This window comes from Aliikangiella marina (genome assembly GCF_007004765.1).
GTDB classification, from domain to species: domain Bacteria; phylum Pseudomonadota; class Gammaproteobacteria; order Enterobacterales; family Kangiellaceae; genus Aliikangiella; species Aliikangiella marina.
Map to the genome: position 1 here is coordinate 115,343 of NZ_VIKR01000003.1, position 461,373 is coordinate 576,715.

The window sequence follows — 461,373 nt, forward strand, 5'->3', positions numbered from 1 at the left end:
GCGTATCGTCGCCAATGAGGCGAAAACCCGGCGTCGCAAAGAGTCCCGTTCCGTTTCTTTAGAGTCGATGCAAGATAACTGGTCGACAGATCCTCGTTTTGATGGTGTTTCGCATTGGAAGGATCCAAGCTCGCAATGGCATGGTGACACTCCCGAAGATCTACTTTCTGCCAGTGAACTGCGCGATTGTATTGGAAAAAATATAGAAAAATTGCCTGAAAATCAAAAGGTTGCAATGAACCTTAGAGACACTGGCGGGTTGTCAATGGATGAAATTTGTAACATATTAAATGTCACCCAGTCTAACTTGAGAGTATTGCTACATCGTGGTCGAGACAAGGTTTTACAAGTGATTGATCATTTTGAAAGAACTGGAGAGTGTTGATGTTAATACCGTCATGTAAAGAAGTTGCGGAACAGCTTTCCGAAAATATGGATAAGCCGGTAACCGGTATACGCGGGCTGCGATTGAAATTGCACCTTTGGGTTTGCCGAAACTGCCGTCGTTACCATGATCAGATGGAATTAACCTCCAAAACTATCGCTTTGATGGGGTCGAACAAGCAGCCTAGTGAAGCCGTAAAAAAAGATATGATGGAGCGATTTAGGGATGCGAAAACGGATTCCGGCAAGGAGTCCGCTGCAGACTAACTGATAATTTGATGGGCAAAGTAGGTCTGCCGACAAATGAGCGAGGCGATTTGAGGCTGAGGTTATAAGCTCTCTTGGACATCGTCTTGATTACTTTCTTGGCTTGCTTCTTCTGTCTGAGCCGGTGTGCTTCCCTTCCTCAAGTTCTCAGGGATTTCATAATCACCCTCTGCGGCGACGAGTTTATCTTCTTCAAAAGTTAATACTAAGCGCTTTTTGATGGTTTCACCGATAGACGAGCGCCGATAGCTATATAAATAAGTCCAGGTACTATCTGCAAAGCCGTCATCAATGACGGGAGTCCCCAAGACGAACAAAACTTGGTTTTTACTCAAGTTTGGACGCAAATCATTGATATCTTTTTGATCGAGAATATTACCTTGTTGAATATCTAAACGATAAACGCAAGCGCTTAGCAAAAATACGAATATAAGCGAAAGGTGTTTTAACATCAGTTTACCTAAATAATTTATTACACTTCTCGACTCTAGCGAGTTGTCTCGGGAGTCGACGATTTAGAACCGGCTATTCTATATGATTTCGTGCAAAATGCCTTAAAAAAAGAATATAATACGTCCATATAGTCATTTTTTTACCGAAATAATTCCCTTGTCAGTGGAATTTTTTTGTTTTTATTCAGGAGTGTTGCTTGAACAACCAACAATTAAAAGACGCAGGGCTTAAAGTCACCTTACCGCGATTGAAGATTCTCAACATCTTGGAGAATGCGGAGCAAAAACACCTTAGTGCAGAAGACGTCTACAAGTTGTTGCTTGAGGCGGGCGAAGACGTCGGTTTGGCTACCGTTTACCGAGTATTGACTCAGTTTGAGTCTGCCGGGCTGGTAAGTCGTCACAACTTTGAAGATGGTCATGCCGTATTTGAATTAAGCAGTGATGAGCATCATGACCATATGGTTTGTGTGGATAGCGGCCAAGTCATCGAATTCGTCAGTAAAGCGATCGAAGAACTACAAAGGGAAATTGCTGAACAGCATGGCTATGAGTTGATTGATCATAGCTTGGTTTTATATGTTAAAAAGAAACCTTCATAGGCAGTGGCCAGATTAGTCACCCATATAGCGCGACCCTTAAAGTAACTCACAAAAAAGCCGATCGATTGATCGGCTTTTTCTTTGGTTGGATTGATGTCAGCAATCAGCGTTGGGGGATTAGCTCATCAACTGGCTGCTTTCGAGTACCGTTACTGACTCATCTGATTCAAGTAAAGGCCGCATCTCGGTTAACACTTTTGCTCTTTCATCAGATGATTGCCATTTATTCCAGGCTTCAAGATTTTCCCAGCTTGAAATGATGACAGCATGATTGGCGTTTGCGTTTTCTTGCAGTAATTCGCCAGCAATAAATCCCTCCACTGCAGTCGCTTGTTTTCTCGCGCGGCGAATCATGTCTAAATAATCATGAAAACAGCCTTCTTTGATATGTCTTTCGATGATTACACGTATCATTATCTGTAATTCCTTAGCGGATAGTTATAGCGGCATACACATTGGAGTATGCCGGAGTAATGGGGTGCTTAATATGATGAAGCGCTATTTAAGTCTAGTGTTTAGTTCGCAATGTATCAATTAAATTGTCTTCGAGCTCGACTCGTTTGGCGATAGCTTCTCCAAGCAAAGACAAGTCGTTAGCAAGCTGCTGGAGGGCAGACTCTTCTGCGAATCTTGAGTATTTATCATTAAAGTTGACCACTATGTCAGTCGTCGCCGAAATTTCGGGCAAAAGCTTTTCAAGTAGCGTGATACCTTCCTCACCATTGACTTCGCAAGCAGATACGATTTTTTCATAGACTTCGAAGTGCCCTGCTGAGACATAATCGATTAACAAACCGCAGAATTGGCTAATTTGTTCTTCATTGGGTAAATAGCTGTTGTCGCGCTTTCCGGAAAGACGAAAATATTGAATAAGTAACTGATTCCTTTCATTTAACCAGTTGTTGACAGCCTCATCTGAGGTATCTAATAAGGCTCCAAGCGGGGTATTACTTTCTGACATTCGTGTCAGTCTCCTTTTTTAATGCTAGGATTTTAATTAGGTTTTACCACAATAAAGGCCGGCTGCAAAATTTTTTTGAATTTTGCAAAACTGCTCGGACTTTTATATAAATCAATTGGTTAATTTGAGTTCGTTTTTTTAATGCATTCAAATAATAACACCAAATCATCTGAGTTAAACAAGGAACTTTGATGGAAAGCCAAAATAAGCGCTTAAAAAAGCCGTTTCAATTTGCACGCTACTGGACCATTCGTGGCTTTACTGCGTCCTTGCTTGTTATTGCTGCATTGTTACCGGTAATCAGCGCTCTGAGTATCAACTTTTGGTTAGATGGCGAATATAACTGGCGTGAAGCGGCGCTAGAGTTGGGCGTTGCCTGTTTAACCCTGGCTTTAATTGCCTATCCAGCCTTTCATCTGCTGAACTGGGAATCTGTGCAGGCGCAGCGATGGGATGAAACTCAACAGGACTTTAGGTTGTTGATTGACCAAGTTGTCGACATGGTATTTTTGGTGGCGTTAGATGGTCGCATTGTGGAAGTCAATCAGAGAGCATGCGAATCATTAGGCTATACAAAAGAAGAGCTCAAAAGTCTCTCAGTGCTTGATCTTGATATTGACTGTTATCTGCATCGCCATCCTAAGCTGGTCAAAACCATGCAAAATGGTGGCAACGTGATTTATGAAACTCATTATCGTTGCAAGGGAGGCAAGCGTATGCCTGTGGAATGTCGCGCTAGGATGGCTAATTGGTTGGAGGAACCTCACTATATTGAGTTTATTTCCGACATCACCTTGCGGAGAGATTTTGAAAAAGAAATCGACAAGTCTAAAGAGGCGCTGGAGAAAACCCGTAACTTGCTAGAGATGCGTATTGCAGAACACTCTTCTGAAATCAAGAAGCAAAAACAAAGTCGAGAAATGGCGGAGCGCTATGCAGACTCAATGCAAAATTATCTAGAGAAACTGATCGACTCAATGCCTTCAGGAATTATCGCTGTAGATGAAAAATATCGGGTCATGCAATGGAACATTGAAGCGGAAAAGATGACCAATATCGAAGCAAAAATGGCTATTGGTGAAAAGCTATCCAAACTATTTCCGGCACTCGATCTGGAAATTCAAAATGCGGCAGCTAAACAAGATTTGCTGGGACAAAACCTGAACTTCCGTTTTAAAACTAAGATTCATCACCAGCGAAGGACTTTGGATGTGATGATTTATCCGATTTTTACCTTAAGAGAAGAAGAGCAAGGGGTTGTTATTCGTATCGATGATATTACCGATCAGCTTAAAATTGACGAGACTCTCGTGCAAACAGAAAAGATGCTCTCATTAGGTGGACTCGCGGCTGGGATGGCTCATGAAATCAATAATCCGCTGGGTGCTATTATGCAAAGCACCCAGAACATCAAAAGGCGTTTATCTTCTGAACTACCCAGAAACTTGCAAGTCGCTGACCAAACAGGGGTTGAATTCAACAGTCTGGCCGCATACCTCGATAAGCAGCGGATTAACGAATTTTTGGATGGTATTTTAACTTCGGGTGAGCGAGCTGCACATATTGTTGGTGATATGCTGAGTTTTGCGAGGCCGGCGAATCAAGCATCGAGTGAGATTAGTATTCAAGACGCCCTCGATACAGCCGTAAGGTTGTCAGCCAAAGACTATAACCAAAAGAAGAAATTTGATTTTCGTAAAATCGAAATCCGCAAAACTTTTTCACCGGATATTGGTAGAGTCAGCGCACAGAAGAATCAATTGGAGCAAGTCTTTCTTAACTTACTGATCAATGCGGCACAAGCGTTGGCATCAGTAGAAAGGGAAGGTTTTTTTCCATTGATCGAATTAATTGTTCGCCGAGAGGGACAAAGAGCTTGTATCGAGGTTATCGATAATGGCCCGGGTATGGATGAACAAACCCGTAAGCGAGTGTTCGAACCTTTTTTCACGACCAAAGATGAAAAAACCGGTACGGGCCTAGGTTTATCAGTCTCTTATTTTATTATCTGCGAACAGCTTGGTGGTCAAATGACGGTCGAGTCTCAGCTTGGGAAAGGCTGTCGTTTTACCATACTATTGCCATTACTGCATGAAAGCATCGATACCACTTCACATGACGAGCAAATCGAGTTACCGCTATAGTAGCAAGCGCCGATTGTTGACTAAATAGTGACCTTGGTTTGCCTGAAATGGTTATACAGACTGAATAACATCAAACCACCGACGCCAATGAAAAACAACAATACCCAGCCCGGCATTGATATGCCCATTAAAGACCATGATACTTTGGCACATTCGCCATCACCGGCGAGGACGGCACCAATCACTTCACTGACTGGAAGCATCTCCATCAAGTAGTCGAGTGCAGGACCGCAAGCTGGCACTTCGCCTTCAGGTAAGTTTTGCAACCAGATATGACGTCCGGAAACGACGCCACCTAAAATTGCGCTAAGCAGACCTAAGCTAGCATAAACCGGGCGGGCAATACTGCCAGGTAACGGATTGTGAATTCCGCGAATTAAAAACCATATACCAACGGCTAAAACGCCAATTCGTTGAAATATACATAAGGGGCAGGGATCCATTCCTTCTACGTATTGAAAGTAATAGGCTGCGACCAACAGTTGGTGACATACAAAAGCCATAAACAAATTGAAGCCACGGGTTTCAAACATCTTGGGGTCCTAGTAATTGGTTTTGATACGCTGGCAAGCCTAGCAGAATTTATAGACACAAAAAAGCAGAGGAAATTCCGCATTGGGAAATATTGTTCAAGAGGCGTTAATTTTGAGCGTAAAATTCAGGCAATAAAAAAGCCTCTAAATTGAGGCTTGTAAAAGTTTCCAGTCTGCAGGTCCCATTAAATGGGCTTCTTGTATTCGCTAGCGATGCGTATTTATATCAAACTGATATGGGGCTTGCAACATAAATTTACAAAAAGCCCCAATTTTTTATCTCAACTAGTGATGTAGGACTACTTTTTTCCTTTGAGTGCATCAGCTAACGCCATACCAAATGCAGAATTAGACGGCTTTTGAGGTTTGCTCGGGCGGTTTCTCGCTGTTTGTCGCTGGGGACGATCGCTACTAGAAGGACCCTTAGCCGCGGACTCGGGATTGGGACCGACCATCGATAAACTAATTCGTTTACGTTTGATATCAATATCAGTGACATGAACTTTGACGATATCACCGGTTTTAACAACTTCTCTCGGATTTGAAATAAATCGATCGCTCATCACCGAGATGTGAACTAAGCCATCTTGATGGACACCGATATCGACAAATGCACCAAAGTCAGTGACATTGGTTACGCTCCCCTCTAGCGCCATACCCGGACTGAGGTCAGCAATCTTCTCAACACCTTCCTTAAACTTGGCTGCTTTGAAATCTCCGCGTGGATCGCGTCCTGGTTTTTCCAATTCAGAAAGAATGTCATTAATGGTCGGTAAACCGAATTTCTCTTCGACAAAGTCAGTGGCTTTTAGCTGAGCGAGCTCGGTTTTGTTACCCATGACGCCATCGATGCTCGAGTCGAGCTTGGCGAGCATTTTTTCGACGATTTGATAAGTTTCGGGGTGTACCCCTGAGCGATCCAAGGCATTGTCGCCATCAGTAATCCGTAAGAAGCCTGCGGCTTGTTCGAAGGCTTTAGGACCGAGGCGCTCAACTTGGGTAAGCTGCTTGCGATTGGCGAAGCGTCCATTAGACTCTCGATAACGAATGATATTCTGGGCGAGCGTTTTATTCAGTCCGGATACATAGGTCAATAATGGCGCAGAAGCGGTATTCAGGTCAACACCGACGGAATTAACACAGTCTTCAACCACGCTCGCGAGCGACTTGCTTAATTGGCTTTGGCTGACATCATGTTGATATTGGCCAACACCAATTGCTTTGGGTTCAATTTTTACCAGTTCCGCAAGCGGATCTTGCAAACGTCTGGCGATTGAAACCGCGCCGCGATAGCTTACGTCCAAATCCGGGAACTCTTCAGAAGCCAGCTTTGATGCTGAATAAACGGAGGCGCCAGCTTCATTCACGACGATTTTTTGCAATCCTAAATCGCTGTGTTTTTTCATGACTTCTGCAACGAGTTTGTCTGTTTCTCGAGAAGCGGTTCCGTTGCCAATACTCACCAATTTAACTTTGTGTAATTGGCACATCGTTGCCAGTTTAGCAATTGACTGATCCCACTGATTTTGCGGTGCATGTGGGAAAATCGTGGATTGGGTCAGTAATTTACCCGTATCATCCACAACCACTGCTTTAACGCCGGTTCTCAGGCCCGGATCCAAGCCCATAGTCGCGTATTTACCTGCGGGTGCAGCCATAAGCAAGTCCCTTAAATTAGAAGCAAAAACGCCAATTGCTTGTGATTCAGCTTCTTCCCTTAATTTACCGAGTAGCTCTGTTTCAAAGAAGTTGTGAAGCTTAACTCTCCAAGTCCAAAGCACAACGGTATCAAGCCACGCATCAGCTGGACGACCTTGCTGGCTAATATTTGCGTGTTTTGCGATCAAGTATTGGGCATGGTTGGTTGCTTTGTCATCTTTAAGAATATTGGCATCGACGACCAACTCGAGTGATAAAACACCCTCGTTGCGGCCTCGGAAAAGTGCGAGTGCGCGATGTGAAGGGATTTTGTCGAGTTTTTCCGAGTATTCAAAATAATCACTGAACTTATGGCCAGAATCTTCTTTACCACTGACTACGGTCGAACGTACGTGGGCGTTTTCTTGTAAATAACTGCGAATCGCAGAGAGTAAAACCGCATCTTCAGCAAATTTTTCCATCAGAATTTGTTTGGCACCATCCAACGCCGCTTTGCTGTCATTAATTGCTTTATCGGCATTTAAAAACTCATTTGCAATGGTTTCTGGGGTCAAGCTTGGGTCTTCGAGAAGCTTTAATGCAAGAGGCTCTAGTCCTGCTTCTCTGGCGATCTGCGCTTTAGTTCGTCGCTTCGGCTTGTAGGGCAAGTAAAGATCTTCAAGTTCGCTTTTCGTCTCTGCATTTTCAATGCTCGTCTTGAGTTCAGGAGTCAGTTTTTCTTGTTCTTCGATACTTTTTAAAATGACCTGCCGTCTATCTTCTAACTCGCGCAAGTATCCCAGCCTTTCTTCCAGGTCACGTAATTGGGAGTCATCGAGACCACCCGTGACTTCTTTTCGGTATCGGGCAATAAAAGGTACGGTTGCACCCTCATCGAGTAGGCTTATTGCAGCACTTACCTGCTGTTGTTTGACAGAAAGTTCTTGGGCAATTTGGTCGGCAATATTGAGCATATGTGTTCCTAAAAAGCTGCTAAATAAATAATTTCTTGCTAGAGAGTCTGGCTATGTTGGCTTGTAAATTTGGTTAGGCTTGCATTCGGCTGCATTGAGCAACATAGTTTCAAACCAACTTATAAGCGGTTAAATATTGTGGTCCTTGAGGTTTGGATTGGTATTACCTGTACAAACAAATATTGTTTATTTGTAACGCCGGTTTTATGACCAGGTTGCTAGTCAAGTTAACGGACTGGCGATTATAAACAAATCATCAAGATTTTCAGTATTAAATCGCTATAAAATTCGAGAAAAATATTCTTAAGTGAACGATATCTCACTATAGAAAGTACGCTATAACTGGCTTATAGGTTATACTCTGTAACAATTGGTGCTTAAAAAGTCTTTGCCATTCAAATGGTTAATCGGTCAGAATAATCTAGACTGAGCGTGAAACTTGGCCAAAGCATGGCAAATTAGTCGCTAGTCGAAGAAAAAATGAACAGGCGTAGAGGGGATACGGATGAGTGAAGAAACGCAAAAAATACTCGTAGTTGATGATGACTTGCGTTTGCGCAGTTTATTAGAACGGTACTTTAAAGAACAAGGGTTCATCGTTAAAGCTGCGGCCGATTCAGAGCAAATGGATCGATTTCTTGAAAGGGAAAACTATCATTTGATGGTATTGGACTTAATGCTTCCTGGTGAAGATGGGCTATCTATTTGTCGTCGCTTACGGAGCGATGAAAACAGTATTCCAATTATCATGCTCACCGCAAAAGGAGATGATGTCGATCGTATCATCGGACTTGAGTTGGGGGCGGATGATTATTTAGCCAAACCGTTTAATCCACGTGAACTATTGGCTCGAGTTAAGGCTGTTTTAAGACGCAAAACAACCGAGCTTCCAGGTGCGCCAAGTGGTGAGGAAAAGGTCATTGAGTTTGGTCAGTTTAAGCTCAATTTAGCAACCCGAGAAATGACCAAAAACGGCGAACAGCTTACCTTAACCAGTGGAGAGTTCGCCGTGTTGAAATCTTTGGTGACCAATCCACGGCAACCATTGTCGAGAGACAAATTAATGAATCTTGCGCGCGGACGCGATTACAGTGCTTTAGAGCGCAGTATTGATGTCCAAGTATCACGATTGAGACGCATGATAGAGGACGACCCAGCTAAACCTCGTTATCTCCAAACGGTTTGGGGTATCGGCTATGTGTTTGTTCCAGACAGTGATGATTAACCGAGAGTTAGCCTATAGAAGAACTAAAAAGCCCGCGAATGCGGGCTTTTTCATGTTTTTAAGCTGATTGTGATTCTTGGTTTGAGCGATTAAGCTGTGATAAAAAATCCTATCGAAAAAATGATGCTAATCCCAACCACCAAGCGAGTCATTAATACAGCTTTGTTTTGTTGTTGATTGAGCGACTGTTTAAATCTCGAATACTCGTCGTTGACCGGTGAGCTACAATGATGGCAATGGGTTTGCTCTTCATTGATGGTGTTGTGACAGTGATAACACTGTGCTTCTTGTTTCATGAATCGATCGACAAAACTAACTGCTTGCATAACGCCTACCTCTTGTTAATGGCCCATGCTCATTTTTGATATTTCATGGACTTATCCCGTCGATTAAGTATAAGGAAAGTTGATTGTTTTCTGTACAGCTAAAGTGCCAAACTGCGCACAGTCTGGAACGAAATCATTAAAGTTTTTCCGGTGAGCAAGTTTTGGACGTTTAAACCTCTTCTTCTTCCCCGTCGATAATGAAACCAATTCGGCGCTTGGGGGTTTCTTTTTCGACCTTTTTCACAAAGCAGAGTAATTGGACGGTTGATTGATGTGCCAGCAACATACAAGGGCTGCCATTCATATTGCCTTCGATTCGAATGCCATGAAAGCTTTCTTGCGCAAGTCTTTCAACATTTATTTGGATGCCACCGTACATAACCGCTAAAATTGCTGGCTCTTCGTCTTCTGGCAGTTGCTCGCGCCATTGAATAATCGTATCTGCGAGTCGCCGCATTAACATTCCCGCCGACTGGTATTCATTGGCTTCGCGCAGCCCCGGATCTTTTTTAGGAACGTGCAGCATAGGCAAAGGACGTTGTTGCACCACATGTTTTTTCAGGATTTGTTGAGTATTCTCATATTCGGTATCGATTGCCATGAGCCAAACTCCTCGTTGATTAAAATGTTAACTGAATCGGATTTAACAGCATCCTAGCGTGTTCCTCTCGAAATGAGAAACTCGCCGCACCAAGCTACCTTTTACGTTGGATACCTTCGGGGAGATTTTTGAGTCGTTGCATCTCAGGAGACTCGAAAAATTGTTTGCTCTGTAGGTAATCCAACAACATGTCAAACGCATCAAGTCCCCAAAACATCATTTTATTGGTATCTTGAGTGACAAAACTTGGTACACCAAAGACTTGCTCGGCGGCCGCTTGTTCAGTGTTTGTTCGGAGTCGCTCCTTAACATTGGTATTTGCTGCTGCTGATTGAATGTTCTTGAGCGGGAGGTTTGCTGCTAAATAACTTTCAGCTTCGCGAGAATTAAGATCCATACCTTCCTGCCAAATAACATTAAAAATTGTTTCGATAGCACTGGGGTCGTTTTCACAGGCGATGGCGAGGCGCAGTCCGAGTAGCGAATTAAAGGGATGGTTGGGTGGCATCTTGAAGGAAATATTCAGTTGATGAGCTCGCCAATGACAGTGTTGATAAGTAAAGGTTCTTTTGGGGGGAACTTCAGCGGGGCCAACATTATTCCAGTGTTTGAGCAGTCCGGCTAATAGTATTGGCTTTAATTCAAGCTGTGTATCATCAGGAAGTCGCGAAAATTGCTTAAATTGGATATAAGCAAAAGGTGAGATAAAATCAAAATACCAAGTAAGCTTTTGCATGAACCGATCCTAATGCGTTTTATGAATTTTTATTTCTTGCTTCGAACGCTGCAAGTTGTTCTGGCGTTGCTTTGGTTTGATATTTTTCTTTCCATTCAGCGTAAGGCATTCCATAAACGTATTCACGCGCTTGCTCATAGTCAATTTCTACACCGTTTTCTTTTGCCTCAGCAACAGTCCATTTTGCTAAACAGTTACGACAAAAATCAGCGAGTATCATTAATTCGATATTCTGTACTTCCTTATGGTTATCAAGGTGATTGAGTAAACGCCTGAAAACGGCCGCTTCGATTTCTGGTTTTAGTTCCATAATGTTCGCCTAATTAAAAGTGTTATTTGATTAAAAAAGTGAATCTAAATCACCGAGTTTATGCGTGTTAGCTGATAGTCGAAATGGTATGATTTTCGCTCAAGTCAGTTAACCCCGCTTGCGCATTTCTACTTGGTCGAGCCCCTCGGCAATCCCATTAACTGTCGTCTCCATGGTCTCAAAACCATAATGTCGGAAAAAACCTTGGGCAGCACTGGATGTAGTAATTAAAACATCGACATCACCACAGTCAGATTTGATTTTATTCAATCGAAATTCAAGAAGTTGACGACCCAGACCTAGTTTATGTTTACCTTTATCAAGCATGCCCCAGCGTAAATAACAGCCATCGGATTTTTGTCCCCAGCCGCCACTACAAACAACTTGGTTGTCGTATAAACCAACGTAATACTGATCCTCGTCGGTTAATTGGTTGAGAAAATCAATAAAGTCTTGTCGCTCGTGAAGCGCGAAATAATCTCCAATATTGCTGTCGAATATTTGCAAGCAAGTATCGAAGAATTGTGGCTGATAACGGGTAAACTGTATTTTTTGCATGCTCCGATTATCCTTGCTACCGCAATAGGTTGTCCAGTATTCAGCTATGATGATTTTGTAATCGAATATATTCTCGCTCAAATTATCCTGAGGCGGGTTACTAGGCAAAGTATGAGTGAATGTGCATAATATGCCGCTAATAATTCACTCTGATGACGAACTGATGACTAGCTGGACAGATATTCTTGCCGCCGAAAAATCACAAGATTACTTTCAACAAACCTTAGACTACGTCGCGCAACGAAGACAAGCGGGGATCACTGTTTACCCGCCACAACCGGAAGTTTTTAATGCCTTTAAAGTCACGCCTTTCGAGTCTGTCAAAGTCGTTATTTTAGGACAAGATCCCTATCATGGTCCGAACCAAGCGCACGGATTATGTTTCTCAGTGAAACCTGGTGTACCAGCGCCGCCATCGCTAGTGAACATATATAAAGAGCTTTCAACGGACATTCAAGGATTTAATATTCCTAATCATGGCTACTTAGAGTCATGGGCGGAACAAGGTGTTTTGTTACTAAATACCGTACTGACGGTTGAACAAGGGAACGCACATTCTCACAAACACCTTGGCTGGGAGCAGTTTACTGATCGCGTAATTCAAGGTTTGAGTGACCAGGGAGAAGGAATCGTCTTTTTATTGTGGGGGGCTCATGCGCAAAAGAAAGGGAGAGCTATCGACCAGACTAAACACCATGTGTTGCAAGCACCACACCCCTCGCCATTATCTGCACACCGTGGTTTCTTGGGGTGTCGGCATTTTTCAAAAGCAAATGAATTGCTTAAGCAGCAAAACAAATCGGAAATTGACTGGCGACTTCCTGCAATTGAGTAAACATCACTGATGTATGGTTCAATAGCGCATAAGTGGGTTACAAGTATATTGATTGCTTATTTTCGGTTTTTAGCTTTGCAGAAAGTCGTAATGTTTATCGAGAAAATCTCGGGTGAGTTGTGGCTGTTGATAAAATGCAAAGTGACCACCGTCTGGATACCACTCTACCTCCATCGTATCGTAGGCAGGTTGCATTACTTTGACTAGCGCCGCCGGAATAATATCTTCTTCTTGACCATGCAAGACTAAAATCGGTAGTTGTTTCTCGGCGAGTTGACTTCGAACATTATAGTCTTTTAACGTTGTTAAGTTTATCTGGTTGGCGATGGGATGCGTGTATCGTCGATTAAATATTGCGATTAGTTCATCCTCAAGTGATAAATTGCTAAAGAAGTCGTATTTCTTAGGGCCTTTATACAACTTAAATGCTTCGGCAATATATTGATCGAGACTGCTAAAAATTTGTTGGGCTTCAGCGTTTTGGCTTTGCGCAAGGGCGGCTTGTACTGGACTCGCATCATAACTTCCACAAAATATTAAACTACTTGCCGATAAGTTTTTATCAACAATTGTCGCAGCTTGAATCATTCCGCCGAGTGAGTGACCACATAAAATGGGCTTGTTGAGGTCAAGACTTGTAATAATTTGCTGGTTAAGCGTCACAAGATCATTGAAATGATAGTCTTCTGCTTGCATCGGTGAATCGCCATGTCCAGGTAAATCGTAGGCAATAACGTCGTGTCCTCGGTGATAAAAATAATCGAACAAATCTCGACCACACGAGGTGTTTTGACTGTTGCCATGAATGAAAACAAAAGGGGGCAAGTGCGATTTATTCTGATGAGTCTTATTCTCAAAAGCGATTTTGTTAAGGTCAAAAATTGGTGTATTTTGACGTGATTTGGAAGTCTTTGGTGGGGTATTCATTGTTGTTTAAAATCTACTCTTATTATAAATAGCCAATTCTTTAACATGTCTTTCACGGTTGTTATCAAGAGAAGTCTTAACTTGATACAGTTTTTCCAGATAATCGCTGGGTAGGTCTGCCTCTTGAGCACCTCTGAGCACATGATGATGGTACCATGAGAAAGGCCGTAAATTATTAGTGAATCGGGTCGCTTCATAAGTGATAGCTTTAAACTGATTTCCGTATCCATCAGTGACATTGACGGTTTCGAGTCGATAACCCTGGCCTAACCCCTCAAATCGATCTAAGTTTAATTTATCTTGGTTTTTAATATCAAAGACAACACCATAGGTTTGAGACTCAGATTCTCCAGTATAATTAATGCTGCACTTGGCCGAACCGTCTTGTCCAAGCTTGTTAAATCTAAGGTCATAGCCGTAAAGTACGGCGCTAGAAATAATTCTCGGTTCATCAACTCTTGCTGCGATTCGCTGCAATGACATATTAGAACCATAAGCAAAATATAACATGATAAAAGGTCGCGGTTAGACAAAGTTCAATTTTATCATCGGGTGATTTAATAATATGGATGTTTTATTGTACAAAAGCCATCCTGACAAATCATCGATTACAGCGGTTTATTAAATCCGCTAGAATGAGTGCTATGTATGTCGCATATTGAGCGACAGCGATAAGCAAGGCGAAGAGTCAGCCATGGAAAGATATTTATATCCTTTTTACAGCAAAGTCCTAGCGTCACCAATTAAAACTATCATCATTGCCTTGGTGTTTTTGATTGCTTTGTTCACGGGGTTACCCAACCTTAGCATAAGCAATGACTTTCGGGTCTATCTCAGTAAAGATAACCCGCAATTACAAGCGTTTGAGCAATTTGAAAGAGATTATGTTAAGTCAGATTCGGCCACCTTTGTCGTCACCGCGAAGGAAGGAGATGTTTTCACTCGAGCGGGTTTAACATTAATTGAAGAATTGACGGAAGCATCTCAGCAGGTTGCTTATGCCTATCGAATTTCCTCACTCACTAATTATGTTTATTCGACGTCTTCAAACGATGAGATTGAGAGCAGGTATTTAGTTGAGCAGGCTTCATCGCTTTCTGATCAGCAAATAGCGGCGGTCAGAGAAATTGCCTTCGCTGAAAAGCGTCTTATTAAAAATTTTATGACCGCCGATGGTAAATTAGCTTTAGTATTTATTATCTTGAATTTACCCAAAGACGAGGCCGATCCTTCGCTCAAGGTCACCGAGCAAATGGAAACAATTCGCGATAAGTTTCGAAAGCGATATCCGCAATTCCAAATTGATAATGGGGGATCAACTGCGCTCAATGCCACACTGGCAAGAGCTGTAGCAAGCGACCTAACAACCCTTGTACCGCTGAGCTACATCATTGTCTTTACAGGATTATTTTTATTTCTAAGAAGTATGGTTGGGACAATTGCGATCTTCATTTTAATCACGAGCTGCTTGTTAGCGACATTTGGTTTTTTTGGATGGGTTGCTCCGTTATTAACGCCAATCGCAGGGTTTGCCCCATCGGTTTTATTGTCAATTATGGTCGCGGATAGTGTTCACATATTAGTGACTTATTATCACCAGCTGCATGATAACAAAGATCAAAAAACAGCAATGCTGGAAAGTTTAAAGATCAACTTTATGCCTGTCTTTATTACCAGTATCACGACAATCATTGGTTTTTTGAGTCTTAATTTTAGTACTTCACCACCGTATCGGGATCTGGGAAATATGGTCGCATTTGGTGTTTTTATCGCTCTCCTCTTTAGTGTGACTCTATTGCCCGCACTTATGATGGTGTTACCGGTCGGTAAAGCTGCAGATAAACCGCATCGACACTTTATGAGCGATTTTGCTGAGGTAATTATACGCTATAAGAAGCGTTTTTTAATCGTTATGAGCTTGCTAACCATTGGGCTTGTGTATTTTATTCCGAATAATAAACTCAGTGATAATTGGTCGACTTATTTTGACGATAGTTTTGAGATTATGCAGCTTGTTAAAAGAATAGACGGATATCTGAGCGGTATCAATGTACTGGAATACTCGTTTCAATCAAATACTGAACGCGGTATTTTTGATCCGAAATTTATGCAACAACTGGAAGCGTTTGAGGCTTGGTTTGAAACACAAAACAAAGTCGTTAAAGTAACTTCAATCACTCATTTGATGAAAGATCTCAACCAATTAATGCATAATGATAATAGTGACTTTCATCAAGTACCCGAATCAGCAGAACTTGCTGCTCAGTATTTACTATTTTATGAGTTTGGCTTACCTGCAGGTGTTGATCTCACCAACCAAATCACAATGGACAAAAGCGCAACTCGTTTTTCGGTTTCAATATCTGAAGCCGGTTCCGATGAGTTGTTAGCGCTAGATGCTAAGGCGCAGCAATGGCTGCAAGAAAATGCACCAGCAATTAAACTTTCTCCTGCGACAGGGCTAGGCGTCGTATTTGCGCATATCGCACAACGAAATATTGTGAGCTTGCTGCAAGGAACGCTGTTAGCCTTAGTCGGGATTTCATTAATTCTTATCGTGGTTCTTAAATCAGTGAAGTTTGGAATGATAAGTCTCGTCCCAAACTTGATCCCGGCGGCAATGGCTTATGGCTTGTGGGGAATGACGTTTGGCTATGTTGATATCGCGTTGTCTATCGTCGCATGCTCTACTTTGGGGATTGTGGTAGATGATACAGTTCATTTTCTGCATAAATATATACTCGCACGGCGTGCTGGAAATTCTGCAGAAGATGCGTTGCGGAGTGCATTTAAACGGGTAGGTATTGCATTATTAACGACGACCACAGCTTTAGCTGGTGGGTTTTTGATCCTTGCTATTTCTCATATGAATAGCTCCGCAACGATAGGTATCCTTATGGCAGTAACCTTAATATTTGCACTAGTTGTCGATTTTCTATTGTTACCTCCGCTTCTGCTTTATTTTGATAAAGGAAAATTAAAACGCTATTCACTTTTTAACTCGCTTGTTCGCTAATTTGACTTCGATAGGAAAATTAGTTTGGCCAAATTTGACAGCTTTGAGTTGTCGGTATACGCTGATGAAAAGGGGATTTCATTTTAGTCAAACAATCAGGTTGGTTAAAATGCTAAGGAAGGATGTACGGACTTATATAGAGTACGACTCATGGATTTAACGCGCTTTCATCAAGTAGAAGATTATTCGATATTAGACTGCCTTACGACCCATGCTGATCAGGTAGGAGAGTTGTTTTCGGTATTTAATGATTTACCTATTTTGACCTTAGTGGTCAATCAAGAGGCGAAAATGGCCTATTTGAATCCCGAGGGGGCTTCGATGTTAAATATACCGATTCAGCAATACCATGGAGAGTGTTGGTTGACCAAGTTCATTCCCGGTGAACAGCGGCAAGAGATTATCATGGTTTTTGAACAGGTTATTAATGGAAACATAGCGCCTTACTCGACCAATACTAATGATGTTTTAACCGCCGATGGCAGTATTATCCCCTTCAAATGGACCAACCATTTATTGACAACTAAAGACGGTACGGTTAAAGGCGTTTGTTGTTTTGGAAGTGACTCTCGCGATCCACACAATGAAGTTGATCACTTTGTTGATTTGAGTTTCCCGAGTTCGCTCAAGTAGATCCGTTTAGTCGAAACAGCTTGTCATAAAAACAGTTAGCTGATTAAAACAGGTATATCACGTATGCAATGGCAGGATGTTATTCGATTTTGGTTTGAGGAAATTGAACCCGCTAGTTGGTTCAAAAAAGATCGGAATTTTGATCAAATTATCAGAGAGCGTTTTCTAGAAACTTATTACCAAGCGACTCGTTGCGAATTAAGTGAATGGCGAGATTCTCCGCAAGGAAGGCTTGCCGAGATTATTGTTCTAGATCAGTTTTCTCGAAATATGTTTAGGGATTTACCCCAAGCGTTTAAGTTTGATGCACTCGCCGTTGCGCTCACTCAAGAAGCAGTTCGAGTGGGTGATGATATCAAGCTTGAAATTAATCAACGCAAGTTTCTCTACATGCCATTAATGCACTCAGAATCATTCATGGTACACCAGCAGGCAGTAGAGCTATTCAGTCAGCCGGGACTTGAAGATAATTATGATTATGAACTTAAACACAAAGTCATTATTGAAAAATTTGGTCGATACCCGCATCGCAATCAATGTTTAGGAAGAGAGTCGACAGCTGAAGAACTTGAATTTCTTAGCCAACCCGGCTCTTCTTTTTAAGGTGATGTAAATTAGTTAGGAAATGTAAAACTAAAAAGTGAAATTGGAAAAATAAATGTCAGAACTAAAGACCCGAAAAAACAACACCTCAGTCACCAGTTTTTTAAACTCAGTCGAAAATGAAAAGCGTCGTAAGGATGCCAAGCAAATTTTAAAAATGATGAAAGATATTACGGGTGAAAAAGCGGTAATGTGGGGAACTAGTATGGTTGGGTTTGGCAGTTATGACTATAAGTATGCCAGTGGTAGAGAAGGTACCTGGATGAGAATAGGCTTTTCGCCGAGAAAGGCCAACACAACACTTTATATTATGAACGGCTTTTCTCAATACAATGAGTTGTTAAGTCAACTGGGTAAATACAAGACTGGTAAGAGCTGCCTCTATATCAATAAGCTTGAAGATGTTGATATCGAAGTCCTCAAAAAAATGATTAAGCACGCTTATTTTGATGCTAAGCTAGGAAGTGAGAAGTCAGCGTAATCGTCAAGTCGTCGTACATTGCCAACAAAGCATCCAGCAGAATAAAACCCGCCAATAATTTTTATTAAATCAAAATTCAATATTTCAATGGATATTTAATGAACATTAAATTTCCACGCTATTGTTCTAATAATTCAATTAGTTTTTCATAGAACTGTCTTGTGAAAACAAGATTCCCTGGTTGTTGCGGCCAAAGGAATCAATCTGCCAATTAATTCTTCCAGGCCGCTTTTTTCTCTAACTCCTAGCTAATCAAGAGTGAATATAACAATGAAAACGATTGAATTAAGAAAGCTGATAAAAAGTATGCGAAATACGCTACTGGTATCAGCGAGTTTGTCTTTAGCTGCGCCAGTGGTAGTAATCGCCCAAGAAGCAGAAGAAGACGAAGCACAAAAGATTGTGGTTACCGGCTCAAGAATCAAACGAGCTGATATTGAAGGGGCGAACCCAGTGACGGTTATCGAGCGAGAAGCACTCGAATTATCAACGGCGAATAATTTAGGTGAATTCTTACAAACCTTACCTTCTTCAAGTGGTTCGCCGATCGGCACCAAAACAAACAATGGCGGTAGTGGTGCAGTAACCGTTGACCTCCGAGGTATGGGCGCCGCACGAACATTAACTTTGGTTAATGGGCGGCGTGTCGTGGATGGGGGAGATCTGCAAACGATACCGCTGACTATGGTTGAACGGGTTGAAGTATTGAAAGATGGTGCTTCTGCCGTTTACGGCGCTGATGCAGTTGCTGGTGTTGTCAATATTATCACTCGTCGCGACTTCAGCGGCTCAGAAGCAACTGTTGAGATTTCGCGTTACCAGGATGTTGATGGCGGCGGTCAACGAATTCGAACGGGTTTAATCAATGGGGCAGATTACGAAAAAGGAAACATCACTTGGGGGCTAGAGTGGGACCGACAAGATGAAATCTTTCAAGGTGACACTAAATACGATATGTACAATTATCCGCTATTTGTTTTTGACCCGACCCTTTATACAAGCTACCGGTTACCATCGGTTAACGACCCTGCTGTTGTCGAGTTTGGGAGTACAAGGAATTTCCAAGGCGTTTTTGATTTAGCCAGTGGGGGCGGTCCGATCACTTTAATTGATGGCGCTTCGGGGACATCGCCAAGTGACTTTAGACCCGCTAACCTGAGTTTGGCACCAGGTAACGATTTGTGGAACTATGCGCCGGTTAATTATATTCAAACACCATTTGAAAGGGTTTCATTCTTTGCATCTGCGGATTATGAAGTTAACTCATATGCCAATCTATATATGGACTTTCGTTACAATGATCGCGGGTCAGAAACCTTACTGGCGCCATCACCTTATGATACTTCGAGTAACCCAGGTTACACCTTAGCAAATGGCGCTCAAGGAATTTCTGCCGATAACTATTACAATCCGTTTGGCGAGGATGTGGTAAGGGTAAGACGACGTATGTTGGAAACGGGTGGTCGTCGATTTAATACAGATGTTAATCAATATCAAGCGACACTTGGTTTAGAAGGCAATATTGGAGATACCTCGTGGGCTTATGATATATCGCTTACCTCAGGTCAGCGCTCGCGAATTGATACCGATTTTGGGCAATTCTCAGGCGCGCGTTTGCAAAGTGCTTTGGGCCCATCATTTATGGATGCTGAAGGAAATATTGTTTGCGGAACGCCAGGTAATGTAATCGCAGGTTGTGTTCCGTTGAATCTATTCGGCGGTGGTGGCACTGTGACTCAAGATATGCTCGACTACATCAGCGTGACCTTAAATGATCGTTTTGATACGGAGCTGGATATCTGGAATGCAACATTCACTGGAGATGTGATTGAACTTCCTGCGGGCACTTTGTCTGCAAGTATTGGTATCGAGAACCGAACGGACTGGACTCGCTTTATTCCCGATTCAGCGAAGTCACTTGGGGCGGTAACCGGTGGTACGGCTGCTGCACGTCAAGGTAGTTACAAAACGGATACGATTTTTATGGAGGCCGTGGTTCCAATTCTAAGTGATGTTGCCGGCGCGAAGTCGCTTGAATTAGATATCGGTGCGCGTTCCGATGACAATACTATTTTTGGCGAGCAAACAACCGTTCAGTTTGGTATTCGTTGGCAACCGACCGATGGACTCTTGATAAGGGCGACCACTTCTGATGTGTTTAGAGCACCGACAATATCTTCACTCTTTGCTGGGCAAAGCCAAGGCGCAACACCAACGGTTTCGGATCCCTGTAGAGCAAGCAATTGGTCGACTTTAACGCCAACACAGCAATCAAACTGTATTGGTCAAGGTGTACCAGATGGCGGCTGGAATCAACAAGATACTCAGTTCACCCAAACCAGTGGTGGTAACCCCAACCTACAAGCAGAAGAAGGTACAACGAAAACTTTTGGTATTGCGTGGTCACCTGATTTTGTAGATGGGCTTAATTTAACATTAGACCATTGGGAAATTGAATTGGATGGTGGTATTCAATCTATTTCAGCTCAAAATGCATTAAACTTGTGCGCTAATTTTAATCAACTTTGTGACAATATTACACGTGATGTTACCGGTGTTTTAGGAAACCCAGGTGCAGTGACTAACGTGAATGCATTTTTGCAAAATGTTGCGTTTGAGAAAGCCGAAGGGATTGATCTTGAAGCTAATTATCAGTTTGAGACCAGCATTGGTTCGTTCAATACTCGATTGATCTACTCGCATATGATTGAGAGAACTCAGGTGCCTTTTGAAGGCGGAACTCCGCTTAATCTTGAGGGTACTTACAATAGTGGCCTCGATGCGAGCTTCCCGGAAGATAAGTTTAAGCTATCTGCTGACTGGCGTTTAGATCAATTCTCGGCAAGTTTATCGATGGACTACATCAGCAAATTAACAGTGCCATTAACTTTCTTCGCGAATACTTATGAAACTGAAAATGTGTACTATTTTGATGCACATACTAGTTATACGCTTCCAGAAGGCGATACAAAGTTTACTTTTGCGATAGCGAATTTGTTAGACCAAGATCCCATTTATATCGAGTCCGGGTTTAACACTAACTCTGATGAAGGTACGTTTAGAACCTTAGGACGACAATTTTTGTTAAGAGTAAGCCATACTTTCTAATATTCGGTTGTTAGAAAGCTAAAAAAGCAGCGCTTAGGCGCTGCTTTTTTTATGAATACCACAAAAAGTTGAGGTGCGCGTTAAAAGCCATTTCAAAGTTCCTATCTCGGTATACCAGGTTTTGTTTGTCATTTAATCCTGAGTCACAATCTCCTTGGTTATAGCGCTTGCCACGTTATTGACGACGAGTCGATATCCTGTTTTGCTAATGGTGATGATTTGAACACTTTGCTCTGGATCTTGATTGAATATCTTTCTTAACATACAAATTGAATGAGTAAGACTCTTTTGTCCCACATGCTCATTATTTCGCCAAATGCTATTAATTATCACATCTCGCGGGATCAGTTTTCCATCCGAGTAGGCTAAAAAACTCATAATTGAAAAAAGCTTATTGCGTAGTTCAAAGGTGTGATTATTCAGTCTCAAAACGCGGTAATCTTCATCAAAATCAAAGTTACCAATTGGAACGATACTATTGAATGCGACAGTTTTATTAAGCGTCTTTTGAATATCAAATTTTGTAAGTGTCATTATGAAAATACTCCTATCATACTGGCTAACTAATTCCCTGGGACATTTAAATTTGAGATTTCTATGCTATTGAAAGCAACTAGCCAAATGCAGAGGATTTATCGGTGAAAAGCCTGAATTTTGCTTGAAAAAGCCTTCTCACAATAGACTCATGTCTTTGATTCTTATATATTTATAGACTGTAAAACAAGCAAATTTAATAAATGTTGAATTTGAGCATTTAAATTTAATTCTCGTTGATTGTGCTTATTTTTTAGTTTAACAAAGACAACCAGTCGGTACGCCTTAGTTATATGAGTGACCTCACAAGCAAGCAGTGGTAATGCAAGAAGATAAACAAACACAGACCATTTATATTTATCGATCCCTCAATTCGATAAAAATTAATCAAGAGTCAATTCGGTTAGCGCCTAAAGAGTTTGAGCTGTTATTGCTAATGGCTGACAGCTATCCACTGCCCGTCAGTAAAGAATCAATAATAAAGGCTATCTGGGGCGAAAAAATCAATGCCGATGAACTGGTTACTCGGCTAATGGCCGACTTGAGAAAAAAGTTAGGTGATTCACCGAGAAATCCTCGATTCATTGAAACCGTCATTAAACAAGGGTACCGGGTAATCGCGCCAATCGAATTTGCCGATTTACAACCTGCAAAATCGACTATCGCAGAATCACCTCAAACGCGAACTTATCTTAGCGGTTTGAGAATTTACCTAGCGGTTGCCGTATTATTGATAGCAACTGTCTTGCTTTTAATCTGGTTTCAATCGTCCCCAAAACAAACCGAGCAGGTCAATATTCAACAACTTAAAAAGTCGAGACTCATCGGTAGCTTAGACGCCGAAAGAAGGCCTAGGTTTGTCAGTGGGGCGAACGTTGTTGTAAGCGAAAACTATTCAAGTGAACAATACAACATTTCGGTCACTGAATTAGACTCTCGTCAAACGAGTTCGATAATTTCCGCATTGTCACTTGAAAAACAATTGCTTAGTCCGAGCATTTATCAAAATAAACTGGCTTATGTTGTATGGAATGAAAGCGGTCAGTGTGAAGTCCGAGTACGCAATTTATATAACCAAAAAGATCGAATGTTGATTGGTTGCAGGGGCGGTTTTCCACCGAATATCGATTGGATCGATGATGGTAAAAGCATTGTTTTAATGACCTATGCGAACATTGATAACCAGATCAACTCTAATATTCAAATAGTAGACTTTTTGTTTGGAGATGTCGTTGATCGGGTTTTTTTGCCCGATGCCAATCACTCATTACTTTTTCCAAGAGTCGGACCGGCTAACCGATTAATTGCAGCGGTGAAAAGAGATTACGTATTAAAAAATGAATCGCTAGTTTTATGGGATCGAGAAACCAAGTCATTGAGAGCGGTCTATGAGTCTAAGGATTCGATATTTCAAGTCGTTTGGCAGGATGCTCAGACCCTCATGTTTTCTGAATTTTACGCCAACCAGCAAGGCATCTACCGCATCGATATTGAAAGCGGAGTCAAAGAATTGGTGTATCAGGGGGCAGTATTAGATTTTGATTACGATCCTCTTAATAAGCTAATCGTTACTTCGGAAAATAGTTGGAACCATGAGATTATGCGTTTGGACCACAACACGCGTAACGAGTCTAATTATTCCAAGTCGACAGTCACTGAGATTCAACCCTATATCTTTCCGAATGGTCAATGGATTTCATATGTGAGCAATAAGAATGGTAAATTTAACATTTACAAGAAAAACCTCGAAACGCAAGAGGAGGTTTTGCTAACAGATCTTAATGGCGAGTTTATTTTTGAATATCAATGGTTCGATAATCACAGCAAATTATTGGTCAGTCTATCTGCAAAAGGAGACGTTTCAGCCATCGAAATTGATACGCAAACTAAGCAAGTCATAAATTCACATCAGCAACCGGTTTATATCGAAGAGCGAGAGGGCGTTGTTACTCGATACCATTTAACCAACCAGTCAAATGGGGTAAACATTACCGATGGGAGCGGAAATGATTTTTTTATTCCAGACACACAAAGTCTGTATCGGTTTCAAGTTAAGGATGGTTTTTTAGTTTTTCAACGGGTTGCTCATGGACGAATTACGGTTATCAATCCAAAAGGAGAAATGCGTACCATTGATGATGGTTTAGGACTAGTTCATTGGTATATCGTGGATAAATTCTTGTATTATTCTTTTATTACAACGCGCGATTCTGAGCAAACAGCAAAGGTGAACATCGCGAGGCTAGATCTAGATGACTTTGAAGGTCAACAAGCGCTTATTGCAGAAGAGTTACAAAGTCTGTTCTTGCGCGGACTAAGCAGTTTTAATATAAACCCACAAACCCAAGACATTTACTTTGCAGGGGGAAACCAGAGTAAGAGCCCTGCTATTTATTTGCTGGAACCAGTTAACGAATAATTACGTACTATTGAATAGCTATAAATTAAAATAAGAGCCTAATATGCGATTAAAACTAAAGCTTCTAAAAAAAGACGATATAATAAAGCGCTGTTTTGTTTTACTGCTTTTAAGCATGTCGTTATTCGTTAAAGCGGAAGAGTCTGTGCTAGGTAACACAGATAGTCCCGTTACCTTAATTGAGTATGGCTCATTGACTTGCGATCATTGTATCGGCTTCCATCGTAAGGTGCTCCCTAAAATAAAAGAGGCCTACATAGATACGGGCAAAGTAAAATTCATTTATCGACATTTCCCGACAAGTAAAATAGCTTTACAGGCAGCAGTAGCCGCGGAGTGTTCTGGCGATAAATACTATGAAGTGCTTGACAGTTTGTACAACAATATTCGCGAATGGTATATCGCAAAAGATAAATATAGTGTGTTTAAAAAGCATTTGATTAAAGTGAATGCTGATGTTGCTAATTTTAAACAGTGCTTTGAAAATGAGAACACTGTAAAAAATATTTATGCAATGCAACGAGCGGCAATCGCAAAATATGATGTACAAGGCACACCAACTTTTATCGTCAATGGTAAGGTTATTAAAGGTGAGCACAGTTTTGAAGAGCTAAAACGAGAAATTGATGCTGCTTATTCTCAATAAAATAGATAACACAACAAAAAATAGTTTCTTGTAAGACTTCTATCTCACTACCAAGATAATCATCTTGATAGAACACATCTTAATCTAAAGTTAAGCAACTTGGTGACTTTGAGACAAGCAATTGACACGTGACGTCAAACTTGAACGGGATTAATCCCTTAGATTCATGAGCTGAAACTTCGATAAATCAATTTTATGGTTTACTGATACCTAGTGAAGCTTTGTGGTTTATCGAAGGCAGAAAATAAAGCCTTGGGAAAACTACAATGAATTTTTATCTAACTAAAATAAATTACTTCAATCGTCTATCGATCGCGTTACGCAAAACCGGCAAAGCGCTGTTCACTGCTTGCCTACTATTTTGCACAATAGTTTCATCACAAGTCTTTTCAAATAGCGAGCAGTTACTCGAGGAAAAGTATCGGAAAATTCAACTGTCTAACAGCCCTCAAGACTCACATCCTTTGTCAAAAACACAAGTTGAAGACGAGTACGAGTTTATCATTGTTGGTTCAGGTGCTGGTGGTGGTCCCTTAGCAGCTAAGTTAGCAAGAGCGGGACATACTGTTCTTTTATTAGAGGCTGGAAAAAATAAAGGATCTTGGCCCTTTTATGGGATACCAGCCGGGCATGCAAGAGCCTCTGAAGATGCTTTTTTAAGTTGGAACTTTCACGTCGACCATTATTCAACGAATCAGCAAGCTGTTCGTGATAGCAAATTGATGTGCAGTAATGATCGCGGTGCCGTAAAGCGTTGTGTAATGAGTGCTAATGGAGACAGTTGCACTTGCCCTAGTTCACACCCAAATTCTCATGGATTATTTTATCCAAGGGGAAGCGCACTTGGTGGATCAACTGTCAATAATGCAATGATAACGGTTCTACCTAAAAATAGTGATTGGAACTATATCGCCCAATTGACGAGTGACCCTAATTGGCAATGGACAAATATGAGCCGATATTATGAAGAAATAAAAAATGAACTCGGTTTGCAAGTCAGTCATCCTCAGCCAGAACAGTTTCTTAATATGCACGGAAGTCAAGTCAAACAGATTATCGACGCTTCAATAAAAACCGGTTTTGATGGTAATGAGATCCCTAACATACCGCCGGAAGCTACTGCAGAGGATGCGTTAGTTGGAGATATTAATCAAGCGATTGCGAATGATCAGGCAACGGGAATTTGGTCTATTCCTACTGCGACAAACCGAGGACAAAGAAATGGTACTCGCGAAATGGTATTAAGATCGGCTTGTATAAAAGATAACATAGCAATTCCTGCACAGTCGCACTATTCAGCTAAGCGCTATTGTGAGGAACACAATCTTATCAATCCAAAAACGAACAAACCCTATCTAACGGTAAAAACATCGGCTTTTGTAACCAAGGTTCTCTGGCAAGAGGAGCCCACCTTCGATGAACAAACGCAAAGCTGGCAATGTGCCGAAAGTTGTCGTAAGGCAGTTGGTGTCGAGTTTATTGATAGGAGCAATGTTTATAAAGCTGATCGCTTGTATCGTCAATCCGATGCGGCTCCGCGAGTTGAAGTTCGCGTATCGAAAGAAGTCATTATAAGTGCTGGTACATTCAATACGCCTCAAATTTTAATGTTGTCGGGCATCGGTCCGAGAGAAGAGCTCGAAAGAGAAGACCTTAATATTTTTACGCGTGTCGATCTTCCAGGCGTAGGAAAAAATTTACAAGATCGTTATGAAGTCGCCGTCATTAATCAAGCGGCTCAAAAATTTAAAGTTCATCAAACTTGTAATATTAACAATATCCTCACCGATCCCTGTTTATATCAATGGTTGGCGAGTCGTATCTTCTTACAGCAAGGCTCTGGATTCTATGCGACCAATGGAACGGTTTTTTCAATGGTTAAAAAATCTGCGAATAGTCAAGAAGAAGACCTTCATATGTTTGCCGGTCCGGTCGACTTTAGTGGCTATTTTAATCAATACAGCCAAGCGCATCAGAGTGGTGACAAGTGGAGTTGGTTAATCCTGAAAGGCCATACAGAAAATCGTGGTGGAGTCGTCACTTTAGCTTCCGCTGACCCTACCGATAGGCCGAAAATTAATTTTAATTATTTTGAAGATGGTAACGAGGGAACTCAAGCACAGGGTGGGCCCGCTAATGCTAGTGACTTAGATTTGCAAGCCGTAATCGAAGGCGTTAGGCATGTGAGAAAAATTAATCAAATGATTGAAGAAAATGGATTTAGTTTTACTGAAGTTCAGCCTGGCTCTGATTTACAAACGGATGAAGAAATCGGTCAATGGATAAAAGATGAATCATGGGGACATCATGCCTGTGGGACTGCAAGAATGGGAGGAGATGATGACCAGCTTGCGGTATTAGATGGGCAGTTTCGAGTAAGAGGGACTGAAGGGCTTCGAGTCGTTGATGCATCAATATTTCCTCGAATACCGGGGACTTTTATCGCACTTCCGATTTACCTTGCGAGTGCAAAAGCGGCTGATGACATTATCACTGAATATCAAGAATAACTCATTACAAGCAAAGATAAAAATAATCGTTTGAGTAAAAAAGGATCAAAGAATGAATAATAATGATGATCAGAAAAACATACTGGGGGAATCTCACAATGATTCTTATGATATCGACAAGGTAGCGACAAGTAATCACCAGTCCGACTTAAAACGTCGCGACTTTGTCGGTGCAATGGTCGGCACAATTGCTGCGGCTTCGATGGTGAGTAGTACACAGGCGAAAGGAAAAACCGCTGAGAAAAATGAAGAGCCACTCAACATCGCTGATTTTCCATTGTCGATAGAGGAGTATGACTATGAAGTTGTGATCGTCGGTTCTGGTTTTGGTGGCGGAGTTGCCGCGGCCAGAGCCAGTAAACGTTGGCCGGGGAAAGTTTTGATGGTCGAGCGTGGCAAGCGCTATGGGCGTAATGATTTTCCGCGAACATTTAAAGAGTTGAGCAATGGATTTTGGCGGATTCCCGGCGATAATGTTCCTCGTCTTTTTCCGCTTTGGGGCGAGCAGCGCGGTGTTTTTGATTTTCGTAGTTACGATCATATGGATACATTGGTTGCTGCGGGTTATGGTGGTGGTTCGCTGATTTATGGCGGCGGGATCATCGAGCCGGTGAGTGAAGACTTTGATCAAACTTGGCCAGAGTCTATAAAGCGAGCAAAACTCAAACCTTATTTTGAGTTATTTAAATCTTGTTTAGGTGCCAATCAATTACCCAAAACCGATGAACCGGAAAGGCAACTTAGCCGCCAAGCCCTTTTCGAAACGATTGCTAGCGATGCTGGCAAGCATAGAGTTGATGTTGATGTTGGTGTATTTTTTGGTAATGATCCTGCCAATCCGACACCCGCTGGAACAATTGACGAAAATCGTTATGGTGCTGAGCAAACTTCGTGTAACTATTGTGGGGAATGCATTGTTGGTTGTAATTATCAATCAAAGAATTCTTTAGATCTAAATTATCTTTATGTTGCCGAAAATTATTTTGGTATGCAGGTTCAAACAGAGCACCTAGTCGAAAAAATTGTTCCGCTCAATGAACTCGGAGAAGAGTCAAAGCGCGCGGATGGTCGCTATGGGTTTCATATTTATATGGTTGATCTCATCAGCAAAACAGCCAAGCGAGTAAAAAGTCAGCGAGTGATTTTAGCAGCTGGTACCTATGGCTCGAGCGAAATTCTCTTCAAAAATAAAAAAGCTTACAAAACCTTACCCAGAGTGAGCGATCAACTCGGACAAAAATACTCAGGTAATGGCGACTTTATTACTCTTGCGTGGGGATCAAAAGTTCCCACTGATGTTTCAAGAGGGCCAACGATTGTTCAGTACATCGACCACACAAGCGATCAACCAATTAAAGCGAAACAATTTATCGCAGAAGATATGGCTATCCCGCTGAGCATTTTAAGCGATATCGTCGAGCTCACATCGCCTAGCTATTTAGTGAAACGCCATTTAAAACAAATGCTAGCGAAAGACGATGGCAATCAGGATATTTTAGTTCAAGTACACGTAGGGTTAGATAATGCCGCTGGTGAGGTTTCTCTTAACTGGTTTAACGGCTTACGATTAAATTGGCCTTACTATGAGAATATGAGTTTATATGAGGATATTATTGAAGCGACCAAACAAGCGAAACGAGCAATTGACGCTAAACAAGCCATTGCATTTCCGACATGGACCTGGCCCTTTCGACGAAATTTAACGGTCCATCCATTGGGCGGGTGTGTAATGGCTGACTCAAGTGATGAGGGTGTGGTGAGTGCAGCGTTGGGAGAAAGAGGCAGAGTATTTAATTATCAGAATCTTTTTATTGCCGATGGTTCTGTGATCCCTTCGTCGCTTGGCGCTAATCCTGCGATTACAATTGGGGCCTTAGCAGAAATGATTGCTGAGGACATTACCGGAATAGTACCAACAAAAAATTTAATTTAAGTTGGTGCAACAATAATCGCGCTAGATTGTTATTCAATTGTCAGATAGCCGAGTAACGGGAAATAGGAAACAAATGACAGCTGTTGAAACTTTATCCGCTTACTATGTACCCATGCTAGTGACCTTAATTCTGATCGAAATGTTAGTCCGGTTGTTTGTTAATCGCAGTCAGTTTAATTTTTCTGATGCGTTCGCTAACATCTTTGTCGGGGTCATTGGTCGAGTGCTGCAAAAAGTAGCCTGGATACCGATTACCTATTGGGGGTTCAGCTTTTTTCATCGTTTTGCACCTATGAGCATCGACATGAGCTATTGGTGGGCATGGCCTTTGATTATTTTATTGGCGGATCATTTTGGCTATTGGCAGCACCGCTCATTTCATATGGTGAGGATACTCTGGGCAACGCATAGCACTCACCATACGTCAGAACACTTTAATTTTTCAACCTCAGTGAGACAGTCGGTGATTGAGTTGGCCTATCGCTGGCTTTGGTCTGCCCCATTGACGGTCATAGGATTTGATCCGGTGTCCTGTATCTTAGCGATGGCATTAATACGCTATTATCAATTTTGGATACATACCGACTATATCGGAAAAATTCCACTCGTGGATGGTATTTTCAATACCGCTTCCAACCATCGAGTACATCATGCGATTAACCCACAGTATATCGATAAGAACTTTGGTTTTATGTTTATTATTTGGGATAAACTTTACGGGACTTATGCTCGGGAAGCCGAAAAGCCTGTTTATGGCACAACAAAATTGATCAATTCTAAAGAGCCAATTTCATATAATCCAATAACGATTAACTTTCGGGAATTTAAAGATATTTATCGCGATATTAAAGCTGAACCAAGCTGGAAAAATAAATTATTCTATTTAGTCAAGGAGCCAGGGTGGGAACCGAAAAATCAAGAAGCGGTAAAATCACGATAGTTTGGTGCTTTTACCGGGTTCTCATTAAAGCAAAGCTTTAGTATTATCAGGTTCACAATCACGCTTCCACCCCGCTATAATTTATTGATGTATCGTTTTTCTTTATTTATCTGCGATTGTGATAAGTTATCGTTAACTCACTTACAATGAATCTTCAATTCGGCGTCGAAGACGCATCTTATCAAGCCGCGGGCCAACAAGCCGGAATTAGTCAGCTAGTCAGTGATTTTTATCGCTTAATGGATTCACAACCGGAATATCGACAATTAAGGAATTTACACACTACCGATCTTCAGCAGTCCGAGGATAAGCTGGCTGTGTTTTTAACCGGTTGGTTAGGGGGACCTCGGTTGTATCGTGAAAAGTATGGGCCGATCAGTATACCGATAGTTCATCAACACCTTAATATCACCCGTGATACACTAGAGCAATGGATGTCCTGCATGATCCAAGCTATTAAGCTGCAAGACTACTCAGATGAGTTTTCAGATTACCTGATTACTCAGTTACGAGTTCCTGCAGAGCGAATATTGATGGTAATTGAAGCGCGAAAGCCGACCAATCAAGAATGACTTCATCGTCGCTGTATTCAACCAATTAGGCCCACAGATTTTTCGTCACTTCACTTTCAATCGACTATATTTAAAAAGGATTTGAAGAGGATAATTGATGCAAAAACTCGCAATAGCCCTAATTTTACTAGTCGTTCCCGTCATTTTAACAACATTTGGCTACTTTTTAGCCCCTGAGACGATATTGGGGTGGGCTGCATTCTCTCTATGGGCAGTGCTGCTTGTGCTTGTGCCTGTTACTTGGTTAGTGAAGATGGCTATCAAACCTTTTTATCGTGTCGTGAATGATGAAAGTGTTGATACCTTGAGTTTTATCAACACGGTGGATGAAGCGGAGGTTTTGCCTTTTATCCGCAATTTAGCGAGAAGTGTGAATAAACGACTTAATCGAGCGGATGATACCTTAGTCTCGATACGCCAGTCGGCCGCGAGACTCCAGCCTATGTCAGAGGCGGTAAGAGACGGAAATCTGCAATTCGAACAAAGCGCTATTATCAACCAAAAGCGCAACGATAATATTTTTCAAGGCATCAACTCGATTCGTATTTCGAATACCGAAGTATCTGAAGATATTCAGTCAGCTTTTGAGAGTATAAAAGAAGAGAAGAAACTGGTCGATGAATCCAAGTCAGTCATCGAAAGTGCTGTTAAAAGCATTAATTCCTTGGTCTCTAACGTAAAATTTGCGAGCGGCAAAATTGGCGAACTTAAAGACGCCAGCGAGCAAATTAGTCATATCATTCAAGTCATCAGCACGATTGCAGAGCAAACTAATCTATTGGCGTTAAATGCCGCGATTGAAGCGGCGCGAGCCGGTGAGTCCGGTCGAGGGTTTGCGGTAGTGGCTGATGAAGTAAGAGCGCTCGCGAATCGAACTCATGAGTCTACTGAGGAAGTTCGCCAAAATATCGAACGTATTCAAGACCTGACTCAACAAAGCTACGACAGAATGCAACAAGGCGAATCTTATTCGGAAGATGCCGTCAATCAAACCACGCTGAGTAACGACTATCTCAACAAAATCTCTAATGCTCTCGATAGAATTTCTGTGACTGCCGATCATATGCGAGCGTCTTCTGAGCGGGAAAGAATTGCTACCAGTGAGGTCGTCAAAAATATTGAAGAGTTAGTTTTGTTTAATCAAAATGCTTTGGATAGCTCAAAGGATTCAACTTTATCGGCTGACGATTTAATAAAGCTGAGTCAAGTGATCAATGATAAGCTCAAAGTTTTTGAGATCAGCGATGTTGAAGTGAATACTTCGATGAGAACTCGCCGGCGAGAGGATTCCGGCAAGTTACGAGATATCGTTGAATTATTTTGATAAAACCTGATATATATCGCACTTATTTTACCGATTACAGACTTTCTCGATGTGTGATTAGTAGCCGCTCAATTTGGTGTTTTAACGGTCTCAAGATAAGTTCTGCTAGCATTGCTGCGTAGAGAACAGTGAGTAAAGCAATGCCTATTCCCATAGCAAGGGGATTTTTTGCCTCCGGTTCAAAATTATAGACATATGAGTCGGCTGTCATCAGCACTGCAATTATTCCTACCAATGCAGAAACTGCTCTCGCGACATGACAATACAGAATGTAATGTTTTAGATAAGGTAGGTTGTTTTGTAAGCCTGTCTCATTTTTAGGGAGTAAAATCACCCAGCGCATTAAGTAAATAGTTGTTAAGGTTTTATCGAGGCCGAATGAAATCGCCGACATAGCAAATGGTAGTCCGATAACCAGTAGTATACTGACAGCATCAAAGTAAACCGCACCGCCGAGTATAAATTGCAAACCCATTAACGCGACACACAGTAAGACTCCTACAACCCCACTCCAGTTTATACCTCCCGAGCCAACTTCAATATCGTGATCGTTCATCAGATCGACTGGCGAAACATTAAATGCGGTGGCTATAGCGAGTTGCGACTCTAAGGATGGATTATCGCCATTTTCAATGCGCTGAATCGTTCTTAAACTTAAACCGCTGATTTCAGCTAACCGTTCTTGCGACCAACCACTATTTAGGCGTAACTTTTTCATTTTTTCGACTGAAAGACTCATTGACTACTCCAATATTGCGTTTTAAGTAGAAGCCTATGATTAATCGGGTAACACCGCTACGACACGGATGTGATAGTGTTCCGTCACTCAGTCGAAATCTTGGTTTTTCTTAAACACTTGGTTTTTCCTAAATAGAAATGCGGTAACACTAATATTGACTAATCATAGAATATATCAGCAACGATTGCCTGTTCGGGATGATGTTGTTTATCTTCTCATGGAGAATGAACCTGATTGTATCCGGTAGATAGAGTCAGTATGATTGAAACGTTAACCCGATGAAGTTGTCATTGCTGGCGGCTTATTATGTGTGAAGTGAATAATGTGATAAAACTTAGAGAATTTGAAGAAAAAGACACTCAGCGATTAGTCACCTATTTAAATGACCTTGATGTGGTTAAATATTTATCCAGTAAAATCCCTTTACCTTATACCAAAGCCGATGCCGACTGGTGGATCAATGAAGGAAGTAAACAAGATTTCGTTCGAGCGATAACTATTAACGATGAGTTGATTGGTTGTATTGGTGTTAATCGAGGAGAGTTTGAATATAATCGTTCTGGTGAGATTGGATATTGGATCGGTCGAGACTATTGGCGACAAGGTTTTGCACACGCGGCGCTTTTACAAATGACAGAGATAGTTTTTTCGACAACGAATATCGTGCGTATTGATGCTTCAGTCTTTTCCGATAACCGACCCTCGATGAATTTGCTGCATAAATCTGGTTATCAAGAAGAAGCGATCTTAAAAACTGCGATGTACAAACATGGCAAGTTTTTTGACAAGCATATTTTTAGTCGACTGAAGCCCGATTAGAGTGATTATGCTCTCTGGTGATTGCGGTGTCATCTTTTCGAGTGGATTACCGATGTGATTACAGAGTTGATTAACCAGTTAACCACTGAAATAAGTGTTTAGAATGTGAATACTTTAACAAACGGTGCTTATGAGTATTAAATTAGACGACTTAGCCTGGCCAGAAGCGACGCTTTTTAATTTAAGTTTTGATGGTACAGTGCTTAGCTTTACGATGACTGATATTCAATCTTACATCGAACCAATAAAATTTGAAGAGGTCGATGTCCGTATCACTGATATTAGTGCGCTTAGAGTGACACTAAGACCATTTATTGACGGGAAATATTCAGCGAAGGAACTTGTCGTTGATATCGGCGATTTTGCAGAAACTGGTGAGGTTATTGAAGGCATCGTTCGGCAGAATCCACTGACGGATACTAATGCTGAGTATTTTTGGCTTACAGGCGAATTGAAAGCTGCCGATATAGTGATAAAAAGAACCGGCAATTATCAATACAAAACAAGAAAACACCCAACTCTGAGTAGTAAATGATTCTGTTGACGAAAAACACTAAAGCCCTATTGATTTCTGTTGGGCTATTAAATTTTATCTCTCAAGCTAACAGTCTTGAGTTAGCAAATACAACATACTCAAAGACGTTACTGAGTATCGGAGCAGGACAAGCCGCAATGACCTTTTGTGACTTTGATGCCGATGGAAATCAAGATATTCTCATTGCCAATTACTCTGATAATAATATGGTTGTTTTACGTGGTGATGGTAAAGGAAAAGTATCTGAGTTGAGGCGGATTTCTGTTGGAGAAAACCCCACTGGCATAGCGACTGCGGATATCAACGGTGATGGTAAAGTTGATGTTGCTATCGCAAATCATGAAACATCTTACGTTACTTTACTCTTTGGTGATGGTGATGGAAATTTTCAGAAGTTATCCGGATCTCAATTTGAACTTGATATTAGCCCGCATCCTCATGAAGTTAAGCTAGTTGATTTAGATGGAGATAATAAAACTGATTTGATTGTCGATAGCCGTGATGATGACGGAGTGCGATTCTACAAAGGCGCGGATAATGGTGGTTTTGTTTTGCCGGGAAAGGTCGTTCAGAGCGGAGGCGATCCATATAGAGGATTTGCAATAGGGGATATCAATAATGATGGTTCGCCTGACCTGGTTACACCCAATCTAACTAACGTAGGAGTACTACTCAACACTGGCAATACGGCTCTTCAATTTTCACTTAGTAAAATAGCGCATTCTGATTCTCCTTTTACGGTCGAATTAGCGGATCTAAATGGAGATAATAATAGGGATTTAATCGTTGCTTCGAATAATCGACTAGTCGCAATCTATCCTGGAAACGGGAAAGGTGATTTTGATACAAGAAACAAAATTGAAATCGGCTTAAATATCGGTGCGAAGCAAATCGCAATAGGTGATATTAATGGTGATGGTATTCAGGACGCTATTTTAACTAACTGGGCGGGAGAGTTAATTGCTATTATGGGGAGTACAAGTAAGATAGAAACGATTCTGTTTCACCACCCGAAGATTTCCAATCCGTGGGGTGTCTTACTAGCTGATATGAATGGTGACGGTCATGACGACTTTATCGTTGCTGACGGGCGAAGTAATTCTGCGATCTTATACTTGAGCGCAATCAACTGAAATAACCGATAGTGTAAGTTAGCACTCATTCAATCCCGTTCTCCGCTAGTGTCGGCGTGCTATCTGTTCAGATTTAATCGACACACTGATTAAATAAAAGCCAAGCGCGTTAAGCGCTATCGAATATTAATTGGCTTTATTCTGCATGAAAATCTTTTGGTGATACATTAAATTGTGCTTTAAAGCATTTGCTAAAATAACTTTGAGATGAAAAGCCAACCTCAAAAGCGACATAGCTTGAACTATTGCCGTCTGCTAATAATTGCTTAGCCTTCTCCAGTCTAAACCTTCGAAGATATTCTGCTGGTGTCATATCCAACACTGATTTGACCTTTCGGAATAACTGTCTTCTACTCATATGAATTGATTCTGCTAACTCATCCATCGATAGATTGGCATTGCAATGGAGCTTCTCGAGTGAGCAATTAATTTTATCGAGGAAATCGCATTGCTGATTGCGTTTGTGAACCTGTAAATCATCAGATCGAACACTATTATTGTGATTTTTATCTTCATTAGCCGTAAACAAATTTGCGGCAAAACATTTTTTAAGTATATCTCTTATATCGAGTAAGTTTGCTAATCTTAGATTGAGTTCTTCCGGATCAAATGGTTTAGTTAAGTATTCATCGGCATTTTCTTGCCAGCCTCGTAGACGGCTGTCACGATCACCTCGAGCTGTTAACAAAATTATCGGGATATGATTGGTGACGGGATTCTTGCGGAGAAGTTGGGTTGTTTGAAATCCGTCAATATCTGGCATCATAATGTCACTAACAATTAAGTCCGGGACTTCATTGACGGCAATTTCTATACCTTCTTTTCCATTTTTAGCGGTTGTTACATTGTATTGAGGAGAAATACTTTGCGCGATGTACTGCCGCATATCATCGTTATCCTCTATTACAAGGATTGTTGGCAAGTGGGCTGTGTCTTTTGATATTCGTTCGCTATCACTTGAAAAATTTTCCGATTGCTTGACACTCATAAATTCTTGTTTAATAAGCTCTTGATCGAGATCGTTTGATAAATCATAGCTTGTTGTTTCATTAACAATAGGCAAGCAAACGGTAACAACGGTTCCTTTCTCTGGTTCGCTTTTCAAAGATATTTCACCATCATGAGTCAACACGAGCTCTTTAACGAGCGACAGGCCTATACCTGCGCCAGTTATTTGTTCGCTATGCTCGTTCAGTACGCGATGATACCTGGTAAATACTAAACTCTGGTGTTCAGGAGGAATACCAATTCCAGTATCAATAACCTCTATTTGAAGTTGTCTCTCTGTGCGGTTGGTTAATAGCGTGATTGACCCACCAGGTTTTGTGTACTTTATCGCATTTGACAAGAGATTAAGTAATATCTTTTCAAATGCATCCGGTGTAAATTCGAAATTCAGCTCGAAATACTCAGGCTCATTGAACCTAATGTTTTTGTCATGAGCTAATGTGGCAAAGGATTCGCTAAGAAATTTAATGATTCTTCCAATAGGCTGAGTTGATTTTTTAGCGATACTTTTGATTCTAAAAGTCTCTATGTTGAGCAATTGGTTAACCATTCTGAGTAGCCGGAAAGTATTTCTCTGGACAATATTGAGTTTATTTGTGTCCTGCTGACTTAGCTCTGATTTGAGTACTTGACTCAATGGTCCAAGAATTAAGGTTAATGGCGTTTTGAATTCATGAGATAGATTCGCAAGCTCTTGATTCTTTTTTGACAGCAGCTTTTCAACTTTGTTTTTTTCATGGCTTAAAGCTTTAGTCCTTTTTTCAACCTCTAGTTCCAATGCTGTCGCTCTCGCTTTTATAAGGCGTGTGCGATAGATAATGGCAGCGTACAAAAAAACTAAAATACCGATGAGAATGAAGACTCTGAATTCGTTTGATTGCCACCAAAGTGGAATAACAGTGAATTCAAAATTGAGCGGAGTACTCCAAATTCCATCGTTATTTGATGCTCTGAATTGAATGACATAGTCACCGGGTGCAAGTTCCTCAAAAATTACGTCGCTAGTTATATTAGAGATACTTACCCACTTATTTGCTTTATTAACAATTCGATATTGGTAACGGTTTCTAGACTGTTTTAGATAGCTCGATGAGGATAGCTGAATCTTGAGTGGAAACTGTTTAGGTTTTATCGATATTGCCTCTTCTTCTAATGCAGAGAGCTTAACATCGGCGAGTTGGATAGAATCTATTTTTATTGTCGGTTGTATCTTATTCTGAATCGTTGAACTCGCATTGAACGTGTATATTCCTTCGAAACCGCTAAAGTAAATTACTTGCTGATGGCGTTTACATACCTTGCCATTGAGCCCACCTCTCGGTAAGCCGTCGACCTGATCAAAGCTTAACAACTCATTTTTTTTCCATTGAAAAAGTTTTCCCTTAGTTTGTACTATTAACCACGAGTCATTATAGCGAATGAAGCAACCAGTATTGACTATGTTAATATTGAGCCGCGTTAAATGCGCTTTATCTAAATCATATACGTATAAATTATCATTGGTCGTAATGAGATTTAAGGCGTTTTTATCTCGAAGAACTTTTGCCAGTTTAACGCCTTCTTTCTTTAGCGAAACAAGACTACTCATCGCCATTGACTGGTAATTGAATTTATATAATGCATCTTCTGTAAAGAATAGAATCGAATTAGCTGAATCATGCATTGTAAATCGTGTGCTAACAATAACGTCGATTGGGATGTAAGGACTAATATCTATCGGCTGAATTTTGTTGTCTATTATTTCCAGATATTTAAGCCCGGTTTTTTCAGAGGCTACCCAAAAGTGATTTTTTCTGCCTTCCGTAATACTAATAATTTTGTCATTGGTATAATAGGAGTTTTTAGAGATAGCGAACTCAATGTCTGAACCGCCCTTTTCTACTGATATTAACTTTCCTAAAGAACCCAGTAATAGCTTGTCATTGGTTTGAAGCGATGAATAACTCGGAGACATAAGTGTACGTTCAAGATTTGAAATGTATGTTGTGTCTTTATTACTCAATATAAAATTTGTCTTGTCATATAGTTCAATGTGTTGACTGTTTTTTTGCTCGGGAGAACCGAGGTCGACTTTTTGAATAATGTTTCGACTGGGATGGTAGGAAAATAACCCCTCATCCTTTATCGAAAGCCAAAGGATGCTTTCGTTATCAAGATACAAGTCATTGATAGTAATCTTATCATTACTCAGAGGTGATTTTGTTTTGATTATAATTGGATTTAGCTCGTGGTTAGAGATATTCAGTCGCCAAACTTTCGAATCTGTCACGAGATAGATAATAGGGCTTAAATGATCAGTTCGAATACTTTTGATATCTTCGTCTAATTTTAATTCCTTAAGTAGAATGTTGGATTTTAAGTCCCATATTGAAAGTTTATTTCCAACTCCGATTAGCGTTTTGTTTTTAAAGGTTGTGATGGTCTGTGCAATAGCTTGATCTTTTAATGTGTTTATCAATGAACTTATTTCTAAGTTTGGCGTAATTTCTAGTAAACCAAATGAATAAGTGCTTATTAGTAAATTATTATTTGAATCAACCGTGGCCGCGATTGGAAGCGGTGATGATACATCATCGTCAATCAGATTATCTGGAAATATAATTGGCTCGATTACAAATGGCTGCTTAATTCGATAAACAGAAAGAAATGATACCACCCACAGTTCATCGTTTAAGCCTTTGTCTAAAAATACAATTTGGTCATTTTCGTTTAAATTGATGGGTAAGCGATTGATTCTTTGTTGAGTATTTGAGTAGCCAAACAACTCATTACCGATGGAAAAATAGACTTGATTTGAAAGTTCAGTAACGTTGATATCGAAGCTGGCTTTGTTTTGGTAAGCTGATAACTTGCTATAGGAGAAAGTTTGTTGGCTATTTCCTGAAATGATTGTTAGCGATTTTTCAAAAAATAGCCAGATATCTCCATCGCTAGATTTGAATACTCGCTTTGGAGAGCTAAATGCTGAAACCTGATCAGACAGTGCTTTTTCAAAGTAAAATGCACCATTCATGTCAGCGCTGGCGTGTGCGCTTGAGGTACTGAAGTACAATACGGCCAGTAGTACCCCATATATGATTGAACAGCGTCGATTTAGAATAAACATACTCTTCGAGAGCTGGCACACCAGCTCTATATTAGATATTAGCAAATTGAGTGTTCGATATTAATCTACGATGAAGTCTCCTGGCGGCGGTTCAATAGCTGCGGGTCGATAACACGCCTGAGGCTTTACTCGGCAGATATTTTTACTGTGTTCTGGTGTTTGCGGAATAGGGATATAAAAGTCTAGCTCGTTCTCTGTTTTATCATATTCTAAAGTGACCAAGTATAGAGTGTGCGGGTGTAGTTCATAAATAAATGGTGCTGGCTGTCCTTGGGATTGTAGATATGAGGCTTGAACCGAAAGGGCAAACGTCAAAATTGCAATTAGTATAGTTTTTAGTGATTTCATAATTTTTCCCTTCTGAAAAATAAGTTTTATTCACAATATAATTATTATAACGATGTGAATTAATTCAGATGCTTCTGATAGCATCGTTTTTCGATGTTGTTCTATTGTAACTTCTCGATAAAACCGAGCGGCTGTGATTGTCCCAGAATCAATACAGTTTGCAGTAATAATGGTAATCAATAATGTCACTTTATTAATACAATTAGAATGCCACAGATTATTACTTGCGTGCCAAAGCATACTAACAATGAATCTAGTTTAAGGAATAACATTTTTATCAAATTGTTGGTTTATCACAAAAAAGACCTACAAAACAATGATTTAAATAGATGAAAAAGCATGGGTTTTCACACCAAATAAAAGTCACTCTTGAATAACGCTGGTGTTTTCATTACGTCCCAAAAGTACTCGCATGTTTCACTCAGAAACAGAGTTGTTTCTATAAATCGGCACTACTTAAACAACCCTCGGCACTGATCTGGTAGTGGCTTATCCTAATTTTCTGAGATGCTTGGTCGCAAGTTAATGCATACCCAATGACTAGAGGCATCTCTTATGGTTCAAGAATACAAATATTACTCGAAAGATGTTGGCGATGAGTCACAGTACTTTGTGAATTACCTTGCAATCTTTGGTGAACTGATGTCGGTCAAGAAGATAAAGGCAATTTCGAAGGAAGCAGCATTGAAGCGAGTTTCTGAGATAGATAGCTTTGAAAATACATGGAATAAAAAGAATCGGCAGCTTGAAACAATAAGCCACCAGGATGCTAATTCCATTCGTAAAACCCACGCAGCGCATAAGCGGCTTTTGATCGCGATGTTCCATTATGGCTCTCACCGACAAATAATGCTTGAGTTGAGTGAGCATTTGATTCAAACGACCTTTCCATTTGCAAAGGGAGCTTATCAAAATGCGATGGCGGATATCGCAAAAAACAATGCGGAAAAAGGGAAGTGTTACCAGCTTCTCGATGTTGAAAGTAGAAACGTCGGATTACAGTTAGCTAGAGCCATACGCCGAGGAAGAATAGGCTTAATCTATGTCGATGGTAATTTAGGGCCCGAAGGGGCTTCGATGGATAAGGAAGATACAATCGTCAGTTTTTTCCATCGGGAAATGAAAGTTAAGTCTGGTATTGCGAGACTCGCTCATAGTTGCGATGCCGCTATTCTCCCAATATTTGCAGGCGGTAAAGAAACCCCGAAGCTACATATCGGAAAGGTAATTGCGTCCCCCCGTCATAATTCACAAAAGCTCACTGAGGAGGAGTTATCGCAATTTTCCCAGTCTACGATGCAAAGTATTTATGACGAATTAGAGAGAATTGTTCATCAGAGCCCCAGTGATTGGGAGTTTGCCTTTTGCTTACACCGCTGGCTGGTACCTAAGATTGATGCTACCGAAAATCTGAAGTCAATTTCCCTTGCTCAAGTTGACTCTGTATCAATTAACGAAAAACGCTTCGTTCCTTACTCAACGAGCGACAAATGGTACTTTGTAGACGTTGATACACAAAAAGCAATTTCATTGCCATCATGGGCTGCACCTCTTGCACAAGTCTTAAACTATCGACCTCGAGCATCCGTCGCTGAACTAATCAACGCGGTTGGGGAAAGTCCTGAAAGAACTCAATCAATTCTGTCTGAACTTTGTGAGCGAAATATTTTACAAGGTTTGTCAGTTAAGAAAGTGCAAACTTTCTAATTCAACACTCATAAGAGTAATTTACTTAAAAACAAAAAAGGAGACTCGTCATGAAGCGAGATAAGCTTGAAGAACTATCTTTAGTCGAACTAGAGGAAAGAATTGAATTTGGTTGTTGCGGCGGTGGCGGTGATGGTGGTGGGGGAGATGATACCTACGACCCATGCAATATCGACCCGGCTGAATGCCCGATTGACGATCCGTTTTAATCGTTGATAAAACACCGATAGTGCCTTTTTAAAGGGTACTATCGGATTTTAGATTGACCAGTGTAACTAGTTGGCCCTTATGAACCCGATAAAAGATCTTTATATATTAAATCCGCGATTGACGATAAGCGATTTTTCAGCGTTGCGGTCGGAAGATAAAAAACTTTATGCATTTGACAATGGAACACTGAGTAAGCGATTTATTGTCTCATCGAGCGGGCACAATTTACTTTCATCATTTGCTTTGCCAAATAGGGTTGACACATATCCCCAAAACAAAGCATTCCTAGCTGCAGCTATTCGCAACAACATTCTATGCTTAAAAAAACAAGTAGCTAACAACGAATTTCAAATTAATAAAACTAAGCCGAGTTTTATGTTGTTCAAACTAGAGATATTAAGCCCCAGATTAGTCAACAGGTTAGCAAAAAACCTTGTGCACTTAACGCAACCAATGTCGGTTAAGCTTTGTCTGTTACTAGTTGCGACCGCCTTATGCCTAGGCTTGTTTTACTCGCCCAAATTTACCTTTATGTTTTATACGTCTATGGATATCTTGTTAGTGGCGTTTTTAACGATGTTGGCGATACTTATACACGAATTAGGACATGCGATATCCGCCTACAGATATGGTGCTAGAAGAGTATCGATCGGTATTGGCTGGTATTTTATCTTCCCAGTGGCTTATGCCGACTTGTCTGAGAGTTGGGGGTTTAGTGTGAGGCAACGAATGTTGTCGACGATTGCTGGCGTCTTTTATCAGGCGGTATTTGGTTCTCTTATTTTCATCGGCTTTTTAGTCACTGAGAATATGTGTTTTTATTCCGCATCGATTGCCATATTGATTTCAATTTTATGGAATCTCAACCCATTTTTAAGACTAGATGGTTATTGGCTTATAGTCGACTTACTTGATAATCCAAATTTGCGCAAAGAGGGTATTACGTCCGCTAAGCGATTGTTTAAGACGCCTGTTTCTGCTGAGATAAAAAAAACATCGATAATCGTATTAGTTTATGGTGTTATCTCTTTGCTGCTGTTAACCTTCTTACTTGTAAAGCTCTCGTTAGAGATATATCAAACACAAGGTTTTGGTATTTATGAAATTATTAAGCATGTGGCTACGAGCGACAACTTAGGAATAGCCGATTGGGTTTTATATTTTGGTACAAGTTTGTGGAAAGGCTTAGCATTAATTTTTCTTAGTTGGCAAGCTTATTTATATGTTCAGAAGAAATTCATTAAACAGAGAACAAGTCACTAATGCTTAAGCAAACTTAAAACTCATTATAGCGCATGGCTGCATAGTCTATGAGATGAAAAAATCAAGAACTGAGAAAGGTAGCCTTTCACCTTTTTGATGAGAGGCTAACATCAATAAACTTTTCTAAAACTATTGGCCGATCAACTGCATAGAGTAACCTGAACCTGACTCAACATCTTCTTCGATAATTAAGTACTTATCACCGCTATCAGCATCCAAAGTAATCGATTGAAAGTCGAGTAACAATTCGCTGCTATTCACTTGAACGATTAAACTTACATCATAAGTATTATTAGGCAAAGTAACCGTTCTCGGTGATGCTCTAGACGCGGTTGCTTTGTAATCGGCGGTAGCGACTGTTTCGTTACTTCTTACAAAATACACTTCAATTGCATCAAAATCATCATCTTGTACTAGATTGATAATTTTTATCTCATGATCGTAAAGGCTGACTCGATTACTATTCTCAACGATTAGACTATTCACATAAACAGTGGTTTCGTCGGGCGCATCATCGACTTCTTCCGTTTCCTCCGTTAAATAAAGGAAAACAGTTTTATCATCATTGGGATTTAAGCTGATAAAGTGATTTTCTGCAATTGGCTCAATTAAGTCGTTAGGAATAATATCCATCGAGTAATCACTTGCAGAAAAAATCATTGTATCGCTCATCGTCCCAATTGCTAGGTCCTCGATTGACTGACTCTCTTCAGTACCATCAATATTGACATCTATTACGCCTGTATACTCGGGGAGTAGTTCATGCCCTATGATGCCATTGAATAAGCGTAACTCAGTTTTAGATTCTTTGTCGGGAAAGTTACTGGTAAAGATATTAGTAATCACATCCACAGTATACTCAGAATCACTCGGACCAGTTTCTTCTCTCAATACGACTAAATACTGGTAGTTGCTGTTGAAGTCGATGGTATTTGATTCGTAAACAACTGCGTTGCTACCGGTAGCCGTGATGTATATCTTGTAGCTTTCTACATCATACCGCTGTACATCAGAGATCTGTTGATAAATGCTATTGGTAACAAGTTGCGCTTCATTGAAGGTTTCATTTTCTCGCGAGAGATAAACATCAACCCCAGTAGAGTCCTGATTCGCGTTAATGATTTGGAGAGAAAACTGGTCTTCGTCATCGTCGTCACTTAATGAGTCAATATCTCGATCAAACTCAAAGTAAACCAAATCAGGTTGAGAAAAATCACCAGATATTAACACGACATCCACTCGATCATCAGTGACTTGAATATCTCCATCAAAAATATCATTGAATTCATCCTGTGACTCCTGCCAAGATATAACCATGTCATAGTCGCCACTAGAAATATTTCTAAGCGGTGAGGCAGAACCATAGGGGATCGCATCGACGATATCTGAACCGTCACTATCGGTATAGGTTACGCGAATATTCGGTGAGTTTTTAGCAGCATTAATAAACTGTACATAACCTGTCTCATCAACATTACTTGAAGAAGAATCGCATCCTGATAGAAATGACAAACCGAATAAAGAAACAAGTAAAGTAGTGAATATTTTTAAGTGATTGACCGGATTTTGGGTCGAATTAAATCTTAGGCTTTTATCATAAATAGTAAGGCCGCTCATCAAATTGCTCCATAAATAAAATTAGCTTAACGAGCGATATAGAATTTCGTTGACAGGAAAAGTTCCGACTTTTACGGTAATTTACGTTTCTTTACATTGGCTAAAAAATTATTTTTTAGCCAATGAACTTTCCGTAACGAGGTCAGTCTGAGTAATGTTGATGCGACTGGTGACAAACTTAGGTAAACGTTATTTGATTTTAAACACGGCCTTATAACGAGGCTTTTGGTGTCTTTCAAGGTAGTAGATAAATTGTTTTTTCTCAGGGTCAAAAGTTAATTGCCAAACATTAGTTTTTGCCGCTGGAATTAATTGTGCCGTGTAGTCATCAGCAGGAAAATTTTGTGAGAGTGTATTGCCTTTGTCGTCAGCATAGCCTCCATACATTGTTATTTCGTCAGGTGTTCCATCTTTATGGCGATGATCATGCTTAAACAAAAGTCCTTTATCCGTCTTGCTAATAATCCACGTTCTTGAAGTGTCTTCACCCACCTTAAAAGGAATACGGATTTCTTCATCGGTACAGTCTTTAATATGCATTTCAAGTGCTTCACCGGCGAAGTCATGGCTAGGGTCATCGGGAAATATGGTTTCGCCGTAGTATTTTTTTCCACAGTGAGAGCTAAGGGTAGTAAAAAACTCGCTATCTTTTTGAGCGGCACAAATTTTTGCTGAAGAGACAAGCAATATAATTACGAGTAGCTTTTTCAAAATAAAGTCCAAGGTTCGAGGTGGATATCAAATGACGAGTTAATAGTTAGGATTCTCATACTAGATAAGAGTACTATATAATAGATTTAAGGGTCGAGCTAGGCTCAATATTTATTAATGATTATTTGAAGCGCTTTTGGGCTAAGAGAAGTTTGTTAGAAGACTACTTGAATGGAAGCAAGGTTGAGGGAAAAAAGGTATTAGATTTAAAATTTAGCGACTCAACTATTTCGCGAAAACTGATAGTTAAAGGTGAGGTTATTAATCAGAGCGTCAGATAAACGCCGACGCTCTGGAGCAACCTTAAATTGATTGCATGATAGGTCTGCCGAGCAGAAATAACCTACTGAGGGCAAACTTGGAGATTATCGATCCCAGCTTCAATCAGGTCTCCGCCGCCGCTAGCATCGGCTACTCTAACTCTAAACTGCAAAGTATCACCTGCGTTAGCTGTGAAACTTTCTTGAGTCCAAGCGGCATTCGACTGTACATCACCGATAGAAACTAGCGAACTATAACTTCCGCCATTTACGGAAACTTCGAGATTGAATCCATCGCCTGCGTCGTCACCCGCATCTCTTTGTCCGTGGAAATAATGCAAAGAGACATTCGAGTTGGCAGACACATTATAGATTGGTGAAGTAGTGGTACATTCACCGCCGTCTACGTCATCACGACCAGCACTTGAATTTGGTTGAGTATACAAAGCGTTACTACCATCTTGCGCTCCACCAACTTGAGTTGTTACACCGCTATTGACGACTTCTGTTGGCGAGCCTGAAATAAAGGTGCCTGTACTGCAAGAGCCCCCAGTAGTCCAACCTCCCATACCAGATTCAAAGCTTTCTTCAACATCACAGCTTGATGGCGGAGGTGTTGATCCTTCTGTGTAATTACCCACGAGACTAACGCCACTGAATGAAGAGTAACCATTAATCATCACATAATATGTGCCGGTTTGTGGGCTAGCAAAATCACAAGTTTCGTTATTACCATTTCTCCATGGTCGGCAGTCATAACTACTGGTTGTCGGTGCAGAACCAAACTTGACATAAAGGTCGGCATCTCCGCTACCACCTGAAGTTTGAAAGCTCAAATTAGAGGCGCCAGTTGGAATATCCATGGTGTAATTTAATTGAGTGCCTTGGCTGCCAGACAGATTATTTACCGCGACACCATTTTCAAGTTCGTTGCCTCCAGGCGGTGGTGGTGGAGGTGTGGTGCCACCTTTAAATCCAGCCATTGTTGCTGCCGTTAAATTAAGCACTCTCGCGTTATCGTGGCGCGTTGTAGTTCCCATAGCCGCACCATTGCGAGTTTTATTTGGATTCGACCACCAGTTAATTCGAGTACAGCTTGGCGAACAGTTATAAGCCATAACGGTTCTCCATCCACCACTTGAATAACGATAGCCGTGACCAAATGCGTAAGGCGTATTGGTTGGATCGGCTTCTGGATTATGGCGAGCTGACTGTAAATGACCCACTTCATGCGCGAAAGAGTAGTAGCCGGTTGCACAACCGTGATAAACCGCCGCAAAAGCTGTTGCAGAAGTTGCCCCAATCGCCGAAGCTAAACCACAGTAATCGGTAACATTGGTTATCAAAATTGCAATGTCGGCACCATACTGGTCTCGCTTACCGTGTACTTCATCCATAACACCATCGCTTGTATTGCGGAAATAAGAGAGATCAGTATTAAAGTTACTTTCATTATAATTAACCTGATAGGTATGAACTAAAGTCATGGTTGCATCAACTGCGGAATTGTCATATCCCGTATTGGTCTCTGCAACCGCCAACTCGATTAATCCCTGCATATCAGAAACTGCATTGTTAGCTGCGGCAGTATAAGCCACCAGTACTTTTATATCAGGAGCATTTGCTGATGCCAGTGGTGCGATCAAATCGCTACTTAATAAGTTGTTAATGGCCGCTGACTGATTCGCATTTTGCTCTAAGATCTGCATTTCAGCAGGTGGATGATCATCGGGCATAAGCGCCTCGTTCATCTCGATAATTTCATGAACGCCATTTTTGACGGGTCTAATTTTATACAATTTACCATCGACTCTTACTGAACCAGTGATACCAGTCTCGCGTTTGATTAAGATCGTTTCGTTTTGTCTTTGATTAACTAAAGACATCGTCGATTGACTATCTTTTGCCCGTCGTAAACCTTTCCAAACCAAACTGCCTTGAGCGTTGGTACTCGCAGAAGACTTATCCAAAGTTAAGTTAATTTTATCATTAAGTTTTAGCGTAATTGCTTGCGTATCTAATGCCAACACGCCCTGGTTGAGTTGCATTTTCCGCATCGTAACTTCACCAGGCTTTTGGCTATTTAATGGCATGGGTTGGGTTTGCATTAAACTATTTTTTGATGGGTCGATGCCTTTAAATAAAGGCTCTGCTGCGTTGACTGAAAATACAGTCGTACACGCGAGCAGCGCGGTCGCAACACCGAGTTTTTTGAGTTTCATTGCTGTTCTCCTTAAGACTTATTGTTATTAATTGAATATTGAGAAATTTCAATTGATGTTGTTATGTAGGTTTTTTATTGCAGGGTGGGTCCTAAATCACCACTGCAAATCCATTATTGACAAGGGAATGAACAGTGGCTGTATAAAATTCACGCAAAAAATGTGAATTTTCCACTAGCAACAAGCTGGGTATCGCTAATACAAATATGATTGATTATTTTACGCCGTAAAATTAAAAAATGATTTGGTTAATGAGATGTTGGCGTTTTGGCAAAGGGAATAGCAGGTAAAACAATAGATTAAAAGAAAATGAAACTGCTCCAAGCAACTGTTCACTTGGAGCCTATCGTTTTTGACGAGTTTGAAGCATCTACTTATTGACAACGCGCTACGAGACTTTGGAAATGAAACTCCAAACCTTCTGCTTTAGCTAAGTGTTTCGCAGCTTCAGAAAGTGTTTCTCGGCCTTGTTTATTGACCTGTTGAATCGTCTGTATTTTCACAAAAGTATTAACGCTAAGCCCACCTGTTTGTTTCGCATAACCTAACGTCGGCAGAGTGTGATTTGGACCACTGATATAATCGCCCAATGCGACAGCACTATTCGCTCCAATAAATAACGAACCATAATTATTCAGCTCATCTGCCTTAACCGCATTGTGGCATAGCATGAGATGTTCGGGCGCGTAGTCTTCACTGAAAGCAATCATATCTGCTTTGTTATTTGCATAGACAAGAGCAACTTGCTCATTTTTAATCAGCTCGCGAGTGTCCTTATTTTTTTCCAAATAACTGAGCATCTCAGTTAACCAACTTTGACTATCACTGACGATTAATGAACAGGCATTGGGGTCGTGCTCAGCTTGCGCAAGCGCGTCTAAAGCGAGCCAATCAATAGGCTGCTGATCATCACAAATAGCCATCAGCTCACTCGGGCCAGCAAGACCATCAATTTTAACTTTACTTTGAACTTGACGCTTGGCTTCGTTCACCCAAGCATTACCTGGGCCGACGATTAAATCAACAGGCTCAATAGATTGATACCCGTTGGTTAACGCGCCAACTGCTTGTACGCCGCCAAGTTTTACGAATTGGGTAGCGCCAGCTAAAGAAGCAGCAGCAAGGATCGCCGGGTGATCGGAGGGTGAACAAGCAACACGAGATGAACAACCTACAACCCTTGCTGGAATCAATGTCATGAGTGCAGTTGATATTAGTGGGAAACGACCTCCCGGGATATAGGCGCCGACTTTTTCAATCGGCTTAACCGCTTGCCCAAAAAAACCGTAGTCATCTTCAAACTGTCGACTGGTTAAACTCTCAAACTGAAACTCCGCGAATCGACGAATCCGCTTTGCAGCTAATTGAATAGCATTTGATAACTCAGCATCTAACTGATATTCGTCAAATGATTTTAGTTCAATAAACTCCGGTTTTTGACCATCGAATTTCTCAGCATAACGCTCGATTGCTGTATCGCCTTCATCGGCGATATCATTGAGTATAGTGGCGACTGAATCAATAAGCGTTGAATCGTCTGCAAAGCGAGGTCTTTGCCAATTCTGGGCTTTAGTTATCATTAAAGCGACTCCTCAGTTCATCATTGATAGCTTTGATATCAACGCCTTTAGCCAGGGCATCAGTCAGCGCAAAGAAGATTAAATCAGCCGCTTCCCAGCGAACCTCATCATAGTCTTGGGCTTCGATCAACTCTTCAGCTTCCTCGCGAATTTTTTCAGCTCGCAACTCGGCTGATTGAAAAAGTTTTGCCGAGTAAGAAGCTTCAGAAGACTCCGTTTTTCGCTTGGTAAGTAAACTGGTTAAGCGGTTAAGATCAAATCCTTTAACTTGCGAAGCAAAACAACTATAACGATCAAAATGGCAAGCGTTGCCCAATTGCTTTACGCGAAACAAAATGGTATCACCATCACAATCGACATCAGCGCTGATCAATTCTTGCTGATTACCGCTGGTCAGTCCCTTTTCCCACAATTCTTTACGACTTCGACTCCAATAGGTCCCTTTACGGGTCGTTAACGCTTTGGTTAAAGAGTCTGCGTTAGAATAAGCCATCATAAGCACTTTGTTTGTATCGACGTCTTGGACAATAGTTGGAACCAATGGCGCTTTTACGAAATCGACTTGAGTCAAGAAACAGTCGACCAATTTAAGCTTACCGGTATAAATTGACATGCCGATCTGACCGTTGGCACCTAGCTTAGTAAACCAATCGATATCATCTAAAGTTGTAATACCACCGGCAACTGTTACTGGCACTGGTGAGGTTTTGACGACTTGTTCAATTCGCTCTCGGTCTAGTCCTTGTAATAATCCTTCTTTTTCGACTTGTGTATACAAAAACTCGCTACAGTTTTGTGCGAGTTCCGGAATTAAGTCGAGAACTTTTTCACCTTCAGTATTTTTCCAACCTTGAGTCGACCAGTAATCGCCTTTCGCATCGATCGCGAAGATGAGAGATTCTTTGGAGATATTTTTTACCCAATCTTGACGACAGTTTGTGCCGATAATAATTTTAGTTGCTCCCGCCTTGATATATTCTTTGGCGGTATCTAAATCACGAATCCCTCCGCCAACTCGGCAAGGTCTGACATTAAGCAACTGCTTGATTAAATCTTTATTGTTGCCATGGCCGAGCGCAGCATCTAAATCGATGATGGCGACTTCGCCGTAAATTGAAAATTCTTCGAGTAATTCAAAGACGTCATCACGTTCGAGAACTTTATTTTTACCCTGTTTTAGTTGAACAGCCTTGCCATTCATTAAATCAATTGATGGAATTAACATATTGTTTCCTACGAATTAAATTTTTATTCCCTAATCAAGGGGCAATCAAATATTTTGGTTTGAAGTTAATCACTAGCGCACTTTCAAACCCTTGTTGCTTAGATATTGTTTTACCTGGCCAACAGTATATTCGCCAGAATGGAACATCCCTGCGGCCAAGCAAGCATCTGCACCATTTTTGAATGCATCGTAAAAATGCTGCTCGTTCTTTGCGCCACCAGAAGCGATTACTTGGACAGGGACTTGCTCACTGACTTGATTCGTGAGCTGAGTATCAAAGCCAGAACCTGTGCCATCTTTATGCATAGCGGTTAAAAGAATTTCTCCTGCGCCTCGCTCTGCAACTTCTTTAGTCCAACTAAAAAACTGATTTTCAACTCTATCTCTGCCACCGTTAATGTAAACACCGAGATCATCGCCTTGTTTATCAACATCAATTGCGACGACAACACATTGGCTACCATAAGCGACAGCCGTCTGATTAATGATTTCCGGTTTTAATATTGCTGTGGTATTGAGCGCAACTTTGTCTGCGCCGGCATCAAGAAATGCCTTAACGTCATCAAGTTTTTTTAAACCGCCACCAACAGTAAAAGGGATCGACAAATTCTTAGCAATATCGGTAACTAGTTTTAGTGCGGTTGGGCGTCTTTCATTACTGGCAGAAATATCGAGAAAAACTAACTCATCAGCCCCTTGGGCTTCATAAGCAAGTGCAAGCTCGATTGGATCACCCATATCACGTAGCTGTTTGAAGTTGGTACCTTTTACAACCCGACCTTTATCCACATCAAGACAAACAATGATACGAGGCATTAAATCATTTTTCGGATCATTAAACTGCATCGTCGGTAACTCCTTCCTTCAGCGACTGATTCAAAGCCATTGCAATAATCTCACTACCTTGTTGACTAGATTTCTCTGGGTGAAACTGAACACCAATAAAGTTGCCATTTTTAACAGCTGCGCAAAATTGCTCGCCGTAAGTTGTATTTGCAATTGAATATTCCGACGCCTTAACAGCATAACTATTGACAAAATAAACTTTAGCATTGGGCCATACATTGCTCGTCAGATTAGCCCATCCAACCATTGGCTTTTTTGGAAAGTCGAGCGCCTGAGCTTGCCCTTTGAACCAAGCTAACCCGGCAATGCCCGGATCTTCATCACTGGCTTCAAAAAAGATTTGCATACCAACGCAAATACCAAAAATGGGCAGGTTGGTTTTACGTGCGTCGTTGAGATACTCATCCCAACCATTAGCAATGATATTTTTCATCACGGTACCAAAGCGACCCTGTCCTGGGATGACAATTGCATCGTATTGCTCGTTCGAAGGGGTCTCTTCAATGGTTGAGAGAAATCCCAAGCGCTCTATAGCTGCCTGCAAACTAAAAAGGTTACCGGCTTTAGTGTCAATAATGAGTACTTTCTTCATAACTAGCCTACAGCATTCCCTTAGTTGTATTTTCTCCACTCGCTGGCGATAAAGCTTCACGCAGCGCATAGGCTACAGCTTTAAAGCATCCTTCAGCTAAGTGATGGTTGTTGCGGAAGTACATCGGTTTAATGTGCAAAGTGATTGCCGCATTAGTCGCTAAGGTATTAAAAAAATGTTCGAACATTTCGGTACTGATTGAGCCAAGATTTTCTCGAGTAAATGTTAGCTCGCCGACGTAGATTCCTCGGCCAGATAAATCCACCGCACACATGATTAATGCTTCGTCCATTGGCAGCAGTCTTTGTCCGTAGCGTTGCATCGAGGCTAAGGCTCGCCAGCTTTGCTGAAGGGCGTCACCCAAGCAAATTGCGATATCTTCTACCGTGTGATGGTCATCCACATCAGTATCGCCATTGACTTCAATAGATAAATCCCATCGACCATGAGAGGCAAGTTGCTCTAACATATGATCGAGAAATCGAATACCTGTATTAATGCTGATTTTTTGTGAACCTTGAATATTGAGAGCTAATTTAATATCGGTCTCTTTAGTTTGGCGATTCACGACTATTGTTTTTATTACCGAATCGGACATAACCAATCCTCCAGTTCATTGATATTATTGAGTACAACATCGGCACCGGCTTGATAAAGTGTTGCGGCGTTTTGACTGCCAATACCGATGGCGAGTGAATTCGAGGCGTTGGCGGCTTGCATATCGTCGGGATTGTCGCCGCACATCCAGCTGAAATTTGAGTATTTGCTTTGTAATTTTTCTATTCCTTCTGGGGAGGGTTTTGCTTCTGTAACATCATCAAGACTAACAATATCGACATCTTCAAATCCGACTAATTTCGTCCCTGCATTCGCTTCAAATCTGGGGCGGCCAGTCACAATTGCAAAACGGGTTTCAGATTTGCGGTTAATTTGACTGACTAATTGAGCATCAATCATTGGCGTTTCATTAGCAACCAGTCCATCATTGTTTTCACCTAAATAGATTTTCTGGAATGCGTCGGTTACCGCGTCTAAAGTAAAGTCAAAACCCCGATCGCTTAATAATTTTTGAGTAACAATCCAGTCATTATTGTAGCCCCCTGCATTTTTGAGCGACTCGATGTCTTCACTGGTAACCTTAATGTCGGATAGCAATGCAACGGTCGCAATTATTGTTGCTTCGTAGCTACCAGAAGTATCAACTAAAACACCGTCCATATCGAGACAAATAAGCTTTGGCGCAAGCGCTTGGTTTAATAAGCTCTGTAACCTTTCAAGCTCATACGGAATGGTAATACGCAAACAATTCTGCATAAGTTCATCAGTGAACGATCGGACTAAAACGCCATTTTTTGCGAGAAAAGATTTTGTCGCGAGAGCTTGTTGAGCTGGTAAACGTATTGCGACAAAGTTCGCTTCACTGGGCAATACTTCGATACCGAGATCATTGAGCCAGCGAGATAGCGTATCGCGGTTTTGTTGAATCGTCTTACAATATTGTTTAACTTCTTCTCGGTTCGACTCTGCCAACGCGGTTTCTGCAACAGTCAAACTAGGCTGAGGTACATTGAAAGGCATGCAACGATCGACAAAACCTTTGATCAAGTTTTCGCTCCCAAGTAAATATCCAAGACGAATACCTGCCAGTCCAAAAGCTTTGGAGAATGTTCTTAAGATAACCAAATTATTGTATCGATTAAGGAGCTCGATTGATTCACTGGGTTTATCAAAAAAGCCGCTGCTAAACTCGATATAAGCTTCATCTAAGAATACCCAGCCACCACTTTCTTTTGCGGTTTTTAGAATCGTTTCAACATTGGCTAAACTGATCATTTCTCCTGTCGGGTTATTGGGGCGAGTGATGATGGTGATTGATGATGAATTTTGTTTAATGGCTTCAAGGGTTGCATTGATGTCAATTGATAAGTCGTCTTGGGGTGCAATCAATTGCGAATCGAGCTGCCAACTCTCAACTCCCCATGTGTACTGCGAGAAAGCAGGTAATGGTAAGATTAATTTTCCGGTTTCTTTTATCAAGCGCATCAAAATCATGATGCCCTCATCGCCGCCATTAGTGCATAAAACTTGATTTGCTTGCAAGCCGTTAAGATCTGCAAGCTGTTTTTCAAGTTTGCTACGGTCGGGATAGAGCCATAAGTCTCTGCCGTAAATATCATTATTGGCTAATGGACTCGTGGCATCACTGCGTTCATTAAAATCCAACTTAAGCGTTTTAGTCATGAGGTCTTGTCCTTTAATTAAAGCGCTTTGCGGATTGGTGTTTCCAGAATATCTGTCGCACCAGCTTCGATTAATTTAGGAATCAAGTTTCGAATTTCACTTTTTTGAATGGCCGCTTTTACCGCAAATCCTTTATCTTGGTAGAGCGGAGAAACTGTTGGGTAGCGCATCGCAGGCAGTAAGTCGACAATGGAGTTAATTTGATCGGTACCACAATTCATTTCTAGTAACACGCGATCTCGACCATTCATAACCGCTTGCATTAAGGTTAATAAGTCCTCGATTTCTTGACGTTTTTTGGGATCTTCAAGAGCTTTAGCGTTAGCGACAAATTGAGTTGAGCTTTCCATCACCACATCGACAATTTTTAAGCGGTTTGCACGAATCGTGGTACCGGTTGATGTGTTATCGATAATCATGTCGGCATCTTCAGGTGGGAAAACTTCAGTCGCACCATATGAGCGAAGTAGTTGATAATCGATGCCGAGATTATTCAGGTAATCGGTTGCAACATTCTTATATTCCGAAGCAACTATCAGCTTGCGAGACTTCATTTCATTAAAGTCCCAGGTTTCTGGAATACACGTGACAATCTTAACCGGGTCAAAGCCAAGATCTTTAAGGACGACGACTTCGCTACGACGTTCTTTTATCCAGTCAAGCCCAGCAAATCCAATGTCGTGTTGACCGATTTCTACCAATGAAGGGATATTTTGGCTTTTGAGGAGTTTAACTTCCAGGTCGAAACCATAGACCTTGGGACGGTAGTTACGCTCGTCGCCGATTAAATCAATGCCACAATCTGATAAAAGCTTGAGGACTTTGGTGTTAATTCGGCCTTTAGGAAGTACAAGTTTTAAAGTCATTGTTTTAGTCTCAGTTAAGTTTAAATGTTAATACGTAAATCGGTTCAGTCTAGTTTCACCGTTTTTTAACACCTTAACCGTAGACATAAAAAAAGCCCCGGTTACGGTGTAAACGGGGCTTTCGAAATCTTTTGTATTTAGTTACGCATACGCAAAAGCACCGTCATCAGAAATGATGATGGTGATGATGGAATTGTGCAGTGACTAAATTTATCGTGTCCATGGGTGCGATAATTTCAGATGCGGCAAAATTAGGCAAATAACCATTGGTTATATACACTGTTTTAAGGTTGATTAGCTTGCGACTTGTTAGATAAAAGTTAGATGCCTGTTAATAGGCCAACGCTTTGCAATGATGGACACATTTTATTATCTAGAATAAGATATAGGTTTAAGCGGTATCTTGCTGAATATTAAGTAAATATTGCTGATTTCTTTTGCTGGCTTTTACGATGGTGATTTTGCCCGTAGCCATGTTGGAGTCGTTTTTGGCAGGGGGCAGTCATCGAATATCGTATGGTAATGCAAGTTAAGTGAGATTTAGGAAGAGACTTTGCGCGACGCATATTTTAAAGGGTTTACGCTGATTGAGCTGATAGTGGTGATTGCTATTTTGGGCATTATTGCGACATTTGCTGTGACTCGTTTTGTCGATCTTAAGTCTTCCGCCAGAGTTTCTGTGATCAACAGTATTGCAGGAACCATGAAAACCACCGCAACAATTGTCAGGGCTAAAGCATTGACGCAAGGACTCTCCCCGGTTGGCGCTAACCCCGGAGCCGGTCAAGCCAATTATGTAGTCACAACCAACATTGGTAGCGCTGAGGTCGATTGGCGTAACCTTTGCCCTGAAAGTGTTGCAGAGCTAGCCGACCGCTTGATTATGCTCGACTATGTCGATTTGAGTGTATCGGCAGGACTAACCAGTCAACAAAATAATCGGTATACGTTAGTTGGTTACGATATACCTGGGTTTTCCGCACCGACCAATCAGGGGTGTTACGTGATATACGATTCGTTTGGTAACCCCAATTGCACCGTTACTCCGGTGACGGTTGACTGCTAAAGCTCAAATTCTATCCGCGGCACGCTTTTCGGGTCTTTATCAAATTGTGGCTGACACAACAGCAGTCTGGCTGATTCAACCCCGCCTTGTTCGACCATCCATCGTTTAAATGCCTGCGCTCTTTCTTCACTAATCTGATTAAGTTGATTCGTTTGAGTTGGGTCGGCAAGGTTAATGGTAACCCCTGGCATATCATTGACACTGGCAATGCTGCAAACTTTGAGTTGTGATTCCGGTTGGTCTTTCATGAGTTGAACAAGCTGGTTCATATAGTCCATTTGCTCAGGCAGCAATACCAATTGATTCGGTTGATAATTCAAAGGTTCTATACTGACTTTGAGCATGTAATCACCGGCAGCCATCACTACGGATAGGACGTTGGCATAAGGGATAAAAGTTTCCATGAGATAAGATTGCGCCGCCGCCATTATCGCTTTTTTGCTGACCAACGCGATAAAGTTACTGACCCCAAAATTGGGGTCGCTAACATTGCCAGAAAGCGGTACTTCTAACTCAACATTACCGTTGTCATCTTTAAGCATTCCCAATGCGCTATTGAGTGGCATTGCTCCGGTGGTGCTCTGTTGGTTGTCTGATTCTGCGGATTGCTCATCGGCACTAGAGAGTTCGATTCCACGCAACTTTAACAGTGTTTTACCTTTTATCTCATCATCGACGACGCTTAAATCGATCTCAGTATCAAATTGGCCGCTGAGCATTTCAAAGCCCATCGCTCCTTTTAGATAGGGGGAAACCTTAGGGAGGGAAAACTCTTTCACTTCGCCTTTCAAGCTTAAATTAAGTTTTTCACTAAATGGTAATAGGTTGCCATTAAAGCGAGTTTCAGCAAACTCATCGGTTTTTACAAGAATGTCGAAGTTAGTAATCGCAGTAAAATCTTGGGTATTAATATTTTCGAGTGTCACTTTTTTTAATTCGAGCGCTTGGGTAAAGTTAGGCAGAACACTCTGATCGGCAAATGAGAGCCGACTGTTTTCATTAATTTTAAAGTGGTTGAGCTGTACGGCGTAAGCGTTACTCTTCGGTTCTCCTGCTGCGGGTTCATTTAAAGTTTCATCATCTTCTTGTGGATTGGCGGGTTTATCAGACGCTTGCTGCTCTTCTTCGGCAGGCCCGCTTCTCTCAGGGAGTACTAAGTTCGCTAGCTGTTTATTTTTGTCGAGGACGACTTCAGCGGTTAACTCGTCAAAAACGATAGCATTGACGACAAGCTGGTTTTCAGAAACTTCGATGCCGCTTATGTTAAGTGAAGCAAATTTCGCCAAACTCGGAAGTGCTTGGCTGTTTTCACGGGGAGCAAATTGAGAAATAGTAGCATTCGAAATAATCAAGTCAGCTAGATTGGCTTTTATCTCTTGCTCGTTATTGAATCGAAAGTTCCCATTGTTGAGGGCAATTTTTTCAATTTCAGTAATTTTATCCGGACTGTTTGCTGGAGCAACGGCTAACTGTTCCAGCTGAGTATTCAATGATGTAGACTCGATTGTCAGGTTGGAGTCGACCATATTGATGGTAGCGTTTTTGATAGATTGAGTGAGTTTTTGCAAACTCATTTGTACGTTGTTTGAGTCACCCACCAAACTATCTAATTGTAGATTAAGATCTTCTAAGGCAATTGAGGTATGTGACTTATCCATCACCAGTCTGTTTCTCAATGATACCGATAATTCTCCCGAAGAAATTGTTGAACGGTTGTCAGCAAGGTAAGCATATTTCGATAAGTCGAGGCTCTCTATCGAAAACTGGCTCTCTATTTCACGTGAATCTTTGCTCAATTTGAGGAGACTTGTGAGGTTCAGTGGTGAACCGTCGATTGCAGCTTCAAGGTCAATTTCGGCTTGCTGTAAATCTTCAGATACCAAGATGTTACTAATAACGAGCTGATTCACAGAAAAACGATGTGGCTTTCCATGATAGGTAAGATTGAAATCGAACGCGTCTAAATTGACCGCTTGGCTTTTTATATTCCAGCTGTTTTTCTCGGGGGCTTGAGCCGTCGGGGGGGCATTGTCTGGTTTGGGCGACTCAGCTTGGTGGCCGGTTCGGGGTGGTTCGGACGAAGAATCTACCAAGGTGACCCCAGCAATTTTGATGTGCTGTTCATTAATTGATGTTTCGACTGAAACTTGTGCTAATAAAAACTGTTGAATCTCGATTTGGTTAGAAAATAAGGCAAAACCATCAACATCGATTTCAGCATGACCAATTGAGGCGACAACTTCTCTCTCTGTTGCAGTTAAAACTTGTAGTTCCCAAATAGAGAGTTTTAATAGAAACGGATTGAGACGAATCGAGGTATCGTCGCTTAATTGGACATTTAGCGGTGCTAAGTTTTTATTGATTTGCCATCTAGCCAGTGGTGGACTAAAAATCCAAATAAACAGGTAGACTAAAAACAACAAACTAAATAGCCAGCTAATGATTGTTTTAAGCACTTTGGCGAGAGGTTTCTTAGGACTTCCTTGACTCATAATTTTTATCTGTAAACTGCGAAACTGCTGATAAATCCCTAAACTGTGGGAATGTAGTCTACATAAATCATATAGCAGATTAAAGCAGTTTGTCGCTGGCGGTTTTAGAAACAACAAAGCCACCAACTCGCTGATGTTAAAAGTGATAGAACCTCACTTAAAACCGCGGTTCAAGGTTTTAATGGCGCATTCAGGCACAGGGGAGAGCAGAAACCATGAGAGAAATAGAGGCAAGATTAGTCTCTGGATATCAGATTGCCTCAGGTCTAGCAGATGATTCTCCTTATCCTAGTGGCTCAATCGAACTTCAGATACCTTATTTTAAGCAACTTGGTCTGGATTTGAGCGATTATTATGCTGCGACACTGAATTTGGACATTAGCCCGTATGCCTTTGAAATCCGAGAACCCGATTACTTTTTTCCGCAAGTCAAATGGTATCAAGGGGTTTCTGAGAATTTCTTGTTTGTAGAATGTCGACTAATTCATCTAAAAAAGGCTCATTCTGGCCATATTTATTACCCAGATCCGAAAACAAAACCAGCCCATTTGCATTCTCGTTCGTTAATAGAAGTTATTGCACCATTTATTCCGGGAATCCAAGTTCACGACAAAATGGTTGTAGAGGTTGACGAATCGAAACTGTCCATCTCAATTGCATGATTTAACGAGTCTTTACAAGTGCTGCACAGGTTTTGCAGTGAATCTATGGTATTATTCGCGACACAGAAAAATGGTAATTGCTTCTTGGATGAAAATTAATCTTCCTAATTTTACAAATGCTCGAATTTTAGTGATAGGCGATTTAATGCTCGATCGCTACTGGCACGGTGGTTCTTCCAGAATATCGCCTGAAGCGCCTGTTCAGGTGGTGAATGTGGGCCATATCGAGGAGCGTCCCGGCGGCGCAGGTAATGTTGCTTTGAATATTGCCAGCTTAGGGAGTCAAGCGAAGCTCATTGGTATTACCGGAGACGACGAAGCGGCGAGTAGCCTGCAAACGCGGTTAGAAGCCGCCAATATTGAATGTGATTTTGAGCGAGTTGCAGACGTACCGACTATCACCAAGTTACGGGTTATCTCAAGGCAGCAACAATTAATTCGTCTCGATTTTGAGGAACACTTCAAAGGTCGTGGTACTCAACAAATCACAACTAAATTAGCACGCCATATTGACGGCTGCGGTGCGCTGGTTTTATCCGACTATGCAAAAGGCACTTTGGAAAACGCTCAGTCACTGATTGCTTATGCGCAGAAAAAACAAATTCCTGTCCTCGTTGACCCCAAAGGGACCGACTTTTCTCGTTATCATGGCGCTACCATCGTCACGCCAAACTTGAATGAGTTTGAAGCGGTTGTTGGTCATTGCGAAGATGAAAAAACGCTAGTTCAAAAAGGGACAGAGTTGCTCGAGAAGTACCAATGGCAAGCGCTACTGATAACTCGCGGCGAGCAGGGAATGACTCTGATTCGCAAGGACTATCCGGAATTTCATTTGCCCTCTTTAGCCAGTGAGGTTTTTGATGTCACTGGTGCGGGTGACACCGTTATTGCCGCTCTGGCCAGCGCATTGGCAGCAGGAAGCCCGCTTGAAGAGGCGGTCGCACTGGCAAATATCGCTGCCGGAATTGTTGTTGTTAAGTTGGGTACTGCAACGGTTAGCGCTCATGAAATTCGCCGCAAATTATTAACCCGTGGAGAATCTGGAACGGGGGTAATGAGTCAGCAACAGCTTAAAGTCGTGGTAGAGGAAGCTAAGGCTCATGGTGAAAAAGTCATCATGACCAATGGATGTTTTGACCTTTTACACACGGGCCATGTAACTTATTTAAGGCAAGCTAAAGCGCTTGGAGCAAGACTCATCGTTGCCGTTAATGATGATGATTCTGTCAAGCGCCTCAAGGGTGAAGGAAGACCTGTTAATTCTGTTGATAGGCGGATGTCGGTGCTGGCTGCATTGGGCTCAGTCGATTGGGTTGTCTCGTTTAGTGAGGATACCCCGGCACGATTAATTGAATCGATTATGCCAGATGTCTTAGTCAAGGGTGGTGATTACACGCGAGAACAGATTGCCGGCGCTCAAGCGGTTATGGAAAACGGTGGTGAGGTTGAAGTTTTACCATTTGTGGATGGTGTATCGACGAGCAACATTATTGAGTTTATCAACCAAGCGAGCGAGTCAAAATAAGTTACTGAAAACCTCTCCTGAAATGCAAGTTCAGTTTTTGTATTAACGGCGTATTTTTAGAGTTCTGGATAACGAAGAAAAAATAAAATGTCCTCGCACGAATTGAGTTTAACTAATCGATGGGTGTTAGTCGCAGGCACTGTTTTCGGCCTGTTGTCAGTTATTATTGGGGCATTTGCCGCACATAGTTTAAAAGGCGCATTAAGTAGTTACTCAATCGGTATCTTTGAAACCGCCGCGCGTTATCAAATGTATCATGCGCTTGCGCTTTGTTGCTGCGGGCTAATACTACAAAAGGCCAATTTACCCCTTGGTGCTATAAAACTCTTAAAGCTTACTGCGCTGAGTTTTATAGTTGGCATCCTCTTATTCAGCGGTAGTTTATACTTATTGGCAGTTACCTCAATCAAGTGGTTGGGGATGATTACGCCTATCGGAGGCCTCGGATTGATTATCGGCTGGCTGCTGATGATGATTTCAATTCTAAAAGCTTAGCACTCAAACACCATACTTTTCTGGGCCTTTCACAGGGCTTATTTCTCTGGTCTTAGGGACAATTTGTACTATTCTTAGTGTTGTAAAGTCGATTTAATAACGCGAGAGATACGATTGTGAATGTTAAGCAGTTTCATTTTCACGATGGAGAATGGTTTCCAACACTCCCTCAATCTAATTCAGCACAGCTATTACTCGTTTTTGGTTGTCGTCATGCCTATCGTAAGCAAACGGATAGCGAAACACTTCGTAAAGCTTTCCCTCGGGCGGATATTATCGGTTGTACCACGAGTGGCGAGATCCTTGGTACCGAGGTTTATGATGATTCTCTAGTTGTAAGTGCAATTGAGTTTGAGCAAACTAAAGTTGAAGTAATCAGTGCCAATGTTCGAGAGTTTCAACGAAGTTTTGATGCAGGGATTACGCTTGCTAATGGCTTACTCAAAGACGGTCTTCGCTATGCATTGGTAATCAGTGACGGACAATTGGTTAACGGAACAGAATTAGTAGCTGGTATATCTCAGGGCTTACCGGAAAAAACCTTAATTACGGGTGGCATGGCGGGTGATGCGGAAAAATTTCAAGAAACAGTCGTTTGGCATAACGAAACAGTGGCGCCCGGTGAAATCGTTTTGTGTGGTTTTTATGGTGATTCACTCAAAGTAGGACATGGTACTTTGGGCGGCTGGAGTTCCTTCGGTCCTAATCGTTTTGTTACTCGCTCCGAAGGTAATGTCCTCTTCGAACTTGATGAACAACCGGCACTCGATCTCTACAAAAAATATTTGGGAGAATTCTCCGATCAACTGCCGTCATCGGCACTTCGCTTTCCGTTGAGTTTAAAATTGCCTGGAGACGATGAAGCCGTTGTGCGGACTATACTGTCGATTAATGAAGACGATAAGAGCATGGTTTTTGCGGGAGATATTCCGCAAGGTGCAACTTGCAAGCTTATGAAAGCCAGCTTCGATAGTTTAGTGGATGGTGCCAATGGAGCTGCAGAAGGGGCAGTGACGAGTATTCAATCGGATCATGTCAGCTTTGCATTATTAATTTCTTGCGTAGGGCGAAGGTTGGTTCTTGGTCAGCGCGTATTTGAAGAGCTAGAATCTGTTGAAGATGTGCTTTCTGAAGACTGCCCGTTGAGTGGTTTCTACTCTTACGGCGAAATTTCTCCTTTGCTCAACGGCACTCAATGTCGGTTGCACAACCAAACAATGACAATCACCACTTTAAGCGAAGTCATTGATGCATAAGCTGCTGCTCAGACAGTTAAAACGTAATTACCCCGTTAAAGAGATTCCTGCGGATTTGCAGCCTCTAGTCAATGCGATTAGTGATGCTTATAAAGATTATGATTATGAGCAACAATTGCTAGAGCGCTCCCTCGAGTTAGTTTCAGAAGAGCTGAATCTAAGAAATCTGGAATTAAAACAAAAGTTTCAACAGCTTGAAGAAACTCATCAACAGCTTGCTGAATCAGCTGCAGTCTTAGATGGAATTTTTGACGCTACTGGTGAGGCAATATTTGCATTTGATAGAAAAGGAAGACTGGTTCGTTACAATCAAACAGCAAGAGAAATTCTAAAACTGAAAGAATCCGGCGGCGAATATAGCAAGGGGCATATCGCTTATATGTTTCGTAAAATATTAGCTGATCCGAGTAAGTTCTTACATGAATTAAGGCGCCTAAAATCTTTTCCTAAAAACAACCTGTTTGGTGTGATTGAATTTTCGAATGATAGGCTTTTTGAATATCACTCAACTCCTCAGTTTAGTGGTGAAGAGCTAGTCGGTCGAGTTTGGTGTTTCAGAAACGTGACTCAAATAAAAGAGAATGAAGCGCTTGTTCAATATCAGGCATTTCACGATAGTTTAACGGGACTCCCAAATAGAGTGTTGTTACTCGATCGTATTAATCATTCGATTGCATTAAGTGAGCGAAAAAACGAAATGATCGCATTGTTGTTCATCGATCTTGATCATTTTAAAAAGGTCAATGACACTGAAGGTCATCAAGTTGGCGATGAGTTACTTAAGGAAGTGGCTCAAAGAATTCGTGATTGTTTGCGAGAACATGACACTTTAGCGCGTTTTGGTGGCGATGAGTTTGTTGTTTTGTTGGATAGTGTGAAAAGTTCCCGTATTGCTGCGAAAACTTCTCGTAGGATCATTGACTCGGTTTCTCAGCCTTACGAGATTATGGATAAACATTTCCATATTTCGGCGAGTATCGGCGTGAGTATGTATCCTCGTGATGACACTGAACCCCAGGAGCTTATTCGAAAAGCGGATATGGCAATGTATCATGCGAAGGAACAAGGTCGTAGTAACTATGAGTTTTTTGATAGCCCATTGGAACGGCTCGCTCATTTTCAGTTAGAGCTAGAGAATAAATTAAGGCAGGCGATTGCCAATCAAGAATTAACGGTTTTTTATCAACCACAAGTTGAGACTCAAGGTCAAACGATCAAACGAATGGAAGCGTTATTAAGATGGTTTCCAGTCACAGGTTCTGCGATCTCTCCGGCTGACTTTGTCCCCGTTGCTGAGCGAGCGGGCTTAATTTCTGATGTCGGCTTAATGGTGCTTGAAAAGGTTTGCGAGACTATTGTTAAATGGCGTCAGCTCGGTGCAGGTGATTTTTGTATATCGGTCAATTTGTCCGCACAACAAATTGCAGAGGGGAATTTAGTCGAACATATCGAACGCCTTCTTTCTCAATATAATATAAGCGGTCAATACCTCGAGGTCGAAATAACTGAATCGATATTGATGGAAAATCTCGAGAATGTCACCGCTGTCCTCAATCAGATTAGAGAGTTAGGTATCACGGTGGCCATCGATGATTTTGGTACTGGTTATTCCTCTTTAAAATATTTACAAAAGTTACCGATTGATATTTTAAAAATTGATCGCTCATTCATTAACAATGTTCTTGAAGATAAGAATAAACAATCGATCGTTAACGCAATTGTTTTGCTCGGCCATGGACTCAAATTACAGTTAGTCGCTGAAGGCGCGGAAGATAAACCCACAGTCGATTTTCTGACCGAACTGGGTTGTGAATTTATACAAGGGTTTTATTTTTACAAGCCAATGCCTGCTCAAGAGATTGAACGCATTTTATTTAAACCCGAATAAAAGTATACTCGCTAGTATCACAGCGTTTAATTACAAGTTCCTTATGCCTGAGTACAAAAATAAGTTAAGCCTCATAGCGGGTTGGATGTTGCTGGCGCTAGGTGTGGTGTTGTACATAGTACCGCTATTTTATGAGCTCTTTGGCTTCCACTCTGGCTTAATCGCATTTCTTTTTATTTTTGTTGGAATCACTCTCCTAAAATACCGTAAAGATCAGCTGAACAAATAAAATTATTGATATGGCGGCGATTGACCAATTTAAAAATAACGCGAACATAAAAATGTCTATTAAGTCTGTTTGATTAGAAAGCAGTAATTTGCCTAGCGGTTAAATTTTCTCTTTGTGAGATATCTCTCACGCGGTTGTAGGTAATGTCTGTAAATCGGCTGGGTTTATGACGCTTTCTCGGTAAAGATATTGGTTTATTAGTAAGTTCTAATGTTTTTAAGGTGTTGAATTTAATAGAGATAATGTCAGTTGTTGCAAAGGCATTATTTTTATAGGTAATTTTTAGTTAAGAAAGTGCATTGTTAAATAATCCAGAGAGATTAATCTATCACCAAGCGTTAAGGATAACGCTGGACTTAAAGGACAAACGGAAAAGGAATCCCGATTCAAGGAAAGATGTATAAGGAAATAGCACGGAGCTAAGCTTTCACTGGATGAAGGAAAAGCATATGAGGGTGACTTCGGTCACCCTCAACTATTTTGGGGTTATATTTTTTCCAACCACTCAAATACAACATCGACTAACCATTTAGCATTCACTCGTCTGTATCGCGCTTTCGTTAAAATTACTCTCGGTTCATCGGAGCAGTTGTAAAACCCAAGACAACCACTTTTTATTTGTTAGAATAAGGTCAATTTTAAGCTACTCATTAGTCTAATTGGTCAATTACACAATATGCGCAGGCCAAGTATTCTCAAATGATGAGTAACCGAGAGTCTTAACCGATGGGTCACAGAATAGAGCAATTACTCGAAAACAATCGTCGCTGGGCAGAAGAGTTTGAAGGCGCTCATCCAGGTATATTCGAAAAACTGTCTAAACAACAAAAACCAAAGTTTTTGTGGATTGGTTGCTCTGATAGCCGAGTTCCCGCGAATACAATAATTGGCCTTGATCCGGGTGAAGTCTTTGTCCATCGAAATGTTGCTAATATTGTTCAGCATACCGATTTGAGCGCTCTCTCTGTTCTTGAGTACTCAGTGAATATTCTCAAGGTAAATAATATTATTGTGTGTGGTCACTATGGCTGCGGAGGTATTGCGGCTGCGATTGAAAACACTGAGCATGGATTAGTGGATAATTGGCTTCGCTCAATAAAGGATATTAGGCGCACTCACTACAAACATTTTGGTGAAGTGAGTGATGAAAAAGAAGAGATTGATCTCTTATGTGAGCTTAATGTCGTTCAACAAGTAAGAAATGTTTGCCATACACCGATTATTCAAAACGCCTGGAAAAACGGCCATGAATTGGCGGTACATGGGGTTATCTATGATATAAAAGATGGCATTCTTAAGAGTCTCGATATTACCACCGACTCAATAGAGCAGATTGACCCACTCTATCGCTTTGATGTTGAAAAAAGTTGATGTATTAAGCCTATAGTGACAACTGAGTCTTTTCTCGATCGCCTCATTTAGAAATATTCCCGTTTATTTTATAATATTCGTTGATATTCTTCTTTTTAGTTATTCAGGAATCTCCAAGAATATTTATCTGAATCAAAGGTTTAGATAAATTTCTGAGGAGAAAAATTATGCATTTTGGTGAAAAGCTAAGACAACTGCGAAAAGACAAAGAGTGGACGCAACCACAATTGGCTGAGGCTATTGGGATCGAGCAGTCTTATCTGTCGAAACTTGAAAATGGAAAATCGGCGCCTTCGGCTGACATTTTTCAAATGATTCTCGACGCCTTTCAAGTTGATACGGCATCATTGTTAGAGGATGTTGACAGTTCGGTTGTTCATCGCCAACTCAGACAAGTACCAGAAGTCGCCAACTACCTCAATCAACAGCAACTAGCGAGTTCTCGTAAAAACCGTCGCTGGTTAATTTCCAGCGCATTGATGACAACCTTTGGGATTGTACTAGTTTCTTCTAGTTTTATGGGTTTGATATTTCCAGAACTACAATACAATTACCAATCTAAAGGTATTGTACTTGCCGGAGAATCAAAAGAAATTTTTAGCAACTACCGTCATCAGATGCCGATGAGCCGAGAAGAGCAAGTCAAAATCGACAGGGAAATGACCCAACGCCTTGATGAGGTTTATCGAATCACGGATATTTATCGAGGGGATATTTTTAATGTGCCAGTAGAGGGAGGCTCAAGGACTTTCAGACTGGTTGATACTCGCCATGAAGACAGGATTGAAAACCGATTTTTGAGTGTCTTTGGTATTTTGTTGACGCTGCTAGGCCTGTTTGGATTTGTATTAGAGAAGAAGTTGTTTCCAAGGCGATGAAGCGAGCAAACAAAAAATCTTTGTGGGTGGTTAGGAGTCGCCCACGGGGTCGATTTCAACTCGCCACCTGACTTTTTTGGCGGACGCAAGCGACTCAATATCATTCATTGTTAAACTCAGCAATTGGTGAAGTTGATTTCGGTTAACTGATTGTAAAAAAAGTTGGTAGCGAAACTTGCCGGCCTTTTTCGTATATAGCGCTGGACAAGGACCCAACAGCTCCACTTTCAAGTTACTATAACGATCGAGAATTTGTTTGGTATCTTGCAAAAAGGTTTTTACCGGATCAACAAATGGTGCTTCAGCTTGAAACATGGCCGCAAAACTATGCGGTGGCAGCTCCGCTTCGACTCGTTCTTCAATAGCGGATTCTGCAAAAGTGGCATAGCCTGAGTGGATGATCTGAGACAGCATGGGGTGGTCGCTATGATGAGTTTGGATGATCACTTCACCTGCTTTTGAACTTCGGCCTGTTCTCCCCGATACCTGAGTAATAAGTTGAGCGGCATATTCTGGTGCTCTAAAATCGGCGCTGTATAGCGCGCCGTCCATATCAATCAAACCGACTAAGGTGACGTTTGGAAAATGGTGGCCTTTGGCGAGCATTTGCGTTCCGATTAAAATATCAATCTCGCCGCCTTTTATCGCGTCAACATAATCATTCATTGCAGATTTTCTGCGAGTCGTATCTCTATCTATACGTGCAATTTTAGCATCGGGAAAAAGCGCCGTAACTGCTTCTGCCAGTCGCTCAGTGCCTAATCCAACGGGAACCACTTGCTCGCTTTGACACTGCGGACACTGTGTGGGGGCTTTCCGGTTAGAACCACAATGATGACACTGTAGGTAGTGGCTCTGATGGTGATAGGTATAGTGAATATCACATCGTTGACACAGGCTACTCCAACCGCATTCATGACAGAGTAATACGGGGGCGTAACCGCGACGGTTGAGGAAGAGTAAAACCTGGCTTTTGGCATCGAGGTGATGACGTATGCCCGCAATGAGATCGCGCGACAAACCATTGATGAGTGACTGTTTTTTTAAGTCGATTATGCGAAATTTCACATCAGTTTGAGATTGTGCTTTTTCAGTCAAATCAAGTCTTCTAACTTTATTTTTATCAACATTGATTAAAGACTCGAGAGATGGTGAGGCGCTGCCTAATACGACTGGAATGTTTTCAAAGCTTGCTCTCACCATAGCAACGTCGCGTGCTGAATAGCGAAAGCCTTGTTGTTGACGAAAGCTTTGATCATGCTCTTCATCAATGATAATTATTCCCGGAGAAAATAGCTCACTAAACAGTGCTGAGCGAGTACCAATGATTATTTGTGCGTCGCCACTTTTAGCTTGAAGCCAATTTTGTAACCGCTGTTGGTCTGTAAGGCCAGAATGCAGAACGACGATATTTACATTAAATCTATCTTTAAATCGTTTGAGGGTTTGCGGTGTTAAGCCAATTTCTGGTACTAAAACTAGCGCTTGCTTTCCTTGTAAAATCACTTGTTCAATCAGTCTAAGATAAACCTCGGTTTTACCTGATGCGGTTACACCGAATAACAGAAAAGTTTGGTACTGTTCAAGTGATTGACTGATTGCTTGAATGGCTTTAGTTTGTTGTTCAGTTAGCACTAAATTGTTGGGTAAGTTGGTTATCTGGTCATGGGCGATTGGTAACGCATCGATAAAGTCTCTTAACACCCAGTTCTTTCCGGCGAGCGTTTTTAAGGTAGTATATTGGATATCATAATCAGCAAGCCTACTATGGAGAATGCCGTGTCGGTTCTCATTCAGTTTCGCTAACGTCAGCTTTTGTTTAATTGCATTTTTCGCTACTTGATTACCTGCCAAAGCTTCGCGGCCTTGTTGTGTGATTTGCCAGATACTATCGCGTGAACGTTCTGCAGGTTTTCCTTTAGCGAGTTCGCTCGGCAAAATGGTTTGCCAAATTTCGCCAGGGGGGGCGTGATAGTACTTTTCCATCCACTGATATAATTTTAAAAGGGACGGGCCAAAGAGACTTTGCTCATCGAGAATGCTCGTTATAAATTTTAATTTCTCGACTGGCAAATCACCGTGATAATCTTCAAACGAGGAAATGGCAAGGATAACGCCAGTTTTGGTTTGCTTGCCAAAAGGCACGGTAACTCGCTGGCCAACTTGTGGTGGTATTGGATAATCCGCCGCTAAGCGATACTCGAACAAACGCCTCAGCGGCACATTGACTGCGACGCTGATAACTTTTTCATGATTTGTTGTGGAGCCGTTAGGTTTCGACAAGATTAATAAACTCTGAGTTTTTCTCGGCTGTCAAAGTGGCCAGCTATTGTGCTTTAAGGATATAGATTTCTCAAGCGTTAGCTGAGTGGAATTTTCTCCAGTGGTAACTGAACATCCCTAATCTTAATATGATTTGTCAATCAACTACTTGGTGTTTTAAACGTTAATGTGCTTGCTAACCCTGCGGTTTTAGTGACTTGAAATGAGTGACTGTGCCTCGCACTATAACATTAAGTAATAGGTTAATGTTTAAAACGGGCTTATAATCCGCAGACTTTGTGGTTCGGCGTCACTTGAACTAGACTTTTGGATAATTAAATAATCAGCTTAAGCTGAGTGTGAAGGAAATTAAGAATCGACTATGACAACACCTAATAAAGGCAGTAGACCACTTTATATCCGATATGCGGGGCCGGTTCTGCTGGAAACCCCTTTACTCAATAAAGGCAGCGCTTTTACAGTAGAAGAGCGCCAAGCTTTCAATCTGGAAGGTTTGTTGCCCTCTAAAATCGAATCGATAGATGAACAGGCCGACCGCGCTTACCAGCAGTTTTCTGCCTTCGAAGATGATTTAGATAAACATGTTTATCTGCGGAATATTCAAGATACTAATGAAACGCTTTATTTCAAGCTTATTAATAACCACTTGGTGGAAATGATGCCGATCATTTACACGCCAACAGTTGGTTTAGCTTGTCAGAAGTTTTCACAAATCTATCGACGTAAAAGAGGGCTATTCATCACTTATCCTGACCGCGACAGAATTGATGATATGCTACAAAACGCGACTAAACAGAATGTTAAAGTTATCGTAGTGACTGATAGTGAGCGAATTTTAGGGTTGGGAGACCAAGGCATCGGCGGAATGGGGATTCCAATTGGTAAGTTAGCGCTCTATTCATCTTGTGGCGGAATCAGTCCTGCTTACACCTTACCCGTTGCGCTCGATGTTGGAACCAATAATCAAGAACTATTAGATGACCCCTTGTATATGGGGTGGCGTCATAATCGCATAGAAGGTGAGGAATACTTCGCGTTCGTCGATCAATTTATTCAAAGTGTTCGTCGTCGCTGGCCTAATGCTTTGATTCAATTTGAAGATTTTGCGCAAGCAAATGCAACGCCATTGTTAAAAAAGTATCAAGATAAACTGTGCTGTTTTAATGATGATATTCAAGGGACGGCTGCGGTCACTGTTGGAACTTTACTCGCTGCTTGCCATTCACAAGGCACGTCACTTAAAGACCACCGTGTTGTTTTTGTTGGTGCGGGATCCGCGGGTTGTGGGATTGCTGAACAAATAATCGACCACATGGTGGCGGATGGCATTTCTGAAACACAAGCGATCAGCCAGATATTCTTGACGAGTAGTAAAGGCTTGTTGACCGACGATCTACCACTCAGGGATTTTCAGCAAAAATTTGCTAAAAAGAAGTCTGATGTTGCTGAATGGAGCAGTAGTGGTGACAAAATTAGTTTGCTTGATTTAGTTAAAGCTAGCAAGCCGACTATTTTGATCGGGGTATCCGGCGTGGCTGGTTTAATCAGCGAAGAAGTTGTCAAATCGATGTATGAAAGTTGCGAAAAGCCAATTGTGTTGCCACTTTCTAATCCAACTTCAAAAGTCGAAGCCTTGCCAAAAGATGTCATCGCTTGGACTGAAGGCAATGCAATTGTTGCCACAGGTAGTCCGTTTGAACCTGTCGATTACCAAGGCAAGTCATATCCTATCGCACAATGCAATAATAGCTATATTTTCCCAGGCGTGGGATTGGGTGTTATCGCCAGTGGAGCGACCCGAGTGACAGATGAGATGTTTATGACTTCGAGCGAAGCGTTAGCCGCTTGTTCACCCTTGGTCAAAGGCGAAAATGCTAATTTGCTCCCTGATTTGGGCGATATCCGTGAGGTAAGCAAATATATCGCGGTACAAGTTGGTCTCAAGGCTATGGAGCAGGGGGTTGCCACTAAGGTCGAGGCGTCCGTACTTGAAGCCGCTGTCGAGAAAAACTATTGGATGCCGGAATATCGCAGCTATCGCCGCACTTCTTTTTAGTGCGCGTTAAGCTCTCCAGCCTGAATTGCGAGAAATAAAAAAAGACGCCCTAAGGCGTCTTTTTTTGTATTCGCTTTGAAGTCACAATTACTTCTTAAGTGAACGTGCACCGAAACGCTTACGGAATCTATCAACACGACCACCAGTATCAACCATTTTTTGCTTACCAGTATAAAATGGATGGCAAGCTGAACATACGTCCAGGCTGATGTCTTTACATAAAGTTGAACCAACTTCAACTTTATTACCACAGCTGCAAGTCGCAGTTATGGTCTCATATTTTGGATGGATATCTGCTTTCATGATATTTACTCTTACTTACTGTGCATCGCCATTTGAGCCCTCTATACCCTCTAAGGGTTTTGATTTTGGTCAAACACCATACACCATTTAATGGGACGGGCGATCATACCGATCAAGTAATGCCTTTGCAAGCCCTATTAATTAAGGGATTTCGCTAAATGATAATAACTGGTTGGAGGAGTCATTGAATTCCAATAGAATGGTCGGTATGCAACTAGAAATAGATTTGAAAATTGTTAAAAAATCATAGAGTTACGGCCAAAGATGGGGTTTCAGCGGAAATACTTCTCAGCGAGGTAGAATCATCGCAGCAGCCAATTGTCATTTGTTTGCCCGCAATGGGAGTGTCTGCGCGCAACTACAGAAAACTTGCTGAAGCACTAGTTAGCGAAGGATTAGCATGTGGGCTGTTTGAGATACGAGGCTTGGGTTCATCAAGTGTGCGGGCGTCACGCGCTATCGACTATGGTTATCACGAAATTCTTAACCTCGACCTGCCTGCAACGATTGAGTTTGTCAAACAGCTTCACCCGAGTAATCCCATTTACTTAGTGGGTCATTCGATCGGTGGTCAATTTGGGCTGTTATACATGGCTGAAAATCAACATCAAATTAGTGGTTTAGTAGGGGTTGCAACGGGGTTACCGCATTATAAACGATGGCCTTTCCCCAAAAGTGTTGGTCTTTGGGTTGGTGCTAAGCTAGTAAGAATAATTGCCAATATCGTTGGCTACTATCCAGGAAAAAAACTCGGCTTTGCAGGACGCGAATCAAAGCAAGTGATGAGTGATTGGTCTTATTCGGTGGTTAAAGGAGACTATCGAATTGCTGGTCAACCGCATCAAATCAATTTAATAAAGAATAATCATCAATCCGCAGCGCTTATTTTAACGATTGAAAAAGATTGGATGGCGCCGCCTCATAGTGCGAAACATTTAGGTGATAAACTTTCACCGGCGAAGGTTGATTATCACCATCTCAATGAGCGCGATTTTAATGATGATTCGCTCGGACATTTTAACTGGATGCAAGAACCTCAACCTATCGCCAAAAAAGTCGCCGAATGGATTAAAGACCGCTAAAAGTAAAAAAAATTTTTATCTTCCCTTGAATCTAAAATATGCGTTCCCATATTACTATTAACAGCAACGAAACACTGTAACCGGTTAAAGTTTTTGTTCAGAATAATTGTTAATTTTATTTTAAATTTCTGAGGAGATTCTTATGAATATGTTACGTATCAATCCATTTAAAGAGTTGGATTCTTTTTTTGATGTGCAGCGTCGAGCGTTAGCCGATAGAGATGCATCGTTTTCGAAAGATTGGTCACCGAGAGTCGATATCGTTGAAAGCGATGAGAGCTTTGTTATAAAAGCGGAATTGGCGGGTATTCCTAAAGAAGATATTAAGGTCGAAGTGGATAACAAAATTTTGACCTTAAGTGGTGAGAGAAAGTCTGAAGTGACTGATGAAAAACACCATCGAGTAGAAAGATTTTATGGGAGTTTTTCGCGCAGTTTCTCGTTACCTGAAACCATCGACGAAGCGAATATTAAAGCTGAGAGTAAAGATGGAATTTTAACCTTAACTTTACCCAAACAGGCACCACAAGAAACACTGAAGAAAATTGAGATTCATTAATCAAAAGTAACTCAAAAAGCCGGTCCTACGATCGGCTTTTTATTTAGTAACTAAATATAAATTGAACTAGGCAAAATAGTTTGGTGGACTATAATGAATCACCTTTTTTACACGCATATTTAAGTGAAAAATTTGTCTAATAAAATTCTAGGGTTGAGTGCCTTTCTGCTTTTTTTTCCAGCAACTCCGTTGAGTGCTTCAGAAAATAACGATGAGGCTAACACTAATGAGCCAGTGCTTGTGATAACTGCACAACGGGTCCAATCTGATTTAGCGGAATTACCGAATAACTCGAGTATCCTAACTGACTCTGAAATTGCCGATATTTCACATATTCATATTAATGAGGCACTGGCCCGAATACCGGGTACTTGGATTAGTCGAGGCAACGGTCAAGAGCACCTTACAGCAATCCGCTCTCCTGTTTTTACGGGGCCCGGTTCCTGCGGTGAGTTCTTAACTTTAGAAGATGGTATTCCTGTTAGGGGGAAAGGGTTTTGTAACGTCAATCAACTCTTCGATTTGAATACTGAGCAAGCAGGACGTATAGAAGTTGTAAGAGGAACAAATTCTGCTCTCTATGGCTCGGATGCTATTCACGGGTTAATTAATGTTTTAACACCATCACCGAAAGACGGTTTCTTAGATGGCAGTCTAGAAATCGGCCCCAATGATTACTGGCGCCTCAAACGTTCGTTAAAAAGTCATGGCGATCACTATGATTTTTTATTTAATGTCAATCTTGCTCAGGATGGCGGGTATAAAGAAAGCTCTGGATATGATCAACAAAAGGTTTCATTACGTCACCAAGTAGAGCTCGGTCGTTTATTGGTTGATACCGTATTAAATGCAAGTAACCTTGATCAAGAAACCGCTGGATTCTTGCAGCAAGGTGAAGATGCCTATAAAAATCCACTTTTTCAACGAACCAATCAGTTTCCAGAAGCTTATCGAGATGCACGGTCTGTCCGACTCCATTCCAAAATTACGAGTGCACCCATCGATAACTACTCTTGGCAGCTGACGCCATACTGGCGAACAAATAAGATGGAATTCCTGATGCACTTTCTTCCGGGTCAACCAATTGAAGAAAATGGTCATGATAGTTTTGGTATCCGTTGGCAAGGAGCAATCGAACAAGACGACACGACTTGGGTTTTCGGTGCTGAAAGCGAATTAACAGACGCTTACTTGAGACAATATCAACCGAACCCAACTGACTCAGGTTCCGCCTTTCTTGATGGTGTATTACCTCAAGGACAGCACTATGATTATCAAGTCGATGCTCAGTCTATCGCTATCTATGCCAATTGGAATAAACAACTTAATCAAGACTGGTCGTTGCTTGTTGGTGGACGATTCGATTACTTAGAGTATGACTACGACAACTTGATGCTAGATGGAAACTCTCGTGATGATGGCACGGCTTGTGGCTTTGGCGGATGTCGATACACACGCCCCGGGGACCGTCGAGATAGTTTCGACGACTTTTCAATGACGGTTTCTTTGGGGTATCAAACAAGCAACAATCTATTTAGTTACCTAAAACTTGATCAAGGTTTTCGAGTGCCTCAAGCAACCGAACTCTATCGATTGCAGAATGGCCAGCTTGTTTCCGAGGTTGACTCGCAATCCGCTCGATCGATTGAGGTGGGCTTAAGAAATATGCCCTCTGAAAATTTTTGGGAAGTTAATCTGTTCTCGATGACAAAAAGCGATGTCATATTTCAAAATAGCGATAGAGAAATCGTTACAGGCGCTAAAACGAGCCATAAGGGCATAGAATTTTCAATAAGACGTAAACTTTCTGAACACTGGAAGCTACAAAGTAATATTGCCTATGCGCAACATCGTTATGAGAATAACGTTGATTTGCGTGGCATAGGTGATGTGCAGATCAAAGGTAACGACATTGATACCGCTCCTGAATTACTTGCCAGTGCACAATTGATTTGGCAATTGCCTAATCAAATGCGCGCTGAGCTAGAGTGGGTACATATAGATGAGTATTATACCAATCCTGAAAACACTCGTGATTATGAAGGTCATGACTTGCTGAACCTCAGGTTCCGTTATCAGTGGAACCAAGACTGGTCAAGTGTCGTTAGGCTGACGAATCTAACGGATGAGCTTTATGCAGAGCGGGCCGATTTCGCTTTTGGCAATGACCGTTATTTTGTCGGAGAACCACGCTCGATATTTTTTGCCATTGAAGGACATATTGATTAATCCTGAAACACAGGCAAAAGTGGTTTAAGAGAATATCAATTGAAATGCACTTTGATCAATTAGATGATTTTCAGAGGAGCATTATCGATGACCATCAGGCTTTTGTTTTTTGCTTTAGTATTGATAAACGGCAATATTGATGCCGCCGAGTTTTCTATTGAAACAATCGAGTTTCAAAGCCGCCAAGTAAGATTAACCGGTTCAATCGTAGCACCCACTAAGCGCTCACCGATTGCCGCAGTCGTTTTTGTCCATGGCTCGGGCCCTCAGAAAAGAAATCTGTATTGGGCTAAGCGATTTGCGGATAACGGTATTATTACTTTAGTCTACGACAAACGAGGGGTTGGCGAGTCGGGTGGCGTTTACGAAAGTCAACAAAGCGTGAGTGAAAAAAATATTAATTTATTAGCGGATGATGCGCTTGCCGCTTTTGAAGCGCTTAGAAAGCACCCTACAACGCAAGGCCTTGCCCTAGGCTATACTGGAATTAGTCAAGCGGGTTGGATTGTGCCTATTGCGGCAGAAAAGAGTGGTCAACTCGACTTTATCGCGCTTTGGAGTGCGCCAGTGTGCAAAGTAAGCGAGGAAGATATTTTTAGCCGATATACAGCTGACAGAGATGGTGTTGATGCTGGTGGCCGGGTTCCGAGCTTTCAAGAAGCCTTAAATGCGCGTACTGAAAAATATCGCTGGCCCAAGTTTTTGGGTAAAGACTCGAATCCCAGTGATCATTTACAGCATTTGGATGTGCCTGGCCTGTGGATTTTTGGTGGCAGAGATGGAAGTATCCCCGTAGATTTGTCTATCCAAAGACTCGATCGGTTATCTGAGGCTGGACATGAATACGAATATATACTTTATTCGCACTTAGGGCATAATAATATGCCCAAGACTTTTGAATCCGTTGTAAGCTGGATCAAACGAATCGTTCATTGAATTTAAAATCGGTAACACTTTGGAATCTGTCGATGTGGGCTAAATATAAATTTCATCGAGCGCAAAACTTCATTGACATCAAAGTCAGTGGCCCGTTTTCGAAACGCGAAATTCTCGAGCTGATCGAAGAAATCTATGCTTCCAATGATTATACGCCGGAGGTAAACGAAATATGGGACGTCTCCGAGTGTAAGGAAGCGCTTGTCTTTTGCAATGATTTGTTAGAGATCGCCAAGCGAGAGCAGAGTGTTCGTTATGTTGAGCGAGGCGTTAAAAGTGCTCATGTTGTTTCCGACCCGTGCACTCGACAATCTATGCGAGACTATTTGTTACTTGCAAAAGAGGTTGGCTATGAGTCGCGGATATTTGACAACTATCAAGAGGCTTTAGCGTGGATCATCAGCAAGCCTTGATTTAGTTTGCCATAACCGTTCTTTCTTTTGCCCAATCTCGCAAGGCTTGGATTTTTTCCGCCATAACCACAGACAAAGGTCTGGTTTGCTTGATAGCACTAATAATTGAGTCAGTCGATAGAGGTTTTCCTTCTCCGTAGGCTTGGTACAAAGCAGAAACGACAGCTTGCTCAATTTCGGAACCAGTAAATCCCTCACTTGCTTCTGCTAAGCTGGCTAATCCAATTTTGTTTGTATCTTGGTCACGTCTTGTAATGTGAATCCGAAAAATTTCTGTTCGTGCCTCAAAGTCAGGCAAATCGACAAAAAAGATTTCATCTAAACGCCCCTTACGCATCAATTCTGGAGGAAGTTTGGAAATATTGTTCGCGGTAGCGACGATAAAGACTTGCTGTTGTTTTTCCGCCATCCAAGTCAGCAAAGTTGCTAAAACTCGCTGCGAAGTGCCACCGTCGTTTTCTCCAGCGGAAACTCCTTTTTCGATTTCATCCATCCAGAGTACACATGGCGCCATTAACTCAGCCATTTTTAGTGATTCTCGAAGATTTTTTTCGGTTTCACCATGATATTTATTATAAAGTGCGCCGAAATCTAAGCGCAGTAGTGGAAGCCCCCACATTCCAGCAACGGACTTCGCTGCGAGGCTTTTTCCACCGCCTTGAACACCAACCAGCATCAGCCCTTTAGGTGGATCAAGCGGTATATCACGATTGAGGAATACTGCCTCGCGTTGTTTCAGCCACGTTTTAAGGTTATTGAGGCCACCGACCTCCGCAAATTTGGATGTTTCATATTCGTAGCTCAATACGCCGTCCATATCGAGTAATTCGAATTTTGCTTTATTAATGGCTGGTAACTCGTCTTCAGTGATCGCGCCATCGCTGATAACGTTGCGAATTAAAGTTTTTGCATCAGCAAATGTCATACCTGATAAATTTCTGACTAATTTTTTTAGCGTAGCACTATCAGTTTTAACTTTTTGTCCGTCGTTTGCTTTGGACCATCGCTTTGCTTCCTCGCGAATAATGGATTCGAGTTGCGACTCATTGGGTAAAGACAGTTGAAAACTAGCTGAAAAACGTTTTACCTCTGGTGGCAAATCGAGGGCATGTGAGACAAAAACGATGGTATGTTTGACTTCGATATGATTTTGAGCGATTTCTTTAAGCAACCTAACAACTCTGGGTGCATCATCAAAGTGAGGATGAAAATCACATAGCGCAAAAATACAGGGCCGCACTGAGCGTTTTATCTCAGATAAGGCTTCGAGGGGATCATGAGTATTTTCGATTTCGGCTAAATCATGCGCTAGATCGATACGCCTGATACCATCAACATGGTCCCAGCAAAAAAGAGGCTTGTTGATAAAAGAAGCGATATCGCCCAACAGGTTGAGCACCCGCTTTTCTTCATGGGTTTCAATAGTGATTATCGGATTACCTGATTTAACCAAGAGGTGCAGGTCATTAAAATCAGTTTTTCCACTCATACTGCTACAATTCCTTGACGAAATAAATTCTATTATCAGGCAAACTGCAAGAAGTGATAGAATATTGGCCTTTTATTATGATCGTGATCACCGCTTAAGCGGGAGATCACAGCTATTTTAGTCTCTTTTCTCAGAGTGTCTAGCAGATGCGTAACATTAGTTTTAGTGATCGGTTAGTGATGCTAGCCGACAACGCCTTAAAAACCATCGCCGGCGGTTATCAAGTAACCTCTCGCCCCAGTCCGGCAAAAAATGCTGACACCAGTGAACTAACGTCTGAGGAAGCAAAACATTCTGCTGGTTTGATGCGAATCAATCATTGCGGTGAGGTTTGCGCTCAGGCACTTTATCAGGGACAAGCCTTGACTGCTCGTCTACCTGAAGTTCGAGAGAAAATGGAGCAGGCAGCCGCTGAAGAGAATGACCACCTAGAGTGGTGCGCCAACCGTCTCTCGCAACTGGATAGTCGGGTTAGTTTGTTTAACCCATTATGGTATGCGGGTTCATTCACGATCGGCGCGGTTGCGGGCGCTATTGGTGACAAATGGAGCCTTGGGTTTGTGGCTGAGACGGAACATCAGGTTGTCCGACATTTACAAAGTCATCTCGCAAAATTGCCGCAAAGCGATCATGAAAGTCGTGCGATATTAGAGCAAATGAAAGAGGATGAGATGCATCATGCGACTGTGGCAGTTGCGGCTGGTGGAGCCGATCTTCCTGCACCGGTAAAATCAATGATGCATCTAATGGGCAAAGTGATGACTTCGACTGTTTATTATGTCTAAGTTTTAGGTCAACTGCGCGAGGCGTTAACTTATCCGATTCGAGCTAAGTGGTTTTAAAGTAGACTAAAATGGCCAGTCCATGAGGCTCAATATTTTTGGCGGTAATCGTGCCACCGTTAAGTGCGAAAGCGCGCTTGGCAATTGATAGGCCCAGACCAACACCACCCGTTTCGCGAGTTCTAGCGAATTCTGCTCGGTAAAAGGGTTCGAAAAGGCTATCAAGTTCGTCTTCAGGTACACCTGGGCCAGAGTCTGCAACCGTCAAAAGATAGTGGTCATCGGTATTTTCAAGCGTTATGGTTATTGTACCGCCTTGCCCGGTATACCTGACCGCATTTCGGATAATGTTTTCGATGCCACTATACAGCGCTTCCTGGACTCCGCGTAAATCGCAATTTGGCAGAATTTGTGACTTAATATTGATTGAAGCTTCACTTGCCTCGAATTGCGCATCGTTGATTACTGATTGAACAATCTTGGACAAATCACAAGGCTCTTTTTGAGTATCGATCTCGTCTGCATCCAAGCGCGAAAGCGTAAGAATGTTTTCCAGCATGTCTTCCATGCGTCGCGCTTCCAACTTGATTCTTTCGATATTTTTGTCTTGCGAGTTTTTCTCCATTAACCCCAACGCAATTTTGAGTCGTGAAAGTGGCGAGCGGAGTTCATGGGACACGTCACTGACTAATTGTTTTTGCGACGAGAGTAAGCGGCTTAAGTGATTCGCCATATCTTCGAAATCTTGTGCTAATTCCCCAAATTCATCGGAGCGATTATTGAGTTTTACCAAGTTGCTACGGTTTGCTAAATTGGCTTTGATTTCCTGAGTTGCTAGTTGAAATTGTCTAATCGGTTTAGTAATAACCCAAGATAATAAAAAGCTGACTGGAAAGCTTATTACAAACACCGCAAAAAGTAGGGTTTTGGTTATGTCTCTAAAGAAACTTCTTACTAAGTGAACGCTAAACATACGGCTTCTTTGCTGCATGTATAACCGATAGGGTTCGCCTTGAATTTGTAATGGCAGACCGCCGACGAAAGCCTCTTGTTTTCTAAACGCCGTTAACGGTCGATCGGCTCTTTGAACGCGCGAGTGAAGTTCACTCAGTATTGCTGGTACAGGCCTACCTAAATATTCTTCTCCTTGAGAATTCAGAATAAATACTTCGCGCATACGGCGTTTTGACCGACCTTGTCTGGTTTCCGTCCGATTAAAATAGTTCTGCGCTTTTACGGTTGCATTTTCGAGTTCCATCATTATTGGTGGAGGTAGTACCCTAAAATGAACTTTACCGCTATTAATATAAGCGATAAAAGAAAATAGCGTGATCAAAACGACAATCGTTAACCAAAACCAGCCTAAGATTTTCCAAAACAATTTGAGCTTGAAGCGTTTGCGAATGGTTGGATTATTCGAGTTTGTCGCGGTGGTCATTTACTCTCCCCACACGAGATATTGATAACCACTTCCTCTAACGGTTTTGATACGTGGTTTTTGTGCTGACAAATCGCCGAGTTTTTTTCTTAGATTACTTAAGTGCATATCAATACTACGATCAAAGGCTTGCAACTTTTTACCAAGACACACTTCGCTAATGGTTTCTTTAGTGACTAAAGTCCCAGCTTTCCTTACCAGCAAACCAAGAATTTCAAATTCTGTTGTTGTGCATTCAATCGCTTCGCCATTGAGGAGCACCTGTCGATTACCTAAATCGAGATGGAGACCGTCAATGTCAAATTTAGTGGTCTCTTGTTTAGGGGATTGCAGTTGCTGAGTTCTTCTTGTCACCGCGCGAATTCGCGCGACGAGTTCTCTTGGATCACAAGGTTTGGCGACGTAATCATCTGCACCCATTTCAAGACCGACGATGCGATCGATTTTTTCGCCTCGAGCCGTTAACATGATAACCGGTAAATCCGATCGTTGACGAATTTCACCAAGCGCTTCGAAGCCGTTTTTTTGGGGCATCATGACATCCAGAATCATTAGATCATAATCTCTTTTTGAAGTCGCACGAATAGCGGATTCACCATCGTAAACCATTTCAACTTGAAAACCTTCTTGAGAGAGGTAGTCATTCAACAAATGACAAAGCTCTTTGTCGTCGTCGGCTATTAGGATCTTCATATTAACCTAGGATATCTTCACTACTTTTATTCAGTTTAACACAGAAAAATACCTGTTTTTCGTGCAGTTACTTATCTTTACATAACCTTTACATAGGCTTGACGTTACTTTGCGTTGAGCACGATAAACTGGTAGCCAGTTAAATGACGCAATCACAGATTTTGATGAGTCGAGTAACAACCACAGTCTGTAACAACCAATGTCTGTATCTACTATGAGGAAAAGAGCATGAGAAAAACACTTTTAACTACAGTGATGTTAGCAACACTTTTAGCCGGTGCAACGGGATCTCCTATAGCAGTAGCACAGGGTTCGACCGACGCTGAACTCGAGCTGTTTGAACATAAAATGCAACGCCACCATGAGCGTAAGAAATTTCAAATTATGCGTGCCTTATCTGCGCTTGATCTGAGTGACGATCAAAAAGCTACGATTAAGTCAATTAGAGACAGCAATCAAGCAACTGCCGAAGCGAATCGTGAGACAGGCAAAGCATTACGTCAGCAAATCCGCCAAGCGTTGCAGGAAGAGGTTGTCGATGAAGCGGGTGTTAAGGTGTTAGTTGCACAAGCTGCCGAGTTAAGAGCAGAGCAAATGATTCGTATGGCTCATGTTAAAAAACAAATCTTAGCCACCTTAACTGATGCGCAAAAAGTAAAGCTCGAGAAAATGAAACAAAGACGAATCGCGAAAATGAAACGTTGGCAAGAAGAGAATGAGTTTTAAACCCTATTGTTAGGTCGCTTCGTCAGTTCATTCCCTGACTGGCGAAGCTTTTTTATTAGAGAATCGTAGCGATATCGATTAAATCTGACTCACTGACGCCTTTTTCGCTCAATCTTTTAAAATCCTCCGCCATGAGGTGGCTCTTATCGAGTACTTCAGTCCAGTAATTGATTCGAGTTTTCTCATCAAGCTTTTCGAAGTCGGTACGGTCTGAAATCTTGCCGAAGGGTAAACGTTTTACATGAGATTTTGAAGGCGTTACTAGCACCACTTTGTCGAAGTTATTGATAGAAGCATTGCGTGACCTCAATCCCTTATCAAACCAACCAGGTTTTACTTTAGGAAAAAAGTGAGGATAGAGCACAAGTCCACTGGAATTGAAATCGAGATCCAGGTGGTAATCGACTATTCCTCCATCACGGTAGACGCCTTCAGGTGAATCATGAATATCCTGGATACCGCGAAGTACCAGTGGTATCGACCCAGATGCCATCAATGTGTGATGAACTTTAGCTCGTGTGAGCGTTTGATAATGAGTTGGTAGATCGGAGAATTGGAAGTAACTTTTGGAGAAGTGTTCGTTTTGAGTATGAAAAATATAACGATCAAAAAAATGCTGGATGGTATTTCTTGAAAATATATTGGCGGTTGCGGCAGTGATCAACCCAAGCAGCTGAACATATTTATTTTCGCTCGCATTTAATCCTTTGGCTTTAGCAACAATAAAGTGACTTTGAATAATTGGGTTGGTTGCAATTTCTTCGGCGCCTGTTTCGCCGAGGACTTTTTCGAGTAATAAATGGGCCTTGTCGCTGATTTCATGAACATCAGGTTTTTCGGAATAAGTTTCGGTAGAATAATAATGCGCAAGCCGCTCAATCGCAGCAACAGGGTCTTTTTGAGCAAAACATGCCATACGCCATGAGCCTGCTGAAGAGCCGATGGTATAAATAGGTTTGTCCCGATTCGCAAAAAACTCACCAAATAAATACTTATCTAAACCGAACAGGGTAAACCATTTAGGTCCACCAGAAGCGCCCGCCACAACATCGAAGTGGTCCGGCTTTAGGCCTTCGGCTAGGAGCTTTTGCTTTGCTGTTTTGCCGACATAAATTTCGATAGCACTAGTCATTTAAAACTCAATTTTTTCCTGTTTTCGGTTATTTACCGAAAGTAAATTGCTCGTAAAACTCTTTAGATTTAACTTGAAAATACTCTTTATCTTCAAGTCGCAAAGCGGTCAATAAGCCTCCCCACGCACAACCAGTATCGAGTGCATAGACACCATTGGTATAACAGTGGCCTTGCAATGACGCCCAATGCCCAAAGACTAATTCACAGCCCAATGGTTTGCGTGCAACTTCGAACCATGGAATTAATTCTGGAGGCTGTTGGCCGACAGGGACCTTTTCAGTCAATTCTAAAGAGCCATCTGCTCGACAGTAACGCATGCGAGTAAGGTAATTGGTGATTACTCTTAGCCGTTTCATACCGGTTAATTTCTTGGACCAAATGTTCGGTGTATTGCCATACATGGCTGCATAGAATTCCTTGGCTCGATTGGATTGAATACACAGGCTGACTTCGTAAGCATATTCGATGACTTTTTGTAATTTCCATTGGGGAGGAACACCTGCATGCACCATGGCAGTGTTTAATCTCGCGTCATAATAAAACAAAGGTTGTTTGCGGAGCCAATTGACTAGTTTGGGGCGATCTTCTGCCGCCAGGATGTCATTAAACGTGTCTTTTCTAGTTGCTTGCTTGGCGCCAGATTCGACCGCTAAAAAATGTAAATCATGATTGCCAAGCACGCATCGAATGGATTGCTTATGCTCAAAAACAAATCTGAGAGTTTCCAGTGAACTCGGACCACGATTGATTAAATCGCCGACTAACCAAATTTCATCTTTTGCTGGGTCAAAGGCGATTTTTTGTAATAGTTTCTGGAGACTTTGATAACATCCTTGGATATCACCGATGGCATAGGTGGCCATAGCGTTCTAATTTTGATTGTTGTTTAATTAAGCGAAGTCTACCGAAATTTTAATCGTTTCCAAAGGCTAAACAAAAAATAAAGTACGCAAGCGCTAGTCTAATGAATGACTTTGTCGTATAAATCACACCAATACAATCTTTCTAATTCGACCTAAACAGGTAAACCTATGACTCAATCTTCGAGAAAATTAGCGGTAATAACAGGAGCAAGTTCAGGCTTTGGTCGGGCAACAGCGATAAAGCTTGCCCAAAATGGTTGGCAAATCGTGGCACTTGCCCGTCGAGTCGACAGAATCGAGTCTCTTCAAAAAGAACTTGGTGAAGCCAACTGCCAGATCAAAGGATTTGATGTTCGACAAGACGCAGATATTCGAGCGTTGGTTGATTCCTTAAAGTCACAAGACTTGAGCGTTGATTTGTTAGTGAATAATGCTGGGTTAGCACTGGGTTTAGACTCTGCTGATAAGGCTGATCTCAACGACTGGCAGACAATGATTGATACCAATATCACTGGACTGGTCAAGATGACTCGGGCGTTATTACCCGATATGGTGGCTGCAAAAAAAGGACATATAGTCAACATAGGCTCGATTGCGGGAACATACCCCTATCCAGGTGGCAACGCCTATGGGGCAACCAAAGCATTTGTTGCTCAGTTTAGCTTAAACTTGAGAGCGGATCTGGCTGGCACCGGTATAAGAGTTACTAACATTGAGCCCGGCTTAGCTGAGAGTGAGTTCTCGCTCGTGAGGTTCCATGGTGACAAAAACAAGGCGGACAGTATATATGCCGGTGTCGAACCGTTAACGCCGACGGATATCGCAGAAAGTGTATTTTGGTGTGCGAATCAACCTGCGCATGTGAATATCAATCGAATTGAGCTCATGCCAACATGTCAATCATTTGCACCACTGACAATCTCAAAAGAGGATGCATAAAAAGCCTCAATTAAAGAGGCGTGCTTAACGAGGCAATCGAGTCTCGTCACAAGGAAACAAGTTGAAGAGAGTCAAGCGATATAGAGCCATGTCAGTTAGAGGGCAATTTAAACTGACGTGGCAAGTGGATCTTTATTAACTCAATGCTGATTTTTGGATCTCGATTATCTCACTAATGCCATGATGGGCAAGCTGCATCATTTCGTTAAGTTCGTCCGCATTAAAAGCGCCGTCTTCAGCGGTACCTTGAAGTTCGATAATGCCTTTGTCTTCATTCATCACGATATTCATATCTGTTTCTGCTGATGAATCTTCAGCATAATCCAAGTCTAACACCGGCGTACCTTGATAAATTCCAACTGAGATAGCTGCAATCATGTGCTTAAGCGGATTAGTTTTGACTGTACCTTTGCGTACCATTGCATTGAGCGCATCAACCAAAGCAATACACGCACCGGTGATTGACGCTGTTCGGGTTCCACCGTCAGCTTGCAGGACATCGCAGTCGATAGTGATGGTATTTTCACCGAGTAAACTTAAATCAACCGCGGCTCTTAACGAGCGGCCGATTAATCGTTGGATCTCTTGAGTTCGTCCACTTTGTTTTCCGCGAGCAGCTTCGCGACTATTTCTGGTATGCGTCGCTCTGGGCAACATGCCATACTCGGCGGTTAACCAACCTTGATTTTTACCTTTTAAAAACCGAGGGACGCCGGCTTCTACACTTGCGGTACACAAAACTCTCGTCTCGCCGACTTCTATCAATACTGAGCCCTCAGCATGATTGGTGAATTGTCGAGTCACTTGAATGGGTCGAAGTTGGTTACTGGTTCTGCCGCTTGGACGCATGTATCTCTGCCTCTTAGAGTAAACGAAGAGCAGGGATTGTAACTAAATCTAGTCTCGATTGACACGTTTTCCGGAAATAACTTGAACACAGCAACGACGAATTCTACAGCCAAGAGTTCAGGTTTATTGTTGTTTAGGTTTCACATAGGTACAATCGACATATTACACCCTGTACTTAGGCATAAATATCAAATTTTTTGATATGCCGCTTACTTTAAGACCATCCAAAGGTGTCAGTATGATAAGAAGTATGACCGCTTTTGCGCGCCAACCCATTGAAAAAACATGGGGAACTGGTGCTTGGGAAATTCGCTCTGTTAACAGTCGATTTTTGGAAACTAATTTTCGGTTACCGGAAGCCTATCGTTATTTAGAATTTAAACTTAGGGAAAAGCTTCGTAAAAAATTGCAACGTGGCAAAGTTGACTGCAGTTTAAGAATTGATACCGCTAATTCTGAAACGGGTGATTTGACTATCGATAAGGCGCTGGTTAAATCATTGTTTAAATCCTATGAAGAGTTGGAGTTAATTACTGGGGTTACTCAACAACCTAACTTGACGCGTTTTTTATCGTGGCCTGGCGTTATTCAGTCTGCAGAAGTCGATAGTGAGCAAATGGAAGCTGAACTATTAGCCGAGCTAGATGCTGGTATTGATCAATTGATCCAAATGCGTGAGAGAGAAGGAAATAGTTTAGCCGACATTATCAACCAGCGCTTACAAGGAATGACAGAGCAGGTTGCCTTGGTACGAAAGGAGATGCCGGAGATTATTCAATGGCAAAAGAATAAGATTTTGTCTCGTTTCGAAGAAGCTCAAGTTGAATTAGAGGAACAAAGACTCGAGCAAGAAATGGTTTTAATTGCGCAAAAAATCGATGTTGATGAAGAGCTTGATCGCTTAGATACGCATATTCACGAGGTGGGCAGGTTAATCAAAAAGGGTGGTTCAGTAGGTCGACGCTTGGACTTTTTGATGCAAGAGCTTAATCGCGAGGCAAACACGCTCGGTTCAAAATCAATCAATGCTAAGACGACAGCCGCCTCAGTTGAGTTAAAAGTGTTGATTGAGCAGATGCGAGAGCAAATCCAAAATATCGAATAAAATGCAAATAAACTTAAACTGATGCTTTGACAGGCAACTGTCAGGCAGCGTACGCAACAAAGCTCACAGAAACAGCAAGACTGAAACGATTAGTAGAGTAACCAATGAGTGAAGTAAATCAAGCCACCGGAAATTTATATGTTGTGTCGGCACCGTCTGGTGCGGGCAAAACCAGTTTGCTTAAACGACTAATCGCTGAACTTTCCTCGGTTGAGATGTCAATTTCACACACGACCCGCGATAGACGCGAGGGCGAAACTGATGGAGTCGATTATCACTTTGTGTCGTTAGAGGCTTTCGGCAAGTTGATCGAAGACAAGGCTTTTTTTGAACACGCTGAAGTCTTTGGTAACTACTATGGAACCAGCAAGGCATCTATCCAAGAGCAATTAAGTCAGGGAATTGACGTGATTCTGGAAATCGACTGGCAAGGTGCTCGACAGATTAGAGAGCAATTACCCGAAAGCTTGTCAATCTTCATTTTGCCCCCATCCAAAGAAGCGCTGCAAAATCGCTTGGATTCGAGAGGCCAAGATCACGCCGCGGTGATAGACAAGCGAATGCAAGCAGCTAAAAGCGAAATGTCACATTATAGCGAGTATGATTATTTAGTGATTAACGACGATTTTGAGGTTGCGCTGGAGGAGCTAAAGTCGATTCTTGTGGCTGAACGTCAGAAATTGTCCCGCCAAAAGCAAAAATTCGCTCATTTGTTAGTCAATCTTTTGGACTAACTGAAAAATTAGGGTAAACTATGCGGCCTTTTGCGCCCTGTGGCTGTTTTTTTCAGCTAAAATTAAGTTAAGCTAGGCGCATAGATTTAAGTTAGATGATGAATAACCGGTTGGGAGTTACCAATGGCACGAGTTACTGTAGAAGACGCAGTTGATACAATAGGCAATCGTTTTGATTTAATTATGGTTGCTTCAAAGCGCGCACGCCAATTAGCAACTGGCGGCAAAGATCCTATGGTTGATTGGGATAATGATAAGCCAACTGTTGTGGCTTTGCGTGAAATCGAAGAAAACTTGGTGAGCGCAGATAATGTTGACCGCCTTGGTGCTTCAGCAGTTGAAGAGACTAGCGAGATTATTGAAGAATAATCCGGGAGTTCTTTAGGAGGATCTAGTGTATCTGTTTAGCGGATTAAAAGAGCAGTTACAAAGCTACTTAGATGCCTCACAAGTTCAAGAAGTCGAGCAGGCCTACGTGCTTGCTCGCGACGCCCATGACGGGCAATTGCGTTCAAGCGGCGACCCTTACATTACTCACCCTGTCGCTGTTGCAAAAATCCTTGCTTCCTTGCACCTTGATCATCAAACGATCATGGCTGCCATACTCCATGACGTCATTGAAGATTGCGAAGTCACCGCTGAAGAGCTCACTGATAAGTTTGGAGAGCGAGTTTCTGACCTAGTTGAAGGCGTCAGTAAGCTCACGCAAATTAAATTCCGTTCCAGAGAAGAAGCGCAAGCTGAAAACTTTCGGAAAATGATGATGGCCATGGTTGAAGACCTGCGAGTAGTTCTTATTAAGCTCGCTGATCGGCTTCACAATATGCGCACGCTTGGCTCTTTGCGTCCCGATAAACAGCGAAGAATCGCGAAAGAAACCATAGAAATTTATGCCCCTATCGCTAACCGTCTTGGTATGTATGCCATTCGGCAAGAGTTGGAAGAGCTCGGTTTTGCAGCCAAACACCCAATGCGTTATCGAGTGATCAGAGACTCGGTCAAGAAAGCTCGCGGGAATCGAAAGGAAATTGTTTCGAGTATTTGCAATAACATTCAGAGCCGACTCGATACAGAACACATTGTTGCCGATGTCACAGGGCGGGAAAAGTCTCCATTTAGTATCTACCAAAAAATGCTCGAGAAAGTTGGTGAAAAAACCAAAGTTTTTGATGACATTATGGATGTTTACGGGTTCAGGGTGACGACGGACTCAGAAGATAATTGTTATCGCGTTTTAGGGCAGCTTCATAATTTGTATCGTCCGGTGCCGGGTCGATTTAAGGATTACATTGCCATTCCTAAAGCAAACGGTTACCAGTCGCTGCATACCACACTAAAAGGTCCACATGGGCTTCATATTGAGGTTCAAATACGAACAACCACGATGGATCAAATGGCTGAAAATGGTGTTGCCGCACATTGGCTGTATAAGAGTGGGAATGATATCAATCGTGCCGAAATTAGAGCGCGAGAGTGGATGCGTAATTTACTTGAACTACAAAAAAATACGGGTGATTCACTAGAATTTATAGAAAGTGTCAAAATCGATTTGTTTCCAGACGAAGTTTACATTTTTACTCCCAATGGAAATATTATCGAGTTACCCAAAAAGGCGACACCAGTTGATTTTGCTTATGCGATACATACTGACGTTGGCAATAGCTGCATTGCTTGTAAAGTTGATGGCAAGATCAGTGCGTTATCGAGTGAGTTGAGCAACGGCCAAACCGTCGAAATAATTACTGCGCCAGGCGCTAAGCCTAACCCCGGTTGGCTTAGTTTTGTGACAACGAGTAAGGCTCGAACTAACATTCGGCATTTCATCAAGAACTTGCGACGTGATGATGCGATTAATTTGGGTAAACGTCTACTGGAAAAAGCGCTTGGTGGCGTGTCCATAGAGTCGGTCGATCCAGACATAGTAAAAAAGGTGTTAAAAGAAACTCGCCACGCAGAGTTCGATGACATTCTTGCTGAAATTGGCTTGGGCCAAACTGCTAGTATCATCATTGCTCATCGACTTGACCCCAAAGTTGAAACCGCGAGCCATGAGAAAAAAGAAGAGAACGTACCATTGGCGATAAAAGGCACCGAAGGTATGATGATCGAATATGCTCGTTGCTGTCATCCGATTCCAGGTGACCCAATCGTCGGTACCGTCTCTACCAGTGGTGGGTTTATCTTGCATCGCCAAGACTGTAATAATGTTGCCAATCATCGAGCTCATTTAGATAAGTACGTCCCTGTTCAGTGGGAAAAAAATATCGAAGGGGATTTCCGAGTAGAGTTGCGGGTTGATGTGGTTAATCAGCACGGCGTATTGGCAAAAGTAACCAGTTTAATCGCTGATGAAGGCGTCAATATTGTGAATATTGAGATTGACGCCAAAGACGGCACAACCAATTTACTTTCCTTTCTTGTCGACGTGAAGAATAGGCTTCATCTCGCTAATATTATTAAAAAGATACGTCTTTACGATTTTGTTATTAAAGTGTCTCGGCATCGGTAGCCGATTACTTTGCTGTGCCTGTTGAATTCAATTTATAAAAAGGATATCGATCATGTCTCGCGAAATTATCAATACTGACAAAGCGCCAGCCGCAATTGGTACATACTCTCAAGCAGTGAAGTCTGGCAGCACCGTTTATTTTTCCGGTCAAATTCCGCTAGTTCCCGAAACAATGGAATTTAATAGCGATGATGTACGAGAGCAGATTCACCAAGTTTTTAAAAATTTAAGTGCTGTGGCAGAAGCGGCTGGTGGAAGTTTAAATCAATTTGTAAAGTTAAATATATTTCTCACCGACCTAAGCTGTTTTCCAATTGTTAACGAAGTTATGGCGGAATACTTCGAAGCGCCTTACCCGGCGAGAGCAGCGATCGGTGTCAAGGAATTACCTAAAGGTGCTCAGGTTGAGATGGACGCGGTAATGGATTTAGCTTAATCGGTTTCAAGAAAAGATGTCTGATAATTCGCGTAATCAAAAAATCATCGATTTACTCAATCGTCGCCAAACCAACATGACGGTTTTTATGGATGAGGTTCATAAACCCCATAATTTAGCGGCGATAGTTCGGACCTGTGATGCTGTTGGTATCGGAGAGGTTCACGCGGTTTATCCGGAAGGGATGATTAGTTCTTGCGGGCATACTGCGAGTGGTAGTAATCGGTGGGTTGAAACTCACACGCATAATTCTCTCGATGAAGGAATCATACCGCTCAAAGAACAGGGTATGCAGGTTTTAGCAGCGCATTTCTCTGATAGAGCAGTTGATTTCAGAGCTATTGACTACACCAAGCCCACCGTTGTCCTAGTTGGGTCCGAACTCTATGGTGTAACCGAGCGTGCCGCAGAAGTTGCCGATGAACATGTCTTAATTCCGATGTTAGGTATGGTTCAGTCGCTCAATGTGTCAGTCGCGACGGCCATCATACTCTATGAAATGCAACGTCAACGTGAAACTGCCGGAATGTATGATTCGCGCCAGATTGATGAGCAAACATTTAATCGTTTGCGATTTGAATGGCTGCACCCACAAATTAGTGAGTTTTGCCAGAAGCATCAAATCCGGGCGCCTTATATTGATGAACAGGGTGATATACAGGATGACGAATGGCATCAACTTCGCAAATCAGTCAACAGTTAGTCGATTTCATATCAATCAGTATCGCACCTATCATCGATTTGCGACCTGAAAGCGAGTTTCGGTTGGGCCATATTGCTGGCTCAGCTAACTTTCCTGGAAGCAATCTGTTCGATAACCTTCACCGTCTTCCTCGTAAAACGCAGCCCTTGCGTCTCGTCGGTTATTTACCTCTACTTAATCAAGTTGTGCAGACTTTAGAGGACAAAGGTTATTCTATTGATGCCAATCTAGCTTGGAATGAGGTCTTCGCGACACAACTTGAGGCTATGGGAAAGTTTGAAACGGGTAACACTAGCGCGATACTGTGGAAGCCGGCTTCAATTGTTGAATATTTTGTGGATCGGTTTTCGCAAAAACAACATCAACAACAAAAGGTGGCGCTCGATCTCGGTTGTGGTGCCGGCAGAGACGCCGTCTATCTTGCTTTGAATGGTTGGCAAGTGACTGCTGTCGACTATTTACCTGCAGCACTCGAAAAAATGCAACAGCTTGCATTGGCTCATAGAGTGAATGTTACAAGCGCACAAATCGATTTAGAAAACTCGACTTTCCCCCTCTCGGATTTTAATAGGCTTTTCGATTTAATTGTCGTTATTCGCTACCTCCATCGGCCTTTATTAACGCAAATTCGCGATAAAATTTCACCAGGTGGATATATTGTCTACCAGACTTTTATGGAGGGATGCGAAGTTTTCGGTAAACCAAAAAATCCGCGGTTCTTGCTAAAGAAGGGAGAACTCGCTAAGGTATTCGCCGGGTTTGAGCTGTTAGTGGATAAAATAGAATATTTAGATGACGGGCGGCCAACCAATATTTTCATTGCTAGAAGAACAGAAGATTAAAAGCGTCAGTCAATGAAATTCTAATCGGATAAGTGTTTGTTGAGTATCATCGCTGCTAGTGCTAACACCGGCCGATAATCAGAAACATGAGATTCATTTTTTAAGGACTAGTGAGTTCCGCAGATGAGAAGAATAATGGATTATGGCGAGCTTCGATAAAATCATAAAGCGTAATAAGCGAAAAGCGATTCTGTTTGCCGATATAAGCGGTAGTTCAGCTTTATACAAAGAGCGCGGTAATCTTGAAGCAAAAACGATTGTTGATAGTCATCTAGAGTCACTCGCTGAGCTCATCGAGCAGGCAAAAGGTAAAGTCATCAAAACCATTGGCGATGAGGTAATGGCTTGTTTCGATGATTGTGATCGCTGTCTCTACACGGCTATTCAAATTCAAAAAAGAGTCATTGATAGTTTTCGCCAGGATCAAATTGAGTTAAGTATCGGAATTGGTTTTGGTGAAGTTCTCAGCGATAAGGGCGATTTGTTTGGTGAGGCCGTTAATGATGCTGCACACCTAACTCATCTGGCGAAAGGTGGGCAAATCCTTATTTCCGAGAGCTGTTGTGATCGTTTAGAGCCTGTTTTGAAAATGGCGGCAAGAGAGTTCGACCGAATTAAGTTAAAAGGCGCGCAACAGGTCTCGACTATTTACCGGGTTTACTGGCAAGCAGATGAGTCTCAAGACAGTGAAACTCAATTAATGTCAGGCAAGATGGTCAATCAAAGCCTTAATATCGCGAGTCTGACAGTCGAGTACCAAGGGGTAAAAAACGTGATATCTGAAAACCATACCCCGTTTGTTATCGGTCGTGACTCGAGAAAATGTCAGTTATTAGTCGAAGGCTCACAAGTATCAAGAGAACATTGTACAATCGATTTTCAACGGGGAAAATTTGTATTGATAGACCATTCGACTAATGGCTGCTATCTTGCTCCGGCAGATAAAAGTGAATTTTATATCCGGCGAGAAGAGTATCCGGTGATCGATTCGAGTAAACTTTCACTGGGAATATCAACAAAAGAAAACGCTGCAGACGTAATTTTGCTCTATTATTAAAATAACATTCGTAAGGAAGTAAACATGAGGCGGATTGCATTTTGGTCTCCTAAAGGGGGGGTCGGTAAAACAACACTTGCGCTAAACTTTGCCGCTGCTGCATATTATGCTGGCCACAAAGTTTTAGTTTGTGATGTCGATCCGCAACAGTCTGCCGTTGACGTTTTTAATGAAAAAAAGCTACCTTTCTCTGTTGTCCCTCAAGAGCCACAGGTTATGCCTAATGTTGATTTCTTAATCTATGATCATGCTCCCGATATCAACAATATCCCCAAAATAGAAACGATTATCATGCCGATGCGTGCGAGTATTCTTGATTTGAAGGCCGTTAACCGCTCGATTCGGCATATTCGGGATAAAAGGGTGATTCGTTGTATTAATGCTGTGGATACACGACGTCATGATGAGAGAATGATGGCAATGAAATTGTATTCCGAAGGCGCACACCTTATTAAAGATCGTTCTATTTATGTGAGAAGCCTGGCTCAGGGAGAAACCGTTTTTCAACAACAGAAATATGGCTCGAAGGATGCCCAAAACGAATTGAACCGACTTTTAGACAGAATTTTAGCGGGTCGCGATTAGAATATACTTAGATATCGTTTAGGTTGAGTAAAATTTAGACAAAAAAAAGGAGCCAAAAGGCTCCTTTTTTAATGAAGAACTAATTACTTCTTCTTAGCTGGCTTCTTTTTGCGCTTAGCCGCTTTCTTTGGCTTTTGAGCAGCAGCAACAAGCTTAGCTTCTAACTTAGCCATTGTTTTAGCTTGCTTAGCTTGAAGACGAGCAACAGCAGCAGCGTCTTTCTTAGCTTGAGCAGCTAATTTGCTCTCAACGCCAGAAACAGCTTTTGCAAGCGCAGCAGCAGCTTTAGCAGCAGCGTTTGCTTCTTTTACTTTAGCTTTTTGCGCTTTAACTTTTGCAGCAGCAGCAGCTTTAGCAGCCATTGCTTTTTTAACAGCGTTTTTAGCAGCGGCAGTTTTCTTCTTCGCAGCAACGCCTTTCTTAGCTGCAACATTTTTAGTTGCAGCAGCAACCTTAGCAGTAAGAGTTTTAAGACCAGCATCAGCTTTTTTCGCAGCAGCAGCTGCTTTATCTGAAGCTTTAGAAGTCGCAGCAGCAGCTTTCGCTAATACTACACCAGTTTTAGGAGCTGCAACTTTTTTAGGAGCTGCTTTTTTTGCTACCTTTTTCTTAGCAACTTTTTTAGGAGCTGCTTTCTTAGCTACTTTTTTCTTAGTAGCGACTTTTTTTGCAGCTGGCTTCTTAGCTGCAACTTTCTTTTTTGTGCCACCTTTGGCCATAATAGATCTCCACTTGTTTTTGAATGTAAGAATCTCCACCCCGAAGTTTATAGTCAAGTCTCAATAAATTCAAAAAAAAAAGTAAAAAAAACGCAAAAAAATGCAAAAAAATCAAAAAAATAAGCGATTCTGATCGAGTTTCTGCTCGCAGAAGGAATATTTTTAAAAAAATAGAAAATTAAATTTAAAAATTCTCAATTAAAAAAGGCTTAATGTTTGATAAAAAATAACGAAAGTAGAATTAATTTTCCTTTTGAATTCGAGTAACCCAACCGATAATTAATTTCGCAATTTGGGGATTTTCTTCTTCAATTCCTCTATCTGAAAATGTACCTCGATTAATTCTTTGAAAACGAGAACGCCATAATTGTCGGTCAAATGCATTAATAAATTCAGATTCTGTTTCAACATCCTTAAAAAACGCAAATACAGGGAGTGTTTGACCTGAAAAATATTCATCTAAATTTTTATCAAAGTTATGCGGTATTTGAGGATGGATGAGTGCTAGTTGATTAAAGCTTGAATTTGTTTTTGCCGATTCAAGGATCCAAAAAGCACTATTTTGATTGGCGACAACGAGCAAATTGTCCGATTTTGGCTGAATATTTGCAGTCAGGTTATTAAGAAGTTGCGAAATGAAGGTTTGATAACTTTGTTCAGTATCAAAATAATGATTTTTAGGGGGGAGCACTGATTGATTTGCATTGTCTGAGTTATCTTGGGTATTTGAGTTGTCGACGGCTGGTTGTTGGTTCGAATCAGTTTGGTTTGGATCAGTTTGGCTGGCTTGATCATTGCTAGTCACACTCGTTGAAACTTCGAGGGCCACTTCTTGAATTTTTGGATAGTCTTCGATTGGCAAGTTTGGAACGTAAACATGCCAACCTCGCTGACTAAAATGTTGGGCGAGGGGGTTAACTAAGCGTCCATGATCGGCATTTTCGCTTTGAGCATGTAGAAGAATCAGATCGCCTCGTAGTACTTTCCCTCTTGCCCAATGCTTTAAAACTAATGTTTTATGCTCATTAATGTCCAACCAAAAGCTTTCGTTAGCACTATTACGTTTTTCCATTAGCGCAAGATTGGCTGAGAACTTTGGTTCAAGAGATAGGTTTGCTTGCTGACTGATCGTCGCGGTCGGCTCTGTTTGGTCGCTTGTTTGGGCGGCATCTATTTGCTGACCAATGCATAAAAAAAATAAAACTGGATTTAATAAAAGTCTTTTCATAAGTTAGCTATTCGAATTGCTCAATGGATTACACGGAACTATCAAGACTTGAATACGAAGTTAATGGTTAGTATGGCACATAATAGGTCATTGCAAATAACTTCGACTTTTAATCGGTAGCCGCAGGATTTTGGGATTTCGAGTCGAGCGACTAATTTGTCATAGGATTTATCTTTAATATCGATTGTTGCCGCACATAGAAAATCACTTTCAACAGGAGCGAGGTATTGAATGTTTGCTTCCGCAGCCACTAATTCTGCCTTAAAACCATTTTCTTGTTGCCAGCATTGACAGAGTGTCCAACCTGTAGCCATGGCGGAAGCATAAATGCTTCCCGCAAATACGGTTCCATGAATATTGATATTGGGTTTTAGTGCTACTTGGGCGAGGATATTAAAAGGATCGAGGTTTTCAATTTGCCACTCAATCGCCTTAGAGATTGGTATTGTATCGTTAACAAGCATTTGAAATTGCTTTTTAAGTTGTTCACTCATCGCTAACCCTTTTACGTTTTGCGTGCCGTTTGCTATGTGAAAATGGACAAACAGACGGGTGATAATATGTTTAATGGTACTGCTTTATTGAAAGGCTGTGGTGCAGCCTTAATGTTGATCATTATAGTATCTTGTGCGCACCAGATGGCAGAGCAAGATAACGCGACGAGTAGCTCGAGTAAAGAATCGCTCGATGAATTGTTGGCACAGGTTAAGAAAAATCAAAACGTTCAGGAGGCGCCTAATAAAACTCGAGAAGCGCAGTTACGTGAAAGAAATAGTCAGCGAGCAATCAAACGACCATCGATTCAAGCGCAAGAGTCGCTGGCCTCTCCCATAGTTATTGCCGGTAGTCGTCATTATCATACGAGCTATCCTGTAGTGCCGAATCACCCGGCGACGAGAGAAAGTTATCAAGCAATCGAACCGAGCAAAGTTACTCGAGTAACCGACCAACCGGTTTCTACGTTTAGTATTGACGTTGATACAGGTTCATATGCCAATGTTCGGCGATTTCTAAATAGTGGCAGCTTACCAAACTCGAATGCGGTGCGACTGGAAGAAATGGTCAATTATTTTGATTATAACTACCAAATGCCTGCTGATTTAGCCCGTCCATTTTCAATTAATACGGGGTTAATTCGAACGCCGTGGAATAATCAAACTCATTTGATGCGAGTTGCGATTAAAGGCTGGCAGCAACAAGTCCAAAACATTCCCCCTATGAATCTGGTTTTTCTTGTCGATGTATCGGGTTCGATGCAGTCAGAAGACAAGCTCCCTTTGGTGGTTCGAAGTTTGAAAATGTTAACTAAACACTTGGACGAAAATGATCGAGTGGCGATCGTCGTCTACTCCGGTCAGTCAGGACTCGTTTTAGATAGCACGCCAGGCAATCAAAAGGCGAAGATCGTTGCTGCATTAAGAAATCTTCGTGCCGGTGGGTCAACGAATGGTGAAGCTGGTATAGAGCTCGCTTATCAAATTGCTAAAGATAACTATATAAAGGATGGTGTGAATAGAGTCATGCTCGCAACCGATGGCGATTTTAATGTCGGGATCAGTAATAGAGACGAATTAGTCAAGCTGATCGAGTCAAAGCGAGATCAAGGTATTTATTTGAACACGCTAGGATTTGGTACTGGCAACTATAATGACTATTTAATGGAACAGTTGGCTGATAACGGTAATGGCCAATATGCGTATATAGACACAATTTTTGAGGCTAAAAAAGTATTGGTTGATGAAATTGCGTCGACTATGCAAACCATTGCGAAAGACGTCAAGATTCAAGTCGAATTTAATCCTCAAGTGGTCCACGAATACCGCTTGTTAGGTTACGAAAATCGACTCTTAAATGAAGAGGATTTTAACAATGATAAGGTAGATGCTGGGGAAATTGGAGCAGGACATACGGTAACAGCGTTATATGAAGTTTCCCTAGCAACTGATCAATTTAAACGCTTGGGCGAGCGCAGATATCAGCACCAAAAAGTCCCCCAATCAACTTCTTCTCTAACCAACCCAACCGATGAAATTGCCTGGATAAAGTTTCGTTATAAAGCGCCAAGTGAAAACACAAGTCAGGAAATAAGTCAGGTTTTAAAGATTGATTCGCTAAAAACGGAACCGCCGCAAGTTCAAGACTTATATTTCGCAGCTGCTGTTGCCGGTTTTGCTCAGAAACTGAAAAGTGACAAGTATTTGGGTGATTTTGATTTTGATGACATTCAAAAAATTGCTAGCCTCAACAAAAATTTTGACCCCTATGGTCGAAAAGCGGAGTTTATACAGTTAGTCGACAAGGCTAAAACCTTATATTTGGAGCAGACTGACTGAATGTTGTTATCACTTAATTCTTCGCTGAATGCAAACATAGCAGTTGCAAAGCGCAAAAAATTAACGTTCACTAGCACCATGAAAGATGAAGTTAGTGACGAACAATTAATGCTTCAGTATGCCAAAGGTGATGCTGTTGCATTTGAAATCCTTTACGAAAGGCACCGAGGCGGTCTCTATCGTTATTGTTTGCGCCAGCTCGGTAATGCTGCGCGGGCTGAAGAGTGTTTTCAAGAAGTTTGGATGAAACTGATTAATAGTCGAGTTAATTATCAGCCGAAAGCACTCTTCACGACATACTTATATCGAATTGCACACAATCATGTTATTGATATCGTGCGTAAAGATAAAAAGATTAAACAAGAAACGGAGCTAGACGAAGCGATAGATTATGCTTCGTCGGACCAAGGCTCGGCGGATTTAGTTAACGAATTATCTAAGCAGGCACTTGAAGATAATCTTCGTCAACAGATTCATGCCTTGCCGCTAGAACAAAAAACGGCGCTTTTATTAAAACTCGATGGTGGGTTATCGCTGGAGGAAATAGCGAACGTATTAAACTGTGGTCGCGAGACTATAAAAAGCAGGCTACGATATGCAATGGCTAAGCTTAGAGCTTGCTTGGAGAATGAGCATGAATAAACAATCTCTGCCTAACGATACTGCTGATATTGAGGGCTTTGATTCTTTGCATAAGCAATATCAAGAGGCTTCTGTCGAGTTGCCGAGTCGCGACATCGATAAACAAATTATCGCCGCAGCCCACCGGGAGATTGCCAATCCAAACCCACGTAAAAGTTTGCAAATAAGCTGGTGGAGGCGGTTGTTGTTACCTGTTTATGTCGCTGCAACTTTCACGTTTACGGCAATCGCCGCGCATTGGTTTTGGCCACAGGAAGGTACCCCGGCGAAAACTTTGCCAGGGACTGCGCCAGCGACAGTTAGTTTTGAAGTTGTTGCGCCTCAACAGATGGCATTAGAACGCAAAGAAAGCCGCCAAAAACGTGAGTCTCAAAGGCGAGAATTGCCGGAACCCACCATGTTAATGGCCCCCCCTGAGACGCAATCTGCAGCAGTCACTAATCATGATCGGCAAGTTGATGCGCTGGAAAGCGGTGTTGCTGAAAGTGAGCATCTATTGCTTGATTCAGGCGTTGACGGGTCTGTCGGTGATAAATCCTTAACAACAAGCTCAAGCGCTGCTCGCTCAGAAGTACATTCCGGTCAGTTGGTACATCCTGAAAAAGAAGTCTGGGCAAGACAAATTATCGGGATGTTCAGAGAAGGTGAGCGAGAAAAAGCACGTAAAGAATTAGTTCGCTTTAAACAAGTTTACCCAGATTACCCGATTGATCAGCAGCTCGAGCCATTTCGACACTAGTCAGGATCGTTAGCCGGTTTTGTCGTGATGATAGCGACCATCATTTGAGATTGAGTTGAATTAAACTCAGACAGGTCTTAAATCGGTCGCTAAACTGTTTCGTGTATTTACCTCGCTTAAATGTCATTAATTGCCTAATTTATGTTCACTTTGAGGAGCGTTTTGATATAAGAAGCCACCTTTCTTATAATCGGTAAAGCCCCGATTTTGCAGTTTTTTGGCAAATATTGACTTAGATTAAGGCTGCGACGTTTTGTCTCTATACAAATATCTAGAATTCTGCTTGCTTATCCACTGTGCATCCTTATAATTCCCTCAAAGTAGGGAGGGGTACGTATTACATGTCACTGATTTGTAAATAGTTGTGTTTACTCACGAACAATTCCTATACTTTAATTTCATCCAATAAATCCAGAAACGAGCGGCTTGACCGTTCATATAATAATGGAGACTTTAAATGGCCATTCGACGCAAATTTTTTGCGGGTTTGACTGCACTAGTGAGCTTTGTGCTCAGTGGCGCGGCTCAAGCGACAGCTGAATTAAACATGCGTCCCGGTGTAACAGAGACAAGTCTTGAGGCCTTTGAACTGCACATGGCAGTTATTTGGGTTATGACGGGCATTGCTGTTGTTGTATTTGGACTTATGATCTATTCGATGATTTTTCATCGTAAATCGAAAAACCCAACGCCAGCGACTTGGTCGCACAGCACCACAGTTGAGTTTATTTGGACAATCATTCCGTTTATCATTTTGATTGCTTTGACCATTCCTGCGGTTAAGTTATTAATCAAAATGGAGGATGCTTCTGACCCGGATATGTCTGTTGTGGTCACTGGTTCTCAGTGGAAGTGGCACTACAAATACATGGAACACGACATTGAGTTCTTTAGTAATTTGGCTACACCTCAACAAAGAGAAAACTTCAGTTTAGAAGAAGCACAAAACAATCCTAATTACCTGCTTGATGTAGATAATGAGTTAGTCTTACCTGCTAACAAAAAGGTCCGTTTCTTGATGACAGCCGATGATGTTATCCACTCTTGGTGGGTGCCTGAGTTAGCGGTTAAGAAAGATGCAATTCCTGGATTCATCAATGAAACTTGGACCCAAGTTCCAACCCCTGGTACTTATCGCGGTCAGTGTACTGAGCTTTGTGGTAAGTGGCACGGTTTCATGCCTGTTGTGGTTAAAGTGGTTACTGAAACTGAGTTCGATGATTGGGTAGCGCAGAAGAAAGAAGAAAAAATTGCTGCTGAAAAAGCAGCAGCTGAAGCGGCGGCTCAATCTTGGGAGATGGACAAGCTCATGGAGCTTGGTAAAACTGTTTATGATGCAAAATGTGCGGCTTGTCATATGCAAAACGGTGCGGGCGTACCACCAACATTCCCAGCGCTTAAAGGCAGTGCAATGGCTATCGAAGCGGACCAAATCAATGCCCATATTGACATAGTGGTTAACGGTAAGGCTGGTACTGCAATGGCGGCATTTGGCAATCAGTTGACCGACGCAGAGATCGCTGCGGTTGTTACTTACGAGCGTAACGCTTGGGGTAATGATACTGGCGAGAAAGTTCAACCCGCTGATATTCAGGCTTTTAAAGCCGGTAACTAATAGGAGAAGATCAAGATGGCAGATCATCATCCAACCGGCCTTAAACGCTGGTTATTTACAACCAACCACAAGGACATCGGCTCGATGTACCTTTGGTTCTCTTTTGTAATGTTCATCATTGGTGGTGCGATGGCTATGGTTATCCGAGCCGAGCTTTACCAACCTGGACTGCAATTTGTTGACCCCAATTTCTTCAATTCCATGACGACAATGCATGGTTTGATCATGGTATTCGGTGCCGTTATGCCGAGTATGGTTGGATTAGCAAACTGGTTAATTCCAATGCAAATTGGCGCACCAGATATGGCACTTCCGCGAATGAATAACTGGAGTTTCTGGATTCTTCCATTCGCTTTCACATTGTTATTATCATCGTTATTTATGGACGGTGGTGCACCGAACTTTGGGTGGACATTCTACGCACCGCTTTCAACAACCTATGGACCACCAAGTACTGACTTCTTCATTCTTGGCGTTCACATGATGGGGATTTCATCTATCATGGGTGCGATTAACGTTATCGTAACGGTGTTTAACATGCGTGCTCCTGGTATGACGTTGATGAAGATGCCTTTGTTTGTTTGGACTTGGGTAATTACAGCGTTCTTATTGATTATGGTAATGCCAGTACTTGCCGGTGCGGTTACAATGATGCTGACAGATCGACATTTCGGTACGTCATTCTTTGACGCTGCCGGTGGCGGTGACCCTGTATTATTCCAGCACATTTTCTGGTTCTTCGGTCATCCAGAAGTTTACATCATGATTTTACCGGCCTTTGGTGTTGCGTCAGAAATCATTCCTGCGTTTGCTCGCAAGAAACTTTTTGGATACTCCTCGATGGTTTACGCGACAGCGTCAATCGCTTTGTTGTCATTCGTTGTCTGGGCACACCACATGTTTACCGTTGGTATGCCTGTCGCTGGTGAGTTGTTCTTTATGATAGCCACCATGTTAATCGCCGTACCAACAGGGGTAAAAGTCTTCAACTGGGTTGCAACCATGTGGCAAGGTTCGATGACTTTTGAAACGCCAATGCTGTTCGCTATCGCTTTTGTTATCCTATTCACTATTGGTGGTTTCTCTGGGGTAATGTTGGCAATGGCTCCGGTTGATTTCCAATACCATGATACCTATTTTGTCGTGGCTCACTTCCACTATGTACTTTTCCCGGGTGCGATTTTCGGTACTACCGCCGCAGTCTACTATTGGTTGCCAAAGTGGACTGGAAAAATGTACAACGAGAAATTGGGTAAGCTACATTTCTGGTTATCAATGATTTTCGTTAACTTAACTTTCTTCCCAATGCACTTCAGTGGTTTAGCTGGTATGCCTCGTCGTATTCCTGACTACAACATGATGTTTGCGGACTTTAACCAACTCGCCAGTATTGGTGCATTTGGTTTAGGACTAACTCAGATCTTGTTCTTGGCTATCTTGATCAAGACTATCTGGGGTAAAGCCGAGAAGTCATCTGACAAGCCTTGGGATGGTGCGACTGGACTTGAGTGGGAACAACTACCTTGCCCAGCGCCGTATCATACTTTCGATACGCCTCCTAAAGTAAGTTAAGGTTGAATTAATAACTAAACAGGAATGAGTAAGTTAAATGAGTGAACAAGAGCAAAAATTAAGTAATAAATCTCTGGTAATGCGACTTCTAGGTGTCGTAGGTGGGATGTTCTTATTTGGTTTTGCACTTGTTCCTTTGTACGATGTTTTCTGCGAAATTACCGGTATAAACGGTAAAACACGTGGCCAAGCAATTTACCAAAAGAAAGAAATTGATCACGATCGCCTTGTTACCATCTCTTTTATCGCTGATGTTAAACGAGGCATGCCTTGGGAGTTTAAACCCATGGAAAACGTGGTTAAAGTTAAACCTGGTGAATTAAACGAGGTTCGCTTTTACGCGAGAAATCGTGCAAATGAAGATATCGTTGGCCAGTCTGTGCCGAGCATCTCACCGAGTGAGGGCGCTTTATATCTTAACAAAACAGAATGTTTTTGTTTTGATCAACAGCGACTTGCCGCGGGGGAGGAAATTGAGATGCCAATGAAGTTTTACATTGACGCAGACCTTCCAGAAGATATCAGTCATTTAACCTTATCTTATCAGTTGTATAATGTAACCGAAGCGTTTGCTGGCGACTCGGTTGCAGCCAAATAAAGTGAGTTGAAAGCACTTTACAACGGAGAAAAATAAAATGAGTACTGAAAACGAAGAAAAGTACGAAAAGTATTATGTGCCAGAGCAAAGTCCGTGGCCCATCGTTGGGGCGATTGGTCTTTTCTTATTGGCATTTGGTGGCGCTAACTTTATTCAAAACTCGACGGGTAAATACGCACCAGCTGCAACTGACGGGTTCAGTTTTCAAGTGATGTTTAGCGAGTGGGGTTGGTTTGTTTTTGCCCTGGGATTAGCCATCATGATCTATATGATGTGGAGCTGGTGGAAAGATACTATCCAAGAATCTATGGGTGGCTTGTATAGCGCTCAAATGGATCGCTCATTCCGACAAGGGATGCTCTGGTTCATTTCTTCAGAAGTTATGTTCTTTGTTGCATTCTTTGGTGCATTATTCTACACCCGAGTTCTAGTCATGCCATGGCTTGCCGGTGAAGGTAACAATGCGATGACACATGCATTGCTGTATCCGGATTTTATGTCCCATTGGCCAATGACAATGCTACCTACCGACAAGTTTGAAGGTGCGAGAGAAGCAATGGGTGCAGCTGGACTACCAGCCATCAATACAGCGATTCTTTTGACTAGCTCTTGGACTTTGACGATTGCTCACCATGCGTTGAAAGACGGGAACCGAAGTGCGTTGTTAAACTATACCGCGATCACTGCACTGCTCGGTATTATTTTCCTTGGCTTGCAAGTTTGGGAATACATTCATGCGTATAACGCGCTTGGTTTAACATTGGGCAGCGGCATCTATGGTTCAACATTCTTTATGTTAACTGGATTCCATGGATTGCACGTCACAATAGGAACGATTTACTTGATTGTTCTTACGGTAAGAATTGCCAGCGGTCATTTTACTGCTGAAAATCACTTCGCTTATGAAGCGGGTGCCTGGTATTGGCACTTTGTTGATGTAGTGTGGTTATTCCTTTTTATCTTTGTTTACGTCCTGTAATCGTTGCTAAATCGCAAAAAAGCCGAAGTTCACTTCGGCTTTTTTTATGTTTCGAATAACTGAGGCTTACTCCGGTTTGTTAACTGTTGGTAGTCCGTGTGGCTCAATAACCCCCGTAAACATCCCGACGATGAGCAATATAAACAATAAAATCGACAATCCAATTCGCCAAGAGAGGTTGTTAACCGTCTTTTTAGAATCCTTCTCTGTGGCTAAAAAATATAAGCTGCGGAACAAACTGAACAGGACGATCAGCATCACAGCAACAATCAGTAATTTGATTAGCATTATTTCAACTTTTCCTAAATATTTCGCTTCAATTTCACTCAAGATAATGAGCAATTAGTGATAGAATACGCTGCCTGAGATGGTTTTGCCAGCGGAGCTTGTACCTGTTGAAATATACAATTAGATATTCATTCGGACGATTTGAGATCCGAGTCAATCTCTGGTACTTGATGATCTTTCTGGTATTGCAGACGATTTTAAACGAGCTCGGTTTTTGGCAGTTAAATCGCGCGAAAGAGAAGCAATACCGAATTGCACAACTTGAACGAGGAAGCCAGACTGTCGTTACCGATTTATCGTCGTTAACTCAGCAACAGATAGACCAATTTCAGTCAGTTGATTTAATCACTGAGTTAGTTGGTTATCATATTTTGCTTCTGGACAATAAAATCGATAACAAACGTTCTGGATATCATGTGTTGCATGTGGCTAAAGATAATATCTCAGGCAAACAGTTTTTAGTAAACCGAGGCTGGATTTATGCTGGCCAAGATAGGGATAAGCTGCCAGAAATAGAATTACCCGACCAATCTTGGCAGGTGAGTGCGAGAATCTATCCGATCGCCGAAGAAGTGATTTCCACGGCTAGCGCCCAGATAGAGGAGTCTCGCGACTATATCCGACTACCGGTGCTAGATAAGAAAAGTTTAACAGAAATTGAGTCCCGCCTTAGTGTTGAGCTTGAGCCTTATGTTTTGAGGCTCAACGAAAGTAGTGAAGCGGCACTTAAAACGAACTGGATGTGGACGAATATGCCACCAGAGAAACACCTGGCCTATGCGGTTCAGTGGTTTGCATTGGCGTTAGCGCTATTGATCGTGAGTTTAATCGTTAGTTTTAAAAGAAAAGGTGATTAAGTGGATTTTGAAGAAGTAAAAGGTGAATCCCCTGAAATAAATAAAAGAAAAAACCGCCTAACCTTAATTGCGCTGTTTGTTTTGTTTATTTTTCCGGTAGCTTTAGCCTATTTGGCTTATTTCAACGGCTGGTTTGCCGCTGCCTCGAAGAATCATGGAGAACTATTAGTCGAACAAGATGTACTTGATATCGAGGATTTTACCTTCGTTCGAGAAGACGGAACGACAATTACTGGAAAAGAATTTGAAACGATATATTGGTGGGTAATGCCTATAGATCCTGCAAGATGCGATGTTGAATGTCTGGATTTGAATCTTTACATGCTTAATCAAACCTATGTTGGTTTAGGCAAGGAGTCGTCGCGCTTAAATCCTTTGTTGGTCGTACCCAATGGCGCAGACGTCGACAACAAACAGTTTCCAATGGCATTCAGTGAGTTTTCAAACTCAGGTGTCAAAGCATTGCCAGAAACGAGAAGCGGCCTTGGTAAGGATTTAGAGGCAAACTATATCTATCTAGTTGATCCTCTCGGTAATATATTCATGCGATATAAACTGGTTGATGATCGCGAGAAAGCACCTAAAACCAGTAAGGACATGAGAGAAGATTTGAAACGTTTACTCAAGTTTTCGCGCTTAGGATAAGTGCTAAACAATTAACAATAATTTGCGATATAAATCTAAAAATTCCATTAGAGAATTTAAGTGAAGTAAGAAAATGAAATCTAAATTTGCGAGAAACCTTGCTATATTTGCGACTGCTTTTGCGATGGTAGTTGTAATTCTTGGGGCTTTTACCCGACTTACTGATGCCGGCCTGGGGTGTCCTGATTGGCCTGGCTGTTACGGCTTTATGCATATTCCAACTGCGGAAGAACATATTGAGGCCGCGAACGAAGCATTCCCCGAGACACCATATGAATTTGCCAAAGCTTGGCCAGAAATGGTTCATCGATATGTCGCTGGCACGCTTGGTTTATTGGTTTTATGGTTAGCCATCATTAGCTGGCGCAATAAAGATAGATTAGCGGTTAAGCACTCAACTTTTCTGCTTATTTTAATTACTTTTCAAGCGGCGCTCGGTGCTTGGACGGTAACAATGAAACTCCACCCTGTGATTGTCATGCTTCATTTGATGGGCGGGATTACCACGTTTTCACTATTGGCTGCATTAGCGGCGCGTTATTATTATCAATCGGGCTCCCCTGTTTCAAATACTTGGGCTATCGATAATAAGAAAGTCGTTATTTTTACCCTGGTCGTGATTGCTCTGCAAGTAGCACTTGGCGGTTGGGTGAGCGCAAACTATGCCGCGATGGTCTGTCATGAACTACCTATTTGTCAGGGTAATTGGTTGAGTGACGGTGACTTTTCGACTGGATTCCAGCTGAAAATCCCTTATGCAGAAACCTATGAATTCGGGACCCTTGATCAAAATGCAAGAATAGCCATTCATGCGACACACCGCATCGGTGCGATAGTCGCAAGCGTGGTGATGCTCTATTTAGTTTATTTGTTAATAAGCCAACGCGCTGATAGTGTTTTAAAAAATATCGGCTACATTTTACTCGGATTGTTGATTGTGCAAGTACTTCTTGGTGTAAACAATATCGTGATGAAATTACCGCTTTGGAATGCGGTTGCTCACAATGCTGGAGGTGCCTTATTGGTTGTCGTGATGGCGGTGCTATTGACGCTAATTTTGATGCCAAAGCAACAGCAACTAGAGGAAAAGTCGAATGCCTAGTGTTACTGCAACTTGGCGAGACTATTTGGAGCTGACCAAGCCGAAAGTCGTGTTATTAATCCTTCTGACTGCGGTTGTTGGAATGTATATGGCACCGACAGATACCGTACCGCTCAAAGTACTGATAATCGCCACGATAGGTATCGGTTTCGCTGCTGGTGGTGCAGCGGTGGTCAATCATGTTGTTGATCAAAAAATAGACGCTAAAATGGCGCGTACATTTAAACGTCCAGTCGCAACTGGAAAAATCAACAACACCAGAGCGATTTTATTTGCGACATTTTTGTCTGTGACTTCAATGGTCCTGTTGTTTACTTTCATTAATCCGCTTACTGCAATACTTACTTTTTTTGGCTTGGTCGGATATGCGTTTGTTTATACGATGTACCTTAAAAGAGCAACCCCTCAAAATATTGTTATCGGTGGCTTAAGTGGTGCAATTCCACCGCTTCTTGGCTGGGCTGCAGTGGATGGTTACGGTGGTGAAATCCATCCGCATGCACTCTTGTTAGTGCTTATCGTATTCGTTTGGACTCCGCCTCATTTTTGGGCATTAGCGATATTTAGAAGAGATGAATACGCGAAGGCGGATATTCCCATGTTGCCAGTAACCCACGGAATCGAATTCACTAAACTGAACATTGTCCTATACACGATTTTATTATTGTTTGCCGGTTTGCTTCCCTATTTGGTTGGTATGTCTTACCTAATTTATTTGGTCTCGTCGTCAATATTAGGACTCATATTTTTATACTATGCGATCAAATTAAAATACAGTGAAGACCGCAAGATTGCCATGGATACATTCAAATATTCGATTTATTACTTGATGCTTCTTTTTGTGGCATTGCTTGTTGATCACTACTTCCCAATTACTTTAGCCTCACTATGAATAAAGTTCTTTTTATCGTCCTAAGTTTATTAATGTTAAATGCCTGTAGTGATTCTGGTAAGTCACCTGCAACGGTAAATGAACAGCCATTTACGCAAATGTTGGTTTATCCGAAAAAAAATCCATTGGCGCCATTCGAGTTATCGGCAGACGATAAAACTGAGTTTAATCAAGCGAGCTTTAAGGGAAAGTGGAATTTGCTATTTATGGGATTCACAAACTGCCCCGATATCTGTCCTACTACGATGACTGATATGGCGCACATCTATAATGGAATTAATTCCGAAGTCCAAAAAAACTTTCGAGTTGTCTTTTTATCGGTTGACCCAAAACGGGACACGCTCGAACACATGGACGAATATTTAAATTTTTTCCACAAAGATTTTATCGGTATTACTGGCAAAACCGAGGAGATAGACAAGTTAGTATACTCGCTTGGTGGAATATACGTCATAGGCAATGAAGATGAGAATTATTACAGCGTTGATCACACCGCTAGAATATTTATCGTGAGTCCTCAAGGTGAGCGCTATGGCATGATTCGCAGTGATGTGATGCGCACTAAAGATTGGACCTTGCTAATCGAAGAGCTCAATGAATTGGGAAAGACGACGGGTTAATTCGTGTTTGTGCGTAGGCGTTGAAGTTTCGTAGATTAACGCCTCGGTCAATTCAATAATAATTGGTAACCTTTCAATACCTTCCTCCCTGTATTTGTCAGCTCATTCGTTATATGATTGGGCCAATTCAATTTCTTCAAGAGTTCATTCGAAGTTGAAAATCTTTCCACATAGCTTTTTTGGCCGAAACACCCTGATGATTGCTACTTTACTGGTAATCAGTCATGTGATTTCTTATTTCACCATCCAGCATTTTGTTGTTGATCGGCATAATCGTACTGTTATGTACTTGGCATCCAACCAAGTTAAGCTGTTCTATATGGGCGGTAAGGCAGATATACCGAAGAGTTTGGCGCTAGGATTCAGTCAAGCGACTCAACTAGAATATTACTGGATCACGGGAGCCAAAGAGCCGCTAGGATTACAACAAGCTAAATTCCACCAAGGCTACAGTGAGCAAGGCCGTCGCTACCTCGGTGAAAATACCGTTGTTAAAGTTGAAACGAGTGATGGTATATATCTATGGATCAATGAACCACAAAATCCAAACTTTTGGATTCGAATGCCCATTGGCGATTACGAGGGGAATAACCCTATCGAACTGGTCATATTTACTGGTGGTATATTGTTCCTGAGTTTAACTGGCGCGTGGATACTTGTTTTCCAAATGCATCGGCCATTAAAGCGACTCGCATTTGCGGCGCGAGAAATTGGTCGTGGTGATTATCCTGGACGACTCAAAGAGACTGGCCCGATGGAGATGATCGCAGTGACTGCAGCATTTAATCAAATGGCTGCAGATATGCATCAACTCGAGGAAGATAGAACGCTGTTATTAGCTGGAATTTCACATGACTTAAGAACGCCAATTACTCGGGTTCGCCTCGCGTCTGAGTTTTTATCAGACGATGATGCTGAGATAAAAGCAGGGATTATCGCCGACACTCAAGATATGGACGATATCATCGACCAGTTTATTGGTTATGTGCGCTATGGGAGTGAAGAGCGTAAAGAGAAAGGTGACCTGGCAGAACTTGTTGAGAATGTTGCAGAGGCGGCATCAAAGCAGCATGTTGGAATAGAAACTGAAATTTCTAAATTACCGCAAGTGTCTTTTAAGCCGATGGCAATGAAGCGGGTTGTCAGCAACTTGATCGAAAATGCCTTTCGTTATGGAAAAGCACCGGTATTGGTTAAAGCTTATAAAGACAATGGTTGCGTAATCATCAGTATTAGAGATCACGGTGACGGAATTAAAGATTTAGATAAGAAACGTTTGTTTCAACCATTTGCCCGAGGTGATAAAGCTCGCGGTGGAAAAGGTTCCGGATTGGGGCTTGCCATTGTTGCTAGAATTATTGAAATGCACAAAGGTGAAATCACTATCAATAATCATCCCGAAGGTGGCTTGGAGGCCATAATCAGTTTACCGTTAGACTGATTGAACATTAGTGAGCGTGACGATTATCGTTTAGTGATCGGTGAGCTTTTTAGTGATATCGGTAACGAGCTGTTCAAGCTCTGTAAAGCGATAAACTTGCTCATTCAAATCGCTCGCCCATTGAGTATCCAATTGCTTCAGTAGCGCTACAACGGTTGCTTGAACAACCAAGTTTTCGTTCCATACGGTATTGTTGAGACAGCGAAGATAATCGTTATCTCGTTGCTTCGGTTTGAGTAACTGGACTTCGCACGCTTCACAGATAAATATGCAGTTATCAATGGAGGGCTCTGGATTAAGTGTTACTTCGACCGCTTTAAGACTGACTCCTGCTGCTGCACAAAGTTCGCACTTTCTACCTGAGCGCCGTGCAAGATCTTTTCCCAGTAAAGATAATTTATCCTGGTGCGCTTGATGTTTTTGTAACCCTTTGGCCATCGATAATTCTCGGTTAATCGTGAGCTGTTAGCTAACAGGTTTGGATAGTATCATTCTTCTTGCCAGTATTCGTCTGCCCAATCAGCGGTCTTTTGTAAGATTAGTTTAGAGTTGGTATTAACTTTATCAAGAATAATACTTTGGAGCGTATTTAAACTCGGTTCAACCATAAAATTATTATCTTCGGTGATAGTAATTAATTTATGATCTCTAAGAACACTCATGGTATTTCTAAAGAGCTTTTTATCAAACGATTCCGGCGCATTTAAACTGTAAAGTACGGCGATCCTTTGGGCGAGTTGTTGGCTGCGATTCTCAATTTCTTGTCTCGAAATGTTTCCCTTACCGGCTTTCGAAGATAGTAGTGAAATGATTATGCCGTATCTAAATAAGGTTGGTCGAGCAAACTGCGCTAACATATTTAGTTGCTCACTGGCTTCGACACTTTCACTTGCGCGAGATAAAGTATTTTCTTTTTCGATTAACAGACCACTTTCCAGCATCACTGCAATGTTTTCATTGAGTTGATCTTTAAAATCCTCAACAGACCAACGCAGGAATAGCTCTTTTTTAACTAAAGGATATAATTGAGTCAATTCTTTTATTATTGTCGATCTTGCCATTGATGGCTTATTCAGAAAGCAACTCGCGATTAACGCCGGTGTAATATATAAGTGAAGTATATTATTGCGGTAGTAAGTGAGTAGAATTGCTGACTGTTCATCTGTCGACACAATTTCACCCATTGGATTTTCAATCCGATAGATCGTTCTGAGCTTTTCTGCTTGCGATATTAGCTCTATCGGTGAGGTTTCTGGCAAGTAAGTTTGTTCGCTATACGGGGCTTTCTTGGCCAGTGCTAATAATAACGTAAGCATCTTTTCGAGCTCTTTTGCATCGATTGACAAGCGCTCTGTTCCTAGTAATACCAAGCCGACCAAGCTAACCGAGTTGAGAGTTACCGAGGTATTAATTCGCTGCATTAAAATATCCGCAAGATCGGTAACCTGGGAAGTTAGCCAAGTCGGTTTTGCATTGGCTTGGCCGCGAAACGACTTCCACTCTGGTTGCGTTTGGTCTAGATAGTCGTTCAGCATTAAAGGAGAAGCAAAATTTAAATACACCTTACCAAAAGCTTGCTTCAGCGTTTTTCTTAGTCCTAAGAGTTGACCAAAAGACTCTTTCTTTTTCTCTGCTCCTCTTAGCTCTGCTAGGTAACTTTTGCCTTCGAACATCCTTTCATATCCGATATAAACTGGGATGATCGCTATTGGTTTTCTTGTTCCACGCAAGCAACTTTGGACGGTCATCGCGAGTAGACCGGTTTTAGGCGGTAACAGTCGTCCGGTACGACTTCTTCCACCTTCGGGAAAAAACTCTAGAGGAATTCCTCGGTCCATTAGTTGAAAAATATACTCATTAAAGACCGCGGTATACAACTTATTGCCACCAAAACTTCGTCTCAAAAAGAAAGCGCCACCCCGTCTTAATATTGGTCCGGCCGGCCAGAAATTTAAATTTATTCCTGCAGCGATATGCGGCGGAACTAATCCTTCGTGATACAGGGTATACGACAAAAGTAAGTAATCGATATGGCTTCGATGGCAGGGTAAATAAATAATTTCATGGGTCGTCGCTAATCCTCTGACCATTTCTGCATTACGCACTTCAACACCATCATAAATTCGATTCCACAAATGGGTGAGCGTAGACTCCATGATTCGGATCGTTTTATAGGAGTATGCAGATGCAATTTCAGTAGCGTATTTTTCTGCTTGTGATTTAGCTTTATCGAGCGAGATTTGTTTACTGCTGGCCTCTCTCTCAATTGCTTTTTTGACGTTACGACTAACGACAACGTTGGTAATCACTTGACGGCGGTTGGAGATCAAAGGCCCCATCGCAACTTGACGATGTCGATGAAAATGAACTCTCAGGATGCGTGTTAACTTAGTGACTATCGTTTGCTCTTTAACTTCCGGTTTAATAATAGTGTTTAAGTTAACCGGCGTTGCAAAGCGAACGAAAGAGTTTCTTCCTTGAAACAAGAAAAGAAAAAACTTTCTAAAAATCGTCGCACTTTCTGTATCAGTAAATAATAATCGTAGTAACGATTGTTCTTTTCCGGGGTTACGTCCCCAGTAAATAGAAACGGGAATGAGTTGGTGTTGTGTTTGAGGATCGAGCTTTTGTTGACTAACAAGTCGTTCCAATAATTTTTGGTATTTATCAACTAACTTTCCACCGAAACCAAACATTGCTTTGTTTTGTAGAAAAAACACTGAACCATTTTCAATTTTTTCGCTGCTTCCTGAAATAAGTTTTGGTTCGGGTAAATTTAATAGCTTCGCTTTCTCTTGCAGCATTACGAAACTACTGGTCGATCGTCGCTGAAGTACATAATAGATGGGTGCGTGAGGGTCAAGCTTGAGATCTTTAACGGGATCATCAGGAACTAACTTGCTACTGACGAGCAGTTTTAGTGGGATTGAAACAAGTTTTTGGTATATCTCATTAATAATCATAGAGAGTTGGATCCGTTGCTTAACGCACTGTTTTTATTATAGGTGATTTAAGAAGTTTCAAGGTCGATATTTTAAGCAATCTCTAATGTAGATGCCAGTTTCTGATGGTTTAACCACCTATAGTTTTCCATGCCTGTTCTCGGTGTCAATTACCGATCTCAATCTCCGGTATGGTTTTTCAGTATAAATCATATCGCCCATTAAACAAGAATCTCAACCGGTTGTGGGTGACTAAGAAAGTCTCTTGGGCTGGCGGTAAATCCGTAGGCGCCGGATTGGTAGATTACTATTAAATCGCCAATATCAATTTTGGGTAATTCATATTTATTAGCGAGCAGATCGAGTGGGGTGCATAACGGGCCGACAACTTGAACGGCTTTATCCTTTGATTGTGACATTTTGTTGCCAACCGCAACAGGATAATTTTTGCGCACCACTTGGCCAAAATTTCCTGATGCGGCTAAGTGGTGATGTAAACCACCATTGATGACGACAAACTCAGTTCCTCGACTGTGTTTTATATCAATTACCTCGCTAACATAGATACCACAATCACCGACCAGAAAACGGCCAAGTTCCATGGCTATCTTGCAATTTCCCCAGCGACTATAAAACTGTTGCATCAAAGGTTCTAAAGACTCACCAATCGGTTCTAATGGGAGCGGCTTTTCGCCAGGAAAGTAAGGAATACCAAGACCGCCACCAATATTTAGCGTTTCTATATCTGATTTGGCAGAATCCTGAAGCCTGTTGGCGAGCTCGAAAATTCCTTTGTGGGCGGTAATAATTGATTCAGGGTTCAGGTTTTGCGAACCGGTAAATATGTGCAAACCGCGATAGTGAAGTCCGTACTCAGTAATCTTTTCAAGCATCGATGGGGCTAACTCAGCGTCGACACCAAATTGTTGAGCACCTCCGCCCATTTTCATGCCTGATGATTTTAGCTCAAAGTCTGGGTTAACTCTCACGGCGACGCGAGCCCTCACTCCCAATTCATCGCTAATTTCTTTGAGAAGTTTAAGCTCGTTAAACGACTCAACATTGATAGTTGTTTGTGTGCCCACAGCCATAGTCAGCTCAGCTTTCTGTTTACCTGGTCCGGCGAAGCTAATATGGCTACCATTCATTTCTGTATTGAGCGCTTCGCGTAGCTCGTTACCGCTGGCCACATCCAGCCCGTCAACGAGCCCCGCTAGAAAGTGAATTACCGCAGGCATCGGGTTCGCTTTAACTGCATAGTGGAATTTAAGTTGCGCCGGTAATTTCTGTCTGAGGAGGCGAACCTTTTGATGAATGACGCTGCGATCATAGGCGTAAAAAGGCGTTTGCCCGGCATGTTGTCTTACTAAGCTCAGTGGCTGGCCATTGAGTTGTAATTGGTCGCCATTCGCTTGGAATTGACTCATGGGCGCATGTTGCGGTTTTCTCTTCTCTGTCACTAGAGTCGTCTCGATGGATACTTCCGATAGTTCATATTCTACTGCATAAAAGCAAAACTTCCTAAGCTAGTTTATTGTCTCCTGAAGCCGAAAGCACTGTGGCTCACTACCAATTGCTGAGTAAATATTCCTGAGAAAGTAATGCGAAAAAGTACCGCTTAAAAAGCAATTCTAAATGAATAATGCTTGTAGCTCTTCTGCGAGTATTTTTCGATTAATTTTTCCGTTCGGGTTTCGCGGTAATGACTCGCGTACGATGATCGATTTTGGCTGCATGAAATTGGGAAGGTTTTTTTGACAAAATTTTAACAAGTCAGCTTCATCATAATTATCGATATCGATGACTTTAATCACTAGCACCACCGCCTGTCCTAAACTTGGGTGAGGAATACCCAGTGCGGCAACCTCGCCTAAATTGGGGTAGTTGTATAGGCAATCCTCAAGCTCTGAGGGACTAATTCGGTAACCAGATGACTTGATCATATCGTCCTGTCGACCGATAAAATAAAGAAAATCCTCTTCGTCCTTAACCACGGTATCTCCAGACCACACGGCAATTTCATCAATTAGTCCTTCAGCTATCTCTCTGGGAAGAGGCTTAAATCGAACTGCCGTTTTTTCGGGAGCGTTCCAATAGCCTAATGCGACATGGGGACCCCTGTGAACTAATTCGCCTTCTTCACCGGGCTGGCAGACTTTTCCTTGTGAGTTAATAACCAGTATCTCGGCATCAGGAATTGCCTTACCCATGGATGTTGGCCGGTTAGTAACTTCTTCGGGAGGTAGAAAAGTGCTTCGAAAAGCTTCGGTCAGCCCGTACATCAAAAAGGGAGAAGTTGTCGGTAATTGTTGTTGGAGTTTCTCTAAAGTTGCTTGCGGCATAGCACCACCGCTATTAGTGATGTAGCGCAAGCTCGCCTTAGCTTCCGCTGGCCATTCAATCTCTGCAAGTTGGACCCAGAGGGGAGGGACGGCTGCAAGGCCTGTAATCTGATGGGTGGTCACCGCTCGGATGACATCTTTGGGCAATAGGTACTCCATCAAAACGACGCTGGCACCGCTTAAAAAAGCGGTTGTAAGCTGTGATAGCCCATAATCAAAGCTAAATGGCAATACTGCAAGTAACCGGTCGTCTGGCGTGTTCTCAAGATATTCCGTGACACTTTTGGCGCCGGCGACCAAATTTTGATGAGACAAAACCACGCCTTTCGGGTTGCCGGTACTGCCAGAGGTGTACAAGATTGCAGCAACATCTTGGCTGATGATTGGTGGCTGTGGTTTCTGCGCATCAAGGTGTGAGCCGATAGTTTGCCCGTTAAATAAGTCTGCGTAGTGAGTGTGGGGGTGACGACTGTGTTTATCATCGTGGGATAACTCACCGTCAGTCAAAATAATCGCTTTTAAGCTTGTAATTGACTCTAAATGCGCGCTGATTTGTTTAAAACGGCTTTTGGAAGTCACCAGGTAACTGACTTGGCAGTCGTCTAAAATGTAGTTAACTTGTGGGCCTTTAAGTAGTGGATTAATTGGTACGAAAACGCCACCTGCGATGGAGGTCCCATAAAATGCGATTACTGATTCCAATTGTTTGGGCAGATAAATCGCGACTCTTTCACTTTTATTAATGCCAAGTCGATTTAATCCATCGGCAAAGTCTTCGATCTCATTTTGTAAGTCTTGATAACTCTTTGAATTTGATTTATGAGTTATCGCAAGAGCTTGCGAACCTGCATTCGGGCTTCGAGTAAGCGTGTGATGAAATAAAGATTGATGCTGTGGCTGAGGCATAACTTAACTTGATTATTTTTGCCAATAATGGCTAATTTAACAGAAACACTAAGCAAGAGTGAATGCAGCTATTTTACCTGAGATGCGGCGCCTCGTCAGTTATAACTTTGAGCAACTTCAGACTACGAGTTTTTTGGGATCTATGCTAGATTGTTAAGACAATATGAATCATTGATTTGGCATCATCAAAAATGAGTGAGCAAGATAAACTGCAGCAATATTTCTTAACCATGGAAAATGGCCTCAGCGTAACGATTTTAAATGTCGGTGCCACGGTCCAATCAATTAAAGTTCCCTACAAAGGTCGTCAAGCAGAAATGGTATTGGGGTATCTTAGACCTCAAGAGTATGTGACCGACAACTTTCATATGGGCGCAATTGCAGGACGATTTGCTAATCGAATTGCTAACGGTCAGTTTTCCCTTGGTGCTAATGACTATCAATTGCCGACGAATTGTGGCGATCACCATTTGCACGGTGGACCTAACGGATTCAATCGTAAAATTTGGCATTTAGTCGAAAGGTTTAATGACAATGAGCCTGGGGTAAAGCTCGAATGTACTTCTATTGACGGCGAGGAAGGATATCCTGGAAATGTTACTGCGAGTGCAACTTACCGAATCGTTGATGGGCGTAAATTGGTCTTAGACATTGAAGCGTCAAGCGACCAACCTACTCCAATTAATTTAACTGGTCACGCTTACTTCAATTTAAATGAAGGTAGTGGTTTAATTGATAACCACCTATTGCAAGTCAACGCTAATCGATATTTAACAACTGATGTTAATTGTATTCCCACTGGAGAATATAAAACAGTGGTATCTTCTGACTTAGATTTTTCAGAAGCAACGGAGTTGAAAGGACGTATCGACTCGAGTTATGCGCCGATAAGAGCGCAGAAAGGCATTGATCACAATTTTATTATTAATGATTACAATCAACAAACTAAATTAGCGGCGACCGTTTTGTCACCGCAGAGTGGTGTACAAATGCGTATTTATACCAATATGCCTGGCCTACAAGTTTACACCGGCAATCACTTAACGACACCATTCCAACCTTACCAAGGACTTTGTCTAGAGCCACAATTTTTTCCTGACTCACCGAATCACCCTGAGTTTCCCAACTGTATATTAAGTCCGGGCGAGACCTATCATCATCAGATTGTTTACGAATTTATTTGGTAACTACTCATTTTTCACTCGTCGTGAAGGAACTATTGTAAACAGGAGAACGATGTCTAAGTTTGAATATATAGCTGTTTTAGTTTCGTTAGTATTAGGGCTTGGAATTGCCAATATTCTAACAGGCCTTGGCAGAATGATTAATCGGCGTAATGAGTTCCCAATAGATGTCGTTCATTTTTTATGGAGCATCGCGTTATTTGTTGTTTTGGTATTAAATTGGTGGGTATTTTTTAAAAATAGCGAAGTCACCGAATGGACCTTCGAATATTTTCTATCCATTATTGTTTGGGCGGTTATCTTTTACTTAATGACGGTGGTTTTGTTTCCGACGGATAAAAATCTTGATCAGGATTATGGCAAAATTTTTCTTCAGAATCGTTCTTGGTTTTTAGGGTTATTTATTGCGTCAAATTTGATGGATATTATAGTAACCGCCTTGCGGGGACAGTTATTTAGTCCACCTTTTTATCTTCCATTTGTACTCCATTTTGTGGCTTTAGGCATAATAGGACTGAAAACTGAATCTCGAGCCTATCATGTCGGTTTCGCGAGCTATATTTTGTTTATTAGCTTGACTTGGTCGTTTTTCGTGAGGCTATTGCTAGTTTAGCGTTAATTGAGTAGCAGCAGTTACATTAGTAGAGCTTTAGCTAGATTCTGTTCAACTATCGTTTTTAGCGGTATTTGATATCGTCTTTTTCATGAAGCACAGACCTGAGTTACACGCACGTTAGCTAAGCTACCCAAGTCTTAGAAATTTGCACAGAGATTGTAATTGCGTTAACTGTGCATTTTAGCGTAATCATCAGGCCTAAATTTCTTTAAAATTTGTTCGGGTAATTCGGGAGATTCTGAAGCCAGTGAGTCCATCTGTTGCTTTATACGATGCAATTCTTCTTTACCTTCTTCAGTTGATTCGGCACATAAAATATTAATTTCTTCTAGGGAGCGTCTTGGATCACCATATCTTGCACCTGCCGATTTATGACGTTCGGAGCGTTGGCTGAGTTTTAAAAAAGTTTGTAAGCCCGCGAGAATAGCTACCACTAAACTGATTAACCCGGATAAAGATTTCATCACGGGAACAAATTCAGGTGCAATCCATTCAATTGGTACGATAACTTCCAAGCTACCAACAACCGCTGAAAGGGTGATGACAGTCATGCCGAGCATTAAATACTTCTTTTCATAATAGTTTCCTGCGGCATAATGCGCATCTTGAACGCTTGAAGCTCGTTTGTGCCAAAGGTTGATGACTTCATGAAGTTGAGCGTCGACATTGTTTTGATTGTTGTTCTCTGACATGGATAGCTGGCCTCGGTGATTATAAACTGGTTTACAAACGTTAAGCTCAGACTATTTCAATACGACTTGATTCGAAATACAACAGTATGAATAAACGAAGTTTAGCGTAAGAATTCAAAAACTTAAATCATTTTAACGAACTAAGAATGATTGACGAGTGACGGTTGTCGATGAGACCAATAGGTTTTATCGTGTTTATGGTGGGCAAAATACTATCCAAACGGGAAGGTAAATAGATAAATCCTCACATACACGGCTAGTAAAGTTACGGTAATAAACAAGTAGAGAATCCCTAGTTATTTTTAAACGTTTTCCAAGCGCGAGTTAATGGAAACGCGATTTGAGAAAAAAGTGCCGTCCCCCAAATTAAATTGCCTACTATGGTGGGAACATAAGGGACCAGAAAAAAACAACCTATAGCGACAACAATCCCAAATAACCGTATTTGCCAGAGACCAAAGTCAGAGGCGACGCGATGTTCAATGACATGTTTTAATACCCATAGCATCGCGATATATCCAGCAAGACCAAAGCAGCCGATAGCGGCATACTTAGTCGGATAAGGTTCCCAAAATCCAACTTTGACCTCTGCAGCTAATGCAACACCAACCATAACGCCACAAATCATTAATGTTAAATGTGCGAGCCACCAAGTTACTAGAGTTGATAACTTTCCATTTTTTGCTTTACCGTTTCCGACAAAGTCAAAGTAAATCCAGCACATCACAAACATTGCTATTCCACCGATAACAAAATTAACTAGTACATCAGGAGAAACTTTGTCGATACCTTTTTCCGATAGAGTAACAACGAGTTTAAAGAAACCTTCTCCCAAAACAATTAAAGTTAACAGTGCAAACCGTTCAGCCATATGCCTCAGTCGAGGCACGAATCGTTCAAACCGAAGCACTGAAATTCTCGGTATCATATACACCAATTGAGTAGCAATCATAGCCATTGCGAATACCCAGTAAGCATAGGGAGTTGGCAAAAAAGCGGTTATGGCAAAAATTATGGCAAAAATACTAAAGTTTCTAATTTGTTCAAAACACATGGAGCGAGTCGCTTCATTACTTCGTTTAGCACGGAAGTATAAACCTGCTAATAAAATTCGATTGATAGCGAAGCCGATAGCAAAATAACTCCAACCTTCTCCATCAATGTCAGGTATTGCTGCGGCCATAAACATTAGGGTACAAATCATTATTGACATAATAATTCGATGCCAAAAATCGGTACTCACATAAATCGAGTTAAAAATGCTCAGCTCGCCCCATGCATACCACAACACGATAAAAACGCCAGCGAAGGTTAAGAAGCCATCAAAATCTAAATGTGCCGACAGATAATTTCCAAGTAAAAAAATTGTCACCACATGGATTAAGTCATAAAACAATTCGGTCCAGTGAACATGGTCATGTGCACGCTCTAAATCCTGATGATGTTGCGGCTTACGCCACATAGGATGCTCTTCCAATGCCATAATTTGCGCTTGATTTTATGTTTATTGATTATTCGTTTATTTAAGGAAGTTTTCGGAACAAAATATAGAATTACTCTGACAATGGTAATTTAATCGTAGGATAAAGTATAGCAAGCGCTACAATTGAACAATTGACACCGTTTAAAAAGCAACGCTAAGGCCTTGCGTTAAGCCTCTGCCATTTTAGAACCATCGCCGAACGCAATAACTTTCACCATAGTCTAGCGACTGGCGACATGATCATACGTCTTACCAATTGGTTTGATTTGGTCCTCATTTTGATAACTTTTGATGTTGAATGACAGACTTTCACCCAGCTTTGCTCAAGTTTAACTAACTCCTACTCCCTTGAGTAAGTTTTTTATTATCATGATGCTCGAAAATATGAGATATTGTTTTTATCCAAGTCGAATATTGCTGAATCATGAAAAAACAGCACAACCCTTATCAATCACCCGATGCAGAGATATATTTAAAATTACCCCCTAAAAAGGGAAAAAATCTCTGGAAGGCGTTTTTTGTCATATCCTTTTTATTATATTTAATCGCTTTATTTTTTATTTTAGATTTCATTCGTAATGATCCGCTGATTACTACCTTTGATTTAATCATTGATACACTGTTGCTCACTGGACTTTACGGGTTCGCTTTTGATCGAAAACTATTATTTAAAGGGTTTTGGATAGTTCTTTTAATTTCCGCGATGGGTATTGATGCCTATGATTATTTTGCTAATGGTTTTGTGTCTTCTGATGCTGGTGAACTGTTTGTTTTCTATCTTGCGATTTCACTCTTTTTATTAACCGTTTCTTTTATCCAATATTTGGCTCTCTTTATGTATTCGTTCAGTTCTGATGATATTTGGAGACAGGAAAAAAATATGAGTGAATGACTATTTGAAACCTATTGGTCTTGATAATTGAAGTCCTCAATCGTGTGGGCTGTTCGCTAAAAAAATATTGCATGATGAGTAAACCGTTTTCTAGTCAACCGCACTAACTTTAAAAAGTGGAGTATTTACGTGTCAGTAATCGAATTGAGCGACCGCCAGCTGGTCAAACAATTCCAAAGTGGAGACAGAAAAGCGTTTGAAGCGTTTATTCGTCGCTATCAAGACCGGTTACTGCGTATTGCACTTGTTTCACTGTATGCCAGTAAGGATGCAGAAGATGCGGTTCAGGAGACCTTTTTGCGGGCATATACCGGGTTGTCGAGCTTTCGTTTTGGCGCTGAACCCTTTACCTGGCTTTATCGAACCTTAAAAAATGTCTCTAGTGAGTTGAATAAGCGTCATCTGCGGCATCAGGGAGGTGAAGGTGGCAGTTTAAATGACGACAATACGCTAGGGCATGCAAATGCTCTGGAGTCCCAGTGGAGCGGCCAAGATGAGCTTGGAGATGCGCTAGCTTCGTATAAAATGGCTAAGCAAGTTAAAAATCTGGTCGACCAACTGCCGCCACAGCAAAAGGAAATCGTCATTTTGCGAGTGTTTGAGGAACTTTCTGTGCAACAAACCGCCAAGATTCTTGGTTGTAGAGAAGGCACAGTGAAAGCAAATTTACATAAAGCGATGAATAATCTTCGCCAACTCAGCCAAAAATAGGTATTAATTGATGAAGAAAACGTCAGACAACGAATTAGCCGAGCTTGTTGAGCAATATAAAAAGGTTGAGGCCCCCACCTATCTAGCCAGTAAAATCATGGCGAATATTGAAAGTGAGCCAAGTCGCAGGTCGTATGGTATGCCAGTGTTTTCAGCTATGTTTTCTTTGGCAATACTTGCCTTATTTGTGCTCATCACACCGAATGATCAAGTTGATAGTCAAGATAGTAAATATTCTGCAATTCCTTCCATGTCAGAAGCAAGCAAGGTGATTGCGAATAAGCCAAAGATGGTCATGCCTAGCCTAACTAGTCTCGGAGGCGTGGCCACTCATGTATCGATGCCAAGCCGAAAAGTCTTAGATTCTCAGATGACAAGGTCTCCGACAAATAAGTCGCCTGAAGCAAAGGACATTCGTAAAAGCGAGCGCCCAAATGATGAAACAATCAAACGACTGATTTAATCAGTTTAGTGAGCTAAATTAATTTATTTGATTTTAATTTAAATGGTAATGCGGGAGATAAGTAACCATGAAAATAGTAAAGTTGGTGATACTAGTATTAATTTTAAATGTATCTTTGATCGACTCAAGTAAAGCGAACGACAATGTTCCACCAGAAGTGCAAAAGATGAGCGCTTTCTTGGGATTGATGGATCAATTCTATGGGATTGTCGGCTCGATGAATGATGTGAGTAATGATCCCACCAAAGCGGCGATCATGCAGATGTTTAAGATCCAGGAAATCTACGAGCAGCGTGGGGAAAAAGCGAAAGCGGCAGAAGTTTTTAGAGCGGTCATTAAGGAAGCAAAAGATCCCGCATTAAGAAATGCAGCAACCATTATGCTAGGTGATTTATTGAAAGAAACAGGACAAGCTGACGAAGCCATTCGTACCCTACGCAGCGGTTTATTAGAAAACGTAAAGCGAGCTAAATAATGTGGCGCTCGCTTTTTTGACCTTACCTAAAACGCTCAGCTTTAGAAGAGCGCCAATGCAGCCATAAATGAGGCTAGGGTAGCCAAAGCGAGTAAAAACAAATACAAAACGATTATTACAAAGGTTTTAGGAATGACTAGCCAATAGGTTTGTTGATAAACACGTTTTTGTGCTTGTGCGAGGTAGAAAGGCAATACTATGCTCAACGCTGACCACCATGGATTATATTGTGCTAGACCATAAATGATTAATATGCTGATCATTAGCCAACTTTGAAAGTGTAATGAAAATATCAAGTGGTCGAAATAGAGAACGCGTTTAAACAAGTAAAGTAATTTTAATAAAAGTGCAAAAATAGGCATGAACAGTATCAGTACATTAGGGACGATATCTTCCAATTTGTTAAAGATCCGATCCATTACCACCTGTGCATCTGTTGTTTTAAGGATCGCCATTTTTTCACTAAAAAATTGGTCAAACCATTCAGTAAAGGCCTTATCGTCTTCTCTATCAAAGCTAATTAACTTAAAAGTTGGTTGGCCCTCAGTCTTCTCCTCTTTGCCTATCAAAATATCACCGATGTAAACATTAGTGTCCTTTACATCGGGGGAAGGAATATCAAATACAAAGAAAAAAAGTAGGCTAATAACCAGATACATTCTGATTGGAGGTAATATCGAAACTCGTTTCCCTTCAATAAACTGACGACTCAAAAAGCCCGGTTTCGTCATTAAGTGTAGGAGACTTTTGTAGAACTTAGAATCGAAGCGAAGGATATCTTCGGAAGCTTCCGAAATCATGTAAGCCACAGTTCCGCGTCGACTTCGTTGCGGCTGCCCACAAGTCGCGCAGTAAGGTCCCGTTAACTCTGCCTGGCAATTAGCACAACGAGTAGCGGGGGGTTGAGTGACCGGTTTGATTAAATCGGACAAGAGGAATTCCATCGTTTTTTGTTATTAACCGCTAATCTAATCAATGGTTAACATCATGTAAAGTGCGAGCAGGCTAAAGTTTGTTTAATTTTGGGAGATTACCAAGGTTGAGCATGATTACTCAAAATCTGTCTAGCGTTACGCCGGCTAATTAAGTCTTTTATCGGCAAAAAGGCAGAACTCACCGGTATTCTCGACTAATATAATGAATAAGCATTCTTAGTAAAGTAGGAGCCGATATGCAGGGCTTGATTTACACCATTCTGGCTGACATGGTCATTGATATGAAAGGTATTCCTTTTTGGAACGAAGTCATTCGGGAGTCTAATGTGGCCTCAAAGGGCGCTTATACGACTGGTGTCCAGTATGATGATGAGGAACTGTTTGCGATTGTTGAGTATTTGGAAAAAGCCCTTGAGTTACCGCAGGCAGAAATCATTAAGCTGTATGGTGTACACCTTTTTCCGATTCTTCTGGAAAAAATGCCGGTTGGTTCCCTCGAAATGTCATCAATGAAGCGTTTCTTGTTGCAGATTGACGAAGTGATTCACAAAGAAGTTAAGCGAGTGAATCCGGATGTGTATTTACCAGAATTTCAGTATATAGACCCAGGTAAAGATGAACTTGTGATGTTGTACCGCTCTAAACGCAAGCTATGCCCCTTAAGTGAAGGCTTAATTATTGGCGCGGGGAAACATTTCAATACCGAAGTGACTATTAATCATCCAATCTGTATGCATGATGGAGCTGACCATTGTCGGTTAGAAATAATCATGGTCCCGTGAAATGTCTGATAGCGAATATTTAATTGCTTACGAACGTGAGCGAGCGGCGAGAATATCAGCGGAAAAAATCCTTGATGAGAGAACTCGAGAGCTTTCGTCAAGCATGAACTTAGTGAAATCCCAATTTGAAAACCTAATCCTACGCAATAAAAACCTTAACCTCTTAACGTCTGTGATTGGGCTGACTCAACAGCAACTCTCACTCTCTGAATCGTTCGAGCAGTTTATTAACGTACTCGGTAATACTGCATCAGCCGCGTACGTTATAACTTCGATTAAATTGAGTGGGAAGGAAAAATTTCGTCCCTCAAGACATTATTGGATGAGTCCTGACAAAGCGGTCAGTATTGTCGGATTAACGCATCAACGGCTCACCCAAGATATTAGTATTGCGCGCCAAGCGTCATTAAAGGGAAAACTGATATGTGTGCGAGAAAACGAATATCAATGCGAGACGCGACAATCACTGGTTGAATGCAAATTATTGCAGGGCAGTGTTGCATTTCCAATTCGTCGACAAAATGACATTGTTGCTATCATTGAAATTGGCGTCCAATCTTGGAAAGATTTGGAAGACGCTATGTTAAATCAAATTGAGTCGGTCGCGCTTCAGTTTGGCGTCTCACTTGATCGAAGAAAAGCCGAAAAGCAAAACCAGCTCTACCTCAAAAAGTTAAAAGAAACACTTAAGAATCTGACACAAACCCAGAAACAACTGATTCAATCAGAAAAAATGGCTTCATTAGGACAGTTATCTGCGGGCGTTGCGCATGAAATCAATAATCCGGTTGCATTTGTATCAAGCAATTTAGCAACGTTAAGTGAATATGCCGAGGTATTTAAACAAACCATCAAGCTATACCATCAAGCCGCTGCCAATATGACCGATAACAATGATGCTTTTGAAGCTGTACGACGCTTTGAAGATGAAGAGGGAGTGGGCGATATCATCGACGATATAGAACCAATGATGACGGATGTTGTTGAAGGTGTTGAGCGTATCAAAAGTATTGCCGATAACTTGAAGTGTTTTGCGAGAGAGGATGATTCAACTCGAGTTGAAACCGACATTAATCAGTGTATCGAATCAGCGATAAAACTAGTATGGAATAAGATCAAATATAAAGTGCAGCTTGCGACGTCGTTTGAACCTTTACCGCTGATCTTTTGCCGTAACACCCAAATAGAACAAGTTGTTATGAATCTATTAATTAACGCCGGCCAAGCTTGCGAGCAGGATGGAAAAATATCAGTATCGAGTCGTTTGGTAGACGATAAAATTGAAGTGCGAATTACGGATTCTGGATGTGGTATCGAAAAGAAAAACTTAGAAAGAATTTTTGAACCATTTTATACCACAAAGCCTGTAGGAGTCGGTACCGGATTAGGTCTTTCCATCTCTTATGGAATTATTAAAGACCATCATGGAGAAATTTACGTCGAGAGTAATCTCGGTGAAGGTTCCACATTTATTATTTTATTACCTACAATATAGTTAAAGTTATTTTTGGGAAGAGTCATGAAAAGTGTGATTTATGTTGTTGATGATGAAAGAGCAGTGCTTGATGCGATGAAGCGTTGTTTAAGAAAAATAGACGCTGAATTTCACTTCTTTGAAAGCCCCATTAAAGCTGTGGAATCGGCAAATGACCTGCCGCCAAACATCGTCATCACCGACCAAAGAATGCCTTTTATGACGGGCACTGAAATGTTAGCCAATCTGCGTGAAAAAGGCTTTGATTTTACGGCGATATTAGTGAGCGCATTTAATGATTTTAACGATGTCGCTGGAGCCTTTAACCGTGGATTAATTCAAAAGTACGCAGCTAAACCTTGGGATCAGCAAGAAATACGTGATGTCGTTAATCATGCGCTGCAAGAGCCAAAACAAGCAAAAATCCCTGCTAAAGCGTCCAGTTCTGGTTTCCATGGGATCATAAGTGAACATCCCAGTATGGCAAAAACATTCGAATACATTCGTAAAGCATCAGGCGCGAACATTCCGGTATTTGTTACGGGTGAAACCGGAACTGGTAAGGAGCTCGCAGCGAGAGTATTTCACCTTGAAGGCATGCGAAGTAGCAAACCCTTTATTGCAGTTAACTGCGCAAATTTTTCTGAGACATTAATGGAATCGCAGCTATTCGGTCATGTCAAAGGGGCTTTTACAGGAGCGGTTAGTAATCAGGCTGGGCTGTTGGAAAATGCAGAAGATGGCGTGTTGTTTTTAGATGAGATTACTTGTTTGCCACTCACCCTACAAGCTAAATTATTGCGAGTCTTACAAGAAAGAGAATTCAGCCCGATAGGGTCTCATTCAGTAAAAAAGTTTTTAGCGCAAATAGTGTCGGCATCTTCGACGCCATTACAAGAAGCGGTAGAGCGCGGTGAATTTCGTGAAGATCTTTACTATCGCCTCAACGTAATTTCTGTTGGTCTCCCGCCACTTAGAGAACGAGGAGAGGACATTCTGTTACTCGCCAAGCATTTTGTAAAAAGGTTTAATGCAGAGTTGGGCAAACATATTGATGGTTTTACGCCTGCAGCAGAGGAAAAGCTCATGCAATACCATTGGCCGGGTAACGTTCGGCAATTACAAAACCTGTTGCACGGCGTCGTCGTACTCAATGAGGGGCCATTGATTGATGCCAATGCGATCAATGTGGATATCCAATGCGACTTTGAGGAGCTAGAACAGCGTGTTGCAGCCTCAATTGAGCCTCAGGACAACCAACAGAATACCACTGAAAGCGCCAGCCAAGTACCGCATAAGTCAGAAATAAAGCCGCTATGGCTATCAGAAAAAGAATCCATCGAAGCCGCGATTAATGCATTTGAAGGCAATATTCCGAGGGCGGCTGCTGCGCTAGAAGTGAGCCCTTCGACGCTATATCGAAAAATTCAAAGTTGGAAAAAAAATAAAGGTAGTTAGACTTTATCGATAATTTGGATTGCAAAATGAAAAGCAATTTTCATTTTGCAAAAAACATAATGACTATGCTACTAAATCCCTTGCCTTAAAGCTGGCATGCTTCCTGCTCCCTAGATACCAAACGATGTTTTTATGTTAACAACATCAACTGAATCAACTTATGTATCAAAAACGGAGAGCAAGAAATGATTAAAACCGCAGTGATTCCAGTAGCAGGAATGGGGACGAGAATGTTGCCAGCAACCAAGTCGATCCCAAAAGAGATGTTGCCGCTTGCTGACAAACCATTGGTTCACTTCATCGTTCAGGAATGCGTCGATGCAGGTATTGAGCACATAGTTTTTGTCTCTCATCCTTCTAAAACCGCCCTAGAAAACTACTTTCATCGCAATTTTGAGCTAGAAGCGAAGCTGGAGTCCGGCAAGCGCCAAAAGACGCTACGAGTTGTGAGTGGCGGAGATTGGGAAAATATTCAAATCACTTTTACGTTTCAAAATCAACCACTGGGGCTGGGGCACGCAGTTTTCTGCGCGCGAGAGGTGCTGGCGGACGAACCATTCGCGGTAATCCTTCCTGATGTTTTGCTACCTTCATCGCAAAAAGAATCGTCGAGTAATATTCTCGCAGAGATGATATACCGGAACCAAGCGACAGGCGCGAGTCAAATATTAGTAGAACCTGTTGACCAAGAATCAGTTGAAAAGTATGGCGTCATCGCGGGAGAATTCTTGGGTGATGAGAACTCGCAATCAATATTGATGAGCGATATTGTAGAAAAACCGAATAAAAACGAGGCTCCCTCTAATTTAGCCGTTGTCGGTCGTTACGTATTTAACCACTCTATCTGGAAGCATTTGGCCCGGACTGAACCGGGAGTTGGGGGTGAAATTCAATTAACGGATGCGATTAAAACGCTGATTAAGGCCGAATCCGTTCAAGGGTTTAAAATGCTCGGTTCGTCCAGTGATTGTGGTAACAAATTGGGTTACTACAAAGCATTTTTCCGACAAGTGATTGCGCAAGATAATTTCGATACCAGTGAGTTTTATGCCTGGGTCCGTACATTTATTGAAAGCCAAAGTCAATCGAGACCCAATCGAAAGCAGCTAAAGCTTGCGATCTGACAGCTAAGATAACTCCGCCCTTTAGCCGCATTTGCGGCTATTTTTTTGCAATTTTGAACTCGCGTTGCATTTTGCAAATTACTGCTAAACACAAAAGCTACAGTCTCACCTATCTTGTTGAAATAAAACAAAATTATCTTTTTTAGAAAGTTGGCAAACTAGTTGCAACTAGATAACTGTGAACCACAAAAGTTGTAAAGGAGAGCAGTATGTTAATGACTTATTCGAAATCTCAAAATTTTGAGCGAGTTTGTTTGAGTGATCATTTCACTGACGCCGATGTCGATAATGTGCGCAATGAACTCGATTGGATTGTCATCAAAGGTGAGAGCAACATTTTGTTAGACCTATCAGGATTAACATCGTTCTCATTCCGAGCGGCTGCAGTGTTTGAAAGGGTGGCGAAAAAAATAGCATTGAGACGAGGCATGCTGAGCTTGATTTACCCCAAAGACAAAGCATTGACCAAGAAAGTTAAAGCGCTTGGTTTGCTGTCGACAGGAATGTTTAACAGAGACACTTTTCCAGCAATGCGTCCTAACGCTTAAGGATCAAAATATGAATTCTCGTGTTCTGCTTTTAATTGTTCTTGGTCTGGTGAGTGGTTGCAGCAACTTAGGCACAGTAACTTACCAATCATTACCGGAAAAGGAATATAAAGAAGTCGAGTTAGCGGCCATGATAGCCAATATTCAAAAACCGCAGCGTCCTAAGACAATGAATATTGTTACCGGACCAATGACGATTTCTCCTGGTGATCGAATTATTGTCGATATTTCTCAAGATGAATACTTCAACGGCGTTTACGAAGTTAATTTGGACGGGACGTTAAGCCTGCCATTTGTGAGTCCATTATTGGTAATCGGAAAGACAATTCATCAAATAGAGCGTGAACTGACACAACATTTGATCAATGAGAACATTCTAAAACGATCAAATGCGGTTGTTAGCGCGAGAATCCAGCAATGGTCTGCGATTAGAGTGCTAGTCTCAGGCGCGGTATTTTCACCGGGTGCTGTGTTGATTAATAATCGAAGTATTGAGCATAAGAGCTATCTGCAAAAACACAAAAATGGTGACGCTCCGTTTAGTCGTTATTTAACTACCGCAATCCTAAGTGCGGGTGGCGTTCGACCCGATGCGGACTTAACTCGGGTGACGGTCATCAGAAATGGTAAACCAATTTCATTAGATATTACCGGTGTGGTTGACGGAAGTCAGTTTCAGGATTTGGCCCTGGTCGCGGGCGACCAGGTCGTTATTCCTTCGTTAGGTATGACACAAAACTCGTTGATGCGTCCTTCGCCGATTACACCTCCAGGTTTTCAAATCTTCATCTCAAATTTATCGACACCGGCTGACAATAATGCGGGTGCGGCAATCGGTGAGTTATCAAGAAGTATTCCATTTGGCACGCGCTTATTACGAGGACTGATTTCGGCAAACTGTGTTGGCGGAACCGTTTCGACCAATGCATCACGAGTTGCAATCTTAGTAAGTACCGACCCATTCACCGGTCAAACACGCGTTATTCAGCGGTCGATTGAAGAGCTTGTACGAAATCATAATCGTGACGATTTCAATCCTTATTTAATGCCCAATGATGGAATCGCTTGTTATGACTCAAATGTGACTAATGTGAGAGATGTTGCCCGTAGTTTAAGTGATATTTTTAATCCATTGTCGATTCTATCGAACATTGGAAAAGAGGACTGATCATGGCGAAGAAAAAGACAAAAGTAAAGCACAGTAAAATTCAAGTAGAGGAAGCGAAACCTAGTCGTGAATCGACAAAAGCTAACTCAAAAGAAGTTAATTCGCAACAAGCTAAATCCGATGAATCGCAGTTACCGATGTTTAAGCGAGTGCTTCTTTGGTCTCCGGTCAACCCTAATCGTTGGCCAAGATACACATTAGTTGGATTAGGTTTGATCGGTATTGTTTGGTTTTTAGCGATTTCTTACATCGTTGTAGCGCCGCCGACCTATCGCAGTGAGTGGACTTTGGTACTACCTGGAAAGGGCGCTGGTGCGAATGTCAATCTAGTTGATATTGGGCAAACATCCACTTCTGCAGCGTCGCCCTATTCGAACTCTTCGACAAGTCCGAAAGCAAATTATAAAGCGTTTGCAACAAGCAATGCGGTGCTCAAGAATGCGGCAAGCTCACTTGGTATGACGGTGTCTGAATTCGGCAAGCCAAGGGTAAAGCTCGTTGACCAAACATCACTACTTTATTTCTCGATTGACGGCCGAACACCTGAGGTTTCGTTGCAGAAAGCGCAAGCACTGCACAAGGCACTACTTGGACTGCTTGATAAGTTGCGACAAGATGAAATTAATCAACACGAAGGAAGCGCATTGAAAGCACTTGATAGCTATCGAAACAAACTTGATGACGCGAGCGATCAACTGATTCGTTTTCAATCGGAATCTAACCTAGTGTCAATGGCTCAATTTAATGAACTTGTGATGACCATCGAGCAATTGAGAAGGGAGAAAACGCAGTCGGTCGCTCTACTCAAAGAGATAGAAGCGAAAGCAAAAAAGCTTCAACAAATTATTGATCTCAATTCGGAGCAAGCAGCTGACTCATTAGTTTTACAAAACGATAGTGTGTTTCAAAAGTCCATGCAGGAGTTTACTCAAGCACAGCAACGCTATCTGACAGTTCAGTCTAAATGGGGTAGTAATCACCCTGAAGTAAAAAAGGCAAAGAACGATTTTATGGCCACTGATCGAACCGTGAAACTGCGATTTAAACGTTTGGTTAATGCCAAGTTACCGAAGGAAGCAAGCTTGTTGACGTTAAAAAGTGATGCTACTCGAAATAAGTTGATGAAAGATCTGATTGAATATGATGTATTACAAAAAGGTTTAAAAGAAAAAGTTGTCACCTTAGAAGAAATCATTAAACGATTAGTGAAAGAAAGAAATGAGTTAACCATACCCGCTTCTAAACTGGACGAGTTGATCAGAAACCATCAAGTTGCTGAGGCAATCTTTACTTCTGCACTTGCAAGAACTGATACCACCAAGGCTGATGTATTTGTCTCATATCCTTTAGTCCAGTTACTCGATACACCGAGTTTACCCGAACGACCCCACACGCCTAAAAAGCTATTCGCTTTTGTTGGCGCTTTTTTCAGCACTTTATTTGTTATTTTAGGATTGATGTTGTTATGGATCAGAAAGCCATATATCCGCAAAATTTTGAAGAGCGAGTAGTCTGGCACTCAATAATCTGGACTTTTCCATTCTATTTGATTGGTGCGCTTTATATTGTTGCACCTGCGATGGGCTGGTTGATGATTTTATATCTCGCTAAAAAGCTCTGGTTGCAAAATGAGGCAACACCGGAAGAAGAGCGTATTCGAATTCCATTTGGTGTTTGGGTGTGGGTCATAGGCATGTTAATGATGTTAGTGGCACTCTGGATGGGTCATATGGATTGGCAATTAGGAACAGCTAAAACAATCAAGTCGTCAATAGGTTGGGCCAAAGGCTGGGCTTTAATGGCGGTCTTCCCTTTAATTGGTTGTCTTAAGATCAGACCGGAAATTATTTATCGGGCAACCAGCAAAGTGTGTTTGCATGCGTTAATGATTTTCCCCTTTTTAGTGGTCGCTTATTTAGTTGGACTACCCCAAGAGCTTTATATTTCTCCGCTAAAAATTGTCGGTGGTCCGGGGCCTGAATTTTTCCGAGTATCGTTGTTTAGCGTCACGCCTGAAGGGGGCGTACGCTGGTTTTTATTTGCACCCTGGGCGCCTGCGTTAGGGTTTGTTGCCTGCATTTACCTGTTATTTAGCTTGCAGGAGAGCACCAAGTGGATGTGGATAGGTGTTATTGGGAGTTTACTGATGATTCTAATGTGCAAGTCACGATTAGCAATTGTCGTCACCGTTTTATTACCAATATTTCTTTTCGGTGCGAGTAATTTACTTAAACCTTGGATCATGTTTCAAGGAGCAACGGTGTCCTTGTTTGCTGGATTTTGGGCGGATCGAATTATCGAGTTCTTTCAAGAGTTGCAAGCCGGGTTCAGAGCTGCACGAGCAGATTCGAGCAGAGTGAGGGAAGCGCTCGGACGGATTGCCGTCGATCGCTGGCAGTCCGAGGCGCCAGTATGGGGACATGGTATTGTCGAAAGAGGACCTCATCTAGTCGAGTATATGCCTATCGGTTCGCATCATAGCTGGTATGGCTTGTTATTTGTGAAAGGTGCTATTGGCCTTGGGGCGTTAGCTATTCCACTGGCCTATAGCTTTTTTGAGTTACTGGTGAAATGTCAAGCCAATAAAACTGCCAGGGTTGGACTTGGTGTTATAACCATCCTATTTTTTTATACCTTTGGTGAGAATTTAGAGATCCTTGCTTATTTGTTCTGGCCGGGATTAATCATTGTTGGAATTGCCCATTGTCAGCCTCTGCCAAAAATTAAAGCGATCGTCACGCAGCAAAACCCGGCACGAGAATTGAATAGTCATACCTAAGGAAAATATCAATTAGTGTCAAAGTCGTAGAGGTGAGCAAGTGAAAGTCAATCAGCTGAGAAATAAAATAGGTAACTTAATCCAGAATCGTTTCGTTAGAAACGCTAGCTGGATTGGTGCAAGTGAGCTGGTTAATCGAGTTACTCGCCTCATTACGGCAATAATTTTAGCGAGATACTTGTCTCCGTTAGAGTTTGGAATTGCAGCGGTAGCTTTGACGACGAACGATCTAATAAAAGTGTTAGCTCAAAATGGAATTGGCGCCAAAATCATTCAGGCGAAAGATTCTGAGCTTGAGTCTGTATGTCGGACAGCTTATCGACTCAACTGGTATTTTTGTGGCGGTTTGTTTATTTTGCAGTGCTTGGTTGCATTTTGCATCGCATATTACTACCAAAGCACCGATATCGCATTAATGATAGCAACCTTGGCGTTGGTGTATTTAATGATGCCTTTCGCACTGGTGGAAGCGTTCTTGATTCAGCGCCAAAACCGTTTGAATGTCACAGCCGTCATCGGTGTCTCACAAACCGCCACAGATAATGTTTTGACCGTGCTTCTAGCACTCTCGGGACTGGGAGTATGGGCAGTTATTTTGCCAAAGGTGGTTGTTGGGCCAATATGGGTGTTTGGTACCTTGTCTCAACAGACTTGGCGTGCGGATAAAAGCATTTCCCCCGCAAAAGCCAGTACGATTTTAAATTATGGTAAGGCCATCTTAGGCAGTGAAGTTAACAAAGCACTGCGTCTCAATGTTGATACGATGCTAGTTGCATTTTTCCTCGGCTTAGAGGCTTCGGGTATTTATTTTTTCGCCAAGAATGCAGGGTTAGGTATTAGTTTGTCGCTGATAAACGCATTTAATACATCACTATTCGCCCACCTTTGCGACCTACGCAATAGTGACGATGAGGTCAAAGCGGCATTTTCTAGCGCTCTAAAGACAATACTCTTCATTCTAGCACCACTGATTTTCTTGCAAGGCAGTCTAGCTTACTGGTACGTGCCTTGGGTGTTTGGAGAGCAGTGGACCAGTGCGATCCCTGTTCTGATGTTAATGTGTTTTTCTGCAATCCCTCGTCCTTTTGCGGAAGCGACTTCTGAACTACTCAAGGCAAAAGGCTTGGTGAACGTCGATTTGAAATGGAACACTTTGTTCACCGGTGCTTTTTTAATGGCAATTTGCATTGGACAATTAGCAGGAATAGTTGGCGTGGCATTTGCAGTCTTTGCAGTACATCTGTTATGTCCTTGCTACTGTGTGTGGAGTATGAAGCGATTTTTTAATCACCATCCTAAAAGTGCAATGCAGTTAGCAAGTTATTAAGGAGAATCTAAATGAAATTTTCGATTGTTGTACCTTTATATAACAAAGTAAAGTCGGTAGAAAAAACGATTTTATCAATTTTGAATCAAACGCACACTGACTTCGAATTGATTGTTGTTGATGATGGCTCGACAGACGGAAGCGATAAGGTTGTCGAGCTCTTCGAAGATCGACGCTTAACCTTAATTCGCCAACCAAACCAAGGTGTATCTGCTGCGCGTAATACTGGTATTCGCAGAGCACAGTATTCGCATATTGCTTTTATTGATGCGGATGACTGTGTCGCTCCTGACTATTTAAAACATATCTGTCGTTTGATTTATGCTTACCCTGAAGCGGGTGCTTATTGTACTCGGTATCGTTATGTAAATGCTGAGCGAACCAAGCGGTGTAAAATTCATAACATGAAAAATCGTTTAATGTTGTTTGACAATTATTTTGCAATTGCTGGCAAAGGAGATTTACCGATAATCGCCACAGGCGTCTGTATTCCAAAATATGTGTTAGATCGAGTCGGACAATTTCCTGTTGGGCAGGTACAAGGAGAGGACCAAGACCTATGGGCAAGGATTGGACTTAACTTCTCTATAGCAGTACACCCTGCCTATGACATCGATTATTGTCTTGATGCAGAAAATAGAGTGAGTGTAGAGAAAATTCCGCGTCATGAATTACCTTTTTCTGAGAGACTGCAAGCGTTACTTTACGCACACAAAGTTGAGAAGCGATTAATAAAGTCAGTTAAGCGGTACATTGCCGGTCATCTTATACACCTGGCTCAGTTAAATTTAGTTAATGGCCGAAAATCAGTCGCAATGAGTATTTTAAAAGATCCACGTACTAATTACGCTTTACTACGTAAGTTGAAATGGCGTTTTAAAGCGATATTCTGTTTTGAGAAGGTAGAGGTAGGTTTCAAAGATAATCGTGATAATCAGCGAGCTAGCGTAGATAACTTGCTTAATGATAAAAAAATGGGGGGCATTTTATCGGTGGTGAAAAGCTTATCCGAGTCAAGCCTTGCCAACGATTTTCAGTTCACCTTTAATGTTGTTGATCCAACGAGCTTGAATAAGGCAAAGACAGAATGCGATATGTTAATGGTTCACTATGCCTCTAGCTGGAAAACCCTTATCCCTAATCTTATCTTGCGAATTAAAAACTGGGATAAGCCACTTATTTTGCAGGAACATCACTACACGAAGCAGTTTTATCAGATGGTTCCATCGCAGGCTCGCTTTCGATTAATGCTAAAACTGAATTATAGTCTGTTTGATAATGTTGTATCGGTATCTCATGGGCAAGCTCGCTGGATGAAAAGCTTAAATTTAGTCAAGTCAGCAAATCTCACCGTGATACCACAAAGTCGTAAATTAGATGATTTTTTATCGATTAAACCCAAGAAACGTTCAACGATGATTCGCTTAGTTGCATACGGCCGATTGTCACAAGAAAAAGGCTTTGACCGTGTTATTAAGGCATTTAGATTAATTGAATCTAAACGAGTTGTTTTAGACATTGCTGGCGACGGACCGATGAAAGACGAATTAATTCAACTAGCTTCTGGTGATAAGCGAATTAAATTCGTTGGTCGAGTGAATGATGTACCTGCATTGTTGAGCCGTTGTGATGCGGTAATCATCCCGTCTCGTTTTGAAGCATTTGGTTTGGTTTGTTTAGAGGCGAAAGCAGCGGGTAAGGCGGTTATTGTTGCGGATGTAGGTGGACTGAGTGAACAAGTGAGTACGAATAATAATACTTTGCCAAGCTGCGGTCTTAAACTTGATGACTGTAATCCCAGAGTAATTGCTGAAGTACTTAACCGAGTTGATCTCTTACCTTTAGAGGACTGGGGAAGAAATGGACGGATGCGTGTAAAAGAGGCTTGGTATAACTATCAGAAACAATGGTCGAATTTATTGAGTCAGTTCGCTTAGTTCAAAATCAGTTTCTTTACGAAAAAAAAACAGCTTTTCTGAATATCAGGCGAGCTGTTTTTTTATTCTAATTCTAGTTTAACGCTTTTCTCCATTTTTATTTTTGTTCGCATTTTGCAATTTTATTACTCATTAAATATCCATTTCGCAAATTTCTTTGCTTTTTCAGTTCTTATTAATTGGCAAGCATGTTGCAACACTCACTACAACCAACGCGTTTGCTAACAATTTGATGATTTTATCATTAGCCCGTTGCCAATGAATGTTTAATTATAAAGGAATCATTATGAAAAAATATCGACAGTATTTTTTATTGAGCTTGATATTGTTTGCCAGTGCTTTGCAAGTGAGAGCGACTCCATTTGATCAATGTCCAACCACTGCTTTTTTATTTCAGTCTAACAATGTACAAATCTATGGGGTTAACTTAGTCACCGGTAGTTATTCTTTGCTGGAAGATTATGTCGGTATTAATGGTAATATTAATGGTGTCGGATTCAATTTTGAGGATCGTTATATTTATGGATTTAACACCAGCTCATATCAAGTCGTGCGAATCGGCGGCGACTTACAAGCAACGGAATTAGCAGTTTCAGGACTCCCTTCGAATACAACTTTCTTCGTCGGAGACGTCGCTGACAATTACTACTATGTGTATCGTAAGAATGTTGGTTTTTATAAAATAAATCTTGATGAAAATCGTGATAATTTTATGCAAGCCATTAAAATTGATTCGGCAGATATTAGTTTGAATTTAACCGATCTCGCCGTACATCCAACGGATAACCAAATTTACGCGGTCGATAACCAATCTGGGCGTCTTTATCGAATTTCATCACAAACTGGCGCAAGTGAATTGCTCGGAGATACCGGTGTAACTGGAACTTTTGGTGCTGGATATTTTGATGTCACTGGCAACTATTATATTGGACGTAACAATGATGGAAAAATCTTTCGCATCAACTTGAGTGATCCGGATACTAGCGACGTTTCAGCTGAGTTCTTTGCACAGGGACCATCCTCAAATCAAAATGATGGGGCACGCTGTGCCAATGCGCCGATTTCCGTTGATGGTGTCGACTGGGGGGACGCGCCATCGAGTTATAGCACCTCGCTTGCCGATAATGGTCCTCGCCATCAAATTACCGAAGACTTGTATTTGGGATACCAAGTTCCTGATGGTGAACCCGACGGGCTAAACAGTGTGCTTAATGACGATGATTCTAATATTAATGACGAAGATGGTGTCGGTTTTATTACGGCGATAGAAGTGGGCTTAGATAGTCTATTGCAAGTAACCGTTCGAGGAGAAGGTTTTCTTAACGGTTGGATAGACTGGAATATTGATGGTCAATTCGACGAATCTACCGAGAAAGTATTTGATGGTTTGTATCTTAATGAAGGCGTTCATTACCTTCCTTATCGCGTCCCGATGGATGCCCAAGTTGGCTCAAGCTGGGCGAGATTTAGGTTGTCGAGTATTGAAGATTTAACGCCTATTGGCGGCGCACCAAACGGTGAAGTCGAAGATTATCCGATAAGTATAGCCGCGAGTAACGTGACCTATCGTTATTACCCATCTGAAACGGGTTGGGTAACGTTAGCCTATGAAGATTTGTGGCCTAAAATCGGTGACTACGATATGAACGATGTTGTTTTACGCTATCGTATCGTTGAATTAATCAGAGAAGATAACGTTATTCGAACTGATATTCATGGTTCTTTGGTGGCGCTTGGTGCAACCTATCACAATGGCTTTGCGGTTCATTTGCAAAATATCAATTATGAAGCGGTTGATCAACCGAGATTGAGAGGGCTGATTAATGGAGAAGTTGTCCAACGGAGCTTTTTAGAGCAAGGCCAATCGCAAGCGGTTATTAAAATATCTGATGACCTGTGGGAAGAAGTTGCTAGTGATTGTCGGTTTTATCGAACTCAAACCAGCTGTAAAGAATCTATCGAATTTAGCTTTGAAGTGAGTGTTAATTTTAATCAACCTATTGCACTAGCGGATATGCCGGACGCGCCCTACAACCCTTTTATCTTTGCTACTCCATATTGGGGGCGCGACGCAGTTTACTCTGAAACTCCAGGTAGGGCTTTAGAAATCCATTTGGCCGATAAGCCACTGACGGATCTTGCCGATCCAACATTGTTGGGAACCGTGGATGACACGAGTGATGTGCAAAGCAGTCGAACATTTAGGACGAGTAATAATTTACCTTGGGCTTTAGTAATTGGCACGGATTGGTTGCACCCAAAAGAGACCGTTGATTTGCTGGAAGCTTATCCTGAATTTCAAGGGTGGATAGAAAGTGGTGGTGTAACTAACCAAGATTGGTACCTTGATGTCAAAGCTAGTACCGATAAAGTTTACCAATAGGAGTCAAACATGAAATTTAATACAAGTATTTATCCAGTAATCGCACTAGTAATATTCTTGATGAGCGGATGCGGCGGTGGCGGTTCTTCTAGTCAAGAACCCGTAAGCGACGCACCGTCGCCACCGGTAGCAGAAGATATGCCAAATTCCGAGGATGGGCCACTAAAAACTGAGGCACTGGTGGCGCCCGAATCATTTGATTTTACGACAGCGAGAACGATTGACTTCAATATTAAAGCCCCGGCTTATCAATCAAAACGAGCCTACGTATCAATTTACTCTGATTATCATGAAACGCAGAACTTAGGCATTCAACCCAAGCATCAGTCGAGATTATTGATGATCCAATTGCAAGAAGGTATGAGTGAAGGCAAAGTTGAAGTCACGAATGATGTTGACAAGGTATTGGTACAAGTTGTTTCAGTTGACGATCTTTCATACGTATATTCAGCCTTGATAACAATTGACCCGCTCAATGCGATTGAATGGACATTTTAATTTCAGCCAACAATTGATTGCTTAGCGACTAGCGACTATTAGCGCTAGTCGTTGTACAGTAAAATTGAATTTAAGAAAGAGGGAGAATGGTGAGTGGTACCTGTGCTGTAGGTGAATAAAACAAAAAAGCGTATCACGGTAAAAGTAATACGCTTATCCATACAATCTTAGCCTAAATAGGCTTATTTAGCCCTTCTCAACAAACCTAAGAGCAGCAGTAAGGACCAACTCAAAGAGCCACCGCCAGATTCATCTTGAGACTCATCATTATCGGTAATCGTGACGCTTAAATTTGCCGTAACACCGATCGAACAGTCTGATTGGCTTGAAATAACCAAGCTAAAACTTTCGTCAGTTTCGTCAATAGTATCGTCGAAGACCGAGAAAGTTGCAGTTTGCGAAATTTCACCATCGGCGAAAACTAGTTCGACACTGGTATCGCCTGAAAAATCGCTTGCATCAGTTGAACTGTGACTGACAGTAGCGGTGGCTATACATTCACCATAACTTCCATTGTCTCTACTTATTTCAACAACAAAAGCGCTTGAAGCTTCGCTTATGACAAGAGTCGATTGAGTCCAGCTCAGGTCTCCTGCCGGAGGTGGGGGCTCGTTTTCATTGATTGTTACAGTGCTGCTCACAGGGGATTCTATTGTGCTGCGTTCACTCGGGTTTTGTAGACTGATACTAAATGTTTCATCACCTTCGAACACGTTATCATCAATTAATGTAATGATAATTTCTTTGGAGGTTTCACCATTTTCAAAAACAACCGTTTGCGAAATCGCTTGATAGTCAACATCGTTAGTTGCAGTGTCTTCACTTGACACGAGATCAACCATCGCTTGTCCGTAATCGCCATTAACACGATTTATAGTGATAAATACTTCAGTTGCGTCTTCGTCAAAATTGTAGCTGGCGCTACTCAAAACGAAATCGCCTGCGGGTGGCATCGGGTCATTCTCGCTGATGCTAATTTGCATTTGATTAGGTTGAGCAATTTGGGTGTTCGCACTTGGATTAGATAAGTTGAGGGTGAATACCTCTGGAGATTCACCTTCATACTCGCTGTCGTCGGTCACTTCGATCGAAATCGTTTTCGACGTTTCTCCGTCTGCCATTACTATGGTTTGTTCGAATGTTACATAATCACTTGCCGATGTAGCAGAGTCATCATTGGTGCTGACATCAAAACTAACTTCACCAAACGTGCCGTTGTTTCTTTGTATTGTGACCGAAAATGTTCCTACGCCTTCATCGATAGTTTCACTGGCAAGTTCAAAACGAACATTACCTGCCGGCGGTGTCGCCTCACAACCGTTTGCGGTTAAGTAGTCAGCCGTCGCTTTTGCTTTAACAATACCATTGCCAAAATACACATCATGTCCCGGAGCGCCAGAGTCTTCAGCGGAAACTTTTAACGCATGACGTATTTCTGCGCCTGTACAATGCGGGAAGTTTGACCAAACTAATGCAGCAACCCCAGCTACCCCAGGCGTAGCCATCGAGGTACCACTCATCAATCCATAGTCTCCAGGTCCTACAGAAATTGAAGCAGCAGTGGCCGCGACCAGCGCGTCTCTATCTTCAAGTGTAGTGCCAACCACAGGAATCGATGTGGTATTTGTATCTCCTAGTGTGCCGTTAAGCATTCCTGATACATTGTTAATAATAATTGCGCCATTACCACCACTGTCTTCGCAATTTTTCACCTTGTCATGAAAAGTAATTTCACCCCGGTCGATTACGCAAATTTTGCCATTGGCATTGCTGTCAATGGCGTTGCCTAAGCCCATAAAAAAGGTCTCTGCCGTTGCACTGCCAACATTTTCCATTGCAGAAGCAGCATAGCCTGTTTCGTCGGCTGTTAAACCCGCAATCGTGACGCCTCCAGAAGGATAAGTCGATAACGTATTAACCCCGCCCGCGGTCACTTCCACACAATTCGTCTGCGCTTCATTACAGGAGGGAAATTGTGAAAAAGATGCGATGTTGTTATCGCCATCATTGGCACCAACCATCATGACCGAATCATACCCGGCAGGATAAGAACGCACATCATTACCATCATTACCCGCAGCAGCGAGTACCAGACCGCCATTTTCGGTAAAGGTGTTAAAAGCATTTTCCTCAAAACTGCTCGCACCACCGCCGCCAAGACTCATGGTGATAATGTTAGCGCCAGCTTCGGTACATTTATCAGCGGCATGGGCTAAGTCAGAAGAGTATCCCCAGCCTGCATCATTAAATACCTTGATAATATGCATGGCGACTCCTGGCGCCATACCAATAACGCCGAAGCCATTATCAGCAGCACCCACGGTTCCTGCGACATGAGTTCCGTGAGGACCGCCGTCTGCATTCCAACTGCCGGTTCCTGAATCGTCGTCACCGGTAATCTTACTCCACTCAAAGTCGTTGTTAAGACCGCCGGTCTCTCCATCACTACCTGCCAAACCCGAGTCTATGACACAAACTTTTTGACCTTCCTGTAGTGTCAACTGATCAGCTTGAGATTGAATGATCGCATAAGGTGTGAGTTGCGTTGTATTAGGGTCACCGAAAGTGTCTTCGTAAAGTGCGGTAAATTTTCTAAGTTGGTCTTTCTCGATAGACTTAATGTTTGGATCTAATTTAAGGCTATTGAGTTGCGCATCGCTGAGCTCAACCGCAAAAGCTGCTTGACGCGGCAATGAACGCTTGATTTCAATACCTCGTTCATTTAATTGTTGCGCGGCCATTTGAGTATCAAAGTGAATGTGATTGTCGCTCGATACTTTTGTTAATTTAGACCGTTCATATTGAACAATATAGCGCTGATTGGAATCGGTTGATTTGTTTGAAGAATAACTTTCTTGGGAAGTACTGAGTTGATCGGCAAAGCAGGGCGTTGTTAACGCTGATATTACTGCTGAAGCTATCAACTGACGTTTGTATTTGAGTACCACCTATCGCTCCTGGTTAATTAACTTTAATTTGGGTTGTCTGATGTTTTTTAGCTGTCTAGCTAAGGTCACAAAAGCTTTGGGGCAATAGGTTACTCAAAGGTTCACTCTTTTACAGCTTGTCGCTGTGGAATTCAGTAATATTTACCCTCTTTTGCTAGCAGAGTGTGAACCGCTCTGCTTTTTTATTGTGATACGAGTCACTCATAAACGCTGAGCGCTTTGGAATCAGCAAATATACTGAAAGCAAAGAAAAAGTTGTGGAAGCTTTATTTCTGTGGTTCGCAGCAGCGATTGATTCCTTTCGAGAACTTGCGATTTTACCGAGATTAAGAGGGACCCGAGCGATTCAGGACAACAGTGAGGTATGTTGTGCGCCCAGTTTAAAACTAACTGGGTGCACCGTATTACCTATCCTAGGAGCCAATTTGATGCTTGCTTAACTATAGACGTCACATCAGTTTTATGAGTTCAACTTTGGCTGCGCAGTAAGCATACGAAAATAAGTCATCAAGGACTGGGTTGAACCATCGTGTAAGCGCGATAAACAAGTATCATTTAATTCTGATAAAATCTTCTTAGCGAGTTTTTTTCCCAGCTCAACACCATACTGGTCGAATGAATTAATATTCCAAATCACACCTTGCGTGAATACTTTGTGCTCATACATTGCTAACAGAGAACCGAGAGAGCGAGGGGTAATCTTTTTAAGTAAAATTGAGTTAGTCGGTTTGTTGCCTTCAAAGGTCATATGTGGCAGTTGCTTTTCGATTTCAGTATCTGTTAATCCAAGCTCTCTTAGATCATTCAACGTTTCTTCTCGAGTTCGTCCTTTCATTAGTGCTTCGGTTTGAGCAAAGAAATTAGATAGCATAAGGTTGTGATGGTTGTTGATACTTTCATGAGGGATTGCACTACTGATAAAGTCCGCTGGTACTAACTTTGTTCCTTGATGAATCAATTGATAAAAAGCGTGTTGTCCATTAATGCCTTGACTACCCCAGACAATTCCACCAGTGGAATAATTGACTTGCTTACCGTCTCGGTCAACAGATTTACCGTTACTCTCCATATCCGCTTGTTCCAAGTAGGCGGGTAATAAATTTAGTTGATGATCATAAGGGAGAATGGCATGGGACTCGCAACCAAAAAAATTGTTATACCAAATACCCAATAAAGCCATGATCACCGGGATATTCTTCTCAAAAGGCGCTGTTCGAAAATGCTCATCCATTGCGTGTGCACCTGCGAGCATTTCTTTAAAGTTCTCAATACCAATGGTCAACGCAATTGAGAGACCAATCGAAGACCAAAGTGAGTACCTTCCTCCAACCCAGTCCCAGAAATTAAAAATATTTTCTGGGTTGATACCGAAAGATATCGCTTTAGCTTGATTGGATGAAACTGCCACGAAGTGTTTGCCTAAACTGTCATAGGCTCCGGTTGTTTTTAAAAACCATTCGCGTAAGCTTTCCGCGTTGGTCATTGTCTCATCGGTTGTGAAAGATTTAGACGCAACAATAAATAGCGTCGTCTCAAGGTTTAGGTTCTCTGTCTTTTCTAACAAATGCATAGTGTCGACATTTGAAACAAAATGGCATTTTAAAGGCTTATCAGAAAAAGATTTTAGCGCTTCCACGACAAGTTGTGGTCCAAGATCACTTCCGCCAATACCAATATTAACGATGTCAGTGACAGGCTTACCTGTATAACCAAGCCAACGCCCTGAACGGACCTGATAGCAAAATTCACTCATTTTGTCGAGTTCTCGATGGACGAGTGATGAGATGTTTTGGTCTCCAACAACCAGTGGCTTATGTCGAGGTAAACGGAGCGCTGTATGGAGAACTGCCCGACCCTCAGTATGGTTGAGCTTATCGCCAGAAAACATTCGTTCAATCCATGATTTTAACTCGACCTCTTTCGCTAGATCGGTGAGAAGATTAAAAGTATGAGGACTGATTCGATTTTTGGAGTAATCAAACAGAATGTCCTCAAATAAAACACTAAAACGCGTCTGTCTTAGTGGATCGCTTTCAAACAGATCTCTAATGTGGAGGTGTTTTGCGCTTTGATAGTGGCTAGTCAATGCTTTCCAGCTGCTAAATTGTGTTAGTTGCATGTGATTCCTCATACTGCGAGTGAATGGCTTTAATCGTTATGAATTCCGGTCGAGTAAACAATGTTTGTAGTCGTCAATTGCGGTCGCGTTTACCCCTGACTCAAGTACTCTGGCGTAAGTATCGATAACATAATATTCGACACAGTAGCGATTGTGAGCACGGTAGGCTCTCACTGGAGTACGGTAAACGAGTAGCCAGGCACCTTGACGGGTAGATTGGGAATAAAAGCGCTCTGGCATTTCTGTTCGCCGCGAAGCCGATATTTCTGGAAGTAACCCTCGATATAAGGTGACATATTGGTCGACCTCCGAAATCCAAAACTCGCTAGTAATATCTGATACGACGCTATTGCCTAAATAGTGGATACTACTCGGTTGTCCTTTAATCGAAATTAAGTCATTGAGCGGAACGTTTTGCCAACGAAGACTAGTATGTTCTGCTAACGTTAGATAATTTTTAACCGGTGGATGACAAGCGGTTAGTGCAATAACCAATAAAAAAGTCGATAGATACAACAGTATCGGTTTTCGTTTAAGATAATTGTCTATCAATGTCTGATCTCCTTGCTTAGGCGACTCGCGCTGTTGTTCTTCGATAGAGGTTAAAAAGAGTTGATTCAATTTGACTGAATAAACGTTTCGGTACGCAGTTTAATAAGAGCGCGGCGGCGAATGTCACTGAAGTTTTGATGGGCTCTTCGGCTAAGATTCTGGGCTGAGTACGAATCCCTTCGATAATGAACTTCAACGCAAGCTTTGCATCATGACTTTTGACAGCATGTCTGGCTAAATAACGAAGCTGGTACGCTTTGGCCAAGTCAACCCATGGAGAAACTTTTTTGGGTGATATTGACCAGGCTTTGTTTATCGCTCTTTCCCAAGATAAATATTGCTTACTCACATTAGCGGATAAACCGTTGCTATTGACTCGATAAAAAGTAAGACTCTTGCCAATTCCGGAAAAAACTGTTGCAGATTGCAAAGCAATCCGCAACCAATATTCGACATCTTCTGACTGACGGAAGGTTTCGTCGAAGAAACATCGTTCCTTTGCGCCCTGACGGTAAACCCAGTAACTACTCTGGTCTAGTACGCTACGTCGAATGACTGGAGCTGAACCATTACCGATAGGATTTCGACAAATAATATCTTTGATGGAAATGTTAGATAGCTTCGGCTTTTGGGTAATACCTATTAGTTGACTGCGTTCATCCATTAAAGCTGAAGCCGAATAACTGACACCAATAATCGGGTTGTTATTTAAATGGTTAACATGATGTTTGAGCTTATCTTGATGCCATTTATCGTCTGAATCGATAAAAGCAACATACTCGCCGCTAGACTCACGAACACCGGTATTTCTAGCACCAGCTAATCCCCGGTTTCTTTGAGTAACTACTCTAATCCTGGAATCATTAAAACGTTTGCATAAAGACAAGGAGTTATCAGTCGAGCCGTCGTTAACAATGATTAACTCAAAATCAGTGAATGACTGATGGATGACCGATTGAATAGCTTCTTCAACGTAACGTTCCACATTGTAGACCGGCATTACTACTGAGACTTTGACCATTTGCTTACTCCTGGGAAGTTTAAACCTATTTCTCTATCTGGTTATTCAGAAACCGTGCCAAGATTTCTTGTCTCATCAAAATATAAATGGCATCTCAATTGCTTTAGATAAAAATAATTATCAACAATTTATTAAGATCCAGGAGCAATGATGAATAAAAAAAAATGGACGAGTCTCAAAGGCTGGTTGTTTAAGCAGGGATATACAGTGATATATAAAGCTTGGCGAATGTATCTAAAGTATTTCGGACGCAGCACTCAAGGTGCACAAGTTGTAGTCAAGTGCGCAGATAAATATCTATTAGTTAAATCAATCTATCGCGATACATATAGCTTTCCTGGCGGTTATCGAAAACGCGGCGAATCAGCCAAACAAAATGCTATTAGAGAACTTTTTGAAGAGACCGGACTTTTCATAGAAGAGGAGAGACTTGAACTATCATTTGAAAATAGTTTTAAGTTTGGGCGCTCTATGTGTCGTGACAGTATATTTTATATTGAGCTTGATTTTATTGAGCTAGAATCGATCAGGTGTGACGATTCGGAAATAGAATCGATTAAATTTTTCTCGCTCGAAGAGCTCCCAAGTTTAATGCTCGATCCAATAGTCGCGAACTTTTTTAAGCTTTCAAAAGCACCTCGCGAAACGAAAAAATGCTACGCAAATTGATTTGCATTTTGCGAATTTTGAAAGTCTTAGTCATGCGAAATTTTGAAATAAATAAAAATAAACCCTATATCTTGTTGTATTTACTAAGGAAATCCATTTAGTTCGATAGAAATAAAAAAAACGGCATCGGTGTTGCAATTTCTCTCAGTAGAAATTTAGATGGAGAGTAACGATGCAAAACATACAACCTAACCGCTTTTTTGTAGCACCTAGCAATCAAATAGAATCACAACCTGCCCCCGAACTGTTTCGCGAAGACGGAAACAATATTAATGTCTTTAATACGTCGATATGGAACGGGTCGATGCAAAATGCAGTTGATTGGCTAGTTAGTAGAGTGCAGCAGCATCGCAAGACGACTGTCGCATTCGCGAATGCTAACAACCTCAATATAAGCGTTAACAACGCGGCATTGCGGGAACATTATTCCTATGCAGACCGAGTTTTCGCTGATGGTTCGGGCATAAAACTAGCGGGCAAAATTTTGAATAAGCCCGTGCTCGATAATGTCAATGGCACCGATATGTTTCCGTTACTTTGCAAAGCTTTAGCGAAGCAAGGGGCTAAGGTTTATTTTTTAGGTGCGCAAAAAAACGTCATTGATAATATGGTTGTACAACTTAAACAAGATTATCCAGGACTTAAAATTGTTGGTCATCATCATGGATACATTGGAGAAGGCGAGTTAGATAATTTACGAGTAATAAATCAAATTAATCGATCGAATGCAGAAATATTGCTTGTCGCAATGGGGACACCGATGCAGGAACATTGGCTGTCAAAGTTTGCTCATAAGATTCAAGTTCCGGTAAGAATGTCAGTCGGCGGGTTATTTGATTTTGTTGCTAAAAAAGTGTCACGAGCGCCGTTGTGGATGCGTAAAGCCGGACTCGAATGGGTTTGGAGAACCATACAAGAACCGAGTCGAATGTGGAAGCGATATATTCTTGGTAATCCGTTGTTTGTGTATCGTGTAGTTAAACAAATGCTCGTGCAGAAAATGGAAGCAAAGTTTTCGCATATCGCTAAGCTAATGTTTTCTCCGGTTAAAAGAGTGATCGATTTTTGTGTAGCGAGCGTTGCGCTTTTACTGTCTACCCCGATTTTAGCGCTAACCGCAATCGCGATTAAATTAGAGTCGAGAGGTAACGTCTTATATTCGCAAACGCGTATTGGTAAGAACGGTAAACCATTTAAGTTTTATAAATTCCGTTCCATGAATAAGAATGCTGATGCTGAAAAAGCCGCCTTACTCAAGTTTAATAACTACCAAGACAATGTTCTGTTTAAAATGAAAAAAGACCCAAGAATTACCAAAGTAGGGGCTTTTATTCGTAAATATTCTATTGATGAATTACCGCAGTTATGGAATGTAATTAATGGAGAGATGACCTTGGTCGGCCCTCGACCGGCGCTACCGGAAGAAGTAGCCAAGTACAATGACTTTGAAAGAAATCGTCTAACTGTTAAGCCGGGTATCACCTGTTTTTGGCAGGTTTCTGGTCGCAGCGAGTTAAGTTTCAAGCAGCAATGCCAACTGGACTTAAAATACATTAAAGAGCGCTCTATCTTTACCGACTTTCGGATTCTGTTGATGACGATTCCAGCGGTGATATCGGGAAAAGGTGCTTTTTGATTGTAACTGTTCAAAGCAAGGTCTAGCGCGTTAGGTTGACTCAGCGCGAGAGAGTGAAGAAAAGTCTAGGCCTTGCTTTTTACCACCGATAGCTTATATAGGTGGCGACTTCAATGCCTTTAGTTGGTAGTCCATCCGGATTGCCCCAAAGTGAAGGCACATTATTCTTACGGTTGAAAAGATCACGAATATCCACTCTCAATTCAAGTTGCGGTGAGTAGTCATAGGAGAGATGAAAGTTGCTGTTCCAAATTGTTCCCAGGTCATCTGAACTCTGTATAGGAGACCCTTGAACATTAAACCAAAGTTGATTTGAAAAGCTGATATTGAAATTTGAATTTGGAAGTTGGTAATCCATACTCACTTGTAAAATGCTCTCGGGAAAAGCGACAAAACTTTCATCAGTATGTACATTGCGACTGTCAACGAAAGATAAACTTGAGTCAATTCCCCAAGAGTCACCAATATATCGATATTCAAGCTCTAATCCTTGGGATTCAAACTCTCCTTGATTAACATATCGCTGGGTAAATGGTGCGGGTTGATCCAAATCATCGATAACAACGATGGCATCTTTCCACTGGCTATAAAATAAAGTAATGCCGGTTTGATTGTTGCCAGCTTTGTTGAGATAAACGAATTCGTACGTATCGATAGTTTCTGGTTTAAGTTGTGGGTTGCCTTGGATTAGCCCTGAAAATGTGAGTTCACCACCGACTGGTGCTCGAAAAGCATTTCCAAAGAGAAACTTCCATGCGGTATTGTCATCGGGCTGATAAATCACTCCAAGTCTTGGCGTTGTTTGAGAGCCAAAGTCACTGTAGTCATCTAAGCGCGCGCCGAGGTCGAGCGCTATTTTATTATCAAAAAAAGGAATACGAAGCTGAGCGAATAAGTTGATAATTTCTCTCTCGAGACCATCAAAAGGTTGCCTTCCAGAGGCGAAAAGTGCCGAGGTTATTTTTTGGCGATTAAATCCTGTACCAATTAGCCATCGGTTCTCGTTCTCGCTACCGGTATCCTTATAAGTTACTTTTATGCCTTGTCGTCGATCATCTTGAGATTGACTGGGAACACTAGGAATGGTGTAGAAAAAAGTTTGTTCAGTTTGCCAGCGAAATAAATCAATTGTGAGGGTCTCCTGCTGAGAAAATTTTCTCTCAATGTTTGCTCGAATCATTTCAAATTGAGACTCGCCGTCGCTGATATCCGCGGCACCTAATGGAATAGTTCCAATACTGGGAAAATCGTCGCTATTAAATTGGTTAAAGTAAATACCAAGTTCCGTTGTCCAATTTTGATTCAGGTTTGATGCATATTTGAGGAGACCTGTTTGTGAATCATATTTTTCTTTTCGAATCCCTTGGGCCGCTAGGTTTGGTACATTAAACTCGATCTGACTGTCTCCTTGATAGGTAGAAGCAATCACTCCCGTCAGTTTCGAAGTTGGGCCAAACGAATGAGCGAAACGAGTATTGAAGCGCGTATAGCTGTCACTGCCAGCTCCTAGCTCAGTCTCCAACGTATCGCCCTCAGCCGAGAAACTTTGCAAGGCGAATACGCCATGAAACGCATCACTACCGTGAATTGCAGAGCCTGGTCCTCGGATAAGTTCCGCTCGACTTAGCGCACCGAGATCGAAGTTAGGCAGTAGATATTGGGCGGTCCCAAATGAGTAGCTGTTTAACGGAACGCCATCGAGTAAAGTTGCAGTCCCTCGGGTCGAAATTCGATTCGCATATCCGCGTATGGCAAATGCATTTGAACCACCCAGAAAACTATAACTTGCCGCGCTAGGTTGAAGCGCCATTATCTCATTGGTTCTTTTTAGGCCTTTTTTAAGCCATTCTGACTCTTCGACAATGTAGACACTTGAGCTGGTCGCAAGCTCAGACTCCTCAAAGAGAGATACTACAGTGACGTTTAGGAGCTCTTCTAAAGTCATGTTTATTAGTGACGTGTTGGATTCTTCCGCCCTTGAGGCTGGCGAGAGAATAAGTGCAAATGGTAGCAAGTATTTGAATTTTATTATTTTATTTTTAGTCACTAGTAAAATGCCGTTCCTAAGCATTAACCCTTAGTATAGTTGAATTCGAACATTTCTTCCGAGAATCGCAAATTTATCAAAATTCCAGAATGGCCATTGTTTGCGGTTACTCGCTTGTTTGTTTAGTCCAACGTAGTGGGTGGTGTATCGACGAAATAAATCATTCTTGTTATTATCTCAAATCAGTACTAAAAATAATATTAAACATTGGGGTCTGACAGGTTGTTAGTAGTGTCTTTACAATAAATAAGTATGCGTTTTCATTCTCTTATTTTTATTCTTCTTCTGCTCTTCTTAACCAAACAAGTTAATGCAGGAGAATCACTTAAGCAAATTATCGATGATCATTTCGATAAGCAGCTCTCTATGGTCGCTGATGCGTTAGAGCAGTCTGACGAGCAAGCGCTTGCCCAGCTTCCGCCTGAATACCTCGTAAAAGCCAGTTATGCGGTTGCGGTCAAAGCAGATATTAATTTAACCCTGACCATCACGGATTTGCTCATTGACAAAGCACAAGAAATTAATAATCCCCTGTATGAAGGACAAGCTTTCTATAACCGAGGAGTGGTCTACGCTCAGGTCGGAAGTCATAGTCTTGCACTTAACTCTTTTTTAACGGCTCTAGCAAGTTTGGAAAATACTCAGAGCGAAAAAGAAATCGCAAGAATTAAAGGCGCGATAGCGCTGATTTATGTTGAGTTGGGTGAATACAAGCTAGCACAGCCATTTTTTGAAGAGGCGCTAGCATCTCATACTGAACGTAATGATAAAACCAACTTGACTATCGTCTTGCAAAATCAAGGATTCATGAAAATTCAGCTGGCAGACTTTAGTGCGGCGAAAACTGATCTTTTAAAGGCGCTGGGGCTTGCTACTGAGTTGGGCGCTCGGCACTACTTTCCTATTTTGTATAAAAATTTAGGCATCATCGAAACCCAATTAGGGAATACTGATGGCGCAAGTCATTATTTCAATCAGGCCTTAAATGAGTCCGACGCAACCAATTTAAAACACTACAAGAGCGAAATCTTGCGTGAGTACGCTAAGTTAGAAATGTCGAACAATAATTTAGCTGCAGCACGCGAAAAACTAGTGACTTCGTTTGAAATAGCGCAAGAGTTCGAATTAAAAAAACAGATCCGTAATAATTTTCAGGTACTCGCTGAGCTTGAAGTGAAGAGTGATAATTACAAAGCGGCTTATATTGCTAAAGAGAGAGCGATTGAAGTCTCGGATACGATGGGCGAATCGCAAATAGCAGTGGCGTTATCTCGGCTTGACCGGTATACCACACAGCTGAAAGAGCAAAATAAACGACTGGTGTTAGAGCAGGAGAAAAAGATCGCCGCTTTAGCGGCAGAGAGAGAGCAAGCAATAAGAAACCTTTTAATTGCGATTGCGGTGATTGCGATTATGTTTGTTTTCTATTTTTTCCGTCGCTTCAGCGACACCAACAGACAAGCAGTACATTTTGAAAAACAAAGCAAGATTGACCCTTTGACTGGTGTATGGAATCGGCGAGCAGGAGAAGAGCAATTAACCAGACTGTGTAAACGAGAGGGGCAAGCAGTTAAAGTCTTCTCGATAGCGATGTTGGATATTGATCATTTTAAAAGAGTTAACGATGAATATGGCCATGATGTAGGAGACCAAGTGATTATTGCGATTTGCGAAATCATTCAGACGAGCTTACGACCTGCGGATATGCTTTGTCGCTGGGGAGGCGAGGAATTTATCATTATTTGGGATAGTTTCGATTCGACTTTAGCTTATGACATTAGTGAGCGAATAAGAGAGAAAATCGCGACTACCGAAATCGAGCCGACGGGCTCAATGACAGTGAGTATTGGTATTTCGACTTTTGATCAAGATGATGTCTACGAGCTCATCAAGCGGGGGGACCAAGCGCTGTATCACGCGAAGCATTTAGGAAGAAACCAAGTCGTTATTAAAAAGAAACCACAAGAAAATCTCCGAGTTTCTGGCGGTCTGAATTAACGCTTAATGTCAAATACCATGAAACGCTTCGTCTGGTGAGTTTGTTTGTCTAGCAATTATCTATCTTCTCAAGGTTTCACGAGAATATCTGGCATAGCGTTTTTAAACGGTAAATAGCGGTTTGTCGCGTTGCTTTTCTCCAATCAAGCGCTTAAGTCGAATTTGTTTACATTCTGATGGCTGTCAATTTTGGCAGATTTGATTACAATCAAGACACTCAAAAAATACCTTAGGGCTAATAACATGAATATCAGAAAGACTATCGCTAAGCGTATCGCACCGATTTTCCTTGTAATCCCATTTTCGATTGTTGCGAGTGAAAAAGCGCAACAATATGAAGTCGAAACAGTTGTTACCGGTGTGGCGATTCCGTGGGGCATGACCCAGGTGGCTGACGGCAAACTATTGATTACCGACCGCAGTGGAACTTTGTATCTTGCTGATCCATCGAATGACAGTAAAGTTGAAGTGTCTGGATTACCGAAAGTTTCCGCACGTGGACAGGGTGGGTTGTTAGACGTAGAGCTGCACCCTGATTATAAGAACAATGGTTGGATTTATTTTTCCTACGCAAGTCCCGAGGGTGAAGGTAAAGGTGATAATACTGCGATTATTCGTGCAAAACTCAAGGGTACAAAGCTAGAAAACGTTGAAACCGTTTATAAAGCATCCCCTAACTCAACCAGAAAACATCACTACGGAAGTCGAATCGAATTCGATAACGAAGGCTATTTATACTTTACTATCGGCGACCGCGGCGAACGTGATGTCACTCCGCAAGATTTAACTGTGGACGGAGGAAAAGTCTACCGCATTCATGATGATGGTAAAATTCCCGCGGACAACCCATTCGTTAATACTAAGGGAGCGAAGCCGGCGACTTATTCCTATGGTCATCGAAATCCACAAGGCATGGGGCTCAACCCTCAAACGGGAAAAATTTGGGTACATGAACATGGACCCAAGGGAGGGGATGAAATCAATGTTGTCGCAAAAGGAAAAAACTATGGTTGGCCGGTGATTAGTTATGGCGTCAACTACAGCGGAACTAAGTTCACTGATATCACCGAGAAAGAAGGTATGGAACAGCCAGCTTGGTATTGGGTTCCGTCTATCGCACCTTCCGGAATGGCCTTTGTGACGAGTGACAAGTATCCAACCTTGAAAGGACAGTTATTAATTGGCTCATTAAAATTTGGCACTCTGGTTGCCGCTCAAATTGACGGAGACACAGTGAAATCTGAGTCAATCATCGTTGACAATTTAACGCGAATTCGCAATGTTCAGCAGTTGGCTGATGGTTACATTTATATCGCAACCGATATGAATAAAATTGTCCGACTGAAACCTAAATCCTGATCGATTGTGCCAGATTCGCACTACGCGATTAAAAAAATGTTGAAAAAGGCTAACTAACTTAGCCTTTTTTATTAGTCGGTCGCTTTTGAGAGAAGTTTCCGGTAAATTGCTTAATCCCTTACGTCGAATTTCCGATATTACTGACGCCGACTAACCCGCGTATGGTAATTACAAATAAAAAATAAAGGAGAGGATACATGAATAAACGAGGAGCATTTTGGGTATCGCTGCCACTGACTATTGCGTTAGTTAGCGGATGTACCGATTCGCCGGCGCCCAGTCAAGATACTAAGACTGAAACCAAGGTTGAAGCGCCAAAAGTCGCTAGCGTCGTCCACAAACAATACAGTGCAGCGGACTTCTTTAAGACAACGAGCGTTTTTGGATCGTCAATTAATGCTGATGGCACTGCGGTTTTAGTCAGCAGCGACGAAAGCGGCGTATTTAACGCCTATCGCTATCCATTGGATGGAAGCAAGCCGACTCAGCTCACGCAATCAACAACGGATACGATTTTTGGTGTTAGTTGGTTCCCTAAAGATGATCGAATTATTTACACTGCGGATCAAGGCGGTAATGAACTCAATCATGTATACGTGCGAGAGTTAGATGGAACCGTCAAGGATTTAACACCGGGTGAAAACCTCAAAGCGCAATTCGCCGGTTGGAGTAAAGATGAAAAGTATTTTTACGTCACGACTAATGAAAGAGATCCGAAAGGCTTTGATTTGTATCGTTATCAAATCGATGGTTACCAACGAGAACTCGTTTATCAAAATAATGATAATTGGGGGGTCGAAGAAGTCAGTCCAGATGGTAAATGGTTGGTGTTAAATCATACCGTTACTAATGCTGACTCTAATTTGTATTTGGTTGATTTGACTTCAGATGAGAAGAAGCCGAATTTAATCACCCCGCACGAGGGTAGTGTGAGTCACGGTAGCTATACCTTTACCCCTGATAGTCAGATGTTGATTTACGCAACTAATGAGCATGGAGAATATAATCAAGCTTGGAGCCTGAATATTGCTGATGGCACCAAGAAAATGTATTACTCGGCGAACTGGGATGTATCGTTTGTTTATTACTCACACGATGGTAAATATCGTGTTGTTGGTATCAATGATGACGCACAAACTAAACTCGATATTGCTGAAGTGGCCACTGGCAAAAGCATCGAGTTACCAGAAATACCTGCGGGTGATTTGAGGGGCGTTAATTTCTCACGAGATGGGAAAAATATGGTCTTCTATATTAACTCTGATACTTCGCCCTCAAACCTGTTCAGTTATCAGTTGGGATCTTCAGAGGTTAAAAGACTAACCCAAACACTTAATCCTGATATGGATGAAAGTCATCTTGTAGCCAGTGAAGTGGTTCGATTTAAGAGTTTTGATGAGTTGGTTGTTCCTGGACTGCTTTATAAACCCAAAGGGGCAAGCGCAGATAACAAAGTACCCGCTTTAGTTTGGGTTCACGGTGGTCCTGGTGGACAATCACGTAAAGGCTATCGCGCTGCGCTTCAGCATTTAATTAATCACGGCTATGCAATATTTGCGGTCAATAACCGAGGCTCTTCTGGTTATGGTAAAACTTTTTTCCACCTGGATGATAAAAAGCATGGTGAGGACGATCTCCAAGATATTGTTTATGGTAAGAAGCATTTGCAGACCCTTGATTGGGTAGATGGCGAGCGGATCGGAATCATCGGCGGCAGTTATGGTGGTTATATGACGATGGCAGGTATGACCTTCACCGATGAATTTAAAGTCGGCATTAATATTTTTGGTGTGACTAATTGGGAGCGAACTTTAAAAAGTATTCCACCTTGGTGGGAGAGCTTTAAAAAGTATTTGTATGATGAAATGGGTGATCCAGCAACCGATGCCGATAGACATCGCGCGATTTCGCCATTGTTTCATGCCGAGCGCATCAAAAATCCGGTGTTAGTTGTTCAAGGCGCCAACGACCCTCGAGTTTTACAAATAGAAAGTGATGAAATGGTCGCTGCTATTAGAAAAAACAATGTACCAGTGGAGTATGTATTGTTTGAAGACGAAGGCCATGGCTTTAGAAAAAGGGTCAATCGAATTACTGCTTCAGATGCGTATTTGAAATTTCTTAAGCAATATCTATAAGCTAACTATGCTACAAAAAAGCCGGCATTGAGCCGGCTTTTTTATTTCTCATGTATTCACCTAATTTGCGTTGTTTAAGTGTTTAGCGAGAAATGATTCGATTGCACTAAATGCTTCTAACCGGTTCTTGCTATTACTTAAATAATGATCACCGTTTTCAAGCTCTATGTAGGTAACTTCTTTGTTTGCGTCTATCAGTTCGTCGTATAAATCTTCGCTTTGTTTCTTTCGAACGACTCGATCTTTTTCACCATGAATTAGGAGAATAGGGACTTTGATTTTATCAACATGTTTCAAAGGGGAAGTATCCCATAGCTCGTCATAGTCTGAGCCTAACTGTGATTTAGTAATCTCATAATTAGTATAGAAACGCGACGATTTAACGAGCGATCTGAGGTTACTAATTCCGGCAAAGCTAATGGCGCATCGATACAACTCTTGATTCTTTATCACGCCCATCAGAGCGGCGTATCCGCCGTAGCTTGCGCCAACGATGCATACTTTATCTGGGTCTGCGATTCCTTTTTTGATGAGCCATTTAGCACCATCCTCAACGTCATCCTGCATTGCTTTCCCCCAGTTTTGCAAACCCATAGCCATGAAGTCATGACCATATCCTGAAGAGCCTCTAAAATTCATTTGCAGCACCGCATAGCCCCTACTCGAGAGAAATTGAGTCCAATAATCGAACCCATCGCTATCAAAGCTGATGGGGCCACCATGAGGAAATACAACTGTAGGGAAACTTTTACCTTTTATATGCTTCGGAAGGGTCAAGAAGCCTTCAATTGTCAAACCGTCTCTAGCTTGGTAGGAAATTGTTTGAACTTGATTGAGTATTTCTGGGGTTAATTTCTCATACCGATATGCAATTGCTTCGATAGACTTTTTCTTTTGGTCTCCCAGAATGTAAATACCGGGCTCCGTTGTGCTCGTTGCAAGAGCAATATATTTACTTTCGTCTTCGCTAAATCCAGTGATAAGATTCTCCGTATCAGGAAGTGCGTTATCTAGCATTGTCTGCAAGTTCTTATACTTTTTATCCCAGTAGAATGAGCCGACTCCTATGACTTCGCCGGTTTTTTCAGACCGCCGTAAAGCACCCGTAATGTCGTAATTGGGGTCAGAATGAACGAGTGTTTTAATGAGCTTTGGCTGGCTTATATCTGTTTTAAAAATAGCATCTTTACCTTTATATAGCGCTTTCACAAATAAAAACCTGGCATCTTGAGAGAAACCCAGAGGCCAAACCATATCATCACTAAATGCTTCGAATTCCCAGAGTTTCTTCCAGCGGTGGGGATCATTCGCATCATGTAAGTTTATTCGATAAGTCGTATCTTCCAGTTCAACACTTATTCTGATTCGATGTTGTTGGTCGGTCATCCAGTCTATAATATTTTTCTCGGCACCTTTAATTATCGCCGTCTTGCCGTCTCGAGAGAGACTGACTTTAACGACCGCGGGCTCGCTACTATTTTCAAAGCCTCGTAAAGAGAGCAATAGATGGTTAGGGTCTTTAGGCAAGTAATCAATAACTCGAGTTTGTATTTGTGGAACATACCCCATGCGTTTAAAGAAGCTAGGCGGGACGACGCTTTGAGTCTTTCCGGTGTTGAGATCTAAATTGAGAAGTCTAGTCTCTATCGTGGGGGTACCTGTTCTCATATCAGCAAATCGAGTGCTTATCAGAAGGTTCTCGTTGCCTTTCCAATGTATATCAGTAATTGTGTATTTAATGTTTTCAACGAAAACAGGGTAAGATTTTTTTCCTGACTCAATATCAAGTAGGTTAATTGCTGTTCCATTTTTATCTTTACTGTTGACTCGTATTAACGAAGCCACTTTCTTTCCGTTTGGGGATAGTTTGACATTGCTTACATCAGGTAGACTCGCAAATAATTCGACGGATAAGTTTGAGCCGTGAACAAACTGAGTCAAAAATAGCAGGGCTGATGCCAATACAGCTTTGAACGTAGAATTCATGAGATTTTAAACCGTTAATTATAATAATTTACTGATTGCTACCGATACCCTTGGGGTTTGTAAGGGAAGCAATGAATTTTGTCGGCAATAGAGTAAATCAATTTGCCATAGTTGGAAAGATTCTGCGTTGGGTTTAGTTAGCTATTGGCTTCCTCCTCATCTTCAGATTTCTCAGCAATGGGTTCGAGTGATAGCCCTCCGCTCGCAGCTTTTCGCTCTGGCGGCTTTTCCATCAGTTTAGGTGGTGGGGGTTTTGCTTGAGACGCCGCGTTCTCAGGTGAGGCAGCCGTTCTAGTTTGGCTGGCGGGAGTCGTTCTGGCTGCCGGTTGGCTGGATTGACCTTTTTTCTCGCCGGATAGGCGAATTTTTAAAGCGAGGTTATTTTTCGAGTCGGCATTTTTAAGGGCTTCTTCTTGGCTTATCTTGCCTGATAAATATAAGTTGTAGAGTGCGGTATCGAAAGTCTGCATGCCCTGATTTTCAGATTTATGCATGACTTCTTTTATTTCATCGATACTTCCTTTTTTAATTAAGTCGCAAACTCTGGGTGTCCCTAGTAGGATTTCAACCGCGGCACATCGTTTGCCATCAACCGTGGGAATTAAACGCTGTGAAACAAAAGCCTGTAAATTCAAAGAGAGATCCAGGAATAATTGTTTGTGGCGCTCCTCCGGAAAAAAGTTGACGACCCTGTCGAGTGCTTGGTTCGCGTTGTTCGCATGTAAAGTGGAGATGCAGAGGTGTCCCGTTTCAGCAAAAGCTAAAGCGTGCTCCATTGTTTCCGCATCTCGGATCTCACCGATGAGAATCACATCTGGCGCTTGTCTTAAAGTATTCTTTAAAGCATCTTCATAACTCTCGGTATCAACACCAACTTCTCGTTGATTGATGATCGATTTTTTATGCTTATGAACAAATTCTACAGGGTCCTCAATGGTGATGATGTGCCCTGATGAATTAGAGTTGCGATAATCGATCAAGGCTGCCAGTGAGGTCGATTTACCCGATCCCGTGCCTCCAACGAATAAAATTAAACCCCGCTTTTGCATGATTAGTTTTGGTAATATTTCTGGCATGTCCAAATCACGCCAGTTCGGAATATCCACCTTGATGGAGCGGATGACCATTGATACTTGGTTTCGTTGCTGGAAAATGTTGACTCTGAATCGGCCGACATCAGGATAAGAAATCGCAAGATTCATCTCTGGACGATGTTCAAACTCCTCGATTTGCTCCTTGTCCATCAGCTCATAGGCCATTAATTTGATTTCTCCGGGCTGCATAATTTTCTTGTCGACAGCGAGTAGGCGACCATGAAATTTTGCGCTAGGCGGTGCTCCGGTTGAGAGAAATAAATCAGAGCCGTCTTTTTCTGCGAGTATCCGAAGGTAATCTTTAAGCACCATAAACTATTCCGTAGTGGCCAGTGAGATAAGGTCTATCCAGAGTATAGACAAATTCCCCAGCTTTATGAGTTTGAATAACTGAATAATTAAAATGGTAGGATATCTGGTAAACATTAAAGGTTGTTTACCAGACTTTAAGAATGTAATTAACTTTTAGGTAGCGGGATTTTGGCTTCTTTACTGCGTTTGAATAGCGTGACGATATGACCCACCAGCTGAACTTGGGTGGAGCCTGTTCTCTGGGTGATAAGATTAATCATTTCATTTCGGTCTTCACGTTCTTCTGTGCGAATTTTTACTTTGATCAACTCGTGGATCTCTAATGCATTCTTTATTTCGTCAACGACACCTTGAGTGAGTCCTTTATCCCCAATGATAACGACGGGTTTTCGCTCATGGGCTAAACTTCGTAGATGGCGTATTTGTTTGTTTGTGTATTTGCTCATGTTTTGGCAATTGATTAGTAGTCGTATTGAAAGATTGAATAAGTTTAACATTTTTTAAAGAAGTTTGAGATAATAGTCGACCGTTTCTTGGCTAAAGTCCCGATTAGTGGTGAAAGGTGCCGCTTCACAACCTATCAAGGGCGTGACAGAAGACTGTAAGTGGGTGAATGTTAGCCTCACTCGATTTATACCCAAAGCGTATTTGTTAGACGTTTTTTGACTCAATAGAATTAATTGGCTGGTTTATGGCAAAAAGTAAAAGCAGTAAAGGGTGGCTAAAAGAGCATTTTGATGACCCATACGTGAAACGCTCCCAGGAGGAGGGAGTGCGATCGCGAGCCGTCTATAAGCTTGAAGAGTTGGACCAAAAAGACAAGTTGTTAAAACCAGGTATAACGATGGTTGACTTGGGGGCAGCACCAGGCGGTTGGTCAGAGTATGCCGCAAAAAAAGTCGGTCCAAAAGGTAAGATAATCGCTACTGATATTCTTCACATGGACTATTTAGACGGTGTAGAGTTTATCCAAGGCGACTTTAGGGAAGACGAGGTGTTAGACGCAATTTTGACGGCGATGGGAAATGATAAAGCAGACCTTGTTATTTCCGATATGGCCCCCAATATAAGTGGCGTTGGTGCGATTGATCAACCGGCCTCAATGTATCTAGTGGATTTAGCCCTTGATTTGGCTCGGCAGATCCTAAAGCCCGGTGGAAATTTTCTGGTGAAAGTCTTCCAAGGAGAGGGATTTGATCAATATAAACAGGAAGTTAACCAAAGTTTTAAGGTAGTGAAAGTCCGCAAACCCAAGGCTTCGCGGCCGAGATCGAGAGAAGTTTACATCTTCGGTCAAGGCTATAAAGGATAAATGTTAAACTTTTAGGCCAATAGCGCGATAAACTACACATCAGGAAACAATTGATAGTTTCTATTGATTTTAATTATTGGGCCAAAAGACCCATAATATACGTATATTAGTTAGTAGAGTAGCAGGCTTGTATTCTGCTAACGGTAATTTCGGATAAATAGAGGATGTTCCTTTGAACGATATGACTAAGAATATCTTGCTCTGGTTAGTAATCGGGCTGGTATTAGTTTCTGTTTTTAAGAATTTTGAAGGCGCGAAAATGCAATCTCAAGAGATTGAGTTTTCCCAGCTAATCAAGGAAATCGAAAATGGGCGAATTGTAGCGTTAGACTCTGGCATTGAGAGTGCTACTGCGACTCGTTCAAATGGCGATCAAGTGACTGCGGTGATTCCCCCTGGGGCACATGAGTCGTTGGTTGATGCCGCACTTGAGAAAGGTATCGATTACAAGGGGCAGCCACCAGAAGGCCAAAGCACTCTATTTGCCATCTTCATCTCATGGTTCCCAATGCTGTTATTGATTGGGGTATGGATTTTCTTTATGCGTCAAATGCAAGGTGGCGGTAAAGGCGGTGCCATGAGCTTTGGGAAAAGCAAAGCAAAATTATTGAGTGAAGATCAGATCAAAACCACCTTTGCAGATGTTGCTGGTTGCGAAGAAGCAAAAGAAGAGGTCTCTGAACTCGTTGAATTCTTGAGAGAACCAAGTAAGTTCCAAAAGCTCGGTGGTAAAATACCGCGAGGCGTATTGATGGTTGGTCCTCCTGGAACCGGTAAAACTTTGATCGCCAAAGCAATTTCAGGCGAAGCAAAAGTTCCTTTCTTCACTATTTCGGGATCAGATTTCGTTGAGATGTTCGTAGGTGTTGGTGCGTCGAGAGTACGTGATATGTTCGCCGAAGCGAAGAAGCAAGCACCGTGTATTATATTTATCGATGAGATCGATGCAGTTGGTCGTCATCGTGGCGCCGGACTTGGCGGTGGACACGACGAGCGCGAGCAAACGCTTAACCAATTACTTGTCGAAATGGACGGCTTCGATGGTGGTGAAGGTGTTATCGTTATTGCCGCGACAAACCGGCCTGATGTTCTCGATCCCGCATTATTGCGTCCAGGTCGATTTGACCGCCAAGTGACCGTTGGTTTACCGGATATCAAAGGGCGCGAACAAATTCTTAAAGTGCACATGCGTAAAGTGCCATTAGCTGACAATGTTAATCCTAATGCAATCGCTCGCGGTACGCCGGGCTTCTCAGGCGCAGATTTAGCGAACTTGGTTAACGAGGCGGCCCTGTTTGCTGCGAAGGCAAACAGCAGAACGGTTACTCAAGAATTCTTTGAGAAAGCAAAAGACAAGATCTTAATGGGAACTGAGCGTCGCTCTATGGTGATGAGTGAGGAAGAAAAGCTCAATACTGCATGGCACGAAGCTGGTCATGCAATTGTGGGTCGCCTAGTGCCTTCTCATGATCCGGTTTACAAAGTTTCAATCATCCCTCGTGGTCGAGCGCTGGGGGTTACTATGTATTTACCTGAGCAAGATCGATTTAGCTACAGCAAAGAATATTTGGAAAGCCAGCTATCATCTTTGTATGGCGGTCGAATTGCTGAAGAAATGTTAAACGGTCCTGAAAAAGTTACAACTGGTGCTTCTAATGATATCCAAAGAGCAACGGATATTGCGCGTAACATGATAACCCAATGGGGATTTTCAGAAAAGCTGGGTCCATTGACCTATGCAGAAGACGAGGGTGAGGTATTTCTTGGCCGCTCAGTCACTCAGACAAAACATGTCTCTGATGATACTGCGACAGTTATCGATCAGGAAATCAAGGATCTAATCCATAAGAACTATCAGCGAGCTGAGAGGTTGCTTAAGGAAAACAAAGATAAACTTGAAAAGATGGCGGACGCATTAATGAAGTATGAAACCATCGATGCGAACCAGATCGACGATATTATGGAAGGTAAGGATCCTCGTCCACCGGAAGATTGGAACGACGATAACGATACTGGAAAGACTGGCAAGACCGGTGGTGCTGATAAAGTCGAGACACCGAAAAGCCAGAGCGAAGGGCCTATCGGCGGTCCAGCGGCTCAACCCTAGTCAGTTTTAGAACTTTAATAAAACGCAGGGCATCATTTAGATGCCCTGTTCGTTTTTGGGATATAAATTTAGGCAATCAAATGAAACTAGATGACGTACGGCGAGAATATCTAAAAGATGGGCTTCGTCGCAGCCAGCTTGATGATGATCCGATTACTCAACTTGAAGCATGGCTTAATCAGGCTAGCCAAGTTGAGTTAGTTGATGCGACTGCTATGACTTTAGCCACTGTTGATACCGAAGGGCAGCCCAGCCAACGAGTTGTTTTATTAAAGCAGCTAGACCAAGATGGATTAGTTTTTTATACCAATCTTAACAGCGCGAAAGCCATGGATATAAAACATAACGAGAAAGTTAGTACTCACTTTGCTTGGCTTCCCTTGGAGCGACAAGTAAAAATTAAGGGCGTGGCTAAAAAATTGAGTACTACTGAAGCGTTTAAATATTTTGTCTCTCGACCAAGAGATAGCCAACTTGCCGCTTGGGCTTCCAATCAAAGCCAGCCGATTTCTTCTCGTCAAATGCTAATGACGACTTTCGAAAAAATGAAGCAAAAGTTTTCTGATGGTGAAATTCCTCTACCGGATTTTTGGGGAGGTTATCGAATCAAACCAACCGCCTTTGAATTCTGGCAAGGTGGCGGGGCTCGTTTACACGATCGCTTTGTTTATACGCCCTCTGAAATGGGCTGGGATATTAAGCGTTTGGCGCCTTAAAAAGAATCTTGCAGTCAAGGCGATGTTTACTAAAGAAAGGCGCTATAAGCGCCTTTTTTAATGGGTTGGTAGTTAAAACCAAAGGTTAAAGAATAAAGCGAGTTAAGTCTTCATCTTCTGCTAGCTCACCCAGTTGGTTTTTGACATAGTCGGCATCTACCACTAGTTTTTCATCTGAATCGGATGCCGTGAAGGAAATTTCTTCAAGTAGCTTTTCCATGACAGTATGGAGTCGTCTCGCGCCGATATTTTCAGTGGTTTCGTTAACCTGCCAGGCAACCTCTGCAATTTTTAGAATGCCATCTTCGGTAAACTCGATGTCGCGATTTTCAGTTTGCATAAGCGCAATATACTGCTTGGTCAATGCGCCATCAGGTTCTGTGAGGATTCGTTTGAAATCATCGGCACTCAGTGAACTAAGCTCGACCCGGATTGGCAATCGGCCTTGAAGCTCGGGAATTAGATCAGAGGGTTTTGATAAGTGAAACGCGCCTGAGGCAATAAACAGGATATGGTCAGTTTTGATCATCCCATATTTAGTCGATACAGTGCATCCTTCAACCAGAGGCAGCAAATCGCGTTGTACACCTTCACGGGAAACCTCACCGCTTGAACCGCGATCGCCTTTTGCAACTTTGTCGATTTCATCAAGAAATACAATACCATTATTTTCCACCGCTTCAGCTGCGCGGTTTTTAAGATCGTCTTGATTAATGAGTTTTTCAGACTCTTCTTCAATTAATAACTTAAAAGCGTTTTTAATCTTTAACTTGCGTTTTTTCTTTTTGCTTGGCGCGTTATGCTGAAACATATCTTGAAGCTGGCTTGTCATTTCTTCCATGCCGGGGGGCGCCATAATCTCGATGCCAACAGAGGGGCCAGAGATATCAATTTCGATTTCTTGATCGTCGATGGTGCCTTCGCGCAATTTCTTGCGAAACATTTGACGGGCAGCCGAGTTGTCAGCTTCTTGAGGTTCATTCTCAAAACCACGCGCGGGAGGCAGTAACGCATCTAAAATTCGTTCTTCTGCGGCTTCTTCAGCGCGCATTTGGACTTTGTGATATTCCTGTTCGCGGAGCATTTTGTAAGCAGCATCGACCAAGTCTCTAATGATAGAGTCAACATCTCTACCGACATAGCCTACTTCAGTAAACTTTGTAGCCTCGATTTTAATGAAAGGCGCATTCGCGAGTTTAGCTAAACGTCTCGCGATTTCTGTTTTACCGACGCCTGTCGGACCAATCATTAAAATATTTTTAGGCGTAATTTCGTTACGCAAGTTGTCATCAACCTGCATGCGTCGCCAGCGATTCCTTAGTGCGATAGCGACAGATTTTTTGGCTGAGTCTTGACCAATAATGTGTTTATCAAGCTCGTGAACGATTTCTCTAGGTGTCATTTGCGACATAAACTTTTTCCGGTGGTTAATCTATATTACTCGCAGTCGAGTTCTTCAATGGTGTTGTTGTGATTGGTATATACACAGATATCACCTGCGATTTTTAATCCTGATTGGACGATTTCTTTGGCGCTCATGTCAGTATTATCAAGCAGTGCTCGCGCTGCTGACTGTGCAAAAGGACCGCCAGAACCGATGGCCATTAGGCTATCTTCGGGCTCGATGACATCTCCATTCCCGGTAATAATGAGCGAGTGCTCTTTATCTGCTACGGCTAGCAATGCTTCTAAGCGTCTCAGCATGCGATCCGTTCGCCAGTCTTTAGCAAGCTCGACGGCGGCACGCATTAATTTTCCTTGGTGCTTTTCTAATTTGGCTTCGAAGCGCTCAAACAAAGTAAATGCGTCTGCGGTACCGCCTGCGAAACCAGCTAAGACTTTGCCTTTATACAATCGACGAACTTTACGCGCATTTCCTTTCATCACGGTATTGCCCAAGGATACCTGGCCATCGCCGCCAATGACGACTTTACCGTTGCGTCGCACGGAGAGTATGGTGGTGCCACGATACTGTTCCAATTGGTTTTCTCCATTTTGGTTTTTTTCAAAGTTATCGAAGCTATTTGGGTATGAAACAGCATTTTTCAAGGCAAATACGCTGAAAAATCCCGCTTATTTGCCGCGACTTTGGTGGCGAGAATTCGTGCTAATCTTTTTTGAGATGTTGATTGATTTTACAGTCATGAATCCCGTTATCTTGAAGACGATGTCGAATTCTTTCCGCGGCTCTTTTACTGTTGAAAGGTCCGAGTTGAACGCGATACCAAGTAGTACCTTGGTATTGGACTTGTGATATTTCAGAGCTACTGCCACTCATAGCTATCATGGCTTTTAGCTCGTCTGCTCGGCTCGGCTCGCGGAAAGAACCGCAAGGCATGGTGTAAAAAAACTTTTTGTAGTGATCAGGAAGCTTTAAGTCTTCTTTGGGAATTTCGACTTTCTTATTGGTTAAGTCCTTATGGACTTCATAAAATGGCACTTCGTCGACTTCATCAACACCGGAGTTGTTAATGGATTTGTTCGTCGAATTTGTAGACTTACTGGCACTTGATTGTTGTGGTTTGGGGCTGACAATCGAAGATTGGCTTTTTGGGTTAAACCATTTTATATAAATCAACGCGCCAGCTAATCCGAGCACTGCCGCCACGGTAATCAACCACAAACCGAGTGGTACGGTTGCTTGCTTCTTACCGCGGCTTGCACCACGTTTCTTTTTCTTTGGGGCGCTTTTTTTGGCGTAATCTCGTGGCATATAAAACTAAATGACCTTAATTAACTGCTGGCTCACATTGATTCTGGTGCGCTAACACCGAGTAATTCCAACCCATTCACAAAAACTTGTCTTACTGCATCGATTAAAGTCAAACGAGCTTGAGACATTTCCGCATCGGCGACAATCCACCTAGCAGACTCATCATTTTGGCCAATCTGATAGTAACCATGTAGTTCTGCAGCTAGCTCTCGGAGATAGTGAGCGATTACATGCGGCTCTAAATTGGCCGCTGCCACTTTGACTAAATCTGGAAATTGACTCATTTTATCCATGAGCCCGGTTTCTTCTTCTAGGGTTAATTTGTCTAAATGTTTGAGCCCCAAAGCTTGGTCAAATGGTTTGCCCAATTCAGCAGCTTTTCTAAACGCAGAACAAATTCTCGCATGGGCGTACTGTATGTAATACACCGGGTTTTCATTAGTTTGTGACGCAGCAAGTTCTAAATCGAAAGTCATTTGTGAGTTAGAACGACGCGCAGCGAGGAAGTATCGGGTGGCATCTTTACCGACTTCGTCAATAATGTCGCGAAGCGTAAGATAACCGCCTTGACGTTTTCCTAACTTAACCTCTTTATCGCCACGCATAACAGTAACCATTTGATGCAAAACGACTTCTGGCCAGCCTTTTGGTATGCCAATATCGAGCGCTTGTAAACCGGCTCTGACCCTATCGACGGTGCTGTGATGGTCTGCCCCAAACTCGTTGACGACTCGGCCAAATCCGCGGTTCCATTTGGTCACATGGTAAGCGACATCCGGAAGGAAGTAGGTATAGCCACCGTCGGTTTTGCGCATCACTCGATCTTTATCGTCACCGTAGTCAGTGGTTTTAAGCCATAGGGCACCTTCTTTTTCGTAGGTGTGACCGGCTTTGACGAGCGCATCAACTGTTTTCTCAATATCGCCATTTTCGTACAAAGATGACTCTAGGAAGTAGACATCAAAGTCGACTTCAAAAGCTTTCAAATCAAGATCTTGCTCTCGACGTAAGTAAGCGACCGCAAACTCTCTAATTGCCTGTAAATCGTCCGCGTCACCTTTCGCAGTGACATGTTTGTCTGCAGCATCAACGGTTTTCTTTGCCAAGTAGTCATTGGCAACATCTTGAATATAATCGCCTTGATACCAGTCGTCTTGCCAATCATCTGAGTCAGGTCCAAACCCCTTGCAACGTGCTTGAACTGAATTGGCCAAGTTATTGATCTGTTGGCCGGCGTCGTTGTAGTAAAACTCTTTAGATACTTGCCAACCGGTCGCATCGAGCAACCTTGAGAGGCAATCACCAACAACTGCGCCTCGTCCATGGCCAATGTGCAGTGGACCAGTTGGGTTGGCTGAGACGAACTCAACTTGAACCGATTTACCTTCGCCAACATTCGAGTGTCCAAATTGGCCTTTCTGTTCGATTACTTGGTTAATAATTTGGGTCGCAGCGGCTTGGCTGAGGAAAAAGTTGATGAAACCGGGTCCAGCAATTTCCATTTTATCGATTTCTGCGCGTTCGCCGAGTAGATCGACGATGAGTTGAGCAACTTCGCGAGGCGGTTTTCCAGCGGGTTTAGCCAACATCAAAGCAGCATTGGTGGCAAAGTCGCCATGGGCTTTTTCTTTGGTGTGAGTGACATTAGCTTTAGCGGCAAAAGCGTCAGGGATGACACCTTGTGATTTGAGTTGATTGATTGCTTGTTCAAGCCAAGCTTCAACTACTGCTTTCATTGGACTAGATACCTTAAAAATCAAACTGTTACAGATAAAAGTTAATTTAAATTCTTTTTTCTGTATATTAGCTGGGTATTATGCAAAAAAAGCAGTAGTTTGGCTATGTAAATCTAGTTTTTAGCCTAAATTAGCGACATATTCTTGAAGATCGTCGAAACCACCGATGTGTTTGTTGCCATGGAACACTTGCGGCACAGTGTGAACCGGCTTGCCAGCTGATTTTGCGAGGTCTTCTTTGGAAATACCTTCTTCCCAAATATCGACATATTTGTAGTCGAAATTTTTCATTTCGCACAAACGTTTTGCATTAACGCAAAATCCGCAGCCAGGACGGCCAAAAATTGTAAATCTTTCCATCGGTCACTCCAAAAAATACTCTGTTGCTTAAAGACTTGTCAGCGAGTTAAACGTTACGGATTGCGCTGATTGCCTTGTATTGGATATTTTGCGGGGACTGAGATAATTAGTCTAATTCAATCAACCTATGTTTTTGATAGATTTAATTTAAGTAACGCGAAAATGTAATTGAAAATTCTCATTTACAACTTAATAAAATTTTGAGATATTTCGTGTAAATCTTTGAGAAATAAGCAAAGATTAACGATTCTGAGCTATAATTTACGTTCGTCCTCGATAATAAGAATAATTAAATCCACCGAGAAAGTATGGTTAACATGGCATTCGCTAAAAAACTCTCAACAGGTCTCTTGCTAATTCTAGCAATGCTGGCTGGTGGGGTTTTAGGTGAGCCGCTAATCAAATTCAAAACTATCAGTAAAACAGAAGGTCTTGCTTCGACCGTTGTTTATGACATAGCACAAGACAAAGACGGCTTTATGTGGTTTGCCACAGAGGATGGTCTCCAAAGATATGATGGGTTGGAATTTGTCACTTATCGATATAATAGATTAGACAGCGCTTCTTTAAGTAATAATCACGTTAGAGTGCTTCTTATTGATAAGGCCGGTTTATTGTGGGTAGGCACAAATGACGGATTAAACCTTTACAACAAAAAACACGACAACTTTATTCGCTTTAGTGAAGATTCTCCTGCAGAAAGACAGATTAATTCTGGACAAATTCGTTCACTTTATCAAACCAGCGACGGAAAAATTTGGATTGGAACCTCTGCTGGGTTGAATATCTATGACAAGCAGAAAAAATATATAGAACAGCACAGTCATTCTAAGGTTCGAGCAATTCTGGAAGATGAGCGAAAGCAGATTTGGATTGGTAGTTTGTATGATGGTTTTCACCAGTTTGATCGTCGAACGAAGAAGTTTAAGAGAGTAAACTTATTTTCAGATATAGTTAATACTAAGGCACAAAGTCCTAAAAATTTTAGTGTTGTCGATATTTACAGAGACAACTTCGGTAGAGTTTTTGTTGCAACTTGGGGTGACGGGTTGTTTATTCTCAAAAGAGACTCTAATCGATTAGATCCAGTTCCTTTTGAGCTACCGAGTAAAAAGGTTAGAACAGTTTTACAAGATAAAAATGGCTATTTTTGGTTTGGTACCAATCAGGGGCTGTATGTTGTTGAACCAAGCGAAAGTAAGGCTCAACTTATTGAAGCGTTCGATAGAAACGACGCGTCTCTCCCAGTCGATAATGTATTCAAAATTTTTCAATCAAACGATGATACGCTTTGGTTTGGTACTTATGGAGGTGGGGTCAGTCGTCACTTTCCTAATAGTCGAAATTTTGAAACCTATGGTATTCATCCTAATTCAAGCGACGGACTTATTGATCCGGTTGTTTACTCGATAAATGAAAACGCTGAGGGTGACATCTGGATTGGAACTGAAACTGGAAAGGTGTCAAAATTTGATCCAGAGTCTAAAACTTTTACACATTACGAATTTAAAATTGAGGGTATAGAAAATAAGGACTACATCAATGATATCGTTCACCTAAACGAACAGTACCTTTTAATTGGTACCTCTCTTAATCTAACCTTATACGATCATATTAATCAAACTTCTTACCTTTATACGGAGAGTGACAATGCACTTTTTTCAAACGAAATGGCTGTGCGTTTTATTTATCATGACTCCAAAAATCGAATATGGATCGGTGTTGATAACAAAGGTGTAAAGGCGTTCTATTTTCAGGATAATAAACTTCAAGCGCTTGAAGAAAGCTATATCAACCTTAAGCATCCTAAATCGATGGTTGAAACTGGGACAGGCAGTATTTTAATCGCGGATATGCATGACGGAGTTTATAAATTAAATACTGATGGTGAGCCTGATCGTTATCAATATTCATTGATTGAAAATACCAAAAACTTAAATATTGTTAGTGTTAATGAAGATTGGAAACAGAATATTTGGATATCTACGTCATCAAATGGGATAAGGATATTAGGCAAGAAAGGAAACATTGTAGAGCTGGATGAATCTAATAAGCTCCCCAATAATACCGTTTATTCAGTTGTCCCAGATATCACATCACAGCAAATTTGGGCTAGTACCAATGTTGGGCTAATCGCTATTGATTCAGCTACTTTAGACGTCAGTGTTTATGATTCATCGGATGGACTTCAAGGAGATGAGTTTAATAAACCCGGTATTTTGAGTAAAAGCGGTTATTTATATTTTGGTGGAGTTAGCGGGTTTAATAGGTTTTATCCCAATATTATCGAAAAGAAGCTCTATGTTGCTAAACCTAGAATAACTAATATTAGCATCGCGAATAAACCACTTAATTTGGGTAAGAAAAATAAAGCTGCTAATGATTGGGATAACCAAAAGCTAGTCGAATTGAGCTATAAACAAACGCCACTGACAATTCACTATACTAGTCCTCAATTTATTAAGCCAAAAGCGCTTGAGTTCAAGCATCGCCTAATAGGGCTGAGTGAAGAGTGGGTAATGTCAAATTCAAATATTCGACAAGCAACTTTTACGAACCTAGATCCTGGGGAATACACTTTTCAGTTGAAGGTTAGAGAGGCTGGAGGCACTTGGATCGATGCGTCTGATAATTTTAAAATCAATATTTTGCCGCCTTGGTGGTTAAATGCAACAGCTAAGTCACTCTATCTATTTTTAACCATTTTGTTCGTCTCTTTCGTTTCGATCGTTTTATACAAGAAACGAAAAAAGGAAATCAATATCCAAATTGCCATAAAAGAAAATGAAGAACGTTTAAAGCTAAGTCTTTGGGGATCTGGACATGAGTTTTGGGATTGGAATATAGAGACCGGTGAAATGTCTCGATCGAATGAATTTAAGAAGATTCAAATTGATTGTCCCAAGCTATCTAAAAATCTAAATGAACTTGCTAGTTATATTCATCCTAGTGATTTGCAAATGGTGAAAGAAAAACTGAGTAACCACATTGCAGGTAATATTAATTACTTTGATATCAGTTATCGAATCCTCGACTCAGACAATGGTTGGCGTTGGATTCAAGATCGCGGCAAAGTGGTAGCGTTCGACTCTCAAGGAAACGCGCTGCGGATGTCAGGAACTCAGCGAGATATCACCGATATAAGAGAAAAAGAAGCTCAGTTTGAAATGTTAGGGCAAGCATTCAAGAGTACATCGGACGGTGTTTGGATCAGAGACCATGAATGGCGCTTAGTTGAATGTAATCCTGCTTTTGAGCGCATAACCGGTTTCTCAATAGACGAGAAAAAAGGCGAAGCGTTATGGTTCCCTGACTATCAAGATCAGCCTGAAAACTTACTACAGCGTATTCATATTAGTATTGAAGAGAAAGGTAATTGGCAAGGTGAGGTCTGGGCTGAACGAAAAAATAATGATCCTTTCCCACAAAAACTCTCGATAGATACGCTTCATGATGAGAAGGGTAATATTCGCTACTATGTGGGCGTTTTTTCCGATATAACTTTCCATAAACGCACTGAGGAAGAGTTCAGAAAACTGGCTAATTATGACTCTTTAACCGGGCTGCCCAATCGAGCTTGTCTGTATGACCGCTTAAATCAAACTATCGAAAAAGCGAAACGTGATAAATCTCGATTTGCTCTGTTTCTTGTTGATGTTGATAACTTTAAACGAATTAATGATTCTCTCGGACATAACGTCGGAGATCATTTGATCAAACAAGTAGCCTCACGACTAGTCAATTGCAATAAGGAAGGTGATACAGTTGCTCGAGTCGGTGGTGATGAGTTTGTCATCGTTATCGAGAACGTCCGCTCATCCTCGTCGGTCGCAACTTTCTCTGAGCTTTTATTGAAAGAATTAAATCAGCCAATTTTTGTCAAAGGACAAAAGCTGAAACTGAATTTTTCAATTGGTATCACGCTTGCGCCTGATGATGCGATTATTCCAGAGCGATTATTGAGAAACGCTGATACTGCAATGTACGAAGCGAAGAAATCGGTTGAAAATTCTTATCGCTTTTATTCTGTTGAATTTAATGAACGTGCAAGAAAACGACTTGCAATGGAAACTGCCTTGCGGAAAGCCATTGATGATGAAACCATTGAACTTTTCTATCAGCCTAAAATTGATCTGAATACTGGAAGGGTCAATGGTGTTGAGGCTCTCGCTCGGTGGACCCATAAAGAGCTTGGTTTTATCAGTCCGGGAGAGTTTATTCCTTTAGCAGAAGAAACAGGCCTTATTGTCCCGCTGGGCGCTCAATTATTAAGACAAGCAATTCGTCAAACTAAGGAATGGGTTGATGCTGGAGTGATGCGAGGACGTACCGCAATTAATTTATCCGCCAATCAATTTTGGAACAGGAATTTAGCCGTTGAAGTTTCTGAAATATTAAAAGAAGAAGGCCTGGATGCCAAGTTCATTGAATTGGAAATTACTGAAAGTGCTTGTATGCAAGATATTCAAGAAACTCTTAAGCAAATTGAAGTATTAAAACAACTTGGTTTCAGTCTTGCACTCGATGATTTTGGGACCGGTTATTCTTCATTAGCACAGTTAAAAACCCTTCCTTTTGATACGATAAAAGTCGATAAAAGTTTTGTTGATAATATTGAAACCAACAAGCAAGATGCGAAAGTTGTTAAAGCCGTTATCGATATTGCTAAGACGATGGAGATGGAAGTAGTCATTGAGGGCGTTGAGTCAAAAACACAATGTGAATATTTATGGATGAATCGCGCTTATATTGTCCAAGGATTTTATTTTAGTCGCCCGATACGAGGTAGCTTGTGTCCTGAAATCTTCAATCGACATTGGCACAAGCAAGAATATTTAAGCAAAATGGCAGTTAACGTAACTCCTTTAGGTTGATGAAAAAAAGCGGCAAAGATATGCCGCTTTTTTTATTAGATATCTCCAGCCGCTATACTGTTGTGTTTGCGTTTAAATAAAGTCTATCTTCAGTATTTTTTTTAAATCTCATTATGCGTTTTTTTATTACAAAAAAACATTGAATTCAATTTTTATTTAATGCGCTTATTAACAATAAAAATGTCTATTGCCCCGCAATAAAACTAAAACTTCTAATTTATCTCTGAAACTAATACAAGCCTCACAAAAACCGGGCTCCAGCACATATAAAATTCGTATAGTTAATTGTTAATCTTGTTTAGTTGACAAAATAAAAAGGTCATCTTAAACAGGTGAATTACATTCGGCAATCCTGCCTCTTTTTTTTTATATTTAGTTAGGTAAAAAACCATGAAGTCATTACGTAATTTAGTCGTAGTTTTGGTATCTAGTTTGATGCTTGTTAGTAATGTTGGCTTGGAAGCTAAAATTAATGAGAATTTCGTAGACAAAAAGGAAGTACTCTTTCACGAGAGAGACGTTTTAAACATTGACATACAATATAAGAATAAAGTCATACAAAAGAGAGTAAGCAATAATATTATTGTGTTAGTCACGCAGATTCAAAGAGAAGGTGCAATCGATCCGAGAATAGTCATTAAAAGAGAAGGTGCAATCGATCCGGTGAATAGCCTTGCGAGAGAAGGTGCAATCGATCCGGTGAATAGCCTTGCAAGAGAAGGTGCCATCGATCCGGTGAACAGCGTTGCAAGAGAAGGTGCCATCGATCCGGTGAACAACGTTGCAAGAGAAGGTGCCATCGATCCGGTGAACAGCGTTGCAAGAGAAGGTGCCATCGATCCGTTGAATAGCCTTGCAAGAGAAGGTGCCATCGATCCGGCGAACAGCGTTGCAAGAGAAGGTGCCATCGATCCGTTGAATAGCCTTGCAAGAGAAGGTGCCATCGATCCGGCGAACAGCGTTGCAAGAGAAGGTGCAATTGATCCGTTGAATAGCGTTACAAGAGATGCAATCGATCCGGTTAACAGCGTTGCAAGAGAAGGTGCCATTGATCCAATGAATAGCCTTGTAAGAGAGGGTGCGATCGATCCGATGAACAGCGTTTCAAGAGAAGGTACCATCGATCCGGTGAATCGACTTGCAAGAGAAGGTGCAATCGATCCAGTGAATCGCATAACTAGAGAAGGTGCCATTGATCCAATGAATAGCATTGCAAGAGAGGGTGCGATCGATCCGATGAACAGCGTTTCAAGAGAAGGTGCCATCGATCCCGTGAGTCGACTTGTAAGAGAAGGTGCAATTGATCCGGTGAATCGCATAACTAGAGAAGGCGCGATTGATCCCGTGAATCGAATTTTGCGAGTGGGTCTTATTGCTCCTGTAAATACAAAAGCGTTAGTAGGCAAAGCAGCCAAAATCGTACGTTTAGGTGAAGACGCCCTTGCGAAAATTGATCGATTAGGCGAAGGCGACCCTACAAAAATTGCTCGATTAGGTGAAGGTGACCCAGCCAAAATCGCCCGTTTAGGTGAAGGCGACCCAGCCAAAATCGCCCGTTTAGGTGAAGGTGACCCAGCCAAAACCGCACGCTTAGGTGAAGGCGATCCTGCAAAAATCGCTCGATTAGGCGAAGGTGACCCAGCCAAAATCGCACTTTTAGGCGAAGGTGATCCAGCGAAAATCGCACGTTTAGGTGAAGGCGACCCAGCAAAAATCGCGCGCCTAGGTGAAGGCGACCCAGCGAAAATTGCACGTTTAGGTGAAGGCGATCCAGCGAAAATCGCGCGCCTAGGTGAAGGCGACCCAGCGAAAATCGCGCGTTTAGGTGAAGGCGACCCAGCGAAAATCGCTCGTTTAGGCGAAGGCGATCCAGCGAAAATCGCGCGTTTAGGCGAAGGTGATCCCGCGAAAGTTGCTCGCTTAGGTGAAGGTGATCCTGCTGAAAAGATTGCTTAAGATCGATCTTTCTAAAATTAGTCAAAATTACTATTAGTTTGTGTTTTAGTTAAAACATTCCTGTCATACTGAGTCTCTTATTCCGTAACTCTTTGATCTAATTAGCGATTTTTATTTGGATCAAATCTTGTATATCTCCTAGTGAAACTACTTTGATAATTGAGTGGAGTTTCTACACTTTTAAGGAGAGACAATGTCGATTATTTTTAATCTTTTATGGATCATTTTGGGCGGATTCTTCGTTTTTTGTGGATATTTCTTTGGTGGAATCGTCTTATGTATGACATTAGTGGGAATTCCTTGGGGATTGCAGTGTTTCAAATTGGCTATTTTAGCCTTGTTCCCTTTTGGCTCCGAGGTCACGAGCCGCCATCCTCATGCCTATCCGAGTGACGGTTTGAACCTAATCATGAATATCATCTGGTTAATTTTTGGTGGATTGTGGGTGGTTTTCAGCCATTTAGCCTGGGGAATCGTGCTGTGTTTGTCGATTATTGGTATTCCCTTCGGAATCCAACATTTCAAACTAATGAAGCTTGGTTTTACACCGTTCGGACGCAGAATAGTCGATTATTGACCATTATCTGAGTTATATCTTAATACAAGTGCGCCGACCATTGGTTGTAGCCATTTGAAACCGGTTGGCTTTCACGATTATTGCTGTAAAATTGCTTCCCAATCGATTTAACGAGTGGCACTAGTTACTTGGAATTAGGAAGCACAACCCATGACAAAACCTTTCTTAACTCACCTTCAAGAGCAAATTAACGAATTACATGAAGCTGGCTTGTATAAAGATGAGCGCGTCATTGACTCTCAACAACAAGCAGACATCCACGTCACTACCGGTGAAAATGTTCTCAATTTTTGCGCTAATAACTATCTTGGTCTCGCAAATAGTGAGCAACTAATAAAGGCCGGTCAAGCTGCGCTTAATGAGTGGGGTTATGGATTAGCATCAGTACGATTTATTTGTGGTACACAAGCTGTTCACAAAAAACTAGAGGAACGAATCAGCCAGTTTTTAGGTATGGAAGATACGATTCTTTATTCATCGTGTTTCGATGCTAATGGTGGCTTGTTTGAAACTATTTTAACCAATGAAGATGCAATTATTTCAGATGCGTTGAATCATGCTTCAATCATCGATGGAGTTCGTCTTTCAAAAGCAATGCGCTACCGCTACGCGAACAATGACATGGCTGACTTAGAAGCTCAACTAAAAGCAGCAGATGAAGCTGGAGCGCGTTACAAACTCATTGCTACCGATGGTGTATTTTCTATGGATGGTTATGTCGCTAATTTAGAGGCTATTTGTGATTTAGCAGATAAATACGATGCGATGGTCATGGTTGATGATTCCCACGCAGTTGGTTTTATGGGCGAAAATGGCCGTGGTACTCATGAGCACTGTAATGTAATGGATCGCGTCCACATTATTACAGGTACTCTCGGTAAGGCGCTAGGTGGTGCTTCTGGGGGCTATACTTCAGGTAAGAAAGAAATTGTTGAATGGTTACGCCAACGTTCACGTCCTTATCTTTTCTCTAATACCTTGGCACCAGTGATTGCTGCGGCTTCGATCAAAGTCCTTGATCTGTTGGAAAGCGGCAATGAATTGAGGGCTAAACTCAATGACAATGCGAAATACTTTCGGGAAAAAATGAGCGCACTGGGTTTTGAGTTGCTTCCCGGTGAGCACCCGATCATTCCGGTAATGTTGGGTGATGCAGCATTGGCGAAAAAATTTGCTGATGAAATGTTGCAAGAAGGTATTTATGTCGTTGGTTTTTCATTTCCAGTTGTGCCAAAAGGACAAGCGCGGATACGCACTCAGATGTCCGCTGCTCATGATAAATCACACATTGACAAAGCGGTGGCAGCTTTTGAAAAAGTGGGCAAAAAACTGGGAGTTATTTAAGCTTAGACTACACTCCAATAGTGATTCGCTGTTTGAACAAAGAGTAACGTATTAATGAAAACACTAGCAAAAAGTTTTGCCAAAGAAGGCATTTGGATGGAGCAAGCTGATCGTCCTGAGGTCGGCCATAATGATGTCTTAATTAGAGTTAAAAAAACCGCAATATGCGGTACCGATGTGCACATCTACAACTGGGATGAGTGGTCACAAAATACTATTCCTGTACCGATGACCGTCGGCCACGAATTCGTTGGTGTGATCGAAGAAATTGGTCAAGAAGTTCAGGGGTTTAAAGTGGGTGATCGTGTATCGGGTGAAGGTCATATCACCTGCGGTCACTGCAGAAATTGTCGTGCTGGTCGGCGCCATCTTTGCCGCAATACAGTAGGAGTTGGCGTAAATCGGCCAGGAGCCTTTGCTGAATACATTGCCATCCCAGCTGTTAATGCATTTAAACTGCCTGATGATATTAGTGACGAAATGGCCTCAATCTTTGACCCATTTGGCAATGCGGTGCATACGGCTTTGTCATTTGATCTTGTCGGCGAAGATGTGTTGATTACAGGTGCTGGACCCATTGGTATTATGGCGGCAGCTGTTTGTCGACATGTTGGGGCACGCAATGTCGTTATTACTGATGTTAATAATTATCGACTTGGACTTGCCCAAGAAATGGGGGCAACACGGGCGGTGAATGTTGCTGATGAAAAGCTCGACGATGTTATGCAAGAATTAGGAATGAACGAAGGTTTTGATATTGGCTTAGAAATGTCGGGCGTACCTTCTGCCGTTCAATCCATGTTGGCAACAATGAATCATGGTGGCAAGATCGCGATGTTAGGGATCCCGCCGTCCGACATGGCGGTTGATTGGAACCAAGTTATTTTTAAAGGGTTACATATCAAAGGTATCTATGGCCGAGAAATGTTTGAAACTTGGTACAAGATGGTTTCGCTTTTACAATCAGGCTTGGATATCTCACCTATCATCACCCATCGCTATCCGGTCGATCAGTTCCAGACTGGTTTTGATGTAATGCGCTCCGGTCAGTCGGGAAAGGTAATTCTTGATTGGTCTGAGTAAGTCAGCTCAGAAAAAATTCATTGATCATTGCTTCCAAAAACGCCCGACTCAATAAGAGAACGGGCGTTTTTGTAAACCGCTCATCCCTGTTAAACTGGTTTGACTTATGCGGAATGTCAGCATGTTTTTTCAAGTAAATTTTTGGAACGTTTGAGAGCCTTAACTAGCAACGAGCAGAGCGAATAATTCGTGGGCTATTGAAATAAGTATTGAGTAAACAATAAATTTTCAACCACTTCTCTTCCTAGCTCTTCCTTAAGCGCCGCAGCGACGATATCTTTGGCTTGCACTCTGAGCGCATCTCGTTGCGCGAGATCGCGAACGACTGATTCTTGTTGGCGGTTAAAAAAATCAATCAGGGCATCTTGGATAAGGGGTAAGTTCTCATCGACGATATCCCAGTCTTCATCACCGCGAACGACAAGCTGAACCTGCACCACTATGTAGCCCATTTTGCGCCCAGTATTCTGGTAAAAGGTCATAATATTGGGGGCAATTTGATAGTACTTTACTGGCTTTTTAGGGGCTTCTTCTTCGGTACCTTCAGCGTTCTCAGCCGACTCTTCTGCTGCGCTAGCGTTGAAAGCCGCGAACGAGAAACAGACCGCTATAAGCAATGCGAAGAGATGAGAAAGAGAGTCTTTGTGCATTATTTGTCGAATATAAATCTATGTAGTTGGTATAAAAAGTATAGATCAATATCCTTTGTGGAGAGAAAAAATACTCACGGAATACGGTGCCAATAACTTGAGTGAGCGAAGGTGGAATTAAATTTCCACCATTTCAAAGTCTTCTTTACCTACGCCACAATCTGGGCATAACCAGTCTTCAGGTACGTCTTCCCAGCGTGTTCCGGGCGCTATACCATCCTCTGGCCAACCTTTTTCTTCGTCGTAGATCCAACCACAAACGATACATTCCCACTTCTTCATTGATATCTCGTCGATTGAAAAATTAACAGAAGGCGACTTTATAAAGATTTTTCAGGCAAACTGCAAGTTGACAGGAAAATATACATCTCCAACTGCGGTTTTTGATATAATCTTGCGCAAGTTAGTAATCAGCCCAAAACAAGTCAGAGACACTATTGAACCCACAGATTTTAGCGTTACTCTGCGACAGAGGTAGTCTTACTGGACGATTCAAGCAGGTGATGGGAGCGACCCCAAGGCTGACAAAGCTAAGCCAAGGTATGCAGTTTGTATCGCCCTTAGAAAGACGCGTATTAGGTATTAGACCTCGCCAGATGGCGTTGGTAAGAGAAATTAAAATGGGAAAGGGTGAGCAAAATTGGCTGTTCGCGAGAACGGTCGTTCCGCTTAGAACCCTAACAGGCGTAGCGCGAAGAATCAGTATGCTAAATGATACGCCGATTGGAAAAATTCTTTTCGGTCGTCATGGTGCCGCGAGAAGCAGTATGCATGTAGAGCTAACCCTTGATTACCCTCGCTCGGTGGCTCAGTTTGATTTGCCAACCGATCAGTTGCTTTGGCAACGTCGTTCGATTTTCGAGTTTGATTCAGGTCCCTTAATGGTCAGAGAAGTCTTTTTACCGGATTGTCCAATATATGAGTCATAAAAAGCGACCGTCACAAATCACTTTTTGGGGCACCTTCCTAGAGATGATGGCCGAGTTGTATAGCTGGGTAAAAAGCATCAAGCTCTCGCCCACCTGGCAGTATCGGTTGCGTCAATATGGGCTTCTTATGCGGGTTGATAAGCCAATCGGAATATTCCTGTTACTTTGGCCAACTCTATGGGCGCTTTGGTTAGCGGCGGATGGTACTCCTTCATTATCGCTGATTGTCATTTTTTCAATCGGTGTGTTCCTCACGCGTTCTGCAGGGTGTGTAATTAATGATTTTGCAGACCGAAATTTTGACGGAAAAGTCGAGCGAACCAAGTCAAGACCATTAGCGACCGGTGTCGTCACAGAAAAAGAAGCCCTGGCTTTATTTGTCATATTGTCTTTGATTGCTTTTGGGTTGGTGCTCATGCTCAACAGTCTATCAATCATTTTATCGGTAATTGCAATCGCGATTGCTATGGCGTACCCCTTTATGAAACGCGTGACTTACTTTCCACAGGTCGTGCTGGGGGCGGCTTTTTCTATGTCGATTCCGATGGCATTTGCAGCTACCAATAACGAAATACCGGAAAGCGCGTGGTTGCTCTATATTGCTAACCTTTTGTGGGTTTTAGCTTATGATACCTTGTACGGTATGGTGGACAAGAAGGATGATTTGAAAGTCGGCATTAAATCAACCGCGATTTTGTTTGGTGAAGCAGATTTACAAATTATCGCCACAATTCAAGGGTTTTTTCTGTTTGGGATGTTGCTTGTCGGGGGGCGGTTTGAACTCAACTATTGGTATTATATTTCCTTATTAGTCGCGACTGGGCTTATCGTGTGGCAGCTTTACCACTGCCGCAAACGACAGCGAGAAAACTGTTTTACGGCTTTTTTAAACAATAACTGGGTCGGCTTGGTGATATTTTGTGGTATTCTGCTGGCTAAGTCTTCCTAGGTAGCGGCTGTTTCGGCCAACGATGTCTAGTGTGGAAGCTAAACAATGCGGATAGGTATCGATGTCTAAGAGAATCTTGGTAGTTGAAGATGACTTTGCAAACCAGCGGGTCGCCAGTCTGTTTATCGCGAAATTAGGCTTTGAGGCTGACATTGCTGAGAACGGCAGTGTTGCAGTTGAAAAGGCTAGCGAAAGCCAATATGACTTAATCTTAATGGACTGCCAAATGCCTATTATGGATGGTTTTGAAGCTTGTCGTCAGATAAGAGCCGAAAACGGTCCCAATCAAAATATTCCCATCGTCGCTCTTACAGCCAATGTAATTGCTGGTATTGATGAAGAGTGCCAAGAGGCGGGGATGAATGATGTACTTAACAAACCCGTTCAACTTGACAATATGCAGGCCATGCTGGAAAAGTGGCTTAACAGGCCTGTTGCAGAATAGGTTAGAAGCTCAAAGTTAGAACCTCAAAGTTTGAACCCCAGAGCTAGAACCTCATCATCCAGTGATAATTGAGCTTAAAGCCAGACTTGTCTGAGGCTCACGCTAAATTAGTTGTTTTGGCAGACGCTCGGTAAATATCGCGACTCCAATCTTACGGGTTGGCAGCGCCAATCGTATCCTCCATCGTTGTCCAATTCAGGAATAAAAAGCAACTGGCTCCCGGCAAGTGATTCTGGAGACTCAAAATTGAGACTCAAAACACCTTCGGGCTCGAGCAGGATATAATAATCGCTTGTCCGCATGTCATCGCTCGATATTTTGGCTTGTTCAAAATTTCTTGGCCAATATCCGGTATCCAGTGCATAAATTGAGATAGCTGCTTGCGCTTGTTGAGCGCGACTCGTCGCAGAAGCAACTTTAGCGCGCGTTGTATAGTCATGATAAGCAGGTACCGATACCATTGCGATAATACCACCAATGGGAATAATCAAAACCAAACCGACTACGGCAATAATACCGCCAACGGACATGCCTGCTGGTGGGTTTTGATTAACTTCAACAATTTGGTTCGGTCCAAAATTATTGTTAACAATCACTGTACCTGCGATTAAATCGTGAAGCGCTTGTTTGCGTTTGGTGAAAGCCGCGAGTAAGTATCCGATTAGAAGTGTAAATGCGGTAATTGCGCCTGCTGCTTGTCTACCGGCGGCATGGGCAAACGACAAAGCATGTCCATTCATATCAACAACTTTGATACCCAAGGCTCTTTTGCCGATCGTCGCTTGCGCATTTGAACTTTCTTGAAGGGCGTAATACATCCACCAGCTTAAGTAATAAAACAGATAAATCAAGCCAACTGAGGAGCTCATCGCAAACGGATCATTAAGGCTTGCAGCGGCGCCAAAGCCCCAAATTGCGATCATGAAAAAAGTAAAATTGAAAATGATGCCGTCGATAAAATAAGCGAAAAAACGTTTCCAAAAACCACCATACACAAACCCAGCTGCCATTGGCGGTTGCGCTTGACTGGTGGGCGGTTGATAAGGCGTATTAGCTTGCGACAAAGACGCACCACAATTTAAGCAGAAGCTAGCATTCATTTGATTGCGCGTTTTACATGAGGGACACAAAAGGCTATTGGAGTTTATTGACATAGTTATAGCTGAAATAGAATATTATAAAATCAAATTAAGATGAATTTTGGAAACTGTCAAGAAGCAATCGGTCACAGCGCCGCGATTTCAATTCGAAGGCGGCGCTTTTAATGCAGATAATTCAACTTGAATAAATCGAATTAAGGTTAAGGATTGAGGTTAACTTCTGTTAACTTTGCATAGATTAAAGACTCAGCTTGTTCAAAGTCAACTTGCTCAACTGATTGAACATCCGCGGTCAACTCTTTGAGAATGTCTTCTTGAATAACCCCTCGACTTTTAGCTTCGGCATATGGGAGTCGATGAAACATGACCATTGAATAACGAGGACAAAAGTGTTTCGGAAAACGATTTTCAAGTTCGAATGCCAGCGCGTTTCTGAGCAGAAATTTTTCATCAGTGACCGAGTCGCGCATGGTGATGTAATTTTCGATTGCCATGTCTGCGATAGCATCACCATTGATTTTTCGATGCTCATCTACGCGGGTAAAAATCTCTGCCCAGTCGTCACCATATTCATCGATAGTCTCAATAAGATCCAACGCGTCTTCAAACCCGCAATTCATTCCTTGACCATGAAACGGTACGACGGCATGCGCTGCATCACCGAGTAACAAGGCCTTGTCTTTGAAATGCCAAGGGGAACATTTTACCGTTGCAAGCTTCCCTGTTGGGTTCTCAAAGAAGTCTTTTTGCAAATCCGGTAATAGCGGTACGATACTAGGAAAATGTTGATTAAAGAACTGCTCGACTTGCTCCGGCGTCTTGACCGACTCGAAACTAATCTCGCCCTCATTAGCCATAAATAAAGTCACCGTAAAAGAACCATCTTCATTCGGTAAAGCGATGATCATATACCCGCCTTTGGGCCAAATATGCAACGAATGTTTGTCAATCAGGAATTCGCCATTAGGACCAGGGGGTATTCTTAATTCTTTGTAGCTATGTCCTAAAGAAATAATATCATGCTGGCTTGACTCAATTGCGTGAATGGCTTCTCTCACTGCCGAGTTGCTCCCATCCGTTCCGATTACGCGATTAAAGGCGATCGTTTTGAACTCACTGCTAAGCTCATCTTTGATCGTCAATTGGTTGTTATCCAAATCTACTTTTTGGCAATTTTGATTGAAGTAAATATTCACTCGACCGGTCGCTTCTGCAGCGTTTAAACAGATGATATTAAGGTCACCCCGAGATACCGAGTAAATAACTTCCTCTGGTCGCTGACCATAACTCTGGAAGTTTTGGTTACCTTGCATATCATGAACCATTCGACCTTTCATTGCGGTTAAAATTGGTTTGACTTGCTCCATTAACCCCGCCTGTTGTAATGGGTAAATTCCGCGATTGGCGAGCGCCAAGTTTATCGAGCGGCCGGCACTGATATCGGTAGCTCGCATATCAGGTCGACGCTCATAGACTTCAACTTTAAATCCTCGTTTAGCTAACATTACAGCAAGCAATGAACCAACAAGACCTGCGCCAATTAAAGTAATGGTTTCGTTTTGGTTTGCCATGTGTTTTTCCTAGTGATTGTCGATTGCGTTTTTCAGTATTTCAACGAAACGGTAAACGTCTTTGAAGCTATTGTATTGGGGAACCGGTGCGACGCGAATAACATTAGGATATCGCCAATCACCTGTGACACCAGCATCCTCTAGTGCAGTAAAAACTCTTTTACCACGCTCCGGATCATCTTTTTCGTTAAGTCTAACGGTTAATGAAAGTTGGCTGCCGCTATATTTTTCTTCGCTGGGAGTTAAGATAGTAATTCGCTCCGGAATTTGTGTTGTTAATAGATGTCTCATAAAACCGGTTAACTTTAGAGATTTCTCACGAAGTGCATTTATACCGCCGGCTTTTTTAATGGTGTCAAGCGAACCTCTGATAGCCGCCAAAGATAAAACCGGTGGATTAGATAATTGCCAAGCTTCAGCTGAATGAATAGGCTTGAAGGTATTTTCCATCTTAAAACGGGTCGACTTGTCATGGCCCCACCAACCAGCAAATCTTGGTAAGTCTTCATCTTTATGATGATTTTCATGCACAAAACAACCGGCGACAGAACCAGGGCCTGAGTTTAAATATTTGTAGGTACACCAACAGGCAAAATCAACTTGCCAGTCATGTAAGTTCATTACAATATTGCCAGCAGCATGTGCCAAATCAAAACCAACCTTACAGCCTTTAGCATGTCCAAGTTGAGTGATTGCTTGCATATCAAACACTTGTCCTGTGTAGTACTGGACACCAGGCAACATAATGAGCGCAATAGACTCACCTTCTTTCTCTATTAGTTCTATTAAGTCTTCGTTGCGAATAAGGTCTTCACCTGCTCGTGGTTTGATAAGTAGCATTGACTCTTTGGGATCAAACCCGTGAAATTTGATTTGTGATTCGACGGCGTAGTGATCAGAAGGAAAAGCGTGCTCTTCGATTAAAATTTTATGGCGTGTTTCTGTTGGTCGATAAAAGCTAACCATCATAAAATGTAGATTCGCGGTTAGCGTATTCATCGCAACCACTTCCTCGGTTTTTGCACCGACTAGATCCGCAAACCCTTCACTTAAAAACTCGTGATAAGGCATCCAAGGGAAGTCACCACTAAAATGTCCTTTAACACCTAGTGATGCCCACTGAGCGAGCTCTCTTTGAACATATTCTGCGGCTAGTTTAGGTTGTAGTCCGAGTGAGTTACCACATAAATAGACTTCATCATCACCATTGTCCATTTTTGGAATAGCGAAATCGTTGCGGATTGCAGCAAGCGGATCTTGTTGGTCCATTTTTTCTGCAAATTCTAAGCTGTTTTCAAATTGCATAGTGATCTCTTTTAAATTTCATTCAGTGAATACAGTACCGGGTGAGAGGGCACTGCGTCTGTATCAATCTTGGGAACTTGTAAGTTGCATAAATAAAATCCATCAAGGATTTGATTGTCGACAAAAACCATTTCGCTAATGGTTTTATTACAAGTTGAGTGTGTATTTAAAGATGTTTGGTTTAATTCGACTTGCCAAAAGAGTCGATGATTAGAAAGTTTTCCTTGGTCATACATTTTATCGACGGACGGAAAATCAACCAGTAAATGCTTAACCTCACGCTCGACAATGTAGCTCATCGCATCATTAGTTAAATAAATAGGGTAATGATTTTTATCATATCGTTGAAAGCATTTATCGCTAGTATTGGGTAGCGTTCTAATCACCAATCCCGAGAGCTGTTCATTAGAGTATTCGGCTAGGTATTTCTCGAGTTGAGCACGAGTAATAACTAAATTGCTTGGATCATACTCTGGAATATATTGGTCTATCACATCACGAGCTTCGAGCGGCTGTAACGTCACCAGAACACTTGCAAATAAACTTTCGTCGATTGCATTGAACACAGCCACATGCTGGTCAACAATGTGAGAAACCGATTCAGTATGGGTGCCGTTACAGTGGGGAACGATAGTTAGGGTATTGACGTTGCAACTACCACCGCGCTTGGTATCGCCGATAAAGCCGTCACCCTCTAAAGTTTTACTCGTGCATGCGGGTGCACCAAAGTGGCTTGGTTGATCGCCATTGGGTAACAAAGCGATGGCAATACTTTGCGGTTGTGATAAGTCCGCTTCATAGGTCTTCTTGGCAATATCGAGTTTAATAATCATAACTAACTGTTTGCCTATTTATTTGAAAAGAGATAAGTCACTTAGGAATCAAACTCGTATTTGTTGTGAGGCATAACATGTCCACAAGCGCCACAAGTCCTCAGTGCTTCACTGGAGAGAAAACGATTAAATACAGCGCCAAAATCATTTTCAATATCGCGGAGCGGAAAATACTCCTCGTACAATTTGTGATTACATTTTTCACAAAACCACATCAATGCATCCGTTTCTTCTGGGCGTCGAACTTGTTCGATAACCAGACCAATCGAGTTCTCAAATCGAACCGGAGAATGGGGAACTTTGGGCGGTAATAAGAACACTTCACCGGCTTTGATTGGATACTCTACGACGCCGCTATCTTGTTGAGTTCTGAGTAACATTTCGCCTTCTAATTGATAGAAGAACTCGGGCCCTTCATTGTAATGAAAGTCTTTGCGTCCGTTTGGTCCGCCGACAACCATAATAATCATGTCACCTTCGCGGTAGACTTCTTTATTACAGACAGGTGGTTTTAATTTATCTCGATTGTCTTCTATCCATTTCTGAAAATTGATCACTTGCATCGGGGCGCTCATAGTATTGCTCCTATTTTTTAGTCATCGATTGTCGCTATACATTTAAGTTCAATAGCGATTGGTGTCGGTAGGCAGTTGATTTCAATCGTTGTTCGGCAAGGCTGGTTGTCTGCAAAATATTCCGCATAGATTCTATTGTAGGTTTTAAAGTCATCTTTCATATTGGTCAGAAATACCGTGACATCAACCAAGTTCATCCAACTCGAGCCTGAGGCTTCTAGAATGGTTCTTATGTTGTCAAAAACACTGCGGCACTGTGCTTCAATATCGTATGCTTTAATTGTGCCATCTTCATTTAATGTTACGCCTGGGATATCGGTAGTTCCGGCTTGGCGTGGTCCTACCCCCGAGAGAAATAATAAATTACCGACTTTTCTTGCATGTGGGTAAAGGCCAACGGGCGCAGGTGCTTTATCAGTACTAATTTTAGATGAGTGTTTTTTTGATGAAAGTTGTTCAGCGTTCGACTCTGTCATTTTATTATCCATTAACTCTTTGTTTTTAAATACAATTACGATTTAGGCTTATTCTCAGTGAGAAAAATTTTCTGACTGGTTGAAAATTGTTCTACTTGCTAGAGAATAGCACAACACTTTAGCGCCAGATTGAGCGCAGGTTGTGGTTGAGCTTAGTGCTCAAAATGCGGTGAAAAAGGCTAATTTAAGATGAATTTGCAGCCACTTTGGCTTGCAAAGATATTGCGAGATGTTTTTTTGTTGTTATCTAAAAACATAGTTTTGGTATGAAAAGCCTTGTTGTTTGTGAACGTCGCCATTGCGACAGGCGACCATTTTAAGACCATCGCTATTCCCTTGTAAAGTAGTGTTTAAATGTTGACCAAATAGAAACTTTAAAAATTTCGGGAATAAGCCTGCAACCAAGCCGTTAAGGCCACTATACAGCTGAGATTATGCTGTAGAGCGGATGGTACAGAGCCAATATTGAGTTGCATGTGTCATATTTCTGTTACAACTTGATCCAGATATAGCGTACTATTTGATGGTTTGCGAAGAGATGACAAAAATAAAGGAATACACCATGCAGGTGTCTGATGAATTTGAAGAGTGCAGAAAGCAAGCGTTTGCTCTGGCACTCAGATTATTGGGGAATAAAGATGATGCTCTTGAAGTCGTTCAAGCATCAATTGAGAAAGGTATTAATCATGCAAATGCGCCAGCCTTAGATCACCCTGAATTTAAACCTTGGCTGTTTACGGTTGTTAGGAATAAATCGATTGATATTCTGCGTCATCAAACTCGCGTTCGTAAAGTAGAGCATGAAGATTACCACTCAAGTGCACCGACTTCGACGGAGCCGGATAAATCGTTACAGCAAATGCAGCTCAAAGAAACTTTAGAGCAAGCTATCAATCAGCTCAATATGCAGCAAAAAGAAATTATTTTACTTCGTGACTACCATAATTTTAGCTACGCAGAAATTGCTAGAATTCTTGGTATTGCAAATGGATCGGTAATGTCTCGTTTACACCGCGCCAGGATGGCCTTAAGAGAAATTCTTGTGAAAAAAGGCTTTTCGCTTGGAGGTGCCCAATGAGCCTTGAACATTCTGACGCGCTCGACGAAAGATTTGAAAAGTTATCAGGTTATATTGATGGTGAGTTGACTCAACAAGAAGCACAAAAAGTGGGACTGTTGATTGAAACTAATCCTGAATATAAACAGTTATATGAAGAGTTATCATCGATGCGCAGTGAAGTCCAATCATTAAGTTTGCAAGAACAAGAACTCGAGCATTTGGATAAATTGTTTGAAGAACCGATTGCAAAAACATCGCGAATTTTTGGGTTGGCGTTGATAGCGATTTCAAGTGTCGCCATCATTGGATTAACATTGTATGTGATCTTTACTCATCCAGAACTTGGGTGGATTGAAAAAACATTAGTAGGAACGCTTGGTGGCGGTACGCTGCTTCTTTTGATTAGCGTAGTTAGACAGAGATTAATGAGCCTTAAAAAAGATAAGTATCGAGGGGTGAAAATATGAGCCGAGTAATCCTTTCAACCACAGAATTTATTTATGGCAAAGTCATTGTCAAACACTTAGGGCTAGTTCGAGGTACGAGTATCCGAACCCGCCATATCGGCCATGACATAATGGCTCGATTACGCGGCTTGGTTGGTGGCGAAATCCATGAATATACCAAACTGCTTGCCGAATCGCGCGAACAAGTCTTAGATCGAATCATGCAAGATGCGAGAGAGCTGGGAGGAAATGCCATTGTCGGGCTTCAATTTTCAACATCACAAATTGCTCATGGTGCAGCTGAGTTGATGGTTTATGGTACGGCTGTATTTGTTGAAGATGCGCAGGACCTCACCGAAGATTAACCGCTCAAATAAAGCGCATTTTTTAATGGCCGCCTAGCTCAAAGCGGCTTTTCTCAACTAACCCATTTTTAAAGTCTTAGCGAACCTTTGCCGTTTTTCCCTGATAAGTCATTCGATGTTGTGCTGGTGAACCAATCAGCAATAGCACTCTCTTTTTGCTCTTTAAATCCCATAAGCGGGTGCTTCTAACAAGATAACTTCATCCTAATGCTACTTAAATCGCTTGGCCGACAAACACTTTAACCCGTTCTCCGATCCTGCCCAACATTGCTCTTGTTAAACGGGTGTCATAAACCGGTGTCATAAACTAGCGTCATAAACCAGCAGTATGATGATAGTTACTCTGTATTTGACGCCGGAGTCTCAATTCAGTAAAAAGGCGCTAGTTTTGAGTGAGTCTCGCGTTAATCCATATTTTATTAAGATGTTTTTGAAAGACAAAGAACAACCATTTAGCAGTATTTTAGCAACACGGCTATCACGACGAGGTTTTGTTAAGGGCTTGGGTATTGCTGCCGGTGCTGGTTTAACCGTTGGCTGTGCAACACTGACGAGTAAAGAGCAAGCAGCCTTTAAATTCAAGGAAGTTCCCCATGGACTGGATGAGTTTGTTACCTTGCCGCCAGGTTATGACTACCAGGTCGTTATGCGCTGGGGAGATCCTTTATTCAGCGAAGCAGCAGCATTTGAGCCATTAGCGCAGACTGGTGAAAAACAGCTTAAGCAATTTGGATTCAATAATGATTATATTGGGTTCTTACCTTTATCCAATGAGCAGCGACAGTCAACTCATGGACTTTTAGTCGTCAATCATGAACATACCAAAGCCAAGCTGATGCACCCCGGCGCAACCAACGACTGCGACCTTACACTGGAGCAAACGAAAGTCGATATCGCTGCACATGGCGTGAGTGTATTAGAAGTTCGTAAAGATGCAGAAACGTGGCAAGTAGTAAAAAACTCGCGTTTTAATCGTAGAATTACGCCTGAAACACCGATGCGAATGACTGGACCTGCGGCCGGTAGTAAGCGGCTAATTTCTAAAAGCTCTGAAAACGGCGTGGATTCTCGAGGGACCTGTGCTAACTGTGCTGGTGGAATTACACCCTGGGGAACCGTGCTGACGGCAGAAGAAAATGTCGACCAGTTTTTTACGGGAGATATCGAACAGCTTGCAGAGAAGCGAAATTACCAGCGAATGATATTTTCTGGAGAGCCAGAAAAGTCATGGTCGCGCCACTTTGAGCGTTGGGATCTCAATAAGAATCCTAATGAGGGCAATCACATGGGGTGGATTGTCGAAATCGATCCATTTGATCCAAACTCAGTCCCAAAGAAAAGAACCGCGCTGGGGCGCTTTAAGCATGAGGCGTGTAACCTCTTTATCAATCGAGATGGTCGAGTTGTGGCTTACATGGGAGATGACGAAAAATTTGAATATGTTTATCGCTTTGTTAGTAAGCGTCGTTTTCGTAATCAAAGTGATAGCGAGTCTGCCACATTCAATGCAAATTTATTGGAAGAGGGAACCTTATCTGCAGCGAAATTTGATGACGCTGGGCGTTTAACTTGGTTACCATTAGTTTTTGGCGAGGATGGCTTAGGCCCAGAAAACGACTTTCACAGCCAAGCCGATGTGGTTATTGAAGCGCGAAGAGCTGCTGATATTGTCGGGGCTACGCCAATGGATAGACCCGAAGATATTGAAGTTAATCCGGTTAGTCATAAAGTTTATGTTATGTTAACCAAGAACAAGTCGCGCAAGACCGACCAACTTGATGGCGCAAACCCAAGAGCGTTAAATCGAGGCGGGCAAATTGTTGAGTTAACTGCGCCTGGTGGTGATCACACCGCCGATATCTTTGAATGGGACATGCTCCTCTTGTGTGGCGATCCGAATACTTGTGTCACTAACTACCACAGTGAAACGACACCCAATGGTTGGCTCTCTTGCCCTGACAATTGCACTTTTGATAACCAAGGGAATTTGTGGGCGGCGACTGACGGTGCAGAGGACTTTGGTGTCGCCGACGGTTTGTGGGCAATCCAAACTGAAGGAGAAAAACGCGGTTATGCCCGGCGTTTTTTAAGAGTACCAATTGGCGCAGAGTTGTGTGGACCTTATTTTACTCCAGACAACAAAACGCTGTTTTGCGCAGTTCAACACCCTGGCGGAGATGGTAGCTTCGATAAGCCTGATACGCGCTGGCCTGATTTTGACGTTACATTGCCTCCGCGGCCTGCTGTGATTGCAATCTACAAAAAAGACGGTGGTGTTATTGGAAGCTAAACCGAACAATGCAAGCGAAACGCTAATCGATTTAAGTCACGAAATCGAAGAAGGGTTAGTGACTTACAAAGGCCTTCCCGCACCAATTATTTGCGATTATTTAAGTCGTGAAGCTTCGAAAAGTCATTATGAGGACGGCACTACCTTTCAAATTGGCAAGATTGAAATGGTCGTGAATACAGGTACCTATATCGACGCACCTTTTCATCGTTTTGCCGATAAGAAGGATATTGCTGAGCTTTCACTGAGACAAGTTGCTGCCATTCCGGGCATCAAAGTAACCGTGCCAGAGGACCAACGAGCTATTGACGCGAAAATTTTTAAGGGACTCGACCTAAGCGGAAAGGCTGTATTGGTGCAAACTAACTGGAGCCGTCACTGGAAAACCGATCAGTATTTTGAAGGCCATCCGTTTTTAACAGAAGACGCGGCTGATTATCTCCGGTCACAAAACGTGCAGTTAGTTGGCATCGATTCACTTAATATTGATGATACTGCAACGGGCGCTAGACCCGTGCATACGATCTTGCTGAGTGCTGATATTTTAATTGTTGAGCATATGTGTAATCTTGATCAGATACCCGAGGCCAATTTTGAGTTTTATGCCGTGCCCGTGAAAATGAAGGGCACTGGGAGTTTCCCGGTTCGAGCCTTTGGAAAACTTCTCAAAAGAGATTAATAACCTCGGCTATCTATCTTGATCGTTATACGTCGAATCAAAAATATCAGACGTCAAGCGATAAGCCTTCTAGTTCCTGCTGTAATCAAGTAGCACTTATCACATACCGCCAGATTCTGGCACTCCATTAATAGCCCTGTCGAAATTTACGATTTTAAAGCAATGTTTAATCGGTTCGGGTCGCATCTGGGAAGGTGTTTTCGAATTTTAAAAATGTGCCAGGCTATTTTTATGTTTTTCACCTGATTTAGACTTTGAGATATCTCAACCAAGAAGCATTATTAATCATAATGCACTGCGACATACGCTGTCTCTTTTTTGTACTCTCCGAAAATCTTATCGTTAACCCAATATTGCTTGCTTTATTAAGAGCTTATATTTTTATTGATATAAATTAACAAGTTATAAGAAATTAAAGCCGGTTAAGTAAGACTTTATGTTGATTATCGCTAACCTCTACTGACACCAAATTTAAGCTTTTTTTAGGGAATATTCACAATTTAACCAAATGGTCAAGATTGTCTGGCAGTATCTCCCCCGATTGCGCCTCCAGCCTATTTAAAACTATAAAAAACGGACATTCGGAAAGTCGTAATCGTTTTTGGGAGACATAAATTAACCATAGGAAAACTATAGAACAAAGGAATAGTAATCTATGCAACATACAACAGCTAAACACACCATACTTAAGCGATTAGTTTGCTTGAGTGTCGGTTTTGGCATTTTTACTGCCAATGCAGACGCACCGGCCGGGTACTACGATTCCGCCAATACGCAAAGTGCCATTGAACTGAGAAATTCTTTGCACGAAATCATTGATGATCATACTCGATATCCCTATACCTCTTCGTCCACTGATACGTGGGATATCCTGGAAAGTGCGGACGAAAATCCTGATGATCCAAGCAGCGTCATCACGCTTTATCGCAATGCCAGTTATGTAAAGTTTGGTGGCGGAGTAGGCGCATACAACCGTGAGCACTCTTGGCCAAAATCTTACGGCTTCCCAGATGATAATAGTGATAACTATCCATACACGGATGCCCACCACCTATTTATCGCTGACGCAGGTTATAACTCAACTCGCAGTAACAAGCCATTTGCTGACTGTGATGTTGGTTGTACGGAAGTTAATACTGACGCGAACAATGGTCGTGGTGGTCTTGGTGGCGATGACTCAAACTACACCGATGGCCAGTTTAGCGAAGGTAGTTGGGAAACTTGGAACGGCCGTAAAGGTGATGTCGCGCGTGCCATCATGTATATGGCAATTCGTTACGAAGGTGGCACTCACGGCGTCACGGGTTCAATGGAGCCAGATTTAATCTTGACTGACAATCGTGTTTTGATTGATTCGTCGAGAACTGGCTCTAATAACTCAGTTGGTTACATGGGGCTAAAAAGCACCTTAATCGCTTGGCACAAAGCCGATCCAGTTGATGATATTGAGCGTCGTCGAAACGATATTGTGTTTGGTTTCCAAGGTAATCGAAATCCATTTATCGATCGTCCAGAGTTTGTCTCTTGTGTATTTGAAAATATTTGTGATGGTACACCTGACACCGACGCGCCTGTTGCACCGACAAACTTAAGTGCGACTGGTTCGGTCGGTTCAATCAGCGTAAATTGGGATAGCAATACAGAAGCAGACTTAGCGGGTTACAACCTATATCGCAGTGAGACGCCAGCGGGCCCTTACACAAAATTGAACGCGTCTCTATTGTCGAGTATTTCGTTTGAAGATAACACTGTAACGCCATTAGTGACTTACTACTATGTTGTGACGGCAGTTGATACGTCACTGAATGAATCACCAGTTAGTAATGAAGGTTTTGCATCAGCGGAAGAACCAGTAGTCGTTGACTTAGATGTTTGGATTAATGAACTCCATTATGACAACGCTAGTACCGATGTTGGCGAGTTTGTTGAAGTTGCGGGTGTTGCAGGAGCAGATCTAACCGGTTGGTCAATTGAGCTATACAATGGTAATGGTGGCGCGCTTTATAATACCGTCAGTTTGTCTGGTGTTATTGCAGACGAGCAAGGCGGTTTCGGCGCTATCGATGTTGCGATTTCCGGGATCCAAAACGGTGGTCCAGATGGTCTTGCACTAATTGATAGCACCGGTAGTGTTGTTCAGTTCTTAAGCTATGAAGGGAGCTTTGATGCGGTTGATGGGTCGGCTGCAGGATTAACTTCTACAGATATCGGTGTCAGCGAAACAAGCTCAACACCGGCGGGTGATTCATTACAGCTGGTCGGTCAAGGGTCAACTTATGGTGACTTTACTTGGCAAGCACCAGCCAATGCCTCTCCTGGTTTAATTAATTCAGGTCAAACGTTTACTGGCGGTCCTGGTAACTTAGCGCCGATTGCTGCTTTTGTCGCGACATGTGATCTGCTTAATTGTGACTTTGATGCCAGCTCTAGCGTTGATAATGATGGCACCATCGTTGACTATGCATGGGATTTTGGCGATAGCAATATCGGTAATGGCGTAAACGTTTCAAACGCTTATCCAGCGTCTGGCAGTTACACTGTTTCGCTAACAGTGACTGATGATGCTGGTGAGTCAACAACGATCACTGAAATCGTAAACGTTGATGACGGTATCGTTCCACCACTTGCGTTTGACGCATGGATTAATGAGTTCCACTACGATAATGCCAGTACTGATGTGGGTGAGTTTATCGAAATTGCTGGTCCTGCAGGCGCTGATTTAGCTGGCTGGTCATTAGTGCTCTATAACGGCAGAAATGGTGCGCAATATAACACCGTCGATTTGTCAGGTGTATTTGCTGATGAAGGTACCGGGTTTGGAAGCATTAGCTTCGCGATCGCAGGTATTCAAAACGGATCACCCGATGGTTTTGCTTTAGTTGATAGTAATGGCACAGTGGCTCAGTTCTTGAGTTATGAAGGCAGCTTTGTCGCCATCGATGGTGTTGCAAGTGGCATGACTTCTGAAGACGTTGGCGTATCTGAAGCGAGTTCTACACCAATCGGACAGTCACTCCAATTAATTGGTACTGGAATGACATATACCGACTTCACTTGGCAAGGTGCAAGTGATGAGTCGCCTGGCTTAATCAACGTCGGTCAAACTATTGTCGTACCGAATGTTGCGCCAGTTGCGAGCTTCACTTTCGAATGTACTGACTTATTCTGTAACTTTGACGCGACAACCAGTAGCGACAGTGATGGAAGTATCGTTCAGTATGATTGGGACTTTGGAGAAGGAAATGTCGCTAATGGTGTAGTGACTTCTTATGAGTATCTGATGGCAGGTACTTATGATGTAACGTTAACTGTGACAGATGATGACGGTGAGACTAATAGCGTTGTCCTATCAGTTGAAGTCACTGAGCCTGTTGAGCAATCGTTCTTCGAAAACACTGAAGTCACGCCAATCCCGGATCGACGACGTATCAAAAGTAAAATCTATGTTGATAGAACCGGACCTGCGGGTACTGTTGAAGTAGCGGTCAATATTACGCACACTTATCGCGGCGATTTGGTCATCAAACTTCGTGATCCAAGCGGTCGTTTACATCGATTGAAAAGAAAGAATCGACGTGACAGTGCTGACGATGTGATTGAAACCTACACGGTTGATGTCGCTTGTGGTGCAGCCGGTCAATGGAAGTTGATTGTTATTGATAAATTCCGTAAAGATACGGGACAACTTAATAGCTGGTCACTACAGTTCTAACTTAACATTCGTTAATGACAATCCGGAGACCCGACAACAGGTGTTGTCGGGTCTTTTTGTTTTAGCTTTTCTTTTTTCAACTCAACTCAACTCAACTCAACTCAACTCAGGTCAATTCTCATTGTTTTATTTCCGGATAACTTTTTTAGAGTAGCTTTTTAAAAGATCTTTTTAAAAGAGCTTTTTTAGACAGGCACCTATTAGCATATCTCCTACATGGTAAATAGTTTTATTCTTGATATGTCAATAAAAGTTAAGTTTTTGCGACTGTATATTTAACTTCTTCGTCATTGAGTTAACAGGACAGGTTTTGTTTCAATATGAATAGCAGGGGCGAGAATTTAAGATGAAGTTTATGACGATATTAATCGTTTTATTTTCTGGTGTAGGTGTTGTTAGTGCTGCAGACTCAGAACTTGAAATTGTCGTGACTGGATCGCGAATTACAGATTATGATGTAATGCCAGCAGTAACGATTACAAAGAGCGCTGATTTCTTAGTTCAAGAAATAACGTTAGTGAACGATAGCCGATCCCCCAAGCTCCGTAAAAGTGAAATTATGAGTTCCATCAATAATTTGGTCGCGAGCGCTAAAAAATTGAATGGCATAGAAATATCTTATGGAGAGGGCTTTCTATCGCCTGTGAACCTTAATGATGATTCAATACAACTTATTCAGTCGAGAAATAGAGTCGACACCAATTATGTGGAATTATTTGTTAAAGTTGCATTTGATAAAACTCGATCGGCTAAGGAACAAATTGCTGGTTTGCGAAATTTTATTTCGAAAGCAAAGCTCGTTAGCCGAACAGAAATTGAAGTACAAGGTGATATTGGACTAACGGTTGTATCTCCTGAACAGTATCGGTATGACATACTTAAAAAAATAAATACTGAAAATTTGAAGGTGAAAGGCTTGGTAGGCGGGAACTGTGAGATAAGTATTAGCGGGCTGGAAAACCGAGTGATGTGGGAGAGGACGGATATTTCAGCGCTGACTCTTTATATACCTTATGAAACTGATTTAAAATGTGGATGAATAATCTAATTTTATTTGGCTTCTGATCTGGCTGATAGGTTTCAATATTGAATCGAAAATGACAAAAAAATTCTTGGTTGTTATTTCATTAGATAGTCGATTTTGGGCAATGCGTAGTTTTTAATCTTGATTTGCTCAGCCTGTGCTTTTAATTTCATTCTATTGATAGCGGCAACAAATGCGGTCTCATTAAATAATGATTTGAAAACTTTGGATGTTTCGAGAAAACGGTAATCTAAAAAACCGAGTTCTTCAGCCTTCAGAATCCTCTCAATTGCGAGCGGCTTGTTATCTTCAGCGATGGCTGAAACTGCGCCTGCAACCCAAAGGTTCGGCCAACTATCCTCAGACAGATTTGGAGTGAGCGTCTCCGCGATACGTGCGGGATTTTGTAGCTTACTTAACCATTGGTACCAAGGTGATATGTACAGCGACTCGGGTTTTAAATTGTTTGCCATAGAAACTGCGTCGTAAGCGACTTTGTAATTTTCACTCTCTATGCTGATTAATCCTAGCATCAAGTAACTATCTGCCGTGCTAACATTGCGCTGATGCAAATTATCAATGACTTCTTTCGCTTCTGGCAATTGCGCACTAAGGTAATAATATTTTGCAAGACCCACTGCTGCGAAAGCGTTGTTAGGAGCAAGTTGGTGAGCTTTGGTATACCAGTTGCGCGCTTTTTCTGATAGACCCGAAAGCATCAATACATCGGCAATTTGTAATAATTGATATTCTTGCAGCGAGCCGAGTGTATCGATATTTAAATGCATGGCTTCATGTAAGCGACCTTTTTGTACATACAAGTAAGCGAGGGAGCCTTTAACCTCTGATGAATCTGGTGCCACCACTAATGCTTTCTCATATGACTTCATTGCATTAGTAATATCTCCCGTTACATCAAAGTGAAATCCGCGTAACCAGATATTATAGGGATTTTGCTCGTTCGTTTGTAAAAGGCGCTGAGTATATTGGTCAGTTGTCTTTAGCAATTCAGTTTGGCCGTTATATTTTGAGACACGGTGGAGCAATGCTAAGGTTAACCCTTGAAGAACAGCCTCATTGTCTGGTTGTATTAAACTCGCTTGATGGTAGAGGTTGATGGCTATTTGATTTGAGTCACTGTTGAACTCTTTACCGTAGTTTGCCGCCCGTTGTAGCAACATTTCAAACATATTGTCGGAAGTGTTGAGACTGTCATCACTTGCCATCTGGTTTAACGATGTGTTCAAATTTTGCACTGATAATTTAGGTGCGCTTACCCAATATCCAATTAGCGCGATGATAGCCACTAAGGTAAAGATCAAAATACTCATCTTATACTTAGTACCCTGTTGGTCTATCGCCGGTTTTTGAAAGTCACTCGAAGAAACTTCCCTGACTTCAGATAGCCAGCGATAGCCTTCGCCTCTAATTGTTTCGTAGAATGGTCGTTTATCTTTTCTTGTGCCAGCCAAAGATTTTCGCAATAGAGAAGCGCGTTGAGTAATTGTGTCGTCACCGACAGTTTTGCCGTCCCATACCTGCTCAATGAGTTCAGCAGTTGTAACGCAATTACCTGAAGCCTTAATCAGCGTCTCTAAAAATCGATAGCTCAATTTGGGTAATTTGACTTCTTCGCCGGCGATAAAAACCTGACGTTTTCCTGAGTCTAGGGTTAAATCGCCAGCTTTAAATATGAGTTCGTTCAATGCGATAAATATTGGTTCATCGTTAATGGATTCATTATACGAATATTCACTAAAAAAACATCAAACTCCGCTTATTTTGACAACCTTCAGGAAATCTTCAGGCTGTTTTCATGTGGTAATTAGGGCGAGGAGGCAAAATAACTCGATGATTTTAATCTAGTTTAAGGACCTATAAATGAAACGACACATTATTTTTCTTTTGATAGTCAAAATACTTTTCTCGACACCTGGTGCAGCAAAGTCGCTCGACTCGCTTTCGATAGCCGATAAAATTGACGCGCTTGAGCTCAAGCAGATGTCAGCAATTGTGGTCCAAAAAGACAATGAAGTCGTCTTTGAGAAGTACTTTGAGGGCTTTGCTGCTGGTGAGCTTCACAATGTGCGCTCTGCAAGTAAGTCGCTAACAGGGCTACTATTTGGAATTGCGCTTGAACAAGAAAAGTTTACATCTGCCGATGAAAAAGTTTTAAATCATTTCCCTGATTATCAAAATCTACTGTTTGATAATCCTGCCAAGCAACAAATGACTTTCTTTGATTTACTGAGTATGACAGGGCCGCTGGAGTGCGATGATTGGAATAACTTTTCTGCAGGTCATGAAGAAAAAATGTATCTTCAAGCGGACTGGATCAGTTTTACACTGAATCTGCCAGAGCGAGGACATGCTCCTTGGGAGCCGGCGCCACAGGAACGAAAATATGGCCGCGATTTTAGCTATTGCACCGCCGGTATCTCGCTTACCGGTGCCGCTATTGAACGAGCGACTCAACAAAAGTTGGATGATTTTGCGCAGCATTTTCTTTTAGGACCGCTGGGTATCACTAATGCAAAATGGATGTACTCACCGAAGGGGATCACTCAAGCGGGCGGTGGATTAGCAATATCGGCTAAAGATCTATTGAAGGTCGGTCAGCTCATACTGAATAACGGTCAGTGGGACGGTCAGCAGATTATTAATAAAAACTGGATTGAGAAAAGCTTAAAGCGCTATTCGGTAGCTATGCCTGAAATGAATGCTGAGTACGGATTAACCTGGTGGATCTTTGATTTTCCGGTGAAAGAGAAAACAGTTACCGCCTACGCTGCCGCTGGCAATGGGGGAAATTATTTGTTCATTGTCCCTTCACTTAACATGACAACGGTAATAATGAGTACTGCTTATAATAAGCCCTACATGCATCAACAAGCCCATCAGGTTTTCTCTCAGGTAATTTTGCCAGCGCTTTTGTGAAAATCGGGAGGTATAAGCGGCGGCTAATTGTTTAGAACCGGTATTATCGATATAGTGACTATTTGTGATTATTTGCAATAGATTCAGTGGTTGGCCTTTTTTTGCAATAGGAAACTAAATGGGGTATTCAATTTATATCCAAAAATTTGAAAATGGTGATTCTGCTAATATTCCATTTAATAAATTTGAGGAAGTTTTGTCAAAATACGGAAAAGTAGAGGATGGTAATGTTGGATTAGAGTTTGTGTCCAAGGTTGGCGAAATTTGTGATTTTGCCTCCATTCACGGAGATAGAGATTCAGGCGTGAGCGGTATTTCATTCAGTCGGCCAACGACACACAAAGCACTTCCTTTTAATGTTTATGACCTTCTCGGTTTAAAGAACACCTGTTTCTTCGGTCCTGATTTAGCGTTTTTGCAATCGAGGAATGATATGAACGAACACTTTCCTCCTTCGCTAATTGACGGGTTATCTAGTGGTCCAGAGGTTATAAAATCGCCCACTAGCTCTTGGCCTTTAAAATAGTTTTATCTAGGTATGTAGAGGCAGAAAACGAATAAGTGCATTTGGCATTTGATGAAAAACATCACTTATTAGACACTCAACCCTCCACGCCATTCCGAGCGTAGTCGAGGAAACTCACACAGCTTTTGAGGTATCTGCAAGCTGAAATAATTAATGACAGCCACGATTAAGTGAATGGCTCACACTAATAAGCGAGTATCGCGTTGTAAGAGTATTCAACTCAGAGATTGAAGATTGATAGCGTAAGTGATTCTCGATATAGTGACTGTCAGTAATTGTCGTATCCGCCTCCATAGCTATGTATGAACTAAAAAAGGGAGCGCGTGTTGGAAGTGTGTCAGGTGACGAATACGTTTGACTAAGTTATCATCCACTGCCAACAAGCTAGCTGGACTTCCAACGAGGCGTTTATAACGTCGCTTAACATCCATTTTTGGGAATCAAAAAAATAGTGAAAAAATCAACTCATGACCGTCACATAAATGGCAATGATTTTTCCTGAAATTTAGAGTGCTTTATCTATTACAAAATTATCCGTAGATTGTCTTTAGCCATCACAAAGGGGGCTCTAGAATAAAAGCGATGCTTATGCAGTAGTAAAAAACAGTCGTTCATATGGGTGAGAGTAAGCGAAGTTACCCCGTTAGTGGGTATTTTAAACGAGAAGGACGAATGAAAATAAATCATATATTTCGATTCGAAAAGCTTAGGGATGGTGGTTCACTAATCGTATCTTTTCAGTCAGATGATTCATGTGAGTATTGGGTTATGTTCCCTGTAGCGAATTTAGAATCTAAGCAAACCAAGTTTAAGAATCCAATGCTAGTGAACCGGACTACCGGACTAGAAGTTGAACTGAGTCAATTGGGAGCGAAGCAATGGCTCAGCCGGCTAGCGCCTTTGTTTTACGCTCGCGATGAACTTCCACAAGTATCCAAACAATCGGAAGAACGAATTCTGGGTGATATGCTAGCTTTGTGTGAAGAAAGCGATTAACACCATAGGGCAAAAATCATCACTTAAGCGATTTTCGTATAGTGCATATAAGCTATAAAGTCTAGAAAAAGCGGACGCTGACAATAATGTTTGAGTGTTTTTTAAAGGTTGTCGACTAAATGAAATTGATAGAGAAAGAATTCTGGCTTGAAGTAGATAATTATAAGAAGCGAATTGCTCTTATATTCGCACTCTGGATTCCATTTGGGGTTATCGTTAGTCTAATTTGGATCAAGGTATTCGAATTTAAATTTAACTTTATCGTTGCAACGGTTATATTGCTATTATGGTCGTCTATTCAGATAAAGGTTAATAGTGATTTTAGAAAGTTAAAGCTCAAATGTCCGAAATGTGATAAGCAAGCTTTTGATGATATACCTATTTTGTTTGCAGAGAACTCTTGTGCGAATTGTGGGTATCGAAGAGAGGATTAGATATTAATAGCTTCAAGGAATGTAGAAAATATGAAGGGAAAACTTTACATATTGTTCGTTTTATTGACGATAAGTTCATGCGACGTCGAAAAGAAAAATATTGAACTTCCTTCAATTTATTATTCCATTTTTATATCGCTACAGGGTGACGACCATGATGTTGATTCAGCTAAAGATCATTGGTTAAGAGCCGAAAAACCATGTTTTTACTTTATCGAAGATGAAAGGTACAGCTATGTATCCGCATTGGTAGATGTGGGCTTTGGGGTTACTGAATGGAACGAAGAGTTGAATGCGAAGCCCAAACTAGCAGAAGACTTACTTAAATATATGGTTAGTAATGGATGTGGTCTGGAAGAACTTCACCCTGTTACCGGTCATTCTACCGCACATAGCGCGGCGTTTTTTACAAAAAATAATTTTAAGTTGGCCCGTTATGTTTTACAAAACACAAATAACCTCAACCAAAAGACTCTGGATACGGATCCTCATTTTCCAGGTATGACGTCGACACAAATATTGGCAAAAATCGTTGCTGAAAATGAAAATCAGGAGCAAAGACTTCAACTATTAGAACTAATAAAAAGTAGATTAGAGTAATGGGTTTGTATGCCATATATTGTTGGCAGTATATGATAGAGTCAAATGACTCAGAGCATCACAAACGAGACGTCCGGTTAAGATAAATGGTACTTAAAAAACAGTCATTGAATGAGTTTTAATACTAAGATAAAAGCAAAATGTGGGAAAATTTTTTAAAGGTACGACTATTGGAACTAAGGGGTCCGAGAACGGTGAAATTCTCGTAGACTTAGAACACGAAATGGGAGCGAGGCTAACTATCGAAAAGGATGGGGCTGCTGCTCCCTTTAGCATTACAATCGGTGTTTATGGTTTATTTTTTCATACGTCTTTCTATTCGACTGTTGATAAAGCAAAGTCTGATTTAAATATAATGAAAACTGAAATCGATAATTTTTTTAATTCAGAGCCAACTAAAAGCGAAGAACTTGACTGGATAAATCAATTTGTCGAGAGATTTTAAGTGTTAATAAGGGGATGGGGTTGAGTGAAGCTCAATGGACTCAAACCATTACATAACGGCCTCTCATAGAAGTTAGGTATTACTTGCTTCTCTGGAAAAGCAGCCGCTCGTATAGGTATGACGTTAGGTGAAGCCTTATAACCATTGATCAATGGCGTAGTTTAATTAAAATGAAAAAGATACTACCAATATTAATAACACTTTTAATTATCGGTTGTGTAGCAAATTCCCCCATAAGTGATTCAGGGCTCAACCCTGCAGACAAGAAATCAGCAAGAGCTTATATCCAAAGTTTGTCACGCTGCCCCGAAAGAGTAGAGCGGGGCGTGTTTTTAGATGGCGGAACAGTAGGCGTTAAAGTTCATTATGAATCATCAGAAATTAAATATTTCGGCATGGAAAATAATGAATACTTTGAATCTCATAGTTCTAGTAGATCGCTGACCAATGAAGAGGCTGCTAAGATTGAAATTGGAAAGCAGGTGAAACTGTTTCTTGGAATACACCCCACTGCAAAAACGTACTCGCAAATTTTACCATTCAGAGGCGAAGAAGAGCGTGAATTAAAAGCTACGATACAACAGTGGTTGACTTGTGAGCCCCTAGACAGAGAATCAAAATCGCAAGTCAATCTGTTTCTAAGCGACATTGACTCACAAAGAAAAAGAGAAGTTAAGCACCTTTATGATATACCGGATAGAAAACTAGCTGAGTGGAGAGAGGTTAACTCTAGGCAAGGCGTTTTTGGTAAACATATTAATAACGAATACGAAATAATCGGGGGTTCTAGAATGTCAACTACACAGCTTGTTGATATTAGTGCATGTCCCGAGTCCAGCGAATGCGGAATGAGTTGGTACAGATATGAGATTAAAGTATTTTATAAGAGTAAAAACCATGTAAAAGGCGACGTAATTAACCTTGTAAGAAAAGAAGAGAATCCAACCTACACGTTGATTTCAGATGTGGGTGCCTATGTAGTAAGTGAAATCCCTAATTTAGAACTCCAAAAGACTTTAAATGCTAAATATTATCTTCACGAAGTTTCTTATCCGAAGAAAATAATATGCTTTAATCACTTATTATCAGAACTTGGCCAGCCGGAATGGGATAAAATTGACTATCAGCCTTATGGCGAATGGGAAAGACAGTGTATTCCCGCTGATTAAATTAGATTGCTTTGTAGATAATATTTCAGCTGTAAATAGGGTCGTGTGTTATGATGAAAACCAATCTAGTAATTAATGAAACGGTCGCTTGACAGGCAAAATGCACCACGGAACAGACGTTGACCTTTTTGAACCGCGCAAAAGACTTACAAAAGTAATAGAAAGATAGAAGAAAATGATAAAGCAAATTGGTAAATATTTAGGTATAGGAATATTACTTGGAATAGGAATATCGATAGTCGATGTCGTATTTTGGGAATTTAGAAAAGATAGTGTTAAGAAACTCACAGATCAAATTAGTTCTGATATTAAAGGGCTAAGGGATGTTTTCTATGTAGAAGGTATGGAATCAGTCTTCGATAATCCTAAGGAATATGACCCTTATATCGACCTTTCATTTTCACTCCAAGGGTATAAAAAACTAGATGACAAGATTAGGTTAAGTGGCAAAATATCAAATACTGGAAGTTCTATTTGGAGTGGTCTGTTTCTAAAGATACAAGCCTTTACTGAAGGGGATAATATAATTTCTGACTGTCATTTATCGACTACAGATTTAAAGCCAGGTCACTGGGAAGCTTTTATAACAGACTGCTATATATTGGAAGAATATCAAGGTAAAGAAATAAAAGAGATATCATTTAGGTTAAAAAAAGCATTTCATGATAAGAAAGTAATAAAGCCAATCGATGATACTTCGAAGAAAGATGATGCAGTTGAATAAGTTAACAAGCGTAAGGTTTTATACATACGAGACTGTGTGAAAGAAATGCTTCGATAGTCTCTGCTCATCACCAAGCTGACACTCGGGCATACATTTTAAATTTATAAAAGCAGACACTCGTTCTCAATTTAATACTTAAATAATGATCATAAAGCATGAAATAAAAAATATATTTAATGTCAAAGGTAAGTTGCACGTTCTTGATGTTATTGGAATAAGAGTCGCTAATACCTTAAAGCCAGGGAAACAGCTTGAATGTGTGTTTCAGAAGCCTAGTGGAGAGCAATATAAAATGATCGGAACGATAGTTCCTGAATTGGTAAGTCACAAGGGGCAAGGTATTGATTTGGATAAAATTGGTGGTAGTCTTGCTTTTTATTCTAAGCCGAATAACGAATCACCTGAGGGATGGAAGCTATTCGTCCATATTGAGTCAGATGAAGTAACCTAGCACATTATGTTTGATGTAATTGGCTCTTATCATCAGAGGTTGTGTGAAAAGGTTGTCGTGACAGGCTCTGTTCATCACGAAAGAGACAGTCATCGATAAGTTTTATATTTTTAAAAGCGGTCAGTCACCGAATATATTGGTATTAACCTGTTTCATAGGTACAGTAAATGGCATTCGATTTATATCTAGGGAAAGAAAGAGCATGTATTGAGCACCATGAAGAGGGAATCTTCAGTGCAATAACCGATGATTCTCGCTATCCAAAGTTAAATCGGCTTTGGGAAGAGTTTTACAATGGGCCACTCATTCAGCCTGGAACTGCTAATGAATTAGTTCACGAGCTGATAAACTTGAGAACTGAAATGTCGAACCAAGTAGACTCGAAACATTTGGTTTTAGCAATAGATCGATTGCTTCCATTTTTAAGTAAGGCGTATAAATCGGAAGAGCAAATCAGGTGTGTCAGTGATTAGTATGTGGGGGAATTGAGGGGCTCAATTCATCACCTTACGGACGCTCACTGTTTATCTAATAGTTGTTAAAAGTTGCCGTTCAAAATATTAACTCATGTAAGATAGGTTTAAGTGAAATATTATAAAGAGCTTTTATTGAAGAAGCTTTCAAACGATGGATGGGGGCTCCTCGAGGAAGACGATAATACAGCTTGGTGGTTAGAGTCTCACTGGAAGATTAAATCTGTTAAGCAGAATTATGGCTTGGAAATTTTTGTATTGTTTCTAGTTGACCCTATGTATGATGGACAGAATAAAGGAAGTGCTGTTTGGGCAGTTGGGGCTTACAAAGAAGTTCCGCATGAGCGACCTTTGGAAGGTAGCATTTGCGTGATGAGTATGATGAAAGGAAAGTTTGACGAGAAACTAGGAGAATTCGTTACTTGTTTAAACAAGTATAGGAATGAAACTCACTCATAGTAATGATTGACACAGTCGATAGATCTATATAATAACGCAACCTCCCCATCGATTCTGCTTTAAATATAAGAAGCTTGAGAGCTTCTCTAACAATAAAAAATATACTAGGAAATAGAATGGTTAGATTACTCGTTTCAATATCTGGATTAATGATGATTGTGTCTTGTGCTTCAAGTAATGTCATAGATTTTCGACCTGCGCCGGCGGTTTCTGAACTAACAGATCCTGCAATACCTTTGAAGATAGTCGAACCCGCATACCCTCGAAGAGCAGCAATTAATAATATAGAAGGTTGGGTTTTCTTCGAATTTGAACTAAATAGTAAAGGTAATCCTGTAAAACTTGCAGTAATGGATTCTCACCCACAAGGCACATTTGTAAAGAATGCTTCAATAGCATTTAGTCAATGGACTTTTAAGGTTGACTCAGAAACTGCAAAACAAAAGAAGCAGTATATAATGGAGTTTAAATTAGCGGACTAAGGCACTAAACATCACAAAATCGATATTGATCGTGTAGGTTTAAACTGTTTTTCAACTTAACGATTTATCTTTACCTTTTAATTCATGAAGGAAACGTAGCAATTGAAATCTCTTTGTAATCAAATTGAAGATGTTTTAGTGGAACCAATGAAAGTTCCAGAAGCCTTTGTGAAACTTTTTGAATGGATAGAGGCGAATGGTTTCTATGAAGATACCGAACTTGGAAGGATCGGTTATCTCTATCCGATAAATGATTTACGTGCTAATTGGGGAGACAACGAAAGACCAGGTGGTACTCTTATCGAGTTTTATGCTGAGAAGGACAGTGATTTATTCTATTTCATAAATGAAAATACAAAAGGTCGTCTCAGAGTTTTCGCAAGAACTGGTGGTGATGGTTCTGTGGCAGCCTTTTGGATTGATGATTATGGTCAGCAAAAGATAGTGCATATCGGTTCAGGTTCTGGCTCGGTGCTTGGTTGCGTTTTGTGTGATGAACCTTTAGATTTCTTGAGGCTTATTGCAATTGGTTATGATGAAATCTGTTGGAATGATGATTTTGAGTTGACGCCCAGCGAGAGTTTTAAGAATAGTAATTTTTTTGTGAAGCCAAATTTAAAGTATAGAGATTGGCTAATCCATCATTTCAAAACTACTATACCAAAAACGGCCATTGAAATAGTTAAAGATCCTGCTGAATTTGGGGATGAGAAATCAAACGATCCATTTTGTAAATGGTTAATCAAAAATGATTCATAACAAAAACTAGTTTGGAATTAGTTATCGGATTTGCCTCAATTACCACAATTAGAAGCCAATGACCGCTTTCGGGAATGGGTTTTATAGCATCTTCCCAAATATCTCAATGACCGCTATATGGCAAAAGCACTCACAGAAAATTTAAGCATAACATCCAACTTTACCCTCTAAAAACTCCTATAAAACCAATTATCCTCCACTTCTAATGTTTGGTAAATGAGATATCCGCATAAATATTCCTGTCACATAGCTTTAGCAAAGCTGAAATAAACCAGAAACAAATCAACGCTACATTGCCGTGTTTACCATAACAACTCTACAATGGAGCTTTGCGTGAATTATAAAAAAACATTATTGGTACTTGCGACAAGTTTAGCTTTGTCTGCATGTATTGAAGACGGGGATGATGGTGCGAATGGTGCTGATGGTACTAACGGCTTAAATGCTTTAATTGAGCAAATTGAACTTGCTGCAGGGAATGAGCAATGTTTCAATGGCGGTGTTCAAATAAACACCGGTTTAGATACGAATCAGAATAATACAATTGATGCTACTGAAATCACAAGTACTGAGTATGTCTGTGCTCCATCAATTCCGGTTTCAGTTGCTAATTTGACCGGTGAAAAAATCACTTACCCAATTGCAGAATCCGCAAAAGCGTTAGCGACAGCGAGTTTTTCCGAAGGTGGTAGAACTGGAAACGACATTGACTTAACTATTGGGTTTGGTTCCGGCGCATTTCGTCACCAAAATGATCCAATCAATACTTTTTATACTATCAGTGACCGCGGACCGAACATTAAATGCGGCGATGCAGAAGAACTGATCGGTTTAACAGAATTCTGTAAAGATGCCGGAGTAGCAGTTGATGGAAAAATTTTTCCAGTTACAGACTTTGCGCCAAGCATTTATCAATGGCGCTTAGTTGAAAATACCAATGGCGACAAGCAAGCAGAAATTATCGAAGTCATTACTTTAAAAGACAGTGATGGAAATCCTGTCTCAGGTATTTCTAATCCCTTAACATTTGCTGATGGTAGTTCAAACACCGAAAATGCATTCGCAAGTGATGGCTCATTACTTGACTTTGATGCTGAAGGTCTTGATCCAGAAGCAATCGTTAAACTATCAGATGGCACATTTTGGATTGCTGAAGAATATGGTGCTTCGATTTTACGTGTAGATACTGACGGTACAATTTTATCACGCGTTGTTCCTGCTGGAGTGGAGACACAATTAAGCGATGCCAATTACCCATTGGCAGGATCCTTACCGGCAGTTTATCACAAAAGAAAACTCAATCGCGGTATTGAATCTATCGCAGTTTCGCCTGCTGAAGATTATTTGTACTTTATTATGCAAAGCCCGCTAGATAATCCAGATTACAAATTATCCCGCCATGTTCGTATTATGAAGTACGCCTTGTCAGCTGGTGAGCTTGGCAATGCAATGGGTGAGTATGTTTATCAACTAGATCGCCCCGAAACTTTCGGCGATGGTACCAGTGGTGATAACAATAAAGCACAAAAAGATGTCAAAGTCTCGGAGATGCTTGCGGTTGGCGAAGACGATCTGATTATCCTAGAGCGAATTAGTAAAACAACAAAGCTTTATCGTATTAATCTTGGTACTGGGGAAAATATCCTTGGAACTGACTTAAGTAATACTGGTGTTGTGGCTAATGAAACTGATGAAGAGAAAACGTTAGAAGATGTGTTTAATCTAGAAGTCGTTGGAGCATCGCCGGTTAACAAAAGTCTTGTTTTTAACAGCATGACTCAATCACCCGAGCTACCAAAGAAGATCGAAGGTATTGCGTGGATGTCGAATGACTACGTCATGCTTATTAACGATAATGATTTTGGTATTGAAGGCGGTGAAACTGAAATTAACTTACTCAACATTGGCGGAGATTTAGTTTCAGAGTCTAGTAACGTTGCGGCGAAACCTGGATTAACATTAATTGGTCGATACCAGGCAAGCACTGGCGGTGAAGGTGCGGCTGAGATTGTACAATATCATGCAAACTCAGAATCAATTTTCACCATTAATGGCGACTTAGGCAATCGAATTGAAGTGGTTTCTGTCGCAGGGTTAACTACTGCTGAACTTGCTTCACCATTAACCTCGACAAACTTAACGGGGGTTAATTATGATTTTCCAACAAGCGTTGATATAGGTGCAGAAACGGTTGATATTTCCGATGTAAACAGTATCGCAATTCACGGTAACAAACTAGCGGTTGCGGTTGCTCATGTCAATGATATTACTGAGGCCGGTGTTGTGTTGTTTTATACACTGGACGATGACGGTGGCTTTGATGTGAGTGATTATATTGCAACGCGCGTAGGTGTATTACCTGATAGTGTTGCATTTACCCCAGATGGTAGCAAAATCGTTGTCGCCGATGAAGGTGAAGCGGGTGATGTGCCTGCTGATGATGTTAAAGGTTCGGTATCTATCATCGATGTTGTTGCCGGTGTAGCAGAAACGACGGCGACAACGTTGACTTTTGATGACTTTAACGGACTTGATTTAGAAGGTTTAAACCAAAATCCTGATGCGGTCGATTTTGCGCATGCTGTCGAGCCTGAGTATGTTGCTATCTCTGCTGACTCATCAACTGCTTATATCACTTTGCAAGAAATGAATGCGCTAGCGGTTGTTGATTTAAACAACAAAACCATCCTCGATGTTAAATCGCTAGGTTTAAAAGATCATAGTTTAATGTCAAATGCACTTGATGCCAGCGACAAGGACAACAAAGTTAATATCAGAACTTACGATAATCTTTATGGCTTGTTCCAACCGGATACCATCGTGAGCTATCAAACCAATGGACAAAATTATTTAATCACCGCAAACGAAGGTGACGCGGGTGATGGGTTCCATGATGTCGACGAAAGAGTTGAAGATCTGACTTTAGATGCAACTGCTTTTCCTGATGCGACTGCTTTGCAGACAGACGATGAACTAGGTCGTTTGAAGGTTGTTCCTTATTTAGGTCAAGGTCAAGACGGTGAATATGAAAAGCTCTATGCCTTTGGCGCTCGCTCTTTTTCAATATGGTCGGATGCTGGAGAATTAGTTTTTGACAGCGGTTCGGATTTCGAAAAAGTAACTGCGGGACTTTTCGGCTTAGACTTTAACAATGATGAAGATGTCAATGAAGCTGACACGCGTTCAGACGCAAAAGGCCCTGAGCCAGAAGCTCTTGCTGTCGGACAAGTCGGTGATCGATTCTATGCTTTCATCGGTATGGAACGAATGGGTGGAATTGCGATGTATGATGTTACTGATCCTTACGGCGTTCAGTTTATTACTTACACCAACAACAGAAACCTTTCCGATATCACACAAGGTGATTTAGCGCCTGAAGGTATGTCATTTGTGAAAGCGGAAGATAGCCCAACGGGTTATCCACTGTTAATCGTTGGTAACGAAATCAGTGGTACGGTTGCTGTCTATCAAGTCCAATAAAAGTTGTTTTAATGATTAGGGCCAACATAGGTTGGCCTTTTTTTTGTTTGCACATCGAGCTGAATATATTATCAGCGCAAAACATCAAGAAAGTGAATATTTCCACTTTGTTGCAATCTTTAAAAGTTTTAGGGATTATAGATTCTTCAAATAGTAAACCAACTGTATTTGGAGACGTCTCGTGCGAATTTTTCTAGCGCTAATCATGTTTGTTTTCCTTAGTGGCTGTTTATCGATGCAACCGATTGGTAAAGGATTATCAAACGAGCAGGTTTATCATAAAATTATTCCTGGTGATGAGCTAATCGTCGAATTAAAAAGCCAAGAAAAAATTAAGATTATTGTGACTAAGGTGACGGCAGAGCAGATAGAAGCTGATGGTCAGATATATAAGTTCGATGACATTGAAGAAATTCAAAAGCAAGGAGTCAGTATTTGGAAAACTACCGGTGCGGTGATCGGTACTTTGTATTTACTTGGTTTTATTGCTGCCTTGGTTATTTTAGGTTAACTCACTATTGTTCTGTGATTAAGATTTTTTCTTTAGTTCGAATCGACTTTACGGCTCGAATCCAGTCTGTTGATTCAGTTGAATCTGTTGATTGAGTTGAATCAGTTGCTTGAATTTGCTCTGACATTGGAAGCCGTATCCGAGATATTGAAGTAAGCTGAAAACTACCAAATAAGGTTGGGCATGGTAGCTTTCGGCTCTATCGTGAAACGGCTTTATTGTGTGTTTTAGTTTAATTCTGCTGCGCTTCGATCTTAGCCCAGCTATCGCGCAAGGTAACCGTGCGATTGAATACAAGGTTTTCAGCGGAGTGTTCAAATCGGTCGGCACAAAAATAGCCTTCACGTTCAAACTGAAAGACATCCTCGGGCTTTGCATTCGCTAAGCTCATTTCCACTCTGGCATTATCAATAACTTGTAACGACTCAGGATTAATCGTCGATAAAAAGTCATCGGAAGCACCAGGGTTTGGTACGTTAAATAACCTGTCGTATAAGCGAATTGTTGCAGGTTTTGAGTGAGACTCTGAAACCCAGTGAATAACGCCCTTCGGCTTATAACCTTCAGGATTTTTACCTAAAGTATTTTCATCATAAGTACAAATAAGCTCGATGATATTTCCATCTGCATCTTTGATCACTTCGTCACAAGTAATCACATAAGCATTACGTAAACGAACCGCTTTACCTAAGACTAAGCGTTTGTATTTCTTGTTCGCGCTTTCTCGAAAATCATCTTGATCGATAAACAAAGTTTTACTGAAATAGATGTTACGTTTGCCCATCTCTTCTTTTTGAGGGTGATTAGGCGCAGCGATTTCCTCGACTTTGTCTTCAGGATAATTAGAAAGCGTGATTTTCAATGGATTAAGAACCGCCATTGCTCGTGGCGCGTTTTCCCCCAAATCTTCTCGAACTGAATTTTCTAACAAACTCATTTCTACCGTATGAACTTTTTTTGTTACCCCGGTACGGGTAACAAAATCTCTGATGGAGGCAGGAGAAAATCCACGACGACGCATACCTGAAATAGTGGGCATTCTTGGATCATCCCAACCGTCGACATGACCCTCAAGAACCAATTGATTGAGCTTACGTTTGCTGGTTACGGTATGTTCAAGGTTGAGCCTTGAAAATTCAATTTGCTGCGGATGACAGTCAATTGAAATATTATCCAAAACCCAATCGTAGAGTGGGCGATGGTCTTCAAACTCTAAAGTACATAGAGAGTGGGTAATGCCTTCGATGGCGTCCGATATACAGTGAGTGAAGTCGTAAGTTGGATAGATACACCATTTGTCACCTGTGCGAATATGGTGTTGACGTTTGATTCGATAAATCACCGGATCGCGCATATTCATGTTCGGTGATTGCATGTCGATTTTCGCTCGCAGTGCCATTGCGCCGTCGTCAAACTCGCCTGCCTTCATGCGACGAAAAAGATCTAAACTTTCTTCGATAGGTCGATTGCGAAACGGACTCTCTTTGCCAGGAACTTCAAATGTACCGCGATACTCGCGCATTTGATCGGCACTGAGTTCGTCGACGAAAGCCAGATCTTTCTCAATCAATTCTTCTGCATAAGCATAAAGTTGGTCAAAATAATCAGCGGCATGTCGAATATCGCCTGACCACTTAAAACCCAACCACTCTACGTCGGCTGCAATCGCTTTTGCATAAGCATCTTCCTCTTTGGCAGGGTTCGTATCATCAAAGCGCAAATTACATAACCCTTGATAATCCTGAGCAAAGCCAAAGTTGATGCAAATAGATTTAGCATGGCCCACATGCAAGAAACCATTGGGCTCCGGGGGAAATCGGGTTTGCACGGACTGGTGCTTACCCGACTCGAGGTCAGCTTCAATGATATTGCGGATAAAGTTAGCGGCTTTGTTAACTTCGTTACTCATGGATTAAAAGATCTCTTTATTAAATCAAATTAGCCTAAAGCACTAATGGCCTTAGAGTCGTAAGGGGCGATTTTACCTGAGTCTCTGGCATGTCGCAGCCTTAATTTGGGTAAATAAGCTTAAATTATTAAACCTGAATTAACTTGCCTCTGGTCAGCTGTTTGATCAGATTCTGAACATCTGTCTAACTGATTAATTATTTTTGTATGCGAAGTCGCAATAATTCAAGAAAATTCAACGTGTTGACACCCAAATCAGGTCAAGATTTCGACTATAGTTAAAGAGTAAGAACAGTGTTTTAGTAGTATGGTGAGTAAATTATGCGTAGTTCCAATTATTTGCGACAAGCCAAGCGAAGACAAAACCGGTCGATAGTCGATGACCAAATTGGTTGCTTACCCAACGATCGAATAGTGGGTAAAGATACTTTAGCCAACATCATGGATGTCACCGTCACCAGTATTGAGCGTTGGATCCGAGATGGGATGCCCGTCGATCAGCGTGGCGATCACTATAATGATTGGGTTTTTGATCTTTCGGCGGTCAAAGAGTGGCGGCAGTCTCTATCGGATTAACAGAGCTGGCTTAAACCAGCGAAAGTATCGACTCGAATGTCTTGAAAGAAAAGCTTATCGGAAGAAAAGCTCATTGGAAGAAATGCTTAGAATAAAGACTAAAAAGAGTCACTCTAAAGCGTCATTTGAAAAGGCGCCTGGATTAATTATTCGAATAAGCCACGGAAACTGCGAGCAACCAGGGGCGAATTAATTGCCAATCCGCCATATTTGTCAAAGCCAACTCGGCTAGACCGGTTCCCGGTTTACCCTTGCGGAGCGTCTATCCCAACGCCGACCACTTCGCCTTCCGGTTGTTCGCCCTGGACAATAATGATTTCGACTCTTCGATTGGTTGCTCTACCTTCCGATGTGGAGTTATCGGCAATCGGTTTTGTGTCAGCGTATCCGGTAATGACGAAGCGGTTTTTGTCGAGCTGGCCGCTGCGTAATAACTCACGGGTGACTGAGCCGGCGCGACCGCCAGATAATTCCCAGTTGGAGCGAAAGAATTCATTATCGATTGGCAGGCTATCGGTGTGTCCTGCAACCCGTATTTCGCCTTTCGCGTCTTTTAAGATCCCTTCGATTTTGCCGATGACTGGTAAAAATTCATCTTCAATAATATCTGAGCCAGAAGCGAAAGAGCCTCGCTCTCGAATACGAATCACAACATAAGCGCCCTTTGCCAACAGCTCAACTTGTCCTTCAGATATCTCGACTGCCAGCTCCTGTGCGATGGCTCGTGCGGTCTCCTCGGCTTCTTCTTGCATTTTGGCAAGACGCGCCGCTCGCTCTTCAGCGGTTTCAATTGCCGTTTCAATCGCTTGTTGGGCTTGGTCGCCAAAACCGGTATTAGAATCCTCGCCTTCGCCTTCTTGCGGATCGTCTTCATCCGGTTCGTCAAACTCTAATGTCTCTTTGGTAATGTCAATGGTTTCCTGCATCACAGCCTCAATCACCGTTGGCACTGGTTTACCTGGCGAAAACTCTTGGGCGATGATGCTGGTTCCTTTGGGAATGTCTTTGACGTCGACTTTGTTTTGTACGCCGAAAGCAAAATTCATCGAGCCGGCAATCTGTTTGAACTTGAGAACATCCATTTCAGAAAAAGACAACAGCAGCACGAAAAAGCACATGAGCAGTGCCATCAGATCGGCGAAGGTTTCCATATAAGCGGGAAGGCCTTCTTCGGGGCAATCACATTCTTCTTGATCACTCATTGATTAGGCTCCGCGATCAATCTTCTGCTGTTGGGCGTTTACCTTCGGCGAGGTACCCATGTAAGACTTGCTCGATTACTCGGGGGTTTTGGCCTGCCTGAATGCCGAGAAGTCCATCGATGATCAGGGTCTTGGCGACTTTCTCTTCTTTGTCACGAGCATTAAGCTTTGTAGCAATAGGGATTCCAACCATATTGGCCATGATGGCGCCGTAAAGTGTGGTTAGCAGCGCTACGGCCATCGCCGGGCCAATGGCCTTTGGGTCATCCATATTCGATAGCATGGCGACAAGTCCAATTAACGTCCCGATCATACCCATTGCAGGTGCAACATCAGCCATGGTTTTAAATATACTCGCGCCTTGTTGGTGTCTTTCTGAAGCCATCCTGACATCTTTTTCGAGAATCGATTTAACCACGTCACCATCATGACCGTCGACTAGCAAACCGATACCTTTTTTCATGAAGGGATCGTCAATGGTTGCACCTTCCAATGCTAAAAGGCCGCTTTTTCGAGCCATATCGGCAAGTTCTACAATACTCTCAATTAATTCATGGCAGTCAGGTGATTTAAAGGTGAGTACTTTCATGCCCGAGCCTGCTGCTGCCAAAAACTCATTGAGCGAGTAGGTCATCATCACCACAAAGTGAGTGCCGACCACGACAATTAAGATCGATTGCACATCGATGAATGTAGGAATACCAACGCCAAGCACCATCGCCATGACGACCATAGCAATTGCGCCGAGCAAGCCTACCAGGGTTGCGATATCCAACTTTTAAAAGCTCCTTAACTTTCAATGGGTTGCACAGTATTCGAACAGCGCAACTTTATAATTTTTTATTTCTTACTCAAAGATTAGCTAAGATCTGCAACAATTCCAGTCGGAGTTTTAAAAACAACCGTAAATTATGGACTTAGATCGCATTTTGCTAAGTTATTTCCTTCTCTTCCAAAATGCGAGACAATAGCGCCCTGTTTTTAGCGAGATAAAGTTGATGAGTGCCGAAAAACAAACATTTGAACAGCAGCTGCAAGCCTTGGAGGCGATTGTTGGTCAATTAGAGAAAGGGGAACTTCCTTTGGAAGAGTCGCTTGCACAATTTGAAAAAGGGGTGAAGCTGACTCGTGAGTGCCAGCAGATGCTTGACCAAGCACAGCAAAAGGTCGCGATTTTGACCCAAGAAAACGACCAGCTCGAAGATTTTCCCAAAGAATAAATTATGGCACATCAGAAGTTTTTAACGCAGGTTCAAGGCCGCGTACAAGGTTTGCTTGATCACTACTTGCCTGCAGAGAGTTTGAAGCCGCAGCGATTGCACCAAGCGATGCGTCACTCTGCCCTTAACCCCGGCAAGCGGCTTCGTCCGGCGCTTGTGTACGCCTGTGGTGAAATGCTTGGGTGCGAGACAAAAACGCTCGATGTGCCTGCTTTAGTGGTCGAGTTAATCCATGCGTACTCACTGATTCACGACGACTTACCTTGTATGGATGATGACGACTTAAGACGCGGGATTCCGACTTGCCACATAGCCTTTGATGAGGCAACTGCCGTGTTGGCCGGTGATGCTTTACAAACACTGGCTTTCGAGGTTTTGGCTAGCGATCAGACTTTAACGGTTTCGCCGTCAACGCGGTTGCAAATGATAGCCGCGTTAACCCGAGCGAGTGGTTCCTTGGGTATGGGCGGTGGCCAAGCAATTGATTTAGAGATGACTAATAAAGCCACTGATCTGGCGACATTGGAGTCAATGCATCAGATGAAAACAGGCGCTTTGATTAATGTCTCGGTGCAAATGGGATATTTAGCGAGTGAAATCGATGATCCAAAAGTGTTCGAACATTTGCATACTTACAGCCAAGCTTTGGGCCTTGCATTTCAAATAAGAGACGACATTTTAGATATCGAATCTGATACACAAACCTTAGGCAAGCCGCAGGGGTCGGACTTAGACAAGAATAAGTCAACCTTTCCCGCGTTAATGGGGTTAGACGTTGCTAAGCAGCGAGCAGAAGAACTAGTTGAATCGGCATTAGCTGCTTTGAACCAACTACCTTATAATAGTGATAATTTAGCGGCTTTTGCGAGATACATCGTACAAAGAGAGTACTAGGCCGCCAAGATTAGGCATTGATAGATAATGAAAGCCAGAGAAAAACTGAACAATTTGACTGTATTGTGTGACCCGGAGAAATATCCGCACTTAGCGAGTATTAACTATCCGGCGGATTTACGCGACAAAGATAAGGCCGATCTTAAAGCGATCGCTGATGAGTTGCGGGCATTTTTAATTGAGTCGACCAGCCAATGCGGCGGACATTTCGCTGCCGGTCTAGGAACTGTTGAGTTGACTGTCGTGCTTCATTATCTCTTTGATACACCCACGGACAAGATAGTCTGGGATGTTGGTCATCAAGCTTATCCGCATAAAGTGTTAACGGGTCGTAAAGAGCAGCTGGTTTCGATCCGCCAAACTGATGGCTTACACCCTTTTCCAAGTCGATTTGAAAGCGAATATGATTGTTTTGGCGTCGGCCACTCAAGTACATCCATCAGTGCTGCATTAGGCATGGCTGTTGCAGCCAAAGCGCGCGGTGACGAAAGACGCTTTGTCGCTGTCATCGGTGACGGTGCAATGACCGCTGGAATGGCATTTGAGGCGCTCAATCACGCTGCCGATCTCGATGTTAACTTAACGGTAATTCTAAACGACAATGATATGTCGATTTCTGAAAATGTCGGTGGTCTCAATAATTATCTCGCGAAAATATTATCGGGAAAGTTTTACTCCAGCGTCAAAGAGGGTGGTAAAAAAGTTCTCAAGAATATGCCGACAATATCCGAATGGGCGCATCGCGTTGAAGAACACATGAAAGGTATGGTGTTACCCGGGACGTTATTTGAAGAATTGGGATTTAATTACATCGGTCCAATCGATGGCCATAATTTACCAACCTTGTTAACCACAATCGGCAATATTAAAGCCCTCAAAGGACCGCAGCTTTTACACGTTGTTACCCGCAAAGGAAAAGGGTTTGAACCCGCGGAAAATGATCCTATCAAGTACCATGCGGTGCCTGTATTCAACCCGCAAGAAAAAGAGTTACCAAAAGCGAAGAAAAAGAAAACCTATTCTAATGTTTTTGGCGAGTGGCTCTGTGATATGGCTGATCAAGATGAGCGTCTGATGGGGATTACCCCAGCAATGCGAGAAGGTTCCGATTTAATTGCTTTTTCTAAGCGATTTCCACAGCGTTATTTTGACGTCGGAATTGCAGAACAACACGCGGTAACTTTAGCTGCGGGTATGGCCTGTGAGAAAGCCAAACCCGTATGTGCGATTTACGGTAGTTTTTTACAACGTGGTTATGATCAATTTATCCACGACGTTGCGTTGCAAAACCTTGATGTGCTATTCGCGATCGATCGCGGCGGAATTGTTGGTGGCGATGGTGCGACTCACCATGGGGCTTTTGACCTCAGTTATATGCGCTGTATTCCGAATATGATTATCATGACGCCAAGTGATGAGCGAGAATGTCGATTAATGTTATCCACTGGTTACCATTTCAATGGTCCTGCAGCCGTTCGTTACCCGCGAGGTGCTGGAATTGGCATCGACGCTGGGACTGACTTATCGACAATTGAAATTGGTAAAGGGTTAGTTAAACGCGAAGGCGAAAAAATTGCCTTGTTAGTATTTGGTAGTTTATTGCCGGTTGCAGCAGAGGTCGCCGAAGAACTCAATGCAACGTTGGTTGATATGCGATTTGTAAAACCTTTGGACGAAGCGTTGGTATTACATCTTGCCCAGTCTCACGAGAGGCTTATCACGCTCGAAGAAAACGCTATCGCAGGTGGCGCTGGGAGTGCAGTCAATGAATTCCTTAATTTGAGTAAAGCCAATGTTTCGGTGCTTAATCTCGGTATCCCTGATCGCTTTATTGAGCATGGTGATCCCAATGACTTGTTGAGCCGTTGCGGACTCGACAAAGCCGGAATACTCAAATCAATTCAGGCTTAAAAAATAAATATTCTAACAAGGTCGGCTTATGCCGACTTTGTTTTTTTAAAAGTAACTAAACCTGGAGATACGTCACAATAAAAATGTAAGGACTGAGCCGTAACACCAGTGTGTTAAAGTTAGAAAACTAGAGTCAGCATAATAAATTCAAAATAATAAATTCAAATTACTAAAGTTAAAGTCAGAATATTAGAAAAGAGAGTTGATATGGATTTAAATCTTAAAAATAAAAATGCCTTAGTTTGCGGTAGTTCGCAAGGTATGGGTAAAGCCATTGCCATTCAATTGGCTGAGATGGGCGCTAACGTCACTTTGTTTGCGCGCAACTTAGAAGTGCTTAATCGAGTAAAAGCGGAACTGGCTAATGATGGTACTCAAGAGCATTTCGCCATTTGTGCAGACTTTTCTGATCCTGCAGCGGTCGGTAGAGCGATGGATGAACAACTTTCAATCGTAAAGGAATACCATATTTTAATTAACAATACGGGCGGACCAGCGCCGGGACCTGCGAATACTGCCGCAAGCGAAGCATTTTTAGCGGCTTTCAATCAGCATTTGATTAACAATCATCAGCTCGCACAAAAACTGATCCCTGGAATGAAAAACGCTGGCTTCGGACGAATCATTAATGTAATTTCAACCAGTGTTAAACAGCCACTACCCAATTTAGGCGTGTCTAATACCGTGCGCGGCGCTGTTGCGAGTTGGGCAAAAACTATGGCCAATGAACTCGGGCAATTTGGGATCTCGGTTAATAACGTTTTGCCGGGAGCTACCAATACCGTGCGGTTAGATGCAATTATTAAAAATAAAGCGGCTAAAAAAGGTGTATCGATTGAAGCAATGGCAGAAGAAGAGAAATCGATCATTCCAATGAGAAGGTTTGGTGAAGCCGAAGAGTTTGCGAACGTGGTCGCATTTCTTGCTTCTCCTGCAGCAGCGTATGTAACCGGCGTGAGTATTCCTGTTGATGGCGGTAGAACGAGCTGTTTGTAAATCATTATCAAAATTAAGCAATAAAAGAAAATAATTTTAACGCTAGAATAGACAATGCAAAAAATTGAAAACTACATTAATGGCGAGTTGATTGCCCCGCAAGCTGGGAAATACATCGATAACTATGAACCCGCGACGGGACAAGTTTATTCATTGATACCTGAGTCAACAGACGATGATTTAGCACTCGCGGTGACAGCTGCAGACAACGCTAAAGAATCTTGGGCTGCAATGTCGCAAGAGCAACGATCAAATCTACTATTAAAGTTAGCGGATGCAATAGATGCAGCAAGCGATGAGCTAGCGAAAGCAGAAGCAATTGATAATGGTAAGCCGATTAACTTCGCAAAAGCAGTGGATTGTTATCGAAGCGCTGCCAATATTCGATTTTTCGCAAATGCTGCAACTCAGTTTGCAAGTGAATCGCATGGTATGGGAATGGTTGGTGTTAATTACACCCTCCGGGACCCGATAGGCATTGTTGGTTGTATTTCGCCTTGGAATTTGCCGCTGTATTTATTTACTTGGAAAATTGCGCCCGCTTTAGCAACGGGCAACTGTGTGATTGCAAAACCATCAGAAATCACGCCAATGACGGCTTATTTATTTTCTAAATTATGCATTCAAGTTGGTATACCAAAAGGCGTGATTAATATTTTGCATGGAACAGGTCCTTCAATCGGGGGCCCCATTGTTGCACATCCTAAAATTAAGGCGATTAGTTTCACTGGTGGAAGCGCTACTGGAAAATTAATCGCTTCTGTTGCCGGACCGGCATTAAAGAAAACCTCGTTAGAATTAGGCGGTAAGAATCCAACTTTAGTCTTTGCTGATTGTGATTTTGAGGAGACCGTTAGCGAAGTGGCACGCGCAGCTTTTTCAAACCAAGGCCAGATTTGTTTGTGTGGCTCAAGAATTTATATTGAGCGATCAATTTATGACAAATTCAAACAAGCTTTCGTTGAAAAAATTAGCAAATTGCGAATTGGTGACCCGCTTGAAGAGTCAATTCAGCATGGTGCTTTAGTGTCAAAGCCCCATATGGAAAAAGTGCTATCGTATATTGAACTGGCAAAGCAAGAAGGTGGAGAGATCTTGCTCGGTGGGAAGCGTATTTCGATCGAAGGCCGCTGCAAAGATGGATATTTTGTTGAGCCTACGATTATCGAAAACTTACCGCTTGACTGTCGAACTAATCAAGAGGAAATTTTTGGTCCAGTTTGTACCTTGCAGCCTTTTGACTCAGACGAGGAAGCGATTGCGCTCGCTAATGGTACCGAGTACGGCTTAGCAACCAGCGTTTGGAGTAATAATTTAAAACGCTGTCACAAAATGTCGCAAGCGTTAGAGTTTGGGATCGTTTGGATCAACTGTTGGTTATTGCGAGACTTACGCACACCTTTTGGCGGCGTTAAATCATCGGGAGTAGGCAGAGAAGGAGGATTTGAAGCGATGCGGTTCTTTACTGAACCGAAAAACGTCTGTATCAAGTATTAAAAATTTTCTCTCATTGAAACGCTGAGATCGATAAAAATGAATAAAAACTAACTCAATGCTGAATGAATTTATCCTCTTATTTATTGCTCATGTAATTGCAGTTGCTAGCCCCGGGGCAGACTTTGCGGTCGTGGTTAAAAACACCCTACGCTCGGGTAAAAAGTCAGGACTTATTACAGCGATTGGCGTTGGTTGTGGGATATCGATTCATCTCATCTATACCTTATTTGGTATCGCTTTGATTCTTTCACAATCACAATCGCTGTTTAATGCGATTAAAATCGTTGGTGCACTTTATTTGTTGTGGATTGCTTGGCAAGCTTTCAACTCACGCGCAAAGAAAGCTCAGTCACATAACGAAAGCCATTTTGAGATGACGGGAGCACAAGCATTTCGTCAAGGATTCTTAACTAATGTTTTCAATCCCAAAGTGACGATTTTTTTTCTCGTGTTATTTACCAATATCATCAGTCCGGAAACACCACTTTGGATTCAAGGCGTTTTTGGGCTTTGGTTAGCTATCTATGTGATGTTGTGGTTTATGTTAGTTGCTTGGGTGTTTTCACGCCAAAAGGTACTTGCATGGTACGAAAGCCACGGACACTATATTGACTGGGGTATGGGCGGATTTTTAGTATTTATTGCGGCACAATTAATATTTGAGCTGTGGAAATAGCGACCGCTTGATCAAGCGCAAAGTAAAAAAGTCATAAAAGGATTCTAATCTAACTGGCGTTACCGAATAGGAGAAGATCGTGTCACTAGAGTCTCAAGCGTTAATCAATTCAATCTTGCAGTGGGCTGCCTATGTTTTTATTTGGTTGTTTGGGCTCGCCATTCTTGCGCTGGTGGTTATTTATTTAATTGATAAATTTCAGACGAGACATGCGATCCGAAGAAACTATCCTGTTGTTGGCCGGTTTAGATATTTCTTTGAGCATATTGGTGAGTTTTTTCGCCAGTATTTTTTTGCGATGGATCGGGAAGAGTTGCCATTTAATCGGGCGCAGCGTAGTTGGGTCTATCGGGCAGCAAAAAATATTGATAATACTATTGCCTTTGGCTCGACCAGAGATACCAAAAAAACGGGCAACGTATTTTTTGTCAATTGTCCTTATCCAACTTTAAGCAAAGATGCTGTTGAGCCACATAAAGTGACAGTAGGCCCTAACTGCAGGCATCCGTGGACTACAGACTCATTTTTTGGAATCTCGGCAATGAGCTTTGGCGCGATATCTAAACCGGCTGTTCAGGCGCTTTCTTATGGCGCAGCGAAAGCCGGTACCTGGATGAACACTGGAGAAGGTGGTTTATCACCTTTTCACTTGCAAGGCGGTGCCGACTTAATATTTCAGATTGGTACAGCGAAATATGGAGTGCGTGATTTAGAAGGTAATCTTGATGATGAAAAATTACGCGAAGTCGCAGCCCACGAACCAGTTAAACTGATTGAGTTAAAGCTGGCACAAGGAGCCAAGCCTGGCAAAGGTGGCATTCTACCGGGTCAAAAGGTAACACCGGAAATTGCGAAAATTCGCGGAATTCCAGAGGGAAAAGATTCAATCAGCCCTAATCGCCATCCTGACATTAACCGTAATGAAGATTTGCTTAAAATGCTCGCGCATATTCGCGAAGTTTCGGGCAAACCTTGTGGGTTTAAAACGGTGATTGGCTCGCCAGATTGGATTGAAGCGCTGATGCAAGATATTGTCGAAATGGGCGAAGAGTTTGCGCCAGATTTTATTACCTTAGATAGTGGTGATGGTGGAACTGGCGCAGCCCCCATGACGCTGATGGATGATATGGGTTTGCCTATTCGAGAAACTTTGCCAATGCTAGTCAACGCTTTGAAAAAGTTTGGCTTGAGAGAGCGCATTAAAATTTTTGCTTCCGGCAAAATGGTCAATCCAGCCGATGTTGCGTGGGCGCTTTGTACTGGGGCCGACTTTATAAATAGTGCTCGAGGCTTTATGTTTGCTTTAGGCTGTATTCAATCGCTTCAATGCAATAAAAACACCTGCCCGACGGGTATCGCGACTCACAATAAATCGCTACAACGAGGTCTCGTCGCTAAAAATAAATCGGAACGAGTTGCGCATTATGCCAAGAACATGATGTATGCGGTTGGCGTTATCGCCCATTCATGTGGCGTGAAAGAGCCTCGCCAGCTTAGTCAAAAACACGCCAGAATTGTATGTGAAAATGGACGTACCGTTTCACTACAAGAATATTACCAGGATTCTGTCATAAACTAGTCAAAGTTTGCACGTAACTTACGCCTCGTTCTGAACGTTTTTTATACGACAAACGAGGTGTAGGAAAATGCAGATACGCGCGTATTGGTGTGACCAGGTTTTTTCTGATAGCAAGAAATTCCCTTATGGCTTTTCACGCTCTGGCGTTTTTTCGCTTGCAGAGAGTGAAGTGCTTGAGTCGAAAGGGTGTTTGTTTCGAGCATTGATGGACGGCAAAGTTTTTGATCCAACAGCAGAAGATTTGGCTTTTGTTCAAGCCATGAATGCTGGTGTTTACTCCTTTAATAAAGATACTCGAATTTGGTCTAAATATCTCTTTCACCAAAGAAGATTGATCTCGATATCTGGCGGCTGGATATCAAACGACAATGAACATGATCTCGACTCAGAGTTAGTTGATATCGATGAGGTTTCTGCCACCGAACCGAAATGGGAAGTTTCAGAGACAGGTGGAAATGACGACTTCTTAAAAGCGGGATAGATTTCTTATTATTCTGGCAAATGACGATTGATTCTTTACGCCATTCAGCGCTTTGAGTGGCGTTAAGAACTTATACAAAATTAAGAATAATTTCATATACACAAATATTGTTAAAATCGAGTTTTATATTGCTTTTACCAAAATACAATATTTGTATAATTTTCGAATAAAAATAATCTAACTTAGTTTGTTTTTTTTCATCATTGGCAATCCGTTGTCCTTTCTGGGATTGCAGAAAATATTCGCTTTTCGTTTTCGAAAAAAATTGATAGTTTGTGAACAACTTCAATAGTCATCAATCGTCGCTAATTTTTCGACTTATCTCATTTTTTATATTCTCATTACTAAAAATACTTGTGCTATTTTTCAGTTATCAACGTAGGCTAATAAGAGAAGCATGCGTAGTTTTCATGTGGGCACTCACAAATTTAATGAAGGAGAAGATAAATGAAATGTCTTTATTACCTCTCACCATCCTTGGATATGAGTAAGCGAATTTCAGATGATCTACATGAAGCAGGCATCCTTGACTGGTATATTCATGTCATCAGCAAAGATGAGACTGGACTCAGTCAAAAACATATTCATTCATCCAATTATCTCGAAACCTTGGATCTGTTTAGAGGCACAACGATTGGTGGAATAATTGGTTTTGTTGTATCGATGCTAATTGTCGCCATAGCAATTAAAACAGAACCCTTCGGATTTCCGTTATCGAACACGATCTATTTTTTGATGGTTGCGTTTTTAACCTTGTTCGGGATCTGGGAAGGTGGACTTTATGGCATTGATAGCGAGAATAAAAAAATTCAACCATTCCAAAAAGAGATAAACGCAGGAAAGTACTTAGTCTTGGTGTATGCCGCCAAAGATGATGAAAAGAAAGTCCGTTTGATGATGGAAGACAAACATCCCGAGTCAAAACTCGTCGCAACGGATCGACACTTTGTCAATCCGTTTTCAAAACTCAAAGTCGTTTAGCTGAAACAAAAAAAAGCTAACACGGTTGAGTTTCAATCAGGATTGATCGATGGGCTGAGAAGCGATACTCAGCCCACGTTTACAACCGCGACTTTACGCCAATGGATTTGCAAAGAGTATTAGTAAGCCGATACCAATGGCAATAATTGGGAGACTATCAAGGAAACCGGCAATTACCATTGTTCTAATTTGCAGTTGTTTTGCGAGTTCAGGTTGTCTAGCAACGCCTTCAATGTATTTCGCGGCAACATTACCAATTCCCAACCCTGAGCCAATAGCCCCGCCAGCAATAACAATAGCCGCTGCGATTAAGCTAGCCGCGTTGAATAATTCGCTCTCGTTCATGATGATCTCCTCTTAAACTGTTCAGGCAGAGATATCATATATTGTTTATTATGATATGATAATACGTCTAAATAAAATAAGACTGTTTTTATATGTAAACAATTAGGTGTGTATCGAAGCTTTAAACAGAGGGGGTTACAATGCATCGTTGGCAAGGTTTTGAAGAGTTCGTTCAAGTTGTCAAGGCGGGATCTTTCTCTGGTGCCGCGCGATTGATGGGGGTATCGAAAGGCTACATCAGTCAACAAGTCAGTAAGCTCGAAGATCGCCTTGCCAGTCGATTATTACACCGAACGACCCGTAAGCTTCATTTAACAGAGACCGGCGAAATATATTACAAACATTGTGTGCAGATTATTCAAGATCTTGATGAAGCAGAATATGCGGTCAGTCACTCTAGGGACCGTGTTCAAGGTGTATTGAGAATAAGCTCTCCGCATTTACTGGGAGAAACTTATCTAGTACCCGCTATTGCTGAGTTTTTAGAGCAACATCCTCGCTTGGAAATTGCGCTTGACTTTAGCAGCAAGAAAATAGATTTATTAGATGATCAATATGATGTGGCCATACAAGTGGGTAAACGTGATGATGTTAATGTCGTCAATCAATTGTTGGCGACAACCAGGTTTCACATAGTTGCAAGTCAGGAATACCTCTCTAACTCTTCAGCCCTAGACCGACCAGAGGATTTAAAGCGGCATAATTGTTTGCTATTTGAAGAACGAGGAGTCGTTAAACCCTGGTTGTTAAAAAAAGAGAATGAAGCTCAAACGACGGCGATTAAAGTGAAAAGTCATTGGCGAAGTAATAGTGGTCCAGCAATTCGCGCTGCTGCGCTAAATAACTTGGGCGTCGCTTATTTACCAGACTACTATTTGAAGGACTGGATCAAGAGTCGACAGTTAGAGGTTCTCCTCTCTGACTGGACTCATATCGAGAGACAAATCGTTGCTATTTATCCGCATAAAAATTACGTTTTAGCAAAAACGCGTTTGTTTATTGATTTCTTGGGCGAATTTTTTCAGCGAAGTAAAAATCAATTGACACTTTCTTAAGTGAAAAAAACGAGTAGTTCGTCATTTCTTTCGACGCTTATTTTTGGTTTAAAAGATGTTCAGGCACTTGTTAATATTCAAAAACTGAATCATCAAAGTCAACTCTGTATGCGTATCCTTGTGTACAGGTGACCTTAAACGACGAGAAAAGCGTTGTCTGCTTATTTGTAGTGAATGGTATTAATGAAAAAAGTCTTTATACCGCCTGGAAGATGGACTGAGACTTCATCATCGACTTGCTTTTTTAACAGTGCGCGCGCAAGCGGCGAGTCGATAGAAATATATTCCGGTTTGTAATCAAACTCATCCGATCCAACTAATCGGTGATTAAATAGGTTGCCGTCATTGTCTTCGATTTCAACCCAAGCGCCAAAAAATACTTTAGATTGGTCGGGCGGTAAGTGCTCGATAACTTGCATTTCTTGAGTTCGTTTTTGCAAATAACGAATTCTCCTATCCATTTCTCGTAGTTGTTTTTTTCGATAGATATACTCTGCGTTTTCTGAACGGTCACCTTCTGCTGCTGCTGCGGTTATTGCTCGAGTGACCTCTGGACGTTTGTTTTTCCACAGATCGGCAAGCTCGTTTCTTAAGCGAGTCGCACCTTCTTCTGTAATTAAATTTGAGCGTTTCATGACCATTAAAGTAGCAGTATTAATCCGGGAGAGCCATTATAGTCAAGTTATGTCAAACTTAAAGTGGTTTTAAAGTGCTCTAGCGCGATATTTAACGCGTTTATTGTAAGTCTTTTAGAACAAAAGATTATGCACGGATAGCCTATAATTATTGAGAAAATTAGGTCAATTAGGCGTATGATTCGTGCCTATCAGCAGGCAGACGTAGGCCCGAGTTGTTTTGGCTTGTGCAACGTAAAGGCAAAGCGCTAATGGAATGGAAAAGTTAACTAGGTTTTATAAAAACAGAGTTAAACACAGAGAGACCGATGTATGCATAGAGGCGCACAGGCAAGCTTAGATACATCAAAAGCAATTAAGATAATTTAAGAGAAATACAGTGGAATTAAGTAATCCAGCATTATTGAAAAGCGGCTCCCTGGTCAATGGCGAGTGGTTGACCAATGATCACCAGTTTGTGGTGGAGAACCCTGCCAACGGTAATATTGTGGCCTCAATCAATGAGGTGAGCCATGAACAAGTTGAGTCGGGAATTGAAGGTGCTTCTCAAGCTTTGGCTCATTGGCAATCGCTCAATGTGGACGAGCGATCGGCGATTTTAATGAAGTGGCACCGATTAATCTTGGCTGCGCAAAATGACCTCGCTCTGATTATGGTGGCTGAGCAAGGCAAGCCAATGACCGAAGCAATGGGCGAAGTTGTTTATGGTGCGAAATATATTCAGTGGTACGCCGAGGAAGCCAGAAGAATTAACGGTGACCTTATGCCAGTTAACCAATCTGGCAAACGCGGACTAGTGTTACGTCGACCGGTTGGCGTAGTGAGTGCGATTACCCCCTGGAACTTTCCCAGTGCCATGATTCTGCGAAAAGCATCAGCGGCACTTGCAGCTGGCTGTAGCTTTATCGTTAAGCCTTCTGAACTGACTCCTTTGTCAGCGCTTGCATTAGCGCAATTATCATTGGATGCAGGCATTCCAGCAGGAGTTTTTAATGTTGTTGTTGGTACAAATGCGCAGGCGATTGGTGAGTTATTGACGACCCATCCAGCGATTGCCAAGTTTAGTTTTACCGGTTCCACTCCAGTTGGCAAAAAGTTGCTTCAGCAATGCGCTTCGACAGTTAAAAAGACATCAATGGAATTAGGCGGCAATGCGCCTTACATCGCGTTTGAGGATTGCGATTTAGATGTCGCAATTAAAGGGGCGATGGGCAGTAAGTTTCGAAACTCAGGACAGACTTGCGTTTGTGCTAATCGCTTGTTTGTTCACCGGTCCATTTATTCAGAGTTTGTCAGCCGACTAGAGAAAAAAGTCACTGAACTGCGCGTTGGTGATGGACACCAGGCTGAGGTTAACATTGGTCCTCTGATAGAGCAAAAGGCGATCGACAAAGTGACCGAATTGGTTGACCAAGCTGTTGGATTAGGGGCGAAGGTAATTTGTGGCGGTAAACAAATTGATGGTCCCGGAAACTTCTATCAACCGACAATTATCACTGGCGTGACACCAGACATGGACATTTTCAAAACGGAAATCTTCGGTCCTGTTGCTTCGATAATTCCTTTTGATTCTGAGGATGAAGTCATCCGACTGGCTAATCAGACTGAATATGGATTATGTTCATACGCCTTTACAGAAGACATGCGACGCGTCTGGCGACTGTCTGAAAAGCTTCAATTTGGTATGGTGGGTATCAATGAAGGCGTTTTGTCTAACCCAGCCGCACCATTTGGTGGTGTTAAAGAGTCAGGAATGGGCCGAGAAGGAGGCCGCTGGGGAATCGACGATTACCTGGAAACACGTTATGTTTGTATTGGTGATGTAGACTGAAGCTGTTTTGGACAAGTTGTCAGCGATTAAAGCTTATCTAAATGGCTCAATGTTGCATCCTAACTAGCATTAGGAAATCGAAATGCAAATGGGCCAAAAAAAAAGCATGCTAAAAATTATACGAATTAGTTCAAATCGATGAAATAGGAAGAGTTGACGTTGACTCCCCCTATCAAAACAAAATCATGGAGCTCCATGCAAGTGAGCTATAACCGAACCGTGGATTTGACCACTCGGTAATCGCGCGCTATTGTGCATAATCAGCGTGAAATAATTGATCTTAAATTTTAAGCATTTAACATGATCGAAGAGAGAGTCAATATTAATGGCGAATTTTTAGGGATTAGCTCCTTAGCGATTTACAGTGCGCCTTGGTTTTTACAAATCATTCTGTTGATGCTAGTTGTTGCGTTGTTCATTGCGAAAGTATCTAGAGACTCCAAAAATTTGAAAAAGTTAAGCGAGTCGGCTGCTGGCGATGAGCTTGAACAATTTTTGTCAGAGGTAAACAAAGCTTTTTTTGGTTTTTCTGTACCCGCTAAGAATCTCGCGGCTTATTGGGTAGGATTTTTAATTTATCTTGTTACGCTAGTCTACGCCGGGTATAACACCTATGTACATGTCGTTGCCTGAGAAATAAAGCTGTAAGAACCGGAGTTTGGGGTGACTTACATTCAGTATTTAAAAAGCTTTTACTTTGCGATTTCACGACGCATTTCAATAACATCACTTTTAAATCCGGCTTTTTCATAGGCTCTAATCGCAGCCGAATTATCAGCATAAACTTGTAGTCGAACTTCGCTAATGCCTTTTTCTTTAGCCCAGTTTTCTAACCCATCCAAAATTAGCTGGTTAACGCCTTTCCCTCGATACTCAGGTTTGACAAACATAAAACCTAAATATGCATGCTGCTCATATATTTGATAAGTTTTGGATGACCTTAATTTGGCATAACCTGAAGCGACAATTTCTGAGCCGTATATCGCCACTAACACTTCCGCATTATCTGACTCGATCATTTCACCAATATCGTAATAATTAATATGGCCCGGGATCAGCGTCTCGTCAAAGGCTCTCTCAACGGCAATAATGCCCTGTTCAAATTCGAGCAAGAGAGGTAAGTCTTCCAACGTAGCGGAACGGGTGGTAATTTTGGACATAGCAGGCTCTTAGCGCTAATGAGTGTCGCGTAACTATAAAAGGCTCGCTGTCATTTCTGCAAGCCTTTTAATGTCAGTAAGTTTATAAATAGATGAGCGTGTATTGACGACAGTGTTTGAGAACGATGATTTGATGACTTAACCGCTAACTAAAGCTAAGAATGGCCGGCTATTTGCTGCTTAATTTTATCGGCGACTCGAAAAGCATTCGCATAAATGGTAAATGTTGGTGTCACACTTCCGCCGTTTGGCATAAAGCTACCATCAGTGACAAATAGATTATCAGTACCATGAACGCGACAGTCCGCATCTAATGCTGAACTCTTTGGATCATTACCAAACCTTAAGCCGCCAGCAATTAAGTTGGACGTTGGTTGGGTAAACGCATTACCATAATATTCTTGTGCGCCCATCTGCTTCATCACTTGAACACCTTTGTCCACCACATATTCAGCGACCTTCAAATCATGAGGGTGGAAGCCTACTTTGACTCTCGCAACCGGGGAGCCCCATTTATCTTTTTCACTACCGTCGAGAGAAACATGACAATTATCCGTGGGTAGCCAGTCGCAAAAAACTTCAAACTTGAAGTCACGGGATTGGGTAAAGTGCGACTTCAACCGTTGTTTAAATGCGCTACCCCACATCAAGTTATTGTTGTCATCCCACTTCAGACCATTGGCATCAGCTGTTGGCGATGGTGGATCGAATACAAAATCAATAGTGCCACCTTTGACTCGTTTATCGAATGCCGATTTGTCATCAATAAAATACCAATCTTGCAGCGCGCGATTAAAAAATGGACCGCGAACTTTCAGTGCCTCGGCTTGAGCGTCAGTGAATTTGGTGAGATCAAAAATGCCGTGGCCAGTTCCACCTGCGCAGCAGTGGAGATTTTTGCCAAGCTGTCCATAACGATTACCAATACCATCAGGATGGTTACTTCCCGTTGAACTGAGTAAAAGCCGACTCGATTCGATGGAATAACAGGCAACAACAATAATTTTTGCCGTCACTCGGTGAACGGTCCCTTGGCGATCAAAGTAGTCTACGGAAGTTGCGTTGCCTTTGTTATCGGTGTTGATATGGAAAACTTTTGCGTGAGAGATGACTTTGCAGTTTCCGGTGTCGTGAGCATCGTACATCAGCGCGGCTCTAGCACTGCCTTTGGCTCCTGAGCGGCAGCCATAACTGCCACAATAGCCTGAATACTCGCAACTATTGCGTTTGTCTTTTGGTTGTGACAGTACTGCACGCGCCATCGGTAGCGGATTGAAACCGAGCGCTTTGGTCGCTTTGTCAAACCAACCCGCAATCGGGTGTTCCGCAAGAGGGGGAAAAGGATAATCTTTGGTCGAGCGAGGTTCTAAAAAGGGATGATCAACGATTTTACCTGACACGCCGATCACTGATTCTACTTTCGTGTAGTAGGGCTCAAGGTCTTGGTAAGTAATCGGCCAGTCGGTTAAATTCGCGCCATCGATCGGCCCAAATTCAGATAGTAATCGAAAATCTTCAGGTTTGAGTCGGTGAAAGTAACCACTCATAAAGTTGCTGGCGCCACCGACAATATTACCCCCCCAGAACTCATCGGTGTTTGAAGTACTCCAGTCGTCTCCATCAGGCTCTTCTAGTACATGTCGTTCGTCTTTTAGTTTTGAACGAAAAATATTTCGCCGAGGTAGCATTTCATCTTTTTTAAAGTCGTCTTCGTGATACCAGCCCCCTTTTTCAAGTACCGCGACCTGGTAACCGGCTTTCGCTAATTCATAGGCAATAGGGCCTCCACCAGCGCCGCTACCAACCACGCAAACGTCAAACGATTGAGTTGTTAATGGAGTGTTTTTCATTAATCAAAATCTCGGTAAGTTTTGCCAGTTTCAGGTCTTGGGAACCCCGCTTGGTGCTCAAGCCATTGCCAGCCGATCTGGTTGGGGTTTCCACCATAAACTGGATCCAGCAATAGCGCCTCGGTTAAGTAATACAATAATAACGAAAGCCAGTTTTCCCCCGCATTGGACCGCGAGATTTGCTGTAATACTTTGTCTTGCTGTTCGGGTTTCAATCGTTCGAATCGGTCGCCTTGAGTTTGCTCGGCAAGATCGTTTAACCAGCCGATTCCTTTCTTTATAAACTCTGGGTCACCGTCATCGACATTTTGTGGATCAGTCATCGCCCAATCGAGGTACTGCAAAATATTAAGGTCTTGTGCAGAAGGACCATTGCCGTCGTCGGGGAATAGTTGCATATAGACTGAATCAAGAGAAAGTGATTCCTCGGCACTCAAGAACTTTGTGGTAGCTTTCGTAGCTGGACTTGCGGTAGTTTGAGTTGAACTAGCGACGCTTGATTTTGGCACTTCTGGTTTACAAGCGGCTAAACCACCGAGTAATGAAATGGCCGTTGCGGTTTTTAGAAAGGCGCGGCGATTCAACCCGCTTTCTAATGGACCGAGGTAGTCGACGAAAGCATTAGCCGATCGATTATCTTTTGAGTTGCCAACAACCTCGGAAACCGAATCAAAGGATTTTCCTGATTGGTGACTTTTTAAACGGTGGCTTTTTAAACGGTGACTTTTTAGCAAGTTTGTTGCTCCTTTGAGCAGTCTTGGTTGTTTCCATCCGCGATTTGATCGGCCTCTACCGTAAGATTCCAACTCGCCAGGTGTTGGCGCAATTCCTCGGGAACGCCGTCTCGATGTTGAATGACGCCATTAATGTCGATAATGAATTCGGTCGGTGTACCCCACACACCATAAAGGTCAGTAACCACTTCACCGTGGTCAAATGCGAGAGGGTAATTGATGTCATATCGCTTTTGAAAAGCGAGTGACTTCTTAACCGAGTCTTTGAGTGAAGTATTCACCGCAAGAATTTCAATGTCATGGTTGAGGTTCGCTTGAGCCTCTTTAAGCTTTGGTATCTTTTTCATGCAGTAGGTACACCAAGTATTCCAAAAGACTAAGTAAACGGCTTTTTTGCCGCGGTATTCGGAAAGCTTGAATTGACTGCCATCAAAACGAGTAATGGTGAAGTCCGGCGCGATTTGTCCTTCACCTGGCTCATCTTCATCGGCCATTATGGGATTAGTTAGAAAGATGCCCAGCATCAGCACAATTAGGTTCTGATAGATTTTATTCACTGTAATCTCGCCAATTTATTTTCAAGTAATACGATTTAACGTACTTATCATTCAACGCACTTATACACCAGACCGATGAAGCCAAGTTTTTGTTACACGCGCTCGAGGACGAACATCGTTTCAATTTAACGAATTTACGGGTAAATGGCAAAAGACAGTCGTTTGTTCACGCTATTGAAAGGTCGCGGTTAATTCAAGCGGTTATTGTAAGGATGTGTTTCACTTCAGCGTTCTTGCATAATTCTTATGTAATTCTTGTGTATTGGAGTATGAGCGACTTGTTGGCTCGTGTAGAATAGTTCATTTTAAACAATGGACTGCGTAAAGTTTTGTCTAACATTCAAGAATTTGTTGAACTTCGGTCGCTCAACACTTTTAACGTAAAATCCAAGGCTCGATTCTTTTTGCAGCTGAACTCCGTTGATGAAGTAATCGGTTCAATCGAGACGATTCAGCAGCATCCAAAGCGAATGGTGCTTGGGGGCGGAAGTAACCTTCTGTTTGTCCAGGACTATCAAGGGCTCATCATTTATCCGCAGCTGTTTGGTATTAAAACGGTTCATGAAGATGAAGAATCCATCTGTCTTGCGGTAGGTGCCTCAGAAAATTGGCATGACTTGGTCACCTCGACCTGTCAACAAGGTTACTATGGTCTTGAAAATCTCGCGCTTATTCCTGGCACAGTGGGAGCTTCACCGGTACAAAATATAGGGGCTTATGGGGTCGAAATAAAATCCTTTATTTCCCGAGTTGACGCGGTTGATTTAGACTCCGGAGAAATCAAGCATTTCACAAATGATGAATGTCAGTTTGCCTATCGGGACAGTATTTTTAAGCAATCTAAGGTTGGCAGGTTTTTAATTACTCAAGTGCTTTTAACGCTCTCCAAGCGCCCTCGGCTCGAACTGAACTATCAACCACTGAAAGATTATTTTGCAACGAAAAAACAAGTCACCCCGCAGGATGTTTATGATAAGGTTTGCGAAGTTCGCCAAGAAAAACTACCCGATCCCAAAGAGCTCCCCAACGCGGGAAGTTTTTTTAAAAACCCTGTTGTCTCGGTCGCGGAATATAATTCGTTAAAAACGCAATTTCCTGACATCGTGGCGTATCCGAATGGAGAGGACTATAAGCTTGCCGCTGGTTGGATGATAGAAAAAGCCGGCTTTAAAGGTTTTGTCGATAACAAGGTGGGGGTTCACAAAAAACAAGCATTAGTTTTAGTCAATCATGGAGACTCTCTTGGAGACAACGTGTTAAAACTTGCCAATAAAGTTCGCCAATCGATCAAGACGCTGTTTCAAGTTGATCTCGAAGTTGAAGTCAGAGTCATTGGCGGTGAGTAGCAAAACGGATATGAGAGTCGATATCTTGCTTCGCACTCTGGCCGATGGGGAGTTTCATTCCGGAGAAGAAATCGCCAACGCACTCGGCGTGTCTCGAGCGACGATTTGGAAGCTCATGAAAAAACTCGAGAGCTGGCAAATTCCACTCTACTCTGTCACGGGTAAAGGTTATAAAATTCCCGGTGGACTTGAGCTATTAGAGTCTTCATGGTTGCGCGAAGTGCTCACCAAAGCGGGCTCACAGTTCAGCAATATTCATGTTCTTACGAGCGTCGATTCTACGGCTAATTTTATTGCCCAACATTGGCGAGAAAACCCTAATAAAACGGTAGTGTGCATCGCTGAACATCAAACCCAAGGTCGTGGCCGAAAAGGTCGGGCTTGGATATCTCCGTTTGCCGCGAATCTTTATTTTTCTATTGGCATCCAAGTGCCATTAGGCTTAAGCGCCCTTGGTGGCATTAGTTTAGCTGTTGGGATCAGTTTAGCGAACACGCTCAATCGTTACTCTAACCAGCCGATTAAAATTAAATGGCCCAACGATTTATTAGTCGACAACCGTAAACTAGCAGGAATCTTAGTGGAAGCGAGTGGCGATAGTAATGATAAGAGCTTCCTCAATATTGGGATTGGCTTAAACTGGAATATGCAGACAGAGCAAGGTAAGGCAATCGACCAGCCGTGGATTAACTTGGCCGATTTAGTCGATGACTCTTGTAGTCGAAGCCAAATCTTAGCGGATATTCTATTGGAGCTTGAACAAGCTTTTGACGCATATCAGTCTGATGGACTTAAAATTGTCGCTAGGCAATGGGCTTCGCTGAGCGCTCTCTATCGCCAACCTGTTAGGATTGTGCGAACCAATGATCAGCTTGACGGAATAGAGATTGGTATCGAATCAAGCGGAGCGTTAAAAGTAGCCACTGACTCTGGTGAACAAATTGTACATTCCGGCGAAGTAAGTCTGCGTCGTCGTCATTAAAAAGATGTCGTCATTGTAAAATGAGTATTTAGAGGTTTGGCATAAATAAATGGTTTTGTTAATTGATTGGGGAAACACACGACTTAAATGGATGAAGATTGACCATCTGGAGTTAGCGCAAGTCCGCGCTGCAAAAGTTAACATCACGGATAATTGGCAGGAGCACACTGAAATATGGGCGTCACCAATCGAGGCCATTTTTATTGCCTCAGTTCGAAATGATCAAGATAATCAGGCTCTCTCGGGGCATTTGCTAAATTACTGCGACAGAATTCATTTTGCCAAAACTGAACAAATCGCCTGTGGCGTTGAAAATAGTTATAGCGACCCAGAGACAATGGGGGTGGATCGTTGGATGGGGGTGATTGCTGCCGCCGCTCCTGAAGAGAACATCGCAGTAGTGAGTATTGGTTCGGCAATTACGCTCGACGTGATTCAGTCAGCTCAACATATGGGCGGGCATATAGTGCCTGGACGACGATTAATGCTTGAAAGCTTGAATACAACAGGGCGGGTCCGTCCCTTAATGAATACTCAAGATGACGAGTCGTTCCACCTGGGGCAAACTACCAATGATTGTGTCAATGCCGGTATCAACAGCATGATTGAAGGCTATTTGCGCCATATTATCAATCAAACCAAAATTGAATATCAAGTGTCACGTTTTATCTTCGCGGGCGGTGGCGGAAAATATTGGCAACAACGACTGAATTCAGGGACGGATCAGATGGAATATAGCGAATCGTTAGTGTTTGAGGGTTTGGTAAAACGATATTCGGTTTAAAAGCAAGATATGGCAGGTAAATGCGTCAAAAAAGGGTCGATTTGGTTGAATTTTGGACAATTCTCCAGCAATGAAAGGCTTGTCTCACTTTGGTAGCTGCAATGAGTGACAAAACCATCTCTTTTACCGGCTGAAAAAGCCTTCTGAGATTCATTAAAAACTTAATGATTTTAAGCAGTTAGTATGACTTGCTAAAAAATCATAAAAAAATGCTAAAAACTCGTTGATCATTCTGGGAGATCTATTTAGAATGCGCGTCCCACTTGAGTAGAGACACTCGTTTTAAGTGGAAATTGCCGACTTAGCTCAGATGGTAGAGCAACTGACTTGTAATCAGTAGGTCGAGAGTTCGAGTCCCTCAGTCGGCACCAGTTTTATTGTGGGGTGTTCAAATTGAGCACCCCAAGTCTTATCTAGGTGGTTGAGCTGTTCGCTCCATTCATCGATAAGGCAAGAAATCGGTGGCTTTAATGGTTACTAACTTGCTTTTTAGCAGTTAAGTTGTCAAAATTCGCCGCCTGCCAGTGACGCACTAACTCACTGGAATAAAAAAAGATTAGGTGGGGTTCCCGAGCGGCCAAAGGGATCAGACTGTAAATCTGACGCGAAAGCTTCGGTGGTTCGAATCCACCCCCCACCACCAATATTTGATAAGTCGCAGTAAATTGGTCGAATTGGCTTATTAGAAAGTTTTGTTTGTTGTACAGAGTTAGGCTTGCAGCTAGTAAGTCTCGTGCAGCGGGTATGGTACAATGGTAGAACCTCAGCCTTCCAAGCTGATGATGCGGGTTCGATTCCCGCTACCCGCTCCAGTTCGAACAAAATGCCGATATGGCTCAGTTGGTAGAGCGCACCCTTGGTAAGGGTGAGGTCACCAGTTCGAATCTGGTTATCGGCACCATTTTCCGACCCGGATCAATCAGACATTGTTCCGGGTTTAGCTATGTTTGGGTGGTTTCTGTCTTCTGGGCGGTTCAATCCTAGCAAGGCTTAATTTAATAGTAATTTGAAATAGTAATAACTTGCTTAATCTCTTTTTTGGAGGCATTTATGTCTAAGGAAAAATTTGAACGAACCAAACCCCATGTCAACGTTGGTACAATCGGCCACGTAGACCATGGTAAAACTACTTTAACAGCTGCAATGTGTACAGTATTGTCAGCGGCTTTCGGTGGTGAGCAAAAAGCATTCGACGAAATCGATAATGCGCCAGAAGAGAAAGAGCGTGGTATCACAATCGCGACGTCACACGTAGAGTACGAAACAGAAGGTCGTCACTACGCGCACGTAGACTGCCCAGGACATGCTGACTATGTTAAAAACATGATCACCGGTGCGGCTCAAATGGACGGTGCGATTCTAGTTTGTTCAGCAGCAGATGGCCCAATGCCACAAACGCGTGAGCATATCCTTTTATCACGTCAGGTAGGTGTACCTAAGATTCTTGTTTTCTTGAACAAGTGTGACATGGTTGATGACGAAGAGTTATTAGAGCTAGTAGAAATGGAAGTTCGTGAGCTATTAGACGCATACGAATTCCCAGGTGACGACACGCCAATCATCAAAGGTTCAGCTTTGAAAGCACTAGAAGGCGACGAAGGTCCTCTCGGTAAAGAAGCAATCTTAGAATTAGCGAAAGCACTTGATTCATACATCCCAGAGCCAGAGCGTGACATCGATAAAGATTTCATCATGCCGATTGAAGATGTATTCTCAATCTCAGGTCGTGGTACTGTTGTAACAGGCCGTATCGAGAAAGGTATCATCAACGTTGGTGAAGAAATCGAAATCGTTGGTATCAAAGAAACGACTAAGACGACTGTAACCGGTGTAGAAATGTTCCGTAAGCTTCTTGACGAAGGTCGTGCGGGTGACAACGTTGGTATCCTTTTACGTGGTACTAAGCGTGACGAAGTAGAGCGTGGTCAAGTATTGGCTAAGCCTGGTTCAATCACTCCACACACTAAGTTTGAGTCAGAAGTTTACATCTTGAGCAAAGACGAAGGTGGCCGTCATACGCCATTCTTCAAAGGTTACCGTCCACAGTTCTACTTCCGTACAACTGACGTAACTGGTGCTTGTGAGCTTCCAGAAGGCGTAGAAATGGTAATGCCAGGTGACAACATCAAAATGGTTATCGAACTAATCGCTCCTATCGCGATGGACGAAGGTTTACGCTTCGCTATCCGTGAAGGTGGTCGTACAGTTGGTGCTGGTGTTGTTGCTAAGATCCTTGCTTAATAAGTAAGTTTTAAAAGCGTTCGAGCAGCATCATATGATGCTGCTTTTATTGCAGGCCAGTGGCTCAATTGGTAGAGCAGCGGTCTCCAAAACCGCAGGTTGGGGGTTCGAGTCCCTCCTGGCCTGCCACTGCAATAAATTGTTTCACTAGATTGAAAGTTGGTTAAATTACATGAGTGCACAAGAACAAGTCCAAGAATCTTCATCGTTTGACGCGATCAAGTGGATACTTGCGATCGTTGCGTTAGCTGGCGCGGTATACGCGAACCATCTACTTGTCGACGATTCTGTCTTAATCCGTGCAGGTGTAATAATCGCTCTTATTGTTGTTGGTTTTGCCATTGGTTTTACCACAACTAAAGGAAAAAATGGGTTAGCTTTTGCGAAAGAAGCTAGAATTGAAGCACGTAAAGTTGTTTGGCCCAATCGAGATGAAACAGTCAGAACCACATTAATCATTATTGTCGCTGTTGCGATAGTGTCATTGTTTTTGTGGGGCTTGGATGCAATTTTAGTTCATGTAATCAGCTTCTTAACGGTTAGAGGATAATTGAATGTCCTATAAATGGTACGTTGTTCAGGCTTATTCAGGATATGAAAGCAAGGTAAGAAACTTGCTGGAAGAGCGTGTTAAGTTACACGGTCTTGAAGACAAGTTTGGCCAAATTCTAGTACCAACCGAAGAAGTTGTAGAAATGCGCGCTGGTCAAAAGCGCAAAAGCGAAAGAAAGTTTTTCCCAGGTTACGTCCTTGTCGAAATGGAAATGGACGATGAAAGCTGGCACTTGGTGAGAGAAACACCAAGAGTACTAGGATTTATTGGTGGTACAAGCGACCGCCCTGCGCCTATCAGTCAAAAAGAAGCCGATGCAATTCTCAATCGTCTTGAAGAGTCGACTGATAAGCCAAAACCAAAAACTTTGTTCGAAGCTGGCGAAGCGGTACGAGTTATCGATGGGCCATTTGCAGACTTTAATGCAATTGTTGAGCAAGTAAATTACGAAAAAAGTCGACTACATGTATCGGTTATGATCTTTGGTCGTTCTACTCCTGTTGAGTTAGATTTCAGTCAGGTAGAGAAAGGGTAAAACTCACCCACAAATAGAGTTAGACAAGTTACTGAAAAACAAACACGGCGTTAAAACGCTGTGGGTGTTTTTTTTACGTTAAATAAATGGGGAGCCTAAAGTTTGACCACTTGGTTGAATCAAGGCGTTTGAACCCACACTGAGGTGCAAAATGGCTAAAAAAGTCGACGCTTATATTAAGCTGCAAATCGGCGCCGGTATGGCGAATCCGAGTCCACCCGTTGGTCCTGCGTTAGGTCAGCACGGTGTTAACATCATGGAATTCTGTAAAGCGTTTAACGCTGCGACAGAGAAGGTAGAAAAGAATCTTCCTATCCCTGTTGTTATTACAGTATACAACGATCGTTCTTTCACTTTCGTGACAAAAACGCCTCCTGCGGCTGTTCTTATTATGAAAGCGGTTGGTCTGAAGAAAGGTTCAGGTCGCCCTAATACTGAGAAAGTTGGCAAGATTACGCGTGCTCAGTTAGAAGAAATTGCTAACACAAAAGAGCCAGATTTAACTGCGGCTGATATGGACGCAGCAGTAAGAACATTGGCGGGTACTGCTCGTTCAATGGGCGTAGATGTGGAGGGTTAATCGATGGCTAAATTATCTAAACGTCAAAAGCTGATCAACGAGAAAGTTGACAACGAAAAAGTTTACACCTTAGAAGAAGCGTTAACCCTTTTAAAAGAAGTATCATCAGTTAAATTTGATGAGTCATTCGACGCAGCGATCAACTTAGGTGTTGACCCTCGTAAATCTGACCAAGTTGTTCGTGGCGCTACTGTTTTACCAAATGGTACCGGTAAAAACGTTCGCGTAGCAGTCTTCACTCAAGGACCAAACGCTGAAGCGGCTAAAGAAGCTGGTGCAGATGTAATTGGTATGGATGATCTTGCGGAAGAAGTTAAGAAAGGCAACATGGATTTTGATGTTGTTATCGCTAGCCCTGATGCAATGCGCGTTGTTGGTCAATTAGGTCAAATCCTTGGACCACGCGGTTTAATGCCTAATCCTAAAGTTGGTACGGTAACGCCGGACGTTGCTACTGCAGTCAAGAATGCAAAAGCGGGTCAGGTTCAATACCGTACAGACAAGGGTGGTATCATCCACGCGACTATCGGTAAAGGTAGTTTTGAAGTCAACGCGCTAGCAGAAAATCTTGGTGCATTAATCTCTGCACTTAAGAAAGCAAAACCTGCTTCAGCGAAAGGCACTTACTTCAAGAAATTATCAGTCAGTTCTACTATGGGACCTGGCTTAACAGTTGACTTAGCAACTGTTGAAACAAGAGATTAGTTTGAAAGTTGACTCGGTTAATTTAGTCGAGTCAGTTTGAGAGCTTGGGTATTTGGGTTGGCAATTAAAATTTATTTTAGTGTTAACTCAAAACCCGTCATAGACCGTAGGTGAATGTTGAAATTGTAGTTCCCTTAATGAGGTGAAATTTCTTCAGTCTTAAAATCCCTACGCAGACGGTGGTACCAAAACTCAGTTTTCTGGGCGGTTCACCGTTTACACTGGAGCGAAAGTTTTTACAGACTTTCTGCTCTGTTTTGTAAATCCTCTAACTTGTTTTCAAGTTAGACCTTTTGGAGGTGAACGACGTGGCACTTGGACTAGAAGGTAAAAAGGCGATTGTTAGCGAAGTTAATGATATTGCATCAACTGCGTTATCAGCCGTACTTGCCGAATACCGTGGCATGACAGTTGAGCAAATGACTGAGCTACGCGTCAAGGCCCGTGAGAGTGGTGTATATCTTCGTGTTGTACGAAACACTCTTGCCAAACGTGCTGTTGAAGACACAGAGTTCGCTTGCTTAAACGATGCTTTAGTTGGACAGGTTATTTGTGCGTTTTCGCTAGAAGAGCCTGGTGCAGCGGCAAGACTAGTACGTGATTTTGCAAAAGATTGCGACAAACTAGTTGCAACAGCAGTAGCTGTTGGTGGCCAGTTGCACGGTGCAGAGCAGCTTGATGCTGTTGCTAAACTACCAACCAAAGACGAAGCAATTGCTTCTTTGATGAGTGTAATGAACGGACCAGTAACCAAACTGGCGCGTACATTGAACGAATTCCCATCGCGTATTACTCGAGTAATCGCGGCGGTCAAAGATCAAAAAGCAGCGTAACGGTTTTACAGTACGTTTATAGTTTTTATTTTTTAATTTTATATTTTAAATCCAGGAGAATGAGTAATGGCTCTTTCTAAAGACGATATCTTAAATGCAATTGCTGAAATGTCAGTAATGGAAGTTGTTGAACTAGTTGAAGCAATGGAAGAAAAATTCGGCGTAACTGCAGCTGCAGCTGCTGCAGTTGTTGCTGCTCCAGGCGCAGACGCTGGTGCTGCTGCTGCAGAACAAACTGAGTTCGACGTAATCATGAAGAGCTTCGGTAGTAACAAAGTTGCTGTAATCAAAGCAGTACGTGGTATCACAGGCCTAGGTCTTAAAGAAGCTAAAGAAGCTGTAGAAGGCGCGCCAACTCCTATCAAAGAAGGTGTTGACAAAGCTGAAGCTGAAGAAGTTAAGAAGCAGCTTGAAGAAGCAGGCGCTGAAGTAGAAATCAAGTAATTGATTGCTACTTTAAAGCAAGCTTAAACAATCCGGCTGGTGGCAATTTTGTCCCCGGCCGTTTTGCCGTTTTAAAAAGCGGTATTTTTACGACAGGTTTAAACATTTTTAATTGATACGATCCTATTGATAAAGACTGACAAAGGGAGTTGCGAATATCAATAGGTCAGCGGGGAGGATGCCGCAGTGTATTAAACCATTTGTCGCGCGTTATTAGTCGGTTTTATCGTATCAAGAGCCGATTATACAACATGAATGATAGCTAACTGAGGAGCCCAGATGGCCTATTCATATACTGAGAAAAAGCGGATCCGTAAGGATTTCGGTCTAAACAAACGAGTTTTAGACGTCCCGTATTTATTAGCAATTCAATTAGATTCATATCGTTCGTTTTTAAACACGGAAGATATTATCGATTCTGGTTTAGAGAAAGCCTTTAAATCAGTTTTTCCTATTACAAGTTATTCTGGTTCAGCAGCACTTGAGTACATGAGTTACTCGTTAGGCGAGCCAGTATTTGACGTCAAAGAATGTCAAATCCGAAGTGTGACTTACTCCGCGGCACTTCGCGTGAAAATCCGCTTAGTTATTTACGATAAAGAAAGCAAAAACAAGACTGTTAAAGAAGTTCGTGAACAAGAAGTATACATGGGCGAAATGCCGCTTATGACCGATAACGGGACTTTTGTTATTAACGGTACCGAGCGAGTCATTGTTTCTCAGTTGCACCGTTCACCGGGCGTATTCTTCGATTCAGATAAAGGAAAAACTCACTCTTCAGGTAAGTTACTTTATAACGCGCGTGTTATTCCTTATCGTGGTTCTTGGTTGGACTTTGAGTTCGATCCTAAAGACTGCTTATTCGTTCGTATCGACCGTCGTCGTAAATTACCGGCGACAATTTTGTTGAGAGCACTTGAGTATTCAACGCCAGAAATGCTCGAAATGTTTTACGACAATGACAAAGTTCAAATTGATAAAGACGGTGTATTTACGCTTGAATTAATTCCTGAGCGTCTTCGAGGCGAAATCGCGACCTTTGATATCAAAGGTAAGCGCGGTAAAGTCGTTGTTGAAGAAGGCAGACGAATTACTGTTCGCCATATCAAAGAGTTGGAAAAACTCGGAATCGACAAGATTGAAATCCCAACTGATTACTTAATTGGTAAAGCGGTTGCTAAGGATATTATTGATCAAGAAACGGGTGAAGTTTTAGTAGAAGCTAATGCAGAAGTTACTGAAGAGCTAATTGCTAAATTACAAGAAGCAGAAATCAAAGAATTTGAAACGCTTTACACCAACGATCTGGATTGTGGCCCTTACATTTCAGACACCTTACGCATCGATCCATCAACCAATGCTTTAGAAGCGTTGATTGAAATTTATCGCATGATGCGTCCTGGTGAGCCACCAACAAAAGATTCTGCTGAAACATTATTCGAGAACTTATTCTTCACCGCAGATCGCTATGATCTCTCTCGTGTTGGTCGAATGAAGTTTAATCGTCGCGTTGGTCGCGACTCAGACGAAGGCGAAGGTACTTTATCGAAGCAAGACATTATCGATGTTGTTAACACGTTACTCGATATTCGTAATGGTAAAGGTGAAGTGGATGATATCGATCATCTCGGTAATCGTCGTATTCGAAGCGTTGGTGAAATGGCCGAAAACCAATTCCGTGTTGGTTTGGTTCGTGTTGAGCGCGCAGTAAAAGAGCGTTTGAGCATGGCTGAAGCCGACAATCTAATGCCACAAGATTTAATCAATGCGAAACCTGTATCGGCTGCAATCAAAGAGTTCTTTGGTTCGTCTCAATTATCGCAATTCATGGATCAAAACAATCCACTATCAGAGATTACCCACAAGCGCCGTGTTTCGGCATTAGGGCCTGGTGGTTTAACGCGTGAAAGAGCGGGCTTTGAGGTTCGTGACGTGCACCCAACTCACTACGGTCGGGTCTGTCCTATCGAGACACCTGAGGGACCAAACATCGGTTTGATTAACTCGTTGTCTTGCTATGCGCGCACCAACGACTATGGTTTTTTGGAAACGCCTTATCGCCGTGTTGAAAATGGTAAAGCGACTGAACAGATTGATTACTTGTCTGCGATCGACGAAGGCAAATATTACATTGCACAAGCTAACGTGGTGTTAGATGACAAAGGTCAAATGGTTGAAGACCTAGTCTCATGTCGATTCCAAGGCGAATTTATGCTAACACCTGCTGACAATGTTCAGTATATGGATGTATCGCCTCAGCAGATCGTATCGGTTGCTGCATCGATGATTCCTTTCCTAGAGCACGATGATGCGAACCGTGCATTGATGGGATCAAACATGCAACGTCAAGCGGTACCGACTTTAAGAGCTGATAAGCCATTAGTGGGTACTGGTATGGAGCGAACCGTTGCGGTTGACTCTGGGGTAACGGTTGCGGCCAAACGTGGCGGTATTATCGAAGATGTTGACGCTGGTCGTATCGTTGTTCGTGTTAATGATAACGAAACTAAAACTGGTGAAGCAGGTGTCGATATTTACAACCTAACCAAGTACACCCGTTCAAACCAAAATACTTGTATTAACCAACGTCCTATCGTCAGCGTTGGCGATAAGATCGGTCGTGGTGATGTATTGGCTGATGGTCCTTCAACAGACCTAGGTGAACTAGCACTAGGCCAAAACATGAAAATAGCTTTCATGCCTTGGAACGGATACAACTTTGAGGATTCAATCTTAATTTCTGAGAATGTGGTTAAAGAAGATCGATTTACTTCGATTCACATTCAAGAGTTAACTTGTATTGCTCGTGACACTAAGTTAGGTGCTGAAGAAATTACTGCTGATATCCCTAACGTTGGTGAAAGCGCCCTCGCTAAACTTGATGAGTCTGGCATTGTTTATGTTGGAGCTGAAGTTAAAGCAGGCGACATCCTAGTTGGTAAAGTAACGCCAAAAGGTGAGACTCAGTTGACGCCAGAAGAAAAACTTCTGCGTGCGATTTTCGGTGAAAAAGCATCGGATGTTAAAGATACATCACTCCGTGTTTCTTCTGGTACTGTTGGTACCGTTATCGACGTTCAAGTCTTTACTCGAGATGGTGTTGATAAAGACGCGCGTGCTTTGGATATTGAAGCCAGTGAAATTGCCCGCGTTAAGAAAGACCTTAACGACGAGCTTTCAATTCTTAAAGGTAATATCTACGGCCGTGCATTCAAAATCTTGAATGGCGCAGTTGCAGAGAAAGGTCCTAACAAATTGAAGAAAGGGACTACCTTAACAGAAGAATACCTGCAAGAAATTGGTAGCGACCAATGGCTTGACGTTCAATTAAGAGACGAAGCATTGCAAACGCAAATTGAAGCGTTAGCCACCAATCTTGAAGAACAGAAAAAAGAATACGACAAGCAGTTAGAAATTAAACGCATTAAGATTACTCAAGGTGATGATTTAGCGCCTGGCGTTCTTAAAGTAGTTAAAGTTTATATGGCTGTTAAGCGTCGTATTCAACCTGGCGATAAAATGGCAGGTCGACACGGAAACAAAGGTGTTATCTCAAACATCGTTCCAGTGGAAGATATGCCTTACCTAGCTAATGGTGAGCCAGTTGATATCGTTCTTAACCCACTGGGTGTACCTTCTCGTATGAACATCGGTCAGATCCTTGAGACTCACTTGGGTTGGGCGGCTAAAGGATTAGGTCGTAAGATCGATGATATGCTCGAAGAACAAGCAGAAGTTGCTAAACATCGTGAGTTCTTAGAAAAAGTTTATAACCATCGTGATGAACCAACCGTTGACTTAGGTTCATTAAGCGATACAGAGGTAATGAACTTAGCTAACAATCTGCGCAAAGGGGTTCCAATGGGTACACCAGTATTTGATGGTGCACAGGAATCTGAAATTAAGCATTTACTTGAATTAGCTGATGAAAATGCTTCTGGTCAATCTTGGTTGTTCGACGGTCGTACCGGTGAGCGATTCGAGCGTCCAGTAACAGTTGGCTACATGTACATGCTGAAATTGAACCACTTGGTTGACGACAAAATGCATGCGCGTTCAACCGGTTCATACAGCTTGGTTACTCAACAGCCGTTGGGTGGTAAGGCACAATTCGGTGGCCAGCGCTTCGGGGAGATGGAAGTCTGGGCATTGGAAGCATACGGCGCGACTTATACGCTGCAAGAAATGCTGACAGTTAAGTCGGATGACGTTAATGGTCGTACCCGTATGTACAAAAACATCGTTGACGGTGATCACCGCATGGATCCAGGTATGCCTGAGTCCTTTAATGTATTGGTTAAGGAAATTCGCTCACTCGGTATTAATATCGAGTTGGAGTTGGAAGACTAACCAAAAGATTGCGGAATGGCTTGCGCCACAATTAAGGCGCAAGCAATTAACCATCAGTTTTAATTAACTCCGGGAGGAGAAAAAGTTGAAAGATTTATTAAACTTTATTAAACAGCAAAATCAAACTGAAGAATTCGACACGATTCGAATTGGGTTAGCGTCACCTGAGATGATCCGTTCTTGGTCTTTTGGTGAGGTTAAAAAACCTGAAACCATTAACTATCGTACTTTCAAACCTGAAAGAGACGGTTTATTTTGCGCGAAAATTTTTGGCCCTGTTAAAGACTACGAATGTCTTTGTGGTAAATATAAGCGTCTTAAGCACCGCGGTGTTATTTGTGAAAAGTGTGGTGTAGAAGTTGCGCTAGCGAAAGTTAGACGTGAACGTATGGGTCACATTGACCTCGCATGTCCGGTCGCACATATTTGGTTCTTAAAATCATTACCATCCCGTATTGGTTTGTTAATGGATATGACGCTTCGTGATATTGAACGAGTGCTTTACTTTGAAGCGTTTGTGGTCACTGAACCAGGAATGACAACCTTAGAGCGTGGTCAGCTGTTAAGTGAAGAATCATACCTAGATGCGTTAGAAGAATTTGGTGATGAATTTGAAGCAAAAATGGGTGCTGAAGCGGTTCAAACTTTGTTGACTCATATCGACATTGAAGAAGAAGCGCGCAATATTCGTGATGAAATCCCGAATACAAATTCAGAAACGAAATTAAAGAAATTTGCTAAGCGTCTTAAATTGTTAGAGTCATTCATTGAGTCGGGCAACAAGCCTGAGTGGATGATCATGACTGTATTACCTGTACTTCCACCGGACTTACGTCCTTTAGTTCCTTTGGATGGTGGCCGCTTTGCAACGTCTGATCTTAACGATTTATATCGTCGCGTTATCAATCGTAATAATCGTTTAAAACGTCTATTAGATTTGAATGCGCCAGACATTATTGTTCGCAACGAAAAACGTATGCTTCAGGAAGCGGTTGATGCGTTACTGGATAACGGTCGACGTGGTCGAGCAATCACTGGTTCAAACAAGCGTCCTCTGAAATCACTTGCTGATATGATCAAAGGTAAGCAAGGTCGTTTCCGTCAAAACCTTTTAGGTAAGCGTGTTGACTACTCTGGTCGTTCGGTTATCGTTGTTGGTCCAACCCTTCGTCTACATCAATGTGGTCTTCCGAAGAAGATGGCATTAGAATTATTTAAGCCATTTATCTTTGGTAAATTAGAGCTTCGTGGCTTGGCAACAACGATTAAAGCAGCGAAGAAAATGGTTGAGCGCGAAGAGCCGGTGGTTTGGGATATCTTAGAAGAAGTTATCCGCGAACATCCGGTATTACTTAACCGCGCACCAACGCTTCACAGATTGGGTATCCAAGCGTTCGAGCCAGTACTCATCGAAGGTAAAGCGATTCAATTACACCCATTGGTCTGTGTTGCGTACAACGCGGATTTCGATGGTGACCAAATGGCGGTCCACGTTCCGTTGACTATCGAAGCGCAGCTTGAGTCTCGCGCATTGATGATGGCGACAAATAATGTTTTGTCTCCAGCAAACGGTGAGCCGATCATTGTTCCAACGCAAGACGTTGTACTCGGTCTTTACTACTTAACGCGTGAGAAAGTGAATGATATGGGTGAAGGCATGGTGTTTGCTGACACTGCTGAAGCGCTTCGTGCGTATCGCAATGGCGATGCGGCACTTCACGCAAAAGTTAAAGTTCGTATGACGCAAACTCATATTGATGATGATGGCAATCGAACTGAAGAAACTTCATTGATTGATACCACCATTGGTCGTTCATTGTTGTTCGAAATCGTACCAAAAGGTTTACCTTTCGAGTTGGTCAATCAAAAGATGACTAAAAAGGCAATTTCAAATTTAGTTAACCAAGCGTATCGTCGTCTTGGTTTGAAAGAAACCGTTATTTTTGCTGACCAATTAATGTACACCGGCTTCAACTACGCAACACTTTCTGGTGCGTCGGTTGGAATCGATGACATGGTAATTCCAGACGAAAAGAAAACAATCCTTGATTCTGCTGAACAAGAAGTCCGTGAAATCGAAGAGCAGTTTGCTTCTGGTCTTGTAACGCATGGTGAGCGTTATAACAAAGTTGTTGATATTTGGTCGCACACCAACGAGCAAGTTGCGAAAGCGATGATGGACAACTTAAGTTTTGAAGATGTTGTCGACGCTGAAGGCGAGAATGTGAAGCAAGAATCGTTTAACTCGATTTACATGATGGCCGACTCGGGTGCTCGTGGTAGTGCCGCTCAGATTCGTCAGCTGGCTGGGATGCGTGGTCTGATGGCTAAACCAGATGGCTCGATTATTGAAAGTCCAATCAAGGCGAACTTCCGTGAAGGATTGACCGTACTTGAATACTTCATCTCGACTCACGGTGCACGTAAAGGTTTGGCCGATACAGCATTGAAAACAGCAAACTCTGGTTACTTGACGCGTCGTCTCGTCGATGTTGCACAAGATTTGGTTATTACGACTGAAGATTGTGGCACCGAGAAAGGTCTTGTCATGACGCCATTAATCGAAGGCGGTGATGTTGTTGAGCCACTTCGTGAGCGTGTACTCGGCCGTGTTAACGCTGAGCATATTTACAAGCCTGGTACTGACGAAGTCATTTGTGAAGCGGGAACTTTGCTTGACGAAGAATGGGTTGAAACATTAGAAGCCAACTCAGTTGACCAAGTTGTGGTTCGCTCGGTAATTACTTGTGAAACGCGCCGCGGTGTTTGTGCCCAATGTTATGGTCGCGACCTGGCCCGTGGTCACCGAATTAATATTGGTGAAGCTGTTGGTGTAATCGCTGCACAATCAATTGGTGAGCCGGGTACACAGTTAACCATGCGTACCTTCCACATCGGTGGTGCGGCATCTCGTCAATCAGCCGAGAATAATGTACAAATCAAAAACGATGGTACTTTGAAGTTACACAACATCAAGTCAGTAGAACGTGATGATGGCAAGTTGGTCGTAGTATCTCGTTCAACAGAATTGACGCTGTTAGACGAGTTCGGTCGTGAGCGTGAGCGTTATAAAGTTCCTTATGGTTCGGTACTTGAAAAGAAAGACGGTGACAAAGTTGATGGCGGCGAAATCGTTGCTAACTGGGACCCGCATACTCACCCAATCATTACTGAAATCGCCGGTAAGATTCAACTTCAAGACGTCGTTGAAGGGGTCAACATGACTCGCCAAACGGATGAGTTGACTGGGTTGAGTTCATTGGTCATTACTGAATCCAAGCGTTCAGGTACCAAGGCTAATGAAATGCGTCCGATGATTAAGCTCTTTGATAAGAAAGGTAAAGAGCTAATGATTCCAGGAACTAGTATGCCCGCGCAGTACGTGTTACCGGTTAATGCGATTGTGAGCATTGAAGATGGTTCGGAAGTTGGTGTTGGTACTGCGATTGCTCGTATCCCACAAGAAGGTTCGAAAACGGGTGATATCACCGGTGGTCTACCGCGTGTTGCTGACCTTTTTGAAGCTCGTAAGCCAAAAGAGCCTGCTATCCTGGCTGAAATCTCAGGTACGGTTAGCTTTGGTAAAGAAACCAAAGGCAAGCGCCGTCTTGTGATTACCCCGCAAGAAGGTGATGCGTACGAAGAACTTATCCACAAATGGCGTCACTTCAACGTGTTTGAAGGTGAGCGTGTGGAAAAAGGTGAGGTTGTTTCTGATGGTGCGGATAATCCACATGACATTTTACGTCTTAAAGGGATCAGCGCACTAGCGAATTATATTACCAATGAAGTTCAAGACGTTTACCGCTTACAAGGTGTAAAAATTAACGATAAGCACATTGAGTCGATTGTTCGTCAGATGCTGCGTAAAGTTAACATCACTAACCCTGGTGACTCGATGTTACTTAAGGGTGAGCAGATGGAATACACCCGCGTACTGGACGTGAACGATAAGCTGATCGCTGAAGGTAAAGATCCGGTTCAATTTGAACGAGTATTAATGGGCATTACTAAAGCGTCATTGGCGACTGAATCGTTCGTTTCGGCAGCCTCTTTCCAAGAAACCACTCGTGTTCTTACGGAAGCAGCTGTAAGCGGTAAGAAAGACCAATTGAGCGGTCTCAAAGAGAACGTTATCGTTGGTCGTTTGATTCCTGCTGGAACTGGCTTAACTTACCACGAAGAGCGTCGCAAGCGCTTGGCAGGCGAGCTAGAGTTCGAGATGGAAGAAACTGTATCTGCTGAAGAAGCTGAAAAGGCGCTTAGCGATGCATTAAGCTCAACGGGCCTAGAAGGCGACGAAGCTTAAGATTGATGCCCGTTATTGACGAAATAATGGGTATTTTAAAGATTTGACCACTGATCAACTTTTAAACAAAGTTGCGGTGGTCATCTTGACATCCTGGGCGGTGGCAATTACAATGCCGCACCCTGAATTATGGGCCGGATGCTTTGCCTATAGTCCAGGATTATATTTTGTGAAAAAAGCTGGAGTTATTGTAAACAATGTCAACTATTAATCAGTTGGTACGCAAGCCGCGTAAAAAAGTGGTCCAAAAGAGTAACGTACCTGCGCTAGAAGCGAATCCGCAAAAGCGTGGTGTTTGTACTCGTGTTTACACTACCACTCCTAAAAAGCCTAACTCAGCACTACGTAAAGTTGCTCGTGTTCGTTTAACAAACGGTTTCGAAGTAACTTCTTACATCGGTGGTGAGGGTCATAACCTACAAGAGCATAGCGTTGTAATGATCCGTGGTGGTCGTGTTAAAGACTTACCTGGTGTTCGTTATCACTGTGTTCGTGGTAACCTTGACTTGGCTGGAGTGAAAGATCGTAAGCAAGGCCGCTCAAAGTACGGTGCGAAGCGACCAAAATAAGTTTTAACTTATTTATGTAAGACGAATTGGCTAACAGTCGTTACTCAATTCACAAGACATTTAGCAAAACCACAGTTTTATCCCAAGCCTGCAAGGGGTTTGGGTTAAATACTGAGCTAAATGTTAACAGACATCCCATAGTGATGTGAGTAAGGTCCGGGCTCATAGTCCTGGATTAACCTGAAGAAACACATAGGAAAATATATTATGCCTAGAAGACGCGTAGTCGCCAAACGTGAGATCTTGCCAGATCCTAAGTTTGGAAGTGAGCTATTAGCTAAATTCATCAACGTTTTAATGGTTGATGGTAAGAAATCTGTCGCTGAGCGTATCGTATACAGCGCGCTAGATATCATTAAAGAAAAGAAAAACGCAGAAGATGCGTTAGAAGTTTTCGAACAAGGTCTAGACAAAATCAAGCCTTTGGTTGAAGTAAAATCACGCCGTGTTGGTGGTTCTACTTACCAAGTTCCTGTTGAAGTTCGTCCTTCTCGTCAAACAGCATTAGCAATGCGCTGGTTGGTAGAAGGTTCACGTAAGCGTGGCGAAAAGTCTATGGACGCTCGTCTAGCGGGTGAAATCCTTGATGCAATTGAAAATCGTGGTTCTTGTGTTAAGAAGCGTGAAGATGTGCATCGTATGGCTGAAGCGAACAAAGCATTTGCTCACTACCGTTGGTAAGCGTTTATCGCTTATTTGGCGTTTAGTTATTGTTTGTTTAGCAAAGTTATACAAGCGAACTCAAACTATAGAGACAACTTCTATAACGAGTATTTAGAGGGATTGTGAATGGCACGTACTACTCCAATTAATCTTTATCGCAATATCGGAATTGTTGCGCACGTAGACGCGGGTAAAACCACGACTACTGAGCGTGTACTGTTTTATACTGGATTGTCGCATAAGATTGGTGAAGTTCATGATGGCGCAGCTACTATGGACTGGATGGAGCAAGAACAAGAGCGCGGCATTACAATCACCTCGGCTGCAACCACGACTTTTTGGCGTGGTATGCAAGGTCAGTATGAAAACCACCGCATTAATATCATTGACACGCCTGGACACGTTGACTTCACGATTGAAGTAGAGCGTTCACTGCGGGTGTTAGATGGTGCGGTGGTGGTTTTTTGTGGTTCATCTGGTGTTGAGCCGCAATCAGAAACCGTTTGGCGACAAGCTAATAAGTATCAAGTTCCGCGTATGGTATTTGTCAATAAGATGGACCGTGCAGGCGCTGATTTCTTGCGTGTTGTTGACCAGATAGAAAATCGGTTAGGTTCTAACCCTGTTCCGATTCAGTTACCGATTGGTGCTGAAGAAGAGTTTAAAGGGGTTATTGATCTAATTAAAATGAAAGCCATTTACTGGAACGAAGCCGACCGCGGTATGACGTTCGAGTACGCCGACATTCCTGCAGAGATGCAAGCAGAATGTGAAGAATGGCGAGAAAAGATGGTTGAAGCAGCTGCTGAAGCTAGTGAAGATTTAATGGACAAGTACCTCGAAGAAGGAGACTTGTCTGAAGAAGACATCAAGACGGGGTTGCGAACTCGCACTTTATCAAATGAAATTGTTGTTGCAACTTGTGGCAGTGCTTTCAAAAATAAAGGTGTTCAAGCCGTTCTTGATGCAGTAATTGAGTTTATGCCAGCACCGGTGGATATCCCACCCATTAAAGGTCACTTGATTGATAGTGAAGAGGAAGAGGAACGTCCACCTAAAGATGATGGGCCCTTCGCAGCACTCGCTTTCAAAATTGCTACTGATCCGTTTGTTGGTACGCTAACTTTCTTTCGAGTGTATTCGGGCGTTTTGAAAACGGGTGACCAGATTTTCAATTCAGTTAAAGGGAAAAAAGAGCGAGTTGGACGAATCGTCCAAATGCACTCCAACTCCCGAGAAGAAGTCAAAGAAGTCTACGCTGGTGACATTGCTGCGGCAATTGGTCTTAAGGACGTTACCACTGGCGATACCTTTTGCGATATGCAAAAGAAAATAGTGCTTGAAAGAATGGAGTTTCCTGAGCCAGTTATTTCGGTAGCGGTTGAGCCAAGAACAAAACCTGATCAGGAAAAAATGGGTATAGCTTTGAGCAAATTAGCTCAAGAAGATCCATCATTCCGCGTTGAGACTGACGAAGAGTCGGGACAAACGATCATTTCTGGAATGGGTGAATTACACCTCGATATAATCGTTGATCGAATGAAGCGTGAATTTAAAGTTGACGCGAATATTGGTAAACCGCAAGTCGCTTATCGAGAAACCATTCGTAAGTCAGTTGAAGCTGAAGGAAAATTCGTTCGTCAATCCGGCGGTAAAGGACAGTATGGCCACGTTTGGCTTAAGATTGAACCGAAAGAGTCAGGGGAAGGTTACGAGTTCGTTAACGAAATTGTTGGCGGTGCAGTACCAAGGGAATATATTCCCGCTGTTGATAAAGGTTGTCAGGAGCAAATGAACCAAGGCGTTTTCTCTGGCTATCCAATGGTGGATGTTAAGGTCACTTTGTATGACGGTTCATACCACGATGTCGATTCCAGTGAAATGGCATTTAAAATCGCTGGCTCCATGGGCTTCAGACAAGGCGCAATGGAAGCAAACCCGGTATTACTTGAACCGATTATGGCGGTTGAAGTCGTGACTCCTGAAGATTATATGGGCGATGTGATGGGCGATTTAAATCGACGTCGCGGAACCGTCCAAGGTATGGATGATAATCCGTCAGGCAAAATTATTCGGGCAGAAGTGCCTCTTGGTGAAATGTTTGGATATGCCACAGATCTGCGATCAGCAACTCAAGGTCGCGCAAGTTACTCAATGGAATTTGCAAAGTATGCAGAAGCGCCTGCGAGCGTCTCTGATGCGATGAGTTATTAATTCATTAAAAATATTTTTAATACTTTAAATAAAACTTTTAATTTAACAATTAAATCAACGAGGAAAAGGTAATGTCAAAAGAAAAGTTTGAACGAACCAAACCCCATGTCAACGTTGGTACAATCGGCCACGTAGACCATGGTAAAACTACTTTAACAGCTGCAATGTGCACAGTATTGTCAGCGGCTTTCGGTGGTGAGCAAAAAGCATTCGACGAAATCGATAATGCGCCAGAAGAGAAAGAGCGTGGTATCACAATCGCGACGTCACACGTAGAGTACGAAACAGAAGGTCGTCACTACGCGCACGTAGACTGCCCAGGACATGCTGACTATGTTAAAAACATGATCACCGGTGCGGCTCAAATGGACGGTGCGATTCTAGTTTGTTCAGCAGCAGATGGCCCAATGCCACAAACGCGTGAGCATATCCTTTTATCACGTCAGGTAGGTGTACCTAAGATTCTTGTTTTCTTGAACAAGTGTGACATGGTTGATGACGAAGAGTTATTAGAGCTAGTAGAAATGGAAGTTCGTGAGCTATTAGACGCATACGAATTCCCAGGTGACGACACGCCAATCATCAAAGGTTCAGCTTTGAAAGCACTAGAAGGCGACGAAGGTCCTCTCGGTAAAGAAGCAATCTTAGAATTAGCGAAAGCACTTGATTCATACATCCCAGAGCCAGAGCGTGACATCGATAAAGATTTCATCATGCCGATTGAAGATGTATTCTCAATCTCAGGTCGTGGTACTGTTGTAACAGGCCGTATCGAGAAAGGTATCATCAACGTTGGTGAAGAAATCGAAATCGTTGGTATCAAAGAAACGACTAAGACGACTGTAACCGGTGTAGAAATGTTCCGTAAGCTTCTTGACGAAGGTCGTGCGGGTGACAACGTTGGTATCCTTTTACGTGGTACTAAGCGTGACGAAGTAGAGCGTGGTCAAGTATTGGCTAAGCCTGGTTCAATCACTCCACACACTAAGTTTGAGTCAGAAGTTTACATCTTGAGCAAAGACGAAGGTGGCCGTCATACGCCATTCTTCAAAGGTTACCGTCCACAGTTCTACTTCCGTACAACTGACGTAACTGGTGCTTGTGAGCTTCCAGAAGGCGTAGAAATGGTAATGCCAGGTGACAACATCAAAATGGTTATCGAACTAATCGCTCCTATCGCGATGGACGAAGGTTTACGCTTCGCTATCCGTGAAGGTGGTCGTACAGTTGGTGCTGGTGTTGTTGCTAAGATCCTTGCTTAATTGATTTAATCAGTTAGTCAGGTCTGACACCTAATAAGAAAGGCGCTCTTTGAGCGCCTTTTTTTGTGCGTGATGATTTAGTCTTAACTTAGTTTTAATACCACGCCAGTTTTAATCGTCCTTTATTTTCTATACCAATTGAAAGTGTGGCGCATGTAGTCGGTTCTCTCTTCAGCTTACACTTTTCTAAAGGTCAGGTTAAACTAACCGACTAGCTAATGTCCTAGTTTTACATAGCTATCGGTTAACTGGCTAAAATGGAGAGAAAAATGTTCTTAAAACGTCATGCACTATGGGTTGTATTTGCGCTATTTTTTGCCACCGCTGTTTACACTCATAGTGGTGAAAAACTCTTACTAAGTGATAGTCAGTTACCCCTGGGGAAACCGCTTATTTGGTTAGTTTTTTTGGGGTTCGTTACCTATTCGTACTATTGCAGTATGCGTGAAAACCTGTTCAAAACTATTGGTAAGATGTCAAAACTTCATTGGGGTAAACAAATCGGAATTGACCTGTATCTTGGCTTATTTATTAGTGTATTTATTATTTACTTAAATGAAGGATCAATACTGGTAACCTTGTTATGGCTTGGCCCAATTGTGATATTTGGGAATTTGGCGACTTTGTTATATCTCGCGCTGAACTACGACGCTTTAATTGCTCACTTTCTTTAAAATGACTCACTTTGCTGAATGATAATGCTTAGTTGGCGAATAAATCTTATATCTCACGGGAATATTTACTTTAAATGAGCAAAACAGTGAAATTGTCCAAAATTTGATAGTTAATGGCGGAATATTGCTAATTTATTGAATCCTTTATTGATAATATTGCTGCGTGATATCGTAGTGGATTGATTAAAAAACGCTGTTATATCACGTTTAATAGAGCATTAGTAATTTTAAAAAATAAGGGAAGATAATGAAGAAAGTTGTTTTTATTTTAGGGTTTGTTTTAAGTGGCTGTAGCTTTAATAAATACGTTATTCAAGACAATGCGAATATTCCTCCTCTCAGCACCAATCAAGGCTATATGGGCGTCACGGTTAACACTATCGAAAAAGTATCCTCAATTCGTTTTGTAAATCAGCAAACGGGTGAAAATTTCTTTATTGGCCCAATCGACAAAGGGATTAAACAATACACTATGGCGGTTGAAGCTGGGGACTACTGCATTACTCAGATGCAGGCCTACCAGTATAACTTTAACTTCAAGAATAATGGTTTTTGCGTCTATGTCGAAGAAGGTGAATTAAATTACATTGGCGAGCTTTTTGTTCGTTGGCCTCAGTCTCATTTACAGCAACGATTTGAGCGATACACTGCCTTGTTGAAGCAAGATTTACCAGCTTTATGTCGTGAGCAAATTGGCGAGGGATGTTGACAGTGAAATTAGGAATTGTATGTCTTTTGGCATTGTTTGTTTCAGTCTCTCAAGCCGAAGCTAGTAACGAAGAGAGCTCCGAACCTAAGTGCGAATCTTCCGGCGAATTTGTGAGTTACAAGGCAGGGGTTTATGCTGAAAAAAGCAATAAAAAGGCTCATGCGTTTAACTTGTACTGTAATGTTGCTTACAAAGGCGATTATCGGGCACAGTTTAAACTTGCACGATTATATTTACATGGCATAGATGGCTATCTGAGTTCAAATAAAGTTGTTGCAGGCGTATGGGCTCGAATCTCGAATTCAGTGGCACGAAGTGTAAAACGCAAGAATTTGATTAATCAAATTGAAAGCGAATTATCTAAAGATGAATTAGCGGAATTAAATTCTATTTATACGACTGCTAGAGCGCTTATCCCAAGTGGTAATCGAATCGATCATCAATACATCAAGGAAGATTTGAGTAAGTATTTGAAAGATGAAAAACGAGTTTACACAGGCTCAAGAATAAAGCGAAAAAAGGATAACGCGCCTAATAACTTAGATACTTTTGACTTTAATTAAGAGAAAGTATTTGAATTTTGTTTTTTGCTGGATAGCCTTTAGTCGTAACCGACTCTAGGCTTAAACTCCATCAGTATGGATATAAGCTCAAGCTATTATATTGGTTTGGTTACAAGGCTTTAATTAGCGTTTAAAGAGTATAGTTGGCTTGGATTTTAAGTTGGGGTTTCAGGTTATAGCAATGTAATCAATTGACAAGTATAAAAATTGAGTACCTAATGGGTATCAAAAGTGATCCGGAAGTTGATAAAGCGGTAGAGAAATTTACTGTTGAGCTATTAAATATTTTGCTTGCAAAAGATATCTCTCTTTTAGACAAGCGCCAGATTACTTTTGTCCATTTATCTGAAAATAAGATGTAAGCATTTCATGTGATTGGGTTTTATGTATTTTGATTCTCGTTATCAGTTCAATATAACAATGAAATTTATTTATCTAGTTATTTTATCCTTAACTCTAGTTGGATGCGTGAGTAAAGTCAGGAACGAGAGCACGAGCTTAGCTGACGAGCAGCAAAAACATGCAATGTTTTATATTAATGAATTGAAAAGTTGCCCGTTAAAATTTCAGCGAGGTGTGTTTCTAGATGGCGGAACTATAGCGGTAAGGGTTCACTATTCTACTTCTGATATTCGATATTTTGGAATTGAGAACTCACTACCGCTTGAGGTTAATAATTCTTCGAATTCCTTGACTGATGAGGATTATGAATATATTGCTAGTAATAAGGAAATTAATGTTTTCTTAGGTGTATATCCTGGAAGCAAAGGTTACTCACAGGTACTGCCATTTAAAGGAAGTGAGGAACTTGCTTTGCGAACAGTTATCAGTAAATGGTCAGATTGCGAACAACTAGACAATGCGTCTAAACAAGCCATAGAAAAATTTATTAGTGACTTGGATGGTGATAGGACAAGAGGTACAAATTATCTGTTCGACGCACCCAACGAAAAGTTGTTGCTGTGGAGGCAGGATAATTCGAGAAAAGGAATTTTTGGCGAGGATGTCAAAAATGAATATATTACGCTAATGGGCCTTCAGACAGCAGTTGTTGAACTTTCAGATATAACAGCTTGTGACAATGCATTCGACTGTGATCTTAAATGGTATAAATTTACAATAAATGTCAAATATAGTCGGGAAGAAAAGAACTTAAATAAAATAATCTACGCAGTTAGAAAGGACGCTTATAAACCAATTATGAATACTGCTACATTAGGGATTTTTGTATTAAGTGAAATACCAATAGAGTCGCAAAATGAAGCGTTAGGTTCAAAATACTATTTGCATGAAATAGCTTGGCCAAAGAGTATATATTGCTTTAATAGCAGGCTAAGTGATATTGGAATACCCAAATATGACACTATAAGCTATAGAGCTTATGACCACTGGGAAATGCAATGTATTAGTGCTGAGTAGAGAGATAGGCTTTGTATCTGTTGAGTTTTGATAGATCTAGTTAATTACACAACTGTCATTCGAACCATTCTAAAATTATAGAAAAAGCAGTTATCAAATAGTGCAATCGATTAAAATAGTGAACAAGTGAATTGACTCCAATATACAGACAATGGTAATAACATGAATAAAATTTATATTTTAGTTTATCTAGTTTTATTAACTGGCTGTTCTGCAAGTCAAAAGTTACTAGATGAGACTGCAAAAGATAAGACAATACTCATTTCAAAAAGTGCTTTAGAATCATACGAAAAAAAATACATCGAAAAAAGCGAAAATAAAGCATTTGCTCAATCATATACTGGAGCTTGGGCTTGGCGAGCTAACTTTACTTCTATTGAACACGCTGTAAAGGCTGTATACTTAGATTGCCTTAAGAACAGTAATTACAAACCCTGTAAAATTGTAAATATTAATGGTGAATGGACGTCTGGTTTATCTAGTGAAATAGTGGCTAATGTAAACCTTTCAGAAGTTGAGTTAGCTAGGGAGCATTTTAAACGTCAGCCTGAAGAAATAAGAAAAGTATTTGATGAAATAAAGAAAGACATATTCGTCCTATATCTAGAAGAGTTAAAAAGCCATCCTACTGCCAAGGGGAAATTAAACATTAAATTTCTAGTAATGTCCGATGGTACGGTTAAAAATTTAGAGCTTATTAGAAGCGAATTAGGTGTAAGCTCGTTGGAAGAGAAAATCCTTTCGGTAGTGTCAGATTTAGATTTCGGTACATCAGTAATTAACAGTGAAGAGATTACATATACGTTTACCTTTTTTCCTGAGTAAAATCGTAAAGCATTAGAGTTAAGACACGGGAATAAAATGAGAATATTGAAGGTTTTAAGAATAAGGATACAGTTTAGAGGATTCGACTCTGACCCAGGTTTATAATAATAACTATATGAATGCAGAAAAACTAAAACAAAGTATAGGAGCATTTTTCGAGCGAAAATTGTCGTTATTCAATAATGTCGAATTTGAGCTTATTAAAGTGAATGAAGTGAATAGTTATTTCGTTGGGATAGCATTGCTTGATAATCCTGAAGACCCTGTAAATCTTGTGTTTTCGACGCCAATAAATCATCAGCATTTTTATTTTATAATATCTGAAGCGAGCCCTGAAATATTTAAAAGTGAGCTCGCTTTATTACAGCATTATAGTGAGTGCGTGTCTAATCTATGCAAAGATCACTCTATTCCCTCTGATAGTGTGCATTTGAATGAAAGAGGATATGCTGGTTATGTTCTTGTCAGCCCTGCTACTTTTCACGATAGATTAGATGAAGTTATTATTGTAGACGATACTCCTATCGCTGGTATTGGGGTTGGCACAGCGACTCAATTCGACCTTAAGCTCAAAAGAGAACAAGGCACTGATGCATTATATGAAAACTGGAATACGAAGGGTAAGGATTGTCTATCCTTTTAGATATTTTGCGTAAGATTCGCTGAAAAGATGAATGTGCGTCCTACTTCATCACTCACCTGCTACTGAGCAAATAATTTTAGAAAAAGATAAGCGGACGCTGATTTATAAGATTTGATATGCACACAAGCTAATGAGTAAAAAACAAGAAATATATAAGGAAATTTTAGAGCTTTGTTTGCCAGAGTTGAGAAATAGTCTATCGGGTAGCTTCGTTTTCGGAAGAAGAAGAAAGGATGCATTTGAACTGTCGCAATTAGTTCATAACCTATATGTATCAATATTAGAACCGGATTTTGTGGAACATGATCTTTGGTTTTTAAACGTTCAAGCTAAGGAATTTTTCGAATCTTCTCGAAGTTCGGTACTTTATGTACCAATAAATGAGCTCATTAAAGAGTTATTTAAACAAGTACCCGATAACGCTAGAATTAAGTTAGATTGGGACGGTCCGTGACCAGAAAATGCAAGTTGTTAGTAAGGCAGTCTTCATCAGAGTCTGAGTGAAAATATGATGGCGACAGGCTCTGTTCATCACATAGAAGACACTTGGAACTCATTTTAATAAACATAAAAGCAGCCGTTCATTCAAATTAAGGATTGTACAAGAGCTGAAATTAATTCAGAGTTAAGTGAATCAAGGTTATTTCTAGTCTTATGGAAGACATTAAGTACCCAAGCATCGAAGCTGTAGTGAAAATTTTAGAGAAAGTGGGAGTTGGTCCTGCATCTCGTGATCTGAATTGCCAAGACTACGAATACACGACTTGTAGAATGGAAGAGTTGGAGCAGTATTTCCAGAACTATAGTAAGTCTGATACGACGGTTCAGGAAAAACGTGTGCTTGGATGTTATTTTATGGAAGGCTTGAATGACTTCGTATCTGCGCATAATATTAAGCATCCACTTCAAGATCAAATATTAGAAATTCTGCATAAAGACTTAGATATTCACCAAGCAGAATTAGATTACCGGGTAGAGACGGATGATCCGGTAGAAGAACATTGGTGGCCTATTCGTAAGTATGTTTTAAAGTGGCGAATGAATGCAAAAAATGTCAGATAAAGAGTTTTGGAATGAAGTAGATAATTATAAGAAACTAATGGCTCTTACATTTGCACTTTGGATTCCATTTGGAATTACTACTAGTCTAATTTGGGTAAGAGTGTTTGAATTCGAATTTAACTTTATTGTTGGAATGGTAATCTTGCTACTATGGGGATCTATTCAGCTAAAAATAAATCATGATTTTAGAAAGCTAAAGCTCAAATGTCCGAAATGTGATAAGCAAGCATTTAACGATATACCTGTTTTATTTTCAGAGAACTCTTGTGCGAATTGTGGATATAGAAGATAAAATTAGATGTTTTGGCTCTAACCATCACTTTGCGGCCTCTTGATTTTTAGCCATGGAAGAGAATGTCATCAAAAGCTGACACTCAATATGATATTTACTAGAGTTAAGTAATATGCCTGCATATATGTGTAAATGCGGAACAGGAGTATCTGTAGGTGAAGTTCCTTGTGATAAACAATGGAACTTTATTTCTAATGTTCAGTTTGACAAGTATGAAGAGTCAATCGACTCTGAAGAGCTATATTAGGAAATGCAGGAATTTTTTAAATGTCCTTCATGCGGACGCCTTGCGATGTTCTAGGATGGATGGGATAGTGATCCCGTATTTTACTTGGAAGATGGTTAAAGCGATTAACATGTTTAGGCTCAAACCATCACAAAGCCGCCTTTTGTCGGTCTAAGAAATATTAAAAGAATTTGACATTTAAATGTACTGAAGATATGAAAGAAAATAAACTCTATAAAAAGTATGCTAAGAAACTAGGTGAGTTTGTACTCATACTTGTTATTGTATTCATAGTGCGAAATATATTTTTTCCTAGCCCGCAACTAGATGAGTGGCGTTCATTACCTCCAATACTACTTCAAGCTAAAAGCCAAACCGATGTGGCAGCTTTTATTGAAGAATTTAAGGTTAATGAAGTTGCTCTTGAAAAAGAGCTTAACGTTATAGGTATATCTATAGAAGAGTTTAAGAGTTCAGTGGAGATTGGTTTTATGCTGGATCATCCTAAAGATAAAAAATATGGAGTAACTTTCGTTTTTCGATCGTCAATTGATCATGAGTTACTTTCCCCCGCGTATACAAATATTGTTAATGACTTTTGGAAAAGATACAAGCTAGAACATAATAGTGAAGAGTAATTAGTCGATGGCGCAATTCATCACTTTGTTGCCACTGGGAATATCAATTTAAATAAATAAAAGCTGCCACTCACAAGTACACAATAATACTGAAAGTTAAGGAATAGATATGAAAGCAGTTTTGGTAATTCTAATATTATTAATCCCTACAGTATCTTCCGCTTCAGATAAACCTACTCGAGTAGACATGGCGGGGATTCTTAAAATGTGGGGCAAAGAGAAGCCTGACGCAGAGATTCCTGGAGTGAGCCTCTTTATTACTGGCAAAGCCGCTGAAAAGCTCTATAAAGAATTGAAGGTGGAGCCTTTACGCAACGAGTGCTTTGATGATGGCACTTTAACGAAATACCTTGGCAGGTTTGAATGTAGCTATAGCGAGAAGTATCAATATTCCTGTTCGATTGGAATAGGTTTATCGGATCAGAAGCTTTATTATGCTGAGTCATGTTAAATAGCAAGTCTAGTGGTGAGTTTAATTAGCGCTTTCATCACCAAACGGTCACTCGCATCTTTATTTGATAAGAAATGAAACTTGAAAGCAGTCATTGAATGCAATATGTCAAGAGACTAGTGAAACAACAACTTAAGAAAGTGTATTCTATATGCTAATTATTCAAGAAATTGTGTCACGATGGACAAAGAAGTCTAGAGGAGCTCCTGGTGCGGCTATTAGAAACAGCGTACCTGAGTTTCTTGTAGTATCGGTACCAAATTCTAAAATGGAAAGTGATAGCTGGATTTATCAACGGGAAATATTCGACGAATTCAAAAACTTCAAAGAACCATTCAAGCAGATTAATGTACTTCGACCTTTTAAACTTAACAAGTTTGGTGTTACAGATCTCTCAGCGTTAGAAGATAAAGTCGCAGTTAAAGTTAACTATGGTTCTTGGGGTGGTGCACCCATTAGAGACTATCAGGAAAATGAAGCATTTATGCTATCTACCAAGGAAATTGGCCAAGTGAGGTATAATTGGCGTGTCTCTCATGATGAAGGTGGTTGGGCATATGAGAAAACTGTTTTGAATATCGCTCTAGTTTCCGAGTTCGATTCAAGTTTGTTCGTTAACAGTAAGCCGAATTACATTTATGAAGATATGCCTAATTTGTGGTAGATGGTTTTTAATTAGGTAAAGATCTCAAAATATCACTTTACAGTCATTGGCAACAAGTATTAGCTAATATTTAAAGCAGACATTCAGTATAGCCATTTTGATCAAATGAAAAATATATGAACATAGAACCTTGGTCTGAAATTGATAGTAGATTAGTAAATCAACTTAGAAAATGTGCCGATGAAAAGCGGCTCAACTACTTAGATAAAGTTTCCAATTCTATTACTTATTCGTATATCGAATTTTTAAAGTGTGCAAGCGAACAAAAAATGGATTACGGTCAAGTATTCGGCGATTTCCACTTTCTTTCTGCCTACCAGTTAGAGTTAAATGGGGAAAGAAGAAAGTGTTCAATGAGCGGCAGCTTCGAAGCCTGAACTCGCAAAAAGCTGCGCTTTTTACTCGCCCATTAACACGGATTTTTGCTTAGAGAAAGAATATGCGAATTATAGCCATACTTGTTGTTTTGTTGTCTCTAGGGAAAGCGTTCTCAATGACAGATACTTTAGGCCATTCGTTTGGTTTCAACTTTGTTTTCTTTTCACTTCTATTTTTTGTTTTTGTGCCAATGATAGCAACACGATTGCGGATTAAAATGTTTCAACAATACTGCGATAGTTGGCTGAAAAATAATGGTTACAACTACACACAGATTACACCTGAACCGCACTTGTTATCGAAAGGTAAATTAAGATGGTTAGTTTCGGATGCACAGCTAGTATTTAGTATCAAAAACTGTGAAAAAGAAGAGTTTTGGTTTGCATGTGGTAGTTGGCTATTGGGCCCAATAACTAAACAAGTAAAGGTTTACAAGGTAAATGAAAAAGATGTTCTAATCATTGATAAATTTAAGGCGTCTTAGTGGTTGTGATGCGCTTTACAAACTAAAAATCGCATAACAAAACTCCCATGAGCAATCCATTGAATGCCCACTTTAGGGAAGCAAATACAGCTATAGCTCTATAACCTTCGACTGTCTCCTTTATTGCAATGATTTATTCAACTAACTAGATGCTTTATCTGTAATAAAATTAGGGGTAACTGACTCTAGCCATCACCTTTGAGACACTCGTTGTTCAATTGGATATAATTAAAGCTGCCACTGAATTCTATTGAATTAGTTGAATCATGAATAAAATTAAAGAAAGAGAAGTGTTCATCGAAGATTGTGATTGCGGGGTAAATCACCTTAATAAATATATAGAAGGCATGCTCATAAAACCTGATTCAGACGTTCAGTTTTCAACTGCATTAATTGAACATAATGACGAAAGAGACCTTTGGTTTTGTTTTTTCTCAGTTGGTTGCAAGGGGATAACGGATAAACATTGCTTTTTCACTATTCATTCATACTTTAATGAATTGGGTCGATGTTACAGTATTAAAGATGGCGAAGAATCACCTTTTAAGAATGTATATAGTAAGGATTTATACAGGATAAGCAGAGATGAAGTCTTAAGAGATAGCGTTCTTAAAGGTGTCCTATGAATATAGTACCGAATAATTAAGTTAGTTTTATTATGAATACTAAAGAGTTTAAATTGGTTGTTTATGGAATATCTACCGAGCTAGGATCTAGTCCAGGGCAAGTGATAGAACCCAATGTAACTCCCAATTTTTGGGCTTGTAAATTAGAACATCAGCTGTTTAATGTATTTATTATATGTTCAGAAAATAATGAGTGGGCACTTTTAGATTCCTATGATCCAACCAAGTGTGAATTGAACTTTATTGATAACGAAATGATCTCAAAAGCACTTAGCTCAAGGTTTGGAATAGTTTTAAATTTGAAAAAAAAGCTTGAGAGTGATTTTATAGCGCTGCCTTCAATGAGTGAGAATGACATTAAATACTGGAGGCCGAAAAATCTCGGAGAAGGGATTTTCAATTGGTGGGATTAGCTATAGAGTTTATCTTTCTGGGTGAAAAGAGCCAACGACCGGCAACGTGCATCACTTAGTTGTCTTTTGGTATTTGGAACTTATGAAATAAAAGCAGTCAATCACGCGAACTTGTGCTCTAACATCACTAGTTCTTACCATAACATCTTAATGAAAATACTTACTATGAAGTTGTTAAGTTTAAAAATTGTTTTTATATCTGTGTTTTTTTCGACTTCGTGCCTTGCTAGCCAGGATACTGTCTATTTTTGGAATAATGTTTCGTTTGAAACAGATCAAGGAAAGGTATACCTTCGCGTAGATCAGAAAACAGGTGCCCTAAGTGAAATGCGAGTGTTTATTGATGATAAGGAAGTTAGTGTAGATAACAAGTACTTCTTAGGCTTGTCTTCAATACAGTTGAATACAGTTAAGTATTCTGGAGGGTGTTCTTTTCGCCCTGTTAAGTGCTATAAATACCTAAGTTTTGAATATCGAGTAGATGTTGACTTTGAAGTTTATCCTGACTGGTACGAAGACCCTCAAGTAACGTTTATCTTTAGTGAAGGCCAGTTTGTGGAGAGGAGACAGCGAATTAAAAAGTCACCTAAACTGTGGGAGCTGATATCAACCGACCTTAAAGGTGTAGTTCATGTTGGTAAAGAAGAAATCGTCAGATCATATTAATAAGCGAAAGATTAAAGAAGTATGCTCTATTTAGAGTGTCGATATAGTGACTGTCAGTAATAGTCTTTTAGATATGGAACATTGGTGCTCGTGTGCTGAGAAGGCATATGAGGAAGGTAGAAGCCTAATAGTCGAATTACTTGATGGCTCTACGAAGGAAATTGAACTAAGCGACGCGGAAGGCGAGTTTGATTGTTTAGGAGAAATGCTCAAAGAAGTATTGTTTAAGGCAAAAGAAGAAGGATTTTTTTGGGTTTACCTCTAGCTAAACCTTGTTTGATGTCATTAGAAGAATATAGCGGATCGTTTGGTTGGCCATGTTATGAGAAAATTGAAATTGAAGGTTTTGTAAACTAGCAGTCGAGAGGCTCAAGGCATCAGAGGTTGTGTAAAAAGTATGAACGATAGGCAACTCTCATCACAGACTGTGTGAAAACGATCGATTATTTGTTTGATTTGTGATCTAATGATCTTACGGTCATTCAGCCATCGGTTAACTCAATGAAACGTTTCATTCAAGGTGAAAACCGAAGTCAAAGTACCTTATTTCCCGAAGCATTAGATGATTACATCAGCGAAGAAAATCAGATAAGAGTCATCGATGCTTATGTCGATTCAATCGACTTATTATCACTAGGCTTCAAAGGTGTAGAACCGAAAGACACGGGTCGTCCATCCTACCACCCATCAGTCATGCTTAAGTTATATATCTATGGCTACTTAAATCGTCTTCAATCAAGTCGGCGTTTAGAAAATGAAACGCATCGTAATGTTGAATTAATGTGGTTACTCAGCCGATTAACACCAGACTTTAAAACGATAGCGGACTTTAGAAAAAATAATGGTCGAGGCATCAAGAATGTATGCCGTCAGTTTATCGAATTATGTCGTCAATTAAACTTATTTAGTGAAGCGGTGATAGCCGTTGACGGTAGTCGCTTTAAAGCAGTCAATAAAAAGAATCGAAACTTCACCCAGGCGAAAGTAAAGTCACGGATTGAACGAGCGGAAGCGAGTATCAGCGCATATATGTCAGCGCTTGATAAAGCCGATAGAGACGCACCGAAAGATACAGCTACTCAAGAAAAACTTAAAGATAGAATTCAATCATTGAAGGATAAAATTGTTGAGCTTAATGAAATAGACAAGCTGCGAAAAAAGTCACCCGATGGTCAACTATCTTTGACCGATCCAGATTCCAGGGCGATGTCGACAAAGGCCAATATATCAGGGCTTGTGGGATACAATGTTCAATCAGCCGTAGAGTCTAAGCACTATCTGATAGTAGCTCACGAGACGACCAACAGTGGCTCAGATCGAAACCAATTAGCGAATATGGCCAAGCAAGCTCGCTCAGCAATGGGCAAGAAATCGCTGACGGTATTAGCTGACAAAGGGTATTACAGCAGCTTGGATATATTAGCCGTTAAAGAGTTAGGAATGGAGCCATTGGTACCTAAAATTTTTACGTCAGGCAAAAAAAAGCAAGGAATGTTTACCAGGGATGAATTTAAGTATCAGCCCAAAAGAAATGAATATCGATGTCCCGCAGGAGAGCGACTGCCTCATCGCCACTCGTCATTTGAGCGAGGAATGAACATTCATACTTACTACAGTAGCAACTGTCGAACTTGTAAGCTCAAACAAAAATGTACAACGGGAAAAGAGCGCAGAGTCCGGCGATGGGAACATGAGAAAGTCTTAGAAGAAATGGACGATGCGTTAAAGAAATTTCCTGATCCTATGTTGGTACGAAAATCGACAGTTGAGCATCCGTTCGGAATAATAAAGTCATGGATGGGGGCAACGCATTTCCAAATGAAGACATTAAAACATGTGAGCACTGAAATGAGTCTGCATGTCTTGGCGTACAATCTAAAACGAGTGATGAAAATAATGGGAAGTAAAACGCTGATAGAAGCGATAAAAGCCTGAGGAAGGCTTGGCTTTAATATATCGATGAAATAAGGCCTTATACGAGCGTATATGACGGCTCTTAAATTGGCGCAAATATTAAAGAAAATATTTCATAATAAAATTAAAATTCGTTAAACCGGCTAAGAGAAAGCCTAAATAGCAATTGAGACCATAATATGTGATGATAGGGTGTTTTCACACAGGCTGATCACAAAAGAGACGCTCGTCTTGATAAAATAGTCTACTAAAAGTGGTCGTTAAAATGGATTGAAAGGTTAGATAATTGGGAATCATTAAAGAAAAGAATGAAATTGCTAAACGAGGCCTTTCTTTAGCTTCGGAGCTGGACAAATTATCGAAAAAGTATCATGTTAAATCTGACATACATGAAATGTTAGCATGGGAAGCTGATATTCTTAGAGCGAAGTCTCGTGATTTAATAGAAGGTTGTGGAGTTATGGAGAATTAAAAACACTCGGCTTTTTCGATTAATCGCGATTCGAACGCCGATAAAGAGCTATCGGATATTTCAGTAAAGGTAAAAAAATTCATAATCACTATCAGAGTCATGAAAACTCATAGGTCTTTTGGATTGATAGGATTGCCTGTTTTCATCACCGTCCAGCCAGTCGAAAAAGTAAATAAAAGAGCCCAAATTACTAAAAGGTGACACTCGGTTTCTTAACTTAGTTAATGTTGAAACATAATATCGTGAATCTCCCGTCTCAACCACTTTCTCATTGGATCTTGGTGAGTACGAGCATGCCAAGTTTGGCTGATATTCACCTTGGGCAACTTAATAGGACATTTATAGATAGATAATCTTTCATAATTTAAAGCGGACATCCTTGCTATAGATTCGAGGCAAACAACAATACAATTTGTATCTTTAACAATGAGCGGAGGCGCTAAAAAACTTGAAACGCCCGCAACGACCTTTCTGGATAGGTTCAGTTCACGTAACTCCTTATCGACTATTCCATCAAGATCACCAGATAAAGTAGTTATTATATGTCTACAGGCTAAAAAACCTTCGAGGTCAAGATGGTCCTTAATTTTTGATGTATCGCTATTAGCTAATACCACAAAGGACTCTTCTTTTAGCTTTTGCTGATAGTAAGAATCAGATAAACCATGATAGAAGCCAGCAATTGCTATGTCGCATTCGCCAGTTTCCAGCTCTTTTTTGGGCAACTTTCCTAAGGTATTGTGGCAAACCAATTTTAATTTTGGTGCTTTCATTTCGATCCGAGCTAAAAGGCTTGGTAGTAACAATTGCTCGATAAAGTCAGTAGTATATAAGTGAACAGTATCTTCATTAAGCAGGAAGTTTTGAGACTCGAGTTGGTGGTATAAACCTTCAATCGACTGAATTGCCTGTAATACTTGAGGTGCTATTTGTTCTGCTAATGGTGTTATCGTTAGCCCTCTAGCCGCTCTTACAAAAAGCTGGTCATCAAACTCATTCCTTAATTTATTTAACTTATGGCTGAGCGCAGGTTGGCTGAGAGCCATCCGTTTTGCTGCGTTAGAAAGGTTCCTCTCTTCGAATAAAACTTTGAATGCAAACAGTAAGTTTAAATCTTTACTTGAGATATTCATATTTTGGATTGGAGCTATTAAATCTATTCATTTCTTGTGAGTGTAGTTTGTCATTAAACTGCACGTCAACTAATCACAGGAGATAATTATGAGTAAGTTACGTTTAGGTATTGTAGGTTCAGGTATGATCGCTGGAGTTATTGCTAATGCGGTGAGGCAAGTCGAAAGTATTGAGCTAGTTGCGGTGGCAAGTCGTCGTCCAATTTCTGCCAAAGCATTTGCTGAAGAGCATGGCATCGACCAAGTATTTGATACTTGGCAAGAGATGCTTGCATCTAGTGTTATTGATGCTATTTATGTCGCAACGCCAACTGCAAGCAAAGAAGAAATTGCTATCTATGGCGCACAAAACAAGAAGCATTTATTAGTTGATAAACCCTTTGCTAGTTTTGAATCCTTAGAAAATATCATCAAGGCTGCAAAAGCAAATGCTGTTAGTTTTATGGATGCGACTCATTTCACTCATAACCCACGCACTAAGACGCTTAATAATTTGATGCAAGAAGAAATTGGCGCACCACAAGCGGTTAGAACTTCCTTCTTCTTTCCATTCATGGACAGAAATAACATCCGTTTTAATATCGAAAAAGAACCGACTGGCGCAGTAGGTGATATGACTTGGTATTCAATGCGTGCTATTGCCGAATATTTAAAGCCAACTGTACCAGTCAAGACTGTATCAGGTGGTATTGTCAGAGACGAAGAGACAAATGCGGTTATCCGTGGCTCGGGTGTCTTAGTGTTTGAAGATGGCAAATCATCTACATTCGACTTTGGATATAACGCTGGAACCTGTTTGATGGACTTAGATGTGCTTGGTCATGAAGGCGTATTTAGCATGTCTGACTTTGTACTAGATTGGAAAAATGGCTTTGCCTTTGATAACCAAGAGCATGTAATCGGATTTACCAAGCGTACTGGAATGCAATTACCTAAAGAGCATAAATATATCGAGGCTGATTCTTCTTTCCCTCAATCGGTGTATATGATGAAAAATTTTGCTGATTTAACTGCAAATGCTAAATCGAAAGAGAATGTTCAAGCACAACATTTAGCTTTGTTGACTCAACAATTATTGGATAAATATTGGGAAGCCGTGGCATAAGCTATAGTTTTAGCGAAATAATAAGTAAATTTAAAGCGCTGTATTTCGAAAAACGTAGTTGTAGTTTTCCGTCTAGTGCAGCGTTGAATGGCTGCTTTGCGTATGCCAGTTCGCGGTCACGTTCAAGATATTGCTATGACCGTTATATGGCAATCTTTGACTCAACAGATAATATAGTTTTTCCACATACCCAAACACAAGCTATAGAAATAGGCTAATTCTTTAACTTCCAATTTGTTAGGGCCCAATGTGGGCAAATAGTCTTAATCGATTTGATATCGAAATCCCAGTTGAAGCCATCGAGGGAGTTGTGGAACTTCGGTAAACACAGTTGAACTTCCTTCTCCTGGCACACCGTATTTCTCGTCGAATAAATTGTTAATTTTTAGGGAAACATGAAAGTTATTAAAAAGATTTATTCTTTCTAGGTATAAATCGGCGACAGTAAAAGCACTTGCTGACTTGTCCAATCCATCACCGAGCTCAGAAAGTGTCGACCGTCCTTGCCAACGAATAACTGGCGATACAACCCAATCGTTTTTACGCCAAGTTAATCCGAGTCTGAGTTTTTCGTTGGAGGTAAAAGGCAACTCAGTTTCTTGTTCGTTTGCCTGACGATCGCCATCAACGTAACTAAAATTAATCCAACTTTTTAGTTGAGAGCCAGAACTCAATTCTGTTTGGTAATTTAACGTAAAATCAATTCCAAAAGATTCGAGTTTGCCAAGGTTTTCATTGATTTGTGTGGTCGCAATAGTGCCACCTGATATAAAGTCGTCGATCGCGGTGTCAGTTATCGCAGGTTGAATAATATCATCTAAGCGATTAAAAAATAGGTCCGATTGAAACAATAAAGAGTCAGACAATAGATGTGTCCAACCGATCTCTAAAGTTTTCATTTTTTCAGGTTTAAGATTTGGGTTTGGTATTTGAAAGAAAAAGCTTTGATATAAATCGTCATTTCTCTGAAATTCAAAAGAGCCGAAAAAGCGAAACCGATTCTGTGGCGATGGTGCGAGAAAAGCTTCTCCATAAGACAACTTCAACGATGTTTTTTCGGACTGCCGATAAACCAAACCAATTCTGGGAATTAAAGTGCTCCCATAAGTTGAAGAGTCTTCGTACCTTACCCCTAATGTAGTTGTTAACTGCTCGTTGATCTCACTTTGCAATTGAGAAAACAAACTGGTGTTATGCCAATTAATATGAAAAATTGGTATAGCAATTTCATTGTTGGTATTTGGGAAAAACAGCTGCTGTGCAGAAGGTGGTAAACCGGTTTGATAAGGAGTTGGTAGATCTGCTGTTAACGGGATTGACTCTAAATCCTCATATGAGTACCCAAAAGTTAGAATGTTATTTTCGCCAAGCGATGCCTTAAATATTTGTCGCCAATCTTGTTTAGTACCTTTTGCATACTTATAACTTTTTTCAAACCCAACAAAAATATTAGCGAAGCTTGTTTGCGGAGAAAGTTCGTAAAGGTTATCAGTGATTTGAATTTCCGTCGACCAAGTATCGCTGAGTTGACGAGTAAACTTCAGGTAGCTTGTTGCCAAAGTTGATTCCCAAAGCGGCTCTTGTCCATAGTCAACAAATTGAGGTAGTGCTAATGCTGTTGAGTACTGAAATGCGCGCTCGGTATAACCCACAGTCCATGCTTCGCCAAGGTTTAGCATAATATCTAAGCTGTGACTTCTGTTTTGTAAATTTGGTGCTGCTCGCTGTTGCGCTGGAACAATAACATCACCATTAAAATTAATTAAATCGGTTAACGGAAAGCTCTCAGGGTTAGCTGATACGATGTCGTTTAAACTTTGTTGGTGCTTATGAGCACCCAAGCGTAATTTAAAACGTTCGTTTTTCCAATTGGCCAGGATATGGGCACGACCATAGTCAGTTTCTCCGCCGACAACGGAAAATTCTGACTGGGGTTCAGTATCACTGGTTGTAATTAGATTTATCACAGCGGTCATAGCGTCAGCCCCATATAGGGCTGATGCCGGTCCAAAAAGAATTTCAATCTGCTGGACGAGATACAATGGGAAGTTTTCCGCAAGCGCGATTACATCGCCAGTGGCCGGTGTTATTCTAAATCCATCTTGCAGAATGATGAGTTTATTGTTTCCGAATACGCCACGTACGCCGATACGATTGAAGTCAGGTGATTCGGAAGCCCATGCATGATCAAAGCTGATTGAGTCTTGTAATGCGTCAGTCAATGTTTGGTAGCCGCGCTCTTGAATTTCTTGGCGTGAGATGACTCGCAGGGTTGCGGGAGCATTGACGACTTGTTCTTGTGAAAGGCTAGCCGAGGAAACTTTGACCTTCATCAGGTCGTTAAGTGACAAGTTAAAGATATCCTCTTCCGAACCAGAAGCATGGAAGCTGGTAGAAAGCGTTAAAAATGCGGTAGAGATAACAGCTAATGGACGCATAAAATCGGATATTTATTAGTATCTAGCTAAGTCTAGCTGAGAAAATGCGAGTTCGCTACGTTAAATTTTAGGGAAATATGCTAGTAACTCTCTGAATTTTAACGAGTTATATTTATTGTGCGGCAGAGAAAGCTTGTCAGAGAAAAGGGCGCTGAGTAGCGCCCTTTTGTTAATGGCGAAGATTAATATCGCCCAATCTGGATTTATCTTAGGTTTTTATTAAGGAACTCAAGTGATCGCGCATAAAACTCCTCGAGATTCTTTTCATCAGCGAACCCGTGACCTTCATTATCTTTGAACATCCACTCAAAAGGCATATTTCTCTCTTCGAGAGCCGCTCTCAAAATATGTGCTTGCTCTGGCGTCACTCTGCGATCTTTGCCCCCGTGAACAATAAATACAGGGATTTTAAGGTTGTTGATATAGGTAATTGGCGACTCATCTTTTAGCAGTCGTTCATCAGACCCATAAACTTTTTCAGCTTCTTTTGAGACTGAGCGAACATCTGCGTAGTCAGCATCTTTTTCTTGCTCGAGCGCGTCATATACGCCAGCAGCAGCGATGCTACATTTAAATAAGTCCGGCTCAATGGTCGGTGACATAACGGCTGAGTAGCCCCCGAAACTCCACCCCATAATACAGGCTTTGTCATCGCTAATGTTATCAAGTGACATTGCCCATTTAGTCCCGTCGATGATGTCATGCTGAATCAAAGTACTTCGTTTTTTATAAGCAACTTCCTCATATTCTTTACCGTAGCCACCAGAGCCGCGATAGTTGACTTGGAGAACCGCAAAGCCATTGTTAGCAAGCATCTGTGGCGTGGTGTCAAAATTAAAGTGCCAACCGTCACGAACACCATATGGACCGCCGTGTACATAGGTTACCATCGGCGTATCAGCGTGGGCGTTATTGGGTAAAGTTAAGTAACCATAGATTTCTTTGCCATCTCTTGCTTTAAATGCAATTGGTTTTTTCTCGACCATCGTTTGCGGTTCTAGCCAGCTTTTCTGACTGAGTAAGTATTCAGCAGATTTTTTCTTGGGGTTATACAAGTAGAAATCACCTGGATTTCTATCACTCATGACCATTACGATGATCTCGCTCATATCCTCGGTTCTTGAGGTGATTCTAATATCATGTCCTTCGAAAGCTTCGAATAGACTTTTATGGAGTTGTGCGAACTCATCTTCTTTGTCTAAGTAGTGATACTCAACATTGCCGGGCATAATACCTACACCGACTACGGATCCCTCTCCAGGTTTGGTAACCAAGTTATGGATATCTGTTTTTTCGTTTTGAAAGACCTTACTGATTTTTTTGGTTTGCATATTGTATTGGTATAAAGCCTGCGTTCCATTGTTAGGATGAGTTGATAGATAAAGGTTTTCACTTTTCTGATCGACAAACAATGGCTCAAAACTGCTGAGTTTTTCATCCTCGGCTATTTCGTTCCACTCGCCATCGTTAAACCAAAACATTCTGTCCTTGCCTTCGATATCCACACCGCTTGAGATAACCGGTTCTCCTTGGGCGTTAACAACCACTCTCATGTTTCCAAACGGTGTTGTTGCAACTGTTTTTTTACGACCGGTGTACGCGTTCAATTTGATAATTTTAGTGGGTGAATCCATGTCCCGACGAAAAAAACTGTAGGACATAATCAAAATGTGTTTTGGATCATCGGGGAGCAAATGCATGATCCGAGCGGATGCTAAATCATTACCTTTGCGATTACTGATCTTTCCTGATTTATTGGCGTCATAACCAAATATTGCGCCTCTTCTAGAACCATCGATATTGATGCCATAAATGTCTCCCATGGAACGACCCGCGGCGAACCGCTGACTATCAATACTTCGTGTAAAGATGACACGTTCATTATTGAGCCAATAGAATTGTTCTATGTGTTCACCTTGGCCAAAATCAAAATCCCTGACGGGCTTCATTGTTTCGCGATTGATGATTGCAAGAGCAGTACTGTCTTTACGCGGAAAAGTGGCCGCGAAATGCTTTCCGTCGGGTGATAATTTTATATTTCTAAACTGAGCATCTTTAGCAAAATATGAGAGAGGTAGAGGTTTTGCTGCGATAGTGAAAGTTGTCGTACATAATATAAAAAAAGAAATTATTTTTTTTATCATAACCTTATCCTTAGGTTTAAGAATGGATAGTCGAACGTTGTTAGAATAATAAAGAAATATACTGCGCCAAAGGGGCTTTGTGAAAGTAACTATTTTACAAACTATCGATTTTTTAGCGGAATCGTCACATTTAACAGCGCAAGACTGGTGAATCTTCTCACTCAAAAAAAAGAGGGCACGTAGCCCTCTAAGATTCTGAGTATTAAGTGTTTAGCTACCAATATTTTTTTCTAAAAAGTTCAAAATTTTGGTGTAAACCTTACGACGGTTATCTTCATCATAGTAGCCATGCCCTTCATTGCCTAGCTCTAACCATTCATAAGATTTGTCGATTTTATCAAAAGCTTCCATCAGGTTTTCTGCATGTTCGATAGGGGCTCTTTCATCTTCTTCTCCATGAATGAGCAGTATTTCAGCTTTAATCTTATCAACATTATGAACGGGAGAACGGCGTTTTTGGTCTTCAATATCATTACCTAGTACTTCTTTAAGATATGCTTGGCCACTGTCACTCTCCGCGATGTCACCTTCCTCAAACATAATCGGTAAATCATAAACACCGACAGAACCGATTGCACACTTGTACAAATCAGGTTCGCGAACCGTTCCCATTAGCGCCGCATAACCGCCGTAGCTCGCACCATAAATACAAATTCTTTTAGGGTCGGCAATACCTTGCTCAATCATATATTTCGTAGCATCGGTTAGGTCATCTTGCATCAGAGTTCCCCACTTACCATGTCCTGCTTCCTCAAACTGAGTACCAAAACCGCCGCTACCACGATAGTTGACTTGAAGAACTGCGTAACCTCGATTAGCTAACAGCTGAACTTCCCAATCGAATCCCCAATAATCTCTGACTCCGTGAGGCCCACCATGAGGAAGTACAACAAGCGGCAAATTTTTAGCGTCTTTTGTAGGTAAAGTTAAGAAACTGTTCAGAGCAACACCGTCTCGAGTTTTGATTTCAACTGCATTCATTGGCTTCATCAATTCGAGTTTAATCGTTGGCCGAGTAGTGACCAAATAATCAGCGCTCAACTTTTGAGTATCGAATAAGTAATAATCTCCAGGGTTCGTATCAGAATACACATGAACGATGACTTTTGATTCATCCTCTGTGGAACTGGTGATGGTAATATCGTAACCTTCAAACGAGCTCACAAGCATTTTATGTAGCTTAGCTTTCTTATCTTTTTTATCTAAGTAATGGTATTGTGGTTTGTCCCAATTGGTACCCACCGCCACAATTCTCTTCCCAGAAAAGTCTCTAATGTATTCTGAAATATTGACTTTTTCGTCGTGGAAGATTTTCTCTATCGCCTTGGTGTTTAAGTTCATTAGGTACAAAGCTCTTGTGCCTTCACCAACATTCGCCGACAGATAGACGCTTTGGTTATCCTCGGTAAAACTAATCGGAATAACATTTTTGCCCTCAAAGTTGTCTAACGAAAAGTTTTCCCAGTCGGCATCTTTATCCGCTTTATAAGAGAGGACTAAATTGTTAGATTTATCTACTGCCACCGAAAAGCGGGTGATACTGTTGTTATCGGTGAGCGCTGAGGCTAACGGCATAGGCAAACCGCCGACCTGTCGACGAGAGCCATCATACACGTTTAATTTTAATATCTTAGGCTTGGCATCTTTGTTGGTTACCCAAAAGTTGCCTGCTATTCGCCAAGGGTAAAAGGCGATTAGAATATGTTCATCATCATCTTCGAGCATATCGATGATTTCATGGTTTCCGTAAGCGGCTTTGTTCTTCTTAATACGCGACCCCGTTTGCATTTCGCCGGCGCTTTGTCCAAAGATATATCGATGCTTCGAACCATCGATATTTACACCAACAAGATCACCAGTGTCTCTCAGTGTTTTGTCCCATGCATATCTAACAGTTACGGTATAAACAAGTCTCGTATCATTAACCCAATAAACACGTCCGATGCCTTTTCCAGAGCCAGGAACGTTGAACGCTTTTTGCGGTTGGCGAGTTTTAGCATCGAGAATAACAAGTAGATCTTCTCCGTCTTTTTTAACAATCACCGACATTTTTTCACCATCAGGTGATATTTGGAAATTGGTCTGAGTTGGAAGTCGAATAAAATCATCCAAGGTCATGGATAAGTTGTTTGCGTTTGTTTGTAAGCTTATGACAAGCAACAAAAACAGCACGATATGATGAATTTTTATGCGCATTGTATTTCCCCAAGTGTTTTTATAATTGGCTTCATTCCATTAGCAGCGATTATACCGACTAATTTATTTTAGAGTGTATTAAAAATCCGCCAATAACTATCAATAATCAGCCAAAACAAGCAATCTGACTAATTTTTGAGCAGCTTACTATATCTGCAGACGCTTTGCATAAGGTTTGTATGATAGGTGGTCGATTTTTGAGCAACATAAGTTTTGAACCGTTATCGAGATTATCTCGACTTAAAAGGTGATTACTGAACAATTAGAGGGTTTATTGATGAAAGCACGAATTAAAAACTGGCTTCTTTTCTTCACATTAAGCATCGTTTCTCATACCGCTTGGGCGGCTCAAGACTATAACTCGTCTCGCTCCAATACCACCTCCGCTCGTGAAAGCGTAGAGTTAGTGCTGGCGAAGATACTCAAGGACATCCAACGCGAGATTGCTACGGGCATTAAAAAAGAATTAGCTAACCAAAGCTCGAGAATTAAAGGCGCTGCGCCTGATATGCGGATGACCTTAACCGTTAAGATTTCACCCAAAGGCAGCTCACGAGCTCAGTACTACAATTCGTCTCGCTCTAATAATATCAATGGGCATAGTGGCGGATTGGCGACTGAGTTGAAAAAGCGATTATCAACAATGCAGAGTCAGATTATTAAAGAATTCAGGAAAAAACATCCCAAGCCGAGAACAAAAAACAACCGCATGCCTGATTCCTTTTTTGATATATGGGTCGACGTTCGAGTTGCAAAGCAACCGGGTAAAGCTCGCCGAATCAACAAAAGATAATCGATGAAAAATCTACCTAAAAAAAGGGGCCAACTGGCCCCTTTACAATCAATGTTTTGCTAGAGTTACTTGAGTAAATGCTCTTGCATAAACAATACTACGGCTTGCTGGTAAATATCGCGATTTTCTTTTTTACGATAACCGTGTCCCTCATTTAAGGCATTCATATACCAAACGGGAATATTTTCCTCTCTCAATGCTTTAACGATCTGAATCGCTTCGGTTACTGGCACTCGTGGGTCATTTTCACCTTGGACAACAAACATCGGTACTTTAATTTTTTCCACGTTGTTATTTGGTGAGATTTTTTCTAAATGAGCCCGCATTTTAGGATCTCTTTCATCGCCGTACTCAACTCTTCGTAAATCTCTGCGGTAACTTTTTGTGTTTTCCAAGAAGGTAACAAAATTAGAAATACCGACGATATCGACTGCCGCTTTTAGGCGATCACTGTAATGAACCGCACTTGCTAAAACCATGTAGCCGCCATAACTTCCGCCAAATACCGCGACGCGCTCTTTATCTAAATCGGGTTGGGTCTCAATCCAATCCAAAAGGGCACCAATATCTTTCACCGAATCTTCTCGCTTAAAGCCATTATCCAGTGCCACATATTCTTTACCATAGCCGCTAGACCCCCTAACGTTTGGTGCAATTACGGCAACGCCTAATTTAGCCAGCCACATCTGAAAAGTGCTACTAAAGTAAGGACGATACTGAGCTTCAGGGCCTCCGTGAATTGATATAATGACTGGAAACGGACCTTTTCCTTCCGGTTTATAAACAAATGCGGGAATTTCACGGGTAACCCCATCCTTCTTGTCGAACGTTGGATAACGAACTAACTCAGGTTCTATGAACGACTCGGAATTTAGTCCACCGACTTCACTGTAGGTCCAACGTTCAAGCTTTCCGGCTTGAGTAGGATCCTTTTTAAGGTTCAGTACGAAGGTGTCTGTCGGTGTTTTCGGTGTGTTAATTGACATCGCAAGCTTACTGTTATCGGCATTAAACTCCATGCCACCAACCACACCAATCGGCAAGCTTTTCACGGGCTTGTATTCAAGGGTTTTAGTATTTAACAGATATAATCGACTTAAACCATTTTCATTGGTCACAAACGCTGCTCGGGATTTGTCTTTGTTAAATGTTGTGCCTTGCACATCCCAATTAATATCTTTGGTAACGATTGTTTCTTTGCCGGTTTTAATATTTCGATAAACCAGTTGAGTAAATTGGCTATAGCGATCAGTTGTAATGAAAACGCCTTCGCCTTTGGCGTCAAAATCGAGGCCGAAATTTCTCGATTGCTTTTCTTTATCACCAGCGACCACGGTTAGTTTGCCGGTCTTTAAATCTTTGAGGTGAACTAAGGAACTGGTTGAGGAGATATATTGCTGAATTAACAGTTTATCTGCTTGCTTGTTAAATGCTCTCGGTCCCCACCAAGTACCATCAGGTGACTCGACCGCAATCTCGTGTTCAGGATTGTTGTTCTCATCAAAACTTGCAAGCCAAACATCATTTGAACGGCCATTACGTCGAGTGCTTTGATAAGCGAGTTGGGTACCATCGCGGTTCCACAATAATGCACCATTGCGCGACTCGCCATCGGAGATCATTTTATAATCACCGGTTTTTAAATCCATGGTGAAGATCTGGGCATACTCGCTACCACCCGCATCCATGGTAAACGCCAGAGCATTATTATTCGGTTGCATTGAAACTTGTCCAATGGGCTCGTCAAAGAATGTGAGCTGATGACGCGCGCCACCCGCTTTATCGACCCGATGAAGTTGCGCGACATCGCCAAATCGGGTGGTGATAATGATACTTTCGCCGTTCTGAGTCCAGCCATCAAAACCAGCCGATCGAACATTTTGGTACCGATTGAGATCTTGACCTATCGATGCAGGAATTTGCGGAATGTCCTCGAGGACTAAGTTTCCATTATTTAACGTTCTGGTTTCGACGGCACTTAGGGAGAGAGAGATAAGTGCGGATGTTGTTAACAGTGAGATTTTCGATGCAAGTGCGCTTCTTTTCATTGTTGAGCCCTTTTGGTCGCATTTAAGTGAAATTAATAGTATCACCTCGTTAGTTGCAGCTCTAATCCTTGAGTGTAAATAACCTTTTCCGTGCATTGATAGACAGTGTTTTACGATACAACCGCCTATGACGTGGATCAGGGAATCTTTTGTGAGTGTCTGTAAGATTAATATTTAAGGGTGAACCAATTGTCTGAAGTCGCGTCGATAGTATCCACTTGCCTAAAACAACAATGCTAGTTGTATTTCAGGTAACGCAGAGAGCCTTTTGCAGAACCTAATGCAGAACCTAATGCAGAAACGAGGAGGCGATATGTATAAATCTCAAAACGTTTTAGTTGTTGTTGATTTTCGGCAAGAAAAACATCATGCATTACCCAGGGCGCTCGAACTTGCAAAACGCTTTGGCTCTCAATTGACGGTGATTACCTGTGTTTATCAACATATCGTTGATTTAGTGCCTAACGGCAGTGGGATCGATCTTGAGCGAATACGGCATGAAGCCACCGCACATTATGAGAATGAATTGAGAGATATGGTTAATCCGCTCATTGAGGCAGGTTTTCAGGTCGATGCCGACATTCACTTTGAGGTTCTATGGAGTAAAAGTTTCTCCGAGGGACTGCTTCAATATGTAAGTGCGAATAATTTTGATTTGGTCGTAAAAACAGCGCATCAACACGGCACACTCGAGAAGGTGTTTTTTACACCCACCGATTGGCACTTATTAAGAGATTGCGAAACGAATATTCTGTTTGTCAAAAAAGGCGCTTGGCCTTCATCAACCAATATTTTAGGTGCAATTAATATTGAAGATGACGAAGCACACCAACGATTAAATCATGACATCGTCAATGCCACGGCGGCAATCGCCGAATCTTGCCAAAGTGATGGCCACATTTTAAATGTATTTCCTTGGGCTAAAATTGATTTGGACAAATTTAAGTATCTCTTTGATAAAGAAGATCAGTTTTTAGCGATAAAAAATATTCACAGAAAACAAGTCGAAGCGTTTGTAAAAGATTATCCGTCGTTGCTTGATAATATTATTATTGCCGAGGGATTAGAGCCTGATGAGACGATTCCGGAAATTATTAAATCAACTTTTTCGGATTTGTTGATTATGGGGTGTGTCAGACGCAGGGGCTTTGCAGGGATGGTGATTGGCAACACCGTAGAAAAAATTCTTGATGACATCAATTGTGAGGTTCTTGTTTTAAAGTAGCTTGATGAATTGTAACTAACATCATGACTAAGCGATAAGCTCACTCTCTAGCGAGTCATTTTCTTAGCAGAACTACAACAAATAGCGCCAGAGTGCGGCTACCTAAAGTTGCCAGGAGAAGTAAAAGGAAAATAAGAGAAGGTAAGTCTATCGTAGTTTGCTCGCCACATTAGTGGCGAGTTTGATTTCCTTTGACACCATGATGAGTTTTGATGTCAACTTCCGAAAAGCTAAATTGATTAAGGCAAAATTCGCATTTTACGGCAACCTCGCCTTTGCTTTCGATAATCTCAGTAATTTCTTCTTCAGGTAGCAGACTGAGGGAGTCGAGCATTTTTTTCTCGCTACATCCACAAGTAAATTTAACCTGATCAGTGGTCATTCCGCGAATACTTTCTTGATGGAATAAACGGTGCAAAATAATATCGCTAGAAACGGATAAACATTCTTCTTCCTTTAACGTTGATGCTAAATAAACCAAGTGATCAAACGAGTCTTCACTCAGCATATCAGGAAGCGCTTGGAGAAATAATCCGAATACTTGCGATTCGTTATTAAACAACCAGATACGTGTTTTCAGCTGTTCAGATTGATTAAAATAATTTTCAATACATTCTGCGAGGTTTTCACCATCTAATGGCACGATACCTTGATAGCGCTTGCCTTTTAGCGGTTCGATCGTGATTGAGAGATGACCGCCACTAACAAGGTCGGTAAATGAGTCATTAGAAAAATCGGCACTTTTGTCATACCTTGCCAACCCCCTGTAGCCGAGCTTATGAGTTGTTTGTACAACCAGCATTTTTAGTTTGCTGTTAGTTTGCAACTGCAAAGAAATTTTTCCTTCGAACTTTAGCGTCGTAGCCAACAGTAAGTTAACTGCCGCAGCTTGTTGGAGTAGGTTTGCGATGACATTCGGATAGTCATGGCCTTTTAGCACACGCTCAACAGTGTCTTTTAACTCGACGGCTTCGCCGCGAATTCCATGGGTATCAAATATAAATCGATGGAGTAAATCAGACATACGGTATCAATGCTTTAAATCAATAGACGCGCAATTATACCTTTGCAAGCAAGTCGGCAAAAGGAAATTTGAAAGGCAGGGAGAAAAAAGGCGGATGTTGTGGGATCCGCCATAAAAAACTAAGCAGCTTTGCTGTTAGTACTCTCGAAAATCTTATCTGCTGAGGAAGCAATAAAGCCCTTGAATAATTCGCCATTCGCTTTAGGATAGCGAAGCGCAAATTCATAGAAGCAACTTGGAATCGTGAGTGTTGTATCGCTGAACTTAACTTCAACATGGTTGGCCAATGTTGAAGACTGCTCTAGCATCGATTCTGGTGTACCTTTAACTTCGCCACCTGAGGTATTCAGTGGGAATCCATTATCTTTAACAAATTGGTTCACCTGTTCAATAGTCTCGAACTGCGCTAAATCGTTAATCGAAACAGTGAAGTGATTCGGGCGATATCCAAATGCAGCGACCCAGGCAGCGTACTCACTCTCTTCAAGCAATCTCTCATAGACATCTGAGACGATAGTCCAAGGTCGACCGGAATACATAAAGTCTTGTTCTTTCACTTTGTTTAAATCGACTTGTGAAACCAGTTGCTTAATTAAAGTTTGTGCTTCTCGTGAAAACTCCTCGACTTTAAGCTCGCTGATAAATACCAACGGCATAGTTGGATGAGCATAGTGTTTCGCACGAAGCTTCTTTTTCTCAAAGTCGTACTCTTGAACTTCCACATAGCCTGCTTCGAGTAACGGAGCGGCAACATCTTCTACTCTGAGACCTGGAAGACCGAAGGTTCTGAATGCGACGTGATCGTTAACTACCTGATTTTCTTGGCTAAAAAGCTCGAAAATTTTCAAAGCATCTGGATTAAGTGCCAAGTAGTCTTGCCACATGTTCTCAAATAATTGTTCTACTGACTGTGAATTGCTCATTTTTTACTACTCTATTAAAGCGATCTCTTTAACGGCCGCGATGAATTGACCGACAGACTGGTTAAATAATGCGCGCACTATAGCTATTTAATAGTTAGAGGAATAATATTGATTGTGTATACTTGGTATAGGAAATAGTGATGGCCAACAGACTATCATCACCTTAGTTATACAGTAACCAGACATTACGAAAAATAGAGATTGAAATGGATCTAAGAGAACTACGTTATTTTGAATCAGCCTATGAGTTAGAGAGTATTAGCGCGGCGGCTAAGCATTGTTTTGTTTCTCAGCCATCGATCTCAGCGGCAATTCAAAACTTAGAGCACTTTCTCGGAGAATCCTTATTTGTCCGTCATACGCGCGGAGTCACGCCAACGGAAGCGGGCCACCGATTGTATCCGTTATCGCAACAGCTAACCGGCCAAGCGCGTTCGATAAAACAACTGTTTCAACAAAAAGCGGCTATTCAACCATTTCGCTTAGGGGTTGTGCAGGCGCTTGGGGCTTCGCGAATGAGCCATCTAATCAAAGAAATAATCGATTCGGTCGATGGACTGGAATTGACCCTTGTTGATGCGGATAAGCGAGCCTGTGAAGCAAGAATTATCGCGTCTAATATGGTAAAACCTGGCGAGGTATTTATGCCATTTTGGCGTGATGAGTTTTTAATGGCATTGCCACCCGGACATGCTTTGAGCTATCAGTCAGAACTTTCTTTGGAAGATCTGGATGGTTTGAATTTTATATTAAGAAGCCCTAGCCTCGTCACACGAACCTTAATGCGGAAGATGGAGCCCAAGGACATCAAAATGAATATCCGAGCGCGCATTCATACGGTTGAATATGCGGTTGAGCTAGTCGCGGCGGGAGTTGGCGCAGCTGTTGTCCCGGACCATCCCAGTTTTTATAACACACAGCAAGTTCCTCTTCTAAAAATAAAAGGTATGCAGTTTGATCGAGTGATTGGGTTAGCCTGGTCGCGTGAAGCTGAGATGGACAAAACGTTAGAGTCAGTCATTAACGTATGCAAAGTCAACAAAATAGACCACTTTGATTTGCAGCCTTATGAAATTAAGTAACTTGTCACTCGATCTGCCATTTGTTTTTTAAATCAACTAAGATTCCGGTTGATTGGAGCGCAGTGTAGGCGGTCATTATCTGATTGATATGTCTCTTATCAGTGCCTTTACTAAACGCAAAATACAAATCATTGCTGAAAGCATCGAGCTCTACAAACTTTTCGAGATCTTGACTGCTTAATCCCAGGCTTTCCGCTCTCTTTGGCGCTTCATCAGTTGCAAAAATAAAATCCACTTGTCCCGCCTGCAACATTTTAAGACTTTGGTTCGAATTATCGACTAAATACAGGTGGCTAAATCCTTCGTCTTTGGCTGTCTGAGCGGCGTTGGTGGAGCGAGAAATGGCGAACCGAGCTCCTTTTAAATCCTCGTAAGACAATGATTGGGGCTTATTTTGCCCTTTCATTCGCCAAGCATAAATTCTTTCCCGCATCAGCTTCCCGCCCCAAACAAACTTATTTTCTCTTAGCGCAGAGCGAGAAATTGAGAAAATAAGATAATTGGGTTTTTCAAGGGCCAGTTTGTAGGCTCGTGGCCATGGGATTACTTTGATTTCTGTATCGAGTTTCGCCTGAGCTAACAGTTTTGCCATTACCTCTGCGCAATAGCCAGTTAACTGTTCATTCTCGGTGTAATATTGATAAGGCGCTCTATTCTCAGTCACAAACTTCAGTTCGCTCGCCGCAGAAGCCTGATGAATCAAAACGAGTAATAGACAATGCAAATAAGGCTTAAAAGTCATCGCTTGAATCGACAATAAAATAACCTTAAGTGTAGATCAGTATTATTTATTAGGAAAAAAATAACCCCGAAGGCTTTCACCATCGGGGTTATTATAGAACTTAGTTGGTAGCACTGAGTCTTCAAAACTCAGCACCTAAAACTTAAATTCTTATTTTTTCTCGTTACGCTCTTTCACTTCAGCAATAACTTCTTCTGCCACGCTGTTAGGGCATGGTAGGTAGTGAGAGAATTCCATCGAGAATTGACCACGACCTGAAGTCATTGTACGTAAGTGACCGATGTAACCGAACATTTCTGAAAGTGGTACGTCAGCTTTGATGCGAACGCCAGTCACACCTGCTTCTTGAGACTTGATCATGCCACGACGACGGTTCAAGTCACCGATTACATCACCAACGTGATCTTCTGGAGTGAACACGTCAACTTTCATGATTGGCTCAATTAACTGAGGACCCGCTTTTGGAATCGATTGACGGAAAGCACCTTTAGCAGCGATTTCGAAAGCAACTGCGCTCGAGTCAACTGCGTGGAATCCACCGTCGAATAGTTCGATTTCTACGTCTTGTACTGGGAAGCCAGCAAGTACACCTTCGTCCATCATGCTGTTGAAACCTTTTTCAACTGCAGGCCAGAATTCACGAGGAACGTTACCACCGACAACTGTTGATTCAAATTTGAACCCAGTTCCTGGCTCACCAGGCTTGATACGGTAGTCGATTTTACCGAACTGACCAGAACCACCTGATTGCTTCTTGTGAGTGTAACTGTCTTCGATTGGCTGAGTGATAGTCTCACGGTACGCGACCTGAGGCTTACCAACTTCAAGCTCAACACCATAAGTACGCTTTAAGATATCAACTTTGATGTCCAAGTGAAGCTCACCCATACCTTTAAGGATGGTTTCACCAGTTTCTTCGTCAGACTCAACAACAAATGAAGGATCTTCAGCAACCATTTTACCGATAGCGATACCCATTTTCTCAGAACCGCCTTTATCTTTAGGCTTAACAGCAATCGAGATTACTGGCTCTGGGAATACCATTGGCTCAAGCGTACAAGGATTGTTTGGATCACAAAGGGTGTGACCAGTTTGTACGTTCTTCATACCAACAACAGCGATGATGTCACCCGCTTGCGCGCTGTCTAACTCAGTACGCTCATCAGCGTGCATCTCAACCATGCGGCCGATACGCTCTGTTTTACCGGTGTAAGAGTTGAGCACTGTGTCACCTTTCTTCATTACACCAGAGTAAATACGGATAAAGGTTAAAGCACCGAAACGGTCGTCCATGATTTTGAACGCCAATGCGCGAAGAGGCTCGTTTGCATCAACTGTTGCTACTTCACCGGTCTCTTCACCTTCTTCGTCAGTTAAAGGTTGTGGTTTAACTTCTGTTGGTGATGGTAAGTAGTCAACAACAGCGTCAAGAACCAATTGAACACCTTTATTTTTGAACGCAGAACCACAGTAAGTTGGGAAGAACGCTAGTTCATTAGTTCCTTTACGGATACAACGCTTAATGTCTTCTAAAGAAGGCTCTTCACCTTCTAAGTATTTTTCCATCAGGTCATCGTCTTGCTCAACCGCAGTTTCGATCAACATTTCACGGTATTCAGCTGCTTTGTCGACTAAGTCTGCAGGAATGTCTTGGACTTCGTAGTTTTCTGGAAGACCTGTGTCATCCCAAACGTAAGCTTTCTGGCTTAAGACATCAACGACACCAACGAAATCATCTTCAATACCGATTGGTAAAGTCATTACCAATGGGTTTGCGCCAAGAACATCTTTTACTTGTTTAACAACGCGGTAGAAGTCAGCACCCATACGGTCTAACTTGTTGACGAAGATTAAACGAGCAACTTCTGATTCGTTCGCGTAACGCCAGTTGGTTTCTGATTGAGGCTCAACACCACCAGAACCACAGAAAACACCAACACCACCGTCAAGTACTTTAAGAGAACGATATACTTCTACTGTAAAGTCAACGTGTCCAGGAGTATCGATGATGTTCATACGATGGTCTTTCCAGAAACAAGTTGTAGCAGCTGACTGGATAGTAATACCACGCTCTGCTTCCTGTTCCATGAAGTCAGTTGTTGACTCACCGTCATGTACTTCACCAGTTTTGTGGATCTTACCGGTAAGCTTCAAAATACGCTCAGTTGTAGTGGTTTTACCCGCGTCTACGTGAGCGAAAATGCCTATATTTCTGTATTTAGATAAATCAGCCATTGTTCTACTCTAATTAATTAAAAAAATAACTCTTAAATTCTTGGCGCTACTCGCGAAAGGCGCGCATTATACACTAGTTATTTGTTGTCGGCTATTTGGATCTTGCATAAAAATTAAACAAAGATTTTCCCCCGAAAATAAGCGCGTTTTAAGGTGCTTCGATGAACCACTTGAAGTGAATGTCGAGACTTAAAAGGTGGGGGTAAACCTATTGTTAATCAAAGGGTTAGCTGTTTTCTTTAGTCGCTGATGCCACCTAGCTACCTTCGGACTGAGGATCGTAGTCGTGAATATTTTTAAAGCGGTGAATCATGCGGCGCTGCTTTTTGTCGGGCTTTTTGTGAGTCGTCGGCGCTGCGAGCTTGCGCATTTGGGTGGTTTCTTCCCTTTTGCGAATACTTTCAGCGGTTTCTTCATAAAGCGTTTGGGCAACCTTTGCTGGTCCGCGTTTGTCCGATAGTGCCGTGACAATAACCGTTTTCTCATCGAAACCTTGGCGCAACTTGATGGTCTCACCAAGTTGAACCACCTTACCGGGTTTTGGTTTTTGGCCTTCGTAATGGACTTTACCGCCATCTATCGCGGCTTTCGCGATAGCGCGAGTCTTGTAAAAACGACAGGCCCACAACCATTTGTCTAATCGAATTTTGGATTCCTGTGACATATTCCCAACTGTGGCTTAAAAAGTTACAAACTAAGGTATTTATTTGTTATTCTTTGACCCCATTTTAACAAAGGTGGCGTTGATATCGCCAGATTGGTGTAATTAGTTGTGGTTATTTCAGAAAACTGAAATTTACCAGCACTAAAATCGCCGGTTCTCAAGATTCGGGTAATAAGTTCAGGTAAACTGGCCTTGTAAAAGGTATCTGATTTCAAGCGGTTTGGGCCCTAAAATGGACGGTTGGCAAGCTCAAAAAGGTGTTAAAGTCTCGGTTAAATGAGGCTGTAAGCAAACAGCTAAGTTGGTGTCTGTCAGAAGCGACCACCGTGATAAATTATAAAATAAACCAACATTATTATTGTTATAAGGGCATAGGACTAGCGAATCACTCGCCTACCGAGTGAGACAGAAAGTTTCAAATAAAGATGAATTTCAAGAACTTAGCATCTATAAACTGGTATAAAAATTACAGTAACTGGCTTCCATTCGTTCAATGGCTTGGCTGGATTATCGTGGTTTATGTTGCCGCCAAGATTTTTTGGATCTGGGTTCTCTATTTTACCGCACCCAGCGAGCCGCAACCTTTCCAAGTCAATGCCCGCCCAGTGGCTGGTAATTCCCAAACCGTCGACATTAATGACGTATTAAAGCGCGACTTGTTCGGCAGCATTGTCGAAGCGCCACAAGAAGAAGTTGTGGTCGAAGAAAACGTCGCCCCGACTCGACTTAATCTCAAATTACGCGGCATTTATGCCGCACAGACTAAATCGAAAGCGAATGCCATTATCGAAGATAACCGCGGCAAGCAAGCGGTTTACTTTATCGATGACAAACTCAATGTGAGTGGGCGCGTCTATTTACGTCAGGTTTTTTTCGATAAAGTCATATTAGAAACCAATGGAAAGCGTGAGCAACTTAGCCTCGAAAAACCCGAACTTGCTATTACTACGTCGACTAAGACCAATCAAATTAGAACTTCGAGTAAGAAAGGTAAGGGTGAGAAGCGAGTCGACGACAAGCGAAGTAATACCCGTTTAAGCCAGAAGCTCAATTCGTATCGCGATAAATTATTGAGTGATCCGAAAAGCGTTGCAGACGTTATTACAGGAAGCCCTCACATGGTGGACGGTGAGCTACGAGGTTTTAAGATTCGACCCGGCAGAGATCGCCGATTGTTCCAAGAGCTTGGTTTAAGAAACAATGATGTTGTCACAGCAATCAATGGTGTGACTCTCGATAATATGCAAGATGCGATGACACTGATGAGCGAAGCGCAATCTCTGCAAGAAGTATCAGTGGATATTCAGCGCGGCAATGAGCAGCTGAGTCTGTTGTTAAATTTAAGTGATAAACAAGGACGTTAAGAGTGCCTTATACAAAAGCTATAACAATGAAATTCATGAAATCATTCTTCGGGGTTGCAGCGCTGACTGCAATGGCAATCTTTTTGTCGACTGTAACCTTTCAGGTTTCTGCGGCTAAAGCGACTTTAAACTTAAAAGAAACAGACATCGAAGTATTTATTGAAAGTGTTAGCCGTATTACCGGTAAAACTTTCATCATTGATCCGCGAGTGAAAAACAAAAAGGTCACGGTGATTTCTCAGCACGAAATGGACGAAGAAGAAATTTTTGCGTTGTTCCTCAGTGTGCTACAAGTCCATCAATTTACCGCGGTTGAAACCGACGGAATTTACAAAATTGAACAGCTTCAGGCTGCTAAGCAAGACAGCGTGCCAGTCTACTCAGAAAATGGACCAAGTTTTAGCGGCGATCAAGTGATCACGCGGGTGATAAAAGTCGATAACATTGACGTAGGACAATTGGTTCCACTGTTGAGAACCTTGGTTTCAACTCAAGGTCACATGGCTCAATATAAACCAACCAATGTGATGGTCATTCACGATACCTCAGCGAACTTAGAACGTATTGTGAAAATCATTCGCCAAATCGACAAAGAAAGTAACGAAGAAATCCAAGTAATCCCAATGCAGCATGCCTCTGCGAGTGAAGTGGTACGCATTTTGGAAAGTTTGGAAAAGAAGAGTGGTCAAGCAAAAGGGCCGACAACTAACGTTCCGCGCTTTGTTGCTGATGAGCGAACCAACAGTATTTTATTGAGCGCTGACGCAAAAGCATCATTGAGACTGAGAGCACTAATCGCCCGATTAGACTCTGAAATAAGTGATAGCGGAAACACTAAAGTGATTTATTTAAAGTACGCTAACGCAGAAGAGTTAGCGACTTTATTAGAAGGCGTGGGCGAATCAATTGAGCAAGAAGAAGGCAAAGATAAACCGACACGTCGTGGCGGAAATAACAAGGCGTATTCGATTAAAGCGCATGCTGAAACCAATTCTTTAGTTATTACTGCAGCGCCGGATATCATGCGCTCATTTGAGTCAGTCATAACTCAGTTAGATTTGCGACGTAAGCAGGTTCATGTTGAAGCAATTATTGTTGAAATTTCAGACAACCGAGTTAAAGAACTGGGTGTTCAATGGGCGACTGAGGCGGGCCTAATTAACTTTACTAATAGTTCGCCATCGATTGCTCAAGTAGGCGCCGGCGTATTGGCTTATAATGGTCAAGATCAAGGTACCACCACCACCATTATTGATGGCAATATCGTTACTGAAACACCACCAAGTAACGGTGATAACGGCGCAGCACTCGGTCAAGTTCTCGCGGGAGCGACGGGTGCATTGTTTGGTTTTTCTGACGATGAGTCTTGGGCCGGACTGCTGAAAGTTTTGGCGACGGACACCGACTCAAATGTACTCTCCACGCCAAGCTTAACAACGTTAGATAATGAAGAAGCCACCATCAGCATCGGTCAAGAAATTCCGGTCATCACTGGCTCAACGCTAGGCAACAACAATTCAAACCCGTTCCAATCGGTTGATCGAAAAGATGTTGGTATCAAATTAAAAATCACGCCACAAATTAATGAAGGCGACAGCGTTATATTAAAAATCGAACAAGAAGTTTCGAGCATCGCTGGGGCAACTGGTGCGGATATAGTGACTAACAAGCGCCAAATTAATACAACCGTTTTAGCGGGGGACGGACAAACCATTGTTCTTGGCGGTTTGATAGACGATGACATTCAAGAGAGCGCTCAAAAAGTTCCTTTATTAGGAGATATTCCAATCCTTGGGTATTTATTTTCATCGCGAGCGACCACGAAAATAAAGCGTAACCTAATGGTGTTTATACGGCCTTCTATCATCAGCGATGCGTCCGGTTTCGACGATATCAGCTCTCGCAAATATAACTTTATGCGCGCACAACAACTTGATTGGCAGCAGCGCGGTGTCTCATTAATGCCAACGATTGACTCTAATGTGATGCCGAAGTGGAATGATGAACTCGCTTTGCCGCCATCGTTTGAAGAAACGCTTCGCCAGCATGATTTAGAAATGCAAAAGAAAGCGCAAGAAGCCGCTGAAGAGAATCAATAGAAAGGTTGCTTTATGTCAGTCAGTGAGTTCATGCAACAGGAAGAAAAAGTTGAATCGCAAGTCAGCGAGACTGAGGGCGATGAGATTGAAAGTGCAGATGTTGCAACTCAAGAAGTCATTGAGTCTGCAATCGAAACCATTGAGTCTTCGATAAAGCTGCCATTTACTTTCGCCAAACGCCAAGGAGTGGTAATTCGCTTACCGGAAGATGACAGTCCTGTCGCTTTACAAAAAGAAACGCTAAAGGCAGTCGTTAAGCATGATACACCGCTTCAAGCTATCGCAGAAACCAGGCGTTTTGCTGGTCGCAAAGTTGAATTTTCAGAAGTCGGTGAAGATGAGTTTGAAGCAATCTTAAGCGAAGTTTATCAAGACAATTCTGGCGAAGCGATGGCCGCCATGGAAGATATTGGCGATGATATGGACTTGTTTCGTCTTGCCGAAGAAATTCCAGAAACAGAGGACTTGCTAGAAGCAGATGATGATGCACCTATCATTAAATTGATCAATGCATTGTTAACAGAAGCAATCAAAGTTAATGCCTCTGATATTCATATTGAGACATTTGAGAACGACTTAAAAGTTCGTTTCCGAGTTGACGGTGTGTTGAGAGAAATGCTGTCGCCCAGCAAAAAGCTGGCGCCCTTATTAGTTTCGCGGATTAAAGTTATGGCGAAACTCGACATTGCTGAAAAACGTATTCCACAAGACGGTCGAATCGCTTTAAAAATTGCTAATCGTGGAGTGGATGTTCGTGTATCAACGATCCCCTCAAGCCACGGTGAGCGCGTGGTGCTGAGACTATTGGATAAACAAGCGGGCCGGTTAGACTTTTCTCATCTTGGTATGCCATCGGCTTTGATGGAGAAGATGAGTGATATTCTGCATAAACCGCATGGCATTATATTGGTCACCGGACCAACGGGGTCGGGTAAAACCACAACACTTTACGCTGGATTGACCTTGCTTAACTCGACTTCGCGAAACATTTTAACCGTCGAAGATCCCATTGAGTACTTACTTGATGGAATTGGTCAAACCCAAGTCAATAGTAAAGTCGATATGACTTTCGCGCGCGGCTTACGTGCAATTCTGCGTCAAGATCCAGACGTGGTAATGGTTGGTGAGATTCGAGATTTAGAAACCGCGCAAATTGCAGTGCAAGCGAGTTTAACTGGTCACTTAGTATTGTCTACGTTGCATACTAATACCGCATCGGGTGCAGTAACGCGATTGCAAGACATGGGAATCGAACCGTTTTTACTATCGTCTAGTTTATTAGGTGTGCTTGCTCAAAGACTCGTGAGAACGCTGTGCCCTAGCTGTAAAAAGCCCGCAAAGGCTAATCCAAAAGAATGTGAGTTGATGGGATTTGACGGAAATAATCCGCCGACCATTTATCATGCAGAAGGCTGCGTTGAATGTAACAATCTTGGCTATCGTGGGAGACAAGGTATTTTTGAGCTTTTGCTGATAGACGAAGAAATGCGCGACAAAATTCACAATGGTGCGAGTGAACTCGATATTGAGCGCCATGCCCGAGCCCAAAATTTTAGTATTCGAGAAGATGGCAAAAGTCGAGTGCTTGAAGGAATTACAACCATCGAAGAAGTTCTTCGAGTGACACGAGAAGATTAGGGTGGTGATGACTGATGGCTGCGTTCGAATATGTTGCACTTGATCAAAAGGGCAAACAGAAGAAGGGAATCATAGAAGGCGACACTCCGCGCCAAATTCGTCAGATCTTACGTGACAAACACTTAATTCCTTTAGATGTTGAAAGTGTCACTTCAAGTAAAAAGCAAAAAGCCACCTCAGGTAGAAGTAGTTTTTTCCAAACCAAAATTAGCGCTTCCGATCTCGCACTTATTACACGCCAAGTGGCGACTTTAGTTCGCGCCGCAATTCCTGTTGAAGAAACCGTCAAAGCGGTCGCTGACCAAACTGAAAAAGCCAAACAGCGTAGTATGTTGATGGGGATTCGTTCGCGAGTTGTAGAAGGCCATACCATGGCTGATGCACTCAGTGAATACCCCGGCGTTTTTAATGATTTATACCGTTCAATGGTGGCGGCAGGCGAAAAATCTGGTCACCTGGATTTAGTCTTAGAAAGGCTAGCGGATTACACCGAATCGCGACAGGAAATTCAGTCAAAAATTTCTGGGGCACTTGTCTATCCGATTATATTAACGGTTGTCAGTGTCGGCATAGTAGGATTTTTATTAGGCTATGTTGTGCCGCAAATTGTCGGCAGTTTTACTCAGTCAGGACAAGAGCTACCGATGATTACACAAATTCTCTTGTCGATGAGTGAGTTTGTTAAAAGTTATGGTATTTGGGTTTTAGTCAGTGCAGTCGCATTGTTTTCAGGTTTCAAAATGTTGTTAAGAAAACCCAAATTAAGACTTGCATGGGATAAGTGGAAGCTTAGCGCGCCCATTGTCGGTAAAGTCATTCGCGGGATGAATGCTGCGAGATTTGCGAGGACGCTCGCCATCCTTAATCAAAGTAGTGTTCCTCTATTGGAAGGAATGAAAATTGCCGGTGATGTTATGACTAACGCGGAGTTAAAGCGCGCGGTTAAAGAAGCGGCGGTAAGAGTTCGTGAAGGTGCTGGTTTGAAAGTTTCACTGCAACAGTGTGGATATTTTCCGCCGATGATGTTGCACATGATTGGTAGTGGTGAGAGTTCTGGCGAGCTCGAACAAATGCTCGATCGAGCCGCTTATAATCAAGAAAAGCAGTTTGACAATATGGTCAGTACGATGATGAATATGATCGGCCCGATTATGATTTTGATTATGGGCTCCTTTGTTTTCACCATAGTACTAGCAATAATGTTACCTGTATTCAAATTGAGTGAAACCTTAGGTTAACGCTTAGTAAAGCAGCTAAGTAAAATGAGTGTAAGTTGGGTTGAGGAACGAAACCCAACATCTAAATTTTAATATCGTTGGGGTTCGTTCCTCACCCCAACCTACCCAGTAAGGTAGAGGTTAAATATGCAAAAGCAATCCGGTTTTTCATTGCTTGAGATCTTAGTAGCAATGGCCATCATGGCAATATTGGGCGGAATCATGGTTACCCAATTTATGGGCCAAACTGAAACTGCAACGATGCAGCGACTTAAGGGTGATTTTGCTGCGATGGAGTCGGCACTGATTCAGTATCACTCAGATAATTTAATGCTACCGAGCACTGAACAAGGCTTACAAGCGCTAGTGACCAAGCCGCAAGATTCGCCAGTTCCTAAAAACTATGCTCGTCGAGGTTATCTAAAAGAATTATCACAAGATCCTTGGGGTAATGACTATCAATATGCCTATCCTGGCGAGTTTGGTGAATATGACATTTATTCCCTCGGTGCTGATGGTGAAGAAGGTGGTGAAGGCCTTAATGCAGATATTGGCAACTGGAATATAGACGAAGCGATCAAGTTACTTAAAAGTCAGGAATAAGTTTTTAAATGGCCACCCAATTTGTTCGACCGGTAAAGTTTGCGATTAATCGCGGCTTTAGTTTGATCGAAATTCTGGTGGCCATGGCGATTATCGCTTTACTCGCTGGGCTCGCTATTCCGTTTATGGGAAATAGCAATGACAAGTATGCGCGCCAAGAAATCAATCGTCTATTAGCTGCGGTCGAACTAGTTCGCGATATGGCCGTGATTCAAAATCGTGAGTATGGGTTGACCATAGATGAAGATGGTTACCAATTCTTAATTCTCGATGACGAGGATCCTGAAGCCCCACCACGCTGGAAAATTATTTCAGATGTGAAAGCGTTGAATCAATATGAGTTTCCTGAAGAAGTTGAAGTTAATGTTGCCATCGATGGCGAAAATATTTTCGATTCTGCTGAAGATGATGTGGAAATATTTGAAGAAGATGTCAATATTTTTGAAGATGAGGAAGAAGAAGAACAAGTCGACCCGCCACAAATCTACTTTCTTTCTACAGGCGAACAAAACCAATTTACGCTAGCGGTCGCTTCCAACGATCAGTTCCAATCGGACAGAGAGGAGCCCAAGTTTTATCGTATTAAAGGTGAGCTTAGTGGCGTCTTGGAGTACCAAGGCCCATTGCCTGGTAATTTATTCCAGGATATCGATCGCGATTATACCGACTATCTTGAGGATGATTCATGATGAATAAATCTCTCTCGGTAAAGCAAGTTGGTTTTACATTGCTGGAAGTTTTGATAGCGATGGTGATCTTTGGTACGACGGTTACCTTTCTGTTAAAAAACTTAAACGAACAGCAACGAGCGCACAGTGAAATTACCATCAAAACCATAGCTCACTGGGTTGCTTTAAATAAGATGGCGGAAACACGCTTACAGCCCAAGTGGCCAAACATTGGCGTGACCCGAGGCGAAGCGGAAATGCGCAATCGAACTTGGTATTGGTTACAGACCGTAAGTAAAACGACTGAAAAAGATTTACGCCAAATTGAAATCGAAGTTCGTCTTGAAGAGTCGGACGAGAATCCTGCCACACGCTTTGTCGGATTTATTGCGGAAAAAGACGATGAAAGCAAAGCGCAGTAAAGTTGCCGGTTTTACGCTTATTGAAATCATGGTTGCTATGGCAATCATGGCGCTGATTGGCGTCGGGGCATTAACGCTATTAAACGCGGCAACCAACAGTGGAAACAAAATTAAAACCGAAGGTAATCGGCTGAATGACGTGCAGCGGGCCTTCTTGTTTATCTCTAACGATATGCAACAAGTCACTACTCGACAGGTCCGCGATGAGTTTGGTGACAAGCTGCCCAGTATTAAAAGTGATTTGCAGGCGTCGACACCGTTTATTCGGTTAACTCGTCTTGGAAGACGAAATCCTGCGCAATTACCGCGCTCTAATTTGGAGCACTTGATGTATACCGTTGAAGATAAAACACTGATTAGGAGCAGTTATCAGTATGCCGACGGTATGTCAGAAAATTACGCGTTAAAGCGTCCGATTCTAAAAAACGTCGAAGACATGAAAATCAAGTTTTATGACGGCGAAGAGTGGCAAGATTATTGGCCCTTAACTGAAGACCCGGAGGATAATCAATTTGATGCGCTGCCGTTAGCGATTCGGATGCAACTCGAGCTGACCGACTATGGGGTACTTGAACGAATCTATGTTGTCTCGGATCGCCGCGAAGCGAGAGAAGATGATGAACGTGGTGAAGGTGACCAGCGGGGTGGTGGAGATTCAGGCGGCGGTGATACCCGTAATGGAGAGGAAACTCGTCAATGAACTCGCTCTCTTCTCCGCACAAACAGTCAGGTACCGTATTAATCACGGTTGTATTGATTGCGGCTTTTGTCATTGTATTAGTGGTTGAATCGATTAAGACAGTCAGGTATCAAAAACAGCTCAGCAACAATTTAATCAACCGCGATCAAGCGTACTCCTATTTGATGGGGATGGAAGAATTAGCGAAAATTTTATTAAAACGGGCATTTGATGCCACTGATGAAGACACTGTCCACTTAAACCAGCCTTGGGCGCAACAAGAAATAACTTTCCCGATAGATGGTGGAGTGATGACGGCAACAATTAAGGATATGCAAAGCTGTTTTAATTTAAATTCAATCACTAAGCCCGGCAAACAAGAAAATGAAAACTCGAATGGACGCGGTGGTGGCTTAATTCCTAATCCATCACCTTCTCCAGGAAAGGGCCAAGAAACGCCGGGACAGGAATCCCTAGGCGTTATTATTGACAATACTTTAGAAAATACTGAAATCCAATCTGATGAACTGACAATAAGCCTATTTGATTGGATTGATGACGATATAGAGCCTTTCGATCATCGCGGCGCTGAAGACGATTATTACTTGGTAATGGAGCCGCCGTATCGTGCGCCCAATGCGCCAATTGCGCATATCAGTGAGCTGGTAACCGTAAAAGGATTTTCGAATAAAGCATTGACTCAATTAAAACCATTTATTTGTGTATTACCAGAGCCCGAAGTCGACCAAATTAATGTTAATACGGTTGAGGAAGATAATGCGTTGGTGATTTATTCAATTGTTAAATCGCAGAATATTAAACTAGAAAATGTTCAGCAAGCATTACGTGCGCGTCCAGAAAATGGCTATGAAGAAGTTCGTGACTTTATTGATGAACTGTCCGGCTCGGCTAATGCGGTGAGTCAATCGAATCGAGAGAGACTATCGGTCACTAGCGACTTTTTTGAAGTTTCCTCGAAAGCAGAGATCGGCGGTACAAGAGTAGCGATGAAAACTTTATTTCAACGTGATGGCAACAACAACTTTAAAATCGTATCTCGGTACTTTGGTCGAGAGTAAGGTGACGAGTGTTATACAAATTGGATTATCGTTAAACAGTAGAATCGGGTACACTAAATCGAAGTCGGTGGCTTATCAGAGTGACCGGTGTAAATAGAGCAATAATATCAAATGAATAAATTAACCATATTTTGGAATGATAAAGGAACAGCCCATTTTAATTGGTGGGTGACCGATCGTTCTGAACTGGCTGAATCAGCGATTCCCTCGCTGGAGAGCCACGAAATTCTTAAAGCCGATTTGGCTTGCATGGCTGAGCTTGCAGTAGGTCGTAAAGTGGAGCTTGTCGTGAGTAGCCATGATGTCCATTTTAATCAAGTCAATATCCCTGGAAAAGCCCAGCGACACTTACGAAAAGCTATCCCCTATTTGCTCGAAGAGCAGCTTGCTGACTCGGTTGACGAACTGTTTATGGCTTTCGGCACTAAGCTACCATCGGGTGATATACCGGTAAGAGCGATTGAGCTTAACTATTTAAAGCGAATTGTTGAGCAGTTTGCAGAGGCTGAAGTTAAGTTAGATAGTGTTGTGACTGACTTGGATTTGTTGGAGACACCAGAAGAGGGAACTTTAGTGGTGTTAAAGGAAGGGCAAGTTCTAGTCAATGATTCGAAAGTTGGCGCTTGGCAGTGTGAACAACAAGACTTTTCATGGTTAATCCAAAAACAATTAAATGATGTCCAAGAAGATGATGAAATGCCAATCGCTATCCCGATGAAAGTGATTGCAGAGGAGGAAGAACAATACCAATTCTTTGAGCAAAATCTGCCCGCAGGACGGTTTGCTCCATTGTCAGCGCTTGTCGACTCTGTTTATGCATACTTGTCCGGTTATCGAATAAAGCCTATCAATATGTTGCAAGGTGAATTTGAGCCAAAAGCTGAAAGTTCGCCTCTCAAAGACATGTTGCTAAAAGTAGCTTCGGTCGCGGGAATTGTGTTGGCAGCCCATCTGATATATCAAGGCTCACAGTGGTTTTCACTGAAAGCCGAAAGTGAATATTTGTTGAAAGAAAGAAATGCTTTATGGAAACAAGCGTTTCCAGGACGTAAAGTTACCTCCAGTCCATTGCGCTCAATGCAAAGTTTCTTACGTGGATTGGGGCAAGGCCAGGCAAACGGTGGCTTTTTAAATTTACTCAAATCGACGACTGGTTTAATCACTGATCTCAATTTAATTTATCCGACGAATATTAGTTATAACTCGGCCCGTAACGAATTACGTATGGACATCATTGCGAAAGACTTACGCACGCTAAATAGTTATCGCGACGAGTTAAAGAGTTCGGGACATGAGGTGGATATGTCATCAGCGACCCAGCGTGGTGAAGGTTATTCAAGCCGCTTGATCATTCGGAGGTAATCATGGAACAGATTAAAGAATGGTATAACAGTTTACAAGATAGCGAGCAACGAATCGTTTTAGCAGCGTCGCTTTTCTTTGGTTTAGTGATTGTGTTTTTTGGCATAATTAAACCGATTAATGATGCAGTTAGTCGGCTAGAAGGACAAGTGCAAAGTCGCCAGAACACGGTTTCTGAGTTTAAGAAGAATATGCCGGTATTAGTCGCCAATCGCAGTGCTGCGCGGCGTGCGTCAAACTCAGGTGGCTCGCTAAGCAATCTAGTCACTTCAAGCACTCGTCAATTTCAACTCAATGTTTCTCGAGTTCAAGAAAAAAGCCCGACAGAAATGCAGGTGTGGTTCGATAATGTTGCTTTTAATGATTTTCTACGTTGGACTGCACAGCTTGAAAACCGACATCAGATTAGAATTGAATCTGTGAATATTCGTAATAAAGAAAGAAACGGGTTGACCAGTATCGATATCAAATTGGTAAGAAATTAGTCTCTAGATTTACGTATTTAAAAAAGAATAAATTACTCAATGAAGAAAAAGATTTTTATTTTAGTTAGTCTGTTTTTGATACTGGTTGTCGCGTTCACTCCGGCAAAACTTCTCTTAGGATTTTTACCTGATCGCTCACCTTTCTCATTGAATGGTGTATCAGGAACCGTGTGGAGTGGGGAGGTATCTCAAGTTGCAGTCAATCAATTGTCATTTAGGGATGTTCTTTTTTCGGTCGATCTGCTTTCATTAGTGATGTTTTCGCCCTCTGTTTCGCTTGATATTGCCAGTGGCGACATGGCTGGTGATTTAGTTTTTCACTTGACCGATGATCCTAGTAAAAATATTGAAGTGTCCGATGTTAATATCAATTTTTCTGGAAAAGAGTTAAAGCGTTTTCTACCTTTACCGGGACTAGAAGTGAAAGGTGACTTCTTGACTAAAGATTTAGACTTTGTGAGCGAAAATCAAAAACCAAAATCGGTTGACGGCACCGTCAGGTGGCAGAGTGCCGAAGTAAGTTATGCCGGTCAATCTTTTACACTCGGTGACTTTATTATTCGGGCAACCACGGATGAAGAAAAAAAAATCATTAAAGCGGAAGTATTGAAGTCTAAAAATGCACTTGATTTGCAAGGTGATATTATTTTACAAGCCAACGGGATGGTCGAAATAACCGGCAGTATCAGTACTGAAATCGACCAAACGTTATACACGGCTTTTGCATTGTTCAATAATGGTAAGCCTAATAATGGTCGATTACCGATAAAGTTTAAACAAAGAATTTTTAGGTAGTTCACCTCGACTATCACTTCACCAACGTTTTATCTTGGATTTAATTCATGGAACCGAAACTCGATTGGGAAAAGATTGATACTGTCCTATTAGATATGGACGGGACAATTTTAGACTTAAAGTTTGATAATGACTTTTGGTTAGACTTTTTACCACGGGTTTATGCAGAAAAAAATAATATATCGTTAGCCGAAAGTAAGGCGTTCCTGAGAGAAAGTTATGGCTCGATAGAAGGCAAACTCCAATGGTATTGTTTGGATTTTTGGAGTGAGCGGTTAGATATTGATATTCCAGCACTTAAAATGTCATTAAAGCATAAAGTTGCGTTTCGGGATGGCGCTGTAGAATTTTTAGCGTTCTTAAGGCGTCAAAACAAAAAGGTTTTTTTAGTCACTAATGCTCATCGAAAGACTTTAGAGATAAAGTTACTTAATGCCAATTTTCATGAGTACTTTCTTCATTTAACCAGCTCACATGACTTCGGATATCCAAAAGAGGAGCAAGCATATTGGTGTGCGCTCAATGAAAAATATCCCTTTGATAAAAGCCGGACACTTTTTGTTGATGATAGTGTACGAATATTAGAGTCGGCCAAAGAATATGGAATTAAATATATTCTAGGTATTACGTCCCCGGATAGCTCAAAAGGCGCTCAAGATTGCTCGCCGTTTGAGTCGATAACTGATTATAAGAAGTTTATTGCCCATGTCTAAGAAACCCCGAATTGTAGAACAAAAAGAAGTCGCGAGAACACGTATCTTCCGGGTTGAAGAGCTGTCACTTGAATTTAGCAATGGACAGGAGCGAATCTATGAAAGAATGGTTTCTGGTGGTTCCGGCGCTGTTATGATTGTACCAGTGACCGAAGACAAGCAGCTGTTATTGATTCGAGAGTATTCTGCCGGTACTGAGGATTATCAGTTGGCATTTCCAAAAGGTTTGGTGGAAGGAACAGAATCAATTTTTGAGGCAGCCAACCGGGAAATCAAAGAAGAAATCGGTTTTGGCGCAAATGATTTTCACGCATTAAAAAAAGTCAGCTTAGCGCCTGGCTACTTTACCCACCAAATGAATATTGTGCTCGCTCGAGACTTATACACTGAAAAGTTAGAAGGCGATGAGCCTGAGCCATTAGAGGTTGTTTATTGGCCGCTCGACGAAATCAATAGCCTTTTAGAACAAGAAGATTTTACCGAAGCCCGCTCAATTGCGGCACTTTTTTTAGCAGAAAAGTATTTGACGGAATTAAACTAAATCAAGGAATCAGACAATGAGTTTATTAGAATACCCTATCAATGATATTTTAAAAGTCGTCAAACAGACTGCGTTGGACGCAGGTGATGCAATAATGGAAATTTATCAAAGCGACGATTTTGATGTGCAGTTAAAAGGTGATGAATCACCTTTAACTAAAGCTGATTTAGCTGCACATAATGTCATTATTGATGCTTTGGAAAAAAGTTTCCCTGCGATTCCTTGTTTATCTGAAGAGAGTAAAGCGATTGCTTTTGAAGAGCGACAAAAATGGGACCATTATTTTATTATCGATCCGCTCGACGGAACCAAAGAGTTTATTGCGCGTAACGATGAGTTTACCGTGAATATTGCACTTATCGAAAATGGCCAGCCAGTATTGGGCGTGATTTACGCGCCGGTATTAAAAACTTTATACTTCGCCGCTGATACCGTAGGGGCATATAAGCAAGTTGATAACCAGGAGCCTCACCGAATTTCTGTGAGAAAGCTACAACAAAAAGAAGGTCAAAACCACTTTACCGTTGTTGCTAGTCGGCGTCATGGCTTAGACAAAGTCGAGACAATGTGCCAAAACTTTGCTAGTTATGACCTGACGAGCCGAGGAAGTTCACTTAAAATGTGTTTAGTGGCAGAAGGTGCTGCAGATTTGTATCCTCGATTAGCTTTGACTTCAGAGTGGGATACCGCTGCAGCGCAATCGATTGTTGAACATGCGGGTGGGATGCTCGTTGAATTAGACTTCTCGGCCATGCAGTACAACCAAAAAGAGTCCTTGCTAAATCCGTTTTTTCTGGTACTCGGTGATCCATCGTTTGATTGGAAAAAGGAGTTAGTCATACCCAACCTTGAAACTAACACATAACTTCTCAAGGGAGTTTTAAATGAAAAATAATAAATTGATTTCGTTGTTGTTGTTAGGTCTAGTGCTATCACCGCTTAGTGTGGTCGCAAAACAGACCGTAATGACATTACAACAAACAGTAGAGACTAAACAAGTCGTTGCCTCGATCCCGTCACCCAGTGGTGAGCATATCGCGTATACCTTAAGAGTCCCGCGAGAGGCATATGAGGATAAGGATGGCACTGCGTACGTTGAGCTACATGTAGTCGATAAAGCAGGCAATAGCCGTCGTTTTGTCACAGGAAAAGTTAATGTCGCCAGTATCAGTTGGGGTGATAACGGCCAATCAATTTATTTCTTGGCGAAGCGCAACGATGATAAACATCGCAGTGTTTATCGCATAGCAATCGATGGCGGTGAAGCAGAAAAACTTGTTTCAACTAGTGCTGATATTTCTGCTTACACCCTCAACGCTGACTCAAGCAAGTTAACTTATTTAGCAAAGCCAGCTAAAGATCCAATGGATAAAACGTTAAAAGAAAAAGGCTTTAAAGCGAAGGTCTATGAAGAGTCAATTAAAAAAGCCAGTGCATTTACGGTTGATCTAAAAGACTTGGAGAAAGCGCATAAAAAAATCGACATAAAAGAGCATATCCGCTCTGTTGAGTACCACCCAACTAATGACCAATTATTAATGCGAGTGACGCCTACAGCGTTGATTGATGACAATTATGTCGCATCTCAATATCGCATTTATAATCAAAAAGGCAAGCAGCTAAAAGCGTTCGATACCGAAGGGAAGTTAGGCGCTGCTCGATGGTCTCCAGACGGCAAGTATGTTGCTATCATCGGTGCTGAAGATAAACATGATCCCTCTTCGGGTCGCTTGTTTATTGCGAATAGCAAGTCAGGAAAAATCATTGAGCCTGTAAAAGACTACATGGGCCATGTAAGAGACATTCGATGGGTATCTGATTATCAGGTTGCCTATCTCGGCCATGTTGGTACCCAGTCAGAAGTCTCGTTAGTCAATGTCGATAGCGGTAAGGTTTCGAATAAAATTCCAGCCGGAGAATATGTTATTGAGTCTATTCAAACGGATCGCTCGGGTAAAATGCTTGCCGGTATTGCAAGTTCTGATAAGCATCCGCGAGAAGTTTTTGATTTAAATGGACAGGAGCCTAAGCGTTTAACTGACTCTAACCCATGGTTGGCAGATATAAAAATGCCAAAACAGGAAACCGTCATTCATAAAGCTCGTGATGGCGTTGAATTGAGAGGCGTACTAGCCTATCCAATCAACTATAAAAAGGGCAAGCGCTATCCATTGATTATGATGGTACACGGTGGACCAGAAGCCCACGTTAGTGACTCTTGGCTGGACCGCTACTCTTATCCAATAAAGTACGCCACAGGTAATGGGTACGCAGTATTTTTACCTAATTATCGCGGTAGTACCGGTATGGGAGTTGAGTATTCAAAGCTTGGCCAAGCCGATTATGCCGGTGCTGAGTTTAACGATTTGGTCGACGCCATTGAGCATCTATCAGACATGGGGATTGTTGATAAAAAACGTGTCGGTATTACTGGCGGTTCGTATGGTGGCTATGCTTCTGCTTGGGCTGCTACTGCGCTGAGCGAGCACTTTGCGGCGAGTGTAATGTTTGTAGGAATATCCAATCAATTATCTAAATTCGGTACCACTGATATTCCGGTGGAAATGTACAATGTTCACGCGAGAAATTATCCATGGGATAAATGGCAGTGGATGTTAGAGCGAAGTCCTATCTACCACACGGATAAAGCCAAAACACCGATTTTAATTATGCATGGTGAAGAAGATACTCGCGTTCATCCCGCACAGTCGATGGAATTATACCGCTATATCAAAACGCGAACTGATACTCCAGTGCGAATGGTGACCTATCCTGGCGAGCCGCATGGCAACCGGAAATCTGCAGCGCAATTAGATTATTCTATGCGTTTAATGCGATGGATGGACTTCTATTTGAAAGGTAAGAAGAAAGGTAAAGCAATGCCAGCTTATGAGTTAGATCATAAAGCGGTTTTGAAAAAAATGAAGGAAGAGAAAAAAGACAAGTAAACAGCAAACAATAGAAAAGCAAAAAATAAAAAAGCCCAACAATAAGTTGGGCTTTTTTGTTTACAGTTTTAAAGCACTTAGCACTTAGCACTTAGCACTTAGCACTTAGCACTTAGCACTTAGCATTAACTTCCCTCTTAATGTCTCCAATGATACATGGCTTGCTTAATTCTTAAGGCCATTGCCGTCGCATTGGGTAGCGATTGCATATTCAATCGCTCAAAGAAGAAAGGCTCTCGTTTGTGACCCTTACGGCCAATTTCATTCATTGTTGCCGTGTCGAACAAACGTCCGTTGATCATTGTATGGGAGACTTTTTCAGACAGTCGTAAGTTTGATAACACCTCACCATCAACAACTATGAGATCAGCGAGCTTACCGACTTCGATACTACCAATATCTTTATCCATACCAAGATAAGCTGCACCATCAATTGTTGCTCCGCGTAGTGATTCCCAGGGGGTAAAACCACCTTGATTCATCATCCACATTTCCCAGTGAGCCGCTAATCCTTCACGCTGACCATGCGCACCAATAACGACCGGTACGCCTGCCTTATTAAGCTGTTTTGCCGTTTTGGCAACATCGAAGTGATTATAATGATCGTCAGGTGCCGTGGTACGACGAATTGAGTTTGGCTCAACGAAATAGCGTGGCGTCCATTGCATGAGTTTTTCATTTTCCCAAACATTTGTTCTGTCATACCAGTAAGTTTCACCCGAGAGTCCACCATAAGCGACGCCAAAAGTTGGAGAATAACCGACCTCTGTTTGCGACCAAAGTTGGTTGACATCATCATAGACTTTAGCGACAGGGACTGCATGTTCCAATCCCGTATGACCATCAACAATCATTGTTAAATTGTGATAGAACTTTGCGCCACCTTCTGGAACTACCATGATACCGAGTTCTCTGCCTGCTTTGATAACCTGTTGCTTTTGATCGCGACGAGGTTGGTTATAGCTCTTAACAGAGATAGCGCCGAGTTCTTTGAGGCGTTGGACGTGAAACTTTGCGTCTTCATAGCTATCAATGTTAGCCGTGTAACCAGGCGCTTTGGCACCGTAAAGAATGGTTCCTGTTGAGTAAATTCTTGGACTAACTGTGAGACCTTTTCGCTGCATCTCTGCCGCAGCAAAAATCTCTGAAGTATCATTGGATGGGTCATGAATGGTAGTGACACCAAAAGCCAAAGATGAGTAACTCATCCAGTTTTGTTGTGGCGTAATTTCATTACTTCCTTGACCACCATGCGCATGGACATCAACAAGACCAGGTAATACTGTTTTTCCCGACACGTTGATTGTTTCCGCATCACTAGGGATACTAACTTCACCTTTTTTACCAACCGCTTTAATGCGATTGTTTTCTACAAGTACTACTCCATCTTCGATGATTTCTTGAGTGTTGTAGGCATCACGCATGGTAACAACTTTGCCACCAATTAATGCAATCATTCCCGTTGGTTTGTCTGCTTTAGTTTTAAAGGATAAATCAATTCCTTCTGAAACAGGTTCTGGTAGTTCTTCAGGACTACCATCAAAGTGTGCAAAAGCATCTTTCAGATCGCGAGAATATAAGTTAGCGCCATGTGCCCAGCCGATGGTTTTGCTATCAGCGGACCAATGAAGAAACTCTCCCGAGCGTTTCGAAATTTGCTTAACAGGAACATTTTTACTGCTAGAGGTGAGTGATTCAGACTTACCGGTGAGCGCGAAAGGTGCAAGGAACGCATTATATTGTTGGGTAAAGGCAATCCACTTACCATCAGGTGATACTTTGAATTCAGTAATATCATCGCCAGTAAAGTGCTCGCGCTTTTGATTTCCATTAAGATCGACACTCTCTAATTTCGCTTTAGCACCAAAGCCAAAGCTTGAGTAAAAAATCCGCGAATCATCAGCAGAGAATTGAGGACTTCTACCCGTATCATGAATTCTTTTTGAGTCGCCACCCGATGCATCAGCAACATAAATACCGGGTTCCATTGAGTACTCGGGTGAAGTCAAATAGCCGCCCGTAAATCGACGGAAAACAACTTTCTTACCATCGTTTGAAAATGACGGTTCTACATAATGACCTGGCTCAGTCGTAATCGTTTTTCCTTTGCCTCCGCGGCTAGAAACGACTTTTACGCTACCAAGTTTTTGATCATCCCAAGTGACATACGCAATTTTTCGGCCGTCCTTAGAAAAGGTTGGATAAAATTCAAAATGATCTTTTTGACTTGTTAGTCTTTTACGTTTGCCTGATTTCACGTCGCGGATGTAAATTTTTCCAAGCGCTTGATAGGCAATTTTATCGCCCTTTGGGGACATTTGAGCCCAGCGAATCATTTTTACATCGAAGGTATCGGGAGCGACTTCAATCGCAAAGCGCAAAGCGGGTGTAACTTGTTTTTCGATGTTCACTTCAAAAGGAATATTAGCGACTTTGGCATCTTTGACATTCACTTTGTGAATTTTACCTGCAGCCCAAAACACAATCGATTGATTATCAGGTGTCCAATCAAATGCTGGCGTATTACCATGACTTCCATTGGTTTCTTGAAGGTCGCGATCGAGCCCTGCGTAAAGCGGTTTGTCTAAACCGGTTTTCAAGTCTTTGACGAAGAGCACCGATTGGGTATCGACACGACGCACATAAGCCAAGTATTTACCATCACTGGACGGTGTCGGAGCGATTGCGCCACCAGCGCCGCCAACAAAGGTAATTTCTTTGCCGGTTTCTCTATCTAGTCGTTTGATAGTAAAAATTTGCGTAGTTGGATTTTTATTGTATTGCCATCGCGTACCTGGCGTTGAGTCCATTGAGAAATAGACATAGCGTCCGTCAGGAGAGAATGCAGGTTCGGCAATATTCTTTTGCGCACTCAAATTAGACCCGAGACGTTTTTTCAGTTGATAGCCGCTACCGCCGCTTTTATGGTACATCCAAATTTCACCAGCTGCGATACTTCTTGTTCCCATGAAGCCTCGTTTGGCAACAATGAAATCACCATCTGGCGACCAGTTAGGAGTGTGGACAAGGTTCCGTTTTTCAGAACTGACAGCCTTCGGGTTGCTGCCATCAGCATCCATAATCCAGAGGTTGTCGGCACCGTCGCGGTCACTGATAAACGCAATTTGTTTTCCATCAGGACTAAAACGCGGCTGCATATTCCAAGCCATTCCTTGTGTGACAGGTGTTGCTTTACCGCCTTTTGCCGGTATCGTGTAAATGTCGCCTAGCATGTCAAAAGCGATCGTCTTACCGTCAGGACTCACATCGACATTTGACCAGGTGGATTCATTAGTTTTAATGGTGATAGTTTTCTTATCGCCAGGAGGATTATTAACATCCCATTTTTCTTCTTTTTTAGCGTCTTTCTTATTATCGTTGGCGGCCTCTTCGGCTGCTGGTTTGGTCGGCGTATCTGCTGCGAAGCCAGCAGTTGGAGTCGTTGCCAACACCAAACCTGTAAGTGCCGCAGACACGCAGGTGGTGACAAGTTTCATTATTTTCTCCCTTATATTGGAATAATTATGAGATCGATGGATAAATCGATGGCCAATAGGGTATAGATCCCAGGGTAAGTGGTAAAGGGAGGAGATGTATCAAATGTTGAAAAAACTCGCTCAGCAGACCACTAGGGCGGCTCGGAGCGAGTTTGCTTTTCTTAATTTTGGGTTTAGCGACAACTATTCACTAATCTGGGCGGCTTTTGCTCGCTCAGAATAGTCTTGATAAGCTGGTAAGGCGATAGCGGCAACGATCCCAATAATGATGATAAGCGGAAAAAGCGTCGCCATAATCCAGGTACCTGTAGTGTTTGGCGAAGGTCGCGCACCATATTTGTTTGCCCCTTGAGTTCCCGGTGCAAACAATACATATAATCCGAAGGCGATATTAACGAACGGAATTAGGTAAATGAGGGTTAACCATCCTGTGTGGTCCAAATCATGAAGACGTCGAATTCCCACGATAAATCCCCAAACCACAAGCCCGATATAACCAACAATCACAAAAATCCCCATTGCACCGGCATAAAATTCTGAGGGATTTGCTGCCTGAGTGGGAGCCATTGCCCCCATAATCATTGCGGGGATAAACAATAAGAAGTATGCGGCTGTATTGTAAGCGAGAAACCGCGCCCTGCCGATTCGCTGTGTAGCGCTCATGATGCGTACCTCTTGAAATTCTGGCAGATCTTGACTCATTACTTGACTTTCTGGCGCGGCATAAACTGATTCTTGATTCATTTTATTTGTTTCCTTTTATAGTTATTTTATCCATATAAACAACGGATCCCATGTGACAGAGGTATGATTCAGTTTTGTGCGCTTCAAATCAAGTGAAAAAATAACTTGATCATTAAAATGCGGATACTTTTTGTTAATTAATTTATGCTCGATTTATTGAGCATAAAGGCACAAAGAGATAGGGAACTGGTGCTTGGGAGTAGAGGAGCTGAAAAAATCAGATTGATTGGTTATCAGTAAAGCGAAATTATTCGGCTATAAAAAACGGGACTTAAAAGCCCCGTTTGTTCACTCGTTACAAGAGATTTATTTTGATTTACGGCAACAAGTGACTTACAGCATCTCGCTCTTCCGCAAGTTCTGTTTCAGTCGCTTCTAGCTTAGCTTGGCTAAACTCATTGATATCTTGTCCTTGAACAATTGACCAGTCACCATCTTTACAAGTACATGGGAATGAGAAGATTAAACCTTCTTGAATACCATAGGAACCATCTGAGTAGACGGCCATGCTCACTGAGTCGCCGTCTGCCGTTCCAAGCGCCCAATCACGCATGTGATCGATGGCCGCGTTTGCAGCGGAAGCCGCTGATGAAGCACCACGAGCTTTGATGATCGCTGCGCCTCGTTGCTGAACGGTCGGAATAAAGTCGTTCTCGTACCAGTCTTGCTCGACCTTATCCATCGCGTTGCCACCGGCAACATTGGCATGATAAAGATCGGGGAATTGAGTTGAAGAGTGGTTACCCCAGATTATCATGTTAGTAACATCTGTTACCGCGGTGCCAGTTTTTTGCGCTAGCTGAGTCATTGCGCGGTTTTGGTCAAGGCGTGTCATCGCTGTGAAATTGCGAGGGTTTAAATCTGGCGCATTACGTTGCGCAATAAGTGCGTTGGTATTCGCAGGGTTGCCCACAACCAGAACCTTGATATCACGGCTGGCGTGTTCGTTCATCGCCTTACCTTGTACCGAGAAAATTGCCGCGTTAGCTTCAAGCAAATCTTTTCGCTCCATACCTGGACCGCGAGGGCGAGCACCAACGAGTAACGCATAATCAGCGTCTTTAAAAGCAACATTAGGGTCGTCTGTGCAAACTACGTCTTGGAGAAGTGGGAAAGCACAGTCATCAAGCTCCATTTTAACGCCTTGGAGCGCTTCCATCGCAGGAGTAATGTCTAATAGTTGTAAAATTACCGGTTGGTCGTTTCCTAGCATTGCGCCGGAAGCGATACGGAATAATAGTGCATAACCAATTTGGCCAGCAGCACCAGTAACGGCAACGCGTACAGGTTGTTTCATCTCTAATATCCTCAGGTGTTAGATGATTAGTGTCATTGGACTCGAAAGCTTAAAGATAGCCGAAAAATGGCTAGCTTTCATAAAGTGGCGGGATTTTAGCACAAAGCTTAACCGGATACCTACTATACCTAGGGCTAATATTGACTTTAGACAAAGAATTCAAGCAGACAAATACTTATGGGTTTTGAGAAGGTTTAAGCCAGTTTGCGAACCGTTTATCCGACGGATAATTGGTCTTTTGCTATTTTGGGTGTATCCTTTACCTTATCTTGCAAATCGAGTGCTTGTCCAAGAATAGTAATTACGACCAGCTAGTAATTGCGAAAGACTAGTAGTTCAGAAAGACTCGTAATTGCAAAAGTAGACTAGTTGAAAAAAGAGTAATTTCCTTGAACACATCGACGCTAATGCGGTTAACGGCAATTGTTTGGTTATTGGCCTTTATCGGTCAATCCCTTGCTGCGTCCGTTGTGCACTGTAATATGCAGATGATGGCATCGATGTCGGTCGAGTCTGCGACCACTGATTCTCATATGAACCACTCTCGGATGAATTACGCCCAGATGGATCATTCGGAGATGGATCATTCACAGATGAGTCATTTGAATAGCGAGCATGGCTCGCATTCAGACAAGATAATGCAAGATAGTATCAAGCTAGTCCCTGAGTGTTGTCAGATTAGTGCTGACTGTAACGAAGGCAATTGTTCATACGTCTATTTATCGTTACCGGTTGCTCAAATCGAGTCACCACTCAATCAATCTAAATTGCTCAGTCTATCGACGTTTGCACAGATAAAGCGTCAATCCTCTTTATACCGTCCGCCCATTTTTGCCTAGCACAGGATAAGTGCGTCTGCGTTTTGCAGAAACACTTCAACCGTTATTGTCTTTTTTGTTTTTGAAAAGACGTTACTTTTGATCAAGAAATGATTCAGTTTGACTGAATCAAGGCAACACCGATGAATTTTATAAGTTTAATGAAACTGTTATCCCGGCGATCCTTGTTATTCGTCGTCGCTCTTTTAGCTTTTTACTTGAAAAACCTAACGGCTTCTGAATTATCGATGACCTTGACTGAGGCGATAGCGTTAGCCCAGCAAAACGACCCCTGGTTGGAGGGGAGTAAACACCGCCAACTTGCGTTAGAAGCGCAAAGTGTTGCAGCGGGCGTTTTACCTGATCCTAAAGTGTCATTATCGCTCGCTAATTTGCCGGTCGATGGGTTTGACTTTAACCAAGAACCGATGACTCAAGTCAAATTTGGAGTGAGTCAAATGTTTCCTCGCGGAGAAACGCTAGAAATCGAAGCCCAGCGATTGAGACAATTAAGTGAACAGTTTCCTTACTTGAGGATAGCGCGAAAAGCGCAAGTTACTGAGCGTGTGACTCACTTATGGCTGGATGCACACAAAGCAAAAGAGAGTATTCTGCTGATTGAGTCAAATCGTTCTTTATTTGAACAACTCATTGATATTGTACAAGCAAATTATGCCTCGACCATTGGCAGAACCCGCCAGCAAGATTTAGTCAGGGCTCAGCTTGAACTCTCCCGACTTGACGATAAATTGATTCAGTTGGAAGAACAGTTCCAAATCGCGCAGAGCCAAATAACTGAGTGGCTCTTTTCTAATTTGCCTAACGAACCATCACGGCAACTGGTTTTTGGAAAAAATCCTCAAATCGCTTTGCACCCGCAATTTAAATTCTTGCGGCAAGCGAAGGATGCTGAATTAGTTGAGTACATGACGCTTAGTCCGCAAGTCGTAGCCGTTGAGAAAAAAATAACGGCGAGTAAAACGAATGAATTACTTGCCAAGCAGTCATACAAACCAGCATGGGGTTTAAATGCTAGTTATGGGTTTCGTGACGATGATCCGAATGGCAACTCAAGGGCAGACTTTTTTTCGCTAGGTGTTAGTTTTGACATTCCAATCAACACCAGTAGCCGTCAAGACAACCAAGTGGTGGTTGCGTCAAGTCACACTGCAAAATTAAAAACAGAAAAATGGCAATTACTTCGTCAGTGGTTGGCAAAGTTTAAATCACTTAATGCGAAGCTCCAACAGCTTACCGAGCGAAAAAAATTGTTTGATGACACTCTCTTACCACAAATGTACCAACAAGCCGAAGCCTATTTGACGGCTTACACCAATGATGAGGGTGACTTTGCCGAAGTTGTTAGGGCTCGTATTGCACAATTAAATTCACAGATCGAAAGTTTAGCAATCGAAGTGGAAAGACAAAAGACAATAGCTTCAATCAACTACTATTTAACCCAAACGACTCAAGTGTCAGGAGAGTCAAAATGAAACTGATCAATAATCACTTACAGCTTATCATAGGGTTGATTCTTGGTGGCATCATTTCAGCTGTATTCGTTCTTACATTTCATCGACCCGGTAGTGATCATTCAAGCCAAGCTAGCGATGAGAAAAAGCCACTGTATTGGGTTGCTCCAATGGACTCAAATTATCGACGTGATAAGCCGGGAAAGTCTCCGATGGGTATGGACCTTGTTCCCGTTTATGCTGAAGACTCTGCAAGCTCGAATGCTGGCGTTGGTGCCGTTATGATCGCCCCGGAAGTGATTAATAACTTAGGGGTTCGCACTGCAAAGGTCGAACGAAAAGCACTAGAGACTGTGATAAAAACCGTCGGTTTTGTCCAATATGATGAGGAAAAATTAGTTCATATACACCCGCGGGTTGAAGGATGGATAGAAAAACTTTTTGTAAAAGCGGTCGGGGATACGGTTGAGAAAGATCAACCTTTATATGAAATATATTCACCTGCTCTGGTTAATGCGCAAGAAGAATTTATCCTGGCATTAAGTCGAAAAAATAGTTTATTAGTGCGGGCGGCGGAAGAGCGATTAAAAGCGCTTCAAATTTCTGAACGTGTGATACGGCAATTAAGACAAAGTCGACAAGTGAGCCAAAGTATTACCTTCTATGCGCCCCAATCGGGTGTCATTGATAACCTCAATATTCGACAAGGATTTTATGTTAAGCCTGGTACAACGTTAATGTCGATTGGTGCGCTTGAGCAGGTATGGGTTGAAGCTGAAATTTTTGAGCGGCAAGTACCTTTTGTCAAAGTCGGAATGCCAGTCACTATGACGTTAGATTATTTGCCGGGAGAAATGTGGCAAGGTCAGGTGGATTATATTTATCCGACGCTAGAAACCAGTACTCGAACGGTCAAAGTTAGATTGAAATTTGCAAATCGCGACGATCTCCTTAAGCCCAATATGTTTGCCCAGGTTAATATTGATGCGAAAACCGACAGCCCATTGTTGACGGTTCCTCGAGAGTCGGTGATTAGAACGGGCAAACAAGATCGCCTTGTTCTTGCACTTGAGGATGGCCGTTTTAAGTCAATCGAGGTTAAACTGGGTCAACAGGACGGTAGTGACTTTGAAATCATCGAAGGGGTTGAAGAAGGCGACACGATAGTTACTTCCGCTCAGTTCTTAATTGATTCTGAGTCGAGTAAGTCTTCGGACTTTAAGCGTATGCAAAGTTTGCAAGACGAAACATCATCGGTTTGGACCTCGGCAACCATTCACTCACTTACACCTGAACAACGTTTGGTTAACGCGAGTCACGATGCGATAAGTGAGTGGCAATGGCCTGAAATGACGATGGACTTTTCTGTGTCGGAGTCGGTCGATTTCTCACAACTTAAAGCGGGGCTTTCTTTGCATATTGAAATTACCCGAAGTGATGATTCGAGCTACCAAATTAGTGATATTCATATAATGGCACACACTGAATCGAATGAGGACGAAAAACCTGCATCGGCGAAAGTAGACGGTGTCATCAATTCAATCGATATTAAAAATCGAGTATTAAACATTAGTCGAGGCCCAATTAAAAAGTGGGATCGTCCCGCGGCAACCATGAATTTTTTGGCTAGCGATGAAATCGACTTGACTAATATTCAAGAAGCCGCCTCGATTCGATTTACGTTTGAAATTCGAGATGGTGAATTTGTCATCGTCGCCATTGATGAAAGCAATCACGCAGCTAATCCACCTGCGAAGCACTAGGAGATAGCTTAATGATTGAATCAATAATACGCTGGTCTATCAAAAATCGCTTCTTAGTATTACTGTCGACCCTTATTCTAATCGGTAGTGGTGCGTATTCCGTAAAAAATACACCGGTAGATGCGATTCCGGACTTATCTGATGTTCAGGTTATTATCAAGACAACTTATCCAGGACAGGCTCCTCAGGTGGTCGAAGATCAAGTCACTTACCCACTTACGACTGCCATGTTATCTGTCCCGGGAGCGGAAACTGTCAGAGGTTTTTCTTTTTTTGGTGATTCTTATGTTTATGTGATTTTTGACGATGATACCGATCTCTATTGGGCGCGTTCGCGTGTACTTGAATATTTGAGTCAGGTAGCGCCTTCTTTACCGAGTGCGGCTAAATCTCAACTCGGTCCTGATGCTACGGGGGTCGGATGGATTTATTTGTATGCCTTGGTGGATAGAACCGGGCAACATGACTTAAGTCAATTACGCAGTATTCAAGACTGGTTCTTAAAGTTTGAATTACAGACCGTTCCTGGCGTTTCTGAGGTTGCTGCTCTTGGCGGGATGGTTAAGCAATATCAAGTAAAAGTCGATCCGGACAGGTTACGCGCTTTTTCAATTCCGTTAGCGCATATCCAAATGGCGTTAAAACGAGCCAATCAAGAGATTGGCGCGTCAGTTGTAGAAATGGCTGAAGCTGAATATATGGTTCGAGCATCGGGTTATTTACAAAGCGAAATGGATATTGGCAATGTTCCTTTAGGTGTAAACCAAAATGGCACTGCGCTGTTACTGAAAGATGTTGCTGATATATCTGTTGGTCCTCAAATGCGTCGCGGAATCGCAGAACTCAATGGCGAAGGTGAAGTTGTTGGCGGTATTGTAGTGATGCGTTTTGGGGAAAATGCGCAAGAAACTATCCGTGGCGTTAAGGCTAAATTGGAAGATTTAAAGCAAGGATTACCTGAAGGGGTAGAGGTAATCACCGTCTATGACCGCAGCACTTTAATCGAGCGAGCCGTGGACAATTTATGGCAAAAGCTATTAGAGGAGTTTTTAGTTGTTACTTTGGTTTGTTTTGCATTTTTATTTCATCTTCGCTCGAGTTTGGTTGCGATTATCTCGCTGCCCGTGGGGATTTTAGCCGCGTTTATTATCATGCATTGGCAGGGACTCAATGCCAATATTATGTCGCTTGGTGGTATCGCAATAGCTATCGGTGCAATGATCGATGGCGCGATTGTAATGATAGAGAATATGCACAAGCATATGGAACAAAAGTCATTAACCGAGAAAAATCGCTGGCAGTTGGTCGCGGAGTCTGCTGTTGAAGTTGGACCTGCACTCTTTTTTAGTTTATTAATAATCACGGTTAGCTTCGTTCCTGTTTTTACGCTTGAAGCCCAGGAAGGAAGAATGTTTTCGCCACTAGCCTACACCAAAACTTACGCCATGGCCGCAGCGGCAGCTTTGGCAATCACATTGGTGCCTGTCTTGATGGGGTATTTCATTCGCGGCAAAGTTCTACCGGAAAACAAAAATCCGCTCAACCGGGTGTTGGTATCGAGTTATCTACCACTCTTGAGAAAAATATTAGACTATCCCAAGTCATTTTTACTACTTATGCTTGTCGTTTTAGCGATTGGCTTTTGGCCGGTAAATAAAATCGGTAGTGAGTTTATTCCACCTTTAGATGAAGGTGATTTAATGTATATGCCAACAACTTATCCAGGCTTATCCATTGGTAAAGCTCGCGAGTTGTTACAGCAAACGGATAAGCTTATTCGAACGCTTCCTGAAGTCGAAAATGTATTTGGAAAAATTGGACGTGCCGAAACAGCGACTGATCCCGCGCCACTGACAATGATTGAAACTTTCATTCAATTAAAACCTAAAGACCAATGGCGAGCGGGCATTGACACTCAAGATTTAATTGACGAATTAGATCAGCTCGTTAAATTTCCGGGTCTGACGAATGCGTGGGTAATGCCGATTAAAACTCGTATTGATATGTTAGCAACGGGTATTAAAACACCTGTGGGAATAAAGGTGGCTGGTCCCGATTTAAATGTGATTCAAAAAATTGGTCAGCAGCTCGAGTCAGTCTTAAAGGAGCTTCCTGGTACGGCCTCAGTTTATTCTGAAAGAGTTGCTGGCGGTCGTTATATTAAAGTTGATATCCGTCGAGAAAAAGCTGCACGATTTGGCCTCAACATTGCTGATATTCAACAGGTGGTAGCAACGGCTATAGGTGGGATGAATGTTACCAACACTGTTGAAGGTTTAGAACGTTACCCTATCAATATTCGATACCCGCAGGACTATCGCGACTCTCCAGAAGCACTTGCGCTCCTGCCAATAGTGACGCCGAGTGGTCAAAGAATTCCGTTAGCGGATGTCGCGAATGTTTATATTGAAGACGGGCCACCAGGAATTAAGAGTGAAAATGCAAGAATAAACGGATGGGTTTTTATTGATCTTGAGGGAGGAGATATTGGCTCTTATGTCGAAGCCGCGCAAGCATTGGTAAGAGACAAAATTCAATTACCACCTGGGTACTCGTTAAATTGGTCTGGTCAATATGAGTACATGCTTCGTGCGCAAGAAAAATTGAGCTATCTAGTTCCTTTGACTTTAGCGATTATTATCATTTTGCTATTTATGAGTTTCAAGCGCTTTACTGAAGTGATGATTATTATGGGAACCCTACCTTTGGCAATGATTGGAGGGATTTGGTTAATTTATCTTGAAGGATTTAATTTTTCAGTTGCGGTTGGTGTTGGCTTTATAGCTTTGGCGGGAGTAGCTGTCGAAATTGGAGTCATTATGTTGGTTTACTTAAATCAATCGTTTGACAAGTTAAATAATGACGCTAAGTTGAATCAACGCAAAGTCAGTCGCTCGGCGTTAAAACAGGCCGTTATTGAAGGGGCAGGACTGAGAATAAGGCCAGTGATGATGACCTCAGTATCGATCATTGTGGGCTTATTACCGATACTTTATAGCGATGGCACTGGTAGCGAGGTCATGAGTCGTATTGCTGCGCCTATGGTTGGAGGGATGATTAGTGCACTGATTTTAACTTTAATCGTGGTTCCGTTAGTGTATTATTTATGGCGATTAAATCAGTTAACTGATCCGAACATATAATGAGTGAAACGATCCAGACCATTTCTCTGACGAATTTAGCGATAGCATTTATTCCAGTTGTTATTGTAATTGGGATACTAGTTAAGTGGTCTTTAGATGCCAAGAATGCGGTTTACGCGGTATCAAGAATGTTAGGCCAACTTTTGTTGGTTGGTTACGTTTTAGCATTTATTTTTGATTCGGACAGTGGCTGGCTAATTTTCGGTATTCTAGTGGTTATGGTATTTGCTTCAAGCTGGATAGCCTTGGGAGTCATTAAGACCGATCGAATGGCGTTTTTTGGCTATTCATTGATGGCTATTCTGCTCGGTGGCGGTCTGGTACTTATTGTTATCACTCAAGGTGTTGTGAAACTGGACCCTTGGTATTTACCAAGATACATGATACCGCTAGCGGGAATGATCTTTGCCAATGCGATGAACAGCGTGAGCTTGGTGGCCGAGAGAGTCTCGGCTGAGTTATCAAGAGGTGAACCTTATGCTAACGCCAGAAATATTGCCTTTAGTGCGTCTCTCATTCCAATCACTAATTCGCTCCTGGCGGTAGGCTTAGTGTCTCTGCCGGGAATGATGACTGGGCAGATTTTATCGGGAGTATCGCCGTTGATTGCGGCACGATATCAGATAATGGTGATGTGTATGATTTACGGCTCATCGGGTATTGCGTCAGCGTTGTTTCTGGTGTTTGCTAAACAACAATTGATAAAGGGCGCGTCGCAAGTCGCCGATAATAATGATAAATAATAAGCGTGTTTTCTTTTTTCGAAAAGCTCATAAATGGTTAGCGTTAATCGTTGGAATACAGGCGGTTATCTGGTGCTTGAGTGGGTTGTACATGACAGCTGTTCATATCGAAACGGTGAGAGGGAATCACCTAGTAAAAGATCTGCCGCTTAAACCCTTAGAAAACTTACTTAGTTCAGACTTAAATCTAAAGGTAAACGAAAAATATTATCGATTTCATTCTCTTGCGATGGTTAATGATGAGCCTGAATTAACACTTTTTTCCGATAGCCAAAAAATAAAATACAATCTTCGTTCCGGCGAGCTCGCGCGTCCGATAAGTGAACAGGATATTGCCGATAAAGCCGCAAAAATTTATGTAGGAAACGGGAACCTACAAAATATTCAGTTATTAAATCACTATCCTCAGGAAATTGGTGGAAAAAATCGCCGAGTATGGCGTGTAACTTACGATGATTTTTTAAACTCGACTTTATACTTTGATTTTGAAACCGCAGAATTGATCAGGGCTCGTTCTGATCTTTGGCGGTGGTTTGATTTTTTGTGGATGCTCCACATAATGGACTACGATGCTCGAGAAGATGTTAATAATAACCTCTTGAAGATTGCCGCTACGATGGGGTTGTTACTCACCCTCTGTGGTATTGGGATGCTATTTTATTCATTTGGCCATCGTAAAGTAAAACAAGTAACGACTTTGTCGTTGTTAAAATCTGTGCACAAATGGCTCGCTCTCGTTATCGGCCTTCAATTGGTTATTTGGACATTGAGTGGCGTTGTATTTAGTCTTCTCGATAAGGAAAAGGTTTCTGGACGCTATTTAATTAACCAGCAGGATGTTGTTAGACCTTTATTGGAACTCGACAAGCTCAAACAAATTCAGGTTCGCTATCCTGCAATAGAGACAGTCTTGACTCATAGTTTGTTAGGTAACCCCGTGTATCAAGTAAACATTAACAATGAACGTATCATGCTTGATTCGAAATCCTTAGAACCATTAAGTTTAAGTGAGTCGACCGTTAAATTAATTGCGACGCAGCGTTTTAGAGGAGATGGCGAGCTTTTACAACTCAGTCAAATCAATGTTCAAAGCACTGAAACAAGAAAGTATCAATTGCCTTTGTGGAAAGCGGATTTTAATGATGCAGAAAGTACTAGTCTCTATATTGATGCCAAGACAGGAAATGTGATGGGCGCTAAAACTGATACTTGGCGGCTATTTGATTTTTTTTGGATGTTACACATTATGGATTATGGAGAACGAAATGACTTTAATCATGCTTTAATTATTTTTGCGGCTGCTATTTCCTGTTTTATTGCACTGAGCGGTTTGCTTATGTTGTTTTCCGCTTTTAAATGGTCAGACTTTAGTTTATGGACTCGATACCGAACAAAAAGAATTAACCTAAACTCTCGAGAAGGTGAATTGGTAACGATTCAAGCCAATAAATTTATGCGTTTATTGGATTTATTTAATCAAAAAAATATTGCTGTTCGCTCGAGTTGTGGTGGCGGTGGAAGTTGTGGTTTATGTCGAATAAAGGTAATCGGTAATTGCGATGTGTCGCCGGCGGATAGACAATTTTTTACAGAAACTGAACTGCAACAAGGCTATCGATTAGCTTGCCAAGTTGAATTGTGTGAAAGTATCAGCCTCGAATTACCGGCTCGCTATTTCGAACAGCTAAAGTAATTAAAAGCTAACCGCCTAGCGCGCGTCGCGTGTCATTGATTCTCTGCTTAGCGTCCGCAACAAATGATAAACTTTTTTCGGGTGATAACTCCGCTTCTAAATGTAATTTAACGAAAGCAGGAATCTGATTAATGCGCGGGAGTTTTTTATTTTGAGGAAAAGCGATGTAAGTATGAAGTTTAGATACCAAAATTAAATCGGCTAAATTGACGGTCATTTCTTCATTGTATTTCCACTGATCTCGATATTGTGCCACTTGAATAAATTTTTCATTCAATCCCCACTTGCGAATAATCGCTGAGCCGATGCTAGAAGCATATCGTTCAAATAAAAAATACATCGCTGAATCATCCTCAATAAGTTCCGGATATTGAGCCGCTTTATCAATTAACGGAAGACAGCCGATATCTTGCACTAATCCACCCAAAATGGCTTCATCAGGATCGAACCGGATGTCTTGAATATGTTCAGCAATGACACTGGCAACTGCTGCAGTGTAGGTGCTGTTTTGCCAGATTTTTTTTAACCAGGTCGCCATTTTTTTGTTGTTGTAAGCAAATAACGCTCTAATGGCATAAGTCATCGCAATGTTTCTAGTGTTAAGTAGTCCAAGGCGACCAATAGCCAAGGGAACTTTTTGAATTTCTGCTGCGCCTCGATAGACCGGCGAGTTTGATATTTGAATTAAGTAACCACAAAACGCAGCGTCTGACTCAGCTACTTTACTGAGCTTGTTAATATCGGTATCGGGATCGGCCGCTTCTCTTTTTATTTTTAAACTGACCTCTGGCAAAATTGGCAACCGAATATCACCGGCAGCGAGATCTTTATGAATTTGTAAGAGAATATTACGCCGACTCATCTTAAAAAACCTGTTAACTTTATCTATAAGTTTAGATGAATCTAGTCAGATTGTTAGTTGATTTTTTGGTTTAATCCGATGATAGCAAAATTTTCTTACCAAGCTGACAGTCTCTCGGTCGAAGTCTGAGAATGATGCTGCCTTCAATGCACTGCCAGCGAACTTGGCTATTCTCAATAAATGGGACAAGCACGATAGTTTTGTTAGCGACTTCTGTGTCGCCATCGCTAAACCTTAGGGTTACTCTATCTACGCCGACAACCGTTGTGACTTCAATCGATTGTCCTGTTTTATTGAGAGGGAGATTTGTTTTGGTGTTTGCAAGTTGGAATTTTCGATTATTGAGAAATTGTTTTTCCAGTGGCGATACCGCCTGTGAAAAATTATTAATTGCCTGCTCAACTAATAAAATATCATCTCGATTTTTATCTTGCAGCACGGCAAAATAAATTCCTGCTCCAATGGCGCTAAGCATTAATACCAGAATGATTAGATTTTTATTCATATCGTCGATTTATCGTAGAGACGCATCAGTTAGCTTAACGAACTGTTTGATTGATTCTTTCAATTAGTTTATCAGACTATTAGCGTTAATTGGGCTAAACATCACAAGGTTTGCCTGATTCTAGGTTTAATTTGCCCTCATTCTGTCAATCTCAGGATAGATTTTCAGTAACAAGATCGGCTAAGATGAGTCCAATTTTCAGAATGCTTTAAGTTAACGGAATTTCTGTGTTACTAATAAAATCATTGCTATGTCTGCGCGGCTTTGATAACGGGCGACGCTTCCTTGCGGTAAGTTTAGGTTGTTATGGGCTGTTTATATTGCTCAGCCCGGTCTTGTTGAAAGCTCCAGTACTTTTAGTTTTATTGTTGCTCTGTGTAACGCCTATATTGACCGCTTCTTCAATGCGCAGAATTCATGACGCCGGGTTCGCAACCCCTTACGCGGTTATTCCGACTTTAGTTTATTGGCTTTCTGTACTAGGGATTACTTTCATTGAACATGGTGCAGCTTATGCACTGCTTATTTTATCCATTTTAGTAACGTTAGCGATGACGACTATCAGTAATGCGCGAGTTCGTCGTGATAGACAATACTACCTTGGATATCATGGCCCTGTATTTGACGAAGAAAGTCGAGAAAAAGCAGCCGAACGACGCTTCTACGATCGAATTGAGCCCACACTTGCGGCTGGTCATGCGAGTGCTGAAGAGTCCGTTAATTCGGCGAATAATAATATCGAAGGTAGGCAATCTCCGCCCAGCCAATCAATTGAACCCGATTTGGCTGCGACCAACCGATTCCATTCTGCTCATTACGCCCCCACCAATCAAAGTAGTTTCGAGCAAAAACTTGGAGATTGGTTTTTAGCAAATAAAATGCTCTCAATCGGCAGCGCTCTTGCGGTGATGACAATATTGGTTGTTTTCTTAGCCTGGCCGGAAGAGCCAAGTGATGAGAGGCAAACCGAGGAATCCGTTGTGCAAACTCAATCTGTACGCGAAAGGCTTCATAAAATCAAAATGCCTGACAACTTTTGGATAATGTTAGATCAAAATGAGTCGCTTACTGTTGCTTGGCAAGGCGATATTATGAAGGATGGTGAGCTATGGTCTGCCGTCACCGGTAAAGGCGATAGGAGTTGCTTCGAATTGCGTTTTAATGGCGGCGATAGCTATCGAACGATGCAGGTAGAAGTAAAAAATCAAGGTGACTACTATGCTGATTTTTCACCCGTTGATACTAGAGTAATGCTAGAGGGAATCGCCAAGAAAAGTCGCTTCACTCTTTGTGGTTTTGAGTTTTCTTTAAAAGGCACTCAAGCCATCATGATGTCAAATAAAGCTTACTTCGATATATTAACTGAAGAGTAAATTGAATAGCCCCATTGAAGTAGAAGCAGAAATTGGATCGTGCCGAAATCGGAGTGGTGCATTAGCTTCAAGATGCGCTAACAATAGTTCCATCAGGCATTCGTTTGATGGCTAAACTCGGCTCAGTTGCTCGCCGACTTTAACCCAACGAGCGCAGAGTGCATCGGCATGTTCAGAGTGGTGCCCCGCCAAGTCATCTGCGCAAGCATAGACTTCAGGGAGCAGTTCGCTGTCTCTAATTAAGTCAGCAAATTTATACTCAATAACCCCAGTCTGCCGTGTACCCAACACTTCACCTGGTCCTCTGAGTTCGAGATCTTTTTCTGCAATGACGAATCCATCGGATGACTCTCGCATTACGTTGAGTCTTTGTTTGGCATTGTTTGATAAAGGTGAATGATACATTAACAAGCAATGGCTTTCTTTGTCTCCCCGACCAACTCTACCGCGCAGCTGGTGGAGTTGTGATAACCCTAGGCGCTCTGGGTTTTCGATGATCATCAAACTCGCATTCGGGACATCAACACCGACTTCAATGACCGTAGTAGCAACGAGTAGATCAGTCTCACCCTGCTTAAAAGCATTCATGACTTGTTGTTTTTCAGCGGGTTTCATTCGTCCGTGAATAAGTCCAATTTTGAGTTGTGTTAATTGCTCGCTTAGTTGTTGATGGGTTGCTTCTGCTGCTTGACATTGGAGCTCTTCCGACTCGTCGATTAAAGTACACACCCAATACACTTGCCGCTTATCGGTCATGCAAGCTTGCTTTACTCGTTCGATAACTTGTTCCCTTTTTGCATCACTGATGACGACTGTTTGAATCGGTTTGCGCCCTGGTGGGAGTTCGTCAATGATTGATAGATCCAAATCAGCGAAAGCTGTTTGTGCTAAGGTTCGCGGGATGGGCGTGGCGGTCATTACTAATTGATGGGGTTGATGTTGGCCATTGTTGGCTTGAAACCCTTTCTCTAGCAGTGTCTTTCGTTGTTCTACCCCAAACCGATGTTGCTCATCGATTACCACCAAAGCTAATCCTTTAAAGGTTACTTTATTTTGGAATAAGGCGTGAGTTCCAATCACCATTTTTGCCTCGCCACTTTCGATAGTTGAGAGCGCTTGTCTTTTTTCAGCGGCCGGCATCTTACTGGTGAGTAGAACGACTGTTACTCCATGCGGCTCAAACCAAGTTTTAAATGATTTGTAATGCTGTTCGGCGAGGATTTCAGTCGGCGCCATAAGTGCAGACTGCAAATCTTCTTGAGCAGCAATTGAAAGCATATTAATTGCCGCAACGAGGGTTTTTCCCGATCCGACATCGCCTTGGACCAGGCGCATCATTGGGTAATCATTTTTCATGTCATTAGCGATTTCATGAATGACTCTTTGTTGGGCACTGGTAAGACTAAAGGGTAAGTCTTTTTCGAATCTGTCACGTATTTCGGTGGCCGGAGCAATGCTTATCGCTTTATGTGAACGGGTATTGGATTTTATTCGCTGTAAGGCAATATGTTGCGCAACAAGCTCTTCGAAAGCCAGCCTTTTGATTAGTGGGTGTTCACCGTTTTCCAGTGCATCGAGAGAGACTTCAAGGGGGGGGTGGTGAAGCGTAAGCAGCGCATCTTTAAGTGGTGGAAACTTGAGTTTTTCGAGCCAACTATTCGGTAGCAGTTCAGTAACTTGATTTCTTGACAGATAATTGAGTGCTTGAGCCATAATGCTATGTAAAGTGCGTTGCTGCAGCCCTTCTGTGGTTGGATAAATCGCTTTAAGACCTTCTTCCAATTTTGGCTGTGGATTGTCTTTTAAGAAGGTCATTTCCGGATGAATCATGCCGAAGTTACGGCCAAAATGACTCACTTGGCCGAAACATTGAATGTACTGACCGGCGACAAACTGCTTCTTCTGAGCCATGGAGAAGTAAAAAAGCCGAATATCCAAACTGCCGCTTTCATCCGATATTTTACAGACCAATGAACGTCGCTTGCCGAACAATATATTGGCACTTTCTATGACACCACAAATTTGCGCGGTCTGGCCATGTAATAAACTACCAATAGGGTGGATTCGGCTTCGATCTTGATAGCGGGTTGGTAAATGGAACAGCAAATCTTCCAGGTTAAATATACTTAACCTAGCGAGTTTTTCTTGTATTTTGGGGCCGACTCCCTTGAGAACGTCGACACCAATTGATGCGAGCTTTGATTGCAATTTAGCGGTCTGGTTAACTGTCTTGTTGCAACGGCAAGAGGTCGACTTGGCCTGCCAGCGCGTGCTGAAGAGATTCAGCGACCACCTTAACTGCTTCTTTTCTTGGGAAGCTAGAGCGCCAGGCTAAGATGACTCTGCGTTTGGGGACTGGATCAGCAAACGGTCGAGAGTCTAATCCAGGGTAGTCAGTTTGTTTGGCCAGCGCGGTCACTGGCATAACGGTAATTCCTAATTTCATCGCGACCATATGGCGAATCGTTTCAAGTGAGCTTCCCACGACCCAATCCTCGTTATTCGAATTGGGTGAGAAACAATTAGGACAAGCCGCAATAACCTGATCTCTAAAACAGTTACCTTTACCCAACATGATTAAATCTTTCCCTGCAATGTCTTTGACACTTACTGATGAGGCTTCTGAGAAAGGATGCCCATCATAAAACAGCGGCATAAAGTCTTCGTCATAGACTTCAAGTGTTTCGATAGCGGGATCTGAAAACGGTAGCGCAAGCACGGCGATGTCAATTTCTGCAGTTAGTAACTTCTTACGTAAGTTTTCGGTGTAGTCCTCATCGATATGGAGCGGCATTTTGGGATGCTTTTCTCGCATATAAGGAACCAGGGAAGGGTAGAGGTATGGACCTATCGTAAAAATTGCGCCAATTTTAAGCACTCCTTCGAGCGGACTTTTTTGTACACTCTTCAGATAGCTAAGCTTTTCAGCCTCTTCGATAACCTTTTGCGCCTGCTGAACCACAGCTTCGCCTTCGGGAGTCACCTCGACCTGTCGCTTGCCACGCTGAAAAATGGTAATCCCGAGCTCTTCTTCAAGCTTCTTAACTGCAATACTTAAGCTAGGTTGACTGACATGACAAGCCTCAGCCGCTTTACTGAAGTGCTGAGTCTGGGCTACCGCTACTACATACCTGAGTTCGTTGAGTGTCATAGCGAATTTCTTATTTAGAGAATTTTCGATATGATAAAACTATTATAATGCTGAAGCAATTGATTTATATCAGGCTCGATTCATTTAGGCCAGCGAGCCAATGCTGACCGTTTCAATCTAAGCCCCAAAATAGATGGGGTTAACTAACGGGATATCCGGCGTGAAATTTTTTGACTGGCTCAGCCTGTTCTGCGTTGACTAGGATTGGCCGAGGACTTGCTATACTGGCTGATGCTTGGTTGGCGGCAACAGAGTTGGTCAGCATGTAGCCTTTCTTTGGTACAGTGATTATCCGCGCAGGAATATTGCCGGTTTTTAAAACTTTACGAAGGTGGCAGACAGCGTGAGTGAGGCCTTTTTCACCGGTGTAGTGATTACCCAGCCATATATCGTGGATAAGCTGTTCGCGGGTCACTAGTTTGTCTGGATTGTTAATTAAATGAATGAATAGCTGCCATAATTTGCTGCGAAGATGAAAAACTTTACAGTCTGTGGTTAGGGTTTGCGTGTCAGGATCAAGGCGAAAGTAATCAGAAAAAGTGATTGAAGTGATTTCTGGTTCTAATGCTGCCATATTAATAGTACCCATTTTTGTTGTATCTCCGGCATAATCAACGCGCTGAATCACGCTTGGTCCTAAGGGTTCAGCACACTACCTGTTGACTTTCATTATAATGATGGCAATCGGTTAAAGTTTTTCCGTTTGTCACAAAGTATGTCGTCAGCAGAGTGCGCGGCTCTATTGATTTAGACGTGAAGTACTTCGCAATGGTCGCAAAAAAATTGAATAAATATCTTTTTTTATCGCAAAAGCGATATTTTTTATCTCATGGCGTAAAAGGAAACGCTATTATTTACTAATGAGATGTTGAGAAAAGAGTCAACAATTCAACAAAAATCGTGAATAATTACTATTTAAATGGAGCACATTTTGTATGATTATGGCTGCGGAGTAATAACTGCGCATAATATAGAAATTTGCTATCTTACTCGTCTTGGGGATATGAAGGTCAAAGTAAGTTGTTAAATAATCAAATTCAGCTGAATTCAAAACAAAAAGATAACCTGCTGAAATCTAGATTTAAAGTAAGCACCCTGACTACATGGCTAGCGCTGTGTGGCTTCGGGCTCTCTTCGCCTGCGTATTCTAAAGATAGCACTCTCAAAGAAGAAGAAGAGAAAAAAGTTGTTGTCACAGGCTCCCGAATTAAGAAAGTCGATCTGAATAACCTCAAGCCAATCCTCAGCATTTCAAGAGAGGAGTTTGATAAGCAAGGTTTTGCAAGTGCGAAAGATGTGATTGACAGTATCACCCAGAACACTGGCGGCACGGTTGATAATTCGTTTACCTTCGGATTCACGCCAGCAGCATCTTCAGTCAATATTCGCGGCCTTGGGTTTGGTCATACCCTTGTACTTGTCGACGGACGACGCTTACCGATATACCCCGTAGGGATTAACGGTACCAGCAATTTCGTCGATTTATCGTCAATTCCGACTGCATTTATAGAACGTGTTGATGTGCTCACTGACGGTGCTTCAGCGGTTTACGGCTCCGATGCTGTGTCAGGTGTCATCAATGTTATTACTCGTAAAGATATTGAAGGCATCTCGATGAATTATCGATTTGGTGATACTTCCGACGGAGGGTTTACCAATCACCGTTATAACCTTATGACCGGAGCGCGTAACGGCGACACTCAAATCGATTTAATTTTCGATATCTGGAGTCAAGACGCTTTACTGGCCACGCAACGGGACTATGCAAACTCTGATGTTGCAGATGCTTCAGGTAGTTATAGCGCTGGTGGGGTGAGTTTCTTGGGATTAAACAGCGGATTTGTTTACCAACACCCTGATTGCGGAACCGCTAATGACCCCATCGGTGGTCTTTCTATCGCGGATGTTGATGTCTCTGTTTTTTCTTCAGGCGAGTTATGGTGCGGGTTTGATCGCGCTCCTTATCGTCAGTTGATCGCGCCGCAAGACAAGTTTTCTTTAATGACTCGCTTGTCCTATGAGGTTACGCCTGATTTAACTTTGTTTAGCAGAATCGGGTACTCAAATTCTGAGACGGATACACAAGCTGAACCTAATTTTTATGGTGGCGCACTATTTAATGGATTTGGAACCGCTGTATTGAATAATGGGGCGATTTTGCCTCCAGGGGCGGTTAACAACCCCACCACCGGCAGTGCGTTTGAAGAACCAGGGGTCTTTGTCCGCCGTCTAGTCGAGTTTGGTCCAAGACAAACCAAAATAGAAAATAATTCCATTAACATGTTACTTGGCCTCGAGGGGAGCTTTGCTAACGGCCAATATGACTGGGAAATGGGGTTATCGTTTAACCGCACTGAGTTAGATTCCGATAGCAATAACATTTTGCTTAGCGCTTTAAACTCCGCGGTCGACAATGGGTTGGACTTGTTTGAAACCATTCCTCAATCGGTAGTCAATGCGCTGACCTTTAATGCAAATCAAGAATCTTATTCAAGCAATCGAGTGTTTGATTTCTCAATCAGTGGTGACCTCCCTGTTAGTCTGGATGCTGGACCAATTCAATTTGCATTAGCCCTCGAATATGTGAACGAAAAGTACCGCGATAATCCAGATCCTTTGGTGTTGCAAGGCGATGCATTTGATGGCCAAACCTCCGGTGGCGGTGAACGAGATCACTTGGGTATTGGCGGCGAACTGAGCTTTCCTTTCAGCGATAAGTTTGAATTAGACATCGCATTACGCTGGGATGATTATGATGATGCTTCAAGTGTGAATAGTGCTGTCAGCCCCCGAATTGCAATGGCTTATCGGGCTAATGAAAACTTTTTAACGCGCTTTTCTTGGGGACGCAGCTTCCGAGCGCCAGATATGCAACGACTTTTCGGTGGGCAAACCGAGAGCTTTATTGATATTTTGGACCCTGAGTTCTTAGTTGACACAAATGGGCTACCTTGTACCGATATTACTGCCCCAGACTGTTCGCCGACGTTAATCCAGTCAGTGTCGCTGCTTACTGGTGCGAATATCGACTTGAAAGAAGAAGAAGGCAGTAATTTAAATCTTGGGTTTGTTTTAGAGTTTGATAACGGGCTTGATCTTTCGATTGATTATTTCCAAGTCGAGCTTGATGAAGTTGTTACCGCGATAAACCCGCAATCCATTGTTAATTTATGCACTTTCCAAGGACTTCTCTGTGAGAACGTCGTAAGAGATGGTGCCGGGACTTTATTTGGTTCAAGCGCGTTCATTGAGTCCAACGCAGTAAATTTTGCAGAGCAAGATACCTCTGGAATCGATCTCATCATCAATTATGACTGGCGAAATGACTCAGGTGTCTGGTCTACCAGTTTAAATATTACTCGAGTAAATGAGTTTGTTACCCAGTTCGCGGACGGTTCTCGTCGAATTGAGAATGTTGAGCTTGGATTTTTACCAGAGTACCGCGCTAACTTTGTGATGGACTGGGACAAGGAGCGTTGGGGAGCAACATTCCGACTCAACTATGTCGATAAACTCGGCGGCGCGTTCTGTAATGGTTTCTGCGATAAAACAGAGTTTGTTGATTCTTGGACCACAACGAGCGTGAGTGGTCGTTACGAAATTGGTGATTACACAAGAATTATTATGGGGATCAATAACTTAGGTAACGAAGCACCACCTCAAGACCCGACTCAAACGACCTGGCCATTTTTTATCAACGGCAGTGGTTATTACAACGCAGTGGGTCGCGAATTCTACTTCCAGGTAGACACGACTTTTTGATCGGTTCATCTCCTTCTGATATTTTAGCCCAAGGCATTCAAATACTTGAGTTTTAGGGCGCTCTGGCGCTTGCTTGCGATCATTGGCTGCTGTACAATGCGCGCTTCCTGGCATGGCTGAATTAGTGATTGGCTGTGTCGATTGATGTTAACTAGACCAACAAATGGCTGAAAGTCATAGAGCGGTCTTAAATTTGGAGTAAATTCAATGTCACTAACTGCTGAAGCAAAATCAGAGATTATTGCAGAATATGCACGTGGAGAAGGCGATACAGGTTCTCCTGAAGTTCAGGTTGCTTTATTAAGCCATCAGATCAACCACTTGCAAGGTCACTTTAAAGAGCACATTCATGATCACCACTCACGTCGTGGTCTTCTAAGAATGGTTAGCCAGCGTCGTAAGTTACTTGACTACCTCAAAGGAAAGGATCAAGACAGATACACTTCTTTGATTGGTCGTCTAGGTTTACGCCGATAAGCGATGAATCTTTAAAAAAGGGGCCTAGCGCCCCTTTTTGTTGTTCTCGGGGTGACGAATTGTTACCCATTCCCACACTGAATGGACTAAACTTACCTCGAAAATTTTCTGCATATTGTTTTGTTAGTTGAGCTGTAGCAGAGAAATATCAAACGAATGCCTAGGTTATTCAATTGAAAGTTTAATAAGGTTTGAGCAAGCTTTTAACTGAATAGTCTAGGCAGACATTAACTAGCTAAAAATTAAAAAATAAGGAATAAAAGTGAATCCTATAAAAAAATCATTTAAATACGGTAATCATACGGTTACTTTAGAAACTGGCGAAGTCGCCCGTCAAGCGTCAGGCTGCGTCATCATAGATGTAGAAGGTACAACGGTTTTAGTTTCAACTGTCGGTAAAAGAGAAGCTAAACCTGGTCAAGACTTCTTCCCACTTACGGTTAACTATCAAGAGAAGCGTTACGCGGCAGGCAAAATTCCTGGCGGTTTTATTAAGCGAGAAAATCGACCCTCTGATGGCGAGACTTTAACAGCGCGATTGATCGATCGCCCATTACGTCCATTGTTCCCGAAAGGCTTCAAAAACGAAGTACAAATCATTTGTACGGTTATTCAGGTTAACCCACAAATCGACCCACAACTCGTTGCCCTTTTAGGTGCTTCTGCTTCATTGGCTGTGTCTGGTTTACCTTTCAATGGTCCAGTGGGTGCAGCGCGCGTTGGTTACAAAAACGGTGAATACTTATTAAACGGTACTGTGGAAGAAATGGAAGATTCAGAGTTGGATCTTGCTGTTGCTGGTACTGAAAATGCAGTATTGATGGTTGAGTCAGAAGCAAAAGAATTATCCGAATCAGTTATGTTAGGCGCTGTTATGTTTGGTTTTGCAGAAATGCAAGTTGCCATTAAAGCGATTCAGGAATTTGCTGATGAAGTCGGCACTGAGAAGTGGGATTGGACGGCACCAGAAGAAAACACTGCTGTTATCGAGCAAGTTGAAGCAAACGCAAAAGAAGCGATTACTGCTGCTTACGGCATTGCTGACAAAATGGAGCGTCAAGCGAAGCTTGCTGAAATTAAAGATGCAACGGTTGCCGCATTAGTCACTGAAGCTGAAGATTCTCCTGCTGAAGAAGACGTTAAAGCGGCTTTTTCTAAAACTGAAAAATCTGTGGTTCGTACTCGTGTCATTTCAGGTGAGCCACGTATCGACGGTCGTGAACATGATATGGTTCGCGCACTTTACATTCGCACTGGTGTACTTCCTCGTACACACGGTTCTGCGCTTTTCACTCGTGGTGAAACCCAAGCGTTAGTTGTTGCTACATTAGGTACTGAACGTGATGCACAAATCGTTGACGGTCTGTTAGGTGAGTCAAAAGACACTTTCATGTTGCATTACAACTTCCCGCCATACTGTGTGGGTGAAGCTGGCTTTATGGGTGCACCTAAGCGTCGTGAAATTGGTCACGGTAAATTAGCTAAGCGTGGCACTCAAGCAGTGATTCCTTCGCAAGCCGAATTCCCATACACCATTCGTGTTGTTTCAGAAATTACTGAATCAAACGGATCAAGCTCTATGGCTTCTGTGTGTGGAACAAGCTTGGCATTGATGGATGCGGGTGTACCGGTTAAAGCACCTGTTGCTGGTATCGCAATGGGTCTTGTGAAAGAAGGTGACAACTACGTTGTGCTTTCAGACATCTTAGGTGATGAAGATCACTTGGGTGATATGGACTTTAAAGTGGCGGGTTCTGAAAAAGGTATCACTGCATTACAAATGGATATCAAGATCGAAGGTATTAACCAGGAGATCATGGAAAAAGCGCTTCATCAAGCAAAAGGCGGTCGCTTGCACATCCTTAAGGTGATGAACGAAGCTATCGGTTCAGCGCGTGATGATATTTCTCCATTCGCACCACGTATTACTTCAATCAAAATTGACCCACAAAAAATCGGTGATGTTATCGGTAAAGGGGGTTCAACAATCAGAGCGCTTACGGAAGAAACCGGCGCGACGATTGAAATTGAAGAAGACGGCACTGTTAAAATTGCTGCGGTAGAGAAAACGGCTTCTGATCTTGCTGTTCAGCGGGTTAAAGAACTCACTGAAGATGTTGAAGAAGGTAAGGTTTACACTGGTACGGTTGCTAAAATTGCTGACTTTGGTGCATTCGTTGACTTTATGGGTAACAAGACGGGTCTTGTCCATATTTCTCAAATCGCACACGAGCGGGTAAATAAAGTTTCTGACCATTTAGAAGTTGGTCAAGAAGTTGATGTCAAAGTACTTGAGATCGATCGTCAAGGCCGAATTCGTTTGAGTATGAAAGTCTTACTTGATCCACCAGCGCCTAAAGAAGAGGCGCCTGCTGCACCTGAAGCTGGAAACTCTGAAGGAAGCAACGAATAAGCCAATTATTAATTTGCTTATCAGCTTTAAAAAAGCCGCGCATGTCGCGGCTTTTTTTGTCTTTCGTCACATGGTATTTAAGTCTTAGAGAAAGATCCGAAAATAAATCTTATTGCGGCGATCTAGTTGACTCGATATAGTCATTTTGAGCACAACTAGAATAATCGAGGAATTCGTATGTCTTATACTTTTACAGCGCTTGTTGGATATATCGCATGGACACTTTTTCTACTGGTTTTAATGGAGGTAATTCGTAGCAAAATTGTTTTAACCGGTGAAAGAAACGCGAATGAGTTTGATGCCTTAAACGCCGGTTTAAGTCCATTTATGCAGCGACTTGCAAGAGCACTAGGCAACTGTTTAGAAAGTTTTCCAATTTTTGGTGGTTTGTTGTTAGTCGCTATAGCTGCTGATAAAGTGCAAATCACAGATTCATTAGCCTTAGTGCTATTAGCAGCGAGAATTATGCAAAGTGTCATTCACTTAACTTCGATCTCTGCGACTGCGGTAACTATTCGTTTTACGGCTTTCGCCGTACAGATGATTATCGCGGCCTATTGGTGTTATCTATTTTTAATGAACTAAAATGGTTTGTAAAACTTATCGGGAAGTTAGCGATGAGATATTGTGGAAGTTGTCACTGCAAGGCAATAGTGTTTGAGTTTGAAAGCGATGAAATCAAAAACGCTTTGCAATGTAATTGCTCTATCTGCATTCGTAAAAATGCGATTATGTCAGCACAGTACTATGAGAGAAGTCAGTTTACCTTATTGGCCGGCGAAGATAATCTTAGCGTGTATCATTGGGGCGACAACGATGTAAATCACTATTTTTGCAAAAATTGTGGTATCTATCCTTTTCATGACTCGATTTACGAACCTGGTCGATACCGAATCAATTTAGGCTGTGTCGACAGTTTAAGTTCTAGAGATTTATCAGTAGTTTTTTTTGATGGTAAAAATAAACTCTAAAATAAACAGTATCTATTTCTAAACGATTCAATTAATAGCCTTTGTCAGAGAGGTCTGTCCAGTAATCGTTAATCCTAATCCACGACGTTAAATCTTGTAACGTTAATTTTACCATTTCACACTTTCCAAGCTTGCTCGGCTGATACTAGGTCTTTAGAATGATAGCTGACCCTATCAATTTGACTATTTTAATAATAAGAGTAATCCATGAAAAAACTATTACTAATCGCGGCGGCGATGGGCATCAATGTTGCCATTGCTAATGAGGGAATGTGGCAGCCTCATCAACTTCCTGAAATCTCAAAGGATCTTAAAAAAGCAGGGCTTAAACTCAACGCTAAAGATCTCACTAATTTAACTGGCTTCCCGATGGGAGCAATTGTTAGCTTGGGCGGTTGCACAGCATCATTTGTTTCTGATAAAGGGCTTGTGGTTACCAATCACCACTGCGCTTACGGTTCGATTGTTCATAATTCTACTAAAGAAAATAATATTCTTGAGAATGGGTTTTTAGCCAAAGAATTTAAAGATGAAGTTCAAGCGTCGCCTGGCTCGCGTGTTTACGTTACTGAAGATATTGTCAAAGTCACTAAACAAGTTAAATCCGGTATTACTGACAACATGACAGGCACTGAGCGATATCAGCATATCGATAAGATTCAAAAGCAGTTAGTTGCTGAGTGTGAGTCTAATAAAGATTTTCGCTGTTCTGTGGTTAATTTCCATGGTGGTCTAGAGTATTACTTGTTTAAACAATTAATGATTCGTGATGTTCGTTTGGTCCATGCGCCTCCAAGAAATGTTGGTAAGTACGGCGGCGATATTGATAATTGGATGTGGCCACGTCATACCGGTGACTACGCATTTTATCGTGCTTATGTTGGTAAAGACGGCAAACCCGCGGATTATAGTGAAAGTAATGTACCTTACCAGCCAAAGCACCACCTTAAAGTCAATGCTGAGAGTGTATCAGATGGTGATTATGTGATGGTCATTGGCTATCCCGGTCGAACTAACCGTTACCGAACTGCGAACGAAGTTAAAAATACTTTTACTGAGAGTTATGCGTTAACCAAAGAGTTAATGGGATCGTTAATTAAGTCGATTAAGGATAACTCCGAAGAAGGTAGCAACGAGCGTATTGGTTATGAAAGCTTAATTGCCGGACTAGCTAACTACGAGAAAAATCGCGGTAGCATGATGGAGAGCTACTACAAAGGAACCACCCAGCAACGTAAATCTGCTTTAGATAAGTCGCTAAGAGATTGGGTAAACGAAAGTAAATCTCGCAAAAATAAATACAGTAGCGCGATCAATGAACTTGATGAATTGGTTAAAGAGGGTCATGCGAATTATCAACGAGACACAATCTTAAGTTTCGCTGGTGTTTCTAGCATGCTAAGCGCTTCTGAGCGTTTATATCGGTTAGCACTGGAAAAGCAAAAACCTGATATGGAAAGGGAACGTGGTTATCAAGAGCGAGATATGACACGCTTTACTCAGTCGATGAAGGCGATAAGTAAACGCTATTATGCGCCGGTTGATCAGGCTATGTTAATGAATTTGATGAGTCGTTATGCAAAGCTTCCGGCTGAACAACGTAACAAAGACTTAGATCGCTTCTTTAATATCGACGATGGTTATAGTGAATCACGGTTGGATAAGAAACTTTCTAGCATGTATGCAAAAACTCAATTGGGTGATGAAGAAAAACGGTTAGCCTGGATGGAAAAAACTGTTGCTGACTTTGAAAAGAGTGAAGACCCATTCATTCAATATGCAGTAAAAACTTATAAAGCCCGTAAAGCTTTAGAAGATGCTGAGAAAGATCTTTCTGGTAAACTGAACGCCGTTCGTCCTAAATATATGGAAGCAATTATCGCTTACAACAAAGCGAAAGGTCTGCCTATTTATGCCGACGCAAACAGTACGTTGCGAGTCACATTTGGTAATGTGAAAGGATATTCGCCAAAAGATGGTATGTATGCTGTTCCATTTACCCGATTAGAGGGGTTATTAGAAAAAGAGACCGGTGAATGGCCGTTCAAGTCGCCGCAGAAAATTTTAGACCTGGTTAAGAAAAAGCAATATGGCGATTACTATAAAAAAGAAATTGACTCTGTTCCGGTTAACTATTTAAGTACTTTGGATATTACCGGTGGTAATTCTGGTTCACCTACCTTGAACAATAAAGCTGAACTTGTCGGATTGGTTTTCGATGGGGTATACGAAAGTATCATTGGTGATTGGGATTATGATCCTCAGCTCAATCGCGCAATTCATGTTGATTCACGTTACATGTTGTGGATGATGGAATACGTTGATGGTGCAACCAATCTTATCGAAGAAATGGATATCGTTCGTTAGTATTTACTAGCGTAATAATATTTATTCTAAATCCTTGGGCTGGAGCAAATCGCTCCAGCTTACTAGCTTCTAGTCAATTTATTCCATTCATATAAGAAAATAATAATTCGTAATATCGACTGTGAGGAAACAGTGAAAACCAAATATTTATTGGGGCTTTTTGTATTACTAATCTTTACTTCGTTTGTTGCTGCGGATACAGTAAATCCTACTGAAAAAAGTAAAACGATAAAAAGCCAACAAGCTATCCAGGGAGGTAAGTCTAAGTTGGAAGCTTTTAGCGAACCAAATCGCGATTCGTTGCTACCAGAAGCTGAAGCTGTTAAAGGGATGAATTGTAGTCTAGCTTCATCAAAAGTTGACCCAAAACTGCTCAGTTTTATTAAAGAGAATGCGCCTCGAATTCAAAAAGATAACCTGCAACTTACCAATGGCTATGTGTCAATTTTTGGTGGTGATATTGAAATCGGCGCCGAGGAAGTTTTAATTTGGGATCGAAGTGTTGAAAAGCCGACGAATTTTTTTGGTATACGAAAAGAGCCAGGCGGTGAAATTATATTTAGAAAAATATTTATTAGCGCGGTTAATTCAAAATGGGTATGTTTTGAAAATGAAATGGCGCTGACAATCAAAGAAAAAGAGTAAAGCCAAAAAAAAATGTTTAACTTGCTAAACTCTAGTTCGTGTATGGTGAGTAGCTTGACAATTTAAACCGTTAAAAATGGTTTAGTCGAGTTTAAAAAAGAAGGATAGTTAACGTAACAAAAATTAGGAAAGCAGATGAAAGCTAGTGCTTGAAGCAAACTGAGTAAAGAAACTTCTACTTTGATTTTGGGTGGCAAGAGTCGATTTTGTGGTTATCGTTATCTTTTCTATTTATGATAGGGGGATGTCCAGTATTTTATAGATTATCCATACATTATTAATTGTTTGTTAATCTGTCTATAATTTATATTCTGAAAATGGAGTTTCCCTCTAGGTTATCGAATTTCAGCTTAAATGGAGGAACAAGCAATTCCTAGGGAAGATTAAACTTAGCACAGCGATTGGCAGAGCGGGACAAGTAAACAGCAAAGGAGAAGTTCATTTGAGTTTAGTTGAGTATTCCAAGTTAGCAATATCAATAAACCTATCGACTGATACCGAGTCACTCGAACGGGTACTTCAACGATATATTCGCTCTCACCTGATCCATAATATCGACTAAATCTAAACTATTTTGCCAGCTCCACATGTTACTTTGAAGTTTTTTCTGTACCAAACATCGATGAACTTCATCAATTTGATAGTTAAATCCGTTTCCATCAAATGGTATTTCAATGTTTTTTTGTTCTCCTTTCGCATTTTCTAAAATCATATTACTGGGGGTGTTGAACTTATCACTTATGTGGATTGCACATCCAGTACAACTGTAGATGTGAGCTTTAGCACCGCCGTTAAAATGAAAGGACGAAAAAATATTTGCTCTTGCGTCATCCTTAAACTTTAACAACGCTTGTAAAGTTCTATCGACACCTTGTTCATTCAGCAAGGCATCTGCTTTAATCTGGGTCGGCTTCCCAAGTAATAAATAGCAGAGAAAAATTGGATAAATGCCAATATCGAGTAAGCTGCCGCCAGCCAATGCGGGATTATTGTAGCGGTGTCCTGGCGGATACTCTGTTTTAAAGGCAAAGTTGCTGTCAATAAAAGCGATTTTACCAAAGGTATCTGTGTTGACTTGTTCAATAAGCTTTTCAATGTGTGGTAAGAAGCGCGTCCACAGTGCTTCCATTAGAAAGCAGTTATGAGTCTTAGCTGCTTCAATTATCTCTGAAACTTGCTTGTGGTTAACCGCAAGTGGCTTCTCGCAAAGAACGGCTTTACCATTGGTTAGGCAATCGACCGTCAGTTGACAATGCGCATGATGGGGTGTGGCGATATAAACCGCATCTACATCAGAGTCGAGTAACTCATTAAGTTGGTTAGTTGCTATCGGTATATTGTATTGTCGCGCAAAACGTTGTGCACTTTCGAGGTTAGTGGAGACAACGCCTTGTAAACTCGCTTGTGGCAAGAATTTAAGCGCCTCAACAAATTTATGAGCAATTGCTCCCGGTCCGATAATTCCCCAATTGAAGATTTTGTTCATAGCGATAGCTTTGGTCGGGTTTTAATTGATTAAATATTAAACCCACGAATTAGTCCAGGATCTTGAACTATTGGAGCCAAGGCAAATAATGAAGCGATCGAACTTAAAACTCAAGAAAGAGTTGGATTTTTAGCGGGCGATTGGGTGGTGGCTTGTTGTAACTATAGATAACAAAGGATGGCGTTGAAAAACGCTTTAGTAGCGATTATCTAGGGTTTGACCGTCAAGTCGCAAAGATTCTACGGCTAGCCACATGACTTGAGGTTAGAAACTTTACTTGAGGTTAGCGACTTTACTTGAGGTTAGTAACCAAGAAGAATTAGCGTTTCGACGCTCCTGGCGTAACCGTCTATCTAAGCCAAAGTTTTTGAGCATAACTTCAACGCGTTGATTTTGATGTCCCCGTCGGCGCTCATTTCTGCGTTCTTCACCCATATAGACGCTGTGTATTTCGTCCTGGTGACTCGCATTTTCCCTTATTTTCTGGTTATTTTTCGGCGCCTCGAAGCGAATAATTCGTTCCTTCATAAGGCATCTGCTCCCTAATTTTCCACTTAACATGCTTAAACACTAAATGTGAACTGTGTCACATTTAGTATTTGTGGTGATTATAGAGGTAATCTGACGAAGAGCAAAGTAATTATTTACTTAGCTATTGCGCGTTTTCAATCTAAAGGGAATTTATCGCCAAAAAGAGGTAATTTGATATAGGGATGAGATAATTGAACTTGGATCAGATATTTCTCACAGAATTATCGGCAAAAGTAGGTAAAAAAGCTCAGTTGTGTATGCTAACTTACCGAAATTGCTCAAGGAAGAAGAGTTCAATCAATGGATATCTCAATCAATAACATTGCTTCGTTTTGCCGCGATGTTGATTCAATTCAATCTGCTCAAGCACTTTGTCAATTCGCCTGCGAATCAGTTGTTGATAGTTTGCATCTTGAAGACTATGTGATTTACTTGCGTGATTCAGATAATTATCTAGTCCAAGTGGCTGCACATGGTAAGAAGCTCTGTCCTGATGAAGGGATTGTATCGCCTTTAAGATTAGCCGAAGGGCAAGGAATTGTGGGAAGTGCGGCACGCAAAGTGAGTAACCAGTTAGTTTCTGATACTTCGCAAGCGTCAAATTACATCGTAGATGACGAGCATCGTCTCTCTGAATTAGCTGTACCCATTCGTTTTCAAGGCGAAGCGATAGGTGTAATGGACTCAGAGCATCCCGAAGCGAATTTCTTTAAACAAGAGCACGAATGGTTTATGGAGAGTATATCGAGCATTATCGCCCCGCGGATTTCTCAAAGCCTCAAGTCCCCCGACAATCCCAAAAACGAGATCCATCCAACATCGATTACCACTTCGGAAAATTATGAACACGAGTGTGTTCATGCGAGGTTGGAGCGATCACAGTTCTATTTCCATTTAAATGGAATTATAAAAAGCTATCATAAGCCGCAGCAGTGGAATGAGAGCTTTTTAAGCCAATGCAAAATCTTGGATGCTACCGCTAACAACCCACTAGCAAGAATTACCTACTTAAAGAGTTTGATTAACGATACCGTTAAGCAAATGAAAGATCATAAAAAAACAAGTATCTGGGCTGACTTACTTGCTCATCGATATATTCATGATAAGGTTCCTCAAACACAACTCGCAGACTATTATAATATGGGATTTAGTACTTTTCGTCGTCATCAATCGCAAGCATTGGAACATCTCATTTCACAGCTTTGGCTTAGAGAAGAAAGTCTCTAAACTTGCGACAACTAAAATCGTCGCTATAGGCCTAATAGTTCACCGAATTAATAGTCGTGGTGTTGTTTAGGCTTAATCATTACAGTATTTATTGAGTAAACTTATGTACTACAATTTTCTTGTTACTGTATTCAAACTCTGGAAATAACTTTTAAAACGTTAACGATTCGATACTTAATCGATACCTCTTCATCAAGTCCAATGAGCACTTTGTGAGCACTTTTAGAGAGCTTTTTTAACAGTTTCTCGGTCTAACTTTCTGTAAGATTAGATTTTAATCAAGGTTATTAACTGACAAAGTCGTCAGTTAGATCGCTCGGATGCTGATACACCATCTAAGGGAAAAGTTCTAATGCGCTCGTTTATTCCATTTCCAAAGGTTTCACAATTTGTCTTTTCACAAATTATCTTTGTGCTTAGTAAATCAATAGCGAAGTTATGTCATAAAAACTTACGACAAAAGGAACTACTTCGACGATTCAGCATAGCGATAAACATGTTACTTGTGGCGTGCTTGTTTAATGTTAGCAACGCTAATGCGTATCCACAAAGTGAAATTCGAAAAATACGAGCGCCGTCGAATACGCCAATAAAAATGTTCTTGGGATATGACTCTCGAAGTGGAATGATAAAAGAACAATGCGTAAACGGTTTTTCTCAACGAGTTAAAGGCTCTAACGAAAATTCAAGTAATACTTTTAAAATGGTCAGCTCTCTTAATGAAGTTACTCGAGACAGTGCCTATGATGTAAATGTCAAAGCTTCAATTAACTTTGGTGTTGGTAAGGTTTCAGCAGCCTATGATACAAGTTTTGAGGAAAAATTAAGAAGTAAGCTTAACTCTAAGTCCGCTTATGCCAGATACTCAGATATGGCGGCTCCAACCTTTATTGATCCGTCAAAAAATTTACTTCTAAATGATAAAGGGGCTGCCGCATATGAGGCCGTTGTTAGAGGACGAATCAACAAATTTGTTAAAGACTGCGGCGACTCATTGATCATTGGAATACAAAAAGGTCGCGAGTTTAGGGGAGTTGGTACGTTCTCAGCAAGTTCGACTTATAAGGGTAAGAAACGTGAGCATAACATCAATCTTGCCGTTAAGTATATGCGTTCTAAATTAGAAGGGGGAGTCAGTCTTAGTAATCAAGAATCGAGTAAGGCGGAAGAACTGAATATATCCATTATCTATTCAGCTTCAGGTGATGCTCGAATTTCAGGAGCCTCGAGTTTAAAGGAGCTAAAGCAAGCGTTTAAAAAGTTCTCAAGACGACCATTAAGAGAAACTCAATCAATCCAATACCTATACGTAATACCCTATCGCGACATAATTGATAATTTTGATTTTAATGGACACTTGTCTAAGTCTCAGTTGAGACAAATTAATCAGATAATCGATGGGGTCGGTGTACTCCAGAGTATAAGGAATATTGTAAGTGATGAGTTTAAGAACGGCTCAAGTAGAGAGAATATTTCCAAGCGAGAATCGGAACAGGTATTAACCGCATTAGACCGAGAGTTATCTTATGTATCTGGTACTTTAGCGAGAGCAAAAGGGTGTCCAAATAATCAAGCCTTGTCGTGCAAGAATCTTCAAAAACGATTTCAGTTTTTTCCAGATGCGGAATCCAAAATATGGAGAAAAGCGTTTCTATCCAATTTATATCGAACCAAGGCGGTTTGCCCTTCTGGATTTGTTATCACATCACCTAAAGGTGTCCAAAAGTGTAAGCCATGCAAGTTAGGCAAAGAGCCTGTATTTTTGAACAATAACGAAGGACGCTGTCGTTACCTCGCAGAACCCAAGAGCAAACCTAATGCAAAACGACTATTTGCAGAAGACCTTATTATATCGGGAGCTAGTGGTGGAGCCGATAGTGGCAATTACATTGATATATTTCCTGACTTTTGTGTGAAACGGGATCAAGGATGTGGTGAAAAAGCCGCAACAAAATTATGTAAAGCTAAAGGCTTGGGTAACTCGATAGCTTGGTCTAAATGGCGTTTAGGCGCATCTAATCAGAACAACAAAATGCGCTATCGAACACAATATGCCAATGGTAAAAATTGTAGCGAAAACCAACAAGGTTTTTCACAACGAAAATGTCGAACATTTCAATATATTGATTGCGAACAAAGTTGAACGAATCATTGATACGAGGAATCGAGATGAACTACGCGAAAATAACTTACCTTGTTTGCTTTATGCTAATGAGTTTTACAATCAAAGCAAACTCTTGGAACTGTCATGCTAGTATGTTTGTATTAGATTGTTTTAGGTCTCATAAGACCGAGCTATTGGAGATTCACTTACAGCAACTCAACGAGGTAGCCATAGCCATCAAGCGGCAAATAGATAACCCCGGTACGTACTATCCAATTGATCATGTCAGTGTAATCGGTCACTCTGCAATGTTTAATGCCAACTTACCCAATGCAGAAAAAGCACTTGAGAGAGCAAACAATGTAAAAACTGAATTACAGAAAGCGTTACGCAGACATGATGTGAATAATGTGAAAGTAACCGTAGGAGGAATGAGTGTTAACGAGCCTATTATTGACAATAGAAACCAACATAATAGAAGCTTAAATCGGCGAGTCGAAATATTTCCTCGATCACTAGCTGTATTTCGAAAAGGTAACAAAGGATTAAAACTTTATTCGAACCAGCTTTATCGAAACACCGAGACACTCGTTATTAAAGGAGCGACCTGCCGTTCCGATTATAACGCAAGACAAGTCTGTCTAGAGCGGATGAGTTTCCAACCAGGAGAGCTGATTGGCGCGATCTGTTTGCCATTAAAAACTCACTGCATTATAGGAAGGGGAAGAAAGTAGCATGGGTAAAAAAGTTATAAACTTGATTGCAATAAATGCAGTCACTTATTTAATTCTTTCCATCACCAATATAAGTGCGAATCCTCAAGAAAATATGGTTAGTGTTTATGCTAAAGCATGCTTCAAAAAGCTAGAGATAAAGCCTCGAGACTTGCCAAAATATTTGGACTGCAAAGATGGAGATAGAATAGATTCGTTTGAGAATGGCATAAAAACCTCTAAGTCAAGCTGTGATAAAAATAAGCCGGGAGATTGTGTTTATCCTCAGTCATGTGACATGAAAGACTGGTTGCATGGAAAATGCTATGGTAACACTTATTTAACCGTCAATGATAAAGTTGGTGCAAATGAAGATGTTACAATGGCTTTGATGTGCCGTCATGTGGAAGAAAACACTAACCATTCGAAGCGATTTGACGATATCGCAATGATTCTTCACAACCGAAAAAATGGCGAGACCTGCTGGTTTCAAACCTTACCTGGAAACGGTAAAGCAATTAACGGCTCGAAAGTCCCGAGGCCGACTAACTTAGGCTCGCTAAGATTCTGGCTATCACCAAAAGATACAAAAGATATTAACTGCATTGAGTGCCATGATAGCGGTCCATTCATTGTTAGCCCATGGTTAGCCCAAGCAAAAAGTGCTGAGAAATTAAAAGACACTAAAGCGATAGGTAAAAAAGTTTCTAAGTATCTAAACTCTACGGCACCTTTTGACGATTGGCCTTCGCCTCAGTTTATAACGGTCGGTGCCAGCCATTTATCCAAAAAGAAAGATTCATGTACTAATTGTCATAATATTGGAACAATTGCGAAGAAAGAGTGGCCAAGTTATCGTGCTGAGTTCAGAGGTACCTGCAGTATGTTTATTGATAGATCGCACAGTGAGGACAATAGAATATTTGATGTAGCGAAGAATCGCTTCGAGCACTTTATGCCTCCTGTATCTTTTAGTAAAGCATTTGATGGCAAGTACTCAGAGAGCGAATGGCATACCAATGTCGGGGAACATGTCGAAGCATTAAAACGTTGCTGCAATAAATTTACTAGGAACAAAAACTATCAAGATCCGACTGGAGAATGTCGATTAGAGTGATATTGAATAAATAGATGTGATGTGAATCTATATGATAGGATTATTGACAGGAAGTATTTTTTGGCTTCTTTAGTATAAAAAACATAAAATGATGTGAAAAATCCTAACTAAACAATACTATGAAGCTAGTTGTTATCGATTGCAGTAGTAGCAAAGTACCGGAAATTATAAAAATTCTAGAAAAATTAGATTGCCAGGTTAAGTGCATTAATTTTGAGTATGCTAACAATCATGAGTTTAGCCAATTTGATGCGATGGTGATTTCCGGTGGGCCTCGGTTATTTACCGATCAAGGTCAGATTGAGGCGCTCACCCACTGTTTCGAATTTATCAACCATGTGAGCTGTCCCATTTTAGGTATTTGCTTAGGACATCAAGCACTAGGCTTAGCTAGTGATGCTGAGGTCTATCGAGATACCGAGAGGCGACAGTCTGAAATTATTGATGTTACCCACCGACATCCATTGGTTAAGCAAATGGGTGAAAGCTTTGAAATGTCGACCGATCATTGTGAGGGAATTACATTACCAGCGGACTATCAGTTAATTGCGAAGTCAAACTTTTATCCGGTCGAAGTAATGGCTAATGATAAGTTGAAGCGTTTTGGTGTTCAGTTTCATCCTGAGGTTTCAGGGACCGCCGGAGAACAAATATTTAAAAACTTTCTCCAGCTGGTTAATGCCTAATTACTTTATTAGCTCATAACAGGGAATGTACTGGGTGCCAGGAAGTTTCATTCGCTGCTGCTCAACAAATCCACACAGTAACTTATCAAGCGGTTTCATGATAGATTGATCCCCATCAATTTTGTATGGACCGTGTTTTTCAATCGCTCGAATTCCACTTTCTTTAACATTACCTGCCACAATTGCGGAAAAAGCCCGTCGTAAGTTAGCGGCTAATTCATGAGCTGGTAGATTCGATGATAAATTAAGCGCTGCGACATTCTCATGGGTCGGCTCAAATGGCTTTTGAAAATCTTCATGAATTTTTAACATCCAGTTAAAGTAAAAAGCATCATGGTGCTCAATGCGGTAAGCCATGACGTCTTTAACACCTTGTGCCATAATTTGTGCGACTTGCTCAGGATCGTCTATCACAATTTTATATTTCTGTTGTGCTTCAAAGCCTAAAGTATCGTTGATAAAGTCATGAAGTACTCGAAAGTATTCCTCGGCGCACTTCGGTCCAGTGAGTACCAATGGAAATGGTAATTCTTTGTTTTCTGGAGCGAGGAGAATGCCCAGTAAGTATAAGAACTCTTCAGCGGTACCTGCACCGCCCGGAAATATAGTAATTCCATGACCGACTCGTACAAATGCTTCCAATCGTTTTTCAATATCAGGAAGAATAACCAATTCATTCACAATAGGGTTTGGCGCTTCAGCAGCGATAATTCCTGGCTCGGTTAAACCTAAGAATCGAGAATTGGTAATCTTTTGTTTTGCATGGGCAATGGTTGCACCTTTCATGGGACCTTTCATCACACCCGGCCCACAGCCGGTACAAATATCTAAACCGCGTAGTCCCATTGAATGACCAACTTCCTTGGTGTACTGATATTCTTCCTCTGGGATTGAATGTCCACCCCAGCAAACAACCATATTAGGGGGCTCACCGGCATTCAGTACATCCGCGTTTCTCAATAAATGAAAAACATGATCGGTGATTCCGGCTGATGAATTTAAGTCAATTCGAGTGCTTCGCTTTTCAGCCTCCGAATAAACAATATCGCGCATAGCGCTGAATAACATTTCACGACTTGAAGCAATCATTACGCCATCAACAAACGCATTGGCCGGTGCGTTTATTAAGTTAAGGCGCATTCCGCGATCTTGTTGGATGATTTCAATCTCGAAATCGGGGTAAGCTTCCATTATATCTTTTGCATTATCGCTATCAGAGCCGGTGTTTAAAATAGCAAGTGCGCATTGACGGAATAATGCATAAAGGCCGTTCTCGCCAACCTTTTTTAATTTTTCAACTTCGATTTGCGAGAGGATTTCAAGACTGCCTTTCGGCGTGACGGATGCGTTAATTTTTTGAACTTCTTTCATAAATACCTATTATTTTGATCCTTTTCGATCTAATGATGGAATTCATTAGATGACGTTTTGACAACGTTTTCCTGCCACTAATTATAGACCAATGCCAGGTATGATAGTTGCCCTTGGTTAACACGGTTTTACAATCTTAGCGGTTTCTCAAATTTTTAATCTCAATTCAAGATGTGATTTGAGTGCGGTGTCAAAGCCTTATTTCCGTAGCGTCATAATGGTGCAGTATCTAAAAATCGTAATTATTGCTCTGTTATAACTAAAAGTTAGATGGGCGTGTTGTAAAGTGATTATTGCTAAGTCATTCCTTATCTAAGTCTATGTAAAATATACATAAAAAATTAAATTTGCGAATTAATAAATTAATAATAAATGGTTTTTCAGTGATTTTTTGCGCACCGAACTAGGATAATCGAAAAAAAGTTATTTGTAATTGTTAAAAAGCCTTGCTATTAATTCGCAAAAGCCAGCACAAAAGCGTTTGGTTCATTTAGTTAAGAGTTTAGATAAAGAGTTAACAACTGAAGCAATGAAAAACTTATTACTCAACATTCTCGTCCTCGTCGTGGTGATTATCGTCTCTCCGCGGGGGGAACCTATTGTCTGAGTAAACTCAAACACTAGATTCAAGAAAGCCCCCGCTTCGAAAGAACCGGGGGCTTTTTTTAGGCTTGAAGAAAATAAGATTAAACAACTAAAAAAATATTTGAGGAAAAAACAGTGGAACCTACTTGCAATTGTTTGGCAGATAACATCAAGCATTGTTTGTCGTCACAAATACTTAGCCAGTTGTATACAACGGGAGAATGCAGTCGATGAACGGCGCACAGTTAACCTTGGATATTTTAAAGCAGCACGGTGTAAGCTGTATTTTTGGTTATCCTGGTGGGGCGATTATGCCTGTTTATGATGCCTTGTTCGAAAGCGAGATAACCCATTATCTATGTCGTCAAGAACAAGGTGCGGCTTTCTCTGCATTAGGTTACGCCAAGTCGACGGGTAAAGTTGGTGTGTGTATGGCAACTTCCGGTCCCGGTGTGACGAATTTAATCACAGGTTTAGCTGACGCGACGGCCGACTCTGTCCCGGTTGTTGCAATCACCGGACAAGTCCCAACCGCGTTGATGGGGACCGATGCTTTTCAAGAAGTCGATGTTTTAGGTTTATCCTTAGCCGTTACTAAACATGCATTTCAAGTAACCGATGTTAATGAATTAGAAAAAACATTGCACCAAGCGTTTGAAATCGCTTCAAGTGGGAGACCCGGTGCTGTTGTGGTCGATATCCCCAAAGATATCCAAATCAGCGAAGTCAATCCGCAATTGGTTTTGCTTGAATCAAGTTCATTGCCTGAACCGAGCAGTGATTCAATTCTCGCGGCAAAACAATTAATTACTCAAGCGCACAAGCCGATCCTTTATGTTGGAGGCGGCGTTGCGTTGGGAAATGCGGTGGAAGAGCTTAACTTTTTGGCCAAAACTACTGGCATACCAAGTGTGTCGACGCTTAAGGGTTTAGGTACAGTTGATCCAACGGATGAAAATTATTTGGGCATGCTGGGAATGCACGGTACTAAGGCCGCCAATTTATCAGTACAAGAGTGTGATTTGTTGTTAGCAATAGGTGCGCGCTTTGATGATCGAGTTACTGGAAAATTGGCTGAGTTTGCACCGCATGCCAAGGTCATTCACCTCGATGTTGATCCCGCAGAAGTGAGTAAATTACGTAAGCCTGATGTTTCCCTGTTAGGCGATTTCAAACACAGTATTCCCGCATTAGCTAGAGGGCTAGCTGTTAGAACAGAAGTGGATGCGTGGCGCAACGAATGTCGGTTGAAAAAAGCCAAGTATGCTTTTGAATATACCATGGAAGGTACTGAGTATGAGCAGCAAATTGATGCACGTGCTTTATTGCATCGTCTCAGTGCCATCATGCCCAATAACACCGTTGTGACGACTGATGTCGGACAACATCAAATGTGGGTTGCGCAACACATGCAGTTCACTCATCCGCAAAACTTTTTAACCAGTGGTGCACTTGGCACCATGGGGTATGGATTACCCGCTGCAATAGGCGCACAAATAGCTAGACCTGAAGATTGTGTTATCGCGGTCAGTGGCGACGGCTCGTTTATGATGAATGTTCAAGAGCTAGGGACCATAAAACGATTTAATTTACCGGTAAAAGTATTACTGATTGATAACACTAAGCTTGGCATGGTTCGTCAATGGCAGCGGCTATTTTTCGAGAAACGTTTTAGTGAAACCGATCTGTCGGATAACCCTGACTTTATTCAGTTAGCCAACTCTTTTGATATTCCAGGACAAACCATTAACCGCGCTCAAGATGTTGAGCAAGGATTACAGCGAATGCTGCAATCATCGGGACCTTATTTACTCCATGTAAAAATTAATGAAGACCAAAACGTATGGCCACTTGTGCCACCAAATACTGCAAACCAAGCCATGTTGGAGGGTTAGACCATGAAGCAACACCATTTAAAAATCAAAGCCAGTAATCACCCGACTTTATTAGAACAACTTTTACGCGTAGTTCGATTTCGAGGGTTTAATGTTGACCATATTGCGATGAACGTTTTACCGCAAGAGCAGATGGTTGATATTTCAGTGAATGTTAAGAGTCAACGACCGATTCATTTGTTGGAAAGCCAATTGAAGAAGCTTGTGACCGTTGACCAAGTTTATGTTGAAGAAAACTACGCAGCACAAGCGAGTTTTTAATTATTAAAAGTGATCGTTCACGCTTAGACAAGAATGGCCGAAAGAGAGGAAATCACCGTGGCAAATTCGACACCGGAAAATATATGGTTTAATGGTAAGTTATGTCCTTGGCAAGATGCTCAAGTTCATGTGTTAACGCATGCAATACATTATGGTTCTTCGGTTTTTGAAGGGATCCGAGTGTATGAAACGCCGCGAGGTCCTCAAGTTTTTCGTCTGCAAGATCATGTGCAGCGTTTATTTGATTCGGCAAAAATCTATCGCATGAACATTCCTTTTTCTCAACAAGAAATTATCGATGGGTGTAAGGCTGCTGTTGCCTCCAATAACCTTAACAGCGCTTACCTTAGGCCCATCGCTTTTTATGGCGATGTCGGGCTTGGTTTGACGCCACCTGATGTCCCCGTTCAAGTGGCGATCGCGGCTTTCGAATGGGGGGCATATTTAGGTGAAGATGGTCTGGCAAATGGTGTTGATGTTTGCGTGTCTTCCTGGTCTCGGTTAGCACCTAACACAATGCCAACCGGTGCGAAAGCCGGTGGTAACTATTTATCATCACAATTGATCTCTATGGAAGCAAAGCGTCACGGTTATCATGAAGGCATTGCGATGGACATTAATGGCATGATCAGTGAAGGTGCCGGCGAAAATTTATTTGTTGTTCGCAAAAATGTTATTTACACACCACCACTATCTGGATGCATTTTGCCCGGATTAACCCGTGATACGGTGATGCAATTTGCAAAGGCTATGGACTTGGAAGTTCGCGAAGAATGTATTGCGAGAGAGTCGCTATATTTAGCTGATGAAATATTTATGACAGGCACTGCTGCAGAAATTGTCCCTGTTCGAAGTGTCGATCGGATTACTATTGGCGATGGTAAGCGAGGCCCAATCGCGGCCAGCATGCAGCAAAAGTTTTTTGGTTTGTTTAGTGGTAAAACGATCGATGAGTGGGGCTGGTTAGAGCCAGTTAAATCATCTGAACAAACTAAACCGCAACTGGTGGAACAGGAATTAAAAGTCAATGCCTAAACTACGTTCAGCTACCAGCACCCAGGGGCGTCGAATGGCCGGCGCGAGAGCTCTCTGGCGTGCCACGGGAATGAAAGAAACCGATTTTGGAAAGCCGATTATAGCGGTCGTGAATTCTTATACTCAATTCGTTCCAGGTCATGTTCACCTTGCCCCCATTGGTGAACTGGTTGCGGAACAAATTCAGCAAGCAGGCGGTGTTGCTCGAGAATTTAATACTATTGCGATCGATGATGGTATCGCGATGGGACATGATGGCATGCTCTATTCGTTGCCCTCGCGCGACCTCATTGCTGATTCAGTTGAATACATGGTCAATGCTCACTGTGCCGATGCGATGGTTTGTATTTCTAATTGTGACAAAATTACTCCGGGTATGTTGATGGCCGCGATGCGCTTGAATATCCCCGTTATTTTTGTTTCGGGTGGACCGATGGAAGCGGGTAAAACCGCATTGAGTGATCAGTTAATAAAATTGGATTTGGTTGATGCCATGGTTCAATCGGTGGATGACTCCAAATCAGACGAAGAAGTAAAACAAGTAGAGGAATCTGCATGCCCAACTTGTGGTTCTTGTTCCGGCATGTTTACCGCTAATTCAATGAACTGTTTAACCGAAGCATTGGGATTAGCTTTACCGGGTAATGGTTCGGTATTAGCAACTCATTCCGATCGAAGAACATTATTTGAAACAGCAGGACGTAAAATTGTTGAGTTTTGTCATCGTTATTATCATAAGGATGACGACTCAGTTTTACCGCGTAGTATAGCCACTAAAGCTGCGTTTGAAAACGCAATGGTTCTTGATATTGCCATGGGCGGTTCGACCAATACGGTATTACATCTGCTTGCCGCAGCTCAAGAAGCGGGTGTTGATTTTGATATGACGGATATCGATCGACTATCACGTGAAGTCCCTCACTTATGCAAAGTCGCGCCGTCGGGCAATCAATATCATATGGAAGATGTTCATCGAGCGGGTGGTGTTGTTGGAATTTTAGGTGAGTTGGCGCGGGGTAATCTTTTACACACAGAATGCTTAAATGTTGCCGAGGGCACACTAGCTAATACGATTGCAAAGTGGGATGTCAAAGTGACTGAAAATGCGCAAGTCAAAACGTTTTTTAAAGCCGGCCCTGCCGGGATTAGAACGACCAAGGCAATGAGCCAGTCATGTCGTTACGATACGCTTGATGATGATCGTCAAGAGGGTTGCATTAGGACCGTCGAAAATGCCTACCGTAAGGATGGCGGCCTGGCAATCTTAAAAGGTAACCTAGCGACTAAAGGGTGTATTGTGAAAACTGCAGGCGTCGCGGACGCTTGTTTGACTTTTGAAGGACCTGCCAGAGTTTTTGAAAGCCAGGACTCAGCAGTAGACGCCATTATCAATGATCAGATCAAAGAAGGGGATGTTGTCGTTATTCGTTATGAAGGCCCAAAAGGGGGACCCGGCATGCAAGAAATGTTGTACCCCACCAGTTACTTAAAAGGTAAAGGACTGGGAGAAAAATGTGCATTGATAACGGATGGCAGGTTTTCTGGTGGAACTTCTGGTTTATCCATTGGGCACATCTCTCCGGAAGCGGCCAATCAAGGTGAAATTGGCTTAGTGGAAGAAGGTGATACGATTTTTATCGATATACCCACCCGAGAAATTACGCTAAAAGTTTCTACCGATGAATTGGCGCAACGACGAGAAAAGCAAAATCAGTGTGGCTGGTTTCCTGCTGAAACACGACCGAGAAAAGTTTCAGCAGCTTTGAAGGCCTATGCTTTGCTTGCGACTAGTGCGGACCAAGGTGCGATAAGAGATTTGAGTCAATTGAAATAATAATGTTGTGAGTAGTTCCCCTAAATTTTCTGGCCGCTACTCAAGTTTGAGGATATTCAGATGCATCTAGCATCCAATACAAAAAAACAAATCGACAGCATGGATTACCTGCGACGAGTGCTATTGGCCCCAGTTTATGATGTAGCTAAAGAAACTGAGTTGAGTTTCTTAAGCCGATTATCAAAAGAGCACAACAACCACATTTTTTTAAAAAGAGAAGATCAACAACCTGTTCACTCATTTAAGTTACGTGGTGCTTACAATCGACTAGCCAATTTAGATAGCGTAAGGAAAGCACAAGGTGTGGTTGCGGCTTCAGCCGGTAATCATGCTCAAGGTGTCGCCTTGTCTGCGCAACAATTAGGTATTAAAGCGACCATTGTAATGCCGATAACAACGCCTGAAATAAAGGCGCAAAGTGTCAAACGACTGGGAGCTGATGTTCAATTACAGGGGAAGAATTTTAGTGAAGCCAATAGTTTTGCTATCGATATGGCAGAAAGACAAAATGCCGTTTTTATTCCACCATTTGACGATAAGGATGTAATCGCGGGTCAAGGAACTGTCGGTAAAGAATTATTGCAACAACTTCCCGACGCTGATGTCGTATTTGTTCCGGTCGGTGGTGGGGGGCTATTAGCGGGTATCGCTGTTTATTTAAAACAGTTAAACCCGGCGATTAAAATTATCGGTGTCGAAGCTGAGGATTCAGCTTGTTTAAGTGCGGCCCTTGAGCAAGGTAAGCCAGTTGATTTACCGCAAGTGGGGTTGTTTGCAGATGGTGTCGCGGTTAAGCGAATCGGTGAAGAAACATACCCATTGATTCAGCAGTTTTGCGATCAAGTGATGACCGTTTCGAATGATGAAATATGCGGTGCAATAAAAGAAATTTTTGAGCATACACGAGTTATTGCCGAGCCTGCTGGTGCATTGTCATTAGCCGGTTGTATTCGATACACACAAACTAGCAAGGGTGGAGAGAAGTTAGTCACCATTTTAAGCGGCGCTAATATGAACTTTCATACATTACGCTATGTATCGGAGCGCTGTGAACTCGCGGAGAAAAAAGAAGCCGTGTTATCGGTAACTATCCCGGAAGAGAGAGGAAGCTTTAAACGGTTTTGTCAGATTATTGGTGGAAAAGTAATCACCGAATTTAACTATCGTTACTCGCATAAGGATTCCGCGAACATATTTGTTGGCGTGAAACTGACACAAGGTGAACAAGAGCTTAATCGGTTAAAGGAACAGTTACAGGCGCATTACTCAATTGAGGATTTTACCGACAATGAGCTCGCTAAGTTACATGTTCGTTATATGGTGGGTGGACAAAGTCCTGTAAAACTATCGGAGCGAGTTTTCCAATTTGAATTTCCTGAATACCCTGGTGCACTAGAGAAATTTTTAGAGACACTTGGTGAGGACTGGAATATCACGCTGTTTCATTACCGTAATCACGGCAGTGCTATCGGTCAAGTTTTAGCGGGATTTGATGTTCCAGACATTCAGGAATTAGACTTCTTTAGACATTTAAAAGCGTTAGATTATAGTTTTCAGGAAGAAACCCATAATCCTGCATTTCAGTTATTTCTTTAGTTAATCAGCAGCGCATTTTGCGTTTTAAAGTTAACACCGCATCGCTTGAGAAAAGCTTGGTGATTCTCAATTTCAGTGTGATCGATATTGCCTTGCTGAGGATGGTTGTGATCAAGTGCGGGGAAAAAGCCATATCCGGCTAATAATATTCGCCACGAGTCTACGGGAAAATATCCAGCTATGTTTTGTTGAATAATTTCTGGTTCAATATCATGGCCCAATGCACCTGTCCAGCTTTGCAAGATGCGAGTGAGTGACTCTGATATTTTCGGGTTATTTGCGTTGTCTAACCAATATTGTGTATCGGTTCTCGTATTTAAACGATAGTGAGCGACAATGTAATCTCGAACGCCTTCGAATCGATTATTAATAGTGTCATTAAACTGAGATTGGAACTGATTGGTAAAATTGCCTTTTTCAAATTGAATTATAAACTCTAGAATTGTTGCTTGAACTAGGTGCAGTGCAGTAGCTTCCAATGGTTCAATAAATCCTTGAGACAAGCCAATGGCAAGACAGTTTTTTGACCAGTGCTGAGAAACGCGACCCACTTTCATTTTCAAGTGTCGAGCACCGATATCACTATCGAGTAGATTCAGTTTTTTTCTTAGCTCTGTTTCGGCTGATGTTTGATCGCAATAAGCGCTACTATAGACATAACCGTTGCCAGTGCGATGCTGTAGTGGAATGTCCCACGCCCAACCATGTTGGAGAGCGGTGCTCACTGTTTCTGAATTGATGGTTTTGTTTGCTGGAGTCGGTATGACGACTGCCGAATCGTTAAACAGGTTATCTGAAAAAGAAATGAAGGGAATTTGTAATTTCTTTTGAATCAAAAATCCCACGAACCCCGTACAATCAATAAAAAAATCTGCATTGATTTGAGTGTTTTCTTCAGTGACTAGTGTGCTGATCATACCATTGTTATTGAGTAGAGCATCCGTCACCTTAGCTTGTATATGTCCAATCCCTCTCAGCCGAGCGATTTCAGCCAGATATTGTCCAAGTAACCCTGAGTCAAAATGATAACCATAGGCATTCTCCAGCGGAAAGTGATACGGCGCTATTGGGCCCTTTTTTTCCATGGCGAGTTGAGACTGAATGAAAAATTTATCCGGATGAACTTCTACGTCGATTCCGTGCCGTCGGATATGGAGCTGTTTAGCAAATAAATCAGAACTAAACTTGTCAACTTGTGAAGGAAAGGGATGACGGTAGCTTTCGAATCCAGGTTGCGTTGACCAGTTATCAAAGCGAATTCCAACCTTATAGGTCGCTTGACATTGCGGCATCCACTCTGATTCTTTTATTTCAATGTCATCGAAAAAATTCTTTAGTGAAGGGGTTGAGCCTTCTCCCACACCAATGATGCCAATGTCAGCTGACTCGATTAAACTCACTTTAATGTTTTTATTTTTCCAGCGATGATTTAAATACAAAGCTGTCATCCAGCCGGCTGTCCCACCACCCAGTATTGCAATTTTAAACGGCTTATCCAAACGCAATAGGTACTCACTTTGTTTAGCATGTAAGCCTATCAAACTTGATCTTAAGTTTAATAGCAAGGCCAATTAAAAAATTAAATAAAAATAATGCTAAAAAGTTGAGTGACTGGCAGCTGATGTTTCTAGTTGTTAAGAAAAATATTGAAATGGTAACAAAAGAATTGAATAAAAATAATTTAACTGTTTTGTTTTTTTTGTATGCAATTAGTTGGAAATTTATTTTTGGTGTTTCAATTTATTTCAAGCTGTTTCGCGAAATAGGTAGATGTTAATGAGCTTATTGAATTTATCTTGAATAGAAGTTGAATCAATAAATTCAAGTTGTTTTATCATTCAATTTTTCTTCTTATGAAAGGGACGATAGTTTCCAGCGCAGCGTTGTCTATCGGAAAATAAAAACGCCTACTAGCTAAGTTATCTCAGAAATAATAACTGGTAGAAATTTAAATAAATAACCTAAGGGAATGTTTATGAAAGACGAAACGATAAGTCTTAAATCATCTCTACTTCGAAATGCAATTCGCTCGGCATTAGCACTAAGCGCCATAGCGACATTTAATATAAATGCGGTTTACGCGGCCGAAGAAGAGGAAGTTGATGATGAGGCGACAAGAATAACGGTTACGGGTTCTCGAATTAGACGCGACTCATTCGCAAGTCCATCACCGATTCAAGTGCTGTCAGCCGATGATGCATTAAAGGCAGGTATCAATAACATATCGGATATGTTGCAAAAGGTCACCTTGGCAAATGGTCCACAAATTGACGCAACCATTAATACTAACTCAGGTAACTCAAACGCAACGGAAGCGCCGCCTGCTGGTGGTGTTGGTTCACGCAACGTCGGCTTGAGAGGGTTAGGTGCAGAGCGAACTTTAATTTTGATTAACGGTCGACGTTTGGGGGCTTCTGGTGTCCGAGGGGCGCCGAGTCAACCTGACTTGAGTTTAATTCCATTTGATATGGTTGAACGTGTTGAAGTTCTCTCTGATTCTGCTTCGGCTATTTACGGTGCGGATGCTGTCGCAGGTGTCGTTAATATTATTCTCAAAAAGAATATGGAAGGGGTAAAAATCAGTGCAAATTTCTCAGCGCCCGATGATCCTGGTGGTGAAACTAGACAAGTTTCATTTGTGACTGGCGCTGAAAGTGATCGAACGACTTTCATTTTTGGGGGGGAGTTTTATGATAGAGAAAGGATTTCTACTGGTAGTCGAGTTGATTGTGTGAGACGTAGAGAGATCAATACCGACACCAACGAAATCTACAGCTATTGTTATAACGGATTTCCAGATAACACCCTCATTGCGCCAGCGACTGCAGGCGCGGGTCAACATGGGAGTGTATGGAATTTTTATACACCGGGACAATCGAATGTACTTAATGGCGTTACTGGTTTGCCTGTTCCTAACTGGAGTGGCAGCGCGAATATTCCGCCACCAAGTTTTGGATATGCGCCCTTCTTAGATGATCCTACTGGCAATGATCGATTCAGATTAAATCCTGATTACAATGATAATTACGATAGAATGCGATCTGATTTAGTCCAACCATTACAGCGCTTCTCTCTTGTTGCAAGCGGAACTTGGCGGCCTGAGTGGGGGCAAGATAATGGTACGGAAATTTTTTATGACACTTCTTACTTCCATCGTAATCTGAACAATCGAGCGACCGCGGAACAGTTATATCCAGTAGTCCCCGGGTTTATCCCGCAAGAAAATGGCAATGGTGGTTTATTGCAAAATCCTGATGGCTCTCTCGATCTTAGTGCTCAAAATCCATTGAACCCGTTTGGATTCGATGTTTTGCCCGTGGTTACGTTAGATGATTTAAAACAAGATCGGGAAGTTGAATTGGATCATTTCCGCTTTGGTTTTGGATTTCGAGGAGATTTGCCGTTTGATTGGGCGAAAGAAAAAGGTTGGAATTATGAAGTTGCCGCTAGCTATGATCGTGGCGACGGTGTTGCAACCCAACCGGCAATGAACGAAAACCATCTGATTTTTGCAATGGAAACATTACGTCTTGATGCCGATGGTAATTTAGTCTGTGGTATTGAAACGGTGGTTAACAATGGTATTGGCGGAATTATCAAACCGGAATCTTGTGTACCCATCGATTGGTTAAATCCATCGCTTTACACTCAAGGCGGTGCGAGTGCTGGATCTTTTTCTACTCAAGCTGAGCGTGATTATTTAATTGGTGAGCGGGTAAACCGCACTGTGGTCGAGCAATCAATCATTTCTGGTTTTGTAACCGGCGATTTATTTAGTTTTGATAATGGTGGAACGGCCAGTTTAGTGTTGGGGATGGAATATCGCAAAGATACGATTGACTCGCAAGTTGATTTTCTTGGACAAAACGGTTTAATCGTCGCTGAAAATCCGGCTACTGAGGGTATCACCGCAGGTAGTCGCTCGGTGCAAGAGGTTTTTTCTGAATTAAGTTTACCGATTCTCTCCGGTGTTGAAGGCGCAGAAGAACTCACCTTAGACCTGGCGGTCCGTTTTACCGATGAGTCCAATTTTGGTGATGAAACCACTGAGCGCGTGAGATTAACTTATGCACCGGTGGATTGGATGTCATTTAGTACTGCCTATGGAACTTCTTTCCGCGCGCCAAACTTGCGCGAGCAATATTTAGGTGATCAGTTTGGAGGTACAGCTGGCGGCAATGATCCTTGTAATGTCAATAATGCGGGACCCGGTTGGGATGGCACCAATTATGATCCCAACTTAGATACGCGCTCGGCAACGGTACTGGCTAACTGTAATGCCGATGGTGTCGATCCAACACAGTTGGGTACCCTGGGCACGACGACAATTCCAGTGAGAACTGGGGGGAACGTGAGCGATCTCAGACCGGAAACTGCGGAGCAGCTGACATTTACTTTTAAAGCGGCGCCTGTTGACACGGCTGACTACAGCTTTGATTTCGCGATAACTTATTTTGATATCTTAATCGAAGATACGATTCAAGCGTTGGATCCTGCGTTCATTTTGACCCGTTGTTATAACGACTTGCCCAATTTAGCCAGTCCATTCTGTGGTCGCGTTGGTGTGAGAGATCAAGCCGTTGCTGGAAGTGCAAGATTCCCGAATGATGTCGATGCTTCATTTGTTAACATTGGTGAACAAACCTCGGTTGGTTACGATATCAATACTCGTTTTCAAGTTAATTTTGATGATGTGATGGGGGAGTCGGCTAGTTTAGTTTGGGGCACTCAAATCACGTTGCAAGATGAATTGACCACGACCATTATCGAAGATCCAACATTGTTCAATAACGGTACTGATGATTTGCTAGGGACTTTTGGAAATCCAGAAACTCGTGCGGTGACTTCTTTGTCATTTAATCGCGGTGATTGGACTTATACCTATAGTGGTCGTTATGTTTCTGAAACAGAAATCTTCATTCGAGACCCGTCAACTTCAGCATCGACTTGTTTGCTGAGCAATGCTGCGCCTTCGACGCGCATTACAGGCGCACCGAATGTTATTCGTGATTGTGTTGCAGAATCGAAATTCTACTCTGACATATCTGTGACTTGGTCACCAGATGAGACTTTTGTGGCAACAGTTGGCGTTACTAATATCGGTGATGTACAGCCTGCACAAGTGTCTGCTGGGCTAGGTTCTGACCGCGCCGGTAGGATGGTCGCTGCGGGATATGATCAGATAGGACGCTCGCTATTTGCCAATTTGTCTTATAAATTCTAACTCTTTGAATTATTGAGTTTTTTTAAAAACGGAACTGCTTGCCAGCCCTGGTAAGCAGTTTTTTATTACCCTCGCCAAGGTTTTCTCCACGATTTAAACAGGCTGTGACGTTATTGGCCTGGTTATTTTCTTAGCGTCAGCTCACTGATTATCGACGGATTAAAACCAAAGCAGCCAGTCGTCCCATTGAACGAACAGATTTAAGGATTTCTCAATATTGTTGTTGATGGTCGTTAATTTGCCGTTTTTATTCCGCTTTTTTCTTTAGCTGACTAGCAAAAGCCGTTAAAATTGCGCCAACTAATCTCTGTAGCATAAAGCCAACGGCTTGAGAGCTTTGATATTGAGGCGTTGCTGCGGATAGACCAAGAAATAGAGAAGTTGTTAATGACGCAAGAGTATAACCATAGTCAGGTAGAATCATCAGTCCAGCAGATCTGGAATGAGAATCAGGTGTTTAAAGCGGTAAAAGATACCAGCAAAGAAAAGTATTACTGTTTATCAATGCTGCCATATCCGAGTGGTCGATTACATATGGGCCATGTAAGAAACTACACCATAGGTGATGTTATTTCTCGTTATCAGCGAATGTTAGGCAAAAACGTACTCCAACCAATGGGCTGGGATGCGTTTGGTTTGCCTGCGGAAAATGCGGCAATAAAAAACAAAGCCCAACCTAGCGAATGGACTAAAGAAAACATCGCCTACATGAAAAAGCAATTGCAGAGCTTGGGCTTTGCTTATGATTGGGATAGAGAAGTCACTACCTGCGAGCCAGAATATTATAAGTGGGAACAGTGGTTTTTTACTCAGTTAATTGAGAAAGGGTTAGCTTACAAGAAAAAGTCAGCTGTCAATTGGTGCCCAAACGATGAAACAGTTTTAGCCAATGAACAGGTTCATGACGGTTTATGTTGGCGCTGTGATACGCCGGTCGAAAAGAAAGAAATTGATCAATGGAATTTAAAAATAACTGCCTACGCTGAAGAATTGTTGGCAAGTATCGACAAGCTTGATGGATGGCCAGATAGCGTTAAAACGCAACAACGTAATTGGATTGGTCGATCAGAAGGCGTTGAGATGACGTTTAAACTGGCGGATAGTAACGACTCGGTATCTATTTACACTACCCGAGCAGACACGCTAATGGGAGTCACTTATGTTGCAGTTGCAGCTAAGCATCCGATTGCAGCGAAAGCTGCCCAGTCAAACCCTGAATTAGCAGCATTTATTGCTGAGTGCAACCAGTCGACAACCGCAGAAGCAGATATTGCCACCATGGAAAAGAAAGGCATGTCCACTGGCGTAAAAGCCATCCATCCGGTGACTGGCGATTTGGTTGATGTTTGGGTCGCCAATTTTGTCTTGATGGACTACGGTTCTGGCGCGGTGATGGCTGTTCCAGGCCACGATCAGCGGGACTGGGAGTTTGCCCACAAATACGGAATTGAAATTAAGCAAGTTATTCAGCCAAACGAAGGCAGCGACATTGAATGTGACTTGAGCAAGGCCGCGTTTACTGAAAAAGGCACACTAGTTAACTCGGGTGAATTTGATGGTCAAACTTCGGAGCAAGCACTTGAGTCGATTGCTGATTGGTTAGTTACCCAAGGGCTTGGCCAAAAACAAGTCAACTATCGAATGCGCGACTGGGGGGTGTCTCGCCAAAGATTTTGGGGAGCGCCTATTCCGATGGTGCGTTTGGAAACTGGCGAAATGGTCACTGCCAAAGAGTTCCCGGTAGAGCTGCCGACGCACTTGAGATTAGATGATGCGAATTCACCGCTTGTAGATAATCCTGATTTCCAGGATGTTGTGATTGACGGGGTTAAAGGAAAACGCGAAACAGATACATTTGATACCTTTATGGAGTCAAGTTGGTATTACGCCCGTTACACGACGCCGAATAGTCACGATGCAATGTTGGACAGTGAAGAAGCTAATTACTGGTTACCAGTAGATCAGTACATCGGCGGCATTGAGCATGCGACCATGCACTTGTTGTATTTTAGGTTCTTCCATAAGTTGATGCGTGATGCTGGCCTAGTCGATTCCGATGAACCTGCGACCAACCTATTAACTCAAGGTATGGTGTTATCCGAAACCTTCGTCACTAAAGATGAAAAAGGTGGCAAGCATTACCATACGATTGATGAAGTCGAAGTAGAAAAAGACAGTAAAGGTAAGGCGATTAAAGCAACATTGAAAGCGACGGGCGAAGAGGTCATTTTGGCTGGAATGGAGAAAATGTCCAAGTCAAAAATGAATGGTGTCGATCCACAGGCTTTGATCGATCAATTTGGTGCTGACACTGCACGCTTATACACCATGTTCGCTTCACCGCCAGAACAATCATTGGAATGGCGTGATGATGGCGTTCAAGGCGCGCATAAGTTTATAAAACGTCTATGGAAGCTGTATGTTGAGAACGCATTGATTGAAAAAACTGCGATTACTTTGGCTGATTTAAATAAAGAACAAAAAGCATTGTTTAGCAAGACTCATCAGACAATTGCTAAGGTCTCTGATGATTATGGTCGTCGTCATTCATTTAATACTGCGATTGCGGCCATTATGGAGTTAACCAATGCTATAGCTAAGTTTGAGGTTAGCAGCGAACAAGACGGTGCTGTTATAAAGTTTGCCTTAGATACTGCAGTATTATTATTGTCACCGGTTGCCCCGCATATGGCGCAGGCGCTTTGGCAAGCGGCAGGTTACCATAACCTGATCGTCGATGAGCCCTGGCCCGTACACGATGAGACGGCATTGGTGAAGGATGTAGTCACTATCGTATTGCAAGTCAACGGCAAGTTACGCGGAAAAATTGAAGTGGCTGCTGACGCATCGAAAGAAGAGATAGAAGCACTCGCCAAAGACGATGAAAACGTCGCCAAACATATTGAAGGTAAAACGATTCGTAAAGTTATCGTGGTGCCCGGCAGGTTGGTTAACATTGTGGCGAACTAATTATTGAATCTGAATCAATTGATGTTACTGAGTACTCAGCGAAAAGTCGGAATTAAAAACGCAGTCCTAGTCGGGCTGTGTATAATTTTGCTATCGGCTTGCGGTTTCAAGCTGCGAGGAGTTAATTCCATTCAATTGTCACAAAAGGCTATCTACATTGAATCCGAGTCGCCGTACGGTTTGCTAGAGAATTCATTGAAACGAGCATTCGAATCTTCAGGGGCAAACTTGACAAATTCACTCGATGAAGCAGAAGTTCTGTTAAAGCTCCATGCGCTTGAGTTTACTACTCAAGGGACAAGCCGTGACGCGACCGGTAGAGCGAACGAAATTATCTTACGGGCGAATTTGGCTTATGAATTGCGAACTGACCTATCGCGAAATGAAATTCCTGGGAATCAATTTTCAGCTGACGAGGCAGAGGTGCAAGCCAAGCCGTTATCGACGATGAAGGTGGCGAGAAGTTTTTATCAGAATTATCGCAATCCTGTGTCCGAACAAACGTTGCGCAAGCAAACAGAACAAGAAGTGATTGAGGAGCTTGTTCGTCGACTCACCTTGCAGGTTAACTGGCAGCTTAATAAATCAGCGACGAGTGTTGAATGAACTCATCTGCTACATCCATCAGTCCCATAAATATTGTGATTAGTGATGATCCATTGATGATGATGGAAGCTTGTGATTCGATTATAGAGCAAGCAAAAGCTGCAGGCGTGAGCGACAGAAAAGTCGTCGAGGTCGCAGATAAATTCAACTGGAATGAATTGCTAGCTGACTCAGGAAGCCTAAGTCTTTTCGCGGAAGTTAAGTTGACCGATATTCGATTTAGTAAACTGCCTAATAAAGAAGCGCAAAACGCCTTGGTCGAATTACTCGCAAGTGCTGACGTTGAAAATCAAATATTAATCCGTTTTCCAAAAGTTGAAAAGCGTCAAAAGAACACGAAATGGTTTAAATCAGTGGTTGAAAACGCACAGGTTCACGAGCTTTGGCCACCGAAACCCCATGAGTTTATTGGTTGGGTCAAGCAAAGAGCGCGTCAATATAATTTGGATGTTAGTAATGAAGCCTGCCAAATGTTGGCTGAACAAACCGAAGGAAATTTGCTCGCCGCAAAACAAAGCCTGGATAAGTTGGTGTTACTTTATTCGGATCAAACTGTTGGCATTGAAGAGTTGCGTCAGGTTACAACAGATAATGCCAAGTATTCAGTCTTTTTATGTTTAGATGAAGCGCTTGCCGGTAAAGGCGAGCGCGCAGTGAGAATGCTTAAGAAATTCGAGCAAGAAGCTGTTGCGCCGATTTCGATTTTAGTTAATTTAACCCGTGAAGTAGAGCTTTGCAAAAATACCGCATTAGCGGTGCAACAAGGTCAAACGGCAATGCAAGCACTGTCAAAAAGCTACCTATGGGATAGCAAGAAACGATTAATTTCTGCAGCGGTTAATCGATTGCCTGCGAGCATCTGGCAAAAACTGATCATCCGCTGTGCTTATCTTGATCGAATGATAAAAGGTCAAGAAAAAGGCAATGTTTGGCAAGAGTTAGAGTTAATTTTATGGATGATCAGTGGTCAGCGCATTTGGGGTAGGGTGAGTTGATGCGAAGAAAAATGTTAGCGCTATGAAGCGATCTGAGTGTGAATTTGTATTTGGTGGAACCTTTGATCCGGTTCACCTCGGACACCTAGAAATAGTTAAAAGCATTGGAGAGCTAGCACCATCTTGCAAAATTCGCCTGCTGCCTTGCGCGATTCCAGCGCTTAAGGGTAAGCCGCAAACTTCGTTTCAGCACCGGGTGAACATGCTTTCTTTGGTCGCTAAAGACTACCCTAACGTCAGCATTGACCAACGAGAATTTAAGCGTTGCGAAAAGTCCTACACATTGGACACGCTAGTCGAGCTACAAAGAGAAAGCTCGAACAAGCTTAATGTTTTTGTGATGGGGGCTGACTCCTTGGCGACTTTTGAAAGTTGGTACCGATGGCAGGAGATTAATCAGTTTTGTCATTTACTGATATTTAATCGCGCTGATAATAACGACTATCAGCTCGATAAGTTAGTTGCGGCGGCTGGTTTTAGTTTAGTTGATCATTTAGAGGATTTAACGAGTAAAGCGAGCGGCTTGGCCTTGTTACATACCATGCCCGATATGCCACAGGCTTCGAGTGAAATTAGAAAAGCGATTCAGGCGGGAATAGGGTTGGATTCCCTGCTTCCCCAGAGTGTTATAGAATATATCAGTAGAAATCATTTATACGAGAGCGAATAGACCGAATGCAAGGTGAAAAACTTAGAGACTTTATTGTTGACCAACTAGAAGAAATCAAAGCCCAAGATATTAAAATATTAGCTATCGGCGAAAAGTCGACAATTGCTGATTATATGGTTATATGCAGCGGTACTTCGAGCCGCCATGTTAAATCGATTGCAACCTTACTCATTAAAGAGCTCAAAGAAAGAGAGCAACCACCAATTGGTATTGAGGGCGAGGACGCCGCAGAATGGGTCTTGGTTGATACCGGAGACGTTATTGTACACATCATGATGCCAACAACTCGGGACTATTATCAGCTTGAAAAGTTGTGGGAATAAAGTTGTTTTAATCCCAGGTGGAGACGAGTATGTGCCTGCCAGTCACCTCTGATGTGGTTCGAAAATGAAAATTAAACTAATCGCTGTCGGAACCAAAATGCCCGATTGGGTAGAAAAAGCTTACCGCAACTACGCTCAGCGACTCCCCAAAGACTGCTCATTGGAACTTATTGAAATTCCAGCGGCCAAAAGAAGCAAGAACCAACAAGCCTCGCTTTGGATGGACAAAGAGGGGCAGCAGATCTTAAAAGTGATTGATACGAGTGATTGGGTGGTTGCATTAGATGTGAAAGGCAAAAATTGGAGTACTCAAGACTTAGCAGGGCAAATTACTCAGTGGCAACATATGGGGAATAACGTTTGTCTTTTAGTTGGCGGTCCTGATGGGTTAGCACCAGAATGCCTCGCTCGAGCAAACAGCCGGTGGTCACTTTCTGCATTAACCATGCCCCACCCACTAGTTCGAATCGTGCTGGCCGAGGCTATTTACCGAGCTTGGTCGGTCACGGTAAACCACCCTTATCACCGGGAGTAGTTTTTTTGTCGTTGCTAAATGCTTCCAGTCGTCAGAAAGGTTCGCGCTCGTTTAAAGATCACTATCTGGAGCGAAAGCTCCTTGTTAGCCGTGTTGTTATAGCTTTTGTTTTTGTCGTTTTGATGCTTATTGCGCTGGTCATGCGCAGCTGGTATCTCCAGGTTGTGAAGCATGAAGACTATCAAACTCGCTCAAATGACAATCGGATCAGTGTTCAGCCTATTGCACCTAAGCGCGGCTTGATTTTTGATCGTAATGGCGTTTTATTGGCGGAAAACCGCTCAGTATACTCACTGGAAATCATCCCAGAGCAAGTCGCTGACATTGACAATACCCTAGTAAAGCTTAAACAACTCGCTCTCATCGAAGAGAAACACCAAACTGCATTTAAATCAAAACTCAGGGGAATACGCCGCTTTAAAAGTGTTGTAGTCAAGTCGAGGCTCAATGAAGAAGAGGTGGCGGTATTTTCCGTCAACCGGCATCAATTTCCTGGTGTCAGGATTGAAGCGCGGTTGGTCAGACACTATCCATTTGGCGAAGAACTCGTTCATGCTCTGGGGTATGTCGGCCGGATTAATGACAGAGAGCTAGCGAGAATCGATCAGGCTAATTATCAAGCGACGCGTCATATCGGGAAAGTTGGTTTAGAGAAATTTTATGAGGATCATCTTCACGGCACTATTGGGTTTCGACGAGTCGAAACTGATGTTCAAGGTCGTGTAATAGGTGAGCCACTTTTTGAAAAACCGCCAGTTCCTGGTAACAACTTACGTTTATCAATCGATATCCGACTACAACAAGTCGCTGCTGAAGCGATGGGTGACTACCGCGGTTCGGTAGTGGCAATTGACCCCCGCAATGGCGAAATTCTTGCACTGGTCAGTAACCCGGGATACGACCCAAATGGTTTTGTTACTGGGATTTCGGTCAGTGACTATCAAAAATTAACTACTTCCAGTGATCGTCCTTTGTTCAATCGGGCATTAAGAGGGCTTTATTCTCCCGGTTCTGTCATTAAACCGCATCTTGGCTGGGTCGGGTTGGAAAGCAAGCTGATTACCACAAAAAGCACGGTCCCTGATCCTGGTTTTTGGATTATTCCTAATGAAGAGCAGAGACTTTACCGCGACTGGAAGAAAGATGGTCATGGTGAAGCTGTCGACCTGCGTTTGGCAATCGTGCAATCTTGTGACCCCTATTTTTACGATTTAGCGTACCGGATGGGGATAGATACACTTTCAAAATATATGCGAAGTTTCGGCTTTGGCCAATATACGGGGATTGATATGGGAGAAGAAGTCCCCGGCATTATGCCTTCCCGTGAATGGAAAAGAGCAGAAAGAAAAATGCCTTGGTTTCCTGGAGAAACAGTTATTACTGGGATCGGTCAAGGTTATTGGATATCGACGCCATTACAGATGGCAAATTCGATTGCCCAATTAGGGATTGGTGGAACTCGCTACAATTTGCATTTAGTTACTCATATACAGGATGGCGATAGCTGGAAAACAACGCCGATAGTCCCCGCAGAAAACCAGGCAGATTTTTCGAATAAAGACAATCTCAAGGCGGTTCAGAACGCAATGCGGCGGGTTAATCTGTATCCTTTGGGAACCGCAAAAACGGCCTTTAGTGGAGCGAAGTATACCTCAGCCGGAAAAACCGGTACGGTTCAATTGACCTCGCAGACCGAAGACTATGATGAAACTAAAGTTGAAGAGCAATATCGTGATAACGCGATGTATCTCGGATATGCACCGTTTGAGACGCCCGAAATTGCGCTCGCGGTGGTGGTAGAAAATGCCGGACACGGTGGCGACAAAGCTGCGCCGGTCGCACGAAAAGTACTCGATGAATATTTCCGGGCGCGTGACAACAAAACGGCTTCATTAAATCGGTCTGAGAAAGTGGGGCAATATGGCGTTAATTGATCGAGACCCTTCAGATCGTCGCGGCAAAAGTCTTGCGAGTCGGCTCCACCTTGATTTACCGCTTATTGCTGGGTTGCTTTTACTGGTTATTTTTGGACTGCTAGTGTTATACAGTGCGTCTGGAGAGAGCCAGGGACAGCTAAACCGTCAAGGCATCCGATTGGCCATCGCATTTTTAGCGATGTTTTTTATTGCTTGGATTCCACCACGCGTCTACCAAAAATGGACTCCGTTTATTTATGCAGCGGGTATTCTACTGTTACTTGCGGTTGTTTTTTTTGGTGAAAAAGGAAAAGGCGCACAGCGCTGGCTCGATCTCGGTTTTTTCCGCTTCCAACCCTCTGAAATTATGAAGCTTGCAGTTCCGATGATGCTGGCTTGGTATTTCAGCGAGCGCTCGTTACCGCCTAAATTAAGAGAGTTGTTTATCGCTGCGGTGTTAATTGCAGTGCCGACTTTGTTAATTATGATTCAACCTGACTTAGGCACTTCCATTCTTATCGCAAGCTCCGGCGGATTCATTATATTTTTAGCCGGAATAAAGTGGCGTGTGTTGCTGAGTTTTGCGCTGGTTGCGTTAGTTTATGCGCCCATCCACTGGTTTTATGTGATGCAAGGCTATCAGAAACAACGGGTGCTTACGTTTCTCGATCCAGAGAAGGACCCGTTGGGCAGTGGCTATCATATCATCCAGTCAAAAATTGCAATTGGCTCTGGCGGAATAAAGGGTAAAGGCTGGCTTGAAGGTACTCAGTCTCAACTAGAATTTTTACCGGAAAGAAACACTGACTTTATTTTTGCCGTGTTGGGAGAGGAGTTTGGGTTTTATGGCATCGTATTATTGCTCTCAATATACTTGTGGATTATCGGCAGAGGGTTTTATATTGCCGCACAGGCTCAAGACACTTATACGAGGTTATTAGCCGGCGCCATTACTTTGACATTTTTTGTTTATGTTTTTGTCAACATTGGCATGGTAACCGGCATTTTACCAGTGGTAGGATTACCTTTGCCGTTAGTGAGTTATGGCGGAACTTCGATGGTCACCATGATGGCTTCTTTCGGCATTTTAATGGGGATCCAAACGCATAAGAAATTACTGCCTGGTTAAAACTGTTATAACCAAGGTAAAAGCGGATTTGAACGCGGATAGTAACAATTTAGTTAATGACCTTTTATTGTCTACTTTACAAAGAGGACTCAATGAAAAAAAGTTGTTTAATATTGCTCTTAGGTTGGTTGTCTTTTTCTCTTTCTGCTACAAATTACACGCCCTTTGTGACTGATGCAGAAGCGAAAAAAGCTATCAAAACATTTGCTAAGGAAATGGCAGTCAAACACCAGTTTGATGAACAGCAACTTTTTCAACAGCTTTCTTCCATGGAGCATCGCCAAGATATCATTGAGCGAATTACCAAACCTGCTGAAGGTCTGCCTTGGCATCGCTATCGGACTATTTTTATAAAGGATAAGCGGATAGACCAAGGTGTTGAGTTTTGGAATAAGCATCAAGGTTTATTAAATCGCGCCTATGAAGAGTATGGCGTGGAGCCATCAATGATCGTCGGTATTATCGGCGTTGAGACTTTTTATGGTCGAATTCAAGGTAACTTCCCGGTATTAGAGGCATTACATACGTTGGGTTTTTACTACCCCAAACGTAGTAAATTCTTCCGTTCGGAATTAGCCCAATTCTTAATTTTAGCCCGTGATCAAGGTTGGCCTTTGGCGTCAATCAAGGGTTCATATGCAGGCGCGATGGGAATGGGACAATTCATTTCAAGTAGTTATCGAAATTTTGGTGTGGATTTTGATGGCGACGGAAAAATTAACCTGTTTGATAATCCGGCGGATATGATAGGTAGTGTTGCCAATTATTTTAAACGACACGGCTGGAAAGCAAACGGGTTTGTTGCTGAGCCAATTCAATTTCAAAAAGCTCACAAGCCGCTGCTACAAAAAGGCTTAAAGTTAAAGCACCAGCTAGCGGATCTTAAGGCAAAAAATATTGATACCAAAAAACTAGCCGGCAAAACTAAGAAAGTCGGTATATTTGCGTTTGAACAAACGAGTGGTGCTGACGAGCACTGGTTAGTCGGCGATAACTTTTATGCGATCACTCGTTATAATCATAGTGAATTGTATGCGTTAGCCGCTTTTCAACTGAGCGAGTTGATTCGTGAGAAACGTGAAGCACAACGGCAAAATGTGACTGAAGCAGTGGCAGGAAAGTAAGCTAAACGGTGAGTAATCAATATCATGCATGACACTCAATTATTACCAATAAATCGCTATGTCATCGGTATTTTAACCGTGTTGCTGTTATCTGGCTGTGTTTCCCTTTTCGAAGAAAAGGATGCGGCTCCGGTTGGTGGAATTGATTGGGCGAGAGTAAAGCAAGTAACTCCAAAGCCTGAGCCCAGAAGTCGTTACGGTAATCCGCCTTCTTACGAGCAAAATGGTATTACCTACACACTGCTGGCATCGGCCGATAATTACAAGCAAAAAGGCGTCGCTAGCTGGTATGGAACTAAGTTTCATGGGCGACGTACATCAAGTGGTGAAACCTATGATATGTTTAAAATGACTGCCGCCCACAAAACATTACCAATACCTGTTTATGCCAGAGTTAGAAATCTCGATAATGGTAAAGAAATCGTTGTAAAAATTAATGATAGGGGGCCTTTTGCCAAAAACCGTATTATTGATCTCTCTTATGCTGCAGCTCATGAACTTGGTATGGCCGAAGCGGGTACCGCAAATGTTGAAGTAGAAACTATCTCGTTTTCTGAAAGCCGAGCGACAAGAGTGGCCCGCTCTGAACAGCCAACCGATTCCGACCATAATCATGCAAATAAAAAGCGTTACGTGCAAGTGGGTGCTTACTCTAATCACAAAACTGCGCAAAAGCTAGCGAAAGTTCTGGATAGAGAAATTCGTTTGCCAGTGAAAATAACCAGTGTATGGAGCAACAAAAAGAAGCTCTATCGGGTTCGTATTGGCCCTGTGCCGAGCCAACAAACCGCCGAAGAGTTAGTCGCGACCCTAGATATTAAGGAACTCGGCAAACCAAAGATTGTCTACCAGTAAACCCTAAGTTTTAGACCTAACTAGAGAATGTCGTGAGGTCTATCGATTGGTTGTAAGCAGTGGTATAATCCTCCGCGTTTTTAAGGGGTTACGCGTGTTCTGATACTCAAGTTTTTGGGGCAGAATGCCCATTTTTCCTCGTTCAATATTTTTATTTAGTTCGGATCTACAATGCTCGACAATATCAGTAAGATAACAAAGTCATTAGTCATCATCTCGTTGCTTTTTACCTGCTTAGCTTTGCAAGCGGCAGTGCCCAGGGCGCCATCACTTACCGCAAAATCCTATGTGTTGATGGATTACGATAGCGGAAAAATTATCGCCCAGAGCAATCCTGATTTACCCGTTGGCCCTGCCAGTTTGACCAAAATGATGACCGGTTATGTGGTATCCCACGAATTAGAGGCGGGCAATATTTCTCGCGATGATATTGTCAAAATTAGCATGAATGCTTATGCACAAAACCCCGTTTTTGAGGGGAGCTCTTTGATGTGGCTTGAAGTTGGCAAAACCGTCAAATTGGGAGAGCTCATTAAAGGCTTAATCATTTCGTCCGGCAATGATGCCGCGGTTGCCTTAGCGGAACATGTTGCGGGTTCCGAAAGTGCTTTCACCGATTTGATGAATCACCACGCAAAAAAGCTTGGCATGAATGACACTTTTTTCGAGAACGCCCATGGCCTTTCTGCGACTCAGCAGAAAACCACTGCTCGAGACATGGCAATATTAGGTATGGCGCTCATCAGAGATTTTCCTCACGAGTATGAGCTCTACAAGCAACGTTCTTATACCTACAATAATATCCAGACCTATAACCGCCATCCATTGCTGGCTGACCCGAGCCTTAATGTCGATGGTATTAAAACCGGCCACACCAAAAAAGCGGGTTACTGTCTTGTGAGTTCAGCGACTAAGGACTCGATGCGGTTAATTTCAGTGGTAATGGGAACTGACAGTAAACAAACGAGAAAAGTCGAGAGTAAGAAACTTTTATCCTATGGATTTCGGTTTTTTGAAACTGTGCGCCCCTTGGAAGCGGGCAAAGTTTTGCACAAGCCGCGCATCTGGATGGGAGAAAGTGATGAAGTTGAGTTGGGGATTGCTGAGGATATTTTCGTTACCATTCCCCGTAATTCGGATTTAAAAGCGCAGTATGTAGTTGAAAAAGACTTAAGTGCCCCAATTAAAAAGGGCCAAATAGCAGGTAAAGTATTTTTCATGATTGGTAAGGAAACCGTGGCAGAGCATCCATTGGTAGCTTTGCATGATGTAGAAGAAGCGGGCTTTTTCGGGCGTATGTCAGACTCAGTGAGTCAATGGTTTGATTCTTTGTTCGAGTAATTCGCTTTACTTTACATCTGAGTTGAAACTTTGAAAACGCAGGCTATTCAGCCTGCGTTGTCGTTTATAAAGGTTAACTAGCTAGACGTTGAATCAGAGTTTTGACTAAACTCATCAATAGGAATATCAGAGAACTTGCATTAAATATCCAATTTTGAGAAGCAATTATGACTGATGAGAAAAACATCACTGATGAACAGAGCGCCGAGGAGTCACTTTGGGAGTTTCCGTGTGACTTCATGTTTAAGGCGATGGCCCACGCGGTTGAAGGCGTGGAAGATGAAATAGTCGCTGCCATTCAACAGCATGTCCCTGGTGATTATACACCCTCGCTTAATCCGAGCAGAACCGGTAAGTATGTCTCGGTGACGGTTAATTTTACTGCGACTTCGAAGCAACAGCTTGACGAGATATACGTTTCAGTAAACGCCATTGAGAATGTGAAATTTTGTCTCTAAATGGCTGATTTATAATGAGTAATAATGTTGCGAACAGTGCCAAAGAACCTCTATTGGATAATCTCATTGAGATTAAACACCTTGGCAGACAAGCCTATGAGCCTATTTGGCGGCAAATGCAGCAATACACCGATACTCGAGACGAAAATACGCCAGATCAGATATGGCTCGTCGAGCATGACCCGGTTTTCACCCAAGGGCAAGCGGGTAAAGCAGAGCATATCCTAGCGCCCGGAGACATCCCGGTCGTACAAGTTGATCGTGGGGGGCAGGTTACCTATCACGGTCCAGGGCAACTGGTGGTTTATTTCATGCTTGATTTACGCCGCAAAAAATTGGGCGTGCGCGAGCTGGTAACAGCGATTGAAAATGCAGTGGTGAGTCTTTTGTCTGAGTATCAAATTTCAAGTTCGCCAAGAGCTGATGCACCCGGGGTATATGTCGGCGAAGACAAAATCTGCTCGCTGGGCCTGAGAATTCGTCGCGGCTCTTCGTTCCATGGCTTAGCGCTTAACGTTGACATGGATACCTCGCCTTTTTCGCGTATTAACCCCTGTGGTTATGCGGGAATGAAGGTTACACAAATCGTTGATCATGCTGGTCCAAGTAGTCTTGCAAAGGTCGCGGATGATTTAATTGGTGCTATAATGCGCAGCCTGAACTACGAGCAAAGTATCATCGTAGAATAGCTAAAGTGTGAATAACGCCCGTTTTCCGGGTTTTCGGTAAGTGAAGGTTTCAGAAATGCGTAAAGGCGAAGCAATTCCAGTGATCGTTAAAAGTGGTAGCAAGTTCGAGACCGAACATGGATTTAACGCGATTAAAAACGGCGTTAAGTCTCGCAGCGGCGCTCATCCAGAGCCCTTGGGTCGCAAACCTGGCTGGTTAAAGGTCCAATTACCCACCGGCGGTAAATATCAGGACATGAAAAACAACGTACGCACTAACCGTCTTGCAACGGTGTGCGAAGAGTCAATGTGCCCAAATATCGGAGAATGTTGGAGTGCAGGTACTGCGACAATTATGTTGATGGGGGCCGTTTGTACCAGAGCCTGTCGATTTTGCGCAGTTGATACTGGTAATCCTAATGGTTGGCTGGATAAAGATGAGCCGCAAAATGCTGCCGAATCAGTTGCTGCTACAGGATTGAAATACATCGTATTGACCTCGGTGGATAGAGACGATTTAGACGATGGCGGTGCTCAACACTACGCCGATTGCGTTAAAGCAATCATTAAAGCGAGCCCAACGATTAATGTTGAAGTATTAACGCCCGATTTTAAAGGCAATAAAGACCACCTAGAGATTGTTTTAGATTCCGGAATCAAGGTTTTTGCACAAAACTTGGAAACAGTAAAACGCTTAACTCATCCAGTGCGCGATCCGCGCGCTTCGTATGAAACGACGATGGACTTGTTAGCCCACTCTAAAAAATATCGACCCGATATTTTAACCAAAACCAGCCTAATGCTCGGTCTAGGTGAAACTGACGAAGAAATTATGGAAACCATGCAAGACTTAAAAGCCATCGGATTAGACATAGTAACTTTTGGTCAGTACCTGCGCCCTACACCGAACCATTTACCGGTAGAAAGATATGTGACGCCGGCAGACTTTGATAAGTACCGCCAATGGGGATTAGAGCTTGGCTTTAAAGAGGTCGTTTCTGGGCCTTTCGTGCGTTCAAGTTATCGGGCGGAGAAAGCGCTTGAAGGAAACAATGCTGGTATCAAGAACACTTAATCCTTGGCGTTAGCAACACATTTGACTGTTTTCAAGCGCCAAGATTGGCCAGTTTCCTCGAAGTTAAGCCAACATTGATCACCCTCTAATGTTAGACGGAACATCGGTGGCTTTTCAATTTGCTTGCCGCCGATTTCGCCAAAACGGATATCAAAACTGTTACTAGGCTCTATTGCGATACGACTATTTTTCGTAAAAGCAAATTCAGTGAGTTTCACCGGTTTGTTGACTGCTTTAGAAATGATATCAGTGAGTTCTTTAATGGAGTCCTCTGTATGACTTGGTATCAGCGCATCGATCGGATTAGCTGCTCCAATGGTTTTACAACCACTGAGAGCTAGCGCACTGAGTAAGACTAAAATTGCCTTTTTATACATCATTAGGATACTCACTATTTAGAGCGGATCATAATCTTGCCGAGAGGGTCTGAGTCGACTTTGATTTCAAGGCCATTGGCTTGTTTTTCGGCAGTTTGTAGGTTGCTTTTAGCAATGGCTGGAGCACTGCAGGTTCCTGTTTCTCGGAATTGAAGAGCTTGGTTAAGAAGTGCTTCGTCGAGGTCTCCGAAAGCGTGATTGAAGTCATCGGCAACAGAGCAACCTGGAACCACAACGCCAAGAGAACCTTGGGTGTTTTCAGGGCTAAATCCATCCGGATATTCGCCAAAACCTTTGGCATTCACTCCCGTAAGTTGAATAGTAAAATAAGTAGTTCCACAATTATCTGTCGGGAAAAAACCGTATGGTTTGCCACAGGTTGTGTCACCAATTAATATAACTTCAACATCGATCCCGCGTAAGCCATTGATCACGGCTTCGCTTGCCGAACAGGTACTTCCAGTTGTTAAGATGAATACTCTACTTAAGTTGAGAGATGGAAGAGGGACGCCAGGAGTCGCATTTCCCGCTCCGCTAAGACTGAAGAATGGCACTGGGTCTTCGGGGGCAATTTTGTCGTTATATACTATTTGTTCAAACGTTTGGCCTTCAGTTTGAGTAGGCCCAGCTATCATGTATCCCAATTCACTAGCAATAAACAATCGACCTCCGCCGTTGTACCTCAGGTCTAGTACTAGGTCTTGGATATCTTGAGATTCAAGTTGATTGAATGCGTCGATCAACTCAACTTCAGAGAAAGCTTGGAAAGTATTGTAGACCACATATCCAACATTACCTGAACTGGTCTGTATTACATCGTTGGCCAATATCGCCGATTCGGCGACTGCTCCAGAAGTCATTGTCACCGTTCGAGTTTCTGTTGCGCCCAAATCACGAACAAGAAAAGTGTGAGTCTCACCTTCCGAAGAGGGACTAATACCGGCATTAAGAATTGCAAGATCAGATTCGGAATTCGCGTTTATAACATCGACACCATCAATCTCTAAAACTTCAGCGCCGCGGAACAGGTTAACAGCTGCGGCAGCACCATTCGGTTGACTAAATGCTACGCGGAGTTCTCGCGGTGGAGTAGAGCTGATCAATGCCCATTGAAGACCATAACCGAACGAAACGCCTGATTGGCTTCTTTGTAAGTAGCTCTCGGTGCTTTGTGAAAAATGAAAGTTATCTTTTGCGTTGCCATTAGGTGTTAGTTCCTGAGTTTTTAGGACGTCAAAGTAGCTCTCAGTATCGCTAAAATTGGCGGGGTTTTGATCAATAATTTCGTTGTACCACAGGTAAGTTTCATTACTCCATGAACGTAACCAGTTATTTTCTAGCAAAGTTGAACCCTGAACATCAGGAAACGTATTGCCCAAAATGTCGGAGCCAGAACGAGGAACCTGACATCGATTTTTGAATTCCTCAGATGATTCAAACACCCCCTCATTCCACTGAACAGCATCACTACCACCGCAACCAGAAAGCGCTATTAAAGCCGCCGATGCGACAGCCATCAACGAATAAGAAAGTTGTTTTTTCATTGAATTACCTACCATTATTTACTGCCGTTACAACGCTACATTATTGTATTGGAGCGAGAAACGCGGGATTTAGTTCACAATCGAGAGTTATTTCTATAGTTATATAGCAAAGTAAAACAAAACAAAAGGTTAAAAATTTACTTACTGCAAGCCTTTGTATAGCTATTTTTCGCTTGTTATTACTGGTCTGAGGAATTAAATTCAGTAACTTAACATTAACAGCGACCTTATCGGTCAGTCGAACAACAGAATCCGCTTCAATGTACATTCCAAAACATTTCAACCTTGAGAGTCGAGAGTCGCAATTAAAATTCATTCGTCAGAATAGTTTCGGTGATATTGTGACTTGTTTTAACAATCAATTAGAAATCAATCACGCGCCGTTTTTAGTTGATGACTCAGATAATTTCTTGTTATGTCATTTGGCTAAAATGAATAATCATTGGAAATTTATAGAAAAAGTGGACGATCTGAAGGTTCTATTCAAAGGACCCGACTGTTACATTTCGCCTTCATGGTCCTCAAACCCTAATACCGTGCCGACTTGGAATTATGTAAGCATACAGGTTTCGGGGACGGCTACAATAATCGACGATGAACAACTCATTGAGCTGTTAGAAAATTTGAGTCAGCAACATGAAGCGCAGTTTGAAAGACCGTGGACGATAGCAAAGATGGAACCAAGAAAATTTACTGCAATGCGAAAGGCGATAGTTGGGCTCAAGATTTCTATTGATTCAATTGAGGCAAAGGTCAAGCTCAGTCAAAATAAAACAAGCGAAGAACTCAATGAGTTAACAGAGGGACTCTCAAAAATGAATGATGAAAATTCTCAAAAAATCTTAACGTTAATGCAAAAAGCAAGCGATCTTCAAAGATAAAAAAGTGCTGTTTAAAACTTCCAAAACACTCTTGGAATCGTTTATCAATCGCCTTAAAAAAGGAATGGTATGAAGAAAGTCTTTGCTCACGAAAATCGCTTAGTGGCTACTAATATAAAAAATATACTAGAAGCTCATAATATCGATGTTATGCTCAAAAATGAATTTGCATCTAGTGCAATTGGCGAAATTTCACCTTTCGATAGTTGGATAGAGCTATGGGTTAAAGATGTTAATGATTATGAGCGCGCGGCATCTATTGTCGCTAACTCAACGGAGAATACAGGCAAAGATTGGCTGTGTGTTGACTGCGGAGAGAATAATGGGGCTGCTTTTGATTTCTGTTGGAATTGCCAGTCAGAGCCGAGTTAAACAAGTGTTATTAGAAGGGACAGTTAAAAGATGACGGGTAAAAAACAATCGCTCTTAATAATTTTTCTGGCTTTTATATCGCCATGGAGTTGGGCGAAAGAATGTTCGACGATTGACCAAGTAGATTGGCTGTTAGGTCAATGGGAGACTGTCAGTAATGGCAACCTTATCAGAGAGAGCTGGCAAATTGTCGACGCTCGAAATCGAGCAGGCACAAGTACCACTCAAAAATTGGGTACTACGCGAACGTCTTTTATTGAAACATTGAGAATCGTTGAGATGTCAGGAAGTATTTTCTATCTAGCGAAAACACCTCAAAATCAATTACCAGTTGCGTTTAAATTGATCCATTGTGATAACGATAGACTCAAGTTTGAAAACTTAGTGCATGATTTTCCTAACATCATAGAGTATCAACGAGAGTCGAATGTAAAAGTCAATGTCAATGTGAGTGGCAAAAACTCGCAAGGCTTCCAGTTAAGTTATCAGCGCGCGAAGCCCGTCGCTAATCTTGACGTCGTTAATGAGTTTATTCTCGCTTATAACCGAAAATCACTCGCCGAAATGCTGGCCTTTGCTCATGATAAAATACGTTGGATGAGTATTAAAAATAATAATGTCACTGTAGAGGCTGCGAGTAAAAAAGCACTACGAGAGGCAATGAAAGGCTATTTTGAAGGGAAAAGTCAAACAACTTCAAAGTTAGAGAGTGTCACCCAAAATGGCGCGTTTATTAATGGCATAGAGAGAGCCTCATGGATAAGTCAGGGTCAATTAAAGCATCAGTGCGCTGCAGTCGTTTACGAGTTGGAAGGGCTTCTTATTAAAAACGTTTGGTACTTTCCAGCGCAAAAGTGTGGCGTTATCAATGATTAACGCGTGAGTAGCTTAAATATAGTATGCAAACAGAATTAGCAAAACTACTTAGCGAGATCAAGGCTTGTCGTTTATGTGAGGAACACCTACCGTTAGGCGCTAACCCCGTGTTGCGGGCGGCCCCTTCTGCGAAAATATTAATTGCCGGACAAGCCCCAGGAACAGCAGTTCATAAAACCTCGATACCATTTAACGATCCCAGTGGTGAGCGGTTGCGTGATTGGATGGGAGTTAGTCATGCGCAGTTTTACGATCAATCGAAAATCGCCATCGTACCAATGGGTTTTTGTTATCCTGGAAGAGGAAAAAGTGGAGACTTACCGCCAAGACCTGAGTGTTCGCAAACATGGCATCATCGCTTATTCAGTCTACTGCCCAACGTTGAACTAATTTTACCTATCGGTCAGTATGCACAAGCGTTTTACTTGGGGGCGTCGCGCAAGAAAAATTTAACCGAAACTGTTCGGGCATGGCGAGAGTATTTACCTCGTTATTTACCGCTGCCTCATCCCAGCCCAAGAAACAATATTTGGCTGAAACGCAATGATTGGTTTACGGCCTCTGTGTTGCCCTATTTACGTGAATCTATCCATAAATTAGTCTAATATATGGATAGGCAGAGTAATAAAATGGCTTCGCGATATTGGCGATTATTCCGCAAATTTTATTTAGTCATTTAGGTTTTTATCAAGTCGTACTGGTTTTTATTGGTTAGTACAGGTTTTTTTTTCGGTAGTACGGGTTTTTTGGGTAGTACGAGTTAGTGACCTCAATTATTTTAGCGAAAATTAAAGATACCGATTTGATGAGTGCGTTGTTATTGATTGCTGAAAATTAAGCTTGCTCGTTTTTGTACCTGCATAGCATGCATGATTTTTTTAATTTTATTTTTTCAGGAATTTAATGGCTGTAAAACATAATTGGCTCTCAGACGAAATACTGCATACTCAGTACTTGGGGACTGTGGATGGCGCTGAGCTTATAAAAGCAGCTCACGAGATTGGATCAGACCATCGAATGGAGAAGGTTCGTTTTATTATCGGTGATTGGACTGATATAGAAAATGCTGACATTTCTCCTGAAGATATTCGCGAACTTGCAGCTTATATTTATGCATTGTCAAAATCGTATCCGCTCGTATGGAATGCGAGTGTTGTACCCGATAATGAATCAGGGTTGGCTAGAGCTTCATTGTTTGATGTTCTAATCGAAGGGTTAGTGTGGAAAACCGATACCTTTTATCAGCTAGAGGATGCTTTTCAATGGTACAAAAAAGGTATTGAAACAGAACTTCAAAAGAAAGCGCCGTGAGAATCATTGTACTTAATGTAAATAAATTAAACGTTCAAAAATGGTGATTGAGTGTCAGAAAAGATAAATAAGGAAATTACACGATGCCAAAGTTGCGGGATGCCTATGAGTGCTGAATTTGGCAATTTTGGAACGGAAGCGGACGGAGCAAGTAATTTCGAATTCTGTAGCATATGCTATCAATCGGGTCACTTTGTCAATCCAAACCAGACCCTCGCAGAGATGATAGCAAGTTCTGTTGACAATATGACTTGTGAGCTAGGGATGCCTGTTGATCAAGCGACACAGCTGGCGAATGACTTTATCCCAACCCTCAAGCGCTGGCGATAAAACAAAAATTTTTATCGCTCGCTTAATTCTGTATCTCCGTCAATATTGAACGCTACAAAAACTAATTACGCCATAAGCTTGTTAAAGTTGCCAAGCGTAAGAAAACTTCATAAATACTGCGCGGTCAGTTTTTTCAATCGATGAAACCGTATCATCTTGAAATCCACCATCTGAATATCCGGCAAAAAATAGTGTTTGCGGATTAACTTTGTACGAATAGAGTAATTGCATGCTCTGCGATTTATACTCAGCATCGACGTCATCGATATAATTGGCTTGGTTTTGACTGACATCGGTGCGTTGCAATGTAAAGCGCAAAAAGCTGCGGACATCAAACTGATAAGTTAAGCGATAATTGATTATCTTCGCGCGAAACAGTGATGCACCTGCGGCGTCAAAATCGACAAAGTTATATTCTAAGCGAGTTAACCAGTGAGTGTTGATTTGCCATTCTATCTCCGGGCGAAGTCTAAATTGTTCACCAATACGATAATTGTCAACGTCAACCTTATCTCCCCACTCAGTAAACAATTCTAATTCAAGTTCGCCAATTGGTCTGAACTGGCCGCGCATATAGTGGAAATTCTCGCGGTACAATTCGGGGTTGAGATCGCCATTGTCTAGTGCATACCAAAGTCGATCTCTGATGCCTGCGCCTGCGCGAAATTCAGATTGATAGGCACCATTAACCGCAAAACGCATCTCTAATTCTTCCTCGAGAAGTTCACCAGATTGATCCTCGGTTCGGTCATAGTCACCACTCAGCGCTATGCGAGTCCATCCATTATTCCCATTATCTGGGAACCATCGATGACCGCCACCGATAACCCATTTGTTGAAATCGCTACGGCGGATAAAACCCAAGTCAGCTCTGAACCCTTCGTCAATATCCAGATAACTAAAATCAGCCCACCAGTTACGAGATCGATATTTATACTCAGCGACTAATAAATCACCACTCATCGTTGGGTCGACGATAAGATCGGTTTCGTCTGCAAACGCGTCAACCATTTGCGCCGGGCTTTCGGTGTCAGTGGCAATGTATTGTAGCGAGACTGAATTAAACTCATCTAACCAGTAGTTTCCATCAAAAGAAAAGGTACGGTTATCATAGTTGTCAGCGGAACGATGGGTGTACATCAACCCAGCGGTATTTTTATTGCCGAAATCATAAGAATAGCGAAGTACTTGGTTCTCACTCGAGGTATCACCAAGGGCTTCATCAAATGAGTATGAACTTGAACCAAGGCGACCTGGTATTATCATCTGGGTGGTTTCGTCATTTACTACGAAAGCCCCAAAGCTGTGACCGTTCGACTGACCAGTGACTTTAACGCCATAGTCGGGGGCGGCAATATTGCGGGTATAAACCAAATTACGTAGGGTATTAAAGTAATCTCGTCCATCGAGAAAGAAAGGCCTTTTCTCTTCTAAAAATAATGAGTCAGTATTGTTGACATCAAGTTGAGCCGCGTCGGCTTCAACCTGTGAAAAGTCAGGGTTTAGCGTCGCGTTTAGTATGATGTCTTGGGTTATTCCCCAGCGAAAGTCTAAACCAACTTCATTGTCGATTCCGCTGTCCTCCCAAGGAGAGAACGCATCTTCGCGACTTTCGGTTTGACCGATAACTAAAGTGGGCGTGAATTGTAGGCTTTCAGAAGGCTTAGCGTTAGCAAACCCGCGTAAGCGGTCAAATTGACAAACCCGACAAGAGATATTGCGATCAACAGGCGTGTTGGCGAACCGATGACGAAATGCGCGTGGATAGAACCTTAATATTTCAAACCCCCATTCTTGAGGCTCGGAGCTCTGTGGAAAACGAAGTGATTTGAACGGGATCGCCATTTCGACGACATAGCCAAAGTCGGTTATCTTACCTGCGCTATCCCACAGTGCATCCCAGTTAGAGTCGTCACCACGAAAATCCTCCTGAGTCGCATCGGCTTGAATACCGAGCGCATTAACAAAAAACTGGAACGCTTTACGTTTTTCACCAAAAGTATCAAATTTAATTCCGACAAAATCGCTTTCCCAAATCTTGTCGCGATCAGTCAAATAGTCTCGAATAGACTCCGGGTCGTTATCATAGGCAATAAAGCCGATATGGATCGCGTCACCATTTTCAAATAAGTAGGCTTCTGTTCTGGCGAGCGGAGTGGTATTTTCGCCAGGGTCAGTTTCATAATTGAGATCGATTTTAAGTGCTTGTTTCCAAACGTCTTCTGTTAGATCCGCATCGATATCAATTTCAACTTCAAGGTGAGGAAGTTCATAGATGTTGATTTGTCGTTTCAGGTTGATCTCTTGTGCGTTTGTCGTCTCCGTCAAACATAAAAGCAAAATAAGACTGTGAACACAGAATGCAAAAGTACTGCGTGATCGCGTCATTCGATAGTTATCCCCAATTAAAACTGCCCAGACTATAGTCAAAGAGTGTCTAAAACTGAAACGGAATATTGTTTCAGATTGTTAGTATGTAAACCAATTGATAGAACACCAGTACGTAAAACCAAAGCGTCCAGATAGTGGCACCTAAAACATCGGACCACTTAAGCAAGTTCGGCTTTAGAAACCCAAAAAGGACTGCTACTATATGCGTCTCTAAGTATCATCCTGATGATAGTTAACCTTGCGAGTCTTCTTAATATGAGCAACTTAAAAACTTTACGAGCGTTTTTTCTCATCACTTCAATAATTGTTTTGCAAGCGTGCGAGCAACCAGTTCCAAACAATCAGTTGCAAAAATTAAAAGCGGAGGGGCAAGCGTATCTTGCCAAAAACAAGTCAGTCAGCGGAGTAACTGTCACCGAGTCTGGACTGCAATACCAAGTATTAGTTAATGGTGATGGGATCAAGCCGAGCGCATCGGATACTGTGGAAGTCCACTACGTGGGGACGCTTATTAATGGTGAGGAATTTGATAGCTCCTACAAAAGGGGCAATACGATTAGCTTTCCATTAAACCGAGTCATTAAAGGTTGGACTGAAGGGCTGCAATTAATGCCTGTCGGCAGTAAGTATAAGTTCACTATTCCTTATAATTTGGCGTATGGGGAGCGAGGAAAAGGTAGCACTATCCCGCCTTATGCCACCCTAATTTTCGAAGTTGAATTGGTGGCAATTAAGTAGCCGAACAATAGGCGACAATAATAAAGCTACACCGATTGAGTCAAACCGACAGCGTAGAGACTTTATAACTTGAGAATTTCCAGGACTTGGCAGGTGCTATTATCAACTTGCCAGCGGATATCAAAATCATACAATGAAACCGCATATACCTTATTATCAATCTTATCTTTCTTATAAGCCGGGCGTGGATCCTGGCTGAGTACTTGGTCAATTAACTTCCTCAGATCGGGGTATCGCTGTTCAAAACGGTCCAGTTGAGATTGTGCTTCAGCTGAAAAAATAACGGAAAGCAATGGACTCGGTGAATCATGAGCGAAGCCTCCGGTAGCATCGCTTAAGCTGTCGGCATAAGGAATATAGGGTTTGATATCGATGATTGGTGTTTGATCGAGCAAATCGACTCCCTCGATATCAATAAACAATTGTTCATCCGATTGTCTGAGCCGCTCAAATCTAACAACAGAGAGCCCAACCGGATTGGGGCGAAAGCTACTTCGTGTTGCGAAGACGCCGATTTTCTGATTGCCACCTAATCGTGGTGGACGTACTAACGGAGACCAACCTTTGCTTATGTTTTGATGAAAAATAAAACTCAGCCAAAGGTGACTAAATTGTTCGATACCTAGCAGCGCTTGCGGGTCATTATAAGGCGCTAACATCTCAATCGAGGCTTTCGCATTACTCAATCCGGGTTGCCGAGGGATTGCAAACTTTTGTTTAAAAGGGGAGTGAACGACTCCGATAGTATCGAATTGAAAATGCATACGAATTATTAATTTAAAAAAAAGTAGTCTACTTGTTTTGAGAATGTTTTAGTAGAGTTAGTTTTGGGTTAATCTAGAGACTCTAGGCAACCATCAGTTAAGCTTAAAACATGACTCATTTTATTCAAGGAGAAGGTGCTCATGAGTAATCATAATAAAATAAATTATATTGAGTTTCAGGTGAGCAATATTGCCAAAACCAAAGCCTTTTTTGAGCAAGTGTTTGGTTGGAGTTTTACAGACTATGGCGAGGAGTATTGTGCGATTAACGACGCTGGTATTGATGCGGGCTTTTATATCAGTGACAACCAAATGCGAGCGGAAAGTGGCTCTGCGTTGATCGTTTTATATTCTGAGGATTTAGCCACAACCCAAACAAGAATCGAGCAAGCCGGCGGAGAAATCAGCAAGCCGATCTTTAGCTTTCCTGGTGGTCGAAGGTTTCATTTTCTTGACGTTAATGGCAATGAATTTGCTGTTTGGAGTGAATAATTATCGAGACACATAATTTTAAAATCTTTGATAATCCACCTGAGCGCGTCAATTCGGATTCAATTAAGTGGGATCGAAATATCATAAAATTCGGTCGTGCAGATGTAATACCATTATGGATTGCCGACATGGATTTCGCGATAGCAGAACCTATTTCAGAGGCACTTGCCAAGCGGCTTACTCATCCCGTTTTTGGGTACAGTTATCGCACCGAAGCATATACCAATGCCATAATTAACTGGCTGAACCAGCGTTATAATTGGACAGTCTCTCGCCGCGAATTGCTCTTTTACCCGCCGGGTACGGTGGCTGCTATTAATTGTTTGGTGAACTTATTTACTCAGCCAGATGACGAGATCATTGTTCATACTCCAGCATATCCGCCGCTGATGAATATCGTTAAACAAAATCAACGAAAGTTAGTGACGAGTCCATTAATAAAAATTGATAATCGCTTCGAAATAGATTGGGAAAATTTTGAGTCATGCTTTAACAAGAAGACGAAAATGCTAATCTTCTGCAGTCCTCATAACCCGACCGGTCGAGTGTGGCGAGAAGATGAGTTACTGAGGATAGCAGAGTTATGTCGCCGACATAACGTTATGGTTATCAGTGATGAAGTCCATGCAGATTTAACATTACCTAAAATTACTCATTTTCATTTTAATCGATTACCGAAGTGTAAACGGCCTTCAAGCGTCACCTTAATTTCTTCTTGCAAGACTTTTAACTTAGCTGCACTTTCCCAGTCAACCTTGATTTGCGACGAACCAGAACTGAGAACAAAAATTCAATGGGCAATCAATACCGCTCAACTTAACTTGGACAATGTGATGTCGGCAACTGCAATGCAGGCAGCCTATGAGTCAGCCCACGAATGGTTGGATACACTCCGTAACTACTTGCAGAAAAATCGAGAAATGCTCGTCGATTTTGTAAACCAACAATTACCCGGCGTTACGGTGTGCGAAGCCGAGGGGACTTATTTAGCGTGGTTGGACTTTAATGCGCTCAACGTTAATCATGAAGCGCTGGCTGAAATTTTTGTTAGAGATGCGGGCGTGGGTTTGTATGATGGAAAAATGTTTGGAGACGCGGGAAGTGGCTTTTTTCGAATAAACTTAGCGTGCTCTAGTCGTTTACTGCAAAAAGCGCTAGACCAGATTAGAGCGGCTTTTGTTCTTAAAAATCTCATTTAAGCATTTCAAGATTGATCAAGGTTAAGTAGCTTGTGATTGATTTAAGGGTAAAATTAACTCATTGATTTTTTATACCTCACCAGCTGAAGAGACTATGAAAGCCACGCATAGCGACAAAAAGAACAAAGTTTTAGTAGACAAGAAAGTACAACAAGTCATCTTGGTTGAGGGCAGTGCAAACGTTTTAGTATTAATTGCTAAGGTTATTGCAGGACTGAGCACTGGTTCTATGGCGATATTGAGCGATGCATTGCACTCTCTGACTGATGTGGCAAATAACTTTGTTGTTTGGGGAGTCGTAAAACACTCAACTAAACCTGCCGATAGAGAACACCCTTATGGCCATCGCAAATTTGAGACATTAGCCGTGCTCGGACTTGCGGTTTTGCTTATTTTATTGGCATTCGAATTAATTCTTCATTCTTTTCGCCGAGAGCACACCGACATTGTTAGCTCGCCAATCGAAATGATGCTGATGGCAGGCGTTTTAATCATAAATATCGGGTTAGCGAGTTGGCAGCGTATGTGGGCTAATCGGTTAGGCTCCCATCTACTTCAAGCAGACGCTAGTCATACATTTGCCGACGTGTTAACAACGATTATTGTCATTGTGGGATGGCAATTAGCATCAATGGGATATCTTTGGTTAGATCAACTTTGCGCAATTGGGGTTGGATTATTTATTTTATATTTAGCTTACAACCTGTTAAAGAAAGTGACTCCGGTTCTAGTTGATGGTTATGCCATTGAACCAGAAGCGCTAATTGAGGTTGCCGTTGCTATCGACGGCGTTGAGGCAGTAAGCAGAGTGCGTTCGCGTTGGATTGGTAATGATGCTTCGATTGATATGGTGATTCTAGTCAAGCCTGAATTAACCACCGAGCAAGCTCACCAAATCTGCGATCAAATAGAGTTGCTCGTTGAGCGAGAATTCGCTGTTTCTGATATATCAATTCACGTTGAACCCAACCAATAACGGCCTTAAAATAGAGAGCTAATTGAGCGATACTATTAAGGTAAGAATTTGAAAAAGATTTCCTATTTTTTCGGTCTCATTACTCTGGGCCTGTTCATGGGCGTTACATTGGCGCAGGAAGTAAACAAAGTCGGCGAGAACATTCAACCGGATAATTTGTTTCCTAAGATTAAGTTTGAAACTGCTGGTGGAACGATAATTGTTGAGTTGGATAGGATAAAAGCACCGATTACAGTCAATAACTTTTTAGCTTACGCGTCCAAAGGCACCTATGACAATACGATCTTCCACCGTGTAGTAAAAGATTTTGTGGTCCAAGGTGGCGGTTATGACCTTTTCTACGCCGAGCGAGAACAATTGCCTCCGATCTATAATGAGTCTGGTAATGGATTAAAAAATCAACTTTATACTATCGCAATGGCCAGAGAGAAAGAGCCACATTCAGCAACCAGTCAGTTTTATTTTAATATGGGAGATAACCCAGGGTTGGATCCCGGCAAAGATTGGGGTTATACCGTATTTGGTGTAGTCATGGAGGGGACTGAGGTTCTCGATGCAATTTCCAACACTCAGACTCACGTTCATCCTGAGTTGGGTTGGGAAGATGTTCCTGTTAAAGAAGTATTGCTTAAAAAAGTGACGATAATGCCAGAGGAATAAGCAACATCTCTGGCGGTTAATCGCTCGCTACTATTCTCTGATGTATAGCTTTTTTTCGATTGGCTTGTTTGCTTAGAGCTTGGCTATTTGCGATAGGTTTTTTGCAATATTTCTCATTTGTTCATCAACTTCTAGACCTTTTTCAAAATGCTCTAAAGATTCTTTGGAGCGCGCGGTTAAAAGATCCATGAGCATGTTTTCTTGCTCTTCAGTTAGTCCCATAGTAAAAAACTGTTCTTCAACGTCAATCAACAGCTTATCCATAATTGATTGACTAGACTCTTTGTGGGTTGTTTGAAAGTCCTGAATTTCTTTGATGGTACCGAGCGCTTCACGTAACGACTCTCGAATGCGAGTTGTTCGCTGATCAACTGCAATTGCCTCCTGTTCACATTTCATATTAAGGCCATGAGCACATTCCGCCATAATCAAAATATGGTCTAATAAACGGCCGCGTAATGAAGCATCATCTGGCATGTTTTTTACTAGAATCACCACACTTTCGAAGTGAGCGAACACCCGTCTTCCACAATCGAGTAACCTATCATTAGCATTGCGTGCCCGTTGCATGAGTTCAGTTTCAAGCGGGTTGACCGATTGTGCTTTGGATACGCTTACGCTCGACAGTGAGTTTTCAATCAATATGGTGCAGTTTAACTGCATGCTATCAGTCGCTTCGAGCAGTAGGTTGGCGAGTTCGTTGGACGTGTTAATAGTTACTGCTTTTTTCATAAAGTCGATAATTGTGCCCAGCTCGCCGGCGTTACGCAGAGCGTCCATGGCCATTTGAGAGGTTAGCTGCTTTTCTTCGACGACTGACTCATGTTTATCTCGCTGTTCAAGTAAAGTGATAATTTTTTTAGGCAAAATAACAGGATCGATGGGCTTAACGAGATAATCAAATCCACCAACTTGGAAGCCTTTGAGGATTTCTTCTGTCGAGTTGTTGGAGGAGATAAATATGACCGGCAGTTCTTCATCGGTTTCGCGAATTTTTTCGCAGACTTCGTAACCGTCCATCGGCTCCATATTGACATCCAATAACACCAAATCAGGTTTGTTTTCTTCGATTTTGGTGAGCGCTTCTTCTCCATTAGTTGTTGCAACGACCGCATAATCAGATTTTAAAACTTCCATAATGATTCTGATTTCACTGGGGGAGTCGTCGACGATCAATATGGATTTTTTATTTGTCATTGATAATACCCATTATGTATTTAGCCACTCGTTTAGCGATTCTCGCATTGTTGACGTATCAAAGGTTTTCCAGCTGTTTTTAATCACCTTAAATTTTAGTAGAGATTCTTCGTCAAAATTAAATTCTTCAAGTAATTTGAGCGTTTCATCAACAACGCTAAAGTCGCTGTCGATGTGCTGTTGCAACGTTTTAAGGTGGGTTGCCAGTTCTTCTGCAGTGTATGCGCGTTTTTCAGCGTCTGGCGCTTTAAATGTTTTAACCGTGTTAATCGTATTTTGAGCGATTTGCATAGCCGCCTTAAAGTCTGGTTGAAGATTACGGATTTCAATGTCATTTTGCTGTTTCGCTGCAGCCTCGATCTTGGCGGCTAAGTGAGATAACTCAAGGAGTCCTATGCCGGCACTAAGCCCTTTAATCGTGTGTGTTAGGGTTATTAGCGATTTTAATGCTAATTCATTAGGCGCAGATAGATAGTCAAGTATTTGCTCTGGTGAATTTGTATAGTTGTCCGAAAAATCGATGAGTAAGTCTATGAGTAAGTTTTCGTTATTATCGACACGGACTAGCGCCTTGTCGATATCGAGTCCTGGCAAATCAGTCGTTTTCAGTTGCGATGCGGTCATGAATACTTGTTGGTACTTCTTAAGGTGACGAATAAGCTGTGTTTGGGTGATGTTCAACTGAGAAAGGCTTTATTACCCTTATCTCTATTGGTAGAAATTCGAACCTTACCCCTAATTAGCATAGCTTTACTCGCTAAAATTACCAGCAATTAGGTTAATTATTTTCTGCGAACCATGACTCCAGAATTAATGCTGCAGCAATGCTGTCGATCTGTGATTTTTGAAGCTTTTTGTAGCCGCCATATTCGAAGATTTCTTCTCGAGCCGCGGCGCTCGACAGTCTTTCATCGACCAGTTCAATTTGAACACCAAATCGCCCATGTAACTGATTGGCGAATTTACGGGCTCGCTCAGTAATCGTTTGATCACTACCGTCCATGTTGTACGGCTCACCGACGATTACTTTTTCGGGCTGCCATTGAGTTAACAGTTTCTCGACTAACTGCCAGTTAGGTGCTCCGTCTTTTGCCTTTAACGTTTCTAGCGGGGATGCAGTTTGGGTGATTGACTGTCCGACGGCAACACCTATTCGAGCTAGGCCAAAGTCGAACGCGAGGATTTGGCTCATGAATGTCCAGAAAAGCTTGATAAGTTATTAATGTCGACACCGAGTAGCGCAGCCGACCGTTCCCACCGCTTATCAATATCAGTTTCAAAAATAATTGATGCATCAACCGGTACAGTTAACCAAGCATTTTCTAAAATTTCTTGCTCAAGTTGTCCTGCTTCCCAACCGGCATAGCCTAAGGCGACAAATGCTTCATCATCAATTTCATGGCGACCGATGGCATGCAAGATGTCCGACGAAGTCGTTACCGAAATGTTGTTGTCGAGTTTTATGCTCGACTTCCAAAGCTGTTCTGCTCGATGAATAACGAAACCACGGTCGACTTGCACTGGGCCACCAGCGAATACAGGATTAATATTGCGGTTGGCTTCACAGGGGATTTCCATGTGCTCAAGTAGCTCTGTGGTCGAAAAATCGAGCGGGTGGTTGATAACAATCCCCATGGCGCCGTCCTCATTGTGCTCACATAAGAGCGTGACACTGCGCGAAAAGTTCATGTCGTGCAGTGAGGGCATCGCGATCAATAAGTGATTTTTTAGACTGGGAAACTTACTCATAGGTATATTGTTGGTGCTAACACGCGGAAATACAAGTCAGCTTTACATCATTTTACAGGAAATAAGGGAATACTAATTAGTTTGTAGGCTGTAATTAGGCTGAAACTGCCAAACACGGATAATCTCCAATATATCCGTATCAACCGCCATTTCTCGAGTTAGCGGTTTAAAAGGGGCTGCCAAACGGACGATTCTTAGAGCTGCGTCATCGAGAACTTTGCTACCAGAAGACTCCATAATGGAAACTTTATTGATTGTACCGTCACGATTGATAGCGACTTTCATTGTGAGGTTGCCAAATATTTGTTGAATTTTTGCTTGTTCCGGGTAGTTGTTATTACCGACTCGTTCGATTTTTCGGCGCCAGCTATCCAAGTAAAGGGCATCACTTGCTCGATGAATTGAGGCGGATACCGCCCGTTTGCGACCTTTTCGCGCTTGGTTGACATTGCGGTTATCGAGATTAGCAATTAACCCACTAAGCTGGTAACTCTTGTCGATAAGCGAGGCCGCATCGGGGATTTTTTCCGACTCTTCCTGGTTTTTATCTGGAACAACTCGATTAACAAATTGGCCATCAGCCATCAGCACTTCCGGCGTGGGAAGTGTTTGTTGCGAACTGCTTTGTTTTTGCATTGGTTCAGACGAGACCTGGTTTGGATCATTAAATTGAGCCATTTCCGTAGCACTTGGAGCTAGTGATTGCTCACTTTCTCCACCGCCTTCTTGATCTGCCTGACCGATAAAGTCAGCTTTCTCAGGACGTTTTTCCGCTTCAAATTGGGCCAGTACAACACTAAATGTTTTTTCGTATTGACTGCTGGATAACTCGGGCAAGGTGAAACCAATGCCAAAGAGTAACATGCCATGAAACGCGATCGCCAAAAATGCACAAAACGCGACTTTGTCGTTTTGGCTAATTTTAGGTTGAGTATTGTCGTCAATAACACCTTGGGTATTTTGCATTGATGGATGGTCCTAACTACTGGCTATCGCTCGCTTATTTTCTATCGCAATGATTAATTTTTCTGCGATCTTAGTATCAAAAGCGGCATCAATTTCTTTTATACAGGTAGGGCTGGTGACGTTAATCTCAGTTAAGTATTCGCCGATCACATCTAGCCCGACAAATATCAAGCCCTTTTCTTTTAGCGTTGGGCCAACTTGCGAGGCGATCCAAAGGTCTTTTTCTGTTAACGGTCTTGCCTCGCCGCGACCGCCTGCAGCGAGATTTCCTCGAGTTTCTCCTTGGGCTGGGATTCTCGCTAAGCAATAGGGAATTGGTTCACCATCCACCATCAAAATGCGTTTGTCCCCGGTGGTTATCTCAGGAATAAAACGCTGCGCCATTGCGGTTTGATGACCATATTGGGTTAAGGTCTCGATGATAACGCCGATATTGGGATCATTTTCTTGGACGCGAAAAATTGACGAGCCACCCATGCCATCAAGTGGTTTGAGAATAATGTCGCCATGTTCGCCAAGAAAGTCACGAAAGTCTTGCTCATTTCTACTAACAAGCGTCGGCGGACAGCACTGGGGAAACCAAGCCGTAAATAGCTTTTCGTTTGCATCACGAATGCTTTGAGGGTTATTGACGACTAGAACGCCACGCTCTTGTAAAAGTTGCAGTAAATAGGTGGAGTAGACGAACTCCATGTCAAAGGGAGGATCTTTGCGCATCAACACGACATCCAGCTCTGCTCCATCGAATGTCTCTGTGTCGGCTAATTGAAACCAGTTTTGTGAATTATCTTCCACAACCAGTTTTTTGGCATGGACTTTTACAGTGTTATGAGATAAAAACAGGTCTCCTTGTTCCAGATAGTAAAGCTCGTGGTTTCTGGCCTGAGCAGCTAAAAGCATGGCAAAACTGCTATCTTTTTTGATGTTTATCTGGCTGATAGGGTCCATGATTATCGCAATTTTCAACGACATTTGATTTCTCGTCTATACTAGGGATTACCGGAAGAGTACTATTGTTGCGTCATTATAGATAGTTGAATAACAAAATCAAGCAAATATCTATGAATATCAATGGTTTAGGTTGTTTTTTTAAAGTTAAGTAGTTATCTTGTCTTACAAAAGCTTGATTCTTATAGTTTTCTTTTTTAAGCTACCATGATAATAAAAGCCTTGGCGACAGACATGCATTTAGTACAGAACTCAGTGGAATAGCGTTGTTTTTTGTGTTAAAAGTGGTTCGAGTTTTAGTCCAATTTTAATATCAATTTGAATCGATGGCGCCCAATTTGCGCCGCATGAGGATAAGATTAATGGAAAATAGCTTTCAGGGTCTCAAAGCAATGGTGATCGACGATAGTAAGACGATTCGTCGGACTGCTGAAACGTTACTGAAGAAGGTTGGCTGCGAAGTCGTAACCGCAGTTGACGGCTTTGATGCACTCGCCAAGATTGCGGATCACAAACCCAATATCATTTTTGTTGATATCATGATGCCTCGCCTGGACGGTTACCAAACCTGCGCGTTAATCAAGAACAACAAAGACTTCCAAGATACACCGGTCATAATGCTGTCGAGTAAAGATGGTTTATTTGACCGAGCGAAAGGACGAATTGTCGGTTCCGATCAATATCTTACTAAACCTTTTAGCCGAGACGAATTATTAGGCGCGATTACACAACATGTAACCGCTGCTTAGTGATTCATTATACTAAGATTTACAAGTCTAGCTTTGTCGCTAACGACTAAGACAAAGCTACACGGGGGAAATAAAAAAAATGTCTAAAATTTTAATTGTTGATGATTCGCCAACAGAAATTCACGTTTTATCAACTATCCTAGAGTCTAATGGTTATCAAATTGTCACAGCTGATAGCGGAGAGTCTGGTGTTGAAGTCGCAAAGGCAGAGTTGCCTGACCTAATTTTGATGGATGTGGTTATGCCAGGACTAAACGGTTTCCAAGCGACTCGTCAATTGAAGAAAGAGCCGACGACTTCTCACATCCCGGTTGTGATAGTAACGACCAAAGATCAAGAGACCGACAAAATATGGGGGATGCGCCAAGGCGCAAAAGACTACCTCACTAAGCCCGTCGATGAAGGAAACTTGATTAACACTATCCAAGCGATATTAGGACGCTAGGCATTTATGAGCGACAATACCGACTTACAAGCATTCGAATTTCTCCAAAGTATTGAGAAGCGCAGTTTTGAAAGTGCTTCCATGTCACCTCGCGAGGAAGACCTCAGTCGATTGTGGACCGGAGTCGGTTTTCGTATGGCTGGCAATGACTATATCGTTAGACTTAATGAGGTCGCAGAAATTATCTCTATTCCGCCCTATACCAAGGTGCCTGGTGCAAAAAGCTGGGTACGTGGTTTAGCGAATATCCGCGGAACGCTATTACCAATTATGGATCTTCATGGTTTTCTTGGACGAAAGGCGCCTCCAGCGCTTAGACGTCAGCGTCTGCTCGTTGTTAATCACAATGACATTCATTGTGGCGTCGTAGTCGATGAAGTTCTCGGGTTGAATCACTATGAAGATGAAGAGTGGGTCCAGGATGTCCCCTTGCATGATGAAGTCATGCAACCCTACCTCAAAGGTGGGTTTTATTCAGGCGAAAAACTGTGGAGTGTTTTTAGCTTGAAAGCGTTGGCAGAAACTCCGTCGTTTCGCCAGGTAGCGTTGTAATTTGAGCGACGGATTTTTCGGAACATATTATGCATTCAGGAATTGAACTATGAGCGCAGACGACAAGAAAAACCAAATAGGCGACGATACTTCCAATACTGGCAGTATTATCTGGATTTTATTCTTTATGATTTTTGCTGGTGGTGCGAACCTGTATTGGGGCCAAAAAACCAGCACTGATAATCAGGAAAGGTTGACTAAAGCAGGTAACCTGCGAGTACTTTCTCAGCAGGTTGCAAAGAACGCTTCAGAGGCATCGCAAGGTAACTCTGCAGCGTTTAGCGCGCTGGTTGATTCGACCAAAGAATTCCAAGCGCAATTTAACCACCTGGACTTCGGTGACGACTCGTCAGGTCTGCCGCCTTCTCCGACGGCTATTCGCAATGATCAGGTTGCTAAAGTGGGTAACCTTTGGAATAAGATGAACGCCGATGCGGACATCGTAACTCGGGGTCAGGAAACGGTCGTTGGATTATTCGACATTGCAAGGTTGCTCTCTGAAAACCTGCCACAGATGCAGTTTTTATTTGAGAAGGTACAGGACATCTTGCTTGACTCTGGCGCGTCCGCACAACAGGTTATGTATGCAACTCGTCAGTTAACTTACGCAGAAAGAATCAATCGCTCATTCCAAGAGGTTCTCTCTGGTGGTGATGGTGCTAGCCTAGCGGCCGAGAACTTCGGTCAGGACGTGGATATTTTCGGTGAGATTTTAACCGGGATGCTTGAGGGAGATGAAATGCTTGGTATCTCTCGAGTAACTAACGCAGAGGCTCGTCAAGCGCTCGACGAAATCGCTGCTAAGTATGTCGATGTAAAACAAAACGTAGAATTCGTAATCAGCAACACTGAGCAGCTGTTTGAAGTTCACAGAGCATCAGACGAAATTTTCGCGGACGCAATCAGCATGCTGGTACTCACTCAGAACTTGCAAGATGCCTATGGTCGTCAAGGCGAAGACTTCAAACAGATTGGTCACCCGATATGGTCTGGAGTTGCTGGTGGATTCATCGTTATGCTGATTATCATTTTGTATATTCGCCAACGTAAAGATGACCGTGGTCGTACTGAAAGAGCACGTAGCGCTCGTGACCAAGAGAAATTACAAAACGAAAGAAACCAACAGGCAATCATCCGACTCCTTGACGAAATGGAAGGATTGGCAGATGGTGACCTGACCACGAATGCAACGGTAACCGAGGACTTCACTGGAGCGATTGCCGATGCGATGAACTTTACCATTGACCAATTGAGAAACTTGGTATCGACGATCAAAGACTCGGTTGTCAAACTCGCCAATGCGACAGATGCTACCCAGAACATTTCGATGGAATTAGCCCAAGCATCTCGCAATCAAGCACAAGAAATTACCGGAGCTTCGGCAGCGATCAATGAGATGGCGGTGTCCATCGAGCAGGTATCTGCGAACGCATCAGAATCAGCAACGGTTGCGGAAAAGTCGGTTGATATCGCGAAAAAAGGTGGTGAGGTTGTACGAAATACAATTACCGGTATGGATACAATCCGTGAGCAAATTCAAGAAACATCGAAACGTATCAAGCGACTGGGTGAATCATCTCAAGAAATCGGTGATATCGTATCGCTGATCAACGACATCTCTGACCAAACGAACATTCTGGCACTTAACGCTGCTATCCAGGCATCGATGGCGGGTGAAGCCGGTCGTGGTTTCGCGGTTGTTGCGGATGAGGTACAGCGACTGGCGGAACGTTCCGGTAACGCGACTAAGCAGATTGAAGCCCTGGTAAAAACCATCCAAACAGATACAAACGAAGCGGTTATTTCGATGGAAGCATCGACTGCAGAGGTGGTACACGGAGCCCGTCTAGCACAAGACGCGGGTGTTGCACTGGAAGAAATTGAACGAGTATCGAAAAGTTTGGCGGACTTGATCCAAAACATTTCGAATGCTGCGCGTCAACAAGCAGCGTCTGCAGGCCATGTATCCAATACGATGAACGTCATCCAGGAAATCACAAACCAAACCTCTGAGGGTACGCAAAATACGGCGAACTCTATCGGTAAATTAGCAGAGCTAGCTGACGAGCTGAATAACTCAATTGCTGGTTTCAAATTACCTGAGGAAGCGTAGTAAGTATTTCATGACGGCTTTTAATATGCCCGATATGGATTCGGAGCAGTTTGTCCTTTGGCAAGCACTCTTAGAAAAACGTACCGGGCTTTGGTTACCAGAAAGCCGAAAGGCGTTCCTCATAGCTGCGTTATCGCGGCATATGAGAGATAAAGAGATAAGCGATTACAACGAGCTATATACGAAGTTAGCCTCGGGAGCTGTATCGGTACTTGATTGGGCATCGCTGGTCGATTCGCTCACAGTTCACGAAACTTGTTTTTACAGGGAAACACCTTCACTCAAAGTTGTAACGAGTTATTGTCGAAACAGGGCATTAGAAAAATTCCAAAGTGCGCCCGATAAACCACAACACTTTCAAATTTGGAGTGTAGGTTGCTCGACTGGTGAAGAAGCGTACACCTTGGCCATTGAAATGGACAAGTTAAATCTGGGGCTCAAAGAAGCATGTGGTAAAACGGTTTACTTTGGGGTTGCAGGTGTAGATATCAGCTATCCGTCTTTGGCAGTAGCCAGAGAAGGAATTTATGCGGCAAGACAGCTCGATTTTGTTCCGCAAGTGACAAAGAATGTTTACTTTAATCGATTGGCCGATGAGCACTATCAGATTAAAGACAATATTAGACAAAGAACCTGTTTTATTCAGAGCAATATATTAGAGCTCAACTCAAAATTAAAACAGGAGTACGACGTTATCTATTGTCAGAATGTATTGATTTATTTCAAGCAGGACCGGAAGCAAAAGGTGGTTGAGCAACTAGCAACGCGGTTAAAACCCGGCGGGCTACTTGTATTAGGACATGGAGAAGTCACACATTTTGAAAACCACGAGCTGACCAGGGTAGATAATAAACATTGTTTGGCGTATTTGCGCAAAGACAATACATAACACTACGACGGAGTAGTCATGACAGACAATTATGACCAATTGGCTTTGAGCTGGGTCAGAAAAGAAATCAATAATACTCTCGACCAAGCACGTCAGGGGCTGGAGAATTTTGCGGAAGATACGCAAGACCAGACTCAAATTCAGTTTTGTATCAATTGTTTGCATCAAGTACAAGGTACGTTGCAAATGTTGGAGTTTTCTGGTGCCGCGAGACTTGCGCAAGAAATGGAATATCTTGCGGACAAAATGTCGAATGATACTGGAGTTGCCGTTGAGTCTTCTTTTGAAGTTTTGATGCGCGCTTTACTACAAATGCCCGGGTATTTGCAACGCGTTGAAGAGGGACAAAAAGATATCCCTGTCGTATTGCTTCCGTTAATTAATGAATTACGTTCAGCCAGTGGGCTGACTGCATTAGAAGAAAGAGAATTATTTAGCGCTGGTAGTATGGATGTACTGCCGCCGAAAGCTGTTGAAAAAGTTTCGGAACAAGATAAAACTTCAGCGTTTCAAGAGAATGCAAAGAAACTGAGAGCGCATTATCAGAAAGGTTTGACCGGGTTAATTCGAGGTCAATCGGTTAAAGAATGCTTATCGAGAATCCACAAGGTTTTATTACGCCTGGAAGCGCTAACTGAGGGACACTCTGTTGCCCGTCTTTGGTGGGTGGCCGATGGCTTTATTTTCTCGATTGCCGAAGGTGGTCAGTACAAGAAAAAAGAAGTACACCAATTACTGGCCCAAGTCGACAAGCAAATCAAGCGACTGTCTGACCAAGGTTCAAGTGCACTCGAAGATAAAATTCCTGAATCTTTGTTGTCACAACTCTTATATTATGTTGCCCGTTCAAAGTCTCGCAATGAGCGTGTACAAGCTTTAAAAAGCGAGTTCGATCTTGAATCAAATCTTGTCGACAGTGAACAGGTTCAAGAAAGCCAACAACGATTGGCCCGTCCAGATTCAACGGCGGTTACTAATGTTGTCGATGCGATAAATGAAGAAATTGCAAGTCTTAAAGACCAGCTTGATTTATTTGTCCGTGCTCAAGCCAAGGATCCCTCGTCATTACAAAATTTAGTCGATAGTCTAAACCGTATTTCGGATACATTGACACTCCTTGAACTTGCCATCCCTCGTGATGTGGTTCGCCAACAAATCCGCAGTATCCAGAAACTTATTGATCTAAATAGTTTGCCTGATGATGCGGTAGTAATGGACATTGCTGGCGCATTATTGTTTGTCGAAGCAAACCTTAAAAATGTCAACCTCGAAATGAAAGAAGAGGCGGCAGATGAAGCTGAGTCAAGTGAGCGAAGCGAAGACATGGCGAAAGAGTCGCAGGTAGATGAAGCGACCTTTGCGTTGATTAAAGTTGCTCGTAAGTCGATGCAGTCGGCAAAAGATAGCATGATCAATTACATAGCATCAGGTTTCGACCGTTCAGCGTTAGAAGACGTACCCAAATTGCTCGATGAAGTGCTAGGCGGCGTTAGAATTGTTCAGTTTGATAAGGCTGCGGAAATTCTGCAAACCGCTAAAGAGTTTATTGAGCAAAGAATTATTGCAATTGATATTCAACCTAAAGAAGAACTCTTAGATGCGCTTGCTGATGTTGTCACAAGTGTCGAGTATTACTTAGAAGCTTCTGAAGAAGGCTCTCATCGCGGAGTCGGTTCGATATTGAAAGGCGCTCAAAAAAGTATTGATACGTTGACCGCTGCGCTGAGAGAAATGCCGGTAGTTGAGAAGGCTGCGGAAGTCATTGCGCCAGCAGAAAATATTCCAAGTTTAGAAGAAGTTGAGCAAACATTAGCACAGCAGGAAGCAAGTGAAGCTCATCAAGAGCAAGCGCCAGCTGAGGTCGTGACCCAAGAAACGGCAGAAGTTATACCCATTATGACTCCTGCTGCGGAAAAAGAAGTCGACGAAACTTTAATTGATGATGAAGTGCTCGAGATCTTCTTGGAGGAAGCGGAAGAAGAAATTGAAACGATTGAAGAAATGTTACCTCGCTGGATCAACAACCCGCAAGACGAGGACGCATTAACAACCATCCGCCGCTCATTCCACACTTTGAAAGGCAGCGGCCGGTTAGTTGGCGCGAGTACGATAGGTGAATTTAGTTGGGCAATTGAAAATATGCTCAATAAGGTCATAGAGGAATCGGTACCGGCGGAAACGCCAGTCACCTCAACGCTTAATGAAGCTTTCTCGTTGCTTCCTGCAATGGTCGATGCATTTTCAAAACAACAACCGATTGAAGTTGATTATCAACAAGTTATCGCGAAAGCAGAACACATTTCTGCGGGTAAACCAATATCTGAATTTGTGTATCAGACTGCAGCAGAAACGACCCAAGCTCCAGAAGTCGAAGAGAGTGCTCAGGAAGAATCAATTGATCCAGTATTGCTGGAAATCTTTACTGCAGAAGCGGATGGACATTTAGAGTCGATCACTGAGTTTTTAGCGGCAGCGCCTGCAGAAGGTTCAATTGGTGTTACTGACGAACTGATTCGCGCTTTACATACGCTCAAAGGTAGCGCGCATATGGCAGGCGTTGATTCAATCGCCGCCTTGACCGGACCCTGGGAAAAACATGCCCGTTTAGTCAAAGGCAGTAATCAACGATTTGAACAGCCAGCTATCAGTTTATTAAGAGATACTCAAAGTTATTTAGGTGAGACGCTTGCTAAGTTAAAAGCCGGAGAAACGCCGGATGTTGCACAATCTTCCGCGCTACAGCAACGCGTATTGGATTTAAAAGCGGTTGCTGGAGATTCTGGTGCCGATGTCAAACAGCGTGATCAACAGTTTGTCTCAATATTCCTTACCGAAGGTTTAGATATCCTTCATGAGGTTAGTAAGCTCAACGAATCATTGGGTGAGCAATTAGATAATCAGACATTAAAAGACTCAATCAGCAAAGAGCTTCAAGCGTTTTGGCAAGGCGCCAAAATGTTGGCTATCGATGAGCTAGAATCGCTCGCGAAGTTAGGGGTTGATTTAGCCAATTTTGTTGCCGGTCATGGAAACTTAAGTGGCGAGGTCAATGACCTGTTCAACGAAGTCGTTGACGGGCTGAACAGTATGCTTAATCGCCTCGCGTCAGAAGAAAACTTACAGTCACCACAAGCATTAGTCGACAAAGTTTCTCAATGGATAGAGTCTGCTGGTATGGCTTCTGCGCCGGAGGATATGGATGTTGAACTGGTAGAGCTTTTTGTAGAAGAGGGCGAAGAGCTTATCGAAATGGCGCGAGATCTGTTGGCGCGCTGGAAAGATAACCTCAACAGCAAAGAGATCAACGGTGAGCTCCGTCGTATTTATCATACCCTAAAAGGTAGTTCGAGAATGGCCGGTGCGATGAGTATTGGTGAACTCGGATATGCTGCGGAGGATATGTTCAATACAGTTGTCGATTTCGGTCGTGAAGTGTCGGAAAAAGATTATGGCATCGTGTCGAAAACAACGGACAAATTGGATTCAATGATTGCAGAGTTGAAGACTCTCCGTTGGCCCTTAGAGCCAACCAGAGAAATCCAAGAAATCCGTCACTTCTTATCACCAGATACTGTGCCTGCACCTGAGCCTGAGTCTGCTCCATCTGTAGTCGAAGTAGCTGAGCCAGAGTTAGAGTTAGAGTCACTTGAAACGGATACTTTAGCCGCTGAAGAGTCTATGGCTTTACCAGAGGTTGAGTCCGACGAGTTCGAATTGGCCGACGAAGCAACTGATACCGAAGAATTTGTAGAAATGGGACTTGATGAGTCGGCACTGGTTGAAGACGAATATGAAATTCCGGTACTGGAAGACTCGCTTGAATTAGAGCAACAACCTCAATCTGATACAGAGGGCGAAATTCCTTTCCTTGATGAAGAGTCCATAGTCGAAGGTATTCCTGAGTCAGCAGAAGAAATTCAAATTCAATTACCGGAAGAATTGACGGAAGAAGAAATTCCTACGATTGATGAAACCGTAACTGAAGAGACCGTCGCCGATTTACCAGAAATTACTTTTGATGAGCCCTCAGTAGAAACGAGCGAGGAGATTCCTGAGTTCGTCGCTGAGACTGAGTCGTTAGAAGTGAGCGAGATTGAGGCCGCTCAACCAGAGGAAGAAGAAGCATTTGAATTCGGAACGCCAGACGAAGAACTCCTGTCAGAGTCTGAAACGGCGGAAGAAATAGAAGCATTAGAAACCACAGATGCGACAGATCAAGAATCGCTCTTAGAGTCGCATGAGGACAGTGAAGAAGCCTCAATTGAAACCGCAGATGAAGAAGCGATGACGGCTGAATTTGCGGAAGAGTCGGTTGCAGAAGAGCCTCTTGAACAAGAACTCGTCGCGGAAGAGCCTTACATTGAGGAATCATTCGCAGAAGAGTCGGTTGTTGAAGATTCAATGCCGGAAGAGCCTCGAGTTGAAACTGAAGAGATGTCCGCGCCAATGATAAGCGAGGTTGCGGAGGACTCTGACTATCAGGCAGAGTTGGTCGCGCAAGCTGAGGCTGACTCTACTACTGAGGTCGTTGTTGAAGATACGATCGCGCCTGCCGCGCCAGTCGTTGTTACCGGTGATGTTCATCAAGTTGAGCTGGATGAAGATGGCGAAGAAGTACTAGAAATATATTTAGAAGAAGCGGACGAATTATTGGTCGCTTTGGATGAATCTCTCCACGACTGGTCAGAGTCTCATGATAACAAGGACGCAATCGATTTACTCCAAAGAACACTGCATACTTTCAAAGGTGGTGCGCGTCTTTCTGACTTAGTCATTCTCGGGGATTTAACCCATGAAATGGAAACCTACTTCGAGAAAGTCAATAGCGGAGAGTTTAAACCCAATCAACAAAGTGTTGATTTCATGCTGCAAGGCTACGATGTCATTGAAAATCTGGTTAATGAAGTACGTAACCAACGTCAAATGACAAAACCGACACAGTTTATGCAGCAACTCGAGTCACTCATTAAAAACGGAACATTGGGAGATGTCTCAGAACAAGAAGCTGTTGCAGATAAACCCGTTGAAGAGATAGTCGAGACGTTACTCGAACAAGAAACAGCTGAGACAGAAACTAAAAAATCTGCAGATGTTGTTTCTTTTGAAGCCAAGAAACAACAGCAAGAAGAAGCTAAGCAAAAAGCGCCAGCAACACAAGATGTGGTTCGTGTAACCTCTAATCAACTTGAAAATCTGGTAAACCTAGCGGGCGAAACGTCAATATTTAGAGCGCGTCTCGAGCAGCAAATGTCTGTATTACGATACAACCTCGAAGAGATGACGTCGACGGTTGAGCGTTTGCGTGAGCAGTTACGTAATCTCGACATTGAGACAGATGCGCAAATTTCCTATCGCCGAGAAATATCGGGTGGTGTTGATTACGAAGACTTTGATCCTTTGGAGATGGACCGATATACGCGTCAGCAGGAATTAACACGAGGCCTCAGTGAATCCGCAGTCGACTTGTTAAGCTTAAAAGAAACACTCGATATGTTAACCGCTGATTCGGAAACACTATTGCTTCAACAAGGACGCGTAGCGACCGAAATGCAAGAGAGCTTAATGCGTACTCGGATGATTCCGTTTGAGAGTTTGGTACCTCGATTACGCCGAATGGTTCGTCAGATCAGCACCGAGTTGGGGAAAACCATCGAACTTTCCATCAGTGCAGATGGTGAGATGGATAGAACCGTACTCGAGAGAATGATTGCGCCGTTAGAACACATGCTGCGTAACGCGATGGACCATGGTGTTGAGCCTCCCGAAGAGCGAGTGGCAGCGCAAAAGCCTGAAACAGGTAGCGTGAAGATTTCGATGTACCGTGAAGGGAATGAAGTATTTATTAAGATCCAAGACGATGGTCGTGGGTTAAATTTACAAGCTATTCGCCATAAAGCGATTGAAAAAGGGTTAATTAACGATCAGTCAGTACTGAGCGATCATGAGTTACAACAATTGATTTTGGAAGCAGGCTTTAGTACCGCCGAAAAGGTCACGCAAATTTCTGGCCGTGGGGTTGGAATGGACGTTGTGGCGAGTGAAATCAAACAGCTCGGTGGAATTATTGAAATTGATTCGATTCAAGGATCGGGTACAACGTTTACCGTTAAGTTACCGTTTACCATGTCGGTAAACCATGCATTGATGGTACAAATCAGTGATGATGTTTATGCGATACCGCTATCCAATATTGAAGGTATTGTGAGAGTTAGTCCGTTTGAACTAGAAGAATATTACAACAATCCAGGATCTGCGTTTGAGTATGCAGGTATCGATTATTCAATGTATTACTTAGGGCAAATATTGGACCATCAATCATCTGCTAACTTACAGGGGGTAACACAACCTTTACCTGTTTTGTTACTGCATGGCGCGGATCATCCAACTGCCTTGCAAGTTGATGACTTGTTGGGTAGTCGTGAGATTGTTGTAAAATCAATTGGTAGTCAGCTCAGTTCCATTAGTGGACTGTCTGGTGCAACGATTCTTGGTGATGGTCGGGTTGTTCTAATTCTTGATATGCCTGCCTTGATACGCCGAATTGATGTTACAACGACAGCAGAGGCGGGAGATGTTTCTGTTGTTGAAGTTGAAGATATTGGTGTACCAAAAGTGATGGTGGTCGATGACTCGATTACGGTGAGAAAAGTTACTACGCGTTTGCTAGAGCGGCATGATTTTGAAGTAATTACCGCGAAAGACGGTGTCGATGCGTTAACCGTTTTGGGTGAACAAAAACCGGATGTAATGTTACTGGATATCGAAATGCCGCGTATGGATGGTTTCGAATTAGCAACAATTATCCGACATGACCAGGCGCTTAAAGACTTGCCGATCATTATGATTACATCACGTACAGGTGAGAAACATAGAGAGCGAGCCGAACAAATCGGGGTCAATCAGTATATGGGTAAACCTTATAATGAAGTAGACCTTCTAGAATCGATTTCAGCCTTATTGCCTAAACGATCCTGAGGAAGAAAGTGAGTGGTTTAAAAATAGGGTTGGTATCGCCGGCGAGTGATGAGAGTGTTCAATTAGCCTCTTTACTCGTCGAGAACGGCGCGGAAGTTACCCACAACTTAACTCCAGAACAAATTGCTGACGAGCATGTATCGGATGAAGCAATTCACGTATGGTTATTGAGTGTTGATGACGATTCATGGGACGACTCGGTTGACCACCTCCTCGATGAATCGGAGATTCCGGTCTATTTTAATGAACCGGGAACTCTAACCAAGCAAGCGCACCCGGAATTCTGGTGCAAAAATTTAATCACCCGTTTATATGAAATTACCGGTCTTGAACCGGATGCCTCTGCTGAAGAACCTGCCGCTGAAGCTAGCGTTGAAGACACACTTAGCGAAGAAAACCCAAGTGAAGAAATAGCAACGGCTAGCGAAACGGAGTTAGAAACTGATGTCGCTAGCGTACCCGAGAGTGATACGCCATTAAGTCAGTCACTTGAAGATTTAGAGGTGTCAACTCGAGATTTGCCTCAAGATGTTGCTGCTGAACTGGTCTCAGAGCTCGAAAGTATTTCTCCGGTGCTTAACGAATCGCCGTCAGATATAAACGAAATCAGCTTGGAGTCAGAGACCAATGCCGATGCAGTAGTGCTAGAATCTCATTCAGAACCAGAACCAGAACCAGAACCAGAACCAGAACCAGAACCAGAACCAGAACCAGAACCAGAGGAAAACTTGGATCTTGATATTGAAGTCGATGATTCATTGGAAGACTTTGCGGAATCTGATTCTGAACTAGTACTAGATGATTTTTCGCTAGCGCTCGATGACGAGGTTGACCAACTTGAGCCTGAATTAACGACTGCTCGCTTAGATGACGTTCCAGAAATGGCTAACGGCGAAGCCGAAGCAAATACAGCCGATCCGCTCGATGATATTGCGCTGCCTCTCGACGAGTCATTGGAACATGAGTCTTCTGGTTTATTAGAGGTTGAAACTGATGATTCTCGACTTAGGGTTGAAGAAGTAAAGCCAGAAAATGCCCTTTCTTCACAAGATAGTCTGAGTTTTGAATTAGAGTTAGATGAAGAAGTAGAAGAACTCTCTTTAGAGCCGATATCATTGGAAACCGACTCTCTTGAAACTGTTTCGATTGAGAAAGAATCGCTCGAATCCAATTTGCTTCAAGAAGATGATGAATTATTCATTGAGTCTCAGTCTGAAGATGAGTCAAGCTTTGAGTTGGAAGCTGGTGGACTTGAGCTAGAAGCTATAGAGCAAGGAGACTCCCAACGACAGGCTGAAATTGAATTACCAGAGTTGGATAGTTCTCAAGATGAAGAGCCGGAACTTAATACTGGTGGTTTAGAGCTTGAGAGTATCGACGATGATTCGTCTAATCAACCAATTTCAGGTAAAGCTCAATACGTTATTGATGATGAAGATTTGGTGCCTGATGGAACAGACATTAATACCAACCAGCCTAAAGCCGAAGAAACCGAAGAGGATGATGGCGGATTATCGTTAGAGGCGCTACCAGAGGAACAAATTAACACGGGACGGGCAGTATTTATTGATGAAGAACCTGAGGTTATTGAAGAGCAAGCCGCAGAGTTGTCAGAAACACTCGATTCGAGTCCAGAAGATGAAGCCGGAGGGCTAAGCCTAGAAGCGATTGATGAAGAGGCGAAACCTGAATGGTTAAGTGCACTGGATGAAGAAGCCGAACAGGTGGCCGAGCCAATTGTTAGTGATTTAGATGACGCAGTCGAGAATCAAGCTGACCAAGAAATGGAGTTTGATTTCGACTTAGAAGGGATGGAAGACTCTAGTGCGCCAGATGAGTTTCAGCTCGACATCGAAGAAACGACTGATTTAAATGGTTCAGCGTTAGAGCTTAACGAAGATTTAGCGGGTGAAGCGCTGTCATCAGAAGACAACCTTTTACCGGAAGAAGAAATGTCACTCGATGACACACCTTCTCATCAAGATATTTTGGACGCGGAGATTTCATCGGGGATTGAGCTCGATGAAGATTTGATCAAAGATATTGCTCGAGAAGCTTTAGGTGATGACTTAGTTTCCCACCAGGATAGCGTAGCGCTATCGGCCGAAGCTGTTGAACTGGATAAATTAGTTGAGGAAACTACAGAGAGCGCTACAGAGAATACTGTAGAGAACAACAATTTAGTCGAAGCGCAAAAGATCGAACCTTCTATTGGCGACGATGAAGTTTTGCTAGACGACGATTTGCAAGAGTCTTTGATAGACAGCACGAGCGATAATTTTAAGCTCGACACGGTCGAGCCTGAAGTAGAAGATTTACTGACTGAAGATAGTTTTGAAGACGGTTTTGTAGTCGATCCCGTTGAAGAACCCACCGATTCAGGTTTTGATTTCACATCGCTTTCATCAGATGATGAGCCGCAGACATTTGAAATTCCCATGCTCGATGAAACCGCAGGAAATATTGAGTTTGAGGAAAAAATAGAACCCAAATATGAAACGCGATATACACCATGCTGGGTTATTGGCGCTTCTCTTGGCGGACCAGCTGCGGTGAAGCGGTTTTTAAATGCGGTTCCGGCAGATATCAATGCAAGTTTCATAATCGCGCAACATATCGATGAAAATTTCTTGCCGGTGCTTGCCGAAATTCTAACAAACAGTAGTCAGTTCACGGTGTCTGTTGCCCAAGGAAGCAATGATATGAATCCCGGTAATGTTTACTTGGCACCATTAAAAGGCAAGCTTGTATTTTTGCAAGATGGATCGATGTTGGTCGATCATTCACAGAAATGGAGCGCACCCTATTCGCCTTGCATTAATGATGTCATTGAAGCCGTGAGTTCTGTTTATGGTGATTTGTCTGGAGCGATCATTTTTAGTGGTATGGGTGAAGACGGTTTAAATGGTGCGAAAAAAATGCGCCAAGCCGGAGGGCAAGTTTGGGCACAATCTACTGACACTTGCGCTAATCCTTCGATGCCCGAGTCGGTTATCAATAACGGAGAGGCTGATTTTATAGGCACCCCAGAGCAATTGGCAGAAAAACTTGTCGCTGAGTTAAAAGGTTCAGTTACAATGGCTGGCTGATGCGTGAAAGTCAGTTAAACGAAAGTGAGAGAAAATTATGGCTGAAGAGTTACAAGAAGTATATAGCTTGATGATTCCAACGGTTCAAGGCAACATTTTATTGCCTAACTCTAATGTGGCCGAAATCGTTCCCTTTAGTAACGTTGAGTTGTTTCAAAATATGCAAGACAAACCCGCTTGGTTTTTGGGGCATTTGTATTGGCGAGGGCAAGAGATCCCATTGATTTCAATCGATGTTATTCGCGGCGAAGAAGATCCTCAAGCAAACAAACGATCTCGTGTTGCTGTTGCACATACGCTGAATCAAAATCGAGATCTACCTTATATTGCGATCGTTGTACAAGGAATCCCTCGACTGTCCCATGTTAATCCTGAAAACATTAAGATCGAAGATCGACCTGTGTCTGCGGCTGAAAAAATGCATGTCACAGTGGATAACATCAGTGCCGCTATACCTGATTTAGATTCTTTAGAAGAGATGATTGTCTCCGCGCGCCGTGAAGCCTAAAAGTAGATTGACCAATCGACACCAATACCCCTGATTCACAGCTAAAACTGTTCTGGCCAATTATTGCAATTGGCACAGGACTTGGATTTTTTCTTTCTTGGAGTGTCTTGAGCGGCGATGCACAAGGGCGCGTTAATTTACTCTATTTACTTCTCATCTATTTGCTGTTGCCTATTGTGAGCCTGCTTGTTTCTTTGTTGTCGTTAATTAAGGGTAAAGGAATAAATTTGGCAAGGCTCGCTTTGGCCGCGCCATTGTGGGGGCACAGTATTCAGCAACGGCTCCATCGACTTGCACAATGTAGTTTGGACAAACATTGGTTATTTTTTCAAAGTCAGGCGGCGGCATTGGGGTTTTCGTTGGCGAGTTTAGCCACCTTTTTTATGCTTCTGATCGCGACTGATATAAATTTCGTTTGGCGAAGTACCATTTTAGATGCTGCCGATATGTTACCCGTTTTGGAATTTTGGGCATCACCTTGGAGCTTTTGGCAAAGCGCTCAGCCATCATTGGAACTTTTGCAGATGACTCAAGACAGTAGAATCAATGGTAGTCATTCGTCAGCAAATTTATATGCTGCTTGGTGGCCTTTTGTTCTCGCCACTCAGCTATTTTATTGTGTCGTTTTACGAACTGGGTTGTTGATTGTTGTGTTTCAGCTCTACAAAGTCAAACAACGTAGTGATTTTACCAATCAGCTTTCTTCTGAAATATTTTCTAGCACCGTAAGGCAAGAAAACTTAGAGTATGCACCTTTAGTTCATGAAATTCCTCATTGGCTTGCCGTCAATAACTGGGCTGGTGCAGAATTAGAATTACTAACTTCCGTCAATCATGGCATGAGAATGGATAATTTGATGAATGCTGGTCCGCTCGCAAGTGAGCAAGAAAGAGGCTTCGCAGCAAGATGGCAAGGTGAGCAGGTTATCCTAGTCAAAGCCTGGGAACCTCCGCTTGGAGAATTGTCGGATTTCATGATAAACGGCTCGGGTTTTATTTGGCCATTAGATTGGAAACAAAATCAATTAACAAAGGTAAATCAAAACCACCTAGACGAATGGCGTCGCTTTGTTGCCAAGCATAAAAATTGGCAAGTATATTTGCCGAATTCTTTACTACCTACAGATTATGTTCACTCGGAGACGTCCTCGTGAAGCGCGCTGCATTTGCCGTAATTGGTCATCCCAATAAAGGTAAGTCTTCGATTGTTTCTACACTCGCAAGAAATGATGAAATTTTGATTTCACCACAAAGCGGAACAACCGTTGAAGCCAATCGTGTTCGAATTGAAACCGAAAATGCTGGTTATGAGCTAATTGATACGCCTGGCTTTCAGCGGCCGACTCAAGTATTAAAATGGTTAAAACAAAGAGCTAACAGTGCGGACCAAAGAGCTGCGGCGGTTGCCGAATTTGTATCAGATTCAAACTGCCAGGAGAATTTTCCTGATGAAGTACAGCTACTCAAACCCGTTATTGACGGTGCGGCAATTTTATATGTTGTCGATGGTTCACGACCTTATGGCGCTGAATATGAATCTGAAATGGAAATCTTACGATGGACGGGGCGACCCAGTATGGCGCTCATCAATCCAATTGAAGGGAATGATTATGTGGATGAATGGAGTAGTGCACTAGCGCAATATTTTAAAACTGTCAGGGTGTTTAATCCGATGCTCGCCGAGTTTGCAGCGCAAATTGAGTTGTTAACAACTTTTGCTCACCTAAATCCCGAATGGTCGAACAATATTGAAAATCTCACTGCCGATCTTAAACGCGCAAGGCAAACTCAGCGCCAAAGAGCTGCGATTATTTTAGCGCGTTTATTGCAAGATTTGTGTGACTTTAGAGCGTCGCAAAAAGTGTTGGATCAAGCACAAGCCGAGACAATTCAACCGATATTGGTTGAAACTTATCAAAACTGGATGAAAGCGACAGAGCGCAAAGCCATCGAAAAGTTGTTTGCCTTGTACCAGCATTTCCATACGCCATTAGAAATTGATCAGTTAGAACTTCCTCCCGACTTATTCGATTGTGAACAATGGTACGCTTGGGGACTCAACAAAAAGCAATTAGTCGCAGCAGCTGCGGTGGCGGGAATGGCAGCAGGGGCTGCCGCTGATTTGGTGGTGGCTGGGTCGAGTTTCATGCTAGGGGCTATAGGCGGCGGAATTCTGGGCGGCGGTACCGCTTGGTTTGGCGCAGACAAGCTACTTGAAATAAAGCTAAAAGGATTACCGCTTGGCGGGTATGAGGCTTCATATGGGCCAATCAGCAATCGCAACTTTCCTTATGTGATAATTGGGCGTTTTTTGTTTTTGTATCAACAAATTAGTCGAAGAAATCATGCCGTTAGAGACACTCTAACGGTTAATCCTAAAGCGTTACAATTACAAATTGATCAGCTGGAAAGCTCACAAAAAAAAGCCATACATCAAGTATGCGAAAAGCTATCGAAGCAAAAAGTTGTTGAAGACTTAGACAAAACGCTAGCGCCACTATTTAGTGAGTGAATCATTAAAGAGTGTTTGGTTTTTTATTGCAAGCCGAAGGATTCCGTTACAATTAATCAGTCGACGAACTTGTATCGATTGCCTAGTCTATGTGAATGATATCGTTCCGACAGTCGCGTTAGTTGTTAACCGCAAAACATGCCATACCATTCCACAATCAGTAAACTCATACTGGCTTTGCTTGCTAGCTTTGTTGTGATTTATTCAGTTCCCGCTGAGTCAAAAGCGGTGCGCACTCACACCTATCAAATTAAAATTAACCCAGAATTGACTTATGCTGCTGTCAACATCTGCTTTGATGGCAAGGTGCCGGAGTATTTGATTGTTGATTATCGTAAAGCGACAAAAAATCTCATACAAATTCCAGAAACAAAGGATGGTTATATTGAATTTGAAGGGCGTTATTGGAAAACTAAGTCGCTCGCTGATAACGCTTGTATAGACTATAAAGTTAATATCAGTGATCACAAACGCAAACGCAGAGCCAATGTAAAAAATGAAGCGCTGAGTTATTTTTCGGAAAATACCTGGTTATGGTTACCGGAGAAAATTAAGTCAGACGAAGAAGTTGAAATAAAATTTGATTTACCGGAAAGTTACCGAGTGTCAGCGCCATGGAAGATGATGGATACAAAGGGTAAACACTTTGTTGTTGGCAAACTTCCTCAAGATTGGGGTTTTACCGTGGTTATTGGAGAATTTGATCTCAGACAAGTTTCTCTACAAAGCGGCGGTAAGCTCAATATTGCCATTATGGACAATGTAAAACAAAAAGATAACTTGGTTCAATGGGTCAAAGATACCGGTGAATCTTTGGGGCGTTATTTAGGTAAGTTTCCACTGGATCAATTGCAAGTTGTGATGCTCCAAAGTCGCAAAAGTTATCGAAGCCCTGTGCCTTGGGGAGAAGTGAAGCGTGGGAGCGGATTTGGTATCATTTTGGTTGTTGCCAGCGAGCGTAAAATCGAAGATTTTTATCGCGACTGGACAGTGACACACGAGTTCGGTCACCTGTTGATTCCTAATGTAAAATACAGAGATATATGGCTGTCTGAAGGGCTTGCTTCTTACTTACAATATGTTCTGATGGCGCAAGACAACCATCTCACTCATAAGCAAACCTGGCAGCGTTTATACGAGGGCTTTGAGCGTGGACTCCGCGGCACAGTGTCAACTTCAAAAGAGCAGCTGGTCGACACTGTCAAAAACCGACGGCGCGGTGGTGGTAGCGGACGTACCAAGCGGATTTACTGGAGTGGTGCCGTTTACTTCTTTTTGGCGGATATACAATTGCGAGAAAAAACCAATGGGGAGATGGACTTGCCCAAGCTATTGGCCAAATTGAACCAATGTTGTATTCAGTCCACCCAAGAATGGACAGGAGTTCAACTTTCAAAGAAACTTGATGAGTTATCCGACTCGCAAATTTTTAGTCAACTCTATTCTCAAATTGCTTACAGTTATGAGTTTCCGGATTTTGAATCAGCTTATGCGAAACTGGGTATAACAGCGAAAGAAGGACAAGTGAAAATCGAAACTCAAACCGGTCAAGCATTACGAGAATCAATTCTGCTAAACCCTAAAATGGTTGATAGCACTCGACAAGAACAAGTCGGCGAACGCTAGTCACTTGTCAACTTAAGAATAGTTAAACAACGCGATATTTAACTTAAATCTCCGAAAGTGGTTTGAAGGATCGCAATGGTGGCGAGCCCAGCTGTTTCTGTCCTTAAAACTCTTGGGCCTAATCTAATTCCGAGCGCGCCGATTGATTTCAGTTTGTCCAAGTCAGAAGGTGAAAAACCGCCTTCTGGACCAATGTAAACTGCGATGTTTTTTGTTTTTGGGAGATCGGTAATACGCGAGGTTGCAGTAGGCTCGAGTATGAGGTGCAGTGTATTTTCATCCCCCGGCAAATTCTTGATTTGCACCGGAGGGTTTATCTTGGGAACGATCGCTCGACCCGATTGCTCACAAGCACTGATTGCAATATTTTGCCAATGCACTAATTTCTTTTCTTGTCGTTTGTTATCGAGTTTAACATTACTTCTTTCGGTGAAAATGGGTGTGAAATACTTCACGCCGAGTTCCACGCTTTTTTGAATAATTAAATCCATTTTGTCTCCACGCGCAATACCCTGAAACAAGTGAATATTGATGGGTGACTCGTTTTCCAGATTAATTTTTTCAGTGATAGTAACCGCGCAACTTTTCTTTTCAATCGCTGTGATTTCTGCAATATAGTCAAAACCGTCGCCGTTAAAAAGTATCAGTGAATCACCAACACTATACCGGAGCACCTGAATACAATGATGGCTTGCTTCTTTTGGAAGTGGAAGCTCGTTCCTTACGGCGAGAGTAATTGGGGCATAAAATCGATGGATTCGCATGTTCAAACTGATCTGTTGATTACAACTTAATAATAAGCAAAAAAAAGGCGGAAATAAATTCCGCCTTTGAGTGACTCAAACCTTTTTTAGTAGCGGTAATGGTCAGGCTTGTATGGACCATTCACATCCACATTGATATAGTCAGCTTGCTCTTGACTTAACACGGTCAGTTTGGCACCGATTTTTGTCAAGTGTAAACGGGCGACTTTTTCATCAAGGTGTTTTGGTAATACATAAACTTCTGTAGTGTAGTCATCACCATTATTCCAGAGTTCCATTTGTGCAATTACCTGGTTGGTAAATGAAGCTGACATAACAAAGCTTGGATGCCCTGTTGCACAGCCAAGATTAACCAAACGGCCTTCTGCAAGTAAGATGATTTTTTTACCATCGGGGAAAATAACATGGTCGACTTGCGGCTTGATATTTTCCCATTGTAAGTCTTTGATCTCTGCAACTTGGATTTCATTGTCAAAATGGCCAATGTTACAAACGATTGCTTGGTCTTTCATTTCTGCCATATGCTCTTTTCGGATAACATCAAAGTTACCGGTTGTTGTGACAAAAATATCGGCTTGATTGACAACATCTTCAACGGTTACGACACGGTAACCTTCCATTGCAGCTTGTAGAGCGCAGATCGGATCAATTTCAGTAACAAAAACTGTCGCGCCTTGTCCGCGTAATGATTGCGCGCAGCCTTTACCGACGTCGCCATAGCCACAAACAACCGCTATTTTTCCGGCGATCATTACATCGGTTGCGCGTTTGATACCATCAAGCAATGATTCACGACAGCCGTATAAATTATCAAACTTCGATTTAGTCACAGAGTCGTTTACGTTAATCGCAGGGAACGGCAAGGTTCCTTCTTTAGCCATTTGATTAAGACGGTTAACGCCGGTGGTTGTCTCCTCGGTAACACCTTGGATATTGGCGCTCGCACGTTCATAGAAAGTGGCGTCTTTCTCTAGCTGTTTTTTGATCGATGCATAAAGGAAGGTTTCTTCTTCGCTGCCTGGGTTATCTAAAACACTGATGTCTTTGGCAGCTTTTTGGCCAAGAATCACGGCTAAAGTAGCATCGCCACCGTCATCCAAAATCATGTTGGCGGTTTCGCCATTGCCCCAATCAAGAATATTGTGGGTAAATTGCCAGTATTCCTCTAATGTTTCGCCTTTGTAAGCAAAAACCGGGATACCTTTAGCCGCGATAGCCGCTGCCGCATGGTCTTGAGTAGAGTAAATGTTACACGAAGCCCAGCGAACATCTGCACCGAGTTCAACTAAGGTTTCGATTAGCACGGCAGTTTGAATCGTCATGTGAAGTGAACCTGCAATTCGAGCACCTTTTAGTGGTTTACTCGCAGCAAACTCTTCACGCATAGCCATTAAGCCCGGCATTTCGGTCTCAGCGATAGCTATCTCTTTTCGACCCCATTCTGCTAAAGATAGATCTTTGACGTAAAAGTCATTGGTAGTTGACATTTTATGCTCTCCAGTTGAATAGAGCGCCCTTGAATAGTTTTTGGCTGGCTAATTGAGCGTGACGGAAGAACCCGCTGCAGCGCCCCTCAATTAGCCAGTTGGCCGTAACTGCCATTAGCAAGTACGGCCAAAGGTAATCTGTAGATCAATTATAACCCAGCATCGGCACGAAGTGCTTCTGCTCTGTCGGTTTTTTCCCAAGAAAAGTCTGAGTCTTCTCGTCCAAAATGACCATAAGCGGCGGTTTTTTTGTAGATAGGGCGTATTAGGTCAAGCATTTGGATAATTCCAAATGGCGTTAGATCGAAATGTTTGGCGACTAATTGCGACAGTTTTTCTTCACTGACTTTGCCGGTGCCAAAAGTGTTTAGACTGATGCTAGTGGGCTCGGCGACACCAATTGCGTAAGAAACTTGAATTTCGCAGCGATCAGCTAGACCTGCTGCAACGATGTTTTTCGCAACATATCGTCCGGCGTAAGCAGCAGAACGATCAACTTTTGATGGGTCTTTTCCTGAAAATGCGCCGCCACCATGGTGGGCAGAACCACCATAGGTATCAACAATGATCTTTCGGCCGGTGAGTCCGCAGTCTCCGACAGGGCCACCGATTACAAAATTTCCGGTTGGATTGATATGAAACTTAGTATCGGCATGAATAAGAGCTTCGGGCAAAACCGGTTTGATAATCAGCTCTCTCACGGCCTCTTGAAGATCAGAGAGGCTCACATCAGGATTATGTTGAGTCGAGAGGACGACGGCATCAATTGCAGCAGGCTTGCCATTCTCATAGCGAAGCGTGACCTGACTTTTCGCATCGGGTCTCAACCAAGAAAGAGTACCATTTTTCCTTACTTCTGCTTGGCGCTCGACCAATTGATGTGACCAGGTAATCGCCGCTGGCATCAATACCGATGTTTCGTTGGTGGCGTAGCCAAACATCAGGCCTTGGTCGCCCGCACCTTGTTTTTCTTTACTTTCTCGGTCAACGCCTTGGTTGATGTCAGGAGATTGCTTGCCAATGGCATTGATGACTGCACAGGTTTGCCCGTCGAAGCCCATTTCCGAACTGGTATAGCCAATATCGCAGATGGTTTGACGAACGACATCTTCTAAATCAACCCAAGCACTGGTGGTAACCTCTCCCGCCACAATCGCCATGCCTGTTTTTACCATTGTCTCTACAGCAACACGAGCTGAGGGATCTTGACGAATAATTTCATCGAGAACGGCGTCGGATATTTGATCGGCGATTTTATCAGGGTGGCCTTCTGAAACTGATTCAGAAGTAAACAAGGAGTATTCAGCCATTCGCAAAAACCTCTGGTGGGAATCGTTTATATTCAGTAATTTAGCAATTAGAATGTCCGTATAGACGTCTATTAGCTACCATTTGAGCGCAATTGTACAGATAAAACAGCGGTATTTCACGGATTTTAAACGTAAAAAGATATTGCATTGGCAATATCAATGAAATCATCGCTTTTTATCAATGTTTATTCGAGTCATTGAGCAAAAGTTTTTACGCAATAAGTGATAAATTGGTTCGCTGCACTATATTGCTGAATAGCACTTTTTTGCGCGTCGTTTGTGCAACAGTCCCGTAAAACTGGTGACGCCAGTGTATATGATCAGTGCCATTGAAGAACTGAGGGACTGGCCGTTTTCGAGTATCGCGATATAGGATTGATATAGGCTCGCTAGCATTCCAACTGCACTGACAACAGTCATTGCGGATAGCGCTTTATCATAGGTAACTGATAAACTATTGAGATAAAAGAACAAGCCCACGAACAAAAATGCGATGTGCATGTTTAAGTTCAAGGGTTCGTAGACTGCTAAGTAGAGTTCTTTTGAACAAACGGTTAATGTAATAAAGCCGAACATACCGATCCATAAGCTACGATAGATGTGTAATTCTCATTGAAAGAATAAACTAAGGCGAGAGTAAATAAGTCGAGTTTGCTTCATCGCGCTCTTTAAAATTAAAGTTGAATATCAGTATAACGAGTAATGCCTGATAATATTCGTCAGGTTTAAATGGAGATTTTTAATTCGATACACCAGAATGTCTGACCTCGAATATAGGAAAGCCTATAAAAATTAAGCGAATACAAAAATAAACAAAAGTGACGTGATGAATTTTTCAAAACCACTAGAATCAACAAAACTAATAAAGCGATATAAAAGATTTTTAACTGATGTTATACATCCTGAACTAGGCGAAATGACTGTGCACTGTCCGAATACCGGGTCAATGAAAAATTGCTGGCAAGAAGGTTGGACTGCATGGGTTCTAGACAGTGAAAACCCCAAAAGAAAGTATCGGTATACTTGGGTGCTCAGCGAAAATTTACGAGGAGAGTTTATTGGCATTAACACACATTTTGCCAATGATATTGTTTTTGAGGGAATTTCAGATGGCAAAGTAGCCGAACTCGGCGAGTTTATAGAAATAAAAAAAGAAGTAAAGTACGGTGAAGAAAATAGTCGAATCGATATTTTATTAACGGATAAAAATAATCAAAAAGTATTTGTAGAAGTGAAAAATGTGACATTACTGGAAGAAGATGGGGTGGGGTATTTCCCAGACGCAGTAACGACAAGAGGACAAAAGCACATTCGGGAGCTTCAAAAAATGAAACAAGCGGGCCACCGAGCGGTTTTATTTTTTTTGGTTCAACATTCTGGAATTGACTCGGTTAAACCGGCTAAACATATTGATACAAAATATGCGGAGTTATTGGCTGAAGCAATGGACTCTGGTGTTGAAGTTTTAGCTTATAACACTAAAATCACGCCCCGGTCGATTGAGTTAGCCAAAAGGGTAGTATTTCGGGTATAAAATATTTCTCGTTTGGTTATAATTTCGAGCTTACTGTTTAAGTACAATACAAAAATTAAAAGCGAAGAAACGAAAAGCCTAAATCTCCAAATGAGATTTGGGTGTTTTTATTCAATTATGAAAATAAAAGGGTGTTTTAGAGAGTCAAGGCTGACCTCTAAAACAAATTAATTGCGGGCGAAAAGCTTCAACTTATGCTGTTGAGGCTTAAATACTATAAAAAGATTGCATAAGCATCAATATAACTAATCAATGAGATAATATGACTTCTAATTACTAATTTTGTTTAGTAAGATGTTTATCTTGATTTGTTATATTTGTAGTTAGCAATTCTTTTTTGAAGGGTAGTACGTGGAAAAAAGTTCACACATGCTGAAGGTTGGAGAGTTTGTTCTCAATACTGACAGCCGTAAACTCTACGACAAAGATAAAAAAGAAGTTGCGCTCGCCCCAACTCTATTTTCCCTACTCAAGTTTTTTATTGATCACCAAAATCAAACCTGCTCCAAAGACATGATTATCGACAACGTCTGGAAAGGAAAGATCGTTGTTGAAGCAAATGTTAATCAAAATATTAAAAAACTTCGTGATGTGCTTGGTGACTCGGCTAATGATCCGCGTTATATAGAAACTGTCACAGGTGAAGGGTTTCGGTTTGTTGCTAATTCGGAAGAGTACAAATCTTCGCCAGTAGAAAAAATTCGAACAAATACGCTTCTTGTTATCGCCTCAATGACTTTGCTCTTGGTTGTCGTTTTACTTTCTAATTTTTTTGACGACTCTGATGATAATTTAGCTGAAATAAAAGACTTGTTTCCGCTTACTACCTTGAAGGGGATAGAAAATTACCCTGATTTGAGCGACGATAAGAAATATTTACTTTTTAATCATAAGAGAGGCGAGTCTGGCTCATGGGATATCTATATTAAGCCCATTGATAAAGAGTCATATCACGTTTTGCTCGAATCCAGTGATAACGAGCTATTTCCGGTTTTTTCTCCTTCACAAGATAAGTTAATGTATTTCGCTAAAAACAAAAGCGAATGTGGAATATTTATTAGAGCACTCGACATAAATAATTACACTGTTGGCGAGCCTTCACTTGTTAAACGGTGTGATTCAGTTGCGCAGAGGATGAAGGCCGACTGGTTAGATGAAAGTAATATTTTTATTAGTATAAATGAGAATAACACGGCGCCATCGAGCATCTACCAAATTGATCTCGCTACTAATGAGCAGATACTCATATCGAAGCCTAATGAGAAGGGGTTTGGTGATTATACTTTTCAGTATTCCAAGTCTGAAGAAAAATTAGCGTACGTAAGAAATATTGGGTGGTCCTCTTCTGAAGTGTGGGTCTACGATTTGCGTGAGCGAACTCACAGTAAAGTAATAACAACTCCACTTTTGCTGCATGATGTAGGCTGGACGCATGATGGAAAACTACTATTTCAATCTGGGTACAAGCAAGTGTCGACCCTCGATATATCTAATAATACAGAGACTGTCGTAGCAAGGTTTCTTTCAAAGGTTTTTATACCATTTGAAATAAACGCTAATACAATTGGGGTGATGACTGGTGCTTATAACGTAATCGATATTGGAATGTTCGATATGGAAAGTGGGTCAACTAAGTCCATAGTAAGTTCTAGTTTTAATGATTACTCTGCATCGCTAGGAGCTAATTTTATAGCTTTTATTTCAAACCGTTCTGGCGAACCACAAATTTGGATCAAAGATTCAGAGGATAATTTTAAGCAAATTACATTTTTTAAGAACACTTTTGAGCTAGCCGAAGTTTATGCAACTAAAGAGGACAATCTAATTGCGTTTAATAAAAGCGGTCATATAAATATTTATGACACTAACGGTAACGAAATATATAACTCAGAAAACTACTCTAGTTATTCTTACATGAATCCGATAATCGATACCGCTCGTCAACGAATTCTTGCCGCAGTTCAACAAAATGGAGAGTGGCAAATAGAGTCCCGTTCACTGAAAGACTTGTCAGATAGAAAAGTTTTGTTCGAAGGGGTTTCTGCGAGACCTTGTCTTGAAGATGATTGTATTTTGTTCTTCAAGGATTCTGACCCATTTATCTATAGTTTTTCTCCAAAGAATAACTACAGCGAGCAAGTTGCCAAAGTTGAATATCTCAGAAATATACAGCAGTGGGATATTGTCGATGAGGAGCATATTTTGTTTGTTGAGCAAGGAGACTCGGATAATAATTTTGTAAAATTTAATATCAAAACAGGTGAGCGTCTCGAGATCTACAAATCATCAGGAAATAGGTTTTCGTTAGACTACACAGAGGGCAAGATCAAGTTATACATAAACATCGCTTCTAGCGGCAACACTGATCTAAAAGTATTTGAATACTAGTCGCTTTAAACTAAAGCGAACGCAGTGGGATAGCCTTATTTCAAATCACATCCAGAGATTTATCTGTTAGTTATCTTAATTTATACATGATTTATTTGTTTTTGAACTATCTGAATGGTCATTATTAAGAGGCAATCCAGTGTAATATTAAACGAGGAATAAATTATGTATAAGTTGTTGGCTGTATTATTTCTAACTTTTTCACTCTCTGCTGCATCGAGTGAGAATCCATCAGAAGCAAAAGAAGAGTCCAGTTTAATGGATGATCTTTTCAATACGTTGCTCACCGTTCCGGGGTGCGATACTTTCCCTGAGTGCGATGAAGATGATTCATCGGAGCAAGCACAAATGGAACTTTTAGAAGACCTAGAGAAACAAGCTCCACCGTCAGAAGATAAGAAGTAGTTAAACTTGTGTTATCGAACACAAAGGCACTTTAGAGCAGTGCTCGAAACGCAGGGGAAAATGGAAACCTACTAGATTAGGTAACCGAATGGATTCATAAATAAGTAATAAAAAATCGATTTTTCGGGTACTTTGTATACTAAGTCACTCTCTGCGGAGGGTGACTTTGACACTTTAAGTCAAGCCACCCATATTTATCCAAATTCATACCAATATCTCACATATTTATCTCAATTTATATCCTTTTAAATCAATGGGTTAATGAAATTTATCTCAATTTATGTGCTTTTCGAATCTCACCTGGGTATCTTGAGGTTGTGGCCAGCGAAATCGGTTAATGAGATTAAAAATTAACGCGTTATTGCAACTGGCACCTTTAAATCAATATGAAGTTTGTTTGGAGAATTTACGTTGAAAGTTGTTGCTACTAATAAAATCACAGAAGCCCAATCAAGATATCCAGCTGCAGATAATCATCTATGCGCTTGGTACCTGATTATGAGCCGAGGCAACTTCCATTCGGAACAGGACTTACGTGCCACCTTTGGTGACATGCGCGGATTTAACTATCAGTACAAGTTCCCTATTCCGGAAACAACCTTACTTGTTCACACTTTAATCAACTTTGAGTCGCAGGTGGCTTATATCGATGAGATTAAGCCAGGAAATCACTAGAGGAATGAAACGATGCAAGAGACACTAGAAAGAGCAGTTATACACTGGAATATGGTGGCACCAGTGGTCGATACGCCTAAGTGCCAAGAAGACTATGAGACTTTAATCGGTAACCTGAAAGAGACCATTGAGCTGGTTCAAAACCGACCGAATAGTCCACTAGCTGGGTTGATCAAGGCAATGTCTCGTGCAGCTCAGGAATACGAGAGCACCCACATGCTCAAGCAACAAGGTGGCGCGCTGTTAGCATTACGTTACTTAATCAAGTTGCATGGTGTGAAACAGTCGGATTTAAAAGAAATTGGAAGTCAAGGCGTGGTTTCAGAAGTTCTTAATGGTAAGCGCTCGCTAACCTTAAGACACGTGCGGTCACTATCACGTCGATTTAATGTTTCACCAAATACGTTTATTGACGCTTAATACTTCGTTCTTCTCAAAGCGAGGGGCATTGCCCCTCGATTTGAAAGATGTTGTCGCTATTATTATTGATTAACAATTTGTTTGTTAACCTGCGCTTTTAGTGCAGTAAGTTGTTGAGAGACAGCATAAAGCTCCATCTTCAACTGTGCGACTTGGGCATTAACCGGATCTGGTTTAGCCGTCTTCTTACTGGTCGCTTGATTACCTTTAAGCCACCGATATACCTGTCGATTGGATACTCCGAAATCTTGGGCAACTTCCGCAATAAGACGTCCGCGTTCACCGATCTGTTTGATTACTTCGTGTTTCATTTTTTCGCTAGAATTCATGATGGCACTCCAAATTATCGTTTGAACCACTGTTATTCTTATCAACATTGGTGCCAACTTTTTTCCCACAGATTTACCGCTAGTAAATCGCGAAATATAAATATTTTGAAGAAAAACACCCCTAAATAGTTGATACGGGGCTATTGATGAGGTCAAGTTTGGTGCAATGCGTCAGTGAGTTGCACCGAAACTAAACAAAAAGCGTGTAGTAACACAGTGGATACAACACGCGAAGGAGAAATTGGTGCTTTGATAGACAAGACTGTCGGTTGAAAGCGTTGGTTAACGCGCTTTAGGACGCTTTTGCACGTCGTGTTTGTTACGATAAATTTTCGCTGATTCTTTATTAGCCTTGTGTTGTAAGCGAGCTTTTTCTTTTTTAGTCACTACACCATCAGCTTTGGCTCGGTTTTCCATTCGCTGCAGTTGGGCTTGCCCGCGAACCATTCGAGCAGTTTCTTTTTTAGTCAGTTCGCCACTCTTTATGCCTTGAGCAATTCTCGCTTTTTGATTGGCCTGGCGTTCATTCAGGACTGGTGTTTCGGCGAGTATTTGACCATTAAAAGTGAACATTAATGTCGCTGCGATAGTTATTTTGAATAAGTATTTCATAATGAACTCCTAAGTTATTAGTTTCGTTTTATGCTCATAACTCTCATAACGAAGCAAATTGCCATTGGTTGACACTTAGCCTTCGATTTATCAAAAAAGACCTATTCGCTTTTAGTGGGTTAATGGTTAGTCAGGCAAGCAGGTATTTTGCCGGTGGAGTAGCAGCAGCAGGGAGCTGGGAGAAGGAGGCTGGAGCCTGGAGTAGGGAGTCTGGGGTAAGGAGTCTGTAGCCTGGAGCAGGGAATCTGGAGCCGGGTCAATAGTCATCGATTAGTGATACACCTTACCGCCGGCAGAGCAGAGTGCATAAGGAGCCTTCCGTCATTGTAAGGCTCGATAAACAAGCTGCTAAAGTTTGGTTGAGGCGGAATATTAGTTGCGGTCGAACTTCAGATGAGAGCGGGCGTTTGAGCAGTTGGTTTTTATTTTAGTTCCCGTCTGGTTACACGATTTTTTGTCTTGTTCAGCTTGTTCCATCTTGGTGATTATAATTGGAGATAAAATCCGCTTACCACTTTCGTATTGTTGCAAGAAATTAGCAGCGAGTAATTCGGCTTGTTTCAGTTTGTCCTCTCCGAGCGCTTTTTTAATAGAGCGGATTGCGCTTTTTCTGCCGATGCCATTGCGTTTGGAAGTACTTAGAATCATCCATGCATAAGCTTTGACGTAATCGGGCTCGATGTGTTTTGGAATACCGTTGGCATAGGCTGCGCCGACAATGAATTGTGCACGATCGTCACCTTTTTGGGCCATCAGATAAGCAACATTAAATGCGCCTACTTTATTACCTGACTCTTCTAGCTCCGAATATTTCGCCAGTGAAATTTCCAACCCTTGAGTGGGTTTTTCCTCTGCAAGAAGCTGCGGTTGCATAGTAATCAAAAAGCTAAATGTAAGACCCAAAAGTGAATTTTTTAATTTCATGTAAACAACTCTGTAATAAACCAGCGCTGATTATAACGTGACTTTTTGTTGAGAGATAACCATTAATATTACCCTGGTTGCGCGCCGCTAAGAATGTCTCCTTCACGTCTGTCACTGTGCAATTTTTAATCGCGATTTTATTTGTTGCTATTTCATACGATGTCAAAAAAAACCTTATAACTCAACGAGATACGTGAGAATCTCGATGAGTAGATAGTCATCTCCTATTGTAATTAGATGATTGAAAATTTTGTGAACCATTTCTCGTTATTCTCTCCAGAGATGAGTCCCTAAATAAGTTAGGGATATTTTTGAAGGGTCGGATTGAAAAAATTGTTCAATTTTCGACCCAGTTCGACAGGGTGTTGGAGGTATGTAAAACGTGAAACGTGCCACTATCAAAATCAAAAGTCACACAGTGTAGTTAGAGGTGTCAAAGTGTTAAATTTTATAGGCAACTATTTTAAACAAAAAAAAGATAAAAAATCGAAACCTGCAGTGGTGGTGAGTCATCCAAAAAGTAGTCAGTACACGATTAATTATGATCCGCATTTAATTAATGAGTTAGAGGGTGATCATGGAAAATTAGTGGAACTATACGGACAAATTTGGTCAGAAGGCTTTGAAAAAAATGACTACGCGAAAACCGCGTCTTTGATCAGTCAATTTAAAAGTGACTTTCAAGCGCATCTGTTGACCGAGAACGTCAAATTCTATGTTTATTTAGAGCAGTCACTATCAAAAGATAAACACAATCTTGAGATAGTAAGAGAGTTCCGTACTGATATGAATGAGATTGCCAATGCGGTGGTTAAATTTTGCAAGAAGTACTCAGGAAATTTCAATATCGCTCTGATACAGCAATTCAAGGATGATTACGCTACCGTTGGTGAGGTGCTTACGCGTCGCGTTAGTTTAGAGGAAAACTCACTCTACGTTTTATATCAGCCACATTGAGACTAATACGATGGGGTTGTAAGTGAGCGGTAATAATTTAGCCGAACCGTTACATGCCTATTTCAACGATCCGCTGGAAGCAGACCCGGTAGTTATCGTTGGTAATGGGCCGGTCGGCATCAAGGCTGCTCAACTTCTCGTTGCGAAATCGCAAGATAGCAAAATTGTTATATTTGGCGAGGAAAGAGAAGCACCTTACAACCGTGTTCAACTCTCCCAATACCTTGCGGGGAAAGTATCCGAAGCCGAACTCGATAATCCCCTCAAAATAGAAGACCATTCTCGCGTCGAGCAGAAACTCGGTCATAAAATTATCGCGGTAGATCGACAGTTAAAAACCGTTACCGATGATCAAGGTAATGTAACCCCATATTCAAAATTAATTTTGGCAACCGGCTCTCAACCGGTAGTCCCTGCAATTGCTAATGTCGACCTAGAAGGTGTCTATACTTTTCGAACTTTGAATGACACTAAATCCCTTATCAATGAGCGAAGCTCTGCCTCAAAGCTTTATGTGATTGGTAGTGGCCCCTTGGGCCTTGAAACAGCGGTTGCCATGAAGCAGCCTAATAACGAAGTTAAACTCGAGGTTAGAAGTAACCTATTGAATCGTGACTTAGGTGAGCAAGCGCAAGAGGTGTTGAGCGATTATGTAAAAGCCTCTGGTATTGAAATTGTTCATCACAATCCTTTAGCTGCGATTATCGGTGACTCTCATATTGAGCAGATCGAGTTACAAAATGGTGAGCGGATTGATTGTGACTGCTTGATTATTTGTGCGGGGGTTAAACCATCAACGTTTCTCGCTGAAAAAATCGGTTTAGAAACTCGCAAGGGGATTGTCGTTGACGAAAAAATGCGTACCAGCGATCCCGATGTGTATGCGATTGGTGAGTGTTGTGAATTTGATGATATGACTTTCGGCATCGTGTCACCAGGATTTAGCCAAGCTAAGACGTGTGTTGAACATATTACCGGTAATTTCCATAGTTACTTTAATGAGAATATCCACGTTCAGGTTAAGTTTAACGATTACACGACAGGATACTTTGGCGAACTTCTAGCGGAAGGAAGTCTTAATTATACCTATGTAAACCGATTAAAAGGGGTTTATCGAAAACTCGTTGTAAAAAACAACTTGCTGATTGGCGCTATCATAATCGGCAACTGGGATGAAGAAAACGAAATCAAGATTGCCGTTAAACAAAAAAAGAAACTCACTGAGAAAGCATTAAGAGAGTTTGAAATAACCGGGCTTATTCATCAGAAACCAAAGCAAAAGCTCGTCGAGCACTTACCCAGGGACTATATTGTTTGCTTGTGTGAAGGTGTAACTCGTGGAGAGCTTAGTCGAGCAATTACTTCCGGCTGCAGAACAGTTGAATCGCTCGGCGAGAAAACTTGTGCCGGAACAGTCTGTGGCTCTTGTAAACCGATGCTAATGAACTTACTTGATGCACCTGCACCCAACTTAGTGATGCGTCACCAAAAGTCGATTCTCTCGGCATCAATTCTATCGATCATTCTGATCATTGCGACCGTCTTTTTCCAACCTTTGTCGATTGCCGAGTCCGTCCAGTTTAGCTGGCATATTGAAAAACTCTGGTTTGATAACTTTTGGAAACAAGTGAGCGGTTATAGCTTGCTCGGTTTATGTGTTTTTGCGAGCGCGCTAGCAATTCGCAAACGCTTTAAGAAGTTCAGAGTAGGACATGTCGATTCTTGGCGGTATGCACACTCAATCGTGGGTATCTTAGCTTTGGTGATGCTAATGGTGCATACCGGAATGCGTTTGGGAGACAACCTTAACTTTGCACTGATGGCCGTTTTTTTGGGGGCAACGCTTACCGGATCATTGGTTGGTGTTTTTATGGCGCGCAATCATCATTGGAGCGATTTTAAATTACGCAAACATAGGCTCTGGTGGTCACGGATTCATCATACCTTGCTGTGGATGCTACCGCCTTTATTAGGCTTCCATATTTTATCGGTTTATTACTTCTAAAATAATAATGATTAAAGAAAAAGAGCAACGCATTAAAGTTGGCGTAATGCCGATAGGAATTGCCTTAACACTTATTATAGGGGCTTATCTTGGCTACAACTTATTTGAAGGTGATAAAAGTTTATTTTTGGGTGGCGAAACTTCTCACGGGCACTATCAAATCGAGTTAGAGTGTCAAGCTTGTCATACGACCCCTTTTGCTTCGCAGGAAAAAATGCAACAAGCGTGTGAATCTTGCCATGCAGAAGAGCTTGACCGGGTTAACGATAGTCATCCAAAAAAAGTTTTTCTTGATCCGAGAAATGCTGACTTGCTCGCAACACTCGATGCTAGACTCTGTGTTTCCTGCCATCGAGAGCACAAGCCTGAGATTACTCGTGACTTTGGGGTGACGCTTGCCGCAGATTTTTGTTTCCACTGTCATCAAGATATTAAAGAAGAACGACCCAGTCATGCGGAATTTGAGTTTAAAACTTGTGCAACTTCTGGCTGTCATAATTTTCATGATAACAGTATGTTGTACGAAAAATTTATTGCCAAACATTTGGATGAACCGGCAATAAAAGATCCTGCACGACTACCTGAAAAAACGGGGTTAAAACGTTGGTTAAAGAAAAATAAAAAAAAGCTGCCGCTTGATGTTGCAGAACCTCAAATGGATAGTTTTTCTTTTGAAGCAACTAATCAAGCGACCGTTGATTTGAGTCGAGTGGTTGAAGATTGGAAGTCAAGTATACATGCCCGCACCGATGCGAACTGTACGAGTTGTCACACCCAGAATGTTAGTCAAAACCATAACTCGTTTACCATAGCCTCAGTTGCACCAGTCTGCGAATCTTGTCATAAACGGCAACACAAAGCGTTTCTTGAGAGCAAGCATGGTATGCGGTTAGCATTAGAACTCAGTCCCATGTCGACCGATAAAGCTCGACTAGAAGTCGATAAATCCCATAGTAAATCGTTAGACTGCAATAGTTGTCATAATCCTCATAGTTTAAATGTTGTCGAAGCGGCCATGGATTCATGCTTGGGGTGTCACCAGGATACTCATAGTCAAAATTATAAAAATAGTAAACACTACCAATTATGGGCCCAGGAGATTCTTGGAGAAGCACCCAGTGGTAGTGGCGTTAGTTGTGCGACTTGTCACCTGCCTAAAGTTAAAAAAGGTCGCCGAGTTACGGTGATACATAATCAAAATTTAAACCTTCGACCCAATACAAAAATGTTGCGAAGCGTTTGTATGAATTGCCATGGTTTGGAGTTTTCAGTTAGTGCGCTGGCTGATGAAGCGCTGATCGAAAATAACTTTATCGGAATACCAACAAAGAAACATCAAACCTTTGAGTTGGTTAAGCAAAGGATGAAAAGTCGTCAATAATTTTTTAATCGTCTGGAGAATAGAGAAATGAATAAACGCCAATTAATCCGCAGTATTTGTGCTACCTCGATAGCATTATCGTCATTCAATGTTTTTGCAGGAGAGATCACTGCACAAAAAATGGCAGATGCAATTTTTGCAGTCATTGAAGCTGACCGAGCAACGTATACCCAAAAGGTTGTCCAGCGTTTGCAAAACGAAGAGGAAGTGATAACTGCAGAGGAACGTTGGAAAGAAGAGAGCGCGCTGCCACTGCCTGCGCAAATGTTGAGAATGGGGGCAGAAAGAGTCAGTGAGTCAAATGCAGGATTTAGTTATGCATTACTATCATTGTGGCCGATTAACAAACAGAACAAACCGAAAACGGCGCTCGAAACTAAAGGGCTGAAAATGGCTGCAGAAAAGTTGCAGAATTTTTATGGTGAAGAAACTCTCGGAGGCAAAACCTATTTTACCGCTGTTTATCCTGATATCGCAGTTTCTGAAGCGTGTGTAACTTGCCATAACGATCATATTGACACACCTAAGACGGATTTTAAAATTGGTGATGTGATGGGCGGTGTGGTGATCAGGATTCCGCTCAACTGATCATGCTGTTTTCGTCTCTTAGAGGTTAGCGTTATCAAAAATTGAACTTTTCAATCAGTCAATTATATGTGGTGAGACTCCGCTAATATTTAAACTCAAAGCGATATAATGACTTTGTTTTAAATTGGTGAATTGTCGGAGTCTACATGCTATTCAGAAGGCGATGGAAACCTAGTAGTGCTTTGTTTCTTGTCGGTTTGGTGTTATTTGTAGGCTTATTACTGGTCGACTCTTCGAGTTTGGCCAAAAATGATATTGATTATGTTCAAATGCAACAACTGATGCTAAAGCGAATCCAGGAAGATACTCGTGCCACGCAAGGATCGACTGGCGTGGCGCAAATATCCCCATCGGTGATGATGGCAATGGAGAAGGTGCAGCGACACCGTTTTGTCCCGCAGCGTTACGATGAGTATAGCTATGACAATAGGCCTCTGCCCATCGGTAACGGACAAACAATATCGCAGCCATTTATTGTTGCCTTAATGACTGAACTTCTAAATTTAGAAAAAACCGACAAGGTATTAGAAGTCGGGACAGGCTCTGGGTATCAAGCTGCGATATTGGCCGAGCTTGTCGGGCAAGTTTATACTATCGAGATTATTCAAACGCTTGCCGACCAAGCGGCGGAGACGCTCGCTAATCTGAATTACGAAAACGTCAAGGTGAAGTTAGGTGATGGTTACCGAGGCTGGCCAAGTGAAGCTCCATTTGATGCGATTATCGTCACTGCCGCGGCTACAGAAATTCCGCCTCCACTGCTTCAGCAATTAAAAGCTGGTGGGCGGATGATAATACCGTTAGGAGAACAGAATGAGGTACAGCAACTGAAACTAATCACTAAAGCTGAGTCGGGGGAAATAACCATTTCAGAGGTTCTAGCCGTTCGATTTGTACCATTGACTGGCGATCACTAACCAATGACTGTACCGATGACGCACTCTTGTCTATTTTAATTGCTGATTGGCTGTCACATAATCAGCATGGTTTTGAGACAAGGAGAGTAAGAAGGAATATAATCAAGAAGATATGCTAAGCATCAATTGATACTCGAGGGCGCTCAAATGAACATTTCAGTAAAACTAAAGTTAATAACAGTATTTAGTTTTTTTCTGTTATTAACCGGTTGCATTGGTGGACATTACGGTCTTGAGGAAAGCGAATGGAGCAAGCTGTCTCCTGAGCAACAAGAACAGGTTAAGAAAGATTACGAGCTGCTTGTAAGTAAAAAGAATAGAATGGCTCATCTCAACAAGATTGGTAAAGCGACTACTGAAATTTATAACAAAGAAGAAGAAGTCGACAAGGAACCTGAGAACTAAAATCGTCTAGTCTTAATTCGGCTTTATACAGTTAAATTCAAAAATACAGTTAAATTCAAAATCGATTTACAACCTAACCTATCTTCATTGAAATGCACCGTTGACATCGACAAAATAGGCGAACGGAGCCCGTAGTTTCCAATGACACTGCAATTTCACACTGTAACCCACCAATCTCGCATTCGCTCTATAAAAATCAAATAAGGGTTTTCCAAATAGTAGTTTTATAAATTGGCAAACAGCGAGTAGTAGGGAGAACTGAGCGGTACAAATTGTCATATTTAGGACGGTCAGAATCTAAATATTTTAGGCTTTTAAGCTTCTTCTAACTGGACACTCAAAACTCACCCGTCATCTCGACCGTAGCGGAGAGATCCCCCACAGGTTTGCAAGTCCTCCCAAGTTGGATTAGCCGCCTCTATCAATTTGATTTTCTTTTCTCTTCGCCACTTCTTAATTTGTTTTTCCCTTTGGATTGCATCGAGACTATTAAAACATTCCTCAAAATAAACGAGTTTAATTATATTGTATCGTCGGCAAAAACTATTGTATTGAGCGTTTGAATGCTCAAAAATCCTCCTCTCTAAGTTATTACTTACACCAACATAAAACACATTATTGTGAGTGCTAGTTAAAATATAGACATAGTAACTCATTGATCACCAAGATTCCTTTAGCATCAATATAACTAAGTCTTCAGCAGAGCAGATATGGTTGATATCTCCTATGTCTGTAGGAGATCTCTCCACTACGGTCGAGATGACGGATTAGACTTGAGGTTTAGTAATTTTGACTGACTCGATTGTGATGGCTTGAGCCTCTCCGTAGTGCCAATTATTACTATGAGTGAGTTTCATTCCTATACTCGTTTACACACGTAACGAATTCTCCTAGTTTCTCATCAAACTTTCCTTTCACCATAGACATCACGCAGATACTGCCTTCTAATGGGCGTTCACTAGGAATTTCTTCATATGCTCCAACAGCCCAAACAGCGCTTCCTTTATTCTGTCCAACGTACATTGGATCAACTAAGAACAATACGTAAAACGCCAAGCCATAATTCTGTTTTACGGATTTTACTTTCCAATATGACTCTAACCACCAATCCGTATTATCATCTACCTCAAGAAGCTCCCACCCATCGTTTGAAAGTTTCTTCAATAGCTGTTCTTTATAGTAGTTCACTTAAACCTATCTTATATGCGTTAGTATTTTCAGTGTCTGCTTTTCATTTTTTGTTAAGAAGGACTGACTCTGGTATTGCGAAGATAATATTTTAGTAAGCTTATTTTTGAGGCTTTGTACGAGATTTTTATCAACTATCTTGCTCAGGTAAACAATAACCTTTAATTCGGTATTGGTAATTTTTATATTCCTCGCTCTCGTAAGCAATTTCATTTGAGCAATAATCGATTGCTTCGAGCCTGTCAGTTAGCTTTTCATGAGCCATTTCTTCCATTCTAAACTTGATGCTAACTTTAGCGTCTTCAGGGTTTTCCGGACGAGGAACTTCCTGCTTGATACTCCGTTTACCTGCTGAACCTCTGCCAGAACGTCTTCCTGCAACTCGCTCGTAGACGACTTTGTCACTGACACTGGTCATGCCTTTCAATTTTAAGATAAAAGAGAAATATTTTTTTCCCTCGTCATCCTGGTAAGTGAAGAAGCTTTCATCAAACCGTTCAGTGGGTGCGCTGAGGCAGGCACTGAGCGTAACGAGTAATAGCAACAATGTGGTTAGTTTCAGTTTATAACTCATTGAATATTAGATTGTTTATCGAATTCGATGTCTGATGATACCTACAGCATAGATAGCCTTAGCTTAAACTTCAATCGTTCAGCGCTGGTAGATCCAGTTAAATTAAGCTTTCAAGCACTCGCTAGGCTTTAACTTTGAGGCTATCTTGCCTATAATTCTTCCATCTTGCTCTCGGGGTGCCTGAAATGTCGATTTGACATTTTGTTTTGCTGAGACGCGGGAATGCTTAGGAATCAAAGGTTTTCTAATTCTTTAAGTCATCCGCGAACCCGTAGTACCTGATCCGATTAGTATCGGCGTAGGGATGAGCCAAACTCGAAAAATGTCACATCATTCGATCGACGCCTCTCTTACTCGATACCTTGTAAAAATAATATCGAAGCGCATTTTATTGCATCGCGATATAGCCAAACTAAAGAGGCATGACAATGTACGATAAATCCGCCACAGGCAGTGACTCGACTAATAACAACCCACACGCGATAACTCGCGACCCACTTCCCGCGAGTCAAAAAGTTTATATAAAGTCAGAGTCAATTCCGAATGTGAAAGTTCCAATGCGTCAGATTGATTTGACCGACGGGACTAATGTTACTGTATATGACACATCGGGCCCTTACACTGATCCTGCAGCGGAGATTGACGTTCATCAAGGGTTGCCTGATCTGCGATCGGCCTGGATTGAAGCGCGCGCTGATACCGAGTTTTATGAAGGAAGAGAAATTAAGCCAATCGACAACGGCCACTCTGATGAAGAAAAAGCATTTAAATTTAATAACCCTCAACTTCAACGAAAGCCGCGTCGCGCTAAAAATGGCGGTAACGTTAGCCAAATGCACTACGCCAAACAAGGAATTATCACGCCTGAAATGGAATATATTGCTATTCGAGAAAACCAAACTCGAGAAGCATTGCGAAATGAATTTACGACTGACGAGCGCAATACCCGCCTAGCAGGGAATTCAATGGGGGCAAACTTACAGCCCATTACCGCAGAGTTTGTGCGCAAGGAAGTTGCTGAAGGTCGTGCAATTATTCCAGCTAATATCAATCATACCGAACTAGAACCAATGATAATTGGTCGTAACTTTTTGGTTAAAATCAATGCCAATATTGGTAACTCAGCGGTAACTTCAAGTATCGAAGAAGAAGTCGAAAAGCTTGTTTGGTCAATTCGTTGGGGCGGCGATACGGTTATGGATCTTTCAACTGGTAAGCATATCCATGCTACTCGAGATTATATTGTTCGCAACTCACCGGTTCCTATCGGTACGGTTCCAATCTATCAAGCCCTTGAAAAAGTGAATGGCGTTGCTGAAGACCTTACCTGGGAAGTTTTTCGGGATACTTTAATTGAACAGGCAGAGCAAGGAGTCGATTATTTTACGATTCATGCAGGTGTATTGCTTCGCTACGTACCGTTAACTGCGGATCGAGTGACCGGTATTGTGTCTCGCGGTGGGTCAATCATGGCTAAATGGTGTATCGCGCACCACAAAGAAAATTTCCTTTATACCCATTTCGAAGAAATTTGCGAAATCATGAAGACCTACGATGTCAGTTTCTCACTTGGTGATGGGTTGCGCCCTGGCTCGCTAGCCGATGCCAACGATGCAGCACAGTTTGGCGAACTTGAAACATTAGGTGAACTGACCAAAATTGCATGGAAGCATGATGTTCAAGTAATGATTGAAGGTCCAGGTCATGTTCCAATGCATATGATTAAAGAAAATATGGACAAGCAATTAGAGCACTGTCACGAAGCGCCTTTTTACACTTTAGGGCCGCTGACTACAGATATTGCACCAGGTTACGACCATTTCACCAGTGGAATTGGTGCGGCGATGATAGGCTGGTTTGGTTGTGCAATGCTTTGCTATGTTACGCCAAAAGAGCATCTAGGATTACCCAATCGAGACGACGTCAAAGAAGGAATTATTACCTATAAAATTGCCGCACATGCAGCAGATGTGGCCAAAGGGCATCCGGGAGCGCGATATCGCGATGACATGCTATCGAAAGCGCGTTTTGAATTTCGTTGGGAAGATCAATTTAACTTAGGGTTAGATCCTGATCGGGCCAAAGAATTTCACGATGAAACGCTTCCAAAAGACTCGGCAAAAGTGGCTCATTTTTGTTCGATGTGCGGACCTAAATTTTGCTCGATGAAAATTAGTCAGGAAGTTCGTGATTACTCCGAGCAACAAAAAATTGAAGAAGGCATGCGTCAGAAATCGGAAGAGTTTAAAGCTCAAGGTGCGCAAATTTATGTTGCCCAAAAGAGCTAGTAAGTTCTTTCAAATGAGATTGAAGTAAAGAGGCAGAGAAGTTTGACTGTTGTTAAGCAAAAGATAGCAATTGTAGGCGCTGGCATTATGGGGCGTTTGCTGGCTTGGCAGTTAATGCATCAAGGTCACGATATCGCTATTTTTGACAAAGACCCGATAGAGTTCGGTGACGCGGCAGCATACACTGCCGCTGGAATGTTGACACCTTATTCTGAAATTGAGTCCGCAGAAATGCTGATTTATCACATGGGGATGCGTTCACTCGATTTATGGCCGAACATTGTTGAAAGACTCTCGTCGGATGTTGGTTTTTATCAACTCGGGAGTTTAGTGGTTAGTCATCAAGCCGACAAACCCGATCTCGAACGCTTTAATCAGCAGTTACAATTCAAATTAGGCAACTTGCGTTTTGATGATGACTCACTCATTCCACAAGAAGTCGATTCGAGTCAACTGCTCGACCTCGAACCTGAGATTGCAGGTCAATTTAACCAGGCAACCTATCTGCCGAATGAAGCCTGGTTAAATACCAGTTGTGTGATGCGCGTGTTGGCGGAACAGTTACTTTCAAGTGGTGTCACTTGGCATGCCAATACTTTGATTGAGCAACTCGGTCCTCATTTTGTTCAAGCTAAAAATCAACGCCACTCTTTCGACTGGGTCGTTGATTGTCGAGGTTTAGGTGCCAAGATCGATTGGCCAGAACTGCGAGGCGTTCGAGGAGAATTATTTGTGCTGCAAGCACCTGAAGTCAAAATTAATCGCCTCGTTAGGTTGATGCATCCGCGGTATCGAATTTACATCGTACCGCGTAAACGCGACGATGTTTATATCATTGGCGCGACCCAAATCGAGAGCAATGATACGGGATCGATAACGGTACGTTCAGCGTTAGAGCTTTTGTCTGCGGCTTATTCCGTTCATCCGGGGTTTGCTGAAGCAAGAATACTTGAGTCACGAACTAATTGCCGCCCAGCTTTAGCCAACAATTTACCAAAAATTGAAACATCCTCAGGCCTTATTCGGGTGAACGGATTGTATCGACATGGATTTTTATTAGCGCCATCGTTATGTGAAGAAGTGATCAATTACCTTCACGATGGGGCGACCTCTGAATTTATGAGCTTGATGAGTAAAACGGGATAAGTGCTAAGAAAGTGGAGAGTCATTTGTTAGAAGTTGTGTTAAATGGGGAAAAAGTTACCGTTGAAGTTGATACGCTCAACCAACTGCTAACGTCATTGGTCAAGCAAACGGACAAATATGCGGTTGCGGTGAATGAAGAGTTCGTTCCTAAGGCGAGTTATGCCGATTTTAAACTCAACAATGGCGATAGGGTTGAGTTGGTAATGCCCATGTCGGGCGGCTGACCTGAAAGTTTTTAACCTGTGGTAGATGGTTAAGCTGAGAGGCTAAGGGTTAAGAGCTTAGGGCTAAGAGCTAAACGCAGATAACGAGCGGCTTAAAAACTAGAATCGAGTATTAATAGAATCAGAATCATGTGGCAATTATTAGATCAACAAATTGAGAGTAGGCTGTTTATTGGTACTGCACTCTATCCTTCGCCGGATATTATGTGTCGCTCAATAAAAGCGGCTCATTCCGATGTCGTTACCGTCTCATTACGTCGACAAAATCCTGCCGCTGCTGATGGTCAAGATTTTTGGCAGTTGATTCGTTCATTAGAGGTCAAAGTATTGCCGAATACTGCGGGATGCCAGTCTGTCAAAGAGGCCGTGACCACTGCCCAGATGGCGAGAGAATTATTTGATACCAAGTGGATTAAACTGGAGGTGATAGGCGATGAATACAACTTACAGCCCGATCCTTTTGGTTTATTAGAGGCCACTAAAGAGCTTATAAACCAAGGCTTTGACGTATTTCCTTATTGTACCGATGACCTTGTCTTGTGCGAGAAATTAGTCGAAGCGGGGTGCCAGGTGTTGATGCCTTGGGGAGCGCCAATCGGCACCGGAAAAGGGTTAATGAACCCTTATGCCTTGAAGACAATTCGAGAGCGTTTTAAACATATTGTCATGGTCGTAGATGCGGGTATAGGCGCGCCATCGCATGCCACGGAGGCCATGCAGATGGGATATGATGCGGTTTTGCTCAATACAGCAGTGGCGCAAAGCAGTGATCCTGTTACAATGGCTGGCGCTTTTAAACTAGCCGTAGAAGCTGGCAGGCTAGGGTTTGAAGCAGGAGTGATGCCGGAAAGAGATTTAGCGCAACCTAGTACACCAACTTTAGGTAAGCCTTTTTGGCATCAAAATTAGTGCAATAACAAGTAGTTAAAATTAATAGCCCTCAGAGTTGTGGGCATTCAGTAGCAGTCATGTCACACACCAATAAGCCAATTATATTAACCATTGCCGCAAACGATTCTGCTGGTTTAGCAGGAATCGCCACTGACATCAAAACGCAAACCGCGTTTGGTATTCATTCAATGGCAGCTGTTACCGCAAATACCGCTCAAAATAACTTTGAGGTAATTGCCATTAACGCGGTTGATGTCATTGCGCTCAAGGAACAATTAGAAGCGGTGAAGTCGTTACCAATTGCTGTGGTCAAAGTAGGCCTTGTGTGTAATATCGAACAGGCGAGAGCTATCGCAAGCTTCATTATCGCAACTGAGATACCTTTGGTGCTTGATCCAGTACTATCCTCCTCAAGTGGTTTTGAGTTTTTTAAGAAAAAAGATATCGCCGCATATGTGGATTTGTTGTTGCCTCTCTGTGCACTGGTCACGCCTAACCTGGAAGAAGCATGCCTACTCACTAACTTATCCGTTTCAACGCCGGAAGAAATCGAACTGGCCGCAGAATCAATGTTACTTTTTGGAGCCAAGAACATTTTAATTAAAGGTGGTCATGGCAAAGGGCGGGTCTGTCAGGATTATTTTGCAAATGACATGGAAAACTTTTGGCTTTCGAGCAAAAAGAGTCTAAAGAAAAATACTCGAGGGACAGGGTGTGCTATGGCATCCGCGATAGCCAGTTGTTTAGCGTTGGGTTATCCCATCAATGATGCCGTTGTCATCGGTAAAATGGCGATTAATCAGGGAATTCGAGAAGGCTATTCGGTTGGCGACGCTAAAGGTCCGGTTATGGTCAATCGATTCCCTGATCAAGAAGTGGATTTACCAATACTGACCAGAAGCGCTGATGTGAATTTGACGCGTGAAAGTTTTCCAGAGTGTAATCAGACGCGGTTAGGTTTATATCCGGTAGTCGACAGTGCCGAATGGCTAGAGTTCTTGCTTCCCGCAGGCGTATCGACTATTCAACTGCGGGTCAAAGATTTACGAGGCGCAGACCTAGAAAACGAAATTAAACAAGCGGTAGAAATTGCCCAGCAGTATGAGTGTCGATTGTTTATCAATGATTATTGGAAGCTTGCAATTAAGTATGGCGCTTATGGTGTTCACTTAGGCCAAGAGGACCTTGATTCCGCAGATGTTGATGCGATTCTTAAAGCTGGTTTAAGGCTCGGCATCAGTACCCATTGTCATTTTGAAGTTGCACGGGCGATCCAATACAAACCTTCCTATATTGCCTGCGGCCCTGTTTATCATACTAATACCAAGCAGATGCCTTGGATACCTCATGGTCTCGATGGGTTAACCTATTGGCGCAAGGTTTTGAATTACCCACTCGTTGCAATCGGCGGGATTAACCACGAGCGGATCGAGGGAGTGACAAAAACTGGGGTAGACAGCGTTGCGATGATCACGGCGATTACCGAAGCTGACGATCCCGAAGCCGCCACTAAAACGTTTTTAGAAATCGTCGGAAATTAGATTTTTCTGACGCTTGCTTAAACATCTTCGAGTTCTAGGATTTCTCTGATCGCTTTGAGTTTATCGACTTTTTGATTTTTTGCTTTTTCTTTCTCGACGTCGACAAACCACTGGTCAACGTTTTTTTCTAGCTCAATGACTTCTTCGTCTTCAAGTTTGACTTGAGCTCGTTCTCGGTTCTTAACTGCCTCGGCTGAGTCGATTTTTTCGGCGATTCGAAACCAGAAAAATGCCTTCTTAAAATCTTGTTTTACATCGATGCCGTTGAAATGGAATTTGCCCAGCAGGTTCGCCGCCTCAGCGTTACCATTTTTTGCAGCAATGGTATACCACTTACGCGCTAGATGATAATCACGATTTTTATATTGATAGTAGTGGCCCATTAAATACTCTGCATGCTTATTGTTTTGAAAAGCAGCTTTTTGAGCGAAGCGAAAGCCTCGGTCGAGATCATTGGGAATCTCTTCGTTAAACATGTAAATACCGGCTAAATTGGCTTGCGCTGGCGCATAACCTTGATCCGCTGATTTTCGATACCAGTCGATTGCGCTATGAATATTTTTCTCAACGTAAATGCCATTTTCATGCAAATAGCCCACCATATGTTGAGCACTTTTATGACCTTGTTTTGCCGCTTTCAACGACCAGGTGTAAGTGTATGAATCGCTACGGAATGTGCCTCGACCCCAAAAATACATCACACCAACTTTTGCTTGAGCTTCAGCATTGCCGGCTTTTGCTTCAATCAGATACGCATCAAAAGCCGTTTTGTAATCTTCTTTTTTGTAGGCTTCTTCGGCGGTTTTCATGTCAGCTAGAAGAGTTGGACTGAACAGTAGAATTAGTATAAAAAAAGTCAAAAAAGGGCTTCTTATAGACACTTTAAAACCTCATTAAGTCGGCTTGTTGTGATTGCAGCTTATTAACGGATTTTAATTTAATAAGAGGCTAAAAAGAAGAGAGGAGCAACATTCAGGTGTAAGAATTGGTAACTTGGATGAGATTAAACCTGAAAAAGCGACGTCATGCCGCTTTTTTGTCTACATTACTCAGGCTAGAGTTTCTCGGCAATCATCGCCTCAAGTTTTTCTTGATCCGCGGCAAATGCTCGAATGCCCTCGGCGGTTTTTTCGGTGGCCATCGCATCTTGATTGAGTTGCCAGCGAAACTCAGCTTCCGTAAGCGGTGAAGGACGGTCTTCAAATTGTGTTACGGGAGTGAGTTTTCTTTCAACTTTTTCGGTGCTTTGACTAAGCTCATCCATCAGTGCAGGACTAATGGTCAGTCTATCACAACCTGCAAGCTCAATAATTTCGTCGGTATTTCTAAAACTGGCTCCCATTACGACGGTGGCATAGTTTAACTTTTTGTAGTAGTTGTAGATTTGGGTCACTGATGCAACGCCAGGATCTTCGTTAGCGGGAATCGACTCTTTACCGGTCGCTTTTTTATACCAGTCCAAAATCCGGCCAACAAAAGGTGAAATTAAATACACTCCAGCCTCCGCGCAAGCTCGCGCTTGGGCAAAGCTAAACAGAAGCGTGAGGTTACATTGAATACCTTTCTTTTCCAATATTTCAGCGGCTTTAATTCCCTCCCAAGTCGAGGCAATTTTAATGAGAATTCGCTCTTTAGCGATTCCCTGTGACTCATAAAGGTCAATTAGCTTTTCTGCTTTAGCAACTGTTGCTTCAGTGTCAAATGATAATCTCGCATCGACTTCTGTTGATACTCGTCCCGGGATTAAAGTGAGTAACTTTTTGCCAATAAGCACGGCGAGGAAATCCGCTGCATCTAAAACTTGTTGCTTGTTATCTTGCGAGTTTTGCTGAGCGAATTCGATAGCCGTTTCAATCAGTTGCTGATAATCCGGTAAACTGGCGGCTTTTAACAACAACGAAGGATTTGTTGTCGCATCTTCAGGGGCGAAATCTGCGATTGCGGTAAAATCGCCGGTATCGGCAACGACTGTTGTCATTGATTTGAGTTGTTCAAGTTGATTTGTCATCCAATATTTCCATTACTGCTGATCAAAAAAAATAATCATTACATTAAAAACAAAGCCTACCATCAGTCAATGTCATCTTAATGACGATAAGCTATATCTAATTCGTGTCGAAATGCGATTAAGCTTTAACAATCGGTCGATCCGGTTTCGCCCATTCAACATGATACTTTTTGCCTGCTGTCTTATCTTTACGTTCAAAAGTATGTGCGCCAAAATAATCGCGCTGACCTTGTAATAAATTTGCAGGCAAGGTTTCACATCGATAAGAGTCGTAGTAAGCGAGTGCTGTACTGAAAGCACCATTAGGGATTCCCATCAAAGTTGCTGTTGAAATCGCTTTTCGCCAATTGCTTTGGTAAGTATTAATTTGCTCCGCAAAGAACGGATCGAGGAGCAAATTGTGGAGTTCTTCATTTAATTGGTAGGCGTCGGTGATTTTTTGAAGAAAAGCGGCTCTGATAATACAGCCTGCGCGCCATATTTTTGCGATACTTGCAAAGTCTAACGACCAATCGTGTTCATCAGATGCCATTTGCATTAATTGAAATCCTTGCGCATAAGCACAAATTTTAGAGCAATAGAGCGCGTCATGGAGGCTTTCTATGACAGCTGTTTTATCGGCAATTAAATGAGGATCGATTTCTGGTCCTTTCAACTGGCTTGAAGCTGAAACCCTGTCGCCTTTTAAAGTCGACAGGGAGCGCGCATAAACTGCTTGAGCGATGGTTGGTGCTGGGCTTCCTATTTCAAGACTGCTTACGGCTGTCCACAGGCCGGTACCTTTCTGACCCGCTTTATCGAGGATGATATCGACCAATGGTGTTTTGGTTTCGCTGTCGACTTCTAATAGCACTTCCGCAGAAATTTCTATCAAGTAGCTTTCGAGAACACCCTGATTCCACTGCTGAAAGATCTTGCCGATTTCAGACGGAGACATCGACAGGCCTTCACGCATAATATGGTAGGCCTCGCAAATGAGCTGCATGTCGGCATACTCGATACCATTGTGAACCATTTTGACATAATGTCCTGCGCCGCTTGGACCGATGTAAGTGGTGCAAGGTTCACCTTCTTTCACGGGGTTACCTGGTTCAAATCGTTCGATGGCTTTCCCGGTATTGGGATCGACTTTGGCGGCAATGGCTTGAAATACCGGCTCCACGCGAGTCCAAGCATATCGGTCACCACTAGGCATTAACGAGGGGCCAAACCGTGCACCAATTTCTCCACCGGAGACCGCAGTAGAAAAGAAATAAAACTTACCTAGATACTTTTTCTCGCGGCGTACCGTATCTGTCCAGAGACTGTTACCTGTATCAATCACGATGTCATCGGCTTTAATGCCTGCGTCCACTAATTTGTGGCATACATCGTCGACAATGTCGCCCGCCGGAATCGATAAAATAATTAAGTGAGGCTCTTTAAGGATTGACAATAATTCAGTATAGGACGAGCAGCCAATAATTCGGCCACCCGAACCAGACTCAGCTTTGTCTTGCGCCATAGCGTCTTCGATTTTTTGATGTTCGAGGTCGAAGGCGGCGATTTTATAGCCGTTATCGGCTAAATTTAAGGTAAGGTTTTTGCCCATGACACCTAAGCCGATAAAGCCAATGTCACAAAGGACGCTATTTTCAGACATATTAATCCCTTAGTTATAGTTACTAAATTTCTCGATTGTCGAGCTTTGGGTAGTGTAAGGATATGTCGCTGCGGCGTATTTTATCGAATATCAGTTATTAAGTCATTAGACGAAATTCACCTAAAGGTAGTATCCTGAGTACAAAATTTTGTCTATTCCGTTAAAAGACAGCGACCGGATAAATATAGGAGAATTCAATGAGAATTGACGATATTCGGGTATTTATTCCTGCAAAAGACTACCCTCAATCCCAGGCATTTTATCAGTCTCTCGGATTTAACATGGAATATGTGAGTGAAGCCTTGAGTTTATTCGATAACGGTGACTGTTATTTTTTCTTGCAAAGGTTTTATAACCAAGCGCTTGCTGAGAATTTAGTTCTCCAAATTTCGGTTATCGATATCGATGAGGCTTGGCAAAAAATTATCCAACTCGAAGGCTTTGATATCCGTTACCAGCCGATAAAACAAGAGCGATGGGGTAAGGTTATTTATTTGTGGGGGCCTTCTGGAGAGTTGCTTCAACTAACTGAATTTAAACAATAAAGTATAATTATTAGGTCGCTGTCGGGTGATTGTCGGGAGGCTTTCGTGTTAGTCAGGCAGCATTTTTTGAGAGAATCTCCGCAAACAGATTCAAGGTAATTAAGAAATGATAGTTAAAAAACTGCGCAAACAAAACAACTGGTCGCAAGAGCAGCTTGCAACCATGAGTGGGCTCAATGTTAGAACAATTCAGCGAGTCGAAAGTGGTCAAAAAGCCAGTTTAGAAACGCTTAAATGTCTTGCCTCTGTTTTTAATGTCGATATTGAACGATTAACAGAGGAGATTGTAGTGATTGATAAAGATTCTGCAGCTTGGAAAAAGCAACCATGGTGGTTTCGAGTGAACTTCATAGGTATTAAATCCAAGAAGCCAGTATTAGTACTGGAGCTGATAATGCTATTCCTAGCATTGATGAGTTGGATCTTTGATCCCCATTTGTTTATTACACCAACATTGTTTCTGTCTGCTTACACGACTGGTTGGTTGCTACGCTATGGTGATTCTAAAAATGCATGGTAATTGAATCAAAGGACATCCGATACGGGAATCACGTATCGGATGTTTCTCAGCTAAAACGACCCCGAGGTAGAGCCATTGTTGCTGGAAGTGGTATATTGGTTATTGGCGCCGTTTTGCCATTCGACGCTACTCCCTGCTTTTTTGATACATTTCCACTCGATCGACGTATTTTTAGGGAGGTTAATAGCTTTTGACCAAGTTGGGTAGTTCTTGGCATCAAGCTTGATGGCGGAGTTCGCGTCCCAACTACCGAGCAACGAATGGTTCCCTACCACATAGACATTTTGCCCCCAATAGGTGTAGCCATTCTCACAGCTGAATTGAACGGACACATTTTGGTCAGTCGAACCGGTTTGCTCAACCCAAACAGAATAAGAGCCACCATTGACAGGAAAGTTAGCCCAACCATCCTGATTACTGGTTACAGTATCGCTGCGATTACCGGTGATATCGATGAAAGTTTTATTAGCTCGATCGACATTCATCCATTTACTCCCCCCGGATCCGTCACTCATAATGACTGCCATTGCTTGAGGATGGGTAGCATCACCTAAGCGGGTCCAACCAATAACATCCCAATGATCCAAATAATCAATTTGTGGTCCGTAAGCGTAATTTTTTCGCGCGGCGAGCAATTGATCGATAGCGACCTTATGAGAGGCTAAATTGATGGTGGTGTTATTACAGTTATTGTCTGATGTTGTGTAGCTTGCACCGTAATAGTCAGCGTGAAAAACATTAGGATAGCCTTGTTCTCTTAACAAAATGAATGCGTAGGCAAGTGGCTTGAACCAGTCTTGCACGGGGGATTCTAATGCTTGGCAAGGTTGCGTGTCATGATTGTCAACTAGCGTCACAGCAAGCCCCGGTTGATCTTTCATCAAGGTATTATTCCAAATGTTACGCATATCATAACTTCCACCAGCAGTTGATGCCTGATGAAAATTTAAATGAAGCGGCGCATCGAACAATGACATGCGTCCTTCTGTTTTACTGATGTAGTTATGAAGCCTGCTAGTGTCATAACTCCAAAACTCACCGACAGTAAAAAGTGATTTGCCAGTATTGACGCGCAGGTGATCAAGCCACTCATTAAAAAAGTCATAGCGAATGTGCTTTATCGCGTCAATTCTAAACCCATCGACTTGAGTAAAATTGATATACCACTCTCCCCAATCTTTGAGTTCTTGAACGACTTCAGGGTGATCCATATCGACATCAGCGAACATTAAATAATCATAATTAACATTCTCAGTATCGACTTCCCAATCCCAGCCTTTACCAGCACCGCGAAATTTGAAAATATTACTTTCTTGTAAATTTTGTGCCCAGTCGACGCCATCAAAATGAAACCAGCGCCACTTAAAATCAGAGTAAGTATTGCCACGAGCCGTGAAATCAAACTGGGTCCATGCATCAATTTGCAAATCACCGCCAAATTCATAGTCACGGTTGTTTCTGGCAACTCTGACGGCAGTCACTGATTCTGTTGCATCAGCTCCGCCACGATGGTTGAAAACAACGTCACCATAAATTTGAATACCGTTATTATGCGCTGTGTTAATTGCATTGAGATATTGTGACTTTGTCCCATACTTTGTTCGAATAGAACCTTTTTGGTTAAATTCTCCGAGGTCATACATATCGTAAACACCATACCCGACATCGGCGCTTCCCGAGTTTCCTTTGTATGCTGGCGGTAACCAAAGTGCAGTAATTCCTGCATTTGAAAGTGCTTCGGCATTGTTAGATACTTCATTCCATAAACTACCATCAGCCGGCAAATACCAATGAAAGTATTGCATCATTACACCGTTGTTTGCATTGGCTTTGTGACCTGAAAAAATAGTTACAAACAGCAATAAAAAAACAAAAGCACTCAAGTTTCGAGTACTTCTTACGACACTGACTAGATGAGATTTTGATTGAATCATTATCGTTCCTTCAAAAATTCGTCTCAGTAAAACGTAAGCTAAAAAATAGCGATCAATCTGAGAAATATTGGTTAGTTTTTTTCAGTGTTTTAGCGATTAAAATCATCCAATGCTCGAATCGTTAATACAATGAAATTCCCGTTGTTCCGCTGCAGAAGTCGAATCAAACTAGCACAATGAAATCGTATGCAAAGCGAGAAGTTGCAGTTTTGTGACATGAATACGTATGCAAAAAAATAAGCTGATTATTTGAGGCTGTTAAGTTTTCTTTGTGAGATGCAAATTACTTTTTTGTATATAGATTAAAGAGATAAAAAATAAAAAAAGGCACTTGAAAAGTACCTTTTTTAGTTGCGCGGATTATCGAGTCGCACTCAATCGATCAGACCATAATTATCCCGCAAAATACTCACGATTTCTGTTTTGGGATTTTCTGAGAGTTGAATTTTTTCACCGGTAATTTTTTCCGCGATATCGATATAAGTTCTCGATACTTCCATGAGCAGCTCAACAGGTAAAACATTATCTGTTGCCAGAGCAGTTCTTTCTTGCATTCGATCTTTATTCAATAAAATATCGGGATCAGGAAAATGATTAAGCAGTTGTTGTCTAAACGCTTCTTTTGACTTCTCAACAATTCTTCCGGCTCGTTGTGAAGGTCCGTCCCAAATACGAGAAGAGTCAGGCGTGCCCACTTCATCCATATAGATGAGTTTTTCTTGACCTGAACGATCGGTTACATAGCCAAACTCAAATTTGGTATCAACGAATATTTGATCAATTTTCTCAAGCTGGTCGCTAATGACTTTGAAACCGTCTTTTAAAAGTTTTTCATACAAATTGATATCATCCACCGATTTAAAATTAAAATCGGCAAAATTGTCTTCAATGTTTTGTCGAGTAATATTCGCATCGTCTTGCTCAGGCACACCAGGAATTCCGGTTAAAATACCTTTTGTTGACGGGGTGATCAGGAGTTCCGGTAACTTTTGGTCTTTACTTAAACCATCGGCTATCTTAATCCCACAAAACTCTCTTTCACCATTCGCGTAAGCTCTCCACATCGAGCCTGTAATGTATTGACGCGCAATCGCTTCAATTTTGACTGGTTTGGCTTTTTGGACAATCCAGACAAAAGGGTGGGGAATATCGAGAATATGACTATCGGCCAAGCCTTTTTCTTTGAACAACTTGAACCAATGATTAGAAACAGCGTTAAGCGCTGCGCCTTTGCCAGGAACGCCATTCATACCGCCTTCGCCACGCCAAATACAGTCAAAAGCAGAAATTCGATCACTGATGACCATGATCGCTAACGGTGAATCGGCGGGGACATCATAGCCTTTTTCGCTAATCAAGCGTTTACTGTCGGCCTCAGTTAACCAATAAACTGAGCGAACCTTGCCACTGTGCACAGGCTTATCGGTTCGGATAGGTAAATCGTCGTTCACCGCCAATACTTTATTTGCTAGCGTATTATTTACATCTGGGTTGTTGGAGTGACCCATATTTGATTGTCCTCATGCTCTCTCTAAAACTACTAAACTTCAATCGAGTTTAGATTTAAACACCACTTCCTCGCTTTTCACTATTTGTCCGGTCATGGCGCTCAATTTTGAGTACACCAGGCTGCTGCTGATTGCTCAGTGCCAGCATTAGTGGCGAATGGTTTATCGCGCGATTATACCGTAATCAGTGTAAGTCGCCACCAGAATCCCTTCTTAACACCCACTACAGAAAATCTAATTGAAATAAGCAAGAATTCGTTAATCAGAAACTAGTAGATGAAGATCAGCGAAACGCCTGCTATTGCGATAAAACTGCCGATTACCGCCTTTGGAGTAACTGGTTGTCCCTGAAGCTTAGCGATAAGCAGAGAAAAGATAATACAGGTCGCAAATAACGATTGAACAATTGCTGCTTGAGTTTGTGAGAAAGCGTACATCTGCAATATTAGGGCGAGGAAAGTGCCAATAAAGGTTGCTAAAACCAGCAATCGCCACACATTAGCGTCAGCTGGCTTTTTGGGTAACCATGATTTACGCGTCACCAGTAATACAAAAATAACGACAGCTATTCCGCCAATCAGGCGAATTAAACTCGCCGTCGCAGGGTCAATATCACTGCGAGTTAGCACGAATCTGCCGATGACTGCGCCACTGGCTTGGCATAAAGCCGCGATAGCGGCCAAACTCAATCCCGTTAGGCTTATTGGTTGCGAAGGAGAACGGCTTTTCTTGCATCGCAAAACGATATCAACGCCCAGCAATACCACAGCGATTGCCAGCCACTGAATTGGCGTCAACCACTCGTTGATCCAAATTATTGCGAGCAACGCAGTAAAGATAGGGGCGAGTGTTTCAGCGACTAATAAGGTGTTTCGTTCCCCGAGCCGATTTAAAGCGGCGAAAAAAGCAGTATCTCCAATACCTATTCCAATTACACCACTAATGAGCAACCAATACACGTATTTGAGTTCAGGCAGCGATGGTGAAAACCCTATTAGAACAAAACTCAAACACACAATGGAAAGAATACCTTTCCATAAGTTTAATGTTAATGGTGAAAAAGCGTGACCTAACTGGCGAAAGTAAACTGTGGCTAAAGCCCAACAAAAAGCAGTCGTTAAAGCGGCAATTTCACCTGAAAATAGCATTGTTTTTTTAGCGTTGTTTTAATTGAGGAGGTAATACTAGGGCGGACAATAAATTTTTACAAACTAAAAGCCCAGAAAGATAAAATTTGCTCGCCGTTAGAGAGCATAACTCAATCGAGTTAGATAGAATCTAGACTTACGTAAATATTCACAACTAAAGCCAATTATGGTTTGCAGGCTCGTGCAGTTAAGGTAATTTAGCGGGTCGCAAAAGATATCAATTGAGATTAAAAAGTTAGGTAACCATTTTTGAAGTTTTCGAAACGACAGGCCACGATTTCAGCTAGACAAAAAAGTGTGAAAATGATTCGGTGGACAGGGGGAGCATTAGCGGTAATGCTCACTTATATTGCTTCTGTGAATAGTCAAACAAGGAATGATTCGACTCAAGATATTCAATCATCGGAATTTGAATCATCTGAGACTCAATCTCCGTTTGTCATCAACACGGGTATTGCTCACTCTTTTGCGGAAGGGATTGCGAACGACCCCATGACGGCTAATCGTTCTACAGAAGATAAAATTCTCCCTGAGGAACCTCGCACCATTACCGCCGGTGACAGCGATGATTCGTCGAGTGAATTAGAGTCGGTGAGCAGTGATTTCGTCAGTTTCGCCGATGCGCCTGTGTTGGTGGTAACCGGGTCTCGCCATGATAAAGATAAGGCGTTTATCAATGACTTCGTCGCAGTAAGTGACTCAATCGGCTCGCCCATATCAGTTACTGAACTGCTCGCAAACGAAGCTGGACTGAATGTCAATGGGCAACCAGGGCTTTTCCAAACACTGAGTATCAGAGGACTTGCTCGGCAAAGAGTTCAAGTATATGTCAACGGTATGCGGATTACCTCGGAGCGCCGTGCTGGTGTCGCGGCTTCTTTTATCGACGCAAGCTTATTGTCGGGAGCTGAAGTTACTCAAGGACCCGCCTCTACCTATTATGGGAGTGGAGCGATAGGCGGTACTATTCACTTAGTCACCAGGCAAGATGAAAGCCGTTGGTTTAATGGGAGTCTAAAGTCTGATGGTAATGAACGTTTGTTCGCTTTTGGAGTGGGTGATAGCGACTATACGACAGGTCTCGCAATACGTGAAAGAGATAATGGTGAAACCATTAGTGGCGAAGAAAAGAACAATAACTTTAGTCAAGTGTCATTTAATTATTTACGGCATGCCAGTTTTAACCAGTTAAAGTTAGACTGGCAGCTGATTTACTCAAAAGGGGATGACTTAGGGAAAGATAACTTGCGTTTCCCTGACTCGAGAATAACGTCTTACCCAAACGAAGAACATATCCTCTCGCAGTTTACACTCTCGGGAGACGGAGACTGGCAAGCCCGTCTCTATTTTCATGAGCAGGAACTCATTACTCAAGATATCAGACCGCTGAGCCGAGTGAACGAGGTGACTACTGATTCTTTAGATGTTGGCTTTGCGTTCGAACAACCTTGGCTAGTGAATGATTTTGAAGGGATATTCGGACTTGATTATTTTGCACGCCGAGATGTAAATAGCTTCGAAGAAGAAACCAGTTTGTCGAACCCAACGGTTGCAAATTTTATTGCCTTAAATAAGGGCCAAGAAGATGAGGCTGCTCTGTTTGCGACGGCTAATCGACAAATCGATAGTTGGTCTTTTAGTGCAGGCTTGCGTTTAAACTATCAAACTCAAAAAAGTGATGATACTGCAACAGTTTCCGATGACTTTATTACTTATTTTGCATCTTTAACTAAGTCAATCGGTGAACTTGATGTGAGCTTAAGTTATGGAACGGGCTTTCGGTTTGCGAGTTTGTCAGAAAGGCTTTTTAATGGAACAACCGGGCGTGGACAAATTTTTGGTAACCCTAACTTACTTCCAGAGGAATCGTCTTCTTTTGATTTAGGTTTCAATTATTCGTATAACAATTGGCGCTTTACAACACATTTTTACGAGACAGAGGTTGATAATTTCATTGAAAGAGTCTCGCTAGATGATGATACAAGAACGTTTGAAAATCGCACCAACGGGGATATTTCTGGTTGGCAGTACAATATTGATTATCAAGCCACTGACGAACTGAGTTTTTCATTAAACGGTCAAAAAACAACTGGAGAAGATGAGCTGGGTAATAGCTTGTCTGATATACCGCCAGAGCGGCATCGACTTGCAATAAATCTTAATAAAGATAATTGGTTTTTTAATACGAGTTATATTATTCGACAGTCGAAAAGCAATTTTGGTGATGGCGAATTGCCTCTCGAGTCAGCACAAATTGTCGCCTTGAAGTTCGGTACTCAGGTTTCACAAAACTGGGAGATAGCATTATTCGTCGATAACCTGTTTAATGAACGTTATTTTAATTCGGCCGATGATCTTAACACGTTAGCGACCGGACGAGAGTTCGGGATTAACTTTTCCTATATCCATTAACTCGTTAATTTGCTTTTTAATTTCATGTACTTAACGTATTGTTAGAACTTAACCAAAGCTTAATGTTCGATAATAGCCTAAACTAAGGTTAGATTTTAATGTGTTTTTGATGGTGTTTAAGTGCGAAAACTAGTGCTTCTTTTGGGCCTTTTGACAACATTCAGTATGGTTGTTAATAGCAAGGAATTGTCGATTAATTACGTTCCTCCGGAAAACTTGGCTTCGGATTCACACGCTTATTTTGTCGATTTATTAACTTTGGCTCTGGAAAAAACGCGTAATATTGATGGTGACTTCACTTTAAAACCATTGGCATTTCATATGGTTCAAAGCCGAGCAATCCAAGAATTAGCCAAAGGAAATAAAGTTGATGTTTATTGGACGATGACAAGTCTCGCGCGAGAGAAAAAGCTTTTGCCCATCAGAGTTCCCTTGTTAAAAGGACTTTTCGGTTATCGGATTTTTTTGATCAGAGAAGAGGATAGACAAAAATTTGCGAGTATCAATTCGCTCGATGAACTCAAGTTGTTAGTTGCTGGCCAAGGAAGCGATTGGCCAGATACAAAAATACTCAGAGCAAACGGCTTTGATGTTGTTGGTATTACTGACTATGATTCGATTTTTCCGATGCTACAGCGGCGCCGAGTCGATTTTGTTCCAAGGGGAATCAGTGAGCCTTGGGGTGAAGTAAAACGCCATCAAGATAAAAACTTAATTGTCGAAGAAACGATTATGCTGCAATATCCAGCACCAATGTACTTTTTTGTAAATCAAGAAAACACCGCGCTTTCTGAAAGAATTGAAAAAGGATTAAATATTGCGATCGAAGATGGCAGCTTTGAAAAGTTATTTCTCAGCCATCCTGGCAGTTCGGAAATTTTAGCCAAAGCTAATATTGAGAACCGCAAGATTTTTAGACTAAACAATCCGGTGCTTCCTCCTGAAACACCGATAAACAACAAGAAGTTTTGGATATCAGTTGACTAAACAGCAAACTGTTAACTTTTAGTAAGGTGTTTCTCAAAAAAATTCATTGTTCTTTTCCATGCCAGCTCGGCAGATTCTTTATCATAACGACCTGTAGAGTCATTGTGAAACCCGTGATTTGCTTTTTCGTACATGTGCATGATGTAATCCACATTGTTCGCTTTGAGATCTTTCTCATATTCTGGCCAGGTTGCGTTGACTCGCTTGTCAAGTTCTCCGAGCTGAATCATCAAAGGCGCTTTGATATTTTTACGGATCGACTTAGCCGCAGGTGTCCCGTAAAAAGGCACCCCTGCATCAAGGTACTGGGGAATAGTTGCCGCTAACATATTCACGATGTATCCGCCAAAACAGAACCCGACTGCGCCCAATTTACCATTGCTGAGTGAATGCTTTTTGAGGAATTTTGCCGCGGCGATGAAATCGTTTTCGATTTTGACACGGTCCATTGAGCGTTGCATTTTACGCCCCATGTCATCGTTGCCAGGATAGCCGCCAAGCGGATATAGTGCGTCAGGCGCAAAAGCGACGAAACCGGCTTTTGCGAGTCTTCTAGCGACGTCTTTAATATAGGGGTTCAACCCTCGGTTTTCATGAATCACTAGAACAACAGGAGCCGTTTCTTGTAACTCTCTCGGTTTCACCAAATAACCTCGGCCTTCACCATGTCCTTCGGGCGATGAAAATGTTTCAAAAGTGGCGAGTATCGATTGGTCGTTAAAAGAGACTTGCTCGGCTTTAGCGTAGTTAGGCATTAAGGCTGGAGTAATTGCAGCCATCGATATACCAACGGCTGATAATGACGAGAGGCGGCTTAAAAAAGTGCGTCTATCGATTAAGCCGTGGGCATATTCATCATACCAATCAAATGCTTCCTGAGGTATTGGTCGAGTTTCTTTTTGCATTGTTATTTTCCTCTTGTTCATGATTGATAGTTATACGAGTGAAGCGAAAAAATAGAGCGAAACTCAATCCGCTAAAGCGATTGTTACCGGGGGGGCTCTTCTTTTTCTTTTTTCTCGTCCTGCTGCTTTTTTTCTTGTTCTTTCAACAGCTCTTTTTCAGGGAAGCGATTTGGAACTTCATATAACTCATCTTTTTTAAGCTCTTCTGCACCGCCAGCAGATTCAGATAAGGCTCCAGACTGTCCTGTTCGAGAACTGCTTACTTGCGGTTCGGTTTTCGGTATGTTGTCTTTATTGTCCACAGTAGTTTCCACTTTAGAGTTGTCAGCGCTTTTTGATTGCTTAGCATCATCGTCTTCTGGACAGCCTGTTAATAAAAACAACGGTATCAAGAACGACACTAGCCGTTTAATTGTCGGTTTACTCATGCCAAAGTCCTGTTTTTTTCAACGTATAATAATAGATAACGATCAAAGTCGTTTTTCAAGGTTAACTTAAAGGTTAATAATTTCAACTTGGAGTTACAACTAGCCATAAAAAAAGGCCAGCTTGTCAATAACTCGCTGACCTTTTTTCGATCTCAATTTAACATTGAGATATCGCTGTTAAAAAGAGTATTTTACACCGACAGCATATCGACTGGCATCCGAGTCATACTCATAATCAGCATAGATCGAAAACTCGTCGTTCATATAATATTCGCCACCGAGTTGGATGAATGTTTGGTTGAAGTCTCCAAACGTATCATCTACTTTTCCGGCATCCAAATAGTTGATTACACCATTCACTTCAAACGAGTCAGATACATAGCTTCTAAAACCAAGCCCGACTTGAAACCCGGACTCGTCAAACGTACCTGCATTGGTTTGGTCAAACTCAATGGCTGCATAATCAATTTGGAAGAACATTAAAGTATCATCGGTGAGGTCCATCTTATAACCAACACCAATCGTGCCACGAACTGAATCTAAGTTATCATCGCTCGTAGAAATATACTTACCTGCAATGTAGTACTCTTTATCGAGGTCATAAGCACCAGCAACTTCAAAGCCACTTTGCTCGACGCCGATATATTCTGGATCTTGCTCTGTAAAGCCCACTTTGACATAGTTAAATGTCGGCGTTTCTGCTGCCGCGTTTAACGATAAAAGTGTGGCCGCAAGAGCGATACACATTTTACTTTTCATTGGTAATTATCCTTTTTTGATTTAAACAAAGAGCGAACTCTTGTCAGTTAAAATCATTTCACAAGGCAGATAACTGCCTTGTGAATACTCGTTATTATTTGTTAAGCGAACGTCTTCTTGCGAAGCCTGCTAGAGCAAATAGAAGGAGTACAGGAATACCAATTGAACCACTACCTTTCGGCTTATCCATGATAGTGACACTTGCTGCAGTTTTTGCACCTAGTGTGACACCACCTTGAGGGTTCGAAATCACCACTGTGAAAGACTTGTTCACATCTAAAGCATTGGTGCTTACGGTGATAGTCTTAGTCGCGCTATCTAAGTCTCCCCAAGTAACTGTGCCAGAGGCTGCAGTGTAGTCGGTGCCAGCAACGGCTGTACCATCGATTGTCGTAAAGTCGACACTAACTTCATAGTCGTCACCACCAGTTCTCTCGAGCGTGATGGTTGCTGTGTCTTCTTCATCAACAGTGATACCGGTTACGCTGATTTGCGAAGTACCATATTGCGGAGCGGTTAAAGTCATAGAGACTGGAACCGAAACAGCACCATAAGGTGTGTCGTTACCATAAACGATTGAAGCAGTGTAAGTGCCTTCATTAAGGCCTGTTGAATCCATTGTTAGATCAACATCGCTCGTTGCACCAACTGACAGATCGCCGGCCGCGACAGACGCTGTCAACCATGGAACATTGTTCCACTCGCAAGCGCCGGTCTCACCAGACTCAAAGCCGATAACAAACTGTTGTTGCTGTTCGACCATCCACAAGTTGCCGTTACAGTCTATATCAAGACCTGCTTGACCGAAGTCTTGGACAACATCATCAGCAACACCGTCGCCGTCAACATCAAGACGCACATCATAGCCGCCAACTTTAACGAAACTTGGAGAAGCCGCATCAACTACCACCACATCGAATGCGCCGGCAACAGACTCACCGTTTACACTGATGAACAAGTGTTGAGTTTCTGCATTGTAAGCTAAGCCCGCAATTGAAAGGCCAACATTTACTGAACGAAGAATCGTTCCGTCTGCTGTAAACTGATGGATGATACTGTCAACCCATGAACCAGAGTAGAATGTATCGGTAACTGGATCGTATGCCAATCCACGCTGTGAAGCGCCAAATGCTGGACAGATTTTGTTACCTGTCGCTGCTAGCGCATCAACATCATACTCATGGATACAATCGTCATCGCCAACATCAACCTGCCATAACTTACCAGTACGCTGGTTAAATGCGCTGTCTGCAAAGAAGCTACCGTCTAAAGCGACCGGAATAAAGTCTGAGGTAAGCGTTCCATCAGCTTCGTAGCGCCAGATAACGTTTGCTGGTGCACCCGCAGCTTCAAGATCACCGACATAGAATTCACCAGTAGCACGGTTAGTCGAAATACCCCAACCATAGGTGATATTGGTTGGGAAGAATCCAACTATATCGCCAGGCGCTAATGGATCAACATTAACTTCTGATTGATAACGGATCTTGCGAGTATCGCGGTCATTCATATTCTTCGGACCAAAATGGCGAGAAGATGGATGGAATGGACCGTTGATTTGCGCAGCAGCAGTCGCATCACCTTTTATGAAGTATGAGTTGAAACTAGCCGCTGCACTACCTGAGTTAGTGATTGTTATACTATCAGTCGCAGTTCGACCAGCAGTTTGTGTTACTTCAACAGTTTCAGAATCAGACTCAAGTTGACCTGCATTCAAGCTAACTGGAGTAGCAAGCGTGATATCACCTTCAGCTGGTGTTGCAGTTTCATAGTTATCTTCTTCTACAGTAATCGCTGTTGCATCAGCAGGTACGAATACTTGGAATAAACCGTCGTTAACCGCATCATCTTCAGGAGTTGCAAAAGACATTGCAGCCAGTCTGTCATCAACATCAACTTCGGCGCCTACTAATGGTTCACCTGTGTTTGTATCGATAACATAACCACTTCTTAAGTTACCCGCGATTAGCGGAGCACAAGATAAATCGCCAAAGCGAACATTGTCGACTAACGCATACCATTCGAAGTTTGCATCGTAGTAACGGAAACGTACTTCGAAACTGGTTGCACCAGAAAGTTGAGCTGATAAATCAATCGCATAGGCTTCAAGTGTGTTGTTTGCCGCAACAGTGCCTACATTAACCCAACCTGCACCGTCAACGTTGATGTCAACATCAAGCGAGTCTGCGCCAGTGAATGTTCTGAAGAAAGCGTCAAATTGAAGTGTCGTTGTAGAGATATCGGCAACATTGATGCGTGGAGAAACCAGTGAAGTATCGATATCAACTAAACCTGCCGCATCAGAATCAATAAATGCTGCATCACCATCTATTCCTGGAAGGTTGCGACCTGAAGCAAGATAAGAGCCCCAAACTGCGCCAGAACCTTGATCATCAACAACTGACCAACCAGTGGCTGGGAATACGTCAAACGCTTCTAAGAAAGACGGAAGAACAAAATCATATCCCGGTGCAGTACAGTTAGCATTTGCATCAAGTGCGAAATCAACACCACCTTGCAGGCGCTGTTGGGTTTCGTTAACTGGTAACACATCTTGCGACGATGTCATGTAGCCGCCTACGCCAACTTCAGCTGCAGAAAATCCAACAGTTGTCCCTTCGAACAATGAAATTGAATACTCACCAGTTTCTGGGTTACTGAAAGTAGTGAACGTATCATCAGGAACGCTAACCGTTATTTTTGCATAGAGCGGTGCGTCGGTTCGGTTCGCATCAGAAACAGTACCACTGACAATAACAGGTGTAGCACCAGTTAAAGTGATATTGGAATCTGTGGTCTCGTCTTCATTAACCGTAACGCTTGCAGGAGTGGATTCAACCCAGCCGTATTTTGATGCTGTAAGATCGTAATCACCAACCGGCAAGGTAAGGATATAGTTACCATCTAAGTCAGCACGTGTTGAGATAAGACCGGCTGAAACTCTTGCAAAAGGAATTACTTCTCCAGAATCTGCATCAGTAACGGTACCTGCAATTTCGCCTCGAGGACCGGCAACACAAGATGGAAGCTTGAAGCTCGTAATTTTGGTTGACCAAGCTGTCGACCCGTCATTTGCTGATTCGTAGTATTCAGTAGAGAACCAGAATGTACAGTCATCAGTCGGGTCAATGCTCATACTTGAGTAATCACCCCAGCGAGTAGCACCCGCCTGTGACCCTTCACCCGCTTGAAGCACAATCTCTTCAGTTAAAGTGTTCGCAGCATCAGTTGCTAATCGAGTTGCAGCACGAATACCAGGCGCTAAGTCTGGGCTCGCGATACTGTAACCAAACGCTAAGTTACCATTCACGTCCATAGCGCCAGAGCCCATCCATCGCGAATGAGTGTCAGGCGCGAAAGTACCTTCTTGAGCAATAGTTGCTGTGCCTGCAAGCTGATCAACATCGATTTCGTACCAGCGCATTGCTGTTTCGCCTTGTCCTGTGGGCGCAGCAATATTGTGATTGAAAACAATTTTACCTTGACCATCTAGATTTCGATAAGCCGCTCTGAACATCGAGCGAATGCTGATAGAATCCAATTGGTTGCCATTAGGTTGAGTAACATTAGGAGCACTGCCGTAAGGAGTTACTGGGATAGATAAAACTCGTTCAAAAGTTGAAGCGCCTGGATCGGACCAGTTAGCATCAAATTCCCAAACTTGTAAGTTATCGGTCGATACAAGATCAGCCCAGATAAAGTATTGTTTTGCGCCCGCTGGTGGCGGAATCAAACCATCGATATCAAGAGGCATTGGCGTAAATACTGCCGAGCCTTCAGCACTCATGTCAAACTTGATTTGACGTGCTTCAGCACCAACAAGCATTGCATCTCTTTCGTATGCAACAACACCACCGCCGGCGAAGTTAGGGTCAAACTGGTTAACACCCATGTAGTAACCATCAGTCCAGACACCAAACTTAGGGTAGTCGTTAAAAATAGTATCGGCATACAGGAAATCATAGAGGTAGTAAGCACCCGTTGGATCACCGGTTTGTGAAATCGCGATACACTGACGGTTATTGTTAAAACCACTTTCGAAAGCGAACTGGCTGATTAACCAGCGGTCAGCGGCGCTATCATAAAGAACGATTGGGTCACCGTTGTTGTTTGTTTCACAAAGTCCACCAAAGCCGTCCCATAGAGCATTGATTGCTGTCGGTGCAACTAAAACGTTGCCTTCTTTATCCCAAATTCCTAAGGCAACGTTGACCGTTTGCACATAGTGATTTGGGCCAACATCACCGTTGGTATCCGGTGGTACAGAGCCAGTTACATTTGGCAAACCATTGAAGTTAACACCAATTTCCGGCATTAATAGTTCTGCACTTTTTTTGCGAACTGGCATGCTAGTTTGAGCTGACTTGTCAACGAAACCCTCCGGTAACGAGTAGTCTCGATCTTTTTCAGGAAATCTATTGGGAATTTCTCGATCGCCTTTAAACCCAGGCACATTATCGCCTGATGCGGATAACTTGAATTTTCTTGCTGGATCGAGAGTCGGTAAAGGTTTAGCTAGTTCACGTAAAGGTTTTGATAACTTTACTGGCGCTGAAGTCGTTATAGTTTTTTTTATTTTCGGATCTTCTGCGGCATTAACTAGCAATGAGATACTGCTGAGAGCGAGTACCCCGAGCGTGGTAATTTTTCGCATTGTCTAATCGTCCTTTTTTTAGTTTGTTGTTTATCTGTCTGACGACTACCGATGTTTAACTACATTTCTGTCAGACTGTGATTGAGAGTAACAAATATTTACAGTAAGAAAGCGGTAAAATTCACTAAGAAAAGGGCGTAACAATTACACTTTTTGATTTAATCTCAAAAAAGAATAATTAAAGAGGCTCGATATCGCGTTAAGAGTTTTTATAACGTTCAATTACGTATCTAAAGTATTTTTAATTATGAAACGCGCACAAAAAAAGCATCTTAGTCAAGATGCTTTTTTATAACGTGTGTGTAAAATGGCTAAAATGAACTAGCGCTTAATACCAAAATGGAGGTCAAAGAAATTGCGTATCATCGTGGCACGATGCATTCGGGTTTTTTTGCCTCGAATACTATGTTTTTTGCCGGGATAATCCATTGTCATGAACTGAATATTGTTGTCTTGCAAAACTTTGTAGAGTTTGGTGCTGTTTTTAAATAAAACATTATCGTCAGCCATGCCATGATAAATTAAAAGTGGTCCAACCAAATTAGTGGCGTAAGGAAACACGCTCGATTCTTCGTAAGCTTGAGGATCCTCTTGAGGCGTTCCCATGTAGCGCTCTGTGTAGTGCGTGTCGTAAAGTGCCCAGTCCGTGACCGGCGCGCCTGAAACCCCCGCTTTAAAATATTCTGGCGCTTGAAACATCGCCATCAGCGTCATATAACCGCCATAGCTATGACCGTGAACGCCAATCTTTTCTTTATCGACCCAAGGAAAAGTCCTGAGAAATTTAACACCAGCTACTTGATCCTTTACCTCAATTTTCCCCATTGCCCGATAAAGCGGATCTTCAAAAGCTTTGCCGCGATAATTTGATCCCCGATTATCAACTGTAAACACTACATATCCTTGTTGCGCCATATAAGTTAAATATAAATTTCCCCAGCGATTAGTGACTGTTTGCGCAATAGGTCCACCATAAAGGTAGATAAAAACGGGATACTTTTTGGAGTCGTCAAAATTGCTTGGCTTGTAAAGGCGATAATACAATTTAGTATTATCGTCAGTGGTGAAAGTGCCAAACTCAGGCGTTATCAAATCGTTTTTATAGTCTGCGAGAGGATGATTGTCATCAACTTTATTTTCAGAGAGCCATGCCAGTCGCTCTCCCGTACTCTTATGTAAACTGACTTGAGGTGGCGTATTAATTGAGGAAAAATTATTAATGTAGGTTTGGCTATCACCGGCAAATGTGATGGTATGGAAACCACTTCGGCTTGTGATTTTTTTGATATCGCCAGTATTAATGGAAACAGAATATAAGTGTCTTTCTAATGGCGTATCTTTTCGACCAGTAAAATAAACTAGCCCTCTCTTCTGGTCGATATTTTCGACTTTATCAACGACCCAATCGCCTCGAGTCAACTGCTTTAGTTGCTTGCCTGTTTTATCAAAAAGATAGATGTGTTTAAAGTTATCTCTTTCTGACGTCCAGATAAAATTATCATTAGTTAAAAAATAAAGGTCGTCATGCAAATTAATCCAAGTATTACTGGTTTCTTCAATTAATCGCTTTTGTTTTTTTGTTTTAGTGTCAAAAATATTAAGGCGCAGAGTTTTCTGATCGCGGCTTTGCCACTGAAAAGAAAGCTGGTTGCTGTCATTGGTCCATTTAACTCTTGGCAAATAAATATCGTTATTTTTACCTAAGTCAACCCAAGTTACTTTGTTGCTATCCAATTCAATTACCGCGAGCTCGATCACAACATTATTTTTGCCAGCAAATGGGTAGCGCTGCTTGATCATTTTTATATCGTCAGCATAAATTTCTGAACGAGTCACTTCTTCTACAGGAGATTCATCAACTTTGGTAAAAGCTATTTTAGATTCGTCACCTGACCACCAGTAGCCCGTCATTCTTTTCATCTCTTCTTGAGCAACGAATTCTGCCATACCATATTTAATCGGGCCGCCGCCGTCTTGGGTGATTGCTGTCTCTTTTCCAGACTGAAGGTCTAGTACATAGAGGTTTTGTTCTCGGATATAAGAGATATAATTAGCCTTTGGCGAAAATTTAACGTCAGTTTCGAACTCAGGTGTACTAACAACTTTGCGGGCTTTTTTGTCACCAACTTTGTAGTAGTAGACATCTCCAGCTAAGGGAAATAATAAAGCCGTACCGTCCTTCGACCATTGATAACTGACAATACCAGAACCACTTAAACGCATACGTTCACGGCGGGCTTTTTCCTCATCAGATAGTGCCTCGTTACCCGAATGTAAGTCGTCAGAATCAAAAAGTAAACGCGTCTCGCCAGAGGCAATATGGTATTCCCAAAGATCTAATCTTTCATGATCCGATTCTTTGCCTTTTAAAAAAGTGACTCGAGTGCCATCGGGAGAAATTTTAAGCCCCCGCACCGAAGGGCCAGATAGTGAAGGCGAAGCAAAGAGTCGCTCTATGGTTAGTTTTTTAGCTGATACTGGTATAGTGAAAGTGATGGTAATAATTACCAGACAAGCAAATAGTCGAATCATGAAGGTACCTTGAGGTTCTAGTTATCAGGTTCTTAAAAGAGCTGTTGAGTGTAACTAGATTGGTGTTATCCCTCAAGGTGTTGGTGTAAGACAATGTAAGCTAAGTTAGAAAGTGCTTTGCGCGTGATTGAAAATCGTTTTATTGCAATAAATGTTAGTGCATCCTTTCAAAGCCGATTACCAACCTTTGCTAATCATCAATCCTCCCCAAACAACACTCCTATCGGCGTTGCCCTGCTTAACCTCTGATGATTGACCGCGTAGCAAGTAGCTTAATCTCCAACCTGTTTGAAACTGCTTGGTTACACCGACCCAAGCATCTGCGACTAAGATACGCATATCACTGGCATCAAAAGTATGGTTGCTATCTTTAAATTGGCCTTGCAAAAACGCATTGTAAGCTCTTGCGTGAATATTAAATCCACCCCAAAAATAAAACTCTTCAACCTGACGGTTTAATCCTGCAAGACTGGCTGACTTTTCCGAGTAATCGTTAAATTGGGGTCTAAAGCTATACCATGGCGTATCAAACTCACCAATCCTAGCGGCCAGCCCCCAACTGGCAGCAGTGATGTACCCTATGCTCGCTTGACTAGTCGTGCTGATCTCAAGGTTATAATCGCCTTGATAATCGAAGTGCAGTAAGGATTGTTTGGCAACACTATAGCGAGCCGTTAATTCGCCGCCATCGCTAATCTGGTTTTCCCAACCCACAGGCTCATCGCTACCCAATGTTTTGTGGAGTTGAGTCTGTAATTCACTGATAATTTTGGAACCTAAAATACCCACAGAGAATGAGGAAATATAAGCAGCATCGTTTTCGAAATCGATCGACTCTTGGGTGTTGGACAAAAATAAAAGGCTTGCATAAGGACGATCATCCAGCTGTGCAGCTTCCTCGGTGATGACTTCTGGCGTGAAAACCGTAAAACCAACTTCTAAACTGTGTAACTGGCGATCGCCATTGTCATGGAAACTTGAAAAACCACTGATTTTATCTACCCAGTTTAATGCGGGATCTAGAGAGAAGGCGTATTCAGTTGCTCGCTTGCCAGCCAAAGTCAAAGATATTCCGCCAGTGTAGTCTTTGTCACTGTCCCGTAAAGCAAACAGATCATTGTCAACATAAAGTGCCCAGCCAGTATCGTAGGGTTCGTCTTCAGTTTCCCAAATCCAACCGCGATGGGGATTCTTTTCAGCATTGATTGTACCCACAATCGCTTGGCCACTATGGTAATTGCTGATTGAGTCGTACTCGGTTTTCTCTTGTGGTGTTGAGGCTAAGGCGAGGGGAGCACCAAGCGTCAACGTGATTAATGTTGTTAGCAATTGTTGTTTCAAGTTTTGCATTGCTCTAATTCCTAATAGTTCCCTAATTTTGCAAATCATGGTTGTTTTGAATAAATAAAATATGACCAGTCGTCTTAAACTCTTAAATAAATGACCGGTCGTCTTAAGTTTTGTTACACTGAGTCGCTAAAATATTTTTTGTCTATAAAAACAATCAATTAGATTAACGGGGTGCTGCTGAGGCTGGACTACTTAAAGAACCCTTGCAGCTGGGCAGTGAAGACATTGAACGGTCTACAGTCTCTACTTCCCTTCGCGCGCATAATAGCGCCCTCCCAGGCATAGTAGATAAATTCTGCTAGATCATCAGGAACGAGAGATTCTCTTAACTCGCCCTTTTGCTTCGCATCTTGCAAGCAGTGTTTTATTAAGCCGATTTGCTTGCACATGATATTAGACGTGGTTTCACGAATCGCTTCGTTTTCATCGGCCATTTCTAAACAGAGATTACCAATTAGGCAGCCACCGTGAAATTCATCTTTACTCATTTGATCACAGCCCCCACTGAAGAACGCTAAAAGGCGATCCTTTGCAGGCTGTGAAGAGTCGGTTAAAATGCTTTCTGCCATTTTTAAATTATCGAGAGCCACTCGCTCGACCGCTTCGATGACAAAAGCTTCTTTGCTGGTAAAATGGTTGTAAAAAGATCCTTTGGGAACGCCTGCTGCGTCCACGATCTCTTTAACACCGGTGCCGTTGTATCCTTTTTGAGTAAGGACCTCGAGACCCGCGTCTAAGATATGTTCTCTACAGTAACCAATTCTTCCCATAACGGGAACAAATATATGACCGGTCGTCTTGAAAGTCAAGGTATAATGTCATAGGGAAAAACTATGACATTTGCATGATGACTTAACGACTGGCTAACTTTATGTTTTATATAGAAATTCTGGTAAGATGGCGTTGCTTTCTAAAAAATAGACATCAATCGTAAATCTATGGGACGTTCTTTAGTATCTAAATTATTCTTCTGGCTTATCTTGTTGCTGTTTTTTTATGCCTCTGCGCCATTTGATGGGCAAGAGACTAAAAAACATCAGCTTTCTGCCCCACATCCATCGATTAACTTGCAAGAGTACCCGCAGTTTGCACAAGCCTATCAAGCGGTGTTCAATGTATCCGATCCAAATCAAAAATTAGCCGCTATTGAAAATGCTTTAACGATAGCAGACCTCGCGTTTATCGGCGAATTGTCGCAGGCCGAGAAAAGGGCTATTACTCAGCTTCACAGGCTCGCGGCATCAATTCACCAGTCGAAATGGCATATTCATTATGCGATCGCTAGCTTACAAAAATCTCAAGCGATTGAGTTCAGCGAACAAGTGGATAGAGAGCTAAAAAGACTCAAGCATCAATTAGCGCGCAGTGAAACCGAGCGAGAACTTAACCAAGAATATGTTGCCACTCGGTTTAGTGGTCCCGCTAAAACGTTGGAAGGCAGAGTCCTCGTCGCCTACATTTTTATTGATGATGGCGTTAAGACACGCTGGACCGACCGCTTTATTCAGCGGAGCAACGATGTTATGGAGATAGTCCAAGATTGGAAAATCGCTCAAGCGATGAATTACAAGGTCGCTGATGTGAGCTTTGTGAACAAGCAATATTTGGTGAAGCGGAACCCACAGTTGAAGTTGATGTCATCGATATCGTTTCAAAGCGACTGGAACACGATTGAGAACTTTGTCACCGTAGTAATGAATCACCTTGGTGCGAAAGATGTTGGCGAGTTTATCAATCGAGAAATGGAAAAAGCTAACGCGGACCAAGGGGTTATTATTTTTCATAGTAATTTTGAGAAACGCTCATTTGCCAGGCGTTGTGGATATACCCATCAACGAACGTTTTTCAAAAATGGAAAAGAAAAGGTTGAGTATATCTCTCGTTGTAACGATGAGTATGTCATGCTGATGGAGAAAGTAGAACGTAACCGCTGGGACAAACTTCACTATGTTCAGGCCCATGAAATATTACATCTTTTTGGTGCCGATGATTTATATAGCATATCCGGCGCTAAAAATTATGCCTTGACTGATATTATGAACCACCAGAGTAAAAATCTTAGTGATAGCGAAATATCGGCAATCACAGCTTACGCTATCGGTTGGCAAGAAAAACAACCTAAAGCCCCATTTAAAATTTTAGAAAGATAACAACCAGAGGTCTTATATGGAACTAAATTCTTTAGAGCAATCGTTTATGTTTTTAGGGATGAACCTAGTGTATGCAGTGATAGCGTTAGTTGTTAGCGTTATCGCGCTTATACTAATTGATAAATATGTGTTTACTAAAATCGATTTTATCGAAGAGATTAAACGCGGCAATATTGCCGCGAGTATTTTTCATAGTACGATTTTGATTTTTATTGGTGTCGTAGTGGCAGTTTCAATGAGCTAAATTTTTAAACGCGGTATTTTTTTATCACCGTTTTCAAAAGGTAAAATATCTCGATAGTTGAATTAACCGCGTAACAACTGGTTTAAAGTCAGTTTTCTCCCGCCTATATCGAATTAACTAATTTCTAAAAATCTCAGTGGTGAGCAAATACAACGCTAGTTGCTCACTGCTTTGTTTAAATCTCGTATTGTAATTTATATTGCGATGGTATTTCTGGAACAGAATGTGGCACTTTCTAGCAAATAGGATTGCAGCAACGCAGATAGAATCTCCTCTACTTTTAAATTCCAGATGTACGACCGGCGCTTGTTTTCGGACTGAAGTTCGCTCGGCTCTGCAAGAGTAAAAATAAAAAGAGAGGGGAAACCTATGCGCATTGCGACCAGAGCGATATTACTCGTATTAATCAGCATTTTTGCAAGTAATACTGCTGCTCAACAAACATCCAGAAACCCAGAAACACTATTTCAACGAATCTTAAAGGTGGCCGATCATTCAGTGGCTAATTCGTTTAGAGAGTTTTTTTTCTTGTCGAAAAAGCCACCAATTGAAGGCTGTATCGAAAATTCAATGTCGCTTCAAGGAACCCAGAGGTTTCCGGTCGGTAAAGCTTATCATCTGCCAAAAATCGCCGCTGACGAGAAATGTGCCCCTGTATTTTGGTACTTAAAAAGTTCGCCGCGTACCAATAGTAATCTCCCCATTAGAGATAGCGCGCATACAACATTTACTGCACCGTTGCCAGGTAAGTATCGCTTTAAGCTTTGGG

406 protein-coding genes, 5 tRNA genes and 2 riboswitches (2 of these 413 only partly in view) are annotated in these 461,373 nt (G+C 42.0%); of the genes, 278 read left to right on the top strand and 133 right to left on the bottom strand.

The window, feature by feature from the left end:
- A protein-coding gene (locus FLL45_RS12415; protein ID WP_246075823.1) for an RNA polymerase sigma factor crosses the window boundary here: on the top strand, positions 1-385 show its 3' portion. The gene continues 218 nt to the left of window position 1, outside the view; 385 of the gene's 603 nt are visible here — the last part of the coding sequence; its start codon lies beyond the left edge, outside the window; the stop codon is at positions 383-385.
- A complete protein-coding gene (locus FLL45_RS12420) occupies positions 385-651 on the top strand; it encodes a zf-HC2 domain-containing protein (protein WP_142942379.1) in 267 nt (88 codons plus the stop codon). Before FLL45_RS12415 ends, FLL45_RS12420 begins: the two co-directional genes overlap by 1 nt.
- Positions 652-713: 62 nt before the next feature.
- Here FLL45_RS12420 and FLL45_RS12425 read toward each other — a convergent pair whose 3' ends face one another.
- Positions 714-1,103: an outer membrane protein assembly factor BamE gene (locus FLL45_RS12425; RefSeq protein WP_142942380.1), complete on the bottom strand. Its 390-nt coding sequence runs from the start codon at positions 1,101-1,103 to the stop codon at positions 714-716.
- 197 nt (positions 1,104-1,300) lie between these two features.
- On the opposite strand from FLL45_RS12425, the gene fur reads away from it, so the two are divergent.
- On the top strand, positions 1,301-1,705 hold the full coding sequence (gene fur, locus FLL45_RS12430) for a ferric iron uptake transcriptional regulator (RefSeq protein ID WP_142942381.1): 405 nt from the start codon (positions 1,301-1,303) through the stop codon (positions 1,703-1,705).
- A 117-nt stretch (positions 1,706-1,822) separates the two neighbouring features.
- Here the strand turns inward: fur and FLL45_RS12435 are convergent, their stop codons facing one another.
- On the bottom strand, positions 1,823-2,119 hold the full coding sequence (locus tag FLL45_RS12435) for an antibiotic biosynthesis monooxygenase family protein (protein ID WP_142942382.1): 297 nt from the start codon (positions 2,117-2,119) through the stop codon (positions 1,823-1,825).
- 94 nt (positions 2,120-2,213) lie between these two features.
- Complete coding sequence (gene rsd / locus FLL45_RS12440; RefSeq protein ID WP_142942383.1) at positions 2,214-2,666, bottom strand: sigma D regulator; 453 nt, start codon at positions 2,664-2,666, stop codon at positions 2,214-2,216.
- Between the two features lie 191 nt (positions 2,667-2,857).
- On the opposite strand from rsd, the gene FLL45_RS12445 reads away from it, so the two are divergent.
- The gene (locus FLL45_RS12445; RefSeq protein ID WP_142942384.1) at positions 2,858-4,810 is read left to right on the top strand and encodes a PAS domain-containing sensor histidine kinase; all 1,953 of its coding nucleotides are present in this window, start codon (positions 2,858-2,860) and stop codon (positions 4,808-4,810) included.
- Between the two features lie 20 nt (positions 4,811-4,830).
- Here the strand turns inward: FLL45_RS12445 and FLL45_RS12450 are convergent, their stop codons facing one another.
- Positions 4,831-5,343 (bottom strand): disulfide bond formation protein B, encoded by a 513-nt coding sequence (locus FLL45_RS12450; RefSeq protein ID WP_142942385.1) that lies wholly within the window; start codon positions 5,341-5,343, stop codon positions 4,831-4,833.
- Positions 5,344-5,642: 299 nt separating this feature from the next.
- Positions 5,643-7,955 carry a Tex family protein gene (locus FLL45_RS12455; RefSeq protein ID WP_142942386.1) on the bottom strand — a complete coding sequence of 771 codons (2,313 nt, stop codon included), beginning with the start codon at positions 7,953-7,955 and terminating at the stop codon, positions 5,643-5,645.
- A gap of 505 nt (positions 7,956-8,460) precedes the next feature.
- Here FLL45_RS12455 and ompR point away from each other — a divergent pair.
- A complete protein-coding gene (gene ompR, locus FLL45_RS12460; protein WP_142942387.1) occupies positions 8,461-9,180 on the top strand; it encodes an osmolarity response regulator transcription factor OmpR in 720 nt (239 codons plus the stop codon).
- Between the two features lie 89 nt (positions 9,181-9,269).
- On the opposite strand, the gene FLL45_RS12465 is transcribed toward ompR, so the two are convergent.
- The 5 genes from FLL45_RS12465 to FLL45_RS12485 form a co-directional block, all read right to left on the bottom strand.
- Positions 9,270-9,506 (bottom strand): hypothetical protein, encoded by a 237-nt coding sequence (locus FLL45_RS12465; protein WP_142942388.1) that lies wholly within the window; start codon positions 9,504-9,506, stop codon positions 9,270-9,272.
- A 169-nt stretch (positions 9,507-9,675) separates the two neighbouring features.
- Positions 9,676-10,107 carry a DUF6173 family protein gene (locus tag FLL45_RS12470; protein WP_142942389.1) on the bottom strand — a complete coding sequence of 144 codons (432 nt, stop codon included), beginning with the start codon at positions 10,105-10,107 and terminating at the stop codon, positions 9,676-9,678.
- 94 nt (positions 10,108-10,201) lie between these two features.
- A complete protein-coding gene (locus FLL45_RS12475; RefSeq protein ID WP_142942390.1) occupies positions 10,202-10,843 on the bottom strand; it encodes a 2-hydroxychromene-2-carboxylate isomerase in 642 nt (213 codons plus the stop codon).
- 19 nt (positions 10,844-10,862) lie between these two features.
- Entirely contained in the window at positions 10,863-11,153 is a 291-nt protein-coding gene (locus tag FLL45_RS12480; RefSeq protein ID WP_142942391.1) for a DUF1244 domain-containing protein, read from the bottom strand.
- Between the two features lie 108 nt (positions 11,154-11,261).
- Positions 11,262-11,711: a GNAT family N-acetyltransferase gene (locus FLL45_RS12485; protein ID WP_142942392.1), complete on the bottom strand. Its 450-nt coding sequence runs from the start codon at positions 11,709-11,711 to the stop codon at positions 11,262-11,264.
- Positions 11,712-11,841: 130 nt separating this feature from the next.
- On the opposite strand from FLL45_RS12485, the gene ung reads away from it, so the two are divergent.
- Positions 11,842-12,546, top strand: a complete 705-nt coding sequence (ung, locus tag FLL45_RS12490; RefSeq protein ID WP_246075824.1) for a uracil-DNA glycosylase — start codon at positions 11,842-11,844, stop codon at positions 12,544-12,546.
- Between the two features lie 69 nt (positions 12,547-12,615).
- Here ung and FLL45_RS12495 read toward each other — a convergent pair whose 3' ends face one another.
- Together FLL45_RS12495 and FLL45_RS12500 are read right to left on the bottom strand one after the other, a co-directional pair.
- Positions 12,616-13,473 carry an alpha/beta fold hydrolase gene (locus FLL45_RS12495; RefSeq protein WP_142942393.1) on the bottom strand — a complete coding sequence of 286 codons (858 nt, stop codon included), beginning with the start codon at positions 13,471-13,473 and terminating at the stop codon, positions 12,616-12,618.
- A gap of 6 nt (positions 13,474-13,479) precedes the next feature.
- Positions 13,480-13,983, bottom strand: a complete 504-nt coding sequence (locus tag FLL45_RS12500; protein ID WP_142942394.1) for a gamma-glutamylcyclotransferase family protein — start codon at positions 13,981-13,983, stop codon at positions 13,480-13,482.
- Between the two features lie 184 nt (positions 13,984-14,167).
- Between FLL45_RS12500 and FLL45_RS12505 the strand changes: the two genes are divergently transcribed.
- The 5 genes from FLL45_RS12505 to FLL45_RS12525 all read left to right on the top strand — a co-directional run bounded on the left by FLL45_RS12505 (position 14,168) and on the right by FLL45_RS12525 (position 21,314).
- Complete coding sequence (locus tag FLL45_RS12505) at positions 14,168-16,489, top strand: efflux RND transporter permease subunit (RefSeq protein WP_142942395.1); 2,322 nt, start codon at positions 14,168-14,170, stop codon at positions 16,487-16,489.
- 150 nt (positions 16,490-16,639) lie between these two features.
- Positions 16,640-17,122 carry a PAS domain-containing protein gene (locus tag FLL45_RS12510; protein ID WP_142942396.1) on the top strand — a complete coding sequence of 161 codons (483 nt, stop codon included), beginning with the start codon at positions 16,640-16,642 and terminating at the stop codon, positions 17,120-17,122.
- A gap of 63 nt (positions 17,123-17,185) precedes the next feature.
- Positions 17,186-17,725: a DUF924 family protein gene (locus FLL45_RS12515; protein ID WP_142942397.1), complete on the top strand. Its 540-nt coding sequence runs from the start codon at positions 17,186-17,188 to the stop codon at positions 17,723-17,725.
- 55 nt (positions 17,726-17,780) lie between these two features.
- Entirely contained in the window at positions 17,781-18,206 is a 426-nt protein-coding gene (locus FLL45_RS12520) for a DUF1801 domain-containing protein (RefSeq protein WP_142942398.1), read from the top strand.
- 270 nt (positions 18,207-18,476) lie between these two features.
- On the top strand, positions 18,477-21,314 hold the full coding sequence (locus FLL45_RS12525; RefSeq protein ID WP_142942399.1) for a TonB-dependent receptor domain-containing protein: 2,838 nt from the start codon (positions 18,477-18,479) through the stop codon (positions 21,312-21,314).
- A gap of 132 nt (positions 21,315-21,446) precedes the next feature.
- Here the strand turns inward: FLL45_RS12525 and FLL45_RS12530 are convergent, their stop codons facing one another.
- On the bottom strand, positions 21,447-21,848 hold the full coding sequence (locus FLL45_RS12530) for a winged helix-turn-helix domain-containing protein (protein WP_142942400.1): 402 nt from the start codon (positions 21,846-21,848) through the stop codon (positions 21,447-21,449).
- Between the two features lie 322 nt (positions 21,849-22,170).
- Between FLL45_RS12530 and FLL45_RS12535 the strand changes: the two genes are divergently transcribed.
- The 7 genes from FLL45_RS12535 to FLL45_RS12565 all read left to right on the top strand — a co-directional run bounded on the left by FLL45_RS12535 (position 22,171) and on the right by FLL45_RS12565 (position 32,192).
- Entirely contained in the window at positions 22,171-24,267 is a 2,097-nt protein-coding gene (locus FLL45_RS12535) for a winged helix-turn-helix domain-containing protein (protein WP_142942401.1), read from the top strand.
- A 43-nt stretch (positions 24,268-24,310) separates the two neighbouring features.
- Entirely contained in the window at positions 24,311-24,913 is a 603-nt protein-coding gene (locus FLL45_RS12540) for a DsbA family protein (RefSeq protein ID WP_142942402.1), read from the top strand.
- 266 nt (positions 24,914-25,179) lie between these two features.
- Positions 25,180-27,423: a GMC family oxidoreductase gene (locus FLL45_RS12545; protein ID WP_142942403.1), complete on the top strand. Its 2,244-nt coding sequence runs from the start codon at positions 25,180-25,182 to the stop codon at positions 27,421-27,423.
- Positions 27,424-27,475: 52 nt separating this feature from the next.
- Positions 27,476-29,356: a GMC oxidoreductase gene (locus FLL45_RS12550; protein WP_142942404.1), complete on the top strand. Its 1,881-nt coding sequence runs from the start codon at positions 27,476-27,478 to the stop codon at positions 29,354-29,356.
- Between the two features lie 73 nt (positions 29,357-29,429).
- Positions 29,430-30,296 carry a sterol desaturase family protein gene (locus tag FLL45_RS12555; protein WP_142942405.1) on the top strand — a complete coding sequence of 289 codons (867 nt, stop codon included), beginning with the start codon at positions 29,430-29,432 and terminating at the stop codon, positions 30,294-30,296.
- Between the two features lie 146 nt (positions 30,297-30,442).
- The gene (locus FLL45_RS12560; RefSeq protein ID WP_142942406.1) at positions 30,443-30,868 is read left to right on the top strand and encodes a group II truncated hemoglobin; all 426 of its coding nucleotides are present in this window, start codon (positions 30,443-30,445) and stop codon (positions 30,866-30,868) included.
- Positions 30,869-30,965: 97 nt separating this feature from the next.
- On the top strand, positions 30,966-32,192 hold the full coding sequence (locus FLL45_RS12565; RefSeq protein WP_142942407.1) for a methyl-accepting chemotaxis protein: 1,227 nt from the start codon (positions 30,966-30,968) through the stop codon (positions 32,190-32,192).
- A gap of 34 nt (positions 32,193-32,226) precedes the next feature.
- Here the strand turns inward: FLL45_RS12565 and FLL45_RS12570 are convergent, their stop codons facing one another.
- A complete protein-coding gene (locus FLL45_RS12570; RefSeq protein ID WP_142942408.1) occupies positions 32,227-32,931 on the bottom strand; it encodes a helix-turn-helix domain-containing protein in 705 nt (234 codons plus the stop codon).
- 324 nt (positions 32,932-33,255) lie between these two features.
- Between FLL45_RS12570 and FLL45_RS12575 the strand changes: the two genes are divergently transcribed.
- The 3 genes from FLL45_RS12575 (at position 33,256) to FLL45_RS12585 (ending at position 35,418) form a co-directional block, all read left to right on the top strand.
- Entirely contained in the window at positions 33,256-33,750 is a 495-nt protein-coding gene (locus FLL45_RS12575; RefSeq protein WP_142942409.1) for a GNAT family N-acetyltransferase, read from the top strand.
- Between the two features lie 130 nt (positions 33,751-33,880).
- Positions 33,881-34,285 carry a hypothetical protein gene (locus FLL45_RS12580; protein WP_142942410.1) on the top strand — a complete coding sequence of 135 codons (405 nt, stop codon included), beginning with the start codon at positions 33,881-33,883 and terminating at the stop codon, positions 34,283-34,285.
- Positions 34,282-35,418 (top strand): FG-GAP repeat domain-containing protein, encoded by a 1,137-nt coding sequence (locus FLL45_RS12585; protein WP_246075825.1) that lies wholly within the window; start codon positions 34,282-34,284, stop codon positions 35,416-35,418. Before FLL45_RS12580 ends, FLL45_RS12585 begins: the two co-directional genes overlap by 4 nt.
- A 136-nt stretch (positions 35,419-35,554) precedes the next feature.
- Here the strand turns inward: FLL45_RS12585 and FLL45_RS12590 are convergent, their stop codons facing one another.
- Together FLL45_RS12590 and FLL45_RS12595 are read right to left on the bottom strand one after the other, a co-directional pair.
- The gene (locus FLL45_RS12590) at positions 35,555-39,532 is read right to left on the bottom strand and encodes a hybrid sensor histidine kinase/response regulator transcription factor (RefSeq protein WP_142942411.1); all 3,978 of its coding nucleotides are present in this window, start codon (positions 39,530-39,532) and stop codon (positions 35,555-35,557) included.
- Between the two features lie 60 nt (positions 39,533-39,592).
- On the bottom strand, positions 39,593-39,880 hold the full coding sequence (locus tag FLL45_RS12595) for a hypothetical protein (protein ID WP_142942412.1): 288 nt from the start codon (positions 39,878-39,880) through the stop codon (positions 39,593-39,595).
- 555 nt (positions 39,881-40,435) lie between these two features.
- On the opposite strand from FLL45_RS12595, the gene FLL45_RS12600 reads away from it, so the two are divergent.
- The 3 genes from FLL45_RS12600 (at position 40,436) to FLL45_RS12605 (ending at position 43,060) form a co-directional block, all read left to right on the top strand.
- Complete coding sequence (locus FLL45_RS12600) at positions 40,436-41,587, top strand: LpxL/LpxP family acyltransferase (RefSeq protein WP_142942413.1); 1,152 nt, start codon at positions 40,436-40,438, stop codon at positions 41,585-41,587.
- 50 nt (positions 41,588-41,637) lie between these two features.
- Positions 41,638-41,796: a hypothetical protein gene (locus FLL45_RS22780; RefSeq protein WP_185964442.1), complete on the top strand. Its 159-nt coding sequence runs from the start codon at positions 41,638-41,640 to the stop codon at positions 41,794-41,796.
- A 577-nt stretch (positions 41,797-42,373) separates the two neighbouring features.
- A complete protein-coding gene (locus FLL45_RS12605) occupies positions 42,374-43,060 on the top strand; it encodes a zinc metalloprotease (protein WP_142942414.1) in 687 nt (228 codons plus the stop codon).
- A gap of 129 nt (positions 43,061-43,189) precedes the next feature.
- Here the strand turns inward: FLL45_RS12605 and FLL45_RS12610 are convergent, their stop codons facing one another.
- From FLL45_RS12610 to hisG, 10 genes are all read right to left on the bottom strand, one after another.
- The gene (locus tag FLL45_RS12610; RefSeq protein ID WP_142942415.1) at positions 43,190-44,677 is read right to left on the bottom strand and encodes a DUF4397 domain-containing protein; all 1,488 of its coding nucleotides are present in this window, start codon (positions 44,675-44,677) and stop codon (positions 43,190-43,192) included.
- 189 nt (positions 44,678-44,866) lie between these two features.
- A complete protein-coding gene (locus FLL45_RS12615; RefSeq protein WP_142942416.1) occupies positions 44,867-45,388 on the bottom strand; it encodes a hypothetical protein in 522 nt (173 codons plus the stop codon).
- Positions 45,389-45,731: 343 nt separating this feature from the next.
- Positions 45,732-47,870, bottom strand: a complete 2,139-nt coding sequence (locus FLL45_RS23110; protein ID WP_185964443.1) for a pre-peptidase C-terminal domain-containing protein — start codon at positions 47,868-47,870, stop codon at positions 45,732-45,734.
- 374 nt (positions 47,871-48,244) lie between these two features.
- Positions 48,245-49,450: a histidinol dehydrogenase gene (gene hisD / locus FLL45_RS12625; RefSeq protein WP_142942417.1), complete on the bottom strand. Its 1,206-nt coding sequence runs from the start codon at positions 49,448-49,450 to the stop codon at positions 48,245-48,247.
- A complete protein-coding gene (gene hisI, locus FLL45_RS12630) occupies positions 49,440-50,675 on the bottom strand; it encodes a phosphoribosyl-AMP cyclohydrolase (protein WP_142942418.1) in 1,236 nt (411 codons plus the stop codon). Before hisI ends, hisD begins: the two co-directional genes overlap by 11 nt.
- Before the next feature lie 72 nt (positions 50,676-50,747).
- The gene (gene hisF, locus FLL45_RS12635) at positions 50,748-51,521 is read right to left on the bottom strand and encodes an imidazole glycerol phosphate synthase subunit HisF (protein WP_246075826.1); all 774 of its coding nucleotides are present in this window, start codon (positions 51,519-51,521) and stop codon (positions 50,748-50,750) included.
- On the bottom strand, positions 51,511-52,113 hold the full coding sequence (gene hisH / locus FLL45_RS12640) for an imidazole glycerol phosphate synthase subunit HisH (protein WP_142942419.1): 603 nt from the start codon (positions 52,111-52,113) through the stop codon (positions 51,511-51,513). The genes hisF and hisH overlap by 11 nt, the downstream gene beginning before the upstream one ends.
- A 7-nt stretch (positions 52,114-52,120) precedes the next feature.
- Positions 52,121-52,711, bottom strand: coding sequence for an imidazoleglycerol-phosphate dehydratase HisB (gene hisB / locus FLL45_RS12645; protein WP_142942420.1), 591 nt, complete (start codon positions 52,709-52,711; stop codon positions 52,121-52,123).
- Positions 52,696-54,354, bottom strand: a complete 1,659-nt coding sequence (locus FLL45_RS12650; protein WP_142942421.1) for an aminotransferase class I/II-fold pyridoxal phosphate-dependent enzyme — start codon at positions 54,352-54,354, stop codon at positions 52,696-52,698. Before FLL45_RS12650 ends, hisB begins: the two co-directional genes overlap by 16 nt.
- Positions 54,355-54,371: 17 nt before the next feature.
- Positions 54,372-55,220: an ATP phosphoribosyltransferase gene (gene hisG / locus FLL45_RS12655; protein WP_142942422.1), complete on the bottom strand. Its 849-nt coding sequence runs from the start codon at positions 55,218-55,220 to the stop codon at positions 54,372-54,374.
- A 553-nt stretch (positions 55,221-55,773) separates the two neighbouring features.
- Between hisG and FLL45_RS23115 the strand changes: the two genes are divergently transcribed.
- Positions 55,774-56,286 (top strand): pilus assembly FimT family protein, encoded by a 513-nt coding sequence (locus tag FLL45_RS23115; protein ID WP_142942423.1) that lies wholly within the window; start codon positions 55,774-55,776, stop codon positions 56,284-56,286.
- Here the strand turns inward: FLL45_RS23115 and FLL45_RS12665 are convergent.
- On the bottom strand, positions 56,283-58,778 hold the full coding sequence (locus FLL45_RS12665; RefSeq protein ID WP_142942424.1) for a DUF748 domain-containing protein: 2,496 nt from the start codon (positions 58,776-58,778) through the stop codon (positions 56,283-56,285). The genes FLL45_RS23115 and FLL45_RS12665 overlap by 4 nt on opposite strands.
- Positions 58,779-58,993: 215 nt before the next feature.
- On the opposite strand from FLL45_RS12665, the gene FLL45_RS12670 reads away from it, so the two are divergent.
- The 7 genes from FLL45_RS12670 to FLL45_RS12700 all read left to right on the top strand — a co-directional run bounded on the left by FLL45_RS12670 (position 58,994) and on the right by FLL45_RS12700 (position 67,082).
- Complete coding sequence (locus tag FLL45_RS12670) at positions 58,994-59,440, top strand: hypothetical protein (protein WP_142942425.1); 447 nt, start codon at positions 58,994-58,996, stop codon at positions 59,438-59,440.
- 88 nt (positions 59,441-59,528) lie between these two features.
- Entirely contained in the window at positions 59,529-60,965 is a 1,437-nt protein-coding gene (gene hldE / locus FLL45_RS12675) for a bifunctional D-glycero-beta-D-manno-heptose-7-phosphate kinase/D-glycero-beta-D-manno-heptose 1-phosphate adenylyltransferase HldE (protein ID WP_142942426.1), read from the top strand.
- An 87-nt stretch (positions 60,966-61,052) separates the two neighbouring features.
- Positions 61,053-61,460: a DUF423 domain-containing protein gene (locus tag FLL45_RS12680; RefSeq protein ID WP_142942427.1), complete on the top strand. Its 408-nt coding sequence runs from the start codon at positions 61,053-61,055 to the stop codon at positions 61,458-61,460.
- A gap of 116 nt (positions 61,461-61,576) precedes the next feature.
- A complete protein-coding gene (locus FLL45_RS12685; RefSeq protein WP_142942428.1) occupies positions 61,577-62,716 on the top strand; it encodes an FIST signal transduction protein in 1,140 nt (379 codons plus the stop codon).
- Positions 62,709-64,604, top strand: coding sequence for a putative bifunctional diguanylate cyclase/phosphodiesterase (locus tag FLL45_RS12690; RefSeq protein WP_142942429.1), 1,896 nt, complete (start codon positions 62,709-62,711; stop codon positions 64,602-64,604). Before FLL45_RS12685 ends, FLL45_RS12690 begins: the two co-directional genes overlap by 8 nt.
- A gap of 955 nt (positions 64,605-65,559) precedes the next feature.
- Positions 65,560-66,204, top strand: a complete 645-nt coding sequence (can, locus tag FLL45_RS12695) for a carbonate dehydratase (RefSeq protein WP_142942430.1) — start codon at positions 65,560-65,562, stop codon at positions 66,202-66,204.
- Positions 66,205-66,371: 167 nt separating this feature from the next.
- Positions 66,372-67,082 (top strand): helix-turn-helix domain-containing protein, encoded by a 711-nt coding sequence (locus FLL45_RS12700; RefSeq protein ID WP_142942431.1) that lies wholly within the window; start codon positions 66,372-66,374, stop codon positions 67,080-67,082.
- A gap of 30 nt (positions 67,083-67,112) precedes the next feature.
- Here the strand turns inward: FLL45_RS12700 and priA are convergent, their stop codons facing one another.
- Positions 67,113-69,365, bottom strand: a complete 2,253-nt coding sequence (gene priA, locus FLL45_RS12705; RefSeq protein ID WP_185964444.1) for a primosomal protein N' — start codon at positions 69,363-69,365, stop codon at positions 67,113-67,115.
- 361 nt (positions 69,366-69,726) lie between these two features.
- Between priA and FLL45_RS12710 the strand changes: the two genes are divergently transcribed.
- Positions 69,727-71,421: an NAD-dependent malic enzyme gene (locus FLL45_RS12710; protein ID WP_142942433.1), complete on the top strand. Its 1,695-nt coding sequence runs from the start codon at positions 69,727-69,729 to the stop codon at positions 71,419-71,421.
- A gap of 87 nt (positions 71,422-71,508) precedes the next feature.
- On the opposite strand, the gene rpmE is transcribed toward FLL45_RS12710, so the two are convergent.
- Entirely contained in the window at positions 71,509-71,724 is a 216-nt protein-coding gene (rpmE, locus tag FLL45_RS12715) for a 50S ribosomal protein L31 (protein ID WP_142942434.1), read from the bottom strand.
- A 233-nt stretch (positions 71,725-71,957) separates the two neighbouring features.
- Here rpmE and FLL45_RS12720 point away from each other — a divergent pair, with 233 nt between their 5' ends.
- The 5 genes from FLL45_RS12720 to FLL45_RS12740 all read left to right on the top strand — a co-directional run bounded on the left by FLL45_RS12720 (position 71,958) and on the right by FLL45_RS12740 (position 76,943).
- Positions 71,958-72,806 carry an alpha/beta hydrolase family protein gene (locus FLL45_RS12720; RefSeq protein WP_142942435.1) on the top strand — a complete coding sequence of 283 codons (849 nt, stop codon included), beginning with the start codon at positions 71,958-71,960 and terminating at the stop codon, positions 72,804-72,806.
- A gap of 142 nt (positions 72,807-72,948) precedes the next feature.
- On the top strand, positions 72,949-73,365 hold the full coding sequence (locus tag FLL45_RS12725; RefSeq protein ID WP_142942436.1) for an Hsp20/alpha crystallin family protein: 417 nt from the start codon (positions 72,949-72,951) through the stop codon (positions 73,363-73,365).
- Positions 73,366-73,497: 132 nt separating this feature from the next.
- Positions 73,498-75,594, top strand: a complete 2,097-nt coding sequence (locus FLL45_RS12730) for a TonB-dependent receptor (protein ID WP_185964445.1) — start codon at positions 73,498-73,500, stop codon at positions 75,592-75,594.
- An 87-nt stretch (positions 75,595-75,681) separates the two neighbouring features.
- Positions 75,682-76,530 (top strand): alpha/beta hydrolase family protein, encoded by an 849-nt coding sequence (locus FLL45_RS12735; protein WP_185964446.1) that lies wholly within the window; start codon positions 75,682-75,684, stop codon positions 76,528-76,530.
- Positions 76,527-76,943, top strand: coding sequence for a hypothetical protein (locus FLL45_RS12740; protein ID WP_142942439.1), 417 nt, complete (start codon positions 76,527-76,529; stop codon positions 76,941-76,943). Before FLL45_RS12735 ends, FLL45_RS12740 begins: the two co-directional genes overlap by 4 nt.
- A 1-nt stretch (position 76,944) precedes the next feature.
- On the opposite strand, the gene FLL45_RS12745 is transcribed toward FLL45_RS12740, so the two are convergent.
- Positions 76,945-78,432, bottom strand: coding sequence for an AAA family ATPase (locus FLL45_RS12745; RefSeq protein ID WP_142942440.1), 1,488 nt, complete (start codon positions 78,430-78,432; stop codon positions 76,945-76,947).
- A gap of 146 nt (positions 78,433-78,578) precedes the next feature.
- Between FLL45_RS12745 and coq7 the strand changes: the two genes are divergently transcribed.
- A complete protein-coding gene (coq7, locus tag FLL45_RS12750; RefSeq protein WP_142942441.1) occupies positions 78,579-79,217 on the top strand; it encodes a 2-polyprenyl-3-methyl-6-methoxy-1,4-benzoquinone monooxygenase in 639 nt (212 codons plus the stop codon).
- Positions 79,218-79,260: 43 nt separating this feature from the next.
- Here coq7 and FLL45_RS12755 read toward each other — a convergent pair whose 3' ends face one another.
- A complete protein-coding gene (locus tag FLL45_RS12755) occupies positions 79,261-80,652 on the bottom strand; it encodes an ATP-binding protein (RefSeq protein ID WP_142942442.1) in 1,392 nt (463 codons plus the stop codon).
- Positions 80,653-81,345 (bottom strand): response regulator transcription factor, encoded by a 693-nt coding sequence (locus FLL45_RS12760; RefSeq protein ID WP_142942443.1) that lies wholly within the window; start codon positions 81,343-81,345, stop codon positions 80,653-80,655.
- 228 nt (positions 81,346-81,573) lie between these two features.
- Here FLL45_RS12760 and FLL45_RS12765 point away from each other — a divergent pair, with 228 nt between their 5' ends.
- Positions 81,574-82,071 (top strand): Spy/CpxP family protein refolding chaperone, encoded by a 498-nt coding sequence (locus FLL45_RS12765; protein WP_142942444.1) that lies wholly within the window; start codon positions 81,574-81,576, stop codon positions 82,069-82,071.
- A 55-nt stretch (positions 82,072-82,126) separates the two neighbouring features.
- Here the strand turns inward: FLL45_RS12765 and FLL45_RS12770 are convergent, their stop codons facing one another.
- The gene (locus FLL45_RS12770; RefSeq protein WP_142942445.1) at positions 82,127-83,203 is read right to left on the bottom strand and encodes a patatin-like phospholipase family protein; all 1,077 of its coding nucleotides are present in this window, start codon (positions 83,201-83,203) and stop codon (positions 82,127-82,129) included.
- 28 nt (positions 83,204-83,231) lie between these two features.
- Positions 83,232-84,068 carry a symmetrical bis(5'-nucleosyl)-tetraphosphatase gene (locus tag FLL45_RS12775; RefSeq protein ID WP_142942446.1) on the bottom strand — a complete coding sequence of 279 codons (837 nt, stop codon included), beginning with the start codon at positions 84,066-84,068 and terminating at the stop codon, positions 83,232-83,234.
- Positions 84,069-84,236: 168 nt separating this feature from the next.
- On the opposite strand from FLL45_RS12775, the gene FLL45_RS12780 reads away from it, so the two are divergent.
- Positions 84,237-85,007, top strand: coding sequence for an SDR family oxidoreductase (locus FLL45_RS12780; RefSeq protein ID WP_142942447.1), 771 nt, complete (start codon positions 84,237-84,239; stop codon positions 85,005-85,007).
- 135 nt (positions 85,008-85,142) lie between these two features.
- Here FLL45_RS12780 and rph read toward each other — a convergent pair whose 3' ends face one another.
- Complete coding sequence (gene rph, locus FLL45_RS12785; protein WP_142942448.1) at positions 85,143-85,856, bottom strand: ribonuclease PH; 714 nt, start codon at positions 85,854-85,856, stop codon at positions 85,143-85,145.
- A gap of 238 nt (positions 85,857-86,094) precedes the next feature.
- Here rph and FLL45_RS12790 point away from each other — a divergent pair, with 238 nt between their 5' ends.
- From FLL45_RS12790 to FLL45_RS12830, 9 genes are all read left to right on the top strand, one after another.
- The gene (locus FLL45_RS12790; RefSeq protein ID WP_142942449.1) at positions 86,095-86,961 is read left to right on the top strand and encodes a YicC/YloC family endoribonuclease; all 867 of its coding nucleotides are present in this window, start codon (positions 86,095-86,097) and stop codon (positions 86,959-86,961) included.
- Between the two features lie 104 nt (positions 86,962-87,065).
- On the top strand, positions 87,066-87,695 hold the full coding sequence (gene gmk, locus FLL45_RS12795; RefSeq protein ID WP_142942450.1) for a guanylate kinase: 630 nt from the start codon (positions 87,066-87,068) through the stop codon (positions 87,693-87,695).
- Between the two features lie 123 nt (positions 87,696-87,818).
- Positions 87,819-88,064, top strand: coding sequence for a DNA-directed RNA polymerase subunit omega (rpoZ, locus tag FLL45_RS12800; RefSeq protein ID WP_142942451.1), 246 nt, complete (start codon positions 87,819-87,821; stop codon positions 88,062-88,064).
- A gap of 25 nt (positions 88,065-88,089) precedes the next feature.
- Positions 88,090-90,204 (top strand): bifunctional GTP diphosphokinase/guanosine-3',5'-bis pyrophosphate 3'-pyrophosphohydrolase, encoded by a 2,115-nt coding sequence (gene spoT, locus FLL45_RS12805; protein ID WP_142942452.1) that lies wholly within the window; start codon positions 88,090-88,092, stop codon positions 90,202-90,204.
- 52 nt (positions 90,205-90,256) lie between these two features.
- Positions 90,257-90,640 (top strand): RidA family protein, encoded by a 384-nt coding sequence (locus FLL45_RS12810; protein ID WP_142942453.1) that lies wholly within the window; start codon positions 90,257-90,259, stop codon positions 90,638-90,640.
- Between the two features lie 16 nt (positions 90,641-90,656).
- The gene (gene trmH / locus FLL45_RS12815) at positions 90,657-91,343 is read left to right on the top strand and encodes a tRNA (guanosine(18)-2'-O)-methyltransferase TrmH (protein ID WP_142942454.1); all 687 of its coding nucleotides are present in this window, start codon (positions 90,657-90,659) and stop codon (positions 91,341-91,343) included.
- Positions 91,310-92,185, top strand: a complete 876-nt coding sequence (locus tag FLL45_RS12820) for a methyltransferase domain-containing protein (RefSeq protein ID WP_142942455.1) — start codon at positions 91,310-91,312, stop codon at positions 92,183-92,185. Before trmH ends, FLL45_RS12820 begins: the two co-directional genes overlap by 34 nt.
- Before the next feature lie 142 nt (positions 92,186-92,327).
- Positions 92,328-93,242 carry an adenylate/guanylate cyclase domain-containing protein gene (locus FLL45_RS12825; protein WP_142942456.1) on the top strand — a complete coding sequence of 305 codons (915 nt, stop codon included), beginning with the start codon at positions 92,328-92,330 and terminating at the stop codon, positions 93,240-93,242.
- Positions 93,243-93,266: 24 nt separating this feature from the next.
- Positions 93,267-93,827 (top strand): ParA family protein, encoded by a 561-nt coding sequence (locus FLL45_RS12830; protein WP_142942457.1) that lies wholly within the window; start codon positions 93,267-93,269, stop codon positions 93,825-93,827.
- Between the two features lie 83 nt (positions 93,828-93,910).
- Here the strand turns inward: FLL45_RS12830 and FLL45_RS22790 are convergent, their stop codons facing one another.
- From FLL45_RS22790 to FLL45_RS12845, 3 genes are all read right to left on the bottom strand, one after another.
- Positions 93,911-94,546, bottom strand: a complete 636-nt coding sequence (locus FLL45_RS22790) for a histone (protein WP_185964447.1) — start codon at positions 94,544-94,546, stop codon at positions 93,911-93,913.
- Positions 94,547-94,787: 241 nt separating this feature from the next.
- On the bottom strand, positions 94,788-95,774 hold the full coding sequence (locus FLL45_RS12840) for a DUF3530 family protein (RefSeq protein WP_142942459.1): 987 nt from the start codon (positions 95,772-95,774) through the stop codon (positions 94,788-94,790).
- Between the two features lie 41 nt (positions 95,775-95,815).
- Positions 95,816-96,268 carry a YiiD C-terminal domain-containing protein gene (locus FLL45_RS12845; RefSeq protein WP_142942460.1) on the bottom strand — a complete coding sequence of 151 codons (453 nt, stop codon included), beginning with the start codon at positions 96,266-96,268 and terminating at the stop codon, positions 95,816-95,818.
- Positions 96,269-96,310: 42 nt separating this feature from the next.
- Here FLL45_RS12845 and FLL45_RS12850 point away from each other — a divergent pair, with 42 nt between their 5' ends.
- The 7 genes from FLL45_RS12850 to FLL45_RS12880 all read left to right on the top strand — a co-directional run bounded on the left by FLL45_RS12850 (position 96,311) and on the right by FLL45_RS12880 (position 104,252).
- Positions 96,311-98,107, top strand: coding sequence for a vWA domain-containing protein (locus FLL45_RS12850; RefSeq protein WP_142942461.1), 1,797 nt, complete (start codon positions 96,311-96,313; stop codon positions 98,105-98,107).
- Positions 98,108-98,749 (top strand): sigma-70 family RNA polymerase sigma factor, encoded by a 642-nt coding sequence (locus FLL45_RS12855; protein ID WP_142942462.1) that lies wholly within the window; start codon positions 98,108-98,110, stop codon positions 98,747-98,749.
- Positions 98,742-99,488, top strand: a complete 747-nt coding sequence (locus FLL45_RS12860; protein WP_142942463.1) for a hypothetical protein — start codon at positions 98,742-98,744, stop codon at positions 99,486-99,488. Before FLL45_RS12855 ends, FLL45_RS12860 begins: the two co-directional genes overlap by 8 nt.
- Positions 99,489-99,945: 457 nt before the next feature.
- Complete coding sequence (coxB, locus tag FLL45_RS12865; protein ID WP_210247186.1) at positions 99,946-101,103, top strand: cytochrome c oxidase subunit II; 1,158 nt, start codon at positions 99,946-99,948, stop codon at positions 101,101-101,103.
- Positions 101,104-101,118: 15 nt separating this feature from the next.
- Positions 101,119-102,675 (top strand): cytochrome c oxidase subunit I, encoded by a 1,557-nt coding sequence (gene ctaD, locus FLL45_RS12870; RefSeq protein ID WP_142942464.1) that lies wholly within the window; start codon positions 101,119-101,121, stop codon positions 102,673-102,675.
- A gap of 37 nt (positions 102,676-102,712) precedes the next feature.
- On the top strand, positions 102,713-103,273 hold the full coding sequence (locus FLL45_RS12875; protein ID WP_142942465.1) for a cytochrome c oxidase assembly protein: 561 nt from the start codon (positions 102,713-102,715) through the stop codon (positions 103,271-103,273).
- Between the two features lie 37 nt (positions 103,274-103,310).
- Entirely contained in the window at positions 103,311-104,252 is a 942-nt protein-coding gene (locus tag FLL45_RS12880; protein ID WP_142942466.1) for a cytochrome c oxidase subunit 3, read from the top strand.
- A 66-nt stretch (positions 104,253-104,318) separates the two neighbouring features.
- Here the strand turns inward: FLL45_RS12880 and FLL45_RS12885 are convergent, their stop codons facing one another.
- Positions 104,319-104,540 (bottom strand): twin transmembrane helix small protein, encoded by a 222-nt coding sequence (locus tag FLL45_RS12885; protein ID WP_142942467.1) that lies wholly within the window; start codon positions 104,538-104,540, stop codon positions 104,319-104,321.
- A 107-nt stretch (positions 104,541-104,647) separates the two neighbouring features.
- Here FLL45_RS12885 and FLL45_RS12890 point away from each other — a divergent pair, with 107 nt between their 5' ends.
- From FLL45_RS12890 to envZ, 6 genes are all read left to right on the top strand, one after another.
- Positions 104,648-105,397, top strand: coding sequence for an SURF1 family protein (locus FLL45_RS12890; RefSeq protein ID WP_142942468.1), 750 nt, complete (start codon positions 104,648-104,650; stop codon positions 105,395-105,397).
- Positions 105,398-106,042, top strand: a complete 645-nt coding sequence (locus tag FLL45_RS12895) for a hypothetical protein (RefSeq protein WP_142942469.1) — start codon at positions 105,398-105,400, stop codon at positions 106,040-106,042. It begins immediately after the preceding gene.
- 73 nt (positions 106,043-106,115) lie between these two features.
- Positions 106,116-107,144, top strand: coding sequence for a COX15/CtaA family protein (locus FLL45_RS12900; protein WP_142942470.1), 1,029 nt, complete (start codon positions 106,116-106,118; stop codon positions 107,142-107,144).
- Positions 107,137-108,036 carry a heme o synthase gene (cyoE, locus tag FLL45_RS12905; protein WP_142942471.1) on the top strand — a complete coding sequence of 300 codons (900 nt, stop codon included), beginning with the start codon at positions 107,137-107,139 and terminating at the stop codon, positions 108,034-108,036. Before FLL45_RS12900 ends, cyoE begins: the two co-directional genes overlap by 8 nt.
- The gene (locus FLL45_RS12910) at positions 108,033-108,656 is read left to right on the top strand and encodes an SCO family protein (RefSeq protein WP_142942472.1); all 624 of its coding nucleotides are present in this window, start codon (positions 108,033-108,035) and stop codon (positions 108,654-108,656) included. Before cyoE ends, FLL45_RS12910 begins: the two co-directional genes overlap by 4 nt.
- 154 nt (positions 108,657-108,810) lie before the next feature.
- Entirely contained in the window at positions 108,811-110,097 is a 1,287-nt protein-coding gene (envZ, locus tag FLL45_RS12915; protein ID WP_142942473.1) for a two-component system sensor histidine kinase EnvZ, read from the top strand.
- A gap of 30 nt (positions 110,098-110,127) precedes the next feature.
- On the opposite strand, the gene FLL45_RS12920 is transcribed toward envZ, so the two are convergent.
- The 4 genes from FLL45_RS12920 to FLL45_RS12935 form a co-directional block, all read right to left on the bottom strand.
- The gene (locus FLL45_RS12920) at positions 110,128-110,535 is read right to left on the bottom strand and encodes a phnA protein (RefSeq protein WP_142942474.1); all 408 of its coding nucleotides are present in this window, start codon (positions 110,533-110,535) and stop codon (positions 110,128-110,130) included.
- 50 nt (positions 110,536-110,585) lie between these two features.
- Positions 110,586-113,060, bottom strand: coding sequence for a glycerol-3-phosphate 1-O-acyltransferase PlsB (plsB, locus tag FLL45_RS12925; RefSeq protein ID WP_142942475.1), 2,475 nt, complete (start codon positions 113,058-113,060; stop codon positions 110,586-110,588).
- A 200-nt stretch (positions 113,061-113,260) separates the two neighbouring features.
- Complete coding sequence (locus FLL45_RS12930) at positions 113,261-114,499, bottom strand: pyridoxal-dependent decarboxylase, exosortase A system-associated (RefSeq protein WP_246075827.1); 1,239 nt, start codon at positions 114,497-114,499, stop codon at positions 113,261-113,263.
- A 171-nt stretch (positions 114,500-114,670) separates the two neighbouring features.
- Entirely contained in the window at positions 114,671-116,287 is a 1,617-nt protein-coding gene (locus FLL45_RS12935) for an acyl-CoA ligase (AMP-forming), exosortase A system-associated (protein WP_142942476.1), read from the bottom strand.
- 191 nt (positions 116,288-116,478) lie between these two features.
- On the opposite strand from FLL45_RS12935, the gene FLL45_RS12940 reads away from it, so the two are divergent.
- Positions 116,479-117,474, top strand: coding sequence for an aldose epimerase family protein (locus FLL45_RS12940; RefSeq protein ID WP_142942477.1), 996 nt, complete (start codon positions 116,479-116,481; stop codon positions 117,472-117,474).
- A 49-nt stretch (positions 117,475-117,523) separates the two neighbouring features.
- The gene (locus tag FLL45_RS12945; RefSeq protein ID WP_142942478.1) at positions 117,524-118,084 is read left to right on the top strand and encodes a hypothetical protein; all 561 of its coding nucleotides are present in this window, start codon (positions 117,524-117,526) and stop codon (positions 118,082-118,084) included.
- 170 nt (positions 118,085-118,254) lie between these two features.
- Here the strand turns inward: FLL45_RS12945 and FLL45_RS12950 are convergent, their stop codons facing one another.
- On the bottom strand, positions 118,255-118,779 hold the full coding sequence (locus FLL45_RS12950; RefSeq protein WP_142942479.1) for an SLATT domain-containing protein: 525 nt from the start codon (positions 118,777-118,779) through the stop codon (positions 118,255-118,257).
- A gap of 292 nt (positions 118,780-119,071) precedes the next feature.
- Complete coding sequence (locus FLL45_RS12955; protein WP_142942480.1) at positions 119,072-120,262, bottom strand: low temperature requirement protein A; 1,191 nt, start codon at positions 120,260-120,262, stop codon at positions 119,072-119,074.
- A 424-nt stretch (positions 120,263-120,686) separates the two neighbouring features.
- Here FLL45_RS12955 and FLL45_RS12960 point away from each other — a divergent pair, with 424 nt between their 5' ends.
- The 4 genes from FLL45_RS12960 (at position 120,687) to FLL45_RS12975 (ending at position 122,803) form a co-directional block, all read left to right on the top strand.
- Complete coding sequence (locus tag FLL45_RS12960) at positions 120,687-121,154, top strand: hypothetical protein (RefSeq protein WP_142942481.1); 468 nt, start codon at positions 120,687-120,689, stop codon at positions 121,152-121,154.
- 129 nt (positions 121,155-121,283) lie between these two features.
- Positions 121,284-121,865: an RNA polymerase sigma factor gene (locus FLL45_RS12965; RefSeq protein WP_185964448.1), complete on the top strand. Its 582-nt coding sequence runs from the start codon at positions 121,284-121,286 to the stop codon at positions 121,863-121,865.
- A gap of 10 nt (positions 121,866-121,875) precedes the next feature.
- Positions 121,876-122,328, top strand: a complete 453-nt coding sequence (locus tag FLL45_RS12970; RefSeq protein WP_142942483.1) for a hypothetical protein — start codon at positions 121,876-121,878, stop codon at positions 122,326-122,328.
- Positions 122,329-122,395: 67 nt separating this feature from the next.
- On the top strand, positions 122,396-122,803 hold the full coding sequence (locus FLL45_RS12975) for a tetratricopeptide repeat protein (RefSeq protein WP_142942484.1): 408 nt from the start codon (positions 122,396-122,398) through the stop codon (positions 122,801-122,803).
- Between the two features lie 41 nt (positions 122,804-122,844).
- Here FLL45_RS12975 and FLL45_RS12980 read toward each other — a convergent pair whose 3' ends face one another.
- Positions 122,845-123,735: a DUF3667 domain-containing protein gene (locus FLL45_RS12980; protein WP_185964449.1), complete on the bottom strand. Its 891-nt coding sequence runs from the start codon at positions 123,733-123,735 to the stop codon at positions 122,845-122,847.
- Positions 123,736-123,974: 239 nt separating this feature from the next.
- On the opposite strand from FLL45_RS12980, the gene FLL45_RS12985 reads away from it, so the two are divergent.
- From FLL45_RS12985 to FLL45_RS13040, 12 genes are all read left to right on the top strand, one after another.
- Positions 123,975-124,520: a heme NO-binding domain-containing protein gene (locus FLL45_RS12985; protein ID WP_142942486.1), complete on the top strand. Its 546-nt coding sequence runs from the start codon at positions 123,975-123,977 to the stop codon at positions 124,518-124,520.
- A 1-nt stretch (position 124,521) separates the two neighbouring features.
- Positions 124,522-126,015: a sensor histidine kinase gene (locus FLL45_RS12990; protein ID WP_142942487.1), complete on the top strand. Its 1,494-nt coding sequence runs from the start codon at positions 124,522-124,524 to the stop codon at positions 126,013-126,015.
- A gap of 24 nt (positions 126,016-126,039) precedes the next feature.
- Positions 126,040-127,452: a sigma-54-dependent transcriptional regulator gene (locus FLL45_RS12995; RefSeq protein WP_142942488.1), complete on the top strand. Its 1,413-nt coding sequence runs from the start codon at positions 126,040-126,042 to the stop codon at positions 127,450-127,452.
- 185 nt (positions 127,453-127,637) lie between these two features.
- Positions 127,638-128,576 carry a UTP--glucose-1-phosphate uridylyltransferase gene (locus FLL45_RS13000; RefSeq protein ID WP_142942489.1) on the top strand — a complete coding sequence of 313 codons (939 nt, stop codon included), beginning with the start codon at positions 127,638-127,640 and terminating at the stop codon, positions 128,574-128,576.
- Between the two features lie 215 nt (positions 128,577-128,791).
- The gene (locus tag FLL45_RS13005) at positions 128,792-129,124 is read left to right on the top strand and encodes an STAS domain-containing protein (RefSeq protein ID WP_142942490.1); all 333 of its coding nucleotides are present in this window, start codon (positions 128,792-128,794) and stop codon (positions 129,122-129,124) included.
- 10 nt (positions 129,125-129,134) lie between these two features.
- On the top strand, positions 129,135-130,292 hold the full coding sequence (locus FLL45_RS13010; RefSeq protein ID WP_142942491.1) for a polysaccharide biosynthesis/export family protein: 1,158 nt from the start codon (positions 129,135-129,137) through the stop codon (positions 130,290-130,292).
- Between the two features lie 2 nt (positions 130,293-130,294).
- Entirely contained in the window at positions 130,295-131,803 is a 1,509-nt protein-coding gene (locus FLL45_RS13015; RefSeq protein ID WP_142942492.1) for a GumC family protein, read from the top strand.
- Complete coding sequence (locus FLL45_RS13020; protein WP_142942493.1) at positions 131,758-133,071, top strand: O-antigen ligase domain-containing protein; 1,314 nt, start codon at positions 131,758-131,760, stop codon at positions 133,069-133,071. Before FLL45_RS13015 ends, FLL45_RS13020 begins: the two co-directional genes overlap by 46 nt.
- Positions 133,072-133,111: 40 nt before the next feature.
- The gene (locus tag FLL45_RS13025) at positions 133,112-134,398 is read left to right on the top strand and encodes an oligosaccharide flippase family protein (protein WP_142942494.1); all 1,287 of its coding nucleotides are present in this window, start codon (positions 133,112-133,114) and stop codon (positions 134,396-134,398) included.
- Positions 134,399-134,409: 11 nt separating this feature from the next.
- On the top strand, positions 134,410-136,335 hold the full coding sequence (locus FLL45_RS13030) for a glycosyltransferase (RefSeq protein WP_142942495.1): 1,926 nt from the start codon (positions 134,410-134,412) through the stop codon (positions 136,333-136,335).
- A gap of 286 nt (positions 136,336-136,621) precedes the next feature.
- Entirely contained in the window at positions 136,622-138,718 is a 2,097-nt protein-coding gene (locus tag FLL45_RS13035; RefSeq protein WP_185964450.1) for an LruC domain-containing protein, read from the top strand.
- A 9-nt stretch (positions 138,719-138,727) separates the two neighbouring features.
- Positions 138,728-139,216, top strand: coding sequence for a hypothetical protein (locus FLL45_RS13040; RefSeq protein ID WP_142942497.1), 489 nt, complete (start codon positions 138,728-138,730; stop codon positions 139,214-139,216).
- A 182-nt stretch (positions 139,217-139,398) separates the two neighbouring features.
- Here the strand turns inward: FLL45_RS13040 and FLL45_RS13045 are convergent, their stop codons facing one another.
- The 4 genes from FLL45_RS13045 to FLL45_RS13060 form a co-directional block, all read right to left on the bottom strand.
- Positions 139,399-142,164 (bottom strand): Calx-beta domain-containing protein, encoded by a 2,766-nt coding sequence (locus tag FLL45_RS13045; RefSeq protein ID WP_142942498.1) that lies wholly within the window; start codon positions 142,162-142,164, stop codon positions 139,399-139,401.
- Positions 142,165-142,624: 460 nt separating this feature from the next.
- A complete protein-coding gene (gene pgi / locus FLL45_RS13050; RefSeq protein ID WP_142942499.1) occupies positions 142,625-144,283 on the bottom strand; it encodes a glucose-6-phosphate isomerase in 1,659 nt (552 codons plus the stop codon).
- A gap of 36 nt (positions 144,284-144,319) precedes the next feature.
- Positions 144,320-144,835 (bottom strand): hypothetical protein, encoded by a 516-nt coding sequence (locus FLL45_RS13055; RefSeq protein WP_142942500.1) that lies wholly within the window; start codon positions 144,833-144,835, stop codon positions 144,320-144,322.
- A gap of 16 nt (positions 144,836-144,851) precedes the next feature.
- Positions 144,852-145,856, bottom strand: a complete 1,005-nt coding sequence (locus tag FLL45_RS13060) for a glycosyltransferase family 2 protein (protein ID WP_142942501.1) — start codon at positions 145,854-145,856, stop codon at positions 144,852-144,854.
- A 150-nt stretch (positions 145,857-146,006) separates the two neighbouring features.
- On the opposite strand from FLL45_RS13060, the gene FLL45_RS13065 reads away from it, so the two are divergent.
- Positions 146,007-146,525 (top strand): NUDIX hydrolase, encoded by a 519-nt coding sequence (locus tag FLL45_RS13065; RefSeq protein ID WP_185964451.1) that lies wholly within the window; start codon positions 146,007-146,009, stop codon positions 146,523-146,525.
- A gap of 172 nt (positions 146,526-146,697) precedes the next feature.
- A complete protein-coding gene (locus FLL45_RS13070; protein WP_142942503.1) occupies positions 146,698-148,161 on the top strand; it encodes a WecB/TagA/CpsF family glycosyltransferase in 1,464 nt (487 codons plus the stop codon).
- Between the two features lie 79 nt (positions 148,162-148,240).
- On the opposite strand, the gene FLL45_RS13075 is transcribed toward FLL45_RS13070, so the two are convergent.
- Positions 148,241-150,208 carry a TonB-dependent receptor plug domain-containing protein gene (locus FLL45_RS13075; RefSeq protein ID WP_185964452.1) on the bottom strand — a complete coding sequence of 656 codons (1,968 nt, stop codon included), beginning with the start codon at positions 150,206-150,208 and terminating at the stop codon, positions 148,241-148,243.
- 252 nt (positions 150,209-150,460) lie between these two features.
- On the opposite strand from FLL45_RS13075, the gene FLL45_RS13080 reads away from it, so the two are divergent.
- The 3 genes from FLL45_RS13080 to FLL45_RS13090 all read left to right on the top strand — a co-directional run bounded on the left by FLL45_RS13080 (position 150,461) and on the right by FLL45_RS13090 (position 155,703).
- Positions 150,461-152,206, top strand: coding sequence for a tetratricopeptide repeat-containing diguanylate cyclase (locus FLL45_RS13080; protein WP_142942505.1), 1,746 nt, complete (start codon positions 150,461-150,463; stop codon positions 152,204-152,206).
- Positions 152,207-152,449: 243 nt separating this feature from the next.
- A complete protein-coding gene (locus FLL45_RS13085; RefSeq protein ID WP_142942506.1) occupies positions 152,450-153,565 on the top strand; it encodes a PQQ-dependent sugar dehydrogenase in 1,116 nt (371 codons plus the stop codon).
- Positions 153,566-153,762: 197 nt separating this feature from the next.
- Positions 153,763-155,703, top strand: a complete 1,941-nt coding sequence (locus tag FLL45_RS13090) for a S9 family peptidase (RefSeq protein WP_142942507.1) — start codon at positions 153,763-153,765, stop codon at positions 155,701-155,703.
- Between the two features lie 60 nt (positions 155,704-155,763).
- Here the strand turns inward: FLL45_RS13090 and FLL45_RS13095 are convergent, their stop codons facing one another.
- From FLL45_RS13095 to yhbY, 3 genes are all read right to left on the bottom strand, one after another.
- Positions 155,764-157,689, bottom strand: a complete 1,926-nt coding sequence (locus FLL45_RS13095) for an alpha/beta hydrolase family protein (RefSeq protein WP_142942508.1) — start codon at positions 157,687-157,689, stop codon at positions 155,764-155,766.
- Positions 157,690-157,826: 137 nt separating this feature from the next.
- On the bottom strand, positions 157,827-159,095 hold the full coding sequence (locus FLL45_RS13100) for a PilT/PilU family type 4a pilus ATPase (protein WP_142942509.1): 1,269 nt from the start codon (positions 159,093-159,095) through the stop codon (positions 157,827-157,829).
- A gap of 146 nt (positions 159,096-159,241) precedes the next feature.
- The gene (gene yhbY / locus FLL45_RS13105) at positions 159,242-159,541 is read right to left on the bottom strand and encodes a ribosome assembly RNA-binding protein YhbY (RefSeq protein ID WP_142942510.1); all 300 of its coding nucleotides are present in this window, start codon (positions 159,539-159,541) and stop codon (positions 159,242-159,244) included.
- A 245-nt stretch (positions 159,542-159,786) separates the two neighbouring features.
- On the opposite strand from yhbY, the gene rlmE reads away from it, so the two are divergent.
- From rlmE to pdxH, 3 genes are all read left to right on the top strand, one after another.
- Positions 159,787-160,407 carry a 23S rRNA (uridine(2552)-2'-O)-methyltransferase RlmE gene (gene rlmE, locus FLL45_RS13110; protein ID WP_142942511.1) on the top strand — a complete coding sequence of 207 codons (621 nt, stop codon included), beginning with the start codon at positions 159,787-159,789 and terminating at the stop codon, positions 160,405-160,407.
- Between the two features lie 181 nt (positions 160,408-160,588).
- Positions 160,589-162,514: an ATP-dependent zinc metalloprotease FtsH gene (gene ftsH, locus FLL45_RS13115; RefSeq protein WP_185964478.1), complete on the top strand. Its 1,926-nt coding sequence runs from the start codon at positions 160,589-160,591 to the stop codon at positions 162,512-162,514.
- A gap of 80 nt (positions 162,515-162,594) precedes the next feature.
- On the top strand, positions 162,595-163,230 hold the full coding sequence (gene pdxH / locus FLL45_RS13120) for a pyridoxamine 5'-phosphate oxidase (RefSeq protein ID WP_142942513.1): 636 nt from the start codon (positions 162,595-162,597) through the stop codon (positions 163,228-163,230).
- Positions 163,231-163,315: 85 nt separating this feature from the next.
- Here pdxH and hslU read toward each other — a convergent pair whose 3' ends face one another.
- The 5 genes from hslU to FLL45_RS13145 form a co-directional block, all read right to left on the bottom strand.
- Positions 163,316-164,641: an ATP-dependent protease ATPase subunit HslU gene (hslU, locus tag FLL45_RS13125; RefSeq protein WP_142942514.1), complete on the bottom strand. Its 1,326-nt coding sequence runs from the start codon at positions 164,639-164,641 to the stop codon at positions 163,316-163,318.
- A 26-nt stretch (positions 164,642-164,667) separates the two neighbouring features.
- Positions 164,668-165,210, bottom strand: a complete 543-nt coding sequence (gene hslV, locus FLL45_RS13130) for an ATP-dependent protease subunit HslV (RefSeq protein WP_142942515.1) — start codon at positions 165,208-165,210, stop codon at positions 164,668-164,670.
- Between the two features lie 127 nt (positions 165,211-165,337).
- Positions 165,338-165,943, bottom strand: a complete 606-nt coding sequence (locus FLL45_RS13135; RefSeq protein ID WP_142942516.1) for an SPOR domain-containing protein — start codon at positions 165,941-165,943, stop codon at positions 165,338-165,340.
- Between the two features lie 32 nt (positions 165,944-165,975).
- Positions 165,976-167,679, bottom strand: a complete 1,704-nt coding sequence (gene argS, locus FLL45_RS13140; RefSeq protein ID WP_142942517.1) for an arginine--tRNA ligase — start codon at positions 167,677-167,679, stop codon at positions 165,976-165,978.
- A gap of 120 nt (positions 167,680-167,799) precedes the next feature.
- Positions 167,800-168,039, bottom strand: coding sequence for a GrxA family glutaredoxin (locus FLL45_RS13145; RefSeq protein WP_142942518.1), 240 nt, complete (start codon positions 168,037-168,039; stop codon positions 167,800-167,802).
- Between the two features lie 317 nt (positions 168,040-168,356).
- Between FLL45_RS13145 and FLL45_RS13150 the strand changes: the two genes are divergently transcribed.
- The 5 genes from FLL45_RS13150 to tdh all read left to right on the top strand — a co-directional run bounded on the left by FLL45_RS13150 (position 168,357) and on the right by tdh (position 177,873).
- Positions 168,357-172,913, top strand: coding sequence for an EAL domain-containing protein (locus FLL45_RS13150; protein ID WP_185964453.1), 4,557 nt, complete (start codon positions 168,357-168,359; stop codon positions 172,911-172,913).
- 390 nt (positions 172,914-173,303) lie between these two features.
- Positions 173,304-174,869 carry a hypothetical protein gene (locus tag FLL45_RS13155; protein ID WP_142942520.1) on the top strand — a complete coding sequence of 522 codons (1,566 nt, stop codon included), beginning with the start codon at positions 173,304-173,306 and terminating at the stop codon, positions 174,867-174,869.
- A gap of 193 nt (positions 174,870-175,062) precedes the next feature.
- Complete coding sequence (locus FLL45_RS13160; protein WP_142942521.1) at positions 175,063-175,446, top strand: YccF domain-containing protein; 384 nt, start codon at positions 175,063-175,065, stop codon at positions 175,444-175,446.
- 150 nt (positions 175,447-175,596) lie between these two features.
- Positions 175,597-176,790: a glycine C-acetyltransferase gene (locus FLL45_RS13165; protein ID WP_142942522.1), complete on the top strand. Its 1,194-nt coding sequence runs from the start codon at positions 175,597-175,599 to the stop codon at positions 176,788-176,790.
- Between the two features lie 54 nt (positions 176,791-176,844).
- On the top strand, positions 176,845-177,873 hold the full coding sequence (gene tdh, locus FLL45_RS13170; RefSeq protein ID WP_142942523.1) for an L-threonine 3-dehydrogenase: 1,029 nt from the start codon (positions 176,845-176,847) through the stop codon (positions 177,871-177,873).
- 194 nt (positions 177,874-178,067) lie between these two features.
- On the opposite strand, the gene FLL45_RS13175 is transcribed toward tdh, so the two are convergent.
- Both FLL45_RS13175 and FLL45_RS13180 read right to left on the bottom strand, forming a co-directional pair.
- Entirely contained in the window at positions 178,068-178,523 is a 456-nt protein-coding gene (locus FLL45_RS13175; protein ID WP_142942524.1) for a flagellar basal body-associated FliL family protein, read from the bottom strand.
- A gap of 117 nt (positions 178,524-178,640) precedes the next feature.
- Positions 178,641-178,805, bottom strand: a complete 165-nt coding sequence (locus tag FLL45_RS13180) for a rubredoxin (protein WP_142942525.1) — start codon at positions 178,803-178,805, stop codon at positions 178,641-178,643.
- Positions 178,806-178,960: 155 nt separating this feature from the next.
- Between FLL45_RS13180 and FLL45_RS13185 the strand changes: the two genes are divergently transcribed.
- From FLL45_RS13185 to FLL45_RS13195, 3 genes are all read left to right on the top strand, one after another.
- Entirely contained in the window at positions 178,961-179,452 is a 492-nt protein-coding gene (locus FLL45_RS13185) for a chorismate--pyruvate lyase family protein (RefSeq protein WP_142942526.1), read from the top strand.
- Positions 179,442-180,401: a 4-hydroxybenzoate octaprenyltransferase gene (gene ubiA / locus FLL45_RS13190; protein ID WP_246075828.1), complete on the top strand. Its 960-nt coding sequence runs from the start codon at positions 179,442-179,444 to the stop codon at positions 180,399-180,401. Before FLL45_RS13185 ends, ubiA begins: the two co-directional genes overlap by 11 nt.
- 61 nt (positions 180,402-180,462) lie before the next feature.
- The gene (locus FLL45_RS13195) at positions 180,463-180,846 is read left to right on the top strand and encodes a response regulator (protein ID WP_142942527.1); all 384 of its coding nucleotides are present in this window, start codon (positions 180,463-180,465) and stop codon (positions 180,844-180,846) included.
- Between the two features lie 107 nt (positions 180,847-180,953).
- Here the strand turns inward: FLL45_RS13195 and FLL45_RS13200 are convergent, their stop codons facing one another.
- The 6 genes from FLL45_RS13200 to FLL45_RS13225 form a co-directional block, all read right to left on the bottom strand.
- On the bottom strand, positions 180,954-181,946 hold the full coding sequence (locus FLL45_RS13200) for an RDD family protein (protein ID WP_142942528.1): 993 nt from the start codon (positions 181,944-181,946) through the stop codon (positions 180,954-180,956).
- 200 nt (positions 181,947-182,146) lie between these two features.
- Positions 182,147-183,517, bottom strand: a complete 1,371-nt coding sequence (locus FLL45_RS13205) for an FAD-dependent oxidoreductase (protein WP_142942529.1) — start codon at positions 183,515-183,517, stop codon at positions 182,147-182,149.
- A gap of 9 nt (positions 183,518-183,526) precedes the next feature.
- A complete protein-coding gene (kynU, locus tag FLL45_RS13210) occupies positions 183,527-184,822 on the bottom strand; it encodes a kynureninase (RefSeq protein WP_142942530.1) in 1,296 nt (431 codons plus the stop codon).
- A gap of 11 nt (positions 184,823-184,833) precedes the next feature.
- Entirely contained in the window at positions 184,834-185,655 is an 822-nt protein-coding gene (locus tag FLL45_RS13215; RefSeq protein ID WP_142942531.1) for a cyclase family protein, read from the bottom strand.
- Between the two features lie 41 nt (positions 185,656-185,696).
- A complete protein-coding gene (locus FLL45_RS13220; RefSeq protein WP_210247187.1) occupies positions 185,697-186,230 on the bottom strand; it encodes a 3-hydroxyanthranilate 3,4-dioxygenase in 534 nt (177 codons plus the stop codon).
- Between the two features lie 17 nt (positions 186,231-186,247).
- Positions 186,248-186,706 carry a RidA family protein gene (locus FLL45_RS13225; protein WP_142942532.1) on the bottom strand — a complete coding sequence of 153 codons (459 nt, stop codon included), beginning with the start codon at positions 186,704-186,706 and terminating at the stop codon, positions 186,248-186,250.
- Positions 186,707-187,244: 538 nt separating this feature from the next.
- Between FLL45_RS13225 and FLL45_RS13230 the strand changes: the two genes are divergently transcribed.
- The 7 genes from FLL45_RS13230 to FLL45_RS13260 all read left to right on the top strand — a co-directional run bounded on the left by FLL45_RS13230 (position 187,245) and on the right by FLL45_RS13260 (position 196,297).
- On the top strand, positions 187,245-187,784 hold the full coding sequence (locus tag FLL45_RS13230; RefSeq protein ID WP_185964454.1) for an RNA polymerase sigma factor: 540 nt from the start codon (positions 187,245-187,247) through the stop codon (positions 187,782-187,784).
- The gene (locus tag FLL45_RS13235) at positions 187,781-188,233 is read left to right on the top strand and encodes an anti-sigma factor family protein (RefSeq protein ID WP_142942534.1); all 453 of its coding nucleotides are present in this window, start codon (positions 187,781-187,783) and stop codon (positions 188,231-188,233) included. Before FLL45_RS13230 ends, FLL45_RS13235 begins: the two co-directional genes overlap by 4 nt.
- Positions 188,230-188,577: a YbjQ family protein gene (locus tag FLL45_RS13240; protein ID WP_142942535.1), complete on the top strand. Its 348-nt coding sequence runs from the start codon at positions 188,230-188,232 to the stop codon at positions 188,575-188,577. The genes FLL45_RS13235 and FLL45_RS13240 overlap by 4 nt, the downstream gene beginning before the upstream one ends.
- Positions 188,578-188,965: 388 nt before the next feature.
- A complete protein-coding gene (locus tag FLL45_RS13245) occupies positions 188,966-190,867 on the top strand; it encodes a PhoX family protein (RefSeq protein WP_185964455.1) in 1,902 nt (633 codons plus the stop codon).
- Positions 190,857-191,546, top strand: a complete 690-nt coding sequence (locus tag FLL45_RS13250) for a cyclase family protein (RefSeq protein ID WP_142942537.1) — start codon at positions 190,857-190,859, stop codon at positions 191,544-191,546. Before FLL45_RS13245 ends, FLL45_RS13250 begins: the two co-directional genes overlap by 11 nt.
- A 655-nt stretch (positions 191,547-192,201) precedes the next feature.
- Positions 192,202-195,258, top strand: a complete 3,057-nt coding sequence (locus tag FLL45_RS13255; protein WP_142942538.1) for a PKD domain-containing protein — start codon at positions 192,202-192,204, stop codon at positions 195,256-195,258.
- Positions 195,259-195,604: 346 nt separating this feature from the next.
- Positions 195,605-196,297, top strand: coding sequence for a hypothetical protein (locus tag FLL45_RS13260; protein ID WP_142942539.1), 693 nt, complete (start codon positions 195,605-195,607; stop codon positions 196,295-196,297).
- Between the two features lie 80 nt (positions 196,298-196,377).
- Here the strand turns inward: FLL45_RS13260 and FLL45_RS13265 are convergent, their stop codons facing one another.
- Positions 196,378-197,988, bottom strand: coding sequence for a winged helix-turn-helix domain-containing protein (locus FLL45_RS13265; RefSeq protein WP_185964456.1), 1,611 nt, complete (start codon positions 197,986-197,988; stop codon positions 196,378-196,380).
- A gap of 175 nt (positions 197,989-198,163) precedes the next feature.
- Between FLL45_RS13265 and FLL45_RS13270 the strand changes: the two genes are divergently transcribed.
- The 15 genes from FLL45_RS13270 (at position 198,164) to FLL45_RS13340 (ending at position 210,728) form a co-directional block, all read left to right on the top strand.
- On the top strand, positions 198,164-199,219 hold the full coding sequence (locus FLL45_RS13270; protein ID WP_142942541.1) for a serine hydrolase domain-containing protein: 1,056 nt from the start codon (positions 198,164-198,166) through the stop codon (positions 199,217-199,219).
- A gap of 118 nt (positions 199,220-199,337) precedes the next feature.
- The gene (locus FLL45_RS13275) at positions 199,338-199,745 is read left to right on the top strand and encodes a hypothetical protein (RefSeq protein ID WP_142942542.1); all 408 of its coding nucleotides are present in this window, start codon (positions 199,338-199,340) and stop codon (positions 199,743-199,745) included.
- A gap of 672 nt (positions 199,746-200,417) precedes the next feature.
- Positions 200,418-200,741, top strand: coding sequence for a hypothetical protein (locus FLL45_RS13280; protein ID WP_142942543.1), 324 nt, complete (start codon positions 200,418-200,420; stop codon positions 200,739-200,741).
- 119 nt (positions 200,742-200,860) lie between these two features.
- Positions 200,861-201,175: a hypothetical protein gene (locus FLL45_RS13285; protein WP_142942544.1), complete on the top strand. Its 315-nt coding sequence runs from the start codon at positions 200,861-200,863 to the stop codon at positions 201,173-201,175.
- Between the two features lie 30 nt (positions 201,176-201,205).
- Positions 201,206-201,775, top strand: a complete 570-nt coding sequence (locus FLL45_RS13290; protein ID WP_142942545.1) for a hypothetical protein — start codon at positions 201,206-201,208, stop codon at positions 201,773-201,775.
- Between the two features lie 142 nt (positions 201,776-201,917).
- A complete protein-coding gene (locus FLL45_RS13295; protein ID WP_142942546.1) occupies positions 201,918-202,220 on the top strand; it encodes a hypothetical protein in 303 nt (100 codons plus the stop codon).
- 170 nt (positions 202,221-202,390) lie between these two features.
- Positions 202,391-203,389 carry a hypothetical protein gene (locus tag FLL45_RS13300; protein WP_142942547.1) on the top strand — a complete coding sequence of 333 codons (999 nt, stop codon included), beginning with the start codon at positions 202,391-202,393 and terminating at the stop codon, positions 203,387-203,389.
- Positions 203,390-203,564: 175 nt separating this feature from the next.
- Positions 203,565-204,113, top strand: coding sequence for a hypothetical protein (locus FLL45_RS13305; RefSeq protein WP_142942548.1), 549 nt, complete (start codon positions 203,565-203,567; stop codon positions 204,111-204,113).
- Positions 204,114-204,255: 142 nt separating this feature from the next.
- On the top strand, positions 204,256-204,564 hold the full coding sequence (locus tag FLL45_RS13310; RefSeq protein ID WP_142942549.1) for a hypothetical protein: 309 nt from the start codon (positions 204,256-204,258) through the stop codon (positions 204,562-204,564).
- A gap of 167 nt (positions 204,565-204,731) precedes the next feature.
- Positions 204,732-205,037: a hypothetical protein gene (locus FLL45_RS13315; protein ID WP_142942550.1), complete on the top strand. Its 306-nt coding sequence runs from the start codon at positions 204,732-204,734 to the stop codon at positions 205,035-205,037.
- A gap of 135 nt (positions 205,038-205,172) precedes the next feature.
- Positions 205,173-205,496, top strand: coding sequence for a hypothetical protein (locus FLL45_RS13320; RefSeq protein ID WP_142942551.1), 324 nt, complete (start codon positions 205,173-205,175; stop codon positions 205,494-205,496).
- 116 nt (positions 205,497-205,612) lie between these two features.
- On the top strand, positions 205,613-205,978 hold the full coding sequence (locus FLL45_RS13325; protein WP_142942552.1) for an energy transducer TonB: 366 nt from the start codon (positions 205,613-205,615) through the stop codon (positions 205,976-205,978).
- A gap of 102 nt (positions 205,979-206,080) precedes the next feature.
- Positions 206,081-206,737, top strand: coding sequence for an SMI1/KNR4 family protein (locus FLL45_RS13330; RefSeq protein ID WP_142942553.1), 657 nt, complete (start codon positions 206,081-206,083; stop codon positions 206,735-206,737).
- Positions 206,738-207,070: 333 nt separating this feature from the next.
- Complete coding sequence (locus FLL45_RS13335) at positions 207,071-210,217, top strand: choice-of-anchor I family protein (protein WP_185964457.1); 3,147 nt, start codon at positions 207,071-207,073, stop codon at positions 210,215-210,217.
- A gap of 181 nt (positions 210,218-210,398) precedes the next feature.
- Positions 210,399-210,728: a hypothetical protein gene (locus FLL45_RS13340; protein ID WP_142942555.1), complete on the top strand. Its 330-nt coding sequence runs from the start codon at positions 210,399-210,401 to the stop codon at positions 210,726-210,728.
- 4 nt (positions 210,729-210,732) lie between these two features.
- Here FLL45_RS13340 and FLL45_RS23120 read toward each other — a convergent pair whose 3' ends face one another.
- Together FLL45_RS23120 and FLL45_RS13345 are read right to left on the bottom strand one after the other, a co-directional pair.
- The gene (locus tag FLL45_RS23120) at positions 210,733-210,855 is read right to left on the bottom strand and encodes a hypothetical protein (protein ID WP_281282208.1); all 123 of its coding nucleotides are present in this window, start codon (positions 210,853-210,855) and stop codon (positions 210,733-210,735) included.
- Between the two features lie 105 nt (positions 210,856-210,960).
- Positions 210,961-212,637, bottom strand: coding sequence for a glutamine--tRNA ligase/YqeY domain fusion protein (locus tag FLL45_RS13345; RefSeq protein ID WP_142942556.1), 1,677 nt, complete (start codon positions 212,635-212,637; stop codon positions 210,961-210,963).
- 320 nt (positions 212,638-212,957) lie between these two features.
- On the opposite strand from FLL45_RS13345, the gene FLL45_RS13350 reads away from it, so the two are divergent.
- Entirely contained in the window at positions 212,958-213,212 is a 255-nt protein-coding gene (locus FLL45_RS13350) for a terminase small subunit (RefSeq protein ID WP_142942557.1), read from the top strand.
- 245 nt (positions 213,213-213,457) lie between these two features.
- Here the strand turns inward: FLL45_RS13350 and FLL45_RS13355 are convergent, their stop codons facing one another.
- Both FLL45_RS13355 and pomA read right to left on the bottom strand, forming a co-directional pair.
- Positions 213,458-214,414 carry a flagellar motor protein MotB gene (locus FLL45_RS13355; protein WP_142942558.1) on the bottom strand — a complete coding sequence of 319 codons (957 nt, stop codon included), beginning with the start codon at positions 214,412-214,414 and terminating at the stop codon, positions 213,458-213,460.
- 16 nt (positions 214,415-214,430) lie between these two features.
- Positions 214,431-215,189 carry a flagellar motor protein PomA gene (gene pomA / locus FLL45_RS13360; protein WP_142942559.1) on the bottom strand — a complete coding sequence of 253 codons (759 nt, stop codon included), beginning with the start codon at positions 215,187-215,189 and terminating at the stop codon, positions 214,431-214,433.
- 223 nt (positions 215,190-215,412) lie between these two features.
- Here pomA and FLL45_RS13365 point away from each other — a divergent pair, with 223 nt between their 5' ends.
- The 9 genes from FLL45_RS13365 (at position 215,413) to FLL45_RS13405 (ending at position 224,649) form a co-directional block, all read left to right on the top strand.
- Positions 215,413-215,634: an exodeoxyribonuclease VII small subunit gene (locus tag FLL45_RS13365; protein WP_142942560.1), complete on the top strand. Its 222-nt coding sequence runs from the start codon at positions 215,413-215,415 to the stop codon at positions 215,632-215,634.
- Between the two features lie 3 nt (positions 215,635-215,637).
- Entirely contained in the window at positions 215,638-216,528 is an 891-nt protein-coding gene (gene ispA / locus FLL45_RS13370; protein ID WP_142942561.1) for a (2E,6E)-farnesyl diphosphate synthase, read from the top strand.
- 27 nt (positions 216,529-216,555) lie between these two features.
- Positions 216,556-218,439: a 1-deoxy-D-xylulose-5-phosphate synthase gene (gene dxs, locus FLL45_RS13375; RefSeq protein ID WP_142942562.1), complete on the top strand. Its 1,884-nt coding sequence runs from the start codon at positions 216,556-216,558 to the stop codon at positions 218,437-218,439.
- Positions 218,440-218,646: 207 nt separating this feature from the next.
- The gene (locus FLL45_RS13380) at positions 218,647-219,435 is read left to right on the top strand and encodes an SDR family oxidoreductase (protein ID WP_142942563.1); all 789 of its coding nucleotides are present in this window, start codon (positions 218,647-218,649) and stop codon (positions 219,433-219,435) included.
- 54 nt (positions 219,436-219,489) lie between these two features.
- Positions 219,490-220,932 carry an aldehyde dehydrogenase gene (locus tag FLL45_RS13385; protein WP_142942564.1) on the top strand — a complete coding sequence of 481 codons (1,443 nt, stop codon included), beginning with the start codon at positions 219,490-219,492 and terminating at the stop codon, positions 220,930-220,932.
- A gap of 55 nt (positions 220,933-220,987) precedes the next feature.
- Positions 220,988-221,608, top strand: coding sequence for a LysE family translocator (locus FLL45_RS13390; RefSeq protein WP_142942565.1), 621 nt, complete (start codon positions 220,988-220,990; stop codon positions 221,606-221,608).
- Between the two features lie 79 nt (positions 221,609-221,687).
- Positions 221,688-223,187, top strand: a complete 1,500-nt coding sequence (locus FLL45_RS13395; RefSeq protein WP_142942566.1) for an FMN-binding glutamate synthase family protein — start codon at positions 221,688-221,690, stop codon at positions 223,185-223,187.
- Positions 223,188-223,254: 67 nt separating this feature from the next.
- The gene (gene maoP, locus FLL45_RS13400) at positions 223,255-223,668 is read left to right on the top strand and encodes a DUF413 domain-containing protein (protein WP_142942567.1); all 414 of its coding nucleotides are present in this window, start codon (positions 223,255-223,257) and stop codon (positions 223,666-223,668) included.
- 447 nt (positions 223,669-224,115) lie between these two features.
- On the top strand, positions 224,116-224,649 hold the full coding sequence (locus FLL45_RS13405) for a hypothetical protein (protein WP_142942568.1): 534 nt from the start codon (positions 224,116-224,118) through the stop codon (positions 224,647-224,649).
- Positions 224,650-224,742: 93 nt separating this feature from the next.
- Here the strand turns inward: FLL45_RS13405 and atpE are convergent, their stop codons facing one another.
- Positions 224,743-224,994, bottom strand: coding sequence for a F0F1 ATP synthase subunit C (atpE, locus tag FLL45_RS13410; RefSeq protein ID WP_142942569.1), 252 nt, complete (start codon positions 224,992-224,994; stop codon positions 224,743-224,745).
- Positions 224,995-225,134: 140 nt separating this feature from the next.
- On the opposite strand from atpE, the gene FLL45_RS13415 reads away from it, so the two are divergent.
- Entirely contained in the window at positions 225,135-226,049 is a 915-nt protein-coding gene (locus FLL45_RS13415) for a LysR family transcriptional regulator (protein ID WP_142942570.1), read from the top strand.
- Positions 226,050-226,210: 161 nt separating this feature from the next.
- Here the strand turns inward: FLL45_RS13415 and greB are convergent, their stop codons facing one another.
- Positions 226,211-226,684 (bottom strand): transcription elongation factor GreB, encoded by a 474-nt coding sequence (gene greB / locus FLL45_RS13420; RefSeq protein ID WP_142942571.1) that lies wholly within the window; start codon positions 226,682-226,684, stop codon positions 226,211-226,213.
- A gap of 379 nt (positions 226,685-227,063) precedes the next feature.
- Here greB and FLL45_RS13425 point away from each other — a divergent pair, with 379 nt between their 5' ends.
- Both FLL45_RS13425 and FLL45_RS13430 read left to right on the top strand, forming a co-directional pair.
- Complete coding sequence (locus FLL45_RS13425; RefSeq protein WP_142942572.1) at positions 227,064-228,515, top strand: NAD-dependent succinate-semialdehyde dehydrogenase; 1,452 nt, start codon at positions 227,064-227,066, stop codon at positions 228,513-228,515.
- Positions 228,516-228,815: 300 nt separating this feature from the next.
- Positions 228,816-229,148, top strand: coding sequence for a hypothetical protein (locus tag FLL45_RS13430; protein ID WP_142942573.1), 333 nt, complete (start codon positions 228,816-228,818; stop codon positions 229,146-229,148).
- A gap of 59 nt (positions 229,149-229,207) precedes the next feature.
- Here the strand turns inward: FLL45_RS13430 and FLL45_RS13435 are convergent, their stop codons facing one another.
- The 4 genes from FLL45_RS13435 to FLL45_RS13450 form a co-directional block, all read right to left on the bottom strand.
- Positions 229,208-229,675, bottom strand: coding sequence for a GNAT family N-acetyltransferase (locus tag FLL45_RS13435; RefSeq protein WP_142942574.1), 468 nt, complete (start codon positions 229,673-229,675; stop codon positions 229,208-229,210).
- A 155-nt stretch (positions 229,676-229,830) separates the two neighbouring features.
- Positions 229,831-231,525 (bottom strand): GMC family oxidoreductase, encoded by a 1,695-nt coding sequence (locus FLL45_RS13440; RefSeq protein WP_142942575.1) that lies wholly within the window; start codon positions 231,523-231,525, stop codon positions 229,831-229,833.
- Positions 231,525-232,259 carry a gluconate 2-dehydrogenase subunit 3 family protein gene (locus FLL45_RS13445; protein ID WP_142942576.1) on the bottom strand — a complete coding sequence of 245 codons (735 nt, stop codon included), beginning with the start codon at positions 232,257-232,259 and terminating at the stop codon, positions 231,525-231,527. Before FLL45_RS13445 ends, FLL45_RS13440 begins: the two co-directional genes overlap by 1 nt.
- The gene (locus FLL45_RS13450; protein WP_142942577.1) at positions 232,253-232,816 is read right to left on the bottom strand and encodes a peroxiredoxin family protein; all 564 of its coding nucleotides are present in this window, start codon (positions 232,814-232,816) and stop codon (positions 232,253-232,255) included. Before FLL45_RS13450 ends, FLL45_RS13445 begins: the two co-directional genes overlap by 7 nt.
- Positions 232,817-233,145: 329 nt before the next feature.
- On the opposite strand from FLL45_RS13450, the gene murB reads away from it, so the two are divergent.
- From murB to FLL45_RS13650, 42 genes are all read left to right on the top strand, one after another.
- The gene (murB, locus tag FLL45_RS13455) at positions 233,146-234,162 is read left to right on the top strand and encodes a UDP-N-acetylmuramate dehydrogenase (RefSeq protein ID WP_185964458.1); all 1,017 of its coding nucleotides are present in this window, start codon (positions 233,146-233,148) and stop codon (positions 234,160-234,162) included.
- Complete coding sequence (locus FLL45_RS13460) at positions 234,155-235,144, top strand: biotin--[acetyl-CoA-carboxylase] ligase (RefSeq protein WP_142942579.1); 990 nt, start codon at positions 234,155-234,157, stop codon at positions 235,142-235,144. Before murB ends, FLL45_RS13460 begins: the two co-directional genes overlap by 8 nt.
- Positions 235,145-235,193: 49 nt before the next feature.
- On the top strand, positions 235,194-235,928 hold the full coding sequence (locus tag FLL45_RS13465) for a type III pantothenate kinase (protein WP_142942580.1): 735 nt from the start codon (positions 235,194-235,196) through the stop codon (positions 235,926-235,928).
- A gap of 295 nt (positions 235,929-236,223) precedes the next feature.
- Positions 236,224-236,299, top strand: a tRNA-Thr gene (locus FLL45_RS13470).
- 188 nt (positions 236,300-236,487) lie between these two features.
- A tRNA-Tyr gene (locus FLL45_RS13475) sits at positions 236,488-236,571 on the top strand.
- A 95-nt stretch (positions 236,572-236,666) separates the two neighbouring features.
- A tRNA-Gly gene (locus tag FLL45_RS13480) sits at positions 236,667-236,740 on the top strand.
- A gap of 13 nt (positions 236,741-236,753) precedes the next feature.
- Positions 236,754-236,829 (top strand) — tRNA-Thr (locus FLL45_RS13485).
- Between the two features lie 149 nt (positions 236,830-236,978).
- Complete coding sequence (tuf, locus tag FLL45_RS13490; RefSeq protein WP_142942581.1) at positions 236,979-238,169, top strand: elongation factor Tu; 1,191 nt, start codon at positions 236,979-236,981, stop codon at positions 238,167-238,169.
- A 53-nt stretch (positions 238,170-238,222) separates the two neighbouring features.
- Positions 238,223-238,298 (top strand) — tRNA-Trp (locus FLL45_RS13495).
- A 43-nt stretch (positions 238,299-238,341) separates the two neighbouring features.
- Complete coding sequence (gene secE / locus FLL45_RS13500) at positions 238,342-238,719, top strand: preprotein translocase subunit SecE (protein ID WP_142942582.1); 378 nt, start codon at positions 238,342-238,344, stop codon at positions 238,717-238,719.
- 4 nt (positions 238,720-238,723) lie between these two features.
- On the top strand, positions 238,724-239,257 hold the full coding sequence (gene nusG, locus FLL45_RS13505) for a transcription termination/antitermination protein NusG (RefSeq protein ID WP_142942583.1): 534 nt from the start codon (positions 238,724-238,726) through the stop codon (positions 239,255-239,257).
- A gap of 151 nt (positions 239,258-239,408) precedes the next feature.
- Positions 239,409-239,837 (top strand): 50S ribosomal protein L11, encoded by a 429-nt coding sequence (gene rplK / locus FLL45_RS13510; protein ID WP_142942584.1) that lies wholly within the window; start codon positions 239,409-239,411, stop codon positions 239,835-239,837.
- 3 nt (positions 239,838-239,840) lie between these two features.
- A complete protein-coding gene (rplA, locus tag FLL45_RS13515; protein ID WP_142942585.1) occupies positions 239,841-240,542 on the top strand; it encodes a 50S ribosomal protein L1 in 702 nt (233 codons plus the stop codon).
- 308 nt (positions 240,543-240,850) lie between these two features.
- The gene (rplJ, locus tag FLL45_RS13520) at positions 240,851-241,375 is read left to right on the top strand and encodes a 50S ribosomal protein L10 (protein WP_142942586.1); all 525 of its coding nucleotides are present in this window, start codon (positions 240,851-240,853) and stop codon (positions 241,373-241,375) included.
- A gap of 66 nt (positions 241,376-241,441) precedes the next feature.
- Positions 241,442-241,819, top strand: a complete 378-nt coding sequence (rplL, locus tag FLL45_RS13525) for a 50S ribosomal protein L7/L12 (protein ID WP_142942587.1) — start codon at positions 241,442-241,444, stop codon at positions 241,817-241,819.
- A gap of 279 nt (positions 241,820-242,098) precedes the next feature.
- Positions 242,099-246,169 (top strand): DNA-directed RNA polymerase subunit beta, encoded by a 4,071-nt coding sequence (gene rpoB, locus FLL45_RS13530; RefSeq protein ID WP_142942588.1) that lies wholly within the window; start codon positions 242,099-242,101, stop codon positions 246,167-246,169.
- 85 nt (positions 246,170-246,254) lie between these two features.
- The gene (rpoC, locus tag FLL45_RS13535; RefSeq protein WP_142942589.1) at positions 246,255-250,478 is read left to right on the top strand and encodes a DNA-directed RNA polymerase subunit beta'; all 4,224 of its coding nucleotides are present in this window, start codon (positions 246,255-246,257) and stop codon (positions 250,476-250,478) included.
- A gap of 197 nt (positions 250,479-250,675) precedes the next feature.
- Positions 250,676-251,047, top strand: coding sequence for a 30S ribosomal protein S12 (gene rpsL, locus FLL45_RS13540; protein ID WP_142942590.1), 372 nt, complete (start codon positions 250,676-250,678; stop codon positions 251,045-251,047).
- 207 nt (positions 251,048-251,254) lie between these two features.
- Positions 251,255-251,728 carry a 30S ribosomal protein S7 gene (gene rpsG, locus FLL45_RS13545; RefSeq protein WP_142942591.1) on the top strand — a complete coding sequence of 158 codons (474 nt, stop codon included), beginning with the start codon at positions 251,255-251,257 and terminating at the stop codon, positions 251,726-251,728.
- Between the two features lie 108 nt (positions 251,729-251,836).
- Positions 251,837-253,924 carry an elongation factor G gene (gene fusA, locus FLL45_RS13550; RefSeq protein WP_142942592.1) on the top strand — a complete coding sequence of 696 codons (2,088 nt, stop codon included), beginning with the start codon at positions 251,837-251,839 and terminating at the stop codon, positions 253,922-253,924.
- Between the two features lie 71 nt (positions 253,925-253,995).
- A complete protein-coding gene (gene tuf / locus FLL45_RS13555; protein WP_142942581.1) occupies positions 253,996-255,186 on the top strand; it encodes an elongation factor Tu in 1,191 nt (396 codons plus the stop codon).
- 269 nt (positions 255,187-255,455) lie between these two features.
- Positions 255,456-255,860 carry a hypothetical protein gene (locus tag FLL45_RS13560; RefSeq protein WP_142942593.1) on the top strand — a complete coding sequence of 135 codons (405 nt, stop codon included), beginning with the start codon at positions 255,456-255,458 and terminating at the stop codon, positions 255,858-255,860.
- 247 nt (positions 255,861-256,107) lie between these two features.
- Entirely contained in the window at positions 256,108-256,569 is a 462-nt protein-coding gene (locus tag FLL45_RS13565) for a hypothetical protein (protein WP_142942594.1), read from the top strand.
- Positions 256,570-256,571: 2 nt separating this feature from the next.
- On the top strand, positions 256,572-257,132 hold the full coding sequence (locus FLL45_RS13570; protein WP_142942595.1) for a hypothetical protein: 561 nt from the start codon (positions 256,572-256,574) through the stop codon (positions 257,130-257,132).
- A gap of 218 nt (positions 257,133-257,350) precedes the next feature.
- A complete protein-coding gene (locus FLL45_RS22795) occupies positions 257,351-257,494 on the top strand; it encodes a hypothetical protein (protein ID WP_185964459.1) in 144 nt (47 codons plus the stop codon).
- 22 nt (positions 257,495-257,516) lie between these two features.
- Positions 257,517-258,551 carry a hypothetical protein gene (locus FLL45_RS13575; RefSeq protein ID WP_185964460.1) on the top strand — a complete coding sequence of 345 codons (1,035 nt, stop codon included), beginning with the start codon at positions 257,517-257,519 and terminating at the stop codon, positions 258,549-258,551.
- Between the two features lie 162 nt (positions 258,552-258,713).
- Positions 258,714-259,376: an AgmX/PglI C-terminal domain-containing protein gene (locus tag FLL45_RS13580; RefSeq protein WP_142942597.1), complete on the top strand. Its 663-nt coding sequence runs from the start codon at positions 258,714-258,716 to the stop codon at positions 259,374-259,376.
- A gap of 115 nt (positions 259,377-259,491) precedes the next feature.
- Complete coding sequence (locus tag FLL45_RS13585; RefSeq protein WP_142942598.1) at positions 259,492-260,019, top strand: hypothetical protein; 528 nt, start codon at positions 259,492-259,494, stop codon at positions 260,017-260,019.
- Between the two features lie 130 nt (positions 260,020-260,149).
- Complete coding sequence (locus tag FLL45_RS13590; protein WP_142942599.1) at positions 260,150-260,473, top strand: zinc ABC transporter substrate-binding protein; 324 nt, start codon at positions 260,150-260,152, stop codon at positions 260,471-260,473.
- A gap of 254 nt (positions 260,474-260,727) precedes the next feature.
- Positions 260,728-261,081, top strand: a complete 354-nt coding sequence (locus FLL45_RS13595; protein WP_142942600.1) for a hypothetical protein — start codon at positions 260,728-260,730, stop codon at positions 261,079-261,081.
- On the top strand, positions 261,062-261,373 hold the full coding sequence (locus FLL45_RS13600) for a hypothetical protein (RefSeq protein WP_142942601.1): 312 nt from the start codon (positions 261,062-261,064) through the stop codon (positions 261,371-261,373). Before FLL45_RS13595 ends, FLL45_RS13600 begins: the two co-directional genes overlap by 20 nt.
- Positions 261,374-261,485: 112 nt before the next feature.
- Positions 261,486-261,620 carry a hypothetical protein gene (locus FLL45_RS23125; protein WP_281282209.1) on the top strand — a complete coding sequence of 45 codons (135 nt, stop codon included), beginning with the start codon at positions 261,486-261,488 and terminating at the stop codon, positions 261,618-261,620.
- A 194-nt stretch (positions 261,621-261,814) separates the two neighbouring features.
- The gene (locus tag FLL45_RS13605) at positions 261,815-262,237 is read left to right on the top strand and encodes a hypothetical protein (RefSeq protein WP_142942602.1); all 423 of its coding nucleotides are present in this window, start codon (positions 261,815-261,817) and stop codon (positions 262,235-262,237) included.
- Between the two features lie 109 nt (positions 262,238-262,346).
- Positions 262,347-262,688: a hypothetical protein gene (locus FLL45_RS13610; protein ID WP_142942603.1), complete on the top strand. Its 342-nt coding sequence runs from the start codon at positions 262,347-262,349 to the stop codon at positions 262,686-262,688.
- Between the two features lie 151 nt (positions 262,689-262,839).
- Positions 262,840-263,352 (top strand): hypothetical protein, encoded by a 513-nt coding sequence (locus tag FLL45_RS13615; RefSeq protein ID WP_142942604.1) that lies wholly within the window; start codon positions 262,840-262,842, stop codon positions 263,350-263,352.
- Positions 263,353-263,468: 116 nt separating this feature from the next.
- Positions 263,469-263,729 (top strand): hypothetical protein, encoded by a 261-nt coding sequence (locus tag FLL45_RS13620; protein WP_142942605.1) that lies wholly within the window; start codon positions 263,469-263,471, stop codon positions 263,727-263,729.
- Positions 263,730-263,845: 116 nt separating this feature from the next.
- Positions 263,846-264,214, top strand: coding sequence for a hypothetical protein (locus FLL45_RS13625; RefSeq protein ID WP_142942606.1), 369 nt, complete (start codon positions 263,846-263,848; stop codon positions 264,212-264,214).
- Positions 264,215-264,872: 658 nt separating this feature from the next.
- Complete coding sequence (locus FLL45_RS13630; RefSeq protein WP_142942607.1) at positions 264,873-265,253, top strand: hypothetical protein; 381 nt, start codon at positions 264,873-264,875, stop codon at positions 265,251-265,253.
- 150 nt (positions 265,254-265,403) lie between these two features.
- The gene (locus FLL45_RS13635; protein ID WP_142942608.1) at positions 265,404-265,919 is read left to right on the top strand and encodes a hypothetical protein; all 516 of its coding nucleotides are present in this window, start codon (positions 265,404-265,406) and stop codon (positions 265,917-265,919) included.
- A gap of 46 nt (positions 265,920-265,965) precedes the next feature.
- The gene (locus tag FLL45_RS13640) at positions 265,966-266,184 is read left to right on the top strand and encodes a hypothetical protein (protein ID WP_142942609.1); all 219 of its coding nucleotides are present in this window, start codon (positions 265,966-265,968) and stop codon (positions 266,182-266,184) included.
- 236 nt (positions 266,185-266,420) lie between these two features.
- Positions 266,421-267,854 (top strand): IS1182 family transposase, encoded by a 1,434-nt coding sequence (locus FLL45_RS13645; protein WP_142942610.1) that lies wholly within the window; start codon positions 266,421-266,423, stop codon positions 267,852-267,854.
- A 265-nt stretch (positions 267,855-268,119) separates the two neighbouring features.
- Positions 268,120-268,305, top strand: a complete 186-nt coding sequence (locus FLL45_RS13650) for a hypothetical protein (protein ID WP_142942611.1) — start codon at positions 268,120-268,122, stop codon at positions 268,303-268,305.
- A gap of 221 nt (positions 268,306-268,526) precedes the next feature.
- Here the strand turns inward: FLL45_RS13650 and FLL45_RS13655 are convergent, their stop codons facing one another.
- On the bottom strand, positions 268,527-269,438 hold the full coding sequence (locus FLL45_RS13655; RefSeq protein WP_142942612.1) for a LysR family transcriptional regulator: 912 nt from the start codon (positions 269,436-269,438) through the stop codon (positions 268,527-268,529).
- 88 nt (positions 269,439-269,526) lie between these two features.
- Here FLL45_RS13655 and FLL45_RS13660 point away from each other — a divergent pair, with 88 nt between their 5' ends.
- Complete coding sequence (locus tag FLL45_RS13660) at positions 269,527-270,543, top strand: Gfo/Idh/MocA family protein (protein WP_142942613.1); 1,017 nt, start codon at positions 269,527-269,529, stop codon at positions 270,541-270,543.
- A 263-nt stretch (positions 270,544-270,806) separates the two neighbouring features.
- Here FLL45_RS13660 and FLL45_RS13665 read toward each other — a convergent pair whose 3' ends face one another.
- The 3 genes from FLL45_RS13665 to FLL45_RS13675 all read right to left on the bottom strand — a co-directional run bounded on the left by FLL45_RS13665 (position 270,807) and on the right by FLL45_RS13675 (position 277,321).
- The gene (locus FLL45_RS13665; RefSeq protein ID WP_142942614.1) at positions 270,807-272,981 is read right to left on the bottom strand and encodes a TonB-dependent receptor plug domain-containing protein; all 2,175 of its coding nucleotides are present in this window, start codon (positions 272,979-272,981) and stop codon (positions 270,807-270,809) included.
- 203 nt (positions 272,982-273,184) lie between these two features.
- Positions 273,185-275,125 carry an alpha/beta hydrolase family protein gene (locus tag FLL45_RS13670; protein WP_142942615.1) on the bottom strand — a complete coding sequence of 647 codons (1,941 nt, stop codon included), beginning with the start codon at positions 275,123-275,125 and terminating at the stop codon, positions 273,185-273,187.
- Between the two features lie 210 nt (positions 275,126-275,335).
- Entirely contained in the window at positions 275,336-277,321 is a 1,986-nt protein-coding gene (locus FLL45_RS13675; protein WP_142942616.1) for an alpha/beta hydrolase family protein, read from the bottom strand.
- A 277-nt stretch (positions 277,322-277,598) separates the two neighbouring features.
- On the opposite strand from FLL45_RS13675, the gene FLL45_RS13680 reads away from it, so the two are divergent.
- Complete coding sequence (locus FLL45_RS13680; RefSeq protein ID WP_142942617.1) at positions 277,599-278,114, top strand: hypothetical protein; 516 nt, start codon at positions 277,599-277,601, stop codon at positions 278,112-278,114.
- A gap of 65 nt (positions 278,115-278,179) precedes the next feature.
- On the opposite strand, the gene FLL45_RS13685 is transcribed toward FLL45_RS13680, so the two are convergent.
- On the bottom strand, positions 278,180-280,162 hold the full coding sequence (locus FLL45_RS13685) for a S9 family peptidase (RefSeq protein ID WP_142942618.1): 1,983 nt from the start codon (positions 280,160-280,162) through the stop codon (positions 278,180-278,182).
- A 313-nt stretch (positions 280,163-280,475) separates the two neighbouring features.
- Here FLL45_RS13685 and FLL45_RS13690 point away from each other — a divergent pair, with 313 nt between their 5' ends.
- Positions 280,476-281,387 (top strand): universal stress protein, encoded by a 912-nt coding sequence (locus tag FLL45_RS13690; protein WP_185964461.1) that lies wholly within the window; start codon positions 280,476-280,478, stop codon positions 281,385-281,387.
- A gap of 169 nt (positions 281,388-281,556) precedes the next feature.
- Here FLL45_RS13690 and hslO read toward each other — a convergent pair whose 3' ends face one another.
- The gene (hslO, locus tag FLL45_RS13695; protein WP_142942620.1) at positions 281,557-282,411 is read right to left on the bottom strand and encodes an Hsp33 family molecular chaperone HslO; all 855 of its coding nucleotides are present in this window, start codon (positions 282,409-282,411) and stop codon (positions 281,557-281,559) included.
- 119 nt (positions 282,412-282,530) lie between these two features.
- Positions 282,531-283,334 (bottom strand): DUF1338 domain-containing protein, encoded by an 804-nt coding sequence (locus FLL45_RS13700; RefSeq protein WP_142942621.1) that lies wholly within the window; start codon positions 283,332-283,334, stop codon positions 282,531-282,533.
- A 206-nt stretch (positions 283,335-283,540) separates the two neighbouring features.
- On the opposite strand from FLL45_RS13700, the gene FLL45_RS13705 reads away from it, so the two are divergent.
- Positions 283,541-284,416: a LysR family transcriptional regulator gene (locus FLL45_RS13705; RefSeq protein ID WP_142942622.1), complete on the top strand. Its 876-nt coding sequence runs from the start codon at positions 283,541-283,543 to the stop codon at positions 284,414-284,416.
- Positions 284,417-284,420: 4 nt separating this feature from the next.
- Here the strand turns inward: FLL45_RS13705 and FLL45_RS13710 are convergent, their stop codons facing one another.
- The 3 genes from FLL45_RS13710 to hslR form a co-directional block, all read right to left on the bottom strand.
- Entirely contained in the window at positions 284,421-285,173 is a 753-nt protein-coding gene (locus tag FLL45_RS13710; RefSeq protein WP_142942623.1) for a substrate-binding periplasmic protein, read from the bottom strand.
- Positions 285,174-285,308: 135 nt separating this feature from the next.
- On the bottom strand, positions 285,309-287,393 hold the full coding sequence (fusA, locus tag FLL45_RS13715; protein WP_142942624.1) for an elongation factor G: 2,085 nt from the start codon (positions 287,391-287,393) through the stop codon (positions 285,309-285,311).
- 256 nt (positions 287,394-287,649) lie between these two features.
- Positions 287,650-288,057: a ribosome-associated heat shock protein Hsp15 gene (gene hslR, locus FLL45_RS13720; protein ID WP_142942625.1), complete on the bottom strand. Its 408-nt coding sequence runs from the start codon at positions 288,055-288,057 to the stop codon at positions 287,650-287,652.
- A gap of 425 nt (positions 288,058-288,482) precedes the next feature.
- On the opposite strand from hslR, the gene gspC reads away from it, so the two are divergent.
- From gspC to FLL45_RS13800, 16 genes are all read left to right on the top strand, one after another.
- Complete coding sequence (gspC, locus tag FLL45_RS13725) at positions 288,483-289,421, top strand: type II secretion system protein GspC (RefSeq protein WP_142942626.1); 939 nt, start codon at positions 288,483-288,485, stop codon at positions 289,419-289,421.
- A gap of 26 nt (positions 289,422-289,447) precedes the next feature.
- Positions 289,448-291,520 carry a type II secretion system secretin GspD gene (gene gspD / locus FLL45_RS13730; protein ID WP_246075829.1) on the top strand — a complete coding sequence of 691 codons (2,073 nt, stop codon included), beginning with the start codon at positions 289,448-289,450 and terminating at the stop codon, positions 291,518-291,520.
- A gap of 12 nt (positions 291,521-291,532) precedes the next feature.
- A complete protein-coding gene (gspE, locus tag FLL45_RS13735) occupies positions 291,533-293,158 on the top strand; it encodes a type II secretion system ATPase GspE (protein WP_281282210.1) in 1,626 nt (541 codons plus the stop codon).
- 14 nt (positions 293,159-293,172) lie between these two features.
- Positions 293,173-294,396 (top strand): type II secretion system inner membrane protein GspF, encoded by a 1,224-nt coding sequence (gene gspF, locus FLL45_RS13740; RefSeq protein ID WP_142942627.1) that lies wholly within the window; start codon positions 293,173-293,175, stop codon positions 294,394-294,396.
- 126 nt (positions 294,397-294,522) lie between these two features.
- Positions 294,523-294,978 carry a type II secretion system major pseudopilin GspG gene (gspG, locus tag FLL45_RS13745; protein ID WP_142942628.1) on the top strand — a complete coding sequence of 152 codons (456 nt, stop codon included), beginning with the start codon at positions 294,523-294,525 and terminating at the stop codon, positions 294,976-294,978.
- An 8-nt stretch (positions 294,979-294,986) separates the two neighbouring features.
- Positions 294,987-295,667: a type II secretion system minor pseudopilin GspH gene (gene gspH / locus FLL45_RS13750; protein WP_142942629.1), complete on the top strand. Its 681-nt coding sequence runs from the start codon at positions 294,987-294,989 to the stop codon at positions 295,665-295,667.
- Positions 295,664-296,068 (top strand): type II secretion system minor pseudopilin GspI, encoded by a 405-nt coding sequence (gspI, locus tag FLL45_RS13755; RefSeq protein ID WP_142942630.1) that lies wholly within the window; start codon positions 295,664-295,666, stop codon positions 296,066-296,068. The genes gspH and gspI overlap by 4 nt, the downstream gene beginning before the upstream one ends.
- Positions 296,049-296,768, top strand: coding sequence for a type II secretion system minor pseudopilin GspJ (gene gspJ / locus FLL45_RS13760; protein WP_142942631.1), 720 nt, complete (start codon positions 296,049-296,051; stop codon positions 296,766-296,768). The genes gspI and gspJ overlap by 20 nt, the downstream gene beginning before the upstream one ends.
- On the top strand, positions 296,765-297,826 hold the full coding sequence (gspK, locus tag FLL45_RS13765) for a type II secretion system minor pseudopilin GspK (RefSeq protein WP_142942632.1): 1,062 nt from the start codon (positions 296,765-296,767) through the stop codon (positions 297,824-297,826). The genes gspJ and gspK overlap by 4 nt, the downstream gene beginning before the upstream one ends.
- Before the next feature lie 111 nt (positions 297,827-297,937).
- Positions 297,938-299,188: a type II secretion system protein GspL gene (gene gspL, locus FLL45_RS13770; protein ID WP_142942633.1), complete on the top strand. Its 1,251-nt coding sequence runs from the start codon at positions 297,938-297,940 to the stop codon at positions 299,186-299,188.
- A 2-nt stretch (positions 299,189-299,190) separates the two neighbouring features.
- The gene (gene gspM, locus FLL45_RS13775) at positions 299,191-299,673 is read left to right on the top strand and encodes a type II secretion system protein GspM (RefSeq protein WP_142942634.1); all 483 of its coding nucleotides are present in this window, start codon (positions 299,191-299,193) and stop codon (positions 299,671-299,673) included.
- A gap of 39 nt (positions 299,674-299,712) precedes the next feature.
- On the top strand, positions 299,713-300,468 hold the full coding sequence (gene gspN, locus FLL45_RS13780) for a type II secretion system protein N (RefSeq protein WP_142942635.1): 756 nt from the start codon (positions 299,713-299,715) through the stop codon (positions 300,466-300,468).
- Positions 300,469-300,515: 47 nt separating this feature from the next.
- Entirely contained in the window at positions 300,516-301,181 is a 666-nt protein-coding gene (gene yrfG / locus FLL45_RS13785; protein ID WP_142942636.1) for a GMP/IMP nucleotidase, read from the top strand.
- Positions 301,174-301,722 (top strand): ADP compounds hydrolase NudE, encoded by a 549-nt coding sequence (nudE, locus tag FLL45_RS13790; RefSeq protein WP_142942637.1) that lies wholly within the window; start codon positions 301,174-301,176, stop codon positions 301,720-301,722. The genes yrfG and nudE overlap by 8 nt, the downstream gene beginning before the upstream one ends.
- Before the next feature lie 16 nt (positions 301,723-301,738).
- Positions 301,739-302,587: a 3'(2'),5'-bisphosphate nucleotidase CysQ gene (cysQ, locus tag FLL45_RS13795; protein ID WP_142942638.1), complete on the top strand. Its 849-nt coding sequence runs from the start codon at positions 301,739-301,741 to the stop codon at positions 302,585-302,587.
- 19 nt (positions 302,588-302,606) lie between these two features.
- Positions 302,607-304,670, top strand: coding sequence for an alpha/beta hydrolase family protein (locus FLL45_RS13800; RefSeq protein WP_142942639.1), 2,064 nt, complete (start codon positions 302,607-302,609; stop codon positions 304,668-304,670).
- A 137-nt stretch (positions 304,671-304,807) separates the two neighbouring features.
- Here FLL45_RS13800 and FLL45_RS13805 read toward each other — a convergent pair whose 3' ends face one another.
- From FLL45_RS13805 to FLL45_RS13815, 3 genes are all read right to left on the bottom strand, one after another.
- Positions 304,808-308,167: an amidohydrolase family protein gene (locus FLL45_RS13805; protein WP_142942640.1), complete on the bottom strand. Its 3,360-nt coding sequence runs from the start codon at positions 308,165-308,167 to the stop codon at positions 304,808-304,810.
- Positions 308,168-308,350: 183 nt separating this feature from the next.
- Positions 308,351-308,911: a DUF805 domain-containing protein gene (locus FLL45_RS13810; protein ID WP_142942641.1), complete on the bottom strand. Its 561-nt coding sequence runs from the start codon at positions 308,909-308,911 to the stop codon at positions 308,351-308,353.
- Positions 308,912-309,227: 316 nt separating this feature from the next.
- The gene (locus tag FLL45_RS13815) at positions 309,228-310,208 is read right to left on the bottom strand and encodes a malate dehydrogenase (RefSeq protein WP_142942642.1); all 981 of its coding nucleotides are present in this window, start codon (positions 310,206-310,208) and stop codon (positions 309,228-309,230) included.
- 389 nt (positions 310,209-310,597) lie between these two features.
- Here FLL45_RS13815 and FLL45_RS13820 point away from each other — a divergent pair, with 389 nt between their 5' ends.
- The 6 genes from FLL45_RS13820 (at position 310,598) to FLL45_RS13845 (ending at position 319,840) form a co-directional block, all read left to right on the top strand.
- The gene (locus tag FLL45_RS13820) at positions 310,598-311,047 is read left to right on the top strand and encodes a hypothetical protein (protein WP_142942643.1); all 450 of its coding nucleotides are present in this window, start codon (positions 310,598-310,600) and stop codon (positions 311,045-311,047) included.
- Positions 311,048-311,169: 122 nt separating this feature from the next.
- Complete coding sequence (locus tag FLL45_RS13825; protein WP_142942644.1) at positions 311,170-312,519, top strand: TolC family protein; 1,350 nt, start codon at positions 311,170-311,172, stop codon at positions 312,517-312,519.
- Positions 312,516-314,261: an efflux RND transporter periplasmic adaptor subunit gene (locus tag FLL45_RS13830; RefSeq protein WP_142942645.1), complete on the top strand. Its 1,746-nt coding sequence runs from the start codon at positions 312,516-312,518 to the stop codon at positions 314,259-314,261. The genes FLL45_RS13825 and FLL45_RS13830 overlap by 4 nt, the downstream gene beginning before the upstream one ends.
- A gap of 11 nt (positions 314,262-314,272) precedes the next feature.
- Positions 314,273-317,404 carry an efflux RND transporter permease subunit gene (locus FLL45_RS13835; protein WP_142942646.1) on the top strand — a complete coding sequence of 1,044 codons (3,132 nt, stop codon included), beginning with the start codon at positions 314,273-314,275 and terminating at the stop codon, positions 317,402-317,404.
- Positions 317,404-318,147 (top strand): ABC transporter permease, encoded by a 744-nt coding sequence (locus FLL45_RS13840; protein WP_142942647.1) that lies wholly within the window; start codon positions 317,404-317,406, stop codon positions 318,145-318,147. Before FLL45_RS13835 ends, FLL45_RS13840 begins: the two co-directional genes overlap by 1 nt.
- A complete protein-coding gene (locus FLL45_RS13845; protein WP_142942648.1) occupies positions 318,137-319,840 on the top strand; it encodes a PepSY domain-containing protein in 1,704 nt (567 codons plus the stop codon). The genes FLL45_RS13840 and FLL45_RS13845 overlap by 11 nt, the downstream gene beginning before the upstream one ends.
- A gap of 7 nt (positions 319,841-319,847) precedes the next feature.
- On the opposite strand, the gene FLL45_RS13850 is transcribed toward FLL45_RS13845, so the two are convergent.
- Together FLL45_RS13850 and FLL45_RS13855 are read right to left on the bottom strand one after the other, a co-directional pair.
- Entirely contained in the window at positions 319,848-320,702 is an 855-nt protein-coding gene (locus FLL45_RS13850; protein ID WP_142942649.1) for an HDOD domain-containing protein, read from the bottom strand.
- A 70-nt stretch (positions 320,703-320,772) separates the two neighbouring features.
- Positions 320,773-321,207 carry a pilin gene (locus FLL45_RS13855; protein ID WP_142942650.1) on the bottom strand — a complete coding sequence of 145 codons (435 nt, stop codon included), beginning with the start codon at positions 321,205-321,207 and terminating at the stop codon, positions 320,773-320,775.
- A 227-nt stretch (positions 321,208-321,434) separates the two neighbouring features.
- Here FLL45_RS13855 and FLL45_RS13860 point away from each other — a divergent pair, with 227 nt between their 5' ends.
- Positions 321,435-322,580, top strand: a complete 1,146-nt coding sequence (locus tag FLL45_RS13860) for a hypothetical protein (protein ID WP_142942651.1) — start codon at positions 321,435-321,437, stop codon at positions 322,578-322,580.
- A 111-nt stretch (positions 322,581-322,691) separates the two neighbouring features.
- On the opposite strand, the gene recG is transcribed toward FLL45_RS13860, so the two are convergent.
- The 3 genes from recG to FLL45_RS13875 form a co-directional block, all read right to left on the bottom strand.
- Entirely contained in the window at positions 322,692-324,866 is a 2,175-nt protein-coding gene (recG, locus tag FLL45_RS13865) for an ATP-dependent DNA helicase RecG (protein ID WP_246075838.1), read from the bottom strand.
- Complete coding sequence (locus FLL45_RS13870) at positions 324,802-325,731, bottom strand: hydrogen peroxide-inducible genes activator (protein WP_142942653.1); 930 nt, start codon at positions 325,729-325,731, stop codon at positions 324,802-324,804. The genes recG and FLL45_RS13870 overlap by 65 nt, the downstream gene beginning before the upstream one ends.
- 139 nt (positions 325,732-325,870) lie before the next feature.
- The gene (locus tag FLL45_RS13875; RefSeq protein WP_210247188.1) at positions 325,871-326,359 is read right to left on the bottom strand and encodes a winged helix-turn-helix domain-containing protein; all 489 of its coding nucleotides are present in this window, start codon (positions 326,357-326,359) and stop codon (positions 325,871-325,873) included.
- Positions 326,360-326,751: 392 nt separating this feature from the next.
- Between FLL45_RS13875 and FLL45_RS13880 the strand changes: the two genes are divergently transcribed.
- The 7 genes from FLL45_RS13880 (at position 326,752) to FLL45_RS13910 (ending at position 336,366) form a co-directional block, all read left to right on the top strand.
- Positions 326,752-329,493: a TonB-dependent receptor domain-containing protein gene (locus FLL45_RS13880; protein WP_185964462.1), complete on the top strand. Its 2,742-nt coding sequence runs from the start codon at positions 326,752-326,754 to the stop codon at positions 329,491-329,493.
- A 207-nt stretch (positions 329,494-329,700) separates the two neighbouring features.
- Positions 329,701-329,970, top strand: a complete 270-nt coding sequence (gene rpsO, locus FLL45_RS13885; protein WP_142942655.1) for a 30S ribosomal protein S15 — start codon at positions 329,701-329,703, stop codon at positions 329,968-329,970.
- 262 nt (positions 329,971-330,232) lie between these two features.
- Positions 330,233-332,383 carry a polyribonucleotide nucleotidyltransferase gene (gene pnp, locus FLL45_RS13890; protein WP_142942656.1) on the top strand — a complete coding sequence of 717 codons (2,151 nt, stop codon included), beginning with the start codon at positions 330,233-330,235 and terminating at the stop codon, positions 332,381-332,383.
- Positions 332,384-332,560: 177 nt separating this feature from the next.
- The gene (locus FLL45_RS13895) at positions 332,561-332,968 is read left to right on the top strand and encodes an MAPEG family protein (RefSeq protein WP_142942657.1); all 408 of its coding nucleotides are present in this window, start codon (positions 332,561-332,563) and stop codon (positions 332,966-332,968) included.
- Between the two features lie 32 nt (positions 332,969-333,000).
- Positions 333,001-333,354, top strand: a complete 354-nt coding sequence (locus tag FLL45_RS13900; protein ID WP_142942658.1) for a GFA family protein — start codon at positions 333,001-333,003, stop codon at positions 333,352-333,354.
- 207 nt (positions 333,355-333,561) lie between these two features.
- On the top strand, positions 333,562-335,721 hold the full coding sequence (locus FLL45_RS13905) for a S46 family peptidase (protein WP_142942659.1): 2,160 nt from the start codon (positions 333,562-333,564) through the stop codon (positions 335,719-335,721).
- Positions 335,722-335,853: 132 nt separating this feature from the next.
- Positions 335,854-336,366: a hypothetical protein gene (locus tag FLL45_RS13910; RefSeq protein WP_142942660.1), complete on the top strand. Its 513-nt coding sequence runs from the start codon at positions 335,854-335,856 to the stop codon at positions 336,364-336,366.
- A gap of 502 nt (positions 336,367-336,868) precedes the next feature.
- Here the strand turns inward: FLL45_RS13910 and FLL45_RS13915 are convergent.
- Together FLL45_RS13915 and FLL45_RS13920 are read right to left on the bottom strand one after the other, a co-directional pair.
- Positions 336,869-337,852: a Gfo/Idh/MocA family protein gene (locus FLL45_RS13915; RefSeq protein WP_142942661.1), complete on the bottom strand. Its 984-nt coding sequence runs from the start codon at positions 337,850-337,852 to the stop codon at positions 336,869-336,871.
- A 273-nt stretch (positions 337,853-338,125) separates the two neighbouring features.
- Positions 338,126-338,380: a hypothetical protein gene (locus FLL45_RS13920; protein ID WP_142942662.1), complete on the bottom strand. Its 255-nt coding sequence runs from the start codon at positions 338,378-338,380 to the stop codon at positions 338,126-338,128.
- 303 nt (positions 338,381-338,683) lie between these two features.
- Here FLL45_RS13920 and FLL45_RS13925 point away from each other — a divergent pair, with 303 nt between their 5' ends.
- From FLL45_RS13925 to FLL45_RS13945, 5 genes are all read left to right on the top strand, one after another.
- Positions 338,684-339,610 (top strand): GAF domain-containing protein, encoded by a 927-nt coding sequence (locus tag FLL45_RS13925; RefSeq protein WP_142942663.1) that lies wholly within the window; start codon positions 338,684-338,686, stop codon positions 339,608-339,610.
- 352 nt (positions 339,611-339,962) lie between these two features.
- Positions 339,963-341,753 (top strand): hypothetical protein, encoded by a 1,791-nt coding sequence (locus tag FLL45_RS13930; RefSeq protein ID WP_142942664.1) that lies wholly within the window; start codon positions 339,963-339,965, stop codon positions 341,751-341,753.
- 26 nt (positions 341,754-341,779) lie between these two features.
- Positions 341,780-342,448, top strand: a complete 669-nt coding sequence (locus FLL45_RS13935) for an OmpA family protein (RefSeq protein WP_142942665.1) — start codon at positions 341,780-341,782, stop codon at positions 342,446-342,448.
- Position 342,449: 1 nt separating this feature from the next.
- Positions 342,450-343,544: a hypothetical protein gene (locus tag FLL45_RS13940; RefSeq protein ID WP_142942666.1), complete on the top strand. Its 1,095-nt coding sequence runs from the start codon at positions 342,450-342,452 to the stop codon at positions 343,542-343,544.
- A gap of 119 nt (positions 343,545-343,663) precedes the next feature.
- Positions 343,664-344,230 (top strand): glutamine amidotransferase-related protein, encoded by a 567-nt coding sequence (locus tag FLL45_RS13945; RefSeq protein ID WP_142942667.1) that lies wholly within the window; start codon positions 343,664-343,666, stop codon positions 344,228-344,230.
- On the opposite strand, the gene ppnN is transcribed toward FLL45_RS13945, so the two are convergent.
- A complete protein-coding gene (ppnN, locus tag FLL45_RS13950; protein WP_142942668.1) occupies positions 344,231-345,601 on the bottom strand; it encodes a nucleotide 5'-monophosphate nucleosidase PpnN in 1,371 nt (456 codons plus the stop codon).
- Positions 345,602-346,416: 815 nt separating this feature from the next.
- Between ppnN and ilvG the strand changes: the two genes are divergently transcribed.
- From ilvG to ilvA, 5 genes are read left to right on the top strand one after another with little or no spacing between them, the layout of a single operon-like run.
- Positions 346,417-348,081, top strand: coding sequence for an acetolactate synthase 2 catalytic subunit (gene ilvG / locus FLL45_RS13955; protein ID WP_142942669.1), 1,665 nt, complete (start codon positions 346,417-346,419; stop codon positions 348,079-348,081).
- A gap of 3 nt (positions 348,082-348,084) precedes the next feature.
- Positions 348,085-348,342: an acetolactate synthase 2 small subunit gene (ilvM, locus tag FLL45_RS13960; RefSeq protein WP_142942670.1), complete on the top strand. Its 258-nt coding sequence runs from the start codon at positions 348,085-348,087 to the stop codon at positions 348,340-348,342.
- Between the two features lie 57 nt (positions 348,343-348,399).
- Positions 348,400-349,377, top strand: coding sequence for a branched-chain amino acid transaminase (locus FLL45_RS13965; protein ID WP_246075830.1), 978 nt, complete (start codon positions 348,400-348,402; stop codon positions 349,375-349,377).
- Positions 349,370-351,211, top strand: a complete 1,842-nt coding sequence (ilvD, locus tag FLL45_RS13970; protein WP_142942672.1) for a dihydroxy-acid dehydratase — start codon at positions 349,370-349,372, stop codon at positions 351,209-351,211. Before FLL45_RS13965 ends, ilvD begins: the two co-directional genes overlap by 8 nt.
- 60 nt (positions 351,212-351,271) lie before the next feature.
- The gene (ilvA, locus tag FLL45_RS13975; protein WP_142942673.1) at positions 351,272-352,807 is read left to right on the top strand and encodes a threonine ammonia-lyase, biosynthetic; all 1,536 of its coding nucleotides are present in this window, start codon (positions 351,272-351,274) and stop codon (positions 352,805-352,807) included.
- Here the strand turns inward: ilvA and FLL45_RS13980 are convergent.
- Positions 352,804-354,348 (bottom strand): tryptophan halogenase family protein, encoded by a 1,545-nt coding sequence (locus FLL45_RS13980; protein WP_210247189.1) that lies wholly within the window; start codon positions 354,346-354,348, stop codon positions 352,804-352,806. The genes ilvA and FLL45_RS13980 overlap by 4 nt on opposite strands.
- Before the next feature lie 434 nt (positions 354,349-354,782).
- On the opposite strand from FLL45_RS13980, the gene FLL45_RS13985 reads away from it, so the two are divergent.
- The 15 genes from FLL45_RS13985 (at position 354,783) to lipA (ending at position 372,696) form a co-directional block, all read left to right on the top strand.
- On the top strand, positions 354,783-358,031 hold the full coding sequence (locus FLL45_RS13985) for a TonB-dependent receptor domain-containing protein (protein WP_185964463.1): 3,249 nt from the start codon (positions 354,783-354,785) through the stop codon (positions 358,029-358,031).
- A gap of 387 nt (positions 358,032-358,418) precedes the next feature.
- On the top strand, positions 358,419-361,001 hold the full coding sequence (gene leuS / locus FLL45_RS13990; RefSeq protein WP_142942675.1) for a leucine--tRNA ligase: 2,583 nt from the start codon (positions 358,419-358,421) through the stop codon (positions 360,999-361,001).
- A 21-nt stretch (positions 361,002-361,022) separates the two neighbouring features.
- Positions 361,023-361,607 (top strand): LPS-assembly lipoprotein LptE, encoded by a 585-nt coding sequence (locus tag FLL45_RS13995; protein ID WP_342778762.1) that lies wholly within the window; start codon positions 361,023-361,025, stop codon positions 361,605-361,607.
- Positions 361,604-362,602, top strand: coding sequence for a DNA polymerase III subunit delta (gene holA, locus FLL45_RS14000; protein ID WP_142942677.1), 999 nt, complete (start codon positions 361,604-361,606; stop codon positions 362,600-362,602). Before FLL45_RS13995 ends, holA begins: the two co-directional genes overlap by 4 nt.
- Before the next feature lie 22 nt (positions 362,603-362,624).
- The gene (nadD, locus tag FLL45_RS14005; RefSeq protein ID WP_142942678.1) at positions 362,625-363,272 is read left to right on the top strand and encodes a nicotinate (nicotinamide) nucleotide adenylyltransferase; all 648 of its coding nucleotides are present in this window, start codon (positions 362,625-362,627) and stop codon (positions 363,270-363,272) included.
- A gap of 5 nt (positions 363,273-363,277) precedes the next feature.
- Positions 363,278-363,595 (top strand): ribosome silencing factor, encoded by a 318-nt coding sequence (rsfS, locus tag FLL45_RS14010; RefSeq protein ID WP_142942679.1) that lies wholly within the window; start codon positions 363,278-363,280, stop codon positions 363,593-363,595.
- Between the two features lie 64 nt (positions 363,596-363,659).
- A complete protein-coding gene (gene rlmH, locus FLL45_RS14015) occupies positions 363,660-364,130 on the top strand; it encodes a 23S rRNA (pseudouridine(1915)-N(3))-methyltransferase RlmH (protein WP_142942680.1) in 471 nt (156 codons plus the stop codon).
- Positions 364,131-364,135: 5 nt separating this feature from the next.
- Positions 364,136-366,064, top strand: a complete 1,929-nt coding sequence (gene mrdA / locus FLL45_RS14020) for a penicillin-binding protein 2 (RefSeq protein WP_210247190.1) — start codon at positions 364,136-364,138, stop codon at positions 366,062-366,064.
- Positions 366,051-367,175 carry a rod shape-determining protein RodA gene (rodA, locus tag FLL45_RS14025; RefSeq protein WP_142942681.1) on the top strand — a complete coding sequence of 375 codons (1,125 nt, stop codon included), beginning with the start codon at positions 366,051-366,053 and terminating at the stop codon, positions 367,173-367,175. The genes mrdA and rodA overlap by 14 nt, the downstream gene beginning before the upstream one ends.
- Before the next feature lie 92 nt (positions 367,176-367,267).
- A complete protein-coding gene (gene mltB / locus FLL45_RS14030) occupies positions 367,268-368,299 on the top strand; it encodes a lytic murein transglycosylase B (RefSeq protein ID WP_185964465.1) in 1,032 nt (343 codons plus the stop codon).
- A 24-nt stretch (positions 368,300-368,323) separates the two neighbouring features.
- Complete coding sequence (locus tag FLL45_RS14035) at positions 368,324-369,154, top strand: septal ring lytic transglycosylase RlpA family protein (RefSeq protein ID WP_142942683.1); 831 nt, start codon at positions 368,324-368,326, stop codon at positions 369,152-369,154.
- A gap of 171 nt (positions 369,155-369,325) precedes the next feature.
- A complete protein-coding gene (locus FLL45_RS14040) occupies positions 369,326-370,495 on the top strand; it encodes a D-alanyl-D-alanine carboxypeptidase family protein (protein WP_142942684.1) in 1,170 nt (389 codons plus the stop codon).
- A 167-nt stretch (positions 370,496-370,662) separates the two neighbouring features.
- Entirely contained in the window at positions 370,663-370,953 is a 291-nt protein-coding gene (ybeD, locus tag FLL45_RS14045) for a DUF493 family protein YbeD (protein WP_142942685.1), read from the top strand.
- Between the two features lie 14 nt (positions 370,954-370,967).
- Positions 370,968-371,642 carry a lipoyl(octanoyl) transferase LipB gene (gene lipB / locus FLL45_RS14050; RefSeq protein WP_142942686.1) on the top strand — a complete coding sequence of 225 codons (675 nt, stop codon included), beginning with the start codon at positions 370,968-370,970 and terminating at the stop codon, positions 371,640-371,642.
- A gap of 55 nt (positions 371,643-371,697) precedes the next feature.
- Positions 371,698-372,696 carry a lipoyl synthase gene (lipA, locus tag FLL45_RS14055; RefSeq protein ID WP_142942687.1) on the top strand — a complete coding sequence of 333 codons (999 nt, stop codon included), beginning with the start codon at positions 371,698-371,700 and terminating at the stop codon, positions 372,694-372,696.
- Here lipA and FLL45_RS14060 read toward each other — a convergent pair.
- Entirely contained in the window at positions 372,693-373,076 is a 384-nt protein-coding gene (locus FLL45_RS14060) for a hypothetical protein (RefSeq protein ID WP_142942688.1), read from the bottom strand. The genes lipA and FLL45_RS14060 overlap by 4 nt on opposite strands.
- Before the next feature lie 11 nt (positions 373,077-373,087).
- A complete protein-coding gene (locus FLL45_RS14065) occupies positions 373,088-374,617 on the bottom strand; it encodes a S41 family peptidase (protein WP_185964466.1) in 1,530 nt (509 codons plus the stop codon).
- Between the two features lie 260 nt (positions 374,618-374,877).
- Between FLL45_RS14065 and FLL45_RS14070 the strand changes: the two genes are divergently transcribed.
- From FLL45_RS14070 to FLL45_RS14095, 6 genes are all read left to right on the top strand, one after another.
- A complete protein-coding gene (locus FLL45_RS14070; RefSeq protein ID WP_142942690.1) occupies positions 374,878-375,498 on the top strand; it encodes an FMN-binding negative transcriptional regulator in 621 nt (206 codons plus the stop codon).
- Positions 375,499-375,567: 69 nt separating this feature from the next.
- Positions 375,568-375,870, top strand: a complete 303-nt coding sequence (locus FLL45_RS14075; protein WP_142942691.1) for a putative signal transducing protein — start codon at positions 375,568-375,570, stop codon at positions 375,868-375,870.
- Positions 375,871-375,900: 30 nt separating this feature from the next.
- Positions 375,901-376,746, top strand: coding sequence for a DUF6265 family protein (locus FLL45_RS14080; protein ID WP_142942692.1), 846 nt, complete (start codon positions 375,901-375,903; stop codon positions 376,744-376,746).
- A 23-nt stretch (positions 376,747-376,769) separates the two neighbouring features.
- Complete coding sequence (locus tag FLL45_RS14085) at positions 376,770-377,351, top strand: uracil-DNA glycosylase family protein (RefSeq protein ID WP_142942693.1); 582 nt, start codon at positions 376,770-376,772, stop codon at positions 377,349-377,351.
- Between the two features lie 298 nt (positions 377,352-377,649).
- The gene (locus tag FLL45_RS14090) at positions 377,650-378,057 is read left to right on the top strand and encodes a hypothetical protein (protein ID WP_142942694.1); all 408 of its coding nucleotides are present in this window, start codon (positions 377,650-377,652) and stop codon (positions 378,055-378,057) included.
- 51 nt (positions 378,058-378,108) lie between these two features.
- Positions 378,109-378,387: a zinc ribbon domain-containing protein gene (locus FLL45_RS14095; protein WP_142942695.1), complete on the top strand. Its 279-nt coding sequence runs from the start codon at positions 378,109-378,111 to the stop codon at positions 378,385-378,387.
- Between the two features lie 81 nt (positions 378,388-378,468).
- Here FLL45_RS14095 and FLL45_RS14100 read toward each other — a convergent pair whose 3' ends face one another.
- Positions 378,469-380,775 (bottom strand): carbohydrate binding family 9 domain-containing protein, encoded by a 2,307-nt coding sequence (locus FLL45_RS14100; RefSeq protein WP_142942696.1) that lies wholly within the window; start codon positions 380,773-380,775, stop codon positions 378,469-378,471.
- A 258-nt stretch (positions 380,776-381,033) separates the two neighbouring features.
- Here FLL45_RS14100 and bamJ point away from each other — a divergent pair, with 258 nt between their 5' ends.
- Positions 381,034-381,516, top strand: a complete 483-nt coding sequence (bamJ, locus tag FLL45_RS14105; RefSeq protein ID WP_246075831.1) for a BamJ family beta-barrel-assembly machinery protein — start codon at positions 381,034-381,036, stop codon at positions 381,514-381,516.
- Positions 381,517-381,578: 62 nt separating this feature from the next.
- Here bamJ and tsaA read toward each other — a convergent pair whose 3' ends face one another.
- Positions 381,579-382,280: a tRNA (N6-threonylcarbamoyladenosine(37)-N6)-methyltransferase TrmO gene (gene tsaA / locus FLL45_RS14110; protein WP_142942698.1), complete on the bottom strand. Its 702-nt coding sequence runs from the start codon at positions 382,278-382,280 to the stop codon at positions 381,579-381,581.
- Between the two features lie 141 nt (positions 382,281-382,421).
- Between tsaA and FLL45_RS14115 the strand changes: the two genes are divergently transcribed.
- From FLL45_RS14115 to FLL45_RS14130, 4 genes are all read left to right on the top strand, one after another.
- The gene (locus FLL45_RS14115) at positions 382,422-382,772 is read left to right on the top strand and encodes a VOC family protein (RefSeq protein WP_142942699.1); all 351 of its coding nucleotides are present in this window, start codon (positions 382,422-382,424) and stop codon (positions 382,770-382,772) included.
- A gap of 23 nt (positions 382,773-382,795) precedes the next feature.
- On the top strand, positions 382,796-383,971 hold the full coding sequence (locus tag FLL45_RS14120) for a MalY/PatB family protein (protein ID WP_281282211.1): 1,176 nt from the start codon (positions 382,796-382,798) through the stop codon (positions 383,969-383,971).
- Between the two features lie 94 nt (positions 383,972-384,065).
- Complete coding sequence (locus FLL45_RS14125; RefSeq protein ID WP_142942701.1) at positions 384,066-384,947, top strand: cation diffusion facilitator family transporter; 882 nt, start codon at positions 384,066-384,068, stop codon at positions 384,945-384,947.
- Between the two features lie 48 nt (positions 384,948-384,995).
- The gene (locus FLL45_RS14130) at positions 384,996-385,607 is read left to right on the top strand and encodes a peptidylprolyl isomerase (RefSeq protein WP_246075832.1); all 612 of its coding nucleotides are present in this window, start codon (positions 384,996-384,998) and stop codon (positions 385,605-385,607) included.
- 72 nt (positions 385,608-385,679) lie between these two features.
- Here FLL45_RS14130 and FLL45_RS14135 read toward each other — a convergent pair whose 3' ends face one another.
- The 6 genes from FLL45_RS14135 to gshB form a co-directional block, all read right to left on the bottom strand.
- Positions 385,680-386,804 (bottom strand): response regulator, encoded by a 1,125-nt coding sequence (locus tag FLL45_RS14135; protein ID WP_142942702.1) that lies wholly within the window; start codon positions 386,802-386,804, stop codon positions 385,680-385,682.
- Between the two features lie 12 nt (positions 386,805-386,816).
- Complete coding sequence (locus FLL45_RS14140) at positions 386,817-387,485, bottom strand: Hpt domain-containing protein (protein ID WP_142942703.1); 669 nt, start codon at positions 387,483-387,485, stop codon at positions 386,817-386,819.
- Positions 387,486-387,582: 97 nt separating this feature from the next.
- Positions 387,583-387,996 carry a Holliday junction resolvase RuvX gene (ruvX, locus tag FLL45_RS14145; RefSeq protein ID WP_142942704.1) on the bottom strand — a complete coding sequence of 138 codons (414 nt, stop codon included), beginning with the start codon at positions 387,994-387,996 and terminating at the stop codon, positions 387,583-387,585.
- Positions 387,993-388,553, bottom strand: a complete 561-nt coding sequence (locus FLL45_RS14150; protein ID WP_142942705.1) for a YqgE/AlgH family protein — start codon at positions 388,551-388,553, stop codon at positions 387,993-387,995. Before FLL45_RS14150 ends, ruvX begins: the two co-directional genes overlap by 4 nt.
- A 72-nt stretch (positions 388,554-388,625) precedes the next feature.
- Positions 388,626-389,519, bottom strand: a complete 894-nt coding sequence (locus FLL45_RS14155; protein WP_142942706.1) for an energy transducer TonB — start codon at positions 389,517-389,519, stop codon at positions 388,626-388,628.
- 12 nt (positions 389,520-389,531) lie between these two features.
- Positions 389,532-390,491 carry a glutathione synthase gene (gene gshB / locus FLL45_RS14160; RefSeq protein WP_142942707.1) on the bottom strand — a complete coding sequence of 320 codons (960 nt, stop codon included), beginning with the start codon at positions 390,489-390,491 and terminating at the stop codon, positions 389,532-389,534.
- A 338-nt stretch (positions 390,492-390,829) separates the two neighbouring features.
- On the opposite strand from gshB, the gene pilG reads away from it, so the two are divergent.
- The 11 genes from pilG (at position 390,830) to FLL45_RS14215 (ending at position 409,925) form a co-directional block, all read left to right on the top strand.
- Positions 390,830-391,216: a twitching motility response regulator PilG gene (gene pilG / locus FLL45_RS14165; RefSeq protein ID WP_142942708.1), complete on the top strand. Its 387-nt coding sequence runs from the start codon at positions 390,830-390,832 to the stop codon at positions 391,214-391,216.
- Between the two features lie 79 nt (positions 391,217-391,295).
- A complete protein-coding gene (locus FLL45_RS14170) occupies positions 391,296-391,661 on the top strand; it encodes a response regulator transcription factor (protein ID WP_142942709.1) in 366 nt (121 codons plus the stop codon).
- A 6-nt stretch (positions 391,662-391,667) separates the two neighbouring features.
- A complete protein-coding gene (locus tag FLL45_RS14175) occupies positions 391,668-392,213 on the top strand; it encodes a chemotaxis protein CheW (protein WP_142942710.1) in 546 nt (181 codons plus the stop codon).
- Positions 392,214-392,262: 49 nt separating this feature from the next.
- On the top strand, positions 392,263-394,326 hold the full coding sequence (locus tag FLL45_RS14180; RefSeq protein ID WP_142942711.1) for a methyl-accepting chemotaxis protein: 2,064 nt from the start codon (positions 392,263-392,265) through the stop codon (positions 394,324-394,326).
- Between the two features lie 10 nt (positions 394,327-394,336).
- A complete protein-coding gene (locus FLL45_RS14185; RefSeq protein ID WP_142942712.1) occupies positions 394,337-395,215 on the top strand; it encodes a CheR family methyltransferase in 879 nt (292 codons plus the stop codon).
- An 18-nt stretch (positions 395,216-395,233) separates the two neighbouring features.
- Positions 395,234-402,190, top strand: a complete 6,957-nt coding sequence (locus tag FLL45_RS14190) for a hybrid sensor histidine kinase/response regulator (protein WP_142942713.1) — start codon at positions 395,234-395,236, stop codon at positions 402,188-402,190.
- An 8-nt stretch (positions 402,191-402,198) separates the two neighbouring features.
- Positions 402,199-405,279: a chemotaxis protein CheB gene (locus FLL45_RS14195; RefSeq protein WP_185964468.1), complete on the top strand. Its 3,081-nt coding sequence runs from the start codon at positions 402,199-402,201 to the stop codon at positions 405,277-405,279.
- A 37-nt stretch (positions 405,280-405,316) separates the two neighbouring features.
- A complete protein-coding gene (locus tag FLL45_RS14200) occupies positions 405,317-405,787 on the top strand; it encodes a chemotaxis protein CheW (protein ID WP_142942715.1) in 471 nt (156 codons plus the stop codon).
- A 107-nt stretch (positions 405,788-405,894) separates the two neighbouring features.
- Positions 405,895-406,941 (top strand): DUF2868 domain-containing protein, encoded by a 1,047-nt coding sequence (locus FLL45_RS14205; RefSeq protein WP_185964469.1) that lies wholly within the window; start codon positions 405,895-405,897, stop codon positions 406,939-406,941.
- Positions 406,938-408,299, top strand: coding sequence for a DUF3482 domain-containing protein (locus FLL45_RS14210; RefSeq protein WP_142942717.1), 1,362 nt, complete (start codon positions 406,938-406,940; stop codon positions 408,297-408,299). Before FLL45_RS14205 ends, FLL45_RS14210 begins: the two co-directional genes overlap by 4 nt.
- 138 nt (positions 408,300-408,437) lie before the next feature.
- On the top strand, positions 408,438-409,925 hold the full coding sequence (locus FLL45_RS14215; protein ID WP_142942718.1) for a gluzincin family metallopeptidase: 1,488 nt from the start codon (positions 408,438-408,440) through the stop codon (positions 409,923-409,925).
- Between the two features lie 38 nt (positions 409,926-409,963).
- Here the strand turns inward: FLL45_RS14215 and FLL45_RS14220 are convergent, their stop codons facing one another.
- The 4 genes from FLL45_RS14220 to FLL45_RS14235 form a co-directional block, all read right to left on the bottom strand.
- A complete protein-coding gene (locus tag FLL45_RS14220; protein ID WP_142942719.1) occupies positions 409,964-410,689 on the bottom strand; it encodes a 16S rRNA (uracil(1498)-N(3))-methyltransferase in 726 nt (241 codons plus the stop codon).
- A gap of 86 nt (positions 410,690-410,775) precedes the next feature.
- Positions 410,776-412,176: an adenosylhomocysteinase gene (gene ahcY, locus FLL45_RS14225; protein ID WP_142942720.1), complete on the bottom strand. Its 1,401-nt coding sequence runs from the start codon at positions 412,174-412,176 to the stop codon at positions 410,776-410,778.
- Positions 412,177-412,190: 14 nt separating this feature from the next.
- Positions 412,191-412,270, bottom strand: a riboswitch (S-adenosyl-L-homocysteine riboswitch).
- 55 nt (positions 412,271-412,325) lie between these two features.
- The gene (metK, locus tag FLL45_RS14230; RefSeq protein ID WP_142942721.1) at positions 412,326-413,486 is read right to left on the bottom strand and encodes a methionine adenosyltransferase; all 1,161 of its coding nucleotides are present in this window, start codon (positions 413,484-413,486) and stop codon (positions 412,326-412,328) included.
- Between the two features lie 243 nt (positions 413,487-413,729).
- Positions 413,730-414,062, bottom strand: a complete 333-nt coding sequence (locus FLL45_RS14235; protein WP_142942722.1) for a hypothetical protein — start codon at positions 414,060-414,062, stop codon at positions 413,730-413,732.
- Between the two features lie 250 nt (positions 414,063-414,312).
- Here FLL45_RS14235 and sfsA point away from each other — a divergent pair, with 250 nt between their 5' ends.
- The 5 genes from sfsA (at position 414,313) to FLL45_RS14260 (ending at position 418,908) form a co-directional block, all read left to right on the top strand.
- Positions 414,313-415,020, top strand: coding sequence for a DNA/RNA nuclease SfsA (sfsA, locus tag FLL45_RS14240; protein ID WP_142942723.1), 708 nt, complete (start codon positions 414,313-414,315; stop codon positions 415,018-415,020).
- Positions 415,021-415,371: 351 nt separating this feature from the next.
- Positions 415,372-417,408, top strand: a complete 2,037-nt coding sequence (locus FLL45_RS14245; RefSeq protein WP_142942724.1) for a winged helix-turn-helix domain-containing protein — start codon at positions 415,372-415,374, stop codon at positions 417,406-417,408.
- A gap of 165 nt (positions 417,409-417,573) precedes the next feature.
- Entirely contained in the window at positions 417,574-417,813 is a 240-nt protein-coding gene (locus tag FLL45_RS14250; protein WP_142942725.1) for a hypothetical protein, read from the top strand.
- A gap of 411 nt (positions 417,814-418,224) precedes the next feature.
- The gene (locus tag FLL45_RS14255) at positions 418,225-418,488 is read left to right on the top strand and encodes a type II toxin-antitoxin system HigB family toxin (protein ID WP_142942726.1); all 264 of its coding nucleotides are present in this window, start codon (positions 418,225-418,227) and stop codon (positions 418,486-418,488) included.
- 12 nt (positions 418,489-418,500) lie between these two features.
- Positions 418,501-418,908, top strand: a complete 408-nt coding sequence (locus FLL45_RS14260) for a helix-turn-helix domain-containing protein (protein ID WP_142942727.1) — start codon at positions 418,501-418,503, stop codon at positions 418,906-418,908.
- Positions 418,909-418,970: 62 nt separating this feature from the next.
- Here the strand turns inward: FLL45_RS14260 and FLL45_RS14265 are convergent, their stop codons facing one another.
- The 3 genes from FLL45_RS14265 to FLL45_RS14275 form a co-directional block, all read right to left on the bottom strand.
- Entirely contained in the window at positions 418,971-419,237 is a 267-nt protein-coding gene (locus FLL45_RS14265) for a transposase (protein WP_185964470.1), read from the bottom strand.
- Between the two features lie 282 nt (positions 419,238-419,519).
- Positions 419,520-419,849, bottom strand: a complete 330-nt coding sequence (locus tag FLL45_RS14270) for a hypothetical protein (RefSeq protein WP_142942729.1) — start codon at positions 419,847-419,849, stop codon at positions 419,520-419,522.
- A gap of 372 nt (positions 419,850-420,221) precedes the next feature.
- A complete protein-coding gene (locus FLL45_RS14275; protein WP_142942730.1) occupies positions 420,222-420,773 on the bottom strand; it encodes a hypothetical protein in 552 nt (183 codons plus the stop codon).
- A 438-nt stretch (positions 420,774-421,211) separates the two neighbouring features.
- Here FLL45_RS14275 and FLL45_RS14280 point away from each other — a divergent pair, with 438 nt between their 5' ends.
- The 6 genes from FLL45_RS14280 to FLL45_RS14305 all read left to right on the top strand — a co-directional run bounded on the left by FLL45_RS14280 (position 421,212) and on the right by FLL45_RS14305 (position 427,026).
- A complete protein-coding gene (locus FLL45_RS14280; RefSeq protein ID WP_142942731.1) occupies positions 421,212-421,730 on the top strand; it encodes a hemerythrin domain-containing protein in 519 nt (172 codons plus the stop codon).
- 22 nt (positions 421,731-421,752) lie between these two features.
- Positions 421,753-423,735 (top strand): FAD-dependent oxidoreductase, encoded by a 1,983-nt coding sequence (locus FLL45_RS14285; protein WP_142942732.1) that lies wholly within the window; start codon positions 421,753-421,755, stop codon positions 423,733-423,735.
- A gap of 7 nt (positions 423,736-423,742) precedes the next feature.
- Positions 423,743-425,116 carry a cytochrome c3 family protein gene (locus FLL45_RS14290; RefSeq protein ID WP_210247192.1) on the top strand — a complete coding sequence of 458 codons (1,374 nt, stop codon included), beginning with the start codon at positions 423,743-423,745 and terminating at the stop codon, positions 425,114-425,116.
- 27 nt (positions 425,117-425,143) lie between these two features.
- Complete coding sequence (locus tag FLL45_RS14295) at positions 425,144-425,704, top strand: Tll0287-like domain-containing protein (RefSeq protein WP_142942733.1); 561 nt, start codon at positions 425,144-425,146, stop codon at positions 425,702-425,704.
- A gap of 146 nt (positions 425,705-425,850) precedes the next feature.
- On the top strand, positions 425,851-426,621 hold the full coding sequence (locus FLL45_RS14300) for a protein-L-isoaspartate(D-aspartate) O-methyltransferase (RefSeq protein ID WP_142942734.1): 771 nt from the start codon (positions 425,851-425,853) through the stop codon (positions 426,619-426,621).
- 147 nt (positions 426,622-426,768) lie between these two features.
- A complete protein-coding gene (locus FLL45_RS14305) occupies positions 426,769-427,026 on the top strand; it encodes a hypothetical protein (RefSeq protein WP_142942735.1) in 258 nt (85 codons plus the stop codon).
- A 344-nt stretch (positions 427,027-427,370) separates the two neighbouring features.
- Here the strand turns inward: FLL45_RS14305 and FLL45_RS23220 are convergent, their stop codons facing one another.
- The 3 genes from FLL45_RS23220 to FLL45_RS14320 all read right to left on the bottom strand — a co-directional run bounded on the left by FLL45_RS23220 (position 427,371) and on the right by FLL45_RS14320 (position 428,788).
- Positions 427,371-427,682 carry a GIY-YIG nuclease family protein gene (locus FLL45_RS23220; protein ID WP_142942736.1) on the bottom strand — a complete coding sequence of 104 codons (312 nt, stop codon included), beginning with the start codon at positions 427,680-427,682 and terminating at the stop codon, positions 427,371-427,373.
- Positions 427,683-427,866: 184 nt separating this feature from the next.
- Positions 427,867-428,214: a hypothetical protein gene (locus FLL45_RS14315; protein ID WP_185964471.1), complete on the bottom strand. Its 348-nt coding sequence runs from the start codon at positions 428,212-428,214 to the stop codon at positions 427,867-427,869.
- A 130-nt stretch (positions 428,215-428,344) separates the two neighbouring features.
- Positions 428,345-428,788 (bottom strand): hypothetical protein, encoded by a 444-nt coding sequence (locus FLL45_RS14320; RefSeq protein ID WP_142942738.1) that lies wholly within the window; start codon positions 428,786-428,788, stop codon positions 428,345-428,347.
- A 162-nt stretch (positions 428,789-428,950) separates the two neighbouring features.
- Positions 428,951-429,110: riboswitch (TPP riboswitch) on the top strand.
- 106 nt (positions 429,111-429,216) lie between these two features.
- Between FLL45_RS14320 and thiC the strand changes: the two genes are divergently transcribed.
- The 5 genes from thiC to thiE all read left to right on the top strand — a co-directional run bounded on the left by thiC (position 429,217) and on the right by thiE (position 434,878).
- Positions 429,217-431,076, top strand: a complete 1,860-nt coding sequence (thiC, locus tag FLL45_RS14325) for a phosphomethylpyrimidine synthase ThiC (protein ID WP_210247193.1) — start codon at positions 429,217-429,219, stop codon at positions 431,074-431,076.
- A gap of 42 nt (positions 431,077-431,118) precedes the next feature.
- On the top strand, positions 431,119-432,222 hold the full coding sequence (thiO, locus tag FLL45_RS14330) for a glycine oxidase ThiO (protein ID WP_210247194.1): 1,104 nt from the start codon (positions 431,119-431,121) through the stop codon (positions 432,220-432,222).
- Positions 432,223-432,245: 23 nt separating this feature from the next.
- Positions 432,246-432,446, top strand: coding sequence for a sulfur carrier protein ThiS (gene thiS, locus FLL45_RS14335; protein ID WP_185964472.1), 201 nt, complete (start codon positions 432,246-432,248; stop codon positions 432,444-432,446).
- A 129-nt stretch (positions 432,447-432,575) separates the two neighbouring features.
- Positions 432,576-433,355, top strand: a complete 780-nt coding sequence (locus FLL45_RS14340) for a thiazole synthase (RefSeq protein ID WP_142942741.1) — start codon at positions 432,576-432,578, stop codon at positions 433,353-433,355.
- A gap of 59 nt (positions 433,356-433,414) precedes the next feature.
- A complete protein-coding gene (gene thiE / locus FLL45_RS14345) occupies positions 433,415-434,878 on the top strand; it encodes a thiamine phosphate synthase (RefSeq protein WP_142942742.1) in 1,464 nt (487 codons plus the stop codon).
- A gap of 17 nt (positions 434,879-434,895) precedes the next feature.
- On the opposite strand, the gene FLL45_RS14350 is transcribed toward thiE, so the two are convergent.
- The 3 genes from FLL45_RS14350 to gndA form a co-directional block, all read right to left on the bottom strand.
- Positions 434,896-435,687, bottom strand: coding sequence for a tetratricopeptide repeat protein (locus FLL45_RS14350; protein ID WP_142942743.1), 792 nt, complete (start codon positions 435,685-435,687; stop codon positions 434,896-434,898).
- 245 nt (positions 435,688-435,932) lie between these two features.
- On the bottom strand, positions 435,933-436,886 hold the full coding sequence (gene tal / locus FLL45_RS14355; RefSeq protein WP_142942744.1) for a transaldolase: 954 nt from the start codon (positions 436,884-436,886) through the stop codon (positions 435,933-435,935).
- Between the two features lie 118 nt (positions 436,887-437,004).
- Positions 437,005-438,528 (bottom strand): NADP-dependent phosphogluconate dehydrogenase, encoded by a 1,524-nt coding sequence (gndA, locus tag FLL45_RS14360; RefSeq protein WP_142942745.1) that lies wholly within the window; start codon positions 438,526-438,528, stop codon positions 437,005-437,007.
- 197 nt (positions 438,529-438,725) lie between these two features.
- On the opposite strand from gndA, the gene FLL45_RS14365 reads away from it, so the two are divergent.
- Together FLL45_RS14365 and FLL45_RS14370 are read left to right on the top strand one after the other, a co-directional pair.
- On the top strand, positions 438,726-439,073 hold the full coding sequence (locus tag FLL45_RS14365; RefSeq protein ID WP_142942746.1) for a VOC family protein: 348 nt from the start codon (positions 438,726-438,728) through the stop codon (positions 439,071-439,073).
- A 106-nt stretch (positions 439,074-439,179) separates the two neighbouring features.
- On the top strand, positions 439,180-439,593 hold the full coding sequence (locus FLL45_RS14370) for a helix-turn-helix domain-containing protein (protein WP_142942747.1): 414 nt from the start codon (positions 439,180-439,182) through the stop codon (positions 439,591-439,593).
- Between the two features lie 50 nt (positions 439,594-439,643).
- Here FLL45_RS14370 and amyS read toward each other — a convergent pair whose 3' ends face one another.
- The 3 genes from amyS to FLL45_RS14385 all read right to left on the bottom strand — a co-directional run bounded on the left by amyS (position 439,644) and on the right by FLL45_RS14385 (position 444,183).
- Positions 439,644-441,527, bottom strand: a complete 1,884-nt coding sequence (gene amyS, locus FLL45_RS14375; protein ID WP_142942748.1) for an alpha-amylase — start codon at positions 441,525-441,527, stop codon at positions 439,644-439,646.
- 374 nt (positions 441,528-441,901) lie between these two features.
- Entirely contained in the window at positions 441,902-443,035 is a 1,134-nt protein-coding gene (locus tag FLL45_RS14380; protein ID WP_142942749.1) for a phosphoribosylaminoimidazolesuccinocarboxamide synthase, read from the bottom strand.
- A gap of 269 nt (positions 443,036-443,304) precedes the next feature.
- On the bottom strand, positions 443,305-444,183 hold the full coding sequence (locus FLL45_RS14385) for a DMT family transporter (protein ID WP_142942750.1): 879 nt from the start codon (positions 444,181-444,183) through the stop codon (positions 443,305-443,307).
- Positions 444,184-444,486: 303 nt separating this feature from the next.
- Here FLL45_RS14385 and FLL45_RS14390 point away from each other — a divergent pair, with 303 nt between their 5' ends.
- Positions 444,487-446,595 carry a TonB-dependent receptor gene (locus tag FLL45_RS14390; protein WP_142942751.1) on the top strand — a complete coding sequence of 703 codons (2,109 nt, stop codon included), beginning with the start codon at positions 444,487-444,489 and terminating at the stop codon, positions 446,593-446,595.
- Positions 446,596-446,715: 120 nt separating this feature from the next.
- Complete coding sequence (locus FLL45_RS14395) at positions 446,716-447,582, top strand: substrate-binding periplasmic protein (protein ID WP_142942752.1); 867 nt, start codon at positions 446,716-446,718, stop codon at positions 447,580-447,582.
- Between the two features lie 11 nt (positions 447,583-447,593).
- Here the strand turns inward: FLL45_RS14395 and FLL45_RS14400 are convergent, their stop codons facing one another.
- From FLL45_RS14400 to FLL45_RS14430, 7 genes are all read right to left on the bottom strand, one after another.
- Positions 447,594-448,487, bottom strand: a complete 894-nt coding sequence (locus FLL45_RS14400; RefSeq protein ID WP_142942753.1) for a dienelactone hydrolase family protein — start codon at positions 448,485-448,487, stop codon at positions 447,594-447,596.
- 83 nt (positions 448,488-448,570) lie between these two features.
- Positions 448,571-448,915 carry a hypothetical protein gene (locus FLL45_RS14405; protein ID WP_142942754.1) on the bottom strand — a complete coding sequence of 115 codons (345 nt, stop codon included), beginning with the start codon at positions 448,913-448,915 and terminating at the stop codon, positions 448,571-448,573.
- Positions 448,916-449,092: 177 nt separating this feature from the next.
- Positions 449,093-449,674 carry an outer membrane beta-barrel protein gene (locus FLL45_RS14410; protein ID WP_142942755.1) on the bottom strand — a complete coding sequence of 194 codons (582 nt, stop codon included), beginning with the start codon at positions 449,672-449,674 and terminating at the stop codon, positions 449,093-449,095.
- Positions 449,675-449,768: 94 nt separating this feature from the next.
- The gene (locus tag FLL45_RS14415; protein WP_142942756.1) at positions 449,769-454,328 is read right to left on the bottom strand and encodes a carboxypeptidase regulatory-like domain-containing protein; all 4,560 of its coding nucleotides are present in this window, start codon (positions 454,326-454,328) and stop codon (positions 449,769-449,771) included.
- A 321-nt stretch (positions 454,329-454,649) separates the two neighbouring features.
- Complete coding sequence (locus FLL45_RS14420) at positions 454,650-456,860, bottom strand: S9 family peptidase (RefSeq protein WP_142942757.1); 2,211 nt, start codon at positions 456,858-456,860, stop codon at positions 454,650-454,652.
- A 177-nt stretch (positions 456,861-457,037) separates the two neighbouring features.
- Positions 457,038-458,210 carry a lipid A deacylase LpxR family protein gene (locus FLL45_RS14425; protein WP_185964473.1) on the bottom strand — a complete coding sequence of 391 codons (1,173 nt, stop codon included), beginning with the start codon at positions 458,208-458,210 and terminating at the stop codon, positions 457,038-457,040.
- A 188-nt stretch (positions 458,211-458,398) separates the two neighbouring features.
- Complete coding sequence (locus FLL45_RS14430; RefSeq protein WP_142942759.1) at positions 458,399-459,019, bottom strand: TetR/AcrR family transcriptional regulator; 621 nt, start codon at positions 459,017-459,019, stop codon at positions 458,399-458,401.
- A gap of 129 nt (positions 459,020-459,148) precedes the next feature.
- On the opposite strand from FLL45_RS14430, the gene FLL45_RS14435 reads away from it, so the two are divergent.
- The 3 genes from FLL45_RS14435 to FLL45_RS14445 form a co-directional block, all read left to right on the top strand.
- Positions 459,149-460,360 carry a hypothetical protein gene (locus tag FLL45_RS14435; RefSeq protein ID WP_142942760.1) on the top strand — a complete coding sequence of 404 codons (1,212 nt, stop codon included), beginning with the start codon at positions 459,149-459,151 and terminating at the stop codon, positions 460,358-460,360.
- A gap of 16 nt (positions 460,361-460,376) precedes the next feature.
- Positions 460,377-460,604, top strand: a complete 228-nt coding sequence (locus FLL45_RS14440; RefSeq protein WP_142942761.1) for a DUF350 domain-containing protein — start codon at positions 460,377-460,379, stop codon at positions 460,602-460,604.
- Positions 460,605-460,973: 369 nt separating this feature from the next.
- Positions 460,974-461,373 carry the 5' portion of an Ig-like domain-containing protein gene (locus FLL45_RS14445; protein ID WP_142942762.1) on the top strand. 2,933 nt of this gene lie beyond the right edge of the window, so only the first 400 of its 3,333 coding nucleotides appear in the window; it begins with the start codon at positions 460,974-460,976; the stop codon falls past the right edge of the window.

What these genes read in the sequence shown, in the direction of transcription:
- FLL45_RS12420 (WP_142942379.1), top strand. Translation starts at nt 385, where the DNA reads ATGTTAATACCGTCATGTAAAGAAGTTGCGGAACAGCTTTCCGAAAAT.
- FLL45_RS12425 (WP_142942380.1), bottom strand. Translation starts at nt 1,103, where the DNA reads ATGTTAAAACACCTTTCGCTTATATTCGTATTTTTGCTAAGCGCTTGC.
- FLL45_RS12435 (WP_142942382.1), bottom strand. Translation starts at nt 2,119, where the DNA reads ATGATACGTGTAATCATCGAAAGACATATCAAAGAAGGCTGTTTTCAT.
- rsd (WP_142942383.1), bottom strand. Translation starts at nt 2,666, where the DNA reads ATGTCAGAAAGTAATACCCCGCTTGGAGCCTTATTAGATACCTCAGAT.
- FLL45_RS12445 (WP_142942384.1), top strand. Translation starts at nt 2,858, where the DNA reads ATGGAAAGCCAAAATAAGCGCTTAAAAAAGCCGTTTCAATTTGCACGC.
- FLL45_RS12450 (WP_142942385.1), bottom strand. Translation starts at nt 5,343, where the DNA reads ATGTTTGAAACCCGTGGCTTCAATTTGTTTATGGCTTTTGTATGTCAC.
- FLL45_RS12455 (WP_142942386.1), bottom strand. Translation starts at nt 7,955, where the DNA reads ATGCTCAATATTGCCGACCAAATTGCCCAAGAACTTTCTGTCAAACAA.
- ompR (WP_142942387.1), top strand. Translation starts at nt 8,461, where the DNA reads ATGAGTGAAGAAACGCAAAAAATACTCGTAGTTGATGATGACTTGCGT.
- FLL45_RS12465 (WP_142942388.1), bottom strand. Translation starts at nt 9,506, where the DNA reads ATGCAAGCAGTTAGTTTTGTCGATCGATTCATGAAACAAGAAGCACAG.
- FLL45_RS12470 (WP_142942389.1), bottom strand. Translation starts at nt 10,107, where the DNA reads ATGGCAATCGATACCGAATATGAGAATACTCAACAAATCCTGAAAAAA.
- FLL45_RS12475 (WP_142942390.1), bottom strand. Translation starts at nt 10,843, where the DNA reads ATGCAAAAGCTTACTTGGTATTTTGATTTTATCTCACCTTTTGCTTAT.
- FLL45_RS12480 (WP_142942391.1), bottom strand. Translation starts at nt 11,153, where the DNA reads ATGGAACTAAAACCAGAAATCGAAGCGGCCGTTTTCAGGCGTTTACTC.
- FLL45_RS12485 (WP_142942392.1), bottom strand. Translation starts at nt 11,711, where the DNA reads ATGCAAAAAATACAGTTTACCCGTTATCAGCCACAATTCTTCGATACT.
- ung (WP_246075824.1), top strand. Translation starts at nt 11,842, where the DNA reads ATGCCGCTAATAATTCACTCTGATGACGAACTGATGACTAGCTGGACA.
- FLL45_RS12495 (WP_142942393.1), bottom strand. Translation starts at nt 13,473, where the DNA reads ATGAATACCCCACCAAAGACTTCCAAATCACGTCAAAATACACCAATT.
- FLL45_RS12500 (WP_142942394.1), bottom strand. Translation starts at nt 13,983, where the DNA reads ATGTTATATTTTGCTTATGGTTCTAATATGTCATTGCAGCGAATCGCA.
- FLL45_RS12505 (WP_142942395.1), top strand. Translation starts at nt 14,168, where the DNA reads ATGGAAAGATATTTATATCCTTTTTACAGCAAAGTCCTAGCGTCACCA.
- FLL45_RS12510 (WP_142942396.1), top strand. Translation starts at nt 16,640, where the DNA reads ATGGATTTAACGCGCTTTCATCAAGTAGAAGATTATTCGATATTAGAC.
- FLL45_RS12515 (WP_142942397.1), top strand. Translation starts at nt 17,186, where the DNA reads ATGCAATGGCAGGATGTTATTCGATTTTGGTTTGAGGAAATTGAACCC.
- FLL45_RS12520 (WP_142942398.1), top strand. Translation starts at nt 17,781, where the DNA reads ATGTCAGAACTAAAGACCCGAAAAAACAACACCTCAGTCACCAGTTTT.
- FLL45_RS12525 (WP_142942399.1), top strand. Translation starts at nt 18,477, where the DNA reads ATGAAAACGATTGAATTAAGAAAGCTGATAAAAAGTATGCGAAATACG.
- FLL45_RS12530 (WP_142942400.1), bottom strand. Translation starts at nt 21,848, where the DNA reads ATGACACTTACAAAATTTGATATTCAAAAGACGCTTAATAAAACTGTC.
- FLL45_RS12535 (WP_142942401.1), top strand. Translation starts at nt 22,171, where the DNA reads ATGCAAGAAGATAAACAAACACAGACCATTTATATTTATCGATCCCTC.
- FLL45_RS12540 (WP_142942402.1), top strand. Translation starts at nt 24,311, where the DNA reads ATGCGATTAAAACTAAAGCTTCTAAAAAAAGACGATATAATAAAGCGC.
- FLL45_RS12545 (WP_142942403.1), top strand. Translation starts at nt 25,180, where the DNA reads ATGAATTTTTATCTAACTAAAATAAATTACTTCAATCGTCTATCGATC.
- FLL45_RS12550 (WP_142942404.1), top strand. Translation starts at nt 27,476, where the DNA reads ATGAATAATAATGATGATCAGAAAAACATACTGGGGGAATCTCACAAT.
- FLL45_RS12555 (WP_142942405.1), top strand. Translation starts at nt 29,430, where the DNA reads ATGACAGCTGTTGAAACTTTATCCGCTTACTATGTACCCATGCTAGTG.
- FLL45_RS12560 (WP_142942406.1), top strand. Translation starts at nt 30,443, where the DNA reads ATGAATCTTCAATTCGGCGTCGAAGACGCATCTTATCAAGCCGCGGGC.
- FLL45_RS12565 (WP_142942407.1), top strand. Translation starts at nt 30,966, where the DNA reads ATGCAAAAACTCGCAATAGCCCTAATTTTACTAGTCGTTCCCGTCATT.
- FLL45_RS12570 (WP_142942408.1), bottom strand. Translation starts at nt 32,931, where the DNA reads ATGAGTCTTTCAGTCGAAAAAATGAAAAAGTTACGCCTAAATAGTGGT.
- FLL45_RS12580 (WP_142942410.1), top strand. Translation starts at nt 33,881, where the DNA reads ATGAGTATTAAATTAGACGACTTAGCCTGGCCAGAAGCGACGCTTTTT.
- FLL45_RS12585 (WP_246075825.1), top strand. Translation starts at nt 34,282, where the DNA reads ATGATTCTGTTGACGAAAAACACTAAAGCCCTATTGATTTCTGTTGGG.
- FLL45_RS12590 (WP_142942411.1), bottom strand. Translation starts at nt 39,532, where the DNA reads ATGTTTATTCTAAATCGACGCTGTTCAATCATATATGGGGTACTACTG.
- FLL45_RS12595 (WP_142942412.1), bottom strand. Translation starts at nt 39,880, where the DNA reads ATGAAATCACTAAAAACTATACTAATTGCAATTTTGACGTTTGCCCTT.
- FLL45_RS12600 (WP_142942413.1), top strand. Translation starts at nt 40,436, where the DNA reads ATGGTTCAAGAATACAAATATTACTCGAAAGATGTTGGCGATGAGTCA.
- FLL45_RS22780 (WP_185964442.1), top strand. Translation starts at nt 41,638, where the DNA reads ATGAAGCGAGATAAGCTTGAAGAACTATCTTTAGTCGAACTAGAGGAA.
- FLL45_RS12605 (WP_142942414.1), top strand. Translation starts at nt 42,374, where the DNA reads ATGTTGGCGATACTTATACACGAATTAGGACATGCGATATCCGCCTAC.
- FLL45_RS12610 (WP_142942415.1), bottom strand. Translation starts at nt 44,677, where the DNA reads ATGAGCGGCCTTACTATTTATGATAAAAGCCTAAGATTTAATTCGACC.
- FLL45_RS23110 (WP_185964443.1), bottom strand. Translation starts at nt 47,870, where the DNA reads ATGAAACTCAAAAAACTCGGTGTTGCGACCGCGCTGCTCGCGTGTACG.
- hisD (WP_142942417.1), bottom strand. Translation starts at nt 49,450, where the DNA reads ATGATAACTAAAGCCCAGAATTGGCAAAGACCTCGCTTTGCAGACGAT.
- hisI (WP_142942418.1), bottom strand. Translation starts at nt 50,675, where the DNA reads ATGTTAATTCCATCAATTGATTTAATGAATGGCAAGGCTGTTCAACTA.
- hisF (WP_246075826.1), bottom strand. Translation starts at nt 51,521, where the DNA reads ATGCAGTTTAATGATCCGAAAAATGATTTAATGCCTCGTATCATTGTT.
- hisH (WP_142942419.1), bottom strand. Translation starts at nt 52,113, where the DNA reads ATGAAGAAAGTACTCATTATTGACACTAAAGCCGGTAACCTTTTTAGT.
- hisB (WP_142942420.1), bottom strand. Translation starts at nt 52,711, where the DNA reads ATGTCCGATTCGGTAATAAAAACAATAGTCGTGAATCGCCAAACTAAA.
- FLL45_RS12650 (WP_142942421.1), bottom strand. Translation starts at nt 54,354, where the DNA reads ATGACTAAAACGCTTAAGTTGGATTTTAATGAACGCAGTGATGCCACG.
- hisG (WP_142942422.1), bottom strand. Translation starts at nt 55,220, where the DNA reads ATGACTTTAAAACTTGTACTTCCTAAAGGCCGAATTAACACCAAAGTC.
- FLL45_RS12665 (WP_142942424.1), bottom strand. Translation starts at nt 58,778, where the DNA reads ATGAGTCAAGGAAGTCCTAAGAAACCTCTCGCCAAAGTGCTTAAAACA.
- FLL45_RS12670 (WP_142942425.1), top strand. Translation starts at nt 58,994, where the DNA reads ATGAGAGAAATAGAGGCAAGATTAGTCTCTGGATATCAGATTGCCTCA.
- hldE (WP_142942426.1), top strand. Translation starts at nt 59,529, where the DNA reads ATGAAAATTAATCTTCCTAATTTTACAAATGCTCGAATTTTAGTGATA.
- FLL45_RS12680 (WP_142942427.1), top strand. Translation starts at nt 61,053, where the DNA reads ATGTCCTCGCACGAATTGAGTTTAACTAATCGATGGGTGTTAGTCGCA.
- FLL45_RS12690 (WP_142942429.1), top strand. Translation starts at nt 62,709, where the DNA reads ATGCATAAGCTGCTGCTCAGACAGTTAAAACGTAATTACCCCGTTAAA.
- can (WP_142942430.1), top strand. Translation starts at nt 65,560, where the DNA reads ATGGGTCACAGAATAGAGCAATTACTCGAAAACAATCGTCGCTGGGCA.
- FLL45_RS12700 (WP_142942431.1), top strand. Translation starts at nt 66,372, where the DNA reads ATGCATTTTGGTGAAAAGCTAAGACAACTGCGAAAAGACAAAGAGTGG.
- FLL45_RS12710 (WP_142942433.1), top strand. Translation starts at nt 69,727, where the DNA reads ATGACAACACCTAATAAAGGCAGTAGACCACTTTATATCCGATATGCG.
- rpmE (WP_142942434.1), bottom strand. Translation starts at nt 71,724, where the DNA reads ATGAAAGCAGATATCCATCCAAAATATGAGACCATAACTGCGACTTGC.
- FLL45_RS12725 (WP_142942436.1), top strand. Translation starts at nt 72,949, where the DNA reads ATGAATATGTTACGTATCAATCCATTTAAAGAGTTGGATTCTTTTTTT.
- FLL45_RS12735 (WP_185964446.1), top strand. Translation starts at nt 75,682, where the DNA reads ATGACCATCAGGCTTTTGTTTTTTGCTTTAGTATTGATAAACGGCAAT.
- FLL45_RS12745 (WP_142942440.1), bottom strand. Translation starts at nt 78,432, where the DNA reads ATGAGTGGAAAAACTGATTTTAATGACCTGCACCTCTTGGTTAAATCA.
- coq7 (WP_142942441.1), top strand. Translation starts at nt 78,579, where the DNA reads ATGCGTAACATTAGTTTTAGTGATCGGTTAGTGATGCTAGCCGACAAC.
- FLL45_RS12755 (WP_142942442.1), bottom strand. Translation starts at nt 80,652, where the DNA reads ATGACCACCGCGACAAACTCGAATAATCCAACCATTCGCAAACGCTTC.
- FLL45_RS12760 (WP_142942443.1), bottom strand. Translation starts at nt 81,345, where the DNA reads ATGAAGATCCTAATAGCCGACGACGACAAAGAGCTTTGTCATTTGTTG.
- FLL45_RS12765 (WP_142942444.1), top strand. Translation starts at nt 81,574, where the DNA reads ATGAGAAAAACACTTTTAACTACAGTGATGTTAGCAACACTTTTAGCC.
- FLL45_RS12770 (WP_142942445.1), bottom strand. Translation starts at nt 83,203, where the DNA reads ATGACTAGTGCTATCGAAATTTATGTCGGCAAAACAGCAAAGCAAAAG.
- FLL45_RS12775 (WP_142942446.1), bottom strand. Translation starts at nt 84,068, where the DNA reads ATGGCCACCTATGCCATCGGTGATATCCAAGGATGTTATCAAAGTCTC.
- FLL45_RS12780 (WP_142942447.1), top strand. Translation starts at nt 84,237, where the DNA reads ATGACTCAATCTTCGAGAAAATTAGCGGTAATAACAGGAGCAAGTTCA.
- rph (WP_142942448.1), bottom strand. Translation starts at nt 85,856, where the DNA reads ATGCGTCCAAGCGGCAGAACCAGTAACCAACTTCGACCCATTCAAGTG.
- FLL45_RS12790 (WP_142942449.1), top strand. Translation starts at nt 86,095, where the DNA reads ATGATAAGAAGTATGACCGCTTTTGCGCGCCAACCCATTGAAAAAACA.
- gmk (WP_142942450.1), top strand. Translation starts at nt 87,066, where the DNA reads ATGAGTGAAGTAAATCAAGCCACCGGAAATTTATATGTTGTGTCGGCA.
- rpoZ (WP_142942451.1), top strand. Translation starts at nt 87,819, where the DNA reads ATGGCACGAGTTACTGTAGAAGACGCAGTTGATACAATAGGCAATCGT.
- FLL45_RS12810 (WP_142942453.1), top strand. Translation starts at nt 90,257, where the DNA reads ATGTCTCGCGAAATTATCAATACTGACAAAGCGCCAGCCGCAATTGGT.
- trmH (WP_142942454.1), top strand. Translation starts at nt 90,657, where the DNA reads ATGTCTGATAATTCGCGTAATCAAAAAATCATCGATTTACTCAATCGT.
- FLL45_RS12820 (WP_142942455.1), top strand. Translation starts at nt 91,310, where the DNA reads ATGGCATCAACTTCGCAAATCAGTCAACAGTTAGTCGATTTCATATCA.
- FLL45_RS12825 (WP_142942456.1), top strand. Translation starts at nt 92,328, where the DNA reads ATGGCGAGCTTCGATAAAATCATAAAGCGTAATAAGCGAAAAGCGATT.
- FLL45_RS12830 (WP_142942457.1), top strand. Translation starts at nt 93,267, where the DNA reads ATGAGGCGGATTGCATTTTGGTCTCCTAAAGGGGGGGTCGGTAAAACA.
- FLL45_RS22790 (WP_185964447.1), bottom strand. Translation starts at nt 94,546, where the DNA reads ATGGCCAAAGGTGGCACAAAAAAGAAAGTTGCAGCTAAGAAGCCAGCT.
- FLL45_RS12840 (WP_142942459.1), bottom strand. Translation starts at nt 95,774, where the DNA reads ATGAAAAGACTTTTATTAAATCCAGTTTTATTTTTTTTATGCATTGGT.
- FLL45_RS12845 (WP_142942460.1), bottom strand. Translation starts at nt 96,268, where the DNA reads ATGAGTGAACAACTTAAAAAGCAATTTCAAATGCTTGTTAACGATACA.
- FLL45_RS12850 (WP_142942461.1), top strand. Translation starts at nt 96,311, where the DNA reads ATGGACAAACAGACGGGTGATAATATGTTTAATGGTACTGCTTTATTG.
- FLL45_RS12855 (WP_142942462.1), top strand. Translation starts at nt 98,108, where the DNA reads ATGTTGTTATCACTTAATTCTTCGCTGAATGCAAACATAGCAGTTGCA.
- FLL45_RS12860 (WP_142942463.1), top strand. Translation starts at nt 98,742, where the DNA reads ATGAATAAACAATCTCTGCCTAACGATACTGCTGATATTGAGGGCTTT.
- coxB (WP_210247186.1), top strand. Translation starts at nt 99,946, where the DNA reads ATGGCCATTCGACGCAAATTTTTTGCGGGTTTGACTGCACTAGTGAGC.
- ctaD (WP_142942464.1), top strand. Translation starts at nt 101,119, where the DNA reads ATGGCAGATCATCATCCAACCGGCCTTAAACGCTGGTTATTTACAACC.
- FLL45_RS12875 (WP_142942465.1), top strand. Translation starts at nt 102,713, where the DNA reads ATGAGTGAACAAGAGCAAAAATTAAGTAATAAATCTCTGGTAATGCGA.
- FLL45_RS12880 (WP_142942466.1), top strand. Translation starts at nt 103,311, where the DNA reads ATGAGTACTGAAAACGAAGAAAAGTACGAAAAGTATTATGTGCCAGAG.
- FLL45_RS12885 (WP_142942467.1), bottom strand. Translation starts at nt 104,540, where the DNA reads ATGCTAATCAAATTACTGATTGTTGCTGTGATGCTGATCGTCCTGTTC.
- FLL45_RS12900 (WP_142942470.1), top strand. Translation starts at nt 106,116, where the DNA reads ATGAAATCTAAATTTGCGAGAAACCTTGCTATATTTGCGACTGCTTTT.
- cyoE (WP_142942471.1), top strand. Translation starts at nt 107,137, where the DNA reads ATGCCTAGTGTTACTGCAACTTGGCGAGACTATTTGGAGCTGACCAAG.
- FLL45_RS12910 (WP_142942472.1), top strand. Translation starts at nt 108,033, where the DNA reads ATGAATAAAGTTCTTTTTATCGTCCTAAGTTTATTAATGTTAAATGCC.
- FLL45_RS12920 (WP_142942474.1), bottom strand. Translation starts at nt 110,535, where the DNA reads ATGGCCAAAGGGTTACAAAAACATCAAGCGCACCAGGATAAATTATCT.
- plsB (WP_142942475.1), bottom strand. Translation starts at nt 113,060, where the DNA reads ATGATTATTAATGAGATATACCAAAAACTTGTTTCAATCCCACTAAAA.
- FLL45_RS12935 (WP_142942476.1), bottom strand. Translation starts at nt 116,287, where the DNA reads ATGCCTCAGCCACAGCATCAATCTTTATTTCATCACACGCTTACTCGA.
- FLL45_RS12940 (WP_142942477.1), top strand. Translation starts at nt 116,479, where the DNA reads ATGAGTGAGCAAGATAAACTGCAGCAATATTTCTTAACCATGGAAAAT.
- FLL45_RS12945 (WP_142942478.1), top strand. Translation starts at nt 117,524, where the DNA reads ATGTCTAAGTTTGAATATATAGCTGTTTTAGTTTCGTTAGTATTAGGG.
- FLL45_RS12950 (WP_142942479.1), bottom strand. Translation starts at nt 118,779, where the DNA reads ATGTCAGAGAACAACAATCAAAACAATGTCGACGCTCAACTTCATGAA.
- FLL45_RS12955 (WP_142942480.1), bottom strand. Translation starts at nt 120,262, where the DNA reads ATGGCATTGGAAGAGCATCCTATGTGGCGTAAGCCGCAACATCATCAG.
- FLL45_RS12960 (WP_142942481.1), top strand. Translation starts at nt 120,687, where the DNA reads ATGAAAAAACAGCACAACCCTTATCAATCACCCGATGCAGAGATATAT.
- FLL45_RS12970 (WP_142942483.1), top strand. Translation starts at nt 121,876, where the DNA reads ATGAAGAAAACGTCAGACAACGAATTAGCCGAGCTTGTTGAGCAATAT.
- FLL45_RS12975 (WP_142942484.1), top strand. Translation starts at nt 122,396, where the DNA reads ATGAAAATAGTAAAGTTGGTGATACTAGTATTAATTTTAAATGTATCT.
- FLL45_RS12985 (WP_142942486.1), top strand. Translation starts at nt 123,975, where the DNA reads ATGCAGGGCTTGATTTACACCATTCTGGCTGACATGGTCATTGATATG.
- FLL45_RS12990 (WP_142942487.1), top strand. Translation starts at nt 124,522, where the DNA reads ATGTCTGATAGCGAATATTTAATTGCTTACGAACGTGAGCGAGCGGCG.
- FLL45_RS12995 (WP_142942488.1), top strand. Translation starts at nt 126,040, where the DNA reads ATGAAAAGTGTGATTTATGTTGTTGATGATGAAAGAGCAGTGCTTGAT.
- FLL45_RS13000 (WP_142942489.1), top strand. Translation starts at nt 127,638, where the DNA reads ATGATTAAAACCGCAGTGATTCCAGTAGCAGGAATGGGGACGAGAATG.
- FLL45_RS13005 (WP_142942490.1), top strand. Translation starts at nt 128,792, where the DNA reads ATGACTTATTCGAAATCTCAAAATTTTGAGCGAGTTTGTTTGAGTGAT.
- FLL45_RS13010 (WP_142942491.1), top strand. Translation starts at nt 129,135, where the DNA reads ATGAATTCTCGTGTTCTGCTTTTAATTGTTCTTGGTCTGGTGAGTGGT.
- FLL45_RS13015 (WP_142942492.1), top strand. Translation starts at nt 130,295, where the DNA reads ATGGCGAAGAAAAAGACAAAAGTAAAGCACAGTAAAATTCAAGTAGAG.
- FLL45_RS13020 (WP_142942493.1), top strand. Translation starts at nt 131,758, where the DNA reads ATGGATCAGAAAGCCATATATCCGCAAAATTTTGAAGAGCGAGTAGTC.
- FLL45_RS13030 (WP_142942495.1), top strand. Translation starts at nt 134,410, where the DNA reads ATGAAATTTTCGATTGTTGTACCTTTATATAACAAAGTAAAGTCGGTA.
- FLL45_RS13035 (WP_185964450.1), top strand. Translation starts at nt 136,622, where the DNA reads ATGAAAAAATATCGACAGTATTTTTTATTGAGCTTGATATTGTTTGCC.
- FLL45_RS13040 (WP_142942497.1), top strand. Translation starts at nt 138,728, where the DNA reads ATGAAATTTAATACAAGTATTTATCCAGTAATCGCACTAGTAATATTC.
- pgi (WP_142942499.1), bottom strand. Translation starts at nt 144,283, where the DNA reads ATGCAACTAACACAATTTAGCAGCTGGAAAGCATTGACTAGCCACTAT.
- FLL45_RS13060 (WP_142942501.1), bottom strand. Translation starts at nt 145,856, where the DNA reads ATGGTCAAAGTCTCAGTAGTAATGCCGGTCTACAATGTGGAACGTTAC.
- FLL45_RS13065 (WP_185964451.1), top strand. Translation starts at nt 146,007, where the DNA reads ATGAATAAAAAAAAATGGACGAGTCTCAAAGGCTGGTTGTTTAAGCAG.
- FLL45_RS13070 (WP_142942503.1), top strand. Translation starts at nt 146,698, where the DNA reads ATGCAAAACATACAACCTAACCGCTTTTTTGTAGCACCTAGCAATCAA.
- FLL45_RS13080 (WP_142942505.1), top strand. Translation starts at nt 150,461, where the DNA reads ATGCGTTTTCATTCTCTTATTTTTATTCTTCTTCTGCTCTTCTTAACC.
- FLL45_RS13085 (WP_142942506.1), top strand. Translation starts at nt 152,450, where the DNA reads ATGAATATCAGAAAGACTATCGCTAAGCGTATCGCACCGATTTTCCTT.
- FLL45_RS13090 (WP_142942507.1), top strand. Translation starts at nt 153,763, where the DNA reads ATGAATAAACGAGGAGCATTTTGGGTATCGCTGCCACTGACTATTGCG.
- FLL45_RS13095 (WP_142942508.1), bottom strand. Translation starts at nt 157,689, where the DNA reads ATGAATTCTACGTTCAAAGCTGTATTGGCATCAGCCCTGCTATTTTTG.
- FLL45_RS13100 (WP_142942509.1), bottom strand. Translation starts at nt 159,095, where the DNA reads ATGGTGCTTAAAGATTACCTTCGGATACTCGCAGAAAAAGACGGCTCT.
- yhbY (WP_142942510.1), bottom strand. Translation starts at nt 159,541, where the DNA reads ATGAGCAAATACACAAACAAACAAATACGCCATCTACGAAGTTTAGCC.
- rlmE (WP_142942511.1), top strand. Translation starts at nt 159,787, where the DNA reads ATGGCAAAAAGTAAAAGCAGTAAAGGGTGGCTAAAAGAGCATTTTGAT.
- ftsH (WP_185964478.1), top strand. Translation starts at nt 160,589, where the DNA reads ATGACTAAGAATATCTTGCTCTGGTTAGTAATCGGGCTGGTATTAGTT.
- pdxH (WP_142942513.1), top strand. Translation starts at nt 162,595, where the DNA reads ATGAAACTAGATGACGTACGGCGAGAATATCTAAAAGATGGGCTTCGT.
- hslU (WP_142942514.1), bottom strand. Translation starts at nt 164,641, where the DNA reads ATGTCGCAAATGACACCTAGAGAAATCGTTCACGAGCTTGATAAACAC.
- FLL45_RS13135 (WP_142942516.1), bottom strand. Translation starts at nt 165,943, where the DNA reads ATGCCACGAGATTACGCCAAAAAAAGCGCCCCAAAGAAAAAGAAACGT.
- argS (WP_142942517.1), bottom strand. Translation starts at nt 167,679, where the DNA reads ATGAAAGCAGTAGTTGAAGCTTGGCTTGAACAAGCAATCAATCAACTC.
- FLL45_RS13145 (WP_142942518.1), bottom strand. Translation starts at nt 168,039, where the DNA reads ATGGAAAGATTTACAATTTTTGGCCGTCCTGGCTGCGGATTTTGCGTT.
- FLL45_RS13150 (WP_185964453.1), top strand. Translation starts at nt 168,357, where the DNA reads ATGGCATTCGCTAAAAAACTCTCAACAGGTCTCTTGCTAATTCTAGCA.
- FLL45_RS13155 (WP_142942520.1), top strand. Translation starts at nt 173,304, where the DNA reads ATGAAGTCATTACGTAATTTAGTCGTAGTTTTGGTATCTAGTTTGATG.
- FLL45_RS13160 (WP_142942521.1), top strand. Translation starts at nt 175,063, where the DNA reads ATGTCGATTATTTTTAATCTTTTATGGATCATTTTGGGCGGATTCTTC.
- FLL45_RS13165 (WP_142942522.1), top strand. Translation starts at nt 175,597, where the DNA reads ATGACAAAACCTTTCTTAACTCACCTTCAAGAGCAAATTAACGAATTA.
- tdh (WP_142942523.1), top strand. Translation starts at nt 176,845, where the DNA reads ATGAAAACACTAGCAAAAAGTTTTGCCAAAGAAGGCATTTGGATGGAG.
- FLL45_RS13175 (WP_142942524.1), bottom strand. Translation starts at nt 178,523, where the DNA reads ATGCACAAAGACTCTCTTTCTCATCTCTTCGCATTGCTTATAGCGGTC.
- FLL45_RS13180 (WP_142942525.1), bottom strand. Translation starts at nt 178,805, where the DNA reads ATGAAGAAGTGGGAATGTATCGTTTGTGGTTGGATCTACGACGAAGAA.
- ubiA (WP_246075828.1), top strand. Translation starts at nt 179,442, where the DNA reads ATGAGTCATAAAAAGCGACCGTCACAAATCACTTTTTGGGGCACCTTC.
- FLL45_RS13195 (WP_142942527.1), top strand. Translation starts at nt 180,463, where the DNA reads ATGTCTAAGAGAATCTTGGTAGTTGAAGATGACTTTGCAAACCAGCGG.
- FLL45_RS13200 (WP_142942528.1), bottom strand. Translation starts at nt 181,946, where the DNA reads ATGAATGCTAGCTTCTGCTTAAATTGTGGTGCGTCTTTGTCGCAAGCT.
- FLL45_RS13205 (WP_142942529.1), bottom strand. Translation starts at nt 183,517, where the DNA reads ATGGCAAACCAAAACGAAACCATTACTTTAATTGGCGCAGGTCTTGTT.
- kynU (WP_142942530.1), bottom strand. Translation starts at nt 184,822, where the DNA reads ATGCAATTTGAAAACAGCTTAGAATTTGCAGAAAAAATGGACCAACAA.
- FLL45_RS13215 (WP_142942531.1), bottom strand. Translation starts at nt 185,655, where the DNA reads ATGATTATTAAACTCGATATTGCCAAGAAGACCTATGAAGCGGACTTA.
- FLL45_RS13220 (WP_210247187.1), bottom strand. Translation starts at nt 186,230, where the DNA reads ATGAGCGCCCCGATGCAAGTGATCAATTTTCAGAAATGGATAGAAGAC.
- FLL45_RS13225 (WP_142942532.1), bottom strand. Translation starts at nt 186,706, where the DNA reads ATGACAGAGTCGAACGCTGAACAACTTTCATCAAAAAAACACTCATCT.
- FLL45_RS13230 (WP_185964454.1), top strand. Translation starts at nt 187,245, where the DNA reads ATGACAAAAATAAAGGAATACACCATGCAGGTGTCTGATGAATTTGAA.
- FLL45_RS13235 (WP_142942534.1), top strand. Translation starts at nt 187,781, where the DNA reads ATGAGCCTTGAACATTCTGACGCGCTCGACGAAAGATTTGAAAAGTTA.
- FLL45_RS13240 (WP_142942535.1), top strand. Translation starts at nt 188,230, where the DNA reads ATGAGCCGAGTAATCCTTTCAACCACAGAATTTATTTATGGCAAAGTC.
- FLL45_RS13255 (WP_142942538.1), top strand. Translation starts at nt 192,202, where the DNA reads ATGCAACATACAACAGCTAAACACACCATACTTAAGCGATTAGTTTGC.
- FLL45_RS13260 (WP_142942539.1), top strand. Translation starts at nt 195,605, where the DNA reads ATGAAGTTTATGACGATATTAATCGTTTTATTTTCTGGTGTAGGTGTT.
- FLL45_RS13270 (WP_142942541.1), top strand. Translation starts at nt 198,164, where the DNA reads ATGAAACGACACATTATTTTTCTTTTGATAGTCAAAATACTTTTCTCG.
- FLL45_RS13275 (WP_142942542.1), top strand. Translation starts at nt 199,338, where the DNA reads ATGGGGTATTCAATTTATATCCAAAAATTTGAAAATGGTGATTCTGCT.
- FLL45_RS13280 (WP_142942543.1), top strand. Translation starts at nt 200,418, where the DNA reads ATGAAAATAAATCATATATTTCGATTCGAAAAGCTTAGGGATGGTGGT.
- FLL45_RS13285 (WP_142942544.1), top strand. Translation starts at nt 200,861, where the DNA reads ATGAAATTGATAGAGAAAGAATTCTGGCTTGAAGTAGATAATTATAAG.
- FLL45_RS13290 (WP_142942545.1), top strand. Translation starts at nt 201,206, where the DNA reads ATGAAGGGAAAACTTTACATATTGTTCGTTTTATTGACGATAAGTTCA.
- FLL45_RS13300 (WP_142942547.1), top strand. Translation starts at nt 202,391, where the DNA reads ATGAAAAAGATACTACCAATATTAATAACACTTTTAATTATCGGTTGT.
- FLL45_RS13305 (WP_142942548.1), top strand. Translation starts at nt 203,565, where the DNA reads ATGATAAAGCAAATTGGTAAATATTTAGGTATAGGAATATTACTTGGA.
- FLL45_RS13310 (WP_142942549.1), top strand. Translation starts at nt 204,256, where the DNA reads ATGATCATAAAGCATGAAATAAAAAATATATTTAATGTCAAAGGTAAG.
- FLL45_RS13315 (WP_142942550.1), top strand. Translation starts at nt 204,732, where the DNA reads ATGGCATTCGATTTATATCTAGGGAAAGAAAGAGCATGTATTGAGCAC.
- FLL45_RS13325 (WP_142942552.1), top strand. Translation starts at nt 205,613, where the DNA reads ATGGTTAGATTACTCGTTTCAATATCTGGATTAATGATGATTGTGTCT.
- FLL45_RS23120 (WP_281282208.1), bottom strand. Translation starts at nt 210,855, where the DNA reads ATGTCAGAGCAAATTCAAGCAACTGATTCAACTCAATCAACAGATTCA.
- FLL45_RS13345 (WP_142942556.1), bottom strand. Translation starts at nt 212,637, where the DNA reads ATGAGTAACGAAGTTAACAAAGCCGCTAACTTTATCCGCAATATCATT.
- FLL45_RS13350 (WP_142942557.1), top strand. Translation starts at nt 212,958, where the DNA reads ATGCGTAGTTCCAATTATTTGCGACAAGCCAAGCGAAGACAAAACCGG.
- FLL45_RS13355 (WP_142942558.1), bottom strand. Translation starts at nt 214,414, where the DNA reads ATGAGTGATCAAGAAGAATGTGATTGCCCCGAAGAAGGCCTTCCCGCT.
- FLL45_RS13365 (WP_142942560.1), top strand. Translation starts at nt 215,413, where the DNA reads ATGAGTGCCGAAAAACAAACATTTGAACAGCAGCTGCAAGCCTTGGAG.
- ispA (WP_142942561.1), top strand. Translation starts at nt 215,638, where the DNA reads ATGGCACATCAGAAGTTTTTAACGCAGGTTCAAGGCCGCGTACAAGGT.
- dxs (WP_142942562.1), top strand. Translation starts at nt 216,556, where the DNA reads ATGAAAGCCAGAGAAAAACTGAACAATTTGACTGTATTGTGTGACCCG.
- FLL45_RS13380 (WP_142942563.1), top strand. Translation starts at nt 218,647, where the DNA reads ATGGATTTAAATCTTAAAAATAAAAATGCCTTAGTTTGCGGTAGTTCG.
- FLL45_RS13385 (WP_142942564.1), top strand. Translation starts at nt 219,490, where the DNA reads ATGCAAAAAATTGAAAACTACATTAATGGCGAGTTGATTGCCCCGCAA.
- FLL45_RS13390 (WP_142942565.1), top strand. Translation starts at nt 220,988, where the DNA reads ATGCTGAATGAATTTATCCTCTTATTTATTGCTCATGTAATTGCAGTT.
- maoP (WP_142942567.1), top strand. Translation starts at nt 223,255, where the DNA reads ATGCAGATACGCGCGTATTGGTGTGACCAGGTTTTTTCTGATAGCAAG.
- FLL45_RS13405 (WP_142942568.1), top strand. Translation starts at nt 224,116, where the DNA reads ATGAAATGTCTTTATTACCTCTCACCATCCTTGGATATGAGTAAGCGA.
- atpE (WP_142942569.1), bottom strand. Translation starts at nt 224,994, where the DNA reads ATGAACGAGAGCGAATTATTCAACGCGGCTAGCTTAATCGCAGCGGCT.
- FLL45_RS13415 (WP_142942570.1), top strand. Translation starts at nt 225,135, where the DNA reads ATGCATCGTTGGCAAGGTTTTGAAGAGTTCGTTCAAGTTGTCAAGGCG.
- greB (WP_142942571.1), bottom strand. Translation starts at nt 226,684, where the DNA reads ATGAAACGCTCAAATTTAATTACAGAAGAAGGTGCGACTCGCTTAAGA.
- FLL45_RS13430 (WP_142942573.1), top strand. Translation starts at nt 228,816, where the DNA reads ATGATCGAAGAGAGAGTCAATATTAATGGCGAATTTTTAGGGATTAGC.
- FLL45_RS13435 (WP_142942574.1), bottom strand. Translation starts at nt 229,675, where the DNA reads ATGTCCAAAATTACCACCCGTTCCGCTACGTTGGAAGACTTACCTCTC.
- FLL45_RS13440 (WP_142942575.1), bottom strand. Translation starts at nt 231,525, where the DNA reads ATGAAAAACACTCCATTAACAACTCAATCGTTTGACGTTTGCGTGGTT.
- FLL45_RS13465 (WP_142942580.1), top strand. Translation starts at nt 235,194, where the DNA reads ATGGTTTTGTTAATTGATTGGGGAAACACACGACTTAAATGGATGAAG.
- tuf (WP_142942581.1), top strand. Translation starts at nt 236,979, where the DNA reads ATGTCTAAGGAAAAATTTGAACGAACCAAACCCCATGTCAACGTTGGT.
- secE (WP_142942582.1), top strand. Translation starts at nt 238,342, where the DNA reads ATGAGTGCACAAGAACAAGTCCAAGAATCTTCATCGTTTGACGCGATC.
- nusG (WP_142942583.1), top strand. Translation starts at nt 238,724, where the DNA reads ATGTCCTATAAATGGTACGTTGTTCAGGCTTATTCAGGATATGAAAGC.
- rplK (WP_142942584.1), top strand. Translation starts at nt 239,409, where the DNA reads ATGGCTAAAAAAGTCGACGCTTATATTAAGCTGCAAATCGGCGCCGGT.
- rplA (WP_142942585.1), top strand. Translation starts at nt 239,841, where the DNA reads ATGGCTAAATTATCTAAACGTCAAAAGCTGATCAACGAGAAAGTTGAC.
- rplL (WP_142942587.1), top strand. Translation starts at nt 241,442, where the DNA reads ATGGCTCTTTCTAAAGACGATATCTTAAATGCAATTGCTGAAATGTCA.
- rpoB (WP_142942588.1), top strand. Translation starts at nt 242,099, where the DNA reads ATGGCCTATTCATATACTGAGAAAAAGCGGATCCGTAAGGATTTCGGT.
- rpsL (WP_142942590.1), top strand. Translation starts at nt 250,676, where the DNA reads ATGTCAACTATTAATCAGTTGGTACGCAAGCCGCGTAAAAAAGTGGTC.
- rpsG (WP_142942591.1), top strand. Translation starts at nt 251,255, where the DNA reads ATGCCTAGAAGACGCGTAGTCGCCAAACGTGAGATCTTGCCAGATCCT.
- fusA (WP_142942592.1), top strand. Translation starts at nt 251,837, where the DNA reads ATGGCACGTACTACTCCAATTAATCTTTATCGCAATATCGGAATTGTT.
- tuf (WP_142942581.1), top strand. Translation starts at nt 253,996, where the DNA reads ATGTCAAAAGAAAAGTTTGAACGAACCAAACCCCATGTCAACGTTGGT.
- FLL45_RS13560 (WP_142942593.1), top strand. Translation starts at nt 255,456, where the DNA reads ATGTTCTTAAAACGTCATGCACTATGGGTTGTATTTGCGCTATTTTTT.
- FLL45_RS13565 (WP_142942594.1), top strand. Translation starts at nt 256,108, where the DNA reads ATGAAGAAAGTTGTTTTTATTTTAGGGTTTGTTTTAAGTGGCTGTAGC.
- FLL45_RS22795 (WP_185964459.1), top strand. Translation starts at nt 257,351, where the DNA reads ATGGGTATCAAAAGTGATCCGGAAGTTGATAAAGCGGTAGAGAAATTT.
- FLL45_RS13575 (WP_185964460.1), top strand. Translation starts at nt 257,517, where the DNA reads ATGTATTTTGATTCTCGTTATCAGTTCAATATAACAATGAAATTTATT.
- FLL45_RS13580 (WP_142942597.1), top strand. Translation starts at nt 258,714, where the DNA reads ATGAATAAAATTTATATTTTAGTTTATCTAGTTTTATTAACTGGCTGT.
- FLL45_RS13585 (WP_142942598.1), top strand. Translation starts at nt 259,492, where the DNA reads ATGAATGCAGAAAAACTAAAACAAAGTATAGGAGCATTTTTCGAGCGA.
- FLL45_RS13590 (WP_142942599.1), top strand. Translation starts at nt 260,150, where the DNA reads ATGAGTAAAAAACAAGAAATATATAAGGAAATTTTAGAGCTTTGTTTG.
- FLL45_RS13600 (WP_142942601.1), top strand. Translation starts at nt 261,062, where the DNA reads ATGCAAAAAATGTCAGATAAAGAGTTTTGGAATGAAGTAGATAATTAT.
- FLL45_RS23125 (WP_281282209.1), top strand. Translation starts at nt 261,486, where the DNA reads ATGCCTGCATATATGTGTAAATGCGGAACAGGAGTATCTGTAGGTGAA.
- FLL45_RS13605 (WP_142942602.1), top strand. Translation starts at nt 261,815, where the DNA reads ATGAAAGAAAATAAACTCTATAAAAAGTATGCTAAGAAACTAGGTGAG.
- FLL45_RS13610 (WP_142942603.1), top strand. Translation starts at nt 262,347, where the DNA reads ATGAAAGCAGTTTTGGTAATTCTAATATTATTAATCCCTACAGTATCT.
- FLL45_RS13615 (WP_142942604.1), top strand. Translation starts at nt 262,840, where the DNA reads ATGCTAATTATTCAAGAAATTGTGTCACGATGGACAAAGAAGTCTAGA.
- FLL45_RS13620 (WP_142942605.1), top strand. Translation starts at nt 263,469, where the DNA reads ATGAACATAGAACCTTGGTCTGAAATTGATAGTAGATTAGTAAATCAA.
- FLL45_RS13625 (WP_142942606.1), top strand. Translation starts at nt 263,846, where the DNA reads ATGACAGATACTTTAGGCCATTCGTTTGGTTTCAACTTTGTTTTCTTT.
- FLL45_RS13630 (WP_142942607.1), top strand. Translation starts at nt 264,873, where the DNA reads ATGAATACTAAAGAGTTTAAATTGGTTGTTTATGGAATATCTACCGAG.
- FLL45_RS13635 (WP_142942608.1), top strand. Translation starts at nt 265,404, where the DNA reads ATGAAAATACTTACTATGAAGTTGTTAAGTTTAAAAATTGTTTTTATA.
- FLL45_RS13645 (WP_142942610.1), top strand. Translation starts at nt 266,421, where the DNA reads ATGAAACGTTTCATTCAAGGTGAAAACCGAAGTCAAAGTACCTTATTT.
- FLL45_RS13655 (WP_142942612.1), bottom strand. Translation starts at nt 269,438, where the DNA reads ATGAATATCTCAAGTAAAGATTTAAACTTACTGTTTGCATTCAAAGTT.
- FLL45_RS13660 (WP_142942613.1), top strand. Translation starts at nt 269,527, where the DNA reads ATGAGTAAGTTACGTTTAGGTATTGTAGGTTCAGGTATGATCGCTGGA.
- FLL45_RS13665 (WP_142942614.1), bottom strand. Translation starts at nt 272,981, where the DNA reads ATGCGTCCATTAGCTGTTATCTCTACCGCATTTTTAACGCTTTCTACC.
- FLL45_RS13670 (WP_142942615.1), bottom strand. Translation starts at nt 275,125, where the DNA reads ATGATAAAAAAAATAATTTCTTTTTTTATATTATGTACGACAACTTTC.
- FLL45_RS13675 (WP_142942616.1), bottom strand. Translation starts at nt 277,321, where the DNA reads ATGCGCATAAAAATTCATCATATCGTGCTGTTTTTGTTGCTTGTCATA.
- FLL45_RS13680 (WP_142942617.1), top strand. Translation starts at nt 277,599, where the DNA reads ATGAAAGCACGAATTAAAAACTGGCTTCTTTTCTTCACATTAAGCATC.
- FLL45_RS13685 (WP_142942618.1), bottom strand. Translation starts at nt 280,162, where the DNA reads ATGAAAAGAAGCGCACTTGCATCGAAAATCTCACTGTTAACAACATCC.
- FLL45_RS13690 (WP_185964461.1), top strand. Translation starts at nt 280,476, where the DNA reads ATGTATAAATCTCAAAACGTTTTAGTTGTTGTTGATTTTCGGCAAGAA.
- hslO (WP_142942620.1), bottom strand. Translation starts at nt 282,411, where the DNA reads ATGTCTGATTTACTCCATCGATTTATATTTGATACCCATGGAATTCGC.
- FLL45_RS13700 (WP_142942621.1), bottom strand. Translation starts at nt 283,334, where the DNA reads ATGAGCAATTCACAGTCAGTAGAACAATTATTTGAGAACATGTGGCAA.
- FLL45_RS13705 (WP_142942622.1), top strand. Translation starts at nt 283,541, where the DNA reads ATGGATCTAAGAGAACTACGTTATTTTGAATCAGCCTATGAGTTAGAG.
- fusA (WP_142942624.1), bottom strand. Translation starts at nt 287,393, where the DNA reads ATGGCTGATTTATCTAAATACAGAAATATAGGCATTTTCGCTCACGTA.
- hslR (WP_142942625.1), bottom strand. Translation starts at nt 288,057, where the DNA reads ATGTCACAGGAATCCAAAATTCGATTAGACAAATGGTTGTGGGCCTGT.
- gspC (WP_142942626.1), top strand. Translation starts at nt 288,483, where the DNA reads ATGAATTTCAAGAACTTAGCATCTATAAACTGGTATAAAAATTACAGT.
- gspD (WP_246075829.1), top strand. Translation starts at nt 289,448, where the DNA reads ATGAAATTCATGAAATCATTCTTCGGGGTTGCAGCGCTGACTGCAATG.
- gspE (WP_281282210.1), top strand. Translation starts at nt 291,533, where the DNA reads ATGTCAGTCAGTGAGTTCATGCAACAGGAAGAAAAAGTTGAATCGCAA.
- gspF (WP_142942627.1), top strand. Translation starts at nt 293,173, where the DNA reads ATGGCTGCGTTCGAATATGTTGCACTTGATCAAAAGGGCAAACAGAAG.
- gspG (WP_142942628.1), top strand. Translation starts at nt 294,523, where the DNA reads ATGCAAAAGCAATCCGGTTTTTCATTGCTTGAGATCTTAGTAGCAATG.
- gspH (WP_142942629.1), top strand. Translation starts at nt 294,987, where the DNA reads ATGGCCACCCAATTTGTTCGACCGGTAAAGTTTGCGATTAATCGCGGC.
- gspI (WP_142942630.1), top strand. Translation starts at nt 295,664, where the DNA reads ATGATGAATAAATCTCTCTCGGTAAAGCAAGTTGGTTTTACATTGCTG.
- gspJ (WP_142942631.1), top strand. Translation starts at nt 296,049, where the DNA reads ATGAAAGCAAAGCGCAGTAAAGTTGCCGGTTTTACGCTTATTGAAATC.
- gspK (WP_142942632.1), top strand. Translation starts at nt 296,765, where the DNA reads ATGAACTCGCTCTCTTCTCCGCACAAACAGTCAGGTACCGTATTAATC.
- gspL (WP_142942633.1), top strand. Translation starts at nt 297,938, where the DNA reads ATGAATAAATTAACCATATTTTGGAATGATAAAGGAACAGCCCATTTT.
- gspM (WP_142942634.1), top strand. Translation starts at nt 299,191, where the DNA reads ATGGAACAGATTAAAGAATGGTATAACAGTTTACAAGATAGCGAGCAA.
- gspN (WP_142942635.1), top strand. Translation starts at nt 299,713, where the DNA reads ATGAAGAAAAAGATTTTTATTTTAGTTAGTCTGTTTTTGATACTGGTT.
- yrfG (WP_142942636.1), top strand. Translation starts at nt 300,516, where the DNA reads ATGGAACCGAAACTCGATTGGGAAAAGATTGATACTGTCCTATTAGAT.
- nudE (WP_142942637.1), top strand. Translation starts at nt 301,174, where the DNA reads ATGTCTAAGAAACCCCGAATTGTAGAACAAAAAGAAGTCGCGAGAACA.
- cysQ (WP_142942638.1), top strand. Translation starts at nt 301,739, where the DNA reads ATGAGTTTATTAGAATACCCTATCAATGATATTTTAAAAGTCGTCAAA.
- FLL45_RS13800 (WP_142942639.1), top strand. Translation starts at nt 302,607, where the DNA reads ATGAAAAATAATAAATTGATTTCGTTGTTGTTGTTAGGTCTAGTGCTA.
- FLL45_RS13805 (WP_142942640.1), bottom strand. Translation starts at nt 308,167, where the DNA reads ATGAAACTTGTCACCACCTGCGTGTCTGCGGCACTTACAGGTTTGGTG.
- FLL45_RS13810 (WP_142942641.1), bottom strand. Translation starts at nt 308,911, where the DNA reads ATGAATCAAGAATCAGTTTATGCCGCGCCAGAAAGTCAAGTAATGAGT.
- FLL45_RS13815 (WP_142942642.1), bottom strand. Translation starts at nt 310,208, where the DNA reads ATGAAACAACCTGTACGCGTTGCCGTTACTGGTGCTGCTGGCCAAATT.
- FLL45_RS13825 (WP_142942644.1), top strand. Translation starts at nt 311,170, where the DNA reads ATGAATTTTATAAGTTTAATGAAACTGTTATCCCGGCGATCCTTGTTA.
- FLL45_RS13830 (WP_142942645.1), top strand. Translation starts at nt 312,516, where the DNA reads ATGAAACTGATCAATAATCACTTACAGCTTATCATAGGGTTGATTCTT.
- FLL45_RS13835 (WP_142942646.1), top strand. Translation starts at nt 314,273, where the DNA reads ATGATTGAATCAATAATACGCTGGTCTATCAAAAATCGCTTCTTAGTA.
- FLL45_RS13840 (WP_142942647.1), top strand. Translation starts at nt 317,404, where the DNA reads ATGAGTGAAACGATCCAGACCATTTCTCTGACGAATTTAGCGATAGCA.
- FLL45_RS13845 (WP_142942648.1), top strand. Translation starts at nt 318,137, where the DNA reads ATGATAAATAATAAGCGTGTTTTCTTTTTTCGAAAAGCTCATAAATGG.
- FLL45_RS13850 (WP_142942649.1), bottom strand. Translation starts at nt 320,702, where the DNA reads ATGAGTCGGCGTAATATTCTCTTACAAATTCATAAAGATCTCGCTGCC.
- FLL45_RS13855 (WP_142942650.1), bottom strand. Translation starts at nt 321,207, where the DNA reads ATGAATAAAAATCTAATCATTCTGGTATTAATGCTTAGCGCCATTGGA.
- FLL45_RS13870 (WP_142942653.1), bottom strand. Translation starts at nt 325,731, where the DNA reads ATGACACTCAACGAACTCAGGTATGTAGTAGCGGTAGCCCAGACTCAG.
- rpsO (WP_142942655.1), top strand. Translation starts at nt 329,701, where the DNA reads ATGTCACTAACTGCTGAAGCAAAATCAGAGATTATTGCAGAATATGCA.
- FLL45_RS13895 (WP_142942657.1), top strand. Translation starts at nt 332,561, where the DNA reads ATGTCTTATACTTTTACAGCGCTTGTTGGATATATCGCATGGACACTT.
- FLL45_RS13900 (WP_142942658.1), top strand. Translation starts at nt 333,001, where the DNA reads ATGAGATATTGTGGAAGTTGTCACTGCAAGGCAATAGTGTTTGAGTTT.
- FLL45_RS13905 (WP_142942659.1), top strand. Translation starts at nt 333,562, where the DNA reads ATGAAAAAACTATTACTAATCGCGGCGGCGATGGGCATCAATGTTGCC.
- FLL45_RS13915 (WP_142942661.1), bottom strand. Translation starts at nt 337,852, where the DNA reads ATGAACAAAATCTTCAATTGGGGAATTATCGGACCGGGAGCAATTGCT.
- FLL45_RS13920 (WP_142942662.1), bottom strand. Translation starts at nt 338,380, where the DNA reads ATGAAGGAACGAATTATTCGCTTCGAGGCGCCGAAAAATAACCAGAAA.
- FLL45_RS13925 (WP_142942663.1), top strand. Translation starts at nt 338,684, where the DNA reads ATGGATATCTCAATCAATAACATTGCTTCGTTTTGCCGCGATGTTGAT.
- FLL45_RS13930 (WP_142942664.1), top strand. Translation starts at nt 339,963, where the DNA reads ATGCGCTCGTTTATTCCATTTCCAAAGGTTTCACAATTTGTCTTTTCA.
- FLL45_RS13935 (WP_142942665.1), top strand. Translation starts at nt 341,780, where the DNA reads ATGAACTACGCGAAAATAACTTACCTTGTTTGCTTTATGCTAATGAGT.
- FLL45_RS13940 (WP_142942666.1), top strand. Translation starts at nt 342,450, where the DNA reads ATGGGTAAAAAAGTTATAAACTTGATTGCAATAAATGCAGTCACTTAT.
- FLL45_RS13945 (WP_142942667.1), top strand. Translation starts at nt 343,664, where the DNA reads ATGAAGCTAGTTGTTATCGATTGCAGTAGTAGCAAAGTACCGGAAATT.
- ppnN (WP_142942668.1), bottom strand. Translation starts at nt 345,601, where the DNA reads ATGAAAGAAGTTCAAAAAATTAACGCATCCGTCACGCCGAAAGGCAGT.
- ilvG (WP_142942669.1), top strand. Translation starts at nt 346,417, where the DNA reads ATGAACGGCGCACAGTTAACCTTGGATATTTTAAAGCAGCACGGTGTA.
- ilvM (WP_142942670.1), top strand. Translation starts at nt 348,085, where the DNA reads ATGAAGCAACACCATTTAAAAATCAAAGCCAGTAATCACCCGACTTTA.
- ilvD (WP_142942672.1), top strand. Translation starts at nt 349,370, where the DNA reads ATGCCTAAACTACGTTCAGCTACCAGCACCCAGGGGCGTCGAATGGCC.
- ilvA (WP_142942673.1), top strand. Translation starts at nt 351,272, where the DNA reads ATGCATCTAGCATCCAATACAAAAAAACAAATCGACAGCATGGATTAC.
- FLL45_RS13985 (WP_185964463.1), top strand. Translation starts at nt 354,783, where the DNA reads ATGAAAGACGAAACGATAAGTCTTAAATCATCTCTACTTCGAAATGCA.
- leuS (WP_142942675.1), top strand. Translation starts at nt 358,419, where the DNA reads ATGACGCAAGAGTATAACCATAGTCAGGTAGAATCATCAGTCCAGCAG.
- FLL45_RS13995 (WP_342778762.1), top strand. Translation starts at nt 361,023, where the DNA reads ATGTTACTGAGTACTCAGCGAAAAGTCGGAATTAAAAACGCAGTCCTA.
- holA (WP_142942677.1), top strand. Translation starts at nt 361,604, where the DNA reads ATGAACTCATCTGCTACATCCATCAGTCCCATAAATATTGTGATTAGT.
- nadD (WP_142942678.1), top strand. Translation starts at nt 362,625, where the DNA reads ATGAAGCGATCTGAGTGTGAATTTGTATTTGGTGGAACCTTTGATCCG.
- rsfS (WP_142942679.1), top strand. Translation starts at nt 363,278, where the DNA reads ATGCAAGGTGAAAAACTTAGAGACTTTATTGTTGACCAACTAGAAGAA.
- rlmH (WP_142942680.1), top strand. Translation starts at nt 363,660, where the DNA reads ATGAAAATTAAACTAATCGCTGTCGGAACCAAAATGCCCGATTGGGTA.
- rodA (WP_142942681.1), top strand. Translation starts at nt 366,051, where the DNA reads ATGGCGTTAATTGATCGAGACCCTTCAGATCGTCGCGGCAAAAGTCTT.
- mltB (WP_185964465.1), top strand. Translation starts at nt 367,268, where the DNA reads ATGAAAAAAAGTTGTTTAATATTGCTCTTAGGTTGGTTGTCTTTTTCT.
- FLL45_RS14035 (WP_142942683.1), top strand. Translation starts at nt 368,324, where the DNA reads ATGCATGACACTCAATTATTACCAATAAATCGCTATGTCATCGGTATT.
- FLL45_RS14040 (WP_142942684.1), top strand. Translation starts at nt 369,326, where the DNA reads ATGCTCGACAATATCAGTAAGATAACAAAGTCATTAGTCATCATCTCG.
- ybeD (WP_142942685.1), top strand. Translation starts at nt 370,663, where the DNA reads ATGACTGATGAGAAAAACATCACTGATGAACAGAGCGCCGAGGAGTCA.
- lipB (WP_142942686.1), top strand. Translation starts at nt 370,968, where the DNA reads ATGAGTAATAATGTTGCGAACAGTGCCAAAGAACCTCTATTGGATAAT.
- lipA (WP_142942687.1), top strand. Translation starts at nt 371,698, where the DNA reads ATGCGTAAAGGCGAAGCAATTCCAGTGATCGTTAAAAGTGGTAGCAAG.
- FLL45_RS14060 (WP_142942688.1), bottom strand. Translation starts at nt 373,076, where the DNA reads ATGATGTATAAAAAGGCAATTTTAGTCTTACTCAGTGCGCTAGCTCTC.
- FLL45_RS14065 (WP_185964466.1), bottom strand. Translation starts at nt 374,617, where the DNA reads ATGAAAAAACAACTTTCTTATTCGTTGATGGCTGTCGCATCGGCGGCT.
- FLL45_RS14070 (WP_142942690.1), top strand. Translation starts at nt 374,878, where the DNA reads ATGTACATTCCAAAACATTTCAACCTTGAGAGTCGAGAGTCGCAATTA.
- FLL45_RS14075 (WP_142942691.1), top strand. Translation starts at nt 375,568, where the DNA reads ATGAAGAAAGTCTTTGCTCACGAAAATCGCTTAGTGGCTACTAATATA.
- FLL45_RS14080 (WP_142942692.1), top strand. Translation starts at nt 375,901, where the DNA reads ATGACGGGTAAAAAACAATCGCTCTTAATAATTTTTCTGGCTTTTATA.
- FLL45_RS14085 (WP_142942693.1), top strand. Translation starts at nt 376,770, where the DNA reads ATGCAAACAGAATTAGCAAAACTACTTAGCGAGATCAAGGCTTGTCGT.
- FLL45_RS14090 (WP_142942694.1), top strand. Translation starts at nt 377,650, where the DNA reads ATGGCTGTAAAACATAATTGGCTCTCAGACGAAATACTGCATACTCAG.
- FLL45_RS14100 (WP_142942696.1), bottom strand. Translation starts at nt 380,775, where the DNA reads ATGACGCGATCACGCAGTACTTTTGCATTCTGTGTTCACAGTCTTATT.
- bamJ (WP_246075831.1), top strand. Translation starts at nt 381,034, where the DNA reads ATGAGCAACTTAAAAACTTTACGAGCGTTTTTTCTCATCACTTCAATA.
- tsaA (WP_142942698.1), bottom strand. Translation starts at nt 382,280, where the DNA reads ATGCATTTTCAATTCGATACTATCGGAGTCGTTCACTCCCCTTTTAAA.
- FLL45_RS14115 (WP_142942699.1), top strand. Translation starts at nt 382,422, where the DNA reads ATGAGTAATCATAATAAAATAAATTATATTGAGTTTCAGGTGAGCAAT.
- FLL45_RS14125 (WP_142942701.1), top strand. Translation starts at nt 384,066, where the DNA reads ATGAAAGCCACGCATAGCGACAAAAAGAACAAAGTTTTAGTAGACAAG.
- FLL45_RS14135 (WP_142942702.1), bottom strand. Translation starts at nt 386,804, where the DNA reads ATGACAAATAAAAAATCCATATTGATCGTCGACGACTCCCCCAGTGAA.
- ruvX (WP_142942704.1), bottom strand. Translation starts at nt 387,996, where the DNA reads ATGAGCCAAATCCTCGCGTTCGACTTTGGCCTAGCTCGAATAGGTGTT.
- FLL45_RS14150 (WP_142942705.1), bottom strand. Translation starts at nt 388,553, where the DNA reads ATGAGTAAGTTTCCCAGTCTAAAAAATCACTTATTGATCGCGATGCCC.
- FLL45_RS14155 (WP_142942706.1), bottom strand. Translation starts at nt 389,519, where the DNA reads ATGCAAAATACCCAAGGTGTTATTGACGACAATACTCAACCTAAAATT.
- gshB (WP_142942707.1), bottom strand. Translation starts at nt 390,491, where the DNA reads ATGTCGTTGAAAATTGCGATAATCATGGACCCTATCAGCCAGATAAAC.
- pilG (WP_142942708.1), top strand. Translation starts at nt 390,830, where the DNA reads ATGGAAAATAGCTTTCAGGGTCTCAAAGCAATGGTGATCGACGATAGT.
- FLL45_RS14170 (WP_142942709.1), top strand. Translation starts at nt 391,296, where the DNA reads ATGTCTAAAATTTTAATTGTTGATGATTCGCCAACAGAAATTCACGTT.
- FLL45_RS14175 (WP_142942710.1), top strand. Translation starts at nt 391,668, where the DNA reads ATGAGCGACAATACCGACTTACAAGCATTCGAATTTCTCCAAAGTATT.
- FLL45_RS14180 (WP_142942711.1), top strand. Translation starts at nt 392,263, where the DNA reads ATGAGCGCAGACGACAAGAAAAACCAAATAGGCGACGATACTTCCAAT.
- FLL45_RS14185 (WP_142942712.1), top strand. Translation starts at nt 394,337, where the DNA reads ATGACGGCTTTTAATATGCCCGATATGGATTCGGAGCAGTTTGTCCTT.
- FLL45_RS14190 (WP_142942713.1), top strand. Translation starts at nt 395,234, where the DNA reads ATGACAGACAATTATGACCAATTGGCTTTGAGCTGGGTCAGAAAAGAA.
- FLL45_RS14200 (WP_142942715.1), top strand. Translation starts at nt 405,317, where the DNA reads ATGGCTGAAGAGTTACAAGAAGTATATAGCTTGATGATTCCAACGGTT.
- FLL45_RS14215 (WP_142942718.1), top strand. Translation starts at nt 408,438, where the DNA reads ATGCCATACCATTCCACAATCAGTAAACTCATACTGGCTTTGCTTGCT.
- FLL45_RS14220 (WP_142942719.1), bottom strand. Translation starts at nt 410,689, where the DNA reads ATGCGAATCCATCGATTTTATGCCCCAATTACTCTCGCCGTAAGGAAC.
- ahcY (WP_142942720.1), bottom strand. Translation starts at nt 412,176, where the DNA reads ATGTCAACTACCAATGACTTTTACGTCAAAGATCTATCTTTAGCAGAA.
- metK (WP_142942721.1), bottom strand. Translation starts at nt 413,486, where the DNA reads ATGGCTGAATACTCCTTGTTTACTTCTGAATCAGTTTCAGAAGGCCAC.
- FLL45_RS14235 (WP_142942722.1), bottom strand. Translation starts at nt 414,062, where the DNA reads ATGTTCGGCTTTATTACATTAACCGTTTGTTCAAAAGAACTCTACTTA.
- sfsA (WP_142942723.1), top strand. Translation starts at nt 414,313, where the DNA reads ATGAATTTTTCAAAACCACTAGAATCAACAAAACTAATAAAGCGATAT.
- FLL45_RS14250 (WP_142942725.1), top strand. Translation starts at nt 417,574, where the DNA reads ATGTATAAGTTGTTGGCTGTATTATTTCTAACTTTTTCACTCTCTGCT.
- FLL45_RS14260 (WP_142942727.1), top strand. Translation starts at nt 418,501, where the DNA reads ATGCAAGAGACACTAGAAAGAGCAGTTATACACTGGAATATGGTGGCA.
- FLL45_RS14265 (WP_185964470.1), bottom strand. Translation starts at nt 419,237, where the DNA reads ATGAATTCTAGCGAAAAAATGAAACACGAAGTAATCAAACAGATCGGT.
- FLL45_RS14270 (WP_142942729.1), bottom strand. Translation starts at nt 419,849, where the DNA reads ATGAAATACTTATTCAAAATAACTATCGCAGCGACATTAATGTTCACT.
- FLL45_RS14275 (WP_142942730.1), bottom strand. Translation starts at nt 420,773, where the DNA reads ATGAAATTAAAAAATTCACTTTTGGGTCTTACATTTAGCTTTTTGATT.
- FLL45_RS14290 (WP_210247192.1), top strand. Translation starts at nt 423,743, where the DNA reads ATGATTAAAGAAAAAGAGCAACGCATTAAAGTTGGCGTAATGCCGATA.
- FLL45_RS14295 (WP_142942733.1), top strand. Translation starts at nt 425,144, where the DNA reads ATGAATAAACGCCAATTAATCCGCAGTATTTGTGCTACCTCGATAGCA.
- FLL45_RS14300 (WP_142942734.1), top strand. Translation starts at nt 425,851, where the DNA reads ATGCTATTCAGAAGGCGATGGAAACCTAGTAGTGCTTTGTTTCTTGTC.
- FLL45_RS14305 (WP_142942735.1), top strand. Translation starts at nt 426,769, where the DNA reads ATGAACATTTCAGTAAAACTAAAGTTAATAACAGTATTTAGTTTTTTT.
- FLL45_RS23220 (WP_142942736.1), bottom strand. Translation starts at nt 427,682, where the DNA reads ATGAGTTACTATGTCTATATTTTAACTAGCACTCACAATAATGTGTTT.
- FLL45_RS14320 (WP_142942738.1), bottom strand. Translation starts at nt 428,788, where the DNA reads ATGAGTTATAAACTGAAACTAACCACATTGTTGCTATTACTCGTTACG.
- thiC (WP_210247193.1), top strand. Translation starts at nt 429,217, where the DNA reads ATGTACGATAAATCCGCCACAGGCAGTGACTCGACTAATAACAACCCA.
- FLL45_RS14340 (WP_142942741.1), top strand. Translation starts at nt 432,576, where the DNA reads ATGTGGCAATTATTAGATCAACAAATTGAGAGTAGGCTGTTTATTGGT.
- thiE (WP_142942742.1), top strand. Translation starts at nt 433,415, where the DNA reads ATGTCACACACCAATAAGCCAATTATATTAACCATTGCCGCAAACGAT.
- FLL45_RS14350 (WP_142942743.1), bottom strand. Translation starts at nt 435,687, where the DNA reads ATGAAAACCGCCGAAGAAGCCTACAAAAAAGAAGATTACAAAACGGCT.
- tal (WP_142942744.1), bottom strand. Translation starts at nt 436,886, where the DNA reads ATGACAAATCAACTTGAACAACTCAAATCAATGACAACAGTCGTTGCC.
- gndA (WP_142942745.1), bottom strand. Translation starts at nt 438,528, where the DNA reads ATGTCTGAAAATAGCGTCCTTTGTGACATTGGCTTTATCGGCTTAGGT.
- FLL45_RS14365 (WP_142942746.1), top strand. Translation starts at nt 438,726, where the DNA reads ATGAGAATTGACGATATTCGGGTATTTATTCCTGCAAAAGACTACCCT.
- FLL45_RS14370 (WP_142942747.1), top strand. Translation starts at nt 439,180, where the DNA reads ATGATAGTTAAAAAACTGCGCAAACAAAACAACTGGTCGCAAGAGCAG.
- amyS (WP_142942748.1), bottom strand. Translation starts at nt 441,527, where the DNA reads ATGATTCAATCAAAATCTCATCTAGTCAGTGTCGTAAGAAGTACTCGA.
- FLL45_RS14380 (WP_142942749.1), bottom strand. Translation starts at nt 443,035, where the DNA reads ATGGGTCACTCCAACAACCCAGATGTAAATAATACGCTAGCAAATAAA.
- FLL45_RS14385 (WP_142942750.1), bottom strand. Translation starts at nt 444,183, where the DNA reads ATGCTATTTTCAGGTGAAATTGCCGCTTTAACGACTGCTTTTTGTTGG.
- FLL45_RS14390 (WP_142942751.1), top strand. Translation starts at nt 444,487, where the DNA reads ATGATTCGGTGGACAGGGGGAGCATTAGCGGTAATGCTCACTTATATT.
- FLL45_RS14400 (WP_142942753.1), bottom strand. Translation starts at nt 448,487, where the DNA reads ATGCAAAAAGAAACTCGACCAATACCTCAGGAAGCATTTGATTGGTAT.
- FLL45_RS14405 (WP_142942754.1), bottom strand. Translation starts at nt 448,915, where the DNA reads ATGAGTAAACCGACAATTAAACGGCTAGTGTCGTTCTTGATACCGTTG.
- FLL45_RS14410 (WP_142942755.1), bottom strand. Translation starts at nt 449,674, where the DNA reads ATGAAAAGTAAAATGTGTATCGCTCTTGCGGCCACACTTTTATCGTTA.
- FLL45_RS14415 (WP_142942756.1), bottom strand. Translation starts at nt 454,328, where the DNA reads ATGCGAAAAATTACCACGCTCGGGGTACTCGCTCTCAGCAGTATCTCA.
- FLL45_RS14420 (WP_142942757.1), bottom strand. Translation starts at nt 456,860, where the DNA reads ATGATTCGACTATTTGCTTGTCTGGTAATTATTACCATCACTTTCACT.
- FLL45_RS14425 (WP_185964473.1), bottom strand. Translation starts at nt 458,210, where the DNA reads ATGCAAAACTTGAAACAACAATTGCTAACAACATTAATCACGTTGACG.
- FLL45_RS14435 (WP_142942760.1), top strand. Translation starts at nt 459,149, where the DNA reads ATGGGACGTTCTTTAGTATCTAAATTATTCTTCTGGCTTATCTTGTTG.
- FLL45_RS14440 (WP_142942761.1), top strand. Translation starts at nt 460,377, where the DNA reads ATGGAACTAAATTCTTTAGAGCAATCGTTTATGTTTTTAGGGATGAAC.